422 protein-coding genes, 7 tRNA genes, 3 rRNA genes, 2 other RNA genes, 1 pseudogene, 1 riboswitch and 2 other annotated features (2 of these 438 cut by a window edge) are annotated in these 461,373 nt (G+C 37.0%); of the genes and pseudogenes, 99 read left to right on the top strand and 336 right to left on the bottom strand.

The genetic code is table 11. The features are described from left to right. Positions 1–665, bottom strand: partial view of an FtsW/RodA/SpoVE family cell cycle protein gene (locus AACH31_RS03740; RefSeq protein ID WP_237658986.1) — the 5' portion only. Its footprint begins 586 nt before the window's first position; the window shows 665 of its 1,251 coding nt (coding positions 1–665); its start codon is at positions 663–665; the stop codon falls past the left edge of the window. A 206-nt stretch (positions 666–871) separates the two neighbouring features. Between AACH31_RS03740 and AACH31_RS03735 the strand changes: the two genes are divergently transcribed. The 6 genes from AACH31_RS03735 (at position 872) to def (ending at position 2,943) form a co-directional block, all read left to right on the top strand. Next, on the top strand, positions 872–1,063 hold the full coding sequence (locus tag AACH31_RS03735) for a YjcZ family sporulation protein (protein WP_161832768.1): 192 nt from the start codon (positions 872–874) through the stop codon (positions 1,061–1,063). Between the two features lie 137 nt (positions 1,064–1,200). After that, entirely contained in the window at positions 1,201–1,359 is a 159-nt protein-coding gene (locus AACH31_RS03730; protein WP_161832767.1) for a YjcZ family sporulation protein, read from the top strand. A gap of 173 nt (positions 1,360–1,532) precedes the next feature. Beyond that, positions 1,533–1,712 (top strand): sporulation protein YjcZ, encoded by a 180-nt coding sequence (locus AACH31_RS03725; RefSeq protein ID WP_161832766.1) that lies wholly within the window; start codon positions 1,533–1,535, stop codon positions 1,710–1,712. Positions 1,713–1,827: 115 nt separating this feature from the next. Further along, positions 1,828–2,040, top strand: coding sequence for a hypothetical protein (locus tag AACH31_RS03720; protein ID WP_161832765.1), 213 nt, complete (start codon positions 1,828–1,830; stop codon positions 2,038–2,040). 95 nt (positions 2,041–2,135) lie between these two features. Further along, on the top strand, positions 2,136–2,231 hold the full coding sequence (locus AACH31_RS03715) for a YjcZ family sporulation protein (protein WP_161832764.1): 96 nt from the start codon (positions 2,136–2,138) through the stop codon (positions 2,229–2,231). 157 nt (positions 2,232–2,388) lie between these two features. Beyond that, positions 2,389–2,943 (top strand): peptide deformylase, encoded by a 555-nt coding sequence (gene def, locus AACH31_RS03710; RefSeq protein ID WP_161832763.1) that lies wholly within the window; start codon positions 2,389–2,391, stop codon positions 2,941–2,943. 28 nt (positions 2,944–2,971) lie between these two features. Here the strand turns inward: def and AACH31_RS03705 are convergent, their stop codons facing one another. After that, positions 2,972–4,309, bottom strand: coding sequence for a tetratricopeptide repeat protein (locus AACH31_RS03705; protein ID WP_161832762.1), 1,338 nt, complete (start codon positions 4,307–4,309; stop codon positions 2,972–2,974). A gap of 21 nt (positions 4,310–4,330) precedes the next feature. Next, complete coding sequence (locus AACH31_RS03700; protein WP_161832761.1) at positions 4,331–5,101, bottom strand: Cof-type HAD-IIB family hydrolase; 771 nt, start codon at positions 5,099–5,101, stop codon at positions 4,331–4,333. 373 nt (positions 5,102–5,474) lie between these two features. Between AACH31_RS03700 and rnjA the strand changes: the two genes are divergently transcribed. Then, positions 5,475–7,169, top strand: a complete 1,695-nt coding sequence (gene rnjA, locus AACH31_RS03695) for a ribonuclease J1 (protein ID WP_161832760.1) — start codon at positions 5,475–5,477, stop codon at positions 7,167–7,169. Between the two features lie 498 nt (positions 7,170–7,667). Here rnjA and AACH31_RS03690 read toward each other — a convergent pair whose 3' ends face one another. Further along, positions 7,668–8,279 carry a hypothetical protein gene (locus AACH31_RS03690; protein WP_161832759.1) on the bottom strand — a complete coding sequence of 204 codons (612 nt, stop codon included), beginning with the start codon at positions 8,277–8,279 and terminating at the stop codon, positions 7,668–7,670. Positions 8,280–8,460: 181 nt separating this feature from the next. Next, the gene (locus tag AACH31_RS03685; protein WP_161832758.1) at positions 8,461–9,129 is read right to left on the bottom strand and encodes a potassium channel family protein; all 669 of its coding nucleotides are present in this window, start codon (positions 9,127–9,129) and stop codon (positions 8,461–8,463) included. Positions 9,130–9,313: 184 nt separating this feature from the next. Between AACH31_RS03685 and pgeF the strand changes: the two genes are divergently transcribed. Further along, on the top strand, positions 9,314–10,135 hold the full coding sequence (gene pgeF / locus AACH31_RS03680) for a peptidoglycan editing factor PgeF (protein ID WP_161832757.1): 822 nt from the start codon (positions 9,314–9,316) through the stop codon (positions 10,133–10,135). A gap of 29 nt (positions 10,136–10,164) precedes the next feature. Here the strand turns inward: pgeF and AACH31_RS03675 are convergent, their stop codons facing one another. After that, positions 10,165–10,386 (bottom strand): hypothetical protein, encoded by a 222-nt coding sequence (locus AACH31_RS03675; protein WP_161832338.1) that lies wholly within the window; start codon positions 10,384–10,386, stop codon positions 10,165–10,167. A 471-nt stretch (positions 10,387–10,857) separates the two neighbouring features. Here AACH31_RS03675 and AACH31_RS03670 point away from each other — a divergent pair, with 471 nt between their 5' ends. From AACH31_RS03670 to AACH31_RS03655, 4 genes are all read left to right on the top strand, one after another. After that, on the top strand, positions 10,858–11,796 hold the full coding sequence (locus tag AACH31_RS03670) for an ABC transporter ATP-binding protein (protein WP_161832339.1): 939 nt from the start codon (positions 10,858–10,860) through the stop codon (positions 11,794–11,796). 1 nt (position 11,797) lies between these two features. Next, entirely contained in the window at positions 11,798–12,964 is a 1,167-nt protein-coding gene (locus AACH31_RS03665; RefSeq protein WP_161832340.1) for an ABC transporter permease, read from the top strand. Next, positions 12,951–14,102 (top strand): ABC transporter permease, encoded by a 1,152-nt coding sequence (locus AACH31_RS03660; protein ID WP_161832341.1) that lies wholly within the window; start codon positions 12,951–12,953, stop codon positions 14,100–14,102. The genes AACH31_RS03665 and AACH31_RS03660 overlap by 14 nt, the downstream gene beginning before the upstream one ends. A 280-nt stretch (positions 14,103–14,382) precedes the next feature. Next, positions 14,383–15,675, top strand: coding sequence for an ISL3 family transposase (locus AACH31_RS03655; protein WP_338617442.1), 1,293 nt, complete (start codon positions 14,383–14,385; stop codon positions 15,673–15,675). A gap of 124 nt (positions 15,676–15,799) precedes the next feature. On the opposite strand, the gene AACH31_RS03650 is transcribed toward AACH31_RS03655, so the two are convergent. The 3 genes from AACH31_RS03650 to AACH31_RS03640 all read right to left on the bottom strand — a co-directional run bounded on the left by AACH31_RS03650 (position 15,800) and on the right by AACH31_RS03640 (position 18,885). Beyond that, positions 15,800–17,674 (bottom strand): ABC transporter permease, encoded by a 1,875-nt coding sequence (locus tag AACH31_RS03650; RefSeq protein WP_338617924.1) that lies wholly within the window; start codon positions 17,672–17,674, stop codon positions 15,800–15,802. Further along, entirely contained in the window at positions 17,671–18,426 is a 756-nt protein-coding gene (locus AACH31_RS03645; RefSeq protein WP_161832343.1) for an ABC transporter ATP-binding protein, read from the bottom strand. The genes AACH31_RS03650 and AACH31_RS03645 overlap by 4 nt, the downstream gene beginning before the upstream one ends. Positions 18,427–18,507: 81 nt before the next feature. Then, the gene (locus tag AACH31_RS03640) at positions 18,508–18,885 is read right to left on the bottom strand and encodes an ATP-binding protein (protein ID WP_338617921.1); all 378 of its coding nucleotides are present in this window, start codon (positions 18,883–18,885) and stop codon (positions 18,508–18,510) included. A gap of 181 nt (positions 18,886–19,066) precedes the next feature. On the opposite strand from AACH31_RS03640, the gene AACH31_RS03635 reads away from it, so the two are divergent. Together AACH31_RS03635 and AACH31_RS03630 are read left to right on the top strand one after the other, a co-directional pair. After that, a complete protein-coding gene (locus tag AACH31_RS03635; RefSeq protein ID WP_338617920.1) occupies positions 19,067–19,930 on the top strand; it encodes a transposase in 864 nt (287 codons plus the stop codon). Beyond that, on the top strand, positions 19,927–20,256 hold the full coding sequence (locus AACH31_RS03630; protein ID WP_338617288.1) for a transposase: 330 nt from the start codon (positions 19,927–19,929) through the stop codon (positions 20,254–20,256). The genes AACH31_RS03635 and AACH31_RS03630 overlap by 4 nt, the downstream gene beginning before the upstream one ends. Before the next feature lie 34 nt (positions 20,257–20,290). Here AACH31_RS03630 and AACH31_RS03625 read toward each other — a convergent pair whose 3' ends face one another. Continuing rightward, on the bottom strand, positions 20,291–20,686 hold the full coding sequence (locus tag AACH31_RS03625) for a TetR/AcrR family transcriptional regulator (protein WP_338617919.1): 396 nt from the start codon (positions 20,684–20,686) through the stop codon (positions 20,291–20,293). 125 nt (positions 20,687–20,811) lie between these two features. On the opposite strand from AACH31_RS03625, the gene AACH31_RS03620 reads away from it, so the two are divergent. Continuing rightward, entirely contained in the window at positions 20,812–20,943 is a 132-nt protein-coding gene (locus AACH31_RS03620) for a hypothetical protein (protein ID WP_255421483.1), read from the top strand. After that, positions 20,940–21,926 (top strand): alpha/beta hydrolase, encoded by a 987-nt coding sequence (locus tag AACH31_RS03615; RefSeq protein WP_338617916.1) that lies wholly within the window; start codon positions 20,940–20,942, stop codon positions 21,924–21,926. Before AACH31_RS03620 ends, AACH31_RS03615 begins: the two co-directional genes overlap by 4 nt. Before the next feature lie 77 nt (positions 21,927–22,003). On the opposite strand, the gene AACH31_RS03610 is transcribed toward AACH31_RS03615, so the two are convergent. The 17 genes from AACH31_RS03610 to AACH31_RS03530 all read right to left on the bottom strand — a co-directional run bounded on the left by AACH31_RS03610 (position 22,004) and on the right by AACH31_RS03530 (position 36,576). Further along, complete coding sequence (locus tag AACH31_RS03610; RefSeq protein ID WP_161832348.1) at positions 22,004–22,162, bottom strand: hypothetical protein; 159 nt, start codon at positions 22,160–22,162, stop codon at positions 22,004–22,006. 275 nt (positions 22,163–22,437) lie between these two features. Further along, positions 22,438–23,361: a tetratricopeptide repeat protein gene (locus tag AACH31_RS03605; protein ID WP_262950952.1), complete on the bottom strand. Its 924-nt coding sequence runs from the start codon at positions 23,359–23,361 to the stop codon at positions 22,438–22,440. A gap of 22 nt (positions 23,362–23,383) precedes the next feature. Beyond that, a complete protein-coding gene (locus tag AACH31_RS03600; protein ID WP_320100831.1) occupies positions 23,384–23,893 on the bottom strand; it encodes a metallophosphoesterase family protein in 510 nt (169 codons plus the stop codon). Between the two features lie 13 nt (positions 23,894–23,906). Further along, positions 23,907–24,500: an XTP/dITP diphosphatase gene (locus AACH31_RS03595; protein WP_338505985.1), complete on the bottom strand. Its 594-nt coding sequence runs from the start codon at positions 24,498–24,500 to the stop codon at positions 23,907–23,909. A 12-nt stretch (positions 24,501–24,512) separates the two neighbouring features. Next, positions 24,513–25,223 carry a ribonuclease PH gene (gene rph, locus AACH31_RS03590; RefSeq protein WP_161832351.1) on the bottom strand — a complete coding sequence of 237 codons (711 nt, stop codon included), beginning with the start codon at positions 25,221–25,223 and terminating at the stop codon, positions 24,513–24,515. Between the two features lie 57 nt (positions 25,224–25,280). Continuing rightward, a complete protein-coding gene (locus AACH31_RS03585; protein ID WP_161832352.1) occupies positions 25,281–26,279 on the bottom strand; it encodes a GerMN domain-containing protein in 999 nt (332 codons plus the stop codon). Positions 26,280–26,399: 120 nt separating this feature from the next. Then, positions 26,400–27,500, bottom strand: a complete 1,101-nt coding sequence (locus tag AACH31_RS03580) for an exonuclease domain-containing protein (protein WP_161832353.1) — start codon at positions 27,498–27,500, stop codon at positions 26,400–26,402. 518 nt (positions 27,501–28,018) lie between these two features. Then, positions 28,019–28,231: a helix-turn-helix domain-containing protein gene (locus AACH31_RS03575; RefSeq protein ID WP_161832354.1), complete on the bottom strand. Its 213-nt coding sequence runs from the start codon at positions 28,229–28,231 to the stop codon at positions 28,019–28,021. Between the two features lie 109 nt (positions 28,232–28,340). Further along, positions 28,341–30,146: an excinuclease ABC subunit UvrC gene (uvrC, locus tag AACH31_RS03570; protein WP_262950954.1), complete on the bottom strand. Its 1,806-nt coding sequence runs from the start codon at positions 30,144–30,146 to the stop codon at positions 28,341–28,343. A gap of 101 nt (positions 30,147–30,247) precedes the next feature. After that, a complete protein-coding gene (locus tag AACH31_RS03565; RefSeq protein ID WP_161832356.1) occupies positions 30,248–30,700 on the bottom strand; it encodes a DUF4362 domain-containing protein in 453 nt (150 codons plus the stop codon). Positions 30,701–31,027: 327 nt separating this feature from the next. Continuing rightward, on the bottom strand, positions 31,028–31,381 hold the full coding sequence (gene rbfA, locus AACH31_RS03560) for a 30S ribosome-binding factor RbfA (protein ID WP_161832357.1): 354 nt from the start codon (positions 31,379–31,381) through the stop codon (positions 31,028–31,030). Positions 31,382–31,416: 35 nt separating this feature from the next. Then, complete coding sequence (infB, locus tag AACH31_RS03555) at positions 31,417–33,375, bottom strand: translation initiation factor IF-2 (RefSeq protein ID WP_370512590.1); 1,959 nt, start codon at positions 33,373–33,375, stop codon at positions 31,417–31,419. A gap of 103 nt (positions 33,376–33,478) precedes the next feature. After that, positions 33,479–33,814 carry a L7Ae/L30e/S12e/Gadd45 family ribosomal protein gene (locus AACH31_RS03550; protein WP_161832359.1) on the bottom strand — a complete coding sequence of 112 codons (336 nt, stop codon included), beginning with the start codon at positions 33,812–33,814 and terminating at the stop codon, positions 33,479–33,481. Between the two features lie 9 nt (positions 33,815–33,823). Then, the gene (gene rnpM, locus AACH31_RS03545) at positions 33,824–34,096 is read right to left on the bottom strand and encodes an RNase P modulator RnpM (RefSeq protein ID WP_161832360.1); all 273 of its coding nucleotides are present in this window, start codon (positions 34,094–34,096) and stop codon (positions 33,824–33,826) included. Between the two features lie 27 nt (positions 34,097–34,123). Then, positions 34,124–35,179 carry a transcription termination factor NusA gene (nusA, locus tag AACH31_RS03540; protein WP_161832361.1) on the bottom strand — a complete coding sequence of 352 codons (1,056 nt, stop codon included), beginning with the start codon at positions 35,177–35,179 and terminating at the stop codon, positions 34,124–34,126. Between the two features lie 15 nt (positions 35,180–35,194). Then, positions 35,195–35,662, bottom strand: coding sequence for a ribosome maturation factor RimP (gene rimP / locus AACH31_RS03535; RefSeq protein ID WP_161832362.1), 468 nt, complete (start codon positions 35,660–35,662; stop codon positions 35,195–35,197). Positions 35,663–35,832: 170 nt separating this feature from the next. Next, complete coding sequence (locus AACH31_RS03530; protein ID WP_161832363.1) at positions 35,833–36,576, bottom strand: TrmH family RNA methyltransferase; 744 nt, start codon at positions 36,574–36,576, stop codon at positions 35,833–35,835. A gap of 247 nt (positions 36,577–36,823) precedes the next feature. On the opposite strand from AACH31_RS03530, the gene AACH31_RS03525 reads away from it, so the two are divergent. The 4 genes from AACH31_RS03525 to AACH31_RS03510 all read left to right on the top strand — a co-directional run bounded on the left by AACH31_RS03525 (position 36,824) and on the right by AACH31_RS03510 (position 37,901). Beyond that, entirely contained in the window at positions 36,824–37,021 is a 198-nt protein-coding gene (locus AACH31_RS03525) for an alpha/beta-type small acid-soluble spore protein (protein WP_161832364.1), read from the top strand. Between the two features lie 102 nt (positions 37,022–37,123). Next, on the top strand, positions 37,124–37,309 hold the full coding sequence (locus tag AACH31_RS03520; RefSeq protein ID WP_161832365.1) for an alpha/beta-type small acid-soluble spore protein: 186 nt from the start codon (positions 37,124–37,126) through the stop codon (positions 37,307–37,309). A 79-nt stretch (positions 37,310–37,388) separates the two neighbouring features. After that, positions 37,389–37,586, top strand: coding sequence for an alpha/beta-type small acid-soluble spore protein (locus AACH31_RS03515; protein WP_161832366.1), 198 nt, complete (start codon positions 37,389–37,391; stop codon positions 37,584–37,586). 111 nt (positions 37,587–37,697) lie between these two features. Continuing rightward, positions 37,698–37,901 carry an alpha/beta-type small acid-soluble spore protein gene (locus AACH31_RS03510; protein WP_161832367.1) on the top strand — a complete coding sequence of 68 codons (204 nt, stop codon included), beginning with the start codon at positions 37,698–37,700 and terminating at the stop codon, positions 37,899–37,901. 1,372 nt (positions 37,902–39,273) lie between these two features. Here AACH31_RS03510 and adhE read toward each other — a convergent pair. The 5 genes from adhE to AACH31_RS03485 all read right to left on the bottom strand — a co-directional run bounded on the left by adhE (position 39,274) and on the right by AACH31_RS03485 (position 47,682). Beyond that, positions 39,274–41,871 carry a bifunctional acetaldehyde-CoA/alcohol dehydrogenase gene (gene adhE, locus AACH31_RS03505; RefSeq protein ID WP_161832836.1) on the bottom strand — a complete coding sequence of 866 codons (2,598 nt, stop codon included), beginning with the start codon at positions 41,869–41,871 and terminating at the stop codon, positions 39,274–39,276. A gap of 468 nt (positions 41,872–42,339) precedes the next feature. Then, a complete protein-coding gene (gene thiI / locus AACH31_RS03500; RefSeq protein ID WP_161832837.1) occupies positions 42,340–43,569 on the bottom strand; it encodes a tRNA uracil 4-sulfurtransferase ThiI in 1,230 nt (409 codons plus the stop codon). 46 nt (positions 43,570–43,615) lie between these two features. Next, positions 43,616–44,749 carry a cysteine desulfurase family protein gene (locus tag AACH31_RS03495; protein ID WP_161832838.1) on the bottom strand — a complete coding sequence of 378 codons (1,134 nt, stop codon included), beginning with the start codon at positions 44,747–44,749 and terminating at the stop codon, positions 43,616–43,618. Between the two features lie 541 nt (positions 44,750–45,290). Beyond that, a complete protein-coding gene (tnpA, locus tag AACH31_RS03490) occupies positions 45,291–45,746 on the bottom strand; it encodes an IS200/IS605 family transposase (protein ID WP_161832950.1) in 456 nt (151 codons plus the stop codon). Positions 45,747–45,954: 208 nt separating this feature from the next. Beyond that, the gene (locus AACH31_RS03485) at positions 45,955–47,682 is read right to left on the bottom strand and encodes a septation ring formation regulator EzrA (RefSeq protein ID WP_161831974.1); all 1,728 of its coding nucleotides are present in this window, start codon (positions 47,680–47,682) and stop codon (positions 45,955–45,957) included. Between the two features lie 656 nt (positions 47,683–48,338). Here AACH31_RS03485 and rpsD point away from each other — a divergent pair. Further along, positions 48,339–48,938, top strand: coding sequence for a 30S ribosomal protein S4 (gene rpsD / locus AACH31_RS03480; protein ID WP_055241189.1), 600 nt, complete (start codon positions 48,339–48,341; stop codon positions 48,936–48,938). 90 nt (positions 48,939–49,028) lie between these two features. Here rpsD and tyrS read toward each other — a convergent pair whose 3' ends face one another. The 10 genes from tyrS to AACH31_RS03430 form a co-directional block, all read right to left on the bottom strand. Then, positions 49,029–50,294, bottom strand: a complete 1,266-nt coding sequence (tyrS, locus tag AACH31_RS03475) for a tyrosine--tRNA ligase (RefSeq protein ID WP_161831973.1) — start codon at positions 50,292–50,294, stop codon at positions 49,029–49,031. A 110-nt stretch (positions 50,295–50,404) separates the two neighbouring features. Then, positions 50,405–50,608 (bottom strand) — a binding site (T-box leader). Positions 50,609–50,652: 44 nt separating this feature from the next. Next, the gene (locus tag AACH31_RS03470) at positions 50,653–51,642 is read right to left on the bottom strand and encodes a substrate-binding domain-containing protein (protein ID WP_161831972.1); all 990 of its coding nucleotides are present in this window, start codon (positions 51,640–51,642) and stop codon (positions 50,653–50,655) included. Positions 51,643–51,861: 219 nt separating this feature from the next. Beyond that, the gene (locus tag AACH31_RS03465) at positions 51,862–52,923 is read right to left on the bottom strand and encodes a bifunctional 3-deoxy-7-phosphoheptulonate synthase/chorismate mutase (RefSeq protein ID WP_161831971.1); all 1,062 of its coding nucleotides are present in this window, start codon (positions 52,921–52,923) and stop codon (positions 51,862–51,864) included. Between the two features lie 115 nt (positions 52,924–53,038). Next, on the bottom strand, positions 53,039–55,456 hold the full coding sequence (pheT, locus tag AACH31_RS03460; RefSeq protein ID WP_262953918.1) for a phenylalanine--tRNA ligase subunit beta: 2,418 nt from the start codon (positions 55,454–55,456) through the stop codon (positions 53,039–53,041). Positions 55,457–55,479: 23 nt separating this feature from the next. Continuing rightward, complete coding sequence (pheS, locus tag AACH31_RS03455; protein WP_161831969.1) at positions 55,480–56,508, bottom strand: phenylalanine--tRNA ligase subunit alpha; 1,029 nt, start codon at positions 56,506–56,508, stop codon at positions 55,480–55,482. A 44-nt stretch (positions 56,509–56,552) separates the two neighbouring features. Further along, positions 56,553–56,760 (bottom strand) — a binding site (T-box leader). 73 nt (positions 56,761–56,833) lie between these two features. Beyond that, positions 56,834–57,940, bottom strand: a complete 1,107-nt coding sequence (locus tag AACH31_RS03450; RefSeq protein ID WP_338617912.1) for a Nif3-like dinuclear metal center hexameric protein — start codon at positions 57,938–57,940, stop codon at positions 56,834–56,836. Continuing rightward, a complete protein-coding gene (locus AACH31_RS03445) occupies positions 57,937–58,620 on the bottom strand; it encodes a tRNA (adenine(22)-N(1))-methyltransferase (protein ID WP_161831967.1) in 684 nt (227 codons plus the stop codon). Before AACH31_RS03445 ends, AACH31_RS03450 begins: the two co-directional genes overlap by 4 nt. Positions 58,621–58,631: 11 nt before the next feature. Beyond that, the gene (rpoD, locus tag AACH31_RS03440; protein WP_161831966.1) at positions 58,632–60,014 is read right to left on the bottom strand and encodes an RNA polymerase sigma factor RpoD; all 1,383 of its coding nucleotides are present in this window, start codon (positions 60,012–60,014) and stop codon (positions 58,632–58,634) included. 13 nt (positions 60,015–60,027) lie between these two features. Continuing rightward, positions 60,028–61,827, bottom strand: a complete 1,800-nt coding sequence (gene dnaG / locus AACH31_RS03435) for a DNA primase (RefSeq protein ID WP_262950443.1) — start codon at positions 61,825–61,827, stop codon at positions 60,028–60,030. A 54-nt stretch (positions 61,828–61,881) separates the two neighbouring features. Continuing rightward, entirely contained in the window at positions 61,882–63,255 is a 1,374-nt protein-coding gene (locus AACH31_RS03430; RefSeq protein ID WP_161831964.1) for a glycine--tRNA ligase, read from the bottom strand. 636 nt (positions 63,256–63,891) lie between these two features. Between AACH31_RS03430 and AACH31_RS03425 the strand changes: the two genes are divergently transcribed. Then, positions 63,892–64,263 carry a transposase family protein gene (locus AACH31_RS03425; protein ID WP_338617262.1) on the top strand — a complete coding sequence of 124 codons (372 nt, stop codon included), beginning with the start codon at positions 63,892–63,894 and terminating at the stop codon, positions 64,261–64,263. A 6-nt stretch (positions 64,264–64,269) separates the two neighbouring features. Continuing rightward, positions 64,270–65,178 carry an ISL3 family transposase gene (locus AACH31_RS03420; RefSeq protein WP_338618079.1) on the top strand — a complete coding sequence of 303 codons (909 nt, stop codon included), beginning with the start codon at positions 64,270–64,272 and terminating at the stop codon, positions 65,176–65,178. 96 nt (positions 65,179–65,274) lie between these two features. Here the strand turns inward: AACH31_RS03420 and recO are convergent, their stop codons facing one another. The 11 genes from recO to parE form a co-directional block, all read right to left on the bottom strand. After that, positions 65,275–66,015: a DNA repair protein RecO gene (gene recO / locus AACH31_RS03415; RefSeq protein WP_161831963.1), complete on the bottom strand. Its 741-nt coding sequence runs from the start codon at positions 66,013–66,015 to the stop codon at positions 65,275–65,277. A gap of 1 nt (position 66,016) precedes the next feature. Next, entirely contained in the window at positions 66,017–66,175 is a 159-nt protein-coding gene (locus AACH31_RS03410; protein WP_161831962.1) for a YqzL family protein, read from the bottom strand. A gap of 113 nt (positions 66,176–66,288) precedes the next feature. Continuing rightward, positions 66,289–67,197: a GTPase Era gene (gene era, locus AACH31_RS03405; RefSeq protein WP_161831961.1), complete on the bottom strand. Its 909-nt coding sequence runs from the start codon at positions 67,195–67,197 to the stop codon at positions 66,289–66,291. Then, the gene (cdd, locus tag AACH31_RS03400) at positions 67,197–67,601 is read right to left on the bottom strand and encodes a cytidine deaminase (protein ID WP_161831975.1); all 405 of its coding nucleotides are present in this window, start codon (positions 67,599–67,601) and stop codon (positions 67,197–67,199) included. The genes era and cdd overlap by 1 nt, the downstream gene beginning before the upstream one ends. Before the next feature lie 11 nt (positions 67,602–67,612). Then, positions 67,613–68,002 carry a diacylglycerol kinase family protein gene (locus AACH31_RS03395; protein WP_262950442.1) on the bottom strand — a complete coding sequence of 130 codons (390 nt, stop codon included), beginning with the start codon at positions 68,000–68,002 and terminating at the stop codon, positions 67,613–67,615. Continuing rightward, positions 67,980–68,453, bottom strand: coding sequence for an rRNA maturation RNase YbeY (ybeY, locus tag AACH31_RS03390; protein WP_161831959.1), 474 nt, complete (start codon positions 68,451–68,453; stop codon positions 67,980–67,982). Before ybeY ends, AACH31_RS03395 begins: the two co-directional genes overlap by 23 nt. Positions 68,454–68,466: 13 nt before the next feature. Next, the gene (locus tag AACH31_RS03385) at positions 68,467–69,435 is read right to left on the bottom strand and encodes a PhoH family protein (RefSeq protein ID WP_161831958.1); all 969 of its coding nucleotides are present in this window, start codon (positions 69,433–69,435) and stop codon (positions 68,467–68,469) included. 12 nt (positions 69,436–69,447) lie between these two features. After that, positions 69,448–70,578 (bottom strand): sporulation protein YqfD, encoded by a 1,131-nt coding sequence (locus tag AACH31_RS03380; RefSeq protein ID WP_161831957.1) that lies wholly within the window; start codon positions 70,576–70,578, stop codon positions 69,448–69,450. After that, positions 70,571–70,840 carry a YabP/YqfC family sporulation protein gene (locus AACH31_RS03375; protein ID WP_161831956.1) on the bottom strand — a complete coding sequence of 90 codons (270 nt, stop codon included), beginning with the start codon at positions 70,838–70,840 and terminating at the stop codon, positions 70,571–70,573. The genes AACH31_RS03380 and AACH31_RS03375 overlap by 8 nt, the downstream gene beginning before the upstream one ends. Before the next feature lie 171 nt (positions 70,841–71,011). Further along, positions 71,012–73,417: a DNA topoisomerase IV subunit A gene (gene parC, locus AACH31_RS03370; RefSeq protein ID WP_161831955.1), complete on the bottom strand. Its 2,406-nt coding sequence runs from the start codon at positions 73,415–73,417 to the stop codon at positions 71,012–71,014. Positions 73,418–73,420: 3 nt separating this feature from the next. Next, the gene (gene parE / locus AACH31_RS03365; protein WP_161831954.1) at positions 73,421–75,355 is read right to left on the bottom strand and encodes a DNA topoisomerase IV subunit B; all 1,935 of its coding nucleotides are present in this window, start codon (positions 75,353–75,355) and stop codon (positions 73,421–73,423) included. Positions 75,356–75,604: 249 nt separating this feature from the next. On the opposite strand from parE, the gene plsY reads away from it, so the two are divergent. After that, a complete protein-coding gene (gene plsY / locus AACH31_RS03360) occupies positions 75,605–76,189 on the top strand; it encodes a glycerol-3-phosphate 1-O-acyltransferase PlsY (protein WP_161831953.1) in 585 nt (194 codons plus the stop codon). Positions 76,190–76,332: 143 nt separating this feature from the next. On the opposite strand, the gene AACH31_RS03355 is transcribed toward plsY, so the two are convergent. From AACH31_RS03355 to AACH31_RS03345, 3 genes are all read right to left on the bottom strand, one after another. Beyond that, entirely contained in the window at positions 76,333–76,554 is a 222-nt protein-coding gene (locus AACH31_RS03355) for a YneF family protein (RefSeq protein ID WP_161831952.1), read from the bottom strand. Between the two features lie 205 nt (positions 76,555–76,759). After that, positions 76,760–78,739 (bottom strand): transketolase, encoded by a 1,980-nt coding sequence (gene tkt, locus AACH31_RS03350; RefSeq protein ID WP_262953655.1) that lies wholly within the window; start codon positions 78,737–78,739, stop codon positions 76,760–76,762. 254 nt (positions 78,740–78,993) lie between these two features. Continuing rightward, positions 78,994–79,236 carry a DUF896 domain-containing protein gene (locus tag AACH31_RS03345; RefSeq protein ID WP_161831950.1) on the bottom strand — a complete coding sequence of 81 codons (243 nt, stop codon included), beginning with the start codon at positions 79,234–79,236 and terminating at the stop codon, positions 78,994–78,996. Between the two features lie 230 nt (positions 79,237–79,466). Here AACH31_RS03345 and lexA point away from each other — a divergent pair, with 230 nt between their 5' ends. Together lexA and AACH31_RS03335 are read left to right on the top strand one after the other, a co-directional pair. Continuing rightward, complete coding sequence (gene lexA, locus AACH31_RS03340; RefSeq protein WP_338617911.1) at positions 79,467–80,117, top strand: transcriptional repressor LexA; 651 nt, start codon at positions 79,467–79,469, stop codon at positions 80,115–80,117. Between the two features lie 125 nt (positions 80,118–80,242). Continuing rightward, on the top strand, positions 80,243–81,535 hold the full coding sequence (locus AACH31_RS03335; RefSeq protein WP_338506149.1) for an ISL3 family transposase: 1,293 nt from the start codon (positions 80,243–80,245) through the stop codon (positions 81,533–81,535). A 115-nt stretch (positions 81,536–81,650) separates the two neighbouring features. On the opposite strand, the gene miaA is transcribed toward AACH31_RS03335, so the two are convergent. From miaA to rny, 9 genes are all read right to left on the bottom strand, one after another. After that, on the bottom strand, positions 81,651–82,562 hold the full coding sequence (miaA, locus tag AACH31_RS03330; protein WP_161831948.1) for a tRNA (adenosine(37)-N6)-dimethylallyltransferase MiaA: 912 nt from the start codon (positions 82,560–82,562) through the stop codon (positions 81,651–81,653). Between the two features lie 8 nt (positions 82,563–82,570). Next, entirely contained in the window at positions 82,571–84,493 is a 1,923-nt protein-coding gene (gene mutL, locus AACH31_RS03325; protein WP_262953653.1) for a DNA mismatch repair endonuclease MutL, read from the bottom strand. Between the two features lie 7 nt (positions 84,494–84,500). Further along, on the bottom strand, positions 84,501–87,233 hold the full coding sequence (gene mutS, locus AACH31_RS03320) for a DNA mismatch repair protein MutS (protein WP_262953652.1): 2,733 nt from the start codon (positions 87,231–87,233) through the stop codon (positions 84,501–84,503). Between the two features lie 410 nt (positions 87,234–87,643). Next, positions 87,644–88,186, bottom strand: coding sequence for an outer spore coat protein CotE (cotE, locus tag AACH31_RS03315; protein ID WP_161831945.1), 543 nt, complete (start codon positions 88,184–88,186; stop codon positions 87,644–87,646). 147 nt (positions 88,187–88,333) lie between these two features. Continuing rightward, complete coding sequence (locus tag AACH31_RS03310) at positions 88,334–88,684, bottom strand: YlbF family regulator (protein ID WP_161831944.1); 351 nt, start codon at positions 88,682–88,684, stop codon at positions 88,334–88,336. Next, entirely contained in the window at positions 88,668–90,176 is a 1,509-nt protein-coding gene (miaB, locus tag AACH31_RS03305) for a tRNA (N6-isopentenyl adenosine(37)-C2)-methylthiotransferase MiaB (RefSeq protein WP_262953651.1), read from the bottom strand. The genes AACH31_RS03310 and miaB overlap by 17 nt, the downstream gene beginning before the upstream one ends. A 170-nt stretch (positions 90,177–90,346) precedes the next feature. Beyond that, on the bottom strand, positions 90,347–90,610 hold the full coding sequence (locus AACH31_RS03300; RefSeq protein WP_006785428.1) for a stage V sporulation protein S: 264 nt from the start codon (positions 90,608–90,610) through the stop codon (positions 90,347–90,349). A gap of 91 nt (positions 90,611–90,701) precedes the next feature. After that, entirely contained in the window at positions 90,702–91,493 is a 792-nt protein-coding gene (locus AACH31_RS03295; protein WP_161831942.1) for a TIGR00282 family metallophosphoesterase, read from the bottom strand. Between the two features lie 332 nt (positions 91,494–91,825). Continuing rightward, positions 91,826–93,379 (bottom strand): ribonuclease Y, encoded by a 1,554-nt coding sequence (rny, locus tag AACH31_RS03290; protein ID WP_161831941.1) that lies wholly within the window; start codon positions 93,377–93,379, stop codon positions 91,826–91,828. Positions 93,380–93,717: 338 nt separating this feature from the next. Here rny and AACH31_RS03285 point away from each other — a divergent pair, with 338 nt between their 5' ends. Further along, on the top strand, positions 93,718–94,287 hold the full coding sequence (locus AACH31_RS03285; RefSeq protein WP_338617910.1) for a transposase family protein: 570 nt from the start codon (positions 93,718–93,720) through the stop codon (positions 94,285–94,287). 11 nt (positions 94,288–94,298) lie between these two features. Further along, positions 94,299–95,054, top strand: coding sequence for an ISL3 family transposase (locus tag AACH31_RS03280; protein ID WP_338617909.1), 756 nt, complete (start codon positions 94,299–94,301; stop codon positions 95,052–95,054). Positions 95,055–95,191: 137 nt separating this feature from the next. On the opposite strand, the gene recA is transcribed toward AACH31_RS03280, so the two are convergent. From recA to rnpB, 4 genes are all read right to left on the bottom strand, one after another. Beyond that, entirely contained in the window at positions 95,192–96,214 is a 1,023-nt protein-coding gene (recA, locus tag AACH31_RS03275) for a recombinase RecA (RefSeq protein WP_161832662.1), read from the bottom strand. Positions 96,215–96,367: 153 nt separating this feature from the next. Further along, entirely contained in the window at positions 96,368–96,949 is a 582-nt protein-coding gene (pgsA, locus tag AACH31_RS03270; protein ID WP_161832661.1) for a CDP-diacylglycerol--glycerol-3-phosphate 3-phosphatidyltransferase, read from the bottom strand. A gap of 8 nt (positions 96,950–96,957) precedes the next feature. After that, entirely contained in the window at positions 96,958–97,824 is an 867-nt protein-coding gene (locus AACH31_RS03265; protein ID WP_161832660.1) for a helix-turn-helix domain-containing protein, read from the bottom strand. A gap of 257 nt (positions 97,825–98,081) precedes the next feature. Continuing rightward, an RNA gene (rnpB, locus tag AACH31_RS03260) (RNase P RNA component class B) lies at positions 98,082–98,460 on the bottom strand. Positions 98,461–98,618: 158 nt separating this feature from the next. Between rnpB and recU the strand changes: the two genes are divergently transcribed. From recU to AACH31_RS03240, 4 genes are all read left to right on the top strand, one after another. Further along, a complete protein-coding gene (recU, locus tag AACH31_RS03255; protein WP_161832659.1) occupies positions 98,619–99,203 on the top strand; it encodes a Holliday junction resolvase RecU in 585 nt (194 codons plus the stop codon). A gap of 21 nt (positions 99,204–99,224) precedes the next feature. Then, a complete protein-coding gene (locus AACH31_RS03250) occupies positions 99,225–102,278 on the top strand; it encodes a PBP1A family penicillin-binding protein (RefSeq protein WP_262953847.1) in 3,054 nt (1,017 codons plus the stop codon). 82 nt (positions 102,279–102,360) lie between these two features. Next, positions 102,361–102,894: a helix-turn-helix domain-containing protein gene (locus AACH31_RS03245; protein WP_338617908.1), complete on the top strand. Its 534-nt coding sequence runs from the start codon at positions 102,361–102,363 to the stop codon at positions 102,892–102,894. Beyond that, the gene (locus AACH31_RS03240) at positions 102,849–103,739 is read left to right on the top strand and encodes an IS3 family transposase (protein ID WP_161832944.1); all 891 of its coding nucleotides are present in this window, start codon (positions 102,849–102,851) and stop codon (positions 103,737–103,739) included. Before AACH31_RS03245 ends, AACH31_RS03240 begins: the two co-directional genes overlap by 46 nt. A gap of 45 nt (positions 103,740–103,784) precedes the next feature. On the opposite strand, the gene nth is transcribed toward AACH31_RS03240, so the two are convergent. The 5 genes from nth to dapB (AACH31_RS03215) all read right to left on the bottom strand — a co-directional run bounded on the left by nth (position 103,785) and on the right by dapB (AACH31_RS03215) (position 107,574). Then, positions 103,785–104,435 (bottom strand): endonuclease III, encoded by a 651-nt coding sequence (gene nth, locus AACH31_RS03235; protein WP_161832657.1) that lies wholly within the window; start codon positions 104,433–104,435, stop codon positions 103,785–103,787. Positions 104,436–104,452: 17 nt separating this feature from the next. After that, positions 104,453–105,127 carry a DnaD domain-containing protein gene (locus AACH31_RS03230; RefSeq protein WP_262950435.1) on the bottom strand — a complete coding sequence of 225 codons (675 nt, stop codon included), beginning with the start codon at positions 105,125–105,127 and terminating at the stop codon, positions 104,453–104,455. Positions 105,128–105,138: 11 nt separating this feature from the next. Next, on the bottom strand, positions 105,139–105,615 hold the full coding sequence (locus AACH31_RS03225) for a hypothetical protein (protein WP_161832655.1): 477 nt from the start codon (positions 105,613–105,615) through the stop codon (positions 105,139–105,141). Next, a complete protein-coding gene (locus AACH31_RS03220) occupies positions 105,608–106,765 on the bottom strand; it encodes a CCA tRNA nucleotidyltransferase (RefSeq protein WP_161832654.1) in 1,158 nt (385 codons plus the stop codon). Before AACH31_RS03220 ends, AACH31_RS03225 begins: the two co-directional genes overlap by 8 nt. Positions 106,766–106,863: 98 nt before the next feature. Next, positions 106,864–107,574 (bottom strand): 4-hydroxy-tetrahydrodipicolinate reductase, encoded by a 711-nt coding sequence (gene dapB, locus AACH31_RS03215; protein ID WP_161832653.1) that lies wholly within the window; start codon positions 107,572–107,574, stop codon positions 106,864–106,866. Between the two features lie 492 nt (positions 107,575–108,066). Between dapB (AACH31_RS03215) and AACH31_RS03210 the strand changes: the two genes are divergently transcribed. Together AACH31_RS03210 and AACH31_RS03205 are read left to right on the top strand one after the other, a co-directional pair. After that, positions 108,067–108,939, top strand: coding sequence for a YitT family protein (locus AACH31_RS03210; RefSeq protein ID WP_161832652.1), 873 nt, complete (start codon positions 108,067–108,069; stop codon positions 108,937–108,939). A 26-nt stretch (positions 108,940–108,965) separates the two neighbouring features. After that, positions 108,966–109,358 carry a (deoxy)nucleoside triphosphate pyrophosphohydrolase gene (locus tag AACH31_RS03205; RefSeq protein ID WP_161832651.1) on the top strand — a complete coding sequence of 131 codons (393 nt, stop codon included), beginning with the start codon at positions 108,966–108,968 and terminating at the stop codon, positions 109,356–109,358. Between the two features lie 390 nt (positions 109,359–109,748). On the opposite strand, the gene AACH31_RS03200 is transcribed toward AACH31_RS03205, so the two are convergent. The 11 genes from AACH31_RS03200 to AACH31_RS03150 form a co-directional block, all read right to left on the bottom strand. Beyond that, positions 109,749–112,022 carry a DUF3427 domain-containing protein gene (locus tag AACH31_RS03200; protein WP_338617906.1) on the bottom strand — a complete coding sequence of 758 codons (2,274 nt, stop codon included), beginning with the start codon at positions 112,020–112,022 and terminating at the stop codon, positions 109,749–109,751. Then, complete coding sequence (locus AACH31_RS03195) at positions 112,006–112,449, bottom strand: HD domain-containing protein (RefSeq protein WP_338617904.1); 444 nt, start codon at positions 112,447–112,449, stop codon at positions 112,006–112,008. The genes AACH31_RS03200 and AACH31_RS03195 overlap by 17 nt, the downstream gene beginning before the upstream one ends. A 45-nt stretch (positions 112,450–112,494) precedes the next feature. Then, on the bottom strand, positions 112,495–113,217 hold the full coding sequence (locus AACH31_RS03190) for a metallophosphoesterase (RefSeq protein WP_338617903.1): 723 nt from the start codon (positions 113,215–113,217) through the stop codon (positions 112,495–112,497). Positions 113,218–113,351: 134 nt separating this feature from the next. Further along, positions 113,352–114,818 (bottom strand): hypothetical protein, encoded by a 1,467-nt coding sequence (locus tag AACH31_RS03185; protein WP_338617902.1) that lies wholly within the window; start codon positions 114,816–114,818, stop codon positions 113,352–113,354. Between the two features lie 852 nt (positions 114,819–115,670). Continuing rightward, positions 115,671–115,913 carry a DUF2922 domain-containing protein gene (locus tag AACH31_RS03180; protein ID WP_161832649.1) on the bottom strand — a complete coding sequence of 81 codons (243 nt, stop codon included), beginning with the start codon at positions 115,911–115,913 and terminating at the stop codon, positions 115,671–115,673. A gap of 20 nt (positions 115,914–115,933) precedes the next feature. Continuing rightward, positions 115,934–116,140 carry a DUF1659 domain-containing protein gene (locus tag AACH31_RS03175; protein ID WP_161832648.1) on the bottom strand — a complete coding sequence of 69 codons (207 nt, stop codon included), beginning with the start codon at positions 116,138–116,140 and terminating at the stop codon, positions 115,934–115,936. A gap of 587 nt (positions 116,141–116,727) precedes the next feature. Continuing rightward, positions 116,728–117,507 carry an HNH endonuclease gene (locus AACH31_RS03170; RefSeq protein ID WP_338617901.1) on the bottom strand — a complete coding sequence of 260 codons (780 nt, stop codon included), beginning with the start codon at positions 117,505–117,507 and terminating at the stop codon, positions 116,728–116,730. Positions 117,508–118,535: 1,028 nt separating this feature from the next. Then, positions 118,536–119,204 carry an MAE_28990/MAE_18760 family HEPN-like nuclease gene (locus AACH31_RS03165; RefSeq protein WP_338617900.1) on the bottom strand — a complete coding sequence of 223 codons (669 nt, stop codon included), beginning with the start codon at positions 119,202–119,204 and terminating at the stop codon, positions 118,536–118,538. 1 nt (position 119,205) lies between these two features. Then, a complete protein-coding gene (locus AACH31_RS03160) occupies positions 119,206–120,261 on the bottom strand; it encodes a DUF262 domain-containing protein (RefSeq protein ID WP_338617899.1) in 1,056 nt (351 codons plus the stop codon). Continuing rightward, entirely contained in the window at positions 120,251–121,312 is a 1,062-nt protein-coding gene (locus AACH31_RS03155) for a DNA cytosine methyltransferase (protein WP_338617898.1), read from the bottom strand. The genes AACH31_RS03160 and AACH31_RS03155 overlap by 11 nt, the downstream gene beginning before the upstream one ends. An 88-nt stretch (positions 121,313–121,400) precedes the next feature. Continuing rightward, positions 121,401–121,847 carry an NUDIX domain-containing protein gene (locus tag AACH31_RS03150; RefSeq protein WP_338617897.1) on the bottom strand — a complete coding sequence of 149 codons (447 nt, stop codon included), beginning with the start codon at positions 121,845–121,847 and terminating at the stop codon, positions 121,401–121,403. Between the two features lie 272 nt (positions 121,848–122,119). On the opposite strand from AACH31_RS03150, the gene AACH31_RS03145 reads away from it, so the two are divergent. Next, complete coding sequence (locus AACH31_RS03145; protein WP_338617896.1) at positions 122,120–123,019, top strand: hypothetical protein; 900 nt, start codon at positions 122,120–122,122, stop codon at positions 123,017–123,019. Between the two features lie 44 nt (positions 123,020–123,063). Here AACH31_RS03145 and AACH31_RS03140 read toward each other — a convergent pair whose 3' ends face one another. The 6 genes from AACH31_RS03140 to AACH31_RS03115 form a co-directional block, all read right to left on the bottom strand. Continuing rightward, positions 123,064–124,068 carry a DNA cytosine methyltransferase gene (locus tag AACH31_RS03140; protein WP_338617895.1) on the bottom strand — a complete coding sequence of 335 codons (1,005 nt, stop codon included), beginning with the start codon at positions 124,066–124,068 and terminating at the stop codon, positions 123,064–123,066. An 11-nt stretch (positions 124,069–124,079) separates the two neighbouring features. Further along, positions 124,080–124,283 carry a helix-turn-helix domain-containing protein gene (locus AACH31_RS03135; RefSeq protein WP_338617893.1) on the bottom strand — a complete coding sequence of 68 codons (204 nt, stop codon included), beginning with the start codon at positions 124,281–124,283 and terminating at the stop codon, positions 124,080–124,082. A 1,531-nt stretch (positions 124,284–125,814) separates the two neighbouring features. Beyond that, positions 125,815–126,582: an N-acetylmuramoyl-L-alanine amidase gene (locus AACH31_RS03130; protein WP_338617892.1), complete on the bottom strand. Its 768-nt coding sequence runs from the start codon at positions 126,580–126,582 to the stop codon at positions 125,815–125,817. Further along, a complete protein-coding gene (locus AACH31_RS03125; protein ID WP_338617890.1) occupies positions 126,582–127,016 on the bottom strand; it encodes a phage holin family protein in 435 nt (144 codons plus the stop codon). Before AACH31_RS03125 ends, AACH31_RS03130 begins: the two co-directional genes overlap by 1 nt. 171 nt (positions 127,017–127,187) lie before the next feature. Next, positions 127,188–127,346 carry a hypothetical protein gene (locus AACH31_RS03120; protein ID WP_338617889.1) on the bottom strand — a complete coding sequence of 53 codons (159 nt, stop codon included), beginning with the start codon at positions 127,344–127,346 and terminating at the stop codon, positions 127,188–127,190. Positions 127,347–127,417: 71 nt separating this feature from the next. Then, positions 127,418–128,266, bottom strand: coding sequence for a hypothetical protein (locus AACH31_RS03115; RefSeq protein WP_338617888.1), 849 nt, complete (start codon positions 128,264–128,266; stop codon positions 127,418–127,420). A gap of 207 nt (positions 128,267–128,473) precedes the next feature. Between AACH31_RS03115 and AACH31_RS03110 the strand changes: the two genes are divergently transcribed. Next, positions 128,474–129,874 carry a KAP family P-loop NTPase fold protein gene (locus AACH31_RS03110; protein WP_338617886.1) on the top strand — a complete coding sequence of 467 codons (1,401 nt, stop codon included), beginning with the start codon at positions 128,474–128,476 and terminating at the stop codon, positions 129,872–129,874. Between the two features lie 107 nt (positions 129,875–129,981). Here AACH31_RS03110 and AACH31_RS03105 read toward each other — a convergent pair whose 3' ends face one another. The 6 genes from AACH31_RS03105 to AACH31_RS03080 form a co-directional block, all read right to left on the bottom strand. Then, a complete protein-coding gene (locus tag AACH31_RS03105; protein ID WP_338617884.1) occupies positions 129,982–130,431 on the bottom strand; it encodes a hypothetical protein in 450 nt (149 codons plus the stop codon). Continuing rightward, on the bottom strand, positions 130,421–130,630 hold the full coding sequence (locus AACH31_RS03100; protein WP_338617882.1) for a hypothetical protein: 210 nt from the start codon (positions 130,628–130,630) through the stop codon (positions 130,421–130,423). Before AACH31_RS03100 ends, AACH31_RS03105 begins: the two co-directional genes overlap by 11 nt. Before the next feature lie 150 nt (positions 130,631–130,780). After that, on the bottom strand, positions 130,781–131,653 hold the full coding sequence (locus AACH31_RS03095; protein WP_338617881.1) for a rolling circle replication-associated protein: 873 nt from the start codon (positions 131,651–131,653) through the stop codon (positions 130,781–130,783). Between the two features lie 315 nt (positions 131,654–131,968). Then, on the bottom strand, positions 131,969–132,172 hold the full coding sequence (locus tag AACH31_RS03090) for a hypothetical protein (protein ID WP_161832267.1): 204 nt from the start codon (positions 132,170–132,172) through the stop codon (positions 131,969–131,971). A gap of 11 nt (positions 132,173–132,183) precedes the next feature. Next, positions 132,184–132,504, bottom strand: coding sequence for a hypothetical protein (locus tag AACH31_RS03085; RefSeq protein WP_262951197.1), 321 nt, complete (start codon positions 132,502–132,504; stop codon positions 132,184–132,186). 153 nt (positions 132,505–132,657) lie between these two features. After that, positions 132,658–132,906 carry a helix-turn-helix domain-containing protein gene (locus tag AACH31_RS03080; RefSeq protein WP_161832269.1) on the bottom strand — a complete coding sequence of 83 codons (249 nt, stop codon included), beginning with the start codon at positions 132,904–132,906 and terminating at the stop codon, positions 132,658–132,660. A 354-nt stretch (positions 132,907–133,260) separates the two neighbouring features. On the opposite strand from AACH31_RS03080, the gene AACH31_RS03075 reads away from it, so the two are divergent. From AACH31_RS03075 to AACH31_RS03065, 3 genes are all read left to right on the top strand, one after another. Continuing rightward, entirely contained in the window at positions 133,261–133,848 is a 588-nt protein-coding gene (locus AACH31_RS03075; protein ID WP_338617879.1) for a helix-turn-helix domain-containing protein, read from the top strand. A gap of 435 nt (positions 133,849–134,283) precedes the next feature. Beyond that, positions 134,284–135,642, top strand: coding sequence for a recombinase family protein (locus AACH31_RS03070; protein WP_338617878.1), 1,359 nt, complete (start codon positions 134,284–134,286; stop codon positions 135,640–135,642). A 21-nt stretch (positions 135,643–135,663) separates the two neighbouring features. After that, a complete protein-coding gene (locus AACH31_RS03065) occupies positions 135,664–136,995 on the top strand; it encodes a recombinase family protein (protein ID WP_338617877.1) in 1,332 nt (443 codons plus the stop codon). Between the two features lie 83 nt (positions 136,996–137,078). On the opposite strand, the gene AACH31_RS03060 is transcribed toward AACH31_RS03065, so the two are convergent. Then, complete coding sequence (locus AACH31_RS03060) at positions 137,079–137,783, bottom strand: phospholipase D-like domain-containing protein (protein WP_161832273.1); 705 nt, start codon at positions 137,781–137,783, stop codon at positions 137,079–137,081. A gap of 920 nt (positions 137,784–138,703) precedes the next feature. On the opposite strand from AACH31_RS03060, the gene AACH31_RS03055 reads away from it, so the two are divergent. Beyond that, a complete protein-coding gene (locus tag AACH31_RS03055) occupies positions 138,704–139,414 on the top strand; it encodes a hypothetical protein (protein WP_161832274.1) in 711 nt (236 codons plus the stop codon). Between the two features lie 272 nt (positions 139,415–139,686). On the opposite strand, the gene AACH31_RS03050 is transcribed toward AACH31_RS03055, so the two are convergent. The 17 genes from AACH31_RS03050 to AACH31_RS02975 all read right to left on the bottom strand — a co-directional run bounded on the left by AACH31_RS03050 (position 139,687) and on the right by AACH31_RS02975 (position 159,598). Further along, positions 139,687–140,415 (bottom strand): zinc metallopeptidase, encoded by a 729-nt coding sequence (locus AACH31_RS03050; RefSeq protein WP_262950703.1) that lies wholly within the window; start codon positions 140,413–140,415, stop codon positions 139,687–139,689. Between the two features lie 100 nt (positions 140,416–140,515). Then, the gene (locus AACH31_RS03045; RefSeq protein ID WP_161832276.1) at positions 140,516–141,766 is read right to left on the bottom strand and encodes a tetratricopeptide repeat protein; all 1,251 of its coding nucleotides are present in this window, start codon (positions 141,764–141,766) and stop codon (positions 140,516–140,518) included. A 10-nt stretch (positions 141,767–141,776) separates the two neighbouring features. Beyond that, positions 141,777–143,048 carry a 3-phosphoshikimate 1-carboxyvinyltransferase gene (gene aroA, locus AACH31_RS03040; RefSeq protein WP_262950702.1) on the bottom strand — a complete coding sequence of 424 codons (1,272 nt, stop codon included), beginning with the start codon at positions 143,046–143,048 and terminating at the stop codon, positions 141,777–141,779. After that, positions 143,039–144,121, bottom strand: coding sequence for a 3-dehydroquinate synthase (gene aroB, locus AACH31_RS03035; protein ID WP_161832278.1), 1,083 nt, complete (start codon positions 144,119–144,121; stop codon positions 143,039–143,041). Before aroB ends, aroA begins: the two co-directional genes overlap by 10 nt. Beyond that, on the bottom strand, positions 144,121–145,272 hold the full coding sequence (gene aroC, locus AACH31_RS03030; protein WP_161832279.1) for a chorismate synthase: 1,152 nt from the start codon (positions 145,270–145,272) through the stop codon (positions 144,121–144,123). Before aroC ends, aroB begins: the two co-directional genes overlap by 1 nt. 11 nt (positions 145,273–145,283) lie before the next feature. Beyond that, positions 145,284–145,847, bottom strand: coding sequence for a GTP cyclohydrolase I FolE (folE, locus tag AACH31_RS03025; protein ID WP_161832280.1), 564 nt, complete (start codon positions 145,845–145,847; stop codon positions 145,284–145,286). Positions 145,848–146,318: 471 nt separating this feature from the next. Beyond that, positions 146,319–147,740 (bottom strand): glycogen synthase, encoded by a 1,422-nt coding sequence (locus tag AACH31_RS03020; protein WP_262950701.1) that lies wholly within the window; start codon positions 147,738–147,740, stop codon positions 146,319–146,321. 4 nt (positions 147,741–147,744) lie between these two features. After that, on the bottom strand, positions 147,745–149,010 hold the full coding sequence (glgC, locus tag AACH31_RS03015; protein WP_161832282.1) for a glucose-1-phosphate adenylyltransferase: 1,266 nt from the start codon (positions 149,008–149,010) through the stop codon (positions 147,745–147,747). A 359-nt stretch (positions 149,011–149,369) separates the two neighbouring features. Next, complete coding sequence (gene nifJ / locus AACH31_RS03010) at positions 149,370–152,942, bottom strand: pyruvate:ferredoxin (flavodoxin) oxidoreductase (RefSeq protein WP_338617873.1); 3,573 nt, start codon at positions 152,940–152,942, stop codon at positions 149,370–149,372. A 494-nt stretch (positions 152,943–153,436) separates the two neighbouring features. Continuing rightward, entirely contained in the window at positions 153,437–155,194 is a 1,758-nt protein-coding gene (locus tag AACH31_RS03005) for an NADH-dependent [FeFe] hydrogenase, group A6 (protein WP_161832284.1), read from the bottom strand. A gap of 11 nt (positions 155,195–155,205) precedes the next feature. After that, a complete protein-coding gene (nuoF, locus tag AACH31_RS03000) occupies positions 155,206–157,026 on the bottom strand; it encodes an NADH-quinone oxidoreductase subunit NuoF (RefSeq protein ID WP_262953873.1) in 1,821 nt (606 codons plus the stop codon). Positions 157,027–157,057: 31 nt separating this feature from the next. After that, positions 157,058–157,426 carry a (2Fe-2S) ferredoxin domain-containing protein gene (locus AACH31_RS02995; protein WP_262953874.1) on the bottom strand — a complete coding sequence of 123 codons (369 nt, stop codon included), beginning with the start codon at positions 157,424–157,426 and terminating at the stop codon, positions 157,058–157,060. A gap of 20 nt (positions 157,427–157,446) precedes the next feature. Then, on the bottom strand, positions 157,447–157,992 hold the full coding sequence (locus AACH31_RS02990) for an ATP-binding protein (RefSeq protein ID WP_262953875.1): 546 nt from the start codon (positions 157,990–157,992) through the stop codon (positions 157,447–157,449). A gap of 56 nt (positions 157,993–158,048) precedes the next feature. Next, a complete protein-coding gene (locus AACH31_RS02985) occupies positions 158,049–158,393 on the bottom strand; it encodes a hypothetical protein (protein WP_161832288.1) in 345 nt (114 codons plus the stop codon). 109 nt (positions 158,394–158,502) lie between these two features. Continuing rightward, positions 158,503–158,985: a complex I 24 kDa subunit family protein gene (locus AACH31_RS02980; protein ID WP_161832289.1), complete on the bottom strand. Its 483-nt coding sequence runs from the start codon at positions 158,983–158,985 to the stop codon at positions 158,503–158,505. Between the two features lie 347 nt (positions 158,986–159,332). Continuing rightward, positions 159,333–159,419 (bottom strand): YjcZ family sporulation protein, encoded by an 87-nt coding sequence (locus AACH31_RS11780; protein ID WP_161831246.1) that lies wholly within the window; start codon positions 159,417–159,419, stop codon positions 159,333–159,335. A gap of 86 nt (positions 159,420–159,505) precedes the next feature. Next, on the bottom strand, positions 159,506–159,598 hold the full coding sequence (locus tag AACH31_RS02975) for a YjcZ family sporulation protein (RefSeq protein ID WP_161831122.1): 93 nt from the start codon (positions 159,596–159,598) through the stop codon (positions 159,506–159,508). A gap of 186 nt (positions 159,599–159,784) precedes the next feature. On the opposite strand from AACH31_RS02975, the gene AACH31_RS02970 reads away from it, so the two are divergent. Then, on the top strand, positions 159,785–161,377 hold the full coding sequence (locus AACH31_RS02970) for a peptidylprolyl isomerase (RefSeq protein WP_262953876.1): 1,593 nt from the start codon (positions 159,785–159,787) through the stop codon (positions 161,375–161,377). 37 nt (positions 161,378–161,414) lie between these two features. On the opposite strand, the gene AACH31_RS02965 is transcribed toward AACH31_RS02970, so the two are convergent. The 3 genes from AACH31_RS02965 to pulA all read right to left on the bottom strand — a co-directional run bounded on the left by AACH31_RS02965 (position 161,415) and on the right by pulA (position 166,058). Next, positions 161,415–162,344 carry a 3'-5' exoribonuclease YhaM family protein gene (locus AACH31_RS02965; protein ID WP_338617870.1) on the bottom strand — a complete coding sequence of 310 codons (930 nt, stop codon included), beginning with the start codon at positions 162,342–162,344 and terminating at the stop codon, positions 161,415–161,417. Then, a complete protein-coding gene (gene hemZ, locus AACH31_RS02960; protein ID WP_262953878.1) occupies positions 162,334–163,815 on the bottom strand; it encodes a coproporphyrinogen dehydrogenase HemZ in 1,482 nt (493 codons plus the stop codon). The genes AACH31_RS02965 and hemZ overlap by 11 nt, the downstream gene beginning before the upstream one ends. 113 nt (positions 163,816–163,928) lie before the next feature. After that, positions 163,929–166,058 carry a type I pullulanase gene (pulA, locus tag AACH31_RS02955; RefSeq protein WP_161831248.1) on the bottom strand — a complete coding sequence of 710 codons (2,130 nt, stop codon included), beginning with the start codon at positions 166,056–166,058 and terminating at the stop codon, positions 163,929–163,931. 730 nt (positions 166,059–166,788) lie between these two features. On the opposite strand from pulA, the gene AACH31_RS02950 reads away from it, so the two are divergent. Then, a complete protein-coding gene (locus tag AACH31_RS02950; protein ID WP_161831126.1) occupies positions 166,789–167,421 on the top strand; it encodes a YczE/YyaS/YitT family protein in 633 nt (210 codons plus the stop codon). 53 nt (positions 167,422–167,474) lie between these two features. Here AACH31_RS02950 and AACH31_RS02945 read toward each other — a convergent pair whose 3' ends face one another. Next, the gene (locus tag AACH31_RS02945; protein ID WP_161831127.1) at positions 167,475–169,238 is read right to left on the bottom strand and encodes a helicase-related protein; all 1,764 of its coding nucleotides are present in this window, start codon (positions 169,236–169,238) and stop codon (positions 167,475–167,477) included. A 212-nt stretch (positions 169,239–169,450) separates the two neighbouring features. Between AACH31_RS02945 and AACH31_RS02940 the strand changes: the two genes are divergently transcribed. Then, a complete protein-coding gene (locus AACH31_RS02940) occupies positions 169,451–170,557 on the top strand; it encodes a DEAD/DEAH box helicase (RefSeq protein WP_161831128.1) in 1,107 nt (368 codons plus the stop codon). Positions 170,558–170,683: 126 nt separating this feature from the next. Beyond that, positions 170,684–171,109, top strand: coding sequence for an Hsp20/alpha crystallin family protein (locus AACH31_RS02935; protein WP_161831129.1), 426 nt, complete (start codon positions 170,684–170,686; stop codon positions 171,107–171,109). A gap of 200 nt (positions 171,110–171,309) precedes the next feature. On the opposite strand, the gene AACH31_RS02930 is transcribed toward AACH31_RS02935, so the two are convergent. The 3 genes from AACH31_RS02930 to AACH31_RS02920 all read right to left on the bottom strand — a co-directional run bounded on the left by AACH31_RS02930 (position 171,310) and on the right by AACH31_RS02920 (position 174,070). Further along, positions 171,310–171,753: a hypothetical protein gene (locus AACH31_RS02930; RefSeq protein WP_161831130.1), complete on the bottom strand. Its 444-nt coding sequence runs from the start codon at positions 171,751–171,753 to the stop codon at positions 171,310–171,312. An 18-nt stretch (positions 171,754–171,771) separates the two neighbouring features. Next, a complete protein-coding gene (gene cysK / locus AACH31_RS02925) occupies positions 171,772–172,701 on the bottom strand; it encodes a cysteine synthase A (protein ID WP_338617868.1) in 930 nt (309 codons plus the stop codon). A 169-nt stretch (positions 172,702–172,870) separates the two neighbouring features. Next, positions 172,871–174,070, bottom strand: a complete 1,200-nt coding sequence (locus AACH31_RS02920; RefSeq protein WP_161831132.1) for a M20 family metallopeptidase — start codon at positions 174,068–174,070, stop codon at positions 172,871–172,873. A gap of 614 nt (positions 174,071–174,684) precedes the next feature. Here AACH31_RS02920 and AACH31_RS02915 point away from each other — a divergent pair. Further along, on the top strand, positions 174,685–175,770 hold the full coding sequence (locus AACH31_RS02915) for a lysylphosphatidylglycerol synthase transmembrane domain-containing protein (RefSeq protein ID WP_161831133.1): 1,086 nt from the start codon (positions 174,685–174,687) through the stop codon (positions 175,768–175,770). A 26-nt stretch (positions 175,771–175,796) separates the two neighbouring features. On the opposite strand, the gene AACH31_RS02910 is transcribed toward AACH31_RS02915, so the two are convergent. The 7 genes from AACH31_RS02910 to AACH31_RS02880 form a co-directional block, all read right to left on the bottom strand. Next, the gene (locus tag AACH31_RS02910) at positions 175,797–176,222 is read right to left on the bottom strand and encodes a DUF2871 domain-containing protein (protein ID WP_237658877.1); all 426 of its coding nucleotides are present in this window, start codon (positions 176,220–176,222) and stop codon (positions 175,797–175,799) included. A gap of 83 nt (positions 176,223–176,305) precedes the next feature. Continuing rightward, positions 176,306–177,649, bottom strand: a complete 1,344-nt coding sequence (locus AACH31_RS02905; protein WP_338617865.1) for an AMMECR1 domain-containing protein — start codon at positions 177,647–177,649, stop codon at positions 176,306–176,308. Positions 177,650–177,786: 137 nt separating this feature from the next. Then, complete coding sequence (locus AACH31_RS02900; RefSeq protein ID WP_338617864.1) at positions 177,787–177,984, bottom strand: hypothetical protein; 198 nt, start codon at positions 177,982–177,984, stop codon at positions 177,787–177,789. A 410-nt stretch (positions 177,985–178,394) separates the two neighbouring features. After that, positions 178,395–178,847: a zinc ribbon domain-containing protein gene (locus tag AACH31_RS02895; RefSeq protein WP_338617863.1), complete on the bottom strand. Its 453-nt coding sequence runs from the start codon at positions 178,845–178,847 to the stop codon at positions 178,395–178,397. Positions 178,848–179,047: 200 nt separating this feature from the next. Further along, on the bottom strand, positions 179,048–179,710 hold the full coding sequence (locus AACH31_RS02890; RefSeq protein WP_161831137.1) for a DUF6320 domain-containing protein: 663 nt from the start codon (positions 179,708–179,710) through the stop codon (positions 179,048–179,050). Then, positions 179,694–180,989 (bottom strand): hypothetical protein, encoded by a 1,296-nt coding sequence (locus AACH31_RS02885; protein WP_338617862.1) that lies wholly within the window; start codon positions 180,987–180,989, stop codon positions 179,694–179,696. The genes AACH31_RS02890 and AACH31_RS02885 overlap by 17 nt, the downstream gene beginning before the upstream one ends. A gap of 322 nt (positions 180,990–181,311) precedes the next feature. After that, positions 181,312–183,918: an ATP-dependent helicase gene (locus tag AACH31_RS02880; RefSeq protein ID WP_338617861.1), complete on the bottom strand. Its 2,607-nt coding sequence runs from the start codon at positions 183,916–183,918 to the stop codon at positions 181,312–181,314. A 99-nt stretch (positions 183,919–184,017) separates the two neighbouring features. Between AACH31_RS02880 and AACH31_RS02875 the strand changes: the two genes are divergently transcribed. After that, a complete protein-coding gene (locus AACH31_RS02875; RefSeq protein WP_161831140.1) occupies positions 184,018–184,557 on the top strand; it encodes a metal-dependent hydrolase in 540 nt (179 codons plus the stop codon). A 40-nt stretch (positions 184,558–184,597) separates the two neighbouring features. Here the strand turns inward: AACH31_RS02875 and AACH31_RS02870 are convergent, their stop codons facing one another. Next, on the bottom strand, positions 184,598–184,879 hold the full coding sequence (locus AACH31_RS02870; RefSeq protein WP_262950685.1) for a nucleotide pyrophosphohydrolase: 282 nt from the start codon (positions 184,877–184,879) through the stop codon (positions 184,598–184,600). Positions 184,880–185,299: 420 nt separating this feature from the next. Here AACH31_RS02870 and AACH31_RS02865 point away from each other — a divergent pair, with 420 nt between their 5' ends. After that, on the top strand, positions 185,300–185,761 hold the full coding sequence (locus AACH31_RS02865) for a hypothetical protein (RefSeq protein ID WP_161831142.1): 462 nt from the start codon (positions 185,300–185,302) through the stop codon (positions 185,759–185,761). A 134-nt stretch (positions 185,762–185,895) separates the two neighbouring features. Here AACH31_RS02865 and AACH31_RS02860 read toward each other — a convergent pair whose 3' ends face one another. Continuing rightward, positions 185,896–186,306: a peptide deformylase gene (locus AACH31_RS02860; protein WP_262950683.1), complete on the bottom strand. Its 411-nt coding sequence runs from the start codon at positions 186,304–186,306 to the stop codon at positions 185,896–185,898. Between the two features lie 11 nt (positions 186,307–186,317). Beyond that, positions 186,318–187,193: a radical SAM/SPASM domain-containing protein gene (locus AACH31_RS02855; RefSeq protein ID WP_262950682.1), complete on the bottom strand. Its 876-nt coding sequence runs from the start codon at positions 187,191–187,193 to the stop codon at positions 186,318–186,320. Positions 187,194–187,411: 218 nt separating this feature from the next. On the opposite strand from AACH31_RS02855, the gene AACH31_RS02850 reads away from it, so the two are divergent. After that, on the top strand, positions 187,412–188,260 hold the full coding sequence (locus tag AACH31_RS02850) for a patatin-like phospholipase family protein (RefSeq protein WP_338617859.1): 849 nt from the start codon (positions 187,412–187,414) through the stop codon (positions 188,258–188,260). A gap of 58 nt (positions 188,261–188,318) precedes the next feature. Here AACH31_RS02850 and AACH31_RS02845 read toward each other — a convergent pair whose 3' ends face one another. From AACH31_RS02845 to AACH31_RS02830, 4 genes are all read right to left on the bottom strand, one after another. Continuing rightward, the gene (locus AACH31_RS02845; RefSeq protein ID WP_262950680.1) at positions 188,319–188,939 is read right to left on the bottom strand and encodes a hypothetical protein; all 621 of its coding nucleotides are present in this window, start codon (positions 188,937–188,939) and stop codon (positions 188,319–188,321) included. A gap of 107 nt (positions 188,940–189,046) precedes the next feature. Further along, the gene (locus tag AACH31_RS02840; RefSeq protein WP_237658878.1) at positions 189,047–189,742 is read right to left on the bottom strand and encodes an acyl-[acyl-carrier-protein] thioesterase; all 696 of its coding nucleotides are present in this window, start codon (positions 189,740–189,742) and stop codon (positions 189,047–189,049) included. Between the two features lie 253 nt (positions 189,743–189,995). Further along, positions 189,996–190,445 carry a type II 3-dehydroquinate dehydratase gene (gene aroQ, locus AACH31_RS02835; RefSeq protein ID WP_161831148.1) on the bottom strand — a complete coding sequence of 150 codons (450 nt, stop codon included), beginning with the start codon at positions 190,443–190,445 and terminating at the stop codon, positions 189,996–189,998. Between the two features lie 5 nt (positions 190,446–190,450). Next, positions 190,451–191,314 carry a shikimate dehydrogenase gene (locus AACH31_RS02830; RefSeq protein ID WP_262950678.1) on the bottom strand — a complete coding sequence of 288 codons (864 nt, stop codon included), beginning with the start codon at positions 191,312–191,314 and terminating at the stop codon, positions 190,451–190,453. Positions 191,315–191,631: 317 nt separating this feature from the next. Here AACH31_RS02830 and AACH31_RS02825 point away from each other — a divergent pair, with 317 nt between their 5' ends. Continuing rightward, a complete protein-coding gene (locus AACH31_RS02825; protein WP_338617857.1) occupies positions 191,632–192,966 on the top strand; it encodes a dicarboxylate/amino acid:cation symporter in 1,335 nt (444 codons plus the stop codon). 32 nt (positions 192,967–192,998) lie between these two features. On the opposite strand, the gene rbr is transcribed toward AACH31_RS02825, so the two are convergent. The 6 genes from rbr to AACH31_RS02795 all read right to left on the bottom strand — a co-directional run bounded on the left by rbr (position 192,999) and on the right by AACH31_RS02795 (position 199,158). Continuing rightward, a complete protein-coding gene (gene rbr, locus AACH31_RS02820; RefSeq protein WP_161831151.1) occupies positions 192,999–193,577 on the bottom strand; it encodes a rubrerythrin in 579 nt (192 codons plus the stop codon). A gap of 163 nt (positions 193,578–193,740) precedes the next feature. Then, positions 193,741–194,565 (bottom strand): PHP domain-containing protein, encoded by an 825-nt coding sequence (locus AACH31_RS02815; RefSeq protein ID WP_161831152.1) that lies wholly within the window; start codon positions 194,563–194,565, stop codon positions 193,741–193,743. Positions 194,566–194,683: 118 nt separating this feature from the next. Beyond that, the gene (locus AACH31_RS02810; protein WP_262953885.1) at positions 194,684–196,018 is read right to left on the bottom strand and encodes an ABC transporter substrate-binding protein; all 1,335 of its coding nucleotides are present in this window, start codon (positions 196,016–196,018) and stop codon (positions 194,684–194,686) included. A 205-nt stretch (positions 196,019–196,223) separates the two neighbouring features. Next, positions 196,224–196,781: an NUDIX hydrolase gene (locus tag AACH31_RS02805; RefSeq protein ID WP_161831154.1), complete on the bottom strand. Its 558-nt coding sequence runs from the start codon at positions 196,779–196,781 to the stop codon at positions 196,224–196,226. 5 nt (positions 196,782–196,786) lie between these two features. Beyond that, positions 196,787–197,263 carry a hypothetical protein gene (locus AACH31_RS02800; protein WP_161831156.1) on the bottom strand — a complete coding sequence of 159 codons (477 nt, stop codon included), beginning with the start codon at positions 197,261–197,263 and terminating at the stop codon, positions 196,787–196,789. Further along, positions 197,260–199,158 carry a DEAD/DEAH box helicase gene (locus AACH31_RS02795; protein WP_161831158.1) on the bottom strand — a complete coding sequence of 633 codons (1,899 nt, stop codon included), beginning with the start codon at positions 199,156–199,158 and terminating at the stop codon, positions 197,260–197,262. The genes AACH31_RS02800 and AACH31_RS02795 overlap by 4 nt, the downstream gene beginning before the upstream one ends. Positions 199,159–199,308: 150 nt before the next feature. Between AACH31_RS02795 and AACH31_RS02790 the strand changes: the two genes are divergently transcribed. The 3 genes from AACH31_RS02790 (at position 199,309) to AACH31_RS02780 (ending at position 201,592) form a co-directional block, all read left to right on the top strand. Beyond that, positions 199,309–199,911, top strand: a complete 603-nt coding sequence (locus AACH31_RS02790) for a methyltransferase domain-containing protein (protein WP_161831159.1) — start codon at positions 199,309–199,311, stop codon at positions 199,909–199,911. A 178-nt stretch (positions 199,912–200,089) separates the two neighbouring features. After that, a complete protein-coding gene (locus AACH31_RS02785; protein ID WP_338617855.1) occupies positions 200,090–200,938 on the top strand; it encodes a polysaccharide deacetylase family protein in 849 nt (282 codons plus the stop codon). A gap of 12 nt (positions 200,939–200,950) precedes the next feature. Next, on the top strand, positions 200,951–201,592 hold the full coding sequence (locus AACH31_RS02780; protein ID WP_262950675.1) for a hypothetical protein: 642 nt from the start codon (positions 200,951–200,953) through the stop codon (positions 201,590–201,592). 42 nt (positions 201,593–201,634) lie between these two features. Here AACH31_RS02780 and AACH31_RS02775 read toward each other — a convergent pair. The 7 genes from AACH31_RS02775 to AACH31_RS02745 form a co-directional block, all read right to left on the bottom strand. Then, positions 201,635–202,965, bottom strand: a protein-coding gene (locus tag AACH31_RS02775) for an IS3 family transposase (RefSeq protein ID WP_411040339.1) whose coding sequence is annotated in 2 segments (ribosomal slippage) — positions 201,635–202,561 and positions 202,564–202,965 — 1,329 coding nt in all. Because the reading frame shifts where the segments join, the coding sequence is not laid out codon by codon here. Between the two features lie 254 nt (positions 202,966–203,219). After that, positions 203,220–203,411, bottom strand: a complete 192-nt coding sequence (locus AACH31_RS02770; RefSeq protein ID WP_262951114.1) for a hypothetical protein — start codon at positions 203,409–203,411, stop codon at positions 203,220–203,222. Positions 203,412–203,790: 379 nt separating this feature from the next. Beyond that, positions 203,791–206,220, bottom strand: coding sequence for a glycogen/starch/alpha-glucan phosphorylase (locus tag AACH31_RS02765; RefSeq protein ID WP_161831163.1), 2,430 nt, complete (start codon positions 206,218–206,220; stop codon positions 203,791–203,793). Positions 206,221–206,536: 316 nt separating this feature from the next. Continuing rightward, complete coding sequence (locus AACH31_RS02760) at positions 206,537–208,984, bottom strand: glycogen/starch synthase (protein ID WP_161831164.1); 2,448 nt, start codon at positions 208,982–208,984, stop codon at positions 206,537–206,539. Beyond that, positions 208,974–210,146 carry a glucose-1-phosphate adenylyltransferase gene (locus AACH31_RS02755; RefSeq protein WP_161831165.1) on the bottom strand — a complete coding sequence of 391 codons (1,173 nt, stop codon included), beginning with the start codon at positions 210,144–210,146 and terminating at the stop codon, positions 208,974–208,976. The genes AACH31_RS02760 and AACH31_RS02755 overlap by 11 nt, the downstream gene beginning before the upstream one ends. Positions 210,147–210,191: 45 nt before the next feature. Continuing rightward, complete coding sequence (gene glgB / locus AACH31_RS02750; RefSeq protein WP_161831166.1) at positions 210,192–212,207, bottom strand: 1,4-alpha-glucan branching protein GlgB; 2,016 nt, start codon at positions 212,205–212,207, stop codon at positions 210,192–210,194. A 309-nt stretch (positions 212,208–212,516) separates the two neighbouring features. Continuing rightward, entirely contained in the window at positions 212,517–212,849 is a 333-nt protein-coding gene (locus AACH31_RS02745) for a YunC family protein (protein WP_202618701.1), read from the bottom strand. Positions 212,850–213,079: 230 nt separating this feature from the next. On the opposite strand from AACH31_RS02745, the gene AACH31_RS02740 reads away from it, so the two are divergent. Continuing rightward, complete coding sequence (locus tag AACH31_RS02740; protein WP_338506122.1) at positions 213,080–213,541, top strand: CBS domain-containing protein; 462 nt, start codon at positions 213,080–213,082, stop codon at positions 213,539–213,541. Positions 213,542–214,035: 494 nt separating this feature from the next. Here AACH31_RS02740 and AACH31_RS02735 read toward each other — a convergent pair whose 3' ends face one another. From AACH31_RS02735 to sufC, 6 genes are all read right to left on the bottom strand, one after another. Continuing rightward, on the bottom strand, positions 214,036–214,341 hold the full coding sequence (locus tag AACH31_RS02735) for a YgaP family membrane protein (RefSeq protein WP_338506124.1): 306 nt from the start codon (positions 214,339–214,341) through the stop codon (positions 214,036–214,038). A 103-nt stretch (positions 214,342–214,444) separates the two neighbouring features. Beyond that, complete coding sequence (gene sufB, locus AACH31_RS02730; RefSeq protein ID WP_317452441.1) at positions 214,445–215,866, bottom strand: Fe-S cluster assembly protein SufB; 1,422 nt, start codon at positions 215,864–215,866, stop codon at positions 214,445–214,447. 45 nt (positions 215,867–215,911) lie between these two features. Beyond that, positions 215,912–216,352: a Fe-S cluster assembly sulfur transfer protein SufU gene (gene sufU / locus AACH31_RS02725; RefSeq protein WP_161831173.1), complete on the bottom strand. Its 441-nt coding sequence runs from the start codon at positions 216,350–216,352 to the stop codon at positions 215,912–215,914. Next, entirely contained in the window at positions 216,339–217,568 is a 1,230-nt protein-coding gene (locus AACH31_RS02720) for a cysteine desulfurase (RefSeq protein WP_161831175.1), read from the bottom strand. Before AACH31_RS02720 ends, sufU begins: the two co-directional genes overlap by 14 nt. Positions 217,569–217,581: 13 nt before the next feature. Next, positions 217,582–218,799, bottom strand: a complete 1,218-nt coding sequence (sufD, locus tag AACH31_RS02715; protein WP_161831177.1) for a Fe-S cluster assembly protein SufD — start codon at positions 218,797–218,799, stop codon at positions 217,582–217,584. A 70-nt stretch (positions 218,800–218,869) separates the two neighbouring features. Continuing rightward, on the bottom strand, positions 218,870–219,712 hold the full coding sequence (sufC, locus tag AACH31_RS02710; RefSeq protein ID WP_161831178.1) for a Fe-S cluster assembly ATPase SufC: 843 nt from the start codon (positions 219,710–219,712) through the stop codon (positions 218,870–218,872). Between the two features lie 612 nt (positions 219,713–220,324). Between sufC and AACH31_RS02705 the strand changes: the two genes are divergently transcribed. Both AACH31_RS02705 and AACH31_RS02700 read left to right on the top strand, forming a co-directional pair. After that, the gene (locus AACH31_RS02705) at positions 220,325–221,941 is read left to right on the top strand and encodes a Na/Pi cotransporter family protein (protein WP_338617854.1); all 1,617 of its coding nucleotides are present in this window, start codon (positions 220,325–220,327) and stop codon (positions 221,939–221,941) included. Between the two features lie 135 nt (positions 221,942–222,076). Next, positions 222,077–223,039 carry a Na/Pi cotransporter family protein gene (locus AACH31_RS02700; RefSeq protein WP_338617853.1) on the top strand — a complete coding sequence of 321 codons (963 nt, stop codon included), beginning with the start codon at positions 222,077–222,079 and terminating at the stop codon, positions 223,037–223,039. 42 nt (positions 223,040–223,081) lie between these two features. Here AACH31_RS02700 and yjeM read toward each other — a convergent pair whose 3' ends face one another. The 5 genes from yjeM to glpK all read right to left on the bottom strand — a co-directional run bounded on the left by yjeM (position 223,082) and on the right by glpK (position 229,370). Then, on the bottom strand, positions 223,082–224,572 hold the full coding sequence (yjeM, locus tag AACH31_RS02695; RefSeq protein WP_161831183.1) for a glutamate/gamma-aminobutyrate family transporter YjeM: 1,491 nt from the start codon (positions 224,570–224,572) through the stop codon (positions 223,082–223,084). A 385-nt stretch (positions 224,573–224,957) separates the two neighbouring features. After that, positions 224,958–226,196 carry an aminopeptidase P N-terminal domain-containing protein gene (locus AACH31_RS02690; RefSeq protein WP_262953774.1) on the bottom strand — a complete coding sequence of 413 codons (1,239 nt, stop codon included), beginning with the start codon at positions 226,194–226,196 and terminating at the stop codon, positions 224,958–224,960. 121 nt (positions 226,197–226,317) lie between these two features. Next, positions 226,318–226,764, bottom strand: a complete 447-nt coding sequence (locus tag AACH31_RS02685; protein WP_262953775.1) for an NUDIX hydrolase — start codon at positions 226,762–226,764, stop codon at positions 226,318–226,320. A gap of 141 nt (positions 226,765–226,905) precedes the next feature. After that, entirely contained in the window at positions 226,906–227,586 is a 681-nt protein-coding gene (locus AACH31_RS02680; RefSeq protein WP_262953776.1) for a DUF554 domain-containing protein, read from the bottom strand. A gap of 296 nt (positions 227,587–227,882) precedes the next feature. Next, a complete protein-coding gene (gene glpK, locus AACH31_RS02675; RefSeq protein WP_338617851.1) occupies positions 227,883–229,370 on the bottom strand; it encodes a glycerol kinase GlpK in 1,488 nt (495 codons plus the stop codon). A 128-nt stretch (positions 229,371–229,498) separates the two neighbouring features. Here glpK and AACH31_RS02670 point away from each other — a divergent pair, with 128 nt between their 5' ends. Together AACH31_RS02670 and AACH31_RS02665 are read left to right on the top strand one after the other, a co-directional pair. Further along, positions 229,499–230,041, top strand: a complete 543-nt coding sequence (locus AACH31_RS02670) for a hypothetical protein (RefSeq protein WP_338617850.1) — start codon at positions 229,499–229,501, stop codon at positions 230,039–230,041. A 75-nt stretch (positions 230,042–230,116) separates the two neighbouring features. Beyond that, positions 230,117–230,560 (top strand): hypothetical protein, encoded by a 444-nt coding sequence (locus AACH31_RS02665; protein WP_338617849.1) that lies wholly within the window; start codon positions 230,117–230,119, stop codon positions 230,558–230,560. A gap of 461 nt (positions 230,561–231,021) precedes the next feature. On the opposite strand, the gene galE is transcribed toward AACH31_RS02665, so the two are convergent. The 4 genes from galE to AACH31_RS02645 all read right to left on the bottom strand — a co-directional run bounded on the left by galE (position 231,022) and on the right by AACH31_RS02645 (position 235,528). Next, on the bottom strand, positions 231,022–232,002 hold the full coding sequence (galE, locus tag AACH31_RS02660; RefSeq protein ID WP_262951124.1) for a UDP-glucose 4-epimerase GalE: 981 nt from the start codon (positions 232,000–232,002) through the stop codon (positions 231,022–231,024). 12 nt (positions 232,003–232,014) lie between these two features. Then, positions 232,015–233,535: a UDP-glucose--hexose-1-phosphate uridylyltransferase gene (gene galT, locus AACH31_RS02655; protein ID WP_338617848.1), complete on the bottom strand. Its 1,521-nt coding sequence runs from the start codon at positions 233,533–233,535 to the stop codon at positions 232,015–232,017. Positions 233,536–233,629: 94 nt separating this feature from the next. After that, entirely contained in the window at positions 233,630–234,799 is a 1,170-nt protein-coding gene (locus AACH31_RS02650) for a galactokinase (RefSeq protein ID WP_161831197.1), read from the bottom strand. A 366-nt stretch (positions 234,800–235,165) separates the two neighbouring features. Next, positions 235,166–235,528: a PH domain-containing protein gene (locus AACH31_RS02645; RefSeq protein ID WP_262951126.1), complete on the bottom strand. Its 363-nt coding sequence runs from the start codon at positions 235,526–235,528 to the stop codon at positions 235,166–235,168. 469 nt (positions 235,529–235,997) lie between these two features. On the opposite strand from AACH31_RS02645, the gene AACH31_RS02640 reads away from it, so the two are divergent. From AACH31_RS02640 to AACH31_RS02630, 3 genes are all read left to right on the top strand, one after another. Continuing rightward, a complete protein-coding gene (locus tag AACH31_RS02640; RefSeq protein ID WP_161831201.1) occupies positions 235,998–237,011 on the top strand; it encodes a LacI family DNA-binding transcriptional regulator in 1,014 nt (337 codons plus the stop codon). A 242-nt stretch (positions 237,012–237,253) separates the two neighbouring features. Beyond that, positions 237,254–238,261, top strand: coding sequence for an aldose epimerase family protein (locus AACH31_RS02635; RefSeq protein ID WP_262951127.1), 1,008 nt, complete (start codon positions 237,254–237,256; stop codon positions 238,259–238,261). A gap of 142 nt (positions 238,262–238,403) precedes the next feature. Next, a complete protein-coding gene (locus AACH31_RS02630) occupies positions 238,404–238,853 on the top strand; it encodes a GNAT family N-acetyltransferase (protein WP_338617847.1) in 450 nt (149 codons plus the stop codon). Positions 238,854–239,348: 495 nt separating this feature from the next. On the opposite strand, the gene AACH31_RS02625 is transcribed toward AACH31_RS02630, so the two are convergent. From AACH31_RS02625 to AACH31_RS02595, 7 genes are all read right to left on the bottom strand, one after another. Continuing rightward, the gene (locus AACH31_RS02625) at positions 239,349–242,378 is read right to left on the bottom strand and encodes a glycoside hydrolase family 2 TIM barrel-domain containing protein (protein ID WP_338618087.1); all 3,030 of its coding nucleotides are present in this window, start codon (positions 242,376–242,378) and stop codon (positions 239,349–239,351) included. A 187-nt stretch (positions 242,379–242,565) separates the two neighbouring features. Beyond that, positions 242,566–243,438, bottom strand: coding sequence for a methionyl aminopeptidase (locus AACH31_RS02620; RefSeq protein ID WP_262951076.1), 873 nt, complete (start codon positions 243,436–243,438; stop codon positions 242,566–242,568). A gap of 223 nt (positions 243,439–243,661) precedes the next feature. Continuing rightward, on the bottom strand, positions 243,662–244,822 hold the full coding sequence (locus AACH31_RS02615) for a translation initiation factor IF-2 N-terminal domain-containing protein (protein WP_338617846.1): 1,161 nt from the start codon (positions 244,820–244,822) through the stop codon (positions 243,662–243,664). 651 nt (positions 244,823–245,473) lie between these two features. Further along, complete coding sequence (gene tnpA, locus AACH31_RS02610) at positions 245,474–245,929, bottom strand: IS200/IS605 family transposase (RefSeq protein ID WP_161832950.1); 456 nt, start codon at positions 245,927–245,929, stop codon at positions 245,474–245,476. A 198-nt stretch (positions 245,930–246,127) separates the two neighbouring features. Further along, positions 246,128–247,537: a melibiose:sodium transporter MelB gene (gene melB, locus AACH31_RS02605; protein ID WP_161831214.1), complete on the bottom strand. Its 1,410-nt coding sequence runs from the start codon at positions 247,535–247,537 to the stop codon at positions 246,128–246,130. A gap of 734 nt (positions 247,538–248,271) precedes the next feature. Beyond that, positions 248,272–250,335: an alpha-galactosidase gene (locus tag AACH31_RS02600; RefSeq protein WP_338617845.1), complete on the bottom strand. Its 2,064-nt coding sequence runs from the start codon at positions 250,333–250,335 to the stop codon at positions 248,272–248,274. A gap of 917 nt (positions 250,336–251,252) precedes the next feature. Beyond that, positions 251,253–252,599, bottom strand: coding sequence for an MATE family efflux transporter (locus AACH31_RS02595; RefSeq protein ID WP_161831217.1), 1,347 nt, complete (start codon positions 252,597–252,599; stop codon positions 251,253–251,255). Positions 252,600–252,739: 140 nt separating this feature from the next. Between AACH31_RS02595 and AACH31_RS02590 the strand changes: the two genes are divergently transcribed. Further along, positions 252,740–253,909 (top strand): AraC family transcriptional regulator, encoded by a 1,170-nt coding sequence (locus AACH31_RS02590; protein ID WP_262951071.1) that lies wholly within the window; start codon positions 252,740–252,742, stop codon positions 253,907–253,909. On the opposite strand, the gene AACH31_RS02585 is transcribed toward AACH31_RS02590, so the two are convergent. From AACH31_RS02585 to AACH31_RS02545, 9 genes are all read right to left on the bottom strand, one after another. Next, positions 253,906–254,574 carry a restriction endonuclease gene (locus AACH31_RS02585; RefSeq protein ID WP_338617843.1) on the bottom strand — a complete coding sequence of 223 codons (669 nt, stop codon included), beginning with the start codon at positions 254,572–254,574 and terminating at the stop codon, positions 253,906–253,908. The two genes, AACH31_RS02590 and AACH31_RS02585, sit on opposite strands and share 4 nt — an antisense overlap. A gap of 131 nt (positions 254,575–254,705) precedes the next feature. Continuing rightward, on the bottom strand, positions 254,706–255,470 hold the full coding sequence (locus AACH31_RS02580; protein ID WP_338617842.1) for an ABC transporter permease subunit: 765 nt from the start codon (positions 255,468–255,470) through the stop codon (positions 254,706–254,708). Next, complete coding sequence (locus AACH31_RS02575) at positions 255,446–256,384, bottom strand: ABC transporter ATP-binding protein (protein WP_161831224.1); 939 nt, start codon at positions 256,382–256,384, stop codon at positions 255,446–255,448. Before AACH31_RS02575 ends, AACH31_RS02580 begins: the two co-directional genes overlap by 25 nt. Next, positions 256,381–256,584 carry a PLD nuclease N-terminal domain-containing protein gene (locus tag AACH31_RS02570; protein WP_262951065.1) on the bottom strand — a complete coding sequence of 68 codons (204 nt, stop codon included), beginning with the start codon at positions 256,582–256,584 and terminating at the stop codon, positions 256,381–256,383. The genes AACH31_RS02575 and AACH31_RS02570 overlap by 4 nt, the downstream gene beginning before the upstream one ends. A gap of 12 nt (positions 256,585–256,596) precedes the next feature. Next, a complete protein-coding gene (locus AACH31_RS02565; RefSeq protein ID WP_255421463.1) occupies positions 256,597–256,725 on the bottom strand; it encodes a hypothetical protein in 129 nt (42 codons plus the stop codon). Further along, positions 256,718–257,035 carry a heavy metal-binding domain-containing protein gene (locus AACH31_RS02560; RefSeq protein WP_161831225.1) on the bottom strand — a complete coding sequence of 106 codons (318 nt, stop codon included), beginning with the start codon at positions 257,033–257,035 and terminating at the stop codon, positions 256,718–256,720. The genes AACH31_RS02565 and AACH31_RS02560 overlap by 8 nt, the downstream gene beginning before the upstream one ends. 31 nt (positions 257,036–257,066) lie before the next feature. Continuing rightward, positions 257,067–257,384, bottom strand: coding sequence for a heavy metal-binding domain-containing protein (locus AACH31_RS02555; protein WP_161831227.1), 318 nt, complete (start codon positions 257,382–257,384; stop codon positions 257,067–257,069). 2 nt (positions 257,385–257,386) lie between these two features. Next, positions 257,387–258,475, bottom strand: coding sequence for a helix-turn-helix domain-containing protein (locus AACH31_RS02550; RefSeq protein WP_161831229.1), 1,089 nt, complete (start codon positions 258,473–258,475; stop codon positions 257,387–257,389). A gap of 125 nt (positions 258,476–258,600) precedes the next feature. Next, complete coding sequence (locus AACH31_RS02545) at positions 258,601–259,416, bottom strand: DUF1835 domain-containing protein (protein WP_262951063.1); 816 nt, start codon at positions 259,414–259,416, stop codon at positions 258,601–258,603. A gap of 132 nt (positions 259,417–259,548) precedes the next feature. On the opposite strand from AACH31_RS02545, the gene AACH31_RS02540 reads away from it, so the two are divergent. After that, positions 259,549–259,905: a hypothetical protein gene (locus AACH31_RS02540; RefSeq protein ID WP_262951062.1), complete on the top strand. Its 357-nt coding sequence runs from the start codon at positions 259,549–259,551 to the stop codon at positions 259,903–259,905. Between the two features lie 243 nt (positions 259,906–260,148). On the opposite strand, the gene AACH31_RS02535 is transcribed toward AACH31_RS02540, so the two are convergent. The 4 genes from AACH31_RS02535 to AACH31_RS02520 are packed head-to-tail and all read right to left on the bottom strand — an operon-like array spanning position 260,149 to position 262,966. After that, positions 260,149–260,928, bottom strand: coding sequence for a CPBP family intramembrane glutamic endopeptidase (locus AACH31_RS02535; RefSeq protein ID WP_338617840.1), 780 nt, complete (start codon positions 260,926–260,928; stop codon positions 260,149–260,151). 46 nt (positions 260,929–260,974) lie between these two features. Further along, complete coding sequence (locus AACH31_RS02530; RefSeq protein WP_161831237.1) at positions 260,975–261,346, bottom strand: hypothetical protein; 372 nt, start codon at positions 261,344–261,346, stop codon at positions 260,975–260,977. Between the two features lie 24 nt (positions 261,347–261,370). After that, the gene (locus AACH31_RS02525) at positions 261,371–261,904 is read right to left on the bottom strand and encodes a hypothetical protein (RefSeq protein ID WP_161831239.1); all 534 of its coding nucleotides are present in this window, start codon (positions 261,902–261,904) and stop codon (positions 261,371–261,373) included. Positions 261,905–261,922: 18 nt separating this feature from the next. Further along, the gene (locus AACH31_RS02520; RefSeq protein WP_161831240.1) at positions 261,923–262,966 is read right to left on the bottom strand and encodes a ParA family protein; all 1,044 of its coding nucleotides are present in this window, start codon (positions 262,964–262,966) and stop codon (positions 261,923–261,925) included. A 217-nt stretch (positions 262,967–263,183) separates the two neighbouring features. On the opposite strand from AACH31_RS02520, the gene AACH31_RS02515 reads away from it, so the two are divergent. Together AACH31_RS02515 and bsh (AACH31_RS02510) are read left to right on the top strand one after the other, a co-directional pair. Continuing rightward, positions 263,184–264,809 (top strand): potassium/proton antiporter, encoded by a 1,626-nt coding sequence (locus tag AACH31_RS02515; protein ID WP_161831242.1) that lies wholly within the window; start codon positions 263,184–263,186, stop codon positions 264,807–264,809. A 179-nt stretch (positions 264,810–264,988) separates the two neighbouring features. Then, positions 264,989–265,978 (top strand): choloylglycine hydrolase, encoded by a 990-nt coding sequence (gene bsh / locus AACH31_RS02510; RefSeq protein ID WP_262951059.1) that lies wholly within the window; start codon positions 264,989–264,991, stop codon positions 265,976–265,978. Positions 265,979–266,040: 62 nt separating this feature from the next. On the opposite strand, the gene AACH31_RS02505 is transcribed toward bsh (AACH31_RS02510), so the two are convergent. Continuing rightward, complete coding sequence (locus AACH31_RS02505; RefSeq protein ID WP_262951058.1) at positions 266,041–267,120, bottom strand: PAS domain-containing protein; 1,080 nt, start codon at positions 267,118–267,120, stop codon at positions 266,041–266,043. A 45-nt stretch (positions 267,121–267,165) separates the two neighbouring features. Continuing rightward, positions 267,166–268,239, bottom strand: coding sequence for a PAS domain-containing protein (locus tag AACH31_RS02500; RefSeq protein WP_161832780.1), 1,074 nt, complete (start codon positions 268,237–268,239; stop codon positions 267,166–267,168). A gap of 188 nt (positions 268,240–268,427) precedes the next feature. On the opposite strand from AACH31_RS02500, the gene AACH31_RS02495 reads away from it, so the two are divergent. Beyond that, positions 268,428–270,083 carry a putative polysaccharide biosynthesis protein gene (locus AACH31_RS02495; protein ID WP_262951056.1) on the top strand — a complete coding sequence of 552 codons (1,656 nt, stop codon included), beginning with the start codon at positions 268,428–268,430 and terminating at the stop codon, positions 270,081–270,083. A gap of 109 nt (positions 270,084–270,192) precedes the next feature. On the opposite strand, the gene AACH31_RS02490 is transcribed toward AACH31_RS02495, so the two are convergent. The 6 genes from AACH31_RS02490 to AACH31_RS02465 all read right to left on the bottom strand — a co-directional run bounded on the left by AACH31_RS02490 (position 270,193) and on the right by AACH31_RS02465 (position 277,028). Next, positions 270,193–270,405 (bottom strand): hypothetical protein, encoded by a 213-nt coding sequence (locus tag AACH31_RS02490; RefSeq protein WP_161832782.1) that lies wholly within the window; start codon positions 270,403–270,405, stop codon positions 270,193–270,195. Between the two features lie 228 nt (positions 270,406–270,633). Beyond that, on the bottom strand, positions 270,634–271,737 hold the full coding sequence (locus AACH31_RS02485) for a Panacea domain-containing protein (RefSeq protein ID WP_161832783.1): 1,104 nt from the start codon (positions 271,735–271,737) through the stop codon (positions 270,634–270,636). A gap of 221 nt (positions 271,738–271,958) precedes the next feature. Further along, the gene (locus AACH31_RS02480; protein WP_338617836.1) at positions 271,959–272,402 is read right to left on the bottom strand and encodes a hypothetical protein; all 444 of its coding nucleotides are present in this window, start codon (positions 272,400–272,402) and stop codon (positions 271,959–271,961) included. 455 nt (positions 272,403–272,857) lie between these two features. Further along, a complete protein-coding gene (locus tag AACH31_RS02475; protein WP_161832785.1) occupies positions 272,858–273,862 on the bottom strand; it encodes a nucleoid-associated protein in 1,005 nt (334 codons plus the stop codon). Positions 273,863–274,596: 734 nt separating this feature from the next. Next, positions 274,597–275,160 (bottom strand): hypothetical protein, encoded by a 564-nt coding sequence (locus AACH31_RS02470; RefSeq protein WP_262951053.1) that lies wholly within the window; start codon positions 275,158–275,160, stop codon positions 274,597–274,599. Positions 275,161–275,306: 146 nt separating this feature from the next. Continuing rightward, positions 275,307–277,028, bottom strand: a complete 1,722-nt coding sequence (locus tag AACH31_RS02465) for a phospho-sugar mutase (protein ID WP_161832787.1) — start codon at positions 277,026–277,028, stop codon at positions 275,307–275,309. 221 nt (positions 277,029–277,249) lie between these two features. On the opposite strand from AACH31_RS02465, the gene AACH31_RS02460 reads away from it, so the two are divergent. After that, complete coding sequence (locus AACH31_RS02460) at positions 277,250–277,477, top strand: DUF3892 domain-containing protein (RefSeq protein ID WP_262951051.1); 228 nt, start codon at positions 277,250–277,252, stop codon at positions 277,475–277,477. 128 nt (positions 277,478–277,605) lie between these two features. Here the strand turns inward: AACH31_RS02460 and AACH31_RS02455 are convergent, their stop codons facing one another. From AACH31_RS02455 to AACH31_RS02340, 24 genes are all read right to left on the bottom strand, one after another. Beyond that, positions 277,606–278,487 (bottom strand): sensor histidine kinase, encoded by an 882-nt coding sequence (locus AACH31_RS02455; RefSeq protein WP_262951050.1) that lies wholly within the window; start codon positions 278,485–278,487, stop codon positions 277,606–277,608. Positions 278,488–278,501: 14 nt separating this feature from the next. Further along, on the bottom strand, positions 278,502–279,335 hold the full coding sequence (locus AACH31_RS02450; protein WP_262951049.1) for an ABC transporter permease: 834 nt from the start codon (positions 279,333–279,335) through the stop codon (positions 278,502–278,504). Next, positions 279,328–280,239, bottom strand: coding sequence for an ABC transporter ATP-binding protein (locus AACH31_RS02445; protein ID WP_262951048.1), 912 nt, complete (start codon positions 280,237–280,239; stop codon positions 279,328–279,330). The genes AACH31_RS02450 and AACH31_RS02445 overlap by 8 nt, the downstream gene beginning before the upstream one ends. Positions 280,240–280,325: 86 nt before the next feature. After that, complete coding sequence (locus tag AACH31_RS02440; protein WP_262951047.1) at positions 280,326–280,994, bottom strand: response regulator transcription factor; 669 nt, start codon at positions 280,992–280,994, stop codon at positions 280,326–280,328. 113 nt (positions 280,995–281,107) lie between these two features. Further along, a complete protein-coding gene (locus AACH31_RS02435) occupies positions 281,108–281,629 on the bottom strand; it encodes a tRNA (cytidine(34)-2'-O)-methyltransferase (protein ID WP_262951046.1) in 522 nt (173 codons plus the stop codon). A 113-nt stretch (positions 281,630–281,742) separates the two neighbouring features. After that, positions 281,743–282,837: a tRNA epoxyqueuosine(34) reductase QueG gene (gene queG / locus AACH31_RS02430; protein WP_338617834.1), complete on the bottom strand. Its 1,095-nt coding sequence runs from the start codon at positions 282,835–282,837 to the stop codon at positions 281,743–281,745. Positions 282,838–282,961: 124 nt separating this feature from the next. Then, on the bottom strand, positions 282,962–283,747 hold the full coding sequence (locus AACH31_RS02425) for a DUF1189 domain-containing protein (protein WP_262951044.1): 786 nt from the start codon (positions 283,745–283,747) through the stop codon (positions 282,962–282,964). Positions 283,748–283,840: 93 nt separating this feature from the next. Further along, positions 283,841–283,929: transfer RNA gene (locus AACH31_RS02420), tRNA-Leu, on the bottom strand. Between the two features lie 15 nt (positions 283,930–283,944). Continuing rightward, a tRNA-Cys gene (locus tag AACH31_RS02415) sits at positions 283,945–284,018 on the bottom strand. A gap of 20 nt (positions 284,019–284,038) precedes the next feature. Next, a tRNA-His gene (locus AACH31_RS02410) sits at positions 284,039–284,114 on the bottom strand. A 5-nt stretch (positions 284,115–284,119) separates the two neighbouring features. Next, positions 284,120–284,195: transfer RNA gene (locus tag AACH31_RS02405), tRNA-Thr, on the bottom strand. A 6-nt stretch (positions 284,196–284,201) separates the two neighbouring features. Next, positions 284,202–284,277, bottom strand: a tRNA-Val gene (locus AACH31_RS02400). Positions 284,278–284,285: 8 nt separating this feature from the next. Then, positions 284,286–284,362, bottom strand: a tRNA-Glu gene (locus AACH31_RS02395). Positions 284,363–284,372: 10 nt separating this feature from the next. Further along, positions 284,373–284,449, bottom strand: a tRNA-Asn gene (locus AACH31_RS02390). A gap of 16 nt (positions 284,450–284,465) precedes the next feature. Next, positions 284,466–284,574: ribosomal RNA gene (rrf, locus tag AACH31_RS02385) — 5S ribosomal RNA — on the bottom strand. A 55-nt stretch (positions 284,575–284,629) separates the two neighbouring features. Continuing rightward, positions 284,630–287,523 (bottom strand): 23S ribosomal RNA (locus AACH31_RS02380). A 92-nt stretch (positions 287,524–287,615) separates the two neighbouring features. After that, positions 287,616–289,131 (bottom strand): 16S ribosomal RNA (locus tag AACH31_RS02375). The 16S, 23S and 5S rRNA genes sit together here with 7 tRNA genes alongside, the layout of an rRNA operon. Positions 289,132–289,765: 634 nt before the next feature. Further along, positions 289,766–290,878, bottom strand: a complete 1,113-nt coding sequence (locus AACH31_RS02370) for an aminopeptidase (RefSeq protein ID WP_338617832.1) — start codon at positions 290,876–290,878, stop codon at positions 289,766–289,768. 8 nt (positions 290,879–290,886) lie between these two features. Next, a complete protein-coding gene (locus AACH31_RS02365; RefSeq protein ID WP_161830954.1) occupies positions 290,887–291,423 on the bottom strand; it encodes a DUF402 domain-containing protein in 537 nt (178 codons plus the stop codon). A 77-nt stretch (positions 291,424–291,500) separates the two neighbouring features. Beyond that, complete coding sequence (locus AACH31_RS02360; RefSeq protein ID WP_161830953.1) at positions 291,501–291,836, bottom strand: thioredoxin family protein; 336 nt, start codon at positions 291,834–291,836, stop codon at positions 291,501–291,503. Continuing rightward, positions 291,817–292,170: an arsenate reductase family protein gene (locus AACH31_RS02355; RefSeq protein WP_161830952.1), complete on the bottom strand. Its 354-nt coding sequence runs from the start codon at positions 292,168–292,170 to the stop codon at positions 291,817–291,819. Before AACH31_RS02355 ends, AACH31_RS02360 begins: the two co-directional genes overlap by 20 nt. A gap of 146 nt (positions 292,171–292,316) precedes the next feature. Then, positions 292,317–292,514, bottom strand: coding sequence for an alpha/beta-type small acid-soluble spore protein (locus AACH31_RS02350; RefSeq protein ID WP_161830951.1), 198 nt, complete (start codon positions 292,512–292,514; stop codon positions 292,317–292,319). 171 nt (positions 292,515–292,685) lie between these two features. Then, positions 292,686–292,883 carry a small, acid-soluble spore protein, alpha/beta type gene (locus tag AACH31_RS02345; protein ID WP_161830950.1) on the bottom strand — a complete coding sequence of 66 codons (198 nt, stop codon included), beginning with the start codon at positions 292,881–292,883 and terminating at the stop codon, positions 292,686–292,688. A 50-nt stretch (positions 292,884–292,933) separates the two neighbouring features. Then, the gene (locus AACH31_RS02340) at positions 292,934–293,134 is read right to left on the bottom strand and encodes an alpha/beta-type small acid-soluble spore protein (protein WP_161830949.1); all 201 of its coding nucleotides are present in this window, start codon (positions 293,132–293,134) and stop codon (positions 292,934–292,936) included. 191 nt (positions 293,135–293,325) lie between these two features. Between AACH31_RS02340 and AACH31_RS02335 the strand changes: the two genes are divergently transcribed. Beyond that, positions 293,326–294,057 (top strand): tRNA 2-thiocytidine biosynthesis TtcA family protein, encoded by a 732-nt coding sequence (locus tag AACH31_RS02335; RefSeq protein WP_161830948.1) that lies wholly within the window; start codon positions 293,326–293,328, stop codon positions 294,055–294,057. Positions 294,058–294,078: 21 nt separating this feature from the next. Here AACH31_RS02335 and AACH31_RS02330 read toward each other — a convergent pair whose 3' ends face one another. Next, complete coding sequence (locus AACH31_RS02330) at positions 294,079–294,738, bottom strand: DUF421 domain-containing protein (RefSeq protein ID WP_338617831.1); 660 nt, start codon at positions 294,736–294,738, stop codon at positions 294,079–294,081. 69 nt (positions 294,739–294,807) lie between these two features. Continuing rightward, positions 294,808–297,243 (bottom strand): U32 family peptidase, encoded by a 2,436-nt coding sequence (locus tag AACH31_RS02325; protein WP_338617830.1) that lies wholly within the window; start codon positions 297,241–297,243, stop codon positions 294,808–294,810. A gap of 190 nt (positions 297,244–297,433) precedes the next feature. Here AACH31_RS02325 and AACH31_RS02320 point away from each other — a divergent pair, with 190 nt between their 5' ends. Then, complete coding sequence (locus tag AACH31_RS02320) at positions 297,434–298,519, top strand: LCP family protein (RefSeq protein ID WP_237658864.1); 1,086 nt, start codon at positions 297,434–297,436, stop codon at positions 298,517–298,519. 360 nt (positions 298,520–298,879) lie between these two features. Here AACH31_RS02320 and AACH31_RS02315 read toward each other — a convergent pair whose 3' ends face one another. The 8 genes from AACH31_RS02315 to AACH31_RS02280 form a co-directional block, all read right to left on the bottom strand. Next, positions 298,880–300,322: a glycoside hydrolase family 1 protein gene (locus AACH31_RS02315; RefSeq protein WP_161830946.1), complete on the bottom strand. Its 1,443-nt coding sequence runs from the start codon at positions 300,320–300,322 to the stop codon at positions 298,880–298,882. A gap of 16 nt (positions 300,323–300,338) precedes the next feature. Next, complete coding sequence (locus AACH31_RS02310) at positions 300,339–302,216, bottom strand: beta-glucoside-specific PTS transporter subunit IIABC (RefSeq protein WP_262953659.1); 1,878 nt, start codon at positions 302,214–302,216, stop codon at positions 300,339–300,341. A gap of 128 nt (positions 302,217–302,344) precedes the next feature. Next, on the bottom strand, positions 302,345–303,187 hold the full coding sequence (gene licT / locus AACH31_RS02305) for a BglG family transcription antiterminator LicT (RefSeq protein WP_161830944.1): 843 nt from the start codon (positions 303,185–303,187) through the stop codon (positions 302,345–302,347). Between the two features lie 220 nt (positions 303,188–303,407). Then, a complete protein-coding gene (locus AACH31_RS02300) occupies positions 303,408–303,773 on the bottom strand; it encodes a hypothetical protein (RefSeq protein WP_262953660.1) in 366 nt (121 codons plus the stop codon). Positions 303,774–304,141: 368 nt separating this feature from the next. After that, entirely contained in the window at positions 304,142–305,131 is a 990-nt protein-coding gene (locus tag AACH31_RS02295) for an SPL family radical SAM protein (protein WP_161830942.1), read from the bottom strand. Positions 305,132–305,334: 203 nt separating this feature from the next. Beyond that, the gene (locus AACH31_RS02290) at positions 305,335–306,519 is read right to left on the bottom strand and encodes an AI-2E family transporter (protein ID WP_262950350.1); all 1,185 of its coding nucleotides are present in this window, start codon (positions 306,517–306,519) and stop codon (positions 305,335–305,337) included. 304 nt (positions 306,520–306,823) lie between these two features. Further along, the gene (gene gltB / locus AACH31_RS02285) at positions 306,824–310,984 is read right to left on the bottom strand and encodes a glutamate synthase large subunit (RefSeq protein ID WP_338617828.1); all 4,161 of its coding nucleotides are present in this window, start codon (positions 310,982–310,984) and stop codon (positions 306,824–306,826) included. Between the two features lie 328 nt (positions 310,985–311,312). Continuing rightward, the gene (locus AACH31_RS02280) at positions 311,313–311,681 is read right to left on the bottom strand and encodes a hypothetical protein (protein WP_338617827.1); all 369 of its coding nucleotides are present in this window, start codon (positions 311,679–311,681) and stop codon (positions 311,313–311,315) included. 154 nt (positions 311,682–311,835) lie between these two features. On the opposite strand from AACH31_RS02280, the gene AACH31_RS02275 reads away from it, so the two are divergent. Further along, on the top strand, positions 311,836–312,708 hold the full coding sequence (locus tag AACH31_RS02275) for a LysR family transcriptional regulator (protein ID WP_338617826.1): 873 nt from the start codon (positions 311,836–311,838) through the stop codon (positions 312,706–312,708). A gap of 29 nt (positions 312,709–312,737) precedes the next feature. Here AACH31_RS02275 and AACH31_RS02270 read toward each other — a convergent pair whose 3' ends face one another. The 3 genes from AACH31_RS02270 to AACH31_RS02260 form a co-directional block, all read right to left on the bottom strand. Then, positions 312,738–312,929 carry a hypothetical protein gene (locus tag AACH31_RS02270; protein ID WP_338617825.1) on the bottom strand — a complete coding sequence of 64 codons (192 nt, stop codon included), beginning with the start codon at positions 312,927–312,929 and terminating at the stop codon, positions 312,738–312,740. Between the two features lie 98 nt (positions 312,930–313,027). Further along, a complete protein-coding gene (locus AACH31_RS02265) occupies positions 313,028–313,165 on the bottom strand; it encodes a hypothetical protein (RefSeq protein WP_161830936.1) in 138 nt (45 codons plus the stop codon). Beyond that, the gene (locus AACH31_RS02260; protein WP_262950356.1) at positions 313,143–314,180 is read right to left on the bottom strand and encodes a hypothetical protein; all 1,038 of its coding nucleotides are present in this window, start codon (positions 314,178–314,180) and stop codon (positions 313,143–313,145) included. The genes AACH31_RS02265 and AACH31_RS02260 overlap by 23 nt, the downstream gene beginning before the upstream one ends. A 209-nt stretch (positions 314,181–314,389) precedes the next feature. Between AACH31_RS02260 and ssrA the strand changes: the two genes are divergently transcribed. Continuing rightward, positions 314,390–314,735, top strand: a transfer-messenger RNA (tmRNA) gene (gene ssrA, locus AACH31_RS02255). Positions 314,736–314,981: 246 nt separating this feature from the next. Here ssrA and AACH31_RS02250 read toward each other — a convergent pair. The 22 genes from AACH31_RS02250 to AACH31_RS02145 form a co-directional block, all read right to left on the bottom strand. Further along, positions 314,982–315,716, bottom strand: a complete 735-nt coding sequence (locus tag AACH31_RS02250) for a Fic family protein (RefSeq protein WP_338617824.1) — start codon at positions 315,714–315,716, stop codon at positions 314,982–314,984. 67 nt (positions 315,717–315,783) lie between these two features. Then, a protein-coding gene (locus tag AACH31_RS02245; protein ID WP_262953963.1) for an IS3 family transposase occupies positions 315,784–316,922 on the bottom strand; the annotation gives its coding sequence in 2 pieces (ribosomal slippage) (positions 315,784–316,697 and positions 316,697–316,922; 1,140 coding nt in all). Positions 316,923–317,272: 350 nt separating this feature from the next. After that, positions 317,273–317,992, bottom strand: a complete 720-nt coding sequence (locus AACH31_RS02240) for a hypothetical protein (protein ID WP_338617823.1) — start codon at positions 317,990–317,992, stop codon at positions 317,273–317,275. 988 nt (positions 317,993–318,980) lie between these two features. Beyond that, a complete protein-coding gene (locus AACH31_RS02235) occupies positions 318,981–320,363 on the bottom strand; it encodes an MFS transporter (protein WP_338617822.1) in 1,383 nt (460 codons plus the stop codon). 13 nt (positions 320,364–320,376) lie between these two features. Continuing rightward, positions 320,377–322,041 (bottom strand): glycoside hydrolase family 32 protein, encoded by a 1,665-nt coding sequence (locus tag AACH31_RS02230; RefSeq protein ID WP_338617820.1) that lies wholly within the window; start codon positions 322,039–322,041, stop codon positions 320,377–320,379. 190 nt (positions 322,042–322,231) lie between these two features. Then, positions 322,232–323,212: a LacI family DNA-binding transcriptional regulator gene (locus tag AACH31_RS02225; RefSeq protein WP_262950363.1), complete on the bottom strand. Its 981-nt coding sequence runs from the start codon at positions 323,210–323,212 to the stop codon at positions 322,232–322,234. A gap of 519 nt (positions 323,213–323,731) precedes the next feature. Next, the gene (locus tag AACH31_RS02220) at positions 323,732–324,496 is read right to left on the bottom strand and encodes an MATE family efflux transporter (RefSeq protein WP_338617819.1); all 765 of its coding nucleotides are present in this window, start codon (positions 324,494–324,496) and stop codon (positions 323,732–323,734) included. Positions 324,497–324,564: 68 nt separating this feature from the next. Then, positions 324,565–324,735 (bottom strand): hypothetical protein, encoded by a 171-nt coding sequence (locus AACH31_RS02215; RefSeq protein ID WP_338617817.1) that lies wholly within the window; start codon positions 324,733–324,735, stop codon positions 324,565–324,567. Positions 324,736–324,820: 85 nt separating this feature from the next. Beyond that, positions 324,821–325,321 carry a hypothetical protein gene (locus AACH31_RS02210; RefSeq protein ID WP_338617816.1) on the bottom strand — a complete coding sequence of 167 codons (501 nt, stop codon included), beginning with the start codon at positions 325,319–325,321 and terminating at the stop codon, positions 324,821–324,823. Positions 325,322–325,363: 42 nt separating this feature from the next. After that, positions 325,364–325,534 carry a hypothetical protein gene (locus tag AACH31_RS02205; protein WP_338617815.1) on the bottom strand — a complete coding sequence of 57 codons (171 nt, stop codon included), beginning with the start codon at positions 325,532–325,534 and terminating at the stop codon, positions 325,364–325,366. A 442-nt stretch (positions 325,535–325,976) separates the two neighbouring features. Beyond that, positions 325,977–326,354: an immunity protein YezG family protein gene (locus tag AACH31_RS02200; protein ID WP_338617814.1), complete on the bottom strand. Its 378-nt coding sequence runs from the start codon at positions 326,352–326,354 to the stop codon at positions 325,977–325,979. 2 nt (positions 326,355–326,356) lie between these two features. Continuing rightward, positions 326,357–327,022, bottom strand: a complete 666-nt coding sequence (locus AACH31_RS02195) for a DNA/RNA non-specific endonuclease (protein ID WP_338617813.1) — start codon at positions 327,020–327,022, stop codon at positions 326,357–326,359. Next, positions 327,019–330,219, bottom strand: a complete 3,201-nt coding sequence (locus tag AACH31_RS02190) for an ATP-binding protein (protein WP_338617812.1) — start codon at positions 330,217–330,219, stop codon at positions 327,019–327,021. Before AACH31_RS02190 ends, AACH31_RS02195 begins: the two co-directional genes overlap by 4 nt. A 14-nt stretch (positions 330,220–330,233) precedes the next feature. After that, positions 330,234–330,599, bottom strand: coding sequence for a hypothetical protein (locus AACH31_RS02185; protein WP_338617811.1), 366 nt, complete (start codon positions 330,597–330,599; stop codon positions 330,234–330,236). A gap of 1 nt (position 330,600) precedes the next feature. Further along, entirely contained in the window at positions 330,601–333,060 is a 2,460-nt protein-coding gene (locus AACH31_RS02180; protein ID WP_338617810.1) for a dynamin family protein, read from the bottom strand. Positions 333,061–333,652: 592 nt separating this feature from the next. After that, positions 333,653–334,411 (bottom strand): Tim44 domain-containing protein, encoded by a 759-nt coding sequence (locus AACH31_RS02175; RefSeq protein WP_338617809.1) that lies wholly within the window; start codon positions 334,409–334,411, stop codon positions 333,653–333,655. Between the two features lie 234 nt (positions 334,412–334,645). Next, positions 334,646–336,076 (bottom strand): 6-phospho-beta-glucosidase, encoded by a 1,431-nt coding sequence (locus AACH31_RS02170; protein ID WP_262950370.1) that lies wholly within the window; start codon positions 336,074–336,076, stop codon positions 334,646–334,648. A gap of 55 nt (positions 336,077–336,131) precedes the next feature. Continuing rightward, entirely contained in the window at positions 336,132–337,490 is a 1,359-nt protein-coding gene (locus tag AACH31_RS02165) for a PTS transporter subunit EIIC (RefSeq protein WP_262950371.1), read from the bottom strand. A gap of 181 nt (positions 337,491–337,671) precedes the next feature. Beyond that, positions 337,672–338,388: a MurR/RpiR family transcriptional regulator gene (locus AACH31_RS02160; protein WP_161830932.1), complete on the bottom strand. Its 717-nt coding sequence runs from the start codon at positions 338,386–338,388 to the stop codon at positions 337,672–337,674. Positions 338,389–338,630: 242 nt separating this feature from the next. After that, positions 338,631–339,458 carry an aldo/keto reductase gene (locus tag AACH31_RS02155; protein WP_262950294.1) on the bottom strand — a complete coding sequence of 276 codons (828 nt, stop codon included), beginning with the start codon at positions 339,456–339,458 and terminating at the stop codon, positions 338,631–338,633. A gap of 184 nt (positions 339,459–339,642) precedes the next feature. Further along, a complete protein-coding gene (locus tag AACH31_RS02150) occupies positions 339,643–340,023 on the bottom strand; it encodes a hypothetical protein (protein ID WP_161830930.1) in 381 nt (126 codons plus the stop codon). Between the two features lie 349 nt (positions 340,024–340,372). Continuing rightward, positions 340,373–341,224 (bottom strand): sialate O-acetylesterase, encoded by an 852-nt coding sequence (locus tag AACH31_RS02145; RefSeq protein ID WP_262950295.1) that lies wholly within the window; start codon positions 341,222–341,224, stop codon positions 340,373–340,375. Positions 341,225–341,875: 651 nt separating this feature from the next. Between AACH31_RS02145 and bsh (AACH31_RS02140) the strand changes: the two genes are divergently transcribed. Both bsh (AACH31_RS02140) and AACH31_RS02135 read left to right on the top strand, forming a co-directional pair. Next, positions 341,876–342,865, top strand: a complete 990-nt coding sequence (bsh, locus tag AACH31_RS02140; protein WP_161830928.1) for a choloylglycine hydrolase — start codon at positions 341,876–341,878, stop codon at positions 342,863–342,865. A gap of 145 nt (positions 342,866–343,010) precedes the next feature. Then, positions 343,011–344,255, top strand: coding sequence for an MFS transporter (locus AACH31_RS02135; protein WP_262950296.1), 1,245 nt, complete (start codon positions 343,011–343,013; stop codon positions 344,253–344,255). 173 nt (positions 344,256–344,428) lie between these two features. Here AACH31_RS02135 and AACH31_RS02130 read toward each other — a convergent pair whose 3' ends face one another. From AACH31_RS02130 to AACH31_RS02060, 16 genes and pseudogenes are all read right to left on the bottom strand, one after another. Further along, positions 344,429–345,184 (bottom strand): ISL3 family transposase, encoded by a 756-nt coding sequence (locus AACH31_RS02130; protein ID WP_338617586.1) that lies wholly within the window; start codon positions 345,182–345,184, stop codon positions 344,429–344,431. Positions 345,185–345,195: 11 nt separating this feature from the next. Beyond that, positions 345,196–345,453, bottom strand: a pseudogene (locus tag AACH31_RS11775) (helix-turn-helix domain-containing protein); the annotation flags it as partial. A gap of 11 nt (positions 345,454–345,464) precedes the next feature. Then, positions 345,465–345,764: a hypothetical protein gene (locus AACH31_RS02125; RefSeq protein WP_338617808.1), complete on the bottom strand. Its 300-nt coding sequence runs from the start codon at positions 345,762–345,764 to the stop codon at positions 345,465–345,467. A gap of 359 nt (positions 345,765–346,123) precedes the next feature. Beyond that, positions 346,124–347,257 (bottom strand): N-acetylglucosamine-6-phosphate deacetylase, encoded by a 1,134-nt coding sequence (nagA, locus tag AACH31_RS02120; RefSeq protein WP_262951212.1) that lies wholly within the window; start codon positions 347,255–347,257, stop codon positions 346,124–346,126. Positions 347,258–347,690: 433 nt separating this feature from the next. After that, positions 347,691–349,151, bottom strand: coding sequence for a TrkH family potassium uptake protein (locus tag AACH31_RS02115; RefSeq protein ID WP_338617806.1), 1,461 nt, complete (start codon positions 349,149–349,151; stop codon positions 347,691–347,693). Further along, on the bottom strand, positions 349,138–349,812 hold the full coding sequence (locus tag AACH31_RS02110) for a potassium channel family protein (RefSeq protein ID WP_338617805.1): 675 nt from the start codon (positions 349,810–349,812) through the stop codon (positions 349,138–349,140). The genes AACH31_RS02115 and AACH31_RS02110 overlap by 14 nt, the downstream gene beginning before the upstream one ends. Then, the gene (locus tag AACH31_RS02105) at positions 349,812–350,246 is read right to left on the bottom strand and encodes a potassium channel family protein (RefSeq protein ID WP_338617804.1); all 435 of its coding nucleotides are present in this window, start codon (positions 350,244–350,246) and stop codon (positions 349,812–349,814) included. Before AACH31_RS02105 ends, AACH31_RS02110 begins: the two co-directional genes overlap by 1 nt. Positions 350,247–350,283: 37 nt before the next feature. Beyond that, positions 350,284–350,610 carry a hypothetical protein gene (locus tag AACH31_RS02100; protein ID WP_338617803.1) on the bottom strand — a complete coding sequence of 109 codons (327 nt, stop codon included), beginning with the start codon at positions 350,608–350,610 and terminating at the stop codon, positions 350,284–350,286. Between the two features lie 158 nt (positions 350,611–350,768). Then, positions 350,769–351,491, bottom strand: a complete 723-nt coding sequence (locus AACH31_RS02095; RefSeq protein WP_345786194.1) for a response regulator transcription factor — start codon at positions 351,489–351,491, stop codon at positions 350,769–350,771. Positions 351,492–351,777: 286 nt separating this feature from the next. Next, entirely contained in the window at positions 351,778–353,304 is a 1,527-nt protein-coding gene (locus tag AACH31_RS02090) for an ATP-binding protein (protein WP_338617802.1), read from the bottom strand. 316 nt (positions 353,305–353,620) lie between these two features. After that, positions 353,621–354,250, bottom strand: coding sequence for a DUF4004 family protein (locus AACH31_RS02085; RefSeq protein ID WP_161830917.1), 630 nt, complete (start codon positions 354,248–354,250; stop codon positions 353,621–353,623). Between the two features lie 9 nt (positions 354,251–354,259). Next, on the bottom strand, positions 354,260–355,054 hold the full coding sequence (locus tag AACH31_RS02080; protein WP_161830916.1) for a polymer-forming cytoskeletal protein: 795 nt from the start codon (positions 355,052–355,054) through the stop codon (positions 354,260–354,262). Between the two features lie 15 nt (positions 355,055–355,069). Then, the gene (locus AACH31_RS02075) at positions 355,070–355,735 is read right to left on the bottom strand and encodes a hypothetical protein (RefSeq protein ID WP_161830915.1); all 666 of its coding nucleotides are present in this window, start codon (positions 355,733–355,735) and stop codon (positions 355,070–355,072) included. Continuing rightward, positions 355,723–356,628, bottom strand: coding sequence for a hypothetical protein (locus AACH31_RS02070; protein ID WP_161830914.1), 906 nt, complete (start codon positions 356,626–356,628; stop codon positions 355,723–355,725). The genes AACH31_RS02075 and AACH31_RS02070 overlap by 13 nt, the downstream gene beginning before the upstream one ends. Before the next feature lie 302 nt (positions 356,629–356,930). Then, positions 356,931–358,004 carry an EAL domain-containing protein gene (locus AACH31_RS02065; RefSeq protein ID WP_161830913.1) on the bottom strand — a complete coding sequence of 358 codons (1,074 nt, stop codon included), beginning with the start codon at positions 358,002–358,004 and terminating at the stop codon, positions 356,931–356,933. A 13-nt stretch (positions 358,005–358,017) separates the two neighbouring features. Beyond that, positions 358,018–358,102, bottom strand: a riboswitch (cyclic di-GMP riboswitch). Positions 358,103–358,209: 107 nt separating this feature from the next. After that, the gene (locus tag AACH31_RS02060; protein WP_262951206.1) at positions 358,210–358,569 is read right to left on the bottom strand and encodes a hypothetical protein; all 360 of its coding nucleotides are present in this window, start codon (positions 358,567–358,569) and stop codon (positions 358,210–358,212) included. 236 nt (positions 358,570–358,805) lie between these two features. Here AACH31_RS02060 and AACH31_RS02055 point away from each other — a divergent pair, with 236 nt between their 5' ends. Next, on the top strand, positions 358,806–359,714 hold the full coding sequence (locus AACH31_RS02055) for an SDR family oxidoreductase (protein WP_161830911.1): 909 nt from the start codon (positions 358,806–358,808) through the stop codon (positions 359,712–359,714). A gap of 106 nt (positions 359,715–359,820) precedes the next feature. Here the strand turns inward: AACH31_RS02055 and AACH31_RS02050 are convergent, their stop codons facing one another. The 4 genes from AACH31_RS02050 to AACH31_RS02035 all read right to left on the bottom strand — a co-directional run bounded on the left by AACH31_RS02050 (position 359,821) and on the right by AACH31_RS02035 (position 363,518). After that, positions 359,821–360,798 (bottom strand): helix-turn-helix transcriptional regulator, encoded by a 978-nt coding sequence (locus AACH31_RS02050; protein WP_262951205.1) that lies wholly within the window; start codon positions 360,796–360,798, stop codon positions 359,821–359,823. 302 nt (positions 360,799–361,100) lie between these two features. Beyond that, the gene (locus tag AACH31_RS02045) at positions 361,101–361,907 is read right to left on the bottom strand and encodes a hypothetical protein (protein ID WP_338617801.1); all 807 of its coding nucleotides are present in this window, start codon (positions 361,905–361,907) and stop codon (positions 361,101–361,103) included. A 141-nt stretch (positions 361,908–362,048) separates the two neighbouring features. Beyond that, on the bottom strand, positions 362,049–363,197 hold the full coding sequence (locus AACH31_RS02040) for a hypothetical protein (RefSeq protein ID WP_338617800.1): 1,149 nt from the start codon (positions 363,195–363,197) through the stop codon (positions 362,049–362,051). 18 nt (positions 363,198–363,215) lie between these two features. Further along, positions 363,216–363,518: a hypothetical protein gene (locus tag AACH31_RS02035; RefSeq protein WP_262951202.1), complete on the bottom strand. Its 303-nt coding sequence runs from the start codon at positions 363,516–363,518 to the stop codon at positions 363,216–363,218. Between the two features lie 194 nt (positions 363,519–363,712). Between AACH31_RS02035 and AACH31_RS02030 the strand changes: the two genes are divergently transcribed. Next, the gene (locus AACH31_RS02030; RefSeq protein WP_338617798.1) at positions 363,713–364,384 is read left to right on the top strand and encodes a manganese catalase family protein; all 672 of its coding nucleotides are present in this window, start codon (positions 363,713–363,715) and stop codon (positions 364,382–364,384) included. A 120-nt stretch (positions 364,385–364,504) separates the two neighbouring features. Here AACH31_RS02030 and AACH31_RS02025 read toward each other — a convergent pair whose 3' ends face one another. The 3 genes from AACH31_RS02025 to AACH31_RS02015 all read right to left on the bottom strand — a co-directional run bounded on the left by AACH31_RS02025 (position 364,505) and on the right by AACH31_RS02015 (position 366,439). Continuing rightward, positions 364,505–365,395: a glucosaminidase domain-containing protein gene (locus AACH31_RS02025; protein WP_161832923.1), complete on the bottom strand. Its 891-nt coding sequence runs from the start codon at positions 365,393–365,395 to the stop codon at positions 364,505–364,507. A 496-nt stretch (positions 365,396–365,891) separates the two neighbouring features. After that, positions 365,892–366,125: an HTH-like domain-containing protein gene (locus AACH31_RS02020; protein WP_161832924.1), complete on the bottom strand. Its 234-nt coding sequence runs from the start codon at positions 366,123–366,125 to the stop codon at positions 365,892–365,894. A 44-nt stretch (positions 366,126–366,169) separates the two neighbouring features. After that, the gene (locus tag AACH31_RS02015; protein ID WP_161832925.1) at positions 366,170–366,439 is read right to left on the bottom strand and encodes a Mor transcription activator family protein; all 270 of its coding nucleotides are present in this window, start codon (positions 366,437–366,439) and stop codon (positions 366,170–366,172) included. Positions 366,440–367,189: 750 nt separating this feature from the next. Between AACH31_RS02015 and AACH31_RS02010 the strand changes: the two genes are divergently transcribed. The 7 genes from AACH31_RS02010 (at position 367,190) to AACH31_RS01980 (ending at position 372,926) form a co-directional block, all read left to right on the top strand. Continuing rightward, positions 367,190–367,357, top strand: coding sequence for a helix-turn-helix domain-containing protein (locus AACH31_RS02010; protein ID WP_338617797.1), 168 nt, complete (start codon positions 367,190–367,192; stop codon positions 367,355–367,357). A gap of 79 nt (positions 367,358–367,436) precedes the next feature. Further along, on the top strand, positions 367,437–367,607 hold the full coding sequence (locus tag AACH31_RS02005) for a hypothetical protein (protein WP_161832239.1): 171 nt from the start codon (positions 367,437–367,439) through the stop codon (positions 367,605–367,607). After that, positions 367,597–367,953 carry an IS66 family insertion sequence element accessory protein TnpB gene (gene tnpB / locus AACH31_RS02000; protein ID WP_161832238.1) on the top strand — a complete coding sequence of 119 codons (357 nt, stop codon included), beginning with the start codon at positions 367,597–367,599 and terminating at the stop codon, positions 367,951–367,953. The genes AACH31_RS02005 and tnpB overlap by 11 nt, the downstream gene beginning before the upstream one ends. A gap of 83 nt (positions 367,954–368,036) precedes the next feature. Then, positions 368,037–369,620: an IS66 family transposase gene (gene tnpC, locus AACH31_RS01995; protein WP_338617796.1), complete on the top strand. Its 1,584-nt coding sequence runs from the start codon at positions 368,037–368,039 to the stop codon at positions 369,618–369,620. Between the two features lie 364 nt (positions 369,621–369,984). Then, positions 369,985–371,616, top strand: a complete 1,632-nt coding sequence (locus tag AACH31_RS01990) for an ISL3 family transposase (RefSeq protein ID WP_304407259.1) — start codon at positions 369,985–369,987, stop codon at positions 371,614–371,616. Between the two features lie 136 nt (positions 371,617–371,752). Then, a complete protein-coding gene (locus AACH31_RS01985) occupies positions 371,753–372,346 on the top strand; it encodes a chromate transporter (RefSeq protein WP_161831939.1) in 594 nt (197 codons plus the stop codon). 4 nt (positions 372,347–372,350) lie between these two features. Further along, positions 372,351–372,926, top strand: a complete 576-nt coding sequence (locus AACH31_RS01980) for a chromate transporter (protein WP_161831938.1) — start codon at positions 372,351–372,353, stop codon at positions 372,924–372,926. Here the strand turns inward: AACH31_RS01980 and AACH31_RS01975 are convergent. After that, entirely contained in the window at positions 372,923–373,789 is an 867-nt protein-coding gene (locus AACH31_RS01975) for a LysR family transcriptional regulator (protein WP_161831937.1), read from the bottom strand. The two genes, AACH31_RS01980 and AACH31_RS01975, sit on opposite strands and share 4 nt — an antisense overlap. A 137-nt stretch (positions 373,790–373,926) precedes the next feature. Next, on the bottom strand, positions 373,927–376,530 hold the full coding sequence (locus tag AACH31_RS01970) for an ABC transporter ATP-binding protein/permease (RefSeq protein WP_161831936.1): 2,604 nt from the start codon (positions 376,528–376,530) through the stop codon (positions 373,927–373,929). 556 nt (positions 376,531–377,086) lie between these two features. Here AACH31_RS01970 and AACH31_RS01965 point away from each other — a divergent pair. Continuing rightward, a complete protein-coding gene (locus AACH31_RS01965; protein ID WP_161831935.1) occupies positions 377,087–379,069 on the top strand; it encodes a penicillin-binding transpeptidase domain-containing protein in 1,983 nt (660 codons plus the stop codon). A gap of 44 nt (positions 379,070–379,113) precedes the next feature. Here AACH31_RS01965 and AACH31_RS01960 read toward each other — a convergent pair whose 3' ends face one another. From AACH31_RS01960 to AACH31_RS01950, 3 genes are all read right to left on the bottom strand, one after another. After that, a complete protein-coding gene (locus AACH31_RS01960; protein ID WP_161831934.1) occupies positions 379,114–379,410 on the bottom strand; it encodes a YciI family protein in 297 nt (98 codons plus the stop codon). A 578-nt stretch (positions 379,411–379,988) separates the two neighbouring features. Then, complete coding sequence (locus tag AACH31_RS01955; RefSeq protein ID WP_161831933.1) at positions 379,989–380,807, bottom strand: Cof-type HAD-IIB family hydrolase; 819 nt, start codon at positions 380,805–380,807, stop codon at positions 379,989–379,991. A gap of 98 nt (positions 380,808–380,905) precedes the next feature. Beyond that, complete coding sequence (locus tag AACH31_RS01950; protein WP_161831932.1) at positions 380,906–381,850, bottom strand: L-lactate dehydrogenase; 945 nt, start codon at positions 381,848–381,850, stop codon at positions 380,906–380,908. Between the two features lie 376 nt (positions 381,851–382,226). On the opposite strand from AACH31_RS01950, the gene AACH31_RS01945 reads away from it, so the two are divergent. Beyond that, a complete protein-coding gene (locus AACH31_RS01945) occupies positions 382,227–382,946 on the top strand; it encodes a GerMN domain-containing protein (protein WP_262950940.1) in 720 nt (239 codons plus the stop codon). Between the two features lie 28 nt (positions 382,947–382,974). Here AACH31_RS01945 and AACH31_RS01940 read toward each other — a convergent pair whose 3' ends face one another. Beyond that, the gene (locus AACH31_RS01940) at positions 382,975–383,745 is read right to left on the bottom strand and encodes a sulfite exporter TauE/SafE family protein (RefSeq protein WP_338617794.1); all 771 of its coding nucleotides are present in this window, start codon (positions 383,743–383,745) and stop codon (positions 382,975–382,977) included. A gap of 457 nt (positions 383,746–384,202) precedes the next feature. Between AACH31_RS01940 and AACH31_RS01935 the strand changes: the two genes are divergently transcribed. After that, positions 384,203–385,372 carry a NupC/NupG family nucleoside CNT transporter gene (locus tag AACH31_RS01935; protein WP_161831929.1) on the top strand — a complete coding sequence of 390 codons (1,170 nt, stop codon included), beginning with the start codon at positions 384,203–384,205 and terminating at the stop codon, positions 385,370–385,372. A gap of 272 nt (positions 385,373–385,644) precedes the next feature. Here the strand turns inward: AACH31_RS01935 and dapF are convergent, their stop codons facing one another. From dapF to lysA, 9 genes are all read right to left on the bottom strand, one after another. Next, entirely contained in the window at positions 385,645–386,514 is an 870-nt protein-coding gene (gene dapF / locus AACH31_RS01930; RefSeq protein ID WP_262953824.1) for a diaminopimelate epimerase, read from the bottom strand. A gap of 415 nt (positions 386,515–386,929) precedes the next feature. Next, positions 386,930–388,260 (bottom strand): IS3 family transposase gene (locus AACH31_RS01925; RefSeq protein ID WP_432766969.1). Its coding sequence is split into 2 segments (ribosomal slippage): positions 386,930–387,856 and positions 387,859–388,260, totalling 1,329 coding nucleotides; the frame shifts between segments, so codons are not numbered across the junction. A gap of 263 nt (positions 388,261–388,523) precedes the next feature. Further along, on the bottom strand, positions 388,524–389,237 hold the full coding sequence (gene dapD, locus AACH31_RS01920) for a 2,3,4,5-tetrahydropyridine-2,6-dicarboxylate N-acetyltransferase (RefSeq protein WP_161831927.1): 714 nt from the start codon (positions 389,235–389,237) through the stop codon (positions 388,524–388,526). A gap of 13 nt (positions 389,238–389,250) precedes the next feature. Beyond that, positions 389,251–390,012, bottom strand: coding sequence for a 4-hydroxy-tetrahydrodipicolinate reductase (gene dapB / locus AACH31_RS01915; RefSeq protein WP_262950935.1), 762 nt, complete (start codon positions 390,010–390,012; stop codon positions 389,251–389,253). Positions 390,013–390,025: 13 nt separating this feature from the next. Then, a complete protein-coding gene (gene dapA / locus AACH31_RS01910) occupies positions 390,026–390,901 on the bottom strand; it encodes a 4-hydroxy-tetrahydrodipicolinate synthase (RefSeq protein WP_338617793.1) in 876 nt (291 codons plus the stop codon). Positions 390,902–390,914: 13 nt separating this feature from the next. After that, the gene (locus tag AACH31_RS01905) at positions 390,915–391,895 is read right to left on the bottom strand and encodes an aspartate-semialdehyde dehydrogenase (protein ID WP_161831924.1); all 981 of its coding nucleotides are present in this window, start codon (positions 391,893–391,895) and stop codon (positions 390,915–390,917) included. A gap of 12 nt (positions 391,896–391,907) precedes the next feature. Then, positions 391,908–393,038, bottom strand: a complete 1,131-nt coding sequence (locus AACH31_RS01900; protein WP_338617791.1) for a M20 metallopeptidase family protein — start codon at positions 393,036–393,038, stop codon at positions 391,908–391,910. Positions 393,039–393,051: 13 nt separating this feature from the next. Further along, a complete protein-coding gene (locus tag AACH31_RS01895; protein ID WP_338617790.1) occupies positions 393,052–394,248 on the bottom strand; it encodes an aspartate kinase in 1,197 nt (398 codons plus the stop codon). A 12-nt stretch (positions 394,249–394,260) separates the two neighbouring features. Next, positions 394,261–395,556, bottom strand: coding sequence for a diaminopimelate decarboxylase (gene lysA, locus AACH31_RS01890; protein ID WP_262950928.1), 1,296 nt, complete (start codon positions 395,554–395,556; stop codon positions 394,261–394,263). Positions 395,557–395,865: 309 nt separating this feature from the next. Between lysA and AACH31_RS01885 the strand changes: the two genes are divergently transcribed. Beyond that, positions 395,866–396,039 carry a hypothetical protein gene (locus AACH31_RS01885; protein ID WP_161831920.1) on the top strand — a complete coding sequence of 58 codons (174 nt, stop codon included), beginning with the start codon at positions 395,866–395,868 and terminating at the stop codon, positions 396,037–396,039. A 317-nt stretch (positions 396,040–396,356) separates the two neighbouring features. Here the strand turns inward: AACH31_RS01885 and AACH31_RS01880 are convergent, their stop codons facing one another. The 4 genes from AACH31_RS01880 to AACH31_RS01865 all read right to left on the bottom strand — a co-directional run bounded on the left by AACH31_RS01880 (position 396,357) and on the right by AACH31_RS01865 (position 399,702). Beyond that, on the bottom strand, positions 396,357–398,003 hold the full coding sequence (locus AACH31_RS01880; protein WP_338617788.1) for an ABC transporter ATP-binding protein: 1,647 nt from the start codon (positions 398,001–398,003) through the stop codon (positions 396,357–396,359). Positions 398,004–398,122: 119 nt separating this feature from the next. Continuing rightward, on the bottom strand, positions 398,123–398,722 hold the full coding sequence (locus tag AACH31_RS01875) for an ATP/GTP-binding protein (RefSeq protein ID WP_262951100.1): 600 nt from the start codon (positions 398,720–398,722) through the stop codon (positions 398,123–398,125). Between the two features lie 121 nt (positions 398,723–398,843). Next, a complete protein-coding gene (locus AACH31_RS01870; protein ID WP_262951099.1) occupies positions 398,844–399,356 on the bottom strand; it encodes a DUF1456 family protein in 513 nt (170 codons plus the stop codon). An 82-nt stretch (positions 399,357–399,438) separates the two neighbouring features. Next, entirely contained in the window at positions 399,439–399,702 is a 264-nt protein-coding gene (locus AACH31_RS01865) for a hypothetical protein (RefSeq protein ID WP_262951098.1), read from the bottom strand. Between the two features lie 150 nt (positions 399,703–399,852). On the opposite strand from AACH31_RS01865, the gene rluF reads away from it, so the two are divergent. Further along, on the top strand, positions 399,853–400,560 hold the full coding sequence (gene rluF / locus AACH31_RS01860; protein WP_161831914.1) for a 23S rRNA pseudouridine(2604) synthase RluF: 708 nt from the start codon (positions 399,853–399,855) through the stop codon (positions 400,558–400,560). A gap of 18 nt (positions 400,561–400,578) precedes the next feature. On the opposite strand, the gene AACH31_RS01855 is transcribed toward rluF, so the two are convergent. The 6 genes from AACH31_RS01855 to AACH31_RS01830 form a co-directional block, all read right to left on the bottom strand. Then, positions 400,579–401,280, bottom strand: coding sequence for a DNA alkylation repair protein (locus AACH31_RS01855; protein WP_338617786.1), 702 nt, complete (start codon positions 401,278–401,280; stop codon positions 400,579–400,581). Between the two features lie 11 nt (positions 401,281–401,291). Then, positions 401,292–401,927, bottom strand: a complete 636-nt coding sequence (locus AACH31_RS01850) for a pentapeptide repeat-containing protein (protein WP_262953834.1) — start codon at positions 401,925–401,927, stop codon at positions 401,292–401,294. Positions 401,928–402,072: 145 nt separating this feature from the next. Next, positions 402,073–402,750, bottom strand: a complete 678-nt coding sequence (locus AACH31_RS01845) for a hypothetical protein (protein WP_262951097.1) — start codon at positions 402,748–402,750, stop codon at positions 402,073–402,075. A gap of 738 nt (positions 402,751–403,488) precedes the next feature. Beyond that, a complete protein-coding gene (locus AACH31_RS01840) occupies positions 403,489–406,731 on the bottom strand; it encodes an ABC transporter permease (RefSeq protein ID WP_202618747.1) in 3,243 nt (1,080 codons plus the stop codon). A 2-nt stretch (positions 406,732–406,733) separates the two neighbouring features. Continuing rightward, the gene (locus AACH31_RS01835; protein WP_161831909.1) at positions 406,734–407,438 is read right to left on the bottom strand and encodes an ABC transporter ATP-binding protein; all 705 of its coding nucleotides are present in this window, start codon (positions 407,436–407,438) and stop codon (positions 406,734–406,736) included. A gap of 1,005 nt (positions 407,439–408,443) precedes the next feature. Further along, positions 408,444–408,917, bottom strand: a complete 474-nt coding sequence (locus tag AACH31_RS01830; protein ID WP_161831908.1) for a hypothetical protein — start codon at positions 408,915–408,917, stop codon at positions 408,444–408,446. 487 nt (positions 408,918–409,404) lie between these two features. On the opposite strand from AACH31_RS01830, the gene AACH31_RS01825 reads away from it, so the two are divergent. Beyond that, a complete protein-coding gene (locus AACH31_RS01825) occupies positions 409,405–410,235 on the top strand; it encodes an AraC family transcriptional regulator (RefSeq protein ID WP_262951094.1) in 831 nt (276 codons plus the stop codon). Positions 410,236–410,286: 51 nt separating this feature from the next. On the opposite strand, the gene AACH31_RS01820 is transcribed toward AACH31_RS01825, so the two are convergent. Both AACH31_RS01820 and AACH31_RS01815 read right to left on the bottom strand, forming a co-directional pair. Continuing rightward, entirely contained in the window at positions 410,287–410,934 is a 648-nt protein-coding gene (locus AACH31_RS01820) for a YczE/YyaS/YitT family protein (RefSeq protein ID WP_338617785.1), read from the bottom strand. Between the two features lie 415 nt (positions 410,935–411,349). Beyond that, on the bottom strand, positions 411,350–412,156 hold the full coding sequence (locus tag AACH31_RS01815; RefSeq protein WP_161831905.1) for a DUF4037 domain-containing protein: 807 nt from the start codon (positions 412,154–412,156) through the stop codon (positions 411,350–411,352). A 71-nt stretch (positions 412,157–412,227) separates the two neighbouring features. Here AACH31_RS01815 and AACH31_RS01810 point away from each other — a divergent pair, with 71 nt between their 5' ends. Then, the gene (locus AACH31_RS01810; protein ID WP_161831904.1) at positions 412,228–412,791 is read left to right on the top strand and encodes a 5-formyltetrahydrofolate cyclo-ligase; all 564 of its coding nucleotides are present in this window, start codon (positions 412,228–412,230) and stop codon (positions 412,789–412,791) included. A gap of 17 nt (positions 412,792–412,808) precedes the next feature. Here the strand turns inward: AACH31_RS01810 and AACH31_RS01805 are convergent, their stop codons facing one another. The 5 genes from AACH31_RS01805 to AACH31_RS01785 form a co-directional block, all read right to left on the bottom strand. Beyond that, positions 412,809–413,606 (bottom strand): aminoglycoside N(3)-acetyltransferase, encoded by a 798-nt coding sequence (locus AACH31_RS01805; RefSeq protein WP_161831903.1) that lies wholly within the window; start codon positions 413,604–413,606, stop codon positions 412,809–412,811. Positions 413,607–414,070: 464 nt separating this feature from the next. Next, positions 414,071–414,541 carry a hypothetical protein gene (locus AACH31_RS01800; RefSeq protein ID WP_161831902.1) on the bottom strand — a complete coding sequence of 157 codons (471 nt, stop codon included), beginning with the start codon at positions 414,539–414,541 and terminating at the stop codon, positions 414,071–414,073. A 549-nt stretch (positions 414,542–415,090) separates the two neighbouring features. Next, positions 415,091–415,471, bottom strand: a complete 381-nt coding sequence (locus AACH31_RS01795; protein ID WP_161831901.1) for a desulfoferrodoxin family protein — start codon at positions 415,469–415,471, stop codon at positions 415,091–415,093. Positions 415,472–415,707: 236 nt separating this feature from the next. After that, positions 415,708–417,060 (bottom strand): MATE family efflux transporter, encoded by a 1,353-nt coding sequence (locus AACH31_RS01790; protein ID WP_237658920.1) that lies wholly within the window; start codon positions 417,058–417,060, stop codon positions 415,708–415,710. 90 nt (positions 417,061–417,150) lie between these two features. Next, complete coding sequence (locus tag AACH31_RS01785; RefSeq protein WP_161831900.1) at positions 417,151–418,476, bottom strand: FAD-binding oxidoreductase; 1,326 nt, start codon at positions 418,474–418,476, stop codon at positions 417,151–417,153. Positions 418,477–418,626: 150 nt separating this feature from the next. On the opposite strand from AACH31_RS01785, the gene AACH31_RS01780 reads away from it, so the two are divergent. Then, on the top strand, positions 418,627–419,508 hold the full coding sequence (locus AACH31_RS01780) for an AraC family transcriptional regulator (protein ID WP_161831899.1): 882 nt from the start codon (positions 418,627–418,629) through the stop codon (positions 419,506–419,508). Between the two features lie 50 nt (positions 419,509–419,558). Here AACH31_RS01780 and AACH31_RS01775 read toward each other — a convergent pair whose 3' ends face one another. The 3 genes from AACH31_RS01775 to AACH31_RS01765 form a co-directional block, all read right to left on the bottom strand. Beyond that, a complete protein-coding gene (locus AACH31_RS01775; protein ID WP_262953481.1) occupies positions 419,559–421,790 on the bottom strand; it encodes an alpha-galactosidase in 2,232 nt (743 codons plus the stop codon). Positions 421,791–422,340: 550 nt separating this feature from the next. Beyond that, positions 422,341–422,928 carry a hypothetical protein gene (locus tag AACH31_RS01770; protein ID WP_262950960.1) on the bottom strand — a complete coding sequence of 196 codons (588 nt, stop codon included), beginning with the start codon at positions 422,926–422,928 and terminating at the stop codon, positions 422,341–422,343. 335 nt (positions 422,929–423,263) lie between these two features. Further along, positions 423,264–423,641: a VOC family protein gene (locus AACH31_RS01765; protein WP_262950961.1), complete on the bottom strand. Its 378-nt coding sequence runs from the start codon at positions 423,639–423,641 to the stop codon at positions 423,264–423,266. Between the two features lie 209 nt (positions 423,642–423,850). Here AACH31_RS01765 and AACH31_RS01760 point away from each other — a divergent pair, with 209 nt between their 5' ends. Continuing rightward, positions 423,851–424,111, top strand: coding sequence for a hypothetical protein (locus tag AACH31_RS01760; RefSeq protein ID WP_262950963.1), 261 nt, complete (start codon positions 423,851–423,853; stop codon positions 424,109–424,111). 22 nt (positions 424,112–424,133) lie between these two features. Here the strand turns inward: AACH31_RS01760 and AACH31_RS01755 are convergent, their stop codons facing one another. The 3 genes from AACH31_RS01755 to AACH31_RS01745 all read right to left on the bottom strand — a co-directional run bounded on the left by AACH31_RS01755 (position 424,134) and on the right by AACH31_RS01745 (position 425,877). After that, a complete protein-coding gene (locus AACH31_RS01755) occupies positions 424,134–424,934 on the bottom strand; it encodes a sugar phosphate isomerase/epimerase family protein (protein WP_262950964.1) in 801 nt (266 codons plus the stop codon). A gap of 22 nt (positions 424,935–424,956) precedes the next feature. Continuing rightward, positions 424,957–425,424 carry a nucleoside deaminase gene (locus AACH31_RS01750; protein ID WP_317452438.1) on the bottom strand — a complete coding sequence of 156 codons (468 nt, stop codon included), beginning with the start codon at positions 425,422–425,424 and terminating at the stop codon, positions 424,957–424,959. Positions 425,425–425,676: 252 nt separating this feature from the next. After that, positions 425,677–425,877 carry a cold-shock protein gene (locus tag AACH31_RS01745; protein ID WP_161831848.1) on the bottom strand — a complete coding sequence of 67 codons (201 nt, stop codon included), beginning with the start codon at positions 425,875–425,877 and terminating at the stop codon, positions 425,677–425,679. 391 nt (positions 425,878–426,268) lie between these two features. Here AACH31_RS01745 and AACH31_RS01740 point away from each other — a divergent pair, with 391 nt between their 5' ends. Further along, positions 426,269–427,024 carry a threonine/serine ThrE exporter family protein gene (locus AACH31_RS01740; RefSeq protein ID WP_262950260.1) on the top strand — a complete coding sequence of 252 codons (756 nt, stop codon included), beginning with the start codon at positions 426,269–426,271 and terminating at the stop codon, positions 427,022–427,024. An 11-nt stretch (positions 427,025–427,035) separates the two neighbouring features. Continuing rightward, a complete protein-coding gene (locus AACH31_RS01735; RefSeq protein WP_262950261.1) occupies positions 427,036–427,476 on the top strand; it encodes a threonine/serine exporter family protein in 441 nt (146 codons plus the stop codon). Between the two features lie 67 nt (positions 427,477–427,543). Here the strand turns inward: AACH31_RS01735 and AACH31_RS01730 are convergent, their stop codons facing one another. The 8 genes from AACH31_RS01730 to AACH31_RS01695 form a co-directional block, all read right to left on the bottom strand. Next, positions 427,544–428,710, bottom strand: coding sequence for a hypothetical protein (locus AACH31_RS01730; RefSeq protein ID WP_262953483.1), 1,167 nt, complete (start codon positions 428,708–428,710; stop codon positions 427,544–427,546). Positions 428,711–428,719: 9 nt separating this feature from the next. Then, on the bottom strand, positions 428,720–429,484 hold the full coding sequence (locus tag AACH31_RS01725) for a YiiX/YebB-like N1pC/P60 family cysteine hydrolase (protein ID WP_262950265.1): 765 nt from the start codon (positions 429,482–429,484) through the stop codon (positions 428,720–428,722). 317 nt (positions 429,485–429,801) lie between these two features. Then, positions 429,802–430,002, bottom strand: a complete 201-nt coding sequence (locus AACH31_RS01720) for a heavy-metal-associated domain-containing protein (RefSeq protein WP_161831844.1) — start codon at positions 430,000–430,002, stop codon at positions 429,802–429,804. A 395-nt stretch (positions 430,003–430,397) separates the two neighbouring features. Beyond that, positions 430,398–432,833 carry a heavy metal translocating P-type ATPase gene (locus tag AACH31_RS01715; RefSeq protein WP_161831843.1) on the bottom strand — a complete coding sequence of 812 codons (2,436 nt, stop codon included), beginning with the start codon at positions 432,831–432,833 and terminating at the stop codon, positions 430,398–430,400. 48 nt (positions 432,834–432,881) lie between these two features. After that, complete coding sequence (locus tag AACH31_RS01710) at positions 432,882–433,148, bottom strand: metal-sensing transcriptional repressor (protein ID WP_161831842.1); 267 nt, start codon at positions 433,146–433,148, stop codon at positions 432,882–432,884. A gap of 110 nt (positions 433,149–433,258) precedes the next feature. Continuing rightward, positions 433,259–434,047, bottom strand: coding sequence for a ZIP family metal transporter (locus AACH31_RS01705; RefSeq protein WP_161831841.1), 789 nt, complete (start codon positions 434,045–434,047; stop codon positions 433,259–433,261). Next, complete coding sequence (locus AACH31_RS01700; RefSeq protein WP_338617783.1) at positions 434,044–435,300, bottom strand: MATE family efflux transporter; 1,257 nt, start codon at positions 435,298–435,300, stop codon at positions 434,044–434,046. The genes AACH31_RS01705 and AACH31_RS01700 overlap by 4 nt, the downstream gene beginning before the upstream one ends. Before the next feature lie 78 nt (positions 435,301–435,378). After that, positions 435,379–436,173, bottom strand: a complete 795-nt coding sequence (locus AACH31_RS01695) for a hypothetical protein (protein ID WP_338617782.1) — start codon at positions 436,171–436,173, stop codon at positions 435,379–435,381. A 503-nt stretch (positions 436,174–436,676) separates the two neighbouring features. Here AACH31_RS01695 and AACH31_RS01690 point away from each other — a divergent pair. Both AACH31_RS01690 and AACH31_RS01685 read left to right on the top strand, forming a co-directional pair. After that, entirely contained in the window at positions 436,677–437,084 is a 408-nt protein-coding gene (locus AACH31_RS01690) for a hypothetical protein (protein ID WP_161831838.1), read from the top strand. Between the two features lie 51 nt (positions 437,085–437,135). Beyond that, positions 437,136–437,570: a VanZ family protein gene (locus AACH31_RS01685; protein ID WP_262950268.1), complete on the top strand. Its 435-nt coding sequence runs from the start codon at positions 437,136–437,138 to the stop codon at positions 437,568–437,570. A 155-nt stretch (positions 437,571–437,725) separates the two neighbouring features. Here AACH31_RS01685 and AACH31_RS01680 read toward each other — a convergent pair whose 3' ends face one another. The 4 genes from AACH31_RS01680 to AACH31_RS01665 all read right to left on the bottom strand — a co-directional run bounded on the left by AACH31_RS01680 (position 437,726) and on the right by AACH31_RS01665 (position 444,859). Further along, positions 437,726–439,087 carry an MATE family efflux transporter gene (locus AACH31_RS01680; protein ID WP_262950269.1) on the bottom strand — a complete coding sequence of 454 codons (1,362 nt, stop codon included), beginning with the start codon at positions 439,085–439,087 and terminating at the stop codon, positions 437,726–437,728. Between the two features lie 335 nt (positions 439,088–439,422). Continuing rightward, positions 439,423–441,792 carry a sensor histidine kinase gene (locus AACH31_RS01675; RefSeq protein WP_161831835.1) on the bottom strand — a complete coding sequence of 790 codons (2,370 nt, stop codon included), beginning with the start codon at positions 441,790–441,792 and terminating at the stop codon, positions 439,423–439,425. Beyond that, positions 441,767–442,465 carry a response regulator transcription factor gene (locus AACH31_RS01670; RefSeq protein ID WP_161831834.1) on the bottom strand — a complete coding sequence of 233 codons (699 nt, stop codon included), beginning with the start codon at positions 442,463–442,465 and terminating at the stop codon, positions 441,767–441,769. Before AACH31_RS01670 ends, AACH31_RS01675 begins: the two co-directional genes overlap by 26 nt. A 246-nt stretch (positions 442,466–442,711) precedes the next feature. Continuing rightward, complete coding sequence (locus AACH31_RS01665; protein ID WP_161831833.1) at positions 442,712–444,859, bottom strand: heavy metal translocating P-type ATPase; 2,148 nt, start codon at positions 444,857–444,859, stop codon at positions 442,712–442,714. A 213-nt stretch (positions 444,860–445,072) separates the two neighbouring features. Between AACH31_RS01665 and AACH31_RS01660 the strand changes: the two genes are divergently transcribed. From AACH31_RS01660 to AACH31_RS01645, 4 genes are all read left to right on the top strand, one after another. After that, a complete protein-coding gene (locus AACH31_RS01660; RefSeq protein WP_161831832.1) occupies positions 445,073–446,401 on the top strand; it encodes an MATE family efflux transporter in 1,329 nt (442 codons plus the stop codon). Positions 446,402–447,118: 717 nt separating this feature from the next. Further along, the gene (locus AACH31_RS01655) at positions 447,119–448,306 is read left to right on the top strand and encodes an AI-2E family transporter (protein WP_161831831.1); all 1,188 of its coding nucleotides are present in this window, start codon (positions 447,119–447,121) and stop codon (positions 448,304–448,306) included. A 202-nt stretch (positions 448,307–448,508) separates the two neighbouring features. Beyond that, the gene (fba, locus tag AACH31_RS01650; protein ID WP_161831830.1) at positions 448,509–449,372 is read left to right on the top strand and encodes a class II fructose-1,6-bisphosphate aldolase; all 864 of its coding nucleotides are present in this window, start codon (positions 448,509–448,511) and stop codon (positions 449,370–449,372) included. Between the two features lie 326 nt (positions 449,373–449,698). Then, entirely contained in the window at positions 449,699–450,259 is a 561-nt protein-coding gene (locus AACH31_RS01645; RefSeq protein ID WP_262950276.1) for a lipofamily protein, read from the top strand. Positions 450,260–450,350: 91 nt separating this feature from the next. Here the strand turns inward: AACH31_RS01645 and AACH31_RS01640 are convergent, their stop codons facing one another. Both AACH31_RS01640 and AACH31_RS01635 read right to left on the bottom strand, forming a co-directional pair. Beyond that, positions 450,351–451,160, bottom strand: coding sequence for a M15 family metallopeptidase (locus tag AACH31_RS01640; protein ID WP_262950277.1), 810 nt, complete (start codon positions 451,158–451,160; stop codon positions 450,351–450,353). A 170-nt stretch (positions 451,161–451,330) separates the two neighbouring features. After that, complete coding sequence (locus AACH31_RS01635) at positions 451,331–452,728, bottom strand: flotillin family protein (protein ID WP_161831828.1); 1,398 nt, start codon at positions 452,726–452,728, stop codon at positions 451,331–451,333. Positions 452,729–453,032: 304 nt separating this feature from the next. On the opposite strand from AACH31_RS01635, the gene trhA reads away from it, so the two are divergent. Further along, complete coding sequence (gene trhA / locus AACH31_RS01630; protein WP_161831827.1) at positions 453,033–453,680, top strand: PAQR family membrane homeostasis protein TrhA; 648 nt, start codon at positions 453,033–453,035, stop codon at positions 453,678–453,680. A 115-nt stretch (positions 453,681–453,795) separates the two neighbouring features. On the opposite strand, the gene AACH31_RS01625 is transcribed toward trhA, so the two are convergent. From AACH31_RS01625 to AACH31_RS01580, 10 genes are all read right to left on the bottom strand, one after another. Then, on the bottom strand, positions 453,796–454,251 hold the full coding sequence (locus AACH31_RS01625; protein ID WP_338617778.1) for a hypothetical protein: 456 nt from the start codon (positions 454,249–454,251) through the stop codon (positions 453,796–453,798). A 66-nt stretch (positions 454,252–454,317) separates the two neighbouring features. Then, positions 454,318–454,569, bottom strand: a complete 252-nt coding sequence (locus tag AACH31_RS01620; RefSeq protein ID WP_161831825.1) for a hypothetical protein — start codon at positions 454,567–454,569, stop codon at positions 454,318–454,320. A gap of 136 nt (positions 454,570–454,705) precedes the next feature. Next, the gene (locus tag AACH31_RS01615; RefSeq protein WP_161831824.1) at positions 454,706–455,101 is read right to left on the bottom strand and encodes a rhodanese-like domain-containing protein; all 396 of its coding nucleotides are present in this window, start codon (positions 455,099–455,101) and stop codon (positions 454,706–454,708) included. Positions 455,102–455,687: 586 nt separating this feature from the next. After that, entirely contained in the window at positions 455,688–456,002 is a 315-nt protein-coding gene (locus AACH31_RS01610; RefSeq protein ID WP_262950720.1) for a helix-turn-helix domain-containing protein, read from the bottom strand. Between the two features lie 435 nt (positions 456,003–456,437). Continuing rightward, positions 456,438–457,154 carry a 5'/3'-nucleotidase SurE gene (gene surE / locus AACH31_RS01605; RefSeq protein ID WP_161831822.1) on the bottom strand — a complete coding sequence of 239 codons (717 nt, stop codon included), beginning with the start codon at positions 457,152–457,154 and terminating at the stop codon, positions 456,438–456,440. An 11-nt stretch (positions 457,155–457,165) separates the two neighbouring features. Beyond that, the gene (locus AACH31_RS01600; RefSeq protein WP_262950719.1) at positions 457,166–458,107 is read right to left on the bottom strand and encodes a DHH family phosphoesterase; all 942 of its coding nucleotides are present in this window, start codon (positions 458,105–458,107) and stop codon (positions 457,166–457,168) included. 62 nt (positions 458,108–458,169) lie between these two features. Then, the gene (locus AACH31_RS01595; protein WP_161831820.1) at positions 458,170–459,486 is read right to left on the bottom strand and encodes an ABC transporter substrate-binding protein; all 1,317 of its coding nucleotides are present in this window, start codon (positions 459,484–459,486) and stop codon (positions 458,170–458,172) included. Between the two features lie 95 nt (positions 459,487–459,581). Next, positions 459,582–460,424, bottom strand: a complete 843-nt coding sequence (locus AACH31_RS01590) for a carbohydrate ABC transporter permease (RefSeq protein ID WP_262950718.1) — start codon at positions 460,422–460,424, stop codon at positions 459,582–459,584. An 18-nt stretch (positions 460,425–460,442) separates the two neighbouring features. Further along, positions 460,443–461,360, bottom strand: a complete 918-nt coding sequence (locus AACH31_RS01585; protein ID WP_161831818.1) for a carbohydrate ABC transporter permease — start codon at positions 461,358–461,360, stop codon at positions 460,443–460,445. Between the two features lie 9 nt (positions 461,361–461,369). Further along, a protein-coding gene (locus AACH31_RS01580; RefSeq protein WP_161831817.1) for an ABC transporter ATP-binding protein crosses the window boundary here: on the bottom strand, positions 461,370–461,373 show its final stretch. It continues 1,037 nt past the right edge of the window; the window shows 4 of its 1,041 coding nt (coding positions 1,038–1,041); the start codon falls outside the window, past its right edge; it ends in the stop codon at positions 461,370–461,372.

The following is a 461,373-nucleotide window of genomic DNA, read 5'->3' as shown; positions in this document are numbered from 1 at the left end:
GCAACCCCTATCCAAAAGACAGGTTTGAAAATCTTCCATTGCACACCCGTCGCTAAAAACATGATTAAACCAATAAGGCCAATGATCAAGGATGACCCAAAGTCAGGCTGAAGTAACACAAGCCCCGAACAAAGTCCAACATAAATGAGGATTCCCAAAAAGCTTTGCCAGATGCGTTGAATAGACCAATGTGTCTTTTTATACCCCCGAATATAATAAACACCCTTTTGCGCATGTTTATCAAATAACCAAGCGATTGCCATAATCATTCCGATTTTAACAAACTCCGCCGGTTGAATCTTTATTGAGCCAATTTCAAACCAACTGCGAACATCAGAACTTGAAGACCCTCTTGCGAACATCAGTGTAAAAAGTAAAAGGAGCGGACAAATGACCACTGCTATCACACTTAAATTTTTTATCCACTTATACGGGATAAGAAGGATAATGATCATCGCAACCAGACCAATCACTCCGAATATTAACGTCTTTATGACAATATTCGAAGGATCTCCGTTCACCCCATTATAAATAGAAATACTTGTAATACTATAGACCATGATAATCCCAATCGCGAATAGTATAATGGCTAAGGTTAGTGTTAATTTATCCAATCCCTCTAATCGTTCTGCTAGCTCGCGGATATAGACTTTGGCTCGATTCATCATACCGGTCATCCTTTTTCTCCTTTTTAAACCGCTCATAATCCTGTCTCTCCTCCTCAACTTCTCCATTAGTCGTTACTTTATTTTAACATGTTTCCCCAAATTACAGAACGCTATATTTCGATAAAAAATAGGTGATTGGCATGAACTAAGTTTGATTAGGAGCGTATAATACAGTGTAATCAGGAATGAGGGAGGGACAAAAGATGTACAACTATGGAACAGGATGTGCCTATAACTACGGAGGATACGTTGGTGGATATGGTTATGGTGGATATGCACCTGTTACTTATCAAAACACTGTCACAACTGGTCGAAGTAACAGTTTCGCTCTTATCCTCGTTCTATTCATCCTATTAGTCGTTCTCGGATATTGCTTTTTAGCAGACCGATGCTAATAGAGAATAGTTTAGGATTGTAAATCATCCTTTGTAAACTGATACACAAAAAATCGAAGTGATTCATTTACAAACGAACCATTTCGATAAACTGACATATGATATATTGAGGTAATCATCTTAAGGAGGAAATTAAAATGTATAATTATGGATATAACTGCTATACACCTTGCTATTCTGGAGCTGCTTGTGGAGGTACTGGATGTGGATTTGCCTTCATCTTAGTTCTATTCATCTTATTAGCTATTATTTGTAGCTGCGGTGGATTCGGATTCGGTAGCGGTTGTGGTTGCTAGTCCTCACTTCTTGCAAAAGTAACTGACAGATTATAGTGTGGAGGGCCCCCTTATGGGGGCCTTTTTAATCGTCCATTAAAAGAAAAAATATCTTTTTCCTAAATTCATTAACCATTATCCTTCCTTTTGCGTATGATATCTTGAAGTTGTTAAAAACGAAAGGAGAATGTTTTATGTATAATTACGGATATAACTGCTATACACCTTGTGCTCCTGTAGCACCAGTATCAAATTGTGGTGGAGGTTGCGGTGGATTCGCCTTCATCTTAGTCTTATTCATCTTATTAGCTATCATCTGCGGTTGCGGTGGATTCGGTAGAGGTTGCGCTAGCAACTGTGACTGTGGCTGCTAATTCCCCCGAGGAATGATAAATTCCTCAAATTAATGGAATGATTCATTTTCTAATAACCATTTCCTTCTTCTAACGTATGATATAGTGAGCCTAAATTTAAAAGGAGGAATTACTCATGTATTACAATGGAGTAGGTTATAATTGCGCTCAACCTTGCGTACCAGTCATGCCAGTTGCAGGTTGTGGTGGAGGTTGCGGTTTCGGTGGATGTTGCTGCGCTTTCATCTTAGTTCTCTTTATCTTAATTATTCTTTGCGGTTGCGGTTGTGGCTGCGGTGGATTTGGAGGCTGCGGTTTCGGCGGATGTGGTTGCGGTTGCGGCTACTAATTAAAAAATGAATCGTTCAAGTCCATTAGGAATGTGGAACGAAACAAATAAAAAAACGTATGATATAGTGAGCGTTAATCAAGGAGGTATGTACAATGTGTTGTGGTGAAAGTAATTTTGGTGGTGGATGTGCATTTTTCTTAGTATTATTTATTTTACTTGTTATCATCGGTTGCTGCTGCTGTCGTTAATAACAGCTTATGAATAAAAATAGTAAATATGTCTCATCATAAAAAAGAGGTGCTACTTTGCACCTCTTTTCGTTTGTATAAATTTCCTTTTTGACTTATTAGCCAAATGATCGTTTGTTTGTTATAATAGAAACGACATTAGAAGGGAGAGTTCTTAATGATTACAATGCAAGACATTATTCGCGAGGGACATCCAACATTAGCAAAAGTCGCAACTGAAGTTTCAGTTCCACTAAGCAAAGACGATGTAAAATTAATGAATAACATGCTACAATTTATTATTAATAGTCAATCACCCGAAATCGCAAAAAAATATCAACTTCGCGAGAGCGTAGGCTTAGCGGCCCCTCAGTTAAACTTAGATAAACGCATTATCGCCGTGCACACGGAGGATGAAAAAGGAAAACTTTATTCCATTGCTTTAGCCAATCCTAAGATTGTTAGCTATTCTGAAGAAATGACCTATCTTCCAACAGGTGAAGGATGTCTCTCTATTGACCGTGAAGTAGAAGGATTTGTTCCAAGACACCGCCGCGTAACCATCCAAGGTTATAACGTCAAAGGTCAATTAGTTAAGTTTCGTGTTCGCGACTACGTTGCTGTCGTTTTCCAACATGAAATCGATCACTTAAACGGTCACCTCTTCACGGACCGCATTAATAAAGAGCAGCCATTAGCTCCAATCGCTAATGCGCAACCATTAGAATTTTAAAAAGCCAAGGAGATTCTTGGCTTTTTTTTTATTGAATACGTTGTGGAAGTTTTTCGTATAAGCGAATTAATCGTTTCTCGGCGTTTTTATCCTGCCCGTAAGAAACAGCCTTCTCATAAGACTCCACGGCGTGATAATTATCACCTAAATAGTTTTCATAAAGAATTCCTAAATTATAGTATAACTCCCCTGCATATTTAACGGGAGTATTTTTTTGACGAATGAGTTCGTCTGCCTGTAAGTAATAACACTTCGCCTCTTTGTAGTCGGATAAATGGTAGAAGTAAAGATGCCCGATATTCACCAAGGTACTTGGCGTATGGGGATCAACTTCTAGAACCCGTAAATAATATTCAAGAGCTTTTGAATAGTTTTTGAATATCTCCACGTCTAAATAAGCCAGGGCATTAAGTGCTAATAAATTATTTGGATTAATCGTCAACACATATTCATAGTAATGCATCGCCTCTTTATAATCGTTTAACTCAAAATCATAAATATTAGCAATTTCTAACACCAATCCCTCTTCATTTTTAAAATATGTCAGGGCCTCAACCAATACCTCAACCCCTCGTTTAGGATCGTGCAAATCATAAGCGTACAGACCTCGTAACCCTTGATAAGACACCAATGAGAAGGGGTCACATTCGATCGCCTTTTTATAAAAAACAATGGCCTCCTCATACGCGCCAAAATGATGTCGTAAAATATGCGCGTAATTATGATTAACAAGAGAATGATTAGGTTCCAACGCTAATGATTTTTCATAGGCTTCCTTGGCTTCCTCCAGTTGATCATTTCGAACATAAGCATCCGCTAAATTGGCTAAGGCCGTGGCCGGATTAGAAGAGAATTCGACCGCTTTTTCAAAATAAGCAATCGCTTGGTCAACGTCCTGCCGATACTTCAAATATAAGCACCCTAAGTTGTTAAGATTTCTCGCATTCTCGAACTCCAATGTTTCGACCTGATGACTGCACTTTAAAGCTAAATCGACATCTTCATTCCACTCAATACAAAGTTCTGCAAGGTTCAAGTAGGCATCAACATACCCCTCATCAAGAGAGATGGCCTTTTCATAGCTAATGACCGCCTCAGCAGGTCGATTCAAAAACTGCTCATATAAAATAGCTAAATTAAAATATAGGGTTGCTGAATCCGGTTGATGCACAATAGCCTCACGATAATATTTTTCAGCACGCGTATAGTCTTGATATGATTCGATACAAATAATGGCCAAAGCATTATAAACAGCTGCTAAATCAGGATGATTATTAAGCTGCTCAAGCAACAATGATTCTGCTTCATCAAAGCGCTTCTCGTCTAACAACTGTTCAACATACTCTAAAGGTGATAAGTCACTCATGCTGATTCTCCTCTTTTCCTATTAAAATAACCCTAATTGTTCACACGCATAAAATATTCCGTCTTCATCGATACGCTTAGTCACAAAATCAGCGTGTGCTTTCACTTCCTCACTCGCATTCCCCATCGCGACTCCGATATCGGCTAATTGCAACATTTCAATGTCATTATACCCATCACCAAAGGCAATCACACGTCTAGGCTTCTGTTTAAGATGCGACACTAATTGTCTGATTCCTTCCGCTTTTGATCCATTAAGTGGAACAATATCAGCGCCAAAATCAATCCACGGAACAAAGCGTAAGTCTTCCTTAAATTCGTCAGATAACTGTTCAAAATCCTCAGAGAAATACCAGGCCTGTAAAATGGCATCCTGATGATGAAGGTCATCGATCACATCGGGAATTGGAATTGACACGCGATCAAAAGATTTCGCTAGTTCATCCGTATATTTTGTCAAACCAGAACGCGTTGCAGATAGTAGCCCAATCCCTTGATTACGGGCATGCGATTTTTCAATTAATCGTTCAATTACCTCTTTTGAAATGGCATTTTCGTAGATGACTTGCCCTCGATGTAAAATATGTTGCCCATTGGCCGTCACAAACGTCTCAAACGGTAACGAACGAATTTGTTCATCTACTAAAAATAAGGCACGCCCTGTTGCAATAGCCAACTCATGCCCAGCCTCTTTTAACTTTTGAAGGGCTTCGATTGTACTTATTGGAATCGTATTTTTTTCGCTCTGTAAAAGCGTCCCATCGATATCAAATAAAATTAAATCTTTCGTCATATGACCCATCCTTCCTTTTTAAAAACAACTGTGTCTATTTTTCAATAACGTCGTATCTTCTATCTCCTTCTACTATCATTGCCATTTTTCTTCTTTTTCATCATGATAGTAAATTTATTGAAGAAATTCAAGTGCTAATCGATGATATTCCTTTGATGTAATGGTATAATAATAAAGATAACACACTTTAATGAGATTTTAATTTAAAAATTATTTTTTCGACCTTTTTGAAGTCACGTGATATAATCTTTAAAAGATGTCCAAAATAAGGTTAGGACCAAAGACGTTTGAGAAAAACATTTATTTTGCTTTACGTCATATGGATTAATTTTTTGAAAAAATACTCATGATATTGATTGAAAGGGAGTGCTTTATGAGTCAACGTAAAAAAAACTCTCACATTAAACCTAATGATGTCGCAGTTTTTGCGCTCGGTGGTTTAGGTGAAGTTGGAAAGAATATGTACTGTGTTCAGTACAAAGATGAAATCTGTATTATTGATGCGGGAATTAAATTCCCTGAAGATTATTTACTTGGGGTTGACTACGTCATTCCTGATTATCAGTATTTAATTGATAATCAAGAAAAGATTGTTGGTTTATTCATTACGCATGGTCATGAAGACCATATCGGTGGAATCCCATTTTTACTTCGTCAATTGACGATTCCTAAAATCTATGCTGGAAAACTAGCCATTGGACTTATTAAAAATAAACTTGAAGAGCGCAAGTTAATGCGTCAGGCAAATATTGTTGAATTTAATTCCGACACGGTAATCAAATCGAAACATTTTACATTTGAATTCTTCCGTACCAATCACAGTATTCCTGATTCATACGGAATCGCAATCAAAACACCTCATGGAACAATTGTCCATACAGGGGACTTTAAATTTGACTTTACACCTATCGGACCTCCTGCAGACTATGCCAAAATGGCACGCTTAGGTGAAGAGGGTGTTTTATGTCTATTGTCAGATAGTACAAATAGCGAATTGCCGATCTTCACTATTTCTGAACGTCGCGTCGGTGAAAATTTAGGTGACACGTTCAAAAAAATTAAAGGACGCATCATTATTGCAACCTTTGCTTCAAATGTTCACCGTGTTCAACAAATCGTTGAGGCGTGTATTGCTACTAATCGTAAAATTGCTATTTTCGGTCGCAGTATGGAAGCAACGATTAAAATTGGATTAGAGTACGGTTATATCCGCTGTCCTGAAGATACCTTTATTGCTGCGAATGAAATTAAACATTTACCTCAGGAAGAAGTTACAATTTTATGTACAGGATCTCAAGGTGAACCGTTAGCAGCGCTCTCTCGCATCGCTAATGGAACACACCGTCAAATTCAAATTATTCCTGGTGATACCGTTATTTTTTCTTCCTCACCGATTCCAGGGAATGCGCTAAGTGTAGGTCGCACCATCAATGCTTTATATCGTGCAGGGGCTGAAGTAATCACACATAGTCCTCTTACTGACATTCATACTTCAGGACATGCTGGACAAGAAGAGTTAAAACTCATGTTAAGCCTCATGCGTCCTAAATACTTCCTACCTATCCACGGGGAATACCGCATGTTAAGCGTTCACGCCCAATTAGGTATGCAATGTGGCGTTAAGGAAGAAAATTGCTTTGTCATTAACAACGGAGAAGTTCTTGCCTTTAATCAACATGGTGCCCGATTAGCGGGACGTGTGCCATCAGGAACTGTTTATACAGATAATAGTGGTTTAGGTGATGTAGGGACAGAAATCATCCGTGACCGTAAGGTGTTATCTGAAGACGGTCTCGTCATTGTCGCTGTATCAATCAAACGCTCGGAGAAACGTCTCCTCAATGGACCTAATGTTGTGTCACGTGGATTTGTCTACATGAAAGAATCTGAAGATTTAATTAAAAATACTGAAAGTGCTGTACGAGAAGTTGTATTACATAAATTACAATCTTCTAAGCACTTCTCAACTGAAGAATTAAAATCTGCTATCTGTGACGTTGTTTCTCCATTTTTATTTAGCAAAACCCAACGTCGCCCGATGATTTTACCGATTATTATGGAAATTTAAATAAAGAAAAAGACCGTTCAAATAGAACGGCCTTTTTCTTTTTCTAGATGAGAAATTTCTGAACTCGTTTGACTCATAAATCATTGCTCCATTTCTCTTAGTCTTTCCTTCATCCGACACCAAATCTATTCGTTAATCAATCCCCGTTAAAATAGAATGGCTTACTTGAAAGAAACGGCATAGGTCCCTTTCAAGTAGATTCAACTCGAACCGTAAACTGGTCGTGTTGTCCCTAACGAGGCGGCAGCGTATCCGCTGATGCTTGTTGCACATCGAATGTGATTCCCCATCTCAACGTATAAATTTTCATCTCATCGCTGACGCGAAGAGGCCTAACGGTCCTTAAAAGTAGGCGAATCCATTCAAGTTGCCTCGTTGACTGATTGCTTTAGAAAAACCTTGAAGACGTCAACGTTTTTATCGAAGCGGACACGAAACGGTTAAAAGGCATTCCATTTCAAGATAAAAAGCGTGCCAGGAGATGACACGCTTTTTATCTTATTTTTTTGTGATTGTTACTTTAACAATCGATGCTGTCTCGTAATTAGCAAGCTCATCTTGATACGTCTCTAAATTCATATCTGATGATCCACCTGTTGTATAGGCAGCTAAGACAAACTCTTTTCCAAGTTCACCCCCATATTGATCAAGGGTTACTCGTTTTTCAAAATTAATGGCTGGTGCGTTTGTTTTCTCCATTTTATATTCTGGATTTTTTTTATCGGTTGTTTTTTCATTGTCTACTTCAGCAATTGAAAAAATTGATTTTACATCCTCTTTCCCAATATTGAGAATTAAATGAATCAGAGAATTTTTCTCCATCTCTTCGGTTGTATAAGTTGGAACTTCAATCGTATTCACTAATTGACCAGCTTCATACTGCTCAACTGCCATTTTAATGTCGTACGATGAACCTGTAGGTAATAACATCGAAGTCACCGTACTCTGATTTCCACCATAGTCAGCCGATTGTAATAATAAATCGATGACACCACTCACCTGTTGATTGACAACTTTAACATCACCTTCTGGTAATTTAGCGCCACTACATCCTGTGACTAAAAGAAGACTCATCATGGCACAAGCGGCCCATTTTATTTTTTTTTGCATAATCTAACTCCTCATTTCATTTATCTTTTTTTCAGTATACCATATAACCTGACTGATCCTTGTTCTTTTTGTGTCTCTTTTATATTTTTCACCACATTTTTACATTTTATTCATGATTTAATGCATTTCCTAAACAGTTATCATCAAAAAAAGGAGGACAAAAGCCTCCCCTTTTCTTCACTTAAGTATGTAAAAGCCAGTGATCAAATTCACTAATATCTTTATTTGCGCCAATAACAAGCAATACATCGCCTTCTTTAATTTCAGTATTAGCTTGAGGAACGACAATATTGTAGTTACGTTTAATCGCAGCAATATTAATTCCAAATCGTTGAGGAATATTTAAATCAATCAAGGTTTGTCCGATAATCGGCCCCGCTGCTAATACTTCGACGATACTATAGTTATCAGATAACACTAAGTAATCTAAAACGAAATCCGATAACATTTGATGAGCTAATCGCTTTCCAGTATCCTTTTCAGGTTGAATAACCGAGTCGGCTCCAATTTTCAAAATTACTTTCTTATGATAGTCATTTACAACTTTAACGGTCACTTTATTGACACCAATTTCCTTTAATAATAGCGCCGTTAAAATACTCGCCTGAATATTTTGGCCGATTCCAACAATAACATGATCAATGTTACGAATTCCGATACTTCTTAGCGCCTCTTCATCTGTCGAGTCTAAAATAATGGCTTGTGTCGCAATATTTACGTATTTTTTAATCACTTCTTCATTACAATCAATCGCTAAGACGTCCGCTCCTTGGCGAGCTAATTCCTCAACGACACTTCCACCAAATTGCCCACATCCAATGACGGCAAACGTTGTATCTTTCTTTTCCATAAATAATCCCTCTTTATTACCGGTGCGTCTTTTACTAACACATGGCACCTCATATTTAATCTGATCTGATTATTTTATATTCTCACCTATTTTAACACGATTCATCACAAATTTCTATTGCAATCAGGCGAAGTTTTTTTATAAATTCAGTGGTCTCTGCTATAATAAAACATGAGGTGATAAAATGAAGGAACCATTTATTTTAAACGAACACTTACTCTTTTTAAATCCATGGATGAGTCAAAACAAACACTTAGTTGCCGGGTTTAGTACGAACAAGGGGGGCGTATCCGTTGGAGCATTTGAAGGGCTAAATATTGCCTATCATGTGGGCGACAAACCAGAAGCTGTTTTAAAAAATCGTCAACTTGTCGCGGATCACTTAAAATTACCGTTAGAAAAATGGGTATTTGCTGAACAATTACATACGACAAATGTCCATAAAGTCACACACGATGATTTAGGAGCCGGTGTTTATAATTTTGAATCAGGGATTAAAGCGACCGACGGACTCTATACAACAGAAAAGGATATCGTCTTAGCCACGTTTTATGCAGACTGTACCCCACTTTATTTTTACGTTCCAACGCGTGAGCTCATAGGAGTTGCTCATGCCGGATGGCGCGGAACGGTTGACGGAATGATGCATGAAATGTTACGAACATTAAAAGAGGTTGAACAGATTGATCCAAAAGATATTTGGGTAGCCATTGGACCTTGTATTGGTCGTGATGCGTATCGCGTCGATGATTTAGTCATCAATGAAATCGAAAAATCGAACGTTGATGGATGGGAAGAAACCTTTGTTGAACTTGGAAATGGACAATATAAATTTGACCCAAAACTACTCAACTACAAACAAGCCCTTTATGAAGGCGTTCCAGCAGAAAATATTTTAACTACTTCTTATTGCACATATACGGATGATGATTTATTCTTTAGCTTCAGACGAAATAAAGAAACAGGACGCATGATGAACTTTATCTGTTTAAAATCTGAAGAATAAAAAAACTTGCGATTTTTCGCAAGTTTTTTTTATTCCTTTAAGAGTTCAATCCCCTCAACACGTTCAATTCGAACAATTTTAGTCACTTCACCCTTTTTCTTATCCTGATACGAAATTTTGATCCACTGCTCATCGACTTCAAGCACGGTCACTAACGTCGCACCAACTGGTAAAACGGCATCCCCGTACCATTCCTCATCAAATGTCATCCGACATGATTGATTGACTAAGGACTGTAAAATTTTTGACATTTTCATTCCCTCCTCCTCTCCTAATTTCCTTCCTTTTAACCGTTTCTCTAACCTTCCCATTTTAAAATAAAGCAGGAGTAATCCTAAAAGAATGATGACCTCCACGACAAATCACCCACCTTCCAAAGCATAGACACCTTTTCTCCCTCCTCATAGTCAATTATCATTCCACGGGTTTCTTTTCATGATCCGTGAAAAGAAATAACGGTTTCTCTTTTCCAATCCATCGATGAGCGAGGGCTCAATATATTCTATCCCCCTGTCTTTCCCACTATGCCTCCTGATCTTCGATTCCATTAAAGATGTACAGACAAAAAGGATGCCACTCGCTCATCAAAAAGACTCCAGTATCTAAAAGCGATTCCTCGTTCTTCCAACTACACCTCCTCATTTTTCGTCCTTATCCGTACTAGATGGCCTTTTTTTCTCATATATTTCATTATCAATCCATTAAGTGAAAGGAGCCTAAACATGAAGACTATGATTAACGTCGAGCATTTAACGAAACAATATCAGGAGGTTTTAGCTGTAGATGACTTGTCATTTCGTGTCTATGAGGGAGAAATTGTCGGATTACTCGGTCCAAATGGAAGCGGGAAATCAACCACGATTAACTGTCTCCTCTCCCTCCTCAACTTTAACAACGGAACGATTGAACTCTTTGACAAAAAAATGAAACCCGATGCTTATGATTTAAAAGCACAAATTGGCGTCATCTTTCAAGAAGTTGCCGTCTTCGATGAACTCACCGTCTATGAAAATATCGATTATTTTTGCGGACTCTACATCAAAGATCAAGCGACACGGCGACAAGCCATTGAAGAGGCCATTCAACTCGTTGGACTCGAAGATTATAAAAAATTTTATCCCAAAAAATTATCCGGAGGTCTCTTAAGACGACTCAATATTGCCTGTGGGATTGCCCACCGCCCTAAATTAATTTTTTTAGACGAACCAACCGTTGCGGTTGATCCTCAGAGTCGGAACCATATTCTAAACGGCATCAAACAATTAAGAAAGAACGGTGCTACCATCATTTACACCACTCATTATATGGAAGAGGTTGAGCAACTTTGTGACCGTGTCATCATTCTTGATAAGGGGAAAATTATTGCCATGGGGACGACCGACGAACTAAAAGAAAAAACGCAAATTGAAGAAAAAGTTATAGTTGAAATTCATGATCTACCTTTAGATGAACTAAATAAGCTAAAGACGCTTAAAAACGTCGATGATGTTCGTTATCAAGCACCACATCTCATCATCACTTATAAATCAGGAAAAAACAACCTAATTGAGATGATTGAATACCTTAAACAAACCCCACTCCATTACACGACGATTTATTCTCAACGTCCAACTCTTAACGATGTCTTCCTAACCTTAACTGGAAAGGAGTTGCGTGATTAATATGCGTCATTTGAACTATGCGTTTAAAATGCTCATCAAAGATAAAATGCTCATTTTTTGGACCTTCGCCTTTCCTCTGATTCTTGGAACTTTTTTTTACCTTGCCTTTTCCAATATTGAAAATAGTGAAAAATTATCCATCATTCCGATTGCCATTGTAGAGGATGAAGAATTAACCAAAAACAGTATTTTTAAAACCGCCTTCGATACACTGAGCTCACCAAAGAGCGACCACCAGCTATTTCAAACCCGCTATACGACAGCGGAAGAAGCAAAAAAATTATTAGAAGATAACGCCATCGTGGGTTATTTACAACTGAAAGAACAAGAACCCCAATTGACATTTAACACCAATGGAATTGACGAAACCATCTTCCAGTTTGTCACCGAAGAAATGAATCAACGCAGTCAACTCATTTCTCATCTTATTGAAAAGAAAATAAGTGAAGCCCCTGAAATAGCGCCCAATCCGGAAGAAATTTACCAAGACGTCATCAACTTGGTCAATGAAAACAACGTCAGGGTTGTTGATCGCTCTAGTGAGCATTTAAGCTACACTCAAGTTGAATTTTATACGTTGGTGGCAATGACTTGTCTTTATGGGGGAACCTTAAGTATGATTTCTATCAATCGGATTTTAGCTAACATGTCCCCTCAAGGAAAGCGGACATCCATCTCACCGGTGAAAAAATGGCGTCTTATTTTTAGCCATTTACTTGCTAGTTATTTCGTTCAACTTCTCGGACTTGCCCTATTATTTGCCTATACGGTCTTTATTTTAAAGGTCGATTATGGGGAGCACCTTCCTTTAATTGTATTGCTCGCCATCATCGGAAGTTTTTGTGGTCTTACACTGGGGATGGCCGTCGGCGTTTTATTTAAAGTCAATGAAAATATAAAAATCGGCATCTTGATCTCGCTCACCATGCTTGGCTGTTTCCTTTCCGGAATGATGGGAATTACGATGAAGTATGTGATTGATACGCATCTCCCACTCTTAAATCAACTGAACCCTGCCAGTATGATTACAGATGGGCTTTATTCATTATATTATTACGAAACATTTGATCGTTATTGGGCTAACATCTTCCATTTATTAATGGTTTCTGTTGTTCTCATCGGAATCTCAATCTTCAGTTTAAGGGGGCAAACGTATGACCGTATTTAAAACGTATTGGAAACTTTTAAAAAGAAACCTTCCACTGGTGATTCTTTATACCGTCATATTAATCGGATTCGCGGCGGCGAATATGAAAACGAATGAAAAAAACTTGGACTTCGTCGCTAGCAAGCCTAATATCATCGTCATTAATCAGGATGAACAGGGGACCCTCAGTCGTCATCTTATCGACTATTTAAAAACGGCAAGTCATTTAAAGGTGGCAACGTCTTCTGAAGAAGAACAGATCAATGATGCGCTCTTTTATCGAGAGGCCAACTATGTGATTGATATTCCTGATGACTATAGTGAAAACTTTATGGCGGGGAGTGCTCCTGAACTAACGGTGAAGAGTACGGGGGACTACCAGGCTTCTTTAGCAGAGATGATTTTGTCTCGCTATCTAAACACGGCCTCAATCTATCAGAAAATGGGGATGGATGCCCACGAATTAACAACCTTCGTTGACGAAACACTTGCCCAAACAGTGAAAGTCAACATGGTCTCTTTGCTTGATGTCGATCAGTTAACGAAAGCTACTTCTTATTATAACTTTGCAAGTTATAGTATTCTTGCCTGTCTCATTTTTATCGTTAGCTTACTTCTTAATCATTTTAATCAACCGACTGTTAAAAAGCGACGCCTGATTAGCCCAATTGGAGAAAATAAACATAATCGAATTTTGCTTCTTTCGAATGGTTTATATGCCCTGCTCATCTGGCTTATTTATGTCGCTATTAGCTTCCTTTTGGTCGGCGACATCATGTGGAGTCCTCATGGTCTGATTTATATCATCAATGCTTTCATGTTAACTCTATGTGCGACAAGTCTCGCCTTTTTGATTGGAACCCTCGTTCGCAGTCCAAATGCCATTAGCGGGATTGTCAATGTGATTGCACTCGGTTCTAGTTTTTTATGCGGCGCCTTCGTTCCGATGGAGTGGTTACCCGATTCCGTCCTCACGATTGCCCATGCGATTCCTACGTTTTATTACATCAAAACGAATGAATTACTGAAAACTGTAGAAGCCTTTCACCTTGATACCCTCAAACCCATTCTGATTAACATGGTCATCATCTTCGGATTTAGCGTTCTATTTATGATTCTTACCCAACTCGTTTCTCAAAGAAGACGAAAAATTGGATAAAGTTTTTAGTGACCAACAGATTAGTTAACAAGATAAAATATCCGATAAAAAAAACATCTAACGATTCATTCATTTATAAGAAGCTTTCATCCTCTCTCCTTTGTTGAGAGAGATGAGAGCTTTTTTTATCGGATTAAAAAGAAAAGGTTCTATAATATTTGGTGTGGGTGATGCCCACACCTCTTTTATTGGAATTAAAAAATAAGTACAAAAAAAGAGACATAACGTCCCAAATTCTATACAATGTAATCGACCAAAAAAACACGAAAGGATTGGGTTTATGTCTCACACTAATTGTATCTCAACTTTACTTGATTTAAAAGATAAAAATATTACTTTTTCAAAAAATTGTATCCAAGAAACTCAGATTAAGAATGTTCGTTCTAAACTTATTTTGGGAACTCTTTCTTTTCAACCGACTCGTTGCTACCACTGTGGTCATTCTTTTGACTCAAATATCATTAAACACGGCTTCAAAACTTCACGTATTAAGCTAGTCAAAATTTCCGGATTTGATGCTTATCTAGACTTAAAAAAACAACGTTATAAATGCCGTCATTGCGACCGAACATTTACCCTAGAAACATCTCTTGTTAACCCTAATTGTTTTATTTCCACTCCCGTAAAACAAGCCATCTTTTTAGAAGCTAGTCATAAGAAATCCGAAACAGATATTGCACGTGAGCTTAACGTTTCTCATTCAACCGTTAACCGCGTCATTCATTCTTCCTATGAAGAACAGCCGCTTCCCTTTAATTCTCTCCCAAAAGTTCTTTGTTTTGACGAGTTTAAGTCGGTTAAATCGGCCGAGGGAGCAATGTCCTTCATTTTTTGTGATGCGTCCAATGGAAAGCTAATTGATATCGTTGAAGACCGTCGCTTAAGTACACTAAGGACTTATTTTATGCGATTTTCTAAAGCAGCTCGTGAAGGTGTAACCCACGTCGTCATTGACATGTACGCCCCTTATATGACACTCATTAAAGAGGTATTCCCTAAGGCTAAGATTGTTTTAGATAAATTTCATATCGTTCAACTAGTCTCTCGTGCTCTTAATAAAACACGCATTCGTTTCATGAATCAAAATAAAGAGTTTTATAATAAATTCAAACATTATTGGCGACTTCTCTTAAAAGCCCAAGAAGATCTTAGTGCCACTCATTACTTCTATTCCAACTGCTTCAAAAAGATGATCTCTCAACAAGAAATTATTGACTTTTTATTAGCCCTAGACCCTGAACTAAAGGAGACTTATGATTTCTACCAAACTGTCCAACAGGCTATTAAACTTCGTAACCTTGAAATATTTCATCATGCCATTCAACACCCCTCTGACCTGCTTTCACACGAAATGAAAACAGCTTTAAAAACACTCACTCATTATCAAGATTATGTCAAAAATACTATCGAAACTCCTTATACCAATGGAGTACTCGAAGGAATTAACAATAACATTAAAGTCATTAAACGTATTGCCTTCGGATACCGTAGTTTCTACCATTTCAAAGCAAGAATTTTGATTATTCATAAATACACTTTTGAACAAAAAAAGAAGAGGAACCAAGCCGTCTAAAGAATGGCCTAATTCCTCTTGATTACATGTATAGATTTTATTCACCCACACGATTTGACAAAGAGCCAAAGAAAAAGGTAGCCCGTTGGCTACCTTAGTTAAGTGATCAAAGATTTATCATCCGTTAAAGGGAGGAACGTTTAATGCCAATGAGGCGTTTAAACGTTTGGATTGAGCAGATGCATAATAAGGTAAAAATAACAAGACAAACGATTACGGCAATAAAGAAAGTTGGCGTTAAGTCTGCGGTCATTAAATCCCCTAAAGCGGAAATTGCAAAATAACTATGTAAAACACCGACCCCTAATGGAATCAAATAAAAGAGGACAACTTCACGCACAATCGCTTGCCCTAACTCTGACGGCCGTACCCCAATTTTCAATAAAACCTGGTACTTTTCCTTATCCTCCGATCCATCATGATAGAGTTTCATATAAATAATACTTCCCGTGGCCATCATGACCACAAAAAAGAGAAACGCACCAATCGCATACACTAATTTCACCCAAGAAACAGAAGCTAAATACGAATAGCCATTAAAAATACTAGCCTCTTGTGTCCCTACTAACGTTGACAAAGCCATCGCGCGTTGGTTCGCTTCCTCCTCCGTTTCAGCCCTCATACCATAAAAATAAAGCGGCGTCGCTGACGGGCTCAGTGACTCATACGTCGCATCACTCACCACTTGAATTTGACAATTGATTCCTCCCCCAAGCGTCACAACTCGGCTATTAACCACCACCTCATACACCTGATTCTCAATTTCATACTCACTCACCGGTGTGGCAATTGACATAAGCGTTCCTGGGCGCTCAATTTGAATTATCTGATGATCCGCTAACTTATGCGGTAAAGAAGACAACTGGTTTTTATAACCATTTTCCGTTACTAATTGAACGAAATCACTTTGCTTCATCAAAAGCACCTGATTAGAAGACATGAACCCATTCCCGATTCCTTCTAAACCTAATAATTTCACTTCATGCTTCAACCACTCATCAGGAACCTCTACTTCTTCCTCAGTGATTGCGGCAACAGGATATACAAATGCTTGTGACTGTTGTTCGTTATATACAGCCTTCATCGTGAATGCACCGCCAAGTACACAAATGGTCACCGCAATCGTAATAGAAACCATCGTGTAAAAACGGTAATTACTTCGCAATCGGTAAACTAAATTATTAATCGTAAGAATCGTTTCACCTCGGTACAAAAAATGCTTATTTTGACTGAGACCCTTAAAGATGATCGGAAAGAGCCCTTGATAAACGCCATAGGTTCCGATTAAAACTAACAGCACGGTCGGTAAAATATAACGTGCATTCGTCCCAGCCAGCGTCGATAAATAATAGCCATAAGACAAAATAAGAATCGCCACGATCGCTTCAACATAATAAATCAGTCCAATTTTAGGTGTTTTTTCTTCCTGTTTGTTCGCCGTTAATAATTCAATCACCTGACTTCTTTGGATTGAAATCATTCCTTTGATACTAATTAAAAGAAAAATAACCATAAAAATAATAAAGGTTTGAATCAACGCCTCGGGTCTGACATCATACACGAGATCTAAGTCAAAGCCTGCTAATCTAATCACCAGAACTTGAAAAAATTTTGAAAAAAGGGCCCCAATCCCTTCACCTAACACACACGCAAATATCCCAAGAAACAGGTTTTCGAGTAAATAAAGGCGACTAATGGTGCGAATATCGACCCCCATAAACAAGTAAATTCCGATTTCCTTTTTTCGTTTGCGCAAAAACGTGTTTGAGGCATACCAGGTAAAAAAGAGAATAAATAACGTCAGTAGGACAACCATAATTTGAAAAATGGCATCCATAATATACGGATTCATCTCCCGCAGCGCATTCATCGTTTCACCGTGACATAGAATTTGCATATTGCATAACACGATGACAGAAAATACCATTGAGATAAAGAGCATTAAATAAGATTTAATATTACTTTTACAGTTGTTAAAGGCTAATTCAAACAAACTCATTCAACATCGCCTCCCATCACGGCGAGTAAATCGAGGATTTGATTGTAAAAGACTTTTCGGCTTTCCCCTTTATCGAGTTGGCATTTTACATTTCCATCGCTTAACATATACACACGATTAGAATAACTGGCGCTAAACGGGTCATGCGTCACCATCACAATCGTCGCCCCTGTCGTTTCATTTAATCGCTTTAAGCATTCCAATAAATCCGTCGATGAACGGGAATCTAGGGCACCTGTTGGTTCGTCAGCAAAAATAACACTTGGATTCGTAATTAACGCCCTGGCCGCCGCAGCTCGTTGCTTTTGCCCTCCTGATAATTCATAAGGATATTTATCTAACTGATGCGTTATTCCAAATAGTTGAGCCATCTCCTCGACTTTATCTAAAATCTTCTGCGTCTTCTTACGCCCAAGTGCAAGCGGAAGCGCGATATTATCACGGATACTCATGTTATCAAGCAAACTATAATCTTGAAAAATAAACCCGATTTTTTCTCGACGAATGGCGGATAATTTTTTATGATTCACCGTTGATAAATCCGTTCCATCTAAAATAATTTGTCCACTCGTCGCCACATCGAGCGTGGACATTAAATTTAAAAGTGTCGTTTTTCCGGCTCCTGATGGGCCCATAATAGAAATGAAATCACCCTTTTCTACCGTTAAATCAATCCCTTTTAAGACTTTCGTCCGAAATCCTTTTCTACCATAATCTTTTTGAACTCCGATGACTTGTAAAACTGACGTCATGATACATCCCTCCTTCGTTGATACCTCTATTATAACGATTCACTTCGTGAGAATCCTTCGCTTAAGGTGACATTTCATCCGTTAATGTGACACTTTTGTAAGATTCGCGTAATCGGATAACTGGTAAAACGAAATCGTCATATCCGTTGACTTTGACACTTCTGATTGAACAACGATTGGATGCCCTAAGCGATCTAATATTCGTTTTGAAAAGTATAGCCCCATTCCTGTCGATTTATACGTTTCCTTCCGTCCATTACTTCCCGTAAAACCTTTGTTAAAAATTCGTGGAATCTCCTCTTCCTTAATCCCACATCCATTATCGTGTACCGTTAAATGGACGACTCCCGGTTCAGTCACCACACTAAACGTTAACATCGGCGTCTTGGACCGATATTTAATCGCGTTTAAAAGGAGTTGATCAAGCACGTAGACTAACCATTTTCGATCCGTCCACACCGTGACTGACTCAAATTCTAACTGCACCTCAAATCGATACTTAATTAAAAACTATTAATGTGCAAAACTACTTCCAATTAATTTCCAGCTATAAAATACCAGTAAAAAAAGAAAAAACATTAACTTAAATCCCTGTATAATTAAGTCTCCTACAACCAATTAACGAGGGGGAATTAAGTTAATGTTCATGGATAGTATTATATCAGATTCAAATTCAATTTTCAAATTTTTAAAACAACTTGATTTAGATTTATTCTTATCTAAACCTCAGTTTAATCATGTTAACCAGTTTCTAAACTTGATGATTCAGGAAAATTATCAGGGGAAAATCTCTGCCGTTAAACACTGTCATCGGACAAGTTTTGGACGATTTTTAACGGATAGTCCTTGGGATGAGGAGGCGATCAGTCACCAGATTCAAACCTATGTTTTATCCTGTATCTATCAGCGTTCTTATCAAACTCAACAACCTATTTACGTGATGGTTGATGATACGACTTGTGTTAAAACTAAACCTTCGTCACGGGCAACACATCCTATTCAAGGATGTAGCTGGCACTTTTCTCATCTTCATCATCAACACGTTTATGGTCATCAATTTGTCGCCTTGATGCTTCAATGTGAGGATTTAATTCTTCCTTATCAAATCATTCCCTATGAAAAAGAGAAACAGAGTAAAATCGAACTCGTTCGAAGAGCTCTGATGGAATTACCCAAACCTCCCTATAAAGGCTATGTCTTAGCGGATAGTTGGTATACGTGTGAAGCTCTCCTTCAAACGGCTAAGCAAGTCGGGTTTCATTATTTAGGAGCGATTAAAACGAATCGAATCATTCTTCCTAAAGGTTACCGTCCCAACGGAATTCAACTGAAACAATTTGCGAAAACATTATCCCTTCATGATCTCGACTTAGTGACCGTCGGATCTGAGCGTTATTATACGTATCTATATAAGGGACGAATAAGAGGGGGACATGTCGTCCAAATCATTTTAAGTTGCCGCAAACGGCTCCTTTGGAAGAAAAAGCTTTACGTTGTTTTATGAGTCATGATTTGAAAATGTCTGCCAAACAACTACTTAAACACTATACTAAACGTTGGCCTATTGAAATTTTCTTCCGAGAAGTGAAGCAAAATTTCGGAATGGGGAACTATCAAATTCGAACTTTACAAGGGATTAAACGATTGATGTTAATGATTCAATTCGTTTACCTTTATTTAAAACGAATAACGTTAAATAATCGTTGTTTGGGTGACAGTTTACGCCAGTGTCAACGAAAGCAAAAACAAGAATTAGTGAAATTAATTTATCATAAAGCTCAAAAAGGTGTGGAATTAAAAACCATTTTTGAAGAGTTGAAAATTGCATAGGGTAAGTGTATTTTCATTCCTTGGAAAATTTTTCTTAAAAATTGCACATTAATAGTTTAGAATAAGCCACCGCATTGCTATCTTCTCGACCATAATCATAGCTAGCTAACAGCTGATCAATCAGAAGGTACTGTTTTCCCGCACGGTATAACAAACCAATGATTTCTTGATGGCGTTGAAAAAAAGTAAAGAGTTGATACGCCATATTTTCCCCCTCTTGCCAATCTTCCTTCCATTGTTTAAACATTCTCGCTAAATAATAACTTAAAATCTCTTCCTTCGTATCAAAATGACGATAAATCGTAATATGAGAAAGACCAGCCCGATCGGTAATATTTTTATTCGTAATCTTCGCAAAGTCTTTCGTTTTCATTAATTGAATCAAAGCTTCGGATAAGTATAGCTTTGATAACTCGCTTGTTGTCTCCATGTTATAAATAAACTCCCTTTCTAACAGTCCATCGCCAACTGCTTGTTTTAAGCGATACCCTTCGTTATAATGGCGATGTTAGAAATATAACAAAACTCATGATCAACGTCAAGGGAGGGAGTCATTTGGTCTTAACGAAACAACGTCTCATTATTTTAGGAATTTTAATGATAGCAGGGATTATTCTCGGTCGACTAGCTGTTCGATTTGTTTTAAATCTCCTGCTCGGGGGAACGCTATTTGGAGGAAACTTATGAAAAAAAACGAACGAAAGAAGGGAAAAGTTATGTTTATCTTCCTCTGTTTTCTCATCTTTACCCTCTCATTTATCGGATCGGCCCTATTTAAAATAACCCATAAGCCGGCCTGGGCAAAGGAATTTTCCGTAGAATGGAATGACTCGATTGGGACTGTTTATCACGACTTATCTTATGGGGATCAGCCCGCCAACACATTCGATTTATATGTCCCAAGCGATAACACAAAGGAAAACTATGGACTCGTTGTCTATTTACATGCGGGAGGATTTACTTCGGGAGATAAAGCAGACGATGCAGAAATCTTACAATGGCTATGTTCTAAAGGCTATGTGGCAGCCGGTATCAATTACACCCTTCGGACAGAAGAAAACGAGGCGAGCGTTTATAGCCAATCACTTGAAATTAAACAAAGCATTCCTTTTATTGTTGAAGAGGCTCAAAAGCGTGGCTATCACTTAAATGAAATGGCTATTAGCGGGGGATCAGCTGGGGGAACGTTAGCCATGTTATACGCATATCGAGACGCAGATCAATCACCGTTACCCGTCAAATTGATGTTTGAGATGGTCGGTCCGGCGAGTTTCCACGTTGAAGATTGGGGAATTTATGGACTCGATCAACAAACAGAGGAGGCCTACACAGCGGCAGCTGGTTTATTTGGTGTCATGTCTGGAGTTAAATTAACCTCAGACATGGTAAAATCACAGGAATATCTCACGCACATGAAACCCATTTCTGCTTACCAATGGGTCAATGAACACTCAGTTCCAAGTGTTTTATTATATGGAACCCATGATAAAGTACAACCGTATCAAGGCGTTCGACACCTCGTCGACGCTCTAGAAAAGCATCAGGTAGACTACGCCTATTTTGAAGCTCCTCATTCGGGACATGGGGTTCAAAATGATGATAAGGTCTTTCAACAATTCATGGAAACAGTCGTTGAGTATCTCAAGACGTATATGCCCGTACAATCTTAATCCTCTTCAAAAAGGTGGGAATCATGTTCCCACCTTTTTATCTTGTTTCTCGCCTCCCCTTACTCCTTTAACGCAACCTATTCATCCTTAGAATTTTTAGATGTCTTGCAATACCCATCCAGTACAATGAACGCAAACCCTAAAACAATCCAAACTGTTTCGCCAGTAAAAATATAACCAAGAAAACAACAAAACGCCGCAAGAAGGGCTAAAAACTGTTTAATAAATGATATCATCCTCGGCTCCCCCTTTTTGTGACACCGATATTTGGTATCACATCCGCATTCTCCAACTATTGGACTATCCCCCTGAGTTCTATGAAATAAACCGTCCTAAAATGCTTTAGTCTCTTCCTCATTCAATGATCATCCCTTATTTTTACATTTAACGGAGTTAATTCTAACATACCATCTCCCCTATTGTCTGTAAAGCTTTACAAACACGATAAGTTTTGGGTTGTTTAAAAGGCGGGCTCTCTTAAACGAAAACCCGCCTTTTCATTGATTTAATTTTATTGATACATCGCCTGATAGCGAGGTAACTTTTTCACCTGCACTAACTCATCGTCTGATTTCATATAATCCAGTAAACTTGGACTAATCTGCGTCGCAATCTGGATGTCATCTAATGACTTTTCAAATTCATTGAGTAACGCATAGCAACACGCTCGATTATAATAAAGCACCGACATTTGCGGATTATATTTAATCCCCTCCGTATACAACTTGATACTTTCTTCATAGTCCTCAAATACTTCTTTATAAATCAGCGCAAGATTCAAATAAGTAAACGCATATTGAGGATTCGCACCCAGTGACTTTCTATAATAACGGATAGCTTCTTTTACTTGTCCAAGTTTACGGCATGCCACACCTAAGTTGAATAATGCCGTATAGTCTGCTGGATTAACTTGATGCGCACGGTAAAAATAATGATACGCCTTCAAGTTTTTATCTTCCGCCTCATAAATGCATCCTAAATTGATATACGCGTAGTAATATGAGGGATCGATTTCAATGGTTTTTTCATAGTGAGCAATCGCCTTTTGATTGTCGCCCAATTCATCATAAATATTAGCTAAGAAAAAGTGGGCTGTTTCGTATTCCGGATCAAGTTCAATGGTTTTTTGATAATAATAAATCGCTCGTTCATAATCTTCATGATCATCATAAATAGTCGCTAGTCCATAATATGACGTTGGAAACGTAGGATCCACCTCAATCATTTGTGAAAAGATGGCGATTGCTTGTTCCGGATTTTCAACCTCATCATACAAAAAGGCTAATTCTAACATGAGATCTAAATCTTCACACCCATAGGTGGTTTGATACGCATTAATAAAATGTTCTAATGCTTTCATCGGATTACCAATTTCTAAATAATGGGCTCCGACTGCTTTTTGATTTAAATAATACTGGTAAGTTTGTTCTGTCACGAGTCCCCCCTACCTTTCTCATTTAACGTTTAAATGTTTGACGAATTAAGGTCTCGCCAGTGCCCCCTTCTAGATAAGCCACTTCAAACGCTCGATCGGACACCGTAATGATAGCATACGTTTTTTCTCGTGTATTCCGGGGAAAAGAAAGACTTCCAGGATTCATAAATAAAATCCCCTCTATCATTTCAGCTCCGACATAGTGCGAATGTCCATAACAAACCAAGTTGGCTCCTACCTCTAAGGCTTGATAGTATAATTTTTGTAAGGAGTATTTCACTCCATACGTATGGCCATGTGTCATAAATAAGGTGACGTCATGCGCCAAAGACTCCACTCGCTTTAACGGGGCCTGTGACCGATAGTCACAGTTTCCACAAACACTCAAATAGCCTTGCATCGCAGCATCGTCATCAAGGAGTTCGCTATCCCCACAGTGAATGAATAAATCGGCCTCCTGTAAATGACGTTCGCGAATCGCTAAAAGGTCCCAATCATTTCCATGACTATCACTCACAACAACAATTTTCATCTGTGCGCCCTCCTTACAATAGTTTCTCTAAGTAAGGTTGAAGCTTCACAAAAGCATCTGCACGATGACTTAACACATTCTTTTCACTTTTTGGAAGTTGTGCCATTGTTTTTGATAAATGAGGGAGATAAAAAATGGGATCATAACCGAATCCCTCGGTTCCTAGACATTCCGTTAAAATGCGACCTTCGCATGTTCCACGAACAACCACTTCATCACCTTGAGGAGTCACAATAGCTAACGCACAAACAAAACGCGCCCCGCGCTCATCTGTTGGAACACCTTCTAATTCATGAAGGACTTTTAAAATATTATCCTCATCATTTCGCCCCTCACCTGCATAACGTGCGCTATACACGCCAGGACGTCCATCAAGAGCATCGACCTCAAGCCCCGAGTCATCGGCAAGCACCATCTGATTAAATTGACTGGCAATCGCTCGCGCTTTAATTAAAGCATTTTCTTCAAATGTTTTACCATCTTCAACGATGTCATCCATTTCTTCAAAATCAAGAAGAGATTTCACACGGACGTTATACGGTTTAAATATATGTTCAAATTCTTTGGCTTTACCTGCATTTTTCGTTGCAATAATTATTTCTTTCATCTTAACGACTCCTTAATTCACCTGTTTTTGTAAATCAATCAATTCTCGGATTCCTTGACTAGCAACGTCAAGCATCTTAAGTAACTCGGCATGCGAGTATGTCGCTTCCTCTCCCGTTCCTTGAATCTCTACAAATTGTCCGCCCTCAGTCATAATGACATTCATATCAACTTCGGCGACAGAATCCTCATCGTAATCAAGATCAAGAATAACTTCACCATTTAAAATTCCAACTGAAATAGCAGCCACGTATTCTTTTAACGGCGACTTTTCTAACACTTGATCAGCAACTAAGCGGTCAAATGCTAATTTTAAGGCGACCATTGCCCCCGTAATAGAAGCTGTTCGTGTTCCTCCATCTGCTTGGATAACATCGCAGTCAATCCAAATGGTGCGTTCACCTAATGCCTCAAGATCAACAGCTGCGCGAAGTGAACGACCAATTAGACGTTGTATTTCCATCGTTCTCCCACTTTGTTTTCCACGAGCAGACTCGCGAATATTTCGGGTATTCGTCGCTCGCGGTAACATCGAATATTCAGCTGTAATCCAGCCTTTTCCTTGACCACGCATAAATGGTGGTAACTTATTTTCAATCGTCGCCGTACAAATCACCTTGGTGTTTCCAAAAGAAACAAGGACAGCTCCTTCTGGATGTGTTATATAGTGAGGAATGAATTCGACAGTTCTACGTTCATTATTTTTACGTTCGTTTGTTCTCATATTATCACCTTACTTGCCAAATTAAAACGTTCATCCTCTATTATAACATAATCCTTTTTAGTGAGCCTCAATAAATGATTCCACGTTTGTTCGTGCCGTTGGAACCGCAATCGAACGAGACGTATCATCCATGACTTTAATATTACCATCAATCGAAACAGAAACCATCTCAACTTCATCCACTTCCGTTAACGTCATAACTAATTGCTTTAACATCGTCGACGAAACCTCCGTTTGATCATTATTATAATATAAATCCGAGCTAAAGTTTAAAGAAAGCAGCCCATCTGTTAACACCGGATCCTCTAATAACGTTGTATTTTGATCAAAAACACTCACATAATTTTCACCAGCTGGCCCTTGAATTAAAGCTGAAACAGCATAAGTGATTGGATCGATGGTATCAGAGATTAAACGCGTCACTGGAACAAGTAACCCTTCTTTACTATCATCCGTCATAAAATATAGCGTCACTAATTGCGTATGATCTAAACTCATCGTATCGATCTCTAAGTTAATTCCCATTGAACGATCAAGACCACGCTCAACTGACATTGCCCCATTTAAATTAGACATTGCCTTTCCATCAATTTCAAATTTTACCTTATCAACATCCGGTAATTCCGTATAAGTCCAAACAATTGATGATAATAAATCGGCTTCGTCATCAGAGGTATAATCTAAAAATTCTGATGATAAATCTAACGTTAATGTTCCATTTTTCAATTTATAATCATTTAATTTTGCATCAGGCGAAACAAGGGATGTCGTATTCGTTGGTAACTGATTGGCATTCGTTGTTAAAAGACTAAAAATCTCCTCAATGCGGTCTGTCTGCTCCCCTTTTTTCACATAAGTTTTCACTAAATTATTTGAATCATGGAGCGCATAAACCGCGTAATAGTCTTCTGATGAATACATCGTTTGTTCTTGCTTTTGTTCACTCATCGTATTCACTAAGTTACTCGTTGCAGGATCTGAAGAATGACTCGCATAATAAATAAATAACATGGCAAGGACAGGTAACGTTAATCGTTTGATCCATTTTGTTTGCATTTTTTTCACCTCTTTTTCAATATATACCTACTATATGAGGGAATAAAAAAAAGATAACCTTTTGAACAGGTTATCTCATAAGTCGACAAAACCACACAGGATGAACAAGCAACGTCCTTGCTAGCGGAGTGCCCGATTGGTCATCATCATTAAGTAATTCTCCTTAAATGGATAGTTTTCTTTCGTTAATAAAATAGACTTAAATTTATAAAAAATATTTCGTAAGACAAGAGCGTCCACTAATGCATCATGAATCTGCGCCCCGTTAAACATTTCATAACTTCGCATCGCATTGTAAAGTCCAATATCCTGCCCGATTTGATAATATTGACGATGAATTCGTTGTAAATCAATCAAGCGTTCAGGTTCAAACAAAGGACTCACATGATTAATTTGGTAAGAATTTTCTAAAATAAATCCATCGGAAACGCCCCAGACCAAGAACACAGGATTATATTTTAAAATCACTTCCTTAATGCAGTCATAAAAATTGCGATAGCTCATTCCGTACGCAACGGCTGATGGCGTAATCTTCAAAAATTCTTGTGCTTTCATCGTTAAATGAGGAAATAATGTTGGTCTCACATAGGCTGAAAATTTTTCAACTAAATTTCCATCCGAATCTGCCACAATCAATCCAAACTGGATAATTTCCGGTTGAAATTTCATTCCCCGATATTCTGGACCACTCATTGAAAATTCTAAATCTAAAAAAGCATAATATGGGGATTCGACTAACGTCTTTAACGTCCGTTGCAATTCCCGCTTCACTCCTTGTGTATTTTCACCCTTTTTCTTAGGATCCGTTATAATAGAAGTTAAGGCATAGTAAGAAGCGTTCTTTAACTTAAATTCCATGGGATTATACGTAAAGTGTAAAAAGTCCCCTGGTTTGTATTGATATTTAATTGTATTAAAATGTTTATAAGGAATATAAAAGTGTAAAAGTTTGCCATTGATATGTAAAGAGATTCGCGGAATAGCTAAATTTAGCGACTGTATCTTACCCTTTAATTCCTTCATCGGTTGTACCATTAATTCTAAATGATTCACCCGATTCTTTGCCCCTAAACTATATTGCACGGACTGCCCTATTAAAGAAGGCGATACCGTTAGTTTCGGATCAAACGAAAACCACGTTTCATTTATAAATATTTTATGTTCTTCACCATTTATTTTCAAAACAACACCGGTATGTCCGAGCATTCTTATCACTTCCATCTAGTCGTCCCCTCTCATGCGTGGAGTGGGACCCTCATTTTCTAAAGTTTGAACCTTTCGGCTCCTCGTTTACTACTATTATAGTACATTTTTTGCCTTTAATCTACTAAGAGCCTACTTTTTTCTTATAACTAACCCATTTTTTTCCTATCTATCTTCTGAAAAAATAACACGTCCAAAAAATAAGAAACAGGTGATAGCGCTCATTGGTCTTGATTGTCTCTCGTTCATGCGGCAAAAAAATGCCCACCGATCCTGGGGCCCGTCTGAAGGAAGTCGAACAAAAGAATGACCTCACGTCCACTGTTTACCGCTTCTTTTAGCGCACATAAAAAAATACTTTCATGAGCATCTATCCGCATTCCCTCTTCCTAATAAGACGAAGGACGGTTTTTTTATGACTGATGAAAGTATTTATCTTATTTATGGGACTTATCCTGCTCTTTTTCCCTATTCGCTCGACCTTGGAAAAAGACAGGGTTTAATTCTTTAGGATAAACTAACATTAAGGGATCGCCTTATAGTGTAATAACACCAAGTCTTAAAAGCTCAACAATAGCTTGAGAGCGTCCCTTAACATTTAATTTTAAAATCACATTCGAAATATGATTTCGAACGGTTTTTTCACTGATTGATAGTTGATCGGCAATCTCGCGAGTGGTCAAGTTATGAACCAGTAAATCAAATATTTCTTTTTCACGTTTCGTTAAAATTGACTGACCTTTATTCAAGCTTTCTACCCCCTTATTCTGTTGAGGTAGTCATTTTCCTCATTGACATGGTGACCTGTTCACCACATCTAATATATCCTATGAGAAAAACTTAAATAAGTGCCTATAATTAGCGAGAGATCTCATCCTTTTTTTGTAACTCCTCGCTGATAAATAATTTAATTCGGCTAATTAACTCGTTAGAAAATCCCAGTTGCTGATATTGTTGATCATCCGCCTCTAACATCTTTTCAAGTGAGCCGAAATTTTGAATCAGAACCCGTTTTCTCTTCGGTCCAATCCCCGGAATTTCATCCAAAATAGACGTTAGCTGACGGTTCTTTGAACTTTGATGGTGGAAACTTAATACAAATCGGTGAACTTCATCCTGAATTCGCGTCAATAGGTTAAACACATTGGCTCGCCCTTTTTTCTTTAAATCAATTTCCTCCATATCACGTCCATCAAGTAAAATAGACGTTCGATGCCTCTCATCCTTCACCAAGCCAACAACAGGAATAGCTAAGTTTAACGACGCTAAAACCTCCATAGCCACTCTTACCTGACCTTTTCCCCCATCCATCACAATTAAATCCGGTGCCGGTAGTCCCTCATTTAACACCTTAAAATATCGGCGATAAACAACCTCTTTCATTGCTTGGTAATCATCGCCATCTGATGTAGTTGTAATTTTATATTTACGATATTCCTTTTTATCTGGACGACCATCTGTAAACACTACCATTGCAGAAACTGTGTCCATTCCTTGGTGATGAGAATTATCAAACGCTTCAATGCGATGTGGCGTCGGTAAATTTAATAACTCCCCTAACTTTTCAACCGCTTTTAAGGTCCGCTCCTCCTGCTTTTCAATTAACTGCATTTTTTCACTCAAAGCCATTTGAGCATTTTTCATCGCTAACTCAACAAGTTCTTTTTTTTCACCCTGTTTTGGAACAACCACTTTGACATCCAATAACGCGCTTAAAAGCTCCTGATCAAGCGTTGCCGGAATAAATATCTCCTTTGGCTTTAACGTATTACTTCCTTGATAAAAACGTCCGATAAACGTCATAACCGCCTCATGAACATCAGAAATTCCGTCAAAGATAGAAACCTCTCGTTCAATGACTTTTCCTTGGCGAATAAAAAAGACCTGCACACACACCCGTCCGTCCTCTTCGGCATAGCCGAAAACATCACGATCAATAAAGTCATTGAGTGTCATTTTCTGCTTTTCAATCGTTGCCTCAATATGATACATTAAGTCCCGATACTCTTTAGCACGTTCAAACTCTAAATTTTCAGCTGCCGCTTCCATTCGCTTCACTAAATCCGCTTTTATCTTTGAATAATCCCCCTTTAAAACACGTGATATTTCATCGAGATACGGCTTATAGACAGCGGATGACACCTCATACTCGCAAGGTCCTAAACATTGATGAATATGATAGTACAAACAAACCTTCTTCGGAATCGTATGACATTTTCTCAAAGGGTAAAGTTTATTTAATAAACGTAAGGTTTCATTGGCTGCCGTTGCATTAGGGTATGGCCCAAAATATTTACCACCGTCTTTTTTTATTTTACGCGTAATCACCAGGCGTGGATGCTGCTCATTTGTAATTTTAATATAAGGATAATGTTTATCATCCGTTAACATAATGTTATACTTCGGGTCATATTTCTTGATGAGATTAATTTCTAAGACGAGTGCCTCAAGTTCACTCGTCGTAATAATATATTCAAAATCAACAATTTCACGAACTAAACGCGCCGTCTTTCCATTATGAGAACCCGTAAAATAGGATTTCACTCGGTTTTTTAATCGTTTTGCTTTTCCAACATAGATGACTTGTCCCTTTGCATCCTTCATCAAATAGCATCCTGGATTCATCGGAAGTAAAGATAACTTATCCTTTAATAGTTGATTCATAATCTAATCACCTCTTTACTTATTCAATTGCCTTTAACTTCACACTAAAAAATCCTAGCTTTCTTTCACCATTCATGAAAGGTTCCTAGGATTAGTGTGGATTATTCATTTAAATTATATGATAAAATTGCTCGTTCTTCTTCACCATTTACTAAGAGATACGTAATTTTATCTTTCTTATAAATTTTTTTCATCGATTCGTAAACTTTAACTTTATACTCTTTTCGTCCCTGACCATCATCATTCATATCATAAAAGAGTTTTAACTTCCCATTTGAAAAATGTAATTCATAAATTTCATACTTTCCTGCCTGGGATAAAGCCATGATGATATGATCATCATTTCCACGACGCATCTGTTTATAGAATCGCTCTAGACGAGCTAAATTCAACACTTTTCCGTCTTGTTGAATCACATGACCGTCTAACTCCCCTTGTACAATATCATATGTTTCATGGGCGCTAACAAGTAAATTAGTATTTCCTTTAAAAAAGAAACTCCCTACTAACATTAAAATCATGACAACGCCAACACTGACTCCTGCTTTTTTCACAAATTCCCACCGCCTATTGTGTCACTTATACTATTATTTTATCATTCACTAACTGTCGAAAACAAGAGATTCCTGAGCGTAATTCCCTAATTGTTGATATAATTCCATTATTTTATTCGTTTACGTTAGATTTAAACGATAATTGAAGTTATTTATGGACTCTTTTCTTTTTTTAGAAAAACAATAGAACTTTTTTATTTTCATGAGACATTTTGTAAAAATGCCACCGTGTCTCTACCTTTTTCACCACCTCGGTGAGAAAAGTGGCATGCGTCAGTTCCTACTATAAAAAAGAGGACATCTACCATCTAGATGTCCTCGCACTTTTTACATTTTTCCTTGTCGACGTAAATCTGCCAACATAGTATCAATTTTATTTCCGTACGCAATTGATTCATCAATTTCAAAAATTAAATCAGGAACCTTACGTGTAGACATACGTTTTCCTAATTCGCTACGAATAAATCCTTTCGCACGAGTTAGGGCCTTCGTTGCTGCTTCACGACGGTTTTCTCCACCTAACACAGAATAATAGATTTTACAAAATGATAAATCACTTGTTACCTCTGCCCCTGTGACCGTTACAAATCCTACTTTAGTATCCTTAATTTCATTCATGATGATATCTGTTACATCACGTTCAATTTGTTTTGAAAGTTTTTGTACTCGAATCTGTGACATCTTCAATCACCCTTTTTCATCTAATTCTATCTTAACTATGCGCGCTTAACTTCTTCCATCACGTAAGCTTCAATAATGTCGCCTTCTTTAATATCATTATAACGTTCGATTGTGATTCCACACTCATAACCGTAATTTACTTCTTTAACTTCGTCTTTAAAACGTTTTAATGAACCTAATTGTCCTTCGAAGACAACAATTCCATCTCGAATAACACGAACACTTGCATTACGAGACACAGATCCATCTGTTACATAACATCCGGCGATTGTTCCCACTTTAGACACTTTAAATGTCTGACGAACTTCTAATTGTCCAGTTACTTTTTCTTCGAAGATTGGGTCTAACATCCCTTTCATCGCTGCTTCGATTTCTTCAATTACTTTGTAAATAATTGAGTGTAAACGGATATCTACGCCTTCTGCATCTGCTTGATTACGAGTTGTTGCCGATGGACGAACGTTAAATCCAATAATAATCGCATTTGAAGCCGCTGCTAACGTCACGTCTGTTTCTGTAATCGTTCCGACTGATCCGCGAATAATATTAATTTTAACCCCTTCAACATCAATTTTTTGAAGTGATCCACTTAAAGCTTCGACTGAACCTTGCACGTCCCCTTTGATGATCACATTTAATTCTTTCATTTCTCCCTCTTGAATTTGTGAGAAAAGTTCATCTAATGAAACGGCCTTACCAGGTTTATTTCCTAACTCACGAGCGTTTGCCGCACGTTGGTCTGCAATTTGGCGAGCCTCTTTTTCACTTGGGAAGACCATGAAACGATCTCCAGCTTGAGGCACATCATTTAATCCCGTAATTTCAATTGGTGTTGATGGTCCCGCTGTGTCAATACGTTGATTTAAATCATTAACCATGGCACGCACACGTCCGTGTGTATTCCCAACAACAATTGCATCTCCAATACGTAATGTTCCGTTTTCTACTAATAAAGTGGCAACTGGCCCACGACCTTTATCTAATTTCGCTTCGATAACTGTTCCCGTTGCTAAACGTTTTGGATTTGCTTTATATTCATTCATTTCAGACACAAGGTTAATCATTTCTAATAAATCATCAATTCCTTCTCCTTGTAAAGCAGATAACTTAACATAAATCGTATCTCCTCCCCAATCTTCAGGAACTAATGAGAATTCAAGTAATTCTTGCATAACACGTTCTGGGTTTGCCGTTGGCTTATCCATTTTATTAATGGCAACAATAATTGGAACTCCCGCTGCCTTAGCATGATCGATGGCTTCTTTTGTTTGTGGCATAACCCCATCATCAGATGCAACAACAAGAACACAGATATCTGTCACTTGAGCACCACGAGCACGCATCGATGTGAATGCAGCATGGCCTGGTGTATCTAAGAATGTAATAACATTTCCACCATGATTAACTTGGTACGCCCCGATATGCTGAGTAATTCCTCCTGCTTCACCTGTAACAACGCGTGAATTACGAATAGCATCTAATAATGTTGTTTTTCCATGGTCAACGTGTCCCATAATTGTAACAACCGGTGGACGTTTTTCTAAATCTTCTTCTGAATCTTCAATCACAATTTTCTCAAACTCTGTAACATCGGTAAAAATCTTATCTTTAACTTCAAACCCTGCTTCTTCTGCTAATAATTCTACTGTTTCACGATCTAATGTTTGATTAACTGTCGCCATCATTCCAAGCATTAATAATTGCTTAACAATTTCGCCTGTTGATTTTCCTAAACGTTCTGCTAAATCACCTACTGTTAACTCCTCACTGTAATAAACAATAGCCGCATCTTTATCTTCTTTAACAGGCACGTTTGCAATACGATCGCTTTTTTCATTTTTTGTTTTCTTTTGATTTGATTTTTTCTTTTTCGTAATTTTCGGACGTTTTACTTCTACATATTCATCGTATTTAAATAAATCATCATCATGAGATGAATCTTTTCCGCCCTTTGCTTGTACATGATCTTTATTCTTTAAATTTTTATCTAACATCAATATAACATCGTCTCCTAACATGACATGTTTGATTAAGAATTTAATCTTTAAAATTATCCGTTAACTCGTAACTTCTAATCGTTAATTCACTGATAAATTCTTAGTTTGTCGTCTCATTTAATGTATGCATCTGTGCATGAATCTTATTCTTTAAAGCTTTCGAAAAATTAGGATCCGTGATTCCAATGACTTTACGGAAGTCTTTCCCTAAAGCATGACCAAGCTCATCGCTCTGTCCTTTTTGAACCCACTCTATTCCATAAAACTTGCATTTATCCGTTACTTTTTTAAACGTATTTCCACCGATATCCTCTGCTAATATAACGAAATGAACTTTTTTACTTTGGATAGCTCCAACGACTAACTGTTCACCTGTTATAACTGCTCCGGCGCTAAATGCTAATCCTAAAAAATTTAACCATTGCCGATTATTCATCGTCTTCACCTATTTCACTTGTTTTTGAGCCTGTTTAGCCAATTCCTCATAAATAGATTCAGGAACTTCAACTTCTAAATGACGGCTTAAAACATTTTTTTTACGAGCAAGCGCTACAACTTCCTCCGTTAAGTGAAGGTAAACACCACGACCATTTTTTTTACCTGTCGTATCAACCGATACCTCACCATCTGTTCCACGAACAATACGAATTAATTCCTTCTTTGGCTTTTTCTCACCTGTAATCACACATTTACGCATCGGGATTTTTCTTTGTTTCATTCCATGACCTCCTTGCGTGACCTTTTCCTATAATTCAATATCTAAATTAGCAGCCTCTGATTCCGGTTTAATATCAATTTTCCATCCTGTTAATTGGGCAGCAAGTCGAGCATTTTGACCGCGTTTTCCAATCGCTAAAGATAATTGATTATCTGGAACTAACACCGTTGTCGCTTTTCTTGATTCATCTACAACAACCTTTGTTACTTGTGCTGGGCTTAACGCATTAGCAACTAATACTTCTGGATCTTTTGAGTAGTGAATAATATCAATTTTCTCTCCGTTTAACTCGTCAACAATGTTTTGAACACGTTGTCCTGATGGTCCAACGCAAGCTCCAACCGGATCCACATTTGGGTCCTCAGAGAAGACACAAATTTTTGTACGGTCCCCTGCATCACGAGCAACTGACATAATTTCAACCGTTCCATCATAAATTTCAGGAACTTCTAACTCAAATAAACGTTTAATTAAATTAGGATCTTTACGTGAAACGTAAACAACAGGTCCTTTATTTTTTGATTCGATTTTACTAATATAAACTTTAATACGTGAATTAGGTTTAATCTCATCTGGATTCATAATTTCACGCATTGGAAGTAAGGCTTCAATTTTTCCTAAGTCAACAAACACATGTTTTCCATCATCTTTTACGACAATCCCAGTTACAATCTCACCTTCGCGATCTTTAAACTCTTGAAGTAAGTTATCGCGTTCTGCTTGGCGAATACGTTGTTTCACCACTTGTTTAGCCGTTTGCGTTGCAATACGTCCAAAATCTTTTGGCGTTACCTCAAAGTTGATAATATCTCCTTCTTCGTAATGAGGATTAATTCTCATCGCTTCTGAAAGGCTAATTTGTTCTTGCGGACGTGTGACGTCTTCTGTTACTGTTTTTTGTTGATATAATTTAACAGTTCCTGTGTGTTCATTAATTTCGACTTTAACATTTGTCGCTTGATTAAAATTTTTCTTATATGCACTAATTAAAGCATGTTCAAAAGCCTCGATAATAATATCTTTTGAAATACCTTTTTCTTTTTCTAATAATTCAAGAGCAGCAAAAAACTCTTTCGTATTCATTCTGATATATCCTCCTTAAAACTTAATTGCAAGTCGAACCTTAGATGCCATGTCATAAGGAATTTCAACTATTTTTTTACGTGTTTTAACCATGATTTCTAATTGCATGATTTCGTCTTCAAAATTTGTTAAATATCCTTCAAATTCTTTTTGACCATCAATCGCTTTATATGTTCTTACATTAATATAAGATCCTAGGGCACCCTTCACCGCCTCTTGCGTCTTTAACGGACGCTCAGCACCCGGTGATGAAACCTCTAATACATACTCACCTTCTATATAATCCTGTTGATCTAATTGTTGACTTAATGCCTCAGCAACGTCTGCGCACTGATCGATATCAATTCCCTCTGGTGTATCTACATACACGCGAAGAAAAAACGACTGCCCTTCTTTTACATATTCGACATCCACAAGTTCAACACCCGCCGCTTCACAAATCGGTTGAACCAACATTTCTGTTTGAGCTACGATATTTGACATTAGGATTTCACCTCTTTCAAACATTTTAACCATAATACAAAAGAGTGGGAAACCCCACTCTTTCTCGAAATACTATGTGAAATTATTGTAACACACTTTCATCCATGAGTAAAGGCATTGATGAATAATTATCTTTTTCGAGGAAGGAAGACGAAGGTCTTTCCTCCTTATTATTGACGAAAATGATACATTATAATACTTCCCGCAATCGAAACATTTAAAGATTCAATATTTTCACTCATTTCAATAAAAATATTTTGATGCGTTAACTCTAATAATTCCGTTTGCACGCCACTTCCCTCATTTCCTAACATAAAGGCCATTCGTGGAAATTCCTCGATGGTTGAAAGCGGAGATCCGTGATAAAGGCTTGTTCCAAAAACATGGATTCCTTGTTCCATCAGTCTTTTAATATAGTCCGATAACGAATGAGATTCTATGGCCAAGGTAAAAATGGCACCCTGTGTTGATCGAATCACTTTTTCATTATAAACATCGACACAACCCTCACCTAAGATAACCCCATCAAAACCGAAGGCAACCGCACTTCTTAATAACGTTCCTAAATTTCCTGGATCTTGAACACGGTCTAGGAGTAATAATCGGTTCATTTCTGTTACGGGCTTTTGTTTCATCTCACAAACGGCCATCACCGATTGAGGTGCCTGAGTAGATGCCAATTGGATAAATAAACTCTCTTTTAATTGGTACACCGTACACTCGTGAGGTTGAATTGAATCAGGCAACTGACTATGTTCCCTTATAATGATCTCCTTTACCACTTTTGCTTTTAGGGCCTCTAAAACTAAATGTTCCCCTTCAACAATAAATTGATTGAATTGGGAACGATATTTCTTCTGTTTTAATTTCATCCATCGTTTTACATTTGAATTATTACTTGATTCGATTAGCATTTAATCACCTATTATTTATAGAATTCCTTTTTCATACACTATTTTACACTATTCGTCCCTATCTTTTTAACCTTTTATCCAGATTATTTTAGACATTTATCCGATTTATCAAGACATTCTTGTGAAGTTAAATGAACTATTTCTTCATCTTTTTCAAGTGAACGAGATAAAAAAATAAAAAAAATTATTTTTTCGTGTATCTTTTTGTCGATAGTGCACAAATTATGATTGTCAGGAGGTGATAAACATGGCAAACCAATCAAGCAAAAATAAATTAGTGGTTCCTGGTGCAAAAGATGCCGTCAACCAAATGAAAGCCGAAATTGCAAACGAATTCGGTGTTCAACTTGGAGCTGATGCAACTGCTCGTCAAAACGGTTCAGTTGGTGGTGAAATCACTAAACGTCTCGTTAAACAAGCACAACAACAATTCAGCCAAGAATAGAATTTAACGTCATTCTTTAAGTAAAAAATGGCTCTGATTAAGTAGTATTTATCCTCTATTTCTTAAGTTTTATACAAAATGTTAGGTTAGGAGGTTATCATCATGGCAACACGTAATAAATTAGTGGTTCCTGGTGCTCAAAATGCAATTGATCAAATGAAAGCCGAAATTGCTAAAGAACTTGGTGTAAACTTTGGCCGTCATGCAACAGCTAAAGAAAATGGTGCAGTTGGTGGCGAAATTACTAAACGTTTAATTGCAAAGGCTAAACAAAGTTTAACTAAATAATTCCATTTTTCCGATTTAGAGTTGTAACAGCGTTTAAAAATTACATTTTCCCTTAATGGTATGTCAGGAGGTTATTTATATGTCAACACGTAATAAATTAGTGGTTCCTGGTGCTCAAAATGCAATTGATCAAATGAAAGCTGAGATTGCTAAAGAATTCGGTGTAAATTTAGGCCCTGATACTTCTTCACGCCAAAATGGTTCTGTCGGTGGAGAAATTACAAAACGCTTAGTTAAACAAGCTCAACAACAATTAAGCGGTAACTCTCAAGAGTAATCTAGTTTAGTTATTCATACGATTTATTTAAATACGGGTAGCAGGGTGCCAGTTCAAAGACATCTGTCATAAAATAATCGGCACTCGCTACTTTATAAGGAGGTCATTCAAATGGCTAGTCAATCAAAAAATAAATTAGTAGTGCCTGGAGCAAAAAATGCAATCGATCAAATGAAATATGAGATTGCGAGTGAACAAGGTGTTCAATTAGGTGCCGATGCAACAGCTCGCCAAAACGGTTCTGTTGGTGGAGAAATTACTAAACGTTTAGTTAAACAAGCCCAACAACAATTAGGGGCTCAAAGCCAAGAATAATAAAAGAACCTTATCCTTATACATGTATCAGTAGATGAAGTTAATGAGGGTCTTCTCACTCATAAAGAATCCCCTCCCCCGACTAGAAGAAAGGACTTCTCCTTCTTCTAGTCTATAAAAAATGATGACTTTCATCCTAATAAAAATGTGAGGGATAACTATGACAACTAATCCGCCTACTATGTAGATTCTTTCCAAACAACTACACTTTATATTTATAAATGAGGTGTTCCCATTGGAGTCTTTGAGCTTTAAGTTAACCGATTTCTATTAACTTCCGTTAGTAAATGAGGTGTTTCCGTTGGAGTCTTTAAGCTTTAAGTTAACCGATTTCTATTAACTTCTGTTAGTAAATGAGGTGTTCCCGTTGGAGTCTTTAAGCTTTAAGTTAACCGATTTCTATTAACTTCTGTTAGTAAATGAGGTGTTCCCGTTGGAGTCTTTAAGCTTTAAGTTAACCGATATTTCTATTAACTTCCGTTAGTAAATGAGGTGTTCCCATTGGAGTCTTTAAGCTTTAAGTTGACCGATTTCTATTAACTTCTGTTAGTAAATGAGGTGTTCCCGTTGGAGTCTTTAAGCTTTAAGTTAACCGATTTCTATTAACTTCTGTTAGTAAATGAGGTGTTCCCATTGGAGTCTTTAAGCTTTAAGTTAACCGATTTCTATTAACTTCTGTTAGTAAATGAGGTGTTCCCGTTGGACTGGTTTAACTTTAAATCTATCCGAATCTACCATAGTAAAAGTAGCACAGCATGCTGTGCTACTTTTTTTGTTTCTTAGGAGAGGGCTCCTTATCAGAAAAAGACGATCTCCCTAATACGAAAATCGTCTGTCTCCTTCTTTAAAAAATATTTTTTCTCAGTCATTAAAAGTCTAATCAAAGAATCATAGCTTTTATAACTTTCATTTTCTTAAGACATTCTTACCGGTTTTGATACATGACTTACATGGTCCAATGACAAGTTATTCATGCTGACTCTCTTCTCATCTTGCCTATCAACTTGTTACCTCCATTATACTACCTTTATTTCCCTAATTGTGTTTTTTGTGTGATACATCCTTGTTTTTGAATTAATTTGTTTAAAAAAGGATATTTATGTCTCTTAAAATTAAAATCATTTTATACCGCCAAGCAATGAAATGAACTGAAGGCGCGTTGTCCCTCTTAAAAATAAATAGTGAAGTCTGACTCGCAAACAACATTTATCGTTTACCATTGATTGAAATTATAAATCAAACACACCTTGCGTCCTCTTTCATTGATTAATTCCCTCTGTAATGACTCACTCTCCCACATAAAAAGGCGATCCACCCTAAGGTAGACCGCCTTTTTTGTCAGAGTAAGTATGCGAAATTTAAAATAAAAAACTTATTTTGCTTCTCCATAGAAAGCATTTAAATATAATTGTTTGATATCTTGAATTAATGGATAGCGAGGATTTGCTGCTGTACATTGATCATCAAATGCTTCTACAGCTAAGCTATCAAGTGATGCTAAGAATTCCTCTTCTGATACATTACATTCTGAAATGCTTGCCGGAATATTAATTTCTTGTTTTAATTCGTTAATTTTACGAATTAAAGCTTCTACTTTTTCTTCATCCGTATTTCCTGTTAATCCTAGATAATCTGCTGCTTTTGCATAACGCTCAATTGCTTGAGGTGTTTCATATTGTGGGAATGTTCCTTGTTTAAATGGTGCATCTGTCGCGTTATATTTAATGACTTCATTAATAAGTAAGGCATTCGCAATTCCATGAGGAATATGGAATCTTGCTCCTAATTTATGTGCCATTGAGTGACATAATCCTAACATTGCATTAGAAAATGCCATTCCCGCCATACATGAAGCATTGGCCATTCTTTCTTTTGCCACCTTCGCCTCAGCTCCTCCATGGTAAGACTCTGGAAGATATTCAAAAACTAATTTTGCAGACTCGAGTGATAATGGAATTGTGTATTCCGTTGCAACAGTCGCTACTAAAGATTCAAGAGCATGTGTTAAAACATCAATCCCTGAAGCTGCACATAACCCTTTTGGCATTGATAACATTAAAGCTGGGTCAACAATGGCCATCGTTGGTGTTAATTCATAATCCGCTAATGGATACTTAATTCCTGTTTCATCATCCGTAATAACGGCAAATGGCGTAACCTCTGATCCAGTCCCTGCTGATGTTGCAATACATACAAGGCTAGATTTTTGTCCCATTTTAGGGAAACGATAAATACGTTTGCGAACATCCATGAAACGCATCGCTAAATCAGCAAAATCTGTTTGTGGGTGCTCATATAAAACCCACATAATTTTAGCGGCATCCATCGCAGATCCTCCACCTAGGGCAATGATTACATCTGGTTGGAAATTAGCCATTGCTTCGGCACCTTTTTTAGCATCTGATAATAATGGATCTGGGTGAACATCAGTAAACATCGTGTATTGAATATTATAACGATCTAACTCATCTGTCACATGTTTCGTATATCCTAAATCAAATAATACTTTATCCGTTACGATGAATGCTCGTTTTTTCCCATCAAATTTTAAATCTTCTAATGCTACTGGTAAGCATCCAAATTTATAGTAAACTTTTGCTGGCACTTTAAACCAAAGCATATTTTCTCTCCTTTTAGCCACTGTCTTAATATTAATTAAATGTTGCGGACCAACGTTTTCTGATACTGAGTTATTTCCCCAAGACCCACAACCTAATGTTAATGATGGGGCTAAAGCAAAGTTGAAGATATCTCCAATTCCTCCGTGTGCCGTCGGTTGATTAATTAAAACAGTTGTTGTACGCATACGTAACATCATTGCTTCAATATCTGCTTTCGCACGTAATTCATCCGCATAAATAGCCGATGTATGTCCTAATCCACTATGGTTCACTAATGTTTCGGCCATTTCTACTGCTTCTTCATGATTTGAAGATTTGTACATTGCTAAAACAACAGACAATTTTTCATGAGCAAAAGGTTCTTCTAAAGAGGTATCCGTTACTTCACCAACTAAGATTTTAGTATCCTTTGGAACTTCAAATCCAGCTAATTCAGCAATTTTATAAGCAGGTTGTCCTACAATTTTAGCATTTAATGCCCCATTGATAATAATCGTACGACGAACGGCATCTAATTGTTCATCATTTAAAATTAATGCCCCACGTTTTTTAAGTTCCGATTTAACACCTTCATAAATTGCCTCATCGACAATAATTGATTGCTCAGATGCGCAAATCACACCGTAATCGAATGTCTTTGAAAGTAGTAAAGAGTTTACTGCCATTGGAACATTACATGTTTTATGGAAAATAACTGGTGTATTTCCTGCACCTACTCCAATAGCTGGCGTTCCTGAAGAGTAAGCTGATTTTACCATTCCTGGACCACCTGTTGCTAAAATTAGATCCACTTCGCGCATTACTGTATTTGTTAATTCAATACTTGGCGCATCAATCCATGCGATTAATCCTTTTGGAGCCCCCGCTGCCTCAATTGTTTCACGAATCACTTGAGCCGTATAATTCGTACAATTTTTTGCACGAGGATGGGCTGAAATAACAATCGCGTTACGCGTTTTAATCGCCATTAAACATTTAAAACATGCTGTTGACGTTGGATTTGTTGTCGGGATGACTGCACCAATTACCCCCACTGGTTCAGCAATTTTTTGAATTCCAAATGATAAGTCCTCTGATAACACTCCACACGTTTTTACATCACGATACTTATTATAGATGTACTCAGATGCATAGTGATTCTTAATGATCTTATCCTCAACTAACCCCATTCCTGTTTCTTCAACTGCCATTTGTGCTAACGGAATGCGCAAATTATTGATTGCCATTGCCGCCTTGTAAAATAATTCGTCTACTTGTTCTTGTGTAAATGTTGCAAACTCACGTTGAGCAGCTCTCATCGTTTCAAGAGTTGACATTAATTCCTCAACATTTGTAATTCTATTTGTCATTCCGACTCCTCCTCAAAATTGTGAATAGATTCACTTTGATTCCTCTTAAGTATACTACATTGTGAATTATTTGTCTAACAAAAACGTGATTAAATTATATTTTTTTCACAAATTAGTAATAATTAGACACTTAGCTTATTACTATACTCCTTCCATTTTACACTAGAAGAACCTAGCTCAACTTGTTTTTCGTCCGACACTTCATGACTCATTTCCCCTCTTTATTCGCTCCCTCTGTTTAGGTCCTTATTATCCTCTCTTAATGGATAGCTAACCTTATCGCTTTTAAGTAGGTCTCATCATCCTGTAAGAGGCGAGTCATTCTTAAGACGATACTCCCTTTCCATACACGTTCAACTCGTTATGAACGTCCAGCAGCAAATAAAAAAGGCAAGTCGGAATCCACTCACCTCGTGGATTCTGACTTGCCCGTCTACTCACTCGTATTAAATGAATTTGTCTGCCCTTTTAAAATAAATCATTCAGTGCACATGCTGTATTATCTTCAAGTTCAATCATTTCTCCTGCACTCACTGTAATGATTTCTGTTTGATCAATACATTGTTGAACAAGAGAGTCAAAATCAAAGTTTTGTTCAAATTCCACACACTTTTCAAGCGATGGATTTGTCGCCGGATGTTCAGGAACAAAGACCGTACAACAATCTTCATATGGACGAATTGAGATATCATAAGTATCGATTTTTTTCGCAATTTCGATAATTTCATTTTTATCAAGGGTGGCCACTGGACGAATAATCGGCATATTAGTAACGGCATTAATCGCATACATGCTCGCTAACGTTTGAGACGCTACCTGTCCTAAACTTTCTCCATTGGCTAAAACTAAAATTTCACGTTTTTTAGCAATTCCTTCAGCAATACGATACATCATACGGCGCATAACCGTCATCGTATAACTGCTCGGAATATTCTCGTAAATCGCGGTTTGTAATTGCGTAAATGGAACAATATGTACATCAATACGTCCTTCAGGCGCATAATGTGCATTTTTTTCCATTAAGTCAAGAACTTTTTGCTTTGAACGAATAGATGTATAAGGTGGAGAAGCAAAGTGAATGGCCTCTACTTCAACCCCGCGTTTTTGCATTAAATAACCGGCAACAGGACTATCAATTCCTCCTGAAATCATGAGAAGACCTTTCCCGCTAATTCCTACTGGGAACCCACCTAATCCTTTAATATGTTCCGCCATAATAAATGTTCCTTCGCGACGAACCTCTACAAAAACAGTCATATCAGGATGATGCACATCAACACTTAGATGAGACGTATTAATAAGAAGATGAGCACCAACTGCACGTGAAATTTCACCTGATTGCATCGGAAATTGCTTATCTGAACGTTTAGTTTCAACCTTGAACGTTGTTTTAACAGCTGGTTGCTCATTAATGATCTCTAAAGCTAATGCTTTAATCGCATCAATATCATTTTCACAACGCGCCGTCAAACTGTATGATTGTAATCCGAATACTTTATCTAGTTGCTCCGTCACAAGGTCAGGATTTGTCCCATTTAAAATAATATAAAAGCGATCACGAGTCACTTCATACTTTAATTGCTTCAAATCACTTAATTTACGTCTAATTATTTTATGTAAGGCATTTTTAAAATACTTACGGTTTTTCCCTTTAATCGATAATTCACCATAACGGACTAAAATACGATCATAAATCATTTCATCATTTCCTTCCTCGTCTAAAACTATGATTTTGCTAAGATGATTAATATTTTAATTGAGCGATGACTACTTTTAAAGCTTTAATTAACTGATCGACATCTTCTTTAGTAGAACGATCAGAGAAACTAACTCGCACACTTTCTAAGGCGATGTCTTCACCAATTCCTAGTGCCATCAAAATTCTTGAGGCAGCCGCCGATTTTGAAGAACAAGCGGACTTCGCAGAGATATACACGTCGTATTCCTCAAGCGCATGGACTAACGTTTCCCCTTTAATTGGAACTGCGGCAAAATTAATGATATAAGGGGTCTGTTCTTCACGGTTACTATTGATGACAACACCGTCTATTTTTTCTAATTCTTGTATCGCGTAGTCAAAAAGACTTTTAACATGACGATAATTACTATCTAGTGGCTCAATCACTAATCGTAATGCTTTGGCTAAAGAAACGGCTCCAGCAACGTTAATCGTTCCTGAACGAAGGCCATACATTTGATGCCCACCTGTAATTTCTGGAGCTAGATTTAAATATTGATTCATAATCAAAGCCCCACACCCTTTAACACCGTGAAACTTATGAGCAGACAATGATAATAAGTCAATATTCATTTTATCTATATCCACAGGAATTTTCCCAATACTTTGAACAGCATCCACATGAAACTTAACTTTTGGATACTTTTTAAGTAATTGCCCAATTTCATAAATAGGGAGGATCATTCCCATTTCATTATTGACATGCATACATGAAATTAAAATCGTATCTTCACAAATCGCCTCTTGAATTTGTTGAAGGATCCCCTCCTTCGTTGCCGTAACGTCAATATAAGTAACTCGGAACCCTTCTTGCTCTAATTCCTCAATCGTTTCATGAACTGATGCGTGCTCAATAGGAGTGGTAATAATATGGTTCCCACGTTTTTTGTAAGCATGACAAAACCCACGAATCGCTAAGTTGTTACTTTCTGTTGCTCCAGAATTGAAAATAACCTTATGATTTTTGGCGTTTAAAAGCGTTAGAACTTGTTTTTCTGCTTGAATAAGAAGTTGTTCGGCTCTCGCCCCAAACGCATGTAATGAACTCGGATTTCCCCAAAAATTTTCATTAACTTTTACAAAGGCTTTTAATACTTCTGGATCGACAGGAGTTGTTGCACTATTATCTAAATAAATCATTTTGATTCTCCTTCCGACATAAACATCTCAGAACCATTTTAAACTTTTTAACTCGGATGAATTCTTTTTTAAATGAGACGAATTCAATAACCTCTTCACGTGCTACCTTATTGTTTCGACATTATACCACATAACGCATATAATCTCAAATCGCAATATTTTCTGAGTTTATGACATACAAAATGGTTGTTTTATGATCTGCTTACACTATAAAATATGAAATTCGACGTAAAAATGTCAAAAAAATTACGATTCACCTGATATAAAAAGGCATGGTTGGTCTCTTACTATTATAATATGCATCTGTAAAAAATTCACTTCACTTATTGCATTGAAATCATTATTTTTTTCCTTTTAAATTCAAGTGAATGCTTAGAGAAGGACCTTTTACTAATAAAAACTACCCGTCAAACGGGTAGTTTTCTCCAGGGCTATAAGCCCTGATTACCGGCTAGCGTCTCAAGGCGCTAGCTTTCACTTTGTTCAAGCTACTTGCCATTGCCACCTTTGCTCACCCCTAAAGGAGTGTTCGTTCTACTGGCTACCCCTTAAAGGGGTCTTCATATTCTTTTACACTTAATTTATCCATCGCAATATCATGCTTTTCCTGATCCTGAATATATTTCCTTATCGTTGCCTCATTTAGGCCAACCGTACTGACATAATATCCTTCTGCCCAAAAATGCCGATTTCCAAATTTGTATTTCAAATTTGCATGTTTATCAAACATCATCAATGCACTCTTTCCTTTCAAATATCCCATAAAACTAGATACACTCATTTTAGGTGGAATACTTACTAACATATGTACATGATCTGGCATTAAATGCCCTTCAATAATTTCAACTCCTTTATAGGCACAAAGTTGTTTTAAAATATCTCTTATACTTGTTTTATATTGATTATATATTATTTTTCGTCTATACTTAGGAGTAAACACAATATGGTATTTGCACATCCATTTTGTGTGCGATAAACTATTTGTTTGATTCGCCATAAAAATCACCTTCTCTTCTAAAATAGTAGCTTGAACAACTCTATTATAGGAAAAAAGGTGATTTTTTAATGGAGTTATAAACTTTTATTCGCCACCCGCATAGCGGGTGGTTTTATGTTTCACACGCTTTGCGTGTTCAACAGACTAAAGTCTCTAATAAAAAGAAAAACTATCTACTCGTTAACGAACGACATAGATAGTTTTCCCCCTAAACCAATCCCATTTTTACTTGTTGTTTAAATTGTTTAAATGTTATTTCAAAGGATGCTCCCTCAACCTCTTTTAATAACTCATACATTTTTTTTATAACTGTGGCATAATTTCCTTGACGAAATTGATCCTCTGCAATGGTCAAATCCACGACGTACATTCCCTCACGCTCGATATATCGATGACCATAAATCATTAATCGTTCCGCAAGTTGTGCCTCTAAAACCTCTGTCTCTACACGCGTTGAAAGCTCATCAATCGATGCCTGAACAAGCGTCAATTGTTTATCAATTTCCGCAATATTAATCGGAAGACGACCGATCGTATCAAAAAGCAATTGAACAGAAAAATTCGCTCGTTTAATTAGCTCTACTGTTTCTTCATTCTCAATTGGAAAACGAACTTGATGATACATCCCTTTTAACTGATTAAACGTCTTTAACAACATTAACGCTTTTTGACGACATTCCTTTTCCCCTGCATAAAGTCCTTCAATCTCACCATCAAATAATCGTAATTGCTCTTTTAATTCAATGCCTTGTTGCCCCATTGATGTGAGTTCTCGAACAAGTGTTGAATTAGCCGTTTGATTTTCCTCTATTCGACCCAGTAAATAAGTAAACTCATTATTTACAATTTTCAGCTCATTTAAAAGTAAATTAAATTGTTGCTCTTCCTCCTCTGGAAGACGATAATTATCCTTTATATTTTCGTAACGAGCGTTTAATGTTTCTCCTTGCTCCTTAATCTGTTGCATGGTCACCTTCATCTTCATGACCATTTCTTTGATCGTCGTTTGAAGATCGTACTCTTTTTTCATAAATTCAATCATTTGCTTTGCATTATCATGAATCTCTAATAACGTCGCTTCAATTCTTTCAAAATCAAAACGTTTAATCCACTGAGGAATCTCTTCTAACTGACCATGATAATAAGAGATCGTTTCTTTTATCTGTAAATGCTTGAGGTAAACTCCAGATGAAATAATCGTTTCATAACTTTTTAATACTTCTCTTAATAAAGGTTTTAACTCATTTGTCAATGTTTCCTTGTAAAGAGGCGCCCGTTCAAACATATAAGTAATTGTTTCGATATGTGATTTAATTAATTCTAATGTTTCATCTGCCAAATCGTAGTTGCAATCATCCATACATTCATTAAATTTCAAAAAGAAAACTTCAACATCTTTAAATAAGGTCTTCATTTCTTCTTTAAAATCAGAGTATTTTTCCTCTTCCGTTTCATAGCGAAATTTAAGTTGTTCAAAAGAATCTTTTAAAGCGATGACATTTGAACGATTACGCTCTTCTGATTTCTTTAACGCTTTAATTTCTTCAATTAATTGTTCAACTTCTTCTTTTAATCCATCAAGCGTTTGTTGTAACTCCATTAATTGCTCATCGGCTTCTGAGAAGCTTTTATCTGCAACGAGTTCCTCCGTATAAATAATTTGTTCGGTTACCATAATAAAATCTGACTCTAATTTTCCCCAACGACGTTCCCATTGTTGAACCAATTTGACAATTCGCTCACTCTTTTTAGTACTGCGAAGCTTAGCTAATTCAAATGGAACGGTCTGATTAGAAATCTCATGTTTCATATAATCTAAATCATCAATTTTCGCATAATATTGCTTCTTCTTTGAGACAATAATGACTGAATAAATTAATACAATGGCCAATATAACAATCATTAGGATCAAAATAAGTAATTTAAAATCTATCATAGTATCCTCCCACCATGTTTTATAAATGAGTTATTGTTAAATAATCATATCATAATTTGATAAAAAATCCTATGCTTTCTACGGTTTTCTACTGACTTTTTAAGAAACGACACTGATCATTAACCTCTCATTTTTTTCTTTTCTAAATGAAGAAAATGATTGCTTTTCTTATCCTATCCAACCCCTATAGGTCGACTCATCCTCGGTCTCTTCACTTCTTATATTAGACCCGAAGATAGAAAACTTTCACGAAATACCCAAAACGAGAGGGATTTGGAAAACACAATCTCCATCTTGAAGACATTAAAACACATTTATAGCAACACTTTCTGCAACTAATTGTCGAAACCATTCAAATTGATAGAATTTATGATGAAATTTTTAGAAATTGTTTAGAACTTTGATTTTTTGTTGACAATAATATTGAATCTTGATATTATACTGGAGTGCGTTGATGAAAGGCAGCTTTTTATCTAACTGTGATGATTAGATTAAACCTCAATATTCCCTTTAAAGGAATTGATGGCATATCGTATAACCTTTTGGCTGCAAAGGCGAGGATATGGGATTTTAATCTAACTTATAGTATCGGATAAATTTTCTCCTTTTTTGATATGCAAAATCAAAATTCTGACAAATTAAAAGGAGGTCATAGCATGGCTCGTTATACTGGACCAAGCTGGAAAATTTCTCGTCGTTTAGGATACTCAATCTTAGAAAACGGTAAAGAATTACAAAAACGCCCTTATGCACCTGGGCAACACGGACAAGCACGTAAAAAAATCTCTGAATACGGATTACAATTACAAGAAAAACAAAAATTACGTCATGCATATGGAATGACTGAGCGTCAATTCCGTCGTACATACGACCGCGCTGGTAAATTACAAGGTAAACATGGTGAGAACTTCTTATACTTATTAGAATCTCGTCTTGATAACTTAGTATACCGTTTAGGATTAGCTAACACTCGTCGTCAAGCACGTCAGTTAGTTAACCATGGTCACATCTTAGTAGATGGACAACGCGTTGATATCCCATCTTACTCAGTAAAACCAGGACAAACAATCAGCGTTCGTGAAAAATCAGCTAACTTAGCTATTATCAAAGCTGCTTTAGAAGGAACTGTTCACCGTCCAGACTTCGTATCATTCGATGAAGCTACAATGACTGGAACATTCGTACGTTTACCAGAACGTTCTGAAGTATTCGCTGATATCCACGAAAACTTAATCGTAGAGTTCTACAGCCGTTAATCTTTAATCTAACGGTAAAAAAGACTTCGAGCAATCGAAGTCTTTTTTTTATTCAATTCAATAAAAAAAGGAAAGAATTTATCTTTCCTTTTAAACATGTTTAATTAAGAAATATTTTTTCTTTCCACGACGAATAACTGTAAATTTACCACCAATGGCTTGTTCTTTAGAAACTACATAGTCTAAGTCCTTCACCTTTTCACCGTTAATAGAAATTGAGTTATTATTAATGAACTCACGTGATTCACGTTTTGAGCTTGCTGCTTTCGCAAAAACAAGGGCATCAACTAAGTTTAAATCTTCTGCTAATTCAACTGAAGGCACATCTTTAAACCCAACTTCAATCTCTTCAGCTGATAGATCTGATAAATTCCCGCTAAATAATGCTTGAGTAATTTTTAAAGCTTGCTCATAAGCCTCGTACCCGTGAACAAGTGTCACCACTTCTTTCGCTAATGCCTTTTGTGCTAAACGTTCATGTGGTGCCGCTGTAAATGCTTCTTCAATCGCATTAATTTCTTCCTGTGATAAGAAAGTAAAATATTTTAAGAATTTAATCGCATCTTCATCCGCCGTATTAATTAAAAACTGATACATTTCATAAGGAGTTGTTTTCGTACGATCTAGCCAAATCGCTCCACCAGCAGTTTTTCCGAATTTTGTTCCATCAGACTTTGTCACTAATGGCATCGTTAACCCAACTGCTTTCGCCTCATGGCCCATCGTTTTACGGATTAATTCTAACCCTGATGTAATATTCCCCCATTGATCTGATCCACCAATTTGAAGAACACATTTTTTAGTCTCGTATAAGTGTTTAAAATCCATCCCTTGTAAAATTGTGTATGAAAACTCGGTAAATGTCATTCCGTGATCTAAACGAGAGCATACCGTATCTTTCGCCAAAATATAATTAATATTAAAGTATTTTCCGAAGTCACGTAAAAATTCAATCATACTTAAATTTGATGTCCAATCATAGTTATTTACTAACTCAGCCGCGTTTGATTGATCACCAAACTCAAGAAACTGCGACAACTGACGTTTAATACTTTCTGACCATTTAATAACCGTCTCATGGCTATTTTCTTGGCGTTCTGCTGAACGTCCTGTTGGGTCTCCAATTAATCCTGTAGCCCCTCCTACAAGTGGAAGTGGCTTATGCCCTGCTCGTTGAAATCTCTTTAACGTTAAAATAGGAAGTAATGATCCAATATGTAAACTATCTGCCGTTGGGTCAAATCCACAATAAAGTTTAATATTTCCTTCTTCCATTAATGCATCTAATGCTTCTAAATCTGTACAGTCGTTAATTAAACCACGCCACTGTAATTCTTTTAAAAATTCATTCTTCATAGGTTCACCTCATTTAATCATTTTTAGATCATTCACTTCCTTAAAGCATGCTAGATTCGAACCTCTTCTTCGCGCCATAAAAAAAACCCTTCAGATGTTTAAAAACATCATGAAGGGACGAAATGTCGCGGTACCACCCTACTTGTTAAATATCGTCTATTTAACCACTCAAGTTGATAACGGTAAAAACCGGTTCTAACGAACATGCTCCAAGAATGTAATTCGTGATTATCACGGCCTTAGTTCTCACCAATCACTAAGTCTCTGTCACTGCCCTTTAATAATCATTACTTGTGTCTTATCATTGCATTATTATTAACGTTTGGATTATAACAAATTATATCTTATACTGTCAAGATTATCGAGTCGTTTGACGCCAAACAAATGAGTGAGGTAACGTAATTTGAGTTTCCGTAATTTCTTCCTCTTTCATCAATTTAGTTAATAAGCGCATGGCAACAGCCCCAATATCATAAGTCGGAATGTTAATTGTACTTAATTGTGGGCGTGACATAATCGCATATTTTGTATTTTGGAATCCGATAATTTCTAAATCTTGAGGAACATTAATTCCATGATCAATGGCCGCATTCATAAACATGACAGCTACCGAATCACGAACCGCTAAAGCTGCTTCTGGCGCTTTATTATTATCAAAAAACTCTTTAAACGCATTTAATGAACTTTCAAATTTAGTATATAAACCTAAGACACGAGGTTCTAATCCCGCTTCCTCTAATGCTCGACGATACCCTTGTTCTTTTAAATCGTTCATCGCATGGTGTGAACTTGAAGTAATAAACGCGATATCTTTATTTCCGTTTTCAATTAACTTTTTAGTTGCTTCATAAGCAGCTAATTCATAATCAATTAAAACAGCGGGTAAACGACCTTCTAAATCTTTAACTGATAATAATACAGTTGGAACCGTGTCCGTAGCTAATCGCTCAACCTCATCATCTGTTAATTTATCGGCCATCATTAAAACACCATCAACCTGAGAAGCAATCATATTTTGCCACGCATTATTCGCAATATCATTTTCATTATGTGTGACATTTAAGAACACAGAATAGCGATATTTATCCGCAATATCAGCTACCCCATCGATCATTTCCGATGCTGATGCACGTGAACATGTTGGGACAATCAGTCCAACATTAGTTGAACGGCGACTCGCTAATCCTCGTGCAATCGCATTAGGACGATATCCCAACTCCTTAATTGCTGTTAAAACACGCTCACGTGTTTTTGGTTTTACCTTTTCAGGGTTATTTAACACGCGTGAAACGGTCGCTAATGAAACATCTGCAACACGTGCCACGTCATAAATGGTTACTTTAGACATATCATACACTCCTACTGCTTTAAAATTTCCTGCACTTTTTTATTTTGATTACTCACAATTATCGACATTGTAAGCACTAATATTGTCTGTTTATTCAACTCTCTCTACCATTTTATAAGAATTGTACTTATTTATCAACATTTTAATGAAAATTTTCATTTTTAAATCGCTTGCTTTTTCTACTTATTTTTAGTATGGACAGGAAATGTTTAACTTATTCTAGTTGCGTAGTTTTTTGTAAAATAAATCAAATTCTTCTAAACTCATTTGCTGATTAGCATCCGATAACGCCAACATTGGGTTTGGATGTACCTCAGCCATAATTCCATCAGCTCCAACCGCTAAAGCCGCCTTTGCAATCGGTAATAAAATATCCTTACGTCCTGTTGAGTGGGTAATATCAACAAAAACAGGTAAATGCGTTTCACGTTTTAAAATAGGCACTGCTGAAATATCTAATGTATTACGTGTTGCCTTTTCATATGTACGAATTCCACGTTCGCATAACATCACATTTGGATTTCCATGCATCGCAATATATTCCGCAGCATTGACAAACTCTTCAATGGTTGCACTTAATCCGCGCTTTAATAAAACCGGTTTGTTAATATGCCCTAATGCTTTTAGCAGGGAAAAGTTCTGCATATTACGTGCCCCAATTTGGATGACATCAACGTATGGTAAGGCGGCCTCTAAATCACCTGCATCCATGATTTCACTCACCACACGTAAACCATATTTTTTAGCTGCTTCCGACATCATCTTTAACCCTTCAATACCAAGCCCTTGGAAATCATAAGGAGATGTACGTGGCTTAAATGCCCCACCTCTAATATACTTTAATCCTTTTTCAGATAGATTTTTTGCAACACGCTCCATTTGTTCCTTTGATTCTACGCTACATGGACCGAAAACAAAGGTCGGTTCACCATCACCAATCATATCCCCTTGAACATCGATGACAGTATCTTCTAATTTATTTTTACGCGAAACGAGTAATCCCTTTTTATGACTTTTCTCTTCTTGAAGTTTGACACTTACTTTAAAAATTTCTTTGAATACGTGAATCAGCATCTCATCTGTTAAGGGTCCCTGATTTTTTTCTCTTAACTTTTCTATAATTTGCTGTTCACGAATCGGATCATATTTTTTTAATCCTTGCTTGTCCTTTTCACGACCAATTGCCTCTACTAAAGCTGTTCGCTCATTTAATAAATCTAACAATTGATCGTTAATTTCATCAATTCGATTTCTTAATTGTGTTAAATTTTCACTTGTCATGTTATCACCTCATGATTATAGTTTATATGTTATTATAGGGATTAATTACTTTTTTTAACTTATTAGCACAAATAAGGTAAAAAAAGGAACAAGTTTTACTTGCTCCCCTTTTTTACTAACCGCGTAAAACAGCTGAATGTTCATCTGTTAAAGCATTTAATACTTTTTGATGAACAGGTTGTAAGTCCTCATCAGTTAAAGTCTTCTCATTATCTAAATAATACAATGAAATAGCAACTGATTTCTTACCATCTTCAACACCTTTACCTTCGTAAACATCGAAGACTTCTACATTTTGTAAAAGCTTATTAGCCGCTCTTTTTATCGTTTGCACTAAATCTCCCGCTAAAACATCTCGGTTCACAACTAAAGCAATATCGCGTGTCATTCCCGGATGCTTAGGCACTGGTTTATACGATTGTCTTGATGAATCTAATGTAAATAAAAGATCTAATGATAATTCAAAGACATACGTCTCATTTAAATCAAGCGTACGTTGTAATTCTGGATGAATTTGTCCAACAACTCCGACTAATACCTCATTAACGTATACCATTGCCGAACGTCCTGGATGAAAATCTTTATACTCTTCAGGTACAACAGGCACATAAGTCACATTTAAATGACCCATCTCTTCTAAAAGTGTATCCACATACCCTTTCACCATATAAAAATCAACTTTTTCAACTTTTGATTGCCACTTATTTGTTTCTAAATGACCCGTCATTGCTCCCGAAATCTTTGTTTCCTCTAAATAGCGATCATTTTCTTTAGCATAGACCTTCCCAATTTCATAAATTGCAACGTTCTCAATCGTACGTGCATTATTATAGGCAACAACTTCTAACAATTGAGGAATTGTCGATTGACGTAAATAAGCGCGTTCTTCGCTCATTGGCATCGCCAATTTCACAAGCTCCTTCTTAGTTTTTGGCAATGATAAACATTGTTCCGCCTTCTTAGCTCCTGTTAAAGAGTAAGTAATCACTTGAGTAAGACCACATGCCATTAACGTTTGATGCGCTTGATGACGAAGTAATTGAAGTGGACTATATCCGCCCTTCATATCCGTCGCCGGAAGCGTCATTGGAATATTATCATATCCGTAAATACGTCCTGCCTCCTCAATTAAATCCTCAACAATAGTAATATCTAATCGACGAGAAGGAACATTAACTTTAAACACCTCTTGATCTACCGTATAAGCAAAACCTAATCTTTCCCAAATAGTGGCCACTTCATCTGTTGTCATCGTTGTTCCTAAAACAGAGTTAATTTTATCAGCTGTAATTTCAATGACAACTGGCGTCATTACCCACTCATCACATGCTACAATTCCTTGACAAACTTCCCCGTTCGCCAATTGTGCCAACAATTCAGCAGCACGATTAAGCGCTAATTCTGTACGATTTGGATCAATTCCTTTTTCAAAGCGTGCTGATGATTCTGAACGTAATCCTAGGCGTGTTGATGTTTGGCGAACAGATAAACGATCAAATAAAGCAGACTCTAATAAGACATTAGTTGTCTGATCCGTTACTTCTGTCTCAAGTCCTCCCATCACTCCTGCAATCGCAATCGGTTTAACTCCATCCGTAATCACGAGGTCGCCCGCAACTAACTCACGATCTGTCCCATCTAAAGTAGTCATTGTTTCCCCTGATACGGCCTCTCTTACCACAATCTCTTTTGAAGAAATTGTATCATAGTCAAAAGCGTGTAAAGGCTGCCCCATCTCTAACATCACATAGTTTGTGACATCGACAACATTATTTTTAGGACGCATTCCTGCTGCAATTAAGCGGGCCTGTAACCATTGTGGAGATTCCTTGATCTCAACATTTTTTACGACGCGAGCTAGATAGCGAGGCGCTTTGTTTGTCATCGAGCTCACTTTAATTAATTCAGCTGCCGATTCTTTTACCTCCTGCACATTCACCGCATCAAAATGAACGTCACGTGATAAGATAGCTGCAACTTCGTAAGCCACCCCATACATCGATAAGCAATCCATACGGTTAGGTGTTAGTCCTAGTTCAATAATCGTATCATGGAATTTTAAGTACTCTAAGGCGTCCATTCCGATTGGAGCATCATCTGCGCAAACGAAAATTCCATCCGCATAAGCATGTGGAACTAACTTTTGTTCAATTCCTAACTCCTTTAATGAACAACACATTCCGTTTGAAGCCTCACCGCGTAATTTTGATTTTTTAATTTTGAAATTTCCAGGTAAAACTGCACCCGGTTTAGCGACAATAATTTTTTGTCCAGCTGCGATATTTTTCGCACCACACACGATTTGTACAACTCCGTCTTCTCCACCAACATTGACTTGACAAACCGATAATTTATCCGCATTTGGATGTTGCACACGTTCCTCCACATAACCAATCACCACATTTGTAGCGGTTGATAGAACGTTCACCGATTCAACCTCTATTCCTGTACGCGTAATCTTCTCTGCTAACTCTTTTGGATTTATATCGCTTAAATCAACGTACTGGCTTAACCAATTCACTGAAACTAACATGTAAATAGCCTCCCACTTTTATCTTATTTAAATTGATTGATAAATCTTAAATCATTAATATAGAAATTTCGAATATCTTCAATGCCATACTTTAACATCGCAATACGTTCTGCCCCAATTCCGAAGGCAAATCCTTGATATTTCTTAGAATCAAATCCTGACATTTCTAACACATTTGGATGCACCATTCCAGCACCTAAGATTTCAATCCATCCTGTTCCCTTACAAATATTACATCCATGACCCGAACACTTAGAACATGTAACATCCACCTCAACCGATGGTTCCGTGAATGGGAAGAATGATGGGCGTAAACGAATTTCGCGATCCTCACCAAACATCTTGCGCGCTAATTCTAATAAAGTCCCCTTTAAGTCCGCCATTGTAATATCTGTATCAATCACTAATCCCTCGATTTGTGTAAATTGGTGTGAATGCGTCGCATCATCATCATCACGTCGATAGACTTTCCCAGGACAGATAATTTTAACAGGTCCTTTTCCTTTTGCCGCTTCTAATACACGTGCTTGAACAGGAGAAGTATGCGTACGTAATAACGACTCCTCTGTAATATAAAATGAATCTTGCATGTCACGTGCTGGATGCCCTTTAGGTAAGTTAAGTAATTCAAAGTTGTAATGATCCCACTCAACTTCTGGACCTTCTTCAACAGTATACCCCATTGAAATAAATAAAGATTCAACCTCATTTGTCACAGCTTGTAATGGATGAACAACTCCGATACGTGTTCGACGACCTGGAAGTGTCACATCAATTGTTTCACTCGCCAATTGCATCGCAATTGCTACCTCTTCAAGTTCTACTTTTTTACTTTCAATCGCTTGCGAAATAGCCGTTTTAACTTCATTTGAAACCTGACCAGCACTTTTGCGCTCTTCTGGGGCCATGTCTTTCATATTTTTCATGACTTCTTGAATGGGTCCCTTTTTCCCTAAATACTTGACGCGAAGATTATTTAATTCTTTTAAATCAGTTGTTTGTCCAACTTCCGCTAAAGCTTGAACTTGCAATTCTTTTAATCGATCTAGCATTTTTATTCCTCCATCTATATTCTTTTCAAATAAAAAAACGTCCTAAAAAGGACGTTTCACACGCGGTACCACCTTTATTGCTAAGATCAAAATCCTTAGCCACTTCAGTAACAATAACGGTTTAAACCGGATGGGATTAGCATCACTCCAAAGGTGAATTCAAGAGTTTACCTATAAAAGTGTTTGCAGTCTAGGACACTTTCTCCCTCAATAGTCAATTCCTCTTTACTATGCCTTTTTCAACGTTTTTTTATTTTTCTTAATCTCTATTATATCTTTTTCATCAAAAATGTACAAGAACTTATATCAATTAGGCCCTATTTCATTAGACAAACTGAAAGGGCTCCGTACTAATTTTTGAATCGATCGCTATCCCTGCTACCCATTCATTTAACAGATTGGCTACATGTTGCTTCATCATACATTCCGCATGGTGTCCGACGTCTAAGACATTTAACCCCATATCTTGTGCATCCTGAGCATCATGAAACCCAACATCTCCTGTAATAAATAAATCCACCTTACGTGCCTTAACAGGACCAAAATAGCTACTTCCGCTCCCACCGATGACAGCTACCGTTTTAATTTTTTTATTTAAATTTCCAACAAATCGAGCATTCAAAATATTTAATGCTTGTTTAACCTGTTTGATGTACGCTGCTGCTTCAAGTGGTTCTGAAATATTTCCAACACGTCCGAGTCCATATTGAGCTCCTGGCATCGTCACTTGCAGTGGGTAAACGTCGTATGCCATTTCCTCATAAGGATGGACCTCTTTTATTTTACTAATCACAGACTGAACTTCACTAGCTTGAACAACGCCTTCAATCTTAGACTCGTTCACATGCTCTAGTTGATTCACCTCACCTATAAAAGGATTGCTATTTGTTAATGGTTTAAAAGAACCTATTCCCTCAGAAACAAATGTACAATGTGAGTAGTTTCCAATTTGCCCGACTCCTAGGTCCCCCATCGCCTGACGGACCTTCTCTACATGAGTCTGAGGCACATAAACGATAAGTTTTACATACTCCTCACGTTTCGTTGGAATAAGGGGTTTAATATTTTTTAAACCTAAAGCATGAGCTAAACAATCATTCATTCCATTAGTAGCAATATCAAAATTTGTATGCATACAATAAACACAAATATCATGTTTAATACAAAGTTCAACAATTTTTCCTTTTGGCGTATTCGTGTTAACGGTTGCTAAAGGACGATAAATGAATGGGTGATGGGCAATGATTAAATTAGAACCCTTTTCAATTGCCTCTTCAACAACCGCCAATGTCACATCAAGTGTGACTAAGGCCGTTGTCAGTGGGCGATTAACATTTCCAATATGAAGTCCGATTGGATCTTTATCATAAGCTAATTTTTTTGGAAACCATTCTTCAAGTTTTTTTATAACCGCACTAATAGTCAAACTCATTTTTTTAATACCTCTTTTAAAAGCGATTGACGATGATTTAAAGCATCGATTCTTGGATGATGAGCCGGTAATTGATTAATAATTTGATTGTTTTTATCATATTCCTTTTGCCATCTTTCTTCGAAGACCTTACAAGATGACTGACGTCTTAAAACAGGACCAAATTCGAGATCTAATTCGTTATACACCACCGGAGTTTGACTCGGTTGCACAACAATAATCTCATAAATTTTTTTTTCATCAAGAACAATTTTCTCATCTACAATCTCAAATTGATTTTTCATTAAAAAGGTGCGTAATACATTAGCATCCAAATTAGGTTGTAGAATGAGTCGATTAAAAGATTTAGCCAGCGGGATATCCGCCTCTAAAATCGATGTAATCAACTTTCCTCCCATTCCAGCAATAACCACGCCCTCAACTTCACCTGGCTTTATAACACTCAGTCCTGATCCTAAACGCGTCTCAATGAGATCGTCTAAGTTATATTTTGAAATAGTTGCCTTAGCAGCCTCTAGTGGACCTCCCCCAACATCGGCTGCAATGGCTCTTTTCAATTGTCCTCTTAATAGTCCGGCACAAGGTAAATAAGCGTGGTCCGTTCCAATATCGGCAATTGATTGTAAAGGATGAAGAGCATCCAGACATGTTTGTAATCGTAACGATAATTCGCAATTCATAGTCTCTAATCCTATTCTTCCATAAAGTCTTTTAATCGACGACTACGAGAAGGATGACGTAGTTTACGTAAAGCCTTAGCCTCGATTTGGCGAATACGTTCGCGTGTCACTCCGAACTCTTTTCCTACCTCTTCAAGTGTTCGAGTACGTCCGTCCTCAAGTCCAAAACGTAAACGTAAGACGCGTTCCTCGCGATCCGTTAACGTCTCTAATACATCGTCTAATTCTTTTTTTAACATCTCATTAGAAGCGAATTCAGATGGTGATAAAGCATCCGCATCTGGAATAAAGTCACCTAAGTGAGAATCGTCCTCTTCACCGACTGGAGATTCTAATGAAACAGGTTCTTGAGAAATTTTTAAAATTTCTCGCACTTTTTCCGGGGAAATTCCCATCTTATCAGAAATTTCTTCTGGTAATGGTTCACGCCCTAATTCTTGAACAAGTTGACGTTGAATGCGAACAAGTTTATTAATCGTTTCGACCATATGCACTGGGATACGAATGGTACGAGCTTGGTCAGCAATCGCACGTGTAATCGCCTGACGAATCCACCATGTGGCATATGTTGAAAATTTAAATCCTTTTCGGTAGTCAAACTTTTCAACTGCTTTAATAAGCCCCATATTTCCTTCTTGAATTAAATCTAAAAATAACATTCCACGCCCAACATGACGTTTCGCAATACTAACAACTAAACGTAAATTGGCCTCTACCAGACGTTTTTTAGCGTATTCACCTTCTAGAATGACACGGCGCGCTTGCTCGTCCGTTAATTCAGTAATTCCAATTAAATATTCATTTCCGTCATTAGCTTCACCCGCATTTTTAATTAATGAATCGATACGTTCAAGCAATTCAGATGGAATTTCTTCATTTTGTCGGCGAATTTCCATGATTTCTGCCGAGATATCCCCACACTCAATCTTTTTAGCAAATCCGATTTCTTCTTGACTCGATAGTAATTCTACACGACCAATTTCTTTTAAATACATTCGGACAGGATCATTAATTTTGAATTGTGATGTAAATTCAAAGTCATCAAATTTTTCTTCTAAATCAACTTCTTCTTCGGCACTAAAATCGGCAGGAATATTTTCCTCTTCATCCTCATCCGTATTAAATTCTGGTAAAATCAACGCTGGTGTTTCTTCAACCTCTTCAGGCTTCGCTTTAACTACCTTCGGTTCCGTTACCTTTTCGGCTTTCACGATATTAATTCCTTCCGAATCATATAAGTCTAAAAAAGAGCTAATCATTTCTGGGTCTAATTGAACTTGTGCAAAATCATTATTGATTTCATCATATGTTAAATAGCCGCGCTTTTTACCTAATTTAATAAGCCGGTTATTAATTTCTAGTATTTTTCTTTCGTCAAGTACCGGATTTGACATAAAACCACTCCTTCTACTTCTCAAACTGTTGTTTGAGTTGATTCACTTTACCTAGTAATTCTAATTTTTGGTGATCTAATGTTGCTTCGCTAATTTGTTTTTTCAACTGTTCCATTTGTACTCTATAAACATATTCTTTAATAACAGAAATTAAATCGTTAATTACTTCATCATCACCAAGTGGAGGTAATGATTCGCATTCAAAAATAATATCTGTAATAGGCTTGACTAAATCCTCATCAATCCAATTTAAAAAATATTGTAAATTCATCGTTTCATGCGTCGTGTAATAATCGAGAATATACAACACAATATTTCGACGCGTAGAATCGTTTAAATATCCATTTAACTCTTTTTCCACCTTCAAAGCGACACGTCGCTCTTTTAACATGTAGTGAATTAACATTTTTTCAGATCGTTCATATTTAGTATCTCGTACTTGTCTTGAATGTATTTGTACGTTTTCGTTTTTATTGTTGTTAATATTTACATTTTTATACACTTGACTTTTACTACTATAATTAAACTCCTGAAGAATACTCTGTTCACCGATTGAAATATCATGAGCTAATTTTTTTAAAATCAACTCTTTTAGTGTTGCGCTTTGTAAGGTATAGGCAAAGTGATAGATTTGTCGTTTAAATTGTTCACGATGACTAACAAAATCTAAATTAAATTGGCGCCTGATTGAGAGATACTGATAATCAATAGCTGGAATCGCTTGATCAATAAGTTTAGAAAAGGCCTCGCTCCCGTAAGTTTTAATGAACTCGTCCGGGTCCATATTATTTGGAAATTCAGCGACACTTATTGAAAAATTTTGTGCCATCAAAATAGGAATGGCCTTACTTGCTGCGGATAGCCCCGCCTTATCTCCATCAAAACAAAGAATGATTTTATCCGTTAAACGACGTAATTCACGGCTATGTTCTTCAGTTAACGCCGTTCCCATCGTCGCTACAGATTCATCAAACCCGGCTTTAACGGCGGCGATTACATCCAAAAAGCCTTCAAATAATAAAACGCGATTATGTCTTCGAATTGAACGTTTCGCTTCATTTAAGTGATAAATAAGCTTCCCTTTCTGAAAAACATTGGATTCTGGTGAATTAACATATTTTCCTAAATGGGTATCCCCATCTAAGAAGACTCGTCCACTAAATCCAACCACGTGTCCGAGCTTATCTGAAATCGGAAACATGATACGGGATTTGAAGCGATCGTAGTAATGACCGTTGTGTTCATTAAGTAGGCCGACTTGGGCCGCCAATTCTAACGGGTACTGATTGTTCGTTAATGTTTTTACCAGAGCATCCGAATAGGAGGGAGCTAACCCAATCCCAAACGCATCAATCGTTTCGCTATCAATCCCTCGTTCTTTCAAATAGGATAATGCTTCTTTTCCGTCTTTTGTATGGTTTAAATAGTAATGATAAAATCCCTTTGCAAACTCTAAAATCGCAAACTCATTTTTAAACTTTGCCTCTTTTAGGCTCGAATCCGATGACACGCTAATGTCTGTTTGAATGCCCGCCCGCTGAGCTAATTTTAAAATTGCTTGAGGGTATGAAACAGCTTCAATTGAGGAAACAAAGGAAACAACATTACCCCCTTCACCGCAACCAAAGCACTTATAAATTCCTTTATCAGGAGATACGACAAAGGAAGGGGTATTTTCACCATGGAAAGGACATAACCCCTTATAATTTTTACCTGCTTTACTTAACTGCACATAATCGCCAATGACATCAACAATATCACTTTTTGCGATGACTTCATCAAATAACTCCTGAGGAATTTTATTCCTTCCCATTGCATTCACCCTCTTCCATCTCGTATTTTGCTTCACCTAGCAAAGTGTAATCAATTAAAATTGAATTTTTGCTGTTAAATAATCAACTAATTCATCAATAGCAACACGTTCTTGCTCCATTGTATCGCGATGACGAACAGTTACCTTTTTATCCTCTAATGAATCATAATCAAATGTCACACAGTATGGCGTTCCGATGGCATCTTGACGTCTATAACGTTTACCAATTGTTCCTGCCTCATCGTAATCAACCATCATATGTTGTGCTAATGTTGAGAAAACTTCTAAAGCTTGTTCATTTAATTTTTTAACAAGTGGTAACACTGCTACCTTATATGGTGCTAAAGCTGGGTGGAATTTTAAGACTTCACGCGTTTCACCGTTTTCTAATGTTTCTTCTTGATAGGCATCAATTAAGAAAGCAAGTGTCACACGGTCTGCCCCAACTGAAGGCTCGATACAATATGGAACATATTTTTCATTTGTTGTTGGGTCTTGGTATTCGAAGTTAACTCCTGATTCTTTCATATGGGCTTTTAAATCAAAATCTGTACGATTAGCAACACCCCATAATTCTCCCCAACCAAATGGGAAACGATACTCGATATCTGACGTTCCATTACTATAGTGACTTAACTCTTCTTGTGAATGTTCACGTTGACGGATATGATCAGGATTCATTCCTAAATTCACTAACCAATTCCAGCAGTATTGTTTCCAAAATTCATACCATTGTCCATCCTCACCAGGTTTACAGAAGAATTCTAACTCCATTTGTTCAAACTCGCGTGTACGGAAAGTAAAGTTTCCTGGTGTAATTTCGTTACGGAAAGATTTTCCGATTTGTCCAATTCCAAATGGAACTTTTTTACGACTTGTACGTTGAACATTTTTAAAGTTGACGAAAATTCCTTGTGCTGTTTCAGGGCGTAAATAAACCACTGATTTATCGTCTGATACAACCCCCATATGTGTCTTAAACATTAATTCAAATTGGCGAATATCCGTAAAATCATGAGCGCCACAATTTGGACAAGCAATCTGATGTTCGCGAATGTAGTTCATCATTTGTTCTTCTGACCATCCATCGGCAATGATATCATCCCCATGGTCTTCAATTAATTTATCTGCACGGTGACGACTTTTACATGCTTTACAATCCATTAACGGATCACTGAATCCTCCGACGTGTCCTGAAGCAACCCATGTTTGTGGATTCATTAAAATCGCACTGTCTAATCCTACATTATATGGTGATTCTTGAATGAATTTTTTCCACCATGCTTTTTTTACGTTATTTTTTAATTCAACCCCTAATGGTCCGTAATCCCATGTATTAGCTAAACCACCGTAAATCTCACTTCCTTGGTAGACAAATCCCTGTGTTTTACACATACTAACGATTTTTTCCATTGTTACTTGACTCATTTTATCGCTCCTTTTTCACTGACACTTCAGGCGCCATAGGCATAGAGAAAATAAAAACTCCCATACCTATGCCCTGAGCATAGGGACGAGAGTTTTTCCCGCGGTTCCACCCTACTTGTAAAATCAACTGACTTTACCACTTTATTAATCGTGCTCGGAAGTCCCTTCCTAAAGTCGTTGAAATCTGGCTTTCACCATCCCAGACTCGCTATCCTCCAACCTGATCTAAAGTACTCCTCTTCGTCTTCACACAAATATTGCATTATACTACTACCATTATATTATATCAAACCTTGCTTGACAATATACAAAAATACTAAAAACGACAGCAAAAAGATAATATTTTCAACGAATGCCTACACATTTATAAAAAACATTACGCAATAGGCCCCACTTCCCCTATTCTCTCCCTAAGACCCGATGAATGGCCTATCTCACAAAATATAAACTCACGAATCATTTTCTAAATAAAAACTTACAAAACAATAGCGGCGTCCTTTCGATAAAAAAAGGTTCTATAATATTTAGTGTTGCTGATTAAGCAGCACTTTTTTCATAGGATAAAAAAAAGAGACTTCAAGTCTCAATCCTGTTACAATGTTATCGACTAAAACAATATTGAAAGGATAAGATTTAATGTCTCACTCATATTTTACTAGAAAACTTTTAAATATTAAAGATAAAAATATTACATTTTCAGAAGATTATCTTGAGGAAGTGAAGTTGAACGGAATTACTAGCTTTATCTTTAAAGGTATTCTTACGTATCAACCGACTCATTGTCAAAAATGCGGAACCCTATTTGATTCAAAATTTAAGAAGCATGGATTTAAAACCTCTCGAATTGTCATTCCAAAAGTCTCTCTTCACGATACCTACTTAGACCTAAAAAAACAGCGTTATTATTGTGGGCATTGCCAGTCTACTTTTACACTAAGTACTTCAATTGTTGAAAAGAACTGTTACATTTCTTATCATACGAAACACGCCATTGCTTTAGAGGCCTAAAATAAAATTTCTGAATGTGATATCGCACGTCGCCATCAGGTCTCTCATTCAACCGTCAATCGAATCATCCATAGCTTTTATGAATCTCAAACCTTAAACCTTAATTATTTACCTGAAAATCTCTGTTTTGATGAATTTAAATCCGTTAAGTCTGCTGAGGGGCATATGTCTTTTATTTTTTGCGATGCTGACTCAAAACAAATCATCGATATCGTTGAAGATCGTCGTTTAAACTCCCTTCAAGCTTATTTTAAACGATACACAAAGGAAGCACGTCATCGAGTAAAAAATATTGTGATTGATATGTACGCTCCTTACATCAGCCTCATTAAGGATCTTTTTCCTCATGCCCAAATTATCATTGATAAATTTCATCTCGTTCAACATCTCTCTCGTGCACTGAACAAAACTCGAATCCGATTCATGAAAAAGTTCAAAAAGCATGGTCGTAAATTCAAACGTTATTGGCGCTTATTTTTAAAATCTCACGCTTTACTTAATACCACCACTTATCGATCAGTTTACTGCTTTAAACAACCCATGCGTGAAATTGATATCTTAAACTTTCTACTTGATTTATCTCCTGAATTAAAAGCAACCTATGATTTATATCAAGAGTTACTTTTCGCTCTTCAGACAAAAAACTTAAAACGATTTAATCATTTACTCGAAACGGAACATCCGCTTGTTTCTCCTGAGTTTCAAACGGCTTTCCAAACCTTTAAAACTTATCAATCCTATATTAAAAATACACTCTCAACTCATTATACAAATGGTCCCATCGAAGGAATTAATAATAAAATTAAGGTCATTAAGCGTATTGCCTTTGGATATCGTAGTTTCTATCACTTTAAATCTCGTATTCTCATGGTTCAAAATCTAACAAAGCCTAAAACGAAAATCCTAGCAGCATAGCTACTAGGATTTCGATTTGAATTTTCGTTGTAACAGGTTACAAATTAATCAGCAACACTATTTGACAAAGAACCTAAAAAAAGAGCCTAAGGCTCCTTATAAATCATTTATAAACTTTTTAGTCTGTAATTTAAATCCAGCGTATGAATCATAGTAAGCATCTAGGAATTGCTCAATTGGTTTTAAAATATCTTCATCAAGATCGATGTCTGGCAAGACATCCACCTCTAATTTATACAGGGCACGCACCATTGGAATTAAAGGTGCATCAATTAAAATAGGCTCCACGGGTTGATAACATCTCTTACACACAAGTCCTCCTTGACGGATACTTAATGTCACAATATCTTCAGTGCTTCGACAAACCGCACAGCAATCCATTACAGGGGCAATTCCAAGAGCGGGTAACATTTTTAATTGAAAAATAAGATTCAATAGATACGGAGAGTATCCTTCCTCAGCCGCTGTCAGAAACTGTTTAAACATGTGATATGTATATCTGCTAAAGCGTTCATCAATCATCCCTTTTAGAATGATTTCAACCATGCAATAAAAATAAGCCATGTGTTCATAATTCAATTTTAAATTTAAATAATATTCGATAACATCCCCACTATAAGCAAAGTAAAGATCACTGTTTGCTTGGTGTGAGGAGTTCAAATTAAAACGTGCACACGTTAATGGTTGAACGAGTGCACTTTTCTTCGTATTAACTTTATTGGCGTTTTGAACGAAAACGCCAATAACTCCTTTTTCTTCTGTTAAAACCTTTACAATTTTGTGATGTTCGCCGTAATTAAAGCTCTTTAATACAATTCCTTCTACATCAAGTGCCACGTTACTCCTCCTCTGTAACTTTAGCAGGTTTCACATCAGCAATCTCGTCTGAGAATTCGGTCGTTAAATTATCTACTGTTAATTCTTCTGATTCTTTCATTAACAAATAGTGATCAATTTTTCCCGTACGTTTGAAGATTTCCCATTCTAGACTATTCATGTATAATCCCTTCTTACTAGCTACGCTATTATTTTTAGTCCCTATTTTTTAGTATATCCTAGAATCTAAAAATTATGAAAAATTAACCTAAACTTTTGTCTTAATCAGTCGAATTAATATTCTTTTTCGCTATAACCAAAATCATTTAAATATAACTTTTTATTACGCCAATCTTTTTGTACCTTTACCCATAATTCAAGGTAAATTTTTGTTCCTAATAGCTTAACGATATCTTTTCGTGCCAATGTCCCAATATCTTTAAGCATTTTTCCACCTTTACCGATTAAGATTCCTTTTTGAGACGGACGTTCTACGACAATCGTTGCCATCACATCAATCACATTTTTACCTTCTACCTTCTCAATTTTATCAATCACAACCGCTACAGAATGAGGAACTTCCTCATGAGTTAAATGCAACACCTTCTCACGAATTAATTCTGAAATAATAAAACGTTCGGGATGATCGGTAATATGATCGGACGGATAAAATTGTGGTCCCTCTGGTAATTCTTCCTTAATAACAGAGAGTAGCGTGTCAATATTTTCCCCTGTCATTGCCGAAATCGGAATAATACCAGCGAATTCATGATATTCACGGTAAGTAGCAATAACGGCGAGTAATTCTTCCTTCGTAATTAAATCGATTTTATTAATTACAAGGAATACCGGCTGTTTCACCGACTTTAAATGCTCTAAAATAAATTGGTCACCACGACCTAATTTTTCAGTTGCATTGACCATAAACATAACTGCGTCTACTTCATTTAAGGTCCCAATTGCTAAATCGGTCATAAATTTCCCTAATTCATGTTTCGGTTTGTGAATTCCCGGTGTATCGATAAAAATCGTTTGGGAATCACTATCTGTAATAACCCCCTGAATTTTATTTCGAGTTGTCTGAGGCTTATCGCTCATAATCGCGATTTTTTTCCCTAGTACGCGATTTAAAAATGTTGATTTCCCGACATTTGGGCGTCCAATAATTGAAACAAATCCTGATTTAAATGCTGCATTAGTCATTATAGATCCTCCGATGTAAATGAATAAGGTAGTAATTCAAAGACACGATAGCTTTTGATCTCGTCTTTATTGCTTAATAGGATAACCGTTGCATCAGCCGGCATAAGTTCACTCATCACTTGACGGCATGCCCCACAAGGTGAGATAGGACGATCCGTATTCGCTACAACAGCAATCGCCTCAATATCTTCTCGACGATAACCTTTTGTAAAGGCTGTAAATAAAGCTGAGCGCTCAGCACAGTTCGTTAATCCAAATGAAGCATTTTCAATATTAGCTCCATTAATAATAGTTCCATCTGTTAATTTTAAGGCAGCCCCTACTGGAAATTTCGAATAAGGGACATAAGCATTTTGGTAAGCTTCTTTCGCTGCTTCGATTAAATCTGCATACATTTCTTTTATCATACTTTCACCTACATTTTTAATAAATATGGAAGAAAAATAATTCCTCCAATAATCACTGAAAAAATGGCCGCGATTAATACGGCTCCTGCGGCAACATCTTTCGCAATTTTAGCATAAGGATGATACTCACTTGTTACCAAATCAACCGTCTTTTCAATGGCAGTATTCACCATCTCGAGGCAAATAACTTGCATAATCACCACTAAAATAATTAAAAACTCTATCTTAGTAATATCAAAATAAAGGCCACCCATCATAGCAGCTATTGCTGCTAGATAGTGAACCTTTATATTACGCCCTATTGCAGATGCTGTCAAGATACCACGAATGGCAGGTCGAAAAGATTTTAACACGGCATAAACGGAATGCTCCTCTTTAGCGTTGTATTCCGAGCGCATTTAAAACCTCCTCCTGTTTACCAAACATGATTTTTTCCTCCTCGGGTTCTAAGTGATCATACCCGAGAAGATGAAGGCATCCATGCACAGCAAGAAAACTTAATTCCCGCTCAAAGGAATGCCCATAACGCTCAGCCTGTTCGCGTGTTCTCGGTAATGAGATAAAGACATCACCTAACATTCTTGGCATTGGCACTCCTTGAATTTTAATTTCTCCGGGAATTTCATCTTCAATGGCAAATGTAATGACATCCGTCACGGCATCTTTATTTCGATAATTAGCATTAATCTCTCGGATTTGTTCATTATCAACAAAAATAAAGCTGCATTCTAACGTTTCCTGATCTAATTTTTCCTGCTTAATGGTTTCATTTACAACGATTTCAACCATTTTTTCATATACATCCACTGCTTCGTCTGTTTGATTATAAAACTGGATATCAACTGCCATTTTTTTACTCCTTTTATTCACCTGAAGACTCATAACTTTCAATAATTTTTTGAACTAATGTATGACGCACTACATCGACTGTTTCAAATTGAACAAATTCAATTCCCTTAACGTCTGATAAAATTTCTTTTGCATGTTTTAATCCTGATTTAACGGGTTTCGGTAAATCGATTTGCGTTTCATCCCCCGTTACGACCATCTTAGAATTAAAACCTAAACGCGTTAAGAACATTTTCATCTGTTGCTTTGTCGTATTTTGAGCCTCATCTAAAATGATATACGCGTCTTCTAACGTACGACCACGCATATAGGCTAACGGGGCAATCTCAATAATGCCGCGTTCAATCATTTTTTCGGTTTGTTCTAATCCTAATACGTCATATAACGCATCATATAACGGTCTTAAATAAGGATCCACTTTTTCTTTTAAATCCCCTGGCAAGAACCCAAGGTTTTCCCCCGCTTCAACGACTGGACGCGTTAAAATAATTTTGCGGACGATATTCTTTTTAAGCAGTGCAACCCCGATTACAACTGCTAAATAAGTTTTCCCTGTTCCCGCTGGTCCAATTCCAAATACTAAGTCATTGTCCTGAATTTTACGATAATAGTCCTTTTGATTAAATGTTTTTGCATAAATCATTTTTCCTTGAACGGTTTTAATAATTTTATACCGCTCATCGAATAATGATTCTAAATCACCTAGACGATGTTGTTCGTTCATTTTAATCGCATATAAGACATCGCGTTCTGTAATTTCTTTTCCTTTGCGGTGTAATTCAACAAGCGCCATTAACACTTCTCGAATGATAGCCGCCTTCTTCTCATCTCCAAATAAATATATCTGATCCCCACGTAGGGAAATCTCAACATTGTAATAATCTTCAAAGATTTTTAAATGTTTATCATGATGTCCCACCACTGAGATCGTCTCATCAATAGTTTCAAACACTGCAGGTATTTTAATAGGGTCTTTACTCATAATCCAGCTCCTCTAATATGCAATATTTTCGTATACTGTCAGATGACACTTAAAAATAAACTGTGTCTCTGTCTCTTCCTCTGATATTATCTCCAAATTTTTAATGATAAACTCATCATCTGTCTCTTGTTTGTATTTATTTTTAATAATAGTCAGAAGATTTTCTTTTAACTCCTCAGAAGTATTTACTCTCATTATATCACTTTTTTCATAATATTGTATTTTTTCTAAATAAAGGGGTGATTTTTTTAGAAAAAAGAAGGGATTATATGATTTCTTTACTTCTTCATACTTTTCATAACTTACCTTTTTGCTTGGAAGTTTTAAGTCTATCCCCCCGACATGAAGTACATACTTCGTTTCCTTATTAGCCGTAAATCCTTCTTGGACATCTACTTTCTCCGCTGTCACGATGGCTTCGTACCAAGTATCAGCAAATACCTCCCCCTTCGCCGTATCCTCAATCGGGATAATTTCTGTGGTATAAGGTTGTTCAACATAACAAGTTACTAGCGGGTCTCCTTCCTTCACTAGCTGATTTTGTTCAACTAACACCCGGCAGCTTGAAACCTTATAATCCCGAATGACACCCGATCGTTTAGCATAAAGCGTATCCGAATACGTATCCAAGTCTTCTCGCTCCTCTACCGGAGTATTATAGACTTCAAATACAATATCTGTTCCCTTACGGTAAATATTAATCCAGGCATACTCATTGTAATGTTCCTTCAATTCTGCCTCAATGGCCTCAAGATCGCCCTGCAAAAAGGCTAATGGCCCAAACTGTTTAAAATGAGGCGCTAGCAACGTTTCTAATTCTTCCGTCTCTTGCTTATTTAAGTTACCATGGATTTGATAACCAATCGTGTACTTATCCATCAGTGACATCAAGATAAAAGTCAACACGACAAGTGGAACAATAATTTTTAGGACCGAAGGATAGATAGAGATTTCTCGAACAATCGGATAATCCCTGTCTAATTGCTTCGCAACATCCTTTCGAATCGTTACTAAATAACCCTCCTTTTTTCGTTTCACTCCATACAACATCACGTTCTGTCGCCTGAGTTGATTGATTTCCGTCATATCAGGAACTAAAATTTGCACCTTTGCTATAAATATTCCTAACCATTTGTTATTCATTCCTATCACCGACTATTTCTATTTTTTTTATCCGATCACTTTCAATACGAATAACTAAGTCACCATACTCTTTAATTCTTAAGTTTTCTCCCGAAATAATATACTTATTTTCTGGGGTCTTTAAAATACAAGACGTTTCCGTAAAATTCTCCACCGTACAATGATCATTTACAATGACGGTTTTATTCTTAATGAGTTGAATGAGAGGATAGTTTAACGCCTGCTTAAAGATTAATGATTCAACCTTATTCACCATTTCCATTTTATCACCATCATTTTTCTTATTAACTGTTCGTATGCTCATAAGATTTTATGAAACATAGCCACCAAATATGAGTAAATTACTAAAACTTTTAGGCTCCTGTCCTTTCATTTATCTCACTAACATCCTATGTTTAGAATAAAAAAACGATTCCTAAAAGGAATCGTTTTTTTACTCTACTTCGCTAACGACAAACTTTAAAGCCAGGGAATCTACCATATTTGTTCCTACTGAATTTAAATCTACCGCTTTAAATGCTGTATTTAATTTTGTCAGACCGTCTACTGTTAAAATAGACACTTCCTGGTTAGGAATCACTTTAATAACATCCACAAAATAATGCGGATTTGATTTTAATGTCTTAATTCCTAAACATCCTTTTTTATTTCTTGAAGATAAGGCAATATCTTTAACTTTTAACTTTTTAATATTTCCTCTTTGAGTTAATAATAGGAGTTCATCATTAACTGCAGCCAATAAAACCTTAACGAGCTGGTCATCATTTCCTAATTGAATTCCTTTTACCCCCATCGCTTTAAGCCCCGTCGGTGTAATCTCTGTATCACTAAACTTCAATAAATATCCCTTCTTAGTGACCATAATCACATCATTCATAAATGAAGCACGAATAACAGAAACAAGTTCGTCCTCTTCTTTAACTGACATGGCAACCATCGCACGGTGATAACGTGAGACCTCAAAATCACTTAAACGTGTTTTCTTAATCATCCCACTCGCCGTTGTAAAGAAGAAATATTCCTCTGTTTTAAAATTCGTCACTGGGTAAACAGCAATAATCTTCTCTTCTGAATCCATCGTCACAAGGTTAGAAACATGTTGCCCAAGATCCTTCCATTTAAATTCAGGTAACTTAAAGACTGGTAAATAGATAAAGCTTCCCCTGTTAGTAAACATCAAAATAGTCTGCAAGGTATCCAGTTGCAATTTAGCCACCAGTGCGTCTCCCTCTTTCATGGCTTGCACATCTGATTTCGTTGCATTATAAGAACGCAATGTTGTTCGCTTCACGTATCCATCTTTTGTAATGGCAACCATCACGTCTTCTTTAACGACCATATCTGTTTCATCAATTTTAATTTCTTGGATATGCTTTTCAATGACACTTCGACGTGGCGTCTCGAATTGTTTCTTCACTTGTGCCAATTCTTCTTGAATGACGTGTAATAACCTCGTTTCACTACTTAAAATAGCTGTTAACTCTTCAATTCGCTGAGTCAATTCGCTATTTTCTTGTTGAAGAGCCGTCACATCCGTATTGGTTAAACGGTATAACTGTAACATCACAATGGCCTCTGCCTGGCGCTCACTAAATTCAAAAGCTTTAATTAAATTTTGTTTTGCATCTGCCTTATCCTTTGATTGACGAATAAGATGAACGACCTCATCTAAAACCGAAACCATTTTAATTAACCCTTCGACAATATGCTGACGTTCTCGTGCACGCTTAAGATCAAAGTTCGAGCGATTCGTCACAACTTCTTTTTGGTGTTGAATATAAGCGTCAATTAACTCCATTAAGCCCATCAACACCGGACGTTTATTATGAATAGCTACCATGTTAATATTATAAGAAATCTGCAAATCCGTATTTTTAAAGAGATAGTTCAATACTAAATCAGATTTCACATCTTTTTTAAGTTCGATAACCACACGTAACCCATTGCGGTCCGTTTCATCTCGAACCTCCATGATCCCTTCAACTTTTTTATCGATTCGTAAATCATCTATTTTTTTAACTAAATTAGCTTTGTTCACTTCATAAGGAATTTCAGTCACAACAATTTGTTCCCGTCCCCCACGAATCGGTTCAATTTCGGTTTTTGAACGAATAACAATTCTACCTTTTCCAGTAGTATACGCCTTTTTAATCTCCTGTTCTCCTTGAATAATAGCCCCTGTTGGAAAATCTGGGCCTTGAACAAACGTTAAAATATCATCAAGCGTACATTGCTTATGATTCATTCGGTAAATAACTGCATTAATAATTTCACCTAAGTTGTGGGGAGGAATATCCGTCGCATACCCCGCTGAAATTCCCGTCGCACCATTCACTAATAAATTAGGAAAAAAGGCAGGTAATACCGTAGGCTCTGTCATCGAGTCATCAAAGTTAGGGATAAAATCGACTAAGTTTTTATCAATATCTCTTAATAATAAACCAGAAATAGACGATAAACGTGCTTCTGTATAACGCATCGCCGCAGCCGGATCGCCATCAATACTCCCGTTGTTTCCGTGCATTTGCACAAGTGGTTCACGTAACTTCCAATCTTGTGAAAGACGAACCATCGCATCATACACAGATGAATCCCCGTGAGGATGATAGTTACCGATAACATTACCTACCGTTTTCGCTGATTTACGAAACGGCTTTTCAAAAGTATTTCCATCTTTATACATTGCATATAAAATTCGTCGCTGAACGGGCTTCAACCCATCCCTTACATCAGGTAATGCCCGATCTTGAATAATATATTTCGAGTAGCGGCCAAAACGGTCGCCCATAATATCCTCTAAGCGCATCGGTTGGACACGCTCTTGAGTCGATTTATTCATAAATTACACCCTCTCTATGTCATAATCATCTTCCATGGTAAAGTCCACATTTTGTTCAATCCATTCACGTCGTGGTTCAACTTTATCACCCATGAGCGTTGTGACGCGGTGATCGGCATCGGCGGCATCATCAATTGTTACTTGAATCAACGTTCTTGTTTCTGGATTCATCGTTGTATCCCATAACTGATCCGCATTCATTTCACCGAGACCTTTATAGCGTTGAAGGGTATAACCTTTTCCAACTTTAGCAATCACTTCACTTAATTCTTCATCCGTCCAAGCATATTCAATCACCTGTTTTTTCCCTTGACCTTTTGATACCTTGTAAAGAGGTGGTAAGGCAATATAAACCTTTCCAGCTTCTACTAACTCTTTCATATAGCGGAAGAAAAACGTTAATAATAAAACTTGAATATGAGCCCCATCCGTATCGGCATCGGTCATAATGATAATTTTATCATAATTAACATCACTCAACTCAAAATTAGCCCCAACACCGGCACCAATCGTATAAATCATCGTATTTATCTCTTCGTTTTTAAAAATATCTTCCATTTTCGCCTTTTCTGTATTAATCACCTTTCCACGAAGCGGAAGAATAGCTTGAAAAGCACGATTACGACCGAGTTTTGCAGACCCACCTGCTGAGTCCCCCTCCACTAAAAATAATTCATTCTTTTGCGGATTTTTTGTCTGAGCCGGTGTTAACTTTCCAGATAAATTTGTTTCCTTTTTCTTCTTCGTTTTTCCACTACGCGCATCCTCACGTGCCTTACGTGCCGCTTCACGAACCTGCGCCGCTTTCACGGCTTTCTTAATAAGCTGCGTGGCTACTGCCCCATTTTCATTAAAGAAAAAGGTTAACTTTTCCGAAATAACGTTATCTACCGCTGATCGAGCTTCAGGCGTTCCAAGTTTCGCCTTTGTTTGCCCCTCAAATTGTAAGAGACGTTCAGGAATTCTTACAGAAATGATAGCGGCTAAGCCTTCTCGAATATCGGCACCCTCTAAATTTTTGTCCTTCTCTTTTAAAAGGCCATTTCTTCGAGCATAGTCATTAAAAATACGTGTAAGAACGGCCTTTGCACCTGTTTCATGGGTTCCCCCATCTTTTGTACGAACGTTATTAACAAACGATAAAATATTTTCAGAGTAGCTACCAGAGTACTGAAATGCAAAATCCACTTCAATATCCTGACTCTCCCCTTCAAAGTAAACTACTTCATGTAACGTATCTTTTCCTTCATTTAAGAAGCTAACAAAAGACTTAATTCCATCCTCATAATGAAAAATCTCTTCTTTATCGTTTCGTAAATCTACTAATTCAATCTTTAATCCCTTTAGCAAAAAGGCTGATTCACGTAATCGCTCCGCTAGCACATCATAAGAATAAACCGTCGTTGAAAAAATTTCTGGGTCGGGTTTAAACGTTACAAGTGTTCCCGTCTCTTTTGTTTTACCAATAACCTCTAATCCTGTAACTGGATGTCCACCATTTTCAAAACGTTGACGGAAAATTGATCCGTCCCTTTTAATAACAACTTCTAACCATTCTGACAATGCATTGACAACACTGGCACCAACACCATGTAATCCACCAGATGTCTTATAGCCACCTGCACCAAACTTTCCACCAGCATGCAAGACAGTATAAATAACCTCCGGTGTTGGTTTCCCCGATTTATGCATTCCTGTTGGAACCCCACGGCCACAATCTTGAACGCTAATACTGTTATTTTCATGAATCGTTACTTTTATATAATTTCCATACCCGGCTAAAACCTCATCAATGGCGTTATCAACAATTTCATAAACGAGATGATGTAATCCACGGCCATCTGTAGACCCGATGTACATCCCTGGTCTTTTTCGTACAGCCTCAAGTCCCTCGAGTACCTGTATCGAATCTTCGTTATAATTTAAGTGCGTCGACATGATGACACTCCTTTCTCTTTCCATTATCTCATTTTAAAAGATTTTGTCTTTAAATAAAAGGGCTTATTTGCACAACTTTATTTAACCCCCATTTTTATTTCTATACAAAATAAAAGTATTATACATTAATTAGAATACGAATAACAGTGTGAAATATGTCGAAAAAGAGGTTTTTTATATTTTTTTTGCAAAACGGCCTACTATTATCGGTCTATATGTTATAATATTCCTACAAAAAGGAGGATTTAAATGAGAAATTTAATATTAATGATCATCGCTTATTTATTAGGTTCTTTCCCCTCAGCGCTTGTGATTGGGAAAACCTTTTACAACAAAGATATCCGTAATTACGGGTCTGGAAACTTAGGAAGTACAAATGCGTTCCGAGTCTTAGGAAAAAAAGGCGGGGCTATTGTTTTTATCTTAGATATTCTAAAAGGGGGACTTGCCTTCTTAATTGCCAAATATGCGGGTGCAACGATTTCTCCTTTAATCATCGCCGTTTTTGCCCTAATTGGTCACATTTATCCCATCTTCGCTAACTTCAAGGGTGGAAAAGCGGTCGCAACAAGTGCAGGGATTATTTTATTTTACTCGCCCCTTCTCTTTATCACCTTATTTATCATCTTTGTTATTACACTGAAAATTTGGAAAATGGTTTCCCTTTCATCAACAATTATCTCAATCGCAGCTGTGTTTATTGTTTGGCTTGGTAATTATGATTTAACCGCACGAATCATGTTAACTATCTTTGCCGTCTTTATCATTATTAAACACATTCCTAATTATAAACGAATCTTAAATGGAACTGAGAATAAAGTTTCCTTCTTATAGAAAACAGTCTACCTATCCTAGATTGTACTTGAATATATGACGTCACTCTCTAAATTATAAGAAGTAACCCAAACTTTCTTTTCAACTGACATCCTTTCAATAAAAAAAAGCATTAAATGAGTCATTCATTTAATGCTTTTTATTTATTTCATGTTTTGATTAATTTGTTTCATCACTTGATTAATTTGCTTTTGAGAAGGCGTGCGACCCATTTGCATCATCATTGTACGAACAACTTCTTCGTTAATCGGTGGATTTTTTTGTAAATATTTTTTTAATTGACGTTGTGCAACAACAAAACCAACAGCGGCTCCTACTAATAACGCAATTACAATCCATAACCAGAATACCCAACTCGTAAACATATCTATTTCCTCCAAACATTTTACAATTCAATAGACCACTATCATATTCAATTTATACTAAATTATAGCTAAGATGTCAAGTAAATCTCGGCCAAATCACTATCTACCGCTAATATTAGACAGCGTTTTCAAAAATATTTACCTCTCAATTAGCTAGACACAAAAAAAGATTGTTTTCTTAAAAGAAAACAATCTTAAAAAACTCTTATAGTGCTTTATATAAAGAAACAACATTCTCAACAGTAAATCCATAAGCCTCGATGACTTTGTTTGCTGGTGCAGATGCCCCAAATCGATCAATTCCAAGGACGTCACCTTCAAATCCAACATACTTATGCCATCCATATGTCGCTCCCATTTCAATCGCTAAACGTTTAGTCACTGATTTTGGAAGAATTAATTCGCGATATTCTTTTGGTTGCTTTTCAAATAAATCCATTGATGGCATACTTACGACACGAACATGAATCCCCTCGGCTGCTAAAGCAGTCTGTGCGGCAACAGCTAAGTTAACTTCTGATCCTGTAGCAATTAAGATTCCATCCATTTCTTTTTGGGCTTCACTTACAACATATGCCCCTTTGCTCACACCTTCGTATGTTGTATTAGCCATAGTTGTTAAGTTTTGACGCGTTAAAATTAATGCTGTCGGTGTAGATTTAGACTCCATCGCTAAGCGCCATGCTGCAGCTGTTTCATTTGCGTCCGCTGGACGAATAACAGAAAAATTAGGAATTGTACGTAACATAGCTAATTGTTCAATTGGTTCATGTGTTGGTCCATCTTCCCCTACAGCAATCGAATCATGCGTTAAAACATAAGTGACAGGTAGTCCCATTAAGGCTGCCATACGCATAGCAGGTTTTAAATAGTCACAGAAGACAAAGAAAGTTCCTCCAAATACACGAACACCACCGTGTAACATCATCCCGTTTAAAATAGATGCCATTGCAAATTCACGAACACCAAAATAAATATTTCGACCAGATGGTGTAACTTTTGAGAAATCTCCACCGTTTTTAATATTCGTTTTATTTGAATGAGATAGGTCAGCTGACCCACCTAAGAAATAAGGAATCACTTCTGAAATAGCATTAATTGCCTCATGGTTCGTATCACGAGTCGCTTGAGAATGTCCTACCTCATAAGTTGGCATCACCGTTTCTAAATCAACAACTAATTCATTATTGATTGCTTTTTCCAATTCTTTTGCTAATTCTGGATATTGTTTTGAGTAATCAGAAAATAACTTATCCCATGCCTGATTTGATTCTTGCCCACGTACTTTTACGCTCTGTTCAAAATGATCGTACACCTCTTGTGGGATGGCGAAAGGTTCATGATTCCAACCGTACTGTTCCTTCGCATACGCTCCATCTTCTTCACCAAGTGGAGCCCCGTGAACTGCATTTGTTCCTTGTAACTTTGAACCATACCCAATCACTGTTTTAATCTCAATAATCGATGGTTTATTTACTTCTTTTTTTGCACATTCGATGGCTTGATCAATCGCCTGAATATCCGTTCCATCTTCCACGCGTTGAACATGCCATCCATATGACTCATAACGTTTTAAAACGTCCTCAGTAAAACTTTGTGTTAAGTCACCATCTAAACAAATGTCATTTGAATCATATAAAACAATAACTTTTCCTAATCCTAAATGTCCTGCTAATGAAGAGGCCTCACTTGTTACCCCCTCCATTAAATCACCATCACCACAAATAACAAAGTTATAATGGTCAATCAGTGGGTATCCCTCTTTATTGTAGCGCGCCGCTAAATATTTTTCAGCTAAAGCCATCCCGATTGCCATCGGAATCCCTTGACCTAAAGGTCCGCTTGTTGCATCGACTCCATCCGTATGTCCAAACTCTGGATGACCCGGTGTTTTAGAGTCCCACTGACGAAATTGTTTAATATCCTCCATGCTTACTTGATAACCTGATAAATGTAAAAGCGAGTAAAGTAACATAGACCCGTGTCCCGCTGCTAAGACGAAGCGGTCACGATTAAACCAATGACTATTCGTTGGGTTAATATTCATATGCTTTGTAAATAGAGTATAAGCCATTGGTGCTGCCCCTAACACAACACCCGGGTGACCCGATTTTGCCTTATTAATAGCGTCGATTCCTAACGTACGAATCGCATTAATTGATTGTAATGAGATGTTATTTTCCATATCAGTGACCTCCTTTTATACCATCTATATCTTACCCTATTGTCAAATATTTTACAATATATTAGAAAAAAAGATATTTTTTCCTTACATCCTACAAAAAAGAACAAACTCAAAAACGATACTACTCTCATTTTTAATATCTTGCTTCATTTCCGTTATTTTATTCCAAGGAAAGAAAAAAAATGAAATATTAGGTTAATCTGACTCATTATTAAAAGAAAAAAGACCCTCTTCTATTAAAGGGTCTTTCTCGTTTAATGGATCTCCTCATTCTGACGTTTTGCCTGAATTTGTTTTAACTTCTCTGGGGTGACATCCTCACCATTTGGATCAATGACGCGTACATTTTCAATCGTATTTTTCATACTTTCTCTAAAGGTTGTTAAATATTCTTCACGAAGAGCCTGTTGCTCCTTCACCTCTTCTTCAGTAAGTGCTCCAGCCTTTTTCTTTTTAGCTAACTCGTTTAAACGGTTCATTTTTTCTGTTGTTAACATAATATATCACCTCGATTAGTCTTCCCATCATTAATATACCAAATTTATTATCAATTGATAACTCATAATGTCTAAAAACCTCATTAATCTTTTAGGTTCTCTCCTCCTTCCTCTTTGAACATTTTCCATATTTTACACTAACAATTCACTGCAAAAAAAAGAACGAACGTTTGATAAGTTATCAAAATACTGATATAATAAGGCTATGATTTGGAAGGAGGAGAGCTATTATGAAACCTATTACGAAAAGGCAACAAGCCATTTTAGACTTTATCAAACAAGAGGTCGATAAACGGGGATATCCGCCTAGTGTCCGTGAAATTGGTTTAGCCGTTGGCCTATCTTCAACAGCATCGGTTCACAATCAACTTAATCAGTTAGAAAAGAAGGGGTTCATACGGAAAGATAAATCTACCACACGTGGAATTATGATTTTATCGCCTGAAACAACAAACGAATCATCTAAGGTTTCCCCTCCTCAACAGGAACTAAAATCGGTCATCAATATTCCGCTGATTGGAAAAGTGACGGCAGGCTCTCCGATTGAAGCCATCGAAAATCCAGATGATTTCTTTCCCCTTCCCACCCATTTAGTCCCCCCCCATCAAAAAGTGTTTATGTTAAACGTATCCGGGGATTCCATGATTAACGCGGGAATTTATGATGGTGACCAAATTATCGTTAAACAACAAAGCGATGCTCATAATGGTGACATTATTGTGGCGATGCTAGATGAGGGGCATGAAGTCACTGTTAAACGTTTCTTTAGAGAAGCTGAATATGTACGACTCCAACCTGAAAATGACTTACTAGAACCTATTTTTTCAACCCATGTTACGATTCTCGGTAAAGTCATTGGCCTATTTAGAACGGTTCTATAATATTTGGTGTGGGTGATGCCCACACCTCTTTTATTGGAATTAAAAAATAAGTACAAAAAAAGAGACATAACGTCCCAAATTCTATACAATGTAATCGACCAAAAAAACACGAAAGGATTGGGTTTATGTCTCACACTAATTGTATCTCAACTTTACTTGATTTAAAAGATAAAAATATTACTTTTTCAAAAAATTGTATCCAAGAAACTCAGATTAAGAATGTTCGTTCTAAACTTATTTTGGGAACTCTTTCTTTTCAACCGACTCGTTGCTACCACTGTGGTCATTCTTTTGACTCAAATATCATTAAACACGGCTTCAAAACTTCACGTATTAAGCTAGTCAAAATTTCCGGATTTGATGCTTATCTAGACTTAAAAAAACAACGTTATAAATGCCGTCATTGCGACCGAACATTTACCCTAGAAACATCTCTTGTTAACCCTAATTGTTTTATTTCCACTCCCGTAAAACAAGCCATCTTTTTAGAAGCTAGTCATAAGAAATCCGAAACAGATATTGCACGTGAGCTTAACGTTTCTCATTCAACCGTTAACCGCGTCATTCATTCTTCCTATGAAGAACAGCCGCTTCCCTTTAATTCTCTCCCAAAAGTTCTTTGTTTTGACGAGTTTAAGTCGGTTAAATCGGCCGAGGGAGCAATGTCCTTCATTTTTTGTGATGCGTCCAATGGAAAGCTAATTGATATCGTTGAAGACCGTCGCTTAAGTACACTAAGGACTTATTTTATGCGATTTTCTAAAGCAGCTCGTGAAGGTGTAACCCACGTCGTCATTGACATGTACGCCCCTTATATGACACTCATTAAAGAGGTATTCCCTAAGGCTAAGATTGTTTTAGATAAATTTCATATCGTTCAACTAGTCTCTCGTGCTCTTAATAAAACACGCATTCGTTTCATGAATCAAAATAAAGAGTTTTATAATAAATTCAAATATTATTGGCGACTTCTCTTAAAAGCCCAAGAAGATCTTAATGCCACTCATTACTTCTATTCCAACTGCTTCAAAAAGATGATCTCTCAACAAGAAATTATTGACTTTTTATTAGCCCTAGACCCTGAACTAAAGGAGACTTATGATTTCTACCAAACTGTCCAACAGGCTATTAAACTTCGTAACCTTGAAATATTTCATCATGCCATTCAACACCCCTCTGACCTGCTTTCACACGAAATGAAAACAGCCTTAAAAACACTCACTCATTATCAAGATTATGTCAAAAATACTATCGAAACTCCTTATACAAATGGAGTACTCGAAGGAATTAACAATAACATTAAAGTCATTAAACGTATTGCCTTCGGATACCGTAGTTTCTACCATTTCAAAGCAAGAATTTTGATTATTCATAAATACACTTTTGAACAAAAAAAGAAGAGGAACCAAGCCGTCTAAAGAATGGCCTAATTCCTCTTGATTACATGTATAGATTTTATTCACCCACACGATTTGACAAAGAGCCTTTAGAACAATGTAAAAAAAACTGTTCACACGACGTGAACAGTTTTTTTTATCTCGTTTTCAAATAATCTAAAACCTCATCGACCGTTTTTTCGAATGCTGCTACATTAACTTGAAACCAAACAACTTCCATTTGATTATTAAACCATGTATATTGACGTTTCGCATAGCGACGAGAATTCCTTTTAATTAGTTCCTTGCTCTCATCAAGGGACAGGTTCCCTTTAAAATAGTCATATAGCTCCTTGTAACCAATCGCTCGAATCGATTGAGTGGTTTCAGGAATTCCTCGATCAAAGAGCGAACGCACTTCTTCAACTAATCCTTCTTCATACATCTGATCCACCCGTTTATTAATTCTCTCATATAAAACTTGCCGATCATCCGTTAATCCAATCACACAAGCATCATAAATGAGTCGGTGTTCTTGTTGTTCAATCATTTCTGACTTTTTCATTCCTGATGTCGTATAAATTTCAAGCGCTCGAATCACTCGCTTACGATTATTCGGATGAATGGCCTTGGCCCCTTCTTCATCTACCTTTTTTAACATCGCATGTAACTCATCATTCGTTAAGTGCGCATATTTTGACGGGTCTGAATCCTTAGAATCAGCATCCTGCACAAATTCATAATCGTACAATACACTTTTTATATAAAGTCCCGTACCACCTACAATAATAGGTAACTTTCCTCGTGATTTAATCTCTGCAATTTTAGCCCGAACCGTCCGTTGAAAATCAGCGACTGAATAAGACTCCTCCGGTTCCTTTTCATCAATCAAATGATGAACGATTCCTTCTCGTTCTTTTACTGAAATCTTTGCCGTTCCAATGTCCATTGTTCGATAAATTTGCATCGAATCGCCACTAATTATTTCACCATTTAGGCGTTTAGCAAGCTCAATACTCATCTTCGTTTTACCAACCGCCGTTGGACCTACAATACATAATACATCCATTTTTTCACCTACATTACCCGTTTAAACATTTTTTCAATTTCATATTTTGTCATTTTTACTATAATCGGACGACCATGCGGACACGTATAAGGCTGTTCGCAGTAACAAAGACTTTGAAGCAGCTCCTTAATCTCATGCTCATTAATATATTGATTGGCTTTAATCGATCCCTTACAACTCATCATCACCGCCACCGATTCGCGTAATTTTCCAATATCAACTCGACGATCTAACATCACCTGATGAAGAATCGTTTCAGCAATTAATTTAACATCTAGTTGTTGTGCCCAAACTGGAACCGTCCGGACAACTAACGATTGGCCGCCAAACTCTTCAATTTCAAATCCAAACTTTAAAAGAGAAGATAGATGATCCTTTAGCAACAGTAACTCATCTGATGAATATTTTAAAACGATTGGAATAAGAAGTTCTATACAATCCCCATTAACATCTTGGAGAAGTTGATAGTTTTTTTCATACTGAACACGCTCCATTGCGGCATGTTGGTCCACAATAAACAATCCCTCTTCATTTTGAGCTAATAAATAGGTTCCATGCAATTGCCCAATATAATAAAGCTCAAGTTTTCGGTCACGTGTTTTCGTTGGAACAGAAACTTGAAGCGCCTCCTTCGACCTTGATTCTTCCTCTATCCTTCCCTGATGTGAAGGTAGCGCGCCTTTGGCCTCAACCATCTTCGGAGTATATGAGTGTCCGGATTTTGGTAAGGGTTCTCCACTGCTTTCATTCTCCTCATCCCGAATCACACTCTTATTAACATACGATACAGATGGCGTCGATGTTTGATAAGAAGACGTCTTTGATTTTGGGACGGTGATAGGCGAAGAAGGCTCTCCTTCTCGAACAGACTCCTCTAGTTTCGGTTGAATCAATCGTGGTTCTGGTTCAACTGTCATCGCTTTAACAAATGGATTCGGAATGTATTCTACTTGTTGCAACACATTTTTAATCTCTGTATAAATAAATGACTTTAACGACTCCTCCTGTGAAAATCGCACCTCTAGTTTTGCTGGATGGACATTCACATCCACGAGCATTGGATCAAAAGTTAAATGGAGGACAACAATCGGATACTTATCTTTAGGTAATAACGTATGGTACGCCTCCAAAATGGAACGCGTGATAGGATAATGACGGATGGCACGCCCATTCACAATAAGCGTGATGTAATTTCTTGAGGCCCGATTAATAATAGGGTCACTAATAAAGCCTTCAATCTCATACGTATCATTTTTAGCTTTAATCGGTATCATTTTCTTTGCAATATCAAATCCATAAACACTAGCAATCACGCTTTGCAGATTGTTTTGTCCATTTGTTTGAAATAACAATCGTTGATTATTAAATAACTTAAATGCAATATTCGGATGAGATAACGCAATTTTATTCATATAATCGGTGATATGGCTCAGCTCCGTATTTAAAGATTTAATATGCTTCAGCCGGGCTGGCGTATTAAAAAATAAATGGTTAACCTCCATCTCTGTTCCCTTACGCATCACCCCCGGTTTAGAGGTGATCACGTTCCCGCCTTTAATATTTAAATGTAAGCCACTTTGCACCCCATCGGACGTCTTGACATGAACATCGGAAACTGAGGCAATCGACGGTAAGGCTTCCCCTCGAAAGCCGAGAGTTTGAATCCTAAAAATATCATATTGCGTTTTAATTTTACTTGTCGCATGGCGTTCAAACGCAAGGTGGGCATCTTCCTCATTCATTCCCTCACCATTATCAATAACCTTAATTTGTCGTATTCCTGAATCTTGTAAATGAACCTCAATACTTGTACTCTGAGCATCAATCGCATTTTCGAGTAACTCTTTAACAACTGAAGCGGGACGTTCAATAACTTCTCCCGCTGCAATCATATTAGCTAATTGATCGCTCATTCGTTGTATTTTCCCCATAACCTACCTACTTTCGTTGATTCATTTTCACTTTTAATTCATACATGACATTCATTGCCTGCATCGGTGTTAATTGATATAAATCGATGGCCTCTAACTCCTTAATAATCTCTTCATAAGGATGCGGTTGTGGGATTGAAATTTCTTGAGGAACCTCTTTTTTCGGTCTCTGTACCTTTTCAAATAAAGAAAGTTGTCCCGGTTCAATATTTGGGACCACAACCTTCGGCATCACGTCATTCACGACGGACTCTTCTTCTTTCACCTCGTCATCTCCATTGACAGTTTGATCCTGAATCTTCCATTTTTCTTCCTCAACATCTTGCATGTTAGACGAAGAATGAATCGATAGTTTATCTTGTTCTAAGGCGTGTAATAACTCTTTCGCTCTCGTAATGAGTGGTTTAGGTAACTTCGCGATTTCCGCCACATGAATCCCGTAACTTTTATCTGAAGGTCCTTCCATCACCTTATGCATAAAAATTAATTGTCCCTCATGCTCCTTAGCACGTACATGACGATTTTCTAGATGCGCACACTTCTTTTCAAGCTGTGTTAATTCATGATAATGCGTCGAAAATAATGTCTTCGCACCAATTTCATCGTGGACATATTCAATAATTGACTGTGCTAACGCCATCCCATCAAAGGTTGCCGTCCCACGTCCAATTTCATCTAATAAAATCAAACTATTCTTTGTCGCGTGTTCAATCGCATAATTCGTTTCCATCATCTCTACCATAAACGTACTATGTCCCGAAACTAGGTCATCGGCTGCCCCAATGCGAGTGAAAATCTGATCAAAAATAGGAAGGTTCGCATAGCTGGCCGGAACAAAGCACCCCATTTGTGCCATAACAGAAATCAAAGCCATCTGACGCATATACGTCGATTTCCCCGACATATTCGGTCCCGTGATTAATAACACAGATAAATCATCGGGCATGATGCAATCATTTTCAACGTATTGCGCATCCTTTAGTACACGTTCAACCACAGGATGGCGCCCGTCTCTAACCTCAATAGTATGGTTTTCATTCAACTGAGGGCGAACATATCGACTTTCTTCACTAATCGTTGCAAAAGCTTGTAAAACATCAAAATATGCCATGATTTTTGCAATCTGTTGAATCTTAGGAATATCATTTTTAATGAGTTGACGTAATTCTAAAAACAGTTCATATTCTAACTGGATTGATTTTTCTTCGGCATTTAAAATTAAATTTTCTTTTTCTTTTAACTCCTTTGTAATAAAACGTTCAGCATTCACAAGCGTCTGCTTACGCTCATATCCAGCATCGTCTGGAATTAAATGAAGATTGGCTTTGCTAATTTCAATATAATAACCAAATACTTTATTATACTTGATTTTTAACGAACGAATTCCGGTTTTCTCACGTTCAGCTGCCTCTAACGCTAAGATCCATTCTTTTCCGTGAGAGACGATATATCGATATTCATCCAACGTTTCATTATAACCTTCCTTAATAATCCCACCTTCTTTAATACTAAGCGGCGGATTATCGACCAACGCCTTCGATAGTACAGACGTTATATCTGTACAATCTTCTAGCTTATCCAATTGTTGTTGAATCGTTGGCATCGGCAATGTGGATAATAACGTTTTAATCATTGGAATTTGTAAAAGCGATGAATTTAACTGAAGTAGGTCTCGTGCATTCGCATTTCCAAAACCAATACGTCCTGACACACGCTCTAAATCGTAGACTTCATCCAGGTGTTGTTTTAGCTCCTCCTTTAACATAAAATCATTCATAAAAGCTTCAACCACATCGAGTCGTTCTTCGATCACGCCCTTATCGATAGACGGACGTTCAATCCATTGTTTCAATAGTCGGCTCCCCATTGCCGTTTTCGTTTTATCCAATAACCAAAGTAATGAACCTTGTCGTGCTTTCGAACGAATCGTTTCAGTCAACTCTAAATTTCGTCGCGAATTATAATCAATGCTTAAATAGCTATCATTTTTTGTTAAACTAATCGGCTGCAAGTGTCCAAGTGCGCCTTTTTGCGTCCGTGTTAAATAATTAATTAAACGCCCAAAGGCATTTCTTAATCCTTCGTCTTTAATTTCCTGTGCCAAAAGTTGATATTCAATAGGAATTTCACACGATTCTTCCATAGATAGAACAAGGTGTTTAAGGGCCCTTAAATTATCAAACATTTGAATATTAACATCGGCTCCTACAACAATTTCTTTACACCCTAAACTAATCAATTCTCCTACTAATAACTGGTCTTCCTTTGGCAGACGCATGGCATAATTTTCTCCCGTTGATAAATCACAATATGCCACCGTATAGGCATCTGGACATGAAAAAACTGAGAGGATAAAGTTATTCTCTTTCTCATTTAAAGCTGTTTGATTCATCACCGTTCCAGGGGTTAATAATCGAACGACCTCTCGACGAACAACACCCTTCGCACTCGTAGGATCCTCCACCTGTTCACAAACGGCAACCTTATACCCTCGTTCAATGAGGCGGTTCATATAAGTATCGGCGGAATGATGAGGTACTCCACACATAGGGACGCGCTCCGCCGTTCCCGCTTCTCGCCCAGTTAACGCAATTTCTAGTTCTTTAGAAGCAAGTTGGGCATCCTCAAAAAATAATTCATAAAAATCTCCTAATCTAAAAAAAACAAAGGCGTCTTGATAGTTTTCCTTTATCGTTAAATATTGTTGCATCATCGGTGTATATTCATTCTTATTGCGCATGCTAAAAACTCCTTCTTCTTTTACACATTCTTATATTATAGCATAAATTGTCGAAACGATAGCTTTAAGAATTATTCATTTTGCTTATCGCCATCCATTACGGGTTAAAAGGCAGAGAAAACTCATCAACACGATTTATACTAAAAAAAACTTACGATTCCCCCTATCAAACGAGCCCTAAAACGGTATACCTATTTATCTACCTCTATAAATATCACTGTCATTCCGTTCCCCTTTTAGGAAACTTACCTGATATCTAATCGACAAGCTATACAGGACCTTACTCATTGAGCTCAAGTTTTTTCTATAAAAAACCTATCTAGACTTATATATGGACATTTTTACGTTTTTTTAATCATCATTGTCCTAAACTCCTCAAAATAAAAAAAAAAGAATAAGGCATTCCTGCCTTATTCTCCTCTAAAAGGTGAACTTTTCAAAAAGTTCGGGTTAATTTGTTGATCGATTTCATCATCTTCATCATCTGTATCAACATCGTTTTCAACAGGTCCTAAGATTGAAACGCGCATTTTTGTTTCCCCGATGACTTCAACCACAATTTCGAACTCAACTTCAACCACAATTTCACCATCTTCAATTCTTGCATCCACACAAGTTGGTTGTTGAATCGTTCTAGCAATGACTTCATCACCTTCATATAAACAATCACGAATTGTACGATGAACATTAACTTGGTCATCATATTCAATAGTTTGACGCGCCACTTCTGTTTGCGTATTATCCGCAAATGAGTACCATACGTTAATATCATACATACCTTTTACATCAACAGCATTATCACATTTTCTAGCTCCAAATTTATGATTAATGATCCAGCACCCTAAAATACTATCTGCAGGACTTCTTAAATCATTAAGAGGTGATGTGATTTTAAATCTTTTTTTCCCTTTACCAATCACGGCTTTTGTTACAATTTCACGAATATCATTCATCCTGAATACCTCCTCACTGATACTATATTCAGCTCTTCACCTATTTGATACTTAATTAAATCATTTTATAAGGTTTTCTTTTTCGTAGGAAAAGTGTATTTGTCTTACTTCCTATCCTCATTCATCCTAAAATTAAAAACATCTTAGCTATTCACTAAGATGTTTATTAACCTTATACTGTATTATATGAGCCATCGTCGAAAAGAGTTCATTTAACTCAATTTGGATTTGAATATATTCATTAAAGAGAGGATGGTTATAAAGTTCCTCCTCTAACGCTTTTAACTCATTCTCTTTTTGAGATTTGGCATTAGATTTTCCATAATGGTCAAACTTTATAACTTCCTTTTGTTTCTTTATATACTCGTCATACATGGCGAGTAGTTTTTTATTTTGATGAACTTTTTTAGTTAGCATAACATATCGCTCAATCACAGGATCATTCGCTAATTTTTCACTCAAGCGCTCAAAAGACGGTAAATTAGTTAATACTATCATCCGATACCATTTCCCCAGTTAAGTGCCATGTTTTAGCCTCTGTAATTTTAACCTTAACAACTTGACCAATCTTTTTCTCATCACCTTTGAAGTTAACGAGTTTATTATGACGAGTGTAACCTGCTAACATTGTATCATCGTTTTTGCTTGTTCCCTCAACTAAAACTTCTACAATTTGACCTTCGAATCGTTTATTTCCTGCACGGAATCCTCGGTTAATAGCCTCATTTAAACGGTTTAAACGATCCTTTTTCTCAGCTTCAGAAACATTATCCTCCATTTTCGCAGCAGGTGTTCCTTCACGTGGTGAGAAAATAAATGTAAAGGCCCCTTCATAACCTACTTCTTCAACTAATGATAAAGTCTCTTGGAATTGTTCTTCTGTTTCCCCAGGGAACCCAACAATAATATCCGTTGTAATTGATACCCCTGGAATAGCTGCTTTTAAGTCGCGTACTAATTGTAAGTACATCTCACGTGTATATTTACGGTTCATACGTTTTAACACTTCATTATTTCCTGACTGAACAGGTAAATGAATGTGTTCCATTAAGTTTCCACGTTTTGCTAATGCATTAATCGTCTTTTCATCAAAATCACGTGGATGAGATGTCGTAAAACGAATACGTGGAATGTCAATTTCATGTAAGTCATTTAATAAATCACCAAATGTGTATTCATGGTCTTTAAAGTCTTTCCCATAGGCATTAACATTTTGTCCAAGTAAGGTTACTTCTTGATATCCTTCTTCCGCTAAGTGCTTAATCTCAGCAATGATATCCTCTGGTAAGCGGCTTCGTTCTTTACCGCGTGTGTAAGGAACGATACAGTATGTACAGAACTCATCGCAACCATACATAATATTTACCCATGCCTTAGTATGCCCTTGACGAGTACGTGGCATATTCTCAATGATTTCCCCTTCTTGAGACCACACTTCAATGACACGCTCTTTCCCCATTAAGGCATTATGGATATATTCTGGTAAGCGGTAGATATTGTGTGTTCCAAAAACAAGATCGACATGTTGATGTTTCTCCATGATTTGGTTCACGACTTTTTCTTCTTGCGACATACATCCGCAAACTCCTAATATTAAATCCGGATTTGTTCGTTTTAATGGTTTTAAACGCCCTAACTCACCAAAAACACGGTTCTCAGCATTTTCACGGATGGCACACGTATTTAAAATAATTAAATCCGCCTCTTCATGAGAGTTAGCCTTTGTATATCCTAACTCCTCTGCAATTCCAATAATAGCCTCAGAATCATGTTCGTTCATCTGACATCCATAAGTTTGAATTAAATACTTTTTCCCTTGTCCAATGTTTTTAATTGATTCTTCAATGGCAAAATCACGGTGGACATGTGCCTGTTCACGACTACGCTTACGAGCATCTTTAATGCTTGGACGTTGAAAATAACGGCTATAGTCCTTTTCCCCTTTTTGCGTATTTGCTTGTAACGATAATTCCTTTTGTTGTTCGTTCATTTTTATCACCTATATTTAAAGATTTATTCATCAACTTCATTCGCTATGTGACAAAACCTGAGTCACTTTGTCTATTATACATTACATCCTATCAAATAATCAACTAATGTAAACCACCCGTTTTGACACATAAAAAAAAGCTAGCACCTCATAAGGTACTAGCTTTTTCGCTACTGGCGTGATTCCACAATTAATTTAATCGCCGTGCGTTCTTCTCCATCAATTAAGATATCCGTAAACGCTGGAATACAAATTAAATCTTTACCTGTTGGAGCTACATATCCTCGAGCGATAGCAATAGCCTTCACTGCTTGATTTAATGCTCCTGCCCCAATTGCTTGAATTTCAACAAGCCCTCTCTCACGAAATGCATTAGCTAATGCTCCCGCAACTGAATTTGGATTTGATTTTGATGATACTTTTAATACTTCCATAGTAGTCCCCCTCTGTTTTTGTTTTACACAGACATTCTATGCACGCAAAAACAATTAAATGACTACTTTAAAGTAATTAAATGACTACTTTTTAAAAAGCAGATTCTTTTTTCAAATTGATACGCTCAATTGCAGTAGCTTTCCCAGTCTTTTCGTTAATATCTACTAAGACAGCATTTAGTTGTGCCGCTCCTTGTTCAAGAGCATTGAAACGAATAGGAAGCCCTGTTATAAACTTATTAATAACATTTTCACGTTCAACCCCAATTACTCCGTCTAAAGGTCCAGTCATTCCAACGTCCGTAATATAGGCCGTTCCTTTAGCTAAAACTCGCTCATCTGCCGTTGGCACATGGGTATGCGTCCCGACAACGGCACTAGCACGTCCATCTAAAAAATACCCCATCGCTACCTTTTCACTTGTTGCCTCTGCATGAAAATCAACAAATATAATATTCGTGCGCTTTTTAGCCTCTTCAATCAACTTATCTACCTTTTCAAATGGACAATTACTCATCGGCATAAAAGTACGCCCCTGAATAGAAATTACCGCTACCTCGTAGGCATTAAACTTAACAAAAGTTAACCCCTTACCCGGGTTAGAATCTGGAAAATTAGCCGGACGAATCAATTTATCTGTATCGTCAATAAAATCAAAGACCGAACGATTATCCCATGTATGATTTCCAAGCGTAATAACATTAACCCCTTGTTCAAGTAAGAATTTATAGTACTTTTCATTAATCCCTTTTCCATGACAAATATTCTCACCATTAGCAATAATAAAATGAGGTTTGTATTTCTCCTTAATTTTAGGTAGTTTCTCCTTAATCATTTCTCGTCCCAACGATCCATAAATATCTCCAATAAATAAAATTTTCATGTTATCCGCCTTTCTAGTCGTCAATTCACTCGTTGTTAATGATCTATCACTCGTTAAACTCTTTTATTTCTCTAAATAGCCCGTGCTACTTTCCACATTTTAAAGCCCTATCTTAACCCATCGTCATGAGGTCGTAAAAGACACCACATCATCTAAAGTTCACCGCGTCCCCTGTTCATCTAGTAAAAATCCCAATATCGGTACATCTCTTTAACTAGGGTGTGCCTAACGAGGATTAAGACACACACCGTAAATGATTCTTTCCTTACACATAGTAAAGAGCTATTAATGAATCCCCATTAATAGCTCTTACACCATTTAATACCTATTCGTTATCTTGCGGTTTCAACAGCACGTGTTTCACGAATTACTGTTATTTTAATATTTCCAGGGTATTCTAATTCATTTTCAATCGTTTGACGAATATCACGAGCTACTTGGTGAGCTTGAACATCATCTAATTGTTCTGGAATAACAGCGACACGAACTTCACGTCCTGCTTGAATAGCAAACGCCTTCTCAACACCTTCGAAACGGCATGCAATGTTTTCAAGTTGTTCCAAACGTTTCACATAATTTTCTAATGATTCACTTCTTGCTCCAGGTCTAGCAGCAGATAATGTATCGGCTGCTGCCACAATGACAGCAATTAAACTTTGAGGTTCACGATCCCCATGATGCGATGCAATTCCATCGATGACAACTGGATGTTCGCGATAACGCGTCGCTAACTCTATTCCAATCTCAACGTGACTACCTTCAACTTCATGGTCAACAGCTTTTCCAATATCGTGCAATAATCCTGCTCGTTTAGCTAACTTAACATCTTCCCCTAACTCCGCAGCAATTATTCCAGCTAAAAATGCAACCTCCATTGAGTGCTTTAATACATTTTGCCCATAACTTGTACGGTAATTAAGTCGACCTAAAATTTTCATCAAGTCTGGATGAACTTTACCAATTCCAACTTCAAATACAGCATTTTCTCCATATTCGCGAATGCGCAAGTCAACTTCACGACGAGTCTTTTCAACGATTTCCTCAATTCGAGCTGGATGAATTCGCCCATCTTGAACTAAGGTCTCAAGTGTAATACGAGCAATTTCACGTCGGATTGGATCAAAGCATGATAAAACGACCGCTTCTGGCGTATCGTCTATAATTAAATCCACACCTGTTAACGATTCAATCGTACGAATATTGCGTCCCTCACGTCCAATAATACGTCCCTTCATTTCATCACTAGGTAAATTAACAACATTTACACTATAATCACTTGTCTGTTCCGAAGCATATTTCTGAATGGCTAATACAATTAATTCCTTCGCCTTTTTATCGGCTTCTAATCGCGCCTTCTCTTCCTCTTCTTTAATATACTTCGCAACCTCGTGAGACATCTCATCCTCAACTTGTTTAAAAATAATGTCACGGGCTTCATCCATGGTTAATCCCGAGATTTCAATTAACTTTTGTCGTTGCCCTTCTAAAGTTTCTTCCACTTTGCTTTCTAGTTCTTTTAGTTCGAGTTGTTTTTCAGCGATGGCTTCATCTTTCTTTTCAAGTGCCATTTCACGCTTCTCTAAATTCAAAATACGGCGATCAATAGTTTCCTCTCTCTGGACTAAACGTTCCTCTAAGCGTACAAGTTCCGTCTTCTTCTCCTTAATGTCACGTTCTGCACCAACTTTAAGTCGTTGGACCTCTTCTTTTGTTTCTAAAAGTGCCTCTTTTTTCTTTGATTCCGCTTCTTTTTCAGATTTTGAGATAATATGTGCAGCTGTTTGTTGTGCTCTCTCTAACTCAGCCTCATACACCTTTTTTCTCATAAAATACCCAATAACTAACCCTATCCCTACTAGCAAAATGGAGATGATAATTTGTGACATAAGTCCACCTCCAATTATTTGATATACGATTATCCGCCATAGATCTATTTAACGGCTCTATAGTTTTAAGATAATTAGCATTATGATATAATACTACATTCTTTATTTTAATATTATTGTAATAACATGTCAAGAATTCCACCCCAATCTAACCAAAACTAACACCAAAAATTGGTGAAGGAGTTGTTCAAGAAAAAATAAAGGTTCTATAATATTTGGTGTGGGTGGGATTACTCACACCTTTTTGATTGCCATAAATATTAAGACAAAAAAAGAGACATAGTCCCCAAAATCCTATACAATGTAATCGGCTAAAACAACACGAAAGGATTGGGTTTATGTCTCACACTAATTGTATCTCAACTTTACTTGATTTAAAAGATAAAAATATTACTTTTTCAAAAAATTGTATCCACGAAACTCAGATTAAGAATGTTCGTTCTAAACTTATTTTGGGAACTCTTTCTTTTCAACCGACTCATTGCTACCACTGTGGTCATTCTTTTGACTCAAATATCATTAAACACGGCTTCAAAACTTCACGTATTAAGCTAGTCAAAATTTCCGGATTTGATGCTTATCTAGACTTAAAAAAACAACGTTATAAATGCCGTCATTGTGTCCGAACATTTACCCTAGAAACATCTCTTGTTAACCCTAATTGTTTTATTTCCACTCCCGTAAAACAAGCCATCTTTTTAGAAGCTAGTCATAAGAAATCCGAAACAGATATTGCACGTGAGCTTAACGTTTCTCATTCAACCGTTAACCGCGTCATTCATTCTTCCTATGAAGAACAGCCGCTTCCCTTTAATTCTCTCCCAAAAGTTCTTTGTTTTGACGAGTTTAAGTCGGTTAAATCGGCCGAGGGTCACCTGCCATGCGAAGCATGTATCCTCCATTGGTAGGGAACGGAGCAATGTCCTTCATTTTTTGTGATGCGTCCAATGGAAAGCTAATTGATATCGTTGAAGACCGTCGCTTAAGTACACTAAGGACTTACTTTATGCGATTTTCTAAAGCAGCTCGTGAAGGTGTAACCCACGTCGTCATTGACATGTACGCCCCTTATATGACACTCATTAAAGAGGTATTCCCTAAGGCTAAGATTGTTTTAGATAAATTTCATATCGTTCAACTAGTCTCTCGTGCTCTTAATAAAACACGCATTCGTTTCATGAATCAAAATAAAGAGTTTTATAATAAATTCAAACATTATTGGCGACTTCTCTTAAAAGCCCAAGAAGATCTTAATGCCACTCATTACTTCTATTCCAACTGCTTCAAAAAGATGATCTCTCAACAAGAAATTATTGACTTTTTATTAGCCCTAGACCCTGAACTAAAGGAGACTTATGATTTCTACCAAACTGTCCAACAGGCTATTAAACTTCGTAACCTTGAAATATTTCATCATGCCATTCAACACCCCTCTGACCTGCTTTCACACGAAATGAAAACAGCTTTAAAAACACTCACTCATTATCAAGATTATGTCAAAAATACTATCGAAACTCCTTATACCAATGGAGTACTCGAAGGAATTAACAATAACATTAAAGTCATTAAACGTATTGCCTTCGGATACCGTAGTTTCTACCATTTCAAAGCAAGAATTTTGATTATTCATAAATACACTTTTGAACAAAAAAAGAAGAGGAACCAAGCCGTCTAAAGAATGGCCTAATTCCTCTTGATTACATGTATAGATTTTATTCACCCACACGATTTGACAAAGAGCCAATAAATCCCTGTAAATTTCAATAGAAAAAGAGATAAACGAGTCTACCCAACTCATTTATCTCTTTTTTATTATTCCTCAATCATGATTTCCTCATGTCCTGATGTAGGAATATTCAATTCTGCTCGAATAAGGTCTGCAATTTCTTCCATAATGAATGGATTTTCTTTAAGGAATAATTTAGCATTTTCACGTCCTTGTCCCATCTTTTCTCCTCGATAAGAATACCAAGAACCGCTTTTTTCAATGATATTATAATCAACCGCTAAATCGAGAATCTCACCTTGTTTAGATACCCCTTCACCGTACATCACATCAACCTCAACTGTTTTAAATGGAGGAGCTACCTTATTTTTTACAACTTTAATCTTAGCAACATTTCCGACGATATCTGTTCCAAGCTTAATCGCCTCACCGCGTCGCACCTCAAGTCTAATTGTTGAATAGAACTTTAACGCTCTTCCACCTGGTGTAACTTCTGGGTTACCAAACATAATTCCAACTTTCTCACGAATTTGGTTAATAAAGATTGCAATTGTCTTTGTCGTATTAATTGCTCCAGATAATTTACGTAAAGCCTGTGACATAAGGCGAGCCTGTAATCCAACATGCGAATCACCCATCTCCCCTTCAATTTCCGCACGTGGAACTAATGCCGCTACTGAATCGACAACTAAAATATCAATAGCTCCACTTCGAACTAAAGCCTCGGCAATTTCTAACGCCTGTTCCCCAGTATCTGGTTGGGAAACAAGTAACTCGTCTGTATCTACACCTAATTTTGCCGCATAAGCTGGATCAAGGGCATGCTCTGCATCAATAAAAGCTGCCGTTCCACCTGATTTTTGTACTTCTGCAATCGCATGTAATGCAAAAGTTGTTTTACCAGAACTCTCTGGACCATAAATTTCAATGACACGTCCACGAGGATAACCACCAACACCTAAGGCCGAGTCTAACGCTAAAGATCCCGACGAAATAACCTCTATTCGAGTATCCGTTTTTTCTCCTAACTTCATGACAGATCCTTTACCGTATTGCTTTTCAATACTTTTCAACGCTTGCATAAGCGCAGCTTCACGATTATTACTCATCAACTATATCCTCCTAGATCCTGTTTTATTTTTTCTATCTACTTTTAACATACCCATTTTAGGTCTAAATTCCTTTAATTTATTTTAATAATAAACTAATTTTTCTCTAAAAGCAACAAAAAAGCGAAAACTTGTTCGCTTTTTTGTTCTATCTTACTTCGCTTCATCGAAAATATGTAAATTTTTGTAGATATATTCAACACCTGAGGCAACTGTTAAGACAACAGCTAATGCAATGAAAATTCGATCCACCGGCCAGTTGAAAATCTCAAATGGATAATTTAATAACAATAAAGTGGAAATCATCATAAATTGAACAACCGTTTTAATCTTCCCTAGCCATCCCGCTGCAATAACAACACCTTTTGAAGCTGCAATGGTTCTAAATCCTGTTACAATAAACTCACGAGCTAAAATAACAAAGACAACCCATCCTGAAATCAAACCATTTTCTAGTAAAACTAAAAGAGCTGCTGTTACTAATAGTTTATCCGCTAACGGGTCCATAAATTTTCCAAAATCAGTAATCATATTATATTTTCGCGCCACATAACCGTCAATAAAATCAGTAATTGCAGCTAATAAAAAGATAATTAACCCTAAAAGGTTCGCATAGGGAATTAAATAATTATTAACAGCTACTGTGTTGACAATTAAACTTGGAATATAGAAACACACAATAAAAAATGGAATTAAAATAATACGTAACAATGTTAACTTATTTGCTAAGTTCATACTCACACCTACTCAGTTTTCAGATTAATTTTTATATATTGATGCGGACTTGATGGTTGAAATTCAAGCGGTTGATTATCAACTAAAACACGAACTGCTGTTGCATCCCCGACATTCAGTTCTAACGTTCCAAACTGATCATTCGTTACTTTATGCTCAAATACTCCACCCGCTTGATACGTTTCCCCTGGAATTAGATTCTGCGTTCCTAGCGTCATACTCAACCAACAAGATGCGGTAAATTCTAACTTTAAATCTACCTCAGTTTTTTTGGTTGTCACATCAAAAACAAGTTCTTTATTTTGTTGAGAAATTAATTTTATATCCACCGTTTCATTCACAACAGGTTCCTCAGCCTTAGGAGCTTCATCCTGTTTTGATGGTTTCTCTTCACTGAGATCTTTATCTTCCTTCTTCTCAGCCTCAAGTAACGTTGAAGAATTTGGATTATTAATTACAATATTTTTATCCTCTTTCGGCTCTGCACTTTTAACCATATCAACGACATAAAAAATGCCTAGCCCGATGACTAAAATACCGCAAATAACCCCCGCAATCCGTCCTAGGTTTTGATTTCTTCTTTCAACCTGTTGCTTATGAATTTTTACCTCAACCTCTTTTTGAATTTGATTTCCGTAAAATTGTTGATACAACTCCCCAACATTCAACGATAAATATGTTGCATACTTTTTAATATACATTTTCAAATAAAACGAATCAAATCGTTCAAAATCACCTTGCTCAATACTTTTTAAATGCTGAATTGGAACACCAATTTTAGCAGATACTTCTTCTAGGTCAAGGTTTTGATTTTGTCGTTGTTCTCGCAAATAATCAGCTAATTGTTGATTGCTTTCTTTATTTGAAAAATCCATCTTGGCACCTCCCACAAACATCCTTTTATAAGCAAACTAAACTAATAATAGCATACCTATATTTAATAAAAAAGTAAATATAGGTATTTTTTTGTAAAGAATGGTTTATTTTCTCTATCCAACAGTTCATCAGATGACCCTGTTTAAACTTTAATCCTTTTCATAGGTTTAGTTAAATTCATCGATTCATACATAAACCCTCTATTTTATTAATAAAAAAAACACAACTAATTGTTGTGCTTTTTACATGAATAGCAATCTATAAGCCATGTTCTGTACCGTTGTACTCAAGCGGATGCCTCCTCGTACTCAGGCGGTAATTATCTGTCTGTAAAGTTTTCACTTTACCTCCCATATGCATTCATTTCTGCTTTAGGAGTGCCCCTACCAAATTTGGGTTTCTCGCTCGTGGGGTTTACCCGTTCCACTTCGTTTGTTTCCAAACGACATCGTCACTGTGGCACTTTTAAAGGTAATAATACCCTATCTAAAGACTTAGGTACGTTCCCAGCCGTCAGTTAATGATTAACTGCCCTAACTTATTGTTTCGTTAGGCACGAACACTACAATCATCTCAGATTGTGCGAGCATGGACTTTCCTCACCATCCAAAAGGACAGCGCAATTACCCAATTGCTATATAACATTCATTATGTCAAAAACAGACGAAATTGTCAAATGTAAAAATAATACAATACGTCTATAAATTGTATGAATTAAACATGAAATCTGATTAAAGATTAGCTTTTTTACCTATTATTTGATAAGATATAGAGTTAGGAGGTGTATAATTCTGTGGTAAATTATCCTCATAAAAAGAAACCAACACTTAAGAGTACGAGCGAAAAAACAATTTCATTTGGAAAGCGCGGAATGTCTTTTGAAGATGATTTAACAAAATCAAATGAACATTATTTGGCAGCCAATAAGGCGGTTATTCATAAAAAGCCGACTCCTGTTCAAATTGTTAAAGTTCATTACCCTAAACGTGCAGCAGCTGTCATTACAGAGGCATACTTTAGAACGCCCTCTACAACAGACTTCAATGGAGTCTTTAAAGGGAAATACATTGATTTTGAAGCCAAGGAAACTTTAAACGCTACTCTCTTTCCTTTACAGAATTTACACGAGCATCAAGTAAATCATATGATGGCCGTCAATAAAAATGGGGGGATAACTTTTTTACTCGTAAAATTTGCAAAATTTAATGAAATTTATCTACTACCGTGTGAAAACCTTGCAACGTTTTGGCAAGAATATAAATTAGGTAGTAGACGTTCTATTTCTCGGAAAGAATTTGCGCAATATGGAACGATGATTCCTGAAGGAGCTTTTCCACGAATTGATTACTTAAAAGTAGTTGAAGAACTTTTCTTATAATACTATAAGGTGGTGACTTAGATGAAGAAAAACAAAGGTAAATTTTCCTTCACCCTGCTCCAAGCAATTGGGACTATATTTAAATCCTTTATATTAGTGGGGCTGCTAGGGGGAATTGCTGCCATGATGATCGGGAGTTTTATTCTCATAAAAACAATTGAGACAGCTCCTGAACTCGATGTATCAAAAATTTATGCAACAGAATCAACAATCATTTATGATAAGGACGGAAATATTATCGATGAGCTCGGAATCCAAAAGCGTGAATGGGTTTCCTACCAAGATATCTCTCCTGTGTTAATTGATGCAATTATTGCAACAGAGGATTCAAAATTCTATGAGCATTCAGGTGCCGATTGGCAACGTTTCCTAGTCGCCCTCATCGGAAACCTTCAATCGGGTGATTTTGATCAAGGTGCAAGTACATTAACACAACAGCTAATTAAGCAAACACACTTAACAAGTGAAAAAAGTATTGATCGTAAAATCAAAGAATTATACCTAGCTATTAAAATTGAAAAACAACTAACAAAAGAACAAATCATTGAAGCCTATTTAAATTATTCACCTTTCGGGGGTGGAATCAATGGGATTCAAAAAGCGGCAGAATACTATTTTGGGACAACAGCAAATGATTTAACCCTTTCTCAAGCCGCAACATTGGCAGGGCTTGTACAGGCACCTGAAAATTACCGTCCTGACCGCTATGCCGATTCGGCAGAAAAACGTCGCGATATCGTTTTAAAATTAATGGTTAAGCACGGTTATATCACAAAAGACTTAGCAAATCTCGCTGCTGCTGAACCGATTACTGATATGCTCGTTTATCATAAATCAGATGAATTCGATAATACGAAGTATCAGTCATTCATTGATGCCGTCTTAAATGAAATCGAAAACAAATATGATTTAGACCCTTACTCTGGTCTTCAAATCTACACGACTTTAGACCCTGAGGCGCAATCACTTGTTTACGATATCCAAAACTCTAACAAGTATGTTGATTGGTCGGCAACTGGATTAGCTAAGTCAACAGATGTTCAATCAGGAATTGTTTTTATGGATACCCAAACCGGACAAGTTCGTGCGATTGGTGGTGGCGTTAATGAAGAAGGCGTAGAGCGTGGAGTTAACTTTGCGACACAATTAAAACGTCAACCGGGTTCAACCGCTAAACCCATCTTCGCATATGGACCGGCGATCGAATATTTAAAATGGGGATCTGGGACAACACTTGATGATGAATTATATACCTATCAAGATGGAAGTGGACGTATTGTCCATAACTATAACCATGAATATCAAGGGCGTATGACAATCCGTTATGCCCTTAACAAATCATTAAACGTTCCTGCCGTAAAAGCCTTTAATGCTGTAGGAGCAAAAGATGTTCAAGCCTTTGCTGAAAACTTAGGATTTGAGTTTAACGATGAAGAAACATTATATGAATCAATGGCCATCGGTGGAGCTTCAACAGGATACTCGCCTCTTCAAATGGCAGCGGCCTATGCAACATTTGGAAATGGTGGAATCTATAACGAGCCGATTACAGTTGAAAAAATTATTACAAATGATGGAACTGTCATTAAGGCAGACCAAGAATCTCATCGTGCAATCAGTGAGGAAACAGCCTATTTACTAACAGATATGCTACATACCGTTATGACTGAGGGAACAGGAACAACAGCTAATGTCGGTAGCATGTACTTATCTGGAAAAACAGGAACAACAAACCTTGATCCATCTGAACGTTCAAAATATGGATATCCTGACAATGCCATTCGCGATTCATGGTTTGTTGGTTATTCTAATTACTATACTGCCGCTATTTGGACAGGATTTAATGAAAATAAAGACGGATACATTACACAATCCTCACAATCTAAACCATGGTATGTCTTCAACACATTGATGAAGTACTTAAATCCTGCAGGATATGAGGAACCTAAGCGTCCAAGCAGCATTCAATCCCATTCAATCGAGCAAGAAAGTGGTGATAAAGACGGTGAAGTACAATCGCCATCGAAATTTACACCAAGTCAATATATTTCATCTGAGTTATTTATTAAAGGACATGGACCTAAGGGAACATCTACTCGTTTCCAACAATTAAGTACCCCTAAAAACTTTGCAGGTTCTTATACAGGTTCAGCTCTTCAGTTTTCATGGGACCATATCAAAGGATATACACTTTCAACCTCTGAAATCACTTCTCAGATTGCTAACGCCGCAAGTTTAGCAACAAAGGCAACGAATATTAGTCAGATGCCTAAATTAAATCCAACCGAATCTGAACTGCGCATGATGCTAAAACAAATTCAGATTATCGGAGCAACAGTTTATGATGTTTATGCACGAGATTACGCTGGTAGTGAAGTCTTACTAGGTTCAACCACAAGTAATGCCTTAACAATTGATAATGTTTCAATTGGTGATATGGCACGCTACAAGGATTTCTACATTCGTGCACGTTACGAAAATTCAGGTGCCCTAACAAGTGAAAACTCTAATTCTATTACAATCAACTGTGAAAATTGCTCAAAACCTGTGACCATCCCTAATATGAAAGGTTGGACAAAACAACAAGTTGAAGAATGGGCATCAACAAATGGAGTTAATGTTTCTTACTCGGAAACAGCATCAAATGAAGTAGATGCCGGTCTTGTTCTTTCAACCTCTCCGGCAACAGGTACAATTTTCCCAGGTGAAACATTAAGTGTTGTCATCGCGTCGGCTCAATTAGTTGTACCAAACTTTAAAAATGAGTCTGATTTCATTAGTCAGTATCAAGCGTGGGCTTCATTAAATTCAGTCAATGTCTCAATTAAAGAAGAATTCCATGCAACATTACCAAAAGGAGCTTATATTGGTTCAAATCCTGGAATTGGATCGGCTATTTCCCCAGGTTCAACCTTAACCATTACTATTTCAAAAGGACCTAAAGGCAATGATTCAACAACGCCGCCACCAAGTACTGGACCTGACCAATCACCCGATCAGTCACCTGATGACCTTCCAGATGATGAGAACTCAGGCATTCTAGGATTTCCTGAAAATGATGACTCAACAGACTAATTAAATAAAATAAAAAGGATTCCTTTCTGATGTGCACCCCAAATGTTAGACTAAAAAATCTAACGTTAGGGGTGTTTTTTCTATGGCTAAATATAGTCCAGAATTCAAATTAAGGATTGTTAATGAATATTTACAAGGGACTTTAGGTTATCGATCGCTTGCTAAGAAATATCAGATTCCAAGTCAATCACAAATTGAAACATGGGTTAGACAGTATAAACAAGAAGGAAAAAACGGATTACAACCAAAAGAAAAACAAGTATATACTGGAGAATTTAAATTAAATGTATTAAACTATATCAAGACAACAGGTGCTTCATATAGCCAAACTGCTATTCATTTTGGAATATCAGATATAGGAACGATTGCGAATTGGAATGCAACGTTTCTAAAAGGCGGTGTAGAGGCATTACTTAAACCGAAAGGAGGGTCTCAAAGCCCTATGCCAAAATTAAAAGCATCTAAACAACCGAAAACTTTAACACGTGAACAACAATTAGAAGAAGAAATTAAATTACTCAGAATTGAGAATGAATACTTAAAAAAGTGTCACGCCCATGGGATTACGCCATGGAACCAAAGAATCAAATCGAGACAAGAATCATCCAAGAATTAACGGCTAATTTTAAATTAAGTGATATTTTAAAGGTCACAAAATTTCCTAAATCAACCTATCATTATTGGGTTAAAAAGATGGCGCAAGAGAATCCAGATCAAGAACTTGAAAATCTTATTTTAAGCATTTTTAAAGAAAATGATGAGAATTATGGTTATCGTCGAATCACAGATGAGCTTCATCATCGAGGTCATCGGGTTAACCATAAGAAAGTCTATCGTCTGATGAAAAAGCGTGGAATTATTTGCGTTAAGTTTAGTCATAAATCACGTAAATATCGTTCGTATAAAGGAACTGTTGGAACAGTGGCTAAGAATCGAATTAACCGCCGATTTAATACCCCTTATCCGTATCAGAAATTGACAACAGATGTGACTGAGTTTAAAACGCAGGAAGGAAAGAAATTATATTTAAGCCCAATCATGGACATGGCAACCGGTGAAATTTTGTCCTATTCAATGAGCCATAAACCTGACTTGAATTTTGTCATGGAATCTCTGAATCAGGTCCTACCTATTCTCAAACAAGCAAAATATAGAATAACCCTTCATTCCGATCAAGGTTGGCAGTATCAACATCAAAAATGGGTTAAAGCATTAAAAACACATAAAATTTTTCAAAGTATGTCACGAAAAGGAAATTGTCTAGATAATTCACCGATGGAAAACTTCTTTGGAATCCTTAAACAAGAAATGTACTATGGAAAGACATTTAAAACCTATGAGGAGTTAAAAGAAGCCATTGAAAACTATATCTACTACTATAATCATAAACGAATTAAAAGAAAATTGGCTGGTATGAGTCCAGTCAAATACCGAATTCGTACCAGCCAATTAGCTGCATAATATTAAGTTCAACTTTTGGGGTTCACTACATTCATGGAGTCCTTTTTATTTTGCCTTCTTTATTAATTTCTTCCCTTCCTTACAATTTGTAAAGAGTGGGCAGGTTTCACATTTAGGATTTTTGGCCGTACAATGATATCTGCCAAAGAAGATCATTAAATGGTGTGACTTAGACCAACGATCCTCTTTAATTAACTTCATCAATTTATGTTCCACCTCTAATACCGTATCATCCGCTTTGGCGAATCCCAATCGCTTTGATACCCGTTCCACATGTGTATCCACCGCTATTCGTGGAACATTAAAACCAACAGATAGTACAACATTAGCCGTCTTTCTCCCCACACCCGGTAACTTTACCAACTCTTCAAATATATGCGGGACAACGCCTTGATATTCCTCAATTAACAAACGACATAACGCCTGAATATTTTTTGCTTTACTTCGATAAAGCCCAATCGTCCTTAAATCCTGTTCAAGCTCTTCAAGCGTCACCTCTAAATAATCTTCAGGTGTCTTATATTTTTGAAATAATTGCGCCGTTAGTTTATTTACACTTTTATCCGTCGTTTGAGCTGATAGTAACACAGCAAGGACCAATTCAAATTCATTCGTAAAATTCAACTCACAATGGGCATCTGGAAATAATTCTTCCATCACATCTATCATTTCTGCTGCTTTTTTCTTCGATACCATAATATACTCCTTTAGCTTTACTCGTTCATCCAATCATAATAAAAATTGGGATCAACAGAAACCGTTTGAGTTTCTGTCGTCATCGATGATTGCTTACGTTGACGAAAGGCGATTAATTGTCGTTTAGCCTCTTCTACTGTTTTAATATTTTTTTTCTTCCAATCCAGCAAAATTTTATCAATATAACGGATTGATTTAATTTGATAAGAATTCATTTCCCGAATAGCTAGCTTAATTAACTCCGGGTCAAAATTATCCTCTGTCATCCAAAGATGAATGGTTTCAATGTCTAACGGGCTTAAAATCCCAAACTCCTGTTCAATCATACTAAAAATTTCTTCACGTTGGGTAGATGTAGCTTGCGTCTTTTGTTGTCTTAATAACGTCTCTATCTTTTCAAACAGAGGGGCAATCGAGTATTCCTCAAACCGCTTCCCTCGCTCATCCATTTTACTACTCACTGTAATATACTGTCTTTCAACAAGATTAATAAATAACACCGAGCAATTTGCCTCATCAATCGTCATATGTGTTGAAATATCACTAAACGTCCAGCCCGAAGGATTTGTTTTTAGTAAGCGAGCGAGCAACACTAACAACACATACTCCTGCTCGTTCAATCCTAATTCTTTATAAGTTGTTAATAATAACGTATTAAAATCAAGTAAATTATCTTTCCATAATCCGTACACCACAACCGCTCCTATTTCGCCTTAAATTGTAATAATACCTCTGATGTTTTCGCATCTAAAATGACATAAAAATCACCTTTATCATTCGTCACAAGAACTTCATAAATCGGTGTCTCACCATAAACACCTAAATAGTAATGTTTAATCACACCCTGATCGATAACATTCGCTACTTTTTCCTCTACTTGCTTTTTCGTCATTAAATCCTTCGTCTCACAGCTTAACTTAACGGTATTATCTTTAATAAAATAATAATAATCCTTACCTGATGTCAACTGAACCTTCGCGACATAATACTGCTCTTCGCCGTTATATTGCGATATTTCTAATACCTTTTTAACTTCCGGTAGCTTAGATAAGGACTCCTGATAGGTCAGTAACTGTTTATCATATTGTAAAACATACGAAGCAAACGAAATCACACCTATCGCAAGCAAAACAACAATTAAAAGGACAGCTCTTTTTAACCACTTATTTTTTTTATTCATCATCAGCTTCCTCCATCTCATTCTTTATATACTGAATTAACGTTTCTTTCTCATTTTTCAATTGATTCATTACAACTAAATACTCTATTTTCCTTAATAGTTCCTGAATCCACGGTCCCTTCGGACGCTGAATCACCTCAGCAATCACCTTTCCACTAATCAACAATTCGCGGCGATCACTAATCGGTAAATCAACCACCTGATACGGAACGTTTTCCTGATGGATAAATAATTTCATTTGATGGTAAAACCTTGCCCACTCTTCCCCATATAAATAAGTAAAATAAGTAGGGTCTACCTCCTGATTCAGGGCATGACATAATACCTCAATACATTTGCGTTCTACCCGTGAAAAAGGCCAGGCCGCTAAATATTCAGCTAAATTATCGCATGTTAATCCAGCCAATGCAAACAATATAATAGGATGTGTGATTGCTTCATAGCAACGTTGTCGATATTTATTTAAGCCATTAAAAAACGGGATGACTGACATTAAATCCATTTCATAGGCATCATTCATCGCCTTTTGAAAAAAGTCCCCTTTCACCATGCCTTCTAGTTCCTTTTTAACTCTTTCCATGGAAATCTGTTGTAATAATTCTTTCGTTTCAATCATTGCAGCTAATGTTTCAGCTTCTAATGAAAAACCAAGCTTAGAAACAAAGCGTATTCCACGTAAAATTCTTAAAGGGTCCTCTTGAAACCGCTCAGTTGGTTTCCCTACGCAGACAATTAACGATTTTTCAAGATCCTCTCGCCCTCCAATGGGATCTAGGAGCTGACCTTCTCGGTCCATCGCAATGGCATTAATCGTGAAGTCGCGACGTCTCAAATCCTCATCTAATGAGCGAGTAAAACGCACTTCCTTCGGACGGCGATAATCAATATAGTGGCTTTCCACTCGGAACGTTGTGACCTCAACGGGGATCTTCCCGATCATCACTGTGACTGTCCCATGTTGCAAACCAGTTGCTATTGTTTTATCAAATAATGACATGACCGTATCAGGCGTGGCAGAGGTCGTAATATCAACATCGTAGATTGGACGTCCGATTAACCGATCCCGAACCATTCCTCCAACAAAATAGGCCTCATATCCCGCCCCATTCAACGTTTCTAAAACACTCGTACCAGCTGCTAACAAGTCCATGACACACACTCCATCTCAAATTTATACTCTTCTTATTATACTGAAGATTAAAGCTTATAATCAACTTTTTATCATAAAAAAACCTTCGCTCGGAAGGTTTAATCTAATAAATGTTGTAATCCATAAACAAGTTCGTCCAATTCACCAACTTTACGAATAGCTAAAATAATTCCCTTTTCAAATGAATGACGACTATTCGACTGATGAATCAACTCAAGCGTTTGATATTCATCACTTACCAAAACTTGATGTTTTGCCAAGACACCAGGCATACGTACACTATGAACATGCGTAGAAGCTAATTTACGTTTTAATGCACAATCAAGGGTATTTGCAATGTAGGTTGCCGTTCCTGAAGGCTGATCCTTCTTATTCACATGGTGATACTCCACAATCTCAAAGTTATCAAAGTAATGCGAACAAATCTCCGTAAATTTATTAATTAAAATCGCACCGACAGAAAAGTTAGGCGCAATAACCCCCCTTCCACCATACTCCTTCGCCACTTCTTTCAAATAATCTACATCTTCTTTGTTAAAGCCCGTCGTTCCGATAACAATAGATTTTCCAGCCTTTAACATCTTTTCTGCCGCTTCCTTTGCAAAGGTATAAACCGTAAAATCAATATAAACATCAAAATCCACCTCTGCAAGGACCTTATCTATATCGTTATAAATAGGGGTTTCCCCTTCTAGACACTCCACTTCACTCACACCGGCAACTAACGTAATATCTTCCTCAACTTTCAATGCCTCAACGAGAAAACTTCCCATTCTTCCCTCTAATCCACCGACAACAACTCTTTTCATCTTATCACTCCTTTATTTGCCTATTTTATTGTATTGCAAATCATAAAAAGTGTGATAACTTCATCCGTTGTTAAGAAAAAATATTAATTCCCGTATAAACCGTTGTGCCACATCCAAAGGATAAGCTGACTAAAATAAAGCGCACCTCCTATTTGCCACTCAATACACAACCTCGCCGTAAACCAAAGGATTATTCAACACTAGATGGGCTTACTACACCCCCCTTACTAACACGAGACCACACATTTATCTGCTTAAAAACGAAGTTCATTTCACCGAACTTTGCCCTCTTTTTTAAACTTAACTTCTGCAACCACCCCCGGCTGTGTAGCCAACATAAGGTCCTTTATCTTTAAGGTCTATTGGGCCATATCACGTCTATTCGTCAAAAAATTGTCAAATTCCTTGACCTAAAAATCACGATAATTGTATATTTTAGAAAATTTTGCTATAATAATCATTAAATTATTCATTCAAGGAGGGGTCGCTCACATGTCATTCAAACTCTTAAAACAACTATTTTTTATTACGATTGGAACAGCACTCATGGCATTAGGAGTCGTTAATTTCGCCATTGTCAATCAAATGGCCGAAGGGGGATTTACTGGAATTACAATTATTCTTTATCATTTATTTGGAATTAGTACTGGAGTTAGCAATCTTCTACTAAATATTCCAATGCTCATTATTGGCTACCGTCAATTTACAAAACGTGGTTTTTGGTTAACCATTTATGGAACATGTATGCTCTCTCTCTTCTTAAGCCTATTTGAATCATTAGGGCATATTATTCCCCCACTACCCAACGATATGATTATCGCCTCAATAGGAATGGGGGTTCTAATTGGGACAGGGCTTGGCATTATTTTTAACGCTGGGGGAACCACGGGAGGAGTCGATATTATAGCCAAAATTATAAAAGATAAATTAGGGATTCCAATGGCGCGCACGATGTTTACCTTTGACGCTATTGTCATCGGGATTTCATTAGTTATCTTTCTATCATTTACCAACGCTATTTATACCATTCTTGGGCTTTATATCGCCTCAAAAATTATCGAACGCTTTCAAGAAGGATTTCAAGCGGGACATAAAGTCCTCATTATCTCAGATGCCTACCAAGATATTGCCGATGCCATCCATCAAAAAATGTCTCGAGGAGCTACTTTTATTCATGGAATGGGTTCTTACAATAAAACCGAAAAAACAATTATTTTAACAATTATTAATAAGCGTGAGCTCAATTCACTCAAAGAAATAATTTATACCATTGATCCTCAGGCCTTTGTGAGTGTGAGCCATGTTTATGAAACACTTGGAGAAGGATTTACCTTCGATGCCAATGGATTGCCTTACCTTGACTAATCATGCATAAGAGGAGCTGATAACCGTTGAAAAAAACTATACCTGTCGTCGCTGCCATTATCAAAAATGAACATAACCAGATTTTGTGCGCCCTTCGTTCACCTCAAATGTCACTCCCAAACTATTGGGAATTTCCGGGCGGTAAAGTTGAACCGGGTGAAACCTTTAATGAAGCCATTCGTCGTGAAATCTTAGAAGAATTAAATTGCGTGATTGAACCCTTACAGTTAAGAGACAACTATTTCCATGAGTATGAGAATTTGATTGTTCATTTCATAACGATCGATTGCCAATTAATTTCGGGAACCCCTATCGCCAAAGAACACGCTAAACTCATGTGGGTAGACGTCGATCAACTCGAAAAACTCCGTTGGGCACCTGCCGATATTCCGGCCGTAAAACGACTTTTAAACAATTAAATGAAAAGACTCTATTTCGAATAAATCGAATAGAGTCTTTTCATTTAGCCCATCGCTTACACTCTCCATCATTTTCATTGGAAACTCTCTCTATTTTTCTCAAAAAATGTAGAAGGATGCTTGAAAATGGTGGAAAATATGCTATAATAAAATCAATCCAAGGAGAAATCTAACCCCCCCCTAAATAATAGATTTTTCTCTGTTTTCTTATATCATCAAACTAATTTACAAAAAACTAGATGCCTTCCATAAGAAGGACGTCTAGTTTTTTTACATACCTACAAAAGCCGTTTTATTTATCCATCACTAGCCTCGTTTTTTGGAATCACCCAAAATAACTGAGGCTAGCAACGTTAATTTTTCATGAGCCCTCCATCCTCTCTATTTCATTTAATAACTAAGTTCGCGATAGAGTTGTGGTGGAATTTCATGTTCCAATTCTAGTTGAAGAGTAATTGGATTATTTCCACTTGCTGACAGGGTATTGGCTTTTCCTAAATAAATATACGGCTGAACATCGCCATCAAGTTTTTTAAATTTTCTTACAAATAAATGCAGGTGAATCTGACGCTCTACATTTTTAATTAAATTTTGTCCTTGCGGAGACTCCTGGGTTGTTTTATTTGGAGATTGCCACTGAAATGTCCGAGATGACGTCAGACGATCATCATAATTAATGCTTTCCTTAATATCTTTTTCTTTATGCAACTCAACAAATAAAAAGAAATTATTCTTATACGTCAACAAGCCGCTCCCACGAAAGGCACTATGTTTCTTATTATAATTAGCCACCTTAGCAACCTCCCGCATAGAATACGTTTCATACAGCTTTAAAAAAGGGTCCCCATAATCAGCGGTTGAAAATTCTTCCTGGTAACGAACAAGACCATAGGTCAACACATCATCTAAGTAAGTTTTAAAATGCGGAACTGATCGTAATTGATTAAAAACGGGTAAGGTCACTAATGTCCCACCTATCCAATCAAATGTTTGAACATATTGAGCCTGATCACTCAGATCATAATAGGTTTGTCCGAGGCATTCAAGGGCATGAGTGACACTTGTTGGTGAAACAGAATCCACATATTTTAAAATTTCCCGTGTTGCTAGTTCCTGGTTTAATGTCATCACTTCCCGGTGATTTAACAAATATTTCATGAGAATAAACTCATAAGGTCTCTTTAATGGCAGTTGAGATGACCACTCCTTTAAAACCTTTACAAAGGTGTCGTGACTTAGTACAGATTCTAAGAATAAATCCTTCTCTACCTGATAAATAAACTGTAAATATGTCTTAGATTTTTTGACAAAAGCTAACGGATCGGGGGCTCCCTCACACCCTAAATAATCACATAACATGTACGGAATCTGCCCGCGTTTCATCCGCTTAAACTCGGCATATGCTTCTTTGAGGTACATCATCGAATTAAATTTTTCGTTCTCTAGTTGACTAAGGATTTGCTCTTTAGAAATTGCGTCTAAAGTGACAAAACTATCTCCTAAATGTCCCGCAAAGTTAGTCGCCACAGCTACTTTTAAACTATCCTTATCATAAAAACGATCTCCACTAAGTGCAATTGCCATTAAAAAGGACTTTTTATGATTTCCAATAAAATCAAGAACCGTTAAAAATTCTTTATCTTCATTTTTCCGCAGTCCCCTTCCCAACTGTTGAATAAAAATAATCGGAGATTGCGTTGGGCGAAGCATTAACACCGTATTAATGCTCGGAATATCGATTCCCTCGTTAAAAATATCTACTGTGAAAATCATTTCAAGAGGATCCTCATCGCAAGCTAGGCGATTCATCATCACCTGGCGCTCTTTCGGAGAATGATTCCCCGTTAAACAGACACTCGGAACTGATGCTTCATTAAATTTCTTCGTCATATACTCAGCATGTTCAATACTTGCGCAAAAACCAATTCCCTTACGATAGCGACCATCATGCCCGTATAAATCCATCTGCTCTAAAATAAAAGAAACACGTTCATTTACTTTTAAACGTTTAGTTAATTCGTGAATTTGGTCTGCCTTAATATTACTCAAATCAACACCGTCGATATCACGAATCCCAAAATAGTGAAAGGGTACAATTAAACGTTGCTCAAGCGCATCACGAAGTCGTACTTCTAACGCGACGTGCCCATCAAAACAATCAAAAATATTAAAATCGTCACATCGTTCGGGCGTTGCCGTCATCCCTAATAAAAACTTTGGCGTAAAATAATTTAACAACTGCTGATAAGTTTCTCCCCCGATATGGTGAGCCTCATCAACAATCAAATAATCAAAAGAATCCCTTGCATAATTTTTAAAATGCCGGGACATTGTTTGGACAGTAGAAAATAAGTAATCCGCCTCTACCTCCTTAACATTGGAGGTATAAATCCCCATTTTCTTACCCGTTTTACCTAGCACATATTCAAACGTCTCCTTTGCCCGATACAAAATATCTTCACGATGAACAAGAAATAACATTCGATTTGGATTCACTTGCGCCACATCAAACGCCGACATATACGTTTTACCTGCTCCTGTAGCGATACCTCCTGAAAACCTAAAATAGATATTCCATGAAAAAACAAAAAACCAGTGAGGTAGCGGGTGGCTACTTGACTGGTTTTTTTGATTAAATATATATTTGTTAATTTTTGAATTCAAAATCCATCAAGTATTCATAAGCTTTTTTATATTTTTCGAGACGTTGGTAGTCTCTTTTAGTTGGATTTGGTAATCGAGTTATATCCATATTATGTGATAAATCGGCTAGTTTTACTATTCTTGCTAATTCATTAGTTTTGACTCGTTTTAAATAATCGTCATAAGAAATGCCATTAACTTTAGTTATAGCCACGATAGCATTTACAATATTTGAGTCAAAGCCATAACTGATTAAATCTTCAACTGTGATGACTGTATCTTCTATCATGTCGTGGAGTATGGCTACAATTTTTGCTTCAAGCCCATCGACATTATTCATCACGTGTAAGGGATGTAAAATATAAGGAAGCCCAGCTTTATCAACTTGTCCATCGTGATAAGTATTCGCTAAGTCTATGGCGACTTTTAATTGCTCATGTAATTCCATACTTGCCTCCCCCAATTCATCGTTATCTTTCTTTCAAAGCTTCATCTAACTCTCTACTTTAGGAATATCTACATAGTAACAAGAGCCATCTGTTAAACAATAAAGCCCTAACTGCGCATTCATAGCAGCCCCGCAATCAATCCCAATCCGATTAGGCTCAATAGAAATCCCTCGTGTTGCAGGAGAAAGGGCCGATATTCTTGGATACATTAAGGTGGGCGTATGTCCATGAACAATCGTCAGTGGAAATTCTGTTAACGGAGATTGAAGAAATTCTTTTCTAATTTCAAAGAGATCCCGAGGCGTTTGGGCATTCAGTTGGTCTTCCCAATGAAGCCCTGGTAATGGACGAATACCGGCATGTACGAGTAAAAATTCTCCTTGTTCTAACGTAATCTGCTCATATAAGGGACAATCTTCTAGAAAGTCTAATAATTCTTGTTGTTCTTGTAGAGAGAGTTTTAGAAAGGAGTGATACGTTAAAGCTCCACCATTTTGCACCCACATTTCAAGTAACTCTTCCGAATCTGATACTTTCCCTAACACACCAAATACCTCAAGCATCATAAGCTCATGATTTCCGAGTAAGAGATACATATTCGGTTGTCTCATGATAGACCTAAGTAAAGAAATCCCATCGGGTCCGCGATCAATTACATCGCCTAAGATATATAAAAAATCATCATCTGTAAAATTGACTTGTTTTAATAAGTCAAAGAACGCATCTTGATGACCATGAATATCACTTATCACAAATGTACGTTTCATCAAATGACCTCCTTCTCTTGACGCTTTAGATGTCCATTGATACCCCATTATAACACGTTTTTTACCTATTCTAAAAACTTTACTGAACTGTCATTCCATCGAATCGTTAAGTAGAGTCTGTGAAATTACTTTAATCATTCACAATGATTTTCAGATTCATTCGTTAATTTGTAATCTTCTTTTTTTTCGTCATCGTCTTTTATTTCTGTATAAATTCTTTTAGTACGTGCCTTAATTTTTTGATTTAAATTAGAAAAGAATTTTTCAAATTCATCTAGACTCTTTGGCATTGGATCATAATCTTCTGAATCTTCGATGGGTTTACCCGTTTTCATCGAAATAGGTATTTGAGTCCCCTTCTCAACAAAATCATCTAATAAATTATCTCCAACAAAATCAGACCACTTCGTAATATTAGCCTCATCCATCCATTTTTCAAAATTTTTTATTGATGTTTCTAAATCATTGCCCTCGACTTTCCTAAATAACTTTTCTAAATATTGTTTTTCTTTAGTTTGAAAATAATTATAGATGGCCCAAAGCATTCGATCGACGGTGTCATATCTTGCTTGATAACCTGCTCGTTCTTTATTAAATTTTTTGGGGCAAATTATCATATTACCCGGTTTATGATAGTTATCTAAAAAGGCTCTTGCTTCCTTACTTATTCTACCTTCTATTATTTCTAAAAACTCCTCATTTGAGATAATTTGATCGTATAAATAATCTTTTAACCCTCCATACCTCTTGCTATCTTTATCATCTGGAACTTTAATTGCATTACCATGTCGTTCAAAAAGGGATTGAAATTCCTTATCTGAAGCATCTGAAACATCTGAATCGTCTGAAGCATCTGAAACATCTGAAGTATCTGAAACATCTGAAGTATCTGAAACACCTGAAGCATCTGAAGCAAATTTGGCGAACCATAAGCAAGTTAGATATTTCTTAAAGAAGATCTCTGCTGATGTCATCGTATCTCCTTTATAAATAGTCCCGCTTCCATTTTTTATTTCATACTTTCTAGCGTATCCCTTTTGTTTTTGAATAGTAGGATAAATTAGCCACTCATGCATTAAGGCGTAGGTTACGATAGCGGCTAAAGAAACATCACAATCTACTCCTTTAAAAGCTTCATCTTCGTCTAATTTATATAAAGCGAATCTTCTAACAGGAGAAGTGCTAGCTACTGGGGGAAATTGGGCTAAATAATTTTCATTTAAAAATTTTCCTTGTAAAATATCTTCCTTTATACGTACTAATTCCGTCTCTATTTCTAGAGATGCCCGCATGCGATTTTTGGCTAAGTTCTGATCAATTTCTACGATAAAACCTAGTATCCATTGAACCAACGTATCATAACCAATTGTCTCATTCTTTTTCTTCCCTTTTAGCACCTCTCTAGAAATAAGTTGTAGTATTTCTTTATGAAGTGAGGAATTCTCAGGCATAAGCGCTTTTATTTCTTCTAATTCAGCTCTATTTTCTTCTGTTCCTTTAAAGCCATCCCAAGAACAACCAAAATTTTTTACGCCTTTCCATTTTTTAATAAAATCAATCGCGTAGGGAAAGTAAAACTTTCTTAAAATATGTCTTTCCATCACTATCCGTGCTCCTTTTCAAACATTTATCAAGTACCCTCTTGATGATTTATTCTTTTTATTGGATGACATAAGAAAAACACCCTTTCTAGAAATTCACTGGTAGCCACCCAATAGAAAGGATACCCTCATGATGTTGCCACCATTTTTAAAAGAATCCTAATGATACCGAAAAATGCAAGCATCTTTTTCTAAGCTAAAATCAATTCCAATTATGGTAAAATATCGAACTTACCTCGTATCATCTTAATCATTATATCACAACTGTCGGTCTTTGTCTGAATCACAACTATCACATCCATCTTATCACTAACGGGAATTTAACTCATGTTACACCCTCACCCCGTCCCGCTCTAAAACGGCAACTCATCATTACTATTAACGATCCCTACACTTTAGGAGGACTCAAGGCTTAAATAGCAAAAAAACCAGTGAGGTAGCAGATTGCTACTTGACTGGTTTTTTGATTATAAGTTATCCCTGGTACGGTAAATAAAAAGCTGGCCCTTCTTATTTATTATATCATATTTTAAAAGTTAATCGACTCTTTTGCCATCATCCTATTAAAAAACAGCAATCGTTCACCGACTCCTGTTTTTAAAATAGTGTGATAGATAATAGATGTGTTGCCTAACGGCTTATTTATTCTAACATAATCAGGAATACTGTACTACCCTTTTTAAGTACCAAAAAAAGCCACTCCTTTCGAAGTGACTTTCCTCCCTTACGCAATCTAGCTTGGAGTGACAGTCTTTCTTTCAAGTCTTCCCAGGTCACAAAATCCACTTCATGAATTTTGACCCTGGGTTACGACGTGTACGAAAGCCTAACCATCACCCCAAGCCTTTTAGACTAAACTAAAGTAATATCTTCAACTGTTTTAGTTGTGAGATACGCGCCATCAATTTTGGCGAACTTTAAGTTCGGATCTAGTTCATTCAAGACTAACACGTTGCTGTCGATGACGTGATTCATGAAATCCAAAATCTTGTCATTCGTCAAGTTCGCAGTTGGATTGTTCACCTCAATCGTACGAGTCTTATTTTCTGTGTCTTTAAATTTACAAGTTAATGTATACGTTTCTTCCATAGCCATTTTTCATTTCCCCCTTCTAATTAAAGCATACGGTAGTCAGCGACTACATTTTTCGTGTTCGCTCCTGATGATAAAGCGACATACTTTTGTGCAAACTCTGTTAACTCCTCGTCCGTTGTGTCCAAGCGAACATTAGAAAACGTCTTCGCCTTGATAATATCCTTCCCATCATCATCAAGCCCCACGTTCAAATAAATCGATAATCGGCGATCATAAATATCATTCATACTATTTCCCCACTTTCATTATTATTATAGGAGACTTTATCCCCCATAATTCAATTATATTCCCATTTACACTTTCAAAAAAGTCACGTTCTGACAAAATACTTCTTCCATTGTAAATACTTTCATGTTATAATTTAATCATCCCAAATTTAATATATATAACTCCCTATACCAGACATCCTCTCCCAAATTAGATGTCTGGTATTTTTGTTGTTAAAAGATACAGATGATTACTTGAAATACTCTAATCATTGATAATTCAAAATTTCATTAAAATCCCTATCACCAAAGCCCTCCCGCTATAACACAAAATGAATAGATCGCCAAGCGTTCTATTCCTCCCTTTTAAAAATATTGATTAATCCCCTCAACTGTTGCTAGTGCCATGCAACTATTGAGGGGATTTTTCTTTTCCCGCTACTGGAATGCATCTTTTTTCGACATAAAAAAACTAACCAACAAGCCCACACGCCCCTACCACGTAGGGCGTCTATGGATTGATGGTTCGTTTAGTTCTTAATTGTAGCGGGATTATTCCCATAAGAAAAGGCTAATGATGTGTAAACATGATTAGCCTATCCAAACACCTACTTTCTATTTTGTAGTAGTTGCTTGACTTCTTGAACAGTATACGGTTTTTTTCTTCTATGAATGATTGCATGACAATTTGGACAAACCGGGATTAAGTCCTTTTTATAATTTACCGAATATTCTTCCTTGACTTCTGATATTGGAACAATATGGTGAACATGAATAAATCCCCTTCCTGCATCTCCATACACTTCTTCAAAATCAAACCCACAAATCTTACAATGGCATCCATGAAATTCAATACACTTCTCTCTTGCCTCAACACTACGCTCATACCTATTAAGTTGAACCTCAATACTATTTCCTTCGTAATAATTATCCTCTTCAATCACATTCGATTTATCATCCAGAGTATCCTGAGCAAAACATTTCTCAATATATTCACCTAATTGAAGTTTATCATTCTGACACTTTACCGCACCTTGTGGTGCTTTTTTTAAACCTTGCTTCAGTAGAGATTCTAGCCCTAAATCGTCACATTCCAAAAACTTAATTAATTGTAACCTTACATATCGACGTGATTTCCTTTGCTCTTTCTCCCGTTCATCAACTGGTACTTTCCAAAAAGTAAAATCATCAATCGTATCCTCGTACATGAGATCTACTGCTAAAACTTTCGTTTTAAACATAATTTTTTGATAGGGCGCCGAAGCATAAATAAACACAGTATCCCCTACAACATACCGGTTATTTTGTCGCCAATCTAGCGTTTTTAAACTAGAAAAGGCACTTATCGCGTCATAATAATTTAAATCACATGGAATAATCCACTGCATCATCCTCACTCCCTATCCTAACTAACATCTAATATTATATCCTATCATTCCCAACTTTTAAATCAGATGAACATATCAATCCTACTTTATAAAAAGATTTAAATCCTTTTTAGATACAAAACCCCACTGTATAACGCCTATCTTCTCCAATCCCTATCACCAAAAGTCATCATCCTATAACATAAAAGGAATAGATCGCTTGGCGAACTATTCCTCTCCCTATTACAACTTAATCCCCTCAATAGTTGATTCCAACAGTTGAGGGGATTTTCTTTTCCCGCTTCTGGAAGGTACCTTCCTTCAACATAAAAACTAACCAACAAGCCCACACGCCCTACCTTGTCGGGCGTCTATGGATTGATGGTTAGTTCTATTTTGATTGTAGCGGGATAAATCCAATAAGAAAAGGCTAATGATGCGAATGCATGATTAGCCTATCCATATCTATACTTATTCCAGTTTAGCGATTTAACCATGACACCTTCGAGAGCCTGCTGGCGATTTAGTGGAATGGTTAGGAATCGCTTGGTGGGGTTAAGAGAATGAGACTAGGTTTATAAATGAGGAAAGTCCTGTTTAACGAACCAATCCCTATAACAAATCACATCCGTGTCTGATAGATCTTGTAGCCATTCTTTATTAAAGACCGCTTTGATAAAAGGTCTACCTTTCCAAAGACACCTTCCTATAACACAAAATGAATAGATCGCCGCGCGAACTATTCATCCCCTATTAAAAACCAATCCCCTCAACTGTTGAATCGCAACTATTGAGGGGATTTTTCGTTCTAATGGTAGGCACCTTCCTTCAACAAAAAAAACTAACCAACAATCCCACGCGCCCCTACCGTGTAGGGCGTCTATGGATTGATGGTTAGTTCGGTTCTTGATTGTAGCGGGATCTGATGATTATCTAAACATCACATTGCAAGGCCTTTTATTATTTAAGTGAAATGAAAAAGAATCATTTCTTGAGATAAGATGGATCTATTAAAGATAAATTACCCTTAAAATTAAACGCAATATCCTTTATCTTGATGAAAGATATAACTCATTATCGTAATAATTTTGCATTCCTTCTAGAATACTATTCAAAAAGGAAATAGTTTCTCGCTTTATTTTATCTAAATCATCCATGCTATAATCACGCCCACACTCGACAAATGAAATCGTCCCATGTGCAAGGTTATTTCTCTTATCCTTAACATCTTTAAGAATAATTCCTCCTCGACTATCTTTATCTAAATTATATACAATTCCGTGTTCTTGACATATTTGCCTTATTTTATCTGCATCTAAATTTCCACTTATATCCGTTGCCTTTCTATCAAGTTCTAAGGGTGTTTCTTCTAAAATAAAATTAATTATCTCCATCGCTTTCCCTTTATATGAATTAAAATGGGCATTTTTAGCATAAACCTGATTGAATTTATAGGAAAACCAAATCTCTTGTATTTCTTTCCGAACCATCTTATATGTCATACCCTTTTGGTGTAAATTTTCATATATCTCTAATATCCCCCCCATAATAGTGGACTCTACAAGGTTATAGACCATCAACAATGCATTAGATTTTAAGATCTTTAAAAAATCATCCTTTAGAAAATCTTGATTTTCTTCTTCTATTTCCTTAAAATCATACAATTTTTCTAATGCGGAATAATATAGCTTTATTTCCTCGACTCGGTCATTAAACATATCAATAGTCTCCTGCATCATTATCCCCCGCTAATAACATATCTCTTACAAATTCAATTCGTCCTCTTACTCTCGCCTGGGAATTACTCGCATGAGTTGTTGTATGTTTCTTAAACTCCTCACTATCCAGCCAATCCATCGAAGCTGGGACCAGGTCGGGTTTCGCTCTTAATGCCAATGCTACACCTACAGAAATAGCTTCAAAACGAACTCGAGGAGTAGATTTCGCCTTTTTGGTTTTTCTAAACCCAAACTCAAAATATTTATCTACAAATCTCAACATATTAAGAAACTCTCTTGTTAATTCATCTTTATTAAAGCTATCCTGTACCCGTTCAACATAATTATCTAAAAATTCACCTACTCGATGATTAAACGATTGGTAATTGTTCAAAAAGGCAAAAAATCTTAATACTAACTCTAAGTCCTCATAACGTTTCTTTCCGTTATCACTTACGGGGCATACACTAATGAATAATTCATTTTTAGTACACTCCTTAAGAAAATCCATAAAAGGACCCGAATAGGTTCCGCGTCGAACCTCACTTTTATTCGCGCGAACCCCAGCAGTATTAATACGATTAAATATTTCTCTTCTAGTCTCTAACGTGGTTTCATCTGATAAAACAATGATCCTCATTGTAGTTTTATTAAATTTCCGTTTGAAATAATCAGGTAAATCCTCATAAGTGAAATTTTCTAAACTTGTTAATAGCTTCAAATTTTTTAATACCAAGTTATTCTCCATGAACGTATCCAAAGTTCTAGTCCTTTGAGCACCATCAATAATTTCACATCTTCCATCATCTGTGTCTGAAAAAAACATAAACGGGATAGGTAACCCCAATAAAATTGACTCAATAAAATCTGTTTTGTGTTGATTTTCCCAAACAAATTGTCGTTGATACTCGTCAGGTATAAAAAATTCATTTTCTCCAAATTGCTTTACTAGAAAATCAATTGAATAGTCCCTGGTATCATAATCAATCTCTTTACGTAATTCTCTAATTTGTGCATTAGCCTTTTCCTTCTGCTCCTCTGTAATTTTATTCTTCACTTAGTCCCACTCCCATCTCTTTCAAATGTTTTAAAATACTCAACCCAATAGCTCGCCCTAACTCAACTGGAACAGCATTACCTATATGTATGCCCAACTTTCTTCTATTAAAACTCTCCTCTTCCCCTATAAACTTATAATCTTTCGGAAAGGATTGTAAAATTGCACCTTCGCGATATGAAAGTGCCCTATCTTGCTCAGGGTGTCCAAATCGCCCATTACCATATCCATAAAATTGAGTTGTTATAGTAGGAGATGGTTCATTCCAAGCCATTCTACCATAAACAGCTCCATAGCTTTTTCCTGTACTTTTTTTATGGCATGGTAGTCGTAAATCCTCATCCCAATCCAGCCATGTTCCTCCCGGAATTGATTGCTGAATGCGTTTTAAATTGATCTGCGATAGTTTGGTAACACAATGAATACTATCCTCCCTATCTTGTCCTCCATTTTTTAATACAGGAAGATCTCCAATAGCATCTCTTACCGTTAAGTACTCTTCTTTCTCATATAAAGGCGGAATTAATTCAATATCACCTAGAAGGGAAGCGAGTAAAACTAACCGCTTTCGTTTCTGTGGAACTCCATAGTCCGGACAATACACAATTTTCCAAGAAAAACGATAACCTTCGTCGGTTAAAAAACTCAAAAAATCCGAAAAAACAGCTTCCTTAGCTAATTCAGGAACGTTTTCCATTGATATTACCTCCGGTTTTACACCCTTAATAATATTAGCAAACGCATACAATAGCTTCCATTTCTCATCCTTATGCCCTTCTTTACGATACCTTTGGGTATACTTCGAAAATGGCTGGCAGGGTGCGCACCCTACTAATACACGTACCGAACCTTTTGAATATAACTCCTTTATTTGATTAACATCTACAGAACTAACATCTCCTTGAATAAATTTAGATTTATTGTTCATTTCATAGGCATAGCGACAAGTTTCATCTATGTCCACTCCAGCGATGACGTCTAATCCTGCAAATTCTAATCCTTTAGTTAGTCCCCCTATACCACAAAATAAATCCACAACTGAAACAGTCAAACTTATCACTCCTCCTTTTTTCTCTTACGTATTGTTCGTTTAAAAACTTTTTAAGATTTCCTCTTTTCAGTTACAGCACCCTATAAAATTAACACTTTACCGCTGTTAATGCCTCTAATGCCATAATTTTAATATGTTCTTTCATATCCGAACTATTTAAGATTTCTTCCCTCGAAAGCCAATATAAATCCCGACTTTCTCCCTTCTGGGGCTTAACACGATCTGACTCAGCTATCGCAAAATAAATAAAATCGATATTCTCTACTTCCTTACCAATATTCTCTAAAAGCGTATATCTAGGATTATTCAACTGACTTACTCTCGTCATACCTAATTTCTTTTGATCATCAATCAAAGTTACCCTTAACCCTGATTCCTCATAGACTTCCCTAATTGCCGTTTCGTGGGGCAATTCATCAGGCAACATATGTCCCCCTACCGGAAACAATGACTTATGTTTTTTATGAAGATGTAGCAAAACTTTATTTTGATAAATAACGTATACCGTCGCTGTTAATGTTCTATTTAAATTCAAATGATTCACCTTACCTTAAATATGAGAATTAAAATATATCTTTTTTCGACAAAATGATGCTTTTTCATTAATTTACTTTTATTATTAGTAAATACAAACTAAAATAAGTAGTGTCTGTTTTCCACCGAGAATCCTATATTAAAGGATAGATCACAGATTATCTATATTTCAAAGAAAGGAAACGGTGCATAGAAAAAAGCTTTTAAAGATCCATCACAAAGTAGCGCATAGATATTAGATGCTATTTCAGTAAAATAGAGGAGATGAAAATTGTGGCAAAAACATTTGGTGAAAGTGAAAAAAATATACTAAATATGTTTCAACCAGGAATAACTTTTGAGTATAACGATAATCAATACGAAGTAACCTTATCAGGAAAACCTACATGCAAGAAGGGAGAACCTAAAACAGATATTTATATTGAAGCACAAGATACTATGACAGCTAAACGAATGGAGTTTAAAATTTCTTTCAAAAAGCAAAATGCTGATTTTTTAGAAAACAAAACGAACGCTGAGCGCGCAGCCCAACTCTTTGGAGACAATTGGAGTAATATTATTTCAACTGCAACCGAGAACCTACGTACAAATTTTAAGGAAAGACCACTCATTTATAAAACAAAATTCAAAAGGACTGAAGCCGGTGCTATTACTCTTGGCTGGAAGTTTGAACTTTTAAACAAACAAAGTGGTGAATTAAGTAGTGATATATCATTAACGCATGACCAAATAGTTGATGTGTATGCTGGAAAGAACTTATCCATTGAAAAAAGAGATGCGCTCGTTAATGGGAAATTAATCCCTGCTAGCGGTATTGCTAATTTTATTTTATTTGAAGATGCGCCAATAAACAATGTACAGGACGCAGTTAACGCCTTAATCACAATCGATGATTACGTCATCCAACACCCTAAGGTCTACTTCGCATGCAAGGCATTAAATTACAGGACTTTTCGTCAAAAATATGATGGAAACCGACCATTAGCAGTTTATGTAAAATGGTGCGTAGAAAACGGAAAACTGGCACACAAACTATGCTTTGAAACACCTCTTGTATATGGTGGTCATGAAGCAGCTAAAAACCTTAAAGACTCTTTAGATCAACTTAATATTAAAACAACAGATGATATAAACGATAATAATGTAAAGGATACAACTATTATCTACGAATAAAAACTTGACACCTGAATCTATAGATCAGGTGTCTTTATTTTATACTAACATTCTAGTGATTTTTTTATACCCAATGCTATTTCATAAGCAAGATTAACAGGAACCGCATTCCCAATCATCTTATACGCATTGTTTGTTTCTTCATATATAAACTTAAAGTCATCTGGGAATCCTTGAACTCTTGCAACCTCTCTGATTGTCATTCTACGGTACAACTCTTCTTTTCCTTCCTCAAATCTATGATCGTTTTTACCGAACTTAACCATTTTAGGAGCTTGAGGATGTAGTTGGCACTGGCGTCCAGATGCCTGTACCGTAAAAGCTTGTTCATCCCAAGACTTTACCCGGTTTCGACTCATGAAAATTGTAGAATATGATCCCGTAAAATATTCATTATTATTAATCGCCTCTGGATTTCGACGATTCTTAGGTCCGGCAGGTACCGCGGTCTCTTGTAAATCCCAAATTATATCCCTTAATGTAATCTTCTTTTCGTCATCCTCTGTTGATCCTTTTGGAAACTCGAAATTAATCCCCAAATCTTTTCTAAAACCAATATAAAACACTCGCTTTCTTTCCTGAGCTACTCCATAATCCTTAGCATTAACTAATGTTAAAGTGACATCGTACCCTGAGTCATCGAACATCTTCATGATATTCTGAACAGCCGTCGAATGTCTATTAGCCAACATACCGCTAACATTCTCTGCTAAAAAGAATTTCGGACTAAACTCCTTTAAAAGTCTAATATAATCAAAAAATAATTGTCCCCTATCATCTTCAATCCCCTTTAATGATCCAGCTTCTGACCATGATTGACAAGGTGGTCCTCCTATAATGCCATCAACATCTCCATCAAAATATTGTTCAATGTCTTTCTTGCTAACCTTTCTTATGTCACCTTCAATTAATTTAGTATTGGGATGATTCACCTTAAATGTTTCCCAAATCTTTTTATCAAATTCATTTGCAACTGGAATTTTAAATCCTGCTTTTTCAAACCCAAGATCTAAACCACCGCAACCACTAAATAGACTAATCACGTTCATATCTTTACCTCCTATAGTAAGTCATCAATATTAAAAACAATATCATTTATATCACAAAAGTGCTTTATTCTTCTCAACGTCTGATAATTAGGTGCTGTCTTCCCATTCTCCCATCTATTTACTGTAGAGAAAGAGACACCTATATGATCAGCAAATTCCGTTTGACTTAATAAACACTTTTTTCTAATCCCCTTAATAGCTTCACTTACATTCACAAGACAACCTCCTTTGTAAGTGTATAGCATAATTATATCATATATATAGCATTTAAGGGAACATCTTTTAATCACCTCATATAACAATACGCATAATTGATACAATTTCCTTTTTTATTTTCTCTTATATTTTAAAAGAGCAGATGGTACTCCCTTCTTATAAAAGAACCGTCAACTTCACAACACCAAATGAATAGATCGCCTAGGCGAACTATTCATCCCTATATTAAAATTAATCCCTTCAACTGTTGCGAGTGCCACGCAACGATTGAGGGGATTTTCTTTCTACTGGAAGGCATCTTCCTTAAACATAAAAACTAACCAACAAGCCCACACGCCCCTACGTTGTCGGGCGTCTATGGATTGATGGTTAGTTCAGTTCTTGATTGTAGCGGGAGGCATTCCATAAGAAAAGGCTAAGGATGTGTAAACATGATTAGCCTATCCATGAGATTCCCGCTTCTAGGTAGCGTTCTAACAAGACCACCCCAAAGGAAAACGGTAGTTTGACACTGGTGGAATGGTTAGAAATCGCTCGTTTGGGTTAAGAGAAATAGACTATGTTTATAAATGAGGTTTCCTTGTTTAACAAACACCACCCGCGTAAGGAATAGCACTACTGTCTGCTAGATCTAGTGGCAATACTTGTAGCGGGACATTCTTTAAATCAATTTATCTCGCTTCCTTGAATAACTTTTACTCTTTTTACCAATAACAGTAATGTAAGTGATTTGCTTACACCCCCTAAAATATTTTTTTATAAAACTCTTCCTAAATTTTTTATATGACAAAAGCGATAGCTCTCCCCCGTGCTATCGCTTTTTTTGTTAGGTAGATATATAAAGGCTGAATAAACCTAGCGGGATATAACCATAATCAAATATGAGTTTGAGAACTTTCCACCAAAGGCTACTCTAAAAAATAATATCTTTCATTAAACAACTGATTCCAGTACACGGAACCAGTTGTTTTTTTTATATAGGTATTAAAAAAAGCAAATAGATCGGCACGCCGAACAATTTGCCTTTCTTATGATATTCCCGCTACTAGAATGACTCCCCTTATCCCTATAACAGTTCCACCACTATCAAGGCACTGGCACACACCATACGCTAGTAGGTGGCCATAAGTGACTTGATTGGTGGTGGATAGAGATTAAGGACATGATGGAAGCGGGATAGATTTAGTTACGGATACTGTTGCTATAACAATGTGCACTTCTAAATCGAACAATTAGAACGCATTAATAACCTAATTTCATGTGATAACCCTCGCCCCTAGACCTCGGTAAATGTTTGGGTATCCAGCACTGTTTTTTGGTCTGTACGGAATTTGTTTTTAATTACGGTGAAAACTCCCCGAGTTTCCAAGTTTGTTTTATCTTCTTGTGGCGTGTCGTACACATACATTTGGATTTATTAGTGGTAAGCGTATCCCCCTAGCCCCAACTGTTGATAGACACTCAAACGCCTTCCATCCTTATTCTTTTTATTTAAAGATTTATCTAATTTTTATAATATAAAAAGAGCCGTTAGGCTCTCTTTTTGACGTACTTACTATTCATGCTGATGTAACCCGCACCTGACTTTAACTTGCCGAGTCCGTTTTCCTCTTCAATAATCGTAAAGACTTCTCCACGTGTAACAGTTCCGACGATTTTAGAGTTAAAATCAGCTTTCTCTCTGATGTTAAGCGAGTCGCAGATGATTTCTACTAGGAATGTTTCTGTTGCAGGAGCGGGGCTTGCATTTTGTTTAAGGGCGGTTGTTCCCGCTTCGAGTGGGGCTTCAATATTCCCTTTTTTGATTTCATCAAGCACCCACTGGACACGGTATCTAAAATTTTCCCATTTATGGTTGGTCAAAATTCGATTCGGGCACATCTTCCCGCTCCAATCCTGATGCTTTTTCAGGCGTTCAATCGGCAACCCAAACTGATGCAACAGTCTCGCCACCACATAGACCGCATTTTCCTCAGCCTGCTCATATAGAAAGCCATCTTCATGTAGCGGACGACAAATCTCTACACTAATGCCCTTCCGGTTTCCAAGACCATTGGAACCATCCCCACATGACCAACTATTGCGATTAAATGGAAGTCCCTGAATGACTTGCTCCTCATCAACGGCAAGATGATAGGAAACTTCTAAATTATTCGTCGTCATATACTTAATCTCATTTTCCGCACTCGCCCGATTCGCGGTATCATGCACGGTAATATACTCCACCGTCATCGCGTACGGGCATTTTAAAGAATATTTATCTTTTGAAACGAGTTGCTTTCTAAATGTATAGGTCATTACTCTTCCCCCTCCAATGTGATTCGTAATCGTTCAATAAATTTACTTATAAAGCGTGGTAAAGGTACCCCGACCTCACCTAGATTTTCAAACAAACTAACCAACTCGAATAACCCAAAAAAGCATAACATCATATGGCTTAATCCGATTTGGGTTTCTTCAAGTTTGAAAATAGACAGTAAATCGGTTGGGATCATCGTCACCAAATTCAATTCGACCAAAGAATCAATCACAATGAAGACAAGTAACGCCAGTAGCACCCCCGCCTTTCGAATCAGGCCGTTCGTTCCAATCGTGGAATTAATTCCCCGCCGCATCGCCACAGCTTTGAAAATTCCACTCAGAATGTCGCACACCATCAAAAAGACAACCAATGTCATTCCCGCTACTGGAACTACCACTTCATGCGAAAACACTTCAATCATCTTCGTCATCACCACTTCCCCTCACCTCCTATCTTAATTAATTATAAAGCCATTTACGAAGTGAACGTATCCCCACCTAGGAGTGTTCACTATCCTAAAAATAAAAAAGCCCCCACGATTGATACGAAGAGAACCATTGGGGGGATATTTAAGATAAGCGGTTTATTTAGTCCATTTTATCTACATCAATTCAAATTGTTTTGATAATAAATTGGGAATATTATGATTCATTATCTTATCCTTATCTGCTTTCAAAATAGCAATTAATTCTTGGGTAGTCAATTGACGGCAGGAAAACAATCCTGATGTCTCATCAGCTAATGATTTTAAACTATCCAATACCTCCTCTGAAATTGTAGGTGAAATAAAATAACCCTCACTGTATAAAAAAATTATATTATTAATAATACTTAATTTTTTTCCAAGGAATCAACACTATTTAATTGTTTTCGAAACTCCCTATATCTAATATTCCCCTTGTCAACAAATAAAATAATCTCACTTGTCGCCTCCATCGGCAAAATTGCCATTTGAATCCATTTCATCTTATGTTTAGGGTTGGCGTTATATATATTATTAATGACCGCTCCCTTTAAGTCGATTGGAAGCACTACTGCCCCTTGAAATGCTATAGGAATAACATAATCTAATTTTTTATGAAAAATAATTTGATAATCACCTTTATAACTTTTATTTATTTTTCTTTTAGCGTACGCCAGCTCTTCTTCCAACTCTGTTAGATCCATCTGATTAATTTTATTTTTAAATTTGCCTTGATTTCCGAACTGGATATTGGCATATAATTGAATCTCCATTTTTCTCTGACTTATCATTTTCAGGGTATTCTTCAAATGAATTTGGGCTAACATCTTACTCGTTATTTCATTTAGATAGTTTTCAGGATTTTCATATTCTTGAAAGATTGTGTTATCGCAACTCTTACATATTATTTGAAATGTTCCCGCAGCCTTTACTCCCTTTTCCATTTCCACTAATCTCATCTCTATTACTTTATTGGCTGAAAAAAGCTTCCCTTTTTGAGCAATATTTCTTAAACTAAATGCAGGAATTGTATGAGAATTACAAAAACTGCTACATGGGGTGCCGCAATAATAACAATTACTCTCTTTTGCTTTAGATTGCGCAGTTCTTATACCCTTGCTGACTACTTTTTTAGAATCTATTAATTCACTCTTATTTAATTTACTAAGAACTCGCGTCATTTTGTTTAGATTTAATTTCGCATATTCTCTAGCCATTGAATCATCACCTTTTTAATTAATAAATCAGTTTTTAATATTGAAAATATTTTAAGAAAAAAAATCAGATACATCAATTCAACTCAATTTACTTCTTTATAGTTAAAATACCCAAAATCATGATATTAATCCAAAAATAAAATAAATTTTATAATTCTGACCATATTAACCTTATTAATCTTTATAAGACTAGAGAGGAGTCATCTCATGAATGATACTATTTTAACATCATTTAAAGAAGATCAATTAAATCGAAAAGGAATCGCTCAAAACTTAACACACATTATTTCAACTAAAAATAAGCCCTTAGTCATCTCACTAGACTCTGGATGGGGAACAGGAAAGACAACCTTTATTCACATGTGGCAAGATATGTTAATGAGTACGGAACAATATCAAAAACAATTTGAAACTATTTATTTTAATGCATGGGAGAATGACTACAGCAAAACTCCACTTATAGATATTTTTATAGAACTTGAAACATGTATAAATAATAATACACCCGAGCTAAAAAAAGCATTCGATAAAATGAAAATGTTTTTCCTTGATACGATAGATATTGGAAGTTCTATCGCAATTAAACTCTTGACTCAAGGAGTTTTAGAAAAGTCCGATTTCATAAAGGATGATAATGTAGACAAAGAGTTTAGAAATCTTAAAAGGAAATTAAATTATACAGTCCTCTCTGAAACAATTAATAACAAAAATTTAAGGAAAGAATTAAAACGTGCGATGAGTAATTATCAGAAAACTGTAGGAAAGAAGATAATCTTCTTTATTGATGAACTCGATCGTTGTCGTCCTCCCTATACCATTGAATTATTAGAAGTAATCAAACATCTCTTTAATATCGAAGGATTTGCATTTATTTTATCCATAGATAAGGAACAACTTTCACATTCGATATCCTCAATCTACGGCACTAATATGGATACTATCGGATATTTAGGACGTTTTTTGGACATCGATTTTCAACTCCCCCATCCCGATTTACGTGCCTACTCCCAATTAAAAAGTGATCTCACCTTTTCTCACTATAAAAATACAAACTATTTCTCCTTTTTCTTAATTGAATTCATTCATACTTATAACTTCTCATTAAGGGACATTAATAAGCTATATAATTATCTTGACTTACTTCTCCCACTAATTCCTGAATTTAATAAAGAGTTTAGTACGTATCAACCACTATACCTTATTACAACTGCTTACCTCTATGCACTCTTAATCATTCTTAAGTTCAAAGCTCCAATGATTTATAATCAGATTATAAATAAAAACTACGATATAGAAACCATCTTAGGTGAGATTCAAACTATTGATATTAAAGATTCTATGACCCATCTAGACCAAACATTCGGCTTCAGTAGTACATCTATCCAACTATTTACTGATCAACTACTAAAAAAATACATCGCCCTAAACCGTATCAGCAATAAAATTAATTGGACATATATAGCCGAGGAGAACGATGACTTCATTGTAATTCCAACAAATAGACAGGGTAATCCAATCCCTTCAGTAAGAGTAGAACTCATTAATTTTTTCACAGATAACAACATTCAATCTAAACTAGAATTTGTCGATTATTTTAATTTAGAATAATTTTTCCCTTTTTAAAATGGAAAATCATCACTAACAGCAATAGGCTAATACCTTAACTCTGCCAGTGGCGGATAGCTACGAGATTGGCTACGTAGCGTAGGAATCCCTCAACCTTTTTTATCGTATTTAACTATCCAGTAATCTTTCATCACTCGCACATAGTACGGAATATTTTGTTGTTTTAAGTAGGCCTCAAGTTCTTTTAAATGATGCAAATAATAACAATAGATATCACCTGCATCCTCACAGTTAATGCATACCCGCTCCTGTGCTAAAAAAATGGAATTCGGCTCACCCTCACAGACTTTCTTATCATTGATGAGATTCAACTCTTCAAACACCCGCTTAATCGCTTGGTCACGTGTGACGGCCCCCTGCTTTACACGAAACAAGCGATGATAATTCAGCTGATGCCTTTTTGCAAAAGTAGATAACGTCATATTATTAATCCGTAAATACTCTTCTAAATCCAAACGACTTCCCCCTTTTTGGCATAATAGATTTAAGCAACTTCTTGATTCATGATTACTGACTTCTAACCCCACATTAACACTCAAAACTATTGTCACCTTTCATATTTGTAACAACATGGCTTTCAACACGTTCTTGCAATCTATCACAATACCGTGCACAGAAATCCGCACGATTCCGTTGCTCCATCGCCACTAATTCATTGTCTTTTAACTTTTTTAAAATTCGTGAAGTCTCTGCTAAGATTTCTAAATCAAACGATGTTAATAATTCTAAATATGTCATAGAAAACTCCCCCTCTAATTTTTTCAATCTAGTTTCACTTAGCAACTCATTGGTAAAGTTCCATCCCTCTTTGTGTTTAAAAACACTGCAAGGGCTTCTCACTTTCTGCATGAGTTAACCGCTAAGTTCAACCTTTTATTTGTCATACTCCTATCTCCTTATCCTTTGTTTTTTACTTTGCATTCTGGCATAGATATAAAATAATCCATTCCAGTCGTTGTAACGAATTTCAACTTCTTTAAATTGATATTGCGGGTATTCACGCTCTAACCGTTCACCAATGAAATCTTGATTTAAGACCATATCCATGACTTTTTTCCTGCTTAACTTCGTCCGATTCTTGGATGGTTTGGGTAAGACAAGATTCCCTTTGCTAGAACCCCACCGTTTCTTCCCTTTCAAGCGAATGTTCTTTCTCTCTTTAACCATGTACTCACAAATTCCGATAAAGTTTTCATCCTTGTAATAATTTAATGTTTGGATATGAGAAAATCCGAGTCCCCACTTTAACTCCATTTCTTGTTTACTTAGGCCATTATCCATCACTAAATGAAGATGCAGCCTTTCTGCTTCCTCAATGATATAAACATACTTCGCATTCTCTAACCCTTTTTTCTTTCTTGCTCGATTAATTCGTCTAAAAAAGTTTTTGCATAATTTCTCTGCCGTCTCCAAATCCTTCGGCTCCTCCGCAAACGTGAACGTGCACCAGTAGTCCCCTGGATAAAAATTCTCATGCACCAAGCGAAACAACTTTTTCTTCGCGTGCCGATCATTCAAATTTTTCTGACATTCCCGACTCTCCCGCTTCTTCTCCTTGTGCCTCCTAATCATGTCAGGGATTTGATGACGAAAAGACGGATAAATCTCTACTTCAAATTGATTCCCTGATTTAATCGTAGCCGTTGTATAAGCTACGCCCCGTTGGGGCCTCACCACCTCCTCCAACAACTCACCCGTACTTAAATCCAACTGCTTGTCATATATCCGCTCATAATCATAATCATCAAAAACCCGCTTCATCTCCCAAACCCCATTCCCATTTTGTTCACTCAACTTTTTGGTAATCTAGTTTCACTTAGCAACTCATTGGTAAAGTTCAATCCCTCCTTGTGTTTAACAACACTTAAAGGGCTTCTCACTTTCTGCATGAGTTAACCGCTTTAAGCCCTACCAGCGGGGGATAGCCACGAGCCTCGCTACGTGGCGTAGGGGACCCTCAACTTTTTGTACGACTTGTTAATACCGTATACAAGCCCGTTAAGGGGAGGTACCCCCACATAATTTTTAGTAAAAGAAAAATGAAGTTTGTCACGACTTCATTTTTTTAGGTATGTTCTAACTTGTTATTTTCACGACCCAATCGACGACGGCTCTCACCGACGCGTCCTGTTTCATCACAATTTTTGAACCATCGGAGACGGCCCCAATCCAACACGGATCACGGTACTCAAGCGTACCGACCTGTTGCCTTCCCTTCATCACTTTATAACCAGTTGCACGACCACACCGATTGACCTCATACACCTGAAACCACACCATTTAATTCCCCCTTAAACAGCCATTTTTGATAGCTTATGTTGTGACATGAGTGCCTGGCATTTATGACATCGAATCTGCTTAATAGCAAATCCTGAGTTAAATGAAAAACCGCACGCACAATAATACTCATAATCAAGCGGCAAATTTTTCACCCCACTGATCCGGGTTCTAGCCCGCATCTGCTCATCAAAGTACCATAACACTTCCAATCCCTCTTCAAACGTCTGAAAATCTAACGTCTTCATTGACTTTTTTGACTCTACCGATGAGAAGCCATAACTCCCAAGCAAATTTGAAAACTCCAAAACCCCAAGTGGCGTATTAATCTTCATAAACATCCCCCTAATTTTTTCTTAATGTTGAATAAAATCACATTTATTGTGAAAAATAAGATTGTTATGTGATTATAATCCTCATAACAATCAAAAACACCGAAATTGAAAGACCTAGACCCCTCTAAAATGTTGAATAAAATCACTACTATCCTAAAAAAAAGAAGTCTTTTTTAAATGAGAGAGGCTAAAGATAGCCTCTTCTGGAAAAAATACGTTCGTGATTTCATACGGACGTAGGTTTAATAAATCCGCCATTGCTAGAATATCTTGATTTGATAAACGCTCTGGATACTTGATTCGAGAACAAATATAACTCTTTTTCACGCCTAAGGCGTGTGCAAACTGTTCAAGTGTTAGTCCCCTTAATTCCATATACTCCTTCAACAATGTAATATCCATTATCTAATCCCCTTTCATCCCTTCCATTTAGCAAGTCATCCCCTGATGTTGACTTGGCTCACCCCTATGATACAACACTCTTCGTCTTCTTCACAATTATAAACCGCTAACATTTACAATTAGCTCCCTTAGTTTAGCCAAATTAACCCAATATTTTATAAAATTAACCTCCTTTTCGACACAAAACCCATTTTGTGTGGTTTGTGGTGTAAAATCCCCTCCAACTTGTTAGTTCTTGCCTCTTTTTGTCGAAAATCTACAAAAAGTAGCGAGTGAGTGAGTTATGTTATTCGTGATTCCACCGACCTATAGTATGATAGACGTAGACAAACAAATTAAAGGATGGATTAGAAAATGGAAATGAAAGATATTATTAAATCACGCCGTCTTGAACTGGGACTTACCCAACAAGAACTCGCCGACCTCTGTCATGCTGATCGCTCAACTGTCGGTAAATGGGAGTCGGGCGATATCATCAACATTAAACGCGATAAACTCAGGCTCCTCGCGAGTGTCCTTGAAGTTTCACACCTCGCATTACTCGGGGCCGAAGAATACGTTCCAACACAAAAAGATAAAATCATTATTTATGATGCCATTTATGGTGACAAATTAGGAAATCCAATTGATGACCTTAAAAATCCCTATCCTGAACAGGTAGGAAATTACTTCGGTATCAAAGTCGAACACCCTACCTTCCCGGATAATGGTTGCTATGTCATCTTTAATAAAGATCAAAAAGTCCAATCAGGCGATATTGTTGCCGTCTCATTAAATGCCGAACAAGCGATCGTTCGAAAACTTTACCTCGTCGACAAGGACATCATCACTTTACGCCCGGTTCTTGGCGATGGTGAACTCATTAACCTTGTTGGAAACGACGTTAAAAACATGAACGTCCTCGGTAAATATAGCTTTACGATCACCCCATTCATCAAGTAGGCGACCGGTGACCCAAGCCCTACCAAAGGAGGAAACATTTACTCCGTAAATGGCAGGTGACCCAAGCCCTACCAAAGGAGGAAACATTTACTCCGTAAATGGCAGGTGACCCATTCAACCTTTTATTCAATCCAGTTTCAAGTAGCATCTGTTCAACCCTAGTAATGGTGTATGGTTCGCCTTGCTCACTTGCTAGGGGACCCATTAAGTCTTGCAATCGTACCTTGACACTTCGTGCCAACGACAATCGCTTTCGACTTATACGCCCAGATACCCGCTACTTTCAACCTTTTATTCAATCCAGTTTCACCGAGCAAAATTCCTATGTAGTCTCAAACAACTCTGGGATTCTAAAAGCGAATCCGACGGTTGTTTTTACGACCACTACGGACTTTTAACCGCTCGATTCAACCTTATATAGGAGGTGTCATTATTATGAAAGTTGCTCTTTATGCCCGCGTTTCGACTGAGAAGCAGATCGAGAATTATAGTATTCCCGTTCAAAAGGAGCGTATTTATGCTCTTTGCAAATCAAAAGGATGGACGGATGTTGTCGAGTACATTGACGGGGGATACAGTGGTTCAAACCTAAATCGTCCCGCTTTAATCAAACTGCAGGAAGATATTGAACAAGGTCTTATCAACGCCGTGGTTGTCTATCGCCTCGATCGTCTGAGTCGTTCCCAACGGGATACGATTTACCTGATTGAAGATAAATTTCTTCCCCACAACGTCGAATTCATCTCCATTAGTGAGACTATCGACACAAGCACGCCTTTTGGTCGCGCCATGATTGGAATCATGTCCGTGTTCGCCCAACTTGAACGGGAAACCATCACCGAGCGTCTCAAATCAGGACGTCTCAAAATGGTCAAAGACGAAGGACTTTGGGCGGGCGGAGCTGCTACTACCCCCTATGGCTATACACGCCTCGAACGTGGCCAACTCGTCGTCAACGAAAATGAACGTCACCACGTCCGTCGCATCTTTGAGGAATATGTCTCCCTTAAATCCTACATCAAAGTCCAACAAAAGTTAGAAAAGGAAGGATTTAAGCCGATTCCTAAACACCGAATTCTCACGCTCCTTAAAAATCGCCTATACCTTGGCGAAGTCTCATTCGCAGGTGAATGGCATAAAGGTTCACACGAGGCCCTGATTACCGAAGACCTCTTCAATGCCGTCCAAACCGTCTTCGAACAAAGCACTCGTAAAAACTTTGGTAAAATCAAAAACAACGTCTTCCGACGAAAAATCATCTGTGGTGAATGCGGCGAAACTTACCTATCCTATATGAACCGCGAGAAAAAAAGCGGGAACAAATACTACTACATGATTTGTAAAAATCGCAAAGTTGCCCCTGAGGGTGGCTGTAAATGTACTAATCGAAATCTTCGAAGAACCACTTTAGAGGAGGAGATCTTTACACGCATCATGAACCTTGAGGCAGGTGATTACCAAGCCCCTCCTCAAACGAAAAAGCCCGAGGACATTCAACCACAACTTGAAAAACTTGATAACAAGATTAGCAAGCTTATCGACCTCTACCTCGAATCTGGACTCTCCAAAGAGCATTATGAGACAAAACTCGCCGACTACAACAAACAAAAAGAGGAACTCCTTTCAAAGTCGAAGGAATCTAACTATGAACAAACCGCCATGGAACAAATGATTCAAGACGGCATCCCTAATCTATTCGAGTGCGACCTCGAAACCCAGACTTCCATCATTGATTTATTTATTGACCACATCATCGTTCACCCGACCGATTTAGAAATCATTTGGAAAAAATAACGTCACACCCAGGAGGCCCTTATGAACGTTGCCCTATATTTACGCGTCTCTACCGAACAACAAATCGAAAAATATGGACTCGACGTCCAACACGAAAAACTTCGATCCTACTGTCAAGCGAGAGGATGGACCCACGTCACTGACTATATCGATGGTGGATACAGTGGTTCAAACTTGAACCGTCCCGCTTTACAACAGCTCATTAAAGACATTCAAGCTAAAAAAATTGACCTCGTCCTCGTCTACCGCCTCGACCGCCTGAGTCGTTCCCAACGTGATACCCTCTCCCTCATCGAAGAACTTTTTCTTCCCCATCACGTCGAATTCATCTCCCTCAGTGAAACTATCGATACTCAAACCCCATTCGGGCGGGCGGCGATTGGAATCCTTTCTACCTTCGCTCAACTCGAACGTGAAAACATCAAAGAACGTCTCTACACGTGCCATCAAAAGATGGTACAAGAAGAAGGACTTTGGGCTGGTGGCGCAGGCACTACCCCCTATGGCTATACCCGACTTGCCCGCGGCCAACTCGTTGTCAATGAATCAGAACGTCACCACGTCCAACGTATTTTCGAATCCTATCTCGAACTCAAATCCGTGGCCCAAGTCAATAAACAACTCCAAGCCGAAGGCTTTAAAAAACTTAGATATCAACGACTATCTAACATCCTAAAAAGTCGTCTCTACCTCGGCGAAGTCTCCTTTGCGGGCGAATGGCACAAAGGCTCACACGAGGCCCTCATCACAGAAGAGCTCTTCGATGCTGTCCAACAAGCCCGACAAGAAATCACCAATCCCAATAGGATGGGCCCAAAAAACAAAACCTTCACCGGACTCATCACCTGCGGTCACTGCGGAGCCGTTTACAAAGTGTATAATCGCCGCATCACCAAAGCAGACGGGGAAAAGGCCTATGAAAGCTACTACATGTGCGAAAATAGAAAACTTCCCAAAACCCATCCACAAAAATGCTATAACAGTAGGATTACCCGAGAGGCCCTCGAACAACAAGTCATGGCACAAATCAAACACCTTCAACAACTTAACCAGAAAAAATATAAAACTGATCTCGTTGCCTTTAAGCGAAAACTCAAAACCATTGACCAAAAAACAAGTAAACTCATCGACCTCTACACCGATGGCCAACTCGCCAAAAAAACTTTCCAACAAAAACTAAATGCCCTCACCGAACAAAAACAAACTCTCCTCCAAAAAATTAGCGAAACTGAGGCCAAACAAAAAGCACCCTCAGCCGAAGAAAATTCCACCACCCTTGATTCCCTGGTTAAACACCTCATCAAAAACATCACCATTATCGATAACACCCTCGACATCACCTGGAATAACTAAACAAAGCGTTCATCTCCCATGAACGTTTTTTTAGTTTCGTCATAAAAAAAAAGACCTCCCACCGAAGCCATATAAATAAACATTTATAAATTTAGGTTTTCAGATAGAACAGTTGTAGCCGCAATAACTAATGCTTTACTCTCTCCCTTTTCACGTAAACGACGCAGACGTTCCATCGCAAGTTGTTGCATCGAATTAGGTTGAGGAATTTCACTTTTGGCGACGTGGTCTATCTCCATCACATTTTCTTTTTTAAATAGTTGATATTTTTGATAGCTTTGTCGATATTTTTCAAGCTTTTCCTCAGTTAAAATCCCCGCACGTTCCCAGAGCGTTTGGTAATCTGCTAATATTTCCTTTACCATCGCATCCTCAACAGATTTGATTAATTTAACGTTCCATTCAATATTTTGCCTTAATGCACTCGGTGTTAAATTAGACGATCCAATATATACCTCCACCCAATTCCCTCTCATGAAAAGATAACCTTTGGCATGCAAACCTCCCTCTATAGGCTCATCATATAATCGGACTTCAATATTTTTAAAACTCTGTAATTTTTCAATCGCTTTTGGTTCTGAAAATTGCTGGTAAGTAGAGGTCAAAATTTTCCCGTGAACTCCACGTTCCTTTAATTCATTTAACTTCTGTACCAATAATTGCACCCCACCAAATGTCATAAAGGCCACCGTGAAATAAAATTTCTCGCACTCTTCAAGCGACATCAGCAAATCGCTTAAAACATTTTGTGAGCCGTGATTTCGGATAAAGGTAGTTTCTTGTTCCATTTATCATATCATTCCTTTTTTATTATTAAATTATTATTATTTTACCACAACTATCTTAGATTTAACCCTATTCCTCCTAAAAGATAACGTTCCACCATCCAAAGCATTGTTATTTAAAGAGCCACTTATCTATCTAAGCATACGGTCGAACTCTTTCGCGGTGAACGCCGTCCTCGCCTCAGGTTTAGTTATAAAAATTACCCGCCAGCCCAGCTAGCTAAAGATCCCAAACATATAATTTAATAAAAAGATTTAAAGCCGTGAATATTTCTTACTTATTTTGCCAATAACAGAAGTGTAAGTGATAAGCTTACACTCCCTAAAATATTTTTCACATATAACTCTTCCTAAATTTATTAAATTTGAAAAAGCGTTCATCCCCCCCATGAACGCTTTTTCAATTTAAGGAGTTTTGATTTTCTAACCCTTTTGAATATTTTTTTTATTTCTTTATTTGTCTGAATATTTTTTTGATTATTGTCCATATTATAAGGGTAAGTTTTAAACTTACTCCCCCCCTAAAAACTTCATATTACTCTCTCCTAAAAAAACGTTCGTCCCCCCGAACGTTTTTTTTATAAATTTTAATGAAGGACTGAATAAAAATTGATTAATTAGTCCATAACTTAAGTGTAGGGAAAGCAGCTAGATAGAACAGAATAATTAACTCCCTATAAGTGGAGACAACAACTTCGTTGATTGACATCCTAGATTCTCCACTTATTGAGTTTGAGAAACTTCCACCAAAACTCCTTCTTTAATAAAAAATAATATCTTTCATTAAACAACTGGATTTTCTTCCCTGAAACCAGTTGTTTTTTAATTTTTATTCTAGCCCCCTCTTTTAAAAGGACCCCCATTATGCTATTAATAGATCATTCTAATCCATTTAAAAGAGAATAAATAAGGAGGTTCCTTAGATGCAACAAATTTTAAATACCCCGTTTGTGACGCGGGCATCGGATTCCCCTGAATTTGAGGGGCATTCCTTTATGCTCACTGTCTCAGAATGCGATCACTGTAAAACGTTATTACTAGAATCCAACATGATTGGTATTTTCGAATTTATCACTCAAAAAATCGAAATAAAAGATTCGCCCGCTAACTTTATGATGAAGAAGTATCTTATTTTAGAGAATGGAATGGCTATCGATCAAAAGGTTACATTCGGACGGATGATCCATTACGGCATGCTAGAGTTTAATGTCAATGGTAATTATGAGGATCCTCCCGCCCTTTTATTTCAAAGGGCCAATTGTGACTATCTTTCTCTTTATGATCTCATCCAAACCCATGAATCTTTTATTGGCGAGATGCGGCAAAATGTTAAATCAATTGAAGGATCTAATTGTTACATTCAGCAACTTGAACCAGAACAAGAAAATGAGAATGAATTTCTTGAAGGAATGATGATTAAAAAAGAGTTGATTCCCATCATCGATAAACACGACACCAAATATATCGAAATTATATCCTATGAAAAGCGCTATGTTCGGTTTAAAAACAAATTTTGTTATACGACCGTTTATTTCTTAAAACATCATCATTTAACAGCGGTTAAGTCCCCCGCCTTCATCACATCAGATGTTTATTTGTTAACACATCATCAATTCAGTCAGATAGTCATCTGATTAAGTTATCCATTTCACCTAATTTTAAGATCATTCCATTACAATTAAGATAAAAATCGACATATTTTATCAAAAAATGGTGAAAAATGTTTGATTTTAATAAAATATGTGATATAATTAAATCATTCCAAAAGAAGAATTCCATTCTTCTTCTGTTTCTATAAAATATGCTACTTTAAAAAAAGACATCCTCCCCCTAATGATGTCTTTTTTTATATTTTCAGGAATGAATACGAAAAAAGGAGATTGACTATTAAGTCAATCTCCTTTTTTTAGTCATTTTGACGTGAATTAAAAATCATAATTAAACGTAATAACTCCGCAACGGCCACCACTGCTCCTGCAACATAAGTTAATGCTGCTGCCGTTAACACTTTTCGTGCCCCCGCTTTTTCTTCTCCGCTATATAAAATATTCATCTCTGAAAGCTGGTTTAAAGCGCGTGCCGAAGCATTAAATTCAACGGGCAACGTAACCAACTGAAATAAGACGGTAATCCCAACGAGGATAATCCCTAATAATAGAAATTGAGATCCACCGAAAATAAATCCTAATAAAATGGCTAAATATCCAAATTTATTAGCAAAATTCACAATAGGAAACATTGCCGAACGGAATTGCAAAGGAGCGTAGGCATTCGCATGCTGAATCGCATGACCACATTCATGGGCCGCTACCGCTAAGGCTGCAAGCGATGTTCCGTAGTAAATATCATGAGATAAGCGAACGGTTTTACGTGTAGGATCATAATGATCACTCAGGCGTCCTCCAACTTCTGTTAAATGAACGTCCATTAATCCATTACGATCTAGAATACGACGAGCCACATCTGCTCCCGTTAACCCAGATGAAGCACGGACACGTAAATATTGATTAAATGTTGATGATAAATACGCCTGCGCTAACATCGGAACTAATAAAGCAATTAATAAATAAATCCAATACGATGAATGCGAACCCATCCCGTATCCACCGTAATAACCTCCATAATATAAGAACATTGTTCAATCACCTCTACTCGATTAACACTAAACTTATTATACACCATTTAAAAGTTAATCTTTAAAGACCATGAAATCTTTTTTGAGTTTTATACAATTGTTACATCAAATTCTCTAATAACTCTCGTGCTGGTGCTAATGTGGCATCCAAACGTAAAATAGTTTCTAAGTGAGTTACTGCCTCGCTTTGGCGCCCTTCCTCAATTAAAAACTGAGCATAATCGAATAAAAAGTCAGGATTGTCCTTATAATTCATCCATGCCTTTTCAAAAGAAGCCGCCGCTTGATCATAGTCTTCTAACTCTAAAAAGGCGATAGCTAAATCCCATTCAAAATGATCATCAAATAGTCCATTTTCCTCATAATGGTGAACATTATGGACCACTTCCTCATAGTCGTGAAGGGCTAAACAGATACGATTTCCTCTTAAAGCAGCCTCGACATCTTCAGGATCTAAATTTAATGTTTCATAGTACGCATCACGCGCTCCTTCTAAATCCTTTAATTGTTCAAGCGCTTCTCCTTTTAAAAAGTAGAGTTCGGCATTAAACTCATTATGTTTAATTCCCTCCTGAATCACTTCAAGGGCCCGATTCGCCTCTTCTTCCTTTAAATATATCTTACCGAGTAATGGGTAAATCGTGTCATAGCTAGGATCAAGTTCTTTGAGCTCATTAAACGTGCGCTTAGCTAATGAATAGTCCCCTACTTGATACGCAAGAAACCCTTTGTTAAATAATTGATCTGTATTTAATTTTCCAAAGTACTTTTCTGATAAGTTAAATTGTTGAAGTGCCTGTTCAAACTCACCGATATGACTATAACATGTTGCTAATCGATCATAGACGTTAACCTCTGCATTTAAGGCACATTCAATCAAATCTAAGTATAAATCTAACGCTTGTTCAAAAGCCCCAATATGATAGTAAAATTCAGCATACGCTAAGTGAATTAAATCATTCTTAGGTTCTAGGGCAAGCGCCTTTTTTAATTTATCTTCAGCAACTTCAAATAGTCCCTGAGCGATATACATGTCGGCCTCTAATAATAATACACTAACATTTGTTTCTTCGTCGCTTCCAGATAAAAGCTCTAACGCTTTTTCATCTTCTGCTAAGTCTAAATATAAGTCGGCTAAAAAGGTTTTTAAGTTCACCTCATTAGGATATTTAGCGAGCAACGGTTCAACGAGTTCAATGGCCTTTGAAACATGAGAAATAGCAGCAAAAATTTGTGCAATAATAAAAATTTCATCGTCCGTTGCATCAAATGCAAAATGTTGCATTTTCTCAATGATATCCTCTGTTAATTGTCCTTGTTCGTATTTTTCAATAAAATATTCAATTGCCATTTTAACACCTCTAATTTTCTGATAACGCTTGTAAATGTTGTAAAAAGTCCGGATAAGATATATTCATAGACTCAACATCTTCAATAACTAATGGTTTTTCTAATAAGAGTGAAGCGACGCAAAGCATCATCGCAATACGATGATCTTTATGGCTAGATACCTTAGCCTCGCAAAAATCCTCCATAGGATTTCCCTCAATAATCATTCCGTCTTCTGTCGCCTTAATCTTAGCTCCTATCGATGACAATTGCTGAACAGTTACATCGATACGATTCGTTTCTTTAACCTTTAACTCCTCAGCATCCTTAATGACTGTTGTTCCAACCGCTCTAGTTGCAAGCAAGGCTAAGATAGGAATTTCATCAATTAAGCGTGGAATCAACTCTCCCTCAATAACCGTTGCCGTTAGACGAGGCGTATACTCTACCTTTAAATCAGCTACAGGCTCGCCTCCAAAATAACGTGGGTTAAGAAGGGTCAAATTTCCTCCCATCGACTGAATAACGTCAATAATCCCGGATCTCGTTTCATTAATTCCCACATTATTTATGATAATTTCACTTCCAGGAACAATCAGTGCGGCAACTATAAAAAAGGCCGCAGAAGAAATATCTCCAGGTACAAAAACTTCTCCAGGTGTTTGGGGCATTTGAGGGCCCTCAATCGTAATCACTCGATTGAGCTTTTGATAGTGAATTTTAAAATCTTCAAACATCTTTTCGGTGTGATCTCTCGTGGGAATCGGTTCACTAATCGTTGTTCTTCCCTTTGCTAACATCCCCGCTAACATCACCGCCGATTTAACTTGTGCGCTAGCAACAGGTAATACATACGAGATACCACTTAAGTGACTTGGAAAGATATGAGCCGGAAGCGTTGCTTCCTCCTTTAATTCAATGCGCGCTCCCATTTGAGAAAGCGGGGTCACTACCCGTCTCATTGGCCGCCTTGATAAAGAGTCATCCCCGATTAATGTCACCGGTTTTTTCAAATAAGGAAACACGCCCATTAATAGGCGCGCTGTCGTCCCGGAATTTTTAGCATCTAAAACTGGAGACTCAATCTCAAAGGAGTCGATTCCCGGACTCGTAATCGTTAAACAGTTATTCTCAATGTGAGATTTAACGCCAAAGCTTTTAAATATTTCAAGTGTACTTAGACAATCTTCCCCAAGAAGTGGGTTATAAATCTGGGTTGTTCCCTTTGAAAGGCTACTAAATATAATAGCACGATGAGTAATCGACTTATCTGAAGCTACCGTTAAACTTCCTTTTAGTGACATACACGCTCCTCCTTCGTCGTGAATTCGCTAAGAAATTGTTTAAGTAACGTTTCAAGCCCCGCTATCGAAAATGAAACCAACTCGGGTTTAGCTAGTTGATTTAGCAAGACGAAGCGCACCTGTTTTCGTTGATTTTTTTTATCATGCATCATGTACCCTAAATACCGTTTAGCATGATCGACGTTAAACGGAAGTGGGAAATGCAGTCGTTTTAAATAGGTCAAATATTGACCGATAGCTAAATCAATACCAAAAATATGTTCACTTAAGTAAAGCGAAAATAAGATACCAATCGCAACGGCCTCTCCATGGGAAAGTTCCTTTTCATCTAATTCAATGGCATGTCCAAATGTATGACCAAAATTTAGATAGGCACGACATCCCTGTTCAAACTCATCCATTTGAACAATTTCCATTTTCACCATGAGGCTTTGAATTAATAACTGGGCAAAAGTCTCGTCCAAAAGGGCATCTAACGATTGAATTTGTAGCAACTGACGAAGTAAAGAGGGATTCGCAATAAATCCATGCTTAACCATCTCTGCTAACCCACATCGCCATTCCTTTTCCGATAGTGTTCTTAAAAAACGCAAATCATAAACCACGGCTTTTGGGGGATAAAAAGCGCCAATTAAATTTTTTCCTAATTCATGATTAATAGCGACCTTCCCTCCAATAGCACTATCATGGGCCAGTAATGTCGTTGGAATTTGAATAAAATCTATCCCTCTCATATAAGTCGCGGCAACAAATCCAGCTAAATCGCCCACAACGCCCCCACCGAAGGCAAGTAAACAGGCTTGACGATCGACTTGACTTTCGATAAGGAACGTCTGAATCTGATGATAACAATCAAAGCTTTTTGAGCTTTCCCCGGGAGTAATAATATAAGTTATCGTATTTTCCGGCAATACGTGTGATAACTTTTGATAATGTAAATCATAGACTGTTTGATCGGTCACAACAATCGTTTGAGTTGCCTGTTGTAAAAAAGGCGCTAGGACACTTAGGCAGTCTTCCCCAATGTAAATGGGATATTCACTTGATGACGTTTTAACTTGTAATTGTTTCATTAAAAATCCCTCATCGCTTGACGATGACGATTCATCGCCTCTACTAAGTTTGACATTTGATTTGATCCAAACTCCTCTAAAATTTCACGGGCTAACTCCATCGCAAGCACAGATTCTAGGACAATTCCGGCCGCCGGCACCACACAACTATCTGATCGCTCAATCATACTCTTTTCAACCTTTTTCGTTTCTATATGAATCGAATTCAAGGGTTGGTATAACGTTGGAATAGGTTTAATCATCGCATGGACAACCAATGGCATTCCATTAGTCATTCCACCCTCGAAGCCACCGTAGTGATTACTCGTTCGTATAAATCCTTGGTCATAGGCAATTTGGTCATGAACCTCACTTCCAAAAGAAGAACTTGAAAGCATCGCATCACCAAAATACACCCCTTTTACCGACTGAACCCCGATAAAAGCGGCCGCAATTTTGGCGTCTAACTTACGATCAAATTGAACATAGGTTCCAAGGGCCGGTGGCACATTTTTAGCGAGAACCTGAACGATTCCTCCTACTGAATCCCCTTGTTTTTTCGCATCATCGATATGTGCACACATCTTAGCAGAAACAATCGGGTCCACACATCGAACAGGCGAGTCTTGAATAGCCTCTTTAATTTCGTCAAAGGATAAATGCGTTTCCCCGATTGAAACCTTTCCAATTTGTAAAACGTGCGAAAGAACCTCAATTCCTAGCGCCGCTAAAATTTGTTTAGCAACAGCACCAACGGCAACGCGAATGGCCGTCTCACGGGCTGAGGAACGCTCTAATACATTTCTTAAATCACGGTGTCCGTATTTCATCGCCCCTACTAAATCCGCATGTCCAGGTCGTGGAACCTTTTTAATGTCGTATTCTAATGAAGGAATTGGCTCAATAGCCATGACCTCTGACCAATTTTTATTATCCTTATTCTTTATAACGAGTGTAATAGGCGATCCAAGTGTCATCCCATGGCGTACCCCACTTGTAATCTGCACTTGGTCACTTTCTATCTTCATTCGATCGCCACGTCCATAGCCTTGTTGACGGAGTTTAAGATCTTTGTTAATCATCTCTTCAGTTAACAAAAGCCCCGCAGGAACCCCTTCAATAATAGCCGTTAACTGTGGACCATGTGATTCACCGCTACATAAATAACGCATCCTATTCCTCCTTATCCTTTTATTAAATTTAACACTTCCTGTCTCATCGCTAAATCTTCTTTAAAAATTCCAGTGCTATAAATAGTTTTCGTGATTGCACCAGGTTTCTTAATGCCGCGCATCACCATGCACATATGTTCAGCCTCGATGACTACCATGACCCCTTTAGATTGAATCGAATTCGCAATTGTATCTCCTATCTGTTTTCCCATACGTTCTTGAAGTTGAGGTCTTCTTGAAATGACGTCTGTTACACGTGCAATTTTACTTAATCCAACAACCTCATTATTTTCCGGATAATAAGCCACATGAACTCGTCCGAAAAATGGCAGTAAATGATGCTCACACATCGAATGGAAAACGATATCTTGAACAACGACATATTGATCATATTCCTCACTAAAATAAACCTCTAAATGTTTTTTCGGATCCTCATGTAACCCTGAGAAAACTTCTTCATACATACGTGCGACACGCGCTGGTGTGTCAATGATTCCTGGTCGATTTGGATCCTCTCCAACTGCTTCTAAAATCATCTTAACCGCTGTTTCAATTTTACTTTTATCCACTGACATATTATCACCTTTTCACCTAGTCATTCGACATTTAAATATATATGCTATTTTATCATATTCTATATTAAAAATGACGAACATTTTCAAAATACGCGCTCTATGTCTCCCGTTATTTCCTATTATAAGACAAAGAGAGGGTCCTTAAACATCCCCCCTCTTTTAATCTCAAAAAAACTCTACTTCCCCGCACACCTTCTAAGCAAAGAAAAAGATTGTTCCCATAACCCACTGCCTTTCATAAATTTAACTTTTTCAAAAATGGCCTTCCATTGACGTTGCGTCATTCCTTCAACAGGATAACAATAACAACCATCCTAATGACAAACGAGAATCCTCCTCATACATTAAATTCTCACCTTATCAAAAATTAGAACCATTCTACGTGGCAGTTTATCATCGCTGATAATTAATCGTTATCTGAAACCGATGGTTATTTCTCGGTTATATGAGAAAAAAAAGCATAAAAGCAAGTTAGCTTGCTTTTATGCTTTCTAATGGTTGATCCATCATTGATTGATATAATTCAACATAGCGTTGGGCCGAATTTTCCCAAGAATAATCTCCTGTCATCCCTGCAACCATCAATTGGCGCCAAACATCTTTATCTTGACGATAATAATTTACCGCGCGGCGAAGTGTGTGTAGCATATCGTGTGCATTGTAATTTGTAAAACTAAATCCGTTTCCTTCGATTGTTTCTTCGTTGTACGAATGAACCGTATCGTTTAATCCTCCCGTTTCACGTACAATCGGAACCGTTCCGTAACGGAGTGAAATTAATTGTGATAATCCACATGGCTCATATAATGACGGCATTAAGAACATATCGCTTGCTCCATAAACTAAATTAGCAAGCTCTCCGTTATATCCTAAATAGATTCCAACTTGATTTGGGTATTTATCGCGAATCCATTGGAAATATTGTTCGTATTTCGCTTCCCCTGATCCAAGTAAGAAAAACTGTACGCGATCATAAATTAAGTGCTCTTCTAAAATGTGTGTGATTAAATCAAGCCCTTTTTGTGAGTCTAATCGAGTGATAATACCGATTAATGGAATATCAGGATTTACTTCTAAATTAAAGCGCTGTTGTAACTCTTCTTTATTTTTAGCCTTTAATTCAAGCGTTTCAACGGTATATGGAGAAACTAATGCCGGATCCGTTTCTGGATTAAATAAATCCACATCAATTCCATTAACAATTCCTGTTAAATCCGCTTGACGCATTTTTAAAATATGATTTAGATTCTCTCCATAAAAATCAGTTAGAATTTCTTTCGCATACGTTTCGCTAACCGTTGTTACCTTATTCGCATACTGGATTCCTAACTGCATGTAGTTAATTTGAATATCATCAAAACGATAGCCTAGATGGCGAACAGCATGCGATGAAAATTGACCTTGGAATCGTAAGTTATGAATGGTATAGACCGTTTTTGTATTATAGTAAAATGGATCCGCATAATAGCGTTGATTCATAAAGAATGGAATCAATCCTGTTTGCCAATCATTTGTATGAATAATATCTGGCTGGAAGTTAATATTTTTCAATAACCTTAACGTAACCTCACAGAACATTGCAAATTGGTAATCACGGTCCGGACAATCATAGATAGAATCACGATTTGAAAATAAAGGTTCAAACATTAAATAATATTTGATTCCCTCTAATTCAACACAGTTAATCCAGAACATTTTCCCCATGACTTCAACATTCGTCACCCAATAGGCCCCTTTTAATAACCCTTCTGGGATTTGTTTATAGCCCGGCAAAATCACACAAACATCATGACCTTGTTTGGCTAATGCTTTTGGAAGGGCGTATGCCACATCGGCTAGCCCCCCTGTTTTAATAAATGGATAAACTTCTGACGAGACAAATGCAACTTTCACCGGCTTAGGCCTCCTTAGCAGGATAGATTGTACGACCACAAGTGATGATTTTATCATTGAAGTCTTCTTCTGAAACATGTGGGAAGATACGAACGTTTCTTTCAACAATTGTTCCCTCAGGTAGACGTACCCCTTTACCAATAACATTTAAACCACTAGATAATACTTTTGGTTTATCTTCATTTGCACATGATACTGCTCCGCGTCCAATAATACTTCCTTTACCGATGACACATTCTTTATCAATGATTGCTCCGTCAATGACACATCCTTCTTCAATAATTGTGTCATTCATAATAATACTATTACGAACAATTGCATTTGGATGAATATGAACACCTGGACTTACCACGCACTTTGTAACTGATCCAGCGACGATTGATCCATTTGAAATTAAACTTTGGCAAACTTGAGCTTTTGAACCAAATTTAGCTGTTGGTTTTTCCTCGCTCTTTGTATGAATAATCCAATTTGGATCATACATGTCTAATTGAATTTGATCAACAGTTGTTGTTAATTCTAAGTTAGCCTCTAAATATGATTCATAAGTTCCAACATCTTTCCAATAATCACGGAAGCGGTAAGAATAGACGTGTCCATGCTCAATTAAATGTGGGATAACATCGCTACCAAAATCTAATCCCTCTTTTTTAAGATGTTGTAATGTATTGATTAATACATCTGTTTTAAACACATAAATTCCCATAGAAGCTAAATTACTTTTAGGTTCTGCTGGTTTTTCAGCGAATTCTACAATACGTCCGTTCTCATCATCTGTTAAAATTCCAAAACGTGAAGCTTCCGCCCAATCTACTTCTTGTGCACAAACGGTTACATCTGCATTGTTATTAATGTGTTGTTCAATTAATGGACGATAATCCATTTTATAAATATGATCTCCTGATAAAATTAAAACATTATCCGGATTTTTACGTTTAATATAACTAATGTTTTGTAAAATTGCATCCGCCGTTCCTGTATACCATTGATCTGATGAATGCCCTTCACATGGTTGTAATAATGTAACTCCTGTATTTTTACGGTCAAAATCCCAAGCTTGACCTACCCCAATATGCTCGTTTAATGATAAAGGTAAGTATTGAGTTAAAATCCCAATATCATAGATTTCTGAATTTGAACAGTTACTCAATACGAAATCGATAATTCTAAATTTTCCTGCGAATGGAACGCTTGGTTTTGCTCTCCCAAGTGATAAAATGTCTAAGCGTGACCCACGCCCTCCTGCTAAAATCATAGCTAAAGTCTTCATTAAAAATTCCCCCATTTCTATCGTTTAAGCTGGCCATTAATTTTTATTCAGCACTACTTAGCACCTTCGAACCACCTAATATTATCACGCTAGATTCGGTATTTTTATCGTCTTTTGTCACATACCTCATAATTATTCTGTTTTATCGTAACCCGTTACACATCACCTACCAAGAAAACGTTTTCTCGACATTTTTATTTCTTTTATGACCCTTAGATGTTCTTTTTTGTCTTTTAATGAGTGGAGAGAAAACCCCACTAGACTGACTAAATCCGTTAATTTAACCAATAAAAAAATGTCTAACGCGAGGGGTTCCCCTACGTTAGACATTTTTGATGTGTGAGTACGTATTTATGAAATTATTCTTCAGTTACTGTTTCTTCTACTTCAACCTCATCTGAGAAGTCTAAAGCAGCCATACGTTGTAATTGGCGGAATCGACGTTGTGCATCTTTACGATTAGCCTCTAACAACTCCTCTGCATGATCTGGATTAATTTTTGTCACCTGAGCATAACGAGCTTCACTTATTAAGAAGTCACGGTATTTATCCCAATTTGGAGCTTTTGAATCCAATTGTAATGGATTTTTCCCAGCCTCTAATAACTCAGGATTGAAACGATATGTTGGCCAATAGCCACATTCAGTAGCTAATTTTGCTTGGCTCATTGAGTTTGCTAAACCGCCTTTAATCCCGTGTGCGATACATGGTGAATAAGCGATAACAATTGATGGACCTTGATGTTTTTCAGCTTCCATCATTGCTTTGATTACCTGTGCTTGATTTGCACCGTGAGAAACTTGGGCAACATAAACGTGTCCATATGACATCGCAATGGCAGCTAAGTCTTTTTTCTTACCACCTTTACCTGACGCTGTAAATTTAGCGATTGAAGCGGCACGCGATGACTTAGATGACTGACCACCTGTATTCGAGTAAACCTCTGTATCTAAAACTAAAATATTAACATCTTCATTATTAGCGATAACGTGGTCTAATCCACCATAACCGATGTCATAAGCCCATCCATCTCCACCAATAATCCAGTTCGATTGTTTAACTAAGTAATCTTTTAAATCTAAAATTTCTTGAACCTCTTGATTCGAAGAGTTTGCAATTGCAACCTCTAATTGAGGAGCTAATGCTTTTGTTACTTCTCCACTATTACGGTTATCTAACCATTTCGTAAATAATCCCGCTAATTCAGCATCAACTTTTTCGATATTTTCTTCCATTAATAATCCGATACGGTTACGTAATGTTTCTGCTGCAATGTGCATACCGAATCCAAACTCTGCATTATCTTCGAATAATGAGTTCGCCCATGCAGGACCTTTCCCTTCAGCGTTTGTTGTATAAGGTGTTGCAGGGAATGATGCACCGTAGATTGATGAACATCCTGTTGCATTGGCGATAGTCATACGATCACCAAATAAACGCGTTAATAAACTAATGTATGGCGTTTCTCCACATCCTGCACATGCTCCTGAGAATTCGAATAATGGTTGAGCAAATTGAGAACCTTTAACCGTTGTTTTCGGTAATAAATCATCTTTATAAGACACTTCGTTGAAGAAGTAATCCGCACGAGCAGCTTGCCCTGCTTCTAACTCTTCACCAATTGGAACCATAACTAATGCTTTATTTCCTTTTTTACCTGGACAGATGTGGGCACATACTTCACATCCTGTACAGTCTAATGTTGAAACTTGAATACAGTACTCTAAACCATCTAATCCTTTACCAATTGCTTTTAATGTACGTGTTCCTTCTGGCGCTTGCGCCTTTTCAGCCTCAGTCACTAAGAATGGACGAATAACCGCATGAGGACATACGTAAGCACATTGGTTACATTGGATACAGTTTTCCTCAATCCATTTTGGAACAAAGTTTGCAATTCCACGTTTTTCATAGGCCGCTGTTCCATTTGGCATTGTTCCATCCGCATAATCAACAAATGCTGAAACAGGTAAAGTATCTCCTTTACTATGGTTAATCACATCAGCAATTGTTTCTACGAAATGAGGGCGTCCTTCAGAAACTTTTACCTCTTCGTCGGCTAAGTTCACCCATGCAGGATCAACTGTAACTTCTACTAATCCCTCTGCCCCTTTATCAATCGCAGCAAAGTTCATCGCAATAATAGCCTCACCTTTACGTGAATATAATTTTTCTACATACTTTTTCATTAATTCTTGCGCACGAGCGTAAGGCATAATTTGTTCATTTAATTTAAAGAAAGCAGATTGCATAATCGTATTTGTACGACGTCCTAATCCAATTTCTTTAGCTAATGTCACGGCATCAATAATATAGAATTTCGCCTCTTTTTGTGCTAATAACTTTTTAAAGCTATTTGGCATGTGTTCTACAATCTCTTCTGCTGAATGAACCGTATTTAATAAGAACGTTCCACCTTGGCGTAATCCGCTAATCATATCATATTTTCCAATGTATGTATCCATTGAACATGAAACGAAGCTTGGTGTAGAAACTAAATAAGGCGCACGGATAACATCTTTTCCAAAACGTAAGTTAGAGCGTGTTAATCCACCTGATTTCTTAGAATCATAGGCGAAATATGCTTGCGCATATAAATCCGTATTTTCTCCAATGATTTTAATTGTATTTTTATTAGCACCAATTGTTCCATCTGATCCTAATCCAAAGAATAACGCTTCGGTTACATCATCATTTAAAACCATGATTTCTTCTTTAACTGGTAATGATTTAAACGTCACATCATCAATAATACCTACCGTGAAGTCATCTTTCATTTCACCTGATAGATTATCATAGATTGCAACAATATGTGAAGGTGTTGTATCTTTAGAAGATAATCCGAAACGACCTCCTACAATTTTTGGAGCATTTTCACGGCCATGGAAAATTGAACGGATATCTAAACATAATGGCTCACTTGTTGCCCCTGGTTCTTTCGTACGGTCTAAAACCGCAATACGTTCTACCGTTTTTGGTAATACATTGAAAAAGTATTCTGAACTAAATGGACGGTATAAATGAACGGTAATAACCCCGACTTTGCGTCCTTCATTTTTAATTAAATAATCAACTGTTTCTTTAATCGTTTCTGTGATTGATCCCATGGCTACGATAATTTCAGTCGCATCTTCTGCCCCATAATACATAAATGGTTTATACTCGCGACCTGTAATTTCGCTAATTTTCTCCATATAATCTGCAACGATGGCTGGTACTGCATCGTAATATTTATTTTGAACTTCGCGTGTTTGGAAGTAAACATCGTCATTTTGTGCTGAACCTTTTGTCACTGGGTGATTTGGGTTAATCGCACGAGCGCGGAATTCACGTACTTTATCATAATCTAATAATTTTCCTAACTCTGCATAGTCCATCACTTCGATTTTTTGAATTTCATGTGATGTACGGAATCCATCAAAGAAATGTAAGAATGGAACACTTGATTTAATCGCTGCTAAGTGAGCAATTCCTCCTAGGTCCATCACCTCTTGAACAGAACTTGTCGATAACATAGCAAATCCTGTTTGACGAGCAGCATAAATATCTTGATGATCCCCAAAGATTGATAATGATTGAGCCGCGATCGCACGAGCCGATACGTGAATAACTCCAGGTAATAATTCACCCGCAATTTTATACATGTTTGGAACTTTTAATAATAACCCTTGTGATGCTGTATAAGTCGTTGTTAATGCACCTGCTTGTAACGATCCATGGACTGTTCCAGCTGCCCCCGCTTCTGATTGCATCTCCACTAATTTCACTGGAGCTCCAAATAAATTTTTCTTACCTTGTGATGCCCATAAATCTGTATACTCCGCCATAGGTGTTGACGGCGTAATTGGATAAATTCCTGCGACCTCTGTAAATGCATACGAAACATAAGCCGCTGCTTGGCATCCGTCCATTGATTGGAACACTTTAGACATAAAACTTAACCTCCCTCATTCATAACTAGAAATATGTCCATTATACTATACTTAACTCTTCAAAACAATGATAGTAAAATGCTTCCATTATGATTCTAACATTTTTTAACATCATAATCAATTAATGGTGTAAACCTTTATTTTCCCCTTATCGAACCCATTCTTACCCTTCGCTTAAATAACGATTTAATTCGATAAAAGGAACGTTTTTTCATCTTTACTTTCTTAGTATACCTAACATTTATCAACTATCAAAGTTATTTGCTTTTATTTTTAAAAAACATTATAACGATTATTTTTTTACCTCGTAAAAAAACTTACAGGACTCATTAGTTTTACCATGAGCCCTCGTAAGTTTCACTCGGTCACACCCCAAGATTATTGCTCATAAATGGATTTTTTATAACACGATGGATCCTACTCAAACGCTAGGTCCCATTCATGAAAAGATAACGGCCTTCACTTTCAGTAGAATCCCCTCTTTTAACCTCTCCCTAGTCTTGAGAATAAATATCTCTCTTGACATACGTTGTATGTAAGAGTTCATGTGCCTTATGGCTATTAGGTTCGCCTAAATATTCCTGATATAAAGCTGAAATAACTGGATTTTCATGAGATTTTCGGATATGTTGTCGCTCATCATCACTATAAAGTGCCTGAGCCCGTTTACTTCTCACATCGACTCCTGCATTGTAAAGCGACGCTGGTACATGGGGTTGACCACCACCAGCTACACATCCACCACTACATCCCATAATTTCTACAAAGTGATACTGTTTTTGACCTTTTAAAATTTGATCCACCAGTTCTAAGGCATGCTTTCCACCATGAACGACCGCAACATTCAATGTTAAATCCCCCACCGTTAAAGTTGCCTCTTTTAAATCATCAACCCCACGCACTGAATGATAAGTAATTTCTTCTAGGCTTTGTCCAGATAAGACATCTGCCGCTGTTCTTAAGGCGGCCTCCATCACACCTCCGGTTACCCCAAAAATGGTTCCAGCCCCGCTGTATTCACTTAAAGGTTGATCAAAAGCCTCATCAGGTAAATGAACAAAGTCAAGACCGTACATTCGAATCATTCGTGCAAGTTCACGTGTTGTGATAGAAGCATCTACATCCTGCAAGCCGTTTGTCTTCATCTCTTCTCGTTCTAACTCTCCTTTTTTAGCAATGCATGGCATTACCGAAACACAATAGATGTTAGCTGGGTCTACTTGATTTTTTTCCGCCCAATAAGATTTTAAAATCGCACCAAACATTTGTTGGGGTGACTTGCATGAAGAAAGATGCGGTAAAATTTCAGGTCGATATTGCTCAGCTAATCGAATCCATCCCGGTGAACATGAAGTAATCATGGGTAAGACACCGTTATTTTTAACACGATCTAATAATTCATAGGCCTCTTCCATTATGGTTAAATCTGCACTAAAGTTAGTATCAAAAACTTTCGCTGTTGGGCCGCCAATTCGACGAAGGGCTGCCGCAATTTTTCCCCCAACGTGAGTTCCAATTGGTAAGCCAAACTCTTCACCTAAAGCAGCACGGACGGCAGGTGCCACTTGAAAGACAACCACTTTATCTGGATCATCAATCGCTTGAATGACCTCATCAATTGTTGAATGTTCTGACAGAGCTGCTGTTGGACAAACATTAATACATTGTCCACAATGAATACACCCTGCTTGATCCATACTCATCTCAAAGGCTGGTCCAATGTACGTTTGAAAGCCTCGTTGGTTAAAGGCTAACACTTCTGTCCCTGCTTTTTCACGACAGGCGGCAACACAACGACCGCATAAAATACATTTCGATGTATCTCTCACAATGGAATATGAATCATCCCGATAAAATGGAACTCGGCATTCCCCACTAAACCGATGGGTATCACAATTTAAATCATTAGACAATTGTTTCAACTCACAGTCATGATTACGTTCACATGTCGTACATTCGACACGGTGATTAGCAAGTAAAAGTTCGACGGTCATTTTTCTGGCGTCTAACACACGTTTTGAATGTGTTTTAATTTCCATTCCCTCGCTCACTTTCATATTACATGCCGTTACGAGCGAACGAGCGCCTTTCACTTCAACAACGCACACTCGACAAGCACCTGTTTCATTTAAATCTTTCAAAAAACAAAGGGTTGGGATTTTAATCCCTGCCTCGCGTGCAGCCTCTAAAATCGTATACGTATCAGGAACCGTATACGGCATTCCATTTAAAGTAATATGAACGACTCCCATCTTTCCTCCCCCTATCGTTTAATAATTGCACTAATTTTAGTCGGACAGTGGGCCATACAAGAACCACATTTAATACACGCCTCTGGGTCAATCACATGGCGACGACGTCCTGTTTTAGCATTCACAACTTCCCCAATAGGTTGAATGCAGTGCACTGGACAAGATCTCGCACATGAACCACAACCGATGCATTTCTCAGTGATATAATACTCTAATAAATTTGAACAAACTCCTGCCGGACAACGTTTATCAACAACGTGCGCTAAATATTCCTCTTTAAAATGGCGTAATGTTGACAATACAGGATTCGGAGCAGATTGACCTAAACCACATAGCGAATTTTCCTTAATATATTTTGCTAAGTGTTCGAGCTCATCCAAATCTTTAAGTTCACCTTTTCCCTCCGTGATTTTTTTTAGAATTTCTTTCATACGTTTCGTTCCTTCACGGCAAGGCGTACACTTACCGCACGATTCATCGCATGTAAAATCTAAATAAAAATGGGCGATATCAACCATGCAGTTATCTTCATCCATAACGATTAATCCCCCAGATCCCATCATTGAACCCAGTGAAACTAAATTATCAAAATCGATGGCCGTATCTAAATATTCCTCAGTTAAACATCCTCCCGATGGTCCTCCTGTTTGGGCAGCTTTAAATTTTTTCCCGTTCGGAATTCCACCCCCAATATCGTAAACAACCTCGCGAAGAGTCGTTCCCATTGGAATCTCAACAAGTCCCGTATTATTAATTTTTCCACCTAATGCAAATACTTTTGTTCCCTTCGAGCGTTCAGTTCCAATACTTGAAAACCATTCGCCCCCATTTAAAATAATTTGCGACACATTCGCATACGTCTCAACATTATTCAATAATGTTGGTTTTCCCCATACCCCTTTAACCGCTGGAAAAGGTGGACGTGGACGCGGCATTCCCCGCTTTCCTTCAATCGATTCGATAAGAGCTGTTTCTTCACCACAAACAAATGCCCCTGCACCTAAACGTAATTCAATATCAAAATTAAAACCTGTATTAAAAATATTTTCCCCTAGCATTCCGTATTCATGGGCTTGTTCAATGGCAATCTGCAATCGTTTAACCGCAATAGGGTACTCTGCTCTAACATAAATATACCCCGTATTAGCACCTACGGCATATCCTGCAATAGCCATAGCCTCCAAAACGGCATGCGGATCTCCCTCTAAAATAGAGCGATCCATAAAGGCTCCTGGGTCACCTTCATCGGCATTACAAGCCACATATTTTTGATCTCCTTTTGCCTTATAGGTAAACTCCCACTTCAATCCGGTTGGAAATCCTCCACCCCCACGACCGCGTAAACCTGATGTTTTAATTTGATCAATAATTTCCTCAGGTGTCATTTCAGTTAATGCCTTGGCTAATGCCTTATATCCATCGTAAGCAATGTACTCATCAATATTTTCAGGGTTAATTTTCCCACAATTTCTTAAAGCTAATCGGGTTTGTTTTGCATAAAACTCGACTTCATTGACGGATTTAACCTCACCATCAACTAATGCTTCCTTATAAAGTAACTCTTTAACAATTCGTCCTTTTAATAAGTGCTCCGTTGCAATCTTATCTACATCGCTTACCTTTACCTTAGAATAAAAAACACCTTCTGGATAGACAATCATAATCGGTCCCGCTTCACATAAGCCAAAGCACCCCGTCATCGTCACTTTGACTTCCTCGTCAAGTCCGAGCTCTTCTAATTTTTCCTCTAATGCTTGTTTAATCTCTTTTGATCGTGAAGACGTACAACCCGTTCCTCCACAAATCAAAACATGCGCACGATATTCTGACATGAAGTTCCCCCCTCTTATTTACAAAAAACATCTAAATAGAAGTGCTATCTTCCGTAAACTCAGATACGACCTTTCCGTTCATTAAATGTTCTAGGACAACGTGTTTTGCTTTCTCCCCATTCATCTGAAGATACGTTGTTTTCCCTAAATGATCAAAAATCTCCACGACCGGTTCATTTCCGCACACTTCAAATTCCCCCGATTGAGTGATCATTACATTCATTAAGCCCTGTTGATTCACCTCGTGTACAAACGCTTTTAAAACTTCTCTCGCACCTGAGGCAATACCACATGTCCCCATACCAACCACTACTTTGACCGGTGCCTGATCAAGACGTCTTAAATGCAAATCATCTAATGTGCGCTTACGAATTTGCTCCAACTCCTCTAATGTTTTCACAACCAATCACTCCCCTCATCTCAATAGGATGTAAATGAAAAATCATTTGTCTCAATTTCCCGCTTCACCCACGCTATTGTATTCGGATGATTCATTAATTCCTCACCCACAACTTCTCTGACGCTTAGCGTCTCAAATTGATAATTCAATGATCCCTTTTGATGCATATAAATCAGATTAACCGTGGGGGCTATCTGAATAATGGTATACAACGTCTGATGGATATTTCCAAAGGGTGGACGATCCAGATGATTGAGCTTCATTTTAGCGCGTACACTCGTTCCAATTCCTTCCCTAGACTGAATAAGAACATTTCCTTCACACTGTTTAGCCCGCTCAATCAGTAACGGAATCCCTAATCCTACTCTATGATTACTCTTCGTTGTAAAAAAAGGATAAGTTGCTTCCTTGCACACCTGTGACGACATTCCAACCCCATTATCCTTAATTTCAAGTTCAAGTTCGTTCCACTCTAATGTTTCCGCGACCTTAATTTCAATCACCGTTGCATGCGCCCGAATTGAATTCATTGCCAGGTCTAAAATAGACATTGATAAGTCCCGCATCTCTTTTCCTCCCCCACATCATCGTTGTCCTCAATCACCAGACGCACTATCTCATTTCAATACCTCTGGCTATCCCTCAATGTAAATAACTTGATAAGTTCGACAGCGCTCAAGGGAGAAGAAAATAAATGAACTCCATTTTGACTAGCAGCCTCTATCGTTTCTGCCGGTACCTCCACTCCGTCTACCACAATAATTGCCCTTAAATTTTTTAAACTTGCAACCGCAACAATCGTTGGATGACTCTGAACCGTTAACCATACTTGATGAGGTTTAGCCTGCTTTAACACGTGACTCAATAAATCACCTACATATAGGTCATGAACCTGTTGAAGTTGATCGTCTATCCCGGGACTTAACGCATAAATAGGGAAACATTTAAAAGTTGGACTCCTATTCACAGCTATCATTCCTTTTATTCTTACCCATTTAAGCAAATTTTCTAAGCATCGAGGGTAGGCTCAAACCGACCCTGTCGCTTCATTCGCCCCTTACAAAAATGGGATAGATTCATTCATCGTTATACTTTTTAAAGATGTCATCAATTTGTTTCAATGTCACCTTTCCATAAACCTCATCATCTACCGTCATAACAGGGGCTAACCCACAGGCCCCAATACAACGTGTGGCTACTAATGAAAATTTTCCATCAGCCGTTGTCTGGTCAGGTTCAATTCCAAGCTCTGCCTTTATTTTATCTAAAATCGCCTGCGAACCTTTGACATAACAAGCCGTTCCTAAGCAAACCCCGACCACATGCTCACCTTTAGGAGTTGTTGAAAATTGGGAATAGAACGTAACGACTCCATGAATTCTAGCTACCGAGATTCCCGTCCGACTTGAGATAAATTTTTGAACCTCAAGTGGAATATACCCAAAAATATTTTGTGCTTCATGTAAAATCGGCATTAAGCCATCCGTCTCTTTCGAATGCGCCTCGATAAAAAGTGACAACTTTTCATAATTTTCTGGCGTTAAACTTGATTGTCTCATGAGACCTCCTCCTTAATAATTAAGAATCAAAGAGATGACCAAAAAGTCGGTGTTTATCTACTTGAAAAAAACTTAAATCAAATAAATCGCCTCTGATTTAATCTCTTTTTGACACCTAATAAACTATATGTCTCTTGAGTACAATTTAGACATTTAAAAAGACTTTCTAACAAACCCATGTGAATGAGATTAAAGATCCCTTCTCTATCTCTTATCCTTATAATAAGGAAATAGCTATTCTAAACTATCCTAGGCTTATTTTTGCATAATAAAAAGGACCTTACGGTCCTTTTCCCCACATAATAGCGGATACCATTCACTTTTTATCACTATAAATTATTTACTAATTAGCAAACCATTCTACCACAGCAGCAGCTGATGATCACTAATAAAATAAATAAAACTAAAATAAATGCACAGTTATTTCCACACATAATAAATCTCTCCTTAAAATTTAATCATAATTTAGATATAGGCTCCCAATTGAGCTTAAGATTACTTGGATCTCATTTTACTTCGATTAGCACATACCGAATCCGCATCCACATCCGCATCCAATAATAACTAATAAGATAAATAAAACTAAGATAAATGCACAACCATTTCCGAACATAATCTCAACTCCTTTCCAACCTTTCCACTCAGTTTCCTGAGCTAATATATCCTATGAATTTTTCGCAATTTGGTTTATGTTTTTACTCAAATTCCACAAAAACCTACCAAAAAAATATTGTTCCAAAATTTGAAAAATGATATGATTAAAAACGTTAAATTAAACAAAATAGAGGATGTGAACACAATGAAAAAGTACTTCCTAGCAACAGCGGCCGTTGTTACAACATTATTTCTCGGTGCCTGTTCAAATAAAAACGAAATTGGGATGAGTGTCCCAAATGGAAATGAAAAATTTATTACCTCTGATGTCGGTGATATTACAAAACAACAAGTATTTGATAAAATGGTAACCAAAGCGGGATTAGGTGCACTATTAGACTTAGTTGATTTCGATGTTTTATCTCAACAATATGAAATTGATGAAGCGGAAGTCGATAAAATCATCGCTCAATATAAAGAAAAAAATGCTAATTTTGAGGAATTTTTAACTGCTCAAGGATTTAAGGATGAAGCGGAACTTCGCCAATATATCGAATTAAATTTATATCGCCAAAAAGTAGCGGATGAAATTTCAGTCGTAACGGATGAAGAACTTGAAAAAGCATATGAGAGAGCTTACGAAATTGGAGCTCGCCATATTTTAGTGGCTGATGAAAAGACAGCAAAAGAAATTATTAAAAAATTAGATGAAGCAGAAGATAAAGAAGCTACTTTCCAAGAGTTAGCAAAAGAATATGGAACGGATGGAACAAAAGATAAAGGTGGAGATCTTGGAACATTCGGTCAAGGTGCCATGATTAGTGATTTCGAAGATGCTGCTTACGCTCTTGAGGTTGGAACGTATACAACAGAGCCAGTTAAAACACAATTTGGATATCACGTCATTTATAAATACTCTGAAGGTGAGAAAAAACCATTTGAAGAAGTAAAAGAGGAATTAACTGAAAAACTTCGTGAGAAAAAATTATCAGATGAAGCGTTCGTTGCTGCCCTTGCGGAAAAACGTGAAGAAGCAGGATTTGTCTTAATGAACGACTTCTTAGAAGAGCAATATACTGATTATTCAAAAACATATAAAAAATCAAATGAAACTAGTAATTCAGTCGTTGCTAAAATTAAAGACCATGAATATACGGTTGAGCAATTATACAATGAATTAGTTCCAGCTTACGGATTATCTGATGGAATTTCATTAATTGACGGTAAATTATTAGAAAAGAAATATCCAGTTGACAAAAAAGCCATTAAAGAATTAATTGATCAATTTAAAGTTGCTTACGGAACAAATTATTATACAGCAATGGCGCAAAACGGATTAAATAACGACGATGAAATTTATGAATATTTCAAACTCGCTCAATTGCAAGATGCAGCCTTAGCCGAGGCTTACCCGATTACAGATGAAATGCTTCAACAATTATATGATGAAAAATACGGTGAAAAAGCACAAGCCGATAAAGCTGAAAAATCAGAATCAACAGATAAAGAAGCTGAAGAAAAAACTGAAGTAAAATCTTTCGAAGATGCGAAAGAAGAACTTGAGTCATTAGCACGCCAACAACAATATACTCAATTACGTTTAGAGACATTATTAATTAAATTCCGCTCAGAGGCTAACTTTAAATTTACCGATGAGACATTACAAAAACGTTATGAAACAATTGTAGCGAACATCGAAAAACAAGCTGCCGATGAAGAGGCTGCCCGTCAAACACAATCAAATGAAAATCAACCTGCTGAGGAAAACAATCAAGAAACAGGAGATACAGCTGAATAATAAAAAAATGACTGGTCTAAAACGACCAGTCATTTTTTTATTTATGGTGATAAAATCTTCGGTTATCTAACATCGGAATACGATCACTCATTTCTCCAGCGGCACAGTGCTGAAGCGCCATCGTCGCTGCCGTCATCTTAGCAGAGACAACATCTAAATAATGTAGTAATTCAGCTTCAATAATCATAGGTTCCTTAGGTGAACCCCATTCTAATTTCCCGTGATGAGCAATAACCATATGCTTTAAAAACAATACCTCTTCCCCTTGATAGCCTAACTCACGAGAAGCTTCGTCAATCATTGAAACCATCATATTAATATGTCCAACCATTAACCCCTCAAGCGTATACTCCGTCTTAACACACTTTTCATAGCTCATCTCAAATAATTTTCCAAGGTCATGCAAAATAATTCCAGCATAGAGCAAGTCACGATTTACAATCGGATAAAGCTCACAATAAGCTTCTCCCATTTTCAACATTTCAAAAACATGTTGAGCTAGTCCTGAGCGAAAGGCATGATGCATTCGGCTGGCTGCCGGATGCACATAAAATTCTTGTTCATATTTGTCTAAGAAGTATTGAAGAATCTCCTTATAATATCCCTCTTGCATTTGCCCCATAAACTGCCCCATATATTCCTTTAATGACTCAACTGTCATTGAAGAAGATTCGACGTAATCAGCGGGATCGACATCCCCCTCTACCACAGAAATGGATTCAATATTCCACTGCTTTTGAGCATTATAAAGTTGAACCAATCCTTTGACCGTCACAATTTGTCCTGCCGAAAAAGCTTCTAACTCACTCGGTTTCACACTCCACTTATTCGCAAAAATCGAACCACTCTTATCTACAAATTCAAATTTTAAATACGGTTTTTGTGCAGCCGTTCTTAGCGACTGAACAGACTTAATCATAACAGTTAATGTTGTATCCTCTTTTGCTTTTAAATCTTTAATTTGCATGTGTATCACCTATCTCCAAACTTTCAATGAGTGTCTCAATCTTCTTATCGGCATACGTTTGATAAGAATCAATATATGTTTTTAAATCTTTTGGATTATGAACAGAAGTCCCAATTAAATATTTACTTGATGCACCAACACCTAATCCTAAAATATTTTGTGCTTCTTCCATAATTAAAATATTATAAATACTCTCTTGTCCAACCTTAGAATATCCGATATTCTCCATGTTACCTGAAATATTTTTTTGTCGGTATAAATAATACGGAATATAGTGATTTTCTTTCGCAAAATCATACGTCATTTGACCCATGCGTTGTAACTCTTCTTTTGAAGCAGTCGTATAAAGTCCACGATTTTTCGTTATTTTCGAACGTCGTTTAAAGGCAAGCATATGAACCGTTAACGATTCAGGTTGTAACCGCTCTATTTCCCTTAAACTATAGGCAAGCTCTTCACATCCTTCGTTTGGAAGTCCCACAATAAGGTCCATGTTCACATTATCAAACCCATATTGCTTTGCCATCTCATATTTTTCAATGACATCCTCAACCGTATGATGACGGCCAATTTCATCTAACGTTCGCTGATGAAATGATTGCGGATTAATGCTAATTCGGTGAATTCCATACTGCTTTAATAACGCTAACTTCTCTGGTGTAATCGTATCTGGCCGTCCCGCTTCCACCGTAATTTCGCGCACCTCTGCTGCACTAGCTAAATTTTGATAAACCGTGAGGAGTAACATTTCGAACTGTTCCTTCGTTAAGGTGGTGGCTGTTCCCCCACCGAAGTAAATAGAGGTAATTTTAATGCCTCTTTCTTTAACAAAGGACCCAACTATTTTAATTTCCTCTAGTAAGGCATCTAAAAACGGTTCAACCCATTTTTTAAACGGTTCATAAGCATACGCGGCAAACGTACAATACGCACAACGTGTTGGGCAAAATGGAATCCCAATATAAATACTAACTTCTTCATGGATGGTGTGTAAGTCAGGAATAACCTTTAATTGATGATTAGCCACTTCTAGTAACAAATCAATCTTCTCATCAGACACTAAATACTCCTCTTGCATATACTCCTTAATTTCAGTATCGCTATAGTTTCGTTTTTTCATCCCATGAACAAGCTTCGTAGGACGCATCCCATTTAACAATCCCCATGATTGAACTTTTCCTGTATGTTGTTGTAATAAAAGTAAATACACCGCTAGATACGCATATTTACGAATCTTAGTTTCCTGTTTTAAAACGACTTTTCTTTCAAGCGATTGTACCTTGCCATTTAACTCCCCCTGCACAAGGAGACGATCATTCTCCATCCGCTCAGAAAACTTAAACGTTAGATTTGGAGCCGATGATTGATTAATGGACGACGTTTCATAAAACGTCTGATTCAGTACTTGCATAGCGCTCAAAATAAGTTCATCTTCGATTCCCTCTACTTTAATATGGACAATATCCGTCATGATTTGCACTCCATTTCTGAATAAAAAATCCTTAGCAGTGCTAAGGATTTTTCACTATCTATTTTGACTTAAGCCCTATCATCATCTCAATGTCTTACCTTTTAAAAGCTGCATTATTTTACAAGAATCATCACACTTAAAGGCGGCATTTTCAAATCACCTGTTAGTAATTTAATGGGAGTAATCCCACTTTGATTTTCATCAGCAATCAACGTAAAATCAGAAGTAATGATAGGTATATTCACTTCATAATTTTGAGTGTTAAAGAATACCCGAATGTCGTTCCAACATCCGTAATCCTTCACATTTCTCAAATTATATTCTATCACAGAATTATGATGTTGAAAAATAGACAGATGTTTTTTTACAAGATAGGCGTTATGTAAACGGAAGGCACGATGTGCCCGACGAATTTTAATGTACCCTTTAACTAAATTCATACTTTTTTCATGCTGATACGCTTCATCCCATCGAATAGCATTAATTGAATCGGGTGAATTATAACTATTTTCAACCCCTTGCTTACTTCTAAAAAATTCTTGCCCACAATGAATAAATGGAATTCCTTGTGCTAAAATGACCATTGCAGTTGCTAATATCTGTCGTTTTTGCCAGGTTAGACTATCTTCATCACTATTTGATAGTTTCATTCGATCCCAAAGCGTATGATTGTCGTGACATTCGATATAATTAATACTTTGGGTCGGTTGATAAAACATATCTTCATTTAAACCCGAACTTCCTGATAGCAATCGTTTTCCATAGTTAGCAGAACCAAAATTCCCTAGTGCTAACCCTCGATCCTGATGATTAAACGTATGTCCCTTAATCGTATCGCGAAAAGCATCATTAAAATGAGCAATACGAGGTAATTTATAAGCATTAAACTTTGCCGCCTTTTGGGCTTGTGGTAACGGGGTATTCATATCCCAACCTTCACCGTATAATAAAATACTTGGGTCATATTCCTCACAAAATTGACTAATTTCATTCATCGTATCCACATCGAGAATCCCCATCAAATCAAATCGGAATCCATCCACGCCATATTCTTTTGTCCAAAACTTAATAGAATCCAAAATAAATTTACGTACCATTCGTCGCTCAGTGGCTAAATCATTCCCACATCCACTTCCATCGGACGGCATCCCTTGATAATCATAACGATAAAAATACGTAGGAACCATCGCATCAAATGGAAAAGTTCTTCGTTCATAAACATGATTATATACCACATCCATAATAACCCCAAATCCATTTTCATGCAAACAATTAATCATCGTTCGAAGTTCATTAATGCGAGTATACGGGTTATGAACATCTGAGGCATAACTCCCCTCTGGAACATTATATTGTGCAGGATTATAGCCCCAATTATAGGAATCTAGAGGATTTAGCTCATCGACACCTGAAAAATCAAAAATAGGTAGCAATTGAATATGCGTTACCCCAAGTTCTTTAAGATACGCAAGACCAAAGCGACGCCCAGTTTTTTCGTCCACGACTTCCTCTGTAAGTCCCAAAAATTTTCCACGTTGGTTCACGCGTGACGAGGGATCGATAGTAAAATCACGAATACTTAACTCATAAATAATGGCATCCGTCGGATGTTCCAATTTAGGACGAATAGCCTGATTTACTTTTACACACTTCGAGGGATCCACAACCACACTATACTCAGCATTGGCCGTTGAGGCAATAGCATAAGGATCAATGGCCTCTTGACGAATAAGATTATTTACAATCTCATAGCGATAGCGACAACCCTCCAAATCCTGATCAATCGTTAACTCCCATACCCCTCGAGGGCATCTTTTCATGCGTCTAAAATGAGTCACATCATCTTCATATAAAATGAGCTGTACTTGCGTCGCCGTAGGGGCCCATACCTTAAATTGAGTCCTTTCCTTTCGATAGGTAGGCCCTAGATCTTGACCTTCATAATAAAATCGTTTATCAAATTCAGCCGTTCTAGCAATGTATCCTAAAAATAGATAGTTGGTATTTTGATAAGTATCAATCACTTGATATTCAGTTCCGACTTTAACGAAACCTTTAATCGACAAAATATACTTAATCTCATTATAAAAATCACATTTTTCTTCGACCTTTAATTCGTAAGTTTCCGAGGTCTCTGTATCAATTAAATAAAATGGATCAATTTCTCCCCCATAGTAACTTTTAGGAACAAGTACCGTAATCTTATTATACTCATCTAAATAGCATGAAAATCTTCCTTGCATCGTTAACACTAAACATCCCTCCTTACACTCATTTTCATCTATATATAAACGGAAATTCCTTATATCTTTCCACCCTTCATCTAAAACGAGAAGCAAGAGCAATCTATCAAAAATAAATCTAGACCGTCCTCGATGAGTTAGTGGTCAAAATATTTTTCCGATAACACCGAATTTTAAACCCATGTATAAAGCGAAAGAAATTCCACCTCTCATGAAGCAACCTTAACTTTTGAATGAATCGAATAAAAAGACAAAGTACATCTAAAGCAATAAAAACTTCACCTTTAATAAAATCGCGCTCATTGTTACATTTAGATCAAGTCAAAACCGATGACTGCAACACATTAGAATTCTTTTAAAGATAAAAAATTTTGACTGATGAGCTATCCGCCTTAAAGTGCTTCCACTTCTCTTATTTCATTTATTAAATTAAGTGTAGATAATGGACTTATTTATATATAGGAACGTGACAAAATTATTACCACTTCTTTAGTATGCGTGATTTTATTCCATAATAGACAACATCCTCTTATAAATATCCACTTTTTCCTATCTATTACATTATGTACCTATCATTCCATAATATTTTCAAAAAAATGGGACCTCTTTCATAATAAAGTGACAAAAAAACATATTTAAATTGACAACATCACATATTTTTTGTATGATGAATACAGTTACAATTGTAAGTGTTATCTAAAACGTGGGAACTATTTTAGGAGGATTATAAATGAGTAAATTTAACATTAAAAACTATGCTATTCGAATTGGTTTCTTTTTAGTTGGATGCTTCATCATTCAATTAGGGGTTGCTTTCTTTATTAAATCAAGCACTGGGGTTGATTCGTTCACCATCTTTATGCAAGGATTATCAAATTTATTAAATATCACAGTAGGACAAGCGAACATCCTTGTCATGGGAACTGTATTCATTGGAATGCTTATCTTCACACGTGAATATATCCGTCTCGGAACATTTTTAGCAGTTATTACAGCAGGACCTTTCCTCGATTTAATTAACTTAGCTTTAGAAAACGTTGGAATTGCAGCCTTACCTTTAATCGTTCGTTTATTGATTGTCGCTATTAGCTGCGTCGTTATTTCAATTGGATTCTCAATCTTAAAATCAGCTAATTTAAGTGTTGCTCCAACCGATCAATTACCACTTATCATTGTTGATAAATCAAACTGGCAATATAAATGGGTTCGTATTACAATGGACGTTATTTGTATCGTTGTTGGGTTTACATTAGGTGGAGCTTTAGGTTTAGGAACTATTATTACAACACTCTTAATTGGACCTTGTATCCAATACTTCTTGCCAATCATTGAGAAAAAGGCCACACAAATCATTCCAAACTAATTTAATCAGGCGATTGAAAAAAGCAACATGACCGGTGTTGCTTTTTTTTTGCCTTAAAGACGCCACAAGAGATAGTTCAATTTTTTACTGATTTTAGAACGTTCTCGGTACACCCAATTTATATCAAAATCTAAATGGAACGCCTTGGAAAAAGAATAATAGAGGTTAACTTCTTGATAATGTGTTTCTAATACCTCTAAGTCCTCGGCATGCAGTCGTGGTTTAGTAATTTCTCGATTATCATTCATAAAGTACTCCTCAATATAAATCAACAATAAATGGAGCAACTCTGGCTGCATTACATTAATCGGTAATTTCATAATTTTCCATTGAGCCCATTGTGATAACTTGTACCGCTTAATTTGCCCTAGGACATATAAATAACCCTCGATATCCATCTGCTTATAATGCTCTAAGTTTCGATAATGCTCCTCCCAAATCATAAGCTTTTCAATGAGTGGGATTCCTTGGATTTCAAGCATCGATTCGTGTGGACCAATAACAGCCTGATTAATCACCTCATCTTTACATTTCAACTTTTCCTCAACAAAAGAAAGATTTTCATCAATTGCTGCTACATACCCAATATCATAAATTCCCTTTCGCCCTGCACGTCCCGCGATTTGTTTAACCTCCTGCGAAGTCAACTCCCGAACCTTTTCCCCATCAAACTTCTTAACACTTACGAACACAATCCTTCTAATTGGTAAGTTAACGCCCATCCCAATTGCATCCGTCGAAATTAACAACTCACTTTCTCCCTCAATAAATGACTGATATTGAACACGCCGAACCTCTGGGGGAAGATCACCGTAAATAATACTCGTCTTATATCCTCGGTCTTGATAATATCTTGATAACTCAAGCACTTTTTTCTTTGAGAAAGCAATGAGCGCATCTCCCTTTTCGGGTCTATTTAGCTGATAAGGCATCGATTCAAATTGTAGCGGCACATTTCGTGTATACTCAAGACATTGGTATTCATCTCCGCATTCTGTTATCATCTGAATAAGTAAAGACTTTGCATTAAGTGCCCCACACAAATGAATCTCTGGACTTAAGATTCCTAAAATAGCACGAGTCCACGAAGAACCCCGAACACTATCTTGAATTAATTGAACCTCATCAATAACCGCAACGTCATACTCTAACTCTAAATCTAGTTTTTCTATTGTACAACTAATATGTTGCGCCCCATCAACAATCACTTCTTCCTCACCTGTTAATAAATGACAAGGAACTCCATCTTGATTCATCTTCTCATAATTTTCAAGAGCTAAGAGTCGAAGAGGCGCCAAATAAATGCCGTTTTTTCCTTTCTCTAATGCCTTCATCGCCTGATACGTTTTCCCTGTATTCGTTTCTCCTAAATGCAAATAAAATTTTCGTTTCATCTGACGTGCTCGCGGATATTCATCCTTAGGGTGAGTCGGCAATTTAGCATGGTGAGGAGCATGCATTAACTCAGGTAAATAGTGACTAAGTAAAATGGATAACACTCCTGTTTGAATATACTCTTCCTCAAACCCTTCAATAACTTCCTCTAATTGATATTCTGTTTCATTCTCTTCATTGTATAAAGTCAAAATCTGTTTCGATGTTTCTTTAAGTTGTAACAAATAAGCTTCATACAAATTTCGTTCATTCATCTCCTCTAATTGGTCAAATAAATAAAGAATAATTTTCATTTTTTTACGTAAAATATTTTCCTTATTTAATAAACCTCCCATTGATTTTGTCTTATCATTTAATGTTAACTGATTAAGGTGCGCCTTAAGTTTTTTAATTTCTTTATCAATTCCCTGTATTTTCTTCATAAGACACCTCTTTCACCCTATGTCATCAGATGGATTGTGGTTTAAGGTTTCTACTATATAATATGTTCAAAGGCTAAATAATATCAGTGCTTTCAAGCAAAAAAGGAGAACAATCGGCATCATCTCATCCTGTCTTTATTTATCTTTTTATGTATTTTACGTCAGTCTGTGGTATCATTAATTGAATCTATTTAACGAAAGGTCTGTCATTTATGAATTTTAAATCATTAGGAATGAGTGAACCCCTCGTTCAAATTCTAAAAAAATCAGGAATTAAAACACCAACAGCTATTCAACAAGAATGTATTCCATTAATTATCGCTGATAAAGATGTGATTGCCCAAGCCCAAACAGGAACCGGGAAAACATTAGCTTTCCTACTCCCGCTATTTGAAAGAATTTCGCCAGAATCTACTAAAACGGAGGCTTTAATTATTACTCCTACACGTGAATTAGCCTTGCAAATTACTGAACAAGCCGAACAACTGGCAAAAGCAAAAAAACTCAATGTCCTTGCCGCATACGGCGGTCGAAACATTGGTTCCCAACTTAATAAATTAAAGAAAAACATCCATTTAATTATCGCAACGCCGGGACGGCTCCTCGACCACTTAGAGCGAAAGACCATTGATTTAAATCATGTTAAAACCGTGGTCATTGATGAGGCGGATCAAATGTTACTGATGGGATTTAAAAATGAGGTAGATCAAATTTTAAGAGCGACCCCGCGTAACCGTCAAACGCTTTGTTTCTCAGCAACAATGGCTCCTAATGTTAAAAAGCTAGCTTACTACTATACCTATTCTCCGGTTGTCGTAAACATTGAGCCTAAAAAAGTGACGCTTGATACTATCCGCCAAGAAGTCGTCGAAACGACTGATCGACAAAAATTTGATCGGCTGGCTCAAGCGCTCCAAGAAGATAACCCCTTTTTAGCTATCATCTTCGTGCGGACCAAACGACGTGCCAATGAGCTCTTTGCGAAAATGAAAAAACAAAAATTTAATGTTCAAGTCATTCATAGTGATATTGCCCAAAATAAACGGGAACGAATTTTAAAATCATTTCGTGAGGCTGATTTACAGTATCTCATTGCAACTGATGTTGCATCCCGTGGATTAGATATTTCTGGTGTCACACACATTTATAACTACGATGTCCCTGAAACACCAGAAACTTATATTCATCGAATTGGGAGAACAGGGCGCGCGGGTGAAGACGGATATACTTGCATGTTCGTCGCCCCAAAGGATAACTTAGAATTCAACATGATTGAGCGAAAATTACGCCGCAACTTACCACGACGAACATTTAAATAACCAAAAGGAGTCAACCGAATGGGAGACTCCTTTCTTTATTTAATTTTAAAAAATCTCTCACCAATAACGCCCAACCGCATACGCTAATGTTGTATAGTCTGAATTTTGAAACAGGAGGTTATTAACATGTCTAATTTACCAACTGACAGAAATAATAACTCTGTCACTCCTTTTAACTTTTTTAATTTATTTGACCAGCTTGAAAATATGGTCATTAATTCTTTTCAATCGGCGCTTGCCCCAATCAATAACACCGCATTTGAAGATAAGGGAAACGAATACGTCTTCACACTCACACTTAAAAATCTAAAACGAGAAGACATTCAATTAAATGTTGAAAACCAACAACTCATTTTAACCATTCATCAATCATTAAATACGACGGAAGATTCTTTTCAATCTTATCAAAGTCAGTCCTTTAGCCAAGCTTTTAGTCTTTACGACGTCGATGTTGATCAAATTACTGCCACGTTAAAAGACGATACACTCACCATTATTTTACCTAAACTAGAAACGGTGGTCCTCAATCGTCGTACCATTGATATTAAATAACGAAGGGTGGCTTCGATACCAATCGGAGAGATTCTTGCACACTAGCCTTTTCAGAGGAATATCAATTCAAAAGTAAAGACCTGGCGCGTAATCGACACCGAAAAAAAAGCTGATGTTTGTTGACATCAGCTTTTTTCAACGATAAAAAAATAAATTTTTTCTAAAATTATATTGATTTATGTTAGCAAGTTTTTATATTCCTATTTATCCGTGAAATACGATTGTAACTCACGGGCGTCATGCGGTGGAATTTCAAAATGTATCTGAAAGCCAATGACCTTTAACGTCACATACCGGCTATCCTCGTAGTATAACAAATCACACCTATGATTTTCTTTAGATGACAGACCATCATGGCCGAATTTTACCGTCTCTTCCTGATTGAATGAGAACGTTCCGAGAAGCGTTAATCCTTTTGGTAACGTGGCAACCTTCCACTGATCTAACTGTAAGCTTCCAATAAAGTGAACAATTTCAACTTCTTGAGATAAACGTTTAACAACCGTTGATTCGTCTGCCTTTAAAACAACAATCTCCTGAGCTTTCCAATTTTCCTCTTCATTTATTGAGGAATCTAAATTTCCATTGTGACACCCATAAAGAGGAATTGTCGCAAGGCTTAAAGCAACTAGCAATCGTTTCATAACACGCATCCCCTTACTTTAATGATAAACCCCCATTGATAAATAACGCTCTCCACTATCAGGGCAAATCACAACGATTCGCTTTCCGCGATTCTCTTCTCGTTTCGCTAATTGACAGGCGGCAAAAACGGCTGCCCCAGAAGAAATACCGACTAACAATCCCTCTAAGCGTGCCAATTGACGCATCATAGTTAAGGCATCCTCATCAGATACAGCTATCACCTCATCCAAAATGTCTGTATTTAAAACAGGGGGAACAAAGCCAGCCCCTATTCCCTGAATTCGGTGTGGCCCTGCTTCTTTTCCCGATAAAACGGCAGACCCTAGCGGTTCGACCCCAACCACTTGAATATCTTTGCGATACATTTTTAACACTTCTCCGACACCGCTCAAAGTCCCTCCGGTTCCAATCCCCGCGACAAAAATATCCATCTCACCATCAACGTCATCCCAAATTTCTACCGCTGTCGTTACCTTATGAATCGCTGGATTCGCTGGATTATCAAATTGCCCCAATGTGACACCACCAGGTGTGCTTCTACATAATTCCTGAGCCTTATCAATTGCTCCTGTCATGCCCTTAGCACCATCCGTTAAAACAAGTTGAGCGCCTAATGCCATTAACAAATTACGTCGTTCAACACTCATCGTTTCCGGCATCACTAATATAAGTTTATACCCACAGACTGCTGACACAAAGGCAAGCCCAATCCCTGTATTCCCACTCGTTGGTTCAATAATCGTCGAATCCTTTGTCAATATTCCCCTAGTTTCAGCATCCTTAATCATAGCGTAAGCCACGCGATCTTTAATACTTCCTAATGGATTAAAATATTCTAACTTCACCACAACATCTGCCTGCAACCCTTCCTCATGCGCAAGCCCATTTAACCTTAACAACGGTGTATTTCCAATTAAATCTACCAATTGATTTGCAATATATGCCATAGGATACGCCCCCTCATCTATTAAGCATCCATAAAAAAATAACTTCCTCACTAAAAATCATATTCATTCTTCCCTATTAATAGTCATTTTTCTAAATTGACTGTTTAACAACAATCCGTTGACTAAAGTCAAAAAGGGTGGAACCTACAATCTTCCACCCGTTCTCTTGTTACCGTAGATTTTGTTTTACTTTAGAAAAATCGTCTTTAATCTCTTTTAACGTGTCTGGCTCCATTAATAAGCGCACTGCAATTCGTGATAAAATAATGGCGCCGTCCCTAATTGCCTGGTCGGCCTGTTGACTATGAGCCGCCGCCTTAAATGCCTCGGTATGAAGTGTCACCGGTTCATCACATATCTTGATCGTCGGATGAATCGTCGGCACAACCTGACTTACATTTCCGGCATCCGTCGAGCCAATACTTTTACAATTTTTCGTTTTCACCTCTAAGTTTAATCGGCGGGCCTCTTCTACAAACAATTTCTCATAACTTGGAATAATTAACATTTGCTTAACACAATTGAGTGATTCATCATAGGAGAACGTACATCCCGTCGCAAGTGCTGCTCCCTCACCAATTTTAATGACCTTATCTTTATACGTTTCGCATAACTCAAAATAAGGAGCTCGGATATAAAAACTCGCCTGCGTATGAGCAGGAATAATATTAGCAGCCTCTCCCCCATCAGTAATGACCCCATGAATCAAAACGCCTTTCGGCAATTGTTGTCTCATGGCATTAATACCATTATAAAATAAAATCATGGCGTCTAATGCATTAATCCCCTTTTCCGGTGCGGCCGCTGCATGAGAGGCTCGCCCAAAAAACTCAAAATTAATTTTTCGAATGGCGAGAGTGGGCTGTGTTGGCGCTGTTGTATGAAAGGGATGAATCATCATACAGGCATCAACCTTGTCAAAAAGATGCTCACGAACGTAGCTCTCCTTAGCACTACCATGAGGCCCCCCCTCTTCAGCTGGCGTTCCGTATACAATCAAGCGCCCTCCAAGTTCATCCATCACTGATGCCGTCGCAAGTGCTGCTCCTAAACTCATCATTGCAATCACATTATGCCCACATGCATGGCCTATTTTTTTCAAGGCATCATACTCCATTAAAATCCCAATGGATGGGCCCTCCTTATGGCTATCTTTTACAGCTATAAAGCCGGTTGGGTGAGTCGCAATGTCAATCTTAATCTCAAACCCCGCCTCTTTTAAGGCGTGTGTTAATTGCGAACATGCAAACCGCTCTTCATTCCCTATTTCGGGGTGTTCATGAAGCTGATGACTCAGGGTCACATACTTCTCCTTATTTTGTTGAACATGGTTAGCCACCTGCGTTAAATAATCCTCAATCTGACTCATATCAAAAATCTCCTTCTTCAATCTTTAGGTGTTATTAAATTACGTCTAAACAAAAAATCGGTAACGGTAGCCACCTAGACGGAAACAAAAATCCCCATCTTCCTTTCAACCGTTTGACCCTCTAAAAGTCTCAAATCTCTTATCATCTAGCATTAAATCCACTTCATCGTGTAGATTTCTAAGTGAAAGAATCCGAAACCATTTAGCTACCTTTCATCAATTGTCCTAACAAGCTCTGATTTAAAAACGGGGGTAGATTGACGTGTTTTTAAAAAGATTTAGAAAATCTTAAGAATTTTAAAAGCTAAATATTAAGATTTATCTCATATACTGAAAGTAAATCGGACCCTTCCGTATTTTTTACTTTTCTCGTTATAATATGGTCATTTCCAATCTATTTCATTTATCAATAATATCTACCAAATTTTCGAAAGTCGCTCCCTTACGAAATGAAGATAGATATGCTATAATACTTCATGAAGTTTGACGAAAAAGAAAAAAATTACGAGTGAACGGGTAAAACACTAACTTTTTTACCATAATGAAAGAAAATAGCTTTTTTTATATGGATAGCTAACAATTATTTAACTTTTATCAAAAGAGGTGATACACGTATGAACAGCAAATTAAAACAATTACTAAGCCTACTCTTTATGGCCTGCTTAATTATCCTAACAGGATACTTTATCCTTAAGGATCAATCAATGGCAACGCTTTTAGAAACCATTGAAAGTGTCAACCCTCTTTATCTACTACTTGGACTTTTTATGATGTTTACGTTTGTGAGCTGTGAGGCCTTTAATACCTTCTCTATTTTGCGAGCACTTGGACAAAAAATTTCTTATCTTAAATGTCTTGGCTTTGCCTTCGTTGGCTTTTACTTTAGCTCAATTACCCCGTCTGCCTCAGGGGGCCAACCCGCTCAAATGTTTTATATGAATAAAGCGAATATTCACCTCTCATATTCATCCCTTAATTTGCTCATTATCACTGCCGTTTACCAAGTGGTCATGATGATTTATGCGTTCATCGTCTTTTTATTTAACCAACAATTTATTTTAGAAAATTTAAGCGGTATTAAATACTTTTTAATGTTTAGCGTCTGTATGAACACGCTTCTTACCGCAGGTATTTTATTAGCGATGTTCTCAAAAAAATTCATTTATAAATTAATTAATGGGGTCACTGGAATACTGAGCAGGTTACATTTAATTAAAAATGTTGAAAAGAAACGAGAAAAATTAGAGGCCATGGTGAAGGAATACACCAAAGGTGCAGATTATATCAAAACACAGCCTCTATTATTATTACGTGTGATTCTAACAACAACTGTTCAATTAACGGCAAGTTATTTAATTCCTTACTTTGTCTATAAGGCTTTTCATCTCGAAGGATTTAGCCTCTTTCAAATTATTTCGGTTCAATCGCTCGTCTCTTTAGCGGTTTCCTCTATTCCGTTACCCGGATCGGTTGGGGCCTCAGAAAATGCATTTATGAGTGCGTTCAAGCTACTCTTCACGACACATCTCATCTTACCAGCGATGCTTTTATGTCGAGGAATCAGCTTCTATTCCTTTTTAATTATTAGTGGAATCATTTCGATGATTGTTCATTTAACTTTTACTAAAAACAAAAAAATACCCAGGATGCCATCCCCCGATCAACAATCAACTCCCTGGCAATTAAAAAAGACGTATTAGGGCAATTTGCCCATACGTCTTTTTTGCTACGCCTTTGATGAAATAGCACCCTTTAAATTGAAGAAAAATAACACGATTCCAACCCCAAGTAAAATATGTCCTACTCCTGCCATTCCAGAAACAGAGGCATCTACTGCACGTGAAAGCTCGCCACCTTGCGTTTGCAACCATCCACGAACTGCCATCATCACAGAACTCACGATTAAGCCTATATTGTACGTCCATAAAAAACCATTAAATAATTTTTGTTGGCTTAGTTTGAAAATTGACTCTAATGCTAATACAATTAAGAAAAATAGCATTCCTAACACAAATAAATGGGTATGTAAAAGCGATAAGTTTGTTGCCTCCGTATAACCAATTCCCCTTGTATACTCACGATAAAAGACACCCGATAAAAGGGCAATCAACGTATACGTAAATGAGAGATTCCATAATTTCTTGATCATCATTCCATCCACTCCTCTTCAAATGTTTCCCCCATTTTAGCCCAATTATTCCCCTCTGTCAAATAATAGGCCCTAAAAGAAGGGGCTTATTCCTCATAATGAATGACTTCAAACCGTTCAATGGTCATCTGTTCACTAAAGGGAATCCCCGCTTGCCCACAGGCGAGCAAAAGTTGATCCCTACTAGATTGATAGGCACCGTCCTTTGGTAATATAACTCCCTGATGATCCCCCTTACTGACCTTAATTCCATAAAAAGTAGGATTAAGGTCCTCGGCAGTCACAACCTGCGGATTTAACGCTAAATCAATGGTCACTTTAAGTTGTGAAAGTTCGCCTTCGGTCATTGACGTTTCTAATGTGCGGATGAAAGAGAGGGTATGATGCATGATTTCAGTTGCTACACAATCCGTACAGGGTTGTACATCTCCAAATCGTCCAAGTAAAGTCCCTTCTTTATAAAACGAAACAAAGACACCGTGGCGATGAATGATCATCATTTCAGGAATAGCCGCCTTACCTAACAAGGTTTTCGTCCCGCTCATATAATCTTCCATACATTTTCTCGCTAATGAAACATAAGGATTATTCCCCCTTAGTAATTCCCCACCTTTCACTTCACCTGACCTTCCAATGTATTTATACGCCTTGGTCCCCGGACCAAGAGCAGTTAAAGAAAGGACGCCATATCCAACACCAAATGGATTTTGGTAAGCATAAAGTTCTCCCCCTATTCGTTTTCCATCTAACGTTCCAAGTAAAATCTTCATTAAGGAAACGACGTCCTCGTTTTGTTGAAACTCGATCTCTTCACTTAAATCAAACAGCGAAAGTGGTTGTTTAGATGTCATTAGGTTTAAAAATGTCTGATCAAATGAACCCGCATGCGTAGCAGAGGGTCCCTGTGATAAATTAGAGCTGATAATCACCGCCACGGGTTCTTGCGATAAATGGGCTACCTCCTGTAGATGCATGCCAAATAAATAGAGGATCCGGTCATCGAAGACAGGACAAGTCATCGGAACTAATTGATAATCTTCAACATATTTTTGGATAAATGAAAGTGGAATAAGCACTTTCTCATCTAACTGGCATTCCTCTGTTGCCTTTATTAAAACGGGTAACCCGTCCCTCATCGCCAACTCTTGCAGTTTTTGAATAAAATCTTCATTTAGTTTCCCATGAATCTCCATAGATTCTGATGCGAAATCATTAAAATTCCCATTAAATCGATCGCCACCGTAAAGACCAAAATAGGGCTTATCCTTCGGGGCCGCCACCAATATGATAATGGTTTTAACGGACAAGTCTTTCAACTCCTGGGCAATCTGGTGGCAAGCTAGACTCACTTGATATAGTTTTAAGCTTTCACCCTTTCCAATCTCAGGAATTAACATCAATGGATGGGGCATTAAGTAATATCCTTTCAAAGGTACACCTCATTTCTTTCGTCCACCCCTATCGGCAGACAAAATATCTCTAATAGTTTATACGCTTTTTAAACGGATATCCCTCATTGGCAAACAAAAAAACGTCGGCAGTTCCCGACGCTTTTTTGTATCCACCTTTATTTTTGTTTAAACATGAAGGCCCCCACGCCGTAAACGATAGCCCCGACGACTAACCAAAGTAAAAAATCTAAACCAAGATTTAGTTCCTGCGATGGCTCGATGATTTGGTTCACCCTTAAGACATATAAGACCCCTTTATCTAAAAGATAAGTCACGACAAACCAGATGAATCCATAGACAAGTGATTTCCCCATTCGTCCTACTCCTCCTATTTCTATTAGAATCCAACTCAAGTACATGGCTTTTTCATCGCCCAATCCAACGGTTAGATTTAGCTAATTTCGGTGTACCTCCATCCATTAAATGGCGAGCATGATAGGCTCCTGTAACTCTAGCTAATCGTTTCGCCACCGTTACAAAAACAGCTAGAATAACTCCACCCCCCGCTCTTTATTGGAATATAATACTAATTATACGAATCCTTCGTTTCGTTTCAACCTTTTTTTACCTTTTAGTTAAAAATATTATTTATTTCTATTATTTTCATTACTTTGCATCTCATCAAACTCTAGTTACCGATAGTCCGTTCACCGGTTAGCCCCTACATCTTTTCATAAAAAAAGGGGATTTCCGGCGTTCATCCGCGTCAATCCTCCACACTTTATTAAAGTAATTTCCCACACTTCATACATGTCGTCGCACTTGATCCATTCTCCATCCCACAGTCTGGGCAAATCGTTGAGACACCTGTTTCACGATCATCGCTTAATTTATTACCACATGTCGGGCAAAACATTGAAGATAGTGCAACCTCTGTTTGACAGCGACGACACTTTTTAATTCCTCTAATTTCATCAACCATCACCTGATATCGATCCATCGTTTGTAAGCAACCTCCGATCGCTTGAAAAATATCTAAATACAGAGCATCGGCAGTTTCCTTATTCATTTGATAATATAACTGTCCGAGTTTCATATATAGCTTATTTAACTTCTTTTCCTCCTCCGTCATCTGTGAATTGATACGTGATATTTCCGCCAAATCTTTCGTCTTCTTTACAGCATCCTGTCCCGTTTGGGAAAACTTCCTTCCGATTCCCTCAAAAAATGCATTCATTCCTTCTCCCCCTAGTCCATTAGATTGATGATATCACCTCATTATATTCAGTCACCAATCAAACTATAACTAGCTCCGCTCCACCTTTTATCCTAATCAATCGTAAACGGCTGTTGACCCGTGGTAAAAGAAGAGCGTGAGGCATCCAATCGACAAAAAAGGTAACCAGAAGTTAAAACTTCCAGTTACCTTTTACAACGTTAATAATGAAACTTTTTCTTAAGTTCATGAATCATTTGACGGTCAGCAAAAAAGAAGAGGCCGACGCACGTTAAAATCGTATAGTAACTTCCAAACACGGCAAACTGGTGTAAAACAATAAATCTAAAATATATTAAAACTAATAGGATGACACCAATGAACCCTAAAATTAATTGATAAATCACAAGATTCGTAAATTGCTTTGAATTAAATGCAATCGTCCCGGTAATAACCGTTGTTCCAACTGCTAACGTCAATGGGAGAATAAGCTCTAACGCCCATCCCTGATAACCGAAAAAGACATCAATCATAAGAGCAATACTTGAAATCCCGACGACTTGCATTAACAAGTTCGGACCAATATTTTTCCGCACTCTCACCCCTAAAATAGCACTACTTGTTAAATAAATCGTAATAACCGAAATAATGGCCACCAGACTCCACTCTACATGATGGAAAACGCCGCTCATTAAAGAAAAAAAGATCACGACAATCGCTGCAAAAATCAAAAGTTTTCGTAAGGAATAGCGGCGACGTTTAGCAAAACGTTCAGGATAATCACGGCGTGTGTCGTTAGTCACGGACTCTAGTTCTTGTCCGCAAAGGGGACAAAAATGGAGTTGATTTTGAATGTTCATCTGACATTTAATACAGTATTTCATGATTAAACTCCTCATTACATGAAATGGTAGGCTCCATTCCGTATTTTTTTAAAAATCTAAAGAAGAATCGTTGAACATCCACCTCTTCTAAAGCGGAAGTGAACGTGACAGTCAATTGATCTTGATACGAAATGACGCCACATCGAATAGGTTGGTGAGGGGTCAACGGAATAAGGACGCGAACTTGTTCAACATAAGGCTGCACTTCATCTGCGAACTCAATTCTCCCTAAATTAGATACTGTGGTCGTCACGCCCTTATCTGCCTCCCGATAAATATGACGCATCACCATATTTTTAATCAATAAGGGCACGAAACGAATCATCATATTTTTTTGTGCACTGACATTATCCTTTATTTTACGTCGAATCACATCCAATTGTTTCCCATCCTTTAACTGCCGATCGACTTGTTTTAATAACTCCTCAAACGTCATATCAGCGGTTGGTTGAATTTTCACATCCACATTGAAAAAAAAGTTACGTAACGTCTGAGAATCAAAGTGTCGTCGTAAATCAAACGGAACGGTCACAATAATCGGTGATTGATCTTGATTAAATCGATAATTTGACTCGTAAATGGCATAGATAAGCGCTGCACAAATAAAGGAAGACACGCTCACTTGATGCGCTTTGGCAACCTTAATCACCTGCTGAGTCGATAGCGTCCCATGAATAACCTTTAACTCTTGGGGACGTTTTTTTATCCCTCTTATTTTATAAGCAACGGTGGTTTGAGGAATCACCTTCCCCTTCGCTTCACTTTTCACCTTTAAAAAACTATCCTCATCCATCGCTGGTAAAGAGACTTGGTGTTGTCCAAGATGAAGCGGGGCAAACGATTGCGTGGGATACTGATTTTTTAAATAGTAGTAAACAACGACCTTTAAAAACTGAGTAGCAGCCGCCCCGTCCGCCAAGGCATGAAAAATCTCTAAATGAATAAAGGTTTCATAGTACGTCACATTGAACAAGTAATTATTATTAGTAAACTTAGTCAATTTAGAACAAGGATAGGTATATTCCTTTCGAACTTTAGGGCGTTGATCATTCATATCAAAATAAGACCAAAATAATCCGTGCCGTAAACGAACGCGGAATGAAGGCATTTCTACAAGTGCCTGTTTTAATGCGGCTACCAAAGGTTCCGGTTGAACTGTCTCTTTCATCTGAACCGAAATTCGAAAAACATTTGTCGCCCTCGCATTTGAAACAAGGGCATATAATTTAGCCACGTTATCTAATTTACTCCAATAAAAAGTTTGAAAATTTTCATTCATACTTAACCTCCCCTCTTCTTTTATCTTAGCGCCATCAAAGTAGAATCAGTGCCTCCTAAAAAACATGTGCGTTCCCGTTGCATCACATCCTCTTAATCTTCACAGCCCCATCGGTTATTCGGCCCTTTCAACACGCACGAATAATTATCCCTGCTCATGAGTCGTTCCATCTAGGGCTTTTATAAACTAATCATACACGATTTAAAAGGTGAAAGCTAGGAAGAAAACTTTCTTTTTAATCCCCTGGAAAAAGGACAGGGGGAAGAAAAGGTGTCAAATTTAAAGCCACCTAAGCCTACCCTTTACATCTACAATGGTGTAGCTAACGATTATTCATCTGACCTTCAGCCATTGTATATAAATAATCAATAAATGGACTACGCTCTTTCTCCCTCTTTGATGTGCTATGCTCCTTTACGTGGCGCGTCAATAGTAACGTCTTTTTCGCTCGCGTCATTGCCACATAAAAAAGCCGGCACTCTTCCTCTTGATTCGTTCCTTGAAAATCAAGCGGAAACATTCCCTTATTCAAAAATGGAATAATGACGTGATCAAATTCCAATCCTTTTGATTGATGAACCGTGATCACCGCTAGTTTATTTTGATCTTTCATCACACGATCTAGCTCACTGCTCGATAACGAAAGTTGCTCAAGCAAACGCATCCAAACTTCCCACATGAATAAGCCATTATCCCTTTTCAGCGTTGCACGATAAAACGCCTCAACAAAGGCGATGAATTCCTCAAATTTTGCCTGTTCAACGGTTTCATTTTCAACCTTATCTTCTTCTACGTGTTTAAAGCGTTCTTTCAATGTTAACAACACAGCCATTGGCGTTTTTGTTTCAATGAGCGCATAAAATTCGTGCAATTGTTCGATGACCGGATTTAATTTTTCTTGATAATAAGCCATCACATTCTTTCGCTTTTCATGTGCCTGCATCAACCGAGGCATACTTTTTAACAAAACATCCTTTGTTGCTAAAATATCATCCATTGCATTGTGAGTCGGTTCGTGATCAACACCAATAAAGTCACTCACCGTATCTAACTTATGATTAACTAAGTTCGGATAAAGTCGACGAACGATATCTAGCGTGTCGTAAACCCCAATCATTCCCTCAAAAATAAGTCCGATGCGACCCATGTGTGAACGAACAATTTTCATATCATATCCCACATTATGACCAATGAGTAAGGCCCCCTGAATAAACTGTAAAAAGTCAGAAAAAACTGTGACTGCCTCTTCACCACGACATTCTAAAAATTCATCTGTAAACCCATGAACAAGTGCCGAATCTCCAACTGATTGATGAGGTTTAATAAACCGCTCAAATGTCTCAATGACGCGTCCATTTTGCAAGGCAATAGCGGCAATTTGAACGACTTCATCCCGTGTCACATCAAGTCCTGTCGATTCCACATCAAAGATAACTAAACGACCCTCCTCGTGAACTTTTTTTAATAGTCCGTAAGGCTCTCCCTCCTGATAAGCCTCTCGTCTAAAAAAGTCGGTAAGCCGTAAATCATATTCTTTATATCGCTTTAAATACGCTGGATGACTCATCTGATTCCAATCAATTGTTTCACCGAATAAAGGTAAAAAACGTTTGAGGGAAAGTTCATCGTATGGATTTAAATAAAATTTAATCACAGAGAGTAGGTCCTTTATATTTTTTCGCTTAAATAGTGTCAACTGATCCACCAAATAACACGCAATACCCTCGGCCTGCAAAAAGTTTGCCACTTCACTATTTTGACGATTACTCCGAGTCAAGATGACCGTATTAGCAAGTTCCTCCTGTCTTTGATACTTTAAATGATCAATAATAAAATTCATTTCCTCTTGTTTAGTCGCTGCCTCATAAAAAACTGGAGCAGTCCCCATCTCGTCGCTTGCGGATTCGATGCATTTAGGTGATAAATGACGATGAATAAGCCCTACCTGTTTCCCATTTTCTAAATAATTAGCACCGAGCATGACGAGCCGCTTCGTCGAACGATAATTCAACGATAATTCTAAACAAAGCGGAGAAAAATCCTCAATAATCTTTTGTCGAATAACGACAGGATTAGAGTCACGCCATTCATAAATCGTTTGATTAAAGTCACCAAACGCGCTAAAGTTCAACGAATGGGCAATCTTTTTAATTAAGTAATATTCAATTAAGCTTGTATCTTGCACCTCATCAACCACCACAACCGCGAATCGAGATTGCCAACGGGTTAAAATCTCCTTCTGCGATAAACACTCATCCGCATAAAGTAATAAATCATTAAAATCTAAAAATTGGTGGTGCCTTAAATAATGTTGGTATTCTAGATAAAGCCAACTTCCATACTGCGACAAGTAAGCAAGTGTCTCGCATCCTGCATCCGAATTTTTTAAACGGTACAATAATCGTAACGCCGCCTCGGATTGGTGAAACTCTTGGACAAGAGAGGAATCGAGTGGGCGACGCCCCATTTGATACACTTTGAGCGATTGAATATACTCAAACACGTGATCCATCAGAAGTCCCTCACGCCCCACCAAGCGTTTAATCACCTCTTTCGCATCCTCTTCATCAATCACAACAACGTCGGTCGATAACTTTCCAAGAGCTTTCGCCTCTTCCTTAATTAATTGATAGCAAAGACTATGAAACGTTTTAACAACAATTCCCTTGGATTTAACACCAATTACCTTTGTTAGGCGATCCTTTAATTCATAGCATGCCTTATTAGTAAATGTTAAACATAAAATTTGTGACGGTTGAATTCCCGCTTCAATAAATTTAGCGGTACGCAGTGCAATGACATTCGTTTTCCCTGTTCCCGCAGGTGCCATAACCAACAAAGACTGTTCTAACTCCTCTACAACCCTTCGCTGTGCTTGATTTAATTGTTTTAATGCCTGATCTAACCCATTTCGTCCATTCCCTTCCATAAATTAGATATAATAAAAACAAACATTTATTCGCATTTTACGGTATAATAAACTTAAACAACACTTTTGAATCGAAGACCCCAGAGGAGCAGACTAACTATGACAACAACGACGCATCAACGAGCGGGACTCGTCTTTGGAGTGGTAACTCAACAATATTTGATCGCCCATCTTTATTCACACGCCAATGCCGCTTCACAACTCTTTATAATTACCCTTTATTGCACAGCAACCATCATTGGTTCAACATTACCCGACATCGATTTAAAAAACTCCCAAATCGGGAGCTTATTCCCTGTTACGTCTACCTTTATCTCAACACACTTTAAACATCGGACCTTAACCCACAGTCTACTCTCTATTTTCTTGTTCCTACTTCTCCTTAGCTATGCGCCTTACCTCAATATTGGACAAGACTTCTACACGTTACTTATCACCGGGCTCCTCGTGGGACATAGCTCGCACATTTTTCTCGACCTCTTAACCACTCAAGGCGTGTGCCTTTTTTATCCGTGGAAAAAGAAGATACGGATCGCTAATTTTAAAACGGGCGCCAAAGGCGAAGGCGTGATTAACGGAATCCTCTTTTTAACTTTATTCACGTATCTTTTAATCAAATTAAGCCCCTATTATGAATAACGATCGCTTTGATAAAAAGCCGTTTCTTTAGAAACGGCCTTTATTTTTGAACCGGATACTTCATCGCATTTTTTTCTAACTTACTAAAAATAATCTCTTTAGCGTCTACTTCCAATACATCAACCATCTGTAAACAATAAATAAGCACGTCCGCTAATTCTTCACAGACATGTTCCTGATCAAACGAATGATCCCATTGAAAACACTCTAATAATTCCGCTGCTTCAATTGAAATCGATTTTGCCAAATTTTCCGGCGTGTGATACGGTTTCCATCCCCGTTCATCACGAAATTCCATAATTTTTTGCATCGTTTCTTTCATCTTGTAACCTCATTTCTACTTATGTATTATTTTACCATATATTTTAATAAACCATACATTCAAATCAAAAATTATTTCATTCCGTTCTCCTGCGATCTCCGTCTTTTTTCTAAGGAAAACCATTGAGGGATAAACATCCATTGACAAACTCTCATCCGTCTTAACCTTTAGAACCCACCCCCGTATCCGAATTCCTTTTGCATGGATCCAAATCAATTAAACACGCCTCATTGAAGAAAAGGTTCTATTCATTAATTCCCATCCCAGAAAGTAAACGCCCCTCGAAAGTTTTTTTGGATTTCCCTTACTTTTATATCCAATTAATTCCACTCGACTTTTCCCATCCAAAACCCCCAAACACCTCAAAAGTAAAGCGCATACAATGTAGTGTATTAACGATTAATAAATCAGGTGATGCTCTTGAAAAAAAGATTCCCCCTATGTCGAAAAATGCAGCGTGAATGGCACAAATTAGATTTAGCCTGTAAATCTGTTCTTCTCATCGGCATCCTCCTGTTAATTCAGTTAATTTGTGCTGTCTTCATTCCTGCACTAAGCTCTCAACCAACGATTAATGCCATTTTTCAAACGAGTCTATCGAGTATTTTTGGTTATATTTTAGGAATGAACATCCCAACCGGAACAAAATCATCTTCTGAAAAAACTTGTCCATGTGAAGAAAAAGAAAACACACACCACCTCTTAAAGGGTACCAATATCCATATTTTCTTTACAGCAGGTGTCTGTTTCATTTGTCTGATTACATTAACAATCTATACGATGATCGGTGGCGACGTTTACAACGATGGAATTTTTCAAATTGGTCACCTCGTCTCGACAACGATTGGCTTTTTGATTTCTAGTTCATCAAAAAGCCCCTGAAGAAGCTCTCATTAAGAGAGCTTTTTTTATTCATCTCCAAACAAAAAGACACCATTAGGGTGCCTTTTTGTTATTTCGAGCATGAGGGTTATCCTCGCCATTTAGCCCATCAATAAGAAGACGAACACTTCTACTTAAATAATAATTCCATTGCAATGATCGATTTCGTGTTGAATAATTTGAGCAACGAAGCCTGTAAAAGTCCCACGGTGTTTAACAAAATTTCGATCCATATACTCAACCTCAATCTCCTCATACCTTACCGCCTCACGTACACCGGTTAGTGATAAACACCCTTCTGTTGTTACATAGCGTTTTTTCTTTTTCACGATGACCGGATTCATCATCACAACAATCATTTCCCCAACAGCAAATGCAATGATGCGCTTCTGTACACCAATCATATTAGCCGCCATTCCAACACAGCCATCTAAGTTGGCCCGTAAAGTATCCACTAAATCATTAGCAGCAGCTAAATCGGCTTTCGTTGCCACTACCGATTTCTTCGATAAAAAATTAACATCTTTCATAATCGGACGAATCATCTTATCACTCCTTAATATCGTTGGGCATACCCACACCGCTTACATAACTCTTCAACTGCTTTTCGTTGCGAGAACCCCTCATATAGATTAACCGCGCGTTCACTTGCTAAAATCTCACGCAACGGCGTTTGATGAATATTTCCAAGCGGAATATTTCCCTCACTATCTAAACAACACGGAACCACCGTCCCATCCGCCTGAATCGCCAAATGATCCCGTAAGCCATAACAAAATAACCGCTCACTAATCACCTCACGATTTAGCGTCGGCCATGCAAACTTTTCCGCCATATGAATAAACACGCGATCCTTAATCTTAACCTGATGCGTCTGTTGTAATCGCTCGCTTAAACTAAAATCTAACTCAAAAACATCCTCAATCAAACGTAAAATATCAGTATTCAACGTATTTTTAGCCTTTAACTCTTCCGCATCCATATTCCATAATCGAAGATTACAATAAAGAGGACGTTCAGACTGTGCCTCCTTAATAAAACGGGCAATGTTTAATAAATAATCCTTTAACGTCCCTGTTTGTTCATTCGCTTCAAACGAATGAATAGAAAAGTTTATTTGTCTTAAAGCTGGGGACTTTATCAAAATTGGGGCCACCTTTTGAATAAGAACACCATTGGTCGTAAGATTGACTTGCATGCCGGATTCATGACTCAATTGTAAAAAACGCTCAAGCCTCGGATTTAAGAAGGGCTCCCCTAATAAATGAAAATATAAATAATCGGTATACGGCTTTACTTCCTTTAAAATATGAATAAAGTCTGTTTCATTCATCATGCGCCCACCACGACCGAGCGTAGCACTTGGACAAAAATCACACTTTAAATTACACCGATTCGTAATCTCAATATAGACTCGTTTAAACCTTGGCATCGTCTCACCCTCCTAGTCATTATCAACGAATAGATCTCTCCTATTTTAACACGATTCTACATTATAAAACAAAAAAAGAACCGAATAAAATGAGGATTCCCGCTTTCTCCCTCCCCTATTAATAAAAAAAGCAAGATCTTTGAATCAATCCCTTACATATTTATCAAAATATGGCATAATGTAAAAAGATATACAACGCATTTGAAAGGAGACATACGATGAAACTTGGACTAGTTTTAGAAGGTGGCGGCATGCGTGGACTGTATACGTGTGGGGTCCTCGATTGTTTTTTAGATCATCACTTACTCGTTGACTACGTGATTGGGGTATCGGCAGGGGCCTGCCATGGCGTTTCTTACGTTTCGATGCAACGTGGACGCGGATTTCGTATTAATACGAATTATCTCCATGACAAACGCTACCTTAGTCTTAGAAATTTTATTCAAACGAAGTCTTTATTTGGAATGGATTTCATCTTTGATGAAATTCCTCACCAACTCGACCCCTTCGATTACGAAACCTTTCTCTCTTCACCCTGTGAATTTAAACTTGGGGTAACTGATGCGCTTACCGGTCAATGCGTCTATTTTGACAAATCACATCTTAATTACGACTCCACGCTCATCAAAGCCTCTTCCTCCATTCCTGTCTTCTCCCCTGTCGTTCGATATCAGGGGCGCGATTACTTAGATGGAGGAACCTCTGATTCCATACCTGTTAAACAAGCCTTGGCCGATGGATGTGACCATGTGATTGTCGTCCTTACCCGCGACCGAGACTATATCAAAAAACCTGAAGGATTTCGCTCGATTTATAAGAACGTATTAAAAAAATATCCGAATATGATTAAGGCACTCGATCACCGTCATGCAATGTATAATGACACGCTCTCATTGATTAAAGAGTTAGAGGCTCGCGGACAAACTACCGTTATTGCACCTCACTCCCCCGTTAAAATTAGTCGCTTTGAAAAGGATAAAGAAAAACTAAAGAAACTATATGATCTTGGATATCAGGATGCCCTTGAAACACTCGACCGTCTAAAACAATGGAATAAAAAAGGCTAGAACCCCTCGTTCTAGCCTTTTTTATTCAGTTACAAAGACGGGCTTTCTTTAAATCCCCTTATAAAAGGTGCCCGTGACGATTTAAAATAAAATCACGACTAATTCCATGCTGTAACGCATAACTATATGCTTCTGCCTTCGTATGAAAAGGAATAATATGAAGTACATTCATTGGATAATAAGCCTCCTTGTATTCCTCATCAAACACATCAAGTACCTTTAAAATCATAAACGTACTCTCCATTGCCTTGCTTAAATCATCATAATCAATGGCATCAAAATCCATAAATTCAATGAGTCGTTCAATGAGTCGTGCCATATGAACATTGATTTGTTGCGTTTCAATTCGTAGATGAGCAACCTCCATCATTTGAACTAAATCTTCAATATTCCGTTGAATTTCTTTAATCGTCGCTGTAATTGAAACCGCCTGTAAAATTGTTGTTGGAAATGTCACCTGTGATGATAAACTTTCTAAGATTCCAAAATTATTATCGAATTTTTTATAGACCGATAAAAAATCATAATACTCCTCTCGGTTTAAAATACAGTTCGCAATTTTAATAAATTCATTTCCCTTACTTTCACAGGCCTCACAATAATCTAGCATCTCATTGGTCGCCTGAATCAGTTTTTCGGTTCCCTCATCGCTCATAAAACCTTCATCAACGATAGTCATTTTATCATCCCCGATACCTATCTGTCTTTAGTAAAGTATATGCGTCCGTCTCAAATAAATGACAGATTATAACAAAAACTGAAGGCTTAAAAAAGACTTCCTCCTCTTTAAACCCCGAAAGTAATAACCGTATACGGTTGCATCTGATCATCACATAGGGTCACATAATACGACTGGCCTTCCTTTGTAACGGTTGGGATAATGACATCTCCTAATTTAGCTGCTCGCTTATATTCAACCCGTATTTGTGTCAGCGTTTCTGTTCCTTCTAAACAGTCAAGGGCCATCGCAACATACTGACTATTGTTAACATGTGCATTCACATCAATCTGATGCCTTCTCACGCGAATGGGTTCTAACACCTGATTACTCGAAGGAACTTTAATTTTACGGGGTAAATAATTCATCTCTATTTTTTCTTCAATCGGATACTTTTCAACCTCATCCTCTGATAATTTAACAAATTTTCCCGTCGATGCATCAATAAAGCATCCGCATAAATTAGCGTAAGCTAAAATATTTCCCGCAACGTCATACATGATGTAATTTCGATAGCCAAACATCCCTTTACATCCATAAATCAACGTCCCTACCTTAATTTCCTCACCTAAATAAGGAAGGCGATTGATTTCAATTTGCCACGATAAAATATAAAATGCTAGATTTTGTTGGACAAAGTAGTCTGTCCCTAATCCGATATCCTCTAAATGAAATGTACTACAATCTTGAAAATAATTAATCAAATGGGGTAATGTTAACCGCCCATCTTCTCCTACCTCACTAAATCGCACACGGCCATTCATTTTATACAAATCAATCCCTCCTTTTTCTCTATTATAACTAAAATTTTCCTATTTAAACAATAAAAAAATACGGCAATCCCCGCTTGCCGTATTCCGTCTGCTCACACTTCCTGATGGTTAGGATGAAAAAATGGAGCACCCTAATCACTGATGATACGTTATCACCTGCTGATAGGGTGCCTTTCTTTACGAATAAGCTAAAACTTCTATCATCTTTCGATTCATCGATTTTTTATCGTTGATAGACAAAACATTAACCGTTTAGTGATTGAACAGCCTGCTCAAGCGCTTGAATAGCTAAACCATATCCCAATTCTCCGAAACCACAAAGCTGCCCCACACAAGCGGGTGCCGTCACTGAAGTCTGCCGAAAAGATTCCCGTGCGTGGACATTTGATAAATGAACCTCAACAACGGGGATGGGAGCAATTGATTTTATCGCATCAAAAATCGCATAGCTATAGTGAGTGTATGCCCCTGGATTCATAATTACCCCTTCATAACCTTTTAAATAGGCTTCATGAATCCAATCGATGAGCTCCCCTTCACTGTTACTTTGTCGCACCTCAATATCGTGGCCACGTTCCTTTGCCACTTCTTTAATATAGTGAACCATTTCCGTATAAGTTTTCGTCCCGTAAACCCCTCGTTCACGAATACCAACCATATTTAAATTAGGACCATTTAATACGAGTAGCTTCATCGTTATCATCCTTTCAAATTTAACACGTTTTTGATTTCTTCAATGGGCATCTCATGGTGCGTCCATTTTTTAAAGGCCTCCGCTCCCTGATAAATAATCATGCCAACTCCATTCATGATGCGGCAACCCCTCTCTTCGGCTTGCTGTAAAAGTTTCGTCTTTGCAGGGTTATAAATGATGTCACACACGAATAAATCCCTTGGAAGAAGACTTGAATCTCTAATAAACGACTGATCCTTTAATTCGCCCATCCCAATATTGGTCGCATTAATCAATAAATCGCTTGTTGCCAATTGTTCTTTCAGTAATGCCTCATCGCCTAACGGATAAAAGGTCGCCTTTGTCGAGGTGTGACGATTAATTAAATCTGCCATCTCTTGGCCACGAGCCACCGATCGATTAAAGATGGCTAACTCTCGGGCGCCATCGAGTGCCGCTTGAATTTGAATGGCTTTCCCAGCTCCGCCACAGCCGACAATCGTAATTTTTTTTCCACTAACCTCAAATCCTTCATCTATTAACGCTTGCATCAATCCACTGCCATCAGTCATATGTCCGACTAATTTACCTGCCTCGTTTACAACCGTATTAACTGCCTGACACAGTGTTGCGGCGGGTGATAACTCGTCTAAATACGGAATCACTTTACTTTTATACGGCATCGACACATTAAAGCCACGGGCCCCTAATGCTCGTAGTCCAGCAACGGCCTCCGCTAATTGTCCCTCTTCAACCTCAAAAGCTAAGTAAGCGTAGTCCAGTTGAAGCTTTTCAAATGCCGCATTATGCATTTTCGGTGAAATACTGTGCCGAATAGGATTCGCAACGATCCCAATTAATTGCGTCGTACCACTAATTTGTGACTTCATCTCATCACTCCTTCTAAACTATTCCATGTTATAATCACCATAACATTTTTGTCTGCTTTTGTAAAATAAATCTTGACTCTATGATGAAAACAAGATATATTTATTTTCAATAGGAACCCTTTAAGATTACTCACGAGAAGTAATTAAGGAAAGATATAGTCGTGATTTGACAATAAAGAAGCTACTTTGTCTGTTTTAATGATGCGCTGTATGTTTATTGCCTTAAGTTTTAAAGGATCCCTTTATGACTTAGGGCTTTTTTCATCTATTCCATTAGCGAATAGGGTTCTAATTATAAACACCAAGGAGAGAAAGTCATGAAAAAAAATCAGAACCGTCTAGCGATTCAAATGGCTATTGCCCTAATCTGCGGATTAACATTTGGGTCATTATTTTTAGTTTTACGCGAGCATTTACTCGATAGCAATCCTAATCTATGGGCAACGATTAATAAACTTCTATTTCAAGATATTAGTGCCGAGGGGGCCACTGATGCAATTGGAATCTTCTACATTCTTGGGCAACTTTTTTTAAATTCTATGCAACTTGTCATTGTCCCAATGGTTTTTACTTCAATCGCGCTTGCGATGTGCCGTATCTCTGATACAAAGACACTAGGACGTCTATCTTATAAAACAATTGGGGGATTCTTAATCACCTCACTCTTTGCCTTAGTATTAGCCGGAATCGTCGGTTTAGTCGCTAATCAATTTGGAATTTTTAATGTAAACATCGACAATATGAGCGCTCAAACAGGAACAACCGGATCAAATCCACTTCTTATTTTTGTCAAGGCTATTCCAAATAACATTACCTCAGTCTTTGCAACAAATGGAAGTATCTTATCTATTGTTTTCTTAGCTGTCGTCACAGGATTATCTATTAATCATTTAGGTGAACAAATTAGCGTATTAAAGAAATTACTTGAAGATGTTAACAAGATTATCACGGTCTTCTTAACCTTCTTAATCACTAAATTTGGACCTTTCGCTATCTTCGTTTTATTAACACGTACATTTGCCATCTACGGTGTTGAGCATTTAAAACCAGCACTAGCTTATGTTATTACCGTAGTCCTTACTCTGTTAGTGTTCCTCACACTAGGATATGCCCTATTTATTTTTATCATGACCCGATTAAATCCGATGGCCTTCGTTAAAAAAACGGCTAAAGTGGCGATGTTCGGATTCTCAACTTCATCGTCAGCAGCAACCTTACCGTTAAATACAAAAACGACAACAGAAGAGTTAGGTGTTAATAAAGAAATCGCCTCATTTATTCTTCCACTTGGAATGACCATTAATATGAATGGAACAGCGATTATGCAAGTGATTGCCGCAATCTTCATCGCTTCAAGTGCAGGCTATCAAGTAACAGTCGGAAGTATTTCACTTATCGCGATTTTGGCACTCATCGCCTCAATCGGAACACCGGCTGCTCCAGGAGCAGGAGCGGTCATCCTATTCACGGTCTTATCAGGAATGGGGTACCAAAATGATGCCGCTTTACTTGCCTACTCATTAATCCTAGCTATTAACCGTCCAGTAGAAATGTTAGTGACTGCCTTAAACGTTGTAGGAGATGCCGCAACAGCTGTAGCCGTTGCTAAATCCGAAAACGCCTTAGACGAAGAAACTTATCATTCTTTATAAAAAAAGCATCGATCATCCCGATCGATGCTTTTTTAATAGTTATGACACAGTAACTCAAAATAACCTCTTGGATGGCCACAAACCGGACAATGATCGGGTGCCTCCTTCGCATAGACACGATGACCACAATGACGACAAACCCAGATGACGGGCTGTTCCTTTTCAAAAACATGATCGGTATCAACATTCTTTAAAAGTTCCCGGAATCGTTGCTCGTGACCTCGCTCAATAGCAGCTACATTTAAAAACTCTTGAGCTAATTCTTCAAACCCTTCGCTTTGAGCCACCTCCGCAAATGATGGATACATATCGGTCCATTCTCCGTGTTCAAAATAGGCCGCAGAATTTAAAGCCTCCTCCGCTGTAAGCTCCCCTCCCTCAAGAAGTTGAAACCAAATCTCAGCATGTGCCTGTTCATTTCCTGCTGTCTCTAAAAAAATCGCCGCTATTTGTTCATAGCCAGCCGACTTTGCACACTTGGCATAAAACTGGTATCGACTATGAGCCAATGCCTCACCGATTAACGCTTTTTGAAGATTTTTCTCAGACTCAGTCCCCTTTAGGGCCTGCCGTAACGTTGGTTTATCAATTTTCTCAATATCCCGATTCATGCCACCACCCCCATTAAACATATATTCCTTTTAACTATATGCTCTAGGGGGGCTTAAACATTCAAGAACTAATTGAAAATAGACGCTTGATGAAAATCGGTTACCCACCTTCTGATTGTTGACACGAAATATAGGGTATGAAGACGCCGAATCCTTCCTAGCATTAGAATTTTAAGTTTAACTCTGTTTCATCCTTTTTCAAACATCCCATCACATACTCATTATCTTTTTTACTCATTTCCCCATGGCAATCGCATCCTACCGTCATCATTAAGTCATGTTGCTTGCAAAAATCAACACAACATGCGGTTAACTCATCACTATGGATCGGATAATAACATTCAATTCCATCAATCCCGGCTTGAAGCAGTCGATTAAAATCTTTACGAACGTCTTCTAATGAAGATTGCCGATAATATTTTCCTGGATGCGCTAGCACAGCCTTCCCACCACAACGATGAATGTGTTTAATGGCCTCCTCAACGCGTGGAAAATCGTAATTGGAATAAAAGATTCCATAGTCACGATAAACTTTTAATCCATCCATCAGGCTTTCAGTAATTCCCCGATCTTTTAAATAATGAATTCCTTTAAAACCACCTAACCGACGATTATAAGTATATGCCTCGTAATCCGTCGATGAAAGCTGATCATAATCTTTTTCCATGAGTTGAATTAAATCAACTCCCATTTGATCTAACTGCTGACGCGATCTTTTAATCACCTCTAATAAGCCCTCATCTACCTTAAATTGATAGGCAAGCAAATGAATCGATCGTTCTCCAAAAACACAGTCTAGTTCCACGCCAAGGACATAATTCATTCCGAGTTCCTGACAAGATTTTTCAAACTCGTCGTGGGCAGCAATCGTATTATGGTCCGTAATTGAAATGAAACCGAGACCCTTTTTCTTTGCTAACTCCACCACCTCTCTCGGAGAAAACGATCCATCAGAATAGTAAGAATGCATATGTAAATCGACTAACATTTAATCCATCTCCTTCTCGTTTTTGATTTCATTATAACGAAATTCGACATTTATAGCAACATCCATTCCTCTACCCTATTTATCAAAAAAAAGATAGCCAATGGCTATCTTCTTTTTGTTATTTTAAACCTAATGATTTTAAAGCTTCATCGACTGCAGCTTGTGGTTCCATTCCATTTAATACAACATTTTCAACCGCAACACCTGCTGCTGTACGTACATTGTATGAACTGAAATCAGGGTTTACAAACACTACATCGTAGAAATAGTAATCTGATTGTTTTGGTCCAGCTTCTTTTGTCATATCTCCAGACTCAATAATATAGTTTTGATACTCTTCAGAGTCAACAACTGTTTGACGAATTGGTAAGTATCCTGTATTCATTGTCCAGTAAAGGTTTGCATCATGTGTTCCTAAGAATTTAGCGAACTCATAAGCTGCATAAACTTGCTCATCAGTTGTTGATCCTTGTTTCATCACAACAACGTTTGTCCCTTGTTGAATAACCGCTTTTGTATCTTCACTCTTTTGAGGGATTGGTGCTGCTGACCATTCAAACGCATTTGTTTCTTTTAATCCATTAATAACATGTGCTGCTCCTGATGTTGATCCAACAAACATTTGTACTAAACCACTTGTAAATGGTCCTGACATAGATTTATCTTCACCTGGTAAACGCCAGTATCCAGCATCTGTATTCTTTTGAATCATTTCTAACATTTCAACTGCTGCATCTGATTCCCCAAATAACACTTCACCTTTAGTATTTGTATATTCTCCACCAAATTGTTTAACTAAAGTAAGGAATGCATTCTCCGCTGAATCGAATCCAAATGCAGGATTTCCTGTTAATTCAGTAATTTTTTTAGATACTTCTTCTAATTCTTCCCAAGTTGTTGGAACTTCTAAATTATTTTCTTCGAAGAATGTTTTGTTATAGTATAAAACTTCTGTCGATTTGTTAAATGGTAATGAATAGAATTTTCCACCTTCATATTGACTATTTTCATCGCGATAAGCTTTTGCAATATCATCAAAGTTTTCAATTCCTACTTCTTTATCGAAAATATAATCGTCTAATTCAACAACTGCTCCTGATTGTAAATACTCAGCAACCCAGTCTGGATAAGCTTGAGCAATTGCAGGTGCTGATTTAGCGCGAATTGCTGCCGTAATTTTTGATTTTAAATCTGGATAAGACCCTTGATAAACAGGTTTAACTGTAATTCCTTTTTCTTTCCCAACTGTTGCGTTAAATTCCTCAACTAAATGATTAACCGCTGTTTCGTTTGGTCCTGACATCGCATGCCAAAACTCAATTTCTACTGGGTTTTCAATTGTTTTTACAATGTTGCTCTCTTCTTTTTTACCTTCTTCTTTTTGGTCTTGTGAACAAGCAACCATCGAAGATAATCCAAATAATACAGCAAATGATGCTAATAATTTTTTCACTTTCTTCGTCCTCCCATTCAATATGGCCATTGAATTTTTTGAAAAAGACTTACCTCCCAACAGGTAAGGGTCGTTCTTTTTACTTTACGAGAGGATTATATACAATTTTTTCACTTTATGCAATATTTTTCAAATATTTCACAAAAAGAACACAAAAATGACATTTTTCAGAAACAATTAAACCCTTTTCATTTCATAGTCTGCCTTAAACCTTGCTTACACGTCGAATTAACTTTTCATAAATGGGAAGCATATGTTCTTCTCTCACATAATGTTTGATCTCATCAACAGGAATCCATCCTACCTGACTATTTTCATCTTCTTTAATTCGTAACTCATCTGTTTCACTAGCAATTAAAACATATGAAACATTTAAATGCTGATGAGCACTTACATATTCTCCACGTTTCATGTGCCCAATAACCGGTAAAATTTCAATTGACATGATGTCATCAGTTAACGGAGTCAAGTGTTTAACCCCCGTCTCCTCTCTCGCTTCTTTTAAGGCAACGGCCAATAAATCCGCTTGCCCATCTGCGTGCCCTCCAGTCCATGCCCAACTATTATAAATATGATGATAGACCATCAATACTTTATCTCTCGCCTCATTCAACACAAACCCTGAACTTGTAAAATGGGCAAATTCATTTTCTCGTGTCAGTAATTGAGACCCAAATAAATTCAAGTAATCGAGCATTACCTTTTTATCTTGCATCTCCTGTTTATTTTGAGGCACGTATCCTTCAATTTTTTCCTTTAACATTCAAATCAACTCCTTAATCGAATTGTCATAAAATCATCGAGTCCTATTTCAACCCTCTTAATGACAAGTTCTCCTTTGACAAACACTAACAGATTAAGTTCATCCAGTAACTCATCAAACTCGCTCATAACCTTTTCCCCTCTTCTTTTATAACCCACAAGTTTTAAAAGGGTGCGTAATTTTAGTTTGACATACTCCGCTTCGGTATACAGGAGTTTTAATTTAATCACCTTTAAATAATGCGCCATATCTTGAATAGGATTTACTCCCCCCATTAAACATTCGCCGTGTGATCTTAACTGTTGAAGTTCCCGCTCTAATTGTGAATCTAGCCTTATTAAACAATGATCGATGGCTATTTCAAATGTCGCCAACGATGTCTTCACCGCCAAATCGTGGTGAATTTGCTTAATCAGATGGCGTTCTTTTACATAGGGTAACTCAACATCTGACAAAAAAGCAGCAATATCATAAGGATTCATCTCTGTTTATTTTCCTCCTCTTTTAAACATCTTCTTAATTCAATATTCAATTGTTGGACAAAGAACAGTTTTTTGTGAAAGTAAATAGAGAATAGTTGCTCTGGGTCATTCCAAAGTGAATCAATGTAGGCCCGTTGCTGTGCTCTCGTCATATTCTTCTCAATAATTTGGCAGGCAACCTGTGACAAGTCAAGACTCTTCCTTTCCATCTCATCAAGTGGAATAAATGGAGGCGCCTCTCGATAGCGACTGAAATAACGTAACAACGCTTGAATGTCACGTTCATCATAGGATGGAATCATTTCTCCTAAAAAGCAACGACGTGCACAAATCTCTGTTAATTTATTTAAGAGTTGAATAGAGGTAATCTCTTCATGAACGTGATGATAGTCAAAAAACGTCGGTAATTGGGCAATTAAATGATCGTAACGTCGCTTTGTACTATCGTAAACTAAAATTTGATGACTTCGCTCAATTCCCCGATCCACTAGAGTAAATGCATACATTCCCAAAGGAACACGCTTAATAAAGGGGATTGATTCAAGTGCCTTTGTATCAATACTAGAGTCTAGCAAATGGATATACTCCTCCAATTTGGCAAAAGAAATTTTCTCATACATTTTCTGAGTTTCTTCTTTTTCATCGCCCATTTCTTCAACTATTTCCTCTCGATCCTGTAGTAAGGTCTTAGCATTAACCCACTTCACCTGGTCCTGCCAATCATCAATAAAACTAACAATATAGGCTTGATGCGTTCCCCCCGCCTTCACACCTCGTAATGCTCGGCCAATCATTTGCGTCATTAAAGCAGCAGATGTGGTCGGGCGGGTTAAAAAGACCGAACGAGTCATCGGCAAATCTATTCCCTCCGTCAAAATATTAACATTTATTAAAACATCAATTTTTCCTAACTGATAATCTAATATAATAGATTCATTCTCCATCACCAATTGCTTCATTTCCAAAATATCATCCGTTTCCCGGGAAATGATTACACCACAACGAATCTTTGCCTTTTCAAATAACGATTTTAGAACAAGGGCATGAAGTCGGTTAATAGCAAAAACAATAGTAGGACCATATTTTTCTTTATCATACTGCCTAACAATCGCTGCGTTTCTTAACTTATGATTAGCCATCTTTTCCGCAATTTCAATGGGAAAATCGTCTACCATGAGTTGCTTTTTCTCCTGATCCGTCAAAGTTAAAACTAATTCTGTTTGGCATTCCTCAAAATACGGCATTGATAAAATCCCACGTTTTATTAAATCAATTAAATCAACCTTATAGGCGATATCATCCGGAAAAACATCACTCAAATAACGCGTATCCGTTCGAAAAGGAGTAGCCGTTAATCCTAATAATTTAACGGATGCCACTCGATTTTGAATATGTTGTAAAATCTTTTCATACGTCGGAGCACTCGCATGATGCGCCTCATCAATAATGACGTAAATCTCCGTTTCCTTTTTTAACCATTTATTCAAAAATTTTAACCGTTTACATAAACTATCTTTACTCACAATGAGCAAATCATCACCTGGCTGAACCTCCTGCATCGATTGATGTGCCCCCGAAATTATTCGATAGGTAAATCCTGATCGTTGGGTCATCACATCAGAAAAAGCATTGTCTTCAAATGTTTTTGCAGCTTGCTCTAATAACATTTGTCGATGCGCCAACCATAATACCTTTTTATTATTGTTAAGCGCCCCCTTTAATAACCACCAACATGCCGTTAATGTTTTTCCACCCCCCGTTGGGATAACGAGTACAGATTTAAAACTCGAATGCTTATCCATCTCCCCCAAAACCTCTAAAGCCTCCGACTGATGCTCATAAGGATGTCTGTGAGCCGACATCTTTTTTACGCGAATCTCTCCCGCCTCACGCATCTTTTCACTCCCCTTTCCTTAGATAATAGCCTCATTTTATATTTTTTGATAAAAACCACCACTTATTTTTATAAAATAAAAGATCTCGGTTGCAACTTCAACCGGATGCCCCTACAATTAAATTATTAAATTCAAATGGGGGTATCACTCGTGACTGAAAAAGACTATGAACATTTATTAAATATTGAAACACAAGGGACAGATAAATATCATACCTCACATCTATACCATCGATACGAACCGACACCTTATGAGGTTCTAAACTTTCTATTTGAAAACTATACCTTAAATCAAAACGACCATGTGGTTGATTATGGTTGCGGAAAAGGGCGTCTCAACTTTTATATTCATCATTTCTTTCAAATCCCCGTCACCGGGATAGAAATGAATGAACAATTTTATGAAGTAGCCCTTCTTAACAAAAAAAACTATTTTAAAAAGCATCCCTTTGCACAAAATGATATCACCTTTTATTGTGGACTCGGTGAAACCTACCCCATTCGTTCAAATGAAAATAAGTTTTACTTCTTTAATCCATTTTCAATTCAAATATTTAGAAAAATTATTGAAAAAATTTTAATCTCTCTCGAGGAGTGTTACCGTGAAGTTGAACTCATTCTTTACTATCCCTCTGATGACTATCAATATTTTCTTGATCAGCGAACTCCTTTCCATTTAAAAAAAGAAATCACACTTCCAAACTACCATAAGGATCATAGGGAGCGTTTTTTAATTTATGGTCTTGGAATCTAGCTTAAAATAATACCTAATAATATCGCAAATTGTGACATAATTAAAGACCAATTCTAATTTTTTCATCCAAAAAAAAAGTATTTTGTTTTATTCTGTAATTTAGGATATACTATACATAGGATATCCCCTCCATTAAACCGTGAGGGAACAATTAAAATCAGAGAAAGGGAGATGACTTATGGCCTATTACAACCAAGATTACTATTCGACGAAGAAAAAACCGTCACCACTGTTTTATTTATCTCTTACAATTATTAGTGTTTTAATCATTGCCGGGGGATTTTTTTTAAATGCATCAAATCAGGAAAAAAAATTATCCTTTGAAAAACCTAAACTGGAACAGTTAGCCTTTGATTCATCAGCACCGCTTAAACGCTGGCGTAATCAAGAAGTAAAATTTGTATACCTTACATTCGATGACGGACCCTCTGCGAATGCTCCCAAAGTCATGGACATTCTAGATCAATATCAAGTAAAAGGAACATTTTTTGTCCTCGGAACTTCCCTCACTAATAATAATCAAGCACAAGCAGTATTGCAACGAATGAAAGATGACGGGCATTATATCGGAATGCATACCCTGTCTCACAACTACAACCACCTATATGGTGATAACGGACCTGCAAACTTTGTTGCTGAATTGAAAGAGGAACAAAATTTGATTGAAGAAATGACAGGTGGATTTAAAAGTGAACTTTGCCGCGCCCCTTATGGAACAGGTGGAGGAACCTTTACACCAGAACACATCAAAGCTTTAAATGAAGCTGGGTTCAAATGTTGGGATTGGGACGTTGATTCTTTAGACTGGAAATATAGCGATGCAAATCAAATTTTAGAAAAAATTGAAGCAGATATGCAATTAAAATCAGCCGCTACCAATCTAGTCGTTTTATTCCATGAGAAAAATTCAACACTTGAGGCATTGCCACGTGTCATTGAGTATTATCAAAACCTAGGATATGAATTCCTACCTTATAACCCAGAACAACATTTTAGTAGAAATTTCTTTAATAGCGAAGATATTTAGGAGGACCTTTTCATGAAAAAAGTAATATCAATTATATTGGCTATCGTGATTACAGGAATTGGCCTCACTATCGCCTTTTCATACCAAACACCTAAAACAAAAACCTATTCAACGCTTAGCGAAATAGATAAAAAGATTGAAAATGAAACAACGGTCAGTGATTTAACGATTGAAAAAAATGTAAGCCAATTATATGAGGCTGTCCAAGCTTTAATTACCTTAGGTGAAACTTATACTGAAGGAACAGAAACCGATCAAGCATTTGAAACCTTCAATCAGGCATACGACGAAACAAAAAAATTAGAGGTCCAATTAGCTGAATTTATTAAAACCGATGTCACATCTAAACTTGAAAAAACAACTTCCGCTTTAACAGAAGACCAAAAGAAAGTAGCGACGGAGGCCATTGATGCTGAAAAAAAACGTCTAGATACATTAAAAACCTTTAATCAACAACTTAGCGCACTCAACAAAAACTTAAAAGGTTTAAAGGAAAATTTTGATCAAGATAAACCAAGTACAGCGATTCAATACTTTAATAGTGTAACAACATCATTTAATCAGGTGAAAGACAGTTATAATGATTATGTTGAGGCAACAAATCATTACTATCAGCTAAAAGAAAAGTTATACGAAGTATTAAAAACCGCATAATTTGTTTAATCTGTACCCTTTGTCAAGGACAAAGAAAAAAACCTAAGCAACTTGAAGCTGATTTCTGTATCCTACAGGAGTCAGCTTTTTTAAATTCCATTGATATCTAAAGTTGTTATGATAATCTATATATTCTTCAATTTCAATGAGTAAATCATCAAATGTCAGTTGATTGGTTATATCTGCTTCATCTTTTAGATGCCCAAAAAATGATTCTTGTGGAGCGTTATCCCAACAATTCCCCTTCCTAGACATTGATTGTTGAATTCCTAATTCCTTTAATTGATTCGAAAATTGCGGACTCGTATAATGCACGCCCTGATCGGAGTGAATAATCGTTTCCTTCGTTAATTGGACAGTCGGATTTTCTTGAAGTTGGTTCAGTGTTTGGAGAACAAAATCTATCTTTAAATGCTCACTTAATTGAAAAGCTAAAACTTCATTTGTTGCACTATCTAAGATGGTCGAGAGATAGGCAGTCTGACCCTTTCCATATTTTAAATAAGTGATATCGGTTAATAGAACTTTATAAGGTTCTAATGGCCTAAATTGACGATTAACAAGATTTGGACAGACACGATGTGCTTGTGTCGCTTTAGCGAGTTTACGATAGGGATTGCTTCGACGAACTTGACTCAATAGTCCATACTTTTTCATGATTCGATGAATAGATTTTAGGTTAAAGATAATGTTGAATTCCCCTTTAAGAACCATCGCTACTTGGCGAATTCCCTTGTTTTTTCGTCCCTTAAAACAAATGGCCTTTTGAATAACTTCTAAACGATGTTGTTCCTCCTTTAATCGCTTTAAACGAGCTTCTTCAGCACATAACGAAAAATAACGATAATAACCTGATCTTGAAACACCAAGACTATCGCATAAATGAGAAATTAAAGATTTAAATTTAGTTGATGTCTGATTCACTACTTGATGAATCATTTGAAACTTTACTTCTTTAGAGACTATTCGAGCATTTTTCTCATGAGTCTCAACTTTTTTAATAATTCGTTCTCAATCTTTAAAACTTCTAATTCAGCCTGCGTGCGTAATAATTGTTCTTCTAGCGTTAACTCTCGTTTTAGGGACCTTCCAGAATTCTTAGTACGACTATCATCCAATCCTAATGGGCCCTGGGTTTTAAAGGCTTGTTTCCAACGTTTAGCTGCAGAATTCACACGCTGCATGCCAAGCACCGTAACATTAAATCCATAGTATTCGAATATCTCTCGCGGAAACTTTCCTTTCTCGCTCATCATAATAAAGTTCTCCTTAAATTCTTTCGTATAAGTAATCCCTTTTTCAGATACTGACTTAACATATTCGTTTTGTTTGAGTTGTTCAATCTCTTGTGGTGTAAATAACTTCTTGCTCATTTAAAATCCTCCTAAAATCTAATAGTTAATATTATAACAAAAAGGCCCTAGAAGGTAGACTTTTTTTATTTGTCTACTCTCTAGGGTACATTTTATCTTTTTTTGTGTGCTCGATAGATAATCGTCTAAAAAACTTATCATCTTTTACAGTCAGTCTTACAAATTAGAGTAAATTAATAAATCTTTTTTCATCGTTAATCTTTCAAGTTCATCTATATCACTCATTGAGGATCATAAAAGAGCCTAGCTAAACGCTATACCCTTTTACGAAAAGAAATAATAACTTTACAAAAATATATCACAATAACTACATGTAATAGAGCTGGCCATGCGTATCCTATTTTTCCTATTCCACCCATTCCTATTGTTAATATAATGCGCAATACTGAGTTAATTAACGTGAAAATTAATATTAAACAAATAATAACCTTTAATAAATTAGACATTTTCTCCCTCCTTATCAAATGATTAGGATGTTAGTCTTTATTTGTCTCAACTAAAAGCAGAATATTTATAGATCTACTGTGATCAAGAGGGGGATATTCTACAACCACTGCTATAGAAATCCTAATTTCTATACTGTTAGACTGACAAATAAATTTTTCATCGCATTTTAAAACGTTGCCTCTTACGGCATAACTTAATCTTATGTCCAACCGTTAAAAACATTCAACCCCTCCTATTTTCACCGCCTTATTTATCTATAACAATAAATTACCAAAAATTCCCTATATATGCAATGAATAACTAGCGATTTTATCACATAAGAACTTATTGAGGTCTTAATAATAAAAAAAATCTCACGCTAACGTGAGATTTTTTTTATTAAAATTTTAATTTTTCTAAATGCCAAATTTGGTCTGCATATTCTTGAATCGTACGGTCTGATGAGAATTTACCAGAACGTGCAATATTAATCATTGACATTTCAGTCCATTTCTTGCGATTTTTATAAGCTTGATTAGCAGCCTCCTGCGCACGCACATAAGCATCAAAGTCTTTTAAGACAAAATACTCATCGCCATTATGTGTCACGGCATTAAAGATATCGCGGAATTCTTCTTTATCTGGTGTTAAGAATCCATTAACTAATTGATCTAATACACGACGAATACGAACATCTGTATGGTAAAGATTCCATGGGTTATATCCACCATTTTGTTGGTAATCATTAACTTCATCCGCATTTAATCCAAAGATAAAGCTATTTTCATCTCCAACTAGCTCATGAATTTCAACATTCGCTCCATCTAATGTTCCAATGGTCATAGCCCCATTCATCATAAACTTCATGTTTCCTGTTCCTGATGCCTCTTTTGATGCCGTAGAAATTTGTTCTGATAAATCAGCAGCTGGCATAATTAACTCAGCATACGTGACATTGTAATTTTCTACGAAAACAACTTTTAATAAGTTAGACGTTTCTGGATCATTATTAACTTTTTGAGCAATCGAGTTAATAAGTTTAATAACCTTCTTAGCAAAATAGTAACCTGATGCTGCCTTTGCTCCGAAGATGAATGATTGAGGATGGAAGTTCGCTCTAAATTGTTCATCCTCTTTTAATCGATTGTATAAATACATAATATGCATTGCGTTTAACAACTGGCGTTTATACGCATGAAGACGCTTAACTTGAATATCAAAAATCGAGTTTGGATCTAACTTCACACCTTGCTCACGTTCAATACGATTTGCTAACGCTTGTTTACGAGCATATTTCATATTCATAATTTCTTTTTGAACTCGCTCATCATGTAATTTATCCTCTAATTTCGCTAATTCAAACGTATTCGTATGATACCCTGTTCCGATTTCTTTATCTAATAACTTTGTTAATTCTGGATTACAATGTAATAACCAACGACGATGCGTGATTCCGTTTGTTTTATTATTAAAACGATCCGGATACATTTGATAGAAATCTTTCATCTCAATATGAGTTAAGATATCTGTATGTAACTGTGCAACCCCATTAATGCTAAATGACCCGACAATTGCTAAATGAGCCATACGCACTTGATTATATCCAATAATAGCTAATTCAGCTACTTTCTCTGGTTGATTTGGATATAACTCTAATAATTTTAAACAGTAACGACGGTTAATTTCCTCCGTAATCATATAAATACGTGGTAATAATGGTTGGAATAAATCAACCGGCCATTTTTCAAGTGCTTCCGCTAAAATTGTATGGTTCGTGTAAGCACATGAATGTTGAGTAATTTCCCAAGCTTGATCCCAACCGTACCCCTCTTCATCAATTAAAATACGCATTAATTCTGGAACGATTAAGGCTGGATGCGTATCGTTAATATGTAACACATTTTTTTCATGGAAATTATTCAATGTTCCGTAAACTTCTTTATGTTGACGTACAGCCCATCTTACACCGGCTGCTACAAAGAAGTATTGTTGTTTTAAACGTAAGATTTTTCCTTCTATTGTTGAATCATCTGGATATAAGAATTCTGAAATATTACGTACATCTTTTTCATATTCAACAGCTGAAATATGATCAGGATACTTATTTTCTGTCGGTTCCGATGACCATAAACGTAATGTATTAACCGTTTTATTATTATTCGCTACGTCCCCTACAACAGGTACATCATAAGGCACAGCTCTTACATACTCAGCTGGTACATGTTTATAGACTTCTTTCCCATCAACATTCTCTATTTGAACGTGTCCGTAGAACGGAATTTCAACCGATTCATTTGACTTACGAACTTCCCATACGTAACCACGTTGTAACCATTTATCTGGAATTTCTACTTGATAACCATCGATAATCTTTTGCTCAAAGAATCCATAACGATAACGTAATCCATTACCGTGCCCTGGTAATCCTAAAGATGCAATAGAGTCCATAAAACATGCTGCTAGACGACCTAATCCCCCATTACCAAGACCCGCATCTGCCTCAATGCGCTCTAATTCATTTAAGTCAATTGCTAACTCATTCATTGCTTCTTCAATAACCGGACGGATTCCCAAGTTCATGATGTTATTTGTTAATAAACGTCCCATCAAAAACTCCATTGAGAAATAGTAGACTTGTTTATGCTTCCCCTCAACAATCGCCTCGTTTGTCTCAATCCAATTTGATGAGATATACTCACGAACAAGTGTCCCTAGTGTGAAATATCTTTGGTGCGGTGTACTTTCTTCAAATTTAACGCCGTAAATTTGTTCCACTCGCGTCTGAAACGTATCCTTAAATACGTCTTTATTCGCAAATACATTAGCCATGAGAATAAATCTCCCTTCCATGTATGCAACACCCCTCCGATGTTACATATCTTTCCATTTCATAATCTTATTATATCAGATAATTTAAAAGATGAAAGCTCTGTTTCAGATGTAACGCGTTCCTTTTAAAGCTAAAAAATGCTATATTTCTGCAAATTTCATCTCGTTTATTTCGCCAGAACCAAAATATTACAGAAATACCTCTCTCTTTCAATATCATGGTGCCATCAAAAAAATAACGCTCTTATCTTCATAAACCTGATCCCTATTAAAGGTGATGGAATCACCTCATAAAAAAAGGAGTCTAATCCGACTCCTACTCTTCATTAATTAAATTTCTATAAAGATTAATATATTTTTCCGTTGAATTTTTCCAACTTAAATCTTGACTCATGGCACTCTGAACTAATTTATCCCAATGTTCAGGCATATGATAAAAATTAATCGCACGCTTTAATGTAAACAACATATCATGCGCGTTATAGTGAGCAAAACCGAATCCATTTCCATGTTGAATAAATTCATTATATGGAATAATAGTATCCTTTAATCCCCCTGTTTCCCTTACAACCGGGATCGTTCCATATTTTAATGCTATCATTTGGCTAATCCCACACGGTTCAAAACGTGAAGGCATTAAGAAAAGGTCACTTCCTGCATAGATCATTTGAGAATTATATGAGTAAAATCCGATATTTACAGAAACCTTATTCGGGTACTTTTGGGCCATTGCCTTAAAGAAACTCGTATATTTGTAATCCCCATCGCCTAATAAAACGAATTGAACATTTTCATTCATGAGTTCTTCAAAGACCTTTAAAATAAGATCAAACCCCTTTTGTTCAACTAAACGCGAAACCATTCCAATGACCGGCACATTTGGATTCACTGGAAGTCCTAATTCACGTTGCATTTGACATTTATTCTCTTTCTTATTTTCAACGGTCTTCGGTGTATATCGTTTATAAATACTCAAATCCGTTGCCGGATTATTATAATTATAATTAATCCCATTTAAAATACCATGTAAATGATCTTTTCGTGCGACAATAAAGCGATCAAGCCCCTCCGCAAAATATGGATAACAAATTTCATTACAATAAGTTTCAGAAACGGTTGTCACCTCATCACTTGTTACAATAGCCGTTTTCATAAAGTTGACTTTTTCAAATAGCATCACTTCATTTGGTATCGAATCAAATTGCGAAATAATGGCTAAATCCGATACATCGCATATTCCTTGATAATGAATATTATGAATCGTAAACACTGTTTTTGTAAACATAAAGTGATTGCTTCTTTTTGCGAATACATTTTTCATGAAATATGGAACTAGACCCGTTAACCAGTCATGAGAATGAATAATATCGTATTTATGTCCGCTTTTTTCAATAAAATCTAAAGCGAGATAACAGTATAATTCATAACGTTGACAATCATCACGATAACCATATAATTTTTCACGTGTTAACTCCCCACATGAAATGAAATAATAATTAATTCCATCTTTCGTATAACGATAAACATCATAAGGAACATCCAATTTCCCTATCACAGCAACCGATCTTAATTCATGACTTAAATTTTCCTGGTATCGATCAGACAATGAGTTAAAAAGTGGTAAAATAACATCTACATTTAACCCCTGATTAATAAGTTCCTGTGTGAGTTCAAACGTTACATCAGCGAGTCCCCCCGTTTTATAGAATGGTACACATTCAGTTGAGATTTGAGCGACGCTAATTCCTTTATTACCAATCACTCGCTGTCCCTTTCCAATAACAATAGGGGTATACTCTTGACCACTCAGGCGAGCCCCGTCACTAATATAAACGTGCTTATCCGTAATGACCTGTTCAATAATACTATTTTCCCCAATAACCGTTCGAGGTAAAATAACCGAGTTTCTAACAATGGCCCCTCGTTTAATCGTTACATCCCGAAATAGCACACAGTTTTCAACCTTACCTTCAATTCGACACCCATTTGCAATCATTGAATTGGTGACATCGGCCTGTTTCGTATAAAACGTCGGTGATTCATCTTTTGTCTTCGTAAGAACGGGACGCTCAAGCAAGAAAATTTGAAACCCATACTCATAGTGTAGCATATCAAGATTTGCTCGATAGTACGACAAAATAGAATCAATGGTCCGCGTGTAAATACGATGCTCATAACGATTAATTTTAATCCCGTCATTCATTTCAACTAAATCAAGAACCGTTTGATAAGGGGAAATTTCATATTTTAAAATTAAATCAATTAAATATTCACGTGATAAAACAAAAATATTAACCGGTTTATTCCGATAATGAACCTGAGTCACATCTGATTTGGAATCGATATGTGACTGAACCAATTCTTCAAATGGAATGGTCGTAATAATATTGGCATGGTATAAAACCACATATTTTTGTCGGGAACGAAGGAAATATTCAATATATTCCCTCATTCGAGCAAAAGTGAGAGTATTTGCAATGGCACTTACCTCTTTTTTAGGAGGAAGCAAGAATAGCCCATCGACTTTACGATCAAGTCCCCAAAATTTTCCTGATCGGATGTGGTCACTTAATGAGTGATAGTCCCCATCCGGAAAAATTGATACATTTGTAATCCCAGAATGGACGGCATTCGATAGGGCGAAATCGACTAAACGATAACGTCCTGCAAAAGGTAGGGCAGCCACACAACGCTGATTTAGTAAGTTTTGAAGCGATTGGGAAGTATTCGTTCCATCAATCACACACAATGCCTTATTTTTCATGATCTTCTCCCCTCCCCTGATGCTCAAGAATTTCTTCTAAATTATCATTTGTCACCAAAACAATATTCGTTTCATCGCCATGAATCTCAGTATGAGCCGGAATCACAACGTCATCCCCGATAACAGCATAACTAATATGGCAATCATGTTCAATTTGAGCACTTGTTAAAATGACACTTTTTTCAACAATGGAACGCTCTTGAATAATGCAACGATGACCGATGATTGAATCATATACTTCACCGAAAACCATGCTTCCCTCATTAATCCAAGCATTTCGGACCTTCGCATCCTTTAAGATATGATGTGGCGGGAGGTTAGGTGTTTTTGAGAAAATAGGCCAACTATAATCATGAAGATTTAAATCATTATCGGAATCCAATAAATCCATGTGTGCTTTCCAATAACCTTCAACCGTTCCAACATCGCGCCAGTACCCTTTGTACTCATAAGCAAACACAGCTGAGTTCGTCTCGATAAAGTAAGGAATAACATCTTGAGCAAAGTCGACCCCCTCATAAAGATGTCTTTGATACTTATGAATAATATCATCTTTAAACTTCTTCCAACTAAAAACATAGACCCCCATCGATGCTAAACGACTTTCTGTTTTCTGAGGCTTTTCTTCAAACTCTATCACTCGATTTTCATGATTAACCTTCAGCATTCCAAATCTTTTAGTCTCTTCTTCGGGAACACGAATCGTTGAAATTGTCAATTGAGATCCCTTTTCAATATGATAGTCAATCAGCTTACGATAATCCATTTTATAAATATGATCTGCCGATAAAACTAATAAATAATCTGGGTTATATTGCTCAATAAACGGCATATTTAATATGACAGCCTCCGCTGTTCCCCCTTGCCATAAGAACCCATAATCACGAGACGTATAAGGACCCATTAATGTAACAGATGCCCCATGGACATCAAGATCCCATGAACTCCCCTCTCCAATATAACTATTTAATTCTAACGGTTCATATTGTGTTAATACCCCAACCTGATCAATTCCTGAATTTGTACAATTACTTAGGACAAAGTCTATTAGACGATACTTTCCTGCAAATGATACGGCAGGCTTAGGACGATGAATGGTTAGCTCTTTTAATCGGGTTCCTTTCCCCCCAGCTAATATCATAGCGACACTATTAACTGCCATTCTTTTCCCCTCCCCTTAGCAAAATACCTTCAAAACAACGAACAATTAAACTTCCATCTCTGCTTCCATTGTCTCAATTAATTCTTCTTCCTCTAAAACAACCTCTTCCATCTTTTTAGCACGATACTTTAAAATAACTGCCCCATATGGTGGAATTGTCATTTCAATAAAGTATGGTTTTCCATGACAGATTCCCTCAGATGCAACCAATGGTAATCCATTATATTGATTTGATCCATGATAATAATTACGATCACTATTTAAAACCTCTACATATTCTCCTTCTTTTGGAACACCAAGACGATAGTTATGGTAAGAAACTGGTTTGAAGTTTAGCACAACTACGACAAAATCCTCAGAATCTTTCGCACGGCGAATATAAGAGAACATACTTTGCTCATTATTATTAACGTCAATCCATTCAAATCCCTCAAATGAATGATCTAATTCCCAAAACGCTGCATCATTTAAATAGACTTTATTTAAATCTTTAATATATCGATTTGACGCATCATGAGCCGGATATGTTAATAAATGCCAGTCCACTTGCTCCTTATCTTTCCACTCATGGAATTGAGCAATTTCATTGGCCATAAAGTTCAACTTCTTACCTGGTAATGTCATTTGGTAAGTACATAACAAACGATATTGGGCCATTTTTTGCCAGTAATCTCCTGGAGCTTTATCAACTAATGATTTCTTCCCATGGACAACTTCATCATGCGAAAATGGTAAGACAAAGTTTTCACTATAGGCGTATGCCATTGCAAAAGTAATGTAGTTATGATGATATGGACGATAAATATTATCTAATTCAATATAGTCTAATGTATCGTTCATCCATCCCATATTCCATTTGTAACTAAATCCTAACCCGCCAACAGAAACTGGTGCAGTGACTAATGGATAGCTTGTTGAATCCTCAGCAATCATTAATACTTTATCATCCTCGGCAAAGATTTCAGTATTCATACGTTTTAAGAATTCAATGGCACCGTGATTTTCACCACGCTCCTTATTTCCACCCCAATAAATAATATTTGCCACGGCATCAACACGGAATCCATCGACATGGTAGTACTTCATCCAAAATAAAGCATTTGAAATTAAGAAACTACGTACTTCTCCTTTAGCTAAATCAAAGTTAGCTGTTCCCCATTCTGAAACGGCCGCATCATCAAATGGATATTCGTAAACTGCTTCCCCATCAAATTTATAAAGACCATGTGCATCACGGCAGAAATGTCCTGGAACCCAGTCCATAATAACACCAATTCCTGCTTCGTGGCATCGATTAATAAACATCATGAGATCCTTTGGTTCCCCGTAACGGCTACTCGCTGCGTAATATCCTGTTGCTTGGTATCCCCAAGACCCATCAAATGGATGTTCATAAAGTGGCATTAATTCGATATGCGTATAGCTATGATCTAAGACATATTGAATTAAATCATCCGCGATTTCAGCATAAGTATGAAAAGATTCTGTCTCTACTAGCTCTTCCCCACGACGCCAAGATCCTAGGTGTAATTCATAAATATTTAACGGTTGTTCAAAAATATTAGATTGTCGGCGTTTGTTAACCCACTTCTCATCTGTCCACTCAAATCCTTCAATATCATAAATCATTGAAGCCGTATTTGGACGATTTTCCGCATAAAAAGCGTAAGGATCGGCTTTAAGGATTTTTTCCCCCCATGATGTTGTAATTTCATATTTATATAAATGACCCTCTTGCAATTTTGGAATGTAAAGTGACCAGATTCCATTCTCTCCAATCATACCATGCAATTCTCCATTCCAATGATTAAAATCACCAACAACTGCCACGTGTTTAGCATGAGGCGCATAAACACAAAAGTATGTTCCTAAAATTCCTGATTCGTCACGAACAACATGTGCCCCAAACTTTTTATAAAGTTGCTTATGTGTCCCCTCGCTAAAAAAGTAGCGATCGATATCCGTAAATTCGCAATAAGGTTTCACCTTTTTTACTAAGCTACTTTTAATTTCATTTTTAAATGAGTTGCGATTTTCCTGTGCTAATTCAAATTCAAACATTAAACTTCCCCCTTAATAAACAGTAGCGCGACGCCTGTTCCTTTTAAATGATATTCCACATCTCAACTTCTAAAGAACGAGTGTCACCCGATATTCGAATTAATATGGTAAATCATTCATTCCTTTATTATAGCGTAGAATAGGGAATTGATTTGTCTAATTTTGAAGGATGCATCGTAGTTTTATACTTTTTAACAGGTTCCCCCGTCCCAGTAGATATCCCCTACTGATTGGCACAAGGCATCTCCCACTAACCAGAGCCTGACAATAAAAAAGATTATCCTCTAACGGATAACCCCTTTTATAAAACTATTTTTCAACGCTCTTTGCCATTAACACTAAGGCATCTCTACCAATTGTCCCCGGTTTAATTCCTAACTCCTCGCAAGCAACCGTTACTTTCGCAAGCGGAGCATCTAAAAGTTGTTGAATACTACGAACTCCTTCTGCACGCCCTGCAATAATTTTACGAGCTCTTAACTTTTCACTATTATTAAAGAAATCAATATCAAGAGCCGCACACATGATATAACCCACCGTTTCATGTGACACAATAAATAATGTAGTTTTAGGTAACGCTACCTCATAAGTTAAGAATTCATAACCTTCAATGTTAATTTTATTTATGTTTAGCACACTCATCACCTCCCTATAGCATATGCGCACAAAAAATCATTCATGATATCCTTTCCCTAAAATTTAACGAAATTAATAAACTTCTCACTCCAGGGGAGAATAGAATCTGATTCTTATCCCTACCTCTTTCCCTATTAAAACTCTTACACGTTCTGAATGAATAAACTAAAAAGTGGGATAAGACTCCGGTGATTGCACAAACTAAATACAAATATAAAAGGTAAGGAGTCCTGTTCATGAATGTAAAACAATTTATGACTGATGGTATTGAAGCAATTACCGCTCACGATACTGTTTTAAATGCCTCTCGAATGATGAAAAAAAATAATATTGGTTCCGTTCCTGTCATCGATGATGCTTCACAGGTCATCGGTATTATTACAGATCGTGATATTGTCATCCGGGCGTTCGCTGATATCCTCCCTATGAATACTAAAGTCGAAGAAATCATGACGCAACCCGTTTACACCATTAAAGAAGATGCAGAAGTCGGATGCGCCATCTCACTCATGGCCGATAAACAGGTGCGCCGCCTCCCCGTTACGGACGATGAGGGGAGATTAGTTGGAATGATTACCCTTGGTGATTTGGCCATCCACCAATTGACGGATGGGCGTGCTGAAATTGCACTAAAAGAAATATCTGAACCTTGTACAAACCCTAATTGCGACTTAGAGGTTGACGATTTTCCACTATAAAATGATTGATATTCAATCATTCCTCACTTTTCCACCCTATCATCTCACCCTTGATAAAGCCCCTTATAGTAGAATTAACCGTAAAAACGAAAGTATCTTACTTAACGATATTTTCGTTTTTATATTGGTGAAAAACACCCTTGTCATCCCGTCAAAAATTCCCCATTTCTATTTAGAGCGTCCTAGCCACTTTAACCTATTAATCATCACACTAGAATGACATTCACTTGTCCGGGAGGTCTATAAATAACTTCATCTCTTAAGACAACGCCTTGAAGGAAATCGAATCCTTAATCCTCCTAGAGTTCCCTCCCTTTTTGAGCTCATAAAAAAACTCGTAGCGCCTACCCTATCATGAATGGATAAGTACTACGAGTTTTTTCGCCATCCAAAACTAAATAAATTAACAGACTCGTTTAAGCCTTTGAACGACTTTTAGTTAACAGAATTAACTCTGTTTAAAGAAAAGAGGCCCATTTAAACGACTGGCTATCCTACGCCTCTGCATGATGGTCACAATGACATCCACATTCATGCTCTAACTCTTCGAATTCATCATCATCTTCCTCAACATCTAAGACACAACTTCCTAATGCCTCATCTAATAATTCCTCATCAGACATCGTTGAGCAGTTGAAAAGATCTAAAACTGGGCAATATCTTGTTACCCCTTCTGCAACTTTAAGACTCCCTAAAGCAGCTAAACATCCTTTATGCTTCATGATTCCTAAACTAATGAGCATTAACCCTGCACTAATTCGAATATAAGCGTCTGTACGCCCAACATTTTTCACACACATAGATTCATCATTCCTTTCGTGTTTAATATTCCACTTTTTCGACAAATATATACAACAAAAAGGCAATGTCTAATTAGAGACATTGCCTTTTCACCTTTATCTTTTATCCAATTGATCCGTTCATTTCTAATTTTAATAATTGGTTTAATTCTACAGCATATTCCATCGGTAACTCTTTTGCGAAAGGTTCGATGAATCCCATAACAATCATTTCTGTTGCTTGTTCTTCAGTTAACCCTCGGCTCATTAAATAAAATAACTGTTCCTCTGAAACTTTAGAAACTGTCGCCTCATGTTGGATAGTAACATCATCATTCTTTACAATGTTATACGGAATTGTATCTGACTTTGAAAGACTATCTAAAATAATCGTATCACATTCCACATGAGATTTTGCTCCCTTCGCTTTTTTCCCATGCTCGACAATCCCACGATAAGTTACATTTCCACCATTTCGTGACAATGATTTCGAAATAATCGTCGATGACGTATTAGGAGCTAAGTGAATCATTTTAGCCCCTGCATCCTGGATTTGTCCTTCTCCAGCAAAAGCAATTGAAATCGTTGTTCCCTTCGCACCTTCACCTTTTAACACACACGCCGGATACTTCATTGTAATCTTTGATCCGATATTCCCATCAATCCATTCCATATGCGCGTAATCTTCACACACAGCACGTTTCGTTACTAGGTTTAAAATATTATTTGACCAGTTCTGAATCGTTGAGTATCGACAACGCCCACCTTTGCGAACATAAATCTCTACAACAGCGGCGTGTAACGAATCGGCAGAATAGGTCGGTGCCGTACATCCTTCAACATAATGGATATCAGCTCCCTCATCAACAATAATCAATGTTCGCTCGAATTGTCCCATGCTTTCTGTATTAATACGGAAATAAGATTGGAGCGGTTTTTCAATTTTAACCCCTTTTGGAACGTAAATAAACGATCCTCCTGACCAAACTGCACTGTTTAACGCGGCAAATTTATTATCCGCATATGGAATAACCTTACCAAAATATTCTTTAAATAAATCTGGATATTGGCGTAAGGCAGAATCTGTATCCATAAAAATAACGCCAGCTTCTTCAAGTTCTTTTTGGTTATTGTGATAAACCACTTCTGATTCATATTGAGTTGAAACCCCTGATAAAAATTTAGCCTCTGCTTCAGGAATTCCTAATTTATCAAATGTATCCTTAATTTCATCAGGAACGTCTTCCCAACTATTTTCAGCCTTTTCAGAAGGTTTAATGTAGTAAGTATACTCGTCAAAGTCAATTTCTGATAAGTCAGGTCCCCATGCTGGCATCTTTGTTTTTGCGAAATGGGCATAAGCCTTTAACCGATAATTAAGCATCCACTCTGGTTCACCTTTAATCGCTGAGATTTCCCTAACAACCGCTTCAGAAATTCCTTTTCCCGTGTCTTTTAAATTTTTATGTTCGGTCTTAAAACCGTATTTATAGTCCGTTACAATACCTTCAAGTTCATGCTTTTTTTCTTTTATTTCAGCGCTCACCCAGTAACCCTCCATTTCGGTTTGGTATGATATCCATCTTAACTCTTATTTTTTTAATTCGTTAATCGCTTGCTCTGCAGCCTTCCATGAAATAGTTGCACATTTTACACGTGCTGGAAATTTTGAAACACCTTGATAAACAGGTGAATCCCCCATATCTAACTCTTCATCATAGTCGTTTCCTTTTACTAGTTCATAAAAGTTATTTGTAATAGCTTGAGCTTCATCTAATGTTTTTTCCTTTAATGTTTGCGTCATAACAGACGCTGAAGAACAGCAAATTGAACACCCTGTCCCTTGATGACGTAAATCAGTCAGTTTTCCATCTTCAACCTTTACTTGAACAGTAATATCGTCGCCGCAGGTTGGATTTTTTAAATGTACTTCATGATATCCGTCCTCTTGCAATAATCCTTTATTACGAGGATTTTTATAATGATCCATAATAACTTGGCGATATAGTTGCTCTAAATTAGAAAAAGACACCGTCAAAAAACTCCTTTCCTTTACGAGTGGCCTCAATAAATGCATCCACTTCCTCTTTTGTATTATATAAATAAAAACTTGCTCTTAGTGTAGCAGGTTGGCATAGCCATCCCATAAGGGGTTGCGCACAATGATGTCCTGCACGAACACAAATTCCTTCCGTATCATAAATCGTCGCTGCATCATGCGGATGAACCCCATCGATATTAAATGAGATAATCCCCGTCTTTGCATCACGATTAAAGATTGTAATTCCACCTAATTCATCTAACTTTGAAACCGCATATTCACGAAGTTCCAACTCGTGTTGAGCAATCGCATCAAAGCCAATAGATTGTAAGTAGTCAATTGCTGCTCCTAATCCAATCGCACCTGCAATAACAGGTGTTCCCGCTTCAAAGCGATAAGGAGCATCTTTCCAAGTTGATGTTGTTTCTCCTACGATATCAATCATCTCTCCACCAAATTCAATAGGCTCTAATGAATTTAAAAGATCATATTTACCGTATAAAACACCAACCCCAGTCGGCCCACACATTTTATGAGCACTAAATGATAAAAAATCACAATCTAGGTCTTGAACATCAATCTTCATATGCGGAACAGCCTGTGCAGCATCAACTGAAACAATCGCTCCCACTTCATGAGCTAATGCAGTAATTTCTTTAATTGGCGATTCATACCCCATTACATTAGAAACATAGTTAATGGCAACAACCTTCGTCTTTTCACTTAAAACTTTTTTAAAATTGTCAACCGTAATATGTCCTGTCGCATCAAGAGGAATAAACTTTAAAACAGCCCCCGTCACCCGTGCTACGTGTTGCCAAGGTAAGAAACTACTGTGGTGTTCTAACTCAGACACAATAATTTCGTCTCCTGCCTTTAAATGATAGAGACCGAAACTTTGGGCCACTAAATTTAAAGAATGCGTCGCCCCTTTAGTGAAGACAATTTCAGATGCCGTCTTAGCATTAATTAATTGTCTAACCTTTTCTCGAGCTCCCTCGTATAATTCAGTGGCATCATTACTCAACTGATAGACGCCACGATGAACATTTGAGGTTGTCTTTGTATTGTAATTATTGACGGCATCAATGACCTTTTGAGGCTTTAATGTCGTTGCACCACTATCTAAATAAACTAAAGGGTGCCCATTCATCTCTTCCTTTAAAATAGGAAAATCTTCACGGATTCGATTCACATCAATTGACATTACATTCACCTCTTTAAGCGTTAATTTTACGTTCGATTACTTTTACGAATTCAGCTTTAATTGATTCACTTTGAATATCTTCAATAAAAGGCATTAAAAACCCATGAATAATTAAAATTTCGGCCGCTTGGCGCGTTAACCCACGACTCATTAAATAATAAAGTTGTTCTTCATCAACTTTTCCGACACCCGCAGCATGTCCCGCCTGCACATCGTATTCATCAATTAATAAGATTGGATTAGCATCAGCGCGGGCCGTTTCAGATAAAATCATCGCACGACTTTCCTGTTGAGCATTTGATCCACGCATTCCTTTATTAATCTTTCCAATTCCATTAAACGTTAACTGCGCTGCATCCTTTGACACTCCATGATTCACAATGTGACCCTCTGTATACGGGGCATGGTGCTCAATATTAATTGTAATATTTTGCTTTTGTCCACCTTCTGCAATAGCAACCGTCTTCACCCATGCCGACGCACCCTGTCCATTTAAATCTACTAAGTTTTCAGATACCGTATTTCCATCATTTAATGCACCCAATGATAATAAAAATCTACCATTTGAGGAAACTGAAGCTTTACGACATTGATAAACCGTTGTTTGTTCGTGTAATCGATCCATTGCCGCATACTCAACTTGCGCATTATCTAAAACAACAACCTCAGACACCGCATTAATCATCGCTTGAGACTGATTGTAATAATTTTCGATATATTTAAATTGGGAATTCGGTTCCGCCACCACGAGTGTGCGATTCATTAACGATCCGTTCATTTGAACATAGATGACATTCAAACATTCTTCAATGACCTTATTCTTAGGGATATGAATAAATAATCCACTATTTAAATGCGCAACATTAGTCGCGACTAATTGATTTTCCTCCATTGGAACTACCGACATTAAATGAGATTTAAATAACTCCTCATACGTCGTTAACGCTTCTTCTAAAGTCGCAATCGTTACACCATCAAATGCCTCGGTTAACTTCTTATAGATTATTTCACCGTCACAAACAATCATCATGTTTTTTTCCGCTTCATCATTTAAAAACGTGAGTGCTGATAAAACATCCTCCTGATTAACTTTCATCTCCTGACGCATCTCAGGTTGATCAAAAGCCCACTTTTTAATCACTGTGCCATCCGCTTTAGGCAAGGCCAATGTCTTCATTTTATCCAATGCCGTTTTTTGCATTTCATTAAACCAATTTGGTAACTGCGTCATTTTATTTGACCCCTTTCATCTATTACATTAAACTTTCATTTATTTATAAACTTAATAGTATTGGCTTAGATTAAAGGTCTAACATTTCTTTCGTTGCGCACGTTCCAATTGATACAACTTTACGTTTTTCATCTTCTACAATGACGCGTTCATCGTCAATCCCTAATTCTTTTTTAATCCAATCATATCCTTCACGATCAATTTTTTCGATTAATTCTGCACCACCAGACTTAACGATACGTCCTTTCATCATAATATGGACAAAGTCAGGCTTAATGTGATCAAGTAAACGTTGGTAGTGAGTAATTAACAAGCACCCAAAGTTTTCACTTCGCATTGAGTTGACAGCCTCTCCTACGATTCGAAGCGCATCGACGTCTAGTCCTGAGTCAATTTCATCTAAAATGGCAATACTCGGTTTTAACATGAGCATTTGTAAAATTTCATTTCGTTTCTTTTCTCCACCTGAAAATCCTTCATTTAAATAACGATGAGGTAAATCCTCTCTCATTTCAAGCTTTGCCACACTCTTATCTAATTCACGAATAAATTTAAATAATGGAACATCCTTTCCGTCTTCCATACGCGTTTGCATAGCTGTGCGTAAAAAGTCTGAATTTGTCACACCAGGAACCTCTGCTGGATATTGCATCGCTAAAAACAATCCTGCGCGTGCACGTTCATCAACTGACATTTTTAACACATTTTTTTCATTTAATGTGACATGACCACCTGTCACCTTATATTTTGGATGCCCCATAATCGTCGAAGAAAGCGTTGATTTCCCCGTTCCGTTTGGCCCCATAATCGCGTGAACTTCTCCCCCTTTAATTTCTAAATTTACACCTTTTAAAATTTCTTTATCTTCAACATTCGCATGTAATTCTGATATCGTTAAAACAGGTTTTTGCATGTCATATTTCCTCCGTTCAAATCATCTACATTTTTTTCAAATTAATTTTATTATACTAAATTAGTATCTTAAAACCAAATAATATAATAACCTTCTTTTAAAATCAGTTATTTTATAGGATAAAGCCCCCAATCTTTGTTAGTTTTAGACATTTCATCCAATAACATACGGTGATTTATAAATATAAATCATTTATTTTCGATTTCATAAGAAATATTACGTCACTGTCTTATAAGTTATGAGCATAACTCCCCTTAATCGTAAATTGATTTATTTAACGTAAACCAATCTCTATCTTCCTAAAAAATAAAAAAATCCTCTTTAAAGTCCTGAATTTTGTCATAAAGCAATGATCATTAATTTAGGAAGCTCCCCTCTCTTTCCTCACAACAAATGAGAATTACAACCTTTATAAATAACAATATCATCCCAACAATGAATGCTCTTTTCTCCTTAGATTCAAAAACGATTTTATAAAAATTGATAAATATTTATAATTTCAAAAATTATGACGGTTTTTTAATTTAAATATGGGTAATTCTATTAACATATTATTTTCATTTAAGCGATTTTGTAGTATGATTGAACAGGATAAAATTTGGAGGTAACTGTATGGAACACATAAACATCTTACTAGGTCTATTTAGTGGACTCGCCTTATTTTTATTCGGTATGGAATTTATGGGAGACGGTCTTGAAAACGCTGCAGGATCTCGTTTAAAATCTTTCTTCGATAAAGCCATTACGAATCCGTTTAAAGGGGCATTAGTAGGAACAATTGTCACAGCAATTATTCAAAGTAGTAGTGCAACTACGGTCATGGTCGTTGGTTTCGTTAACGCCGGTTTAATGAGCTTATACCAAGCTGTAGGGGTTATTATGGGGGCCAATATCGGGACAACGATTACGGGTCAATTAATTACATTTAAAATTGACGATTACATTCCGTTATTCATTATTATCGGAGCGGCACTCATCTTATTTATGAAGCAACAAAATCGAAAAGAAATCGGAAAAATTATTTTCGGCTTTGGTTTACTGTTCATGGGATTATCCACGATGAAAGAGTCAATGAGCCCAATTGCCGAGACAACTTTCTTCCAAGATTTAATTGTGGCACTTGAAGGAAATATGTTCTTAGGTATCTTAGTTGGGGCCATTATGACTGCCGTCGTTCAAAGTTCTTCTGCATCAACAGCAATTCTTTTATCCTTAGCTGCAACTGGTGCGATTAACTTGCAAGTCGCAATCCCAATCTTATTCGGTAATAATATCGGAACCTGTGTCACTGCCTTATTATCAAGTTTAAATGCCAATAAAGTAGCTAAGAAAGCTGCCTTCATTCACTTAGCGTTTAACCTAATAGGAACTTTAATTTTCCTACCATTTATTAATCTCCTCTCACAAATTGTTGTAACAATTGGTGGAGACATTGATAGACAAATTGCCAATGCTCATACCATTTTTAATATTGTGAATGCTGCTTTATTACTACCATTTGCGGGACTATTCGTTAAATTAGCTAACTTAGCTCTTAAAGATAAAGAAAGCGAAACAACCATCAATCGACTCGATCCTCGTTTCCTCGAATCGCCGGCGATTGCGTTTGAACAAGCTTTCCAAGAAAGTTTAACTATGTTTGAACTCGCTAAAGAGAATGTTACACTGGCAACAAATGCTTTAATCGAAAGCGATTTATCACAAACAAAGAAAATTTATGAAAATGAAGCTGAGATAAATCGTCTTGAGCGCGATTTATCGACCTTCTTAGTCTCAATTTCATCACATGATATTACAGAAGTCGATACAAACCGTATTGCAGCGATGATTAAAATCGTGAACGACATTGAACGTATCGGAGATCATAGTAAAAACATCGCAGAGTTAGCTCAGGAAGTTTCAACTGGAAAATTAACTTTTACAAAAGATGCTTTAGAAGAGTTAAAATTAATTTATAACTATACGATTGAATCTATTAAATCTTCTTATACAAGCTATAAAACAAACAATCGTGAAAAAGCTAATGATACGATGATTTTCGAAGAAAATATCGATCGTTTAGAGGAACTTTTACGCGATAAACATATTCAGCGTTTAAGCCAGAATAAATGTAATGCCCACAGTGGTGCTGTTTTCTTAGACGCGATTTCAAACTTTGAGCGTATCGGTGATCATTCGATTAATATTGCAGAATATGTTCTAAGCTTAGGAAATACGACAGCAAAATAATTTTAAAAAAGATAGGATCGAATCCTATCTTTTTTTCATTTCTAACCTGAAAGTTCGTCGAAGTATTTATGGTTTATAGTATCTTTAAAAATCATAGACTTTTAAAGATACTATACATAATAGGAGTGAATGAACATGACTATCCTACCTATCATACTAAACTTATGTTGTGGCCTCGCGTTATTTTTATATGGCATGAGGCAAATGAGCCACGCGCTTAAATCCTTAGCGGGCAATAGATTAAAGGAAACAGTCTCAACGACGATTACCTCACCTTACAAGGGAGCATTAATCGGTTGCCTCTTTACAGCACTTGTCCAAAGTAGTTCCGCCATCACCGTCCTCGTTGTAGGTCTAGTAGATAGCGGTTTAATGACCCTTTTACAAGCGACCGGTGTTATTATGGGGGCTAACCTTGGAACAACGGTAACGACGCAACTCATTACCTTAAACCTTACAGAGATGATCCCCTATTTTATTTTCATCGGTGCCTCATGCATGCTTCTCTTTAAAAAAAGGACGCCTCATTACATAGGATACTTTTTATTTAGCTTTGGGATGTTATTTTTAGGCCTTGCGATTGTTAAAACTTCAATGGAACCTATCGTCATGTCCCCCTTATTTAAACAGCTCATTTTCAACGTCCAAGGAAACCCATTACTTTGTATTTTACTTGGAATGTCTATTACATTTTTGATTCAAAGTTCATCGGCATCGACGGCGATTCTAATTTCACTCGTTGCAACAGGTGCGATTAATCTATATACAGCGATTCCTATTCTGTTCGGTCATGAGATTGGAACATGTCTCACCGCCATCCTATCGAGCTTAGGTGGAAACACAGCTGGAAAACAAGCCGCCCTTATCCATTTTACATTCAATCTTTTAGGAACACTTTTATTCTTACCTTTCATCGAGGTGCTCATTCATTTTACAGATGCGTTTAGTTCTACACCGGAGCGCCAAGTCGCTAATATACAATTATTCTTCAATCTATCGACTGTCTTTTTATTTTTACCATTTAGTCGTTTATTTGTTAAATTTGCGGAACTTGTTTTTCACGATAAAAAAAGACTTTCCCGTCACACCTATCATTAAAACAAAAAAGATGATTACGCCTTACACGTAATCATCCTTTTTTTATTTTGTACGTTTATCGTAACGAGCATATAATACAAGAGCAATCGCACTAAAAAGCGTTGGTCCTGCAATCATCCATAGTGTTTGATCATAGTTTCCACTTGTTACAGGTTCTACAATAGAGAAAATGTTAGCAAAGGCAACCACAATCGTTACAACCCACGAAATTCCAATTGCAATTGTCTTATTTTTATATAAGACGAATGGCTTTTCAATATCATCTCGTTTTTTAAACGAAATAAATGCAAAGGCAATGAATAAGTAAGGAATTGTCATTGCAACGTTAGTCATTAAAACAAGTTTATCAAAAAACTTCGCTGCTGATTCTCCCCCAAATGAAACTAACGCTAGGAGTGTAATCGCGATAAGCGCTTGAAGTTTCATCGCATTTAAAGGTAATCCATTTTTCATTTTTGTCATTTTTTCTGGCCAAATTTCTTTTGGTGTTCCTTCAATTAACTGTTTTAATGGGCTATATGATAAAGTCATAAAGGCTCCACTAAAGGCTAAGAACATTGATAAACCAACGAAGCGCGCTGTCCATGCCCCCATTTGTAAGGCAACTTGTTCTCCAAATCCTAAAGCTGATCCTAACTCATAACCTAAGTTATTCATGACCACATAAGCTACATTCCCCATATTAATATCTGGGCTTGATAAGACGCTATCCCAATTTGTAAAAATACCAACCATAAAGATACCAACCGTATATCCTAATACGATACATCCAGCGGCAATTAATAATCCTTTAGGGAATGTTTTAACTGGGTCCTCTGTTTCATCAACTAACCCACCTACGACTTCGGTTCCACCGAAAGCAAAAATAGCGAACGTTAAAAATGATAAAATTGAAATAATACTATGATAATTACTATTTGGTGAAACAGTAAACGATGTCGCTACATCATGAATCGGTTGTGCTAATTGTCCTTTATTTAAAATAAGGATGGTCACACCTCCCACTAATAAAACGACATTTAATAAGGCAACCGCAGTTCCACCAATTGAAGTAATCTTTTTAATACTCTCTAATCCACGAGAAATTAAAAGGAAAACAAGAATTAACCAAATAACTCCTAAAATTCCTAAAACTTGAGAACTTGCTAATCCGAAAATACTCCATTGCCCCGTCGTATCATGACCGAAGATCAAATTGGAAACAGGAACCCAAATCGTTGAAGCAACGTTTACCATCCAAATGACATATGAGGCATACCACATAAAAATCCCCATAAAAGCGTAACGTGGCCCTACTGATTTTTCCATCCATGAGTAAATTCCACCTTTTTCACTTTTAAAAGCTGCTCCAAATTCAGCAATCATAAAGGCATAAGGAATAAAAAACAAAATTCCCGCCACAAGATACCAAGGAATTGCCGCATAACCCATTAAGAAAAATCCACGAGGCATGTTAGCAAATCCAAAAACTGATGTAAAAATCATTAAAATAAGCGATACTAACGTAAGCTTTCCAGAACTACTTTTTTCCATGCTTTCCCTTCCCTTGTGTAATAAATTTTAGTTGCAGTTATTGAACTAAACGTTTTATACTATACCCCATTTATAATGGGTATATACTTTTAGATTATCAATAACCTACTCATTTTGTCAAGTTCTGATGAATTTTATCACAAATACAATTGAGGTCCTATTCTCCCATTTTACAGTCACTAAATGGATAATACTCATTATCTCAACCAAAACCTTCTATTTCCAATGATATTAACTCCTTTTAACTCATCCATTTCATCACATTAGGAATATTTACTCAAAAGCGATGTCCATTTACCAAATATAAGCCGACAATAACTTTAATTATTACTAACGAACCACAAAAAAATCCCCTCATGACCTTAGTCTACGAGGGGAAAATTAATTATTTTTTCATAAAGTTTTCAATATCATCGACTGATTTGATAATATCTTTTGATAAGTTTTCATGACCATCCTTTGTGACAAGAATATCATCTTCAATACGAATTCCAATTCCTTCTTCCGCAATATAAAGTCCTGGCTCAATCGTAATGACCATTCCTGGTTGTAAAATTCCACCACGACCTCCAACATCATGTGTATCTAATCCTAAATAGTGACCAATTTTATGATAATAATACTTCTCTACGTCTTCTTCCTTCTCAATTAATCCTACTTTTTGACACGCCTCTGCCAATCTTTTACGCGCAAATTCATTTAAATCTTGCATTGAAAGTCCTGGTCTAACGTTATTGATAATTTCCATTTGAGCTTCTAAAACAGCCTCGTAGACTTCACGTTGACGATCACTGAATTTTCCGTTAATTGGGAAAGTTCGTGAAATATCTGAACAATAGTAATTCCATTCGCATCCAAGATCAAATAAAATTAAATCTCCATCTTGGCAAAGGGATGTACTCTTATCGTAGTGAAGAACCGTCGCATTAGCACCAGCCGCAGCAATCGTATGGAACGACGTATGTTTTACTCCCTCAGTTTTAATCACAAAATCGTAATGTGCTTCTAATTGATACTCATACATTCCAGGTTTAGAATTTCTCATTAAAGCTTCAATCCCTAAACGAGTTTTTTCAATCGCAGTTCGCATGTTGGTGATTTCATCTTCTGATTTAATTAAACGTAAAGCGGTGATATCATGATAAATATTTTGAACGTGTAAAAATGGATATTGACGCTTTAATTCCTTAGCAAATAAGACTTGAACGGTATCTGCATGCTGATAAGATCCACGCTCAAAATCAAAATAGGCATTCTCAAAGTTATCATTTAATAACCATCGACCAAGAACCGTACGCAGTTCATCAATCGGTAATACATTTTTAATCCCTGATTTTTTAGTTGCTTCTTCCTTACTTAAACGTTTACCTGTCCATTTTTCTTCGAGCTCTGTTACTTGTTCAATAAATAAATATTCTTCCATCACACCGTTATATTTACGTAAAACATAGGCCATCTTCGGTTGGTCTAAATTCGTTAAATAGTAGAAGTTACGGTGAGGTGTATAGTCATAAAACTGATCTCCTGATCGTACAGGCGCCTCTCCTGAGAAAATAATTAGTAATGAATTATCTTTAATATTTCCCCCTAATTTTTGACGTCTAAATTTTAACGTTTCTAACATTTTCCTCACTCCTTTGAAAAGTTTTATATTATTATAGCACATCCCTTGGACGTATATTAAGAAAAAAATATTCCTTCACAACAATTAGCAAAAGGTTCCAAGTAGACATCCAGTTGTTTGATTACAGCTGACCTAAGATACCGATTACTTTTTCGATTGCCCACGCCTGATGATCTAAAATCAGATTTAAGCGACAATCTTCTAAACTCATCCAAACTAATTGATGATCTTTTTCAATTGGAGCCGTCGCTTGCTTGACATAGGTTGCTAAATAAAAATAACCAATTGAATGTAAGTATTGCTTTCGATACATCGAATAGTGATAATTCGATGCAGCACAAACAAATTGATTAATTTCAATTTCCCATCCTAATTCCTCTAAGCATTCACGACGAAGACATTCAGCTTTTGTTTCATCACCTTCAACCCCTCCCCCTGGTAAAACATACCCATGTGGAAGTTGGACCGTCGCAACCTCATTTTTTTCATTTAAAATGATGGCGTATACACCTCTACGATCTCTATACTGTTGATTTGGTAATTTTTCCCCAAAAATATCCTCTATCATTCTCTCCACTCCAATCTCTTATTAAACTTACCGGCCATTCCTTAATTATACTCCTTAATTTCTTAGATACGTATTATTACTCTTTTTTTTTACTTTTTTTTCAAGATTCTCACGGGAATCAATGACCTAAAATCATCCTATTTAGTTAATAATAGCTAACAGAATTGGCATAAAAATAGATGGAACAAAATTCATTAACTTTAAATCTGTTATTTTCAACATATTGAGCGCCAATCCAATAATAATCAATGAACCCACGCACGTCATCTCCGAAATAACACCCTCCGTTAAAAACGGCGATATAACTCCTGCTAAGAGCGAAAGAGAGCCTTGATAAATAAAAACAAATAGACTAGCTAAGACAACGCCTGCCCCTAAACTTGATGAAAAAATAAGAGCGGAAATTCCATCAAGCATCGACTTCGTATAAAGAATAGACGCATCTCCCTTTAGTCCATCCTCAAGTGCTCCTACAATTGACATCGCCCCCACACAAAATAATAAGCTAGCCGTTAAAAATCCTTCAGCTAATGATACATGTTGATTCGGTCGATGAAATTTGCGTTCAACCCACGAACTAATTCTCCCAACTTTAGCATCCAAATCTAATCCTTCTCCGATTAACGTGCCGATGACCATCGATAAAATCAACCGAAGGGTCTGGCCTCCCTCGAAGATTCCTGTTACCCCAATATATAACACACACAACGACAAAGCCCTCATAACCTGTTCACTAAATCGACTAGGTAACCCGCCCTTCAGTAACAAGCCAACTCCTCCACCAATTAGAATTGCCGCCGCATTAACAACCGTCCCAAGCACCGTATTCCCCCCTTATTAATAACCCTATTGGGTAAAGGCGCTTCACGCCTAGACGCATCGCCGTGTACTCTAAAAAATTCCTCTTCTAACGGACAGGGCATCCCCAAAAGAAAAAAACTAAATCAATCATCGTTAGACGCTGCCAACCATCATCAATCTAGTTTTTTCTCTGCTAATCACACCCCTATTGCTTCTTTATTATACGAAACAATAGCTGATTTTTTTGTCATATTTTGTACTTATAAGGATAGATTCCAGGATTAATTATTTCCCCTACTCCGGTGCCCCTTCGATCCTTACGCTTTAAAAATTCGTACCGCTTGAATTGCGCATTTCCACCCTTCATAGAGTTGCACTCGCCTTTTTTCGTCCATCTGGGGGAAATAACGCTGTCCTGCCTGAACTGAATCAGCAATTTCATCAAGATGCCGATAAACACCTGTTGCAAGCCCTGCTAAACAAGCAACCCCTAAAGCCGTCGTTTCCGTCACCGTAGGAACGAGTACATTAACACCTAAAAGGTCGCTTTGAAACTGCATCAAAAATTTATTTTGAACAGCCCCTCCATCAACCTTTAATTCGCTAATTGATTGATGAATATCCTCTTCCATCGCTAAAATAACGTCTTTACTCTGATAAGCAATCGACTCAAGTGTTGCACGAATCACATGTTCCTTCGTTGTTCCGCGGCTCAATCCAAACATTCCCCCTCGCACCTCACTATCCCAATAAGGGGTCCCTAATCCGACAAAAGAAGGAACCACATAAACGCCGTCACAATCCTCCACCCGATTCGCATAACATTCTGAGTCGCTCGCATGCTTGATTAACCGTAAACCATCTCGTAGCCATTGAATCGCACTTCCCCCCACAAACACACTTCCCTCTAAAGCATAGTAAACTTCCCCCTTAATCTTCCAAGCAACCGTCGTCAATAACCCATGATTAGAGCACACCGGTTTTGTTCCTGTATTCATTAATACAAAGCAGCCTGTTCCATACGTATTTTTAACAGCACCCTTATGAAAACACGCTTGTCCGAATAGAGCAGCCTGCTGATCACCGCAAACAGCTGCGATTGGAATTGAACGTCCCATTAAATGAGCTGCAGTTTCCGTATACACTTCCGATGTCTGACAAACCTTAGGCAAAATACACCTTGGAATGTTAAATGCCTCCAGTAATTCATCATCCCACTCCCCCGTATGAATATTAAATAACAGCGTTCGAGAAGCATTCGTTACATCCGTAATGTGCGTCATTCCCCCAGAAAGTTTCCAAACTAAATAACTATCAATCGTCCCAAATAGCACCTCGCCATTTTTTACTTTCTCTTCAATTCCGGGAATGGTATCTAATAAAAAACGAATCTTTGAGGCTGAAAAATAGGGATCAATTAATAATCCAGTTTTAGATTTTACCCAATCTTCAAGTCCTCGTGCTTTCCACTCCTCACAAATCGACTCCGTTTGTCTAGACTGCCACACAATGGCTAAATCAAGCGGACGCCCTGTCTTTTTATCCCACAAAAGAGTAGTCTCACGTTGATTCGCAATTCCAATCCCTTTTATTTGATTCACATCAATATTGGGAGATAACAGGATCCGATTCAGTACCGCTAAGGTCGAAATCCAAATTTCATTCGCGTCTTGCATGACCCACCCTGACTTGGGATAGAGACATGAAATTTCTTCTTGCGCCTTCTCAATGATTTCGCCTTGTTTATTAAATACAATCGCTCGCGTACTCGTTGTTCCCTGATCAATGGCTAAAATTAAATCCATGTTCTCACTCCTTTTCAAAAGCCCTTTCATTCATTATACCACGTTTTCAAAATATCCTCTTCTAAAATGATAATCCCCCGCTTCTGCGCATACATTTAAAAGACGACTTACCATTAGGAGGATCCTATATGATTAAGCAACTTAAACGCCAATGTCTATCTGCCCTTTTTATACTTCTCGCCGTCGATTTAGCTCTCTTACACTTTACAACCGCCTCACCCTCAGAACTTACGACACATTTAAGTCGACGGTTAGGTAACGAAATTGAGGTGATTAAACAGCTGAATTGGGATGAGAAGATATTTATCTTATATCGTAATGAAAAAACGCATCAATTAGATGTTGCCTGGTATAAACCCAATGCACTTCTATTTTGGAGATATAATTTTGACGGTGAACATCAAGCAGCCCCCCATGCCCATACCAACCAATGTCAAACGTACCAAACAAAGGATTACTTCATCATCTGGGGAGCCAATGAAAACTTGCAAGCGAGCACGCTTGAACTCATTCTAAACCAAGAAACTTTTCTCGAAAATCTATCAAATAAGGATTACTTCCTGTATGTTTATAACTTAAACGGCGTCCATCCCGAAACCATTTACTGTACGTTTTATGATGAACAAAATAAAAATATATCCCCCTATTTTTTTGAATCTTTTTTTAAGTAATTCTCCTCTTTCGTTAAATTATTACCTTCTATTGAATAAACTGTAGTAAGCACTTATTTTAAGGAGGGGATTTTAATGAAGTACCTCATTAGTTATAAGCGCCATGATGGCGCCATTGATTTTACCGGAAATGATGTTGATATCTATTACCTCTTCTTTGTTGTCCACGAACTCGGGCGATGTCTTTATAAAATGGAATATGATAAAACCTTCAACTCATCGGAACTCATCACCTTAAAACAATTAAACCTAGAACAAACCGTATCTGAAATCGAAAGAATGTTGCGCTACATAGGAAAGCATCCCTCTCCCTCTATTGAACTCATCGCTCATATCGAAACCTATTATGGAGAAGACCCCCTAACCGAGATTGAACTCATCGAACCTAACGGGACCCACTCTCACGAAGAACTGATGAGCGATCTTTATCTTTTTCAGCTTTTCTCACATATGAACTTACTTCAAGGCTACGACTTTTCAGAGACTGATTCCTTAAAAAATGACTATATTTTAACATAAAAAAAGCTACTTCACCGTGAAGTAGCTTTTATCATTAAATAATAAAAAATCATTCATTTCGTTCCTCCATCCCGTCGATGAAGGATCATTCATTAATACTAAACGTGATTACATTCCTTTCATGTCGTCACAACCGGTCTATCCCCCCAGATCAAACCATACTCCCAAAAGACGAGTTCTGTGATAACATCTATACTTTACCACAAATTGAATACGTTTTCAATACAAATGATGTAACAGTTTGCACACCTTTGAATATTCTGAGCACAAAAAAAGACGAGCCCTACCTTCCCATTCACCCTTTTATACCTCCTAGAAGTTCAATTCTTAGTACCTCTTTGCACCTAAAATATACCTCATCAAGACTTCTCTAAAAAATTGACTTTCTTTCAAACCCAAAAAAAGATGATCTACGCAGACGCGGGATCATCTTTTTTTTTATTATTTATTTTTTGCTTGCATTAAGCTTGCATTTTTTTCTTTTCGACTGCCCATGCACTCGCAATCATATCTTTGACTTCTGGATGTTTAGGCGTCCATCCAAGAATATCTTGCGCTTTTTGGCTTGAAGCAATTAATTTAGCTGGATCTCCTGCACGACGTGGAGAGATAATCGCTGGAATTGGATGATTTGTCACTTCACGTGCTGCTTCAATCATTTCTAAAACACTGAATCCTTCGCCATTTCCTAAGTTACAAATCGTACTTTCTCCCCCTTCAACTAAGTATTTCATCGCTAAAATATGAGCCTCAGCTAAATCGCACACATGGATATAATCACGGATACACGTTCCATCTGCCGTATCATAATCATTTCCAAACACGTTAATCGCTTCACGACGACCTGACGCCACTTGTAAAATAATCGGAATAAGGTGTGTTTCAGGATCATGTTTCTCTCCAATTAGTCCTGATGGATGAGCCCCCGCTACATTGAAATAACGTAACGAAACATAATTCATCGCATGTGCTTGGTGGTACCAATTAATCATACGTTCCATCGCTAACTTTGTTTCTCCGTAAACATTAGTCGGATTCGTTGGATCTGTTTCTAAAATTGGAATATTCATCGCCTCTCCATAAGTTGCAGCTGTTGAAGAGAAAACAATGTTAGAAACACCACAATCCACCATGGCTTTTAATAAAACATTCGTTCCACTCATATTATTATCGTAATATTTATACGGATTTGTCATACTTTCACCCACTAATGAGTAGGCCGCAAAGTGAATCACGCCATCTACATTCTCCCCTCGTAAAACGTCCGTCATAAAGCGGTAGTCAGCAATACTTCCATGATAAAACTTTGCATCCGGGTGAACATCTGCACGATGTCCCGTCACTAAATTATCAACAACAACCACTTCATGACCTTGCTCAATTAAGGCATAAACGGCATGAGATCCAATATATCCAGCTCCACCTGTCACTAAAACTTTCATCTTTTTTCCTCCTTATAACGAACAATTAATATTAATATGGTTAATAAATCGTTGAACCCCATCTAATCCTTCGTCTGTTAATTTATATACACCACAACACTCTAAGATTTCAACAAATTTTTGCCCAACTTCATCATGAATTAAATCTATCGCCTCTTCTGCCGTGACTGATGCATAGGCTGCTAACATCTCCTTAAGCCATGGAAGATGCTTTTCAAGACCCGCTGCTACCAATACATTTGGATCTCGTCGAACTAAAGCTTGCTTCACCACATCTAGCTCATGAAGAAGTCGCCCTGGTAACACTGCAAGCCCCATGACCTCGATTAATCCAATATTCTCTTTTTTCAAATGATGAAGATGCGCGTGTGGATGATAAATTCCATCTGGATGCTCATCCGACATACGATTATTACGTAATACTAAATCTAACTCATATTTTCCATCTTTAAAACGAGCAATCGGCGTAATCGTATTGTGTGGTACCTCATCAGTATGTGAGAAGATACCGAGTGCCTCATCGCTATATGTGCGCCATGCCGTTAAAATAAGATCTCCTAACTCAACAAGACGATCACGATCTTCACCTCTTAAGCGTAAAACACTTAACGGCCACTGAACAAAACCAACCTCTACATCTTGATAATTTAACACATTTAATGTTTTTAAAATTGGAGCCTGCTCCATTGCAAATTCATAAGCTCCACCTTGGAAATGGTCATGTGTCAAAATTGATCCCCCAACAATCGGTAAATCAGCATTTGATCCTAAAAAATAATGCTTAAATTGACTAACAAATTGTAACAAGCGTTCAAATGTTAAGCGTGAAATTTGCATCGGTTCATGATCACCTTTTAAAACAATACAATGCTCATTGTAATAAACATAAGGAGAGTATTGTAAAAACCATGATTCATCGGTTAACTCTAATGGAATAATTCGATGATTTTGGCGAGCTGGATGATTCAACGTTCCTGCATAACCCACATTTTCTTGACAAAGTAAACACTTAGGGTAATTAGAACTTGGTAAGCTTTTCGCTAATGCAATAGCTTTAGGATCCTTTTCAGGCTTTGATAAATTAATCGTTATATCCAAATCCCCGTATTTTGTTGTTGTTTTCCAACTCACATTTTTAGCCACTCGGCTCAAACGAATATAATTCGAAGCTTTACTTAGGTCATAGTAATAACGTGTCGCCTCTTTCGGATCTTTCGCATAGTAGCTTTCAAATGTTTTAACCACTTCTGACGGACGTGGCATTAAGCAATCCATGATTTTCGTATCAAATAAGTCGCGGTGATCAATACTATCGCACTCTAAAACCCCTTGTTTTACCGCATAATCTAAAATCCCCTCTAAAATGGTACTTGGGTTTTCAAGGTCCTCACCTTCAACTGATTCGTACTCAAACGATGGTACTTTTAAAAGATCAATTATTTTATTTGCAGCGTATAAAACATCCGCCTCTTCAATCATATGATGTGCTAATCCAAACTGAATTAAACGATTAATCTCATAATTAATGTCCATATCCTACTCTCCTCTTATCTATCTACAATCTTAGGCAAAAGACGAAGAGGGTGTGATGAAATATCTTTCATCGTCCCCCCATACGCTCCCTTTCTTAAGCAATTGTTTTTGTCCCATCTCCAATTGTTGCCACATAAAGTTGTGCATCGTATCCGATTTTTTCCTTATACCCTTTAGCAATAGCCTCTTTCACCGTTTCTAATGCATCATTTTGAACAAGTGCAATCGCACATCCTCCAAATCCTGCACCTGTCATACGAGCACCTAAAACCCCTTCTTGTGCCCAAGCTAATTCAACAATAGTATCTAACTCTTTTCCTGTTACCTCATAATCGTCACGTAAAGATTTATGTGACTGATTTAATAATTGACCGAAACGTTTTAAATCTTTTGCTGCTAAAGCATGTGTCGCTAATTTAACACGCTCATTTTCTGTAACCGCATGTTTAGCACGACGATATAAAACATCCTTATTAATTACATTCGAAACACGATTAAATTCTTCTTCTGATAAATCACATAAATAGTTAATATCTGCTACCGTTTGAAGAAGTGCCAATGCTTCATCACACTCTCCACGACGCTCATTATATTTTGAATCCGCTAATTCGCGTTTTTTATTCGTATTCATAATTAAAATAGAATTATCTCCTAAATCTGCTTCCGCATATTCATAACTTAAATCATTTGTATTTAATTTGATGGCATAGTCTTTTTTCCCCATTCCAATCGCGAATTGGTCCATAATTCCACAATTTACGCCCACGTAATCATTTTCAGCACGTTGTGATAATTTCACCATGTCAATCATTGTAATCTCATAACCGTTTAATTCTTTTAAAATTTGTGAAACTAGTAATTCAAGAGATGCTGATGAAGATAATCCTGAACCATTTGGAATGGTTCCATAAACATAGGCATCGAATCCTGTCTTAATTTCAAATCCCATTTTTTCAAATTGTTCCATCACACCTTTAACATAAACACTCCAGTGCTCATCTTCTGTATGTGATAAATCCGATAGATTAAATTCAATCACTCCGCATTCTTCGAAATTACCTGAATATAAACGAACTAAGCGATCCTCGCGTGGTGACACAACAGCATATGTTCCGTAAGTAATCGCTGATGGGAACACACATCCTCCATTATAATCAATATGTTCTCCAATTAAGTTAACACGTCCTGGTGAGAAAAATAGTTGGATGTTTTCTTTAACTCCAAAAACTTTCGTAAACGCCGATTTTAATTTTTCAATATTCATTATGATCTTCCTCTCTCTTCTCATTCATTTCATTTCAGCTCTCTCTGCTCTACTAAAATTTTAATGTTTTTTAGTAAAAAAATCAAGAGGTTATTTTAAAAACCCTTACATTTTTTTAAAAATTTATTCTAAATACGCTGTTTCATCCGCAGTTAAAAACAGTTGGACATGATCGTCTTATTACCTATGCGACTTTTTGAACTATTTTTTAACTTAATCACACTAAAATCAAACATCTACTATTTGTACTTTTTATCGCTACTCCCCATTCCATGTCACCGTTCCCTTCTCTTTGAATCATTAATCGCCATAAAAAACAGGAGAGGCTGTCTTCCGCTCCTATTTTTTATGGCGATTCAAATAAGACTAACAGATTGCTTGATTTAACACTTGAATCAAGGGACGAATATTCGTTCCCTTGATAAATTCAAATTGCATCTGATTGATACCAGAGGCCCAGACCTTTAACTCCGCATCTAAATCAAATGTTCCGGAGCTTTCACATGAGAAAGCTGTAATTTTCGAAAACGGGATAATCATGTATTCTTTCTTTCGTCCGGTAATCCCTTGAATATCAATAATTAATAATTTCTTATTCGTTACGACTAAACGATCCCGTACTGATCGAAAGGACAATAAAACTTTTTCATCCTCATTCATGATAAAATCAAATAAATCTCTTCCATCATTCAAAGACGTTGACATGAGCGCCGCAATCTTACTTTCCATAAAATCACTCCTACCATCTAGACTCTTTCAGTTTATAACACTTTTTAACGACGTATACGCCTGCTATTTATAAGCTAAACCCCTCTAAAATTCTCCTCATTCCTCCATTTAAAGGAGAGAACCTTCCCTTCCATCAATTATCCTTAAAGATTTAATCACCGTTTGCCCCTATCGCCAATAAAGAACAATAATAAACGTCTCTATTTTCTTATAGGATTCCCTATATAAGGATTAAATATACACCAATCACCCACTTATTTATAAAACGTTTTCTTTTTATTAAAAAAGACTATTTTATTTCCTAAAAGTTAATGATAAAATAGAAAATGTAACAAAAATAGTAACCTTTATGAAATGGGGAGTTCTTTAAAGGTTCATTTTTTTCCTTTATTAGAAAATAAAAACGCAACACTAAAGCATTCACGATAAAAATATAACTCAATCTCTTAGATAGAAAGGAGGACGTGCTATGGCTAAAATAAAAGATATCGCTGATTTAACCGGATTTTCTATTACAACCATTTCACGTGTCTTAAACCAAGATAAAAATTTTAATGTTTCTGATGATACGCGACTAAAGATTATGACAGCGGCAGAAAAATTGAACTATGTTCCGTTAAGCAAACGGAATAAAACCGCTAAAAGAAATACTGCCATTACTATTGGTTTGATTTATTGGTACTCTGTCGCTGAGGAAATCACAGATCCTTATTATATGTCGATTCGACTGGCTATCGAAAACCACTGTCAATCTCGTAATATTCAACTGCAAAAGATTTATTTACCCTCAACGTCGTATGATGAAATTTCGGCAATGAACCTCGATGGATTAATTGCATTAGGGAAATATAGCGAAGAAGAAATCCAAAGTCTTCACGCGACTCACCCACACCTCGTCCTCGTCGATTGTTACAGTAAACACTATAATATCGACGTCGTTATTGCCGATCTAAAGGAAGCAACAAAAGATATTATCGATTACCTCGTGGATCTAAAACTCACGAAAATTGGGTTCATTTGTGGAGTCGAAAAAACGCTAGATGGACAGGAATTACTCGATGTTCGACTCACAACTTACATTAATCAAATGACAAAGTTAAAAGCATTCCAACAAAATAACATTTATCTTGGGTCCTTTACCGCTGATTCCGGATATGAAATTATGTCGGATATTATTAAAAAAGGAAAACTACTCGATGCTTACATCGTTGCATCGGACGCTCTCGCTATCGGATGCCTCAAAGCCCTGAACGAGAATAATATTAAAGTTCCTGAAACCGTCTCAATCATTAGTTACGACAACATCTCACTTTCACAATATACTATCCCATCCCTCACTACCATTGACATGAACACTAAACACATGGGAGAAACAGCACTTGACCTTATCATCGAACGCATCACCAACGACCGCACCATCGCCAAAAAAGTCACCATCCCAACCCAACTCATCAAACGAGCCAGCACAAAAACAAAAAGTTGAAGCGAGCGTTTAAAGGACCGTAAGGGTTGAACTTTCGGCCATTTCTTCGAAGAAGAACTGAGCCGAAAGGAAACTTTATAGGGCCTTTGCTCGATGAAACTAGATTGACTAAAAGGTTGAGGGTTTCCTGCGCCACGTAGCGAAGCTCGTGGCTATCCTCAACTGCCAGGGCTTAAGTTCCCTGCGCTAAGGGAGTAATAATCTAAACAACAATCTTATCTTAATTTCTGGGGGGAAATCACATGATTCAATATGATCAAACAGTAAAAGGTACGTTCAATGGAATACAAATCATTGAATATGGAATGAAAAACCAAGAATTAGAAGTCCGCTTCTTAAACATCGGGGGGTGTTTAACAAAAGTGGCATTGGCAGCTGACGATTACGCGCAAAACCTCGTGCTAAACTATCAAAACGTGGAAAGTTATCTTGAAAATGGGTGTTACCTTAATGCCATCATTGGACGAACGGCTAACCGCATTAAAAATGGCACTTTCACCTTAAACAATAAAACTTATCAACTAGACATTAACAACGGGCCAAATAACCTTCATGGGGGTGCCGAGTGCCTCAGTGATGCCAACTTTGCCATCGAAACCATCGACTCAGGTTACCGACTCACAGCGACCCTTCCACATCAGGAAGTTGGATTTCCAGGAAACCTGACGGCAACCATTGATTATATTCTTAAGGGCAATCAATTTATCGTCGCTTATTCGGCGATAACAGACCAAGACACCCTCGCAAACTTCACACAACATGCTTACTTTAATCTAGCTGGAAATGGTAGCACAACCGTTGACAAACATGAACTCCAAATAAAAGCAAGCCATGTTGCCGAAATTGATAAAACTCAAGCCTTTACGACAACTTGGGTGCCTGTTGAACATACACTCTTTGACTTTAATCAACCAACACTTATTGATCCAATGAACAAAGAAAAAACAGAACTTTTTGACCTTGCATCAGGCTATGATCATTTGTATTTACTCTCTGAAACAGAAGACGTTGTCACCTTCAAAGATTTAGATTCTGGGCGAACGCTAACGGTTTCAACAACAGCGCCAGCGATGCAGTTTTATACAGGAAACTTCTTAACGAATGAGCTTCTATTTGAAAATAGTCGTCAAGGTGAACCGCGTCTAGGGGCCTGTTTCGAAACTCACCTCGTTCCTTTTGATATTGAATCACAAGTCTTAAAATCAGGTGAAACTTATCGTGCTAGCACGACCTTTACTTTCACCAAATAGTTAGGAAGATATTTAGCCACTTTATCAAAAAAAGCATCCTTGATTGGGTGCTTTTTTTGTCCCCTCTTTCCCCGATAAAACCGTTAATAAAATTCCCTTCCTTCTCATATGCTAGCAGTAGATAAAGAAGGGAGGAAGAGGCATGAGAATCGCCTATTATGAAAACGAATACTTAGAAGAGTGTGCCGCGTTACTGCAAAACGTTTATAACAATGAACAATGGGGATGTAATTGGTCAGACATCAAAGCCAAAAAATACATTGAAGAGTTAAGCCAAAATCCACGCTTTGTCGGTTTCCTTCTTTTAACAGATGAAGAAGAATTAATTGGGGCTGCGCTTTGTCATGAGCGAACATGGTGGTATAAGGATGAACTCTTTATTGATGAATTTTTCATCGCCCCAAGTTCGCGCCAACGTGGATATGGATCAAAACTTCTTAACTACATGACCAAGTATACGAAGGAACAAAAATTAGCGGGATTAACGTTAACGACAAATAATTTAATTGTCGCTGACTTCTATCACAAAAATAAATTTCACGATCATGAAATTTACTTTATGTACAAAGGGGTCGAATCAATCGCTGAATAGAATCATAAAAAAAAGCTTAGTCTTCTTAAGCTCTTTCGTGTGACTTATATTTATCCTCATGCATCCCAATTAAACAAAGACTTCTGACGTTAAGTAGAAGTCTTTTTCTTTTTCTCCCCCGACTAATCAGTTGATAAAGACAATATAGACCATATAAAGCAACACAAACAAGATAAACAAGTCAAACGCTAACCGAATAAGGATACTCAGTAATTTTAAGATTCTCGCTAATCCATCCATTTAGGCGATGAAGAAAGATTTAATTTGTCTTTTCGAAGAATAGACCTCTTTTTTCTTCATGCGTCACCTCCTAACTCTTTACTTATCATGCGTCAATGCACGCGATGCATTCAAGATAACGATAAAATCTAAAATAAAAGAGGGATCCAGCCGCGCCATCCCTCCTAAATTTTATTTCTTTGAAAGATAGACGTTATTTTAACATCCCAACAAAAAAAGGAGACGACATTCGTCTCCTTTTTAGGTGTCTTTTGATTATGGACGGACAGCTTCAATCGTAAAGCTATACTCGTAAGATTGATCTGCCGGAATCTCAAAGCACGGCTCAGGACGTGCGCCCCAAGAATCGTCGCCTCCGACTCCCATTTCTTTTAAATTAATCGATAGGACTGTTTTATGAACCAGTGGTAATTCATAATGGTGGTAAGCAGCCTCTAATTCGTGTGCCGAATATGGAAGAGCGCTTAGGCTTAATGGGACGTCACCGCTAATACGTAATCCTTGTCCCAATTCATTCGTTACCGTTGCGAAACGAACACCCGTATGGTTCCCACATGCTTGAGGAATCACGTATTGAGCAACATTGTCTGCCACTTTATTCGTAAATGTTCCTAAACGTGCACCAAATTCACGATCGGCATACGTCTCATCAGGTCCAAATCCACGCCATGTCAACGTATCAAAGTCCGCTGGTATCGCTAAATCCATTCCGAACTTAAACATATTCGGTAACCCTTTAACTCCATCGTATTTCATCGTAACACGGATTTGTCCATAAGAATTGATGAAATAAGTAACCATCGCATGTGAAATCGGCATCGTATTCAAGTTATAATTAAAGATAACTTCTAAACCATCTTCATGGCGATGAATATCCATTGACTCATGGAAGGCATATAAACTTGCTAGTTTCCATTGGGCCATACGGATTGGCGCCTGATTTCCTCGATCGTTATCTGTTGACGCTCGCCAGAAGCTTGGCATTAATGATAAATTAGGTTGATGAATATACTCGACTCCATCGTATTTTAATGAAACGATGCGCCCCAGGTTCTTCGCAAAAATGACCTCAAATCCATCGCCATTTATTCCAACATTGACATCCCCTTCAGCAATCGTAAACGATTTAATTTCCCGAGAAATATTTTCTTTTTGCGTCGGTTCAATAACTTGTTGACCGAAGGCAACTTCATGACCGGCCTCGGCATAAAGAGTTGCCTCTTTTTGATGAATAGAAACCGTCACAACTTGCTCGTGGGCTGATGGTAAAACGTCGATTCCTAACTCGATAAATCCTCGAGTTAATGGAGCCAATGAGGCCTCTGTTTCTCCCTTAACAACTACAACATCCCCTTCTTCTACTTGCCACTTAATCACGTACTCATTTAAGTCTGTGAAACAATGCTTATTATAAATCTCTGCCCCACTACCTTTTACTTCAATCATAAACGGTTGATAAGCACCTTTAATCGCTTGAATTTTAGGGGAAATCGTACGGTCTGCATAAATAATTCCATTGACGCAGAAGTTATAGTCCGTTGGTTGGTCTCCAAAGTCGCCACCAAACGCTAAATAAGGGTTACCATTACGATCTTTTGACCATAAAGCTTGATCAATATAATCCCAGATGAATCCTCCTTGGTACATGTCATACTCATCTTCTAACGCAATATAGCGATCCATTCCCCCATTCGAGTTCCCCATCGCATGCGTATACTCACATAAAATAAACGGTTTCGTTGGTTGATTATCTAAAAACTCTTTAATCTCCTCAACCTTCGCATACATTCGACTTTCCATATCTGATGTCTCATTAAAACGTCGATCCCAGAACACGCCTTCATAATGAACAAGACGCGTCTCATCACGTTCTCTAAAGTATTGAGACATTTTATACAAGTTTTCACCACCGTAACTTTCATTTCCACATGACCAAATCACAATACTTGGATGATTTTTATCACGTTCAAGCATCGACTTCGCACGATCTAAAATAATCTCTAAAAACTCAGGACGACCATTTGGAATCGTTACATCTTTACACTCAACGGCCCCCATACGCTGCCAAGTCCCGTGTGTCTCTAAATTTGTCTCATCGATGACATATAATCCATATTCATCACATAACTCATAAAAATAACTTGCATTTGGATAATGTGACGTTCGAACCGAATTAAAATTATGCGCCTTTAAAAACTTCACATCCCATTCCATCTCTTCACGCGTCACGCTTCTTCCGTAGGTTGCGCTAAATTCGTGGCGATTCACGCCACGGAAGACCACACGCTTTCCATTAATATGCATGATCTTGTTAATCATTTTAAATTCTCGAATTCCAACGCGCTGACAAATCGCTTCAACAACTTGATTATTAACTTTAACTTCTAATTCTAATTGATATAAATACGGATGCTCCGCACTCCATAACTGAGCATTTTCAACTTGTAGCGTTAATCTTGCTCTTCCATCAACCACGTGGCACATTCCTGAGGCTGCCACTTGATGATTAGCATCCATTAAATTTGCAGTAATCGTTGCCTCTTCCCCACTCACCGTAAAATCTACTTCAACTGTTGCATCTTGATAGTTGTGATGCAACGGCGTTTTGACGAATAAATCTTCGATGTGAGTCTTTGGCGTCGTATATAAATATACGTCGCGGAAAATTCCTGATAGACGCCAGAAATCTTGGTCCTCAAGCCAGCTTCCTGTTGACCATTTATAAACTTGAACAGCTAGTTTATTTTGTCCTTCACGGTTAATAACCTCCGTTAAGTCAAATTCGCTTGGCGTAAAACTATCTTCACTATATCCAACATACGTCCCGTTACACCAAACATTGAACGCTGTTTCAACCCCTTGGAATGAAATGCACACCTTTTGTCCATCCCACTCTTTTGGAACTTCGAAATAAGTCACGTAAGAAGCGGTTGGATTATACTTTGTTGGAATATAAGGTGGTTTTAACTCTTCGTGTCCATCCCACGGATATTGTGTATTCACATAATGAGGTTTATCATACCCTTGAAGTTGAATATGGCCCGGTACTTGGATTTTATCGAATTGAGAACAATCCCCATCTAATGTCTCAAATCCGATCGGACGTGAATCTAAATTTTCACTATAATTAAATAACCATTCTCCATTTAAATCATGACGCCATTTCATTGATTCTTGTCGTCGTGCCTCATCTAATGTCTCGTAATAGCGATGATCACTGTGTGGCTTTAGACGATTCACTTCAAATACGGTTGGATCTGTTAGTAATCCATAAATGTCTTTCATTTCTTGCACGTTACTTCCCCCTCATTTTAGTAAAATTTATTCTTGTTTACAACTAAAATATTACCATACATCCAACCATATGTAAACGATTTCTAGGTTATTTGTTCGTTTTTAAATCTACAAATTTTATCTACATTCAAAGAGACAAAAAAAAACACGGATAAAGAGACTCTATCCGTGTTTTTGATTAATGTGTTAAAATTTCCGGTCCTTCTTCGGTAATTAAGATCGTATACTCCCATTGGGCTGATGGTTTACGATCAGCTGTATAGATGGTCCATCCATCTGATTCATGTTCAACGACTTCAGCAACTCCCATATTTAACATCGGTTCAATCGTAAACGTCATTCCTGGAACAATCAGACAGTCTGTTCCACGTACGCCGACATGGCTCACGTAAGGCTCCTCATGGAATTCAACACCGACCCCATGTCCACCAATGTTTTGAACAATCGTATAGCCATATTGTGCTGCATGTTCGGAAATCACCGCTCCAATATCCCCTATATAACCCCAAGGCTGTGCCGCTTTTAATCCTAAATCAAGACATTCTTTGGCCACACGAACGAGTTTTTGTTTTTCTTCGTCCACTTCCCCAATCATAAACATTCTTGAAGCATCCGCATAGTAGCCATCAACAATCGTTGTGACGTCCACATTGACAATGTCACCTGATTTTAAAATTTCATCTGGGCTTGGAATCCCATGACAAACAACTTCATTAATTGAGGTACAAATACTTTTAGGGAACCCATGATAATTTAACGGAGCCGGCGTTCCGCCTAATTCGATCGTATATTGATGAGCAATTTGGTTTAATTCCTCAGTGCTCATTCCCTCTTTAATCACCTCTGCAATTTTATCAAGCACCATCGTATTCACACGCCCCGCTTTACGAATCCCTTCAATTTGTTCATTTGTTTTTAATAATTCACGGGTTGGGACTTCATCTCCTTGATGATAATGTTTTGAAATTTTTTCTTCTATTTTTAAGTGGCATTGTTTATATTTCTTTCCACTTCCACACCAACATTTATCATTACGTCCTATTTTTTGCATGTGTCATCACCTTTTCGTTTAAAATAACTTTCCTTTATAACTATACTATTATTATGGAAAAAATCCTATCTTTAAGCATAAGATTCTCAAGAACTCCGTCGATAAACGAATAAAAAAGCGAGGGTGAACCGTTAATCGGATGTCACACTCGCTTTTTATTATCAAAATTACCCACTTAAAATTTAATACTCTTTGTCTTTTCTTAAAAGACACTAGATGTTCTTTAGGCTACTTGATGATTTAATTTATTCTCAATTAATGCCACCATTCCACTTTGTTGAATTTGTGGGAGTGTTAGCTGGCTTTGGCTCATTCCTTGTAATCGAATTTGATGTGCCGTTTCAATCCCACTCTTTAATAGGTTAACCGCGTCACCCATACGCGTTAATCCATTTTCATAATATTGACGACTAATTCCAAGAATCGATGGTAAAATCTCAGCTTCACACCATCCCTGGTATTCTAAATTATGGATCGTTAAGATCGTTTTAACTCCTTGGTAGAATGGTCGTGATTTGTAATCTACCTCTAACATTAATGGAATCATACTTGTGTGCCAATCATTTAAGTGAATTTCTTCCACGGCGTCCCCTAAGTACGGTAATGCTTCAAGCACTGCACGGTTGAAGAAAGCAAATCGTTCAACGTCATCGTCATATCCATAGATATCGTCACGATGGAAATATCCATCATTTCCAATAAATAAATACGTCACCGAATCAATGACTAATTTGAATAATGAAACACGAACAGTTTTATTTCCAAGTCGAACCGGTAAGTCCATTAGCCAATCCATTTCTTTTCCATAGGCATCCGTAATTGATCGATATTTAGGTAATGCAACCACTAATGAGTGGCCCTCGCTAACCCTCTTTTTCGCAAACTCAGCTGAAATTTTTCCAAGTTCCCCAAGCGAAGTAAACGGCTCACATTCCGTCACGATATACGCCATTTTACGTCCAATGATTCCTTCCTCTGGTTGATCTGCGATCACTACCTCTTCCATCCCGTCGTTCGCATCCGTCTCAAGCAAACACTCTTCTACTTCATCGTTCGCATCCGTCTCAAGCAAACACTCTTCTACTTCATCGTTCGTGTCCATCTCAATCAAACACGCTTCTACTTCATCATTCGTATCCATCTCTACTAAACACGCTTCCACTTCATCGTTTGTATCCATTTCTACTAAACACGCTTCCACTTCACTTACATTCTCCATCGGTTTAGCATGCCCTTCTTCACGGTTAAAATGTTGGCTTAATGCTGATAATTGTTTTTCATCTAACTTTGATTGTGCTTTAACACTAATTCCTAACTCCTGACAAATCCCTACAAGCTCCTTGCTTGTCATTTCATAATTTCTAGCAAATTCGTATACTCTCACCGGAACTTCCCCCCCATTAAACAATCTTTAACATATAACAACATTTTAACATCATCCTTTCATTTTGAACATTCAACTTATGACGAAACTATTCAAATAAAGGAAAAGTTAATCGTTTACACCTTTAAAATCATCGCTTTTTGACACACTTCTCCTCATTTCTCTTTAAAATGTCGGAAAAAGAGAAAAACATTAAGTACCTTACTTTCTGCTAATACTCCTCTCCCTATTCAGATAGAAGATTCTATCCATATGGCTAATATATAACTTGCTATAAATAAAACAGTAAAAAAGGGTCTATATCATCAAAGAATACTTTTGATACTACGGTACACCCTTCTTATTGAAAGAAATGCCCTCAAGGGACCTTTTATTATAACGATAGAAGGAAGACAAAGGCTGCTTACCTCACCATGACTTTCTATTTAATTTAGTAAAATTTTATTTTAGTCTAAATCTTTACCTCCCAAAATCATTAATAACCTTATTTATTTCAACGGATAATAAAAACTACCCGTCAAACGGGTAGTTTTCTCCAGGGCTATAAGCCCTGATTACCGGCTAGCGTCTCAAGGCGCTAGCTTTCACTTTGTTCAAGCTACTTGCCATTGCCACCTTTGCTCACCCCTAAAGGAGTGTTCGTTCTACTGGCTACCCCTTAAAGGGGTCTTCATATTCTTTTACACTTAATTTATCCATCGCAATATCATGCTTTTCCTGATCCTGAATATATTTCCTTATCGTTGCCTCATTTAGGCCAACCGTACTGACATAATATCCTTCTGCCCAAAAATGCCGATTTCCAAATTTGTATTTCAAATTTGCATGTTTATCAAACATCATCAATGCACTCTTTCCTTTCAAATATCCCATAAAACTAGATACACTCATTTTAGGTGGAATACTTACTAACATATGTACATGATCTGGCATTAAATGCCCTTCAATAATTTCAACTCCTTTATAGGCACAAAGTTGTTTTAAAATATCTCTTATACTTGTTTTATATTGATTATATATTATTTTTCGTCTATACTTAGGAGTAAACACAATATGGTATTTGCACATCCATTTTGTGTGCGATAAACTATTTGTTTGATTCGCCATAAAAATCACCTTCTCTTCTAAAATAGTAGCTTGAACAACTCTATTATAGGAAAAAAGGTGATTTTTTAATGGAGTTATAAACTTTTATTCGCCACCCGCATAGCGGGTGGTTTTATGTTTCACACGCTTTGCGTGTTCAACAGACTAAAGTCTCTAATCAAAAAATCGACAGAAATTATTCTGTCGATTTTCTATCAATTACATTGCTTTTTTTAATCCGAATGGATTTGTTTCTTGGTTACGGTTTTCTAATTCAATTAATACTTCTTCATGGAAATCTCCATTTAACTTGTAGTATTTTTTATAAATGACAAAGCATGTTACGATGAAAGCAATTGGAAGAATTGTCATTAATCCACGCATTCCTAAAATAGTTCCAGCACTTTGTTCTTGGTTTGCCACAAATCCCATCATTTGTAATCCAACACCGATTGCCCATCCACTGAATGCTGATGCTGATTTTACTAATAACGTTTGGCAAGAGAAGATAATACTTTCATTACGAGTTCCAAGTTTAAATTCTCCATAGTCAACAACGTCTGCTAACATAACTGTTGTTGAAGCTAGGACGAATCCTCCACCACCACGAACTAATAACGCTGAAATCACAACGAATAATGCATTATTTGGAGCAAAAATTCCTGTTAATAATAATCCGATTAATCCGACAACTGGTACGAAGCATCCTACTTTAAATAATTTTTGACGTCCAATTTTTTGAGCTAAGATTGGGAATAATAATAACCCTCCGATTTCAGCAAATCCAGCAAATCCGTTATAGATCGTGAACATTGGTACTTCATCACCTGGAACATATCCGTTCGCATATTTAAAGTAGTAAAGTGCCATCCCACCTAAAAGTTGTAACATTAAGTTCATACATAAAACGATACCGATAAATACTTTTAATTGATCATTTTGAGCAATAATTTTAAATGTTTGTTTTAACGTCACACGTTCTGCTTTTTTAGTTGAAGCTTTATCTGTTTTTGTTGATGGTTCTTTAACATTAAAGCATGTAATTAAAGAAGAAACGATGAAGACAACGGCAATGATAAACGCTAATGATTCGAACCCTTTAACTTGATCCCCTTGTCCTAACTTAGCAACAAATGTTAATCCGAATGTCCCGATTGTTAAACCACCGATACTTGCAAAAATACGAGGAATAACAGCGACTTTTTCACGTTCTGCTTTATCTTTTGTTAACGATGGAATCATTGACCAATAAGGGATGTCCATAATCGTATAAGTCATTCCCCATAAGATGTACATCACTGAGAAGTAAGCATATAATGGTAATCCATCTAAATCAGGTTTTTTAAATAAGAAGAATAAAACAACTGCATTAATAATGGTTCCGATTAAAATCCAAGGTCTAAATTTTCCCCACTTTGTTCTCGTATTATCTACAACCATTCCCATCATTGGGTCGTTTACTGTATCCCAAATACGAGCAATTAAAAATAATGTTCCGACGAATGCTGGAGCCAGTCCGATTACATCCGTAAAATAAAACATTAAATACGTTCCAACAATTCCGTAAACTAAATCCTTTCCTAATGCCCCTATTCCATAAGAGTATTTTGCTCTTGCCGTTAATTGCATTTTTACCTCTCCCTTTTTTAACAGATTCGTTACGATTTATCCCTCTCATAAACCGTAATCGTTTTTATTTCCTTTATGTCTCTAATATACTATAGTGAAACCGTTTTTGCAAGCGTTTTATAGTAAAAAAATAACTTTTTTTACTAAAGGATTTTAGCTCGACTTTTTTCATTAATTTTTAGACCTTATTCCACATAAATTTCTCACATTTCTTGTGAGGGATTCCTTAAAACACGCTTACTTTTATACTAAAATAACTACTCATATAATGTGAAAAAAACGCTTTAAATTTAATAACTATTTGTTTCATTCATCATAAAATTTTCATTTTTGAAATTCTTAACATCATCTATTTATTCTTCCAATCAATTTTTTCAACTAACTAGCACCCTTTAGACATCCTATCAGCTGGCTAGTAGGTATCCCGAACGCTGACTGCTAGCTAGAGCTATTTTATTGCTTTTTCAGCGTACTTCATCATCGTTGATCCTATCCCCCCCCTAAAACTAAACCAACGATCCATTCCCATTTATCTGCACTTCACAAACAAAGTCCCTGATTCACCTAATCGTATCTGAGATTTTAAACCGATTGACGCTTTATCCTCACTTTTTACAAGACACTCTTTTTGATTTAAACCACCAATTAAACTGATGGTTTTCATTTATATAAAAAAGGACTGCCCCCGTTAAGGAGGTCAGCCCTGATCATCACTTATTATAGCTTTATAAAAACTACTCACTCTTTTTAAATTTAATGATAGTGCTCGCGTAATCGCCACTCAATTTGACATCAATCCCGTGATTCATTAAGTAAGCCCCGGTCTTTCTTACCTCTGCTCCTGCTAACATAAAAGTATAAGTCGCTGTTTCATCTAGACCACGTAATTTAATACGCACGCCTGTACGGGCGATTTGTGTCTGCGGTAAGAAGACAAATAATGCTGCTTCTGATTCATTCGCATATTCATAACAGTAGTAATTGTTACGAGACGTATGATTTAGGCGGTAGAAGTCCCCGTTTTGAACCACGTCACGGATTTCTTTGTACTCCTCGATTAATTCCGCAGATAGCTTCATTTCCTCATCTGTGAATTTTAAAATATTACATCCCATTCCGAGCGTTCCCATCATCGCGCTATGGAATTTAAAACGAAGTGGGATTGTCACACGGTTATTCGCATCCGTTACCCAGGCACGCATAGCTTTAATTGGATACACGTAAGAATACGTATTTTGAATCGTTAAACGGTCATACGCATCGGTATTATCGCTTGTCCAGAAATCATCAAATCCGTTTTCTAACATTCCATAATCAACACGTCCTCCTCCTGATGCACAAGCCTCAAGTAAGACATGAGGATAACGTTCTTTCACGCGACGCGCAATGTCATAAACAGCCTCGATATGGCGAACCCACATCTCGCGAGATAACCCCGTTTGTGAAATTGGACGATTCGCATCCCATTTAATATAATCAATGTCATATTTTGACAGTAAGTCATCAATCATATTGAAAATAAACGTTTGAACCTCTGGTAACGTCACATTTAAAACCATTTGATTACGCGACGTATCATTCACGCGGTTTTCTACATGGTAAATCCAATCTGGATGATCTTTCAATAACTGAGTTGGCGGGTTAACCATCTCTGGCTCAATCCAAATTCCAAACATCATATCCATTCCTTTAACCGCATCGATTAACGGTGTTAATCCCTCAGGGAATTTTTCTTCATTCACATACCAATCCCCAAGTCCGTCTGCATCGCTATGACGTTGTCCAAACCATCCATCATCAATCACGAATAGCTCAACACCCATCTCTTTTGCCTTACGCGCTAACGCAATTTGTTCATCACATTGAACATCAAATTCCGTTGCTTCCCATGAATTATAAAGAACCGGACGAACCCCTTCGCGTAAAACATGTTGCTTCGCATAATCATGCATGTGGTGACTCATCGCTTCAAATCCTTCTGTTGTATAACCAAACAACATCGCCGGTGCAACAAATGTTTCCCCTGCATTTAACGTTAATAAGCAGTCGTGCGGATTAATTCCCATTTGTACTAATGTTCCTCCATAAGGACGAGGCTCAATAATCGTTGAGAAGTTCCCACTTAATTTTAAAATTCCGTAATACACTTCTCCACTTGTTTCTGTTGCCTGACGGTCTAAAATAAAGAATGGATTATGATTATGCGTCGAAATTCCACGGCGATTTTCTAAGACAATTTTTCCTTGTCCAAGTGGCTGCTTAAACTCTTGAAATTCCGCTAACCAATGTCCATGGCTTGACGTTAATGTTAAATCTTGATACGGAATATGTAGCTGTGCACTATGGATCTTTTCAACCGTCACTGATTCGTTCATCTTATTCTCTAACGACACAAAACGCTCAATTAAATCTAGCTCTTCGTACACTTTATAATGTAAATTAAACGCAAAATCATAATGGGCATCTTTTAAATGGATCACTAACTCCTCATCTGTTTGCGTATATCCGTCATACTTATACTCAATATCACGCGTTCCATCTGCAAAAAGGACCTTTAAGCAATTTTCCTTATACCGCATTCCCCCATATACCGGATACTCCTCATCCGTTAAATCAAGAATTGGATCATTACTTGAAATCTCAGATAATGGTGGAACATCAAAATCATCCAATGAGTCGATCTTCTCTCCCCAGTAAAGATGACGAACAAGTCCTAAATTATCAATCGCAAATGCATACGTTGTTTTTTTTGTTTCAATCCCGAATACTAATCGCTTCGCATCAATTAAAAATCCCATCTTCTTCTCCTCCAACCTGTTATCCTTTGTTAGGATAACGCTTTCTAAAAAGATTATAATATACTCCTTAAGTTTATTCAACTATTATTTTAGTAAAGTTTTACTTCAACTCTTCATCAATGATTCTTCGGAAGAATAAAAGAAACAAGAAAAAACCAAACTTATAACTTGGCATCATCTTTTGACACTTCTAATGGATGAGTAGAATCAACACGCATGATGAACTAAGAAGCTTTAATAATTTCCTTACTATATATTAACTACATTCATATTCCTCCATCAGTTGTAGACACATCAATTTTATTCCACATCATTTGTTAACTTTTTTAACACTTGCTTTATAAAGGCATGTTCACCTTTACCTTGATCAGCTATTTCCCAGTCTGGAATCTTAAATCTTAAGCAGTTCAAAAATAGATGCCCCCTTAGATATGGTTTTAATTCTTGAGCATAAGGCATGTTGGGATTAACCATTCGCGCACATAAGAAAAAGTACCTCCTGAGTAGGCCCTAAAGCGATTGAATCATAATTGACGTGCTGCTTTTATTTTTTTTATCTACCATGAAAGTACTACTTGTTCATTCAGTTTCCCTCAGAGATGCAACTCCCAGCTTTACTAAAAGAACCGGCTTGTCGTAATTGTTTAATTCAATAATCAAAAGGTGGTAAAGCTGATTAGCAATAATTTCTCTTCGCGTTTTTCCGCTTAGATAGAGTTGAGCCCTTCGTTGTTTAAATTCATCAGTAAATTTATGACCGGGTAGTTAAAGGGTTTGCATGATAAAATGCCTTTAAGGTTTCAGTTAAAAGAAACTAAACTCCCTATCTAATTAAGAGCTTCCTATTCTATCTTATAAAAAAATAGGCTACGATTGATTCCCTTTAAGGGGAGAGTCAATCGCAGCCACTCTAGAATTTAATCTTCAATTAATGAAGATGTATTTTTTAAGTTTCTTTGTTTAAATAAGAAGAAGACAACAAGCAAGGTTAAAATTTCAGCCACAGGGACTGTCATCCAAACCCCACTAATCCCCATAAACTGAGGTAAAATACTAATTCCCGCTAGGATGAAAATAATTCCGCGACAAATTGCGATAATAATAGAAGCTAAAGCATCGCCAATTGACGTAAAGTATCCTGAGAATAAAATATTAAGACCGTTAAAGAAGAACGTAAAGGCATAAATTTTAGAGCCATGTAACGCTAGGTCAAGAACCGCCTGATTATCACTCACAAATAAAAGAATTAAATACTTTCCAAATAAGAAAATAGTGAAGACGAGTATCGTTCCCATCACGATGGCGACCTTGCATGATAAACTCATCATCTGCTTCACACGAGAGTCTAACTTTGCACCATAATTATAAGAAATGACGGGCCCAATTCCTGCCGAAATCCCACAAACAATTAATGACGCAAACAAGGAAATGTATCCAATTGCCGTAAAGGCCGAAACACCATCTTCACCGGCAATTTCCATAAATGCCATGTTAAACACAAACGTTGAAATGGCTGTTGCTAACGAAGAAATCCCTTCCGATGAGCCGTTATATAACAATTGCCCCGTAAACTTTAAATTAAACGTTCCAGTAAAAAAGTTTAAAACCGAACTCTTTTTAATAAACGGAATCGCTGCAATTAAAAAAGAAGTGGTAAATGATAACCCAGTTGCGATTGGAGCCCCTACAATCCCTAACTTTAACTGTTTAATTAACACATAATTTAAAATAATATTTGCAAAAAAGCTAGCGATTGAACTAAATAAAAAGACATTTGGTTTTCCGATACAACGAACGAAAATTCCTAAAATAAATGAGAAACTAATAAATGGAGCAAATAACGCTAAGATTTTAATATACGTTGCTGAATCCGCAAGTAAAACCTCATTCGCTCCTAAAAAAGTCGCTAATTGCTGATTAAAAGTAAACCCCAAACAAGCAACAATTAAAGATAACCCTAGCATAAAAAGACAGGCTGATTTAAAAATATCTTGCGCTCGTTTAAAATCTTTTTCACCTAAACTGCGCCCAATATAACTGGCTCCCCCAATTCCGACAATCATATTCATCCCGATCATCAATTGCATAAACGGAGCGGCAATATTGACACTCGCCATCGCATTCGTTCCAACAAAGTTTCCTAAAAAGATTCCATCTACCATTGTTTGAACCCCTGCTATCGTTAACGATAAAATAGCAGGAATTGAAAACTTTATAAATAATTTTGAAATCTTTTCGGTTCCTAATATATTTTCTTGCATCATTCCCGACAACCTCCTTAACTCCTTTTTTATTTAACTAAAAGACTTGTTTTTAAGCCTGAATAATATTATCATGGAATTTTAAATATTTTAAGTATAAATTTGACCTTTTTATAATGAATTTGACTAAAATGAGGTGTGATATGACGACATTTTCCCATTTTATACACGACATCGCTTACATGAAAGCATTGCTTGAACAGGGATTTGGATGGCCTGTTCAAGTCATCACTGATAAACATCAACAGATAGGTTCTGAGACTCCCCCTTCCGAATGGATGACATCTATTTATGACTTTTCAAATCTTCACCCCTATCCGCAAATTAAATTTTCTCCAGCCAATGAGGCATTTATTTTTGTTAGTGACTTAAAAACAAAAATGAACCCCATAACCTACGTCATGGGGCCCTGCCTTAACAAACCATCTATACCGTTAGAAGCTGAAACAACATCATCATGTTTAAATCAGATTTTACATCAAGCCGCCTTAGTTCATTTGCTCATCAATCAGCAACGCCTTACCGTCGAGGACATTTTAAAGGAAAACTTCTATAACGAGGCTATGATTTCTCAATTAGAAGATAAACTTCGACAGGACTTCACCTTTATCCGAATTGACGACCATGTTCACACACACATTCCTGGTGACATCCAATATGAAAACCAAATCCTTGCCTGTGTTAGCCATGGACGGGTGAAAGAACTTCTGCCAATCCTCGATCGCATAAACCCTTTTCCACTTCTTTCCGACCACCTTAAAGAAACTCCACTTCAAACGATGAAAACAATGGTTGCTTCCATGATTATTGTTGCTTCAAAAACCGCGAGGGAGAGTGGACTTCCAATTGCCATTAGTTACAAAATCAATACCTTCTATTTACAAGAAATCAATAAAACAACCGACTTAACAACTTTAAATCAATTAAAAATCAGTGCGTTAATTGACTTGACCCATCGGGTGCACGCCTTAAGGCGAACGAAAAACTCGCAAACAGTTAAAGAGGTCACCTTTTATATAAGAAAAAATCTTTATCAAAATCCTTCCGTCCACGATGTCTGTCAGGCACTACACTTTAATCCTAGCTATCTAGCGCGGTTATTTAAAAAAGAAATGAACATGACCATTAGTGAATATATGATGCGAGAAAAAATTAAGGAGGCCAAACAACTCCTCGCCATGACGAATCATTCTATCCTTGAAATTTGTAGCCTTCTACATTTTACTGATCAAAGTCATTTTACAAAAAACTTTAAAAAATTCACGGGCCAAACGCCTAAACAATATCGACAACACTATAAAGTATTAAATTAAATAAAGTCCATCTCCAACATTTCGGCACCCTCACGGGTCACAAATGAAATAATCTCTTGAATGGCTTGATCATCTAAACAAAGAATATGATACTTTTTCGCCAGTTCCCGCACTTCCGGTGATAAAGGAGCTATGGTCATGATTAATCCTCTGAATACATCATCTCGCTTCATCGTATGAAGAAGGGGAGATAAATCGTCTTTATTGACGGACTCGCCCGCTTCCTTTACGAGGCACTCAATATAAACCTTTTCACCGACCTCATTAATGGCTCGAATGAACTTATAATTTTTGACTCTTACTTCTTGATAATCAAGCATCCTTAACAAATCTGCACAATAAAAACTAAATTGAAACGCTGGAATATCTTTTACCTCATATTGCAGTAATCGTAAACAGCGCTCTGAACGAACTAATGACTGTTTCGCCTGATTCATCTCTTCTTCAATTTGGTGAATCTCTTCCTCTCCTCTACTAATAGACCACACAACCGAAACAGCAAACAGCACCAATACAAGAAGGTACCACCACATCGGCAGACTCTCAAATAATTCAACCATTCGAATAAATACCTCTTGGAAATTAAAATAGGTCACCCAAGCAAATAGCCCCAACATGATATAACTCATTAACTTTAAAACTTTCCCCTCGTTTAAATCATTCATACAAACACATCCTTTCAATACCTCTATTTTGGAAAAATTTCCTCCTCCTATTCAGCGATATAAAAAGGATTGAAATACAAAATCCGACAAAGGACCTACTACCAGTAGGTCCTTTGTCGGATAAAGAAAAGTTATAATTGTTTTTTTCTAAAAATCACAAGCGATCCTATTAATAAAATAACCGTCCATCCAAGCGTTATCAAAACCGGGGTTATTAGTGAACTTAAGTCATAAGCCTGATTCAGCATGGCAACATTATCTGTCACCAATTTTAATGGACTCACTTCCTGGATGCGAGGAAATAAATTGACAAAAAATAATCCTCCAGTACATAAGGCAACGAACATGAATGAGGTCGCCTGACTCTTGACAAGCGTTTGGAAAAAGAGTGATAAAGCTAATAAAAATAGCCCGAATAACCACAACGCCCCCACTGAATAAACTAAATGCGATATCTCATCACCCGGAAACAAATAAACCGTATATCCATACGTCACGACAAACGTCAACAACAAACAACCTGTCCAACTCAGCCCTGAAACCGTATATTTAGCCAAAAGCACCGTTGATTTGGCAAGTCCCTTCGTCACTAAGTGCACCAGCGTCCCCTTGCCTAATTCTTGCGTCAACGTCCCACTAAACATTAACACGATTACCATTAACCCCATCTGTGTCAAATTTTTGAAAAATTGCGCATACGAATCGATGGCTGACGGTTCGGGTAAAGAGATTTCGATTCCTTCCGTCACAAGTTGGCTCATTAAATCCGGCATAAGCTTAGCCATCAACGGACTCATGACACCAAAAGCAAAAAAGATAAGAATCATTAATAATAATTTATACGTTCTGACTAATTCCAGTCCTTCTTTTTTTATAAAGGCAACATAGGCTCGCATCCAATCACCTCCATAAATAACGATTCAAGACTTGGCTCTACAACTTTGAACTGATAAATCGGGATCCTTGCTTCAAGGATTAATTTCAACAGATGCTGCCCGTCCCCCTCTAAATCGTTCACCTCAACATTTAGCATCGTTGCTTGTTGGTTAATCTTTTGAATACGTGCCTCATTCAGTAATAATGAATGCACCTCATTCGCATGCGCGGCATCCTTAAATTCAAGTTGGATTTGACGAGGAGCAAATTGTTTTTTTAACGTCAACAGATCGCCCGTTAGGACGAGTTTTCCTTCATGCAAAATCGCAATCTGATCACAAATTTGTTCCACATCTGATAAAATATGCGTCGAAAATAAAACTGTTGTTTGTTCTTTCACCTTTAATAAAACGTCTAAAATTTCCTTTCGTCCAACAGGATCTAACGCTGAAGTAGGTTCATCACAAATGAGTAATGTAGGATTATTGAGTAAAGCTTGGGCAATCCCTAATCGTTGTTTCATTCCCCGTGAAAATCCGCCAATTCGCCGATTAACGTTAGACAGTCCAACAAGATCTAAAAGTTCGTCACATCTATCTTTTATCACGTGTTTTGGAAGTCCCGTAACCTCTGCGCATAACAATAGATACTCACGAGGCGTCATATAAGCATAAAACTCTGGGACATCAGGAAGATACCCAATCAGCCGATTCGTTTTAGTATTTCCGTAAACAACCGGCTCACCACACACAAAGATTTCTCCTGACGTTGCTTTTAAAAGTCCTAAAATTAATTTCATGGTCGTCGTCTTCCCGGCCCCATTTTGTCCTAAAAACCCAAAGATACACTGACTAGGAATCGTAAAAGAAACGTCTTCAAGCACCGTTTGGTCCCCAAACTGTTTACGTAACCCTTTGACCTCTAGGACTCTCATTCTTCGTCCCCTCTTCCAAATAAGAAGTAAACAGCCGGTCCAATAAACTGAAACACAAGGACTACAACAATCCATAACGCTTTATTTCCAAAACGATAAGATGGGTGCTTCACCACATGAATCACCGAAAAAATAGCTAGGGCGAACTGAGCCACCCCTAACGGAATTAAAAATGGTAAATAGTCAGACCATTGAGTCATAAAAATCCCCCCCTAATAATCTTTGTAATCATGTTGACGCTCCTCTTTTTTCTCTTTTTGACGCTCGATGAATTTATAAAGAATGAGCCCTCCTCCAATGATTAAATTCACCACATAACACCCGATAATGAGTTTAATCATGAATAACGACCGCCGTTCCGTAAGCGACCATTTCCGCGGCACCACTCATCACAGCCGATGACATCAGACGCATCCCGACAATCGCATTAGCTCCCTTTGATTTTGCATCCTCAACCATTCGTCCAATCGCAATTTGGCGCGCCTCTGTTAGCATTTCGTTATAGCCCGTTAATTCACCACCGACGACTCCCTTTAGGGCGGCGCCAATATCTTTTCCGATATTTTTAGAACGTACCGTACTTCCTCGAACAAGCCCCTTCACTTCTACAATTTCTTTCCCAACAATCTGATCCGTTGTTACAATTAGCATCCATACTCAACTCCTTTTTTTCTCAATGTACCTATTCTTTAATAAGCACTGCTGTCCCATAGACGACCATTTCCGCTGCTCCGCTCATGACAGATGAAGACATGAGGTGCATTCCAACAATGGCGTTGGCTCCTTTTGACTTTGCATCCTCAACCATTCGTCCAATCGCAATTTGGCGCGCCTCCGTTAACATTTCATTATAGCCAGCTAATTCACCACCAACGACTCCTTTTAAGGCGGCACCAATATCTTTTCCGATATTTTTAGAACGCACCGTACTTCCTCGAACTAATCCTTTCACTTCTAAAATTTCTTTCCCGGGTATTTCCTGTGTCGTAACAATTAACATTTTCATTCTCCTAACCGTTTCACTAATTGGATAAAGCGTTCATTTGTTTGTAAAGACATAAATAAAGGTTCCATCACCACAGCGTCTATCATGGATTGTTTAATAATGACCTCATTTCGCGGCGCCATTTTTCCAAGATCAAACGTCTCATACCACTGATCTAACTGATTAAAGAAAGTCGAGGCTCTTAAATAAAAGGAAGACCCGATGGATGTCGCTAATTTCGTATATTGCTCTAAGTAATCAAGTGCCCGTTCCTCTTCTTGAAGCCCCATCCATTTCTTAGCCACCAACAAATAAATAGGCATTAAGCAATACGGATTTAATCCTTCTAACTCAAATGTTTGAACCACCTCTAACAGCTTTTGCAACACTGTTTCAAACTTTGCCCCGTCATTTAATGAGAGCATCATTGGAAAGGCCTCCATCATCAACATCAGTCCTTTATATAAAGCAATCTGCGTTGACTTTTGCGCTTCCTCCCACTCCCCCATCATTTGATAGGCTTGAGCTTGTAAAAGTTCTCCCGTTGCCATCGGTTTTTGACATCCCTCAAGGAGGCGAAGCGCTTCTAACGGTTGATTTAATAAGATGTAACTAAGTGCCTCAAACGTTTGAGCTTGTTTCGCAAGATCAACATCTTCACTATTTACTTTTACACGCTCAAATAAAGACCGTGCCCACTCATTAATAGCCTGTGTTTGGTTTGGGTCTAACATGCTGTGATTAATCATTAAAACGCCTATTTGAAATAACAACGGATAACAAGAATAGTAGCGACGAACAATATCTCGACAAGTCGTGATGACTTCATCAAAAGGTTGCGTCGTAAAATCATGACATAACCGTTGATACAACGAGCGAATCTCATTTTTATCCATCTGTGGTTCATACCCGATGAGTTCATCCACACTTAGATTAAAATAGGCGGCAATAATCGGGAGCAACGCTAAATCAGGATAACTTTGACCTGTCTCCCACTTCGAAATGGCTGCCTTAGAGACCCCTAAATAGTTAGCCAGGTCTTCTTGCGTCATTTTCCGTTCTTTTCTTCGTTTCATAATCATTTTTGCAATCTTTAGTTCTGACACCTTATCACCTAACTTCCTAAGCCTATTATAGGATTAGTATGGGCCAATCTCAATGGAATAATAATCGACTTTAGTTTATAAAATCAACCATGCGTTGATTTTTTTTAGATAACGCTCGCTCCACTCTAAGATTCCCCTCCCCATTTGATAACCTGATCATCAAACTCATCAGAAGGGACCACCACTTGACAGATCCCCGTTTCAAGCATCGCTTTAATTCGTTTAGTATACCATCCTTCATTTAAAGACAGTTCATTTTCTAAGACAAGGTTTCTTATTAAATCAGTTACGGAGGTCGATCCTTTAAGCAGTTGCCATCGAATAAAGGAATCATAAAAGTCTTCAGAAACTCCAAGCACCTTTCCTTCTAGCATCACCCGTAAGGGAGAGGTTTTTAACTGATTCTCCCACATCATCGCAAACACCTTTTTCTCTATCTCCGATAAAACGGTCTCACCTTGAACAAGCATCTGAAAATAATTTTCTGTCATCTCGTCCCAATTTCGAAAAAAGACAAGGCTTTTAAACGGAGTCAGCTGATAAGGGGGACGGTGAACAACCGATAAACTCACCTCAATATCCTTTAAAATGGAACAAAGAAAATAAAGGCCACACCCATCATTCGCCGATGGACCTACCCAAATTCGAAAGGTCGCTCCACGCTGAGCCTCTTTCTCTAAACGTTGCCACTGCTTAGTGAGCGAACGAAATCGGGATCTTAATTCGGCCTCACTTGAGAACTTGCTCCGATGTATCTCACAAAAAAGGTCCTCCCTTGAAGTAGAACTGATTCCATCTGAAAAATCACCTAAGTCAAATAGAAACGGTAAATAAATAATGGATTCAAATTCCTGTATCGGTTCATCCGTTCGCTCCTCAACCGGAATCGTTGACAAATACCACGTATAAGCCGCCCCTTCACTAAAAAACACATCGATCATCGTAAAACCTCCTATTGCCCTTTCTTTCCTGCCTTGCCCGTTCATCTTCATAAAATCTTAATAGTTTTACCACACTTTTCTTAATATTTCCATGATAAAGTATAGGCAACTTGTCAAAAAGGAGCCTTTAAAATGCAAAAGAGACAAAAATTAATCTGTATGATCTTGATTCTTTTATTATCAAGCCTCGTATTCACAACCTGTAACATGACCTATGAGCAAGAATCAAACCCTCATTACTTTAAACCGATTGTGATTGAAGCCAAAAGCATCCCCTCATCATCAGTTGACTCAATTGACGATCCCCCTTTAAAATCAGATGTTTTAACGAGGGAAAACCCATCCACCCAAACAAGAGAGCTCCCAACCCTCACTGCCACACACCTTTTAATGGCGAGCCTTGCTATTGGGCTTTTTAACTTAACACTAGCAATCGGCTATGTTCTTATTCGACTCCTTCAAAAATCACGCCTGTCTTTTAAAAAATAAAGGAAAACCTTCCGCCTCCATATAAAAAAAGCATTGAGCCCTACAGGGTCAATGCTTTTTTTCATCCATCAATCATCCGCTCGTTTGACTATCCCTCATAAAGCAAGTTAAAAGGCATTATTGCCGAATAAATACAAAACGTGTCTTAACCTCGATTCCTAAATAGGCCCTTCCTTATTATCGCCCTTATTAAAAAGTCATCCGATTCAAAGATAGCTTCGCTTTTTTTGTTCGGTCATGGTCTCACTCATCTAAGACTTTTAATTTATAGCCTAAACCGAATCGAGCAATAAACCAACATAGAACAATTCCTGTTAAAAATAACATATAAATTCCAGATAGCCCCTCGGTGTGCTCCATCGTCACTAAAAAATCTTGTAGCGCATGAGCCAGCATCAATGGGACAATCGTCCGATACTTAAATAAAAAGTAAAAATAAACAACCGTACCCGATCCAATAATCAACGTAATGTTAAGCCACTGATCAAAGTTATAGTTCATGTGCAACAGTCCAAAGAAGAAACTCGTCACCAAAACGCTAACGATACAAGAAATCATCCGGTTCTTCATCACCCGAACCAAAACCCCATAAAGAATTAAAAAGAGACAAAACTTAAAAATTTCTTCTCCAATACCAACGAGTGAGTAACGTGCCAATTCATGCACGACGTATGTCGCTGTTAACGGATAGGTCAATTGATCCAATAATTGAGGATCGTTAGCTGATAAAAAACTTCCCGCTACACTTTCCGCCAAAATTCCGAAGAAATAGACCATTCCCGTCATAGCGATGAGATTAATCAAACTTCCACCTTTATTATAAAAAGGCCCCATTTCCTTTTTCCCAACAGTCACGGAGAAAATTAAAAAGAATCCTAAGTACCCCATTAAAAATAGTTCCGGATTCGAAACTCCTGCTAATAGTGGCGTTCTTAACAAGACTAAAAACCCGATAACGACCATTAAATATGGCATGGGGTGTTTAACGACCGGAATTGAATTTACCGCATTTTTCATTTTCATCCACTCTCCCCCCTATCTCTTATTTCATCAATCTTGATTCAAAAAGTTAAAAACTATTTTGGTAAATTTGAAAAAATCGCGAAATTTCATACGCTTGATTCACAACGTCTTCATCCTCATGGGTAATCTGCCACCCATAATACCCATACGAGCGCCAATTCCATTTCGTAATGGGAAATAAATAATACTCCTCTTTAATAGCCTGAAACCCCTCTTTATATTGTTCAACGATTGTTTCAAAAGCTCGATTGGGATCGATGAAAACAGGTTTTCCTTCCTCGCTCATTCCAACCGCATAAGCAGAATGACCACCAAAATCACTGGGTAACAAACTCATGTCATAAGAAGACACGGCCTGATGAATCGGGCGACACCCCACTAAACAAATACACGATAAAAAAATGATGATCCCTCTCATTTTATCGCCTCCCTAAAAGCCTGATTAGATGGCGCTATCGTAAATATCATTCATCGCTTGATTTTCACTAACGGTCCATAAAATATCAAGTAAATTCTTTTTTTGGTCCGCCTTGGTGCGTCCCTTTAATTTAGCATTGAATAAGGCCATCCCTAAAAAGGCAAGATGATTGGTTGTTAGCTCCTTATCGGATAGCTGACTTATGTACGAACAACGTTCATGACTCGGTAAATCTAAAATGGCTTTTAATCCGTTATTTTCTGGTAAAGATAAATAAATCGTTAATGATTCTCGTTGAGATTCATCAATCCCCCCATGATAAACCTCTTTAAAATAAAGTTGCCCTAAACGAATCGCCTGATTTTTTGGTGAAAGCGTCGGATCTTTTTTCTTCTGACCTTCCACAAGTTTTTGTTCAAAAGCTGAGATCTCTAATTGGCGATAGTTTTTTAATACTGCCGTAAACTCTTTAATTCCCTCTAATTCTTCCCCACCGACGAGCTGAGTAATCTTTTCATAGGTTGTGAGAACGCCGATAATATCTTTAATTTTTGCCACTAAACTCCCTCCAATTTCTTATAAATAATCTGTTACTTTGCGGGTAGATTTGTTTTTTTCAATGTGAAGTCGGTCCAACACCTCAAACACTAAATTCCCGTACATTTGATTAGGTTTAACTTTCGTCATCACCTCTGGTTTAACGAAGCAACACTCCCCATCCCCGGTTAAACGAGAAATTTTCACCTGATTTTCAATGACTGATTCAAATAGCATGCGTGGAAATTTAAGATCAACCTGTGTTCTTAACGTTTTCGTGTCTGTCCCTGCTTTCTTTAATGTCTCGACAATCCCAAGCATTTTAGGAACTCCTGGCTTTAAATACGCTAAATAGGATGAATCCGGTGCCAAACGAATGATCGTCTCATACGCCCGACAAAACTCTAAAATTTCCTTTTTCTCCACGATATTTCTAATATGCGTCACCCCTTGTAATCCCATATTATCCATAATCGTTGGAATTAAATAATAGTCCGACACAAATAAAGCATTTTGGGTCACATAGTTATTCGTTGGCGGACAATCAAAAATAATGAAATCATATTGTTCATCCAGTTTAGATTGCTTAAAAAACTTCGCTAAAATACTAAGGCGCATTAACTGGCTATTGGAACTATCTCCGTAACTTCGTCGAATATCTCCATCAATATCTTCAAGCCCTGTTATCGCACCTTGTCTTGCACTCACAAGCATCGTGGCGGGAATGAAATCAAATCCCTTCAGATGAAGCCGTTCTGTTTTATAAAAATCTCTTTTAATGAGCCGCTCTAAGTCAATTGGCATCTCAAAATCTAAAATATCTTGATTCAAAGCCGTGCGGAACACGTGATTAATACATTCATCTTCTTGAAGATGACTAAATTTATACTTATCCTCATTCCCATACGTCCTCGAGTAGGCCTTCATGCAAATCGTACTTAATGAACATTGTGGATCTAAATCAATTAGTAACACAGAATGTCCATTTAAGAAGTTTAGTCCCGCGGCTAGGTTAAACGAGGTCACCGTCTTTCCAACCCCGCCCTTATAATTGATAACCGAAATCACTTTTGCTTTCCCCACGTTATCTCCCCCTTTCAATACTATCAGTATATTAATCATCTCTTGTATTCATGTATCCCCTTTAGCAGAAAACGTAAGAACGCTTCATCTTTTTCCCACTAAAATCACTTATCACATGACGCGATGAAATCGACTCCCAAAATAGCGGCTACCTACATAGAATAAAGAGATACGACACTCAATTTATTCCTATATCGTGAAAGAAAGGTGGGATTTGATGGAGATTTCCCTCTTAATTTGTGTCCTGATCTTAATGACCTGTATTTTTTTAAGTAAGCTAACCCATCGACTGGGGTTACCAACCTTGCTTTTTTTCATTCTCTTGGGCATGGTTTTTGGATCCGACGGATTTTTTAAAATTTCCTTTACCAACTATTCACTCACGGAACAACTTTGTACCATCGCCCTCATTTTTATCATTTTTTATGGGGGCTTTGGAACGAGTTGGAAGGCGGCGCGCCCTGTCGTAAAACCTGCCCTTATTTTATCAACGCTCGGTGTGTTATTAACCGCCCTGCTCACCGGCTTTTTCTGTTTTTTCTTTTTAAAGATGAAAGGCTTAGAAAGCTTGTTAATGGGGGCTATCATTAGTTCAACCGATGCGGCCTCCGTTTTTTCAATCCTCCGATCTAAAAAACTAAATTTAAAAGAAGGCACGGCTTCCATCCTTGAATTAGAAAGTGGAAGTAATGATCCAATGGCCTACATGCTCACCACCCTTTGTATTGGATTGATGAATCAGACAGCTCTCATGAGCGACGTCCCTTTACTTCTTCTCACTCAGTTAGGTATAGGTGCCTTTTTAGGAACTGTCATTGGACTTTTAAGTGCCCATGTGTTAAAACGGGTGAACTTTATGATTGATGGATTTGAAACCATTTTTGTCCTATCCATTGCCCTGCTTTCCTATTCTTTACCGACGATTTTAGGCGGTAACGGTTATCTTGCCACCTATCTTTGTGGAATCATTATCGGTAATAGTCAGATTCCAAATAAAGTCATTCTCGTCAATTTTTTCGATGGGCTCACGGGTCTTGCGCAAATTTTAAGTTTTTTCCTTCTCGGTTTACTCGCCTTTCCCTCAAAAATTCCCACTATTTTCGTGCCCGCCCTCTTAATCTTTTTCTGGCTCACCTTTCTTGCCCGTCCCCTCACCGTCTTTTTGCTCATGCTCCCCTTCAAGACGTCTTGGCAACAAAAAGTTCTCCTCTCCTGGTCCGGTCTGCGGGGCGCCACCTCCATCGTTTTTGCTATCTTAACCTTTCTTGGCGGACAACCGTTAACGTATGATATTTTTCATATTAGCTTTTGCATCTGCCTCATCTCCGTCGCTCTTCAAGGAACGCTACTCCCTGCCGTTGCTAAAAAATTGGCCATGATTGATCGCCATGCCAACGTCTTTAAAACCTTTACCGACTATCAGGAAGAAGCGCATCTTCCCCTATTAAAGATCACCATTACCCCAAAACATCACTGGGCAAACCGCCTCATCCGTGATTTAAAAATTACCGATACACTTATCTTAATGATTCGGCGTAAAGACCAAACGTTAATTCCTGATGGAGATACTAAATTGTTACCCGGGGACCAACTCGTTGTCAGTGGCACACACTTTCAAGAATACACGAATCTCCCCCTCACTGAGATTCAGATTGATAACTCGCACCCATGGGTCCATAAACAGATTAAACACCTTGACCTTCCCCATAAAACACTCGTCATTTTGATTAAACGTCAAGATGGAACGAATATTACCCCCAAAGGAGATACGCGCATTGAAAACGGAGATACACTCGTTCTAACAGCCGAGCATTTTCATCAAGGAATTATTTCTTGTATGTGAGGGAGGGTTTGTTCCTAATATCATTATTAGACCTCATTTTTTATGAATTTCACCCGTTGAACAACAAAGACCCTTCTCTTTAGCGTATTAAAAATCATTTCATTCATTAAATGGGGTATACAACTCCCCATCCCACAAATCTTAATAAGGTTATTATATATCTTAAGGAGGAAAATAAAATGTGCACAGGATTATGCTTATCTACAAAGGATGGAAAACATCTTTTTGGACGAAACCTTGATGTTCCTGCTTCTTATAACCAGGCCGTTCAAATTGTTCCAAGGAATTTTAAGTGGCTAAACGTTGCGACCCAAGAAACAATCACCTCTAAATACGCTTGCATAGCCATGGGAATCGTCATTGACAATCACCCTCTTCTCTTTGACGGGGTTAATGAAAAGGGATTAGCTGGTGGAGGATTAAATTTCACACACTTCGCAAAATTCTCTTCAACTGCTGTAAAAGATAAAATCTCTTTATCAGCTTCTGATTTCGTCTATTGGGTGCTGAGTACGTTTTCATCTTTAAGCGAGTTAAAAGAGACCTTACCCTCTGTTATCTTAACAAGTATTCCCTTCAAACCGGATTTACCAGTTGCGGGATTACATTGGATTTTTACAGATAAAACAGGTGAAAGTATTGTTATTGAATATATGGAAGACGGAATGCATATCCACGATAATCCAGTCGGTGTTCTAACAAACGACCCAACCTTCGACTGGCAATTAACAAATTTAAGCCAATATGTAACCCTTTCTTGTAAAACTCCACAACCAGAAGAAATGGGGAATCTACTCGTTAAACCATTTGGTCATGGACTTGGCATGTGCGGAATTCCAGGAGACGGTTCTCCCGCTGCAAGATTTGTCCGCACCGTCTTTTTCCGTGATGCCGTTGTTGGAGCCGACGATGAAATAAGTGGGGTTACAGCCTTCTTTAATGTTCTATCAGAAGTTACGGTGATGAAAGGATCTGAAATTGACCCCGATGGATCCATGAACTTTACCGTTTATAAATCAGCCATGTGTCAAGAATCTCAAACTTATTACTACACAGATTACTATAACCGTCGAATCAACGCGGTTAAATTAACACCTGATACAATGAATGCTGACCACATTACAACGTTCCCTTACCTAGGAAAACAAGATATTTGTTATCAAAATTAACGCAAAAAAAACATCATCTCGTTTATGAGATGATGTTTTTTTTGAAAAATTGGTTCATGCCATTACTTGTGCCTATTGGGTAAGGGAAACTTCTTGGCCGAATCCTGATCTACTTTTATGGCAATTGTCGACAATTTTAAATCCGTTGGGAAGTTTTGTTTTGAAATATCAGCCTCAATGGATTGTCTAAATTGTTCTAAATCACCTTTTATTTTATCTAATAGCCCAATAAATCCAATTCCTTCTAAATAGAAAAATAAAATTTCTTGATACTCTTTAACAAAATACGAGACTTGCCCCAAACATTGATGAGCATATTCAACCCCTTTATGCCTTGCTACTTCACCTAAATTATCAAGTAAAATTCCAATCGCATAATATTCTGTATCCTTCGGGACCGCATTTAATACCTTTAATAAAGCCTTCCGATTTTGAAGCATGGTGATAACATCACATTCCGCCTCTTGCTTCCCGATAATTTCTTCTGTTACATCTTTGACGATCCCAAATATACCATCGCCCACTTTTTTCTTGAAAATTTGATAATAAGCACCCTCAATGTATTCGACCTCTAAATACTCTCCCTCACTATGAGCTTCTTCATCTCCACGAATACATTGATAGTAAACAATAGGAGAAATAATTTTTCTATTGAAGAGATCCTCATCTGTCAACCCGATCAGTTCATCTTGATGGGTCAGATGAAATGATTTGACATAGGCAAGGTTAGCGTAGCGATAAATATTTTGTTGATCTTTATAAAAGATCATCTTTGTTGGAATTCTATCAATCATATAATCAAATAATTTCATTTTTAATGAATCGGCGTTTTCTTGTAATATTTCCACGATAATCGATGACTCATTTGAAATGAAATGGAGTGTAAAACATTGACCATTTCTGCGTTCAATACTCAACTTCTGATTTTCACCACACTGAACACGTGTTAATAACGGTTGAAAGGCGTCGGGTTGACATTTAAAACCTTCTTTTTCCAAAAGGGCGAATAAATCCGTTGATATCGCTAAATCAACATCATTTAAAAGTTCTCTGGCTTGCTTGTTTAAAGCTTGTATTTTACCACTTAAATCAATGAGGATCATAGGGGTTGAGAGATGTTCAAATAGGTGGTTGGTGGTCATCGTGTAATCTCCTTACTATCAAATATTACATCCTAACTATACGAGTTAATGTTTTTTTATAAATTGAAAAAACTCAGGATCTGATTGAGTTGATTTCAACATCACTGATATTTCTAATTGAGATGGGACATGTTGTTGATGAAGTTTCTCCATAAAGTGATGATAAAAGTGATCTGGATTTTTAGGCATTTTATCAAATAATCCTATAAAACCAATCCCCTCAACATAAAAGAATAAAAGTTCTGAGTATTCCCTTACAAAATGGGACACTTGTTGAATACACTGGCGGGAATAAGTAATTCCTTTACTTTTACTTATTTGACCCAAATTTTCAAGATAAATCACGATAAAATGATGCTCTTTTTCTTTTGATAGCGACTTTATCACTTTTGCGAGTGATTGTTCATTTTGTAAGCCCGTGACTAGATCCCTCTCTGTTTCTTGACGAAGGCGAATATCTTCAGTAATATCACGCGAGATACAAAATACCCCGTCATTTATTCGACGTTTAACCGCCTGGTAATACCGATCACCACAAACTTCAATTCCAGAAAAGCATCCGTTTTTCAACGCCTCTTCATCACTTTGTTGACATTGATATTGAAGGACAGGAGATAAAACCCCCATATTCACGAGGTCTACATCACTACTCGATAAAATTTCTCGAGGTGAAAGATTATAGTAATCCGTATACGCCTTATTCACATACTCATACGTTAAATCTTTCCCCTTATAAAAAATCATATCCTCAGAATCTTCAACGACAAACTTAAAAATATCACGCCAACGACTTAATTGCGTATTAACTCCGAACTCGACTAAAACAGCCCCCTCTAATGGAATGGTATTAACCGTGGCGAACTGTCCATTTCTATCCTTTAATGTTAACTCTTTTCTTTGTTGTGTGTGAAACGTAATGGCAATTAATTTCGTTAGATGTTCGCGATCCGCCGAAAAGCCGAAGTGACCAATAATCTCATCGAAAGTTAATTGACTAAAATCATGAATCGTCGGTAAAAGTCGCTTTGCCTCCCGATTTAGATAGTCACACCTTCCGTCAGGAGAGACAACGAGCAACGCGTGCGATAAAAATTCATAAAGTTGATAGGGATTGACCATTACTATTCCTCCTTTTCTAATGGATTAAAGACTGGGATTTTATTTCCCCATTCCAAATCTCCTGTTCACTTGAGTTCCCCTCTAAAAAAATTCTTTTTTAGTATTTTATACTCTCCCGTTTATACTTGGTAAAAATCGTCATAATAATTTTAGGATTAAGATTCATTCACGGAGGGAGAGAAGCAAGAATGAACCAACGTTTTCTTAAAGGAGCAATGATTCTAAGCCTTAGTATGTTTCTCACTAAAATTCTTGGAATTATTTATGTGATCCCATTTAAGGCACTTGTAGGCAGTCAAGGACAAACCCTTTATAGTTATGCCTATACGATTTACAGTCTTTTTATTAGCTTATCGACACTTGGCATTCCTGTTGGAATGGCAAAGTTTGTTTCTAAATATCAAGCCCAACATGAATATGACACCGCTAGACGAGCTTTTAAATACAGTGTCATTGGAATGATTATCTTCGGTTTTCTAGGATTTCTAGCTATGTATCACCTAGCCCCGATTTACGTTCATCACATTTTAAACAATGCCGCCTCCCTTTTAAAAACAAAGGCAGAGCAAGAGGCGCTCCTTAACGATGGACCAGACATTATACATATGATTCAGGTTTGTAGTATCGCATTAACTGTCATTCCCGTTATGTCTATTATCCGCGGCTTCTTCCAAGGAAATAGAAACATGGCACCGACTTCTATTTCACAACTTGTTGAGCAGATCGTAAGAATACTTATCATCCTCGGGGGATCCTTCTTTATTATTAAAGTCCAACATCATAGTTACCAAGAAGCAGTCTCTATCTCTGTATTCGCCGCTTTTTTAGCTGGGATTGCTTCTTTAATCGTACTCTTATATTTTTGGTATTGGGAGGTCCCAGGTTATGATCAAAAGCTCGCCGAATGTCCGCCTCATCCCAAACGGAAACCTAGTAGACTATTCATCGAGATTTTAGGATGTTCGATTCCCTTTGCTCTACTCGGGTTAGCGACCTCACTTTATCAAAATATTGATACCCTACACTTCCACCAGCTATTAACTAAATCTGGTTTAGCCGTCAAAACTCAAAAAGTCTATTATGGAATGTATATAACCGAACTCGCAAAAATGATTATGATTCCCGTTTCTTTTGCATTGGCCTTTGGCCAACCTCTTGTACCTGAGCTCACAAACTATCATCAACAAAAAAAGAATCGGGCGGTTGGACGAACCATCCGCTTAGCACTTCGGCTCACCTTAGTCATTACACTTCCCGCCGTAATTGGAATTAGCCTTCTTGCAGATGATGTTTATCTTCTTCTTTATCCTTCAACAAAATCAATTAATCAACTCGGTGGAAACCTTTTTGCTATCGGTGCGTGGCTCGGAATTTTTTATGCACTTTACAGCATTATTTGCTCTATTTTACAAGGATTAAACCTTCAACGAAAAGGAATCTATTACTTAGTATTTTCCCTCATCATTAAATATATTAGTAATTTCCTCTTCGTTCCCTTATTCGGAATAAACGGCTTTATTTACTCTACCATCCTAGCTTATCTGAGTTGGATTATTTTAAGCCTCCTTCAAATTAAGAAGCATTCCCTTCTTCAATTTAATCAAATACTTTGCGACTGCTTTCCCATTTTATGCTCAAGTTTAGTCATGGGAATTGCCGTTTCCTATTTGAAGCACCTTCTAAAGACACTGTCACTCGGCCAAAAAATTCAAGCGCTGATTGAATTAGGGAGCTGTGCATTACTAGGAGCAATTATCTACTTTGCAACTTATTATCTTTTCATGCTTTTAAGTAAAACAGTTCGTAAAAATATAAAAAGCAATAAAACGAAGGTAGCTCGTTAAAGATAAAGGGCATAAAAAAAGGATGAAATCGATAGTCGACAGAAAATCATCCTTATATATAGCTTATCCCGATTATCATTAAATTGTACCTTACGGTGTGCGTCACTAGTTAAGCAGACTTGCTCTCTTGTAAGGTTGACTCAATCCAATGGTAAGCCGATTGAAAATTATCTGTTGTCATTGTTTTTATTTTGAAATTATAAAAAATTCCAGCAATCCACTGATTTGATCGCTGCTCTAACGTAGCGACCTGTACGCCCTCGTCGTACAACTTATAGCCTGTAATTGCTTGATTTGTCATTTCATAAACTTGGAGGACCATAAATCTCACTACTTTCCCTTAATTTTAAGTGATATCATTATAACATAAAGCCGTACATAAAATAATATCTTTTGTCATATTTTAGCCTATTTTTAACGAAAATTATAAAATTTAAACGCTTTTATAGGCGGATTTGTACATTATAAACACTTTATCATCACCTTTTGTCGTCTTTTGTCGCTCAGGTTCAAGCTTTTCTCCTTATCGCGCTTTATTTCGACATAATCGCTATAAAATTCGACTAAATAGTGACGTTGAATAATCAATAATATCCGTCATACTCAACATATTATACTTTTTGTAAACATCCATAAAGTACTTCTCAATCGATGATTTTTCAATCACGCGCCCCTCTACCTGAACCGACATCATGCCAGATCGGGCATCTCGCCACGGTTTCTCACAGTGAGTCATTCGTTCAAGTGATTTTCCACTATAACAACCAAAGTATCGCATAATTAAGTCAATAAAAAATTGTTCCTTATCATCTAACGAACAACTATTTTTCATTAATGGATGATCATAAGAATCCTTTAGTTGATAATAAATATTAGGATAAACAGGCCCCTGAGCCCATGCCTCACAATCATCCTCAAATAAATGATACCCATAAAACACCTTGAAAAAGGCTTGCGCATAATAAAGTATTTTTTGAAGAGCATGCGGAGTCACATCCTCACTGACACCTAGGATATATTGCACGACATGATAAATTTTATCTTGTGCTTTATCCCCCTGTTGTTGATCGTTATCCTCCAACATCGGTACTATTGAAGAGGAATCTTCCCAAAACGATTCCGTCTCTTGAACTGAATCATCCATACTCACTGTTGGCGTAACATCTTCATCTATTAGTTGCTCATCGGTAGTCGTTAAATCGGTGATTTTTTTTAAACATTTCTCATAGGCCTTACGAGTAATTTTTTCCTGATTCTGATTTAATATCTGGGCAAATGCCGATGGCTTCTCGTTAATTAACTTAAGCGTATCCAAATACTCTTTTTTGGGAGCCATTCCTTTTAAATAGCGAGTAATCGTCAACTCGCCCCAATCTAATATTAAAGACAATGGGCGTTTACCAATATTATAGCGTTCCATAATTGACGTAATAATGTCGATGGCTTCTCGCGAAACTAGCTCTTGATAACTCTTTTTTGACTGTTCCTTATTCTCATCATGAATCTGCTCAACAAAAACGGGTTGCGCGCATCTTTCACAGATGGCGCTCTTTTTTTTATAGTTGACATCATAACCCTTTATAATTGTTTTCCCTATTTCCTCAACAACCCGATATCCCACCTCACATTGACATTTCATACAAAACACACTCATAACTCAATCTCCTCTAAAAAAACACGATCATAACTTGATGAATTGTGCGTTAAAATGATACAATTTTAATTAACAAATGTTATGGTTTTATTATACAAAAATGATACACTTTTCTCAATAAAATGTATCATTTTTATTTTAAATTTTGCTAAAAAATGCGTATCACACCATAAAAGTGCGGTCATCTCCTTATGAAATCTCCGCACTTTTATCTATTCCCTTTAATAAATAAAACATACCACAGCGAGTGCAAATATTATATAACCGTCTAAAACAATGCCTACCAATCGTTTTAAGTATAATAACAACCACGTCCTATATTTAAAATCAACCAACTTTGGAAACGAAACCATGACGAATAAAGGCTCTAGCACCGTGCACACTATAGCAACGATGCTCATCCACGTAAACCAAGCGTAATCTATCAGTGCCATCCCAAGTAGGATTGCACCCAATTGCACCAGTGTACCTCTCACTAATGCTTTATAATAATTCACCTGACACCCATAGCGCTTTCGATTCTGATCATTTACATAATTGGCATAAAGAGCATACTGTTCATCAGCTAAAAATCTGATTCTGATTTGCCTGATGACAAACACTGCCATCATTAAATAATACCCGATTAACAAAACACGCAAAATAACTTCTAGCACCATCTCCACATCTAAGACCTCTTCTCTTTAGATTCCCCCCTCTTATATTTATACGCCAAATTTCCTAAAAAGTGAGCTCTACCTCCCGCTCTATAACAAGATTCGCCTTATATAATCCTCCAATCTCCCCTTCACCACACAACAATTAATCTCCTCCTCTGAGATAAAACTAATCGCCCCCTCAATAGCAAGTCGCCAAATTAAAAATTGGGATCGGCTACCCCCCCCCCCCTCGGAACTTCCAACATGCAACTTTTTACCCTTCCTTAAAAAATAACTCTCCCCTGCCCTGTTCATGAAATGATACATTTTTCGATAAAATGTTACACTTTATTCTGTTTTATTCGACAAAAAGATACATTAATTTTTAAAATTTGTTGAAAAAGCTTAGGGGAACATCCCCTATGTGATACAACGATCAACCTTTTAATCATAAAAAAAAGAAGGCTACGGCCTTCTTTTTCCTATTTGTTTTCAATATTCCCAATGTTTTTTATTTGAATGGCTAGACGTCCATCTGGCATATTTAATACCTCAATATAATCTTTATTATTATAATAATCCAGCGGGATAGTGATTTCAATTCCTGTATCAGTTTTTAATTTCTGTGTCTTCTTAAGCGGCATCTTTACCCAATTTGTATTTTGAACTGGTTTTTCAATCCCTTGATTTTCTATTTCTGCAACATAGGCCATTTTAGCCTCGGGAGCCTGATAAAAGACCTCCTCGGCAATCTCCTTCATATCAATATCTTTTCCTTCATTAATCGTTTCCTTAATCACCCGTTCAAAAGCCGGTACCATTTCAAGTTTATCTAATTCATGATGTTCAATAACCTCTGCTGCCACATGTCGGGCCTTTTTAACTGCTTCTTTAACTGAAATTTCCGTTTTACACTCCAAGATTTTATCAGCATAAAGGTGCGTATCATCGTCTTCCGTTGACGTCATCCCCTCAAGAATAGTCAACGTCATTTTATCTAAATCAATCATAAAAAAGTTAGCACTTTTTAAACTTGCAATCGGTATAATAGACTGATGAACCAATAGATTATTTTGAATTCCCGTCTCACTTTGATTCACATGATGAACCATCCCCTCTTTACACGTTAACTCAAGTCCAACAACATACTCTACCTCGGCCATTTCAATCTCACATAAAAATAAATCGCTCGCCGTTAAAATCTCATAACGCTCCTTAAAATCATAGCGCTTTGCCGCCACATGATTCGCAAATTCAAGAAATGGAATCGTACGATTACGGTACTCTAAAAATAACTGTCGCACCTCACTATCCTCACGAAAAACAGCCGGACGTCCCGCCGCATTTTTGACACACTTTTCAATATTCTTTTCCAAAAAATGATACGCCCCATCCACCGTCTCATCTAATGGACGATCCGTCGGCATAAACATCTGATGAACATTATCCAGTAAAAATAAATAACAACTCTTCACATTAACAGCCATCTCAAAACCTCCTTAATCATTAAACAAACGATATCTTCTAAACGAATAATTAACGTTTCCGTTCAAACGTATAACTAGTCGCTATTCAATTCATCCCGATGATGTCCAATACATGGCACCTTCTCTTTCACCCGTTCACCTACACATTCGAAGAATTTGCTACCCCCAAGAATGACAATCCGTTGCAAATGAAAGATTCCTCCTCATCCCCGATTTTTTAACTCCGAGCCTCCCACTTGTTCGAACTGACAATCAACGAGTTGATTAAATGATCACCTTGACTCCATTCAAAAAGAGGTCCCTGCCTCGTTGAATAAGGTAGCACCCTCAGGCGCATCCAATCACTTTATGGGCATCTTTCCTCCAAACAATGTGATGTAGCATGTACAACTAATGGTCTCATTCCGTGTCACCTATACACCACATAACGATTGTAACCCATTCTATCGTCTCTATATGCGCCCATAAGTATATCAATCACGAAAACGTAATCGTTCCTTCGAAGGTGAAATCCGTTTCGCCTTGTAGAAAAAGGGCATTGTTCCAAAACCCTTCATATTCGTGTAGGAAACAACTTCTCACACTCATTAACACGTATTTGTGCCCCTTGTCACGAAAAAAACCTGGCGTGTGGAATATCGTTTAACTTTATCGCATAACTACAAGTATACAACACATGAAGACTAAAATTAAATCAAAATTTGACGTTTATCTGCTAAAAGAAAAAGCAGGGGCTATTTCCCCTGCTTTTTCGCCTGTTGACAGGCCTCACAATCACACGGACGGAGGCTATAAACATATTCGTATCCTGTTAATGTCGATGGAATCTTAACACAGACCTCGTCTTGGATCACCCCATCAACTTGCTTTGTATTTACAAACGACATACGTTCCCAAAAACCTATGGCTCTTCGAACAGAACGCAACCGAATCATATCTAACTCTTTTAGCGATGTCGAACAATCTAACAGGTGTTCAAACACCTTCCTTCCAAATCCACACCCCATCGGCAATGTCATAAACTTATTAATCTTCATATAAGCTATCTGACGCAATTCACTCATCTTATTAGGATAATATAATTCTAATTGAAATAACCAATTCCATGGCCCACTTGAATAGTGATACTTTACCTCATAGCCGTATCGTTTTCGATTAATAATTAATACCACGTCGCTACACAACAACTGATCCAATCCTTGTTTCCATTTTAAACAAAATGCTGCTACCTCTTCCGTCACTAACTTAATTAAATCTGTCTTATTTTCGACATTACGATGGTCTACTGTCACATTCATAACAGCCCTCCCCTCGTATGTAGTCCTTTCATTATATGCACAAAAATTAACTGATGTGCTAAATTCCTTATCATAAAAAAAACTTCTATGATAAATGTATCATAGAAGTTTTTAAGTCAGTGTGTGCGACAATTAATTAAAATAAATTAAGCAATAATTTCATTTACACGCGCTAATACGTCTTCTTTAATTTTAGCGACTTGAGCATCAGCTTTCTCTAATACATCTGAAATAACACCGATGTATACCTTTGCCTTTGGCTCAGTTCCAGATGGACGTAATACAAACCAAGAACCGTCTGCTAACGTGTATTTTAAAACATTTGACTTCGGTAAATCAATCACCGATGTTGAATCATTTGTTAAGTCTGTATGAACGCTTTCTTTGTAATCCTCAACAGACACGACTTCTTTTCCTGCAACTGTTACTGGTGTAAACTCGCGGAAATCAGATAAAATGGCTTGAATTTTATCTGCCCCTTCTTTTCCTTTTAACGTAATATTGACTAACGCTTCGCGGTAGAAACCATATGTTTCATATAACTCCATTAATACGTCATATAACGTTTTTCCGTGTTCTTTATAATAAGCAGCTGCCTCTGCACACATTAATACAGATTGAACAGAATCCTTATCGCGAACGAAGTCACCGATTAAATATCCATAAGACTCCTCATACCCGAAAACATACTCATAATCCGTATTTTCGATTAAACGCGCTTGCTCTCCGATAAACTTGAATCCAGTTAACGTTGACACCACATCAAATCCATACGAACGAGCAATTGTTGCCCCCATATCAGATGTTACAATCGTATTGAACACTTTCCCTTTCGCTGGTAATGTTCCGTGTGCTTTCTTTTGAGATAAAATATAATGAATTAAAATAGCACCTGTTTGATTTCCAGTTAATAAAACATATTCCCCTTCTGGATTTTTAACAGCTAAACCTACTCGGTCTGCATCCGGATCAGTTGCAATTAAAATATCGGCATCAATCTCTTTTCCTAATGCAATTGACATTTCAAATGCAGATGCCTCCTCAGGGTTTGGCGATTTAACAGTTGTAAAGTTTGGATCCGCCACACATTGCTCTTCAACAACATGTAATTGCTCATATCCACACTCCGTTAACACGCGACGTACTGGAATATTCGCTGTTCCATGTAATGGTGAGAACACAATTTTTAAATCCTTTTTGTTGCAATCTGGATTAATCTCTAATGCTTTTACACGTTCTGTATAAACATCATCAATCTCTGATCCAATGATTTGAATCAATCCAGCCTCTTTTAATTCTTCCTCCGATTTAACAGAGATGTTGAATACATCCTCAATCGAATCAACAAGTTCAATCACTTGGTCAGCTTCCGCAGGAACTAATTGGCACCCTGTTTCATCATAAATTTTGTATCCATTATATTCAGGTGGATTATGTGATGCAGTGACAACAATTCCACCCGCTGCATTTAAATAACGAACGGCAAATGATAACTCAGGTGTTGGACGTAATGATTCAAAAACATACGCTTTAATTCCGTGAGTTGCCATTACTTTCGCTGATTCCATTGCAAATTCTGGTGAGAAATGACGGCAATCATACGCAATTACAATTCCGCGCTCTTTAGCATTTTCAACATTTTTTAATAAATATTGAGCAAATCCTTCATTTGCTTTACGAATTGTATAAACATTCATGCGATTTGTTCCTGGACCAACAACTCCTCGCATTCCCCCAGTACCGAACTCTAAGTTACGATAAAATGCATCTTCTTTTTCTGTTTCATTCATATTTTCTAATTGCTCTTTTAAATATGATTCTAACCCCTCTTGCTCTAACCATTGTTGGTACTTTGTTTCAAACGACATATAATACCCTCCATATCTCAATAAATCTAATTCCTATTATATCACACTAGAAAACTAAAAATAACAATTGCTTATCAAAAAATACTGACAAAAGGATAATCTATCCGACACCGGTTACCTATTTCATTTTTTTCTTGATTATTTGTTAAAACTTAATTTAACTCTCTGATTTATTTTAGACATATCGGGTACACTATCTAATGAAAAGGAGGCTGTTAACAATGGAAAAAGAAACATTCGTTGCCGTTCGTCACAATAGTGATGGCGATCTTATCGCCTTTAAATCGAATACCGGAAAAGAATATGACTATGAAACAGCAAAAGAACTTTGTGCCAAAGGTCTTATTACTAATGCCCAAACCTTTAAAGGAAAAGGTGGCGGAACTTATATTCGTGGCGTTGTCGACGGTAACAAAGACAATAACCTATCGAACCTACCAACCTTTTAAACAAATCATCTTTCATAAAAAAATACACCCGGTCTTCAACACTTGGTGATTTCCGTTGAAAAATGATTTACAAAAAAGAAAAAGATGATTTCTTCTCCTATAGAAATCATCTTTTTTTCTATCCCCTATCAAAATCTAATTCTAATTTTTAGTACTTTTTCTCGGTAACTCGCTTCAATCTTTCCGCCGCTTAAATCCACCAATTGCTTCGCAATCGATAATCCGATTCCATTTGACTTTTTCGAATCTTGAACCGTATAATACCGATCAAACAATTTTCCTAAACGAGTACAATCTAAGGACGCTGTTTGATTAGAAAATTCAATCACCCCATCCGGCGTCATTTTTATTTTAAAATCCGATTGGCTATACTTAATGGCATTCGAAATAATATTTTCAAATACTCGTTTAAGCATATTTTCATTTAAGTTACGGATAACTTTTTCTTCACAAATATCCAATTGCGGAGTAATATGATACTTCTTAAACAGACTATAAAAACTAACCGTAGAATCAATAAGCACCTCATTAATACATGTGGGACTTACCTTTATCTTTTGTTGTAAATCGACATTTTTCGAAAAGTCAAAAAGTTGTTCCGTGAGCTCCCCTAAATCTTTAACCTTCTCATCAATAATTTTTAAATAATCCCTCTGCCTCTGATTAAGATTCTCATCCTCCATTAACTCAACATAGCCTCTAATAGCCGTTAGCGGGGTTCTTAAATCATGTGAAATATTTGTAATCGCCGATTTTAGCGACTGATTTCCTTGCTTATATTCAATCTCCAGTTCTCTTAACTCTTTTAAACTGTGATTTAAGACACCAGTTAGCTTCTTCAGATCTTTGTCTGGTGTGATAACCGTCATCAATTTATTCGTATCGGTATTTATAATCGTTGTCAAAGAGTGGGTCATATTTTTAATCTCCTTCTTGATAAGAATTACCTTAACCGTTAAAAACACGAACCCCACAAAGACGACTAAGAATAAATAAAACCAGATACGCATAAATAAACTCCTCTCTATTTCAGTTCCTTCTTCTTAAACAGAGCGAGGCCACCACCTGTAAATACGATTAATATTCCTAAAGAATAAAGAGGCAATGCTTTTAAATTAGGAACGGTTCGCCCAGCTAGTTGAAACATTTGACCTGCTGGATTTATATCCAATAAAGTTTGATAAACTTTTCTTTCTGTGGCACTCGGATACTTAGGATTAGGCATCTCCTCTATTTTAAATTCATTGGTTTCCTGATTAAGAATCGTTGTCGTTTGAATAGTCTTAGGCATCCCTAAAATATTTAAACACGTCAACGACCCCATCATCATCAAAAATACCACCATAATAGACGTAATCGCCATCACCGTTTTATTAGAAATCATCATCGCAATAAACGTAAATAAACTTGAGTAGGCAACAATCGCTACAAGGATACATCCTAATACTTTCACCAACATCAAAATAGGCGCTGTGATTCCTCCAAATAAGGGGATTCCTATCATCCCCACCACCAACATAAACAAAAGATAAGCAAACACACTCGTTATGCTTGTCAAAATTAAATTAGATAAATAAATAGCAGTTCTTTTATGACCCATGCTAATTTTATTTCGAATAGCCCCCTCTGAATACTCTACGCCTAAAAATAAACTTGTAAAGATGGCAATTACGACTCCAATCATTGTCGAATAATTAAGCAGAAGTTGGGCTACATCAATCACCTCTTGGTACTGCTTCATATCTTTATAACTCACACCAAGCATAAATAACGCAAATCCTATACTAAATAAACAAATGAGCAAAAATACTTTACTTTTCTTTAGTCGTGTAAATCCTGCATCTAACAATCTAATCATTTATGGCACCCCCAATTAAATTCATATAATAACTTTCGAGTGATTCCTCGTGTTCGTGAATCTCCTCTACCGTTAACTGATGATTGGATAGCTCAGTAATAAAACTTGATAAGTTATACTTTCCATAAACATTGATTGTTCTTCGATCAATAACCTCATAAGGAATCTGGCACTTTTCAAAGTATTTAACAAATTCTGTTGGTTGATTCACCGTTAACTCTATTTTACGTTCTAATTTTTTCATCAATTCTTCATGACTTATTTCTTCAACGATAAACCCCTTATCTAAAAAACCATAATGAGTCGCTATTTTTGATAATTCGTCTAAGTAGTGACTCGAAATTAAAATCGTGATTCTCTTTTCACGATTTAATTTTAAAATCAACTCTCGGATTTCAATAATCCCTTCGGGATCTAAACCATTAATCGGTTCATCTAAAATTAAAAAGTCGGGTTGATTAGCAAGTGCCATCGCAATTCCTAACCGTTGCTTCATCCCTAAAGAAAAATTTTTAACCTTCTTCTTTCCCGTATGGTTTAATCCAACTAATGTTAACAACTCATCAATTCCGTCATGAGTTGGCATCCCCACTAACTTATATTGGTCAATCAGATTATCTCGTGCCGTCATCTCACCGTAAATGGACGGTGTTTCGATAATGGCTCCCATTCGCTTTCTAACCTCTGTGATCTTTTCATGATTCAACACACCATAAATGGCGTACGTTCCGTTAGTTGGCTCTTGTAACCCGCAAATAATCCGAATGAGCGTCGTTTTTCCAGCACCATTTTTCCCAATTAATCCATAAATCGCCCCTTTTTTCACATGAAGATTCAAATGCTTTAAAGCCGTAAAATCTTTGTATTTCTTTTCTAAATTAGTAGCTTCTAAGACGAACGTCATATCATCACTCCTTTCATAATACACTCACTATACAATAAAAGGATTAAGAAAGCGAAAAAGAAAAAGTTAAGATTTCGTAAAGATTTTTATTCCTTAAGTTTAAATCCAACTCCCCAAACTGACTCAATATAATTCTCACCACTTACCTCTTTAATCTTCTTTCGAATATTACTCATATGAACTTTTAAGGAGGACTCATCACAAGCTCCAGCCCCTGCTTCATCACTTAATAAATCCAATAACCTACTTTTAGTAAGAACTTGAGTCGGGTGTAACAATAATTGTTTTAAAATAGCCGTTTCCGTTCGTGTTAAATGAATCCTTTCACTATTTAACATCAATGTCTGTGTCTCTGCTAACAATTCTAATCCTTTATATCTTAGCGTTCCGATTTGTGCACTATTATTATTTAACCTTAATTGGACCTCTATTCTTGCCAATAATTCATCTGCATAAAAGGGCTTTGTCAAATAGTCATTCGCACCCGCTAATAAACAATTCACCTTATCATCTACGGACACCTTCGCACTCAATACAATAATCGGTGCCCCATTCACACGCTCAATAATCGCTTCTCCACTTACTCCTGGTAAAACAAGATCAAGTAAAATTAAATCATACACATCCCTTTCTAATAACAATAAGGCTTCCGTTCCAGAGTAGGCACAATCGGTAGAAAAGCCATGCCGTTGCAACAATTCTGTAATCATTTGTTGAATACTTACGTCGTCTTCCACAATTAAAATTTTAGCCATCCCATTTCCTCCAAAAACATTTATGATTTTCATCTGTCTTATAACATCAAACAGATACCAACAACAAAGAAAAAGCGGTGGTTACCTTAACATCCCACTGCTTTTTTTATTGCCTATTCGTCGTCACGTAACACCCAATCTGCTCCCTTAAATGGTTCTACTGTCCATAAATCTAAAAATTCTTGTTGTCGGAGTGCTTCATAAGCTAAAATCGCTGCGACATTCGAAACATTTAATGAGCGAACCTTATTTGTCATCGGTACACGGAAACAATTATCAAAATATGGACGCAAAATTTCCTTTGGAATTCCGCTACTTTCAGCTCCTAAAATGATATAGTAGTCCTCATTAGGATTAGAAAAGTCCATTTGCGCGTGATTTTTTTGTCCATAACGCGTGCAAAAACAGAATTTCCCCCCTTTATTTTTCTCAACAAACTCTTCCCAATTTTCATAAACGGTATAGTCTACCTCATTGATATAGTTTGCCCCTGAACGTTTAACACTTTTTTCATCTAGTGAAAATCCCATTGGCTTAATTAAATGTAATTTAATATCTGTTGCTGCGCATGTACGCATAATATTCCCAGTATTTTGAGGAATTTCTGGATTGTATTGAACTAAATGAATTGCCATAATTAATCACCTCAACGATTATAAAATAGAATGATTCTTATCTTCCTAAAAAATAATTTGTGTTAACTCTACCTTATATTTTAACATAAAACAACTCACTTTTTGAAATAATCTTATCTTTTCTCTAGCCTAATATACGCTTGTTTAGCCGCATCCTTTAGCCACTTTGGACCTTGTCCATCTCTTATCTTTAAAATTTCAGGTAAGGCCTCTTTATATTTATAAAAACCGGCATTAAACATCGCATTTCGTTTCAACACGGATACACCACGCCAAGATCCAGCTAAGTGACCATATTTCATTTTAAACTCTTTATTCGTTAACGTTAGAATCTCTTGTATGTTCGGAAACTCGACACCTGTAGGTTCTAATTCAGGATGATGATGAAAATCCACTTCGGCATTAAACGGACAAACCTCTTGACAGATATCACATCCATAAATGGTTTGACTAATTTTCTCATATAATTCTGGATCTAAGTATTCTTTCGCCTGGGTCACATAAGAAAGACATCTTTTTTCATTTAGTCCTCCATCCGCTTGAATCGCCTTTGTTGGGCAAGCACGAACACAGCGATTGCACGTCCCACATTGTCGCTCTTTCATCACATCCGGAGTAAACTCATAATTGACAAGTAACTCCCCAAGATAAATGTAACTTCCTAATTCCTGATGAATAATCGAGCTATTCTTTCCACTAAATCCAATTCCGCTACGAAGGGCGATTGCACGATCATTAAAAACTCCCGTATCAACGCTTCTTATCACCTTTATTCCAGGAATATTATCTCTTAACCAATCATCTAATAACTGCAATTTCGCATCAACAAACTGATGATAATCCATCCCCCATGAAGACCGTGAAAATTGTGCAAATGGATTACTGCGATCTTGCTTAGGTAAGTTAGCCTTGCGGGGATAGGCAATTGCAATCGAAATAAAAGATTTAGCATCCGACATTGATAAGATAGGATTTGTACGTTCTTCAATCGTCCCCTTAGCAAGACCTGAAGACCACCCTACCTCTTCGCGTCGTCTGAGTTCCTCTCCTAAAAATAAAAAAGAATCAACAGAACTAAATCCAATCGCGTCTATTCCCACCTCTTTACTATACTTAATTAATTCCTCTTTAAGTTCATTAGAATGAGATAGACGTAATTCCTGTATCAGGTTATCTGTTAACTGTGTCTTTTGTTTCAAATTAATCACCTTTCTTCTTCTTTACTTTACTAGGAATTTAAATAAAACTCAAGCACAATTGAATTATTATGTCCTTCGAGTAAGTCTCCCTTATCTTTTGGATAAGAATTGCCATCAAATAAAAAAAGCAGGATTAACCTGCTAAATCTCCCGATAAATAGGGCTCAATCTTTTGCCGATAAACAAAAAATAAGACCACTAGCGTTCCAATATTATAAATAATCATTGATAAAGCGCCGTTAAACATTCCAATCACAAGAGCCATGACTGCTGGAAATGTTGAGGAATAAATAACTAAATTTAAAACTTCTTTATAAGTTAAAAAAGTCTGACGCCCCATCTTCAATAACATGAATAAAATGGAAACTACCACTGTAAACACAAATGTTAATAAGATTCCTGACTGATACGTCGCCATTAACAAGGAAGGCATAAAAACTGGCTTAATAGTTGACGCTACCCGATTAAAAATATCATCATAACTCGTTTCAGCAAAATTTAAATCTTCAAATTTCGAATACCCTAGTTTATACTCATTACCATTTTCAATAAATAGAAAATAATCATCATTAAAAATAAGACCGTTATTAACTTGATCTTGTGAAGAATTAAACGCTACTTTAATTCCCTCTGGCAATTCAATAACGTTCGATTGTTTACAACTAAGTAATTGATTATTAACCATACAATCCGTAGGTAGGGAATTTTCTAATACATGCTTTGAGGTTTCTGATACTTTCCAGATATTTAAGTCCCATCGATAAGGAGCATCTCCTATTAAAGCGAAAGCCGTAGGTGTCATTTGCATGATAGACAACATTACTAAAAATAAAAGGCTAACTATTATTGAAGATTTTCTCAAATGAAAGATGGCATCAATTGAATAACTGGTTTCCAACATTAATTTCAATTTTTTCATTCTAGACACATCCAATTATAGATTATAAAAATATTTCAGCTCATATATTTTAAAACAAAAAAAAAGAGTATTATCTACTCGTCTACATTTAATTGGTGCCTAGGGCCGGAATCGAACCGGCACGGGTGTCACCACCCGCAGGATTTTAAGTCCTGTGCGTCTACCAGTTCCGCCACCCAGGCACATCATTATCTAATTGGAGGCGCCAATCGGATTTGAACCGATGATCAGGGAGTTGCAGTCCCACGCCTTACCACTTGGCTATGGCGCCCAATTGTATTAATTTTTATATGGGGCGACTGATGGGAATCGAACCCACGAATGTCGGAGCCACAATCCGATGCGTTAACCACTTCGCCACAATCGCCATAATGGTGCCGGAAGCAGGACTTGAACCCGCAACCTACTGATTACAAGTCAGTTGCTCTACCAATTGAGCTATTCCGGCTATTTATGGTGGAGGATGACGGGCTCGAACCGCCGACCCTCTGCTTGTAAGGCAGATGCTCTCCCAGCTGAGCTAATCCTCCACTTTTTATGGTGACCCGTACGGGATTCGAACCCGTGTATGCATGCGTGAAAGGCATGTGTGTTAAACCGCTTCACCAACGGGCCATTTTTTAAATGGCGCCCCAACTAGGACTCGAACCTAGGACCCCTTGATTAACAGTCAAGTGCTCTAACCAACTGAGCTATTGAGGCTTTTATTATTATTTCGGCCTAGCGACGTCCTACTCTCGCACTCGCGTACTACCCTCGGCGCTAAGGAGCTTAACTTCTGTGTTCGGTATGGAAACAGGTGTGCCCTCCTTGCCTTTATCACTAGACCTTGTCAGATTTCTCAATCTCACAAAACTAGATACCTTCTTCTTTTTCTTCCTTTAGGTTAAGTCCTCGATCGATTAGTATCAGTCCGCTTCATCTGTCACCAAACTTCCACTCCTGACCTATCTACCTCGTCGTCTTCAAGGGATCTTACTTCTTTCAAATGGGAAATCTCATCTTGAGGGGGGCTTCACGCTTAGATGCTTTCAGCGTTTATCCCTTCCACACTTAGCTACCCAGCTATGCTCCTGGCAGAACAACTGGTACACCAGCGGTGTGTCCATCCCGGTCCTCTCGTACTAAGGACAGCCCCTCTCAAATTTCCTACGCCCACGACGGATAGGGACCGAACTGTCTCACGACGTTCTGAACCCAGCTCGCGTACCGCTTTAATGGGCGAACAGCCCAACCCTTGGGACCGACTTCAGCCCCAGGATGCGATGAGCCGACATCGAGGTGCCAAACCTCCCCGTCGATGTGAACTCTTGGGGGAGATCAGCCTGTTATCCCCGGGGTAGCTTTTATCCGTTGAGCGACGGCCCTTCCATTCGGTACCGCCGGATCACTAAGCCCGACTTTCGTCCCTGCTCGACTTGTTGGTCTCGCAGTCAAGCTCCCTTCTGCCTTTACACTCTTCGAATGATTTCCAACCATTCTGAGGGAACCTTTGGGCGCCTCCGTTACTCTTTGGGAGGCGACCGCCCCAGTCAAACTGCCCACCTGACACTGTCCCCTGTCCAGCTCATGGACACGGGTTAGAACCCCAGTAACACAAGGGTAGTATCCCAACAGCGACTCCTCCAAGACTGGCGTCCTGGTCTCTTCGTCTCCTACCTATCCTGTACATGTGTCACCAGTGCTCAATATCAAGCTACAGTAAAGCTCCACGGGGTCTTTCCGTCCTGTCGCGGGTAACCTGCATCTTCACAGGTACTATGATTTCACCGAGTCTCTTGTTGAGACAGCGCCCAGATCGTTACGCCTTTCGTGCGGGTCGGAACTTACCCGACAAGGAATTTCGCTACCTTAGGACCGTTATAGTTACGGCCGCCGTTTACTGGGGCTTCAATTCAAAGCTTCACTTGCGCTTACCTCTCCTCTTAACCTTCCAGCACCGGGCAGGCGTCAGCCCCTATACATCACCTTGCGGTTTAGCAGAGACCTGTGTTTTTGATAAACAGTCGCCTGGGCCTTTTCACTGCGGCTTGCTTTCACAAGCACCCCTTCTCCCGAAGTTACGGGGTCATTTTGCCGAGTTCCTTAACAAGAGTTCTCTCGCTCATCTTAGGATTCTCTCCTCGCCTACCTGTGTCGGTTATCGGTACGGGCACCTAATAAATTATCCCTAGAAGCTTTTCTTGGAAGCGTGACATCAGCTGACTTCACCCTTATGGGCTTTCGGCATCACAGCTCAATGTTTTGCCATGCGGATTTGCCTACATGACCACCTCACTGCTTACACGTGAATCCATTCACACGCTCAACTTAGCCTTCTCCGTCACTCCTTCAGTTTATTAAGTGGTACAGGAATCTCTACCTGTTGTCCATCGGCTACGCCTTTCGGCCTCACCTTAGGTCCCGACTTACCCAGGGCGGACGAGCCTTCCCCTGGAAACCTTAGGCTTTCGATGGATAGGATTCTCACCTATCTTTCGCTACTCACACCGGCATTCTCACTTCTAACCGCTCCACAGCTCCTTCCGGTACTGCTTCTCCGCTGTTAGAACGCTCTCCTACCACTGACACTTCGTGTCAATCCGCAGCTTCGGCGGTCCGTTTAGCCCCGGTACATTTTCGGCGCAGAGTCACTCGACTAGTGAGCTATTACGCACTCTTTAAAGGATGGCTGCTTCTAAGCCAACCTCCTAGTTGTCTGTGCATCTCCACATCCTTTTCCACTTAACGGACACTTGGGGGCCTTAGCTGGCGGTCTGGGCTCTTTCCCTTTTGACCATGGACCTTATCACCCACAGTCTGACTCCCGATCATATCTATCTGGCATTCGGAGTTTGATTGAGATCAGTACCCCGAGGTGGGGCCATCACCCATTCAGTGCTCTACCTCCAGTAGACTCTTATCGAGGCTAGCCCTAAAGCTATTTCGGAGAGAACCAGCTATATCCGTGTTCGATTGGAATTTCACCCCTAGCCACAAGTCATCCAAGCACTTTTCAACGTGCCCTGGTTCGGCCCTCCAGTCAGTGTTACCTGACCTTCAGCCTGCTCATGGCTAGCTCACACGGTTTCGGGTCTACAACATCGTACTCCTCGCCCTATTCAGACTCGCTTTCGCTTCGGCTCCGTCTCTTCAACTTAACCTTGCACGATATCGTAACTCGCCGGTTCATTCTACAAAAGGCACGCCATCACCCTTTAACGGGCTCTGACTAGTTGTAGGCACACGGTTTCAGGTTCTCTTTCACTCCCCTTCCGGGGTTCTTTTCACCTTTCCCTCACGGTACTGGTTCACTATCGGTCACTAGGTAGTATTTAGCCTTACGAGATGGTCCTCGTTGCTTCCGACGGGATTTCTCGTGTCCCGCCGTACTCAGGATCCCTTCCCTGCTTCACACAATTTCACCTACGGGACTCTCACCCCCTCCGGTTGGCCTTCCCAGACCATTCGGCTATCATGTTCAGTCATTTCTGAAGGTCCTTCTACCCCGGATTACTCCGGTTTGGGCTCCTCCCTGTTCGCTCGCCGCTACTTGGGGAATCGATGTTTCTTTCTTTTCCTCCAGGTACTTAGATGTTTCAGTTCCCTGGGTCTGTCTCCTCTATGGCTATTGATTCACCATACGGTGCTAGCGTATGACCACTAGCGGGTTTCCCCATTCGGATATCCCCGGCTCTTTGCTTACTTACAGCTCCCCGAGGCGTTTCGCCGTTTGTCGCGTCCTTCTTCGACTCCTAGTGCCTAGGCATCCTCCGTGCGCCCTTTATTACTTAACTTTTCTTCTTCAGAAGATATCTAGTTTTCAAAGATCAATTCTAGGAAAATCGAAATTCTCCCAAAACTAAACAGAACGTCTCTTTCTCCATAGAAAGGAGGTGATCCATCCCCACCTTCCGGTAGGGATACCTTGTTACGACTTCACCCCAATCATCTACCCCACCTTAGGCAGCTCCCTCCTTGCGGTTAGGCCACTGACTTCGGGTGTTGTAAACTCTCGTGGTGTGACGGGCGGTGTGTACAAGACCCGGGAACGTATTCACCGCGACATTCTGATTCGCGATTACTAGCGATTCCAACTTCATGTAGGCGAGTTGCAGCCTACAATCCGAACTGAGATTGGCTTTATGAGGTTTGCTCCACGTCACCGCTTCGCTTCTCTTTGTACCAACCATTGTAGCACGTGTGTAGCCCAGGTCATAAGGGGCATGATGATTTGACGTCATCCCCACCTTCCTCCAGTTTGTCACTGGCAGTCTCGTTAGAGTCCCCATCTCACTGCTGGCAACTAACGACAGGGGTTGCGCTCGTTGCGGGACTTAACCCAACATCTCACGACACGAGCTGACGACAACCATGCACCACCTGTATCCATTGTCCCCGAAGGAAACCCTCTATCTCTAGAGGCGTCAATGGTATGTCAAGACCTGGTAAGGTTCTTCGCGTTGCTTCGAATTAAACCACATGCTCCACCGCTTGTGCGGGTCCCCGTCAATTCCTTTGAGTTTCAGTCTTGCGACCGTACTCCCCAGGCGGAGTGCTTAATGCGTTAACTTCAGCACTGAGGTTCGACCCCCAACACTTAGCACTCATCGTTTACGGCGTGGACTACCAGGGTATCTAATCCTGTTTGCTCCCCACGCTTTCGCGCCTCAGTGTCAGTTGCAGACCAGGAAGCCGCCTTCGCCACTGGTGTTCCTCCATATCTCTACGCATTTCACCGCTACACATGGAATTCCACTTCCCTCTTCTGCACTCAAGTCAACCAGTTTCCAATGACCCTCCACGGTTAAGCCGTGGGCTTTCACATCAGACTTAATTAACCACCTGCGCGCTCTTTACGCCCAATAATTCCGGATAACGCTTGCCACCTACGTATTACCGCGGCTGCTGGCACGTAGTTAGCCGTGGCTTTCTCATAAGGTACCGTCAATTGATAGTCATTTCCTCCTATCACCTTTCTTCCCTTATAACAGAATTTTACAACCCGAAAGCCTTCTTCATTCACGCGGCGTTGCTCGGTCAGGCTTTCGCCCATTGCCGAAGATTCCCTACTGCTGCCTCCCGTAGGAGTCTGGCCGTGTCTCAGTCCCAGTGTGGCCGTTCACCCTCTCAGGTCGGCTACGCATCGTCGCCTTGGTAAGCCTTTACCCCACCAACTAGCTAATGCGCCGCAGGCTCATCCATCAGTGATGCCAGGAGCATCTTTAAACTTTCGTCCTATCCGGTATTAGCGATCGTTTCCAATCGTTGTCCCCGTCTGATGGGCAGATCACCTACGTGTTACTCACCCGTTCGCCGCTTCCCACCGAAGTGGTTCGCTCGACTTGCATGTATTAGGCACGCCGCCAGCGTTCATCCTGAGCCAGGATCAAACTCTCCATAATTGTTTGTTTCCTTAGCTTGCGAAATTTCTTTCGCTCATGATTCTTGACGTTCTGTTTAGTTTTCAAAGAACTTCTCTCGCCTTTTGGCGACTTCTTTATCTTACCACATTCGACTTTTTTTGTCAAATGTTTTTTATCTTTTTCGTAAGATTTCTTGTCTGCCTCTCTTGGCGACTTTTCTAGTTTATCATGTTCAACCGTTTCTGTCAAACACTTTTTAACTTTTTTTGTTTTCTTTTCCATCGCCCTGTTGGCGACTTCTCTATATTAGCATGATAAATATCAAAAATCAACTACATTTATCATTTTTTTATATTTTTTCTATTTTTCCTAACATTTCTCCTATATATATCAAAGATTACCCATATTTTCTAACCCTATTCTCCCAAAAAATATAAGACTATGTATTCCAAACATTGGGGGATATAAAACTGAATGCGCCCCTTAAAATAAGAGAAAATCATCCTACTTTCTGAAATGAATTGGATCTCCCCCTCCTCGCTTAAAGGTTGCATTTTCTCTCGTCTAAGAACAATCTAAGGTACTTTATTTAATATTTCCTCTATTTTATTCATCCAAAAAGCGCCCTAGTAATTAGATCTCTTTCTAATACTTAAGGCGCCCCACGATATTTTTATATTAAATTTTCAGGATTTAAGCACTCTAACTCACTTAATACGAAGCGTCCATCTTTCCTAATTAAGACATCGTCAAAGTAAATTGATCCCCCTCCGTACTCTGGTCGTTGAATTAAAACTAAATCCCAATGGATAGCTGAACGATTTCCGTTATCTGCTTCTTCATAAGCTTGCCCCGGAGTAAAATGTAAACTTCCATCAATTTTCTCATCAAATAAAATATCCCCCATCGGATGTTGGATTAAGGGATTAACCCCAATAGCAAACTCTCCAACATAACGGGCTCCCTCATCAGAATTGAAAATTTCATTCAACTGTTCGACATTATTATCTGCTGTTGCTTTAATAATTTTACCATCCTTAAATTCTAGGCAAACATTACTGAAGACCGTTCCCTGATAAGGACTCGCTGTATTATATTGAATAACACCGTTGACACTATCTTTGATAGGCGCAGTAAAGACCTCACCATCCGGAATATTACAATCTCCTGCGCACGGAATCGCTGGCATTCCCTTGATTGAAAATGTTAAATCCGTACCCGGTGCAACAAGGCGAACTTTATCCGTCTTTTCCATTAATGTTTTTAAAGACTGCATCGCTTCATTCATTTTCGAATAGTCCACGAGGCAAACATCTAACAAGAAATTTTCAAATTGCTCTAAACTCATCTTTGCCTTTTGTGCTAAAGAAAAAGTCGGATAGTTTAATAAAACCCATTCCTTTGTATTCACGATTAAATTAGAAATTGGTTTCCCAACTTTCGCTTGCATCACCTTGATTTCTGAAGGAACATCACTATACTCTGAATCATTTTCATCGGCTATAATTGTAATAAACGCATCGATGTCTTTATACTTTTCAAGATTCCACTTTACCGTTTGTTCCATTCGTTCTTCTGTATTACCGAGTGAAATTTCACGACCAATCTCATCGTCCAATAACTCAATATGAGGATAAGCCCCCAAACGATAAGTATGTTTAATTAACTCCCTCATCAATGGCTTCGTCAAGACATTCCCTTTAATTAAAACGTGTTGTCCAGCTTTCACCTTATTAGAATACTCGAGTAACATTTTTGCTAATTTTTCTAATCGTGGATCACGCATGTTCTCACTCACCTTTTTATTAATCGTTTCTTATAAATATCATACCAATATTCTGCAAATCCTGGCGCAAAGGGACCTTTTTTAGATTCAATCATCTCCTTCAATAAAAGGAGTTGTTGATTAATTATTTCTTTAACCTCTGATGAATACCCCATTTCTTCCCCATGTCTACGATATTCCTCGACATCCAAAATATCGTATTTTAAATTAGGATAAACCTTTATATCTAAGTCGTAGTCAATATACTTTATCGTCTTTTGATCGTATACAAAAGGGGAACTTAAATTGCAATAAAAGTAAACCCCATCTTTACGCAACATGCATAAAACATTAAACCAATACTCACTAAAAAAATAGCATACTGCCGGTTCTCTCGTATACCACGTTCTCCCGTCACTTTCCATGACTAATGTTTTATGATTAGCCCCAATAACCACTCCATTAGATACATCTAAAATGGTCGTCTCCTGCCAAATGCGATGAATATTAGAGTTATGTTTATAGCTATGTATCTCGACTGTTTGTCCGATTTTCGGATAATTCATCGCCATCCCCTCTTTCGTTTAGTCATACATTTCCCATTATGTATTATTTTACCACGAAAATAGCGTTTCATCACAAACTATAAGTAAGAAGTTATTTTTTTATATAAAAAGGGGACAGAAATAAATGTATAAACTTTCTCTACACATTCTCCTTGATGATGAATCATTAGACACGGAACCGACATAATCTCATATTTTTGCGCCAGCTCACCATAATAATTTAAATTAATTTGCAGGAATGGTACCTGGGGTAATAAGTTAGATACAACCTCTAACATTCTTTTCGCCACCTGACACGTTCCACATATCGGTGTGTAAGCTAAGGTAATAACGATTTGCGTTGAATTCCATATTTCCTTTAATTGATTCTCGTTAACCTCTTGCAATTTCCTGCTACTTTTTCCACTGTTCATTGTAAGTGTCTTCCTTAAAACCTAAAGTTACCTTCTCTTCGTCATATGCAAGCGGGCGTTTAACTAACATTCCATCACTTGCTAATAGATCATAACACTCATCTAAACTCATTTCCTTTAATCGGTCTTTTAAACCTAACTCCCGATACTTCATCCCACTTGTATTAAAAAACTTTTTGATTTCTAATCCTGATTTCAAATGCAATTCTTTAATCTCATCTCTAGATAAAGGTTCTTCTACAATATGGCGAACAACTGCCTCTACATCATTATCTTTTAACCACTTTATTGCTTTTTTACACGTCGTACACTTTGGATAAACTAAAACATTCATATTATTACCTCCTATGACTAACATTATATCGAAATTTTAAATAGATGTCAGTTATTTGGCAATCCTTTCAAATAAAAACGATCCGTATCGGACCGTTTTTATTTGTGTAGTTTGTAGTCGTGTTGATTAGTTTAGTCGTAGTTTTTTTATTTTGTTTGATTCATTTGTTGTTGAGCTTGTGCCACAAGACGTTTAGTGATTTCTCCACCAACCGAACCATTTTGACGTGCAGTTGCATCTGCGCCCATTTGTACACCTAATTCGTTTGCAATCTCTGCTTTCATATTATCGATTGCTGCTTTTGCACCCGGTACAACTAATTTATTTTTAGATTGATTTGCCATAGTTTCACCTCCTAACATTTTTAATATGTGATATTTCGACAAAATAATACGCCTTAAATTCATAAATCAATATAAATCCTTTCATTAAACAGATTCACCAATCTGCCATTATATTACTCATAAAAAAAGGAGAGCATTCAACTCTCCTTTAATACGTATATATTGGAATAACTATTTTGTTTGATTCATTTGTTGTTGAGCCATTGCCACTAATCGTTTAGTGATTTCTCCACCAACTGAACCATTTTGACGCGCTGTTGCATCCGCACCTAATTGTACACCTAATTCATTCGCAATCTCTGCTTTCATATTATCAATTGCAGCTTGAGCACCTGGTACAACTAATTTATTTTTAGATTGGTTTGCCATATTCGTCATCTCCAGACAGTTATTATACGTAAATTTATCTATCATGTGCATTATTTTGTTTGATCCATTTGTTGTTGAGCCATTGCCACTAATCGTTTAGTGATTTCTCCACCAACTGAACCATTTTGACGCGCTGTTGCATCCGGACCCATTTGTACACCGAATTCATTTGCAATCTCCGCTTTCATCGTATCGATTGCTGCTTGGGCACCTGGTACAACTAATTTATTTTTAGATTGGTTGTTTGCCATGTCGTTCACCTCCTGACAATCTTAATATGCGTTATTTCGACAATTTAATACATTTTTTTAATATTTTATTTTTTAAATACAAAAGAACAAATTCCCTTTTCAATACGTATTACCAAATTAATCTTTATACCAAATGATTGTTTTTTTCGACTTTATTCGTTATAATGTCAAGCGAAAGGTCGGTGAGTATTATGAAAAAGATCTTAGGTTGTATTAGAAAAGCGGATCAAGATTTTTCTTTAATTGAAGAAGGGGATAAAATTGCCGTTGGTGTTAGTGGGGGAAAAGATAGCATGGCCCTATTATATGCCCTACACCTTTATCAAAAATTTGCACCTGTTAAATTCGAATTAGTTGGCATCACTTTAAAACTTGGATTCCCCGGAATGGACTTTAACCCTGTCGTAGAATTCTGTAAAAAGCACGGAATCGAATATCACCTTGTTGATACAGAAGTCTATGAAATCCTAAAATTAAATGCTTCTTCAGACGGGAAAATTCCTTGCTCATTATGTTCAAAATTCAAAAAGGCCATCTTAATAAAAAAAGGAACAGAACTTGGATGTAACAAAATTTCAATGGCACACCACGCAGACGACGCTGTTGAAACGCTCGTGATGAATACGATGTACAACGGATTTCTCTCAACATTCAAACCCAAAATGTACTTAGACCGTACCGATGTTACATTTATTCGTCCATTAGTTTACTGTTATGAAGATGACATTATTGCTGCTGCCAACCGTCATGTACCAATCGTACCAAGTACTTGTCCAATGGATAAGCACACGAGTCGTGAAGATGTTAAGCAACTATTAAAAAAATTATATGCTCAATACCCTATGGCAAAACAAAACTTATTAAATTCCTTATCAAATGGGGATCGTGTTTCACTATTTAATGATTTCAACGATAAAGAATAAGAGTCGTGGTTCCCACGACTCTTATTTTATTTTTAACTTTTTAATGCCGTCTTTCATATAAATAACAAGTTTTTGCTCTTCATAAAAAAGATATTCAACTTGCTCTAATCGATAAAACTGGTTTAGCTCTAGCTGATTCATTAACCAGTCTGCATCCTTATCTAGACTCTCCAACGCCTTCGGCTTTACTTGTCCTGAGATGACTAATGGTAATGGGAAAGTTTTTGTCGGATTTTTTTTCGTATAAACCGTAAGCTTTCCATTCTTTTCAACAATTCCATACTGGACTTCCTCGGGGGCAACCACATTATCTCCCCGAAGCAGCATCATTAAATCATCAAGGTCTACCCTAATTTTTTTTAATTCATCATAATCAACGAAACCATTTTTTATCACCATTGAAGACTCTCCCTCAATAATATCCCGCCCACGCGGATATTTAATTTGAAACTTCGCCATTAAAATTTGTAACATAACTAGCACTAGAACTCCGCCTAATGCATCTAACCAGTACTCCTCTTCTACAATTCCGCCTGCAGCTACATTGGCGATTAATATATTAATGACAATATCAACCGTACTTAACTGATTAACTTCACGCTTACCCATAATTTTAAAACACACTAATAAAACAACGTAAAAAAGACCCGCTAATAAAATAGATAAAATAATCTTTGACATAAAAAATTCCCCCTTAAAAAGAATTTACCTTCTTTATTATGGAGGAATTTTTTTATTTATATACGTAAATTATTGAACCCCGCGGTGATAATGACCCTTCGTATAATCATCCTGATTTTTATATGACTCGAGCCATCCACGATCAAGGCTTCCTGTTTCTAGCACCTGTTGGTAGACCTTTATCGCATCTACTATCATTTCATCCGGTTCATTTGTAAACTCTAGGCGGAAATTGTGAATACCCATCTGTTGAAGTTCAGATAAAAATTCAATTAAAATCAGATGTTGCGAATTAAAAATTTCCGTAATACAATTTCCAGTTCTCAATAAAGGGAGAACCTTATTTTTACGATCTCTTAGTCCAAATGGCGTGCTCAAACACATTCGGCAAAACTCCTGTTGATTTAAAAGTTTGACCGGGCAATGTTTAGTAATCATCATAGGAATCCTTGTATATACAACCATTTCGATTGGAAGTGGCGTGTTTTTTACAAGTTGACGCATCTGTCTTTGATTGATTTCATATGAACATGTTACCTGGGAAATACCGAGCGACTTAAAAGCCTCAATACTTTGAACATTATTTGTGTTAAATGAAAAATCCGTTAAAAACGTATAATCTTTGTTTTTTAATGCCTCATACATCCCATATTCACCTAACATGATTGTCTGGATAGGTAAACTTTCAATCACATAGACTGCATATGAAATTTCTTCATCTGTCATAATCCGTGGAAGTTGAGGAATAACTGTCGCGCCATATTCATCTGCTAAATCAACGGCTCGTTTTAACGTTTTAATATCTTTATAATAAATCGTTTTAATATTTTGTGCTAACGTCACCTTCAATTGTTTAATATTTCGGACACTAACCATTAACGATGGGGTACAAGCCTGTTGATCATATGATGTGAGGATAGGCTCAACGACTGACTTTTGGCGGTCCGCATATTTTTTGACACGACGTTTTTCTAATTCTTCTAACAACTCACGTCTTATTTTATTAATGACTGAAATAGGTAACGTGATGCCTTCATCCATGGTGATATTAAGATAAGCAAAACTAAAAGGTGTACTTCCCGTTTTCCCTAATTGTTGTTTCAAACGACTTTGCGATAAAGGCGTCGTTTGAGCTTCAACAAAACATTCTTCACTTTCTACCGTTACCAAATTAGAGTCGTCATCCCAGGCCATTATTTTTAGCGGCTCCCCGTTTTTCGCACTGACCTCGCCGTAAATATTTATTTTATCAATAGATTTTTCATTTACAGCTGCCCGCTTACTTAAAGAAAAGGAAGTTGTCTTATAAACTTTCATGCCCTTCGTAACGGTAAATGGAAGTTCTAACTCCACGCCTCCTTTTTTTGCAAGAGTCACAGTCTTTCCTTTAACAAACATCTTTTGTACTTGCAGTCCTTGATCCTTTTGATTTAGACTGACAAAACGCAACCCATCGCCTACCTCAAGAGTGGATTTTAATTCAATTGTCGCGCGTTTTCCTTTGACATGGGTCACCTCTCCGATAAGAATCCCCTTATGATTAGGACGGTCCGTACTCATCAGGCTTGATCCGCGCTCACCAAAAAGATATCCTTTCGTAAACCCACGGCTAAAAATCTGATCCATATCTTCATGCATTTGCTTGGAAATTTTAATTTTGCGTGTCGCTACATACTGATCAATGGCTTCACGATATGCCTTAACAACCGTCGCGACATATTCTGGTTTCTTTAAACGCCCCTCGATTTTAAATGAGGTCACCCCTGCATCGATAAGGGCCCCAATTTCATCAATCGTTTTTAAATCTTTTGGGCTTAATAAAAAGTCTCCTACTGAAGAATCCAATGTTTCTCCTGTTGAAAGGTCTACTAATTCATACGGAAGACGGCATGTTTGGGCACATGCCCCACGATTTCCACTACGTGCTCCAATCATACTACTCATTAAACATTGTCCTGAGTAGCAAACACAAAGTGCCCCATGGACGAAAACTTCAAGGTCAATATCTACCGCCTCTTTCATCGCTTTAATTTCTTCAAGCGTGTTTTCACGTGCAACGACGACGCGATCAGCTCCGAAATGTTTCGCAAATTCGACCCCTTTAGTATTATGTAACGTCATTTGGGTACTAAAATGAAGTTCAAAATCAGGATAAAGTTGTTTCACAAGGTGTGCTACCCCAAGATCTTGAACAATAATCGCATCTACATCATTTAAATATAGAAAATGAATATATTCTTTTAACGCTTCGAGTTCTTGATCAAAAATAGTGGTATTAACTGTAACATAAACCTTAACGTTATGCAGATGACTGTATTTAATAACCTCGACTAATTCTTCATGGCTAAAGGCAGCTTCTTTTCGAGCTCCAAAAGCGGCTCCACCAACATAGATGGCATCAGCTCCATTTTTAACTGCTGCTAATAATCCTTCATGATGACCTACTGGTGCTAATAATTCAATGGTCGGCATTCGATCAGCTCCAATTTTCGTAATTTCTTTCATTGTAACATACATCTGAAAGTCGACCAATGACCAATTTTTTAGATTTTTATAAATTGCTAGTTATAATAACATAAATTTTGTAAAAATATATTAATAGGAAGTTTTTAATATTGTAATAAATACTCGCATATTATAAAATATTAGAGTTTACGCGACTAAACATGACTTAATGAGAAACTAGGTGAAGATAATGAGTAAGGAACGTGTAGAGATGCAACAGGAGGAAAAACAGCCTAAAAAGCGAAAGAAAAAGTATGGGTGTTTAAAGGGATTCTTAGTATTAATTCTCTTCCTTTTAATCATTGGTGGCGTCGTTTATGGAGCTGCCCATAAAATGTTATCGAATGTCGAGCGTGAAGAATTAACAGATTTAGACGTTTCACAGGAAATTTTAGACCTGAAAAAAGGAATGGGTGTGACGAACATCGCCTTATTCGGGGTAGACTCTCGTGAAGATGAATACAGCAATACTCGTTCAGATGCCATGATGGTCTTTTCTTTCAATAATAAAACAAACCAGGCTTATTTAACATCTGTGGTACGCGATACATTTGCCTATATCGATGAAAAACACGGATTTGAAAAAATTAACCATGCCTATGCCTACGGGGGACCATCCCTAGCTGTTTCTGCCATCAATCAAAACTTTGATTTAGATATTCAAAAATATGTCACCGTCAACTTCAATGCAGTCGAACGAATTATTAATAAATTAGGTGGTGTCGAAGTAGACGTTCAAGATTATGAACTCCAAGAATTAAACCGTGTGATTGCTGAAATGAATGTCGAAGTGAGTGGTGAAGAGGCGGCACTTATCGATGACATTGGTCTTCAAACACTTAACGGTCGTCAGGCTGTTGCCTATATGCGAATTCGTAAAGTAGGAAACGGGGATTATGAACGAATGGAGCGTCAACGACGTGTGATTGCACTTGTTGTTCAAAAAGCAGTTTCTTATAACAAAGTAAAATTAATGGGCTTAATGAAAGAATTTTTACCTTATATTCAAACTAATTTAACAACCAATGAAATTATCGCACTTGGAACTCAATTATTATTAAGCGGAGAGCGAGAAATAGAGCAACTCCAAATTCCATCGACTGACTTAAGTTACGGCTCAATTTTATCAGACGGCCTTTACTATTTAGTGCCAATGACACTAGAAAAAAACGTCGTTGAATGGCATGATAAAGTTTACGCGACTGATGAATACTCTCCAACGAGCGGACTTCTTGAAATTAATCGAAAAATTATTAATTATACTGGAATTTACTAAAATAAGTCATTCTTTGAGATGAACCTTAACCTTCTATCTCGTCATTAGAAAAGGCAATAAAATTATATCGGATAGGGCTGATTTAAATTTCTATTTAAAATCAGCCCTTTTAAATTTACTCTTTTCTTATAAGATGCTTATAAAAAAGTTTCCGAAAAAATTATAATTCTGGCTACGTTATTCTAAGAACCCAATTTTCCAGTTTCGAACCATGCAAGAGTCAAAAAAATGAAATGAATTTATCTCTTCCTATCTATTAAATAAGACCACCCAAAGATTTATTCATCAATTTTAAAAAAAGACACCATCCTAAAAGGATAGTGTCAATCTAGTACCATTTATCTTATCTTACACTTCTAATTATAAAATTTCTCCATTTGATGCGATAACTTCTTTATACCAATAATAGCTGTCTTTTTTATATCGGTTTAAACTAGCTCCCTCTTCTCCCTCTTCTCGATCAACATAAACAAATCCATAACGTTTTTGATAGCCGTTTAACCAACTTAATAAGTCAGTAAATGACCAGGTACAATAGGCGATGACCTCGCAACCCTCCGCCATAGCGACTTTAAGTTCTTCGATGTGTGCCTTTAAAAAAGCAATTCGATAAGGGTCATGTATTGATTCGTCCTCCTCTTTCTTATCGAAAGCGCCCAATCCGTTTTCAGAAATAATAATTGGTAAATTGTAGCGACTCGTAATTTCACGTAATCCATAACGTAGTCCCATGGGGTCAATTGTCCAATCCCAATCTGTAGTACTTAAATAAGGGTTAGACGGATTTTTAAATAGTCCTGGTTGGCCCGTCACTTGACCCGAACCCTTTGTCCCTGTTGTATTAAAAGTTCCATATGGAGTAACCCCGTCAAGAGGATTATATTCACACACACTTGTTTGATAATAATTAACTCCCATAAAATCAACCTTTGAAGCGGCCTCCTTTAAAATCTGTCGATCATCGTCTTCAAACTGTGGAGCAATTCCTTTTCCTTGTAAATAAGTGAATGTTGATTTGGGATATCGTCCATAGGCATACATATCCATCCACCAAAAATTCTTCATATCATCAAAATCCATTTTAGACATTGCATTCATTGGATTACAATCTAGTGAATAGCTTGGGCTATAAGCAAAGCTTGCCCCGATTTTCCCATTTGGGACCATTTTTTTAAACAATAAGACTGTCTGTGCATGGGCCATAAAAGCATGATGATTCACCTGATAAAATGTTTTTTCATCGTCAAATTTTCCTGGAGGATGCATGGCTGTTAACCATCCCAATGAGGTAAAGACATTTTGCTCATTCAAGGTAATCCAATACTTCACTTTATTTCCGAATCGATCAAATAAGATTTTGGCATAGTTAACGAAATCCTCAATAATGCGACGATTTTCAAATCCATTATATTGATCAACTAACGATTGGGGAAGATCCCAGTGAAAAATTGTAACCATAGGTTCAATGTTATATTTTAAACATTCGTCAATTAAATCTTCATAAAACTTCAAACCTATCTCGTTTACCTCTCCATTTCCCGTCGGAATCACCCGAGGCCATGAGATAGAGAAACGGTATGTTTTAAGCCCCATTTCTGCCATGAGCCTCACATCTTCCTTAAATCGGTGATAGTGATCTACCGCCACATCCCCCGTTGTTCCTTTATAGGTCTTTCCTTCAATTCTAACAAATTGATCCCAGTTAGAAAGCCCCTTTCCATCTTCTAGATACGCACCTTCCACTTGATAGGCAGCCGAAGCGCTCCCCCATAAAAAATTTTTTGGCATTTTAAAACAAGTCATTCTCATATCCCCCTCATTAAATAATAGCTAACACTTGATCATTAAATGTTACAACCTCTTTTTCCTTAGCAATGATATCCATAAATTGCTGTGTATTAGTAACAATAATCGGTGTAGTTAATTCATAGCCAGCTTCTTTAATTTTTTCTAAATCAAATTCTAAAATAACATCACCTGATTTAATTGAATCTCCTTGTTTTTTATACGGAGTAAAGTATTTTCCTTCTAGATTTACAGTATCTAAACCTACGTGAATTAATAACTCAACACCCGTTTCACTTCTTAACCCTATCGCATGATGCGTCTTGAAGAAAACGTCTATTTTTCCATCAAATGGCGCAATCACTCGGCCCTTTGTTGGGATAATCGCAATCCCATCCCCCATTACTCCACTAGAAAATGTAACATCATTCACTTGGGATAAATCAATCATATGCCCTTCTAAAGGACTCATAATGTTTACTCCCGTATTTAAAGGAAGGATAGACTCCTCGTTCGCAACTTCCTCATTATTTCCTTCAACTTGTTCCTCAAATCCAACGATATATGTAATCACAAACGTTGAAACAATCGTTACCCCTAATGTAATTAAAATATAAATCAGACTTTGAGGATTTCCCTCTTCAAGATATTGTGGGAGAGTTACAATAGCCGGTGTTGCTACTCCATAACATTTTACTTGGAAGAAGCCGCCCGTTAATCCACCGATCAATCCTCCTAGGCAAGCTCCAATCATCGGTCTCTTTAGACGTAGATTTGTTCCGTATAATGCTGGCTCTGTAATTCCTGCCACTAGAGCTGAAAAGGCTGAGGAACCTGCATTTTGTTTAGTAGCAGAATTCTTAGATTTCATGGCTACAGCTAATGCAGCCGCCCCTTGAGCCATGTTTGAACAAAATTCTGCGATACAAATAAATCCTTCAAAACCTGTTGTGGCTAAAACGCCCAATTTAATTGGAGTAAAGGCATGATGCATTCCCGTCATAACAATAAATGGGAATATAGCTGCTATTAAACCAACCGCAATAAATCCTAATTTATCTTGGATGAAATAAACAAAGGCCGATAAGCCATCTCCCAAAATAGCCCCAAGTGGACCAATAACAACCATAACAATAGGTGCTATAAATAACATGACAAGCATTGGTTTTAAGAAGTTCTTTGTAATGCTTGGCGTTATTTTATCAACTAGCCGCTCAATATAAGGTAAAATTGCAACAGATAAAATAATCGGAATGACTGAATAAGCATAATTAGCATAAGTCACTGGGATTAAATTAAAGAACTTAATCGTTTCTCCTGCCTCATTTGCCCCATTTAAAAGAGCAATGAAATTAGGATGTAACAAAATCAAGGCAATACTCACTGCATAATAAGGATTAGCATCAAATCGTTTAGCCGCCGACATTCCAATTAAAACTGGCATAAAGAAGAAGGCCCCATCCCCAATCACTGATAACAATTCATACGTTTGACTTGTATTATTTAACAACCCTAACATCGGTAAAACGGTTAATAAAACTTTAATCATTGCTGCCCCAATGATAGCCGGAATAACTGGGGACATGACACTTGAGATGATATCCAAGATTTCAGAAATAATGTTTTGTTTTTTCTTCTTGATTGAACCACCTGACATGTTTTCCTTAAAATGACCTAATGTACAAATCTCCTTATACACCGATGCTACCTCATTACCAATAATAATCTGGTATTGGCCATTCTTCTTCATGAGACCGATAACTCCCTCGATTTTTTTTACTTGATCGTCATCTGCTAGATTTTCATCCTTTAAAACAAAGCGGAGCCTTGTCATACAATGAACAACCGATTCAATATTCTCCTTTCCCCCCACCTTTTCAAGAATTCCTTCTGCTAATTTTTTGCAATCCATTTTTTCTCCTCCATTCATTTAAACAAATAAAATGAAGTTTTGCCTACGTCTATAGATACATATCTATAACGTAGTTACAACCTTTTATATATAATAAGCTAGTCGACTATCTAGCATTATTACCGAATCTATATGATTGACTTCGTTCTAATTCTTTCAATGTGAATCATTAAATACAGTTGTTCCTCGAGTGATAACTCGTAATTATAGTTCTGATAGATTAATTCCTTTATTTTCACGGTGCAATGATAACTCTCCTGATACTTTTCCTTTAAAATAAAAAATAATTCGGTATCCTCATCCTCGTAAACCTTATGACTAAAAATACGCTGAGCAAAAAACTTTAAATGCGTAATAAATCGGTAATACGTACTAGATTCCTCATTAAACTCTACTTTAAAATGATATTTAATGACATTTAATACTTGCTGCATTACTTTTGTTATATTGGCAATATTTATCATATCATTATTAAGTTCGGCATTCACGATATGATACGCAATATACCCCGCTTCATCTTCCTCAAATATAACTCCCAACTCCTGTTGAATCATCGTTAAAGCCCGACGCCCAATTTCATATTCCTCAGCAAAGAGTCGTTTAATTTCCATTAATAATGGGTTTTTCACTTGAATTCCTTGATGATAACGTTCAATAGCGCCATGAATATGTTCCGTTAAACTTACATAAATAATTTCATTTAACTTTTTATTATATTCTTTCTCAAACATCGAAATAATCTTACGGGTTAATAAAATATATTCTTGTGGCAAATCCGAAACAATATTAATTAATTTATGATTAATACTTTTATCCTTACATGAAAATACTTTATAGTTTTTATTCGTGAGATTAACTTCTTGCTGCCCCTTCTTTCCAAACGCTATTCCTTTACCCATTACAATTATCTCTTCACCATTTTCATCCAGAGATATAAACGCATTATTGTTGAGTACCTTTTCAATATACATCTACTTTCCCCTCCCATTATAAAGGCATTAAAAAAAGGCAAAACCCTCCCTATAGAAGTGGGTTTTGCCTGCCTAACCAGTTACAATCCTTACGTTCATCATATCACGTAAAAATTTATTTGTAAAGCTTTACGATAGCGTTTTACAGGAAAAAAAAGTATACGTATATTTGGATTATATCCCTTATGAAAACAGGCCGTAAAGGTGCAATCAATTATATTTATAACCCTCCTTCACTTAAAATTGAATTTATCGTGTGATATATTCCTGTTCCTTTTTTATAGAGCGTTCCTTCATTTTTTTCTAAATCATTGTTGTTGCTAGTGATGATTTGATCTTGATTGATCCAAATAAAATTTTCTAACCACCAAATATTTTTTTGCTTAGTGGCGATTTTAATCGCATAATCTGGTTTTGAGCCCGGTAGCTCAACTTTCCTATTTTCTGAATGAATGAAGCCGAATATAAATTCATCCATCATTTCTTGTGAATGAATGATTTTCGGAACTTGATTTTCAGGTAAACTATTTTTTTCAATAAATAGTTCCTTTGAATGATATACACACGAAATGTTTTTTATACTCAACGCTAAACATATAAAAGCTAAAAAAGCGATAACTAAATTTTTTCATCCATGACCCCCCCCTACTATTATTCGATATTAAGAGTTGATAAAATGACGATACCCTCTTTTTTATCTTTTTTCAAGTCATGGCCAATCACTGTGTCAAACGAAGAAAAAATTTAGCAGCGAAGATGACCTATACCTGAGAACTTCTTTCCATCAAATGAGGGACTTTTCGCTTATGCCAAAAGTCGTCACACCCCCGTAAAAAATAACGGAATCAGTCGACCAAAAATTAATGAATGTTATCAAACAAAAACTCGTAGATCGCCCCTTGGGATAGACTCTACGAGTTTTATTTTTTATAGTTAATGCGCTCAGATTAGGATTTATACGATATATTTAATCTCATAGTTAAATGGGAGATGGGCAAGCCCGAATTCAAATAACTCCTTTATTTGATCCATCGTAGCGACATCGTAACTGTTTTTACCGTAAAAGTAAGGGCCATACTTGTAAGACATTTCTTGAATATCTACTGGAAGATAGGGATCTTCAACGACTTGAAAGAGATGATTTTTAGCAACTTTCATAAAGCGATGAGCCATAATTTCAAAAGTCACTGGTTGGGAGGGATGTGCAGATTCTAAATATTCCTTTAGCCGTTTAATTAACATAAGGTAGTCCTCCTTCCAATTAGGGTAAACGAAGACAGGCGCAATAACAAACCCAACTGGATAGCCCGCCTTCATCATCTTAAAGGCGGCCATAATCCGCTCTTTCATACTTGGCGTTCCCTCCTCAAAACTAGAAATCACGGTATCCGTATTAATCGAAAAACGCACTTTCGTCCGTTCCTGATGATTTAGGCATAACAAGGAATCAACGTCTGTAAATTTAGTCGTAAAAGTAAAGAAAACATTCGGCTGCTTAGCCGTGAATTCAATCATATGGGCTAAGGCGTGCGTATACGGTTCCGTAGGAATAGGATCCGCCTCTAAAGAACCTTCAAACGTCACTGCTAACCCCTTTTGAGCGTATCTTTTTACCTTTTTCAATAAATCATTTTCATTCACGTATACCCTCACAAATGACCGGCACTGAGCTGCCCGACAATATTCACACCTTCCTACGCACCCCGATACAAAAGGAATCGCATAATCCGCAAATGGAGGGGCCGCCCTAAATTCCTGGTTTTTATACACACTAATCATGAGCACCTCATCACCAGAGGTATCCCTCCCCTTAGCAACCTTTGTTTGCCCATTCTCAATCACATCGATAGGAAGATGCCTACTTTCTAACTGTTTCTTCAGTTCCTTTGTCTGTTTATAAGACAAGGCCTCTTTTTCAATATACACATGATAAGGTTTAAACATCCGAATCCTGCTACCCGTAGCACCTTAAACTTAAAGAGCATGAGCGTGTTAAGCGGAGCAGTTCCCTCCTTTCCATTTTACTATTTTTTACGAAATTAGCCGATTTAATTCTTTGAAATAAAAAACGCTAAAGCTCCTTTAAACTCTAGCGTTTTTTACTCCAACATACAAAAAATATTTCATTTTGCTATTTCTTTACCACACTAATTAGTTTCATCGCTTGCAAACCCTTTTTCCGTCAACATCCCAGATTGTTTCAGGCGATGATAACGACGACTTAAATAAATTTGAGCGAGTGCAGCTGATGGAATCGACACAATCATTCCAAGCATGCCTAAATAATGTCCGCCAATAAGAATGGCAATCAGTACCCACACCGGATTCAGTCCAACACTATTACTCAACAATTTCGGTTGAATGACATTCGCATCGAGTTGTTGATAAATGGTCAATAAAATAAGCGTTAAGACTGCCAGTTGCCAACTTGAAAATAAAGCTAATACAAATCCTAACACCGCTCCAAGAATCGGACCGATATATGGAATAACGTTAGCAATCCCCGTCACTAATCCGACTAAAATTGCGAATGGATGATTAATAATTAATAAAATAATCGTTGAGCAAACTCCGGCTAACAAGGCCGCGATTAATTGGGCGATTAAAAATCCACCAAATACCGTATCTAAATCGACTAACAATTGCTTGCAACGTCTTAAGGTACGTGTTGAAAGTAATGCCTGTGCCCCTTTGTGAAGCGAATCAATCAACACTTCTTTATCTTTTAAAAAGTACACCGATAAAATAATCGTCGTTAGCGTACTAATCGCAAAGCCCGTCACATTCGTAATCACGCCTGTTCCAACTTGAAGGGCATGAGTTCCTAATGAACTCAAAATATTGGTCACTAAATGCGAAATTTGATCGATTTGTTGTTCTGTAATCACCGTTTGTACATACGGACCAAACTCATTCATATAGCGATTAATACTTGATTGAAGGGCTGGAAGCGACTCGAGTAATAAACGTAAATTCGTGAAGATTGGAGGAATAATGCTATTAAATAAGAAGTAAATCGCTCCAACAACGAGTAGGAATAAAATTAAAATTGAGATAACTCGTCGCGACCCCGACGATAAGTCTCGTTTAACCATCCGTTTCGTGAGCCGACTTAACGCCTGCTCAATCCATTGCATCGGACGATTTAAAATATAAGCAATCGCAAAGGCGATAATAATCGGGCGGATCAGTAAAATGAAGTTTTTTAGACTGCCCATAATCAGGTGGATATTCCGCAAGGTAAAATAAACAACGACAACGCCTACTCCAACTAAGAAATATCCTAAATACTTTTGCCAACGCTCTTTATTTCTTTTAAATTGTTGTAACATTGAAAAACCTCATTTCCTTGATTAACTCAGTACTTTCATTGTAACACCACTTCGATAAGATAGATAGTAAGAGATTAAAATAATCCCATTGAAAACGCACACCCCATTCCCTGCACTGCTTTAAAATATGCTATACTAATAAACAAGTGAAAGGAGGGGATACGATGGGAGAATTAATCATCATCCTTATTCAATTCATGGCTGTTCTTTTAATTAATGTTGCGATTATTTACACCCCCATTCGACTGTTAAAAAAACTATTACATCGATAAAAGAAGAACCCCATCATGAGGGGTTCTTCTTTTTATAATTCTAATTGATAGTAATCAGCTGATGTCACTAATGTAAATTGATGAACTTCATCATCAAAATTCTTTAAGATTTTCGTTGCTAACGGATTATCAGTTTGTTTCACGTAATCTGTTAATATGTCTTTTAAAATCTCACGATGACGGTCCTTCATCTCAAAGACTTGCACGTAAGATTGATTGAGTTTCTCGTCTAAATATTTTGCTTGGTACAAGAATAAGAGTCCACCCGTCATTCCTGCCCCCACATTTGCCTGAACAGAACCGAGTGAAACGACCACACCACCTGTCATGTATTCACACGCATGAACGCCCATTCCATGATTAAGGGCAATAGCTCCCGAATTACGAACGGCAAATCGTTCTCCTACGCGTCCTTCTAAATAACATGATCCTGAAGTTGCACCGTATAAAATTGTATTTCCTGCAATTAAATGATGATTCGTGTAGTTAGGGTCTTCAATGGATTTTTCGCGTGTCGTTTCGTCCGCTTTAATGACGATTTGACCACCACTTAATCCTTTTCCAACATAGTCATTCGCATATCCTGTGTGGATGAGTTTAACACTCTCATTCATAAATGCCCCGAAGCTTTGCCCAGCATAACCATAGGTTTGGAACGTACGAGCCGAGTCGCTCACCAATTGAACCCCCAGTGTACGAAGTTGCGTATCGATCACGTTAACCTCCGACTCATTTAAATGAACCGGTTGAAGCGCCGGATTTTCAACACGCATAGGTTGATTCACTGGCAATACTTCTAGCCAATCTAGTGTTAAATGATAAGGATTCGGCGATACTAATTCAAGTAAATCAGTACGTCCACGAAGTTCTGCTAATGAACGAACCCCTAACAAGGCCATTAATTCACGTACCTGCTGGGCCACAAATGTAAAGTAAGTTTTTAACATCGTTGGATCCTCTTTCAGACGTTGACGTAATTTTTGGTCTTGCGTCGTAATTCCCGCTGGGCATTTTCCCGTATGACACTGTTTACATCCAATGCATTCAAGCATCACCAGACACATCGTTCCAAATCCAAATTCATCTGCCCCAAGAATAGCTCCTAAAACAACATCATACCCTGATTTGATTTGTCCGTCGACCTGAATCCATGTTTCATGACGGACATCATTCTCAAGTAATGATTTATGTGTTTGGAATAGACCGTACTCCCATGGAAGTCCTGTATATTTTAACGAAGATTTAGGAGAGGCCCCTGTTCCTCCGTTAAATCCTGAAATAACAACTTTTTTCGCTCCCGCTTTGACTACGCCATTAGCGATCGTCCCCACATTCGGTAACGAAGCTAATTTAACACTAATTAGGGCACTTGGATTCGTTGTTTGTAAGTCATCAATCAATTGAGCTAAATCTTCAATCGAATAGATATCGTGATGAGGTGGCGGTGAAATTAAATCAACTCCCTGTTTCGCGTAGCGAACACGAGCAATATGTTCATCTACCTTCGATTTAGGTAAGTGTCCACCTTCTCCCGGTTTTGCCCCTTGGGCCATTTTAATTTGAATTTCTTGGGCACTTTTTAGGTAATCATAAGTCACACCAAAGCGGCCTGATGCGACTTGTTTCACTTTAGAAGCGGTTATGGTTCCAAAACGTTCAACGAGCTCTCCACCTTCTCCACTATTTGAGGCTGCCCCGAGTTCATTCATCGCGCGAGCAATCGTGCGATGAGCTTCAACCGATAATGCCCCATAAGACATGGCCGATGCTACAAAGTGCCGCACAATCTCCTCTGTCGATTGAACCTCTTCTAGTGAAAGCGGCTCTGTTGCCTTTAATGATAAACAGTCGCGTACATTGATCAAACGTCCACGCTCCGCTTCCATCACGGATTTGAAAGCCTCATAATCATTGGCCTGAATCGTTGCTTTTAGCTCTTTAATAAATGATTTGGAGTAGGCATGGTTCATGAAGACTGAGTCCATGTTTTGATATTCGTTAGCCTTGCTAATGTCCACGCCATCTTCCATCATCGCATCAAGGTCTTCGAATGTTTTACCGCCAAAAAGAGACGGTTGATTTGTAAATAAAGCAGTCACTTCTTGATCTAGACCGACCACTTCGAACACTTTCGACCCTCGATAAGAGTCCACGGTTGCAACCCCCATCTTTGCCATTAGCTTAAGAAGCGCCTGGTTACATCCTGCAATATAATTGTCATATGCTTCATCTGCAAAAAGTTTTGTTTGATGTTGGATGTATTCATAACAGAAATATGGGTAAATGATGTCCGCCCCATAAGCTAGTAACATCGCATGGTGAATAGGAAGGCGTGCATCCGCGCAACAAACGGCTAAGCGCACTTCTAATCGTTTCCCCATTTCAACTAAAACTTCGTGTGCGATGGCAGTCGCCATTAAAGAAGGAATCGTCTTTCCTTCAGCCTCCTGTTCAAGAATTAACAAACGTGAACCAGCTAACACGGCTTTTTTGACATCATGTCGCAATTGATCCACTGCCTCTTTTAACGTTGACTCATATTCTAGGAAAATGAAACGTGGGTCGAAAGCCTCTTCCTCAGAAAGTGCCATCCACTGGTCACCGGTTAAAAGTGGAGTTGAGAACTCATAAACAGGATAATCTAATCGTTCGTCGTGTAAAGAAGTTACCGAGGTCACGGTCGTTGTTAATGAAAACACTGATTTTTCTCGAATTGAATCCAGTGGTGGATTCGTCACTTGGGCGAAATTTTGTTTAAAGAAATCAAAAAAGAGTTGCGGGCGCGCTTGTAACATGTTTAAGGCTGCCGTATATGGAAAAGATCCAATCGCCTCTTTTCCATTTTCAACTAATGATTTTAATTCCTGCATGTATTCCGCATTTGTATAAAAATATTTCTTCGCTGTGTGTTCAAAATCTTCCGTTAAAAATTGTTCGCTATGCGTGGCAATTGGTTTAATGAGTCGTTCATTCAACCATTCACGATAAGGTTTTTGCGTGGATAATACGGCTTTAATATCTGCATCTGTCGTCACAGTTTGCTCATCTAAATCAACGCATAGAATTTCACTTGCCTGAATACGACTAGCTACCTTAATTTCCTCAAGTGGCGTATTTAACACTCCAATTTCTGAGGCAAGAACAATTTGATTTTCTGTTTGAACATATCTAAACGGACGCAGTCCATTACGATCGAGCGTCGCAATTAATTTATGTCCATCACAAACGATAACTCCAGCTGGACCGTCCCATGCCTCTTGTTTTAACCCACAATATTCATAATAAGCCTTCAAGTCGTCACTTAGGCGCGCATCATGCTCATACGCCTTCGGTAAAAGGCGCGTCACTGCATCCTCAAGCGTAAAATTCTCATGAAGGAGCGCTTCTAACGTTCGGTCAAGATTCGCACTATCTGAATGTTTCTCGTTACAAATCGGAAAAACCTCTGGATACGCCGACAATCCCGCTCGTGCATTCGACCAATTAATATTTCCAGAAACGGTATTAATTTCTCCATTATGCGCTAAATAACGGAAAGGTTGAGCTAAATTCCATGACGGCTTCGTATTCGTACTAAAGCGTTGATGGACAATACAGAAATTAGAAGTAAATCTTTCATCCTGCAAATCTAAATAATAGCGTGGTAATTCATCAGGACGCAATAACCCCTTGTACACAATCGTCTGTGACGAGCACGATAAAATATAGCACGTACGATCAGATAACTCTTCCTCTTTCCACTTTTGTTCAATAAAACGATGTAATTTATATAAAACTGTCTCCGCTTGATTTGTCATATCAATGATAAATTGAGTGGGCACTGGCTCCGTTTGAGTCGCCGTTGGCGTCAGAAAACTCGCATCCACCGGAACGACAATTTCCTTGATAAGTTGTAGCTTTAATTCTTTAATAGTTTCATAAATATGATCTTTGGCCAATTGGCGATCATTTTCTCCTTTCGGTAAAAAGGTCATCATCACTGCAAAGTCCCCATTTATTCCATGCTTTTTACCATAAAATGTTTTAGGGATTTGCAGTAAAATTCCGCATCCATCCCCTGTTCCGTCCTTTGATGTTCCACCACGATGACTAAGTGCCTTTAAGAGTGTCATCCCTTGTTCAATAATGTTGTGACTATATGTTCCGTCTAGATTGGCAATTGCTCCAATCCCACAATTCGAATGATCAAACATACATTTCCTCCTTACTCCCGTACCCGCATTTTTAGATGCTTATATTAATTATGATATGAAGTCATATTCCCGTCAACTCATGCGTCAGGTTTTCTTATACTTTTTACCTTTCTAACATAAAAATGACGCCGATTCCCGGCGTCTTTATCTTAAGTTAAATCGTAAAATGCTCATTCATCAGAGGTTCAATCTATACACAGTGATACCTTTTGTACCTTCGCTATTGAACCTCCCTAACGATGAACCCTTTTTCATTTTAGCTCGTGCAAAGCTTTCAAGTGATACATTTAACCCCTTGATCGCCAAACAGCCCACTTAAGGGGCAACCTTATCGCGACATTCCTTTTGGTGAATTTACTTTTTTAACTTTATGTTTGAACGGCCAATGTTTTGTTAACAATAAAAGCATCTCAAACCCTAACAACACAGTCGCCACTAAATAGAGCACCCAACAGGACTGAAACATCACTGCCGCTACTGAAACAACGTGCCCCGCTTTTGGCATGCGACTTTTTAGACAGACTTGATACGCATACGCATGTAGGCAAAAGAGGATAACATACGTCACTGTATTAAGAACAACCCCTCCCATGAATGGGGCAACAAATTCTTTCGTCATCGGTGCCAACATCAAGATGATGACGATCTGGATCAACACAAGTGCCAGTTTAAATAATCCCATTTCTCGTCTTATCACAACACCATCCCGCTTTCTAATGAATTAAGGTCTGATTGACCTTCACCTCTATTGGTAGCATATGCGAAAGCCTATGAATCGTCACTAACCGTGTCGCTTTTTATGATATAATAGGTAAAAAATTGATTTTTTTTGATGAATTGGATGTGATGCTATGAATTTAAACCATCTTGAATATTTCCGTGTACTCGCACACTTAGAGCATTATACGCAAGCAGCAAAGGAGCTGTCGATTACTCAACCTAGCTTAAGTCATGCGATTTCGATGCTCGAAAAGGAGTTAGGAACACCCCTTTTTGAAAAACAAGGGCGGAATGTTCGACTCACGCGCTATGGACGCTTTTTTCTCACTTACGTTGAACAGGCATTGGATGAAATTAAATTAGGCGAGCAAAAATTAAAAGAATTTTCCTATCAAACGGATGGCATCATCCGACTTGGCTTTGATGCCTTGCTCGAACCCACCTTCGTTCCTAAGCTCATGCAAACCTTCCTAAGCGAACAAGTTCTCACCTTCACGCTCAAACAATCCGACACGCACGCCTTAATAGATCATCTAAAAACAGGTGCCCATGATTTAATTATCTCTACCTCTGTCCCGCTTGATCATGAATTAGACACCACCACGCTTGCAACGTGGAAATGGCACCTTCTCCTCTCTTCTACCCATCCTTTCGCTCATCGAAGTGATATTTCCTTACAAGAACTTCAGGAGCAACTGTTCATTCTTCCCCCGACTCAAACACCGGAGCACCTGGCTATCACCCAGTTATTCGTCCAGCAACACCTTCCCTTGCCTAACACCTTAGAAATTGCTCAAAAAGAGACGACTCTTGAACTGGTCGCACTCAATTATGGGGTTAGCATAGCTTTAAATCCGACGCCACTTCTTCGACAAGATATCCAAGCCATTCCAATCAAAGGGACCTTACCTTTAGAAGCCTACCTCATCACATTAAAAAATCAATCCTTAACTCCCTCTGCCCGTTTATTTAAGGACTTCCTCCTTCAAACGACAAAAAGCTGAGTTCCAACGAACTCAGCTTTTTTTATTATTTAATCTTTATTTTTTGACTCTAACTTGGCTTCGATTACATCCAATCTATGAATAATCGTATCCAACTTTTGAAGTAACCCTTTCATAAATTGATAGATACCTACACAAACAGGAATTATTAGGCCATAACCCATGATTTGACTCATGAATAATGGAAAATCCCATGCCACATAAGTTAAATACTCCATCATTCTCCTCCCCATTTTTTACTTTCTTTGATTATACATCAACTAATGAGGAGGACACCAGTCACTTTCTGCTTTGGCATCGCTAAAAACAGTAGGTTTCGCTACTGTTTTTTTAAGTCGTTTTTCACTTTTTTTAAATATTTCGTAATTAAGTTGTAGTCATCTTCTGTAATTTCATGTTGTTCAATCATTTTTAATAACTTAACTTCAATCGATTCAACTTCGTGCTTGTTCTTCATCTTGCTTAAACCCTTCTCTCACTATGCGATATTCAATTCCTGTCACATCATGTTGATAATCATAATCATAAACCCATAAATCAATTCGGTTATCCCAGCTACAAGCCCCGCAAGCATCCAATACAATTGCTTTTTGCGTGTCTCCTGTCGGATATGTAATTTCTAGAACGGTTCCATAATAACTTGGAATTCCTCGCTCATTCAATCCAACTTCCATGACCTCATCGATATTCACTGCTACAATAGGAAGCCATTCATATTCTGAATCATAATAATGCATCACATTATCAATAACTTTTACTCCGTCGTCTTGGTAACTAAGTCCGTATCCCACACGAACCTCCCCGGCTTTCACACTATAAAATGTTTGTCGGTAATCTCTAAAGACCGGTTCTGTCTCGCTTACTCCATCCTCAGAGGCATCCGTCTGCTCTTTCGCAACGACTTGATCCTGTGTTTCATCCCCGGATTCCTCTGCTAAGGTAGCGTCTGTTGACTCTTCTACCGGCTCCTGATTTCCAACCTCATCTCCCGTATCTTGTATCTGATTTTCTTCAGTTGCTTCAGGAGGAGCGCCCTCTTCTTCATCCGAATCCATCGCAGGCTCGTCCATGTCATCATTTGTCTCATTTTCTACAGCATCAGTGGCCTCATTTTCAGGATTCACCACTGCATCTGACTGTGAGTCATTTTCTTGCCCATTTACCGTCACGACGTTCATCTCTACTTCTGAATCGGCCTCTTGTTGAACGGCCATCAAGGCCGTGCTTAATTGTTTGAGTGCCAATTCTTTTTGTTGTTGCCCCTCACTTTCAGATTCCTCGGAATTCAAGGTCGCGACCTCAGTCTTCACTTCCTGTGATTCCGATTCGGTGGGCATTTCAACTTCAGACGTTGGTTCTTTATCTAAAAGCTGTGTCCTATCTTCTTCCACCGCCGTCGTACTTTCTGGCGCTATTGGCTGTGGGAAAATAAAGCCTAGGACAACCATGAAATTTACCATTAGATTTAACATATTCCACCTCAATTTAAATGGTTTTTGCACATGTATATTATGACCAATTTTTTATTTTTTACACGTTTCTGACCTTTTTTAGTGATTGGATTCATAATTTGGATGTTAAATGCCCATACTATTGGATGGATTAGCTACAATTGACAGGGTCGATGGCTTGTCAAAGTGGTTAAAATGAAGTATAATGAGTCATGTAATCAAATTAACCTGGGGATGTTACGGATTCGACTGGGGCATTTGAGCTTAATAAGCAAGTCGTGTTAGCCCACGTTAAAAGGTCGAGGTTATAATAACCGGAAAAACAAACTTACAATTAGCTGCTTAATATAACGTAGCTGCCTACCATTCAATCGCCCATGTTGAATGACTAGGCTCACTGAAGTGGGATACGCTAGTCTGTGCCGTTTGAATAGCCTAGAAGAGATGATCAAACTCGCGGTCTGACAGGTGTGTCGCCTGACCAGTCACCCGTTAAATTTAATAGGAGACTAAACTTGTAGAAAGTTAAGTGGTCGGTGTTTTAGGACGGGGGTTCGACTCCCCCCATCTCCACCATAAAATACACGTCCGAAATATTGATGAAGAAAAAAGAATTATCTGAGTTCAGTTGAAACTGAGTTGAGATAATTCTTTTTTTGTACTCTTATACTACTTTTTGATGATTGATACCAACCTCGATTTCTAATCGTTGATAACGAACTGAGTAAATGAGGAGGACCTGTTTGAAGTCATGAAAAAAGCCACCGAGGTTATAATGGACCTCGATGGCTTCGTTATGAATAAGGACAAATCGACCTTTTCTTACCCTATTAAATATAAATAAGTATCAAAACTTCTATCTACTGCTTGTGCAATAAATTCAACAAAATCATCCGTATTACCAGTCGTACTCGCTTTTTCTAATGCACTCATATAATCTACACGGTCAGTATTTCTAATAACAGTTAGTGGATATCCATTTCTTAGTAGAATTAAATTCATTAATAATCTCGCTGATCTGCCGTTTCCATCTATAAAAGGATGGATATAAACATATTTAAAATGGAATAATGCTGCTAATTTTACGGGATGCATTGTTTCTTTATTTTCATCATACCAATCTAATAGCTCTCTCATTTTATCTTCTACAAGAAAATATTCTGGTGGTCGATGCATACTACCACTGATTAATACATTTGCTTTTCGATAAACACCAGCATTTGAATTATCAATGCTCTTTAAAATAATATGATGAAGATCTCGAAAGACTCTTTCTGATAAATCAAACTCTTTACTAACGACATCTTGTATATAATCAATAGCTTCTTTATGGTTTAAAACTTCGAGATGTTCTCTTAAACTTTTGCCTCCACCTATTGTTAGACCATCTTCTAAGATTACTTTTGTTTCAGTAATCGTTAATGTATTTCCTTCAATGGCATTTGAATTATAGGTAAATTCAACATCAAAATATTTCTTTAAATTCGTTAGAACCTCTCTACTTAAAGGACGCTTATTATCTAACAATTGTTTCTTTTCATCTAATAACGTAAACATAAAAACTCTCCTCTCTTTATAAATTCTGGATCTAGGTCAATATTTTGGACACAAAAAAGTTAAGTTTTTAAGCAATTTGTCGTGCAAGTTGCTCACATTCTTCTGGCGTTAAATAATTAATGGAACCATGAATCCTTTTGCGATTATACCAGCCTTCAATATATTGAAATAGGGCCATTCTAGCCTGTTCAAATGTCACATATGTAGTTTGATACACTTCTTCTTTCTTTAGAGTGGCATGGAAAGATTCGATACAAGCATTATCATAAGGACATCCTTTACGACTGAAAGACTGGATCATCTTAAAGTCTGAAGTTAAGTCTTTAAACTCTTGGCTAGTATACTGTGATCCTAAATCAGTGTGGAGAATAATCTCATCTTTAGGTTTTTGAGAAACATAGGCATTCTTTAAAGCTTTTACGATAATATCTGTGGTCATTTGTTTTGAAAAATGATAACCAATAATTTTCTTTGAATGTAAATCCATCACTGAAGCTAAGTAGCACCAACCTTCTTTTTGAACGTAAATATAAGTAATATCGGATACCCATTTTTGATTAATTGAAGTCGTCGAAAAATCCTGTTCTAGAATGTTATTACGTTCTAAAACAAGTTCCTTAGACTGTCTATAAGGAGTATATTTTCTTTGAATAATCGAAGCTAAACCGCTTGATTTCATTAACCGTTGAACACGTTTCAAGCTAACAGTGAATCCCTCTTTAATCAATTGATGGTGTACCTTAATAGCACCATACCGACACTTACTTTCAAAATAAATTTCTTTAATACGTTCAAGTAGTTTCTGATTTTCACGTTCCCATTTTGATTCAGTTTGATGCTTCGATTGATAATAAGTACTTCTTGGAACACTTAAGACCTCACAAAGTTGCTTAATATCGTGTTCCTGATGGTGTTGATTAATAAACTGACATAATTCAGATTGACTTACTTTCTCGCGAATATGGTCATAGCCTTTTTTAATATTTCATTCTCCTCTTGCAGACGTAACATTTCTTGCTTCATGCGTTTAATATCCTCTAGGGTAATTTCTGTATCATCTACCGAGGCAATCGGAGAAATTTGTTTAATCCATTTGTAAATTGTTACTTCTGAAACACCATATTCACGACTTAGATCTTTAACTGAACGTCCATTTTTATAAAGTTCAACAATCATTGATTTAAATTCATTATTATATTTTTTCATACAGACACATCCTTTTATTAAGTCTATTGTAACGACTTAACTTAAGTGTGTCCATAAAACTATACTAGCACCAATTCATTTATTCCATTATGGACTGTTAAAGTCATTTATTCCAATGATCTAATATCCCTGTCTAACATTAATTACTTTAAATAGCAATACTAAGACTATTATATCATAAATGTGACTATCTACTTATCATATAAAAGACTATTTACTATCCTATTCGATAGATATCTGGACGTGGATACTAACCGGAACGCCCCATCTCCACCAAAAAATACACAACGTAAACAAAAACCATTATCTGAGTTCAGAACGAATCTGAGTTGAGATAATGGTTTTTTATATTAACTATCCTTTAAGAACTTTAAAAACTTTCTTATACTTTTTAATTCCTGTCTATCGTAATCTAATAACCATCCCTCATGCAACTTCCTTTTTCCATCATTAACTTGACAGCGAAGATCCACTAGTTTATGCCAAATAATATTGGCCTCATTTCGTAATTCGGGTGAAAGACTATAGCCAAATTTTATAATCATTAACGTTTGTTGATACGCGATCCAGGGGATATGATTCACATCATCGACCCCAAGCCAATCAATTATAAACATTTTTAATTCCTCATTGACCTTATCCCAAAAGGGATTAATATGTATTTTCCTAAATTCTCTTCCAATCTCTCCCCGAGGTGCGACCAAACCTTTTTTATAATCCTTTACGCTGTCATTTTCATAGACTATTTTTAATAACTCATTTATCTCTTTCTCTGTTAAAAATCTTACAAAAAATCCTTTAAATTCGTTCATTAAAATATTGGTGAATTTTTTCAGTCCACGCATAGAGAGTATAAAAGTATATTTAAGCTCGTTATCAGAAAAATTATCGACTATACATTGTCCGTCCAAATCCATTTCAGAAATTGCTGATTGGCTACAATAACTAAATTCAAAATTAGAAATATTCTTTTTAAGGATACGAATAATTTCCGACTGGTTCAACAGGAAGAGTTCAGATAATAATTCTACAGTAAATCTATTATTGCATTCACCAAATAAACTCTCCATACCACATGCCCCCAATTTTAGGAATTTTATAATCAAATCATGTGAATTTAAACACTCTTTTTTGCAACGTTATATATTATAATTTATGATTCGACAAAGCCTAATATGAAACCTATTTGAATTTCATTACCACTCACATAATATTTCTAACTAATTATCATTTCACATCATCTAGACACATTCTCAATAACCTTTTGGGCGCTTAATCCCGTTGCTTAACGTAATATCCATAAGAGATTCTACCTAAAGCCATTTTCCGTTCAACGCTTTCATTCTACACACACCTTTCTACTTAAACATAAGCAGACAATTATCCTACATATCGCTTCACTGCCCGTAAAAAGCAAGCTAAATCTTTTTTATCTGTAATCCTTATATAGCTTATTAACGAATCAACTCACCCCCTATTTCTAACCGTTGATTTCGAACCAGTTAAATAGAGCTGATTCAATTAAATTCATAAAAAAACACTAGTTTAACTAGTGTTTTCAACTGCGGCTAAAAGCCTCTATTACCGTTCAGGATCCAAAGGTCCTTTAAAAGGGGTCGGCAACATCTCCACTCGCATGGAAATATAATCAGGAAATGCATTCCCCTCTGTTATTTCTCCCCTCCTTCGCGTCATTCCTTTAATATTTTTCTAATACCTCGTTAAAGGCTTTACGGAAACACCCGTATAACGGAAGATGTTCATTTATAAAAAAAGTCACCGAGGCTACAATAGACCTCGATGACTTCGTTATCCATAATAATTAGAGGAATGAAACGTGGAAAGATAGATCTAAATTATATATCCTTTCCGGATAATAAATATGACCCAGTTTATTCAATTCTATCTTTAATTGAGTTTCCTTTAGTCTACCCCGTCGCTGATTAATCTAATCAGATTTAGAGAATTAAGGTAAATTTGTTTTTTTAACCTTACTAAAAGTCCCATCTCTTATAGACTATACCTCGTTTTTAATATCCTGTCTAATTTAACTAAAATTTATAATTCCCTACGTAACTCTCTTTCTTTTAAGTCCTTAATAATTTGAGGATACTCTTTATCAAGTTTATATGGAATCATTAATAAAAGTTGAATTAAGGCAACGGCAATTGGTAGGATTAAATATAAAACTTTAATTGCCATAAGCGCTGTATCCGGTTGGACACTTAATGCTCCATCATACGCACCCATTGCTAAAACACCACCTACTAAGGCACTTCCTAATCCCGCTCCAAATTTTCCTCCAAAGCTTTGAGCGCTAAAAATTAACCCCTCTGTACGTACGTTTGACTTCCATTGTCCATACTCTACCGTATCTGCAATAAACGCAAATTGTACCCCCATTACACAGGCAAATCCTGCTCCGCGCAACAATGATGTCCCAATAACTAACATCGTATTAGACGGATTGATTAATAAAACTAAATAACTAATTAAAATTACTATCCATCCTAGAACATTTGTATACCTCTTTCCAATCCTTTTAACAAGTGGTGCAATGCATAATAATGTTATCACCATTGGAACCATGTATGCTGAATTCAAAATAGAAGCAATATTTACATCATTTAAAATATACTCACTATAGTATGTATTAACACTTATCATTAAGGCATTAAAAATGCTAGTAAATGCTCCTAATACTGTAACAATAATCCAGTATTTATTAGTAATCAACGCCTTTAAACCAACCTTAACTGGAACATCCTCACGTTTTGATGCATCTTCCCCAACAACTTCTTTCGTTCCAATAAAATTAATCACAAATAATCCAACTGCAACAGCTGTAAAAATTGCATACGCTAGTGACCAAGAATATCTTGTCCCACCCAGAGCCTGAATTAATGGCATCGTCATCGAAGCTACAATAAAATTAGCAATTTGTGCAAATACAATACGATAAATATTTAAAAGAGAGCGTTCATATTGGTCCTGTGTCATTAATGAACTTAAAGCTCCATAAGGTACATTAATTCCAGTATAAAAGGTATTGACCAAATTATAGGTTACAAAAATATAAATTAACTTTATTGTGTTATCCGATTCAGGAACTGAGAACATGGCTACCGTAGCAATAGCAAACGGAATAGCCATACGCAATAGCCATGGTCGCGCCTTCCCATGTTTCGATTTTGTCTTATCAACAATAATTCCCATAATAATATCAGTAAATCCATCAATAATACGAGAGAGCAACATAATAGTCCCTATCGATAATGCGCTTACATGAGCGACATTTGTATAATAATACATTAACCACGCACTCATTGCCCCCCAAACTACATTACAAGCTGCGTCCCCACAACCATAAGCTACCTTAGAACTCAAACTTAATCCGTTTGTTACTGCTTTACAATTTTTCATTTTTAAAGCTATACTCATTGAAAATCCCCCTCTACCAGATTGTTTTAACTGTATATACACTTACCTCATCGATTACATCTGTATCCGTACAAGATAATTCAAAAATCCCCTCTTTGGATTCTGTATAAAAAAGCTTTGTTCCCGCTGCTTCGCCATCATTAAGGAAAACTTCAACGACTCGACGATCAACAAAGATTTCAACGGTACGAACCTCTTTTATAGGTGCAATAAATTGAACATGACTCGATTTGACTCCATTTGTTTGAATGGATACCTCATTATTATTACATTTTAATCGAATACTACTTTCCTCATTTTTTCCAAGCAATAAATCAAAATCACTGTTTCCTTTAAATATCAATTTACTATAGTAACAGTTCCCCTTGATTTTATCGATTCTAATATTTTGTTTCGAAATTCTGCATAATTCCTTATCAATTAAAGAGTATACCTCCTTAACGGGTTTCATATATAAATGATTATTTTTCAATGAAAGCTCACGAGGTAATGCCATACTACCATAAGCACCATTTTTTTCTACCACGTGCTCCTCATAAAAATCTGAAATCCATCCAATAGCAATTCTTCTACCAGCATATTCAAACGTTTGAACGGCATAATAATTGCTTCCAAAGTCGAACAAGCCTCTCTTTTCAACGTTTAAACGATGTCCCTCTAATTCACCTATATAATACATCGTCGGCTGAATACGACCTTGGTCATCTGTATAAAACATATACGCTGCAATGGCCACAAATTTCCCATCTAACTCAAATAAATCTGGACACTCTATTGTATATACACCTTTTTGACTTTCTAGTATTACCTCCCCCGAATATTCAAAATTTTTCATATCTTTTGATTCATACAAGACAATTGCGGGGATATTATTTAGCTGGGTTCCCAGAACCATTTTCCATTTCTCATTATGATAGAAAACTTTTGGATCACGAAAATTAAACGAGAATGGTTTTCCCGGTTTTTCAATGATAATCTCCTCTTTTCCAAAATTAATCCCATCCCTCGAGGAAACCATTGTTTGATACTGTACTGTTTCATCACAGTCCTCCGACGGTCCAAGATGGCGTGTTAAATAAAATTGAATACGATCATCTAATGCTACCGCACATCCGGAAAATGCCCCCCCTTTTAAATCTTTGGCATTTAATATTTCTTCTTGCGGAAACAAGACATACGGTAAATGTATCCAGTGCACCAAATCCCGACTGACTGCATGCCCCCAATACATATGTCCCCACTTTTGTTCATGAGGATTCGCCTGGTAGAACATATGATAGTATCCTTTATAATAACAAAGACCATTTGGATCATTAATCCAATTTTTATATGGCCCAAAATGGTATTGTTCGCGATACGGGGTATCATACCAATCAGATAAATCATCTTGTGTAGTCAACGAATAGTTATCACTTATCTCAATAAATTTAACTCCCTTATCCAATATGTCATCACATTGACTTAAATATGCAATAGAAATATCAACATTTTCTAATATCAATTGATACTCTTGCTTTTTTATTAAAGGAAATTTTAACAAAATGTAATTATATTTCCCTGCTATGCTTTCCTGACTTTCATTAGTTATCTTATTTACTAATTTAATCCCACCTTGAGTTCCACTCTTACACCTAGCAAATATCTCAAGACAACAATAATTTCCTGAATAAAAATTCACTATACCCCTCCTTAATTAATGTAACATCAATGCAATAACGATTTCAAAAACGATTTCCATTAATGTGATATAAAAAGTATCAAACCGGTTCGATATTTTTATCATACATTATTCACCTTCCGTTTGCAAGCGTTTTTAAACCTGAAAATGGTAAAAAAGAAGCTATCCGGTATAAGATAGCTTCTTTTTTTTATAGAGTTGTTTCCCCTTCACATAACTGTACATCTAACATTATCCTGCTACTCTTCAATTCTTTTCCTTCTATTAAATCTACAATAGTAGTTGCAGCCTTAATCGCTAACTGTTCAATAGGTTGAACAATCGAAGTTAGCCGTTTCTCACTCATAGAGGTAATATACGTTCCATCATAAGCAATAAGTTTTAATTGTTTTGGAATATTATATCCATATTCTCTAGCCTGTTGTAAACACGCCAACATAGCTAAATCTGAACCAAAAATCGCATCCACATTTGGATAACATTCAAATAGCTCTCGTGCAACTTTTAAAAAATCTTGAGAATCGAAACAATTAACATCCATTTCAACTTCAAATACGTTGATATTATTTTTCTCTAGTAACTCTTTGAAGGACTCGTGGTATTGATGAGCAGGGGTTTTTACAATTGAGGCCCCTTTAATGTGTACGACATTCTTACAATTATTATCAATTAATTTTAGTGCCGCCATTTCACCGCCTTTTTGATGATTAGAAGAAACAATCGGTATCTTTTCGTCAATATACCGGTCAATCGCTACTAATGGACGATTAACCCTCTTATAATCTTCAACATCTAGCGAATGGGCCCCCATAATAATTCCATCCATAACCTGACTTCTTAATAAATCAAGAAACTCATGTTCTACTCGATCTCTATTAGCCGTTCCACAAACCATCGTTTTGTAACCTAACTGGTATAAATGTCTCTCGGCATACCTAATAAAGGTACTAAAAAAGGGATGATTTAAACTTGGAACAATAATGCCAATAATATTAGTTTTATTTCTAGATAAATTTCGTGCTAACTCATTAGGTTTATAATCTAGCTCTCTCATCGCCTCCTCTACCTTCTCTCTCGTCTTTTGGGAAACGTAGCCCGTATTATTTAAAACAAGAGATACCGTACTTGGTGCTACATTAGCACGTTTAGCTACATCTTTAATGTTCGCCATATAACCTCCATATATTTATTATTACTAAAACTAACTCTATTTTATCACGAACTAAATAGCTATGTTTATAACATACCGAATCTAATTTGAATTTTTATTCAATTAAAAATAAATAGGGAGCGAAGCTTCTAACGATTACCTATGCAATAAGTTCAATCAACTAATCCATATTCCCCGTCATAATCGCCTTTCCATTACAAAAAAGCCAATTCCAGACTATCACGGTGATTCCTTGGTCTTTGTGAACAAACAGTGAATCGAAATCACCCGTCTAAATGGATTAACCCAATTCCTCCAATAGTAATCACCGTTTAACTCATTTGAAAGATAGTAGATCAACTTAAATGATGTTAATTTGTTGACTTAAATCTAGTCGATAACAAGAACTCCTATTCCTATCTTATAATTGATAGGTAAGATAACTTGGAAATATTTATAACAAAAAGACAAAGATCAATCTTACGGTACTGGTTTACTTCCAATACGAGACTCATCTTTGTCTTTTTTTCTATTCTTTATTTAAAGGCATCGTCTATTATTCATCTCGATGAGCGTGATTCCGAGAATGATGGTTAGAAATTCAGCAAAGGGGATGGTTGCCCATACGCCATTAATACCTAGAATTTGGGGTAAAAGGATGATTCCTAGGATAATAAATAATAGCCCTCTACTCGCCGCAATGATAACTGAATTCAGGGCTTCCCCAATAAACGTAAAGTATCCAGACGTGATGATATTAAATCCATTCATAAAAAAGGCGATAGCGTATATTTTTGCCCCTTGAGCAGCCAAATCAACAATCTGTTGATCAACGCTCATAAAGAGTTTAATTAAATTTTCTCCGAATAAAAATAAAACGATAAATATTAACGTTCCAATCGCGATACCTACAACATGGGCCAACTTTAAAATTTGTTTCACCCGATCATAGCGTTCACTTCCGTGACTACAACTAACAATAGGGCCGATTCCATCGGATATTCCAAATAAAATACAAATCCCAAATTGCCCCACGTAATTAATAGCAGTGAATGCCGCCACGCCATTTTCACCCGCTATACTCATAAAAGCCATATTAAAAATATAGGCGCTAATCGCTACGGAAAGCGAAATAATTCCTTCAGAAGATCCATTATATAAAACAGGTAAAACCGTCGTTAAATCCCATTTACCCAGATGAATATTAATCAATTTTTCTTTATCAAATAAATTTAAATTATATTTCCACGTAATAATTCCTGCTAGGCAATCAATCCCACAACACATATCCCCGGCCGAACACAATAGCAATTATCGGAGATAGTCTAATCTTCTATTCCTAGGACTTTAAAATCTTTTTAAAGTGAGTGAAATCAACCAGCATTTTTCATAATCTCCATTAGTATCGTCTTTAAAACATCATTATCGACCTCAGTATAGAACTTGATTTCATTCCTGTCGATTTGAATACAACAAATAGGAGGGACTGTTTTATAAGCATCTGATTCAAGTTGAATCGGAACAATTAATGGACTTTCCTTCATATAAATGACCTCCTTTTCTTTGATAGCTAAAGTATAGCTCAAAGTTGGAGGTCAAAATAGACATATTTATATTACGCACTTATGATTAAATTTTATATAAATCCTTCAAGAATCTTTTAAGACACTCATTAATTTCCTGAATTCGATAGCAATCATTTCCACTTACTTCAAGCATACTATAACTTTTGGTTTGAGGATGATAAAGGGGATAGCGAATATTATTATGGAGAGATGAAAATTGAATACCTTGAAATACCCCTGATAATATCTGTTTACTAATTTGTTCTCGAATAATCTCATTATTTCCAGATAAAATTTCGATTAAAAAATGGATTGAACTATCTAATGAGTGCCCCATTTGACGTAATCGATCGGCATAATAAGGCTGAGTAATATCAAGTTTTTGACAGATATGCGATTTAATACTTTTCTCCATTGACTGAATATATAAGTAAATAGCTTCGCTATATAAGCCCTGAGAAGCTAGTAAATGCGCCGCCTGTTCATCCTTTATTGCTTTTTGCTCATAGATTGATGCCATATCAATACCATCGTTAATATACTTTCTTGTTCCGATATACTTCATTTAAAACTCTCCCTAAATTAAATTTAAATTGAATATGTTGTACTATGCATATTGCCCCCTTAAACAAAATTCATCGGATTTTTGATCAACACCTTTTAAGGCCGATTGGCCAATCCTCGCATCAGAATTAAAAAGAAGATATAAACATATCGTCAGTAACAGCCATCTAATCATGCCCATCTTTTTTTTAAATCCCTTGTTAACTCCTCCCATCTTTCTCCCTCTTCAGATTAGCTCCTATCCCCATGGCCAACTTCAAGGGGAGTATCCAAGTGTTACTTATATCTTCTCCCGAAATCCACAATTATTCCAATCTATTGAAAATTCGGTTTAAGAACCGACCTTGTGGCTCTCCTATAAAAGGTAAAGAGAATACTCTCAAAAATTTTCACTCATTTTTTTGATAAGGTTGGCAATCTCGTCAATACCAATAACCTTTATGAGCAAAAAATGTTAATATCTTTCTTTCTTACTGCTATTACCAAAAACTAAAAAAACTCCCTCCATCATAGACTCTAAAGAAATTCTGTCTTAAGAGATGGTATCACCTTTATTTTTGGTCTACAATGAAGGTACTATATCAAATCAGAGTAAGTAAGTTCCCATTTAATTTAAACTGTTATAATACTACCCCTAAAAATAAATTTAACAATATTTATTTTAAATACCTTTCTCTCCACTTTTGATAATATGCATAAGCATTTTCTTGTAAATTCGTATAATCAAATTCTGCTTTAAAGACCCCACTTCTATTTAATATAAAAGTAAAATTACTCCATTGCTTACCTTTATCCAATGATTTCCATAATGGAAGTATAATACAATATATCTTTCTAAATGTATTAAGAATATCCCCACGATCCACTTCCTCTAATTTAAAACATTGGGTAAATAAATCCCCCTCTATATTTACATAATAGTCGAAGGAAAAACCTCCCTCTGTCAATTCTCCATAAAAAATTACTTGTTTCCATTCCTGAGGTAAGACCGTTAATAATTCGTTAGTTATTAATCCATATACTTTTCTATCCATATTTAACCGGTACTCCTTTCATTAAGTAATGAAGTTACCCTTTCTTCCCCATTTATAGAATAACTAATATCGAAGGAGCTTGGACGTCTTGAGTCTCCCTCATAAATCGGCTCTACTTTAACATCTACATTTTTCCCATCTGAAACTGCATCTGCCAAAAAATTTTCTATCTTTTTATATTCCCCACGGTTTAAATTTGAGTCCATAGGAACTAAATTTTCTATTTTATTTGATCCTCCAAATCTATCGGCAATTAAATGTCCCCGGTCATCTGTATCTTGGCGATCTTCTCCACCAACATTATCCTCGTTAATAGTCTTTCTAGGAGATTCGTTTAATTCCAAACGACCTTCAGCTCTAATCGTTCTCCCTAAATAATCAGTCTCATATTCATAACCATTTACTTTAAATACTGTATCCGGCATAATTTCTCCGTTATTTTTAAAAACATTTCCATTATCATCTGTTTCGAGTGATTGACCGTTTTCACGATAAATTGAATTAGATTCTAACGATGTTCCTTCCGATAATAGTGGCTTATCAGCCTCTTTAAAATTACTTATACTCGTGGTTGAGCAATCGTTGTTAAAAAAGTTAGGTAAATCAAAACTCTTTTTTAGACTCTCTGTCGATTGTTCAAAAACTTTGGACATCATTGTTTCAATCATGCGATTAAACCTCTCTTATTTTTTATATCGTCTACCCATTGAAAATAAAATGGTTCAAAATTTGGGTCTTCTTTTGCTTTGCTAGATAATAGGCACTGTATAATCGCATATTCAACTTCCTGATTTTCACATTTTATTTGTGTTTTTATAAATTCTTTGCAACGTTGTGTCCAATTCTCCAGGTTATTAGAGTTCATGGCATAGAAGGTCATTTTATTTTTATCAATAATAGAACAAATAATATCGCATAATGTTTCAAAATTTTCTTGCTCCCATAAAGCCATTTGAGAATTTTCCTTATAATCGGAAAGATTTTTTAAAACTATCTTTTTATGCTTACCATTCAAGGTTGAAATCGGCAACCAATCAATTAACTTATCTATTTCTTCTTCCCCAAATAAGCGAGATTCATTCACTCTTCCCCTCATTAATAAATGAAGCAACTGACTATTGTTTAAGCGATTTAAGTTTAAATGCTCCATTAAATTAAATTCGTATTTCAAAGGTTTAAAGTCATGAAATTCGTCTACCTTACAAAGCACAGGCTCCAACCAATTATTCTGATACATAATAGCGACTCCTGTTTCGAGTTTAGGAATCTCATTAATTTGATCATCAGTTAAACTAGCCGACCTTCCCACTGATTGACGATCCTCATATTGAGGTAATCGAAGGATAATTTTAGTATTTGTATTGCGAATAACCGACTCATCCAATAAATTAGGTGCTTGATCTGCAATAATAAATCCTTCACCGTAAGTTCGCATTTCTGCAATCGAATTGGAAATCATCTCAACCGACTTACCTTGTAAGTTAGAATCTTCTTGTGATTGGGTAGTACTACAGCGCTTTAATAAATTATGAGCCTCTTCAAGAACAGTTAAGTGCTTCAATTGAGAATTAGCCTGTGTCTTTTCACACATACGATACTCTTGTAGTTTGATAAACAACATCCCCATAATCAATGCTTTAGTTTCCACCGAACTCACACGGCTTAAGTCAACAATTACATTTTCATCAAATAACAGTTTATCTGCCAAATCCTCTTCTGCAAAGATTTGCCCGAGTAATCCGTTTGTTAATGATTTTACACGGGTGACCAAAGCTCCGGTATAATTACTCTTTAACTCTTCAGCATAACCCGAATGGTCAATTACAATCTTTAAAGTCTTCAACAAATCTTTAAACGTAGGATACTGTGATTCTTCATTATAATTCAGAGAATAGTTCAAGTCCCACCCTTTTAACTCATATGCCATCTCAATTGCCTCTTTTAAAACAGCCGGCATAGCAGCATACATCGGCCAACAGGCATTAAAAATTTCAATTAATCGGTCAATGTGTTCTAAGACATGAATATCCCCTGGAAATTTAAATGGATTGATTTTTAGGAGTTTACTATACCTTATATTTGTTCCATAGACACTCACATCAGTTCTTCCACCAAATACTTGACGATATTCCCCCTTGGCTGGTTCAATGACTAAAAACTTAATCCCCTTTTTATTAGCCTCATCTAGGATTCGATATATCGTATTAGACTTCCCAGAACCTGTTGATCCAGTAATAAAGGTATGCTTCGTTAACTCTTGACTAGACAAAGAAATTCTCTGATTCCTTATTACTTGATGCATATGGTAGGCGCATCCCATCTCGAAGTCGAAATCCATATTTAGCAAACAATGAGGCTCACGACCAAATTGCACACATTCTAGAATGGAAAGCCCTTGAAGAGAGTTACGTGAGAATGAAATAACATATGATAGCTCATTGGTTCCTACATAAGCAGTCGAAGTAACCGGCATGACATTACCTCTATCATCGCTATTAGAAATAAATACTGGATGCGTAAAATGTTTCACATACTTTTTAATTTCCTCAAAAGAAGTATATCCATTACTTTCCTCATAAGACCACTCTTGTATTACTGAAGGATCAATATGAGACTCATCCCCTTGAGTAATCGATCTCAAATAGTTAGCAACATTCTCACTCACTTTAGAATCTTTCGCCAATACATAAGTAGCAAATTTCCACAATCCGGTGGCCTGGCTTTCATCAATTCTATCCATAGTTTTCTCTAGTTTTTTTAGAAGGTTTTGAACCATATAAGATTTATAAGTATAACTCGTATTTTTCGTTGTTCCGATAGAAAGACTACTACTCGTTCCACTTGTCTCGCTTTCACCAGTTGTAATAGTTTTCGACTTCCCCCAACTATATCCATATCCAGAAGAGACCCCTAATGTATTTGTAATCGCCTTAGCTATGCTCCCTCCTATAGTGCGGCTCAAATTAACACTTGCATTTGCCCCAAAAGACAGAACCCCTAAATCAATTCCCCCTGAACCCCCGTATGAGGCCCCTTTTGTTTTTGATTCTGAAAGGGTTTTTGTCGTTCCGGCACTAGAGCTTCGATTCCCACCAATGTTTAAGGAATGGGTTTTAAAAATAGAATTACTGATACTATCACTTTTGGTAAGTGATTTCATTTCTCCCATCGTATCCATTTCGGACTCGCCAGCTTGGAATTGATATTGTAAAAACGGAATAAGAGCCGTCGCCATTTCTTCATAACCTGATAATATTTCTCTAATATCAGATTGTTTAAGCGATTCAGCTAAAAAGACAATTGAATAACTATCCTCCTCCGCTTGAGGAACAATACCATTTAACAATTTATCTAGCCCTTGAGTAATATAATCTTTAGTTTTATGCGAGGGATTATTAACAAGTACTGAAATAGAGGTCTCTTCGATAAAATTAAATACTTTTTCTGGATTATCGACTCGTTGAGTCTTCGTTCCCGGAAAGTTTCCCTTTAATGAATAATCTAGTAATTCAATATTATCTCGACTATCTTCATTTCTCCCACTTCCCTCATTTTTGATTACAAAATACATTTCTGTTTGGGTAGGCTTCCTTTTAACAACCATCGCAACCGTATGATCACCATCTGCAAAAAGGTTTAATACATTTTTGAAGCACTCCCCCGGAGAATGATTTTTATCAAGAGTCCACCGTTCAACTCGTAATGCTCGAATATTAGATGAATATGATATTTCTTCCTTTTTATTATATCCCTCATCAAAATAAAGTACTCCGTAATCCGAATTTAGTTTAGAAAGATACGCCTTATCTACTGTATACGCTATTTTCCCTAGATTATCTAAAAGTTTTTTTTCATCTGGCTTCATTTGGTTCACCCACTCTATTTTAAATATGTGACATATAGAAATAGTCCAACAGCTGCTATTCCACAACAAATATAGAACGTCTGATGATTACGTTTCTTTAAACTTACATATTCCGCTACATCATCTAAATAAAATAGGAAATCTTGATTAAAGCTCTCAGCAATCGCCCTATGGGTTAATTGATCTAAATAATCCTGATTCCACCTTCTTTTGTCTAACTTATTATTATATACCTTTCCTATAAAAGCGGACTGTACCTCGTATTCTCTAACTAATTTTTCTAAATCTCTCCTCGTTAATTTACGAGACTTTATATCATTAACAATTTTTACCCTAGAAATTTTATTATTACCCGTTAAATACTCTTTAATATTATACATTCTACTGTGCCTCCCAAATCAGTCCATCTATTTCTTTCTCACATTGTTTTAATCGGCCTACTATTTTATACATTTCTTCACCTAACTGCTTTCTTTCATCCTTAATTACATTCATTGATTTTAACTTCAATGAATATCTATCAAGGTTATTAGAAAAATGTAACTTTAGATGATCCATTATACTTTCCAAGTTATTCGAATAGTTTTCTATAAAACAGTCAAATAAATTTTCTAATTTTTGAGATAGCTCCTGTTCAATATCGTTTAATAAGCTTTCCTTATCTAGGCGCTTAGTTTTAATAAAAAATCTCTTACGCTCCATAACATTACGCTCATATACTTCATTCCAATTAGTTAGGTTATTTATATCAATATGTGGAACAGAGGTATCTAACATATAGCGCTTTACTTCTTCATCAATATCACCGTTTTGACGAATAATATCTTTAATCGCCTCGATAAACTCTGTTTGTTTTTCTTCTATTAATCTGTTGTGATTTAAAATACATCTGTTATAAAATTCCTCTATTAATGGATTAATCGTTTCCCTTATTTCTTCACCGTCCCCTCCTTTCATTTTTATTTTTCCAGATACGGGAAGCCAGCGTGATAATTTCTTTTTTATTTCTTGTCTTACCGGATTGACTACACTGGTCTCAAAGTTTTCAGCAGTAATTCCTAAAGAAATAGCTAATCTTCCACCACTATTTTTTTCTTCATCTAATTGTCGTAAAGCCTCGTTTTTCTTGCTCTCAATAGCACAAATTAAAAAATCATTAAAATTCTTAATCAGATCATCGATATTATCAATAGATTGTTGGTTAGCTTTTCTTAAACTTTCTGATTTTTGTGATAAATTCGTCACTACTTTATCCATACAATCTATAATAGCAAAAGCTCTAACAGATGACGCATGTCTTTCTGCGAATTGATGAATTTCATTTTCAAGTGCATACATTCCTGAACTTACAAAAACAATATTCTCACCTTTATCCATCTCCTCCGCCATTCGAAGTGCGCCGTCACACAGTTCTATTAATTTATTCGTTGCAAACTGTGAATGAGCTGACCTATTTTGGCGATATAGTAGATCTTCTTCATCATCAGGGATATTTTTCTTGATAATTTGAATTTCTCTTTTATCAGCTGTACCATTTATTTTACTCTTTGCTGCATACGCATTTTTAGCGGATAAAAAGAATAGTTTACTTTCGCTAAGTTTAATTGTTTTACTTTGACTTTTAATCTCCTCATTTTGAAGCATTTCACGCTCTACTGAGTCAATTGTTTCAGCCTTATTTATAATAAATAACGAACGTGCCATATCAATACTTGTCGTACTACTTTGGTCTACTTCCATTAAATCCATTAATAAGCTGTTATTTCCCGTACCCTCTAATCTATCTGGAGTTGTTACAAAAATCAAAATAGATTGGGTTTGTTCCTCTAAAGCCTTTCTCAATGCGACTTTATGTTCAGGACAATTGCTGTCTGAGCCTGGGGTATCAAAGATTTTAAATTGTATATTCTCATTATCTAAAGAAATTGGAAAAAACACCTCAATAGTTGACGAAATATATTTTGAAATCTCTTTACCCGAGTTTAAAACCTTTAAAATTTCATAAATTTGAGTATATTGTTCGATACCTTCACTCTGTAAATCATTTAAAAGGCTTTGTAATTGCGTTCGGATGTCACACTCTTGAGGACCATTAACAAATTCAAAGCATCTTTCGTTTTCATTCCATTCTAGACGTGAAAACTCTTCGGCTATCTTAAACTTAAGACTGACATTTTCACCAGCTACAGGACTAGAAATTTCAATCATCTTAGCGGTTTCAGATTTAATGCTTTCTGGTAATATCTTATAACCTAATAAAGCATTAATGAGCGTCGATTTCCCAGAACTGTATACGCCTGTAAAACATAAATTGACCTTATTATCATTTAAATTTTTAATTTTACATTTAACTTCATCTATTCGAGATTTTATTTCTCTATCTAACTTTAATACGCTCTTCTGAACATCATCAGTCTTAAATTTGAATAACGTTAGTGAGTCCCTAAAGTCACTTAATATACCAATCGAATCCTTTCCATACCGTTCAATACTTTCAAATGTTTTGGACATATCAGGAAGCATTGAGGATAATTCATGGGTAAAATGACATAGGCAATTTTCCGAATTATTATAGTTTTCAACCATTTTTCCAAAGTCATTATAGTCTATCTCCGTTGTTGTTACCTCAATTTTTACACTTTTCTCTCCATCAAAGGCCTTAGCAATATCATTAAAAAAATTATCTCCTTGATTTTGAATAATAAAATTTCCTTTTTGATTCATGTATTTCTGTAATCTACTATTTCTTGCTATAAAATTTTCTTTCCCAGATTGAAAACGTTTAAACTCAATTTCCTTCTTTGCAGGATGATATTTCAATTTTAATACTTGTTTACTCATAAATCCTCCTCTATATCAGTGCGATGATCTTTATCGCCCGGAAATGATAATTAAAAAGATATAATTTTGGATTAAACTAATAAATTCCTATTATATCGATAATCATTCGAAATTCACTCTATTATTTGTTACTATAAGTCACCTTTAAACTTACATTATTGCTTTGACGAATTTCTGTTTAATCCTATTGCTTTATATTCTAATAACAAAATATATCCATAATATTATCTGCCATATTATTATCATATTTGGAAAAATAGGCTTTTTTATTATAACACTCACCATCCGACAATTATTGTCGGTATTAACCAATCAACAACAATAAACAAGAAAACTTTCACAATTTTAAGAGATATTTGAAAGAAAATGGGATTAGATGTCTTATATAAAAAGTTATCAATAGCTATGTTTTATCATTAAGAAAGTTCTCATTTACATGCAAAAAAGCCAGCGAGTTTATTCTTAATCTCGCTGGCTTTTTTTGTATCGATCAGGTTATTCTATTTTTAATGTTTTATATCGGTGATTTTTATTCGATCAAGTCCTCTCTATTAGATAACGACTTGAGAATGACTGAGGAATTTATGTCTTTTTAATCATAGCGCATAAATTCGTTTTCCATCCATTCGCGGTAATCGTCGAGACGCCAACCTTGATTCCCTTTTTTCGAGCGGTTAAAGCGTAAGCGGTAATCTCGGCGATGAACCTTTCTTTTTTCACCTTCGACCACTAGTCCGTCTCGACTTAATGTATAGTCAACAACGCGAGCTGATAAGCAAATGACAATTGAGAATTCGTTAGCTGTTTCTGAAAAAGAGACGAGGCGTACGGCGGTAATTCGTTTCGTTTTAACATGTGGGGTCCACTTTTTTTGGCGATAGCGTTCCAGTTGTGATTGATGAAGCCTAAAAAGCTCAGGTGTTTCCATGTCTTCAACCAGACGCATATCTTTTGCCGACCAGGCTTCTTGGACATTGATAAAAATCTCTTGTACGGTATTGACTAAGTCTCTTTCTTTAAACGTTGGATCCGCATCTCGTAGCTGTGCTAATGCAATCCGGCCTTCCTTTTTCAAATTTCTACGATTTCTTGGACGGTCATAAAACCCTCTTGCCATTAACCCAGCGATGATAAAGAGGACGACCGGTGAAGTTTGTGAACCGTAGCGTCTCCCATAAGCCGAACTTGAAGAGGAAGAGTGATAGGTCGTTGTTCCTCCACGGCTTCCACCGCCTCCTCTACTCGAACTTCCACCTGAAAAGGAACCCCCGACGTCTGCTTGTGCAACAACTTGACAATACCCTATCATTAAGGTAATGACGATTCCAAAAACCGCCCACTTTTTTTTCATATGAAATTCCCCTCTCCCTCAACCTAGACTTACCATCGACTCATTCTTACTTTTTTATCCATTATACTCCCATGCTTTTTATATGAGCACGATTATATCACATCCCCCCTCGTTTGACTAGCACCTGGTTCCTCCCCTCAATGGTTAATCCCCCCCTTCGAATACACAAAAAAGGCGTTGTCCGTTGACAACACCTTTTTTCACTGATTGAATAACTATCATTTGTAAACTATATTATAATTCTTCTCCATTTGTTGCAATGACTTGTTTATACCAATCAAAGCTTTTCTTTTTCATTCGTTTCATCGTTCCTGATCCATCATCATGTTTATCAACATAAATGAATCCATAACGTTTTTTATATTCACCTGTTGTAAATGACACACAATCGATACATCCCCATGGAGTATATCCCATTAAGTCAACCCCATCTAATACAACGGCTTTTTTCATTTCTTCAATATGGGCTCTTAAATAGTCAATTCGATAATCGTCGTTAATCGATCCATCTTCTTCAACTTTATCAATCGCGCCAAATCCATTTTCAACGATAAATAATGGTTTTTGATAACGTTCGTACAGTAGATTTAAGGCATAACGTAATCCAATCGGATCAATTTGCCATCCCCAATCAGATGCTTTTACGTGAGGATTTGGAACACTTCCAGGGAATCCATCAAGCCCCGTTCCCTCTACTACATGATCAGCTTTAACAGCGTTTGTCATATAATAACTTAATCCGATATAATCGACCGTCCCATTTTTCAAAATCTCTTTATCTTCCGGCTCCATATGGATATTAAATCCTTTTCGTTGCCACTCTTTAATCGCATAAGATGGGTACTCTCCACGAACATGAACATCTGAGAATAAGTAACGATCATGCATCGATTCCACAGAGTACATCATATCTTCTGGTTTACAAGAGTAAGGGTAAAGAGGAACACAAGCCATCATACATCCAATTTTAAACTCAGGATTAATTTGATGACCTAGCGTCACAACCTTTGCACTGGCCACTAATTGATGGTGAACAACTTGATACATACATTCTTCCGGATTTTCATGATGATTAAAAATAACCCCTGAACACGTGTATCCGAATAATGGGTACTTATAATTTTTTTGATTATTAATTTCATTAAACGTCATCCAATATTTTACTTTATCTTTGTAACGTTTCATCACTGTTTCACTATAGTGAACAAAGAAATCGATCACTTTACGATTCGTCCATCCACCATATTCTTTAACTAAATGATGTGGCATTTCAAAATGAGATAACGTAATGACTGGCTCAATATTATATTTTAATAATTCATCAAATAAGTCATCATAAAACTTTAATCCTTCCTCATTTGGTTCTAATTCATCACCTTTTGGAAAGATTCTCGTCCAAGCAATAGACGTTCTAAAACATTTAAATCCTAATTCTGCAAATAGTGCAATATCTTCTTTGTAATGACCGTAAAAATCAACAGCCTCATGGTTTGGATAATATTTTCCCTCTTCAATTGAATCGGTAATAACGCGATCGACTCCGTGTGCCCCTCCGGTTAGGACATCTACGATGCTCACGCCTTTACCACCTTTATTATAGCCACCTTCTACTTGATGGGCTGCAACAGCTCCACCCCATAAAAAATCTTTAGGTAATTGATTCATCTTTGTCTCTCCTTATCTATTAGCGTCATCCTTTATCGTTTATTTATCAGTTTAATTAGTTTGTTTCGTCATCAAATCCGACAATCATTGTTAATACCATTCCAAGTACAAATGAAACGACAATTGAAATGATGAATCCAATGAACGGCGTCATATGACCTGATTTAAAGAAGGCTGGAATTGTTGCAATACCCGGCATATTGTAGCTCCATGATACAGCATTGAAGGCTCCGGCAATTGCTCCACCCACAGCACCCGCGATACATCCACAGATCATTGGTTTTTTAAGTCGTAAGTTAACTCCGTAAACAACAGGTTCAGTAATTCCAAAAACGGCTGTCACAGCGGCTGGTAAAGAAACCTCTTTTAATTCTTTATTTTTAGACTTAAAGAAGACTCCAAACGCTGCCCCTGCTTGTGAAAACACAGCTGATGCTTGTAAAGCGGTAAACGTATCAAAACCAAGTGAGGCGTAGTTTCCTACCGTAACAGGTGTAATTCCCCAGTGAACTCCGAAAATAACAAGTACTTGCCAAAGTCCTCCAACAATGATTCCAGCTACAATCGGACTTAAATTATATAAGTAGTTATAAGTATCTCCAATAGCTCCACCAATTGTCGCTCCAAATGGTCCAAACACTAATAAAGTAAATGGAACCATGATAGCAATCGTAAACATTGGTGTAAATAAGTTTCGAATCACGGTTGGTAATACTTTTTCAAAGAATCGTGCAACATATGCAGCTACCCATACGGCTAAAATAACTGGGATAACTGATGAAGTATAGCTTAACATTTGAATTTGAATGCCTAAGAAACTTAACTGCGTTCCATTATCGACCATGGCATTATAATCAGGCGAAATAAGTGCACACGCGATAACAATCGCAATAAATTGATTTACCTTAAACTTTTTAGCGGCTGTAACCGAAATCAATACAGGTAAAAAGGTAAAGGCTGTCCAAGAAATAAAGTTTAAAACTTGATAAGTTCCACCTTCCGTATCTATCCAGCCTAAAGCCACTAAAACGCCTAAAATTCCTTGTAAAATCCCACACGCTGCCAACGTGTATAAGAATGGGGCAAAAATACTTGAAATCACGTCAATGATACGGCTGAAAATTCCAACTTTTTCAGTCGATGTTGAAACATTCTCTTCACTAATATCCACTAACTTTAACACGTGTTCATAGGCATCCTTCACGTGATTTCCAATCACAACTTGGAATTGTCCCCCCGCTTCTACCGTTGTAATAACTCCTTTAATCTTACCAACTGTCTCTTTATTCACATGTGAGTGATCATTTAAAATAAAACGTAATCGTGTAGCACAGTGCGTTACATTATTGATGTTCTCATTCCCACCTAGGGCAACAATTAACTCTTTTGCTGTTTGACCATAATCAATCGCCATTTTTAATATACCTCCACATCATTCTCTAACTTTGTTTCATACATATTTTAAATAATAAAGCCCTTTCTGTCATTAGTATTTCGGGATATAAGCATATGTGACAGCGCTTTGATATTTGTGCCAAATGCGAAACAATTTGTGACAACAAAAAAGTGCATAGACACTAACTGTGTGTATGCACCTACTTAATCCGTCTACCGATTGACTCTAAAATAAAGACAACAGGAACTTGTGTGGTGATATCATATTCCTTATTGTTTTTTTGACTCGTCATATAGTAAGACAAGTTATAGTGTGACATTTTAGCCAACGTTGAACTTGTACTATTCGTAATGCTTACAATCGTGCAACGTTGCTGTAAAAAATGTCTCGCTAAATTTATCGTTTGCTCTGTTTCTCCTGAAACGGATAAAACAATGGCGACTGCTCTTTCACTCACGTGTCCTATATTCGGATAAAAGGGATCATCAATCACATAACTGAACTTTCCGATATTAGAGAAATAACGAGCTCCATACTTACCTAAGATTCCAGATGTTCCAACACCAATAAAAACAATTTGTTCCGAGGCACTCACAATATCGGCAACCTGATTTATCTTTTCCTCGAATTCCCCATGATGAATGGTTTCAAAGTAATGCGTAATTTCAGAAATATCATTGAGAGGTTGTTTTTCCTTCTTCTCCTCTAAATACATTTTAAACTGTACTTTAAATTCAGCATAGCCTTCACAATCTAACTTTTTACAAAATCGCATAATGGCCGATGTTGATACATGTGTCGCATCGGCTAACTCTCTGATGGTCATAAATCGAATTTGCTGAGCATTTTGCAAGATGTAGTTGTAAATTAACATCTCGACATCCGTAAATTTTTTTATTTGTTCATGATTAAACATAAAACTTCCTCTTTATGCACTTTTATTTTTTATACTCCTGGTATCATACTATCATATTTTGGCACGAAGTTCTATAAAAGTAAGCCTTTTTTTATAACCGTTATCATTTGTACCCTCTGCCCAATTAATTCACCTAATTGGACCTAAAACATGCTTAGTCTATCGCCTCATCCTCCGCCTATTTATCTTTACTAATTAAAAAAACCATTACCCACACTCGGATAATGGTTAGCCCTCATCAATTAAAAAGTAATATGGTCTGGATCTGGACCGATACGCTCCTCTTTATTGAGCGCGTTAATTTGTGCCATGTCTTCCGCTGTTAGTTCGAAATCAAAGATATCGGCATTTCCTTGAATTCGACTGGCATTAACCGATTTTGGAATCGTGACCACACCGTTTTGAATATCCCAACGTAACACAATTTGAGCAACTGTTTTATTGTATTTCTTTGCTAATTGTTGTAAGACATCAATCTCAAACACCTGTCCTTGCATTAAAGGTCCCCATGCTTCTAATTGGATTCCTTTTTCCTTACAATAGTTTGCAAGTGAAGTTTGCATCATCCGTGGATGATATTCCACTTGATTAACAGCTGGCACAACCGTAGCTACCTCTAATAAATCCTCAAGATGGTGCTCTTTAAAATTCGAAACACCAATCGCACGAATACGTCCTTGGCGGTATAATTCTTCTAGAGCGCGCCATGTTTCACGGTTTAAAGCTTTAGGCCAATGGATAAGATATAGGTCTAAATAATCCGTCTGTAATTTTTTTAATGACGTTTCAAATGCCTTTAAGGTTGATTCATATCCTTGATCACTATTCCACACTTTGCTCGTTAAAAAAATTTCTTCTCGTGGCACACCACTCTCTTTAATAGCCTGCCCGACACCCTCTTCATTTTGATACACGGCGGCCGTATCAATATGACGATATCCCATACTAAGTGCACACTTCACCGCATCAATCGTTTGCTGTCCATCTTCAACCTTGAAAGTTCCAAATCCAATGATCGGCATCTTGACACCATTATTTAATGTAATCATCTTCGCTAACACATTCTTCATCCTTCCTCAACTGATTATTTATTTCCTTATTATACCACCTTTAAAGTTAAGCAACAAATCATTTCCTATGTTATTAAGACGCTAATTATTAAACAGAGAGACCGCCTATCCTACTGAAAAATCTCCCTATAACGTCTAAAAAGAGCAAAGATTAACGTCTTTGCCCTTTTTATCACACTGTCGCTTATTTTCCTTTAACAATGGATCCTAAATCTATTGTTTTATCCATAACATTAAATTTTAGTTCATCTTTTTTATTTACTTTAACAACGCATCCCGCAATAATTGCTAAAATGGCATTAATAATAGCGAAGAACCCTCCTCCAAAAAGGTACAATATCCCTGATACAATGAGTCCAAATCGCATTTTTTTTGTGTTCGAATTTGCCCAAACTAAGGACAGGATGTTAAAAACTAAACCTAATATGACTAACATCGATTGAAATCCTAATCCCCCATCTTCAGTTAGCCCTGCAAAGAAAAGGACAATTAAAAATGTTAACCCTGATAGAACCGCTGAAATAATTCCCAAAACGAAACTAATCATATTCTCATTTTTTTTCATCAACAAATCCCCCCAGACTTGATCCCCACTGGACACTCCATTCTATAAACGACACATTTATCATCTAAGTGGACATTACATCAAATCATATGTAAATAACTGTCCTCATATGATAAAATCGCACCTTTTTTCGATATATTCCTACCTATAACAACCATTGAAATTAGAGCGAGTCTGTTATCAATCATTATTTTTAAACCATCGATTGATTCAAATCCTTCGTTATTTTTTATTCTTATTGCTCATACAGTACACCCTTTATTTATCATACTCCTCACACATTCTAACGATTATTAAAATGTTATGACTAGGGATCAAAAGTAATCCCTTCCTCCTTTAATTTAAGATTTTATTCCTCTGAGTTAATTTTCATTACTGCGGATAGATAGTCATCGTACGATATTTTCCCAAGTGAAAAATCCAATGTTTTTATGTAAATTTTTTCGGTTTTTGTATTTTTGCGTGCGGCTAATTGCCCTACTAATTTTTCCTCATTAATGAGTGGGGTTAGGACATGTTCCTGCTTCGAAAAGGCTTGAAAATACCTTATTCCAAACTTTCTTTGAGAAATAGCATCTATATGAATCCCATCCGGGTTAGAAGTTAACCCCTTCGCCGTTACAAAATAACAATTTTCTTGATTAAACGCAAATCTCTCTAATTCTTTATTAATGAACTCATATTCCTTACAATTTTGCCCGAATCCTTGCTTGCCCAAAAAGTCTGGTAATCCTCCGATAATTAATGGGATATTTGGAGCACCGAGCTCTTCACGAAGCGTTTCTATAATTAGAAGTAATTTTTTATAGTAGACTTTATAATTTCCATTAAAACTATCGCTTTCTCCTTGATGCCAGAGAATACCAATTAATTCACTGCTTTGCATCGCAAATTTAGCCTCACTAAGTGCATGCTTAAATAATGATTGATCAATTGCCCAATCATCTAATGCGCTTCCTCCTTCAGCACACGGAATTAACCCTAACGTTTCACTTGGATTTTCATGACACCACGCCTCTGCGAATGAACCTGCTAAGCTAATCCCTGAAACCGGTCGATCAACATTGATGGGTTCAGTCATGAGTTGCCACCTTCCATTACGCAACATTTGAATTCGTTCATTATAAATAGGAGGAACATCGCTAATAAACCCTCTTCCAGCCATATTGGATTGTCCTAACATTAAAATCGATTTAATCACCTTTTCCACCTTCTCCTTTGATAAATTTAATGACAACTAGTTATGATTTACTCTCTGAAAGGAATTATTCGGCCTCCCCTAGATGAACATCTAAAAAAAAATTCTTTAAGACCTTTAACTTTAAGATAATTCTCTTTTCGAACACAAGAATCTGTTTCATCAAATATAAAATCCTTTTATGCGAATCAAAGTTGAATTTCTTTTTATTAGAAGACTAGGATCCTTCTTCATCCACGTGATTCCCCTTACATAAATTTTACTTATAATCTATATAAAAATAATCTATTTTACTTATTTTCAAAATGGGATTAAACTATATCAGTAACGTTGATTAAGAGGTTTTTCATGATGAATTAAGCCTCATGTTTACAAAAAAACATCCATTTTAACGTTATCAATGGACCCTCTTTAATTTAAAAATTATTAGCAATATCCTTAAATTATGCGTTTAATACATCAATAATTTGGCATTATAAGAGTAGACCTTGTTTTTCGATGAGTATTTTGCTCCAAAATGGTAGAGCTTATCACTCATAAATGTAGATATATTGTATAAAATATAAATCTTAATCTTACATTCAACAAGGTAAGATTTCTTAAAACAATGTCAGATTAAATGAACGTTGATGTACTAGAAAGGGGAAATCACCGATGTGTACTGCACTATCACTAACAGCTAAAGACGGTTCTCATTTATTTGGTCGCAACATGGATATTGAGTATTCGTTCAATCAATCCGTTCTCTTAACTCCAAGACATTTTGGTTATAAAAATCGTGCAACTGGAGAAGTAGAACAAACGAAATATGCGATTATCGGAATGGGAACACTAATTGATGAACATCCTTCTTATGCAGATGTTTGTAATGAGAAGGGATTAGCTGCAGCGGGATTAAATTTTCCGAAATACGCACACTGGGACGACAAATCCGTAGAGGGTAAAACAAATATTGCACCTTATGATTTACTCTTATGGGTTGCCGCTAATTTTGAAACGGTTAAAGAGGTAAAAGAAGCTTTAAAAAATGTTGTACTAGTTGGGGTTCCATTAAATGAACAAGTACCGATTTCTCCACTCCATTGGATGATCTGTGATAAAACAGGTGAAAGTATTGTCGTTGAAAAAACCGTAAATGGATTAAAAGTGATGGATAATAAGGTCGGTGTTTTGACGAATGCGCCAACATTTGATTGGCACCTTACAAATTTAACACAGTATATGGGACTTACTGCTACCCAACCTCAAGATACCGCATGTGGTGAACAGAATCTAAAACCATTAGGTCAAGGGCTTGGTGCCTTTGGATTACCTGGTGACTACTCTTCACCTTCACGCTTCGTAAAAGCTGCCTTCTTACGTAATCATATTGATTATGCAGATGTCAATTATTCTGGAATGAGCGAGTTTTTCCATATTTTAAACGGGGTCGCCATGGTACGCGGATCGGTTGTAACGCCTCAGCATTTAAATGACATCACTTTGTATACGTCATGTATCGATCAAGAAAAAGGAATCTACTATTATAAAACTTATACGAACCATAGTATTTCCGCGATCAATATGCATCACGAAGATTTAGATGCCAAAGAAGTGAAGTTGTTTACATTTAATGACGAGTTTACTGTTACGCAACAAAATTAAAGATTCTTATTTTTAAGAAACAATCTTTTCGGGAGCTATTAACTCCTTATCATTGATTAACCGATTAGTCCTAGAAATTGTTTCTTAAAAATCGCCCATTTATAACGAAAACTAAATACGGAAAATGATATAGGAGGACTCTGATATGGATCAGACTGTAAAAGCTAGCAATGGTAAAAGATATTTTATCGTGTTCATTTGTATGTTAATCCAAGCATTACCATACTGTATTTCTCAAAACTTACAAAGTCAAATGCAAACACCGGTTTCTGAATCAGGGGTCGTAACTGAAGTTGGATTTACTTTATTGTATTTATCAGGAACAATCCCTGCTTTATTTAACCCATTCTTCGCTAAATTTTATGATAAATTCAAAATTAAATATATTTATGTTGCCGGGTTAATTATTGGTGGTTTAGCCTTCGCGTCATACGGTTTAGCACAAAATGCAATTATGTTTAACGCGAGTGCTTTCTGTACACAAATCGGTACAATTTTATTCACAGGATTATCATTACCAGTTATGATGGGACACTGGTTCCCAGGTGAAGGACGCGGGACTGCATTAGGAATCGCCTTAGCAGGTGGATCAATTGGTAACGTCTTCTTACAACCTATTACCGTTAATTTATTAGCGAACGTTGGATGGCGTGGAACATACATCATCTTAGGTTTAGCGATGATTGCAATTGGTGTGCCATTAGCCTTATTATTTATTAGATATCCAAAACAAGGTGAGCTTCCTGAAGAAAAAGTTTCAACTGAAACATCAGCAAAACCTGTACGTCAAAAATTTGATGGATTATCAGATAAAGAAACAAGTAAAACATCTGCTTTCTGGACATTCTGGTGTGGTTGTGCATTAATCTGTTTCGCCGTTGTAGCTGTATCAACACAGGCTATTCCAGTTTTAGCTAAAAAAGGATTTGAAGCAAGTCAATTAGGTGTTGCTGGTTCAATCTTTGGTGTTTCATGTTTAATCGGTAACGTTGCCGGTGGTAAATTATTCGATAAATTAGGATCATTCGTTCCAATGGTTTTATCAGGAATCGCTAACGTATTAGCTTTAATTATCATGGCCTTTATGCCAACCGGAAGCTTTGTTGGATTCCTTGTTCCTATCTTATCTGGATTAACTGTCTTTACAATCACATCAGCACCAGCCTTTATGCCGTCAGATGTTTTTGGACAACGTGATGGAACAATGAAGTTAGCAAAAGTCGGTATGTCATTCGCCTTAGGTAGTTCGATTTCAGCCTTATTATTTACAACCCTTTCAAATAAAATTGGATTAACTTCTGCTTGTATGTTATTCATTGCCGTTGGGGTAGTCGGTTACATCTTAAACTTAATGGGGCAAATCCAAGCTAAAAAATTATTACAAAAATAATTATTCTTTATTCAACATTCAACGACGGAGTGAAAGTATTCACTCCGTTTTTGTCTCTTTTGAAAGAAATGTTAATCCACGGGTCCTGCTGATGACGAACTTAAGAGGTTCTTTATCAAATAGTGTGGGTGAATAAAATCTATACATATAATCGGGAGGAATTAGGCTATTCTTTAGATGGTTTGATTCCTCTTCTTTTTTTGTTCAAAAGTGTATTTATGAATAATCAAAATTCTTGCTTTGAAATGGTAGAAACTACGGTATCCAAAAGCGATTCGCTTAATGACTTTGATATTGTTGTTAATTCCTTCAAGTACTCCATTTGTATAAGGAGTTTCGATAGTATTTTTGACATAATCTTGATAATGAGTGAGTGTTTTTAAAGCTGTTTTCATTTCGTGTGAAAGCAGGTCAGAGGGGTGTTGAATGGCATGATGAAATATTTCAAGGTTACGAAGTTTAATAGCCTGTTGGACAGTTTGGTAGAAATCATAAGTCTCCTTTAGTTCAGGGTCTAGGGCTAATAAAAAGTCAATAATTTCTTGTTGAGAGATCATCTTTTTGAAGCAGTTGGAATAGAAGTAATGAGTGGCATTAAGATCTTCTTGGGCTTTTAAGAGAAGTCGCCAATAATGTTTGAATTTATTATAAAACTCTTTATTTTGATTCATGAAACGAATGCGTGTTTTATTAAGAGCACGAGAGACTAGTTGAACGATATGAAATTTATCTAAAACAATCTTAGCCTTAGGGAATACCTCTTTAATGAGTGTCATATAAGGGGCGTACATGTCAATGACGACGTGGGTTACACCTTCACGAGCTGCTTTAGAAAATCGCATAAAATAAGTCCTTAGTGTACTTAAGCGACGGTCTTCAACGATATCAATTAGCTTTCCATTGGACGCATCACAAAAAATGAAGGACATTGCTCCGTTCCCTACCAATGGAGGATACATGCTTCGCATGGCAGGTGACCCTCGGCCGATTTAACCGACTTAAACTCGTCAAAACAAAGAACTTTTGGGAGAGAATTAAAGGGAAGCGGCTGTTCTTCATAGGAAGAATGAATGACGCGGTTAACGGTTGAATGAGAAACGTTAAGCTCACGTGCAATATCTGTTTCGGATTTCTTATGACTAGCTTCTAAAAAGATGGCTTGTTTTACGGGAGTGGAAATAAAACAATTAGGGTTAACAAGAGATGTTTCTAGGGTAAATGTTCGGTCACAATGACGGCATTTATAACGTTGTTTTTTAAGTCTAGATAAGCATCAAATCCGGAAATTTTGACTAGCTTAATACGTGAAGTTTTGAAGCCGTGTTTAATGATATTTGAGTCAAAAGAATGACCACAGTGGTAGCAATGAGTCGGTTGAAAAGAAAGAGTCCCTAAAATAAGTTTAGAACGAACATTCTTAATCTGAGTTTCCTGGATACAATTTTCTGAAAAAGTAATATTTTTATCTTTTAAATCAAGTAAAGTTGAGATACAATTAGTATGAGACATAAAACCAATCCTTTCGTGTTGTTTTAGCCGATTACATTGTATAGGATTTTGGGGACTATGTCTCTTTTTTTTGTCTCAATATTTATGGCAATCAAAAAGGTGTGAGTAATCCCACCCACACCAAAAATTATAGAACCACTTAAGATTCCTCTTAGGCAGCTCAGCACCTTCCCCCCACGAAACATTCAATTATCTTATAAAGATCCCTTCCTAAAAAGTAAAGACTTATAAAAAGAAGCCATTAAGCATAATCCCTTAATGGCTTCTTTTTATAATGAAAATCCCATCCTCTACTCGTCTAAAATAAGCATTTTAGCGGGATAGTACCCCATTTAATCAGTTATTAATAACCCACTTTTTCAAAATTTATTAACTACTTCGCGTCCTTCAACGAACGCTAAATAACAATTGAGTTCCTCATCAAAAATAACAATGTCTGCATCTTTTGATACATCCAGACTTCCCTTTTGATGATGGATACCGATGGATGTCGCTGGATTTAAAGAAGCCATATGAATCGCCTCCCACAACGTGACGTCTGTATACTTATAAAAATTATAGACGGCCTGATTTAAGGTCAACACACTTCCAGCTAAATTTCCACTAGCAAGTCGGGCGGCTCCGTCTTTAACAAACACGGCTTGCCCACCTAAATCGTACGTTCCATCTTTCATACATCCGGCGCGCATACTATCTGTGATCAACACAATTTTCTCTTTTCCCTTATTCGCCAACACAAACGGGAATAAATCTTTATGAATATGAATCGTATCCGCAATTAATTCTGTAAAAACATCACTACTTAATGCAGCCCCAACCACGCCAGGCTCCCGATGATTAAGTGGCGTCATTGCATTAAATAAGTGCGTGACATGACTACATCCGCAGGCAAAGGCCTCTTTAGCTTGTTGATAGGTGGCATTCGTATGGCCAATAGATAAGGTTATCTCTGTTCTTTCCTTCACCGCTTTGGTAAACGCGTAACTTTCATCCAACTCTGGTGCATAGGAAACCAATTTAATAACATCGGTATATGGTTCTATAAATAAAAAATTTGGTTTTACAATATATTGACTCGACTGCGCCCCCTTATACAACTCATTAATGAACGGTCCCTCCATATGGGCACCCAAAACTTTAGCCCCAACTAATGACCGTCTCATACATTCCCGAATGACGCTTAAAGCTCCATAAATATCTTCTTGGCTCATGGTCATCGTTGTCGGTAAGAAAGCCGTCACCCCATTTTGAGCAATTCCTTGACTAATGGTCTCGATGGCCTCAACCGATTGATCCATCGTATCAGCACCACAACTTCCATGCACGTGTACATCAATTAATCCTGGAGACACATACATGCCACGGGCATCGATGACTTCACAATCTTCGGGAACCTCTACTTGAATCGATCTAATCACTTCGTCAAATACAAGCACCTGATTTTCAAGAATACCTTGGGGCATTATGATTTTCCCATTCTTAATTGCCTTCATTCTCACACCTCTATCCCTTAAATTCAAATTGCCCAACGCTCCCTATCTTATTACTGTCTGGCGATTTTACAAACGAATTGGATTAAATTTTTTGTAAGCTAACAAAGAAAGTAACGACTATAAGTCTCACACTGACAATGCCCCGTTGAAGTAACTACTAGAAAACGGTATCACCAATTTCACCCCTCACCCTAATGAGAGGCTGCTACTCTTTAGTTTACCACAAACGCTAGAGAAAGTTACCCCTATCAACCGACATTAATGATTCTGATCACAACCGCATCCTAAATAAATACGGTATGAGACCCTTTATGAACTCATACCGTATCCATTTGATATTTATGAACGATCCTTCCTCTTTTTTCTCTTAATTAGGAAGTGTTAAAAAGAATCGCGATGCTTTTGAATCAGATTAACAACAAGGGTTGTTTTCTTAGTTGCGACCTCTTTTACGTCTCGTACAAATTTTAATCAGTGAAATAAAGATAACCCAAATTTCTAAGCGCCCAAACAGCATCCCCACTATTTCCGTCCACAATAAAAGTGGATGAAGATCAGGAGCAGTTATTCCAATCGAAAGACCGACCGTTCCTAATGACGACGCAAACTCAAATAGCGACTCCTGAAGAGGATAACCCATCACTAAAAATATAAACGTCCCAATCCCCAGCAAGACCATATAAATAAAAGCATAATTTGAAGCCTCTTTAAAGTCATCATTCGTTAAATAAACTTTTCCCTCGGGCTTTAATACAAATGGTTCCTTAATCAAATGTTCAGGTTTAAATTGAAGATACACGTTCCAAATACTCTGTTTGACTAATAGAAGGAAACGATAGAGCTTAATCCCACCTGATGTTGAACCGGCCCCTCCCCCGATAATCATCAAAACAATCATGATAAACAGTGCGGATGAAGTGAACGTTGTATAACTTGTTGTCGCATATCCCGTTGTAGACAACGCCGAAATAACTTGGAAAATAGCCACTCGGAACGAGTCACCTAATGACCCCAATACCGTTCCGGCTAATGAAACGGTCAAAAGTGCCACCCCAATTCCAATCAAAAGAGCCATAAACTTAATTTCACCTAGTTTAAAAAACGATTTTAATCTTCCCCTAAGCAGCAGAAGATGGGCAGCAAAATTCGTTGTTCCTAATAACATCAGAACAATGGTAATCACCTCGATTGCCACAGAATCATAAGCCTCAATGCTTAATGTTTTAACGGAGAAACCACCTGTAGAAAGGGCACCAATTGAATGGTTAATCGCGTCAAATAACGGCATCCCAAATAAGGTGTAGAGTAGCACGCCAATCATAATATAGCCAAAATAAATTCCTAAAATAAGGCGTGAAGATTTAATCAAGTTAGGAAGCAAATAGTCATTATGCCCCTCTGATTGATAAAGTTGCAATCCAAATGTACTTGAAAGGGCCGACAATAACACTAGAACGATTCCTACCCCTCCAAAAAATTGAGTAACACTTCGATGAATTAAAAAAATGTGCGCCGTTTGTTCCGTATTAACAACCGATAATCCCGTCGTCGTCCAACCACTTACCGATTCAAAAATGGCTTGTGTTACATTTAATTGATGAGAGAAAACAAATGGCATGGCCGAAAATACAATCGCAAGGATCCAAGCCCCTACCACAATCACCGCATCATCCCCCACCGAGAGTCGTTGTGACCGCTCAAAAGGAAGTACCTTCGTTAATCCCCCTCCTAATAAGATAGCGATAAGGGCAGGAATAATGAAATCCTTGCAATAAATCACCTCTTGCGGATAAAAAGGGAGCACCAATAAAGGAATGAATAAAATGAGGCCAATAATCATCATAAAGCGTGATAAATAGGCCATGATTAAATATTTTTGTTTAACGCGTTTCATAGGAATCACCTACTAACTGTCCGATAAATGATTGAGGTTGCGTGCTGGTTGATAAAATGATAAGTTTATCACCCGATAAAATAAATGTATCTCCTTTTGGAATTAGGGCCTGATTACTTCGAATGATGCAACTAATAATCATTTCTTCAGAAATATCAATGTCTTTAATCTGTTGATTTACGATCGGATCTTGCTCCTTCACAAGCAACTCCATTAAATGAATATGGCCCGATTCCATCACCGTTAAATGAGATAAATCATTAATCGTCGCAAGTTGTTCAATCATATTTGACACTACGTAAGTCGCACTAATCGCCGAATCAATCCCTAATTTTTTAAACACGTCAACATTTTTAGGATTATTGACAGTCGCAAAAGCTCTCTTTATCCCATAAACTTTCTTCGCTAATTGACAAATGACGAAATTCGCACAATCTTTCGGTGTTAATGCAATTACGATATCTTGATTTTCAATCTCAGCTTCTTCTAATATATAACGTTTTGTTCCGTCCCCGCAAATGATCGTCGTGTCATATTTACGGGCTAATTGTCTACAATATTCCTCATCATCGTGTATTAACGTCACGCTATTTTTTTTATCAAGTAATGAGTTCATTAAAAAATCGGCTTTCCCACGTCCTCCAACAATTAAAACCTTCATTAGAATTTTCCTCCCTCGCGTTTCATCACTAGTTTATCAAACTCATCCATCGTCAATCGGGTTGGACGAATCATTTTGATATTTAAATCGCGATATAAAATTTGTTTATCGACATCATATAATCGAGAAACAACCTCCTCGACATTAAAAATCTCTTTAGCCATTTGGGAAATCATCAGATTAGCATTATCATCATCTGTCGCCGCTACGACTAGGGAAGCTTGTTCAATGCCAGCCTGAATTAAAACTTCAACATCTGTCCCATCTTTTATCACTTTATAGCCACTAAATCCATACTCTAGTTTTCGAAACGCCATGTCATTTTGATCAATCACCACAACATCACAGCCTTGTTGTGAAAAGGTAGAGGCAATCGTTGCACCGAACTGGCTACACCCCACAATAACAATATAATTCTTTTTCTTTAATCTCATCTCATAAACATCCTTTCAGATTATTGTTCATCTTCTCTTATTTATGTCGCTCATAATTTCCAAAATCGATGGATACTTGCGTTCTCTCCGCCATATAAGACGTTAGGCGATTTAAATTATTCATCGCTGGTAAAAACGAAGCATCTAATGCACTAGCCACCAAATAAAGCTTTCTTGCTCGAACATAATCCCCCTTCATTTCATAGTAGATACCAAGTAGGTTATAAACGAGTGCCGATGTATCATCTGCCTGCATGGCCTCATGAATCATCGCCAACGCTTCTTTGTATTGATAACTCTTTAAATAATTAACCGAACAAATAACACATTCCTCAAACAGGGCATCTCCCTTTATTTGTCCCATTTTGCTCACCTCTTCTTAACTAATGGCATCTACAAGTGTAACAAAATTAGTATAAAGATTGTATTAAGATAACCATATCCCGTATAAGAGTCTTATAAAGATTTGAACATTTCCTTAACGAAAAAAGGAGCTATCAACTCAAAGTGATAACTCCTTTTTTATTCATCCACTAAACGATAACCAACCCCAACTTCCGTAATGATATAACGCGGATGCGTCGGCTCTAGTTCAATTTTTCTTCTGATATTTGCCATAAATACGCGTAAAGACTGTGTTTCATTCTCTCCATAACCACCCCATATCTCATGAATCATAAATCGATGAGTTAATACGCGGCCAGCATGCTTCGCCATTAATTCAATCAGTTTAAATTCAATAGGGGTTAAATGGACCTCTTCCTCACGAATCACCACTTTGCGTTTATCAAAGTCGATTAACAAATCGCCCACTTTAAAAGAAGTGGCTTCCTCCTGCATTTGGGCCATCTGACCTAATACGTGAACTTGTTTTAATTGGCGTAAAGCAACACGAACACGGGCTAATAATTCTGAAACATTAAACGGTTTTGTTAAATAATCATCTGCCCCTGTATCCAACGCTTCAACTTTAATTCGTTCATGTCCATGTGCCGAAACGACAATAATCTTCGCATGAGTGAGCGGACGAATCTTTTCAATAATTTCAAGCCCATCCATATCCGGTAGTCCTAAATCTAAAATGATGACATCAGGATTACTTGAAAAGACTAAGGCCAATGCACCTTGACCCGTTGTTGTTTCAATACATTTATATCCCTGTGCCTCCATCGACACCTTCACAAACTTAGCAATTGATTTATCATCTTCTACGATTAAAATCAACGGCTTAATCTCCATCATCATCACTTCCATTCTTAATCATTGATTAGAGCTCGTCTTCTCCCCTTAAATTCATATGAAGGGGACATATTCGACACCAATCCCTTTATTTTATTCTAACGCCTCGTCCTAACGTCCACTTTACAAAACTAACCCCTAAGGGCTTATTCATACAATCGACATTCAAATCGTTAGCTCCGACTTAAATGACAAACTTCTTTATGTTTTTACCTTTAGTTTATCAAATCTGATATAAAGATTGTATTAAATAATTTATTACTAGCATAAAGAAAGTGTAAAGATTTTATCCTTATACGCTCGATAGTGCCCCATTCTCATAATCCATTGGAATCAAAAATTCAAACGTACATCCATTAAGCACATTATTAAAGACCGTTATTGTCCCATGATGGGCTTGCACAATTGATTTACAAATCGTAAGCCCTAAGCCAATTCCTTTTTTATGCGATACTCCCCCTTGCCCTTTTGTATAAAATCGATCAAAAATAAACGGAAGATCTTCTTCTGAAATTCCTCTTCCTTCATCAATTACTTGAAAACAGACATCCTTCCCAACTGGATAGGCTCTAACAGTAATAACCGGATTCTCCTTTGAAAAATGGACGGCATTATCGAGTAAATTGACAAGAACCGTTTCAATTAATACGGCATCAACATTTAGGAAAACCATCTCTTCTTCAATATCGACCACAATCTTAACCTGCGGATGGAAGCGTTGAATTCGTGTCACTGCCTCGGTAATCAATTCCTCTAATAATTCCGGATGTTTATCTAATTCTAATCTTCCCTCGTCAATCTTTGTCATACTTAAAATATTTTCAATCGACCGTTGAAGCCAAGTGGTCTCATCATAAATATTATTTAACAACTCTAAGCGAATTTCCTCGGTAATGATGTGATTGTTTTGAATAAGAGTTGAAGTAGACCCTAAAATACTCGTCAGCGGTGTTTTTAAATCGTGTGAAATTGAACGAAGTAAGTTTCCTCTTAGGCGCTCGCGTTCGGCCTCTAAATTAGCCTGTTTATGTTGCTCGTATAATCGTTCTCTTTCAAGAGCAAAAGCGATTTGAGTTGACAAGGATTGAAGTAATGTCATTTCATTTTCATCAAGTTTATCCTTATTTATAAGTGAAATCGCAATCACACCGAGTGTATCATTTTTTCCCAGAATCGGATAGTAGTAAATTTGTAAGTTTGGATCTAACCCATCATGATCGGAGGAAATTACCTTTGCCATTTCTTCGGTAGAGAGACTCTTTAAAAACAAGGAAGCCTCTTCTTTCAATGAATAACTATAATTTTGAAGCGGTAATAATTGATGATTTTCATCACAGCGAGAAATCGCCACATCTCTTTTTAAAATACGAGCTAAATTTTTCACGCTTTCATTTACAATTGGTTCCTGACCCTGAACGAGTAATAAGTGTTTATTACTTTCATATAAAAATTTCATTCGATTTTCTCTTACCTTTGCCACCGCTGCAATCCGTTTAATACGATTGGTAAGTATACTGGCCATAAGGGTCACCATCAACATAATGAAAAAAGTAATGAGGTAATCCGCATCATAAACATTAAACGAATACCGTGGTTCAATAAAAAAGAAATTAAAACAGGGCACGACGATCAGGGAAGAAATAAAACTATAGATAAAAAAATCGGTAAATTGCGCTGTCAATAAAACAGATAAGGTAAAAACAAGAATAATATTCGCCTCATTAAATCCAAGATAATCAAACAGAAACGAAAGAACTAAACCGATTAAGAAAATAAAAATCATTTTTATACTATTTTTAATAACAGATAACCTTTTCAACAAAATTCCTTCTTTCTACATATAGGGCGAAAAAGATTTTATCTAGGAGGAATAATTTCTAATTGTGTTCGTGTAACTTAGGAAATCACCCTAGCACACGGATTGATACTCGCCAAACTACCGCCTCAACGCATCGTGATGAACGAGGCTTGGACCACCCGATTCAAACCAGTGATTGTTCTTTTGAAAAGGATACGAGAAAAAAACTAGTGTCAAATGGTCACCTCATCAACAGGCGCCTTCGATGAAAATCAATCCTAGTATCGACAAATCCCCCTATTTTAATTCTATTCTTTCCCTTTTTCAATCCATTCATTTAACCCAATAAGGCTAATTTTATTTTCCCAATCTCTTTTAATAACTCAACCTCTAAAACAACTTTGTCACCTTCATCAATAATGACCATCTCCCGATTTAAAGCCCCTACCACAAAGGGTAATCCTAAATGGCGAATCAACAATATGCATGACTCTTCCCTATTTAAGCGTTGATAATGCTTATCTAAAAATTGCCAAAGCAACTTCCCCTCATCAAACGTAAGATTCCCGCTAACGACTTGGTGATCGACAATCTTCACCATTAACACCTGTTTCAAGTCTGATAGATCGGCGCTCCCCTCTAACATTCGTTCAAACAATGCCACCCCCTGCAACGTAATAATCTGTTTATCAAGTAATCGTTCTAGTTCTAGAGAAATTTCTTCATCTTTTGGTGAAAAGACATCGGACAATTCATCAAGCGAGACTTGGTCCTTTAACTCGATAATCTTACTGATTCTCTCGAGCACCTGTTCACGGGGAAAAAAGGTTTCCTGCCCAGTTGAAACGGACTTTTTAATAAACCATTCCTCCGGAATAAGTTTTTTACGCTTCCATCGATAAAGTTGTCCATATGAGATATTCATCGTCTGTAATAACTCTTTTTTTGAGATTAATGCTGTTTCCACTTTTATCACCTAACTTCTAACAGATTGTGAAACCGAAATGGTTTTGGATGGACTGGCTACTAGCGTCCGATATTCTAACCGGTCAATCGTAGAATGATCCCCTAGTTTAATCACATCTCCGCGGACGACCTTCGCTCGAATACATCTTAAATTTAACTGGTCACCCTCAATTTCTTCTGCGACCATAAGGGCCCGTTGATTAGATTTAAAGGCGGCTTTTTTGATGGTTAAATTCGTAGCCCCAATACTGTGACACTGACAAATAGTAGCAACTTCTATCACAACATTTTCACCATTTACGAGTGCAGCCTGACACACACCACCTTTGAAGATTAACTCCTCTCCTTCAATATCACCTTCAAGTTGTAATACCCCTTTAGATAATAGCGTCTCCGTCTGTAATCGGCCCCTTCCAGTTATACTTCCGTAACTTTTTATTTTTCGCCCTTTTAAGCGCTCATTTATTTGAATATAGCCCATATTTTTTAGCTTCTCAATAACCGCATCTTTCGATAATTGAACCATTCCATAAACACTTAATCGGTTCATGGTGACCTCCTGTTCAAAGGTAGCAGTCCCATAAACACTCATTTTCTTCGCTTTCACCTGTCCATTAAACAGTGCCTCACCTAAAATTTTAATTTCTTCTGCTTCCACCTTTCCATTAAACATTGCCGTGCCGTAAACTTTAATGGAATCAGCTACAACGTCAGTCTGAATCGTTCCGTCACCAAACACGCGTACCTTCGACACTTCTCCACCCGAAACGGATCCATCCCCATAAATCATTATTTTTCTAGCCATTTCCGGTTCTCCTTTCTAAATTTGTTTAATGGTTTTAACAACTGAACCAGGGGCAATTTCTAATTGTTCTTTATACTCAATCGTATCGATGTGACATCCCGGCCCTACAAACACACGATCGCCGTAAACCTGTTTGACTTGTGCATATTCTAAATGAATGTCCTCTCCCTCGATTAATTCACCACTTATTAACCCCGTTCGCTTTTTAAGAGAAAACCACTTATTTTGTGATAACCGTGTACTTTCTAATGAGCGTGTCATCCGAATAGTGGTTGCCGTGATGACCTCAAAAAAAGAATCCTCAACAAACAAGAGCTCTAAATGATTCGCCTCAAGTGATTCTTTTAATTTGGCTTTCCCTTCAATCACGGCCTGTTCGAACTTAAGGGATTGATCGACATGTAAATAGCCAAACACATTTAAAGTAAGTGCCTTCATCTCACCTACTACTTTACATAATCCAGAAACATGAATCTCTTTCGCTTTAAGAGATTTAGACTTTAAGGTTCCTTCAATGACGAGCTGCTGCTCACACTCAACCTCTTTTGAAAAACCAACACCTGAGACCGTAAACTGCTGACATTTAATAGGTCCGGTGAAACGACCGATCCCTTCAATACTCACATCGCCAAATGTTCCTCCACCACTTTGACCTATTCCGTTTATCTCTAAATTAAACATCGCTTCTCCTCCTGCATCGTTGCTTGTTTTACTGTTGAGGTTGAATCAACCACTAACGTCCCACTGTATTCAATCGCCTCAATTTCACAGTGCGGTCCAATCACGATATCCTGACCACGAATTTTTTTTATTCTCGCATTTTCAACATAAACAGAATCCGCTTCAATTAAGTTCCCTTTGACGACGGTTGTGCCTGAAAATAAATGACACAGTGTTGAAAGTCGTGATAGTAATCCATGTTTCGGTTCTAACTCACAAATTTTAACGTCGCTCGCTCCGAGTTCATTAAATGAAGATCCAGACGTTGATGAAATCTCAACCTTTTCTGAATTAATCATGTCCTTACAATCTATCCGTCCTTTCACTTTTAAGACTTCGGATTCAACCGAATCGGCCGTCATCATTCCTCGAATCTCTAACACATGTGCACACAGTTCCCCTGTTATCGTTACCATCCCAGATATCTCTGCGTTTTCTACCTTTAAACTGTTCGCACTTAATTTTCCTGAAAGCTTTAATATCCCAACTTCAAGTTCCTGTAAGGCAGTCAAAAGGCCAGAAATTGTTAACTCACGGATATTCATCCGACTCTCACCTTTTACCTTCCCACTTACTACAAACTTTTCCTGACAACTGACGTTCTTCTTCGCTGTTAACAAACCACTTACCTTTGCCTCATGTACCTCTAGGTGATGATTGAACGTTGCTTGGCCACTTACTTCTAATTGTGACACAGTTACACCTTCATCAAACATTCCTAGCCCACTTACTTTCAAAAGCTCAGCAGTCAACGCTCCTTGAATAGATCCATATCCCGAAAGACGGACCTCTTTATAACTTCCACCTAACACCTGCTCTTTTCCACTAATAGATAAACAATCGTTACGACGCATTTTTCTCAACACCTTTCCCTATCGACAGTGTTACACTCTACTTTTAATATAACCTAACAATGTTACGTTGTCACGCGTTAATAAAACATTGTTTCGCAAAAAGTTAAACAAACAAAACAGTGTGTACTAAAATAAGAATACCTGTCCTCTTCCTAAAACAGGCCTCATAGCTTAAATTAATGGTTACTTAAAAGTATCCAACCCGTCATAAAAAGAGGTGCCCTAGTTCGGACACCTCTTTTTAAATGCTTTGAGCATCATTCCCTCTATTCCTCATTGATTCGACTAAACATTTAACTTGCTCACTCTACCGATTTAAGCGTAAATACTTTGAATTCTTCTAAGCTAATCGGCGGTGAATACAAATAACCTTGAATATAGACAACACCTGGATATAATTCTTGCAAAACTTCGAGTTGTTTAGGATACTCTAACCCTTCCATCACCATTCTTTTTTGATAATATTCAATCACTTTTCCTATAAATAAGACGGATGCCTGGCGAATAAAAGAGGTTTGGATTTCATCGATAAAATGTTTATCTAGCTTAATAATGTCATAATCAATTTTATCGAGCATATCTAAATTCGCATACTCGACACCGAAGTCATCGATCGCCACTTTAACCCCAAGCGATCTTAATTCACGAATCACCTGATTCGTCAAGCTTTGATTCTCAAGGTGATACTTTTCGATAATCTCAAAACAAAGTTTAATTTCAGTTAAATCCACATGAGCTAAAATCTCCTTTACCTGTTCAATAAATGAAGGGCTAGCTAGCTCTTTAAAGGAAACATTTAAAGAAATATAAAATTCGTCATCAAGATGTTGATTATGCGCTTTAATTTCTGGATAATCTTGAATCACCCGTTGTAAAACCCACAGCGTGATGCGTTCCATTAATCCAAGTTCCTCAACCGTCTCTAGAAAATGAAACGGTGATAAAATGTTATCGTTGTCTTTCATCCTTAATAACGCCTCACATGCCATCACTTTATGTTGATCTGGATTAACGATCGGTTGGTAATAAAGAATAAATTCATCATGAGCTAACTTATGGATAAATCGATACTTTTGTTTTCGCTTTTCCCAAACCGCTAAGAGACGATGAGAAAAAAAGGTTGCCACCGCCATTAAAATGAAGACTAGTCCAATCACTGAAGCCTCCATCTGTCGTTGATACTCACTAAACTCCAACTGATTCGTTGTAGGTGTTGCCAAAACAGACTGATGCGGCATCACTAATCCACCTAAAAGTATAAATCGTAACCCGAAATAATCCAAAATACTTTTCCTCAGATGAGATGATTCACCTAATGTTTCTGTTGCTAAGATTTTCTTCGTCGTAAAATTACTGCCCAAAACTTTATTAATCATCTTATCCTCCAACTACTAATTTAGCCGGTTGTACCATTTTCTCCTGACTTCCAAGGTACCCACATTCACGAAAGCCACTCATCGAATCTAAATCAGAATATTTTCTTCTTTCTAGTGTATCAGACTCTTGTGCATTCGACATCAATTATTTTTAATTAAATTTTTTAAAACTCCCCTTTTATCTAGGCAAATCGTGTTTTCGGTATTAGTTGAGTTGCTTCGTGATAAGTGTAATCACTAATTTGAGATGTTGGTGAATAATTCTAAATTTAGGGTTCCCATCGTTCATTAACACGTAATTATTCATCTTTAGTAAGAGCTTGAGTAAAAGAGGATGGATTTCACGTAAAAAACAATGAACGTGATGTTGAATGTTCCCCTTTATTTTTTTAACCCCCATCTCAATCTCTCCATAAAATGGTGTCCGATGTTTTTGATCTAAAAAATGGTTTAAAGAAGGATACCCTTTTTCAACATAAAAATTGGCTTTCTTCTTCTCCATTGACCCTTTTAGCAGCGTAAGTGCATGCGAGTGGGTCTTTGCAAATTGATTCATGCCCTTCATGTTATTCTCCCCTTATTTATCATTTCATCTCAAATATATGTCTCTTTCCCGCTATTATAACAAAAGGGTCGTGTCATTTTTTCCAAAATCCCCACTAAAATCATAAATATCACGCTTTTTTCATATATATTAATGACGAGAAATGTTTTACTTTTAAGAAGATTTGCATCCTCATCGTCACCTCTCGTATCCTATGACGTTATGCATGGAATACAGAGAAACTAAGGAGGTGTCCTATGTATCCCGTTTATAAAAAGCTTGGAACTGTTGAAAACTGTGAAGAGATTGAGGTTGCGTTTCCTTTGCAACATCAGGATCAGCAACCGGGGATGGAATATTTGATGAACCCTCGTCCCATCTCAGAAAATCCATATATTAAAGGAAGTGGGCGATTGAAAGGCAAAGTTGCCCTGATTACAGGAGGAGATTCCGGTATTGGCCGGGCAGTTGCCTATGCCTTTGCACGCGAAGGGGCCAACGTGGCCATTGCCTATTTAAACGAAGAAATCGACGCAAAGGAGACAAAGCAACATATTTTAGAACTAGGTCAGGAATGTATCTTAATTTCGGGCGATTTAACTGACATCGACCACACAAAAGAAGCCGTCGAAAAGACACTGAAACATTTTCAAAAACTTGATATCCTTGTTAATAATCACGCCGTCCAATATACTGCCGATAGTATTCTTGATATAAGTGCCGAACAATTAGATTTAACTTTTAAGACAAATATATATTCTTTTTTCTATCTTGTCCAAGCTGCGCTTCCTCATCTAAAATCGGGAAGTACAATTATTAATACGACTTCCGTCACCGCTTACGAGGGAGAAAAACAATTGATCGATTATAGTGCTACTAAAGGGGCTATTGTTGCGTTCACTCGATCGCTTTCTAGTTCCTTAGTCGATCGTGGCATTCGTGTGAATGGAGTCGCCCCTGGACCTATTTGGACCCCTCTCCAACCTGCCTCTTGGTCAGCGGAGCACATTGAAACATTCGGAACAAAAACACCAAAAGTTCCGATGAATCGGGCAGGTCAACCGTTCGAAGTAGCTGAATCTTACGTCTTCTTAGCAAGCGATGATTCAAGTTATATGACCGGACAAATTCTTCATCCAAATGGAGGAACGATTACAGGGAGTTAATGACTCAACATGATCTATGTTAATCACCTCAACTCATTCATCAGTTGTGAACCTCTCATCTATAAAAGAAGGGTGAGCCTATCTCAAACGGATAGACTCACCCTTTTTAAGCTTCTAATGGTTCATAGTAACGCTGCATGCGGTTTAAACGTGCCTTTGCTTTTTCAATTAAATCTTGTGGAGATAATAGGTGGATCCAATCCCCTTGACTAAAGATCCACATGAGTAGTCCTTGTTCATAAGCCATTGCCTCAATAATACAGTATCCGTCGCCCTCTTCAATCACTCGTGAGATAGGAAATTTATCAAGCACTGCTTCAACGGAATGACCCGTAAATTTAAACGTAAACTTAATCAACTCCCCCTGATACATCATGTTAATTTTGTTACGAAAATCACCGGATTCAAATCGGTGAGCATACGGAATTTTAAATGTTTCTTTCAACACTTGATACGATAAAATTCGATCGACACGGAAGGAAATCGGATATGGGATTTCTCTGTCGGTCACATAACACACCACATAGAAATAAAAATCACAGAACAGGAGTCCAACTGGGGCAACTGTATAAGTCGATATCGTATGATTCGCCTTTTTATATTCCATGATCATTTTATGAGAACTATCAATTAATTGACTAAAGTCCCATATGCGATCCATTAATTGTTGTTCATGTTTAAGCGGCGTAAAATGAAGCCGTTCATTACTAATAAAATTTTGGATCCTTTTTTTATCATTCATGTCTAACAACGTACAAAGGGAGTCAATCATCTGGTCAAGTTCTTCAACAGCTAACGAACGTGTACCAAGTAAGAGTTTAATCAAAACTAACACTTGCTTGGCATCTAGCGGTTGATTAACGGGATTTTTTAAGTAATACTTCTTTTTTTGATAGTCATATTCAATGTATTGGTCCCCCATCGACCCCATTCGATGACTAAAATAAGTACGTAATGTTGCAATATCTCGTTCAAACGTCCGACTATCAATCCTAAACATTTCTTGAATTTCTTCCTTTGAGAATTCACTCTTTTCTAATAACCGTTCTAGCATATATAAAATTCGTGTATTTTTATCATACATATCATTATCACCCACTACTAAAAAAATTCTCTTATCATCTACATCGGAAGTAATTCTTCATCTCCTACCATTATACTAAGCAATACCGACACAATTTGTCGGTACAAAAAAATAGTTAAAAATTATTTGTTCAAAGAAAAAGGATGACCTGTTAAGTTAAGGTTCATCCTTTTTAAGAACTGATTGAAAAGCAGTTTGACTGCGGTCACGATTTACTTATTTTTCTATTTAATAAGGGTCCCATCTTTTTATACCTTCACACAACACAAACATCTCATTGCTTATGGGATAGTAACTTCATCCTATTCCACATCCGACACAACATCGCTATATTCAGGAGCAAAGTAATTGGTCTCATACGATTCTATCACCAAACGCTCCCCTTGAGCAGCTGGTTTTAAAACGGCGACCATATTTCCAATCAACTCACTATCCATTGCAGGCTGCCACGTTGATTTAGGTTGAAGGTATTCAAAGTAGGAATAATCGACCATTGCAGGATCAAAACGATAAATCGTTCCTTCGACTAAAAAGCGATCCTCCTCGATTTCAAACACGCGATCCACTTGAGTAAAATTTGAGGATAAAAATCCACATTCTAGTGCGGGTTGATAATAATTATCTTCCTGAAATCCCCATGTCGCACTTCCCTTTTTCTCCAACTCATGGTCAAAATAAAGACTAATTTGTTCATTAAAATTATCATAAGGAATAACATCGTAATACGTCTCATTCAATAGCTCATGATTGACTTCCCCACCCTCCCCAACATATAACCAATACGCTAGATTTAACAATTCTTCATGGGTCGTTACCCCCTCTTGATAGGTGCTCATCCCTGTCTCATTTAATCTACTAAAATAATGATTAGCACGATAAAAATCCTCATTAGTTAACCGATCAGTTATCTCTTTTTTCTCTTCAAGTATCGTTGGTTTTTCTTCGGTTATCTCCGGTTTTTCTTCGGTTATCTCCGGTTTTTCTTCGGTTATCTCCGTTTTTGGCGAAGTTTTTATTTTTGAATCCACTACCTCCTCGATTCCTTTTAACACGGGTTGACACCCCGATAACAAAAGAGTCCCTATGATTAAACAAATTAACTTTTTCATCCCAGTTTCCCCCCATCTTGCCTGACGCTACTCTTATTATACCTATAATCTCCGTCAAATTTCGTCGGCGACCATCTTGAGTTTACCTTTTTTTGTTAAAAAAAGAATCAAATTTCATATTAGAAATTTGGTTCCCTTCATTTAAAATCTAGAAGCTAACTCTTCTTCACTTAAATATCTAAAGTATTGTAACTCAGCTATAATAACACCCTCTGATTCTTCAATATCTCGAACCTCAGGTACGATGTAGACCTCTAATCGATCGCCTACCTGTAATTGTGGGAACTTATTCGAAACAGTTAAAGAAATAGTATACGGGTAATCGTTGCTATATGGAACAATATTTAAAATGGCTGTATAACTTCCCGGTGCGCCGTCTCCTTCCATAATATAATCAACCACCCCTGCTGTTAGAATAGGTTGTTGCTCATAATCAAAAATATCTGTTTGATAAGCCGGGATATAGTCAGTCGGAGAATATGTTCGTTCATCTGGGATTTCTAAATGATCTTCCTCCTCTACTGTTTCACTCTGAGGCTCTTCATATTCGGTACGATCTGCATTCACTTCTTGACTCTCATCAGAAGCCTCTTCTTCGACCCCCTCAAAATAATTCGCTTGATACTGATCAATCACATCATGTAAAAGCTTTTCTGATTGAACAAATGTCACCGTCACATTTCCGATAAGTTGAGCCTCCATTGAAGATGTCCACGTTGATTTAGGTTGAACATATTGAGGATAAAGATCTTCTTCCATACTTGACTTGAAACGATATAGGGTTCCCTCTACTAAAAAGCTTCCATCCCCATTATCAAATACTCGGTCAACTTGGGTCACCTTATTTTTCGAAAATCCGGTTTCAAGTAAGGGATGATAAAATGTATCCTCTTGAAATAACCACTCATCGTTTCCTTCCTTCTCTAACTGACAATCAAAATAAAAATTCAGTTTTTTGTTAAATTCCTCATACGGAAATGGGTTGTAAGACGCACCGTCAACCTCCACTCTATCAGGAATTTTTCCTTCAAACGCATAGAGCATAAAACCTAAATCTAATAGCTGGGTCTGATCTGGAGATTGGCTATCATACGATAAAAAACCCGCTTGACTTAACTCACTTAAATATTCATTAAGATGAGTTAAGTCCTGATTTGTTAAATTTGTCGTTATTTCTTCTCTTTTCTTTGACACCTCTTCGACTGGTTGCTCCTCAATCTTCTGATCTTTTGGCGACTGACACCCCGCAAGCATCATCATTGCAAGTAAAAACCCGATTTTTGTCTTCATGACCTTCCCCCTATTTTTCTAGTAATATCCATTCTCACATAATAATTCATAACATAAATTGACTTCTTCGTCCGTAAATAACTGGGCATACTCTCCCTTCACAATGACTGCTTCCATCGTTAACTTCGTTTGTCCAAGTTCGACGAGACGATTAAAATTATCAGAAGTTCGACGCTTACGAAAAATTTCGCGTGCTGTTTTAACAATGCCGAATCGTTCAATCGTTTGAACAAGACGCGTCATTTTACAACCGTACACCGTTTCAATATGTTGACAATTTTTTATTACTTCTTGTTGTAGCTTTTGTTCTAATGGGCTCATCCGTTTACAAAACTCCTATCTTCATAATTATTTTAATCTTACTCTTATTAAATATAGCGATTTAAAATCTATTCTGACTAGATGTCTCTATTTTACCATTACCTATCAACTAACGTCTGCTCTTTTTTAAAAAAGGGTATAGGGAAAAAAAAAGGTCCACCCTAAGGTTGAAATTACTATCAGGAGGTTCCTCTATGTTTAAACATGAAAAACAATATTTGCACCCTGTTCGGGTTGAACGTCCAAACCCACAATATGCCATCCTCTTACAAGAACAATTAGGTGGTGAAAATGGAGAGTTAAAAGCAGCATTACAATATATGTCACAAAGCTTTCGCATTAAAGACCCTGAGATTAAAGACCTCTTTTTAGACATCGCTGCTGAAGAATTAAGCCATATGGAAATTGTTGCTCAAACGATTAACCTGTTAAATGGTCATGATTTAAATTACCAAGCAGCAGTTGCGGGGGAAGTAGAAGCACATGTTGTGCATGGTCTAAATCCAGAACTGGTTAATTCATCAGGATTTCCTTGGACAGCGACTTATGTCAATGTTACCGGTGATTTAGTAGCTGACCTTCTCTCAAACATCGCATCTGAACAACGGGCAAAAGTTGTTTATGAATATTTATACCGTCAAATTGATGATAAATATGTAAGAGAGACAATCGACTTTCTACTCAATCGTGAAGAAGCCCACAATGCTCTCTTCCGAGAGGCCCTCAATAAAGTAAAAAATACGGGTTCTAATCGTGACTTTGGGGTAACTGAAGATTCTAAACTCTACTTTGACTTATCAAGTCCAGGACCTAAACATGAATCGCCAAATCCAACACCTCCATCATTTGAAAACCCAAATAAATAAGATTCCATTTAAAAATATTCATCCTCACAATAAAAGTGGACCATAAATGTGTCCACTTTTATTTTTACCCTTTTTAAAACATAAGACACCTTCCAATTTGACAAGGTGTCTTATGTTTTTTCAGTTCTCACTTACATGTAATGAATGATCAATTAACTGCAAATTATATTGCCGAATTAATTCACCAATTCTTTGGGCGTATATTTTATTTCCCTGTTCATCCATGACCGTACTATACCCAGCATCCTCTAAAGCCTGTGCTTGGGAGCGATAGGTTTTAGCCTCAAAGACACCGTGATTTTTATATCTTGGATTGTTAACTAAAAATTCGCCATGGTCAATAAGAGATTCTTTGAATGATCCATAACTTCGAAAAGTATCCATCACTTCAGTATTATACCCCTCTGTTGTTGCAACCGTGATCGCCTCGCCATCCCAGTTAACTCCAACTTTAATTCCAAACAAGTTATTAGCTTGTAAAGATAATTCTGATTGGCCAAAGTTAGATTCTAAAATAGCTTGCGCAATTGTAATCGACGGTAATATTCCATAAAGTCGATAGTTTTCAATGGCACCTTCCTTTAAAGAGTTAATAAACATCATTTCAAATGAATCTGATTTTAATTTATGAGGAACATACCCATAATCGGCAAGCATATTTAAATGTTCATAGGCTTTCTCCCTTTCAGTTTCGCTATATGCCCTTGAGTCTAAAACTTGCTCAAAAGACTGTAAAACGCCATCTTGAATAAAATAAGAACCTACCTCTTCTAAATCTGTAGCGGAAATTTGCGATAAGTCTTTCGTATCATCGACGGCAATTAAAGCGATAAGCTCCTGCCAATTTAATTGAAACTGGTCTCCCCCTTGCTCATCGACATAATTAATAATAAAGGGAAGGTCTAATTGTTCCCTTTTTAATGAATGATTAAAATTTTCCCCTGAAAAAAAACCAAAATAACTAAGCACCAATATTGGAATAAAAAGGACTGATACAAAACTTTTCTTCATAAAATCCCCCTATTTCTAAAAGTCTACTTTACACTCAACGAAAAATGGATGAACATCCTCCCATCCAGTTGTCTTTTAGTTTATTTATTATAGCATAAATTTTAATCGGTTGACCCCTTTGGAATGTTTTCATACAAATCTACCGTATCTTTAATTAATTGTGGACATTTTTACTATAATTTATCCGATTATTATATAAATAAACAAAAAAATAACCTAATCCACTTGGGAAATTAGGTTATTTTTTTTGTTAAAAACTTATAACTCGGAGCTATTTCTTCTCCTACCTTCCTAGACGTGAGCATAAAAAAAGAGTAGTATTCGACGAGTATTCACTCTACCTCTATTTTAATCACCCTGTTATCCACTCATTGTTTTGAGCGATTAAGATTTGTAAAAATCTTTTTCAAACGATATTCTCTTAAGGGCGAATCTAGCAATGAGCCTTTGAGATTCATATAGGTTGAACGGTTCATCATAAATTTAGATTTAGCTTTTATCTCTCTATGGCTTTCACGTATTGACCCAATTTAATCCCTTTTTCAATCTCACTCCTATACGACTCCGGCAATTGCGCATAACATAAAATATAACTAAGGGATAATTGCTTCTCTACAATCATCTTTCCGTGTTTAACCCCAAATAAATATAACATAATAACGCGATCTTGTGCCTGCGCAGCCTGATTGTATAACTCTCTTAAGGCTTTTCCTAATCGCAACTCCTCCACACATATCACCCTATCTTATTACTAAGTTCTATATTAAACGGACATTAGGTCTCTTTCGATTCGATTCCAAACTGATCAATTAATTGCTTAATCCAACGTTCAGAATACCCTAATGTTCTCGCTAAATCTCTTAAATTCTTTCCATTATAATGTTGTTTTAAATACTTCTCGGTGTATGTTTTACTATATAATCTCATTGGGAAAGACACCTGTTGTCCCCTATAATACTGATAAATCTTATGAGTCATTTCCTCGCCTAATACCTCTACCATGTCACTATAGATTCCGTTATAGTCCTGTGCCTTACCTTTCATGATTCACCTCCTTCAATAGACTCTCTCAATCATAAAGTTTTTATCCAAAATTATCATTGCAGTTTTTCCTTGTAAAATTCCACAAATAATTCCAATATTAGAGTTATTAAAAGGAGATAAATCAACAAAAAAAGCCTTTAAATCAAGGGCTTTAACACTTTTCCTCTTCTTAGATAGATAAGAATAAATAAACTAAAATTCATCCAAAATGTCTGAATTTGTCGATATTTTTTTCATATTATAACCGGTTACGCGTCGAAATTTCGATAAATAATCCATGCTTTCTAGTTAATTTGATCGCGTACCTGATATCTACTTTTTAAATTTTTAATTAAATTTTAGTGATTTTTGTCTGAGAATAAAATTTTACAGTACATTTTAAAGAGAAGGGTTTAGATAACAATACTAAACATTCACTTCCTTTTTGATCCTCCCCGGCGATCAAAAAAGCGCCTTATTCCTTTTCCCAATAATTACTATCAATGAGATAATCCATTATTATTCATACTAGTATGGGCCTAATTTATTTCTTAAAATTAGTGATATCTTCCCTCTTCAATTATCCATCAAATATCGACAAAATACCTAGAAAAACATGATATTATCGACAATTTAGTACTTATCTTTTAGTAGTTTACTAAAATCATTCCCTATTTCCCCCTTCGGTACGTTTACGCGTACCACGTCATTTTACATTATATGATATTTTTCTTGAGGGAGCAATTCTTTTCAAAGGTAGGTACTTCATAAATGTCTAAAAAAGTTATTGTGAATCTTAATGAACTACTTCAGCAAGAAGGTTTATCATTAAGAGAGTTATCTCGACTAACTGATATCCGTCATGCTGCTTTGAGTGAACTAGCTAATCAAAAGAGAAAAAACATTAATTTTAATCATATTGAGAGGATTGCAGAGTAAGCGCGTAATATAAACATGTCTATTTTGACCTCCAACTTTGAGCTATACTTTAGCTATCAAAGAAAAGGAGGTCATTTTTATGAAGGAAAGTCCATTAATTGTTCCGATTCAACTTGAAACAGATTCCACTAAAAAAAGAACTCCCATCTGTTGTGTTCAACTGAATGGAAGTGAAATAACTTTTTATCCTGGGATTAATGACGATCTTTTAAGGAGAGTTCTGACGGAGTTGATGAAAAATGTTAGTTGATTTCACTCATGTTAAAAATATTTTTGTCGTTTGTGGTCGGACGGATATGCGTTGTGGGATTGATCGTCTCGCGGGAATTATTACGGATAAATATAATTTAGATTTATTTGATGATGCCTTATTTCTTTTCTGTGGTCTAAAAAAGGATCGATTTAAAGCACTTTATTGGGATACGGATGGCTTTATCCTCTTATATAAAAGGCTAGAGAATGGGAACCTTCAATGGCCACGAAACCAAGAAGAAGTCAAAAAGTTAACGAGTCAGGAGCTTCGCTGGTTACTTGAGGGACTCTCTATCCAACAGCCTAAAGCTATCAAACCCGCCCGCAAAGGATGCATTAATTAAAAATGGTAATAAATCCTGTATTTTCTATATAAAGTTGGACATACTAAGACTAATAAAATCATTTAGAAAAGAGGTGAGCCAAGTTGAACACGTTTGAATCAAAACTAATCGAAGAAAATCAGAAACTATTAAAGAAACTGGATCAACAAGCTCAACTACTCGCCCAAAAAGAGGAAAAAATTAATAAGCTCCAATTAAAAATGATGGAGCAGACCGACAAAATTGATACGCTTATTGAACAGGTTGAGTTTCTTTCAAAAAAGCTTTTTGGATCCTCAAGCGAGAAAACTAAGGTTGATCCAGGTCAGCTTACCCTTTTTGGGGATCCTGTATTAGAAGAACCTCTGACAAAGGATGAACCGACAGAGGAAATTACGTATCGCCGTCGTAAGACATCTGGTCGTAAAGCAGAATTAACGAAAGATTTACCTATTGAAGAAGTTCATTGTGAACTTCATGGAGAGGATTGTACATGTGACCATTGCGGTCATGCCATGAAACCAATGGGGAAAAAGGTTGTTCGTGAAGAAGTCTGTTTTGTACCTGCACGATTATATAAGAAAGTTTATATTTCACATGCCTACGAATGTGATTGTCATGATCCTAATCTTGAAGCTAAATCCATTCGTTGTGCCGAGGTTCCTAAGGGACCTATCCAACGTAGCTTAGCAGGACCAACAACATTGGCTTGGCTTTTTCATCAAAAATTTGAACTCGGATTACCAACTTATCGCCAAGAGAAAGAATGGTCGTCTTATGGATTAGAAGTAAGTCGGAAAACTCTCTCTAATTGGATTATCCGTGCCTCTTTTGATTGGCTAGAACCTTTATATAAACTATTTCTAGATAAATTACGCCAACAAGAGGTCCTACATGCGGATGAAACATATTATCAGATTTTAAATCGTTCGGATGGAAAACCTGCTACATCAGAGGCTCGAATTTGGTTGATTCGTACCATCAAAGATGTGTCCCATCCCATTGTTTTTTATCACGCCGATTTAACACGCGCGAAGTCTGTTATTTTAGAACTACTTCGGTCGTTTAAAGGATGGCTTCATTGTGATGGCTATATAGCTTACAAAGATTTGCCAAATGTGACCACCGTGGGGTGTTGGGCACATGCACGCCGGAAATTTCAAGAGGTTTCAACGGAACATGGGAAAGCCAAACAAGCCGTTCACTTCTGTAATCAAATCTTTCGGTTAGAACGAGAGTTGATACACCTTTCCCCTGAGGAACGTCAAATCCAAAGAGAATCAAAAATTCGGCCAATCATTGAATCCTTTTATCAATTTATTGAAGGGATTCGTACGGTTAAAGGTAAGTTACAAACAGCGATTGTTTATGCCCAGAACCAAAGACGAGCACTCACAGAATTCTTGTCAAATGGACGTTTAGAGATCTCTAATAATTTAGCCGAACAAGCTATTAGACCCGTTGTCGTTGGACGTAAGAATTACCTCTTTTCAACGAGTGTCAAAGGGGCCCAAGCAAACGCCATGGCATATACCTTAATTGAAACAGCCAAAGCCAACGGATTAAATGTCTATCGTTATTTAACCTACCTTTTTGAAAAACTTCCAAATTGCGAATTCTTAGTAAATCCACAGCTATTGGGGGACTTTTTACCCTGGTCAAAAATAATTCAAGAAAATTGTAAATAAAAAGCAAGATTCAGTGTGCCTTTAGTGTACAACGAACCTTGCTTTTTTTCTATCCGTATTATAATTACCCGCTTACATTGCAGATGCCCTAGATATTGAAGATATTCGAGATATTATTAGTATCGAAAATCAAAACTAGGGTCTTTCCCCCTACACTCATTAAAAAAGTCATCTTTCGATGACTTTTTTTTATCCTTATTATATTAAGACTCTTTACGATGTATAGGTATTTACCTATGTGTTTGATAAAATATACTTATTTCCTATATTATAAATGTCAATAAAAAAGTGGTTCTTCCTGACTTTTGGTGATAAAACGCTTTACCTGATATAATGAAAAGACATCGTAGAGAGGTATATCATCATGAATCTTAATGTCTTTTTCCCTGAAAATCTTATGATTCAATCCATTGAAAATAATGAGCATATAATCTTGATTTGTTTAAAATCTGAATCAAAATTTAACCACTGTCCCTTATGTGGGATGAAAAGTCACCAGGTACACAGTACGTATCTTAGAAAACCATTAGATGCGTCTATCCTTAATAAACCTGTTCAATTAAGGATACAAGCTAAAAAGTTTTTTTGTTTAAATCCTAACTGTAAACGTCAAATTTTTACTGAAAGATTTACTGGCTTTTTAAATGCCTATCGGCGTTTAACCATTCGTCTTGAAGAGGTTTTTCTTCAATTATCATTATCGATGAGTGCGGAAGCTTTATCACGCTTTCTTTTTAAACTTGGATATAAACGAAGTGGAGATGCACTATTAGATTTATTACGACGTATCGATTCTACTGAAAAAGATATAAAAAATCAGTCATTAACCCACATTGGGGTTGATGACTTTTCTTTTCGTCGAGGGGTCGACTTTGGAACGGTTATTTGTGATTTAGAAACGCATCGTCCGGTTGAAATTCTGGCCTCTCGTTCGACTCAAGCGTTTAAAGAATGGTTGGAAAAACATCCCTCAGTTGAATTAGTGACACGTGATCGTGCAACAACTTATACTAAAGCCATTCATTTAACGAATCCTAACATTATTCAGGTTGCCGACAAGTGGCACTTTCTTAAAAACCTATTAACGGTTGTTAAAGAAACCATTAGTTCTCGTTTTCCTAAAGGATGGTTTATCATGCCTGAATCTTCAATCACTAAAAAAACAGATCCAGCGACAGATATAACGATTACTAACGTGAACTCAATATCCAGTCATGAATCATTATCTGAAAAGGAACAAGCAAAATGGGCACTCATTTTGGAGATTCAAAAGGTCTACCAACAAGTAGGCTCTATTCGTCAAACAGCCAGACAACTTAAGTTAAGTCGGACAACCGTAGCGAAGTATATTCAGTTATCTGAACCTCCCAAGCAAATACGAAAGCCCCGTGTTAATCAATTTGTCCCCTATTTAAATCAAATCACACAATGGTGTCAGGAGGGAAAAACTGCTCGTTGGATTCATGAACAACTCATCCACCAAGGGTTTAAAGGAGGAGCTTCTTCAACTCGTCGAAAAGTTCAAGAAATTAAAGCAAATCTCCCCGTAAAAACAAGTGAGAAGGCAACAGAAAAAATATCAAAAAAATCTAGTAAATTATTGAAAGCAACGAAGTTTCAACTCACCTCATTCATTTGGCGAAAACCAACGTCTTTAACTCAACCAGAATTAAATTTATTAAATGAACTCTTTCAAGCTCATGCAGACTTAAGTGAACTATATACAGCCATCCAAGTATTTAGAGATTTGGTCACGATGGGGCAAGTATTCAAATTATCTCAATGGCTAGAACGTTACGCTACTCATGAGATTAAATTACTGCGTGAGTTTTGTCTTCGAATGAAACGTGATGAGCAATCGATCAGTAACGCATTAGTTTATCCATACACTAATGCGATTTGTGAAGGGAATGTCAACCGAATTAAAATGATTAAACGCCAAATGTATGGACGAGCAAGTTTTGAACTTCTACGTATTAAAGTGCTCTATTCCTAGAAAGGGCTTTTCACCAAAATAGCGGAAGAATCACATTTATGTTAGCATTCATACTATATAATGAAAAAGCATGTAAAATATTCATGTTAAGGTAATTTGTTGCACTGTGAGTGTTTTTTTAAAAAGGAGCGTTGTTATGGAAAAGAAAACATTAGATTCAAAGATTTTATGGGAGTTATTTAGGTCCACTTTTATTTTAAGTGCTTCGACTTTTGGGGGTGGATTCGTTATTGTTTCTCTGATGAAAAAGAAATTTGTAGAAGAACTAGGATGGTTAGAGGAAAGTGAAATGCTTGATATTACGGCTATTGCGCAATCTTCTCCAGGACCTATCCCAATCAATGCATCAGTTATTCTAGGTTATCGTATGCAAGGGATTATCGGATCATTAGTCGCGATTTTAGGGACATCAATTCCTCCTATTTTTATTATTTCGGTCATCTCTTTATTTTATAAGCAATTTAGAGAAAGTACAGTGATTGCGACTGCCCTTATGGTTATGCGTGCTGGGGTTGCCGCTGTTATTTGTGATGTTGTCATTAAACTTGCACAAAATATCATTAAAACAAAAAGTGTTCTTTATACATCGCTCATGTTTATTACTTTCATCATGACATATGTTTTTGGCATTAGTGCTATGACAGTTATCTTCCTATGCCTAGGCATCGGTTTTGTTACTTTATTTATGGAAATTGTGAAATCAAAACAGCAAGTGGTAAAGGAGGGCTAAAACAATGAGTATCATTTGGAGTTTATTTTTAAGTTTTATTCAAGTTGGATTATTTAGCGTTGGGGGTGGCTACGCCGCACTTCCTCTTATTCAAAATCAAATTGTTAATATTCGTGAATTAATGACATTAGCCGAATTTGCGGATCTCGTAACTATTGCAGAGATGACACCGGGACCTATTTCAATTAATGCGGCAACTTTTGTTGGAACAAAATTAAGTGGATTACCTGGTGCTTTAATCTGTACAATTGGTGTTATTATTCCATCATTCATCATTTGTTTAACATTGGCTCATTTTTACTACAAATATCGTAATTTTTCTGGTGTCCAAACCATTTTAGCAAGTTTAAGACCAGCGGTTGTGGCCCTTATTTCATCAGCTGGATTATCAATTTTAACACTTGCGATTTTCCAAGCTGAAAAACAAGATATTGTATTATCAAACTTTCGAATTGTTGAATTCTTATTGTTCGTTGTAGGATTAGTGGCCATCCGTAAATTCAAAGTTGGACCTATCCCAGTTATTTTTGGTTCGGGATTTATTGGGACACTTATTTACTTACTTCCAACGTTATTTTAATGCAGACAGTCTAAAAAATACTTTAATGAATCTGATAAAAATTTATTTTTATGGTACACAACATAAATTTCTCTTGATAATGAAACTTCTTCAAGGGCAATCTTATGTAGTGTGCCTTTTTTTAAATCTTCTTCGACAACTAAACTCGATAAAATTGCAATCCCCCGTGATTGAATCGCTGCCTGTTTTATAGATAATGTATCGGAGCTACTCCATCTTTCAAAAACATCAACTCGATATTCCTTTAAGATATTATCAAAAATAATCTTCGTCCCACTTCCCTCTTCGCGGGCAATAATATCTTGCCCTTGGAGATCGTAGATGCTTAATTTATCACATCCGTAAAAAGGATGTTGCTTTCCAACAACCAAAATTAATTGATCTTCATAGACCGATTTAGAGATTAAATCTTTACTCGATACCTTTCCTTCAACTAAGGCAACATCTAACTTACTCGATAATAAAAGTCTTTCAATCTTTCTTGTATTACGAATCATAACCTGTGTTTTAATCTTCGGATGCTGCTCGTTAAACTCATTTAAAATACGGTTTATTAATGACCCCCCGACAGTAATAGAGGCACCAATTCGTAAAGAAATAACATCCGACTTATTTTTCATCATCGTTTCCATTTCATCAAATGATTGAATAAGGTGCGTCGCGTACTTTAATAGGGCCTCTCCACTTTGCGTGAGATACAATTTTTTTGACAAACGTTCGAACAATCTTACACCATAATATTGTTCTAACTCTTTAATAGCCTGACTAACCGACGGTTGGGTAATAAAAAGTTGTTCGGCTGCTGCACTCATATTTTGTAGTGATGCGACCGTAATAAAAATACGTAAATGACGAATACTCATCAAAAATTACCTCCTAATTTATATCAAACAAGTCATCATTTTACTTGATTTGTATCTTTTATCATAGCACTACACCGAAAGATCATCAACAAAAAAGATTGGCGTGGAGTATCTCCCCGTACCAATCTTTTTTAATCTTATTCTGCTCGAAGTGCAATCACCGGGTCCTTTTTAGACGCTAATCGCGAAGGAATTAAGCCTGCTATCATCGTTAGGATAACGCTAATAACGACTAACACAATGGCACCACCTAATGGTAAAGCTGCTAGATTATTAACACCTGATAAATGAGAAATAATCGAATTAATCGGGATATTCAATAAATACGTTACACCGATTCCAATCATTCCAGCTGCAAAACCAACAATCACCGTCTCCGCGTTGAAGACACGTGAAATATCGCGCTTAGAGGCACCCATACTTCTTAAAATTCCAATCTCCTTTGTTCGTTCAAGAACAGAAATATACGTAATAATCCCAATCATAATTGATGAAACAACCAATGAAATGGACACAAACCCAATAAGTAAATATGTAATCATATCAATAATAGAGGTCATAGAGGAAGTCATAAGACCGACCATATCTGTATATTCAATTGTATTACTATCATGCCCCGCTTTTTGTTGGTCCTCATTATATTGTTCAATAGCTTGAGTTACAGTCTCTCGCGAGCTAAAATCCTTTAAATATAGGGAAATCGTCGCTGGCTTATTTAAATCACGGGCACCCAATAGTTGTAAATTATTATCATAACTTGCTGATAATGTATCTGCATAAGCTTTCAAATAATTAACCTGCTCACTCTCTGGAAGGGCAGCTAACATCATTTTTTGTTCGTCTGTTAACTGTGATAATAGCTCCTCCTGTGTTGTAAATTCTCCTGTGGCAAACGGCTGATTTGTGAATACATTGATTGTTGCATTTGCCTTTTGTTCTTGGACAATCTCACTCTGATTGATCTTTTCAATCACGTAATCGATTAAATCACGACGATAGGCCACAGTTCCCGAAATGGTTGTTGCAACTGCCTCTTTATTTGGTCGAATGATTCCAACCACCTGAATTGGAATAGATTTTTCACTGATTAAGGTTGAAAGATAAGTCTCATCCGCTGTACGATCGACCCAGGTATCTCCAACTTTTTCATAATAATCAGAATTTAAGACAAGTTTGAATTCTTGCTTTAAAATGTCATCATAGGTATACGATTGCTTTGGATACTTGTCATAATCAATCGCCACTCCCTCTTCAACCGCTGCTTGGATTTCTTTATATTCCTCAACATCTTTTAATCCTAACGCATAAAGTGTCATATCCGAAATTTCATTCGAGTCATCGACAACCACAACCACCTCATTAAAGTTCTGAGGCCAAGCTCCTGCAATTAAATCATATTGCCCAAAAAGTAACTCTTGGTTATCTATCATCTCGGTCCAGATTCCCGTCGATGACATTCCCACGGCACTTCCTAACTCTTCATTCATCATCTGTGATTGCTCTGTTTCAAGTAGTGGACTAGGATTAACTTTAATCATTCCATCCTGTGTATCAGATTTATAAATTTGTAAATCTAGATCGTACCCATATTGAATCGCATTTGTTTGATCTTTAATTACCTGTCCATCCTTGCTCTCTAAAAACGATTTAAACTGAGCTAAATTATTATCTGAAAGTTTAACCGATGCTAATTGTAATATATCTGCTGCATAACCACCCTGATAAATTTTATCTGTTTCATGCTCCTCTTCTCCACTCATATTTAATAAAGTATCGATATGTTGTTGGCGAGTTGAGAGTAAATCAATTCCCTGTTGCGCAATCGTAATGGGATATGATGATAACGTATCTTCTTGAACTTGATTAATATACTCCCGCATTCCACTTGAGAGCGATAAAATCATTGCAATTCCAATAATTCCGATACTCCCAGCAAAAGCCGTTAAAATCGTTCGTCCTTTTTTAGTTTTTAAGTTGTTAAAGCTTAAAGATAAGGCTGTTAAAAAAGACATTGAAACATGTCGACCTTTTTCTTCCTTTTCCGAAGATGGTGTCTGCACAATCTCTAATGGACTCGTATCATCTTGGATTCTTCCGTCCAATAGCCGAATAATCCGTGTTGAATACTGTTCTGCTAATTCCGGATTATGTGTGACCATGATAACCAATTTATCGCGGGCGATTTCTTTTAATAATTCCATAATTTGAACACTCGTTTCAGTGTCTAATGCACCTGTCGGTTCATCGGCTAATAAAATTTCAGGGTTATTAATTAAGGCCCGAGCAATAGCTACCCGCTGCATTTGTCCCCCTGACATCTGATTCGGCTTCTTATGTAAATGATCCGCCAAACCTACTTTAGTTAAAACCTCAGTAGCACGCCGTCTTCGTTCCGATTTAGACACCCCCGCAAGAGTGAGCGCTAATTCAACATTAGCCAATACTGTTTGATGTGGAATTAAATTATAACTTTGAAAAACAAAACCAATCGACTTATTTCGATAAAGGTCCCAATCTGAATCTTTATATTTTTGTGTTGATACCCCATTAATAATTAAATCACCGGTTGTATATTGATCAAGCCCCCCAATAATATTAAGGAGGGTTGTCTTCCCGGAACCACTTGGTCCTAAAATAGAAACAAATTCATTCGCTCTAAAATTAATGGATACTCCTTTTAACACTTTTTGGGTCGAATCACCAATCATATAATCTTTAACAATATTTTTTAACTGTAACATTTCTCTCCTCCTCTTTTAAGCCTGGATTTTACCACCTTTAAATAAACTCAAAATAAACTCTCCAACTAAAAAAACCTTACAACATATCTATCTTTCATCTAAAGCGCCCTAATAAAACCGTCGCACATAATAAATTACCCCTGCCATTGGGTCTAAAGATCAAGTTTATTTTTCTACGACAAATACTTTATCTATCTCTTCTTCGTCTATTTATGTTTAGCACTCCACGATTTAAAAGTCAGCCTAACTTCTAGGCTACTAAGGTCATTATGGACACTCCCTCATTCTATGATACAAACTTTTGATATATTTTGTTTTTTTCGTTTAAACGTTTTCAAGTCATCCCACAATAAAAGAAAATAAAAGCGGAATAATCCCCGCTCCATTTCAATAATTTATAACAAATGAGAAAATGTGAATCCTTCGCCTCTTCTCAAAAGGAGGAACGTATACTTCATTCACTAAATCGAGTATAATTGACAAAAGAACTATATTCTTTCTAGTCTACTTAGCTGTTGTCAATTTATAACCATTAAACATCAAAAGGAGGTTTCAAATGAAAAGAATTCTATCCGTTCTTTTACTCTGCATCGTTATCTTAACTGGTTGTTCCTCAAATGCTGATGAACTGCTTTTTAAAAATTTTACCGAAACACTTTCGGGTGGAGATTACGCCGCGCTTTATCAGCTACTGAGTGAAGAATCAAAACAAAGAATAACAGAAGAGGAATTTGTAACAAAATACAAAAGTATTTATTCTGGAATTAAAGCCGCACATTTTACATTTGAAATGGGAGAAATTGATCATAAAAATGACATTATCCCTTTCAATTTAACAATGGATACTATCGCAGGAACATTAAAGCTTAAGGATTTTGCACTTCCATTTGTTAAAGAAAATAAGGAGTTAAAAATTCTTTGGAGTGAAAGTTTAATTTTTCCAACGATGAAACGCGGCGATAAAGTACGAATTAGTACGAAAACTGCGAATCGCGGAAGTATTCTCGACCGAAACAATGAAGCTTTAGCGACTGATGGCGACTTAATTAGCGTTGGAATTCACCCCGCCGTATTCGAACAAGAAAATGAAGCTGAAAAAATAGCTAAAATTTCTGAGTTACTCGATATTAGTGAGGAAACTATTACAAAAAAATTAAAGGCAAATACGAATAAGGAATACTTTGTTCCACTGGTTGATCTTCTCCCCGATGCGAAGGCACTCGTCATACTAGAAAGTTTAAATTTAGATGGCGTTATTAAACAGGCAAAACATGGACGTATTTATAAAGACAGCGAAGCCTTTGGAAGATTACTCGGTTACATTCGTCCCATTAATGAGGAAGAGTTGTCAAAAGATACAGAGGGTATTTATACTGCTCAGTCTATGATCGGTAAATCTGGGCTTGAGCAAGTCTATGAAACAACCTTACGTGGAATCAACGGTTATGAAATTTATATCGAGCGTGAGGGTGAAAAAGTTGACACGTTGATTAGTAAGGAACCTGAAAATGGGAAGGATATTCACTTATCCCTCGACTCTAACCTTCAACAAATTGTCTACGATAGTATGAAAGGGCAAAAGGGATCATCGACAGCAGTTGATTCAACAACGGGGGAAGTCTTAGCACTTGTAAGTTCACCTTCCTATAACTCTAACTGGTTTACAACCTATATGACAAAAAGTGTTCAACAACAACGCGAGGCAATTGGTTATGAAGACGAGAAAAACCGATTTGCTAGCCTCTATTCCCCTGGGTCTACATTTAAATTGATTACAGCGGCAACTGGGCTTGAAAATGGAACATTAAATCCAAACGAAGTTAAAACCATCAATGGTTCTACTTGGCAACCTAATCGTTCATGGGGAAATTATAATATTCACCGCATTAACGATCAAACATCTATTAGCCTTAAAGAAGCGATTAAATATTCCGATAATATTTATTTTGCAATGAATGCCCTAGCTATGGGAAGCGACGCTCTTATTCAGGGGGCTAATAATTTCACCATCGGAAGCGATTTAAATATTGGTTACCCAATTAAGGAAAGTCAGATTTCTAATAGTGGATCACTAACGGGAGATATTTTACTAGCAGATACAGGCTACGGACAAGGCGAAATTTTAGTTTCCACTTTAAATATGGCACTTGCGTATAGCTCACTTGCCAACAATGGAAGCATTATGTCCCCGCATCTTGTTTTAAGTGAAGATTATCAGCCAACAGTTTTAAAGGATGCGATTATTTCAGAACAGAATCTATCCATTCTACAAGCCGATTTTCAAGCAGTCGTAAATGATGCTGACGGAACGGGCCACCTTGCTAAAATAAATGGGGTTCAATTAGCCGGAAAAACGGGAACGGCGGAAATCAAATCAACTCAAGGACAAACTGGAAGTGAAAATGGTTGGTTTGTTGCAACTGATTTAGGATCGTCTAAATTATCAGTTGCAATGGTTGTAGAGGATGTCCAAGAAGGTGTCGGCACATTAGGTGTTGTTAAAATGGTTAAAGAGGTTTTCGTTAATTACCTTAAATAATGAAAAAGGTAGGAACTTCTCTCACGAGAGTCTCCTACCTTTTTTTATTTTTCGAGCCATTGGGCTAAATTTTGAGTTAAAAAATGGGGTGAAAATTCAATAATGCGATACGTTTGAATCCCGTATGTATAAAAAGGTTCATTTTCTAAATAGGTTTGTACATGAGCTAAGGAATCGGACTTCATTATAAACAATCCGCCACTCATATCCTCCTTAAGACCTGCCATTAAAATATTTCCCGCGTCCATTTCCTTTTGCGTATAACTCTTATGTTCCATCATTACCTTTTCATTCATTTGTTCTATATGTTGGAGTGTCCCTTCTACCATAAAAAACTTCATTCATAAGCACCTCTATTTCTATTCGTTTCAATTATTCTAATTCAATCACATCACTGTTGTCTATGAAAATACAACTAAACCCTCTACTATATCATTATTTGTCCCGCTGGCCTACAGTCCCGTTATGACGCTTAATTAAAAATAATCGTTATTAGCTTTTTATTAAAGTTTAAGGGGATAAAGAATAAAAGACCTGCCATACCTGAAGGGAGTGGCAAGTCTTTTATGATAATAATAGAAGGAGTCTATACAGAAAATCTGCCTTTAAAAAGAATTCTTAAGGTTAACAATTCTTTTAACTTATTATGGATATTCTTCCTTTTTTTAATCAACACCTTTTATTTTTAGCAAAAAGAAAACTTATAGACAACGTTGTCTATAAGTTTTCTACCTATGCTATAACGGAAGAAAAGACATGATAGTGTAAGCCTTTATTTCTAAAGATTTGCTACCTTCTTTATTATAGCTAATCCTTCCCTTTCTAAACTTAATACTTCATTTAAAATTAGAAATAAGGCAAAATTAAACGCCTATCTACAACTTTTATCTAGAATAGGAATAATCGGTCTATTCCTTTTTTATTTAATGTATTCGTAAATAGCCTGAGATACCCCGCCATTTTTATTATCAGCAGTTATATAATCTGCTACTTCTTTCACTTCCGGTGTCGCATTTCCCATAGCAACCGCAATACCTGCCACTTTTAACATAGATAAATCATTCTCGCTATCTCCAATACACATTACCTGATCTGGTGAAACTTTTAAATATTCTGCTAACTGTTTTACGGCTTCCCCTTTCGAGCTTCCTTTTCTCATTACCTCAAAGTTATTGTTCCAGGAAGATACCACCTCTAAATGGGGGCAACTTTCTTTAAGCTTTGCCTTAATTCGACTTAACTGATCCGCGTTTTGGCCAACACAAACGCCTTTTAACACTTCCCCGTCGAATGGGGCTAATTCATCCAGCGTAGAAATCACCTCTAACCGAATTTTCTGTTGATCAGGTAACGTTTGATTTAATACTTTATAAATATTAGTATCCGGAAGTTCTAGGGTTGAAATGATTCCGAAATTAGCAGTTAAATAAGAGAGTAGTCCCTCCTCTTGCGTTAATTCCATAAACTGCTTAATATCCGACAAATTTAGTGGGTTACAGTAAATTTGTTCACCGTTTGTTCCCCCTATAAAGGCCCCGTTTGAGGCGATAATCGGCGTTTTTAATCCTATCGTTTCAGCATACAGCTTGGCACAATTATAGACCCGTCCTGTTGTAATAGCTACATGGACGCCCTTATCATTAGCATACTTAATTGCCTCTTGATCTACCTGGGCAACTCGTTGCTGATCCATTAACAATGTTCCGTCCATATCAATACAAATTAATTTGATATTCATATACATTCCTCGTTTGGGCGCAAATAAAACCTTTTTAAATTTAAGATGAACCAACTTTTTTTTTTAATGTCATACACGTAAAGAGACGGTACAATTTTTTATCGCACAGTATCTAACGTTTCTTTTAAAATGGAAACAGATTTTGTTAATTGTTTTAACTCGTCTTCTGTAATATTTAAATCAAATACCTCACGAACTCCATCACGATTAATAATGGCTGGAACTCCAGTAAAGATATCATGTAATCCATATTGTCCCTCTAAATATGCTGAGACTGGTAAGACACAGTTTTCATCATTTAAAATGGCTTTAACTAAACGCGTCGTACACATACCGATTCCGTAATAAGTCGCACGTTTACGATCGATGATATGATAAGCCGCATCACGAACATTAACGTAAATTTTGTCTAAGTCTTCTTTCGTAAATTCTGGATGATCTTTTACAATATCTAAAATAGGTTTAACACCAACAGTTGTATGTGACCATAATGGGGTTTCAGTATCCCCATGTTCTCCGACAATATATCCATGAACGTTACGTGGGTCAACTTTTAAATATTTCCCGATTTCATGACGTAAACGTGCAGTGTCTAATGTAGTCCCTGTTCCAATTACACGGTGTTTTGGTAATCCTGATTCTTGCCAAGCAATATAGGTTAAAACATCAACTGGGTTACTTGCAACTAATAAGATTCCGTTAAAACCTGATGCCATAACATTTTTGACAACATCTCGCATAATTTTTGCGTTACGCTCTACTAAAGCTAAACGTGTCTCACCTGGTTGTTGATTGACTCCCGCTGTAATAACAACAACATCTGCCGTTTTACAATCTTCATAAGTTCCTGCCCAAATATTAATTTTTTCGGGCCCGAAAGGAATCCCGTGACTTAAATCCATTGCTTCTCCTTCAGCTTTATCTTTATTAACATCAATTAAAACAAGTTCCTCTGTTCCACCTTGGTTAATCAATGAGTAAGCAAAGCTCATTCCAACAAACCCTGTTCCTACTAATACAACACGTCTAATTTCTTTTTTCATTCACCACTACCTCCTTGGATTGCTATTAAATAGTTTACCTCTTTATTTACTATAGGTAAAATAAATAAATCTAATTAATGTAATAGCATTTATCTATAGTTATACTGCTTAACAATAAACTATTCTTTCAAATTATCCCCAAAATTACCCCCTGTCTATACATCTTCCATTCATCTTTGTAAAAATAACAGCTAGCCTCATTCTAAAATTTAGGAGCTTCATCTTACTTTAAATTCCCTTTATATATGCATTTTTATAAAAAATATGCAAAAATTTAAATTTTTTATTAAAATTTTAATTCTCTGCCACATTTCTTCCTTTTTTTACATCCTAGCTTGTTATAATACTATCGAATCGAATATTTAGGAGGGAGCTTATGAAGAAACTTATCGTAGCTATCATGACTTGCTTCTTTATGGTTTTTAGTTTGTTTGGTTGCCAAACATTAAACGAAAAAGACTCTAAAGAGAACAAGACAGACGTAGTGAATAACGAGTCTTCAGTGAATGAAGGTCAAAAAGATCAAGCCGATAAAGCTGATCAACCTGATTCTAGTTCTAAACAGCAAACCACGGATACCGATTCTAACACTAATACTAATCACGATGCTTCGGATGCATCTGATTCAGATTCTGATTCAGGCTCCAAGCAGAAAACACAAACACAAAAGAAGACGAGTCGACTCTACTATTATGATGTAGAAAAAGAAAAAATGTTTTACGTCGATAAAACAGTCGAACTTGTCGATGGCGCTTATATTAACGCCTTAACAAATGCTCTGAAAAATAATCAAAAAAATGAAGATTTTGTTGCGGTAAACGATGAAACCTTTGTTACATCAGCTAAGCTTGATGAAGAAAAAGGAATTTTAAATGTTTATTTCAATGATAGCTTCGATTTATCAACAGATTTAGATTCAAAAATTGAACCTAAATTTATTGAGTCGCTCGTCAACACTTATGGTTATAACTATAATGTTGAAAAAGTTGCTCTATTCGTTAACAAGGAACCTTATAAAAATCCTAGTGACACCACGTCTAGTGGATATTTTAAAGTTTCGGTCGACGATGCAACCGAGTATGTGAAAAAAGGATAAATCCTTCGGGATTTATCCTTTTTTTCATTTAACTAAAAAACGACATTCCAATCATCACAAGGCCAAGAATCGAAAGAATGGCGCCTAGTGTTCGGATTAAAACAACCTCTGACGCCCGATTGGCAAATTGTGCGGATAACCGCGCCCCCAATAAAGTAAAAAGAATACATAAAAATAAGATAACTAAATCTGGCATTCCGCCAATAATAAAATGAGAAACACCTCCAGTTAATGCAGTGAAGGTCATAATAAAAACGCTCGTCCCAATGGCGGTTTTTAACTCATATCGCAAAACACTTGTTAAAATTAATAATAACATCATTCCGCCACCTGCACCAATAAATCCGCAAATAAACCCGATAAGTCCTCCGCATAAAAGAGATTGGATGATTTTCGTTCGAACCGTTTTTTCATCCGCCACTTCCTTTGGAGTTAGGACAGGCTTCACGATAAATTTAATTCCAACTAATAACATCATATAAATTGAAAAATTCCCCATGATTTGATTAGGTACTAATTTGGAAACATAGCTTCCGATTAGGGTAAATACAAGGACGCTCCCTAACATAACTAAGCCATTTTTTATATCAATATTTTTATTTTTAGCATACGTATAGGCGGATACGGCGCTGGCTAAAACGTCTGAAGCTAAAGCAATCCCTACTGCTTCATAGGCAGAAACACCTAAAAAACTAATTAACATCGGGGAAATCACAGACGCGGCACTAAGCCCTGATAACCCAGTACCTACTCCCGCAAAAAGGCCAGCTATTAAACAGATAACAATTTTTAAAATCACAATGGTTCCCTCCTCTTCTTTCACTCACCCTTTTACTACTCATCCATTGCCATCTTATCACATCACACACCTTCATTTATCTTTTCTACATTTTATATCATTCTATGACTCATTTCCTCGCTTTATTCCATATGAAACAGGGATAAAAGTCGAAAAACTGTCATTATTTTTCGGTTTTTAAGGGGAAATCTTCCCCAACAAAACTTCCCGTCTGGAGAGTTTTTTTCTCCTATTTGATTCATCTCAAGGAAAAGCAACAATCCTGATAGGAGGTTTTTTTATACGATGAACGATTAATGTCTCACGATAACTCTAGAATGGACCGATTCTTTCTGATAAAATGGAATCAGTTTAAAAGGAAACAACAAAATTCTTCAACTTTTACCATCTTAATTGAAGAGCGAATCGCAATACGCGAAAATAATTATTAAAATAATAGTATGGAGGTTTTTTTATTATGACAAAGATATTTGCCCTCTTGGGAACCGCGCTCATTGTTCTCGTCACTTATCTCGCATCAAATAACCGGGAAAAAATTCAATGGAAATCTGTAGGGTTGGCGTTTTTAGGCCAATTTATTCTTGCCTTCTTTCTTATTAAAACCCCTATTTGGATTGGGGTAGAATGGCTTTCAGTAGGCGTTAGCTGGATATTAGATCAATCAAAAATAGGAATTGACTTTGTCTTTGGTGGAATCAGTGATCAGTTTGTGTTCTTTCTTAACTCCTTATTACCTATCGTTTTCATTTCAGCATTAATGGGGATTTTATTTCACCTTAATCTATTACAACGCTTTATTTCTATCGTAAGTAAATGTTTAGCCCGTTTTTTAAAAGTCGATACGTTAGTTGCAACAAACGGAATAGCCAATATGTTTTTAGGTCAAACAGAATCTCTATTCGTCACTAAATCCTATCTTCCTCAGGCAAAAGATAACGTCATCTTTGCAACACTTGTCGGTGGAATGACATCCATTAGTGTATCTGTTGTTGGACTTTACGCCTCTTATGGCGCTTCAATGACATGGATTTTAATTTCTATGCCTCTGACTGTTCTTTCAACATTCGTTCTTACGCAAATTTTCATGCCGACTGAATATGATCGTGAGGTCGTCATTCATGTAGAAAATGATAAAGGGGTCAATGTTATAGAAACAATGATGAACTATGCGATGACGGGATTTAAAAGTGTCATTGGGATCACCGTCGCTCTTATCGTGTTTTTATCTCTTGTTGGAATGATTAATAATTTTATCGCCTTGTTTGCCCCGAACTTATCAATTGAATCAATTTTAGGTGTTCTCTTTACACCAATTGCCTATTTAATGGGAGTCTCTCAAGAAGAAGTTTCGCTCGTCTCTCAAATTCTCGCAACAAAATTAGTGACCAATGAAGCTGTTGCCTTTGCCTTACCCCAATTTAGTGAGTTATCGGAAAATGTAAAAGCGATGATGACTGTTGCACTGTGTGGGTTTGCCGGGATTGGGTCCATTGGAATCCTTGTGGGTGGTTATTCTGCAATCGCCCCAAATAAAGTTCCTGTAGTTGCCCGACTTGGTGTGAAGGCCCTTTTAATCGCCACCCTCGTTAATATTATGACAGCTGGCGTTGTCGGACTCTTCTTATAAAAAAATGGACGATAATTCGTCCATTTTTTTATAAAGTATAAGATCACCGTTCCCAAATCGTTAGATTTTCATATATTACTATTGAAGCTAGTCATTAAATCCGATTAAAATAATGTTCCCCGAAGCTTCAAAGTTCAGCTAACGTGCCCCTGAATTTTGATAAATTATTTTAATCCTTGCCCCTATACGTGGCTAGCTTACTCAATACTAGTTCCCCCTACTAGTTTCATATATATAAAAACCTTCTATCCCCTAGAAGGTTTTTCTTATTTTTAGAAGCTGTCGAGGTCTTGCTCCCCTTGTGGCGACTCCCCATAAACATATTGCCCCGTACATATCAAACGAGCCGGCCCTGTCATATATACCCCATCTTCCTCTTGTTCCATCAGAAGAGTTCCTCCTTTGATAGAAACGGTGATGGATTGATCACACTGGTACAGTTGCCTGCTTAACACAGCACAGGCTGCTGATCCAGTTCCGCAGGCGAGCGTAAGACCCACTCCTTTTTCCCATGTTAAAACCTCAATGTGATGAGGATCAATCACCCGACAAAAGTTCACATTTGTTTTTTGTGGATACATGGCATGATTTTCAATCAGCTCCCCTAAGTGGGTCGCCATCTTCTCATCAATTTCTGAAACGAACATAACCGTATGAATCGTTCCAATAAAGAGGCTACTTATCGTGTAAGGTTCTCCCTCTAATTCAATGGTTTGATTAATGAATTTTCCATCCGATGTCACCTTAGGAACTGCCGGATGAACATAACATGGACATCCCATATTGACTCTAACGTTGCTTTCTTCATTCGTCATAGACACGAGTTCAACCGTCAGCACGCCCGCCAATGTCTCCACCGAAAAAGAGGTTTGCCCCACCAGGCCATGATCATACACATATTTGGCAAAACATCGAATTCCATTTCCACACATCGTAGCTATACTGCCATCAGCATTGTAAAAAATCATTCGAATGTCAGCAACCGTTGAGGGGGCAACAACTATCATCCCATCCGCGCCAATTCCGAATCGTCGATCGCACACATTTTTAGCGAGCGAAGAATACGTAACGCCATCTATCTCAGACTGTTTCACAATAATAAAATCATTTCCCGTTCCTTGATACTTACAAAATTTTAACAAAGGATCCCCTCCCATCAACTCTCAACTGAATACTTTACAACTTCTTTTTTTATCATATTCCCCTTCTTGCAACAATATAACGAAAAATAATAGTTAAATAATTAAAACTTTCCTATCACTAGACGGTTATCTAAAAATATTTTTGTGATGGACATGACTAAAAAAGGTTTAAACCTTCTAAAATGGAACTAATTACTTAATGGCCTACGCACAAGTGACAAGGATCAGAAGAATATGACTCCTCCCCGTTCCTTAGTGGGTAAAATAGTGAAAAGAAGATAAAATTCGTTTGGGATCTTAGATTTCAATGGTTCACAAACAGGGGAACAAGACTCCCCCTTCAAATAAAGTTTAACGGCACGAAGTTTTAACTCCTTAGTAATCTGTACCCTTTGTCAAGGACAAAGAAAAAAACCTAAGCAACTTGAAGCTGATTTCTGTATCCTACAGGAGTCAGCTTTTTTAAATTCCATTGATATCTAAAGTTGTTATGATAATCTATATATTCTTCAATTTCAATGAGTAAATCATCAAATGTCAGTTGATTGGTTATATCTGCTTCATCTTTTAGATGCCCAAAAAATGATTCTTGTGGAGCGTTATCCCAACAATTCCCCTTCCTAGACATTGATTGTTGAATTCCTAATTCCTTTAATTGATTCGAAAATTGCGGACTCGTATAATGCACGCCCTGATCGGAGTGAATAATCGTTTCCTTCGTTAATTGGACAGTCGGATTTTCTTGAAGTTGGTTCAGTGTTTGGAGAACAAAATCTATCTTTAAATGCTCACTTAATTGAAAAGCTAAAACTTCATTTGTTGCACTATCTAAGATGGTCGAGAGATAGGCAGTCTGACCCTTTCCATATTTTAAATAAGTGATATCGGTTAATAGAACTTTATAAGGTTCTAATGGCCTAAATTGACGATTAACAAGATTTGGACAGACACGATGTGCTTGTGTCGCTTTAGCGAGTTTACGATAGGGATTGCTTCGACGAACTTGACTCAATAGTCCATACTTTTTCATGATTCGATGAATAGATTTTAGGTTAAAGATAATGTTGAATTCCCCTTTAAGAACCATCGCTACTTGGCGAATTCCCTTGTTTTTTCGTCCCTTAAAACAAATGGCCTTTTGAATAACTTCTAAACGATGTTGTTCCTCCTTTAATCGCTTTAAACGAGCTTCTTCAGCACATAACGAAAAATAACGATAATAACCTGATCTTGAAACACCAAGACTATCGCATAAATGAGAAATTAAAGATTTAAATTTAGTTGATGTCTGATTCACTACTTGATGAATCATTTGAAACTTTACTTCTTTAGAGACTATTCGAGCATTTTTCTCATGAGTCTCAACTTTTTTAATAATTCGTTCTCAATCTTTAAAACTTCTAATTTAGCCTGCGTGCGTAATAATTGTTCTTCTAGCGTTAACTCTCGTTTTAGGGACCTTCCAGAATTCTTAGTACGACTATCATCCAATCCTAATGGGCCCTGGGTTTTAAAGGCTTGTTTCCAACGTTTAGCTGCAGAATTCACACGCTGCATGCCAAGCACCGTAACATTAAATCCATAGTATTCGAATATCTCTCGCGGAAACTTTCCTTTCTCGCTCATCATAATAAAGTTCTCCTTAAATTCTTTCGTATAAGTAATCCCTTTTTCAGATACTGACTTAACATATTCGTTTTGTTTGAGTTGTTCAATCTCTTGTGGTGTAAATAACTTCTTGCTCATTTAAAATCCTCCTAAAATCTAATAGTTAATATTATAACAAAAAGGCCCTAGAAGGTAGACTTTTTTTATTTGTCTACTCTCTAGGGTACATTTTATAGAGCTTAGAATAGTTAAAATGGCGATTAATCTTTTTGAATTGTATAAGAAAAAGTACCTCCTTAGTAGACCTTAAAGCTATTCTACCATATGAGATAGGCGCGCTTTTATTTTTTTGTCTACCCCGAAGGTACTATACCAGATTTTTACTTTACTACTTTTTTTAATTATTGACGTAAATCTTCTACCAATTGAGTTTTAGCCGTCGTTTGCTCGTCTTTTTGTTTAATAACACGCGCTGGCATTCCAGCTACAACCGTATAAGGCGCCACATCTTCTGTCACAACAGCTCCTGCAGCAACAACCGCACCTTCTCCTACACGAACACCTTCTAAAATAACGGCATTGGCCCCAATCATTACACCATCTTCAACAATAACGGGAGTTTTACTAGGTGGTTCCAATACACCAGCAATCACGGAACCTGCTCCAACATGAACATTTTTTCCAATCGTTCCGCGTGCCCCAATAACCGCATTCATATCAATCATCGTATTTTCACCAATCTCTGCCCCGATATTCAAAACAGCTCCCATCATAATAACGGCGTTATCTCCAATACTGACCCTATCGCGAATAATAGCACCCGGTTCAATACGCGCTTTAACTTCTTTTAAGTTGAGCATTGGAACCGCCGAATTACGACGATCGTTTTCCATTTCATAGTACGCGATACGATCCTTATTTTGAATAAGAACAGGTTGAACATCCTCATATTCACCAAAAATAACTAGAAATTCTCCTTCTCCAAAGACGCGGCAATTGGGAAACTCCACACCCTTTAAATCACCTTTTACATACACTTTAACGGGCGTACTTTTTTTCGCTTCCTTAATATAACGTGCAATTTCATATGGATCTAACAATCCCACCTGACTCATTCAAAAACCTCCCCTAATTTGCATTCATCACATCATGCATATTATATAACTTAGGCTCACGTTGTGTCACAAACTCAGCTGCCCTAATCGCCTGCTGTGCAAAAATCTTTTTCGATAATGCTGTATGCTTAATCTCAATCATTTCATCTGGACCTGCAAAAATAACCGTATGCTCTCCTGGAATGGTTCCACCACGAACCGAATGAATTCCAATCTCTTTTTCTTCTCGTTTCGTATGGTTTCCTTGGCGACCATAATGGTATTCCATTGAATTATGAAGCTCCTCATTAATTGAACTTGCAATCATAAACGCCGTTCCACTCGGAGCATCCACCTTTTTATTATGATGTTTCTCAATAACCTCAATATCAAATTGGTCATTTAATAAGCGTGTTGCCGTCTTTACCAAATCAAGCAATACATTAACACCTAAAGACGTATTCCCTGAACGGAAAATTGGAATTTGATGAGACGCCTCTACAATCTTTGACTCCTGTTCCTCCGTAAGACCTGTTGTTGCAATGACGGCCGGTACACGGTTTAATAGACAATAATCAATCAATGCATCAATATTCTCTGGTTTTGAAAAATCAATCACCACATCACATGGCACTGTCACTTCCTTCGGAGTTTTAAAAACAGGATATTCATTTTCAAATCGCGTCGGATCTAAATCGATTCCAAACACAACGGTCGTGTGTTGATCCTCTTGCAATAACTCATTTAAAATACGCCCCATCGTTCCATTACAACCACTTAAACCAACTTTTAACATATACATTCACCTCTTACAATAATTGTTGCTTCAACATTTCTTCTTTTAATTTTTCTACATGTTCTGCTGTCATTTCTGTTAGTGGGAGACGAAGTCCACCCACATTCATTCCCATTAAATTCATAGCTGTCTTAACTGGAATTGGATTGACCTCAATAAAGAGCGCATGAACCAATCCATTCATCTCTAACTGTAACTGGCGTGATTTTAAAACATCACCCGTTAAGTATGCTTCAACTAAATCATGCGTTTGTTGAGGTAAGATATTCGCTAATACCGAAATAACTCCTTGTCCACCCAGTGAAAGAATAGGAACAATCATATCATCATTTCCACTGTAGATGAGAAAATCATTTCCACATAAGCGAGCAATTTCGGCTACCTGTGCGATATCTCCACTCGCTTCTTTAATTCCTATAATATTAGGAATTAACGCTAATTCTTTAACGACACATGGCTTTAAGTTAACTCCTGTTCGACCAGGAACATTATACAAAATAATCGGTATATTTACCGCATTCGCAATCATTTCATAATAACGTCTCAGTCCAAGATCTGTCGCCTTATTATAATAAGGGGTCACGACGAGTAATCCATCCACACCGATCGATTCACAATATTGACTTAACTCAAGAGCATACGCTGCATTATTACTCCCTGTTCCGGCAATGACCTTTATACGCTTGCCAACAACATCCACCGTAAATTTAATAACCGAACGACGTTCTTCATCACTCATCGTTGCAGACTCGCCCGTCGTTCCACAAATAATAATGGCATCTGTTTGATTTTGAATATGCCACTCTAATAACTCCTGTAACCGATCGTAGTCTACACTACCATCCGTTTTAAATGGTGTCACGAGTGCCACACCTGATCCTCTAAACATTAGGACATCCCTCCTACATAAATGTCAGTAAAGATTCAGCAATTTGAACCGCATTAGTTGCAGCACCTTTTCTTATGTTATCGGCAACGACCCATAAATTTAAACCAGAATCTACACTAAAGTCACGACGAATTCTTCCAACGTGAACTTCATCATGCCCCGCTACATCAATTGGAAGGGGATAATCTAAGTGATTTTCTTTGCCGTGTACGACAAGATTAGGCACTTGTTCTAATAAGCGATAAACGTCGTCTAACTCAAACTCTTTTTCAAATTCTAAATTCATAGAAACGCAGTGTCCGTATTTTACAGGCACGCGTGCCGTTGTCGCTGTAATTTTAATTTCTTGGTCGTTTAGGATTTTTTTCGTTTCCTCAATCATCTTAATTTCTTCTTTCGTATATCCATTATCAAAGAAAATATCAATGTGAGGTAGACAGTTTCCTGTAATTGGGTGTGGATAAAATTTTTGTGTTCCATCTTCTAAATCTCTTAAGCCTTTAATCCCTGATCCAGACACTGCCTGATAAGTTGAATAAACAATTCGTTTAATTTGATACGCCTCGTGTAAGACACGTAATGGAACAACCGACTGAATGGTTGAACAATTTGGATTAGCGATTAAATAATCGTCTGGTGTTAACGTGTCCCCATTCACCTCTGGAACAATTAACGCAACCTCTGGATCCATTCGCCATGCACTTGAATTATCAACGACACGTACCCCTTTAGATACAGCGATAGGTGCAAATTTTTTACTCACTTCTCCTCCTGCTGAAAATAAGGCAATGTCAATAGGGTAATCGAATGATTGCTCCGTTAATTCTTCAACAACATAAGTCTCACCCTTAAATGTGATTTCCTTTCCTGCCGAACGGCTTGATGCAAAACAGTACAGGTGATGAATAGGAAAGTTTCTTTCTTCCAACACCTTTAAAAAAGTTTGCCCGACTAATCCAGTCGCCCCAACAATCGCAACATTAACCCCACTCATTTCACACACTCCCTAATAAATTTTTAGTAAATTTCCAACTTCCTGATAAAGTTTAAGTCCCCGCATAAAAACCTCATCACTAAAATTAAATTTTGAATGATGTAAAGGGTACGTAAATCCCCGTTCCTCATTTCGAGTTCCTAGCATAAAAAACAATCCCGGAACTTCCTTCTGATAATAAGCGAAATCCTCCGCAATCATCATCGGGTCCATTTCAACCATCGATGAGGCGAGGGAAGAAGACTTAATCAATTCCACTAAATGAGCATCATTTACGATACACGGGTACATATCTCTAAATGTTGTCGTAATTCGGGCCTTAAACATCGACTCAAGACCTTGATTAATCTCAACCATTCGACGCTTTATCGTTTCATAAACCTCTTCACTAAATGCTCGAATCGTTCCCGTCAACTCTACTTCTTCTGCAATAATATTTCGCCGTTCTCCACCATGCATCGTCCCAATCGTTAAAACACCACAAGAAATAGGGTTTAAATTACGACTAACAATCGTCTGATAACTCATTAATAACTGTGAAGCAATGACTAACGCATCCGTTGATAAATGTGGTAAAGCCCCATGACCTCCACGGCCCTGCACCTTAATATCAACCTCACCCGTCTGAGCCGTTATCACACCTTTTCTAAGACCGAACTTTCCTTCTTCAATTTCTGGATACAGATGTAAGCCAAAAATGTATTGAACGTGATACTTCGTGAACACCCCTTCGGAAACAACGACCTCGGCACCTCCAGGGCCCTCTTCCGCGGGTTGAAAAATTAGTAGAACGCTCTTTTTTAGTTCATTGATGGTCGATAAATATGTCGCAAATCCTAAAAGAATGGACATGTGACCATCATGACCACATCCGTGCATTTGCCCCTCATGAATAGAAGGATGCTCCATCTGAGTTTCTTCAGTTAAACTAAGACCATCCATATCCGCCCGAAAAGCAATACATGCTTCACTCTCTCCTCGGCGATAGGCGAGGAGTCCTGTCTTTGCCGTAGGATATACCTCGTATCCTAATTGAAGTAATTGTTCTTTAAGATAGGCTGATGTCTTAAACTCACAAAAGCCTAGTTCAGGAATTTGATGCAAATACCTCCGATGAGACTTCATTATTTCATTTAAATCCATCTGTCATCCCCCCTTACAGGTTCAACTCCTGTGATAAAATGGCCACGGCTCGTTCTTTATCTAAACGATCAATCGCATAAGAAATACTAATCTCCGAAGTCGTCACTTGTCTAAATGGTATTTTATGATCACTTAAAATTCGGAATAAGCGACCACTCACTCCACTTTGATTTCGCATTCCCATTCCGACGACTGAAAGCTTTGAAATTTCAGACTCCATACACACATGATACTGCGGATCTAACTCGTCCATCACCGCTTGAACCGCCCCTCTATCCTCAACTTTGGCCGTAAAGGATACACTCAGCAGTCCCTCGAATGAGGCCGCCTGACTAATCATGTCCACATTAACATGACGCGCGGCTAACTTGTCAAAAATTAAAGCCATGTTTTCTGCTGCGTCAGGAATCTGACTAATCGTTACCATTAAAATATCATCACAAACACTTAGTCCTGTTACTACTTTTTCTTCCATTGTCCCATCATACTCCTTAATATACGTTCCCTTCTCTTGGTTCATGCTTGAAGCGACATAAATAGGAACTTTATACTTTTGACCGATTAAAATTGACCTTGGTTCCATGACTCCTGCTCCAAGACTCGCCATTTCCATCATTTCTTCATAACTAATCACTTCTAATTTCTTAGCCGGCTTATACAAGCGTGGATCGACAGAATAAATCCCCTCAACATCCGTATAAATATGACAAGGAAAAGATAATTTTGCGGCAAGTGCAACTGCCGTCGTATCTGATCCTCCACGGCCAAGTGTTGTTATTTCCCCTAATTCGTTCATACCTTGAAATCCCGCGACAATGACAATTTTTCCTTCTGCCAAATAATCCTTAACTTTATCAATATCAATATCGATAATTTTATTTTTGGTATGAGGGCCCACCGTTTTAATTCCCGCTTGAAATCCCGTTAAAGAAATAGCCTCGTACCCTTCCTCCTGAAGCGCCATCGTTAATAAAGCAATCGAGACTTGTTCACCCGTCGAAAGTAATAAATCTAACTCTCTTTCATCGGGGTGTTGACTGATTTGACCCGCCAGTTCCACTAAATGATCCGTTGTTTTTCCCATTGCTGAAACAACAACGACCATATCCAGACCCTTCTCCTTTTCTCGGATAATTCGTTTGGCTACATTTTTTATTTTTTCTGGCGTCGCCACTGAGGTTCCCCCATATTTATGCACTAATCCCCTCATGATTCTCCCCCTCTATAAAACTTCTAACGCTAATAATTCCTCTAATGTTTGTCTACGGCAAACTAATCGACATTTTTCATCGTGAACAAAAACAACGGGTGCCTTCGGAATTTTATTATAATTTGAAGACATCGAATAACCATACGCCCCCGTTGAAGCAATAATTAAAATATCTCCGCTAGCAATTCCTAAAATATCAACATCTGTAATTAAAATGTCTCCACTTTCACAACATTTTCCCGCAATCGTTACTTGTTTTTGATCACCACTTCTCATTTTATTAACAATCGCACACTCATAGCGTGCCTGGTAAAGAGAAGGCCGGATATTATCAGTCATTCCGCCGTCAACGCTAACATATGTCCTAATATCCTTAATGTCTTTTGTTGATCCTACCGTATAAAGTGTGCTTCCCGCATTGGCCACGATTGAACGTCCAGGTTCAATAACAAGGGTTGGGACCTCAATACCTAGCCGCTGACAAGAGCTATCAACTTTACTCAAAATAGCTTCACAAAACTGCTCGATTGTTTTTGGGTGATCATTTTCAGTATAATATACGCCTACTCCCCCACCGAGATCCACCTCTCGAATCTTAATCTGATACTTCTCGTCAAGTTCTTTCACTAAGTTCATCATAATGTCTACTTCATCTAGGAAAGGTTCTACATCAAAAATTTGCGATCCAATATGAGCGTGCAATCCAACAAGCTCTAGGTGCTCATAGCGTGAAAAAACCGATAAACACTCATACAAGTCACCATTGGTTAACGTAAACCCAAACTTAGAATCAATTTGTCCTGTTTTAATGTAATCATGGGTATGGGCTTCAATCCCAGGCGTTATCCTTAAATAAATGGCTTGCTTGCGTCCACGCTGCTTACAAAACGCCTCAAGTAAATCAAGCTCATAATAATTATCAACAACAAAACGACCAACCCCTAAATCAAGACCCATCTGAATTTCATCAATCGTTTTATTATTTCCGTGAAAAAGAACACGCTCCATTGGAAATTCCGCCTTATGGGCCGTGTACAGTTCACCACCCGATACCACATCTAGATATAGACCTTCTTCCTTAATTAATTGACACATGTAAAGTGGTAAGAAAGCCTTTCCTGCATAAGCAACTCGATTTTTACGTTCATTTACTTTAAAATAATTCACATAATCTCTACAATTTTGACGAAGTAATTGTTCATCAAATACATATAACGGAGTCTGGTAACTTTTAGCGAGATCTAAACAACTCACCCCTCCAATATGTAATTCATCATTTTTTACTGACATCGTTCCTAATAGTTTCATTGCGTCGTCCTTTCTTTAGATAACGAAAAAATCGTACTTACAAAGAAAAGCTCCCCAGATTAAAAGTTAAGGAAGCTTCATTCATCATCCCATATAAAAATGGTATTAGCACTTGTGAGACTGGCCGAATTATTCATCTCACTTATCGTACAGTAAAAAATATATTCACGTCTAAGCCAATTTATACGGATTCGATACGTTTTAATAACCGTTTTCTTACGATTTTTTCCAATCATTACTCGTTTTATTCTACATTTAATTAGGGTATGATAGAACTATTCCTAATCGTATAAGAAATGGGGAATTATAATGTTTGAAGAATTAATGATGCAACCTTTGTCACACTTCTATGAGGAAGGAACCTATGAAGAAATTCCTTACTGCGCCAATTGCAATTTAGAAGTAGGCCCTGGAGGGCGAGTTGATACTAGATTTCCCGAACGTGACGATTATAATCGTTGTCGTCAATGCATCGGTAAATAAACAAAGACGTGAATAAGAATAACCCCAGTTATGCTTATTCACGTTTTTTCATGGCAACCTTTCAAATGACTAAATGACATATAGACTCTCATTCATAACAACATCATGGTCACCAATGATTGACCCTAACTCCGGCATTAAAATTGAATGTGCCCCATTTTATGCTTTTATTTTTGAAAAATAAACACGAATTTAAACAATAACTCTCTCTTTTTATGAAAAATACATTATATTTTACTTTATTTTTTAGTTCCCGCGCATGTTGGAGATGACAAAAAAGCATGAAAATCACTCAGGATCTTCATGCCTCTTATTTATCAAGGTTCTAAAATCAATTGCTTATCTAAACGATACACTCGGTCACAGCAAGCAAAAATCTCTTCATCATGAGAAATAATAATAACACTTTTATCTTTTAAATAGGTACGAATACACTCGATGATTAACCGCTTATACTTCCCATCGACATAATTTAGCGGTTCATCTAAAATATAGACTTCCCCGTCTAAATACATCCCACGTAAGAGTTGAATGATTTTTTGTTCGCCGCTTGAAAGAAGCGGAGTGTCGGGCTGAACCGTTGTATTTAAATCGCGTTGATTATCTTTTAGCACATTTAAAAGTGATTGCACTTCTTCTAGAGCGAAAAACGCGTCTAACTTTTCTGAAGAAGGATCCGTTGTGAGTGCAATATTTTCAAGAACAGTTCCCCTAAATAAAAATGATTTTGGAGGAAGATAGATGACGTGTTCCCTAATCGCTCGCGCATTAAGCGCCGTATAATCTACACCGCTATAGTGTAGATTCCCTTCATATACGTCACGCAATTTAATTAGGAAACTAGCAAGCGTTGATTTTCCGGCACCATTTCCGCCTTTAATTCCAACTTTTTCACCTTTGGCTAACACCAAATTCAAGTGATTAAACAGAGTCCGGTGTTCATACGAAAAAGTTAAGTCATTAATCACCAGGTCCGTATACGTTGGAAGCTGTGTCGAAGAAGAGTCCGGCTCCTCCCCGAGTAAAAGAAAATTCTTAACTCGCTCAAATGAGACGTTCCACACCTTCATTTCCTTTGTCAACTCCATAAATGTTTCGATTGGACTCCATACCTTAGAAAAATATAAATTAAACGAAATTAACGCCCCTATCGAAAGTTGCTGATTAAATACTAAATACCCACCAAAACAATAAATCAACAACGTCGCTAAATTCATCACACCCGTCACCCAAAAATAATCATACTGCATCACGTTTTTTGTTTTTTGAAGTGATTGTTTAAAATACCGATTCAGTCCATGATGAATCCGATGCTCCATAAACGATTGCGCACGATTTACTTTAATATCCAGACGCCCTGCCATGAGTTCCTCTGCCATACTTTTTAATTGTTCGTCTTCTTGAATCAATGCGTGACTTGTCTGCTCGATTCTTGGCGCATAAATTTTATAAAGAAAAAGGAAAATGGGGATTAACACTAATAAAAGCAAGGTCAAAATCACATTCATCCTAAACATGATGAAAATTAACGCGACGACATAACCCCCATCAATCAAAACATCGACCCAGGCACTAACGATTAACGTACGAATGGTCTCAGTATCATTAAAAATTTTTTGAATAATTTCCCCTGTTGTCGTGGAAATAAACTGATCATTCTTACCGTTAAATAGTTTGACTAACATATTCTGCTTCATTTGATTTAATACCCGAATCTCAATTAACTGTTGTAAATAATACTTTAACGATAATACACATGAAAATAAAATCATTGCTCCGATGAGCAACAACGTCGTTGACTTAAATCCCCCTAACTGTTGGTACTGAATATCATCAATTAATTGTTTCGTTAAATACGGAATCAGTAACAGTAACCCTTTAACCAAAAGGCTAACCGTGATGTAAAGTATGAGCCTTCCTTTTGATTGATGATACCCCTCAAAAAATTGATAAACTTCCCTCATCCAATCTCCCCCCTTTTGAACTATTATCTCTAGTCTGCCTCTTTTACCATTATATGCAAATCATTATTCATAAAAAAACACGACACCCTTCATCTTGTGTCGTGTTTTTTTGTTTTATTTTACTCAGCTAATTCCACTTTAACCGGTTGTGGAGCTACAATTTCTTTATCGATTCCTACAATATCTAAGATTCTTTGAGAACGTTCACGAGTCGATCCTGTGATAAGTTCATATTTCACATTTTCGGCATTTAAGAAACCTAAAATCGCATTATCGACTTGTTGTGCGACTTCTTCGTCTTGCCAACGAACCCCATCTTTTTTATATCCAAATTCACGAGGAACAAAGAAAATATAGTCATAGTTTGGTAAATCGCGAATCGCTAAACTGTATAAATCATTTAAAATTTCAATTTCTTTTTTCGTACGTTTTTTATCCCCAAGCATTAAACGTCCATAAATATAAGGAACAAATGTTGCATAGTCTGTCACGGCATACTCATGTCCTTTTAAAGCATTCTCTAAATGTAATTGTCCCAAGTAAATTCCATATTGTTCCGAAATCGATTCAATCATCCCTTTATCACGTAAATAATCGGTACTATATTCCGTCGCTACCCCTACGTTAATATCACGAATTTTCATATCGACATATAACTGTTGAATCAGCGTTGTTTTCCCACATCTTGGTCCACCTAGGATTGCAATTCTTACTGTCATCTTTCACGTCTCCAATGTATCGAATTTTTTTATCTCAGAACTCTTCTTTGAGTCTAAATTATATCAATAAATCACATTTTTTTCAACGACATTTTCTTTCAAACACCGACACCCATTTAGGCTACTTATTAACAGTTCGGTATTGAATCGCCAACCCCTTTAAGAAGTTACGTAAATAGCGATCCCCACACTCACGATAATTTTTATGACCCTCCTTACGCAATACAGCACTTAACTCTCCCTTTGAAAGCGAAACACCCGCTAAATTCAAGATTGAAATCACTTCTTCCGCCGTTAACGATAACGCAATTTTTAATTTTTTTAATACAATATTGTTAACATTATTGCGCTTAATCGTTACGGGCTGAGACGTCGATTCTGTTTTTTGTTCCTGTGGCCCACGTTTAAAAATAATTAATCCATTTAAAAAGGCGTCTAACATTTTGTTTGTACACACAAGCGTTTCTTCATCACTCGCATCTGTAAACCCGAATTCCTCTTTAACCTTTGTTAATAACTTTTTAACATCGTCTTCTGTGAGTATAACGCCACCTAGCTTGAAAATTTTAACCATTTGACCATCTTTTAAATTTAAGGCATATCGAATTCGTATTAAAATATCGTTATTGTTCATGTTGAATCCTCCAATAGTTCGTCTTTTTTCTTATTATATCACGAAAAAGGGAGCCACCTCATAAAAGATCGCTCCTTGTTTATTATAGCGACTTCGGTGTCACTAACTCTAAATGATAGAAATCTTCATAACCATAATCACCGACATGATTTAAATAAACACGAATAATTGCTCGAATGTTTGTGCCACAGCTTCGAAGTTCGTCTTCTAATTCGTCACTATTATGGTAGTCAATTAAACGCTCAACCACTTCTGAAATCGTCGATGAATCTAATTCTAACAAATCGACGTTTGATTCGATGTAACTTCCTTCTCGTAAAAACATCACTAAATAATATTGATCCACTTGAAATGCCTCCTCAACGTTTTACTTTATTATAGCATAATTCATATTTTATTCATCAGTTGTCCATCCTACTTAACGAAAATATTTTTTTATCGACAAGTTCGACATTTCAGAGTATACTTAAAAAATATCGCTAAAGGATGTGAAATGATGCGTTTAAATAAATTTATTAGTGAATCAGGAAAAGCGTCTCGTCGTGGAGCAGATAAGTTAATTGAAGAGGGACGCGTTAAAATTAATGGACGAAAAGCGAAAATTGGTGACCAAGTGAAACCTGGAGATGAGGTTATGGTCAATGGTCAACGTCTTCGCTTAGCGCGTAATAATGTCTATATTGCCTTAAATAAACCGGTAGGTATTACGTGTACGACAGAAAAAAACGTCAAAGGAAATATTATCGATTTAGTGAATCACCCTCTTCGAATTTTTAATATCGGGCGACTTGATAAAGATTCAGATGGGCTCATTTTGTTAACGAACGATGGAGATATCGTGAATGAAATTTTACGGGCTGAGAATAATCATGAAAAAGAATATATTGTCTCAGTTGACAAACCAATTACCCCTGAATTTATCGAAAAAATGTCAAAGGGAGTTCGAATTCTTGGAACAAAAACGCTTCCTTGTTATGTAGAACAACTCTCTAAGTACGAATTTAAAATCATTTTAACCCAAGGTCTTAATCGTCAAATTCGTCGGATGTGTGAAGCATTAGGGTATGAAGTTTACCGCCTTCAACGTGTCCGCATTATGAATATCCATTTAGGAAATCTTCCAATTGGACAATGGCGCGACTTAACAAAAAAAGAAAAAGATCGTTTATTTAAAGATTTAAACTATACACCACAAGAGTGGTAAAAAAAACAGCGATTCCTACTAAGAAGGGGTCGCTGTTTTTTCATTTCGTTTCATCTGCTTCATCAATGCCCGGGTATCGGAATCAGTTTTTAAAGATTCCCTAATTTTTTGGAGCGCCTTATTATAAGTAAAGGTATCAAGTGTTGTCTTTTGTAAATATCTTAACGTTAGCTGTGGATAATTCACATAACAAACAGAAATCGCCCAGGCAATCGCCATCCGCACATAATAGCCGGAATGCATCGTTTCTTCAAGCAACCCAAGCACCTGCTCCACATAACGATTATTCACATAATAATTCAAGAGCATCACGACGCCAAAACGGACTTCAAATTCATTCGTCGATTTTAAATACGCCGTGACTTCAGACCAAAAATACTCTGGATGACGCCCCACCACCTTCAATCCTGAACAAAAACTATCGCACACTGACCAGTTATCAATCAATGGAACAAATTCTTTGATGTAGTAAAGGTGGCGCTCAAGAGGAAGATTCTTCAGGTAACCAATGACCATCCCTCTTAACATCACTTCCTCAAAGTAAACCATCTCACGCTCTGATAAAAAAGAAGTAGCTTCCTCTTTCACAATCTTTTGTGCCATTTTCCTTAAGTAGGGTAGCCTCACCCCTAGAATATGAGGTGTCCCCGGTAATAAACGTGAGGCGAAGACCTGATAATCAGGCTCTGCTAGCTTTAAAAGTTCAGCCCTTATATTCATTAATCACCCTCCTAAACAATTTTAAGACCTAGCAAGCTGGCTAATGCGACCGCCTGCTCGCTTGAAACGGTCAATCCTCTTAAGTTTTCAACTGGAACGATGATCTGTTGAATATCACAACTTGAAAAGTCGAGGGTTGCTAACGATGTATTTATAAATTCACTTTCTGCTAATTGGCATTCTTCATAGCTTACCTTCTTATACTGGCATTCATTAAAACTGTTGTTTTTCATTTGATTATTTATAAAGTTAACAAATTTAAATTTACTGTAGGAAAAATTAGCATATTGCATCGTATTCTCCAAAAAAGTAGTATGCCAAATACTACAATTCGATAAGTCACTCCCTGTTAATCGACAATTTTTAAATTCACAGCGATGGATACTTCCATCCATTAATTTTAGATGAGAGAGCTCGCAATTTTCAAAGACGGTATCCGTTAGATCCATTCGGTCAAATTGACACGGTTCGAAGTGAACATTTTTAAAATGACATTTGCTAATATAAAGGCGATCCATCAGTTGAGATGAAATCGTCACATTTTCAAATAACATTCCTTGAATAAAAGAGTCTTCTCTAATAAGTAACTCAAAACATTGTTCAGGTTTCAACAATGGGGATAATTTCGGTTTTTCTATTTTTTGCATTTTCTATCGCACCCTATTTCAAATTTACTACTATCATATCACGATTTCTTCTTCTCTGTCTTCCTAAAAAAAGCCATCTACAGCGAACTAAACTTATGCTTAGTTCGCTGTAGATGGCCTTTAACCCACTCCCTATCTCTTATTCCTACATTTTAGAGAAATTAATTAACCGTTGACTTTTAATAATGGGTGCCTCCTGAGTTAATTCAATGACCGTTTGAATCATTCCTAACACATCTGAAGGATGAGCCCCGATAATTCGCTGTTGAATTTGTAAGCTATAATATTTTTCATACGGTTGTTTCACCGGATATAGCGTATATAATGTAGTAATCATTGGCTGAATTAAGTCTTTTCTCACACCCGCATAAGGTGTCATTGGGCCACGACTATCAATCATAAACGTTTGTCCTGTCGCCGGGCAAGTGACTCCAATCATTCCATTCATATTAATATATCCAGCTTGACACGTCAATTTTTTAGCTAGATCCTCTTCATCTAGTAGAAGTTTTAATCTGTTATCCTCCAACGTGTATAAACGAACAATCACCGCATCATTCTCGCCGCCTGTTCGCCCTGTAATTAAAATTTGATTTTGATTCATCTTTAAAAAATCGCCGAGAAACAACTGTAAATCGTACCCTATAAGATCTAATTGAAACTTTAATTTTCGATCATCCATATAATGAATTAATAATTCGACTTGCTGAATATAGGGTTGATTCGGACTATACGGTGTTCCAAAAAGAACGACTTTTTCACAATTATAATCTCCATCGATATCACCAAATTGAATACTAAGAACTGCTTGATCAAGTTGCATACTCCTGATTCCTCCCCTCATCTCTTTAAACTATATGTCCATCAAAGAAAAACATGATTAGGCAATAAAAATCTTCTAAAACTAAAACCCGTTAAATACAAAAAAGGAGCAGGTAAGCCGTTTATTTCAACGAATGACCCATGATTTTTACAAAATACTCCGCTTTATTCCCGAGTCATGAATCAATCGGTCTTTTCTTAGCAAAAAAAAGATGGGCCCTTTCCCAATAATAGCCCATCTGAATATAAATTAAACGATTTTCAAACTAGTCAACTCACCGTCTATCTCCCAATCGAACAGAATTTTACACCTTAAGAAACAACCCGAATGACTGGATACATATGAACTAAAGACCGAATCTAGCGACGATAAAACGCTCTAACAATTAAACCTTTTATCATCACCTATCTTTTAGCTCCCCCTTATAAAAGACACCTTCTTTATCCATCTTTTCACGATAGAGGCCCTATAGACTGATAACCTTTACCCCCATAAAGGTTCTTTAACAATTAAAAAACTCCCAATAATTAAATGATATGCATGATAAACTCACGACAGACACTTCCCACCTATAGAGTTAAATCCAATAACTAAGACTTTATCTCTCATCAACTCTATACATTGATTATAGCGAAGTCTATCCAAGAATTCGAGTGCGCAAAGGTATACAACAAACAAGAATCCCCTTTCTTTTATACAAAATCCCTCTCTCTTTTTTTAGAGAGAGGGATTTTCAAATTAGTCCACTGATTTTAATGATTCCACCATTTCGACGTTTTTTAACTTATAGTACATGGCAAAATTCACAATTACAGCAAAGAGAATGGTTAATCCCGCTGCGTATAAATAACTAGTTCCCGCAATTTGACGACCAAACATCATCATGTCTACCTCAACTGTCGTCATAACAAATAAATGTAATAACACTCCTAATCCAAGCCCAACAAGTGTTCCAATTAACGTTAAAATAATATTTTCTCGATAAATATAGGCTGATACTTCCTGATCGTAAAAGCCAAGTACTTTAATCGTTGCAATCTCACGCATACGCTCCGAAATATTTACATTCGTTAAGTTATATAACACAACAAATGCTAAAGCACCCGCGGAAATAATTAATAAAATAATAACATAGTTTAAATTCGTTAACATGTCATCAAAGTTATCTTTTAAAGCCGAAACAAAGCTCACCCCACTAATCTCATCACGTGCCATCAATTCACTAGCAACTTGAGACTTCGTCTTCGAATCAGACAAATCAGAAGAAACGAGTAATTGATTAGGCTCTACTTCTCGTCCAAATAACTTTTGATACAATGACTTTGATAAATAAATATAGTGAGAAATGTAGTTTTCTGTAATTCCTACTATACTAACCTGGGCCTGCTCTCCCTTCGAATTCTCAACCGTCACCTGGTCACCCACCTTAACCTTTAACTGTTTGGCTGCCTTTTCAGTTAAGATCGCCCCCTGATCTGTGAGTTGAAGTTCTTCGTTAGTCAAGCGATTTTGGAAATGAATCACATCCCCTAAGCTCTCTAAATCATCTGGGATAAATAACGTCAGTTCCTTCTGCTCATCATTTGCCATCACTTTACCATTTTCGGTCGTTGTCAATAAAGTAGCACCGAATGTTTCCTCATGAGACAACGCATCTTTAAACATATGACGATCCGTATTTGTTACCATTCGATCAAAAGAAATCGTCATATCATATAAAAATAAAGTATTGAATTGTTTATCCACAATCGTACGAATGGAGTCTTTTAACCCAAATCCGGTTAAGAGTAATGCCGTACATCCCGCAATCCCAAATACAGTCATAAAAAATCGTTTCTTATAACGGAAAATATTACGGACAGTCACTTTGGCAATAAAGCTTAATCGATTCCAAATAAATGGAATTCGTTCTAGTAAAATTCGTTTTCCTTCTTTTGGGGCCTTCGGTCTCATTAAAAGTGAAGGGGTCTCGACTAATTCTGCACTAAGTGCAAAATAAGCAGATAAGGTCGTCACAGAAACGGCAATAACAACCGCCAATAAAATGAGCGGCCAACTAAATACAATAATCGGTTGAGGTAAAATATACATCATCGAATACGCATTTACAACAACACTTGGAAACACGAGATTACCTACAGCCACACCTAGTATACTTCCAATCATACTAGCAAGTCCGGCATAAATCAAAAATTTAGAGGCAATTTGATATTTCCCATACCCAAGTGCTTTCAATGTTCCGATATTCATTCGCTGCTCATCTACCATCCGTGTCATGGTTGTTAGGCAAACAAGGGCAGCTACCATGAAGAAGAAAACCGGGAAAACTTGTGAAATCGCGTTAATACTATCGGATGCCCCTTGATAATCAACAAATGAATAATGTTTATTTCGATCGAGAATCAACCATTTAGGATGCGATATTTCATCAATTTGTTCTTGAGCCTTTGCTAGTTGCTCCTCGACCTTTTTGAATTCTTCTTCTGCCTCTTTCTTACCTTCCTCATATTGCTGTTTTCCCTCATTATATTCTATTTCACCTTGTTGCAGCTGACGTCTAGCTTCGTCAAACTTCTCCTGAGCTGTTTTTATTTGAAAATCTAACTGAGTTTTTTGCTGGTTTAACGCTTCTTTCGCTTGTATTAACCCTTGCTTTGCCTCAATTAATTGTTGTTCACCGTCAATAAGTTCCTGTTCCTTTTTAGCAAGTTCTTCTCTTCCAGTCTGTAGTTGTTCATTCGCCTGTTGATATTGAGCTTCAAGCTTTGTTAACTCTTCCTTTGTTGCCACCTTTTCTTCTTCAGATAACAACGGTCCATTCAATAATTCCTTTAATCCATCAATGGCTTCAGCTAATTGACTAACCTTAGTTGTTGCTTGATTCATTTCTTGTTTAGCTAATTCAATTTGCTCCCAGGATGACGCTTTTATAGCGTAAAATTGTTGATATTTCTCATCAAATACTTTTTGTTGATCAGTGAGTTCTGTTTCGGCCTGATTTAACTGTTGTTTGGCCTGATTGATGGTCGTTTGAAAGGCAGACTCTTGTTGTGTCAACTCATTTTTACCCGAGGTAATGGTTTGTTGTGCCTCCTCTAACTGGGCGGCAGCCTGTTGTAACTCGCCTTCAACCTTTTTCCGTTGAGCGTCATACTCTTCCTTCCCTTTGTTCAATTCCTCCGTTGCAGCCTGCACAACTTCATCATAGCGTACTTGCGTGCGTTGGTGAGCTACCTCTTCTATCGACGAAACGAGGGGATTTAACGCCTCTTGATATTTTTGACTAAAGGTATCTAAATCTCTGACCCCTTCCGCGGTTAAAAAGATTTCGGTATATATTTCTGACTTAAAATCTTCTTGTGGAATCATCACAAAGCTAGAAATCTGACCACTACCGATAGTTGAACTTCCCTTATCAAATGATAGGTAATACGGCGTTTGTACAATTCCAACAACTGTGTATTCTACCGTGTGAAGTTGATCACTAAGCGGGGTGTCGGTTCCAGACTCAAGGGTTAACTTAGAACCAATTTTAATTTGATCCATATAAGCACCTTGCTCAATCACAACTTCACCTGATTTTTGTGGGAGGCGCCCTTCAATGACTTTCACGCGATTAAGATAATTTTTATTTTCGTCACTTAAATCTTTAGGCAATGCGTGCAGCTTAAGGACTAATTCACGATTATGATACGTCGTTAAAACATCTTGTGAATAAGTCGGAAAAATTCCCTCAATTCCATCGAGCTTTCGAAGGGCCTCAACATCATCTTCGGTAAAGCCCAATGTGGAAACAAGACGTAAATCCATCATATGATAATCGTCATAGTATTGATCCACAGTCTTTTCCATTGAAAGAGGCGCCGACTTGATTCCAACAAAAAAGGCTACCCCTAACGCACAAATCATTAAAATTGAAAAAAAGCGTCCAAATGATTTTTTGATATCTCGAAATGTGTCTTTTGTTAAACTTTTCGCCATCGTTACCACTCAATCCTTTCAACAGGAATCGGGTTCTCATTGATTTCAATACTCGCAACTCGACCATTACGAACATGGATTACTTTATCTCCCATCGGGGCAATCGCAAGATTATGAGTAATCATGACGACCGTCATTCCCATTTGTCGACACGTATCTTGTAATAACTTTAAAATAGCCTTCCCTGTATTGTAGTCAAGTGCTCCCGTTGGTTCATCACAAAGGAGTAGCTTCGGATTTTTGGCTAACGCCCGTGCAATCGCAACTCGTTGTTGTTCCCCACCCGATAATTGAGCTGGAAAGTTATTTTTACGATGGGAAAGACCGACCGCCTCCAATACTTCATGAATATCTAATGGATTTTCACAAATCTGCGTTGCTAGTTCAACATTTTCAAGGGCTGTTAAGTTTTGAACAAGATTATAAAATTGAAACACAAACCCTATATCGTGGCGACGATACGTAATTAATTGCTTATTGGTGTAATGGGTAATTTCTTTTCCCCCAACAAAGATTTCACCACTGCTTGCAGTATCCATCCCCCCTAATATATTCAAAACTGTACTTTTCCCGGCCCCACTCGCACCTGCGATGACGACGAACTCACCTTTATCAATCGAAAAATTGACGCCACTCAATGCTTCAATCTCAACTTCACCCATTTTATAGATCTTTTTTACCTCTTTAAACGTGATATACTCCTTCACACACCGTCACTCCTTTTATAGTTACAATTCACTAGTTAGACCGTTACCTACATGCCTTGAATCCGCCCTATCTCTCCCCGGTTTCTTCATTATCCTACCGATAAAATAAACAAGATTTCACCGTTAGGAAAATAAGATAAGTTGTTTGGTTTCTATAAGGGAAAGACCCACTATAAAGGGAATAAAATCTTTGGGAATGTATTCAGTTATTATAAGTTATAACTAAATAAACTGCCTTTCACCTTTGATTATCCACACTTTCCAACCTATCGTGATACCGAGCAAAACGGACGAAATTCAACATAAAACCATTTATTTAGATCCATCGTAGAACCATTATTTTAACTTATAATTATCTTTAATTATGCGTGAGTTCCTATAAAGATACAAGACTTAAATCTAAATTTATTTAATCCCTACATCTATTTTTTTCATTTTTTCTCTTGCATTATTTCAAGAAGGATGTTATGATATTAAACCAACCCCTTGCGTTAAGACAAGGAATGTTTCGAGGTTTAGGGAAAGAACAATTTCCATGTACTGTTCTTGATGTGTTGTTAACATTATCGTCGGAAATGATAATGACGAAGCATTCACAAAAAGAAAGTAATTACCACATAAGTTAATTACGAGCGCTTTTTCATAAATAGAGCTCAGATTGCAAACGTAAATGATAAACAATAGATTATCACAGAAACCAATATGACGGCTAATTTCCGAATAACAGACGGAAAACGCGGCCACTAGGCTCTGTTTATTTTTCTTGTTTAAACGCACCACGCGTTTTATAGGAAGAAGGCCTGTAAAACCTTTGGGGTTATTAAACACCAAAGGAGGATATAAAAATGAAACAAATTCAAATGTTAAAAGACGCGGTTAAAGGTTTAGTTATTGGAACTGCCTTATTTTACATCACACCGCCGTTCATTGAAATGATTGCAACACTAACTTCTGTTAGATAAAACATCAGTTATAAATGAAAACAGCCCAGATGGGCTGTTTTTTTTATTGTTCTAAATGATCATTCGGATGGACGATATCGTCAACGAATTCTTTTGTTTTATTTACCACTTTTTTTGAGGCATGCTCAATTTTCTCGCCCACGTTTTCTAGACCATCTTTCGCTTCATGTAAAACGTGTTCTGTTGCATGAGCGACATGTTTGGCTCCTTTAGCGATATGATGAGCGACATCTTCGGCAACATCCTCAGCACCATTCACCACTTTTTTAGCCCCATGAGCCACGTCTTCAGCCGCATCTTTAACACCATGGGCTGCTTTATGCGCCATTTTACTTGCGTTGTACGCTACGTCTTCGGCAACATCCTCTACCTCATTCATCACTTTTTTAGCTCCATGTTCTACATCAGCCGCTAAATCTTTAACTTCATGGGCAACTTTATGCGCCACGTGTTTGGCTCCAGTTGCCACTTCCTCAGCAAACTCTTCTTGATCGGGAGTACGATTACAATTAGACATTTAAACTACCTCCTCTAACGAAATTGGTTTCATAAACGGAAACCACTATTAGTATTCTCAAATCCTCTTTAAAATACGCAAATTTATATTTTTTTCGACGGGGCAGCGCAAATTTTACAACTTTTAAATCAAAAAAATTTGTTCAACGTGCAACCTATATAAATAATTGTTATATCCATCTTTTTATAAGTCATCTAACGATTAATCTCTTTGACCAAAATCATTTAAATTCTCCATCATAGACTAATAGGGCTAATTAACATTCTCATAAGAATAAATCTAACAAGTTAACTTTTCATCTTTTATAATTAAGTTTCCCTTTGCATCAACCTTTCAAACATTTCTCACTTTTTATTCCTACCACCCCAGTTCCCACCTATTTTCAAATAAACGCCTATTTGCATTCTTTTTGATATATTCAAACGCTTTCATTTCGTGTTATAATAAGAATAAATCTAGTCTTTTTCGGGGGAGGAAGCATTTCATTGTGTCACATTTAAGTCTTGAAGTTAATTATAAACATTTCCGTGATTTATATCTATGTTTTTGTGGAATACACCAGTGCGAGTCTTCTCATTCGTTTGGACCGGCTATCCGCTCTAACTATTTATTACATTTTGTAATGGATGGAAAGGGGCGTTATTACTCAAAAGATCAATGCTATGAGATCACTAAAAATCAATGTTTTCTCATTCGTCCTGACGAACTTACCTTTTACCAGGCTGACCCGGTCCAACCATGGACTTATGTTTGGATTGGGTTTGATGGAGAAATGGCAAAAAAATATTTAGAGGCTGCGGGATTTTCCGACCAACAATTAGTCTTACACTACGAGCATTGTGAAGAGTTACAAAATTATGTCACCGAAATGCTCAACTACAACAGTCTTACACAGGCAAATGAATTAAAATACCAAGGATTACTTTACTTATGTTTAGCAAAATTAGCGGAATCAGCTCCAAACAATCTATCTAAACAGGCTAAAAACGAAAACCATTACATTAACCAGGCCATTGCCTTTATTCAAAATAACTATGCCAATTCTATTAAAGTTAGTGATGTATCCCACTATCTTTGTCTCAATCGAACCTATTTGACTGCCTTATTTCAAAAGCATGTTGGCATGTCTGTTCAACAATTCCTGATCCAATTTCGAATGACAAAGGCCGCACAGTTGTTAACTGAAACCGACTTATCCGTCTCGGATATCGCCCGATCCTGTGGATACCAAGATCCACTTGCGTTTTCAAAGTCTTTTAAAAAGATTCACTGTGTCTCACCTACTGAATTCCGTCTCATAAAAAAACAAGACGTCTAACTCGTCTTGTTTTTTTATGAAAGGAACTTTTTAGAAAAGAATGTTAAGTGTCTAATTCAGACTTTCATTTACATTAGACATTTTCATCTCCCTGTTCATCGGTAATATACGAGGGTTAAAAAAGATAGCGTTAATTTGATTCACAAGTGGGCCTAATAAAAAGGTTAATAAAAGAGTTCCCACCCCAATTGGACCGTTTAATAGTAAAGCAATCCCAATCGCGGTTAAATCAACGACCAACTTTGCTGTTCCGATTCTAAGGTGATAGACTTCATGAAGAGAAACTGTAATATCATCATTCGGATTAGCCGGTAGCTTCGGTTTTAGGTAAATAGCGAGTCCAAAGGCAATACAGATAAGGGCGCTAAAAAACACAAAAAGTTGCATTAAAAACGACTGAATAGAAATTGTCTCCACAACGCTAACCCATCCTTCAGTAAAAACAGCCATTAAAAAGGCTGCTATTAATGGTTTTAATCGAGGCTTCTGTCGACGAATCAATGCAGATATTAAAATAGCCACTCCAGCCATCCCAACAATAATAACCGATAAATTTAAACCTGTTCGCTCAACCAATGCAAAATTAATAGAATCTAATGATCCTGTTCCAAGTCCCGCCTTAGAACTCAGTGCAACGCCTAAGGTTAATAATAAAATCCCCCCGATATATTCTATATAATCTAATTTTGTCCGTTTCATGCCAACCCCTCTTTCTTTAAATAATCTACTGTCATTATAGGAGTTAAATAAAAAAACGTACATTTCAAAAACTCAGATAGATATGGTTAGATGTCTGTTTTTTCTCATCATTCAATGAGTTATAACTGCCACTCCGCTCATCTTCGGCATGATACAATTCAAGACATCCTATCATATAACTAAAAGCATTAAAGGTTTTTAAAAATTATCCGGACCTTTATAGGACAAAACAGATGTCACAGTTAAAAGAATCTAGTTGTATAATTCTTATCATAAAGCAACTAAAATAAAAAAAGAGCACCAGAAAACGTTACTCTTTTCTCACAATTTCAACATAGTAAAACTACTTAAGACGTCCTACATATTTTCACTTAAAAGGGTAATTTTCTAAGAGGTGGTTCCGAGCTTTTAAAAGTTACGAAAGAAAACCTTTACCCTTTAACAGAATCTCTAATTCATCAACTAATAAGTTTAATGTCTGTAAAAGGAGGTTGTCATCCACACCGATACTTCTAATTATTGTATGAACATATTGGGTTGTATGAGGTGGATAGTCCACACATATTGACTCTATAATTGATATGAGACGTTTCTCCCCTGGATGAAGAACGCCATTTATCGCAAAGATAATATCGTAATAGCTCGCTAAAAATGCTGTCACTCGATGATTGATACTATTCAAGTCACAACGTGAAATCGCCTTTTCAATTTGATGATAGTAGGAAGAAAAGGCATCCCTTAAAATCGGATAATTCTTATCTACAATCGCTTGTTTGAGGGTCTTTGGATAAACATGCTGATACTTTTTCCTTAAATGTTCAAGTTCCTGGTTTCTATCATAAAGTATTTCGGCATTTAAAACATTGTAAACAAAACACGTGGTATATCCCGTTCGAGCTTGACAGTCTTCCATCACTTCAGCTAAGTTTTGACGAATCTCTTCTAGGTCGAAAAAACAAATATCGACAGCGATTAACGAATCACGGATTATAAATTCGTCCGAACTCCCAAAAAACTCATTTCCAATCTCCATACAATCTGAAAACTTTGATGCAATTTCCCGTCTCTTCGCAACCGGAATCGCTCTAGTCACAAACAAATCCAAGTCAATATCAGATTGGCTGTCATTTCTCCCTGACGCCCGAGACCCTGCAAGCGTCATTGCTTCTACCTCATCTAATTTCATATATTCTGATACAAGCTTCTTTACGATTAATTCCATTTTATCCCCTCCTCTTTAAACATATGACTAACAAAACATGATGATGAATATTCTTTATACGAGGTGATTTTATGAACCATAAACAAAAAATCCGACAGGATATACTTAACAAACGACGAAAATTGGACGAGTCAATCGTCAACTATCACAGCGATCTCATTTCTCGCCGTGTCTGTCAATCCACCCTCTTCCAACATGCATCCACCCTCTTCATCTATGTCAATTACCAAAACGAGGTTAAAACTACCCCCATTATACGAGAGGCCTTTCGTTTAAATAAGACAGTGGCTATTCCTAAAATTATTAACCATTCTATGGAATTTTATAAAATTAACTCTCTTGAAGAGGTAGCACGTGGAACCTTTAACATTTTAGAGCCGACAACAACTGAGCGTGTTACCGATAAAAAAGGAGTAATGATTATGCCCGGTGTTGCATTTGATAGATGTTGTCATCGTATTGGATACGGAAAAGGCTTTTACGATCGCTACCTCAAAAATTTCCCTGAACTTATTACCATTGCACTCGCTTATGAATGTCAGATTGTCGATTCAATCGCATATGAACCTCACGATATCTGTCCCCAATATATCTTTACAGAATGCCAGATCTATACAAAAAGGAGTGAGACATAAACGGTCTCACTCCTTTTTTATTTCGCCTTTAAATAATCCGTAGCAAAATCAATTAATGTACGATAATCTACTAATTTACAAGTCGTTTTTCCAATTTCAAAAACCGGCACCTCATGGTTTGCCGCTTCATAAGCCGCACCGATTTCATTAAAAGAAGTTGAATCAAAGGCTAAATCCTCAAACTCAGCTAACTTTGCCTCTCCCTCTTGATTTACAATAGCCTCATGTATTTTCGTTGGGCGACAGTCTGCATAGTATTCAGCTAAATGTAGAGCCGTTAATTGATTATAATCAATTCCTAAACACAATACCTTTGCATCTTGTGCATACAGCTTTTGTAACGGAGATTGCTCACCGAACATGGAGTCTAATTGGTGACCTGACATAAACCAAGCCGCTTTACGCCCTGAGGCTAAATATGAGGCTACTGGATGAGCACTTCGATAAACCCTAGGCATACGGGCAAATGCTTCTGAAACTTCACCTGATAAAATAGGTGATAGGCTCTCATTATATGCTGGCGTATGCTTCACCATTAACTCCTTCCACTTCTTTGGTAATGCTTCATCAAAGAAAGTTGGACATGATTGATGAATAGAATGAGCGGGCATAACGATTGTCGTAAGATAACCTGTCACTTCATAGATGGCTTCAACAATGGTCTGAGCCCCTCCAATAATGTAATCAAATGCATCTAAGTTTGCATATACCACCAATAAGTCTAAATCAGCCAGCTTTAATTGTTTTAACTGCTTTACCACATCTGATTTAGTTACTGGTGTTGTCATACTCTTCTTTACTCCTGTTAATTCCATGATGCTTCCCCTTCCCAATCCATGATAACTAATTGTTATCATCTTTTTTTCTCTGCTTCTCTAACTGATATAATAAGTTACCCTTATACCCCACTACAACTTACTATATTTATTCTATCTAAACACATTATACAAGAAAAGTGCCTGGCTGCTTACAAGAAAAAATAACCATCCTTTTATAATCCTTAAGATTTTACCACCTATTTCTATTTATAGTTTTATCCTACCAATTTAGAAAATGATTCATCCTAAATTTCTGCAAAAAAAGAAAAGATTGTTCACTTATTCGCACAGCTATGTCGTTTTATATATACTTTTGTAAAATCTATATTTTTTATCATTAGGGGCGTGTTTAACCTAAGTTTTCTATAAAGAAAAACATTCTTATCCTAAACATTAGATTAGAGAATGATTAATGAAAGGGGAGTTAGACAACTTTCAAGAATGCCCCCCATACTTCCCTTTCATTGAATTTTTTCGTTTTCGGAGCTTTCTTTTGAATTTTTACGATGATTCTCTCTCCATTTTTTTACTGAGTGTTTCCAATGATTTGCTCTTTTAAGGGTCGCCCATACCGTTTTATAATTGATCTGTCTATATAAGGCAGGTTTTATCCATGCCTCGTTGGCCATTGAAACAAGCTGTGGAAGATCGGCCCCTAATCTTACGGATGTCATCGTGTTCTCCTTTACTCCAATAATAGAAGTCGCAGGTAAACGATTGACCATCAATGCTGCATGGGGTCGAGACGATTGGCAATTCGGCTCTTTGATGACTGTCCATTCCTTTTCAACTGTCCACTTTGATTGATTCAAAGGATTTTGATCGGAATTATCCGTTAAATCTATAACCTCATGCCCTTCATCTTGAAAATAAGAAATAATTTTTTCTTTTAATTCTGTACTTGCCTGATTACAATTTAATCCAATTTTCATAAATTAATGTTACTGAAAACTAATCGTACATTAAACATCCTACTCGTTCATTTCGTCTACAGACGAAGTGACTCCGTTGAAAGTCTATCGCGACAGATTGCTAACTTTTATCCAATTCGTGTTCTAGTAACATCTTCCTCCCTTCTTATCCGTTTCATCTTGGCAACTCACCTATTTGTGTGTCATCACCCTTTTTTCTATTGCTTGAACTCGTATACTATCCAATCACTTTTCTATTATCGAGTCATATCTTAGTATAGCTGTATTATAAACAACTTATTATTCGTTCAAACATCCCGCTGATTTTTTAAGTTCCTACCAAAGAATAATCAGCCTAAAAAGTGGCTAATCCTTAATAAGATAATTTCCCTAAAAGGGTTAATTCACGTGTTAAATATTTTTGTATGATTCAAACCTTCTCTCTCCCTATCCCCCCCTTATTCGTAATTCATCGAGAGCTTTCATTCGAAAGGCGGTAATTTTCCAAATGATTATCTCATCAAACAAAAAAAAAGAGCCGGATATTACCGACTCTCTCATCTTTATAAATTAAGCAGTGATTGTTGCTTTCCAAATTCCGTGTAAGTTACACCAAGCGTAAACTTCAACTTCCCCTTTAAAGTTTCCTAATGGGAATACAGCTTCTGGTTTTTCAGTTGCTTTAATTGAACGACGTAATACTAAATCTCCAGCTTTAACAGCTACGAATGGAATCCAATGTTTTTCGATACTTGGGTGTTCTACCTCACCCACACATACTTTTAATTCTCCATTTTCAATTGATAAAACTGGCATATGTTTTTCAATTGCAGCTTCTGTTGAGTTAGGTACTAATTCTTCCATTGGTTTTCCATCACAAGTTAATGGTGCTTGTTGACCTTCAACAACTTCGATTACTGTTTGTTTTTCTGGGCAAATATAAAATTTCATCCTAGAGTCCTCCATTCAATTTTGAATATCTAAATATACTCATATTATAACCATTAATAGTTCCAACATCAACGATAACGCACTTTATTTTTCCCCTCTTATCACTATACCTCAATATCCAGCAATTTACTTTCATTTCCGACAAATCCTCATCTATCTATCCGATGAGGATTCAACCTTTTTATAAAAAAAAAGAAATCCCATTCTCCTAAACTGGATGAGGGATTTCTTTCATTTTAATCTAACGTTGCTACCGGATGCTCAGACTGTAGTTTTGGAATGATTCTAAAGTATGACCAAATTAACCATACAGTTGCACCAATCCAAGCTAACGGACTCGCTAAACAAACCCCTTGATACCCGAGTAGCCCTGGCAAAGTAAAAGCAACAATCGTACGCATAATTAACTCCATAACTCCTGCGAACATGGGAACAACAGTATTTCCAAGACCTTGAAGCGCAAAGCGATATAAAAATAGGAGCCCTAAAACGGGATAAAAAATAGCAGTAATCTTTAAATACTCCATGGAAATAGGTAAAGCCTCGACATTTTCTGCGGGAATAAACAATTGAACAATATAACTCCCTAGAAAAATAACAATAACACTTGATAAAGCATTTGTTAGGATTGTAATCCATGTACTTTGTCGGACCCCTTGACGTACACGATCAATACGTCGTGCTCCTAGATTTTGGGCCGCATAGGTTGCCATCGTCATCCCAATTGCAATTCCCGGTTGAACCACTAGCTGTTCTACTTTCGTCGCTGCTGTAAAAGCTGCTACAGTCGTTGAACCAAAACTATTCACTGCCACTTGTAAAATCATCACTCCAATCGCTGTGATCGCGTATTGAAGTGCCATTGGTAACGACACATACATTAACTCTTTAACTAACATCGGATCATACTTAAAATGTTCTTTCTTGAGGGTCAAGATATCGAACTTTTTAATCATATAGAAATAGCATAATAATCCCGAAAGCCCCTGTGAAACAACCGTCGCAATTGCCGCTCCCGCGACACCCATTTTAAAATTAATAATCAACACTAAATCTAAAATAATATTTGTAATTGAAGCTAAAATTAAAAAATATAGTGGCGTTTTACTATCCCCAAATGCACGCAATAAAGACGCCAATAAATTATAAACAATAATTGAAACTAATCCTCCAAAGAAAATCGTCACATAAGAAGTTGCATCTTCTAAAATATCAACGGGTGTATTCATTAATTGAAGAACCGGTTTAGCAAGTAATACACAAATCACTGTTAAAACAACCGTCGCAATCGCTGATAGGTAAATTGAGGTTGCCGTTGCCTTTTTAATTCCAAGCTCGTCATTGGCCCCATAGCGTTGAGAAACAATCACTGAAAACCCATGCGTTAATCCATTTACAAAACCTTGAACTAAAAAAATAACGCCTCCCGTTGCCCCAACAGCTGCTAATGCCCCAACGCCAACAAATTGACCAACAATGGCTGTATCGACCATACTATAGAACTGTTGAAACAAATTACCAATTAAAATAGGAATAGTAAAAGCCAAAATTAATTTGGCCGGACTTCCTTTCGTCATATCTGTCATCATTCATCACTCTCTTCTAAAAAAATCTATCTCATTTTATCAATCGCTACTTTAACTGTCAATGTTTAAAAGACATTAAAAAGATTTTATCCTCTATCCACGAATACTTTGCTCAAAATTAAAAAGATGATCGGAATCATAGGTTCTTTTCACCCTTTGAAGTCGCGCTAAGTTATCTCCATAATATTCTTTTTCATAGTTCTCACCTTGCTCTATTGGGAAGTTAATAAATGATCCCTTAGTGTATGTACGAAGTGTAGAAAAACGCTCCTGAACAAAAAGAATATTCTCTTCTTTATATTTCCTATCTTCAAACACCGATTGAAACCCAAGAATAAATCTAGCATCTCGATAATAAAAGGCAGTTGCAGAACCTAAGATATCTGAAATGGCGCCCCCTAATCCATACAGTGTTAGTGCGGTATAAACAGATCCCTGTGCCCGCTCCTCCATTAAATTCAACATGTTTATGAACTCATCCCTTGTATAATCGCGCATGACAAATCGACCACCTGAACAATACATTTCAAAGTCTGGGTGACTATCTTGAATTTCACGATTAGCCTCTAATACGCTCATCTCTCTCACCTCAAATAGAGGAGCAGATGAAAATTCACTTAATAACATCGCCGCTTCTTCTTTTTGCCCGTAAAATAAACCTGTAAGTTTAACACCTCTTCCTTTTCCATCACTATGGTACATCGCCATTTTTAAATTCATTCGACGGTCCAATCCATGAAAAAGTGTTTGGTATATTAAAGCCACCTCGGCCACTTTTTCAAAATCTTGGTGTGGATAATCAATATTGATAAGCGTCGCTATTGCTCTTTTTTGTGAGAGGCGATAGGTTAAAGAGGTAACAACTCCAAAGTTTCCACCACCGCCACCTCGAAGAGCAAAAAACAATTCAGCATGTTGTTTTTGATTCACTGTGAGTACTTCTCCACTAGCAATCACAATTTCTGCTTCAATTAACGAATCACACCCTAATCCCAACAATCGACTAGAATATCCCCATCCACCACCTAATGTATACCCTGCAACACCGACGGTCGGACACCCCCCACCAGCAAACGCATATCCTGCCTGACAAACTTTTTCATACAATTCCCGATTGCGAACTCCCCCCTGAACAGTGACTGACTGATCAGTTAATACAATCTTATCCATTCGACTTACATCGATTACCACTACTCCATCTCCCGTTGAATATCCTGCATAATGATGAGTTCCTGATCGCACGCGAAAAGGGAGTCGTTTCTCTCTCACATAATGAATAGCAAAAACAACATCTTCAGTTTGCTGACAATAAATAATCATAGATGGATGTTTATCGATTGCACGGTTCCAAGATAAACAACACGTTTCATAATTAGGGCTTTCTTTGGTTACAATTAATCCATTTAATTGAGCGTTCATTTTTAAGTACCTCTCACCTTTGAATTCAATCTTATTATTTCCACTATCATATCATAATTTTATTTTTTTCTACAAATTCTACGATATCGTTTCAATAAGTTTTGCGTTATAATCTAAATAAAGAAATCTTAGTAACCGTAAGGAGCTTGTATGACGCAACAGTATTCATTTTTAAAATTCAAGGATCCAACATTTGAAGATTTCCACCTCCTATATTGTGGGCGCCAGAATTGTCCGTCTGGTTATAGTTTCGGCCCAGCCGTACGACCAAACTACCTGATTCATTATGTGATTAAAGGAAAAGGATATTATTATGTAAACGATCGAAAATATACGATTGAAGCAAGGCAAGGTTTTTTAATTCGCCCCGGAGAATTAACCTTTTATCAAGCCGATGAAACCGATCCTTGGACGTATTTATGGATTGGATTTAATGGGAGTAAGGCAAAAACTTATTTAAAGTATGGAGGAATGGGAGAAACAGACTATACATTTGGATGCCAAGAATCTGAACAACTGACTCAGTACCTTGAGCAAATGCTTGAGCACGATACATGGGGACACTATCATGAACTCTCGTTGCAAGGTATTCTCTTTTTATTCTTTGCGACGTTAGCAAAATCGGCAGAACTTCCCTATGAGGAAGATGTTGAAACAGATAATCTTTATATTAGCAAGGCAGTCGAGTATATTCAAAAAAACTATCAAAACCCTATTTTAGTGACCGATATTGCCAATTACGTTTCATTAAGTCGTACCTATTTAACGACCCTATTCCAACAAACACTTCATCTTTCCCCGCAACAATTTTTAATGAAATTTAGAATTACAAAGGCATCGGAACTTCTTATTAATTCGGAACTTGCCGTCCATACCATCGCTAACTCGTGTGGCTACAATGACCCACTGGCTTTTTCCAAAGCTTTTAAGAAAATAACAGGGTTAAGTCCCTTAAATTACCGTAAGGCTAATACTCAAAACCACTATAAACGGGATAGCGACCCCCACCAACATGAAAAAGGGAACGATTAAATCATTAGTCGTTCCCTTTTTTGTAGGCGTGTGCGAAATGTGTGGTGGCATTATTCTGCTTTTAATAAATAAATACGTGACTGATAATCACCATTTGTTCCATCGTATGGTGCTTTATTTTCTCCACATGAACCATCAGATGTAATCAATCCAGCATTCATGAGTTCATCTCCGTAATTAGTGGTCTCATTAATTGAAACCGTATATTTTAAATCTGGATTTAACCCCTGTAATTTAACGCGGCGGAATCCTACATTGACCTCATTTAACGGACGATAATATCCAACAAGTGCCGTTTTTTGATCTTGTGAAACAATCATCCAGCATGTTTCATTCCCCTCAAATGGGCTTAATAAGCGATAGAATGTTCCATTAAAAATGGTCTCACGGTATTCTTTAAAGAAGGCAACTTGCTGCTTCACTTCATTCTTTTCTGCCTCTGTTAATTTATTTAAGTCAAGCTCATAACCAAATGTTCCAAAATACGCGACATTGGCACGTGTTGATAGCGGCGCATTACGATATAACTGATGATTAGGAATAGCTGAGACATGTGAACCCATACTACTAATCGGATAAACCATTGATGTTCCATATTGGATTTTTAAACGTTCCACAGCGTCTGTATCATCACTTGTCCATGTTTGTGGTGCGTAATATAACATTCCTGGGTCAAAACGTGATCCCCCACTCGCACATGATTCAAATAAAATTTCTGGGAATTCAGTCGTTAAACGATCATATAAGTCGTAAACCCCTAAAATATATTTATGGAATACTTTTCCTTGATCTTTAGCTGATGCAACTGCTGAGAAACATTCTGTAATATTTCGATTCATATCCCATTTTACGTAAGAGATAGGCGCTTCTGATAATACTTTTGCCATTGCTTCATAAATGTAATCAACCACTTCCTTACGTGAGAAGTCTAAGACAAATTGATGGCGTCCATGACAAGCCCCACGATTTGGTGTTGTTAAAATCCAGTCAGGATGTGCGCGGTACAAATCACTGTTTTTATTTACCATTTCAGGTTCAAACCATAACCCAAACTTAATTCCAAGATCCGTTACACGATTCGCAAGTCCGGCGATTCCATTTGGCAACTTATCGAAGTTTTTAACGTACCAATCTCCTAAACCTACAGTATCATCTTCGCGGTTACCAAACCATCCATCATCCAATACAAATAATTCAATTCCTAATTCTTTAGCATCTTTAGCGATTGATACAATTTTATCTTCATTAAAATCAAAATACGTTGCTTCCCAGTTATTTACTAAAATTGGGCGTACGCGATCTCTCCAATATCCACGGCATAAGCGTGTACGATATAATTCATGGTACGTTTGACTCATTCCATTTAATCCATCTTCGCTATAAACCATAACAACTTCTGGTGTTTGGAACACGTCACCTTGTTTTAATACCCAATTAAAACGATTTGGATGTAATCCCATCATCACACGTGTCGTACCATAGGTATGAACCTCTGCCTGTGCTAAGAAGTTTCCACTATATACTAAACTAAATCCATACACTTCCCCACTATTTTCCGTCGTTTGCGGACGTTTTAATGCTAAAAATGGATTGTAATTTGAGCTACTAGCTCCACGCATACTATACACAGACTGAATTCCATGTTCTAATTTACGATGTTTTACATAGCGCTCTCTTGACCATGCTCCCGTTAATTCAACCATTTCATAGTTGTAATCTGGAAAATCAACTGCCATACTCATGGCATTTGTTAAGGTTACTTCCTCTTGTCCTAAATGTTTAAATGTCGCATGACGTGTAATAACCGGACGCTCTTCATAAATCGTATACGTTAAAACTAATTCTGTTTGAATTAACGCATCTTTTAATGTAATTTCTAATGTTGTTGCTTCTTCATCCGACTCAACATATGTTGATGGCATCTTATCAATTAAAGCTGGTTTCCCTTTATAAATTTGATGTGAAACGTATTCGAACTCAGTAATATCACTACCATTTTGTTGTAAAATTTCATAGGCTGGATATTTGAAATCACCTGTTCCATAACATGGATATTCTTGACGAATATGTTCTAATGAAAAACTCATATTTCCTTCAAATGTACACGCTGATAACGGACGCGGACGTTGTTCTAGCAAATGAGAAAACGATGCATTATGACGAATTTTCTTTCCATAGTATAATTGCCCCAATTGCCCATTCGGTAAAACAGTCATAATATAGCTAATTGCTTGATTATATAAGTGAAACTCTTTTGTTTGATCGTTAAATAAGATTGGCATTCTCTTCTCTCCTCGCTCTTATTGCTTTTGAATATGTTTTCATTATAAACTTAAAAACGTTTTCTTTCTATGTTTAGATGTTATAGATATATGGTTAAATGTATGTTATTTAATCTCCCTTTACGAAGAAACAGCATCTATCCGATCAAAATAAAAAATCCAGTTACGAGAAGTAACTGGACCTGTCTTTTAAGGTTTTAATAATTATTTGAGGGGATAATTATTAAATATTCTTGAGGGGATAAATTTCTGTTAAAAAGCTTGGCAAGAAATTTATTGCAATATTTTTTGTCTTTTTTTAAGACAAATTTATTATATCGTACGTTTTTCTAAAACACAAATAATATGACTTTTATTTTTTAAAATTATGTTTTATTGTCACATCCTTCAAAAAAATGCCACCAACCACCCTTGTTAATACGCATCAACTTCTGTTTTCCCTTTCGAACAAAAACTTCTTTAATCATGCCCCCTATCTCATCTACTCATGCTATTTAAGAAAACTTAAAGAAGAGACTATTTTGCTTTAGCGAAATAGTCTCTTTTAATTTCAATTTGTTTCTCTTACTAAATGCTCAAACGAAATGACGTCTGACTGACTTCCAATCACTGCCTTAAATAATTCATCGCTATCTTCAAGAACCCAATCACTTCCTTGTTTGTGTAAGGTTACTTCAATTTGTTGGGTGATGTAATCCTTTTGAATATCTGGGTTATCAATAAGATTTACAAGCAAACTAACCTCTAAATCATCAATATGAGCGGATGCCTCAAGAACATCATCCTCAATCGGTTTAATCGTTTGTTCTACGACATTTGATTCATAATGTTGAAGCATATGATCTAAATTAACATTACTTACCTCGAGCGTCACAATTGCTTTATCATCATCAATCTGACTTTGTAATACTTTATAATTCATATTAGGTAATACCTTATTTAATAGGACGGTTTCAACCGCTGAATCCGTAGTTAATTTAACAGCGACATCATCCGTATTATATTGTAAATTTTTATAATCCTCTAGTAATTCTTTGACACTTTCCTGCGGACGATAATTTTGGTAAGAAACTGTAAATAGTACAAATAATAATGTTGGAACAATAATTGAACTCGCTAACCGAATCTTCTTTTCCACGCCAACCGACCTCCTCAAGTATACATTATTAGAATGAACAACTTCTTTTTAAACATACCCTTCATTTAAAATAATTCCTAAACATCCGTTTAAAAATTCCACAATCGACTAATCCTCTATCTCTGTTTTCATTTTTTATACGGTAGATAAAAAGCGATTTCTAAATTTATGGGCGTCACTAAATAATTAAACAATGGTGCGCTACAAAATACGCGTACATCTATCTAAACATATTGAAGTCGTAAAAGCTCACTCTGACTTATAGTTATTATAAGTCAAGTCATTCCAAATTATACAAAATTAAAAAAGGGGAATGGAATGCCCCATCGCCCCTTTTATTGATCTTCACGAAGAAGGTAGATATTATGATCTTGATCTTCGAATGTAAACATTTTTCCGTAAGGCATGATTTGTAACTCGCCAACCTTTACCCCATTTGCTTGTAATTGTTGATAAGCACCTTCAATATCTGTTGTGCTTAAAATCACATTAGGGTGTGACACATTTGCCTTTGGATTCTGTTTTAGCATGAGTTCCTTTTCATAAATAACAAAAGAAGTTTTTTCTGCTTCTTTTGGGCGAACTTCCATCCATTTAAAGTGAGGTCCCATCGGTTGTTCATGACAAACAAATCCCATTTTTTCTGTCCAAAATTGTTTCGCCTCTTCTTGGTTATTTACATAAATTGTGACCTTTGCAATATAATTAACCACAGATTCATTCCTCCAACTCATTTATAATCCTTATTATTGTAACGTATTTTCTAATAATTAAACAATAAAACACATCACATTTAACCTGGAAAAAATTTTATCTTATTTAGACAAATAACATGAGCTTTTAATAACATCTTAACCGATGATGCATAAAATAAAGTATAGGTGTCGTTGATTTTTTAGGATGACTAAGGAGGAATTTTAATATGTTATCACCCGAACAGCCGAATCATAATCAAGCTATTAATAATTTAATTGCGTCTATTGCTTTACAGGAATCTTTTTTCGTAGATACGATTTATACGGAGGCAAAACGATTAAATGATATCGTTAACTCACAAGGGATAACCCCCGCTGAACTTTATACGTCTAAAAATTGTTTATCTGAACTTACCCATGCTATCACAGGACTTGAAAGAATATTACAAGCCAAAATTGAGTTTTTTGAATCCGAATTTTCAAAATAAAAACCTCCATCGTGGAGGTTTTTTAACGAATATACCCTTTTTCCTTTAACTTTGCCACTGAGGCTTCAAGAGCTGACTTTGTTTTAACTTCAATTAAAACACCCGTCTTATTTTCCAAGGCCAATTTTAACCCCTCATCAATCTTTACATCCCCAGTGTACAATGGTTGATGGTCGCGCTCTAACGTTGCATCATGAAGATGAAGATGTTTAATCAGAGCGCGATGGTTTAAGATAAACGTTTGATCTTTATGAGAAGCAATATAGTCATGTCCTACATCGAAGGTCAAACAAAACCTTCCGCTCTTAAGTAGCTCATTTACTGCCTTTTGAATATATCGCCGGTCTAATACCCCCGTATTCTCAATCGCAATCTGTACACCCGTTCCACCTAACCAAATATCAATCAGTTCTAAGCTCGCTCTAATATTATCTAAATATTTTGACTCGTATTTTTCATAAAGAGCCATCTCACCTTCCGGCGTTTTAAACTCCATTCCCGCATTCATATGAATGTTTAAAATTTTACATCCAAGCCGATCAGCTACCCCAATCGCCTCCTCTAACACTTTTAAATGAGCCTCACGAACATGACGATTAAAATGACCTAAATCTAAATCCTCAGGTAAATGAATCGTACAAGAAACACCATACTGTTGCTTTAGGCGATTAAGATACTGAACATTCATTGTTTCAGGTTGGCACATCGGTAAATTACAATTTAATTCAACAAAATCAAGCCCTAGTTCCTTGCAGAGTTGAAAATTCTCTTCCATTCCATCCACATCCATTAACTGGGGCATTCCGTAACTTAAATTTATCATCTAATAATTCCTCCTTATCCTCTTAATAAGGGATCTTATCCTTTTTCTGATACCAAATTTTAAAAGCCTCTAACGCCTCTTCACGAAGCATCTCTTCTAGAGCAATAGTGGGGGAGTTTTTAGATTTATCCTTTAAGAAGTCATAAATAAATTCATCGGCAAATCCAATTTCCTTGGCGTCACGCACGTTACATCCGTAATACACCTTTTTTATACCTGCCCATAAAATCGCGGCTAGGCACATGGGACAAGGTTCCGATGACGTCACTAATATGCAATCACTTAAATCAAAGCGATTTAGGATTTGCGAAGCACGACGTATCGCATTGATTTCAGCATGAGCCGTTGGATCATTTGTTTTAATCACTTGATTATGTTCTAATGCAATTATTTTTCCATCCTGTAAAATAGCCGCCCCAAAAGGTCCACCATCCCCATTATTTACTCCCTCTATTGCTTCTTTAATACATAATCTCATGGCTTCATCCATGGTTAATCCCTCGCTTTCAGTAATTATGCCCCATCAAACGATAACAAACCTTTCATTTCCCCACCTATTTAAATAAAAAGTGGCCTATTAAACGAGCAGTCCTGCCAGTAACAATTTATTTTTTTACCTAAACTAACTTTGTTTAACTCCTACTATTAAATATATACACCTATTTCTTTTTTAGACTATAAAATTAAAAAAAGCTATAGATAGAATATCTATCTATAGCTTTTAAGCTAATGAAATTAAAAATTATAATTTAACGATGTTAGCTGCTTGAGGTCCACGATCTCCTTCAACGATTTCGAAAGAAACTTGTTGACCTTCTTCTAAAGTTTTGAATCCTTCTCCTTGGATTGCTGAGAAGTGAGCGAATACATCGTTTCCACCTTCAACAGTGATGAATCCGAAACCTTTTTCTGAGTTAAACCATTTTACTGTACCTGTTGTCATAATCAAGTACCTCCTAAGATTTTTTATTTCTTAATGCCGTATTTCAAATAATTTCAATCAATGTTCGAGTTAAATACTACCCCAGTGGTTCAAATTTAAATTAGAAAAGACTATTAAGTTATATTTATTATAACATACATACCAAAAATATGTAAACTAAAATATACATTCCTTTAAGAAAAAATTTTTATTTTTTTTCTTTGTTTTTGTGCATTCTATCAAAATAAAAAATTAGGGTTAACAGGCCCCTTTCTTTCTTATATAATAAAGACAAATTCTTATAGATTCAGAACGATCATTCCCCTTATTTCGATTCCAAAGGTGACTGGTGATCAACAAAATGTTCTCCTATCTGCAAACATATTATTTATGAAAGACGGTGGTATTCCTCATGAATTTTGATCAATTATTAAATGTCAGTGTGCGACTCGGAACTATGCTTCTTGAAAATGGAGCAGAGATTTATCGCGTTGAAGAGTCCATTCGTCGAATGGTGTTAGCTTATGGTGCACGCGAGGTCGATGTTTACGCAATTCCAAATACTATCATCGTCACCTTAATGACCACCCAACATATTAATTTAACTAAAACTAAGCGGATTCACGACCGAACAACGAATTTAGATAAGGTCGAGCGATTAAATCATTTATGTCGACAAATTTGTCAAAATACCCCTGATTTAAATATTGTGGACGCCCAATTAGATGAGATTTCTAAACGGCCTATCTACGGTTTTTACGCTCAATTAATGGCCTATGCCATTACTTCTTCAATGTTCACCCTCTTTTTTGGAGGGGCATTTGTTGATGCATTTTGGTCCTTTTGGATTGGTCCTCTCTTAAAAATCACCGCTCATCATCTAACAAAGTTGAGAACGAATCCTTTTTTTACGACTATTTTATGTAGCTTTTTCTGCGGTCTTCTTTCAACGCTCGTCTGTCATTTTCAATTGGCTTCACATGTCGATAAGATGATCATCGGATTAGTGATGAATCTTGTCCCTGGGGTTGCCATTACAAACTCTGTTCGTGATATTATCGCCGGTGACTTTATTGCCGGTCAAACTAAAATGACAGAAGCCTTATTAACCGCGACTTCAATCGCAGTGGGAACAGGGATCGCCCTTTCCATTTCAACATATTTTTAGGAGGGATTATCTTGGACGTTTTACTACCTTGTCTTTATACCTTTATTGCCACCGCCGGATTTTGCATTATTTTTAATATTCGTGGGAAAATGGTTTTTTATGCCGCGCTCGGTGGAACAATTGGTTGGCTTGCCTTCATTGGGTCCTCATTTTTAGGAACGGATCTCATTCAATACTTTATCGCAACCGTTATTATCGCCCTTTACTCAGAGATTATGGCTCGTATCCACAAAGTCCCTATTACCGTTTACTTAATCGCTGCCTTAATCCCACTTGTTCCGGGTAGCGGAATTTACTACACCATGGAACACGCATTAACAGGGGATATTGTTGCCTTTTTAGAAACATTTATTCATACAATTGCGATTGCCGGTTCCCTAGCTTTCGGAATTTTACTTGTTTCCTCTCTTTTCCGACTCACCCATCATATCAATATCGACCGAAATCAATAAAAGGGTCCACTTTACTATAAAATGGACCCTTTTTTGTTTCAAAAAATTTTACAAATGACTATATCATTCAGTTATCTTTTCTTTCAACAAAATCGATAAGCATTGGTAGCCGATGATCAAATTTTTCAAGCTCTCTTATCTCTTGAAAATCAAAATCTAAATTATAAACATGAACTGAATTAATCGTCGAGCTGTCTAATCGATTAATGGTTAGGAGCGTATTGGTTTCAAAGTTCACACCAACCGTTCGGTGTTCTCCGATTTCTTTGATAGCGGGGGAAGTTGAATCCAAATGATTAAAATCCAGTTTCAATAATAAGTTATCTTCTTGTACCCTTGCAGGATCATAACCAACCGATCCTTTAGCCTTATCACACGCCAATTCTAATATAAGGTTTCCCTTATCTTCTTCGAAAAAGGATAACGGCGTACAAAGATTTCTCGCCTCATTATTCGTTTCTGCAAAACTAAGTCGTGACTTTACCTGTACCTGTTCATCTACCTCTAGGATCGTAAACTGTCCAGTCTCTAGTCCTTCTCCTAACAAAAATAATGAATCTTGATAAGGATAAAAATAAATCACGTCTCGTCCTAAATTTAATTCCTCATTCACATCAATTGAAGCTATTTGATTGAATCCTTTATCATAAATCAATATTTTTTCTTCCCTTATGATATTGTCATTTTCATCAAACTGGGGATAGGCAGCATCTGCATAAACATATATCTTATCCTTAAATACAGTTCCCGTCCAAATATGAAGATTACTTTCTAAATCTAGACATTCCCACGATTCATCTAAATAGCAAATCCCCGAACGGTAAGACTCCCCATCACCCAAAAAACCACCATTAATCATCACGGCTAATTGTTCAGAATAAGGATTAATACTTTCATATTTCCGATCTAGTGTTGCCATTTCATCTAACGTATGTGTTTGAGTATTATAAGTTAAAATCGTTGAAATCTCCGGGTAGGCGTCAAAATAAACCCTATTTCCTACTTGTCGAAGGGAGGAGTAGCCAACTCCTTTTCCTTTCGGTAGCTTTTGATTGTCTATTATTTCACCCGACGAATTCCCATAAACAAGATAAGAACGTGTGTAATAATCATTAGGTATAATTTGTAAACTAGAAAACTCTTTAGGTCTTCCTCCTATTGTCAGTTTTAGTAAATAGCAACCGATTAAAACAGTGCCAACCAATAAACTAAGACGTAAAATATTTCGTTTCATTTTTTTCTCCTATTTTACCTTTTGGTAAAAGAATACATTATCATCCCATAAAATTTGTTTTGGCGTAACACCTATAAAATCATATTTCCACGCACTGTCTTTATAGTGATCCCCTACATTATAACCTGCACTTAACCAAGCCTTATACACCAATTTAGAACAATACCACTTATCTGTATTACTTAACGTGGTCATAATCGTATATGGCTTACCAATTTGTTTAGCTGCATAATTTACCGCAGTTTTATAATTTGATTGGGAAGCTCCACCCACATAAAGTTCATCAGTATTAACACTCTTCCAATACTTATTATAACTCAACTTGCTCTGAACTCCCTCCCCAGGATTCGCTTCAATTACTCGATTTTTATTAAAATCTACAATTCCCGCGTGACCATGATTCCATCCTAAAGTCTTAGAATCTAAAGTTACTAAAATATCCCCATAATTCTGCCATTCAATTGTCGTAGTTCTCCCACGAGTATTAGATTCAATTAAATCACCTACGCTTTGTTCCTTCATCTGTGTAATTTCATCTACTTTAGATTGATTTAATTCAGATATTACTTGTAAAACTGAACTAATTGCATCTTGTTGCTCATCCCTAGGTAGTTTATCAATTTCCTTTTGGTTTAATTCTCGGATACGTTGTGAATAAGACTCTAATCCCTCTGTTCTTAATATAGACTGCTCTGGCATTTTCACCTCGTAATCTGAATTTGTTTCTGCCTTTACTGTTCCTGTAGAATACATAGATACTACAGTTAACAACATTAAAATACATTTTTTCACCTTAATCTCTCCTTTTCCTACATTTATTACATACCGATTATACAAAAAAAAACAAAAAAAGTAAATATTTAATTAAATTCCTTAATTAGTATTTTTAATTAAAATATGGACTATTATATTGAAATTATCCATTTAACTCTTTTCTCATTAAAAAAGTAGTTTCTATGAAACATAGAAACTACCTTTTCATCTTCTGTATAAATAAATGTCATCATTCTGTCATGGAATACGGTTAACATTCCCTTTAATGTTTAGACAGTCTTTCATTTACTCTATTATTTTGATGTGAGAAACTGCTACTAATCAATTCCAAGGATAGTATGACCCGCTCCATCAATGGCTTGCTGGATTAACGCACTTGTTCCTCCAGTATTCACTAACATTGACTGAGCCCCCACACAAACTTGTAAATTTGTTGTCTCGAGGGATTGTAATGTTTTATTCACATGTGTCACACAATTTTTACAGTTCATTCCATGTAATCGAAGTTTTCTTCTCACGTTACCATTCCTCCATTCTATTTCTTTACACGCTCAAGTGTAAGATTTATGAGGTCCTTGACCTTTTTACTACGATAACTACTTCATAAATTGATACGGCAAATAGCTTCATTTTTTACTTTCTTTTTTATCTCATCTAGTACATTATACGTCATCGCACACAAAAGATTACCAATATTTACCTACAAAATTGTGTTCTTTTTGTGACTAACCGGTGATCACACCTTGTTTTTCTATAGATAAAAAAGGTGGCATCCCATAAGCCCGTTGCATCTGTGTGCTTAACCGAAATAAAAGTTAAACTCTTTCAAACATGGACACGTCCATCCTTTTGTTGATCAAGCCTTTTCCCAAACAAAAAAGGTGAGCAACTATCTGCTCACCTTTTTCATTCCCTAAGCCTTAAATTTACGTAAACGGAGCGCGTTAAGTAAAACAGAAACTGAACTTAAACTCATCGCTGCTGCCGCAATCATTGGATTTAATAACGGTCCGCCAAATAAATGTAAAACTCCCATTGCTACAGGAATACCTAGCACATTATAGGCGAAAGCCCAAAATAAGTTTTCCTTAATATTCAAAATCGTTGCCTTGCTTAGTCGAATAGCGGTTGAAACATCCATTAAATCACTCTTCATTAAGACAATATCAGCCGACTCAATTGCAACATCGGTCCCGCTTCCAATCGCAATCCCAATATCGGCCTGAGCAAGAGCGGGCGCATCATTAATCCCATCTCCAACCATTCCGACCTTACGTCCCGATTGTTGTAACTTTTTAACCTCATTCGCCTTATCAGCTGGCAACACTTCCGCCAACACGAGATCAATTCCAACCTGACGCGCAATCGCATCCGCCGTTTTTTGATTATCCCCAGTAATCATTGCCACCTGGATTCCCATCTGATGTAACGTCTCGATTGCTTTTTTACTGCTCTCTTTTACGGTATCCGCTACGGCAATCACACCAGCTAACTCTCCATCGATCGCCATATACATCGGAGTCTTTCCTTCATAGGCTAATTCATCCGTTTTTTCTTGTAAAGAAGAGACATCGATCTGATGTTCAACCATAAGCTTTAGATTACCAATAAGCAACTTCTGACCTAAAATCACACCTTCGATTCCACGACCAATCATCGCGTGAAATGACTCTAACTCGCATAAAGCATAGCCCCGATCCTGTGCCTCGCGAACAATCGCTTCTCCTAACGGATGTTCGGACGCCTTCTCGGCACTCGCTGCATAACTTAATAATTGCTCTTCGGATAGGGACAACGCTAAAACGTCGGTCACCTTCGGCTTCCCTTCTGTAATCGTTCCTGTTTTATCAAAAACGATCGTCTGTAAACGGTGCGTCATTTCTAGGGCTTCTCCCCCTTTAATGAGGACCCCATACTCCGCACCTTTTCCTGTTCCGACCATAATAGCCGTCGGTGTTGCCAATCCAAGCGCACACGGACAGGCAATCACTAAAACGGAAATAAAAATAGACAAGGCAAATACATCACTTTCGCCTGACACTTTCCATAAAAGTGAGGAAATCACAGCCAATCCCATGACGATAGGAACAAAATAAGCAGAAATAATATCCGCCATTTTAGCAATCGGAGCTTTAGATCCTTGGGCATCCTCGACTAACTTCACAATTTGAGATAATGCCGTGTCGCGCCCCACTCGTGTCGCTTTATATTTAATAAAGCCTGTTTTATTTAAACTGGCCCCAATGACTTGACTTCCTACGGTTTTTTCCACCGGAATACTTTCACCCGTTAACATCGACTCATCAATGGCCGTCATTCCTTCTACGACCTCTCCATCAACAGGCAACTTTTCACCAGGTTTCACAAGGACAAGATCTCCGACCATGACCTCCTCAATCGGAACTTCTAACTCCACACCCTTTCTTTCAACAGTAGCCGTTTTTGGAGCGAGCCCCATTAACGCTTTAATTGCCTGAGATGTTTTTCCTTTCGAGACTGCCTCTAAATATTTTCCGAGCGTAATTAAAGTTAAAATAACGGCTGCCGATTCAAAGTAAAGATGCATCGCATAATGTGCATCCCCCTGCGAAATTTGATAAATACCAAATAAACTATATAAAAAGGCGGTCAATGTCCCAATCGCGACTAACGAATCCATATTGGGACTTAATTGAACTAAATTTTTAATGCCGACCTGATAAAACTTATACCCTGTGAAGACAACAGGTAACGTCAACACAAGTTGAATCAATCCAAAATTTAGAGGGTTCCTCATTGGATCAATCATGTGCGGAAGGGGTAATCCCACCATATGGCCCATTGAAATAATTAAAAGAGGCACCGAAAAAATGAGAGAAATCATAAATCGCTTAAACAATCGGTGGGCCTCGCTCACTTCCTTCGTTGGCTGCTGCTTGATCTCCTCATCCGTTAATAACTCAAATCCGGCCGACTGGGTCGCCTCCTTAAGCTGATTATATCCAATCACATCGGCATTTAGCTTTACCGTCAACTTTTCAGTTGCAAAATTCACGCTTGCCGCCTCGACCCCCTCTAACTTTTGAACAAGACGTTCAAGGCGGTTCGCACATGATGAGCAGCTCATTCCTTTAACCTTAAAGGAATAATCTTTTATATCTTTTCTCACTTTGAATCCCGCTTTTTCAACCGCTAACTCTACTGCCATGGGTGATGTTTTCGCCTCATCATAAACCACTGTTAACATCTCCGTCGCAAAATTAACATTTCCTTGCTCAATCCCCTCTAGCTTATTAATGGCCTTCTCTAATCGATTCGCACACGATGAACAACTCATCCCTTCAATTTTCATCGATATTTTCTTCGTCATCTAGTAGCCTCCTCTTTCATTCTCTTCCTTTAATGGATTTCTACCCGTTTATTTACTGATAGCACGCTCCAACACAGAGATAATTTCATTAATTTTTTCCTCACTGCCTCCGTTAAGACAGGCCTGAGTCACACAGTAATCTAAATGTTGTTTCAATATTAAAATATTTGCTCGTTTTAAGAGCGCCTGAGAAGCGAATATCTGATTTGTCACATCCATACAATAACGATCCTCTTCAATCATTTTAATAATCCCATCTATTTGACCACGTGCTGTTTTTAACACCTGGATTGCTTTCTTTTTTTCTTCATTCATCTCTTACTACCTCCTCCCCCCCTGGGTGGGGGGTAAACTTATTATATCACCCTATTTAGTTTTGTCAATCACCGATTCATTTATAACTCACACCTCTTCTTTGTACGAGACTAACCGAGTGCAACATCTAAAATCATCATAACCAAAAATCCAATCATCACACCGGCGGTACCGGAATGGGAATGATCCCCTAATTGGGCCTCTGGAATCAACTCTTCGACAACGACATAAATCATTGCCCCCGCAGCAAATGCTAAAAACCAGGGCATAATCCCAATAATCGAACCGACAAGCGCAGCCCCAAGTACACCCGCTATCGGTTCAACAATCCCCGATAATGAACCAAATGCAAATGCCTTTTTCGTACTAACCCCTTGCTCCCTTAACGGAAGTGACACTGCTGCTCCCTCCGGTAAGTTTTGAAGACCGATCCCTATCGCTAAAATTAACGCGGCACTTAAACTAAGTGAACTTCCCTCCCTTGCAGCTAACGCAAAGGAAAGACCCACTGCAAGTCCCTCGGGAATATTATGTAAAGTAATCGCTAAAAACAAAAGAGTAGATTTTTTAAAATTTGTCTTCGGTCCTTCCTCTAACCCACTCATCATATGCAAATGGGGAAGTACCTGATCCAATAAATATAAGAATGCGCCCCCTAAGACAAAACCTCCAGCCGCAGGAATCCATCCAATCCCTCCTTGCTCAGCCGCCATTTCAATCGCCGGAATTAAAAGTGACCAAACCGAAGCCGCAATCATCACTCCCGCCGCAAAACCAAGACAAATGCGCTGATAAAACGCATTAATTCCATTCTTAAAGAAAAAAACAAAAGCAGCACCGATTGTGGTCGCTAAAAACGTCATCATCGTTCCTAAAAAAGCTAATAAAACTGGACTCATTCTAGTCCCCCCCTCATCAAAACTTTCAATTTAACGCTCATCATCACTGCTAATAATGCGTAAATTCCCGCTAAGCCTAAATAAACCACCCATAGCGAGTCCCATCCTTGTAATCCTAGGCTAATCAAACCTCCTCCGATGGCATAAAAGAGAAAACTGATACACAAAACCCATCTTTGTTTTCCTAAAGACTGTAACGTCTGCTGGTATACCGTGACACCATTATAAAAAACACCAAGACTTAAAGCGCCTATAAAGTAGGTTTCTGTTGCTAAGATTAATTCCTCCTGATTCGTTAGAAAATGAATGCAAGGCTTCCAACATACTATCATCATAACTGAAATCATCAAATACATCCCCATCGAACGGATTATTGCTAAACGATAACTCGATGGACTTTGATGAACAAGCGTCAATGCGGCCTGAGCATACGCATACATCGGCATCCAGGCAATTATTTGTAACTGATTAATTAACTGATAAACGGCCATTTCCTGCAAACCAATCCGTGAAATAAGTGCGCCAATCACGACAACAAATACGGTACTTTCCAAAAATTCTTGAATCATCATCGGAATCGATCCCCATAAAATGACGCCTATCCTCTCCCATTTCACTTTCCTAACTGTCAATAGGCCCTTTCTTTGAAAAAGATACCCATAAATAATCAAATTAAGGATAAGCGCTAAAACCGAGCCGATGGCATTTCCAATCATTCCAAGTGAGCACCCATAAACGAACACAAGGTCCAATAAAACATTTGTCATGGCCGCCACCGTATTCCCTATTAAAACGTACATGGTTTGATTCACAATCTTCAAATAACTTGAACACGTAAAAAGTAATAAATTTAATCCGATGGAACTACTAAAAATCATCGCATAATTTAATGAATCAGACAAAACGGCACCATTCAATTGGTAAATGTGTTGAAAAATAAATGGCCCGCATCCTACCATCCCGAGTATTGATAAAAGACCAATCCCAACGCTTAGAACAACTTGTGCCCACATATCGTCCATCACCTTAACCGATGTTGTCTCTTTTGAACCTAAAATATTAAATCGAGTAGCCGTCATTCCTAAAATCCCCGTTACACTATTGATAAATCCTGAAACAATAGCGACTGCCGCAAAACACTCCATCGACAAATGCCCCATAATCGCCTGATCACACAAACCGATGACTAATCCTAAAACATTACTCAACATGAGCGGAAATGCTAATTGATCTAGCTTATTTTTCTTAAACATTATTATCCCCTTCTTTTCAAAAATTTAGAAAAGAAGGGTTAATTCAGACAGGTTCTTCATCCTTATTCCTCCACTCTATTAACGTTGCCGATAAAACTCACTAATTCCTTCAAAAAAATCAATGATAAACCCAATCACAGCAATTCCGGCTAATATCCGACTCACAAAATAATCATCAGCTAACCAGTCCACCGATTGAAATGAAAATAGTGTGGTAAAAAACGCCTCATTAAAAATGGAAGGACTTAAAATCATCGTACAAAAAAGAAGACACGATAGTCCTTTATAAATCACACAAAAAAGAAGCAGTTTACCTGTCATTCGTCCAATTAGAAAACGGCAACCGTAATAAATAAAACCTAAAGAATACACAATAAAAAAGAACGGTTGATACTTTGCAAAGACCGTTAAATTTAACAAAGGTTCTAAAATCTTTAATTTTCCATCCACGACATGATAACTAGCGATAATCTGTGGGAAAAAACAAAAAACGAAAATTAAAACACACGTCCCAATCATATTAAACAAACAATCCGTGCGAGAAAAATGCCCCTTTCCCCGTGGACGAGGTGCTGTCAGATTTTTAATAATCTGTCCATTAATGATATCGGTTGGTACATTAAGGACTTTCATCAACACAAACACAAGCGTCACAAAAATAAAGGTCCCCAACCATCCTTGAATCGCTCCAATGATTAATGACCTCATCATTAAACCAACGACCTGAAAAATAATTATTTCTTCAGCCCATTCCATTTGAATCATCCCACTCAAAAAAGCGAGCGCTCCCCAAATAACAGGAATAATTTTTAACAACATCTCTAAACTTGCACGATATAGGGTATAAAACTCCTCACCTAAAAACTTCCTCATCAAATCCCCCCCCTTTCTTAATCAATATATGACAAAAGGTCAGAGATTATTAACCTCCTACCTTTCAAAAGTCTCTCCATTCATTAATGGCTATTTCCCACTTTCTTAAAAGGCACTTCACAAATAGATATAGTCTTTCCACCAATCTTTCCACCAATGATATCCGACATTAGTGTTACATAATAAATATTGATTTCATTAGATAACATGGGGATTAGGAAGGGAATAATAAAAAAATAAACATCGTTCCAGCGACATTAAGATGGCTCCATTAATCATATTCATTCCTTTGCATCCACCCCAAAACATATATTAAAAGACGACCTCTCTTAAACCTAGCGTATAAATCAACGATTATAAAATTAAAAAACAATTTTCAAAAAACAGCTAGCACACTCCAAACACTCATACATATAATGACTATCGGAGCTTCTCATAATTCAATTTATTATTAATCTTATGAGAAAATCTACCTAAAAATAAACAAAAGGAGATTACGTATAATGAATACTGAAATAACACATAATTTAAATGAAAATTCAACAAAGGGAAGCACTAGACCAGGGACTAACGCCCCAGTACATAATCTATCAAAGGGAGCCTATGCCTTTAAAATTGACAGAATTGGAGCAAAGGTATACACTGATAGTTGGTTTACTGGAAAGTCATCTATTACAGTTTCCATCACTAGTTTCTCTGTCATCTCTCCTCAACCATCAGGAACACAAAATCAAACAACTATATATCTTTATAATAAAAACAACAAGAGTGTTGGTAATAAAACTATTACAGTTTCTGGGGGAAAAGGAAGTACAACATTTTATGGTTTAAGTGCAAATGAAAAATATTACGTTTTATTTACAGTTCCTACAAATGGAAACGTCTACTCAATAAAAGGTGATATAAAGTAAATTTCTAGGTAAAATAAAAGTAGTAATCCCACTTAAAGGAGGTATAGAACCATGACTAAAAAATGGATTCAACTCTTATTTTGGATATATTTCTTAATGTTAATGAACTTCATCGTTTTTAAATTTTTTGGCGACGTGAATGAAGTATTGAATCGCATGATGATTAATAAAAATTCAGTTGAAATGGGCTCTTCCTCCTTAGTAAATCTCATCCCATTTAAAACCTTCATTCAAGACATCCACTACTCCAAAGCCCACCTCATATTAAATGTCATCCTTTTTATTCCGTTTGGTATTTTATTCCCTTTAGCTTATCCAAGTCGATCTTCATTTTTAAGCTTTACTGTTATCGCCCTGCTTAGTATTTTAGGGATTGAACTAACCCAACGCCTCACTTACTTAGGAATCTTTGATGTCGATGATATTTTCTTAAATTTTCTAGGTTGCTTAATCGGCTATATTGTATATAAACTCATCAAACGATAAACAAACTTTTAAGTTTCAAGAAGAAACCTCATCGATTCATTCATTTGATGAAATATTAACCTATAAAAAAAGCTCGACTAATCTATAAAAAGAGCCGGTAGGCTTTCATTTAACTAATGAAAATCTACCGGCTTCTTTATATTTATAGCTCTTCACTAAACAGCGAGCTCTCGCTTTCTTAAAATACGCTTAATTAATAAACAATAACAAATCGACGTAATCGTCGCACCAATCGTATCAGAAAGCGGTGCCGCATAATAAACGTGAGTCACATCTGATACTAGCGGAATGAGGCAGACGAAAATAAAGAAAAATGATTTTCGTCCCATCGATAGTAAAATAGCGACATTAATGACACCCATTCCCGTAAATCCATCCACCACCACGTATTGAATAGCCACTCCAATTAAGGCGAGCGTATAAATCTTAATTGCCCAACTCGTTAACTGAATCGTTTCTACATTATCAGTAAAAATTCTCACAAATAAATGGGGAATCGTTTGAGCAATCAATAACATAATCAGGATGAAAATTAAACTTAAAATAAAGATATACTTTTGAGCTGACAGTACCCGTTTTGAATTTCGAGCTCCATAATTATAACCTAAAATGGCTTGTGTTCCCATCGTAATCCCACTAAGAGGCATCGTAATCATGAGCATAAAACTTTGTAAAATGGCAGTCGCTGTAATGAGAAGATCTCCCATCTTTTCTCCACCATAACTTTTAAAAACCATATTTAAGGCAATGAGCATCACGCTATCCAAAGCAACAATAATGAATGGAATAACTCCAATTTTTAAAATCTTTTTCATGATTGAGCAAGAATAGCCACCAAAGGTAATCGGGATTAATGTCTGCTTCCCAAATAAAAACCTCAACGTATACGCACATGAAACAACTTGGGAAATAACGGTCGCCAGGGCGGCCCCTTGAATTTTCATATCAAGCGTAAAAATAAAAATAGGATCCAGAACAATGTTTAAAATAGCTCCAATTAAAACCGACTTCATGGCCACCTTCGCGAATCCCTGACTTAAAATAAATTGATTCATCCCAAGAGCAAGTAGAGCAAAAATGGTCCCTAGAATATAGACCGAAAAATATTCATCTGCTAGTGGATAAATCACCTCACTTGCTCCAAACCCGAGTAATAAAGGCTTCTTAAACAGCAATAAAAGAATAGTTAACACACAAGAAATCACACAAAGCATCATAAACGAGCTGGCTAATACACGGCGTGCCTCATCCTTTTTATCCTCTCCCAAATAAATACTTAATAATGGGGCCCCACCAACTCCAATCCACGACGCAAAAGCTAAAACGAGAGCTGTAATCGGGGCGCATATTCCAATTCCGGCGAGCGCTAAATCGCCAATCTCGGCAATATTTCCAACATAAATGCGATCGATTACGCCGTATAAAACATTAATAAACTGGGCCAACATAGATGGAATGGCCAACCTAAACACCAGTTTCTTAATATCATCTCTTCCTAAATCATTTTCCAAAACCATTGATTTTATCTCCTCCTTAACCCTCTCACACTCTATCTTGTTAAATCACTTAATCGCACGTTAAGTATTTCATAAAATAAAGTATTTAGCAATCGCCAAATACTTTATTCATATATAAGTATAAATGACAACAGCCCTTTGGTAAATGAACTCTTTCTGAAACTTTAGATGAACTTTTTGGAGAAAAGTAGAATGATAAATGAACTTGAAAATAATACAAGTCTCTTGTCATTAAAAACAATTCTTCCCCCCCTCTTACCTATTTCTAATCTGTGGTTTCCTAACTCTATATGAAAAGGAGTCACGCCTATTCATGCATGACTCCTTTTTCTGATTTATTTAGTAAAAGTAATTATAACTTTAAATAAGTCTCCATCGATTTGGATATCTAAACTTCCGCCTTGAAGCTCCACAAAACTTTTTGAAATCGCTAGTCCTAATCCTGAACCTTCCGTATGACGGGATTGATCCCCACGAACAAAACGCTCCGTTAACTCCTGTGCACTTACACAAAGTTCATCTGCTGACATATTTTTAAATACAATTTGAACGACTTCTGATTGATCTAAAATCTCAATGTACGCCCGAGTTCCTGGCATCGCATACTTCGTCATATTTAAAATTAAATTGTCAAACACGCGGAATGTTCGTTCACTATCTAATTTTAATATCACTTTATGGGCTGGAAACTGGCGCCGAATCATTAAATTCGCATCCTGAATTTTATCCTCAAGTTCGAGTAACGTTTGTTTCATTAACGAGGTCACTTCTACCTCTTGAAGATTCATCGTAATATTCCCACTACTTGCCTTACTCATTTCAAATAAATCTTCAATCAATACTTTTAGGCGTTGCGCCTTTTGATCAAGCGTTTGTAAGTATTGCTCCCGCTTCTCTTTAGACAACGTCTCATCTTTCAATAAATCTGTGTACGTAATAATCGACGTTAACGGCGTTTTCAAGTCATGCGACACATTCGCAATTAAATCGCTCCTCATCTTCTGACTCCGAACCTCTTCGTTTACCGCCTTTTTAAATCCATCTTGAATGGCCATAATTTCTTCTTTGAAGGCATTGAAAATGCCAAGATCCTGATTCATTTCAACCTCTAAATTCCCATCTGCTAATGCCTCTGTCACCTGAGATAGAGTGGCATAGTTTTGTTGAAGAGTTAGAAGGTGTTTACGTAAAAAGATGTACAATCCGACACTATAGATAATCACGCCAAAAACCCCGAAAAACCAACCAAAACAACATAAGGAAACTAAAATTGCTTGGATAAAAATAAACAAGGCTAACTTTTTCGTATTTTCTTCTTTTAAATCAACTTCTGTCAACCGTTTCCCTTGACGATAAATGAATCGTCCTAGGCGATAACACCAACAATTTTGACGCATTGTTCGTCTCCCTCCTTGAACAATCAACTGTTTAAAATACAGGAGAGTCATAAATGTAACTAAAAGAAGCATAAACCATAAGCTTAGATTTTGAATAAATGTTAAGTTCACCGAAAACTTCTCAGATAACTCAAGTAAGAAGGGTGGGTTAGAAATCACAGAATGGATCAGCTCAATCATCAATAGATAAACGCCAATTAAGCCAGTAGAAATAATACTCACTATCTCAAGTGGCCATTTAAACCATCCCTTTATGAGTTTAAATTGATTCAGACCGGCAAGCGGAATGAGTATCGTAACCCCAGTAAGCAAAAGGACAACTATTGATTCATAAAATATACTAATCGTAGAAGTTGCATAATAACCACTCCCATAATCAAACCCGGCTGTACTCCCCTTAGGGATTCCATAAATAAACGTCATATTTTTAATGGGGGCTAGCTCAGAAGACATAAAATAAGGATTAGAAGTTTCCTTTAAACTCTCGTAGGCAAATTGTTGCGATGACTTCCCGCTTTCTCCATAAAAATAAGGAATGGATAATCTCCCAGCCGCATCATAATCTAAACGAATAAAATATTGATATTCTTTTTGAAGCTCCTTTAAGTCATTTTCACTTAATTCATTTAATAAGAGAGCTAGGTTCTTGTCTTTTTCCAACTCCTCAGTCGAAAAAGAGGGATTTTCAGTGGCCTCATCCGCCTCCGACTCTGACTTAGTCTCCCGGACGATTGAATCCAATTCAGATAGATGATATTCCCCCCGAAGAGATCGTATTTCTTCTGAAATCATCTCAGATAATAAACACTCGATGACTTGTACTAATTGTTCTTCAGTGAGTTGTTCAAACGGAACGTCTGCCAACTCCCGCGCTAACTGGGGATTAATTGTTTTTAAGATACGCCGATAATCTACGGCAACTGTTGGAACAGAATATTCATTTCCTCCCTCTGAATACTCTTCATCGATATACTCCTCGTACCCAATATCATCTGTCTCGGTATAATACTCAAATAGAGTTTCACACCATGCGCCTAAATTTCTTGAATTTCCCTTATCATCATAGAGATCTTTAGCTAGACCAATGAAATCATTGTGTCTTTCATCTAAAGCTTCAATATAAGTTAAATAATTTTTTATCGTGATTTGACTATACATATCATATTGATCGTAATATCCTTCTTGATTTTTCTTAACATAGGTTGCAATCTTTGGATAGGTTGCCATCATTCCCAACGAAAGTCCTAAGATCACAAAGAAGGATACAATTAAACAAAACCATTTATTGTTTTTCAATTTTGTAGCCAACGCCCCACACCACCTTTAAATATTTTGGTTTTTTTGGATTAATCTCAATTTTCTCTCGAATATTACGGATATGAACCATAATGGTATCCGTACTTACTGCCGTTTCATTCCAAATCCGTTCATAAATCTCCTCAGCCGGAAAGACACGACCAGGATGCCTCATTAACAAATTCAGAATTTTATATTCGATAGGAGTTAATTTTACCAAACTCCCATCGACAGTGAACTCTTTCGTCTCCATATTTAACTCAAGTCCCCCAATCGTTAACACATTTTGTTGATTTTCGGGATTAATGGCCGAAAAACGCTGGTATCTTCTTAGTTGTGAATTGACACGGGCGAGTAATTCAAGCGGACGAAACGGTTTGGTTACATAGTCATCCGCCCCCATATTGAGTCCCATAATTTGATCAACTTCCTCCGATTTAGCCGATAACATAATCACTGGAAAATGATGCGTTTCTCTTAATTTCATCGTAAAAGTAATGCCGTCCATCTTCGGCATCATGACATCGACAATCGCTAAATCAATGGGTTGTGAGGAAACCACTTCAAGTGCCTCAACCCCGTTTGCGGCGATGCTCACCAAATAGCCTTGATTCAATAAATACGCCTCAATCGCCACTGCAATCTCGCGCTCATCTTCAACAATTAAAATATGTGACTTTTTCATCCTATCCCTCTTCCTAACACAAACATGATTCTTTCATTATACCATTTTAAAAGATTGATCTCCCCACCACTTCAAGAAACCATCCCCTTTCTGTCTCTCCAACTGTTAACCCTAGTATAACAAGTAATTTTTAAGAAAAAGTAGGGATAAAACTAAAGAAATTCTAAAGAAAATAAAAACTTTTCTGTTACTAGACTTCTGCCCTCACCCACAAACATAAAAAAGGATGACCATAAGGTCATCCACTTATTTGCGTAATTTTAACGCCCGTGTACTATTAATGACTGCTAATAAAGTCACACCTACATCTGCAAACACCGCGGCCCACATCGTTGCTAAGCCACAAGCCACAAGTATCATGACGAGCACTTTAATCCCTAAAGCAAAAATAATATTTTGATATAAAATCGCGCGTGTTTGTTTTGCCTGTTCAATCGCTTTGCAAAGCGCCAACGGATCATCTTCCATTAACACGACATCTGCGGCTTCAATCGCGGCATCCGAACCAATACCTCCCATCGCTACCCCGATATCAGCACGCGCAAGAACCGGTGCATCATTCATTCCATCGCCAACAAAGACAACGTGTTTATCTTTTGATTTATGCCCTAAAATGGCCTCCACGTGTTCCACCTTTTGATCAGGCAATAACTCGGCATAAACCTCGTCCACTAAAAGTTCTTCCGCGACTTTATTTGCAACACCTACATGATCTCCTGTTAACATCACGATACGTTTTATCCCTTGTTGTTTTAATTTAGTCACCGCCATTTTCGCATTTTCCTTAATTTCATCAGAAATCACCATATATCCAGCGTAAACTCCATTCACTGCCAAGTGAATAACGGTACCTATTGTTTCAACCTCTTCACTTTCAAGATGTGCTTGAGTCATGAGTTTTTTATTTCCAATGAGAACTTGTTTTCCATCTACTGTTGCCTTAATTCCATGCCCCGCTATCTCTTCATACGCTGTTATTCGTGTTGAATCAATCACCTGACGATAAGCTTCAACAATAGACGTTGCGATTGGATGTGTTGACTGACTCTCCGCGTAAGCGGCGAACTCTAAAAATTGTGTTTCATCCATGCCCATAGGATTCATTTGAGTGACCTTAAACACCCCTGCTGTTAATGTTCCCGTTTTATCAAAAACAACCGTTTCGACATGATTTAATGCCTCTAGATAATTTCCGCCTTTAATTAGAACCCCTTGTTTCGATGCCCCGCCGAGTCCAGCGAAGAAACCGAGTGGAATCGAAACAACTAACGCACAAGGACATGAAACAACTAAAAAGCTTAGCGCACGATAAAGCCACGTTGAGAGGTCGGCCCCCATCATCGTTGGAACAACCGCAAGTAAAACAGCTAATCCGACAACAACCGGTGTATAAATACGGGCAAATTTAGTAATAAATTTTTCAGTCTCCGCCTTTTTAGATGAAGCATTTTCCACCAATTCAAGAATACGGGCTACGGTTGATTCCCCGGCTACTTTTGTCACACGAACCGTAATCAAAGCATTCGTATTAATGCAACCTGCTAAAACTTCGTCTCCTACGCGCACTAACCTCGGAACGGATTCCCCTGTTAAGGCAGACGTGTCTAAGTAACACTCACCTTCAATCACTTCTCCATCAAGCGGAATTCGTTCCCCTGGTTTCACCACAATCCATTCACCAATTAAAACGGCCTCCGGTACAACCTCTTTAACTCCTGATTTGGTCACTAAATTAGCATGATCGGCACGAATATCTAATAAGCTACTAATTGATTTACGCGAACGATTGACAGCATATCCTTGAAATAATTCACCGATTTCATAAAATAGCATCACTGCAATCGCTTCTGGGTATTCTCCAATGGCAAACGCTCCCACTGTCGCAACCATCATTAAAAAATTCTCATCAAAGATTTCACCCCGAAAAATATTTCGGAGCGCAGTTTGTAAAACTTCCCCTCCAATTAATAAATAACTGACAACATAAAGGGCAATCTTTACTGGTTCCTCAATAGCAAACAAACTCGCAATAATAAAGATAAATACCCCAAGTAATAAAGCTATATTCTCTACAAAGAAACTTCTCGTTTTGACTTTTTCATCATGATCTCCCCCACATTCTCCATGATGACACATATTATGAGGACCAATAGCGGTTTCGCTTTCTTTAACGACAACATCTGGTTCTAATTGTTTAACAATTTGTTTAATACCACCAACGATCTCATCCTTATTTACTGTATCTTTTATTAAAACCGTTAATTGGTTGGTAGAAAAATTAAGTGTTGCCTCTTCTACACCTTCTAAATGATTAATACGAGTTTCAATTTTATTCGCACAGTTCGCACAATTTAATCCCATTAATACTAGCTTAAACACTCGATTAGTCTCCATAACCATCCTCCTCCTATCCACTCATATGAATAATTATTCATATGTTCATACTCCTAATATATGCCCTCGACCCCACTTTGTCAACTTACCTTTCCAATAAAAGTTAATTTTTATTGTTATAAAAATTGTTTTTTTAAAAAAACAGTCGCATCATCTGACATTTTTTGATAAGATAAGAAAATATATTATTTTAAAGCAAGGGGGATTTTATACATGAGTTCACCACTTAAATCTGAACCTATTCATCGCTTACTACTTAAATATTGTATTCCAGCTATTATTAGTATGATGACCGTTTCCTTATATAATACCGTTGATAGAATTTTCATCGGCCACATCCCTGAAATTGGGAATATCGCCTTAACTAGCTTAGGAACAGTACTACCCTTTATAACGCTCATTTTAGCAAGTGAGCTCTTGATTACATACGGGGTCATCGCTAATCTTTCCTTAAAACTTGGGGAAAAAAAGGAAGCTGAAGCGCAAAATTTTCTAAATCAAGTTCCGGTTCTTGGCCTTCTCATCAGTCTTCTTCTCATTTTTATCTTCACAACCTTTAAAGCCCCGCTTCTCACCTTATTCGGGGCTACCAAAACGACACTTCCACTGGCCACTCAATATTTAGATATTATGATTCTTGGGATTCCTTTTTATATTATCGGATTTTCTCTCATGGCAAGCATTCGTTCAGAAGGAAATCCTAAACGAGCCGCCCTTATTTTGATTGCCAGTTGTTTAATTAACGTGATTTTGGATCCTATTTTCATTTTCACCTTTGATTTAGGAATTGCAGGTGCTGCAATTGCAACGGTCATTTCTTATCTTTTTGTATTTGCCTACGTCTTTTATTACTATACACGTGGGGCATCTAACCTAAAATTAAAACCTTCTTTATTCAAACCTCGTCGTACCTATATCATCCCTATTTTAATTTTTGGTCTTTCAACATCCCTTGTTCAAATTATGACCGCCCTCGTGCAAATATTATTTAACCGCTCTTTAGCACACTACGGAACTCCCCTATCTATTGGGGCCTTCACAACCATTACAACAATTACCAATTTAGCGTTAATGCCCGCCATCGGAATTAATCAAGGATGCGTGCCTATTATTGGGTATAACTATGGACAACGACGATTTGATCGAGTTAAGTCAACCTTCATCTTAGGAACACTTGCTTCAACAGTGATTTTTATGGTTGGGTATATTCTCATCCAACTGATTCCTGAGCACCTTGTTCGATTCTTTAATTCTGACGAGATGCTACTCACACAAACAGTAAGTGGACTCAAATATTATTTATTTACGCTTCCACTATGTGCTCTTGCAACAACTGCGCCTAACCTATTTCAAGCCATTGGACAATCAAGAATTTCTATTGGGTTAGTCGTTTTACGCCAACTTATTTTACTCGTCCCCCTCATCATTTTCCTACCAACTTTCTTTGGTTTAACTGGGGTGTGGATTGCGCAACCCATCACTGATTTAATCATTTCTCTCCTCGCTTTTTATTTAGTAAAACGAGAATTTAAACATTACTAAAACATATGGCCGCTAGTTATAAAACTAGCGGTTTTTTTATCCACTACCTCCTAAAATAACTAGCATAAAAAGAGCTCAAGATATTTTCCATTTCCTTAATTTTTAGCCAAATTTTTAAGATTAAAATCATTGAATTCGTGCATTCTAACATTAAAGGGAAAAATCATCATGGAATAAAAATTCAATTTTTTACCTGATTTCAATTTGATTGAAGCGGCATCCACTTTGATATTAAGATGCCTTTTCTTTACTGGTCCCTTTTTTTCTACCCCTCATCCTACGAACGATTGGACAGGAGTAAATCGTTAATTAAACAAGAACTACCTGTGACACGAATAAGGGAAGCAGAAGCGAAAATATTTCAAGCGCACACACACAACATCCCTTACCAACTTAACAGAAACTCCTTAAAACCTTTACGCGTCCTAATCATAACTTCAGAGAAGCACCATCAGAAAATTGGAAACGAACCAGAAATGGGAACAAAGAAAATAATTAAGAAAGATACACTTTAAAAAAAGAGAGGAGGAACTGCTACTAGACAGCCTAAAAACTAAAAAGTGTGAAACAACATAAATAAAGCTAACTTGTCTATATGAATGACATAAAAAAATTCAAATTCAACAAAGATTATAAACTTTCATTTCAATTTAACCAGTCCCAAAGTTAATAACAATCACTTTTTAGCTATGTTTGAAGTAGCAGTCACGTGAGGATATGTTTGAGAAATTAAAAATAAATAAAAAATATCTCAGTATCGGTCTGATTACCTTAATTATTGGCGTCATCTTAGTCTGTGTTTATCAAATATCTCGCCATGCAGGGGACATTTTTCTTACGTTAAGAATCATGTTGGCCCACCTATTTAATGCCCTTTCACCTATTATCTACGCCTTTATAATCTCTTATATTCTCTATCGACCGTTGCTGTTTTTAGAAAAATGGTGGATCAAAGGTTGGAAAGCCGTCTTTAAAAAAGAGCCTGATGCTAAAAAGGTGCGTCTCATCTGTCTCCTTCTTTTGATTCTCTCCTTACTGGGAAGCCTCTTCCTATTAATTCAGGCTGTTGTTCCACCACTTGTTCAAAATCTATTAACCATTGGGGCCGATATTCCGCATGTGCAAATGATTTTAACGGAAAGTCTTTCTAAACTAGCAGCATATTTTAAATCCCTACATATTACGGATGATCAGATTCATCAGGTGACGTTGTATATCACAGGAATGTTAAGTGGATTTCTTAAAAAAATGTTTGCTTCGGGAACAGGGATGGTCACTAATGTTGCTACCTTTTGCCTCAACTTATTCGCAACGTTAATTCTAACTTTTTATTTTTTAAAAGATAAAGAAATCATTTTTGATGTCCTCGATAAAGTGTCAACCATCACTTTAAAACCAACTTTTAAATTAAAGCTGAAACATTTTATTCATGATGTTCATCAAATTTTTGGGGGATTTGTTTTAGGTCAACTGCTTGATGCCTTACTTGTTGGAATTGCATCAACCATCCTCCTTTTCATTATCGGTCATCCCTTTGCCCTACTCATCGGTTTTATCGCAGGAGTCATGAACGTGATTCCTTATATTGGACCAATGATTGGTGCCACCTTAGCCATTATTTTAGGACTTTTTACTGATATAAAATTAGGTCTATTAGGCGCTGCACTTTTAATTATTTACCAACAAATTGACGGAAATTTTATTCAACCTAAAATCTTAGGAGATAGTACAGGATTAGCACCTGTTTGGATTTTTATGGCTATTTTAATTGGTGGTAATTATTTTGGAACAATCGGTATGATTTTATCGGTTCCTGTTCTTGCACTTATCAAAGTCTATCTCTCACGACGACTTCACAAAATAAAAAAAGAAACACCCGCTTCTTCAACAAATCTTCACCTCTAAATGATAGCCCTTTCTTTTTTGAGATTGTTATGAAACAGGCCTAATGTCTTTAGTTTTATTCAGTTTAACAGATGGGAATATTAACATTTTTATTTATTTTTCTTATAGATTCCGTTATAATTATGGATGAGGAAGATAAGAATAAGCAAGATTTGTGAAATTCTAAGTCCAATAATTTTAATAATACAATGGAGGTAACAACATGCTAGTTTCTGCTAAAGATATGTTACAAAAAGCCTATGAAGGTAAATACGCTGTTGGGCAATTCAACATCAACAACTTAGAGTGGACAAAAGCCATTTTATTAACTGCTCAAGAAAATAACTCACCAGTTATCTTAGGTGTTTCTGAAGGTGCTGCAAAATATATGTGCGGTTATGAAACAATCGTGGGTATGGTAAATGGAATGATGAAAGAATTAAACATCACTGTTCCTGTAGCTTTACACTTAGACCACGGAAGCTACCAAGGTGCATTAGATGCTATGGCAGCTGGATTCTCTTCAATCATGTTCGATGGTTCTCACTATGCAATCGAAGAAAACATCGCTAAAACAACTGAAATGGTTAAATTAACTTCTGAAAAAGGATTATCTTTAGAAGCTGAAGTTGGATCAATCGGTGGAGAAGAAGACGGTGTAGTTGGTAAAGGTGAAGTTGCTGACCCAGCTGAATGTAAACAAATCGCTGACTTAGGAGTTACTATGTTAGCTGCTGGTATCGGAAATATCCATGGTAAATACCCTGAAAACTGGGCTGGATTAGCATTCGATGCTTTAGAAGCAATCAACGCTTCAACTGGAAACACTCCATTAGTATTACACGGTGGAACAGGAATCCCTGAAGAAATGATCAAAAAAGCAATCTCTTTAGGTGTTGCTAAAATCAACGTTAACACTGAATGCCAATTAGCATTCCAAGAAGCTACTCGTAAATACATCGAAGCTGGAAAAGATTTAGAAGGTAAAGGATTCGACCCTCGTAAATTATTAAACCCAGGATTCGAAGCTATCAAAGCAACTGTTAAAGAAAAAATGGAATTATTCGGATCAATTAACAAAGCTTAATTTTCCTTCTTCCATCCAAACCGTCTACCTTTTGTAGGCGGTTTTTTTTTATTAATTCTTTTTACTCTCCCCCCTATAAACTGCATCTTATTAAAATTTAATAGAATGGCTTCCTAAAATACCAATATTTTTTTAACTTTTGTATATTTAGATAAAAAAAGGATAAAATATCTTTGTGTTTATTCGCTTCATCCAATTAATGGGTGATATTCCATTCATTTTTTTTATCCGTTCATGTGATAAAGAAAATAGATGTGTTAACTTATCCAATCAAAAGCGATTAAGTTAATAAAAATAATTTTAATTAGGATAGGAAGGTCATATCTATGAAAAAAAGTTTAACGGCTCTTGCCATCATCACAGTAATTACTCTTATAAGTGCATGTAGCCACACTAAACAAGGCGAAACACCATATCAAACTTCAACGGTAGAAGACAAAAAGAATGACGATTCTAAAAATAATACTGTTGATACAATTACCAATCCTTCGCTCGTAACAGATGATAAATCATTAGAGGTTGCACGCGAAACAAGTTGGATTGTAATCCTTCAAAATGATGTAACAGCTGATCACGATTTAGTTTTCCAAGGTGGTCTTAAAAAAGGTGACGTTGTTACTCCTCGCTTAATCACATTATATAATCAAGATGAAAACAAGGTTAAAACCGCTTCTTATACATTAACAGCTCCCCGTGCTACCTTTAAAGAAGATGGATCAGCAATTAAAGGTGGAACATTTAAAGGTGACGTCTATGTTGAATGTAATAACTTTAAACTAATTGATGCAACTATCGATGGAAATGTATACTTTAAAGATAAAGCGGCACAAGATAGTTTCCAATTAGATGACTCGTCAAAAGTAACAGGTAAAATGGAAATTCAATAACCGTTCTTTAAGAAATGAAGTCAAAACAGTAGTTTTTTCTACTCCTATATTGTTTTAAATCAAAAAAACTACCCATTATTGGGTAGTTTTTTTATTGGTTTAAATATTGCTCTAATATCCAATTATTTTCATAAATTTCCGTTGCTGCTTCAGTTCCTACATAACGTAAATGCCAGGGTTCATACTGATATCCTGTTTCAGATTCGCGCCCTTCTAAATAACGGATAATGAATCCAAAGCGATGGGCATTCTCTTTCAACCATATTCCTTCGTTCGTTTCACCAAATAAGATTGATAAGTCACCATCCACACTATCAGACGTCACATCAATAGCTAACCCCGTCTGATGTTCACTATGTCCAGCCCTTGCGCTAAATTTATCAGCTGCCTCTTGGCCACTCTCTGAAACATAACGTTGATAAAGTGCAACCTGAGTATCATATGATCGATAACCGCTACGTGCTAAGAGAATTAAACCAGCCTCTTCACGAGCAGTCGTAAATAATTGCTCAAGGTAAAAAGCTGCCTCTTCACGCAAATAGATTGATTGATTACGGTTTCCCCCAACCGTTAATACATTAGGTAATACGAGGTCATATGGCTCATAATTAGAATCCAACGCATAATTTTTATTCACTAAAACAAGTGTTGCATCCCCTTCAGCAACCGTAACAATGTTTTCATAAAATCCAGGTTTATCTTGCGTTTCTTCTTCAAGAGATTGATTTTCTCCATCCTTTGCCTGATCTTCCCGTACCTGCGATACCTTTGAAGAGTCTTCTAATAACTTCGCATCACTTTCACCAGAAATGGTTAAATAATTACTTACACTCAAAACGCTGACCATCAATACTAATCCTAAAATAAATTTTAATTCAATTCTTTTACGTACTAGCTCCATCCATTTCATCGTTTCTTACCTATCCCATCTATTTGTTTATCTTCTTTTAGTATATCACAAATTAATCTAATTAGTTTAAATTATCGAAAGAATTAGACAATTATTGTATTTTTTTTCGTCATTAAACTCATAAAAAAGACGAATTTTCTATTCTATTTTCAAGATTATTATTATCCTCCGTTAGAAACCTCTTCATTATTCACTTGATGATCATCATCGCTATTTACTGGATGAAAATTAGAAATCAATTGCACTAAGTTAACCCCAGTTAATGCCTCGACCACTTCAGGAACCTCTGTCATCATTTTCGTAATATTTTGGGTAACCTTTGCTGCACCACGTCCATCACCATTATCGATAATAACCATTTTTTCTGTTTTTGATAAAGGTTCAGCTATATTTTTTGCAATTTCCGGCAACTTATCGACAATCATTTGGACCATAGCCGCCTCTTTATATTGTTTATAGGCCTCCGCTTTCTCACGAAGTGCTTCTGCCTCTGCCTTCATAGCTAGTGCAGTTGCTTCTCCCTTCAATTTCGTTGCTTCCGCTTCCGCCTGACCTTTAATGCGAATTGATTCTGCCTCAGCTTCCGCACTTTTAATAATAGAATATCGTTTTGCATCGGCTTCCTGTTCTTCTTTATACTTTTGGGCTTCTGCAACCTTTCTAACTGTTGCCTCTAGTTCTTTCTCCTGTTTAATCGCCTGCTGAACAGCAATCTCTGTTTGGCGTTGCTCCTCAAATAATTGAGTATTTTTCAAAGCTTCAATCACGCTCTTTTTCACCACATTCTGCTCAACCTCGTACGCGTAATCCGCTTTTGCCTGCGCCTTCTGCTCCTCTTCCTTATAAGCCTGTATACGTAATTCTTTTTCTTTCTTAGCTAAAGCTATTTCCGTTTCTGCTTTTAACTGCGCTTCGGTTCCAAGGCGCTTTGCCTCTGAAGTTTTCTGCATTTTATCCCGTTCAGCCTCAGCCTCCGCAATTGCAGCATTCTTCTTAACTTCTGCAATTTGTTTAGCTCCTAGTGCTGTTAAATACCCCTTTGTATCATCAATATCACGAATCGTAAATGTTTTAATCTCAAGCCCCATCTTATCTAGATCCGCCTTTGCAACATTTTCCACCTCATTGGCGAACATCTCGCGGTCCTTATAAATTTCCTCAATTGTCATTTTAGAGACAATTTCCCGAAGCTTTCCTTCTAGTACATCTTGAACCGTTTCTTTAATAACATTAATCGTTTCCTTCTCACGTCCTGTATTAAACTGTTCAACTGCTAACAAAACACTTCGGGGATCCGAATTAACCTTAATAATAGCTACCCCATCCGTATCAAGTGGTACACCGTTACTATCAAGTGATTCATGTGTCTTTACTTCAACCTTAATATTTTCTAAAGAAATTCGCGACGTTTGTTCTAAAAAAGGAATCACGATTCCCCCGCTTCCGCTAATAACACGACGCTTTAACCCCGTCACCACAATCGCCTTATCCTGCGGTGCCTTTTTCCATACAATTAACAACAGAATACACACCCCAACAAAAATAATGATAGGTATCATCTTCACTCCTCCTCAATTCCAACCTTATCATAAATATATGACAATATTCCCCCAGATAGAACACTAAGGTTTACTTATTAACCCCCTCACTTATAAGATAAAATAGTTGAAGGCATCACCTATTTTAAAAATTAAAGAGTATGAAAATATCGGTTTTATAACAAAATAATATTTATTCTGTCCCTTTAGGACGATTTAACATCTTTCAACATTGTTAGTTGACAATGATACCTATTAGACATATAATTTTATTATCACGTTATCTAGTATTAAAAACTAGATTATATAGTTAGGAGGAACAAGAATGAGAAATTATATACGCGAACCCATTAATAGTTTAACTCACCTTATAGGAGCTATCCTATCTTTACTAGCACTAATCGCTATGATTACAAAGGTATGCGTTTCTGGTAAGACCTCGATTGAATTAACAGCAGTTATTATATTTGGAATAAGTATGATTTTACTGTATGCTACCTCTGCAACTTACCATATGGTAATTTCATCTGATCACGTTCTTAACTTTTTACAACGACTCGACCACAGTATGATCTTTATATTAATTGCAGGTTCCTATACTCCCTTTTGCCTAATTGCACTAGATAACAAATTAGGGTGGATCTTATTTAGTATCGTTGGCCTCTTCGCCGTACTCGGCGTCGTCTTTAAATTAGCCTGGTTTAAATGCCCTCGAGTTATCTCTACAACAATCTATATTGTGATGGGATGGTTAGCTATTTTTGTTTTTAAACCTTTATTATTATCTTTAGGTACAAATGGATTATTTCTTTTAATCTTTGGTGGGTTGCTTTATACTGTTGGGGGTGTGATTTACGCCCTAAAACCAAAATCTTTATCCTTTAAACACTGGGGATTTCATGAAATATTTCACCTCTTTATCATGATGGGAAGCCTTTATCACTTCCTTTGTATTTACTTATACGTTCTATAACCAGTATCTAAAAGACGCTTAAACAACGTTTACTTCCCACACGCCTTTTTAGATATAACAAAAAAGACTGAGTAATTGACTCAGTCTTTTTTTGCTAAGAGGTTCTTTTATATAATTAGCAGTCGAATTTATCGTTGCATCCTGCTTTTTTACACACGTCTTGAGGGCGACGTCCATGGTCACGACGATCATATTCTTTCACAACTTCTGTTTTAGTAATATAGTTATGATGATAATGATGATGTTCTACTTCTTTGCATACAACTGGAATAATATGTTTTACACAATGATGAACTTCTTTATCTGTTCTACAATATACGGTTGGTTCAACGATCACTTTACAACGACGTTCACGTCCGCATCCGCATCCCATTTGAGGTTTACGTTGTTGGCATCCGCATCCTCTCATAGGTTTTTCTGGTTTACGTTGTTGACAACCGCATCCTTTGAACTCTTCAAATTCACATTCTTCGGCTTCATATTCTTGATTAAAGTCGAAGTAATTTTCTTCCATACCTTCAGTATACCATTCTGTTCCTTCTTGCATACGTGTATAATCGTTTCTTTTCATAGTTTCTTATCTCCTTTAATGTTAACTGTATTTTGTCGTTCATTACTACCTCCCACATCTGTTTAGTTACCGCATTGGAGTATTTATCTCATTTGAATAATACTCGATATTATTCTGCATAATGGGAACATACACATAGTGATGATGATAATAATGATTTCCGATTCTTGTTACAATGACTGGGGTGTCACCTCTTAAGTACCCAAAACTATCCATTGAATGAGTAGAATTGGGGTTTGGCTCAAATTGATGAGAAGATTTAAAGGTATTGGCTCCTTTTATTTCATTGGTTATAGCATAGGACTGCCATCCTTCCATGTTATCTCCTCCTTTCGGTTTCCCTTGAGCTTTACAATATACTATATTAAAAAGTCGAATTTTTGTTAGTATTTTATCCTAAAATTAGCGTATAAAATAAAAAAAATCATCCAAAAATTTGGATGATTCTATTTGATCAATTAACGCCATTCATAATCACATATAAATGCTTATAGCCTAAAGAATTTAATTGTTGAGCTACATATTTGCTACGTGTTCCCTTTTGGCAATAAATAATAATGTTTTTCTCCTTATACGGCTCTAACTCATTCAAATGTTCATTTAATTCAGACATCGGAATATTAATTGCATGATCCAAATGGAACTGAAGATATTCCGCGTGATTTCGAACATCTACTAATAGATTGTTTCGTGTATCATTTGCCATTTTTTCAGCTTCCGCCTTAGATAAATAGAGAATGCCTTGATTCTGATGGGCATTTGCAGATATATCCCTGTATTCTACTGGCGTAAAAGAAAATAAAAAGAAAAAAAGTAAAAGAGTTAGTCTATTAATTTTGGAAAATGTCATTAATGTCACACCCATTTCTAATCATTACTATTAGTATGAAAAGGGAAGATAAAAATATTCTCTTGTGACTATGAAATTTCATATATTTATTGCCTTTAATATGATACTCCATCTCTCTTATGAGGCAAGAGACTATCTAATACAAATAAAAAGGGAATCTATTATTTTAAAATGAAATATTCCCCTTTATTGCTCCCTACGATTGACTTGAAAAGAGTAGTTATTAAAAACATATTTAAACTTAATTTAAATTGAACTTTTTAAATTCACCTAAAAAAGAAAAAGGCGAGAATTTCATTAATAAATGAATGCCTTTTCTTAAACAAATTGCCACTATTCCACTTTTTCTGCTTTATCATCCTTTTTCAAATGACATCATAATCTTATGCGTTTTTCTTTTTAAGGAAAATCCCCATAATTGCTCCAATGAAAATAAGTGGCGATAATCTAATAAATAACCATTCGAAGATATGGAAGAGGACACCGACCACGACCGTTTCTGGATGACTATAGTCCCAACCAAGGTAAGGACTCTTTAATAAGAATAGCACAATAAAAATAATCAAAATAATAATAACGAGGGAGATCAATAACCATCGAATTTTTTTCTTCTTGAGACTTTAATTTGCACGAGTTGCAAATTTATATCCTCTAGTTTTTTTGAAATAGCTAGTAGGTCTTCATTCATTTCAATCTTGGATACCCTAACCGTTTCACCTAATAAAACACTTACGTTTGTTTCTAAAATTGCTGATATAGAAATCAACATTTCGGAATCAGGAACTGATAATCCCCGTTCCCATTTTGAAACTGTTTGACGTACTACTTTTAACTCACGAGCTAGTTTCTCTTGAGATAATCCCCTTGACTGTCTCATTAACTTAATATTTTCATTTAACATATTTGTTAACCTCCTTTTTACTCCATCACTAAACCCATTGTATAAGGAGATAGTCGTTGCCACAAGCAACCTAAATTAACATGATAAATCCCCCCGTCTCTAAACATCTGACACCCTATTATTTTTCTCACATGACCCTCATTATTTCCAATTTACGAGAAAATAATCGTTATTATTCCTTGACGTTAATCCCTTTTTTCTTCTAAAATCTCATATTTTCAACTAAATTTTTTTCTCATCCTATGGAAAGATGCAATAAAAGACATCATTCTTCAATAAAACCTCATTAATTTCCGTTTTTAGAGGAGTTATTAATGAGAAAACAAGGCAACTGGTATACATCATACTAATTTTTATTAGATAAAAAAGAGTTAAACCCATGCCTATAAAAAAATTCCTGGGAAATAATTTCTCAGGAATTGGATATTATGCGTATTAAAAAATATTTTTTAACTCATTGATTTGTTCATCATCGTCTAGTTTAAATTTAAGTGGAGAAATCGTTATGTATCCCTTCATAATAGACTTCACATCAGTCTCTTCTGACTGATCAATATCTAACAAAGGACCAGACAAACGATGTCCCTCCGAATCCTCGACATAAACCTCCTCATAACGACTTATCCCAACGGTTGTAATTTTAACTCCTTTAGGATGGGCCAACGAAGGAAAATTAATATTTATTGTAGTATCTGATCGTAACGGACGCTCCAGTAATTTATTTAAAATTTCAGGCAAATAGGTAACTACAACGTCAAAGTTAGAATCTGTTGTCGAAATAGCCATAGCTGGATACCCACAGAGATTGGCCTCAATTGCACCAGATACTGTACCCGAGTACAATACATCTGTCCCAACGTTCCTTTCATCATTTATCCCTGATAGGACTAAATCAGGAATTATTTTTAAATGTGCCGTTGCATATTTTACACAATCAGCTGGAGTCCCATCGATACTTACCGCTAACTGAGTGCCCTCCATCAAGGTTGAATAAGATTTTAAGGAACGCCTCATCGTAATTCCATGACCGACAGCACTGTTGTTATGATGGGGAGCAACAACATACACCTCACCATAATGGGAAGCTAACTTAGCAAGTTTGCCAATCCCAGGGGCAGAAATTCCGTCATCATTTGTAATTAAAATCTTCATCTTATCCTCTCCTAATTTTGCGCCGCCAGGGCATTTAAATCTTCAATAATTTCATTAACAGTCGCCCATGCTTCTACCCGAGCACCTGCCGCTTGAATATGGCCACCACCGCCATATTTTTTAGCAACCTCATTAACAGCAGCACCGCTTGATCGAAGGTTAACTCTAATAACTCCTGAGTCTTTATCCTCAACAAAAAAGGCCCATATTTTTATTCCTTCAATGTTCGCTAATGTGTTAACTTGAGATGAAGCCGAATTCTCTGAAACCTTTAACTGTTTTAATAATTGATCAGTTAACTTAACATAAGCAACTCCGTGTTCAGTCTCCTCAAAATTTAAAAGAGTATACCCTTTAAATCGTACCATTTCTTTAGACTGCGTATACATTTGGGCATACAGCTCTACCATATCAAAATTATACTTCAATAGCTCTGATGCATATTTTAATGTCTGAGGTGAAACCCCCCTGAATAAAAATCGTCCACTATCCGATACGATTCCATTGTATAAACAGCGGGCCCCATTCGCATTAATTTTCAAATGACATTTTATTAATAAATGTGTAATCATTTCACATGTTGAAGTATAAGAAGTATCAATCCATTCAATATCCGCAAATTCATCTGTAAATGGATGATGATCAATTTTTATTTTATAAGCCCCTAATTTCCAACGTTCATCAGAGATTCGTGCCGCATTCGGTGTATCTGTAACAATAACTAGAGCCCCCTGATAAGTTTCATCCTCAATCTTATCAGTAACCCCAATGTAGCGTAAGTAGTCAAGTTCTTCCCCTACAATGTATACTTTTTTATTTGGAAAAGTTGTTTTAATAATTTCGTATAGTCCAAACGATGAACCATATGCATCTCCATCCGGAATCACATGTCGGTGAATAATAATGGTTTCAAACTCTTCTATCTTATTAACAATTTGCTGGGTAATATCCATAATAATCATCTCCTACGATATAAAAAATAGGGATAGTTGCCTACCCCTATTCTAAACTACTATTATTTTAAAGAATTAACCGCTTCTTCAATTGCCTGTTCTGGAGAAACTCCATTTAACACAACTGATTCTACTGCTTTTTCAACTGCCATACGTACGTTGTATGAAGAGTATGCATCTTTATAGAATGATGGGTCATAGAAGAAATATTTTGCTTGTTCAGGCCCTACAATTTTTGTTTGATCATTTGATTCTACAACATAATTTTGGTAAGCATCAGATGCAACAACTGACTCACGGATTGGAAGATATGATGTTTCAGTTGCAAATAATAAGTTTCCTTCATATGATGATAAATATTTAGCAAACTCATAAGCAGCATAAACTTCTTCTTTTGATTTGTTTTGATCAAATACAACAACGTTTGTTCCTTGTTGAATAACCGCTCCTGTTTCATCAGAAACTTGAGGCATTGGAGCAATTCCTACTTCAAAGTCAGCTGTTGCAATGTGAGAGTATCCAGCTGTTGAACCCGTATACATATAAAGTAATTCACTCATAAAAGGTCCTGATAAATATTTATCTTCCCCTGGTAAGCGCCAATATCCAGCGTCTGCATTACGTTTTAATAACTCTAATGCTTCTTTAGCTGCTTTTGCTCCATCTTCGGCGAATAAAATATCTCCTTTAGAATTTGTATATTTACCACCGTATTGTTGAACCATCGTGATGAAATAGTTTGCAGGTGCGTCAATACCAAATGCTGTTTTTCCCGTTAACTCATGAATTTTAGCAGAAACTTCTTCTACTTCATCCCAAGTTGTAGGAACTTTTAAACCATTTTCATCAAAGAATTTTTTATTGTAATATAAAACTTCTGTTGATTTATTAAATGGAAGTGAATAGAATTTTCCACCTTCATATTGGCTATTTTCTTCACGGTAAGATTTAATAATGTCATCGAAATCTTTGATTCCCACTTTTCCATCATTAATATACGGATCTAAATCCACAACAGAACCTGATTGTAAATATTCAGCTACCCAGTCTGGATAAGCTTGCGCGATAGCTGGAACCGATCCAGATTTTAAAGCAGCTGTTGTTTTTGTTTTTAAATCGGTATATTGACCTTGGTAAACAGGTTTAACTGTAATTTTCTTTTCTGCTCCAACGGTAGCATTAAAATCTGCAACTAATTTTTCTACAGCTTCCTGATTTGTTCCTGCCATAGCATGCCAAAATTCAATGGTTACAGGATTTTCAATAGTTGTAACAATTTCTGATTGTTCTTTTTCTGGTTGTTTGTTATCCTTTGAGGAACATGCGACAAGGGATGTTAAACCAGCAACAAGAGATAATGATAACATTAATTTCTTCACGGTTTAGACCTCCTATTCAATTTACATTGAATGATATATTTATATGTATAAAGGAATCTTCCTTTTATACTCACCATTGATGTTATTAGGGGAGACTACCCTTTTAATCCTCCACGAGTCACTCCGCTAATAATATATTTTTGTAAGAATAAGTAAATGATTGCAACTGGAATAATAATAATTGTTGCTGCTGCCATTTGCAAATGAACTTGTGAACCCGATTCATTTGTAAAATGTGTTAACCCAATCGTTAAAACACGCATTTTATCATTATTTGTAATTAATAATGGCCATAAGAAGGCATTCCAACTTGCAATGAAATTTAAGATAGCAATCGTTACGATCGCACTAATCGTATTAGGAATCATGATTTTCCATAAGTATTTCCAATCACTACATCCATCAATTTTTGCTGCCTTATATAATTGTTCCGGTATTTGCATGAAATATTGTCTTAATAAGAAAATATAAAAAACATTTGCAATATAAGGAATAATTAACCCTTGAAATGTATCAATCCAACCCAACGTTGAAACCGTTTGATAATTTTGAATAATTAACATTTCACCTGGAACCATCATCGTCGCTAATAAAAGCGTAAAAATAGTATTACTTCCGAAAAATTTATAGCGTGTAAATGAAAAAGCCGCGAAAATCGTTACAAATAACGTTAAAATAGTATTTCCAACTGAAGAAATTAACGTATTTTTAAAATAAATATCGAAAGGAGCCATTTCCATTGCCGTTTTATAATTTTCGAATTGTGCCACCGCTGGAAAAATTTTAGGTGGCACAGAGATTGACTCACCATATGTTTTTAATGATGTTAAAAGCATGAAAATAAATGGGAAAAGCATCACCAATGCCCCTAAAATGAGCGCTGCATAAATGAGTACTTTGGCCCAAACTGACGTAATTTTTTTTGTATTACTTTCCACTCTGTACACTCCCTATTTTTATTTATAGTGAACTAATTTTTTACTTAACAACATTTGAATACCTGTAATAATCAAGATAATTACAAATAAGATAATTGATGCCGCTGCTGCTTTATGTACTTGAGAAGATCCATAAAACATATCATAAATGTAATATACGACAGTCATACAGCTATTAGCTGGGCCAGGTTTACCACCAAATAAGGCGAATACCTCATTATAGACTTTAAAACTTCCGATAACAGACGTAATTGTTAAGAAAAACACAGTCGGTGATAAAAGTGGCAACGTAATACGTGTGAAAACCTTCCATTTAGGTGTTCCATCTATCTGCGCCGCTTTATAATATTGGGGATCGATATTTTGCAATCCTGATAAGAAGATAACAATTTTAAATGCTAATCCACTCCAAATATTAAAGATAATAAGGGCCCAAATGGCCATCTTCGGATCGTTTAACCATTGAATCGGCTGTACTCCGAATAACCCTAAAAATTGATTAATGTATCCAAAATCACTATGGAATAACCAACTCCAAACGATTCCGATTGCAATAACAGACGTTACATAAGGTAAGAAATAAATTGCTTGAAAAAACTTACTCGCCTTAATTCCTGAATTTAAAAGTAAAGCAATGGCCAACGCAATAATCATCGAAACAGGTACTGCGATAACAACAATTAAAAAAGTATTCATTAACGCTTTTTGAAAATTAGCGTCTGTTAAAACAAACTGAAATGTTGATAATCCAAATCCACTTCCTTCGTCAGTATAGTAATTATATCTTTCGTAAAATCCCATACGAAATGACATTACTAATGGATACACAACAAAGATCAGTGTGATGATGAGGGTTGGTAATAAATATAAATAACCTAAAAAGTTTTGTTTAATCGTAGTTTTAGTCGCATTTGAGAGATTGGTTTTATTTTTCATTTTATACACCTAC

This window comes from Turicibacter faecis (assembly GCF_037076425.1).
GTDB classification, from domain to species: domain Bacteria; phylum Bacillota_I; class Bacilli_A; order MOL361; family Turicibacteraceae; genus Turicibacter; species Turicibacter faecis.
This window is presented reverse-complemented; position numbering and strand designations above follow the sequence as displayed.

Bases quoted from the DNA above. Each gene is read 5' to 3' on its own strand.
- AACH31_RS03735 (WP_161832768.1), top strand. From the start codon at position 872: ATGTACAACTATGGAACAGGATGTGCCTATAACTACGGAGGATACGTT.
- AACH31_RS03730 (WP_161832767.1), top strand. From the start codon at position 1,201: ATGTATAATTATGGATATAACTGCTATACACCTTGCTATTCTGGAGCT.
- AACH31_RS03725 (WP_161832766.1), top strand. From the start codon at position 1,533: ATGTATAATTACGGATATAACTGCTATACACCTTGTGCTCCTGTAGCA.
- AACH31_RS03720 (WP_161832765.1), top strand. From the start codon at position 1,828: ATGTATTACAATGGAGTAGGTTATAATTGCGCTCAACCTTGCGTACCA.
- AACH31_RS03715 (WP_161832764.1), top strand. From the start codon at position 2,136: ATGTGTTGTGGTGAAAGTAATTTTGGTGGTGGATGTGCATTTTTCTTA.
- def (WP_161832763.1), top strand. From the start codon at position 2,389: ATGATTACAATGCAAGACATTATTCGCGAGGGACATCCAACATTAGCA.
- AACH31_RS03705 (WP_161832762.1), bottom strand. From the start codon at position 4,309: ATGAGTGACTTATCACCTTTAGAGTATGTTGAACAGTTGTTAGACGAG.
- AACH31_RS03700 (WP_161832761.1), bottom strand. From the start codon at position 5,101: ATGACGAAAGATTTAATTTTATTTGATATCGATGGGACGCTTTTACAG.
- rnjA (WP_161832760.1), top strand. From the start codon at position 5,475: ATGAGTCAACGTAAAAAAAACTCTCACATTAAACCTAATGATGTCGCA.
- AACH31_RS03690 (WP_161832759.1), bottom strand. From the start codon at position 8,279: ATGCAAAAAAAAATAAAATGGGCCGCTTGTGCCATGATGAGTCTTCTT.
- AACH31_RS03685 (WP_161832758.1), bottom strand. From the start codon at position 9,129: ATGGAAAAGAAAGATACAACGTTTGCCGTCATTGGATGTGGGCAATTT.
- pgeF (WP_161832757.1), top strand. From the start codon at position 9,314: ATGAAGGAACCATTTATTTTAAACGAACACTTACTCTTTTTAAATCCA.
- AACH31_RS03675 (WP_161832338.1), bottom strand. From the start codon at position 10,386: ATGTCAAAAATTTTACAGTCCTTAGTCAATCAATCATGTCGGATGACA.
- AACH31_RS03670 (WP_161832339.1), top strand. From the start codon at position 10,858: ATGAAGACTATGATTAACGTCGAGCATTTAACGAAACAATATCAGGAG.
- AACH31_RS03665 (WP_161832340.1), top strand. From the start codon at position 11,798: ATGCGTCATTTGAACTATGCGTTTAAAATGCTCATCAAAGATAAAATG.
- AACH31_RS03660 (WP_161832341.1), top strand. From the start codon at position 12,951: ATGACCGTATTTAAAACGTATTGGAAACTTTTAAAAAGAAACCTTCCA.
- AACH31_RS03655 (WP_338617442.1), top strand. From the start codon at position 14,383: ATGTCTCACACTAATTGTATCTCAACTTTACTTGATTTAAAAGATAAA.
- AACH31_RS03650 (WP_338617924.1), bottom strand. From the start codon at position 17,674: ATGAGTTTGTTTGAATTAGCCTTTAACAACTGTAAAAGTAATATTAAA.
- AACH31_RS03645 (WP_161832343.1), bottom strand. From the start codon at position 18,426: ATGACGTCAGTTTTACAAGTCATCGGAGTTCAAAAAGATTATGGTAGA.
- AACH31_RS03635 (WP_338617920.1), top strand. From the start codon at position 19,067: ATGTTCATGGATAGTATTATATCAGATTCAAATTCAATTTTCAAATTT.
- AACH31_RS03630 (WP_338617288.1), top strand. From the start codon at position 19,927: ATGAGTCATGATTTGAAAATGTCTGCCAAACAACTACTTAAACACTAT.
- AACH31_RS03625 (WP_338617919.1), bottom strand. From the start codon at position 20,686: ATGGAGACAACAAGCGAGTTATCAAAGCTATACTTATCCGAAGCTTTG.
- AACH31_RS03615 (WP_338617916.1), top strand. From the start codon at position 20,940: ATGAAAAAAAACGAACGAAAGAAGGGAAAAGTTATGTTTATCTTCCTC.
- AACH31_RS03610 (WP_161832348.1), bottom strand. From the start codon at position 22,162: ATGATATCATTTATTAAACAGTTTTTAGCCCTTCTTGCGGCGTTTTGT.
- AACH31_RS03600 (WP_320100831.1), bottom strand. From the start codon at position 23,893: ATGAAAATTGTTGTTGTGAGTGATAGTCATGGAAATGATTGGGACCTT.
- AACH31_RS03595 (WP_338505985.1), bottom strand. From the start codon at position 24,500: ATGAAAGAAATAATTATTGCAACGAAAAATGCAGGTAAAGCCAAAGAA.
- rph (WP_161832351.1), bottom strand. From the start codon at position 25,223: ATGAGAACAAACGAACGTAAAAATAATGAACGTAGAACTGTCGAATTC.
- AACH31_RS03585 (WP_161832352.1), bottom strand. From the start codon at position 26,279: ATGCAAACAAAATGGATCAAACGATTAACGTTACCTGTCCTTGCCATG.
- AACH31_RS03580 (WP_161832353.1), bottom strand. From the start codon at position 27,500: ATGGAAGTGATAAGAATGCTCGGACATACCGGTGTTGTTTTGAAAATA.
- uvrC (WP_262950954.1), bottom strand. From the start codon at position 30,146: ATGAATCAACTATTAAAGGATAAGTTATCTTTACTTCCGATGAATCCA.
- rbfA (WP_161832357.1), bottom strand. From the start codon at position 31,381: ATGTCACAGATTCGAGTACAAAAACTTTCAAAACAAATTGAACGTGAT.
- infB (WP_370512590.1), bottom strand. From the start codon at position 33,375: ATGTTAGATAAAAATTTAAAGAATAAAGATCATGTACAAGCAAAGGGC.
- AACH31_RS03550 (WP_161832359.1), bottom strand. From the start codon at position 33,814: ATGAATAATCGGCAATGGTTAAATTTTTTAGGATTAGCATTTAGCGCC.
- rnpM (WP_161832360.1), bottom strand. From the start codon at position 34,096: ATGAAACAAAGAAAAATCCCGATGCGTAAATGTGTGATTACAGGTGAG.
- nusA (WP_161832361.1), bottom strand. From the start codon at position 35,179: ATGAATACGAAAGAGTTTTTTGCTGCTCTTGAATTATTAGAAAAAGAA.
- rimP (WP_161832362.1), bottom strand. From the start codon at position 35,662: ATGTCAAATATCGTAGCTCAAACAGAAATGTTGGTTCAACCGATTTGT.
- AACH31_RS03530 (WP_161832363.1), bottom strand. From the start codon at position 36,576: ATGCTAATCGAATCAAGTAATAATTCAAATGTAAAACGATGGATGAAA.
- AACH31_RS03525 (WP_161832364.1), top strand. From the start codon at position 36,824: ATGGCAAACCAATCAAGCAAAAATAAATTAGTGGTTCCTGGTGCAAAA.
- AACH31_RS03520 (WP_161832365.1), top strand. From the start codon at position 37,124: ATGGCAACACGTAATAAATTAGTGGTTCCTGGTGCTCAAAATGCAATT.
- AACH31_RS03515 (WP_161832366.1), top strand. From the start codon at position 37,389: ATGTCAACACGTAATAAATTAGTGGTTCCTGGTGCTCAAAATGCAATT.
- AACH31_RS03510 (WP_161832367.1), top strand. From the start codon at position 37,698: ATGGCTAGTCAATCAAAAAATAAATTAGTAGTGCCTGGAGCAAAAAAT.
- adhE (WP_161832836.1), bottom strand. From the start codon at position 41,871: ATGACAAATAGAATTACAAATGTTGAGGAATTAATGTCAACTCTTGAA.
- thiI (WP_161832837.1), bottom strand. From the start codon at position 43,569: ATGATTTATGATCGTATTTTAGTCCGTTATGGTGAATTATCGATTAAA.
- AACH31_RS03495 (WP_161832838.1), bottom strand. From the start codon at position 44,749: ATGATTTATTTAGATAATAGTGCAACAACTCCTGTCGATCCAGAAGTA.
- tnpA (WP_161832950.1), bottom strand. From the start codon at position 45,746: ATGGCGAATCAAACAAATAGTTTATCGCACACAAAATGGATGTGCAAA.
- AACH31_RS03485 (WP_161831974.1), bottom strand. From the start codon at position 47,682: ATGATAGATTTTAAATTACTTATTTTGATCCTAATGATTGTTATATTG.
- rpsD (WP_055241189.1), top strand. From the start codon at position 48,339: ATGGCTCGTTATACTGGACCAAGCTGGAAAATTTCTCGTCGTTTAGGA.
- tyrS (WP_161831973.1), bottom strand. From the start codon at position 50,294: ATGAAGAATGAATTTTTAAAAGAATTACAGTGGCGTGGTTTAATTAAC.
- AACH31_RS03470 (WP_161831972.1), bottom strand. From the start codon at position 51,642: ATGTCTAAAGTAACCATTTATGACGTGGCACGTGTTGCAGATGTTTCA.
- AACH31_RS03465 (WP_161831971.1), bottom strand. From the start codon at position 52,923: ATGACAAGTGAAAATTTAACACAATTAAGAAATCGAATTGATGAAATT.
- pheT (WP_262953918.1), bottom strand. From the start codon at position 55,456: ATGTTAGTTTCAGTGAATTGGTTAAGCCAGTACGTTGATTTAAGCGAT.
- pheS (WP_161831969.1), bottom strand. From the start codon at position 56,508: ATGCTAGATCGATTAAAAGAATTGCAAGTTCAAGCTTTAGCGGAAGTT.
- AACH31_RS03450 (WP_338617912.1), bottom strand. From the start codon at position 57,940: ATGAGTTTGACTATTAGTGCGGTTATAAAAAAACTTGAAGAATGGTTT.
- AACH31_RS03445 (WP_161831967.1), bottom strand. From the start codon at position 58,620: ATGAATTGCGAATTATCGTTACGATTACAAACATGTCTGGATGCTCTT.
- rpoD (WP_161831966.1), bottom strand. From the start codon at position 60,014: ATGTCAAATCCGGTACTTGACGAAAGAAAAATACTAGAAATTAATAAC.
- dnaG (WP_262950443.1), bottom strand. From the start codon at position 61,827: ATGGGAAGGAATAAAATTCCTCAGGAGTTATTTGATGAAGTCATCGCA.
- AACH31_RS03430 (WP_161831964.1), bottom strand. From the start codon at position 63,255: ATGAGTCAAGTAACAATGGAAAAAATCGTTAGTATGTGTAAAACACAG.
- AACH31_RS03425 (WP_338617262.1), top strand. From the start codon at position 63,892: ATGTCTCACTCATATTTTACTAGAAAACTTTTAAATATTAAAGATAAA.
- AACH31_RS03410 (WP_161831962.1), bottom strand. From the start codon at position 66,175: ATGAATAGTCTAGAATGGGAAATCTTCAAACGTACGGGAAAAATTGAT.
- era (WP_161831961.1), bottom strand. From the start codon at position 67,197: ATGACTAATGCAGCATTTAAATCAGGATTTGTTTCAATTATTGGACGC.
- AACH31_RS03395 (WP_262950442.1), bottom strand. From the start codon at position 68,002: ATGCGCTCGGAATACAACGCTAAAGAGGAGCATTCCGTTTATGCCGTG.
- ybeY (WP_161831959.1), bottom strand. From the start codon at position 68,453: ATGGCAGTTGATATCCAGTTTTATAATCAAACAGACGAAGCAGTGGAT.
- AACH31_RS03385 (WP_161831958.1), bottom strand. From the start codon at position 69,435: ATGAGTAAAGACCCTATTAAAATACCTGCAGTGTTTGAAACTATTGAT.
- AACH31_RS03380 (WP_161831957.1), bottom strand. From the start codon at position 70,578: ATGAATAACAAATGGTTAGGAATATTTATAGCAAAGGTGCAAATTTTA.
- AACH31_RS03375 (WP_161831956.1), bottom strand. From the start codon at position 70,840: ATGGAAATGGTGAATAAGGTTGAATCATTAATCTTTAAGCAGGCGTTA.
- parC (WP_161831955.1), bottom strand. From the start codon at position 73,417: ATGAATAAATCGACTCAAGAGCGTGTCCAACCGATGCGCTTAGAGGAT.
- parE (WP_161831954.1), bottom strand. From the start codon at position 75,355: ATGTCGACGCACTTAAATTATAACGAAGATTCGATACAGGTACTCGAG.
- plsY (WP_161831953.1), top strand. From the start codon at position 75,605: ATGAGAAATTTAATATTAATGATCATCGCTTATTTATTAGGTTCTTTC.
- AACH31_RS03355 (WP_161831952.1), bottom strand. From the start codon at position 76,554: ATGTTTACGAGTTGGGTATTCTGGTTATGGATTGTAATTGCGTTATTA.
- tkt (WP_262953655.1), bottom strand. From the start codon at position 78,739: ATGGAAAATAACATCTCATTACAATCAATTAATGCGATTCGTACGTTA.
- AACH31_RS03345 (WP_161831950.1), bottom strand. From the start codon at position 79,236: ATGTTAACAACAGAAAAAATGAACCGTTTAAACGAGTTAGCTAAAAAG.
- lexA (WP_338617911.1), top strand. From the start codon at position 79,467: ATGAAACCTATTACGAAAAGGCAACAAGCCATTTTAGACTTTATCAAA.
- AACH31_RS03335 (WP_338506149.1), top strand. From the start codon at position 80,243: ATGTCTCACACTAATTGTATCTCAACTTTACTTGATTTAAAAGATAAA.
- miaA (WP_161831948.1), bottom strand. From the start codon at position 82,562: ATGGATGTATTATGTATTGTAGGTCCAACGGCGGTTGGTAAAACGAAG.
- mutL (WP_262953653.1), bottom strand. From the start codon at position 84,493: ATGGGGAAAATACAACGAATGAGCGATCAATTAGCTAATATGATTGCA.
- mutS (WP_262953652.1), bottom strand. From the start codon at position 87,233: ATGCGCAATAAGAATGAATATACACCGATGATGCAACAATATTTAACG.
- cotE (WP_161831945.1), bottom strand. From the start codon at position 88,186: ATGAATGATATTCGTGAAATTGTAACAAAAGCCGTGATTGGTAAAGGG.
- AACH31_RS03310 (WP_161831944.1), bottom strand. From the start codon at position 88,684: ATGATAGTATTAACTAATTTACCGTCTTTTGAGCGCTTGAGTGAAAAA.
- miaB (WP_262953651.1), bottom strand. From the start codon at position 90,176: ATGAACGAACAACAAAAGGAATTATCGTTACAAGCAAATACGCAAAAA.
- AACH31_RS03300 (WP_006785428.1), bottom strand. From the start codon at position 90,610: ATGGAAGTATTAAAAGTATCATCAAAATCAAATCCAAATTCAGTTGCG.
- AACH31_RS03295 (WP_161831942.1), bottom strand. From the start codon at position 91,493: ATGAAAATTTTATTTATTGGAGATATTTATGGATCGTTGGGACGAGAA.
- rny (WP_161831941.1), bottom strand. From the start codon at position 93,379: ATGTCACAAATTATCATCTCCATTTTGCTAGTAGGGATAGGGTTAGTT.
- AACH31_RS03285 (WP_338617910.1), top strand. From the start codon at position 93,718: ATGTCTCACACTAATTGTATCTCAACTTTACTTGATTTAAAAGATAAA.
- AACH31_RS03280 (WP_338617909.1), top strand. From the start codon at position 94,299: ATGTCCTTCATTTTTTGTGATGCGTCCAATGGAAAGCTAATTGATATC.
- recA (WP_161832662.1), bottom strand. From the start codon at position 96,214: ATGAGTAATAATCGTGAAGCTGCGCTTATGCAAGCGTTGAAAAGTATT.
- pgsA (WP_161832661.1), bottom strand. From the start codon at position 96,949: ATGAACTTAGCAAATAAGTTAACATTGTTACGTATTATTTTAATTCCA.
- AACH31_RS03265 (WP_161832660.1), bottom strand. From the start codon at position 97,824: ATGGATTTTTCAAATAAAGAAAGCAATCAACAATTAGCTGATTATTTG.
- AACH31_RS03250 (WP_262953847.1), top strand. From the start codon at position 99,225: ATGAAGAAAAACAAAGGTAAATTTTCCTTCACCCTGCTCCAAGCAATT.
- AACH31_RS03245 (WP_338617908.1), top strand. From the start codon at position 102,361: ATGGCTAAATATAGTCCAGAATTCAAATTAAGGATTGTTAATGAATAT.
- AACH31_RS03240 (WP_161832944.1), top strand. From the start codon at position 102,849: ATGGAACCAAAGAATCAAATCGAGACAAGAATCATCCAAGAATTAACG.
- nth (WP_161832657.1), bottom strand. From the start codon at position 104,435: ATGGTATCGAAGAAAAAAGCAGCAGAAATGATAGATGTGATGGAAGAA.
- AACH31_RS03225 (WP_161832655.1), bottom strand. From the start codon at position 105,615: ATGAATAAAAAAAATAAGTGGTTAAAAAGAGCTGTCCTTTTAATTGTT.
- AACH31_RS03220 (WP_161832654.1), bottom strand. From the start codon at position 106,765: ATGGACTTGTTAGCAGCTGGTACGAGTGTTTTAGAAACGTTGAATGGG.
- dapB (WP_161832653.1), bottom strand. From the start codon at position 107,574: ATGAAAAGAGTTGTTGTCGGTGGATTAGAGGGAAGAATGGGAAGTTTT.
- AACH31_RS03210 (WP_161832652.1), top strand. From the start codon at position 108,067: ATGTCATTCAAACTCTTAAAACAACTATTTTTTATTACGATTGGAACA.
- AACH31_RS03195 (WP_338617904.1), bottom strand. From the start codon at position 112,449: ATGGAATTACATGAGCAATTAAAAGTCGCCATAGACTTAGCGAATACT.
- AACH31_RS03190 (WP_338617903.1), bottom strand. From the start codon at position 113,217: ATGAAACGTACATTTGTGATAAGTGATATTCATGGTCATCAAGATGCG.
- AACH31_RS03185 (WP_338617902.1), bottom strand. From the start codon at position 114,818: ATGGAAAGACATATTTTAAGAAAGTTTTACTTTCCCTACGCGATTGAT.
- AACH31_RS03180 (WP_161832649.1), bottom strand. From the start codon at position 115,913: ATGGCTATGGAAGAAACGTATACATTAACTTGTAAATTTAAAGACACA.
- AACH31_RS03175 (WP_161832648.1), bottom strand. From the start codon at position 116,140: ATGAATGATATTTATGATCGCCGATTATCGATTTATTTGAACGTGGGG.
- AACH31_RS03170 (WP_338617901.1), bottom strand. From the start codon at position 117,507: ATGCAGTGGATTATTCCATGTGATTTAAATTATTATGACGCGATAAGT.
- AACH31_RS03165 (WP_338617900.1), bottom strand. From the start codon at position 119,204: ATGTTTAATGACCGAGTCGAGGAAATAAAGCTATATTATTCCGCATTA.
- AACH31_RS03140 (WP_338617895.1), bottom strand. From the start codon at position 124,068: ATGAACGTGATTAGTCTATTTAGTGGTTGCGGTGGTTTAGATCTTGGG.
- AACH31_RS03130 (WP_338617892.1), bottom strand. From the start codon at position 126,582: ATGACCTATACATTTAGAAAGCAACTCGTTTCAAAAGATAAATATTCT.
- AACH31_RS03125 (WP_338617890.1), bottom strand. From the start codon at position 127,016: ATGACGAAGATGATTGAAGTGTTTTCGCATGAAGTGGTAGTTCCAGTA.
- AACH31_RS03115 (WP_338617888.1), bottom strand. From the start codon at position 128,266: ATGGCTAGAGAATATGCGAAATTAAATCTAAACAAAATGACGCGAGTT.
- AACH31_RS03110 (WP_338617886.1), top strand. From the start codon at position 128,474: ATGAATGATACTATTTTAACATCATTTAAAGAAGATCAATTAAATCGA.
- AACH31_RS03100 (WP_338617882.1), bottom strand. From the start codon at position 130,630: ATGACATATTTAGAATTATTAACATCGTTTGATTTAGAAATCTTAGCA.
- AACH31_RS03095 (WP_338617881.1), bottom strand. From the start codon at position 131,653: ATGAAGCGGGTTTTTGATGATTATGATTATGAGCGGATATATGACAAG.
- AACH31_RS03090 (WP_161832267.1), bottom strand. From the start codon at position 132,172: ATGGTGTGGTTTCAGGTGTATGAGGTCAATCGGTGTGGTCGTGCAACT.
- AACH31_RS03085 (WP_262951197.1), bottom strand. From the start codon at position 132,504: ATGAAGATTAATACGCCACTTGGGGTTTTGGAGTTTTCAAATTTGCTT.
- AACH31_RS03080 (WP_161832269.1), bottom strand. From the start codon at position 132,906: ATGGATATTACATTGTTGAAGGAGTATATGGAATTAAGGGGACTAACA.
- AACH31_RS03075 (WP_338617879.1), top strand. From the start codon at position 133,261: ATGGAAATGAAAGATATTATTAAATCACGCCGTCTTGAACTGGGACTT.
- AACH31_RS03070 (WP_338617878.1), top strand. From the start codon at position 134,284: ATGAAAGTTGCTCTTTATGCCCGCGTTTCGACTGAGAAGCAGATCGAG.
- AACH31_RS03065 (WP_338617877.1), top strand. From the start codon at position 135,664: ATGAACGTTGCCCTATATTTACGCGTCTCTACCGAACAACAAATCGAA.
- AACH31_RS03060 (WP_161832273.1), bottom strand. From the start codon at position 137,783: ATGGAACAAGAAACTACCTTTATCCGAAATCACGGCTCACAAAATGTT.
- AACH31_RS03055 (WP_161832274.1), top strand. From the start codon at position 138,704: ATGCAACAAATTTTAAATACCCCGTTTGTGACGCGGGCATCGGATTCC.
- AACH31_RS03050 (WP_262950703.1), bottom strand. From the start codon at position 140,415: ATGTTCTTATATTATGGAGGTTATTACGGTGGATACGGGATGGGTTCG.
- AACH31_RS03045 (WP_161832276.1), bottom strand. From the start codon at position 141,766: ATGGCAATTGAATATTTTATTGAAAAATACGAACAAGGACAATTAACA.
- aroA (WP_262950702.1), bottom strand. From the start codon at position 143,048: ATGTCACTAAAAGGAAGTTTAACGGTAGCTTCAGATAAGTCGATTACT.
- aroB (WP_161832278.1), bottom strand. From the start codon at position 144,121: ATGAAACAATTACAAGTTAAAACGTCATCAAGTGAATATCCCATTTAC.
- aroC (WP_161832279.1), bottom strand. From the start codon at position 145,272: ATGCGTTATTTATGTAGCGGTGAATCACATGGTCCACAGTTAACGGCT.
- folE (WP_161832280.1), bottom strand. From the start codon at position 145,847: ATGTCAGTGGATAAAAGTAAAATTGAAACAGCGGTTAAGATGATTTTA.
- glgC (WP_161832282.1), bottom strand. From the start codon at position 149,010: ATGAAGACTTTAGCTATGATTTTAGCAGGAGGGCGTGGGTCACGCTTA.
- nifJ (WP_338617873.1), bottom strand. From the start codon at position 152,942: ATGTCTAAAGTGTTCCAATCAATGGACGGATGCCAAGCAGCGGCTTAT.
- AACH31_RS03005 (WP_161832284.1), bottom strand. From the start codon at position 155,194: ATGGGAGTCGTTCATATTACTTTAAATGGAATGCCGTATACGGTTCCT.
- nuoF (WP_262953873.1), bottom strand. From the start codon at position 157,026: ATGTCAGAATATCGTGCGCATGTTTTGATTTGTGGAGGAACGGGTTGT.
- AACH31_RS02990 (WP_262953875.1), bottom strand. From the start codon at position 157,992: ATGCGGGACTTATCAATGTCTATTTTAGACCTGGCAATGAATTCAATT.
- AACH31_RS02980 (WP_161832289.1), bottom strand. From the start codon at position 158,985: ATGAGACAATCAAGTTTAACGCCAGAAAATTATGAAAAGTTGTCACTT.
- AACH31_RS11780 (WP_161831246.1), bottom strand. From the start codon at position 159,419: ATGTGTGGAAATAACTGTGCATTTATTTTAGTTTTATTTATTTTATTA.
- AACH31_RS02975 (WP_161831122.1), bottom strand. From the start codon at position 159,598: ATGTTCGGAAATGGTTGTGCATTTATCTTAGTTTTATTTATCTTATTA.
- AACH31_RS02970 (WP_262953876.1), top strand. From the start codon at position 159,785: ATGAAAAAGTACTTCCTAGCAACAGCGGCCGTTGTTACAACATTATTT.
- AACH31_RS02965 (WP_338617870.1), bottom strand. From the start codon at position 162,344: ATGCAAATTAAAGATTTAAAAGCAAAAGAGGATACAACATTAACTGTT.
- hemZ (WP_262953878.1), bottom strand. From the start codon at position 163,815: ATGACGGATATTGTCCATATTAAAGTAGAGGGAATCGAAGATGAACTT.
- pulA (WP_161831248.1), bottom strand. From the start codon at position 166,058: ATGCAAGGAAGATTTTCATGCTATTTAGATGAGTATAATAAGATTACG.
- AACH31_RS02950 (WP_161831126.1), top strand. From the start codon at position 166,789: ATGAGTAAATTTAACATTAAAAACTATGCTATTCGAATTGGTTTCTTT.
- AACH31_RS02945 (WP_161831127.1), bottom strand. From the start codon at position 169,238: ATGAAGAAAATACAGGGAATTGATAAAGAAATTAAAAAACTTAAGGCG.
- AACH31_RS02940 (WP_161831128.1), top strand. From the start codon at position 169,451: ATGAATTTTAAATCATTAGGAATGAGTGAACCCCTCGTTCAAATTCTA.
- AACH31_RS02935 (WP_161831129.1), top strand. From the start codon at position 170,684: ATGTCTAATTTACCAACTGACAGAAATAATAACTCTGTCACTCCTTTT.
- AACH31_RS02930 (WP_161831130.1), bottom strand. From the start codon at position 171,753: ATGAAACGATTGCTAGTTGCTTTAAGCCTTGCGACAATTCCTCTTTAT.
- cysK (WP_338617868.1), bottom strand. From the start codon at position 172,701: ATGGCATATATTGCAAATCAATTGGTAGATTTAATTGGAAATACACCG.
- AACH31_RS02920 (WP_161831132.1), bottom strand. From the start codon at position 174,070: ATGAGTCAGATTGAGGATTATTTAACGCAGGTGGCTAACCATGTTCAA.
- AACH31_RS02915 (WP_161831133.1), top strand. From the start codon at position 174,685: ATGAACAGCAAATTAAAACAATTACTAAGCCTACTCTTTATGGCCTGC.
- AACH31_RS02910 (WP_237658877.1), bottom strand. From the start codon at position 176,222: ATGATGATCAAGAAATTATGGAATCTCTCATTTACGTATACGTTGATT.
- AACH31_RS02900 (WP_338617864.1), bottom strand. From the start codon at position 177,984: ATGGGGAAATCACTTGTCTATGGATTCATCTGGTTTGTCGTGACTTAT.
- AACH31_RS02895 (WP_338617863.1), bottom strand. From the start codon at position 178,847: ATGAATGCATTTTTTGAGGGAATCGGAAGGAAGTTTTCCCAAACGGGA.
- AACH31_RS02890 (WP_161831137.1), bottom strand. From the start codon at position 179,710: ATGAAATACTGTATTAAATGTCAGATGAACATTCAAAATCAACTCCAT.
- AACH31_RS02885 (WP_338617862.1), bottom strand. From the start codon at position 180,989: ATGAATGAAAATTTTCAAACTTTTTATTGGAGTAAATTAGATAACGTG.
- AACH31_RS02880 (WP_338617861.1), bottom strand. From the start codon at position 183,918: ATGGAAGGGAATGGACGAAATGGGTTAGATCAGGCATTAAAACAATTA.
- AACH31_RS02875 (WP_161831140.1), top strand. From the start codon at position 184,018: ATGACAACAACGACGCATCAACGAGCGGGACTCGTCTTTGGAGTGGTA.
- AACH31_RS02870 (WP_262950685.1), bottom strand. From the start codon at position 184,879: ATGAAAGAAACGATGCAAAAAATTATGGAATTTCGTGATGAACGGGGA.
- AACH31_RS02860 (WP_262950683.1), bottom strand. From the start codon at position 186,306: ATGATTCGTCCGATTATGAAAGATGTTAATTTTTTATCGAAGAAATCG.
- AACH31_RS02855 (WP_262950682.1), bottom strand. From the start codon at position 187,193: ATGCCAAGGTTTAAACGAGTCTATATTGAGATTACGAATCGGTGTAAT.
- AACH31_RS02850 (WP_338617859.1), top strand. From the start codon at position 187,412: ATGAAACTTGGACTAGTTTTAGAAGGTGGCGGCATGCGTGGACTGTAT.
- AACH31_RS02845 (WP_262950680.1), bottom strand. From the start codon at position 188,939: ATGACTATCGTTGATGAAGGTTTTATGAGCGATGAGGGAACCGAAAAA.
- AACH31_RS02840 (WP_237658878.1), bottom strand. From the start codon at position 189,742: ATGAATGGCCGTGTGCGATTTAGTGAGGTAGGAGAAGATGGGCGGTTA.
- aroQ (WP_161831148.1), bottom strand. From the start codon at position 190,445: ATGAAGCTACTCGTATTAAATGGTCCTAATTTAAATATGGTTGGTATT.
- AACH31_RS02830 (WP_262950678.1), bottom strand. From the start codon at position 191,314: ATGAAGTCACAAATTAGTGGTACGACGCAATTAATTGGGATCGTTGCG.
- AACH31_RS02825 (WP_338617857.1), top strand. From the start codon at position 191,632: ATGAAAAAAAATCAGAACCGTCTAGCGATTCAAATGGCTATTGCCCTA.
- rbr (WP_161831151.1), bottom strand. From the start codon at position 193,577: ATGAATCGGGATATTGAGAAAATTGATAAACCAACGTTACGGCAGGCC.
- AACH31_RS02815 (WP_161831152.1), bottom strand. From the start codon at position 194,565: ATGTTAGTCGATTTACATATGCATTCTTACTATTCTGATGGATCGTTT.
- AACH31_RS02805 (WP_161831154.1), bottom strand. From the start codon at position 196,781: ATGTTAAAGGAAAAAATTGAAGGATACGTGCCTCAAAATAAACAGGAG.
- AACH31_RS02800 (WP_161831156.1), bottom strand. From the start codon at position 197,263: ATGAATCCTTATGATATTGCTGCTTTTTTGTCAGATGTTGAGTTACCC.
- AACH31_RS02795 (WP_161831158.1), bottom strand. From the start codon at position 199,158: ATGCGTGAGGCGGGAGAGATTCGCGTAAAAAAGATGTCGGCTCACAGA.
- AACH31_RS02785 (WP_338617855.1), top strand. From the start codon at position 200,090: ATGGCCTATTACAACCAAGATTACTATTCGACGAAGAAAAAACCGTCA.
- AACH31_RS02780 (WP_262950675.1), top strand. From the start codon at position 200,951: ATGAAAAAAGTAATATCAATTATATTGGCTATCGTGATTACAGGAATT.
- AACH31_RS02770 (WP_262951114.1), bottom strand. From the start codon at position 203,411: ATGTCTAATTTATTAAAGGTTATTATTTGTTTAATATTAATTTTCACG.
- AACH31_RS02765 (WP_161831163.1), bottom strand. From the start codon at position 206,220: ATGGCTAATGTATTTGCGAATAAAGACGTATTTAAGGATACGTTTCAG.
- AACH31_RS02760 (WP_161831164.1), bottom strand. From the start codon at position 208,984: ATGAAAAATAAGGCATTGTGTGTGATTGATGGAACGAATACTTCCCAA.
- AACH31_RS02755 (WP_161831165.1), bottom strand. From the start codon at position 210,146: ATGGCAGTTAATAGTGTCGCTATGATATTAGCTGGGGGGAAAGGAACC.
- glgB (WP_161831166.1), bottom strand. From the start codon at position 212,207: ATGTTTGAATTTGAATTAGCACAGGAAAATCGCAACTCATTTAAAAAT.
- AACH31_RS02745 (WP_202618701.1), bottom strand. From the start codon at position 212,849: ATGAGTGTGCTAAACATAAATAAAATTAACATTGAAGGTTATGAATTC.
- AACH31_RS02740 (WP_338506122.1), top strand. From the start codon at position 213,080: ATGAATGTAAAACAATTTATGACTGATGGTATTGAAGCAATTACCGCT.
- AACH31_RS02735 (WP_338506124.1), bottom strand. From the start codon at position 214,341: ATGTGTGTGAAAAATGTTGGGCGTACAGACGCTTATATTCGAATTAGT.
- AACH31_RS02720 (WP_161831175.1), bottom strand. From the start codon at position 217,568: ATGTCAATTGATGTGAATCGAATCCGTGAAGATTTTCCTATTTTAAAG.
- sufD (WP_161831177.1), bottom strand. From the start codon at position 218,799: ATGACGCAGTTACCAAATTGGTTTAATGAAATGCAAAAAACGGCATTG.
- sufC (WP_161831178.1), bottom strand. From the start codon at position 219,712: ATGCAAAAACCTGTTTTAACGATATCAGAATTACATGCGAATGTTGAA.
- AACH31_RS02705 (WP_338617854.1), top strand. From the start codon at position 220,325: ATGGAACACATAAACATCTTACTAGGTCTATTTAGTGGACTCGCCTTA.
- AACH31_RS02700 (WP_338617853.1), top strand. From the start codon at position 222,077: ATGACTATCCTACCTATCATACTAAACTTATGTTGTGGCCTCGCGTTA.
- yjeM (WP_161831183.1), bottom strand. From the start codon at position 224,572: ATGGAAAAAAGTAGTTCTGGAAAGCTTACGTTAGTATCGCTTATTTTA.
- AACH31_RS02690 (WP_262953774.1), bottom strand. From the start codon at position 226,196: ATGTTAGAAACGTTAAAATTTAGACGTCAAAAATTAGGGGGAAATATT.
- AACH31_RS02685 (WP_262953775.1), bottom strand. From the start codon at position 226,764: ATGATAGAGGATATTTTTGGGGAAAAATTACCAAATCAACAGTATAGA.
- glpK (WP_338617851.1), bottom strand. From the start codon at position 229,370: ATGGATTTAATTTTAGCCATTGATCAGGGAACAACGAGTACGCGAGCG.
- AACH31_RS02670 (WP_338617850.1), top strand. From the start codon at position 229,499: ATGATTAAGCAACTTAAACGCCAATGTCTATCTGCCCTTTTTATACTT.
- AACH31_RS02665 (WP_338617849.1), top strand. From the start codon at position 230,117: ATGAAGTACCTCATTAGTTATAAGCGCCATGATGGCGCCATTGATTTT.
- galE (WP_262951124.1), bottom strand. From the start codon at position 232,002: ATGAAAGTTTTAGTGACAGGTGGAGCTGGATATATTGGATCTCATGCC.
- galT (WP_338617848.1), bottom strand. From the start codon at position 233,535: ATGGACATTAATTATGAGATTAATCGTTTAATTCAGTTTGGATTAGCA.
- AACH31_RS02650 (WP_161831197.1), bottom strand. From the start codon at position 234,799: ATGAATATTGAAAAATTAAAATCGGCGTTTACGAAAGTTTTTGGAGTT.
- AACH31_RS02645 (WP_262951126.1), bottom strand. From the start codon at position 235,528: ATGGAAAGTAAGATTGCGGCGCTCATGTCAACGTCTTTGAATGATGGA.
- AACH31_RS02640 (WP_161831201.1), top strand. From the start codon at position 235,998: ATGGCTAAAATAAAAGATATCGCTGATTTAACCGGATTTTCTATTACA.
- AACH31_RS02635 (WP_262951127.1), top strand. From the start codon at position 237,254: ATGATTCAATATGATCAAACAGTAAAAGGTACGTTCAATGGAATACAA.
- AACH31_RS02630 (WP_338617847.1), top strand. From the start codon at position 238,404: ATGAGAATCGCCTATTATGAAAACGAATACTTAGAAGAGTGTGCCGCG.
- AACH31_RS02625 (WP_338618087.1), bottom strand. From the start codon at position 242,378: ATGAAAGACATTTATGGATTACTAACAGATCCAACCGTATTTGAAGTG.
- AACH31_RS02620 (WP_262951076.1), bottom strand. From the start codon at position 243,438: ATGCAAAAAATAGGACGTAATGATAAATGTTGGTGTGGAAGTGGAAAG.
- tnpA (WP_161832950.1), bottom strand. From the start codon at position 245,929: ATGGCGAATCAAACAAATAGTTTATCGCACACAAAATGGATGTGCAAA.
- melB (WP_161831214.1), bottom strand. From the start codon at position 247,537: ATGCAATTAACGGCAAGAGCAAAATACTCTTATGGAATAGGGGCATTA.
- AACH31_RS02600 (WP_338617845.1), bottom strand. From the start codon at position 250,335: ATGGGATTTTTAATTGATGCGAAGCGATTAGTATTCGGGATTGAAACA.
- AACH31_RS02595 (WP_161831217.1), bottom strand. From the start codon at position 252,599: ATGATGCAAGAAAATATATTAGGAACCGAAAAGATTTCAAAATTATTT.
- AACH31_RS02590 (WP_262951071.1), top strand. From the start codon at position 252,740: ATGACGACATTTTCCCATTTTATACACGACATCGCTTACATGAAAGCA.
- AACH31_RS02585 (WP_338617843.1), bottom strand. From the start codon at position 254,574: ATGAATGATTTAAACGAGGGGAAAGTTTTAAAGTTAATGAGTTATATC.
- AACH31_RS02580 (WP_338617842.1), bottom strand. From the start codon at position 255,470: ATGCGAGCCTATGTTGCCTTTATAAAAAAAGAAGGACTGGAATTAGTC.
- AACH31_RS02575 (WP_161831224.1), bottom strand. From the start codon at position 256,384: ATGAGAGTCCTAGAGGTCAAAGGGTTACGTAAACAGTTTGGGGACCAA.
- AACH31_RS02570 (WP_262951065.1), bottom strand. From the start codon at position 256,584: ATGACTCAATGGTCTGACTATTTACCATTTTTAATTCCGTTAGGGGTG.
- AACH31_RS02565 (WP_255421463.1), bottom strand. From the start codon at position 256,725: ATGATTAAACTCATTATCGGGTGTTATGTGGTGAATTTAATCATTGGA.
- AACH31_RS02560 (WP_161831225.1), bottom strand. From the start codon at position 257,035: ATGCTAATTGTAACAACGGATCAGATTGTTGGGAAAGAAATTGTAGAA.
- AACH31_RS02555 (WP_161831227.1), bottom strand. From the start codon at position 257,384: ATGTTAATTGTTACGACACAGGAAATACCCGGGAAAGAAATTTTAGAA.
- AACH31_RS02545 (WP_262951063.1), bottom strand. From the start codon at position 259,416: ATGATCGATGTGTTTTTTAGTGAAGGGGCGGCTTATACGTGGTATTTG.
- AACH31_RS02540 (WP_262951062.1), top strand. From the start codon at position 259,549: ATGCAAAAGAGACAAAAATTAATCTGTATGATCTTGATTCTTTTATTA.
- AACH31_RS02535 (WP_338617840.1), bottom strand. From the start codon at position 260,928: ATGAAAATGAAAAATGCGGTAAATTCAATTCCGGTCGTTAAACACCCC.
- AACH31_RS02530 (WP_161831237.1), bottom strand. From the start codon at position 261,346: ATGAGAGGGATCATCATTTTTTTATCGTGTATTTGTTTAGTGGGGTGT.
- AACH31_RS02515 (WP_161831242.1), top strand. From the start codon at position 263,184: ATGGAGATTTCCCTCTTAATTTGTGTCCTGATCTTAATGACCTGTATT.
- bsh (WP_262951059.1), top strand. From the start codon at position 264,989: ATGTGCACAGGATTATGCTTATCTACAAAGGATGGAAAACATCTTTTT.
- AACH31_RS02505 (WP_262951058.1), bottom strand. From the start codon at position 267,120: ATGACCACCAACCACCTATTTGAACATCTCTCAACCCCTATGATCCTC.
- AACH31_RS02500 (WP_161832780.1), bottom strand. From the start codon at position 268,239: ATGGTCAATCCCTATCAACTTTATGAATTTTTATCGCACGCGTTGCTC.
- AACH31_RS02495 (WP_262951056.1), top strand. From the start codon at position 268,428: ATGAACCAACGTTTTCTTAAAGGAGCAATGATTCTAAGCCTTAGTATG.
- AACH31_RS02490 (WP_161832782.1), bottom strand. From the start codon at position 270,405: ATGGTCCTCCAAGTTTATGAAATGACAAATCAAGCAATTACAGGCTAT.
- AACH31_RS02485 (WP_161832783.1), bottom strand. From the start codon at position 271,737: ATGAGTGTGTTTTGTATGAAATGTCAATGTGAGGTGGGATATCGGGTT.
- AACH31_RS02475 (WP_161832785.1), bottom strand. From the start codon at position 273,862: ATGGCTGTTAATGTGAAGAGTTGTTATTTATTTTTACTGGATAATGTT.
- AACH31_RS02470 (WP_262951053.1), bottom strand. From the start codon at position 275,160: ATGAATGTGACAGTAGACCATCGTAATGTCGAAAATAAGACAGATTTA.
- AACH31_RS02465 (WP_161832787.1), bottom strand. From the start codon at position 277,028: ATGTCGTTTGAAACAAAGTACCAACAATGGTTAGAGCAAGAGGGGTTA.
- AACH31_RS02460 (WP_262951051.1), top strand. From the start codon at position 277,250: ATGGAAAAAGAAACATTCGTTGCCGTTCGTCACAATAGTGATGGCGAT.
- AACH31_RS02455 (WP_262951050.1), bottom strand. From the start codon at position 278,487: ATGCGTATCTGGTTTTATTTATTCTTAGTCGTCTTTGTGGGGTTCGTG.
- AACH31_RS02450 (WP_262951049.1), bottom strand. From the start codon at position 279,335: ATGATTAGATTGTTAGATGCAGGATTTACACGACTAAAGAAAAGTAAA.
- AACH31_RS02445 (WP_262951048.1), bottom strand. From the start codon at position 280,239: ATGACGTTCGTCTTAGAAGCTACTAATTTAGAAAAGAAATACAAAGAT.
- AACH31_RS02440 (WP_262951047.1), bottom strand. From the start codon at position 280,994: ATGGCTAAAATTTTAATTGTGGAAGACGACGTAAGTATTCAACAAATG.
- AACH31_RS02435 (WP_262951046.1), bottom strand. From the start codon at position 281,629: ATGGCAATTCATTTAGTTCAATACAATCCAGAAATTCCTCAAAATACT.
- AACH31_RS02425 (WP_262951044.1), bottom strand. From the start codon at position 283,747: ATGAAAAAATTGAAATTAATGTTGGAAACCAGTTATTCAATTGATGCC.
- AACH31_RS02370 (WP_338617832.1), bottom strand. From the start codon at position 290,878: ATGCGTGATCCACGATTAGAAAAATTAGCAAAAATGTTACTCGAGTAT.
- AACH31_RS02365 (WP_161830954.1), bottom strand. From the start codon at position 291,423: ATGAATTATCCGAAAATCGGACAAACAGTCGAGATACATAGCTATAAA.
- AACH31_RS02360 (WP_161830953.1), bottom strand. From the start codon at position 291,836: ATGAACAGTGGAAAAAGTAGCAGGAAATTGCAAGAGGTTAACGAGAAT.
- AACH31_RS02355 (WP_161830952.1), bottom strand. From the start codon at position 292,170: ATGAATGTTTTAGTTTATCCAAAGTGTACGACGTGTAAAAAAGCAATA.
- AACH31_RS02350 (WP_161830951.1), bottom strand. From the start codon at position 292,514: ATGGCAAATCAATCTAAAAATAAATTAGTTGTACCGGGTGCAAAAGCA.
- AACH31_RS02345 (WP_161830950.1), bottom strand. From the start codon at position 292,883: ATGGCAAACCAATCTAAAAATAAATTAGTTGTACCAGGTGCTCAAGCT.
- AACH31_RS02340 (WP_161830949.1), bottom strand. From the start codon at position 293,134: ATGGCAAACAACCAATCTAAAAATAAATTAGTTGTACCAGGTGCCCAA.
- AACH31_RS02335 (WP_161830948.1), top strand. From the start codon at position 293,326: ATGAAAAAGATCTTAGGTTGTATTAGAAAAGCGGATCAAGATTTTTCT.
- AACH31_RS02330 (WP_338617831.1), bottom strand. From the start codon at position 294,738: ATGTCAAAGATTATTTTATCTATTTTATTAGCGGGTCTTTTTTACGTT.
- AACH31_RS02325 (WP_338617830.1), bottom strand. From the start codon at position 297,243: ATGAAAGAAATTACGAAAATTGGAGCTGATCGAATGCCGACCATTGAA.
- AACH31_RS02320 (WP_237658864.1), top strand. From the start codon at position 297,434: ATGAGTAAGGAACGTGTAGAGATGCAACAGGAGGAAAAACAGCCTAAA.
- AACH31_RS02315 (WP_161830946.1), bottom strand. From the start codon at position 300,322: ATGACTTGTTTTAAAATGCCAAAAAATTTTTTATGGGGGAGCGCTTCG.
- AACH31_RS02310 (WP_262953659.1), bottom strand. From the start codon at position 302,216: ATGGATTGCAAAAAATTAGCAGAAGGAATTCTTGAAAAGGTGGGGGGA.
- licT (WP_161830944.1), bottom strand. From the start codon at position 303,187: ATGTATATTGAAAAGGTACTCAACAATAATGCGTTTATATCTCTGGAT.
- AACH31_RS02295 (WP_161830942.1), bottom strand. From the start codon at position 305,131: ATGTTTAAACCTTATCATGTGTATATTGAAAAAGAGGCCTTGTCTTAT.
- AACH31_RS02290 (WP_262950350.1), bottom strand. From the start codon at position 306,519: ATGTTACAACAATTTAAAAGAAATAAAGAGCGTTGGCAAAAGTATTTA.
- gltB (WP_338617828.1), bottom strand. From the start codon at position 310,984: ATGTTTGATCATTCGAATTGTGGGATTGGAGCAATTGCCAATCTAGAC.
- AACH31_RS02275 (WP_338617826.1), top strand. From the start codon at position 311,836: ATGAATTTAAACCATCTTGAATATTTCCGTGTACTCGCACACTTAGAG.
- AACH31_RS02270 (WP_338617825.1), bottom strand. From the start codon at position 312,929: ATGATGGAGTATTTAACTTATGTGGCATGGGATTTTCCATTATTCATG.
- AACH31_RS02265 (WP_161830936.1), bottom strand. From the start codon at position 313,165: ATGAAGAACAAGCACGAAGTTGAATCGATTGAAGTTAAGTTATTAAAA.
- AACH31_RS02260 (WP_262950356.1), bottom strand. From the start codon at position 314,180: ATGTTAAATCTAATGGTAAATTTCATGGTTGTCCTAGGCTTTATTTTC.
- AACH31_RS02250 (WP_338617824.1), bottom strand. From the start codon at position 315,716: ATGTTTACGTTATTAGATGAAAAGAAACAATTGTTAGATAATAAGCGT.
- AACH31_RS02240 (WP_338617823.1), bottom strand. From the start codon at position 317,992: ATGGAGAGTTTATTTGGTGAATGCAATAATAGATTTACTGTAGAATTA.
- AACH31_RS02235 (WP_338617822.1), bottom strand. From the start codon at position 320,363: ATGAGTATAGCTTTAAAAATGAAAAATTGTAAAGCAGTAACAAACGGA.
- AACH31_RS02225 (WP_262950363.1), bottom strand. From the start codon at position 323,212: ATGGCGAACATTAAAGATGTAGCTAAACGTGCTAATGTAGCACCAAGT.
- AACH31_RS02215 (WP_338617817.1), bottom strand. From the start codon at position 324,735: ATGAAGGAAAGTCCATTAATTGTTCCGATTCAACTTGAATCAGATGCT.
- AACH31_RS02210 (WP_338617816.1), bottom strand. From the start codon at position 325,321: ATGAAGTATATCGGAACAAGAAAGTATATTAACGATGGTATTGATATG.
- AACH31_RS02205 (WP_338617815.1), bottom strand. From the start codon at position 325,534: ATGGGAGGAGTTAACAAGGGATTTAAAAAAAAGATGGGCATGATTAGA.
- AACH31_RS02200 (WP_338617814.1), bottom strand. From the start codon at position 326,354: ATGGATAGAAAAGTATATGGATTAATAACTAACGAATTATTAACGGTC.
- AACH31_RS02195 (WP_338617813.1), bottom strand. From the start codon at position 327,022: ATGATTGAAACAATGATGTCCAAAGTTTTTGAACAATCGACAGAGAGT.
- AACH31_RS02190 (WP_338617812.1), bottom strand. From the start codon at position 330,219: ATGAAGCCAGATGAAAAAAAACTTTTAGATAATCTAGGGAAAATAGCG.
- AACH31_RS02185 (WP_338617811.1), bottom strand. From the start codon at position 330,599: ATGTATAATATTAAAGAGTATTTAACGGGTAATAATAAAATTTCTAGG.
- AACH31_RS02180 (WP_338617810.1), bottom strand. From the start codon at position 333,060: ATGAGTAAACAAGTATTAAAATTGAAATATCATCCTGCAAAGAAGGAA.
- AACH31_RS02175 (WP_338617809.1), bottom strand. From the start codon at position 334,411: ATGAAAAAAAAGTGGGCGGTTTTTGGAATCGTCATTACCTTAATGATA.
- AACH31_RS02170 (WP_262950370.1), bottom strand. From the start codon at position 336,076: ATGAATCAATTACCTAAAGATTTTTTATGGGGTGGAGCTGTTGCAGCC.
- AACH31_RS02165 (WP_262950371.1), bottom strand. From the start codon at position 337,490: ATGGCGATTGATTATGGTCAAACAGCAAAAGAGTTAATTGTTGCCCTA.
- AACH31_RS02160 (WP_161830932.1), bottom strand. From the start codon at position 338,388: ATGTTTAATCATGAACAAATAAAAAAATTTACGGATGTCGAGATGTTA.
- AACH31_RS02155 (WP_262950294.1), bottom strand. From the start codon at position 339,458: ATGAAGAATGTGTTAGCGAAGATGATTACATTAAATAATGGTGTCAAG.
- AACH31_RS02150 (WP_161830930.1), bottom strand. From the start codon at position 340,023: ATGAAAAAAAATGAGAATATGATTAGTTTCGTTTTGGGAATTATTTCA.
- bsh (WP_161830928.1), top strand. From the start codon at position 341,876: ATGTGTACTGCACTATCACTAACAGCTAAAGACGGTTCTCATTTATTT.
- AACH31_RS02135 (WP_262950296.1), top strand. From the start codon at position 343,011: ATGGATCAGACTGTAAAAGCTAGCAATGGTAAAAGATATTTTATCGTG.
- AACH31_RS02130 (WP_338617586.1), bottom strand. From the start codon at position 345,184: ATGTCCTTCATTTTTTGTGATGCGTCCAATGGAAAGCTAATTGATATC.
- AACH31_RS02125 (WP_338617808.1), bottom strand. From the start codon at position 345,764: ATGTCTCATACTAATTGTATCTCAACTTTACTTGATTTAAAAGATAAA.
- nagA (WP_262951212.1), bottom strand. From the start codon at position 347,257: ATGAAGGCAATTAAGAATGGGAAAATCATAATGCCCCAAGGTATTCTT.
- AACH31_RS02115 (WP_338617806.1), bottom strand. From the start codon at position 349,151: ATGAAACGCGTTAAACAAAAATATTTAATCATGGCCTATTTATCACGC.
- AACH31_RS02110 (WP_338617805.1), bottom strand. From the start codon at position 349,812: ATGAAGGTTTTAATTGTTGGAGGACGTGGGAAAGCCGATTTTTTAATG.
- AACH31_RS02105 (WP_338617804.1), bottom strand. From the start codon at position 350,246: ATGAGATTAAAGAAAAAGAATTATATTGTTATTGTGGGGTGTAGCCAG.
- AACH31_RS02100 (WP_338617803.1), bottom strand. From the start codon at position 350,610: ATGGGACAAATAAAGGGAGATGCCCTGTTTGAGGAATGTGTTATTTGT.
- AACH31_RS02095 (WP_345786194.1), bottom strand. From the start codon at position 351,491: ATGATGATGGAGATTAAGCCGTTGATTTTAATCGTAGAAGATGATAAA.
- AACH31_RS02080 (WP_161830916.1), bottom strand. From the start codon at position 355,054: ATGGCTAGAAAAATAATGATTTATGGGGATGGATCCGTTTCGGGTGGA.
- AACH31_RS02075 (WP_161830915.1), bottom strand. From the start codon at position 355,735: ATGTTTAATTTAGAGATAAACGGAATAGGTCAAAGTGGTGGAGGAACA.
- AACH31_RS02070 (WP_161830914.1), bottom strand. From the start codon at position 356,628: ATGCGTCGTAACGATTGTTTATCTATTAGTGGAAAAGAGCAGGTGTTA.
- AACH31_RS02065 (WP_161830913.1), bottom strand. From the start codon at position 358,004: ATGATTAATAAAGTTTTGGGCAGTAATTTTACGACGAAGAAAATCTTA.
- AACH31_RS02060 (WP_262951206.1), bottom strand. From the start codon at position 358,569: ATGAAGGGCATGAATCAATTTGCAAAGACCCACTCGCATGCACTTACG.
- AACH31_RS02055 (WP_161830911.1), top strand. From the start codon at position 358,806: ATGTATCCCGTTTATAAAAAGCTTGGAACTGTTGAAAACTGTGAAGAG.
- AACH31_RS02050 (WP_262951205.1), bottom strand. From the start codon at position 360,798: ATGTATGATAAAAATACACGAATTTTATATATGCTAGAACGGTTATTA.
- AACH31_RS02045 (WP_338617801.1), bottom strand. From the start codon at position 361,907: ATGAAAAAGTTAATTTGTTTAATCATAGGGACTCTTTTGTTATCGGGG.
- AACH31_RS02040 (WP_338617800.1), bottom strand. From the start codon at position 363,197: ATGAAGACAAAAATCGGGTTTTTACTTGCAATGATGATGCTTGCGGGG.
- AACH31_RS02035 (WP_262951202.1), bottom strand. From the start codon at position 363,518: ATGAGCCCATTAGAACAAAAGCTACAACAAGAAGTAATAAAAAATTGT.
- AACH31_RS02030 (WP_338617798.1), top strand. From the start codon at position 363,713: ATGTTTAAACATGAAAAACAATATTTGCACCCTGTTCGGGTTGAACGT.
- AACH31_RS02025 (WP_161832923.1), bottom strand. From the start codon at position 365,395: ATGAAGAAAAGTTTTGTATCAGTCCTTTTTATTCCAATATTGGTGCTT.
- AACH31_RS02015 (WP_161832925.1), bottom strand. From the start codon at position 366,439: ATGAAAGGTAAGGCACAGGACTATAACGGAATCTATAGTGACATGGTA.
- AACH31_RS02010 (WP_338617797.1), top strand. From the start codon at position 367,190: ATGTCTAAAAAAGTTATTGTGAATCTTAATGAACTACTTCAGCAAGAA.
- AACH31_RS02005 (WP_161832239.1), top strand. From the start codon at position 367,437: ATGAAGGAAAGTCCATTAATTGTTCCGATTCAACTTGAAACAGATTCC.
- tnpB (WP_161832238.1), top strand. From the start codon at position 367,597: ATGTTAGTTGATTTCACTCATGTTAAAAATATTTTTGTCGTTTGTGGT.
- AACH31_RS01990 (WP_304407259.1), top strand. From the start codon at position 369,985: ATGAATCTTAATGTCTTTTTCCCTGAAAATCTTATGATTCAATCCATT.
- AACH31_RS01985 (WP_161831939.1), top strand. From the start codon at position 371,753: ATGGAAAAGAAAACATTAGATTCAAAGATTTTATGGGAGTTATTTAGG.
- AACH31_RS01980 (WP_161831938.1), top strand. From the start codon at position 372,351: ATGAGTATCATTTGGAGTTTATTTTTAAGTTTTATTCAAGTTGGATTA.
- AACH31_RS01975 (WP_161831937.1), bottom strand. From the start codon at position 373,789: ATGAGTATTCGTCATTTACGTATTTTTATTACGGTCGCATCACTACAA.
- AACH31_RS01970 (WP_161831936.1), bottom strand. From the start codon at position 376,530: ATGTTACAGTTAAAAAATATTGTTAAAGATTATATGATTGGTGATTCG.
- AACH31_RS01965 (WP_161831935.1), top strand. From the start codon at position 377,087: ATGAAAAGAATTCTATCCGTTCTTTTACTCTGCATCGTTATCTTAACT.
- AACH31_RS01960 (WP_161831934.1), bottom strand. From the start codon at position 379,410: ATGAAGTTTTTTATGGTAGAAGGGACACTCCAACATATAGAACAAATG.
- AACH31_RS01955 (WP_161831933.1), bottom strand. From the start codon at position 380,807: ATGAATATCAAATTAATTTGTATTGATATGGACGGAACATTGTTAATG.
- AACH31_RS01950 (WP_161831932.1), bottom strand. From the start codon at position 381,850: ATGAAAAAAGAAATTAGACGTGTTGTATTAGTAGGAACAGGGTTTGTT.
- AACH31_RS01945 (WP_262950940.1), top strand. From the start codon at position 382,227: ATGAAGAAACTTATCGTAGCTATCATGACTTGCTTCTTTATGGTTTTT.
- AACH31_RS01935 (WP_161831929.1), top strand. From the start codon at position 384,203: ATGACAAAGATATTTGCCCTCTTGGGAACCGCGCTCATTGTTCTCGTC.
- dapD (WP_161831927.1), bottom strand. From the start codon at position 389,237: ATGAGTCAGGTGGGATTGTTAGATCCATATGAAATTGCACGTTATATT.
- dapB (WP_262950935.1), bottom strand. From the start codon at position 390,012: ATGTTAAAAGTTGGTTTAAGTGGTTGTAATGGAACGATGGGGCGTATT.
- dapA (WP_338617793.1), bottom strand. From the start codon at position 390,901: ATGTTTAGAGGATCAGGTGTGGCACTCGTGACACCATTTAAAACGGAT.
- AACH31_RS01905 (WP_161831924.1), bottom strand. From the start codon at position 391,895: ATGAGTGGGGTTAATGTTGCGATTGTTGGGGCGACTGGATTAGTCGGG.
- AACH31_RS01900 (WP_338617791.1), bottom strand. From the start codon at position 393,038: ATGGATTTAAATGAAATAATGAAGTCTCATCGGAGGTATTTGCATCAA.
- AACH31_RS01895 (WP_338617790.1), bottom strand. From the start codon at position 394,248: ATGAGGGGATTAGTGCATAAATATGGGGGAACCTCAGTGGCGACGCCA.
- lysA (WP_262950928.1), bottom strand. From the start codon at position 395,556: ATGAAACTATTAGGAACGATGTCAGTAAAAAATGATGAATTACATATT.
- AACH31_RS01885 (WP_161831920.1), top strand. From the start codon at position 395,866: ATGTTTGAAGAATTAATGATGCAACCTTTGTCACACTTCTATGAGGAA.
- AACH31_RS01880 (WP_338617788.1), bottom strand. From the start codon at position 398,003: ATGAGGGAAGTTTATCAATTTTTTGAGGGGTATCATCAATCAAAAGGA.
- AACH31_RS01875 (WP_262951100.1), bottom strand. From the start codon at position 398,722: ATGACAGTAAGAATTGCAATCCTAGGTGGACCAAGATGTGGGAAAACA.
- AACH31_RS01870 (WP_262951099.1), bottom strand. From the start codon at position 399,356: ATGAACAATAACGATATTTTAATACGAATTCGATATGCCTTAAATTTA.
- rluF (WP_161831914.1), top strand. From the start codon at position 399,853: ATGCGTTTAAATAAATTTATTAGTGAATCAGGAAAAGCGTCTCGTCGT.
- AACH31_RS01855 (WP_338617786.1), bottom strand. From the start codon at position 401,280: ATGAATATAAGGGCTGAACTTTTAAAGCTAGCAGAGCCTGATTATCAG.
- AACH31_RS01850 (WP_262953834.1), bottom strand. From the start codon at position 401,927: ATGCAAAAAATAGAAAAACCGAAATTATCCCCATTGTTGAAACCTGAA.
- AACH31_RS01845 (WP_262951097.1), bottom strand. From the start codon at position 402,750: ATGCAACTTGATCAAGCAGTTCTTAGTATTCAATTTGGTGATATCGAT.
- AACH31_RS01840 (WP_202618747.1), bottom strand. From the start codon at position 406,731: ATGGCGAAAAGTTTAACAAAAGACACATTTCGAGATATCAAAAAATCA.
- AACH31_RS01830 (WP_161831908.1), bottom strand. From the start codon at position 408,917: ATGTCTAATTGTAATCGTACTCCCGATCAAGAAGAGTTTGCTGAGGAA.
- AACH31_RS01820 (WP_338617785.1), bottom strand. From the start codon at position 410,934: ATGAAACGGACAAAATTAGATTATATAGAATATATCGGGGGGATTTTA.
- AACH31_RS01815 (WP_161831905.1), bottom strand. From the start codon at position 412,156: ATGGAATTAATCGTAAAGAAGCTTGTATCAGAATATATGAAATTAGAT.
- AACH31_RS01810 (WP_161831904.1), top strand. From the start codon at position 412,228: ATGAACCATAAACAAAAAATCCGACAGGATATACTTAACAAACGACGA.
- AACH31_RS01805 (WP_161831903.1), bottom strand. From the start codon at position 413,606: ATGGAATTAACAGGAGTAAAGAAGAGTATGACAACACCAGTAACTAAA.
- AACH31_RS01800 (WP_161831902.1), bottom strand. From the start codon at position 414,541: ATGAAAATTGGATTAAATTGTAATCAGGCAAGTACAGAATTAAAAGAA.
- AACH31_RS01795 (WP_161831901.1), bottom strand. From the start codon at position 415,471: ATGAAATTTTATATTTGCCCAGAAAAACAAACAGTAATCGAAGTTGTT.
- AACH31_RS01790 (WP_237658920.1), bottom strand. From the start codon at position 417,060: ATGATGACAGATATGACGAAAGGAAGTCCGGCCAAATTAATTTTGGCT.
- AACH31_RS01785 (WP_161831900.1), bottom strand. From the start codon at position 418,476: ATGAACGCTCAATTAAATGGATTAATTGTAACCAAAGAAAGCCCTAAT.
- AACH31_RS01780 (WP_161831899.1), top strand. From the start codon at position 418,627: ATGACGCAACAGTATTCATTTTTAAAATTCAAGGATCCAACATTTGAA.
- AACH31_RS01775 (WP_262953481.1), bottom strand. From the start codon at position 421,790: ATGCCAATCTTATTTAACGATCAAACAAAAGAGTTTCACTTATATAAT.
- AACH31_RS01760 (WP_262950963.1), top strand. From the start codon at position 423,851: ATGTTATCACCCGAACAGCCGAATCATAATCAAGCTATTAATAATTTA.
- AACH31_RS01755 (WP_262950964.1), bottom strand. From the start codon at position 424,934: ATGATAAATTTAAGTTACGGAATGCCCCAGTTAATGGATGTGGATGGA.
- AACH31_RS01750 (WP_317452438.1), bottom strand. From the start codon at position 425,424: ATGGATGAAGCCATGAGATTATGTATTAAAGAAGCAATAGAGGGAGTA.
- AACH31_RS01745 (WP_161831848.1), bottom strand. From the start codon at position 425,877: ATGACAACAGGTACAGTAAAATGGTTTAACTCAGAAAAAGGTTTCGGA.
- AACH31_RS01740 (WP_262950260.1), top strand. From the start codon at position 426,269: ATGAATTTTGATCAATTATTAAATGTCAGTGTGCGACTCGGAACTATG.
- AACH31_RS01730 (WP_262953483.1), bottom strand. From the start codon at position 428,710: ATGAAACGAAATATTTTACGTCTTAGTTTATTGGTTGGCACTGTTTTA.
- AACH31_RS01725 (WP_262950265.1), bottom strand. From the start codon at position 429,484: ATGTTGTTAACTGTAGTATCTATGTATTCTACAGGAACAGTAAAGGCA.
- AACH31_RS01715 (WP_161831843.1), bottom strand. From the start codon at position 432,833: ATGACGAAGAAAATATCGATGAAAATTGAAGGGATGAGTTGTTCATCG.
- AACH31_RS01710 (WP_161831842.1), bottom strand. From the start codon at position 433,148: ATGAATGAAGAAAAAAAGAAAGCAATCCAGGTGTTAAAAACAGCACGT.
- AACH31_RS01705 (WP_161831841.1), bottom strand. From the start codon at position 434,047: ATGAGTCCAGTTTTATTAGCTTTTTTAGGAACGATGATGACGTTTTTA.
- AACH31_RS01700 (WP_338617783.1), bottom strand. From the start codon at position 435,300: ATGTTTAAGAAAAATAAGCTAGATCAATTAGCATTTCCGCTCATGTTG.
- AACH31_RS01695 (WP_338617782.1), bottom strand. From the start codon at position 436,173: ATGAGGAAGTTTTTAGGTGAGGAGTTTTATACCCTATATCGTGCAAGT.
- AACH31_RS01690 (WP_161831838.1), top strand. From the start codon at position 436,677: ATGAATACTGAAATAACACATAATTTAAATGAAAATTCAACAAAGGGA.
- AACH31_RS01685 (WP_262950268.1), top strand. From the start codon at position 437,136: ATGACTAAAAAATGGATTCAACTCTTATTTTGGATATATTTCTTAATG.
- AACH31_RS01680 (WP_262950269.1), bottom strand. From the start codon at position 439,087: ATGGTTTTGGAAAATGATTTAGGAAGAGATGATATTAAGAAACTGGTG.
- AACH31_RS01670 (WP_161831834.1), bottom strand. From the start codon at position 442,465: ATGAAAAAGTCACATATTTTAATTGTTGAAGATGAGCGCGAGATTGCA.
- AACH31_RS01665 (WP_161831833.1), bottom strand. From the start codon at position 444,859: ATGGAGACTAATCGAGTGTTTAAGCTAGTATTAATGGGATTAAATTGT.
- AACH31_RS01660 (WP_161831832.1), top strand. From the start codon at position 445,073: ATGAGTTCACCACTTAAATCTGAACCTATTCATCGCTTACTACTTAAA.
- AACH31_RS01655 (WP_161831831.1), top strand. From the start codon at position 447,119: ATGTTTGAGAAATTAAAAATAAATAAAAAATATCTCAGTATCGGTCTG.
- fba (WP_161831830.1), top strand. From the start codon at position 448,509: ATGCTAGTTTCTGCTAAAGATATGTTACAAAAAGCCTATGAAGGTAAA.
- AACH31_RS01645 (WP_262950276.1), top strand. From the start codon at position 449,699: ATGAAAAAAAGTTTAACGGCTCTTGCCATCATCACAGTAATTACTCTT.
- AACH31_RS01640 (WP_262950277.1), bottom strand. From the start codon at position 451,160: ATGGAGCTAGTACGTAAAAGAATTGAATTAAAATTTATTTTAGGATTA.
- AACH31_RS01635 (WP_161831828.1), bottom strand. From the start codon at position 452,728: ATGATACCTATCATTATTTTTGTTGGGGTGTGTATTCTGTTGTTAATT.
- trhA (WP_161831827.1), top strand. From the start codon at position 453,033: ATGAGAAATTATATACGCGAACCCATTAATAGTTTAACTCACCTTATA.
- AACH31_RS01625 (WP_338617778.1), bottom strand. From the start codon at position 454,251: ATGAAAAGAAACGATTATACACGTATGCAAGAAGGAACAGAATGGTAT.
- AACH31_RS01620 (WP_161831825.1), bottom strand. From the start codon at position 454,569: ATGGAAGGATGGCAGTCCTATGCTATAACCAATGAAATAAAAGGAGCC.
- AACH31_RS01615 (WP_161831824.1), bottom strand. From the start codon at position 455,101: ATGACATTTTCCAAAATTAATAGACTAACTCTTTTACTTTTTTTCTTT.
- AACH31_RS01610 (WP_262950720.1), bottom strand. From the start codon at position 456,002: ATGTTAAATGAAAATATTAAGTTAATGAGACAGTCAAGGGGATTATCT.
- surE (WP_161831822.1), bottom strand. From the start codon at position 457,154: ATGAAGATTTTAATTACAAATGATGACGGAATTTCTGCCCCTGGGATT.
- AACH31_RS01600 (WP_262950719.1), bottom strand. From the start codon at position 458,107: ATGGATATTACCCAGCAAATTGTTAATAAGATAGAAGAGTTTGAAACC.
- AACH31_RS01585 (WP_161831818.1), bottom strand. From the start codon at position 461,360: ATGAAAAATAAAACCAATCTCTCAAATGCGACTAAAACTACGATTAAA.